Origin of the sequence: Kribbella sp. NPDC005582 (assembly GCF_040605415.1) — a bacterium.
Taxonomy (GTDB): domain Bacteria; phylum Actinomycetota; class Actinomycetes; order Propionibacteriales; family Kribbellaceae; genus Kribbella.
This window is the reverse complement of record NZ_JBEXCU010000001.1, coordinates 783,280-1,228,779: the sequence shown is the minus strand read 5'-3', so window position 1 is coordinate 1,228,779 and position 445,500 is coordinate 783,280. Positions and strand designations below refer to the sequence as shown.

Genomic DNA, 445,500 nt, shown 5'->3' with positions numbered 1-445,500 from the left:
CGTGGCCGTTGGTCGTCGTCGCCGTACTGTCCAGCCTGGTCGCTGCGTTCTTCTACGTCCGCGTCATCGTGCTGATGTTCTTCTCCGACCTGCCGGCCGACGCGCCCGACGTGGCGCTGCCGGGCTGGCAGACCACGACCGCGGTAGCCCTCGGTCTCGCCGCCACAGTGATTCTCGGCCTGGTCCCCGGACCGGTGCTGGAGCTGGCGGCCCGCGCGGGTGAGTTCATCCGTTGAGTCCGACCCCGCTGCCGGCCGAGAGCCTGGGCTTCGCGTTCGCCGACGAGGCGCTCGAAGCCCGGGTCCGGGCCGGCCTGGAATCGGTGGAGCAGGCGCTGCGTGACTCCACCGAGTCCGAGGCGCCGTTCGTCACCGCCGCCGCCCAGCACGTCATGGTTGCCGGGGGCAAGCGGTTCCGTCCGCTGCTGGTGCTGATCGGCGCCGAGTTCGGCCCGGCCGCTGTCGAGCAGCACCGCGACGAGGTCGTCAAGGCGGCCGTCGTGGTCGAGCTGACCCACGTCGCCACCCTGCACCACGACGACGTGATGGACGAGGCCGCGCTCCGCCGCGGCTCGGCCACCGCGAACGCCCGCTGGGACAACTCGGTCGCGATCCTGTCCGGTGACTGGCTGTTCGCCCGCGCCTCCGACCTGGTCGCCGATCTCGGTCCCGACGCCGTACGGATCCAGGCGCGCACCTTCGGCCGCCTGGTCGAGGGCCAGATCCGCGAGACCCTCGGCGTCGGCGAAGGCCAGGACCCGCTCAAGCACTACCTGTCCGTCGTCGCCGACAAGACCGGTTCCCTGATCGCCACCTCGGCCCTCTTCGGCGCCCGCTTCGCCGGCGCGTCCGAGGAGGTCCAGGAGTCGCTCCGCGCCTTCGGCGAGGAGATCGGCGTCGCCTTCCAGCTCGCCGACGACATCCTCGACATCGCCGGCGACTCCGGCCAGTCCGGCAAGACCCCTGGCACCGACCTCCGCGAAGGCGTCCCCACCCTCCCGGTCCTGATCTTCCGCGCCCAGGCCGACCCGTCGAACCCCGACGACGCCCGCCTGCTGGAGCTCCTGGACTCGGACCTGTCCGACGACGCCCGCCTCGCCGAGACCCTCGACCTGCTCCGCGCCCACCCCGCCTTCACCCAGGCCGAGGACGACGTCCGCCGCCGCGCCGCCGACGCCCGCCGGCTCCTCTCCGCCCTCCCCGAAGGCCCCGCCCGCCAAGCCCTCGACTCCCTCTGCGACCTGGTGGTCACCCGCTCCGTCTGAGCTCCCCGGGCCGCCCCGCCCGCCTCGCGCCATTTGAACGGATCTCCCCTCAAGGTGCTGGTTCTCCCCTCAAAATTTGACCGGAGAAGGGTGAAGTTCGACGGATATCCCCTCAAATTGCCTGGGCGTGGGGTAGGGGGTGCGGGTGGGCGCCTGGTTGGGGTGGGTGACTCTTTTGCGGCCTAGCCTGGGGGGATGGCGTTCGGGTTTCGGAAGAGTGAGCCGGAGTTCAGCAACGATCCGGCGGTGACGCTGCCGATCTATCTGAAGTTCGTGCACAAGCACCTCGCGCGGGGTGGGCAGGTCAACTACTCGGTCTCGAAGTTCGAGAGTGCGCAGCTGGAGTACCAGCGCGGTGGGACGATCCGGGTCGATGAGACTCGGCGTACCGTCCTGGCGGGGAAGGGCACCAAGATCGAGCAGCCCGACCTCGGGGACAGGTTCTACGACGACGAACCGATGCCGGTGCGGCCGAACACCACTGTGTACCAGCTGGACGGCTACAAGACCGTGGGCGGCGGGAGGCCGACCGTGTACGCCGATGTCGAGTTCGACGCGATCCTGGACGGGCAGCAGGAGCAGGAGCGTCGCGACGAGGCCTGGGAGTACGTCGCCCAGGGGTACAGCGATCTGGTCCCGTCCCGTCTGGGCGGGACCGCGCCGGACATCTATGCCTTGCCGCAGAACGCCCCCGAGGCGGGTCCCGGGGCGCCGCCGACCGCTGAGCAGTTGAAGCAGGACGAGATCGTGCTGGCAGCCCTGTCGGAGGCTGCGGAGATCAAGGGCCAAGTGACGTTGCCGTCCGGCCGGACGGTCGACCCGGACGCCATGCGCGCCTTCCAGACCGCCTTCGGCAACTCCGGTGCGCCCGTCTCGCCCACGGCCGGCACCGCCGACCGTACGGCGGCGGCTACCGCGGCGGCGGCCCAGCAGAAGACCACCGCCAAGCCAGACCGCGGCATCGAGCAGAGCTGAGTCAGCGGTTGGCCCAGGTGGGGCTCTCCGCGTAGTGGTTGTCGTAGAGGTCGCTGGTGGCGGCGACCTCGGCCCAGTCGGTGTCACCGCGGTAGGCCTGCTCGAGCAGGCGGTAGTACCCGAAGCGCGGTTTCGCGTGGGTGAGAACGAACAGCACCTCGGCGTCCGACGTACCGGCTGCTTCGAAGGCGTGCGTCGTGCTGGGCGGTACGACGAGGAAGTCGCCGCGGTCGAGCACCAGCAGCTCGTCGTCGAGCAGCACCCGCAGTTGCCCGCCGAGGACGAAAAACAGCTCGGACGCCTCGTGGTGCTGGTGCGGGGGAGCACCCTCCTTGCCGGGCTGGAAGACCGAGCGGTGGCTGGTCAGCTGCCCACCGGTCTCCGGTACGTCGGCCAGCAGCGTCACACCGCTCGCGGACAGCACCTCGCCGTCGGCCGCGCGGACGAGAACAGGCTTGGTGAACGTCATGGAAAACTCCTCAGATTGTAGACGTCAAATATCCAGAATTAAGACAAAACCTCAGACCTTGAGGTTGGCGAAGTGCGACCGGGTGTTGTCCGGAGCGTCGGGGTGCTCCGCCAGCACCCGGTCGGCGATGTCGGCGATCGTCTGGCCGGCCAGCTCGCGCCGGTAGGTGAGCTCGGCCGCACGCATCGCCCGCGAAATCTGGCAGGTCTTCACGTAGTCGGCCTTCGGGCTCGCGCCCGGCCCGGCCTTCAAGATCTCCGTGCACCGGAACGCGTCGTCGGCGCCGTCGATCGCCACGACGATGTCGAGCAGGGTGATCTTGCGTGGATCCCGAGCCAGCTGAAACCCGCCCTTGGGGCCGGAGATCGACGACACGATCCCGGCCCGCGCGAGCGCCTGCAACTGCTTGTTCAGGTACGCCGTGGGCAGGTCGTAGAAGGCGGCGAGTCGCTTGGCGGTGACCGCCTGGCCGGGCATCCAGCTGAGGTTCACGCAGCTGTGCATCGCCCACTCGACGCCCTCGTTCATCTTCATAACCTGGATACTAGATGTCCTGAATAGCTCCGGTCAAGCTAGACGGCGGAGGTGGCCAGGGCCGCGCGCTCGAGGGCGATGCTCCGGCGCCGCCGGTTGAGTCCGTCGAAGGTGAAGATCGCCAGCGCCAGCCAGACCAGGCCGAACCCGGCCCAGCGCATCCCTGACATGTGCTCGTGGAAGAGCAGGACGCCGCACAGGAACTGCAGGATCGGCGCGACGTAGTTCAGCAGGCCGAGTGTGGTCAGCGAGGTCCTGGTCGCGGCCGCGCCGAAGAACAGCAGTGGTACGGCGGTCAGCGGACCGGTCAGCAAGACCAGGACGAAGTACCCGGAGCCGTGATCCGTGACGGTGGAGTGGCCTTGCGCCCCCAGTACGGCGATCGCCGCGATCGCGAGCGGCACCACGGTCGCCGACTCGATCGCCATCCCCTCGATCGCGCCCGCGTCGGCCTTCTTCTTGATGAGTCCGTAGAAACCCCAGGAGAAGGTCAGCAGGATCGCGATCCACGGCGGCCGGCCGTTCTCGATCGCCAGGCCGACGACCGCGGCGAACGCGATCGCGAGCGCGACCCACTGCGCCGGCCGCAGCCGCTCCTTGAGCACGACCACACCGAGGAAGACCGCGAACAGCGGAGTGATGAAGTAGCCGAGCGAGGTCTCGACCACGTGCCCGTTGACCACGCCCCAGATGTACGTGCCCCAGTTCACCGAGATCAGCACCGCGGCCGCCATCAGCCCCCAGCGCTTGCGCGGCTGCCGCAGCAGCGCCTTCACCTGACCGGACTTGCGCAGTACGACGACCAGGGCCGCGATCGTGAGCAGCGACCAGACGATCCGGTGGGCGAGCAGCTCGATGGCGCCGGAGCGATCGAGAAGCCGCCAGTAGATCGGGAACAGGCCCCACATCAGATAGGCGGTGAACCCGTAGATGAACCCTTTTCGCTGATCTGGCACGTTTCACTCTAAGTCCGCCAGTCAGTTGCATCCAACTGCTTTGCTCATGACTTGAGACGATGAGGTTGGATAGAGGAGTGAACTGAGTGTCCTGCGTCGGACGTTCTTCGGCGCTTGCGGCGCCCAGGCACGCACCTCACGGCACCGGAGGACCAGCCACGATGGAAAAGCATCGAGGCCGCCCCTCCGGCACCGCGATGCACGCACCTGGACACCGCAATCACTCGAACAACGTCCGACGCAGGACACTAGGAGGCACGCGTGGGTGTGAGGACCGGACTGGTCTCGGTGACGTTCCGTCAGTTGCCGGCCGACGAGGTGGTGGAGGTCGCGGCACAGGCGGGCCTGAAGGCGATCGAATGGGGCGGCGACATCCACGTGCCCCTCGGCGATCTGGTCGCCGCCCGCCGGGTGAAGAACCTGACCGAGGTGCACGGCCTGCAGACTGTCGCCTACGGCTCTTACCTGCGGGCCGGCGCTGCCGACCGCGAGCAGATGCGCGCCACCGTCGCCACCGCCGAAGCCCTCGGCGCCTCCCGTATCCGCGTCTGGGCCGGCACCGTCGGTACGGCGGAAGCCGGCGTCGGCGACCGGATGGCCGTCACCCGCGGTCTCGCGGAGCTCGCCGAGGTCGCTGCCGGTTCCGGCATCGAGATCGCCCTCGAGTTCCACCGGAACACGCTCACCGACGAGGTCGACTCGACGATCACATTGCTAATGGATGTCGGCGCTCCGAACCTCACGACGTACTGGCAGCCGCCGGTGGGCATGCCCGACGACGAGTGCCTCCAGCAACTAGATGCCCTGCTGCCCTGGCTGACCACGGTCCACGTCTTCTCCTGGGACCCGGACGGCACCCGCCGTCCGTTGGCCACCCGCGAGTCGCTGTGGCGCAAGGTGCTGGCCAAGCTCGCCGCCGACCCGCGGGAGCTGAATGCATTGCTGGAGTTCGTGCCCGACAACGACCCCGAGCAGCTGATCAAGGACGCCGCCGACCTGCACGCCTGGCTGTAAGCAGGCGCGCAGGCCGCGCGCGTCAGACCGGCAGGTAGATCGCGATCACCAGCGTGCCGCCGGTCGGCTTGCCCTCGGTGAGCACCATCCCGGCTTTGGTGGCCGGTTGGGCGACCACGGTTTCGCTTGAGACTCCGAGGTCGCCATGACTCTCGGACTCGACCTGCATGCCGCCCGCGGTCGCGGTCCCGACCCGCGCTTCGGCGCGGAGCGTCCCGGCGGTGCCGAGCCCGGCGCCGCCGTACGCGAGGACGAAGTTCTGGTTGGCCGGGGTGTCGATCTCGACCTGCTTCGCGGTTCCCGGCGCGGACTTGACGGTGCTGAGGCGGTAGCTGACGCCGCCGGCCTCGATGCGTTCGTCGAGGCTGACGCCGCCGACGACCCGCTTCGGGCCTTGGGTGTAGACGCCGAGGGCGAGGTAGCCGTCGGTCGGCACCGGCGGGCTGTTCTTGTCCGTCGGGATCAGCCGCGCCGTCACCTCGACCTGACCAACTGGTGCGCGGTCGTTGCCGGCAGCCGTGTCAGAGTTCCCCGCATCGAGCGAAGTGCTCGTGCAGGTCATCTCCGTCGCGAGCTTGCCGTTGAACCTGATCTGGAGCATGTAGGGGCTGTTCCCGTTCACCGGGCCGTTGGTGGCGGTGCAGAACGGGCGGAGCTTCAGCAATGATCCGTCGGACGTGAACTTGAACCGCACCTCGGAGCTGCCCGGCCCAGCGACGCCGGCCCCGAGCAGAGTGTCGCCGCCGATCTTCTTCCGGTACGTGATGCCGTCCTGCTGGAAGTCGTCCGGACCGGGTGCCGGCGGCGCTGGGTTGCCGACCCGTGCTGCGTCGGTGGTGGAGTAGATGCCGAGCCGGATCGGCCGGCTTGAGGTCTGAGCCTTGCCGCTCTCGATGTCGACGACCTCGGCAGAGACTGTGGTCGCCTTGCCGACGGGCGCGGTCAGCCAGAGCGGGGAGTCGGCCAGGAACGTCCCGAGCGGGACGGTCTCCGAGTCGGTGGTTCCGTCGTGGCAGACCGATGAGCCGAGGTACCGGCCGCCGATCGTGACTCGGACCTCCGTGGGGAGTGCATAGCCGACGGAATCGCAGGCAGCGTAGATGGCGATCTTGTTCGTGGTGGGCGTCCAACTGAAGGAGAACTTGCTCTGTTTCGGGTCGCCGATCCATGCCTTGAGCAACTTGTCGCCGTTGATCATGCCGGGGACGGTCTGGCCGTTCCGCACGTAGTCCGGCGGAGTGGCGGGCTCCGGCGTGGAGGTGTTCAGGACGCCCGGCACCACCGCGACGGCCAGCACCGCGATGGCCGCGACCGAGGCGAGAGCGGTCGCCGTACGGCGTTGTTTCGTACGCCGGATCTTGGTGCGGACGCCGGGCAGCAGGTCGGGCTGCCGTTCGGCGGCCTCTTCGGCGCGGGCGGTCAGTTCCGTGCGGAGGTCTTGGAGGTTCATCGGGGAGTCTCCTGAGTGGCAGGGGAGCCGGAGAGGAGGGCAGGATCCAGGCGAAGTTTCGCCACGGCCTTGCTGGCTTGGCTTTTGACGGTGCCGATGGTGGTGCCGAGGATGCGGGCGGTCTCGGCCTCGGTCAGATCCTCGTAGTAGCGCAGGACGATGACGGCGCGCTGCCGGCGGGGGAGCCGTTGCAGCGCCAGCCAGAGGTCGCCCTCGTACTCGGGGCCGGCGGCGGGGTTGGTCTCGGGGAGTTCGTCGCTGGGAATCTCGTGGTGCCAGCGGCGTCGCCACCAGGAGGCGTACGTGTTCACCATGATCTTGCGGACGTACGGCTCGGGGTTGTCCCGCTCGATCCGGGACCACGCGAACCACGCCTTGGCGAGGGCGGTCTGGACCAGGTCCTCGGCCAACGCATGGTCATGGGTGAGCAGATACGCCGTCCGCAGCAGGCGGCCGGAGCGAGCGGCGACGAAGGCGTCGAATGCTTCACTCGATGTCACCTGGAGCCCCGTTTCTCCGGCACGCACAGTGAGCGCGCTGTCCTTGATGGTCACATCCTGCCTGACCAGGTGTCCCCGGGATTTGGTTGCCTGTTCGGCACAAAGTTTCTTCCGAGACCTGGTCAACCGGTGGATCTTGCCGCAATGCTGGCCTCAGACAAGTCCCTCACCGCCCCGGAGGTTGTCATGTCCCAGCTTCTGTCCCGCCTCACCGGCCGTCCGCTGCCGCGGATCGTCGCCATGCTGCTGCTCTTCGCGGCGATGCTGACCGCGACCGTCACCACCCAGTTCGTCACCGCCACCGAGGCCCGCGCCGACGGCTGCTACACGTGGGGTCGTTCGCTCAGTCAGGGCATGACCGGCGCCGATGTGAAGCAGCTCCAGATCCGCGTCGCCGGTTATCCCGGGTACGGCGCACACCTCGCCACCGACGGCGAATTCGGACCGGCCACGAAGGCCGCGGTCCAACGGTTCCAGTCGGCGTACGGGCTGACTGCGGACGGGATCGCCGGACCGGCGACGTTCACCAAGCTCTACGCGCTGCAGGACGACGACTGCACCCCGATCCACTTCACCTACGCCGAGCTCGACGACGGCTGCGGCGGCTCCGGGTACGACGGCGGTCCGCTCGGCGAGGCGGCCACCAAGGCGAACGCGCTGCAGACGATGTGGCAGCTCGAAGCCATGCGGCACGCCCTCGGCGACCAGCCGATGAATGTCACCAGCGGCTTCCGCAGTACGCCGTGCAACAACTCCGTCGGCGGTGCGAGCAACAGCCAGCACCTGTACGGCCGCGCGGCCGATCTGGTCGGGTCGCAGTCGCTGTGCACGCTGGCCAAGCAGGCTCGCAACCACGGCTTCGGCGGCATCTTCGGCCCGGGCTACCCCGGCCACAACGACCACACCCACGTCGACATCCGCAGCTCGAACGTCTGGGACGCACCGAACTGCGGTATCTGACCTACAGCAGCTGGGTGACCGTGTGAATCACCAGCCCGACAAGGGCGCCGACCACGGTGCCGTTGATCCGGATGAACTGCAGGTCGCGACCGACGTGCAGTTCGATCCGGGCCGACGCTTCGCGGCCGTCCCAGCGGGAGATCGTGTCCGAGATGACGGAGACGATCTCGGTGCCGTAGGTGCGGATGACGTAGCTGACGGCCTCGGCGGCCCGCGTGTCGACCTTCGCTCGCAGTACGTCGTCGTCCTGCAACCGCCCGCCCAGGTCCTGGATGACCTTCACACCGCGGACGCGGAGCGTGCTGGCCGGGTCCTGGATCGAGTCGATGAGGGCCGTACGCAACGAGTCCCAGACCGCGGTCAGGCTGGACCCCATGTCGGGGTGGGTGAGCATCCGCGCCTTGAAGGCCTCGAAGCGTGCCATCGTGTCGGGGTCGTTCTGCAGGTCGACCGCGAGCTTGCGCAGCAGCCGGTCGACGGCCTTCCGGGCCGCGTGATCCTGCGTGTCCCGTACGTCGGCCAGCCAGGCGAGCGCCTCGCGATGAATCCGGTCGACCACGAGCCGGTCGACCCACATCGGTGACCACCGCGGCGCCCGCGGCCCGACGACATCGGCCAGCAGTTCGCGGTTGTCACTCAGCCAGTCGTAGGCCTCGATCATCAGCAGATCGAAGAGGGCGTGATGCGCCCCGTCGTCGACGACCGACTCGAGGAAGTGGCCGGCGATCGGGCTCAGCGGCTCCTGGACGAACCGCGGCAGCAGCGAGCCCCGGACGAACGCGGTCACGTCCTCGTCGCCGAGCTTCGGTAGCGCCGCCCCGATCGTCCGCGCGCCCTCGGCGACGATCCGCTCGGCGTGGTTGCCGGCTGCCAGCCACTCACCGGCGCGGCGACTCACGTCGGCCGACTTCATCTTCTCCGTCACCACCTCCTCGGAGAGAAAGTTCTCGGTGACGAACTGTTCGAGGCTCTCCGCCAGCATGTCCTTGCGCGTCGGCACGATCGCGGTGTGCGGGATCGGCAACCCGAGCGGATGCCGGAACAACGCAGTCACCGCGAACCAGTCCGCGAGCGCACCGACCATCGCTGCCTCGGCCGCCGCGTTCACGTAGCCCCAGCCGCCGTCGCGATGCAGCGTGACCACGTAGATGACCGCGGCCAGCACGAGCAACGACACCGCGACGAGTCGCATCTGCCGCAGCCCACGTCGCCGTACCTGATCGGCGGCGCTCAACGTCATAGTCGCCATACACCGATCCAACCAGGTGATACCCAACGATCCGGTCAGGCGATGACCTGGTTCGCCCCTGATTTCACCGTACGGCGGTCCATCCGGCCCGAGATCACCGCGAACACCAGCCCGGCGACGGCCAGTGCCGCACCGACTCGGCTCGGCCATTCGTAGCCATAGCCGGCCGACAGAACGACGCTGCCGAGCCAGGCGCCGAGCGCGTTGGCGATGTTGAGCGTGGAGTGGTTGAGCGACGCGGCCAGCGACTGACCCTCGTGGGCGACGTCCATCAGCCGGGTCTGCAGCGCGGGGATCAGGATGCTCGCCGAGCACCCCATCGCGAACACCGCGATCAGCGCGGTTGGCTTCGTGTGCGCCATCCACCCGAACACGCCCAGCACCACGGTCACCGCGATCAGGCCGCCGTACAGGCTGGGCATCAGGGCGCGGTCGGCCAGCCGGCCGCCGATCAGCGTGCCGCAGGTCATCCCGACGCCGTACGTCGCCAGCACGATCGTGACCGCGGCCGCGGAGAAGCCGGCCAGTTCCGTCATCGTCGGGGTGATGTAGGAGTAGGTCGCGAACATGCCGCCGAACCCGACCATCCCGACCAGCAACGCCATCCACACCTGCGGCCGGGCCAGCGCGCTCAACTCGCTGTGCAGGTTGGTCTCGCTGCCCACCGGCTGCGGCGTCACCCAGAACCAGACCGCCACCAATGTGAGCAGCCCGAGTCCACCGACCGCCAGGAACGGCGCCTGCCAGCCGAGGCTCTGGCCCATCAACGTCGTCAGCGGTACGCCGATGATGTTCGCCACCGGCAGTCCGACCATGATCATCGAGACCGCCCAGGCCCGCCGGTTCACCGGCACCATCGCCGCGCCGACCACCGCGCTGATCCCGAAGAACGCGCCATGCGGCAATCCGGTCATGAATCGCGCCGCCATCAGCATCTCGTAGCTCGACGCCACCGCCGACAAGATGTTGCCCACGACAAACAAAGCCATCAGCCCGAGCAGCAGCCGCTTCCGGCCGGTCCGCGCTCCGAGCGCCGCGATCACCGGTGCGCCCACCACGACCCCGACCGCGTACGCCGAGATCACGTGACCGGCGGCCGGAATCGAGATCCCCACGCCGTCCGCGATCTGCGGCAGCAGCCCCATCGTCACGAACTCGGTGGTCCCGATCGCGAACCCACCCGTGGCCAAGGCGAACAGTGCGGGTCTAGTCACACCTGAGTGTCGCAAAACCCCGCCTTCAGCTCCCAGAAACTTGCCACTGGATTGTCAGGAGTCGGCTCGGCTTCGGTGAGCGGCGAAGACGAGGACGGCCACCGCCACCAGCCCGAACAGGATGTTGCCGATCAGGTCGGTCGTTGCGGATGCCGCGGACACCGGCGACTCGGGGAACGCGTGCCAGACGTAGGTCAGCAACGCCCCACCTGCCACGGCCAGGGAGTGGCGCTGGGTCCACGCCGTGCGCCGGGACCACGTGAGCAGCAACGCGGTCGCCAGTCCGTCGATCGCGAGCACGACCGCCGTCTTGAGCCAGGGCGCATTGATCAGGTCGTCGGACAGCATCCAGGCCGAGCTCAGGACGAGCCCGGTGATTCCGGCCATCCAGATCGGCGGGACTGCGCCGGCCAGCTCGAGGCGCGGGCGCTTACCGACCCGGATCGCCAGGGCGACGAGTACGACGATCGCCACGGCGACGCCCGCGAACTGGCCCGGTTCGGCGACGAAGGGGTCGTTGGCGATCGCGAAGGCGTTGTTGGCGACCACGCCGAGCACGAACAGGACGGCGTACAGGGAGAGGCCGAGTTTGCCGAGCCATGGTTCGCGGGGGCGGCGGGAGATCGACTCCATCACGACGATCGGGACGGTGATGCTCCAGACGGTGTGCAGGCCCAGGACGAACACGGTCCAGGGGCCGCCCATCCCGAGCGCGTCGAGGTGGCCGGGATCGAGCAGCCGGAGGCCGGCGTAGTTGGGGTTGAACAGCGACATCGTCGTGACGCCCTCCTCGAGGACGCCGTACGCGAGGGCGAGCAGCACCACGCTCGGATAGCCCCCGCCGCGTCGCCGGACGATTTCACGGATCAGTACGGCGCCGCCGCCGTACAAGGGGGCCAGGGCGACGAGTGCGAAGAGCGCGGTGATCGGGAGATTGCCGAGGACGAACTCGGCGACCAGGGGCGCGAGGAAGAAGAGTCCGAGGGCGGGAAGGGCTCGTTTCGTCATGCTTCCACGGTGACCGGCGGTGGTCGCGTCGCCGGATGCGATCCGTCCCGATGCCGCGCTGACAGGTGTCATGGGGGTCGGGTCAGGGGCATTCCCTATACGCCGTATAGGGAATGCGGTCTTTAATGATGCTCATGCGCGAAGTGACGACGAAGGACCGGATCACGGCCGCCGCGACGTACCTGCTTACCGAGCACGGCGCGGACGGCGTCTCGATGCGGAAGGTGGCGGCCGCGGTCGGCATCACGCCGATGGCGATCTACCAGTACTTCCCCGACCGCGAGACGTTGCTCAATGCGATCGCCGACGCGGCTTTCGCGGAGCTGGTACGGCGCTGGGAGTCGGCCGACAGGCCGGTCGCGGCCGACGAGCAGATGCGGGAGATGCTGGCCGACCACGTCGACTTCGCGCTCGCCCAGCCGCGGTTGTACGCCTACATGTTCGTGGAGCGGCGGGATCAGGCGCGCACCTTCCCGGACGACTTCGCGGCTCGTCGGTCGCCCACGCTGAACCTCGTCGCCGACGCGATCACGCTCGGGATCGAGCAGCGGCTGTTCCGCCCCGACCTCGACCTGTGGGAGACCGCGCTGCTGTTCGCCGCGCTCCTGCACGGTCTCCTGCAACTCCACCACGGTGCTCGCATCGGTATGCCCGACGCAGCGTTCCGCTCGCTGTGCCTGCGATTGGGCGAAAGGATCATCAATGAAATCCGTCTCTAGGTGGTACGGCGTCCTCGCGGCGCTGGCGACCGGTGCGTTGCTGTACTTCGGTTCCGGGCTCTCGACGCTGCCCGCGTTGATCTGGTGGGCGCCGCTGCCGGTGCTGCTCGTGGTGCCCCATCTGCGGGTTGGCGCGGCTGCGCTGACGGCCTTCGCCGGCTGGCTGCTGGGGTTGATGAATCTGACCCCCTACCTGCTCGACGATCTGGAGTTGCCGGTCGTCGCGCTGTCTTTCTTGTTGCTGATGGCCGGGCTGTTCACGGTCACCGCGTTGTTCTTCCGGGCGCTGGTGGTGTGTGGGCATCCGCTGATCGCCGCCATCGCCGTACCGGGTTTGTGGGCTGCGCTCGACTATGTGGTGTCTGTCGTCTCGCCGCATGGCGCGTTCACGAGCCTGGCGTACACCCAGGCTGATGTTCGGCCTGTGAATCAGATCGTGTCGCTGGCTGGCCCTTGGGGACTGAGCTTTCTGCTGCTGTTCGGTGCTGCGAGTCTCGCGGCTCGTCGGTTCCTGCTCCTCGCCGGCGTGGCTGCTGCGGTCTGCCTGTACGGCGTTGTGCAGCTGCATCAATCGCCTCCGCCTGCGACGGTACGCATCGCCGTACTGTCGGCCGAAGGCGCTGATGACGCGGGCTGGCCGGCGGCGGGTGGACCGGCGATCGTTGGGCGCTACGAGCCGCTGATCGCTGATGCTGCTCGGCGTGGTGCGCGGGTGGTGTTGCTGCCGGAGAAGATGGTCGATGTGCAGATCGCCGCGCTGCCTGGGTTTTCAGCCTTCTTCCAGAAGCTTGCCAGCAGCAACAAAGTGGAGCTGGTGGTCGGGGTGACGGTGCTCGGCGACGGGGATCGGAACCGGGCGTTGATCTTCCATCCGGACGGTGCTGCGCCGACGTCGTACGACAAGCACCACTTGATTCCTGGTCTGGAGCCGTATGAGTCGGGTGACCGGCTGGCGACGTACGAGGGGTGGGGGTTGATGATCTGCAAGGACCTCGACTTCCCGGCGCTCGCTCGCTCCTACGGGAAGCTGGATGTCGGCCTGCTGCTCGTACCGGCGCTGGACTTCGAGAACGACGGATGGCTGCACAGCCGGATGGCGTTGCTGCGAGGGATCGAGAACGGTCTGCCGATGGCTCGCGACGGGAGCAAAGGCCGGCTCACGCTGAGCGATGCGCACGGTCGGGTGGTCGGCGAGACGGAAGCTCCCGCCGATGCCTCGGCGGTTCTGGTCGGCGAGCTTCATCCGGGCCGCGTGCACACGCTGTACACCGCCTGGGATGACTGGTTCGCCTGGCTCTGCGGACTGCTCGCACTCGCTGGAGCGGTGTGGTTGAGGTCGGGTGGCCGGCGTGAAAGCATCCGGCATGGCCAACTTCGGTGATTTTCAGCTGCAGCTCTACCTGCAGGGAATGCTGCAAGGAACCAAGCCGGAGATCACGACCGACCTGGCCCGGCTGGAGTCCCAGGCCGCCGGCACGCTGACCGCCGAGGCGATGGGCTACATCGTGCCGAGCGCGGGCAACGGCGCGACGGCGCGGGCGAACCTGGCGGCCTTCGACCGCTGGCGGTTGGTACCGCGGATGCTGCGGGGGAGTGTCGAGCGCGACCTGAGCTGCACGATCCTCGGTACGGCGATGCCCGCGCCGGTGCTGATCGCACCGATCGGTGTCCAGACGCTCGCGCACCCCGACGGTGAGCTGGCGACGTCGCGCGCCGCCGACACACTCGGCCTCACCTACACCCATTCGACGCAGGCGAGCCACGCGATCGAGCAGATCGAGGCCAAGAGCAAGTGGTACCAGCTGTACTACCCGACCGATCGCGACGTCTGCCTCAGCCTGCTGCAGCGCGCCAAGGCCAGCGGGTACGGCGTACTGGTCGTCACGCTCGACACCGGCACGATCGGCTGGCGACCGGCCGACCTGGATCGTGGGTTCCTGCCGTTCCTGAAGGGTGAGGGGCTCGCGAACTACTTCAGCGACCCGGCCTTCCAGGCCAAACTCGCCAAGCCGATCTCCGAGGACCCGGGCGCGGCCGTGATGCAGTGGGCGCAGATGTTCCCGAACGTTGGCCTGAGCTGGGACGACCTCGGCTTCCTGCGCGACAACTGGGACGGCCCGATCGTCCTCAAGGGCATCACCGCCGTCGAGGACGCCAAACTCGCCGCCGAACACGGCTTCGAAGGCCTCGTCGTCTCCAACCACGGCGGCCGCCAGGTCGACGGCGCGATCGCCGCCCTGGACGCGCTCCCCGCGATCGCCGACGCGGTCGGCGAGCAGATGACGGTCCTGTTCGACTCCGGCGTACGCACGGGCGCGGACGCGGCCAAAGCACTCGCCCTGGGCGCCAAGGCAGTCCTCCTCGGCCGGCCTTTGTTGTACGGCCTCGCCCTGGCCGGCCAGGCCGGCGTCGAACACGTCCTCCGCTGCTTCCTCGCCGAACTGGATCTCACGCTGGCGTTGTCGGGCTACGCCAACCACCGCGAACTCAACCGCGACTCGGTGGTCCGCGCGTGAAAGCAGTCATCTTCGACCTCGACAACACCCTCTTCGACCACACCGGCTCCGCCGACGCCGCCGTACGAGTCTGGATCCCCGAGCTCGGCGGCACCCCGACGGACGAGCTGCTCGCCCAGTGGTTCGCCATCGAGGACCGCTGTTTCAACCGCTGGCTCACCGGCGAACTCACCCACCAAGGCCAACGCCGAGCCCGCCTCCACGAGTTCCTCCCGTTGCTGGGTCATCCCGTCCCCACCACCGAACCCGCCCAGGACGACCTCTTCGCCCGCTTCCTCGACCTCTACCGCACCAACTGGTCAGCGTTCCCCGATGCCCGCCCGGCCCTAGAAGTTGCCCACAGCAACGGTTGGCGCGTAGCCGTCCTCACCAACGGCAGCACCCCCCAACAAACCGCCAAACTGGAAGCCATCGGCTTGGCCGACCTAGTCCACGTCGTCTGTACCAGCGAGTCTCTGGGCGTCAGCAAACCCAACCCCCAGTCCTACCTACAAACCTGCGCAGCCCTGGGCGTCGACCCCGCCGAAACCCTCATGATCGGCGACAACCTAGACCTAGACGTCCTAGGCGCCCAAGCCGCAGGCCTGTCCGCCACCCACCTCAACCGCCCAGCAGGCGCCGTACTAACCGACCTCCTGCGCACCTGACCCCGACTAACCGCCAACGGCCGCGCACCCGGCGGACCGCCAACACTCACCAACCACGCCGCGCCTACCCCATCCACGCCTAACCGCCGCCCGCAACCGCCCTTTTCAACGCGTTACTGAGTGGGGCCGGTCCGGCGGACGTGCGCGCGGCCCCCGATTGTGATGGGCCGGCGGTCCGCCCCAAGCCGCGGCCGTCGTTCGGCGTTTGGTGGGCGGGCCCACCGGCTTGTGGGTGGGCCAACCGCATGCGGTGGGCTGTCCCACGACGCGGTGGGTCAGCCCACCAAATGGGGACTCCTAGTCGACGGTCCAGGTGTCGGCGCCGGTGATCAGGGACTGGAGGTCGCCGGGGCCTTGGGCTTCGGTGGCGGTGTGGATCTGCTGGCGGACGAGGTCGTCGTACGCCGGGCGGTCTACCTGGCGGAAGATGCCGATGGGAGCCTGGTGGAGGACGCCGGCGTCGGTGAGGCGGGAGAGGGCGAAGGCGTAGGCGGGGTCGGGGGTGTGGGCGTCGTGGATGACGAGGTCGGCTTCGCCGTTGGGGAGGTCGGCTACCTCGCGGACGGCGAGGGAGGCGAAGCCGTCGCGGACTACGCCCAGGTGGCCGTCGGTGCCGAAGCGGATGGGGGCGCCGTGGACGAGCGGGATGATCGCGTCGTCGCGGGTGTCGGGGTTCTTGAAGGCGTCGAAGGCGTTGTCGTTGAAGATCGGGCAGTTCTGGTAGATCTCGACGAACGACGTGCCGCGGTGTTCGGCGGCGGCGCGCAGGACCGACGTGAGGTGCTTGCGGTCGGAGTCGACGGTGCGGGCGACGAAGGTGGCTTCGGCGCCGAGGGCCAGCGAGACCGGGTTGAACGGCGTGTCCACCGAACCCATCGGGGTCGACTTGGTCACCTTGCCGGGCTCGGAGGTCGGTGAGTACTGACCCTTGGTCAATCCGTAGATCCGGTTGTTGAAGAGCAGGATCTTCAGATTCACGTTCCGCCGGAGCGTGTGGATCAAGTGGTTGCCACCGATCGACAGCGCGTCGCCGTCACCGGTCACCACCCACACGCTCAGATCCGGCCGAGCCGTCGCCAGCCCGGTCGCGATCGCCGGCGCCCGCCCGTGGATCGAGTGCATGCCGTACGTCGACAAGTAGTACGGGAACCGCGACGAGCAGCCGATCCCGGACACCATCGCGACGTTCTCGCGCTTGATCCCGAGCTCCGGCAGGAACCCCTGAAAAGCAGCCAGTACGGCGTAGTCGCCGCACCCCGGGCACCAGCGAACCTCCTGGTCCGACACGTACTCCTTGCGGTTCTGCGGTGCGTCCGCAACCGGCACTCCGCGCAGGCCGCCAGGCAGCCCCAGATCAACCGTGGTCATCGCGCCCCCTCCAGGTGGTCCCAATGCGTCAGGTTCGCCGCCGCCACGCCCAAGTGCCGCGCGTCGTCGTCGATCCCCTCGGTCTCCTCGACCAGGTTGCCGATCACCTCGGCCAGCTCGGCCGCGCCGAGCGGCATGCCGCGGACCTGTGCGTACGACACGACGTCGATCAGGTACTTCGCCCGCAGCAGCATCGCCAGCTGCCCCAGGTTCATCTCCGGGACCAGCACCTTGTCATAGCTCCGCAGCACGTCTCCGAGGTTCGACGGGAACGGGTTGAGGTGCCGCAGGTGCGCCTGCGCGATCTTCCCGCCGACCGCACGCACCCGGCGGACACCGGCCCCGATCGGCCCGTACGTCGATCCCCAGCCGAGCACCAGCACCTTCGCCGTACCGTCCGGGTCGTCGACCTGCAGCGGCTCGATCGTGCGAGCGATCCCGTCGACCTTGGCCTGCCGGGTCCGGATCATCAGGTCGTGGTTGGCCGGGTCGTAGGAGATGTTGCCGGTCTTGTCCTCCTTCTCCAGACCACCGATCCGGTGGTCCAGCCCCGTCGTACCGGGAATCGCCCAGGCTCGCGCCAGCGTCTCCGGATCGCGCAGATACGGCAGGTACGTCGCCGCGCCCTGAGCGTCGGTCGCGTTGGGAGCCGTCGTGAAGTTGGGATCGATCGTCGGCAGCGACTCGACCGACGGGATCTGCCACGGCTCGGAACCGTTGGCCAGGTACCCGTCGGAGAGCACCATCACCGGCGTCCGGTAGGTGACCGCGATCCGGATCGCCTCGACGGCGATCGCGAAGCAGTCCGCGGGGGACTGGGCGGCCAGCACCGGCAGCGGCGCTTCGCCGTTGCGGCCGAACATCACCTGCAGCAGATCGGCCTGCTCGGTCTTGGTCGGCATTCCCGTCGACGGCCCGGCGCGCTGGATGTCGCAGACGACCAGCGGCAGCTCGAGCATCACGCCGAGACCGATCGTCTCGGACTTCAGCGAGATGCCCGGCCCGGACGACGTGGTCACGCCGAGCGCGCCGCCGAACGACGCACCCAGAGCGGCGCCGACCCCGGCGATCTCGTCCTCGGCCTGGATCGTGGTCACGTTGAATCGCTTGAGCTTCGACAGCTCGTGCAGGACGTCGGAGGCCGGGGTGATCGGGTACGCGCCGAGCACCATCGGCAGCCCGGCCCGCTGCGCGCCCGCCACCAGGCCGTACGCCAGCGCGAGGTTGCCGGAGATGTTGCGGTACGTGCCGGTCGGCATCACGGCCGGCTTGATCTCGTAGCGGACCGAGAACTCCTCGGCCGTCTCGCCGAAGTTGTAGCCCGCCCGGAAGGCCGCGATGTTCGCGTCCCGGATGGCCGGCTTGCCGGCGAACTTGGTCTCCAGGAACGTGATCGTCGACTCGACCGGCCGCTGGAACAGCCACGAGACCAGACCGAGCGCGTACATGTTCTTGGCCCGGGACGCGTCCTTGCGGGTCAGCCCGAACTCCTTGACCGACTCCACCGTCATCCCGGTGAGGTTCAGCGCGACCACGTGGTACGCCTCGAGCTCGCCGGTCTCCAGCGGATTGGCGTCGTACCCGATCCGCTTCAGGTTCCGGGTGCTGAAGTCCGCGGTGTCGACGATCACCGTCGCGCCCCGCGGGACATCCTTGAGGTTCGCCTTGAGGGCGGCCGGATTCATCGCGATCAGTACGTCGGGGGCGTCGCCCGGCGTCAGGATGTCGTGATCGGCGAAGTGGAGCTGGAACGACGAGACCCCCGGCAGAGTCCCGGCTGGTGCCCGGATCTCCGCGGGGAAGTTGGGCAACGTCGACAGGTCGTTGCCGAACGATGCCGTTTCCGCTGTGAACCTGTCCCCCGTGAGCTGCATCCCGTCGCCGGAGTCGCCGGCGAAGCGGATCACCACGCGGTCGAGCTGCTTGACCTCGATGGTCACTGTTCTGTTCATCTCCAAGTCGGCGCTTGGGCCGGCGGCCCGCCTCGTGAGCGGTACCGGTCCCCCCAGGGCAGGGCGGTAACCCCAATATTAGTTCGCCCTTCGAACGGAACCACGGAGAAGGCGTGCCGGTCCACAGCCTGGGACAGGCTGTTAAAAGGCCGGTATCTGTGCAGCGGGAGTCACCCTGAGCAGCCGCTCGGTTGCGGAGGTGGAGCACCAGGGGGCAGGGTGTCTCCATGGTTCGTCGTCCCGTGGTCGCGCTCACCTGTCTGCTGTTCGCTCTGACCGCTTGCGCGGCACCGGCGGCACCCTCCAGTGGCGCTCTGAGCCTGTCCGGCGCCGACCACTCCGACGGTACGGCGACCGCCGTACTGCCGGCGGCTGCCGTGGCACCGGCCCGGCACGTGAAGCTCACCGGCATCAAGACCACCAACGCGACCACCGGGGTCATCACGGTGACCGGCACGGTCACGCCGGCCCCGGCGAAGGGCACGCGGATCCGCTTGCACCAATGGATCCCGACCACGAAGAAATGGCAGGAGATCGGCCACGGGTTCTCGGTCGGCACCGGGGTGACGATCAAGGTCACCCAGCCGGGCTCGGTCCGCGACTATCGCCTCAACATTTACGCGCAGGCGCCGTACGCGGCGTCGACCTCGAAGCCGATCACTTTCAAGCACTACGTCTGGCGCGGGCTGTTCAAGCGCGGCGTGCTTGCCTCGGGTGGGAAGGCGAACCCGCAGCTCACCGTCATCCCGCCGTCCGAAGGACCGCGGCGCTCGGAGGCGGATCTGCTCGCCGACAAGGGCGGCTACGTCTGGGGCGAGGTCGACTCGACCGATTGCCGGCACTTCAAGACCTGGCTCGGCAACCTGACCGACGGTACGGCGCGACTCTCGATCCACAACGGTCCGCGAGCGAAGGCGATCGCCTCGGTCCGGCAGAAGCAGGAGACCGAGGGCAACCTCGCGGCCGCGATCGACGGCGTCACCCGGCTCCGCCTGCAGGCCACCGACGTCCAGTCCGGCTACGGCCCCTACATCTCGGTCGACGCGTACCTGCTCTGCACGAACTAAGCTTCGACCTGTGTCGGAGAGCTATGGCGTCGTCGCCGCGGTGGTCGCGCTCGGCCTGGTCGGGTTGATCGGTGCGTTCGCGCTGAACAAGGCGCTGACCGTCACCTACCCGACCGAGGGCAAGCTGACGACGTACGAGTCGGGTGTGGACCCGGTCGGCGAGGGCTGGGCGCAGGTCCACATCAGGTACTACCTGTTCGCGTATCTCTACGTCATCTTCGCCGTCGACGCGGTCTATCTCTTCCCGTGGGCGACCGTCTTCGCGACGCTCGGCGTCGCCACGCTGATCGAGATGTTCGTCTTCCTCGCCTTCGTCGCGGTCGGGCTGCTCTACGCCTACCGCAAGGGAGTCATCCAGTGGACCTGATGAACGCTCTGCACCGCGAGGCGATCGTCGCCGATGCGCACAACGACCTGCTGATGCTGGTCGCGCGCCGGCCGAAGGCGGTCTGGTCGTCGTACTTCCGGGAGCGGTGGATCCCGCAGTTGCGTGCGGGCGGCATCGACGTACAGGTGCTGCCGGTCTTCATCGACGACGAGTTCCGGCCCGAGGGCGCGATGCGCGAGACGCTGCGGATGATCGAGGCCGCGCACCGGATCGCCGAAGGCAACGCGGACGAGGTCGTCCTCTGTACGGCGCCCGGCGACATCGCGGCCGCGAACTCCGCCGGGAAGATTGCGCTGGTGCTGGCTCTGGAAGGCTGCCCGCAGATCGACAACGACCTGGAGCTGTTCCAGACCTTGCAGCGGCTCGGGGTCCGGATGGTGTCGTTCACACACTTCGGCCGCAGTTCGCTCGCCGACGGTTCGGGCGAGGACGCGACGGGCGGTCGGCTGACCCACGCCGGGGTTGAGGCGGTCGGCTTGCTGGAGGAGCTCGGCGTACTGATCGATGTCTCGCACGTCGGCCGGACCAGCGTCGAGCACATCCTGGAGCTGGCCCGGAAACCGATCGTTGCCTCGCATTCGAGCGCCTTCGCGTTGCGCGACCACCACCGCAACCTCACCGACGAGCAGCTGCGCGCGATTGCCGCGACCGGCGGCGTGGTCTGCGTGAACTTCTTCGCCGGCTTCCTCACGACCGAGGAGAAGCCGGCCATCGACCACCTGGCCGAGCATCTCGAGTACGTCGTCGACGTGGCCGGCGCCGACCATGTCGGGTTCGGCAGTGACTTCGTCGCCGAGGTGTTCGACGAGAAGATCCCGGCCTGCGACCGGCCGGTGATCATCCAGGGTCTCGACGCCGGCGTCTACGTGCCGGGTCTGGAAGGACCGGCCGGAATGCCGCTGGTCACCGAGGCCCTGCAGCGGCGCGGGATGCCGGAAACGACCCTGCGCAACGTCATCGGCGGCAACCTGACCGCACTGCTCTCGACCGTCGCCTGAACCGATTTTCGTTGCCCTCCGTAGTGATGGCATGACGGATCTCGTCGCACTGAAGGTGACAGATCGTCACCTTCAGCCGGTGTCGAAATAGTTGCTTCGTCACCGCTTGTGATTGCGTGCAGCAACAACCGTGATGATGATCGCCGTGCTCATAACAGAATGCGTCCGCACTGTCGCCAACAGGTCGATTCGTGGTTATCGTGACTACGCGGGGGTACCACACACGTGGAGGGTGGTGACGAGATGAGCTGGCAACTCTGGGTGCTGATCAGCGTCGTCGCGGTCGCCCTGATCGTGTTCCTGGCCTCGCGGATGCGGCGCGCCCAGCACGTCTTCGACGACATCACCCAGGTCGAGCGTCCGGCGCCTGCCGCCCCCACCGATGAGCTTGCGCGTCGCCGTTCCCACCGCGTCGCGCATGACCCCGGCCGGCATCGAAGGCACGGGTAGGCGGCTCGGCCCGCCAGATCAACGGAGCGCCCGGTCCCCACACCGGGTTCCGCCCAGCACCGCTCATGATCGATGCCCCCCACAGCGCCGATCGTGAGCGGTGCACTCTGTGTGGTAGGTCAGTCGTTCGATGCAGCAACGATCCGTGCTGAGTCACCCGCTTGTTGTAGGCAACTGTTCGTGCTGGGTCATGCGCTTGCCTCAGTCCAGCAGCCCGTCTCGCCGCGCCACTGCGGCGGCTTCGGTGCGGGAGCGGACGCCGAGTTTGCCGAGGATGTTCGAGACGTGCACGCTGACCGTCTTCTCGCTGATGTAGAGCTCGCGCGCCAACTGCCGGTTGGTCCGGCCCTCGGCCAGCAGCTTCAGCACCTCGGTCTCGCGCGCGGTCAACGCACCGCCGCCCAAACCAGGCCCTTCGGTCCCGCCGAGCTCGGCCAGCAGCGGCTTGGCTCCCAGCGCCCTCGCGGTCTCGGCTGCCAGCAACGCTTGCTCGTTCGCCTCGGAGACCTTGCCGGCCGCACGGAGCGCATCGGACAGCCGGGCCCGTGACCACGCCTGCTCGTGCACGTTCCCGTACCCGAAGGCCTCCATGGTCCGCCGCCACACAGCCACGTGCTCCTCGGCGGCAGGCGGGTCGATCCCGGTCAGCCATCGCAGCCGCTCCCACTCGGCCTCCATCCGCGACAACCAGGCGAGTCCTTCAACACCCAGCAGTCGCCCGGGCGGCAGGCCCTTCTCGGCCGTCGTCTGCCCGGTCGCCACCAGCTCGGCACCGCGGGCGACCAGCTCCTTCGCCGCGGACGGCTCACCGACCGCGCGGTGACAAAGCACCTGCAGCCCGAGCGCCGAGAAGCGGACCTGGGCGGTGAACAACTCGGTCTGGAAGATGTCCTGGCACAAGCCCGTCACGTCCGCGAGCAGCTTCTCTGCGTCAGCCGGCCGATCCAGCCGCCGGTACGCGTCGACAGCCGGCTGCAGTCCGATGATCGGCGTCAGCACATCCAGCTGCCACCACTTCCGCAGCAGCTCGAGCTCCTCGGCCACCCCGTTGTCACCGCGCCCGCCCCGCACGTTGAACTCGACGCTCCGCAAGGCGGCCGCCGACGCGGCCGGCGTACTGGAATCCACCCGGGTGGTCATCGTCGACTCGTCCCACTCGCCGAGCGTGAACTGCGTCAGCGCCAGCATCCGCCGAGCATCGAACCCGTACGCCGCCCACTGCCGACCGAGCTCGGAGGCCCGCTGACAAGTCGCGATGAAGGTGTTCTTCGCCGACTGGAGGTCGCTCTCCTCGTACTGGATCGAGCCGAGCAGGAACCGGCTCCGAATCTCGGCAGCGGCGTCCCCGGCGAGCTGCGCCCGGACGGCCGCCTCCTCCATCTGCCGCGCCGCGGTCGCGGGATCGCCGGCCCGGCGGCGGAGCTGCGCGAGCGTGATCCCGGCATCCCCGGCGGCCGACTCCTCGCCGGCCTCACGGGCGATCTCGAGCGCCTTGTGCGCCCAGCGCTCGGCCTCCATCGAGCGGCCGAGCCCGGCCGAGACCCGTGCGTACAGCGCGGCGATCTGGGCCTTGAAGACCGTCGACGGTTCGTCGGCGACCAGCTTGAGCGCCTGCGTGGCTGCCTCGCTCGCCTCTTGGTCCTGGTCGATGACGAGGGCGATATCGGCCAGCGGCAGCAGCAGCTGGGCCCGCTGCACCTTGGGCGCGTCGGCCGGCAGATCGGCGAGCGCCTTACGGAGCAGCTTGAGCGCGCGCAGGTGCTGCGACGAGAGCGTGGCCGCCATCGCGGTCTCGGCGATCAGCCAGGTCTTGTCGATGGTGTTGTCTGTGCCCGCGTTCGGCAGCAGCTCCAGCGCCATCTCGTAGTGCTTCAGCGCCTCCTGCGGCGCGGCGACCGAGATCGCCTCCTCGCCGGCTCGCACTCTGGCCTCGAACGCGGTCGCCAGATCATGGGACCGCGTCGCATGGCCGGCCAGCTCAGCCGCCGTACCGGCGACGGTTTGGTCCTTCAGTGCCTGCACATAGGCCGCGTGCTGGCGCACTCGCTCGCCCGGCAGCAGATCGTCGTACACGGCCTCGGCGAGCAGGGCATGCCGGAAGTAGTAGCTGGCATTGCCCGGTACGTCGATGATGTGCGCGTCGATCAACTCGCGCAACGCCAGATCCAGCTCGTTGTCGGGCAGCCCGGCGACCGTGGTCAGCAACGTGTGTGGAACCCGTCGGCCGGCCACCGCGATCACCCGCGCGACCTGGCGCGCCTCGTCGGACAGCGGGTCGAGCCGAACCAGCAGCAGATCGGCCAGATCAGGCGGTACGGCGGCGCTGTCGCCCATCGACGAGGCCGCGACCAGCTCCTCCGTGAAGAACGCATTGCCGCCGGCCCGGTCGAGGATCCGCCGTACGTCGGACTCCGGCAGCGGCTCGGTGAGCAGCGAGTCGAGCAGTGACCGCGCCTCGGTCGCGTCCAGCGGCAACAGGTTGACCCGGCGGACGCGCGGGTTGCGCGACCACTCGGCGATCGGGCGGCGCAGCGGGTGCCGCCGGTGCAGGTCGTCGCTGCGGTACGAGACCACCAGCGTGAGACGTTGGGCGGTCAGCCGGGTGAGCAGGAAACCGATCAGGTCCCGGGTCGAGTCGTCGGCCCAGTGGGCGTCCTCGACGATCACCAGCAGGGGCTCGCTGGTCGACAGCGCGGTGAACGCGCCGAGGACCGCGTCGAAGAGCGCGGCGCGGTCCAGCGGGCCGTCCTGCGGCACCGGCTGGGCGCCGATCAGGCGGTGCGTGGGCAGCAGCCGGCCGATCGCCGGGAAGTTCGTCAGGACGCTCTCGACCAGATCCGGCCGCTCACCGGCCAGCCGGCCGAAGATCTCCGAGAACGGCAGGTACGGCAGACCGGCCTCGCCGAAGTCGGTGCAGTGCCCGACGAGGACGCCGAAGCCGCGCTCGTGGGCTCCGGTGGCGACTTCGTCGAGCAGGCGGGTCTTGCCGACGCCGGCGTCACCGGACAGGAGAACAGCACCGGCGCGACGCGTTTTGGCGTCGTCGACGGCACTGAGCAGGGCGGCCATCTCGGTCGAGCGGCCGACGAGAGGTGTCGAGGTCCAGGGCACGGAGTCCATCTTCGCCCCTGGAGCCGACACAAATCGACGGCATCCCGTCCGATCAGCGCCACCGGCAACAAAAACGCCGTCCCGGAGCGGAAGTATCCGCTCGGGGACGGCGCCGGTGATCGCGTCGGCGGCCTTGGCGGGCCCGGTCCGCGCGCTGGTCACGGCGGTCATGCGGCCGTGGTGAAGGATCGGCGGGCGTGCCGCGGAGCGGGCTTGGCGGCCTGCTCCGGGCGGGTCCGGCGGCTCAGCTTGCGGAACTCACGCTTGGTGCGCTCCTGGCGGTAGGCGGTCTCTGCCTTAATCGACTGTGCGGTGATGAACATGGTGTACCTCCCTTCAGGCTTTCCGGCCGAACAGGTGGTTCAGGGTCCGGCGGGCTCCGGTGGTCCGGTGCTGCCGGAAGTCACGGGCGAGGCGCTCGCGGCGGTAGTTGACCTCGGCCTTGACCGTTTCGTTCGTGTACATGGGGTTCTCCTTGGTTGTCGCCGGCTTCCTGCCGACATCAGTAACTCTGGTCTTCTGAGGTGGCTCCGCACATCGGAACTCCTCCCTATCCCGGCTCCCTAGGGGGTCCTAGGGAGCCCGGACCGGCACCTAGGAGGTGCCTGGGCAGGTGCTCACATCGCTGGGCGGGCGCGGAGTTCGGGGGCGCAGGGCTCAGGGCGCTGCGTCTTCGGCTTGCGCTGGAACCAGAGCGGACGCTGGTACGAGCGCCGGAGCTTCTCCTGGCGGTACCGGGTCTCGGCCTGGATCGATTCTGGTGTGAGGAAGGACATGACCAGAGAGTGCTCGTCTGAGGAGGAGGGCCGCATCGGCACAACTCCCTATGCCGGACTCAGGCCGTTCCGTAGTCCAGCGTCAGCTCGAAGTAGGAGGGGTCGAGCAAGCACTCTGCGTACTCGGCGAAGCGGTCGTCGGCAGTCCAGCTGGTCCGCTCGGTGCGCAGGAACCAGGCGCCGGTACGACGCTTGAGCAGCTTGGCCTCGTCGGCGTCGAGCGTGTGGCCGCGGAGCCGCTGCTGGCAGTGGTCGGGGTGGAGCCCGGCGCGGGTCAGCGTGAGCGCGATCGAGTCGCTCACCAGACCGCGCCTCGGCAGATCGCGCAGGGGCTCCAATACGGGGATCCAGCTGCGTTCCCAGGCGATCGGCTTGCTCTTGGTGAGCTGCAGCCGCTCGATAACGATCAGTTTCTCGGTCCGGTCGGAGCGGTGTGAGGTGTGCTCGTGGGCGATGCGGATGGTTCTCAGCTCGACCTCGAGGTCCGGGTCGGCGGGGGAGTGGGTCCAGCCGAGGCGGCCGTCGAGGGGGCGGCCGTCGAAGATGACGAACGAGCCTTTGCCGGTGCGGGTGCTGATCAGGCCGTCCTCGGTCAGCTGGGCCAGTGCCGTGCGGACCGTGTTCCGGCTGACGCCGAACCGGCGGGCCAGTTCGACCTCACCGGGTAGGCGGGCGCCACGCCGTACCAGCCCGGCGCGGATCTCCCGATCCAGGACGGCCGCGACGCGCTCGTGTTTGAGCCCCTCGGCTCGGGGCGGTGGGGTGCGGGAGGCCTCGGTCTGCATCTAGGCGACGGCCTCCTGGCGGCGGACGGCGCGGGTGCCGGCGAACAGTTGGACGACGAATCCGAGGGCCAGTGCGACGAGGACGCCGAGGTTCGCGTAAGCCCAGGCGCCGTCCTTGGCGCCGAGGCCGAACGGGTCCAGCAGGTAGCCCTGCCAGGTCAGCCAGGACGCGTACGTGTTGACGACCAGGCCCCAGCCGATGCCGGTGGCAACGATCATCGTGAGCACCGGCAGCCAGCGGACATCGCCGTACCGGCCGATCGGGTCGTAGAGGTCGCGCTCGGCGTAGTCGCGGCGGCGGACGGCGATATCGGCCAGCATGATCCCGCACCAGGCCGCGATCGGGACGCCGAGCGTGATCAGGAAGCCCTGGAACTGACCGAAGAACTCAGCTCCGAAGAACACCACGTAGATCGTCCCGGCGATCATCACCACGCCGTCGATCAGCGCGGCGACGTACCGGGGAGCCGGCAGGCCGATCGACAGCAGGGCCAGACCGGACGAGTAGATGTCGAGGACAGCGCCGCCGACCAGGCCGAGGACGGCGACGATCACGAACGGGACCAGGAACCAGGTCGGCAACGCGGCGGCCAGCGCACCGATCGGGTCGGCGCCGATCGCTTTGCTGAGGTCCTTGGAGGAACCGGCGAGCATGAGACCGACGAACAGCAGTACGACGGGCGCCACCGAACCGCCGAACGTTGTCCAGCCGACCACACCGCGGCTGGACGAGCGGCGCGGCAGGTAGCGCGAGTAGTCGGCGGCCGCGTTCACCCAGCCGAGGCCGAAGCCGCTCATCACGAAGACGAGCGCGCCGATCACCTGCTGGGTCGAACCGCTCGGGAGTGCGGAAACGGCGCTCCAGTGGATCTTGTCCGCGACCAGCGCGATGTAGACGACGGTCAGTACGCCGGTGACCACGGTGATGATCGTCTGCGCCCGCATGATCAGGTCGAAGCCGAGGACGCCGCAGACGACGATCAGCGCGCCGACGACGAGCAGCGCGATCACCTTCGTGACCGTGCCACCGCCCCAGCCGAGCCGCTCGAACACGGTCGCCGTGGCCAGCGTCGCGAGGATGGTCAGCACGGTCTCCCAGCCGACCGTCAGCAACCAGGAGACGAGCGACGGCAGCTTGTTGCCGCGAACACCGAAGGCCGCGCGGCTGAGCACCATCGTCGGCGCCGAACCGCGCTTGCCGGCGAGCGCGATCAGCCCGCAGAGCAGGAACGAGAACCCGATCCCGATGGCGCCGGCCACGACCGCCTGCCAGAACGAGATCCCGAACCCGAGTACAAACGCGCCATAGCTGAGCCCGAGCACCGACACGTTCGCCCCGAACCACGGCCAGAACAGCTGTCGCGGCCGGCCTTTCCGGTCCTCGTCGGCGATCACGTTCAGCCCGTTGGTCTCAACGCTGAACCCGCGGGTCTCCACCTGCTCGGACATACACGTCTCCTGGGGGAATGAACCTGTTCAGTCCTGTTCAATCACGGTAGTCGAGAATGCAAGGTATGCGAAGCGCGGCAGTGGACGGGTTCGAGCTCGAGTACGACCGTGCCGGAGAAGGTCCGGCGGTGGTGTTGCTGCACGGCTGGCCGGGGGACCGCACCGACTACCGCGTGTTGGCGCCGATCCTGGTCGAGCGTGGCTTCGAGGTCGTCGTACCGGACTTGCGTGGTTTCGGTGGTTCTTCGGGAAGCTCCGGTGATCCCGGCCAATACGGCGCACCAGGGCAGGCGCGCAGTGTCGTTGGATTGATCGACGAGCTGGGTCTCGACCGTCCGGTGCTCGCCGGGTACGACGTCGGGAGCCGGGTCGCGCAGGCGATCGCGCGAACGCGACCCGAGCTGATCGACGGACTCGTCGTCGCGCCGCCGCTTCCCGGGATCGGCAAGCGGGTCTTCTCCGAGCACGCACAGCGTGAGTTCTGGTACCAGTCGTTCCACCGGCTGCCGCTCATCGAGGAGCTGATCGACGGCAAGCCGGACGCCGTCCGCTCCTACCTGAACCACTTCTGGCAGCACTGGTCCGGCCCTGACTACGTGCCCGACATCGACCACCTCGTCGAGGTCTACTCGGTCCCAGGCGCCTTCACCGCATCCCTGAACTGGTATCGCGGCGGCGCCGGAGCAGTCGCCGTCTCCGCGGCCGAAACGGCGCCCGCGTCGTACGAGCGGATCAACGTGCCGACCGTCGTACTGTGGCCGGAGTTCGACCCGCTGTTCCCGCGGGCGTGGTCCGACCGGCTCGACGACTTCTTCAGCGACGTCCGCCTCCGCCTCGTCGACGGCGTCGGACACTACGCCCCCCTCGAGTACCCGGAAATCCTCGCCGAAGAGATCGCCGGACTAGGCTGACCCCATGTCCCAGACCGACCTGCCGCTGCCGGCCGTGCGCCCGGCCGTGGGCGCGCTCGCCAAGCTGGCGCCCACCCCGGTCCGGTACCTGCTGAACTGGGGCCGGAAGTACTCCCTGTGGGTGTTCAACTTCGGCCTGGCCTGCTGCGCGATCGAGTTCATCGCGGCGTCGATGGGACGGCACGACTTCATCCGGCTCGGCGTCATCCCGTTCGCGCCCGGTCCCCGGCAGGCCGACCTGATGGTCGTCTCCGGCACCGTCACCGACAAGATGGCGCCGGCCATCAAGCGGCTCTACGACCAGATGCCGGAGCCGAAGTACGTGATCTCGTTCGGCTCCTGCTCGAACTCCGGCGGCCCGTACTGGGACTCCTACTGCGTGACCAAGGGCGTCGACCAGATCATTCCCGTCGACGTCTACGTCCCCGGCTGTCCGCCGCGCCCGGAGGCTTTGCTCCAAGGCATCCTCAAGCTGCAGGAGAAGATCGCCGGCGAGCGCCTCGCCGACCGGTACGACGAACCGTCGGCCGCCGCCCTCACCCGCGACCTGGTGCTCCCCGAATGAGCGACGCTCTCGACGCGCTCACCACCGCCGGCATCGAAGCAGTTGCCGCGGCCAGCTTCGGTCCCACGGCGATCGACGTACCGGCTGCTGCCTGGGTCGCCGCCCACGAGGTCCTGCGCGACAGCGTCGGCTTCACCTTCTTCGACTTCCTCTCGGCCTCCGACGAACTCACCGACGGCTTCCGCGTCGTGACCCACCTCGCCGACTTCTGGGGCGGCGCCCACGTCGACCACGTCCTCGTCCGCACCCTGATCCCGCGCGACAACCCCCACCTCGCCACGCTCTCCGACCTGTACGCCGGCGCCAACTGGCACGAGCGCGAGACCTTCGAGATGTTCGGCATCACGTTCGACGATCACCCGAACCTCGTCCCGCTCCTGCTCCCCGACGGCTTCGAAGGCAACCCGCTGCGCAAGGAGTTCATCCTCGCCGCCCGCGTCGCCAAGCCCTGGCCCGGCGCCAAAGAACCCGGCGAATCCGACCACGCCACCCCCACCACCGGCGCCCCCAGCCGCCGCCGCACCCTCCCACCCGGCGTCCCCGACCCCGACTCCTGGGGCCCCCGCCCACCCGGTTCCCCAGCCCCCGACCCCTTGGCCCCCGCCCAAGCCGCCTCAGCCCCCGCCCGCCCCCGCCGAGCCGCCGGCGAACGCCGTACCCGCAAACAAGCCGCACCCACCCCGGATGGCGCTCCGCCTGAGCCGACTCCTCCTGCGGACGCCGCGCCTCCCGACACGACACCGACAGACTGACCCCGTGCGGGATGAGGATCGCCGATATGGCGATTAGTGCGGCTGAGTTGGCCGGGTCCACGCTCGAGCGGCAGCATCCGTTGACTCGTGGGTGGGTGGATGACGAGACGCGGCTGCGGTTGCTGACGGAGATGCACGAGGATCCGGACATCCTGCTCGCGAACTCGCTTGAGATCGCCGAGCTTCGGGCCGAGCGGTTCGCACCGGGGCAAACGCCGGAGTCGATGCTCAACTATTGGCATCCGGCCGGCGACCTGACGGCGATGTTCAGCATGCGGTTCAAGGGCGGCGATCGCACGAAGCCGTTCGTCGACGCCACCGCGATGACCCGTTCGCCGCAACCAGCTGATCTCCCGGCGCTCGCGGCGACCGCTCGTGAGCTGTACGGCGTGCACAACCCGCGCTACCTCCGGCTCTGGAGCGCCGACCCGAACTCCCCGGCACCGAGCCCGACCGCCGCTTCCTCGCCGCCCCCATCAGCGAGCTGCGGCCCACCGACGTACCGAGCGGCCTGCAACTCCAGCAGACCGCAACCGTCGACCACTACACCGAGGCCCAGCAGGCGTACGCCGATGTCGACGCCGAGCACCCGCATCACGTCGAAGAGGCAAGCATCCAGGACCTCGATGACCTGCAGGAAGCAGCCGACGAGGGCCTCCTCTTCGACGTCATCGTCCACGGCGAATGGGCCGGCTACGCCGCCGCCGTCATCAAACCCGAAGACTCCCTAGGCCTCCCCGCCTACGTCGTCCGAGAACTGATCCTCACCCGCAAGCATCGAGGCAACGCCTACGGCCCCCACCTCAGCCGCCTCCTCGCCGCCGCCCTCCCCGACCCGAACCACATCCTCATCGGCACCATCCACGCCGCCAACCAAGGCGCCCGCACGGCCGCCCTCCGAGCCGGCCGCCACGAAATCGGCGCCTGGTTCCAGCTCCCGCTCACCTGACCGCGTACCGACGGACTGTTACTACGTCACGCCTGCCGCCAGATTTGCCGCGGTTAAGCGCTTTCACGCACGGCCGGCCACGCGCATCACCAGTCCTTATGTACGCCACCGAAGTCGGCGGCGTGGTCTCGGGCCCAGCTGGCGAAGGTCAGGGCGGGGCGACCGGTGAGCTGGGCGACGGTGGCGGTGACGGGCTCGGGAGTGTGGACGAGCGTGGACCAGTAGGTGACCGCGCTGTCGGCGAGCAGCGGATCGGCGCCCTGGGCGAGCATCTCCTGACGGGCTTCGTCGTCGGTGAGGGGTTCGATGCGGATGGGGGTGCCGGTGAGTTCCGCGATGGTGGCGATCTGGTCTTCCTGGGTGATGGTCTCGGGGCCGGTGATCTCGTAAGCCTGGCCGACGTGGTGATCGTCGAGCAGCGCCAGTACGGCGACCGCCGCGATATCGCGCTCGTGGATCAGCGACCGGGCGGCCTTGGGGTAAGGCAGCCGTACGACGCCAGCGCGGATCTGCTCCGCCCACGCCAACGTATTGACGGCGAACCCACTCGGCCGCACGAACGTCGAGTCCCGCGACCGCAGCAGCTCCTCGATCTCACCCCAGAACCCACCCCCACCCAGCGTCGACAGGTACACGACCCGCCGAGGCAGCTCCGCCACCACAGCCGCAGCACCCTCTGCCGAGTACCACGGCCACAACAGGAACGCCGCGTCCGCGCCGACTGCAGCCCGTCGTACCGCGTCTGGATCGTGCAGGTCACCCGCCACCACCGAGACCGAGGCGGGCAGCCCCGCAGCCGACGGCGTACGGACCAACGCGCGGACACTGACCCCCGCGGCCAGCAGCCCGGCGACGACATGACGGCCCACTCGGCCGGTGGCTCCGATGACAAGAACTGTGCTCATGACGCCCACCCTCTGACCTCAACGGTGGTTCAGGTCAAGCAGGAGTCGATAGGGTGCGGTCATGCTGGAGTTCGTGGTGCGGGTGGTCGGCGTGATCGTCGCCTTCCTGGTGGCGCCGCTGGTGGTCGGTCAGGCCGAGCACAAGGTGATGGCGCACATGCAGTCACGGCTCGGCCCGATGTACGCCGGTGGCTTCCACGGCTGGGCGCAGTTGGTGGCCGACGGGGTGAAGTTCGTCCAGAAGGAGAGCGTCGTCCCGGCGGCGGCGGATCGCCGGGTGTTCGAGTGGGCGCCGTTCGTCGCGATCCTGCCGTACATGGCGGCGCTGGCCGCGATCCCGATCGCGCCCGGCATCGTCGGCGCCGATCTCGACTCGGGTCTGTTCTTCGTGCTCGCAGTGATGAGCGTCGGCGTCCTCGGTTCACTGATGGCGGGCTGGGCCAGCGGCAACAAGTACAGCCTGCTCGGCGGGCTGCGGGTCGCGGCGCAGCTGATGAGCTACGAGCTCCCGTTCGTCCTGTCCGCAGCGAGCGTCGCCGTCGCCGCCGGCTCCCTGAGCCTGACCGGCATCGCCGACGCCTGGAACCCGTGGTGGCTGCTCTGGCAGCTCCCCGGCCTGATCGTCTTCTTCATCGCCGGTCTCGCCGAGCTCCAACGCCCGCCCTTCGACATGCCAGTCGCCGACTCCGAGGTGATCTTCGGTCCCTACACCGAGTACACCGGCCTCCGCTTCGCGCTCTTCCTGCTCGCCGAGTACGCCGGCATCGTCATCCTCTCCGCCCTCACCGCCGTCCTCTTCCTCGGCGGCTGGTCGGGCCCCGGCCCCGACTCGATCGGCTGGATCTGGACCATCCTCAAGACCGCCGTCGTCGCCTTCGCCGTCATCTGGGTCCGCGTCTCCTTCCCCCGCATGCGCGCCGACCAGCTCCAGAAGCTCGCCTGGCAGGTCCTGGTCCCGGTCGCCCTCGCCCAGCTCGCGATCACCGGTATCGGCGTCGTCTTGACCTAGAGCGCGCTCCAGCAGGCAGAGTCGCTCAGCATGATCCAACGGACTCTCGCCGCTCGCAGGCCGGTCAGCGCTCTCTGCCTCGGCGCCATGAACTTCGGCACCACCACCGCCCCGGAGACGGCGTACGCGATCCTCGATCGGTTCGTCGAGGCCGGCGGCACCTTCATCGACACCTCGAACAACTACAACCAGTGGCACGGCGACGGCGGCGAGAGCGAGGAGCTCCTCGGCCGCTGGATGCGCGACCGAGGCAACCGCGACCAGCTCGTCATCGCGACCAAGGTCGGAGCACGCTCGACCGTTCCGGGCGACCCCGCCGACCAGCACTGGCAGGGTCTGAACGCGGACACGATCGCGAGCGCGGTCCAAGGCAGCCTGTCCAGGCTCGGCACCGATCGCATCGACCTGTACTACGCACACATCGACGCCCGTTCCATCCCGCTGGACGAAACCGTCGGCGCCTTCGGCCGGCTCGCCGCGAGTGGTGTGGTCGACCTGGTCGGCTGCAGCAACACGGCGGCTTGGCGGCTGGAACAGGCCCGCCGGTACGCCGCTGATCAAAACGTCGAGCCGTACTCCGTGATCCAGCAGCACTCGACGTACCTCTGGCCGAACCCCACCGTCCCCACCCAGCTCCGCCTCGGTTCGCCGTTCGTCACCATGGCGAACGTCGAGCACTTCGACTACCTCGCCGAGCATCCCGACCTGACGCTGGTCGCCTACGCCTCGCTCCTCGGCGGCGCGTACGCCGGTCGCCCGCTTCCCGCCGACCGCGGCTACGCCCATGCCTCGGCGTACGTGCGTTTCGAGGAACTCCGCCGCGTCGCCCACGAGGTCGGTGCCACACCCAGCCAAGTTGTCCTCGCCTGGACGCTGCACCGGCCACAGGTCGTCCCACTGTTCAGTGCTTCCAGCCTCGCCCAACTCGACGAGGCACTCGCAGCCGTGCAACTCCAGCTCTCCGACGAGCACCTGCACCGCCTCACCACCGCCTAAGGAGTGGCGAGGGCCTCCGTCGGGGAGAGCCGGGCGGCGCGGATGGCGGGGTAGAGGCCGGCCAGGCCGCCGATCACCAAAGTCGCTGCGATGCCGCCGGTCAGCGCCCAGAGCGGGATGACCGTCAGCCAGTTCTGGTACGACGCATAGGCCGTCGTGACCGCGGTCCCGAGAAAGGCCCCGCCGAGGCCGCCGAGCGCCGACAGCAGCAGCGACTCGGTGAGGAACTGGGTGCGGATCTGGCCGCGAGTCGCGCCGAGGGAGCGGCGCAGGCCGATCTCGGAGCGGCGTTCCAGGACGGAGATCACCATGATGTTCGCGACGCCGACCCCGCCGACGAGCAAGGCGACCGCGCCGAGCCCGAGCAGCAGTCCGGTGAACGCCTGACCGGCGGCCTGCTTCGCGGCGAGGGCGTCCGACGGCCGCGAGACCTCGACCTCGTTGGGTGCTTCCGGGTTGGCTGTTGCCCCGAGCACCGATCGCACGGCCTCGACCTGAGCGTCGTCGGAGCGGGTATAGATCGTGGTCGGGTGGCCGTCGAAGTCGAGCTTGCTGCCCGCGGCTTGCCAGCCCATCAGCGCGGCCGCGTCCAGCTCCGGTGCGAGCGCAGCAGGTTCGAGAATGCCGAGCACGGTGAACCAGACGTTGCCGATCAGCACCTGCGCGTCCGGACCCGCTCGCGTGACCCCGAGCCGCTCGGCCGCACTGGCGCCGAGAACGGTAGCCGGATAGCGCCCGGTCGCCGCGTCGAGCCACTTGCCGCTGCGGACGGTCGCGCCGACGGTGTCCAGCAGGTTCGGGCGGGCGGCGTACGCGATGATGCCGTTGGTCTCGACGACCGGGATCTTGTTGGTCCGATAGACCGAAGCGCCGTCCACCGTTCCGACGGCCGACTCGGCCTGCACAGGGGCGATCCGGCGCACCATGGCTTCCGCGGTGAGCGGCAACTGTGCCTGCTCGCCAGTCAGCCGAACGCCCGGTGCGACCGTGAGCAGATTGGTGCCCAGGGCATCGAGTTGACCGTCGAGCTCGGCCCGCGAGGACGACGAGATGCCGACCACCGCGATCATCGCGGCGATCCCGATCGCGATCCCCAGCGCGGACAGGAAGGCCCGCATCGGCCGGGTCCGCAGCCCGACCGCGCCGACCCGGACGACGTCGCGCAGGCCGAGTCGAGCCGGTCGCAACTCACTCATGTCTCCTCCAGGATCAGGCCGTCGCGCATCCGCACCTGACGCGGCAGCGCCGCGGCGATGTCGCGGTCATGCGTGATGACGACAACCGTCGTACCGCCGGCATGCAGGTCGCGCAGCAGCTCCATCACGCCGGCACCGGACACGGAGTCCAATGCGCCGGTCGGTTCATCAGCCAGCAGTACGGCGGGTTCCCCCGCGACCGCGCGTGCCACGGCGACCCGTTGTCGCTCGCCGCCGGACAGCTCATGTGGTTCGTGGTCCATGCGATGGCCGAGTCCGACTCGCTCCAACGCGGCCGCCGCCCGCTTCCGCCGTACCGACGAGCGGAGGCCGGAGTAGAGCAGTCCGTCGGCCACGTTGTCCAAGGCCCGAACGCCGGAGGCCAGATGGAACTGCTGGAACACGAACCCGATGCGCGTTGCCCGCAACGCCGACAGACCCGCGTCGGAGAGCCGCGCGACGTCGTACCGGTCGATGCGGACGGTGCCGGAGCTCGGGCGGTCGAGGGTGCCGAGGACGTTCAGCATCGTCGACTTGCCGGAGCCGGACGGGCCGACGATCGCGACCAGTTCGCCGCGGTCGATGCGCAGGCTGACGCCGCCGAGCGCGGTCACCCCGCCCGGATACACCTTCGTCACCTCGGTCAGTTCGATCATTTAGGAATCCCGACCACGGTGCCGGCCTTGATCCCGGCGCCGCTGACCTCGACCTGACCGCTCGCGAACAGCCCGGTCTTGACCGGCACGTACGACGACGCCGTGCCGTCGGTGACCTCGACGCCGAAGCCGCCCTCGCGCAGGGCGACCAGCGCTGCGACCGGGACCGTCAGCACGTTCTTGCGCTCGGAGGCGGTGAAGGTCGCGTCGACGGAGGCGAGCGCCCAGGACGCGACGGCCGTCTGGTTGTCGATGGCAACAATCACCTCGATCTTGGTCTCCGGGTCCTTGTCCGGGCTCTCGGCCGGGATGATCACGGTGGACACCTTCGCCACCCGGCCTTCGACGGTCTTGCCGTCCGGCAGTGTGATTCCGACCTTCGCCTTGAGCTGCGCGAGCCGCTGGTCGGCGGCATCCAGCTGCACGGTGACCGCCTTCGTCGTCCCGGTGTAGGTGAGGACCGGCTGGTTGGGACCGAGCGGCGAACCTTCCTGCGCCTGCACGCTGTGCACGCGGATCCGCGCCGGAGCGAAGAGGACGGCGCCGAGCTCGACCACGCCGGTCTCGTCAACGCCGAGGTCCTCCTGCCATTCCTCGACAGCCTCGGCGGTGAGCGACGTGTACTCGTCGTCGACGGTGAAACCCGTGTAGCCCATCGCCTGCAGGTTCTGCTCGAGCTGCCGGACGTCCGGCCCCTCGCTCCCGTCCGCAAGCCGCCGGTACGCCGGGAGAGCGCCGTACAGGAGGGTGGTGGGTTTGTTGTCGACGCTGTAGACGGTGCTGCCGCGGCGGAGTTCCTGACCGCTGTCCGGCAGGCTGGTGATCGTTCCGGCGGCCCGGTTGACCGCGGTGGCCGTCTCACCGAAGCCGAGTTCACCGTCTTCGGTCTCGGTGTCCTTGAGCGTCTGTTGGGTGACCTTGTCGGTGTTGACCGGCAGCAGTTGCGCGGTCTGGTTCGGCGCCTGGCCGGCGTCGCCCCGGTTCACCAGGAACGCGCTGAGCGCGCCCCCGGCGGCCAGGACGACCGTAGCCGTCAGTACTCGGCGCATCAGCGCGCCGCCAGGATGCTCTGGCACGCTTCCTGTGCCTTCGGGAAGTCGGGGTCCTCACCGACCTCCGGGCCGATCATGATGCCGCGCTGGCCCGGCTTGGGGTCCGGGAACTTCTCCACGCCGTTCTTGCGCATGCACTCGGCATGCTTGCGGCCGTTCTCCTCCTGCTGGGGATTCGCCTCGCCTTCGACCTGTGGGTTGTACTGCCGGCACGCCTCCATCGCCTTGTCGACCTGCTCCCGGGAGACGCCCGACTTCGAGTCGAACTTGAACATCGGCGGCTTGCCCGGCTCCGGATCCGGCACGTTCAGCCCGTTCTCGCGCAGGCACTGGGTGAACTTCACCGCGCGCTCGCCCGGGCTCAGGCTGGGCGAGGCGCTACTGGGCGCGGTCGGCTGTCCCTGGGACGCGCCGGAGCCCGACGCAACCTGGTTGTCCGGCTCGTTCGCGCCACAGCCGGTCAGTAGTACGACCGCCGCCAGTGCCGCGGCCGCCAGTGTCGTCTTGCGCATCACATCTCCTCTTGCTCGGGTTGTGACGTCAGCTTTCGCGGCAGGGCGTTTCCCCACTGTTTTCGCGAGCGATAACGCGGAGGAAACTTGCCCGTCGGGGATCATGGGGACGTGCGCCTACTGGTGGTCGAGGACGAGCCGCTGCTGGCGGCGGCGATCGCGGAGTGGCTGCGCGACGACTCACATGCCGTCGACGTAGCCGCAGACGGCGGTACGGCGCTGGAACGGCTGGCCACGAACGAGTACGACGTACTGGTGCTGGATCGCGACATCCCCGTCGTCCATGGCGACGAGGTGTGCCGGCAGGTGGTGGAGTCCGGGTCGACAACTCGGGTGCTGATGCTGACCGCGGCGGCGTCGGTCACCGACCGCGTGTTCGGGCTCGGTCTGGGCGCGGACGACTATCTGACCAAACCGTTCGCCTTCGCCGAGCTGGCTGCGCGCGTGCTCGCGCTGGGCAGGCGCAGCCGCCCGGCCGACCCGCCGGTACTGCGGCGGGCCGGTGTCACGTTGGATCCGGCCCGGCACGAGGTGTTCCGGGACGGTCGCTATGTACCGCTGTCGAAGAAGGAGTTCGCCGTACTCACCGAACTGCTCAGAGCCGATGGCGCGACGGTGTCGGCCGAACAACTGCTGGAGAAGGCATGGGACGAGCACGTGGATCCGTTCACCGGAGTGGTGCGGCTGACCATCCTGAAGCTGCGCCGGAAGTTGGGCGAGCCAGGTCTGGTGGAGACCGTCACCGGCGTTGGCTACCGCATCCCCTGACACTCCGGGGCCGACTGACTCTCCTGTACGGCGGTCTGTTCCTGGCAGCCGGCGCACTCCTGCTCGGACTGACCTACGTGCTGTTCGGCGCCAACTTCGGGCAGCAGTACCGAGTGATCGTGCAGGGCACGTATCTGAGCCCGCCGGCGGCAGGTGCGACCGCGAAGCCGCTCCAGCCGAACGAGGTGTTCGCCACCACCAAAGACGGCACTGTGATCACCGGTGCGGCCGCTGAGCAGGCGATGCGCCAGCAACGGGAGCAGGTGCGGCAGGCGGCCACCAAGTCGCTCCTGACCCAGGGCAGCATCGCCCTGGTCGCAGTCGGCGCACTGGCCGCCGGCTTCGGCTGGCTGGTCGCCGGACGTGTGCTGGCACCGCTGCACCGCGTCACGGACACTGCTCGCCGTATCGCAGCCTCACCGGCCGCACTGCACGAGCGGATCGCGCTGCGCGGGCCCGACGACGAGGTGAAGAACCTGGCGGACGCGTTCGACACCATGGTCGAGCGCCTCGACCATTCCTTCGACGGTCAGCGCCGCTTCGTCGCCAACGCCTCGCATGAGCTCCGGACGCCGCTCACCCTCGGCCGCGCCCTGGTCGAGGTGGCCATGCACCGCCGGACCGCGTCCGCCGACGTACGGGAACTGGGCGAGAGCCTGCTGACGATCAACGCTCGCCACGAGCAGCTCATCGATGGACTCCTGATCCTGGCGGACTCCGAGAAGCAGCTGACGACGGTCTACCCGGTCAACCTCGCCGACGTCGTCGACCACGTCGCCGGCCAACTCGGCGCGGAGGCTGCCGCGGCCGGGGTCGAGATCATCCGCGGCCCCGGCGACGCACCGGCCCGAGGCGACGCGCTGCTGCTGGAACGCCTCGTGCACAACTTGGTGGAGAACGGCATCCGCCACAACCTGACTGCGGGGGAGAGATGGGTCCGGGTGCTCTCGCGGACCACTGGTGACCACGTGCAGGTCGAGGTGACCAACACCGGCCCGGAGATCCCGCCGTACGAGGTCGAGGCGTTGTTCAAGCCGTTCTACCGGCTCGGCGCCGAACGCCTGGTGAGCGGGAAGGGCGCCGGACTGGGCTTGTCGATCGTGCGGTCCGTCGCCGAGGCCCACGGTGGAACCGTGACCGGCGTACCGCGGCCGGCCGGTGGTCTGGAGATCACCGTCTCCCTCCCGGCCGACCCGAGTTAGCGCGGCCGCATCAGGACCGGGCGAGGTACGGCGCCGGATCGCCGAACCCGAGATCGGTCATGCCGGCCTTGACGAAGGCGTCGACGACCAACGTTCGGCGGACGGCGGCGAAGGTGAGCACGTGGCCGATCATGCTGCCGTAGGTGGACACCCTGGGCGGTGAACAAAGGGAATCGACGAAGGTCTCGTCGTACGTTCCCTCGGCGCCGACCAGGCGGACCAGTTCGAGGAAGCGGGGACCCGCCGCCTCGTAGCGGTCCCGGAGCTGCCCCAGCGACACGGCCCGGCCGCTCTCGGGGAACTCGAACGGTTCGGCGGCCACGGCCGCGAGCCACATCTCGAGCTGCCAGACCATCCGGTCCAGCATCCGCCGCGGCGTGATCGGCGGTTCGTCGAGATCAGGGGCGGCGAGCTCCTCGTCGAGAACCTCGGGGGAGATGTCGCGGGCGCGATCGATCAGCTCGCCGAGCAGCTTCACGTGGTGCTCGGCGAGACCGGTGACGATGTCCATGCTGGTGACCTTTCGTCGGGCCGGCAGGCGGAGACCTGCCGGTGGATGGAAATGGACCCCGCTCGGCGCCTCGAGGAAGAACGGGTGCGTCGGCTGCCGGCGCCACTGTTTCGGCGTCGTCCCGTACGAGCGCGAGAACGCGCGCGTGAAAGCCTCGTGCGACCCGAACCCGGCATCGATCGCGATGTCGAGAATTCCCCGGCCGGTGCCGGCCAGTTGGTACGCCGCTCGCTCCAGCAGCAACCGCCGCCGCAGCGCGATCGGGGTCTCACCCGCCACCGCCGTCGCGATCCGGTCGCAGTGGAACCGCGACAGGTGCAACCGGCGCGCCAGTTCGGCCCCGGATGCGGACGGGTCGTCCAAACTCTCGCCGACCACGTCGACCAACGTCACGAACAGATCCATACCTAGATCCTGCCGATCCGCGGTCCCGTCATTCTTGACCGCTTTTGCTCACTGTCGGGTCACTCGTACTGCGTGTAGAGAGCCAGGAACAGTTCCCCGGACACGACCCGGAGGCCGACCTGGCGGATGAAGACCGGGCCGGCGGCCTGGGGGTGGACCGGGGCGAGGTAGAGGCCGGAGGCCGGGCCGTCGGCCGGGACGAATTCGTACGACTGGCCGCCCGGCGTGCCCGCAAGCTCCAGGGAGTGTGCTTTCGCGCTGCCGTGCACACCGCAGACCACGAGGTACGGCTCGAACGCCGGGCCTCGGAGTTCGACGATCGCGTCGAACCAGTCGGTGGAGGTCTGCTTGGCCAGGCCCTCGGCCAGGCGATAGGTGCGGCCGTGGAACTGTGCGAAGACCGGCAGCTCGATGTCGTTGAAGCGATGATCGACGGCTCGGGTTTCACCACGGGTGTAGACGGCGGCACCGAGGAGCAGCCCTGGTGGTGTCAGTTCCCGGCCGTTGCCATCGACAACTGTTGCGGCCAGCTGGACCGGTTCACCGACCCGCAAGCCCAGGTTCTCGTGGAGTACGGCGCCGAACCGCTCACCGGGCAGCGGATCGGACACGTTGTCGCAGCCTCGCGTGGTGATCGCCTTCTCGCGGAGCCGCAGTACGACGGCGCCCACGCCGCTCGCCCAGGCGTTGCCGGGGATCGTGCAGAAGACCCGGAAGTCGACCTTCGTGTCGGTCGGGGTCCAGGTGAACGACAACGGCCGATCATCGATCTTGGCGACCTGCAGTTCGGCGCCGGCCACCCGCGCCTGGTAGCGGATGCCGTTCAGCACGTAGTCGTTCGCGGACGGCTTGACCGGGGCGGTCGGCATGCCGTCGCTCGTGGGTGCCGTGACCAGCGCCGGGGGTGGAACCGGCGTTGGGGCCGGCTCGTGGCGATCCAGGACCGGCGTACCGGTGATGACGGCAATCCCCACGGCCAGGCAGGCCGCTGCGCCGGCCATCCCGATCGCGACGCGCAAGCGCCGATCCCGTCTCATTCCAACACCATGCCCGAGTATTAGGGTCGCGGGTATGCCGGGATTCGAGCTGATCTGTGAGGTGGAGCCGCCGACGCGGCCGGATCTGAAGCGGGTGCGGCACCAGATCGGGGTGATGAGTCCGATCGCGGACGCGTTCCTGATCCCGGACAACCACATCGGGCGGGCGACCGTGTCGAGCGTCGCGGTGGCGAACGAGGTGCAGGCGATGGGGTCGCGCGGGATCGCCTGCTTGAACTCACGGGACCGGAACCTGCTCGGTTTCCGACGGGACCTGCTGACGGCGGCGGCGTACGGCGTGGAGCAGTTCCTGTTCGTGCACGGGGACGACCCGGCCGAGGGCGCCCGGACCAGCCAGCTCACGGTGCGCGCGATGATCGAGCAGACCCGCGAGACGACGTACCCGGGCTGCAAGCCGTTCCAGGTGGGTGCGACTACGCGGCTGCGGCCGGTACCGCGGTGGAAAGCTGAGGCGGACTTCCTGTTCGTCCAGATCAGCTACGACGTCGACGAGCTGCTGCGGTGGCGTGAGTCCGTCGACCTGAGCATCCCGATTTACGCCGGGGTGATGGTGCTGGCCAGTCCGGCGATGGCCCGCAACCTGGCCGCGCTGCCGCAGCTCACCATCCCCGACAGCCTGGTCGCAGCCGTCGAGAAGGACCGGGACGCGGGGGTCGACCACGCTTGCGAGCAGATTCTCCGCATCCGTGACTCCGGCGCCTTCGACGGCGTTCACCTGATACCGGTGAGCCGCTACCGTCAGGTCGCAGCCCGCCTGGAAAGTGAGCTGGTCGCACCGGATCGGGGCGGAACCGACTAGTGTCCTGCTAGAACAGGAACTCGACGGGGAGGTGGAGCGTGGGCGTACCGGGCAAGGGTCTGATCGATGGGCTGAAGGTCACCGCGAAGACCTTGGGCCGTCGGTCCGTCACCGAGCAGTATCCAGACGTCCAGCCGGAGCTGCCGCCGCGGTCGCGCGGGGTGATCGCGCTGATGGAGGAGAACTGCACGTCGTGCATGCTCTGCGCGCGCGAGTGCCCCAGCTGGTGCATCTACATCGACTCGCACACCGAGACGGCGCCGTCGGTCGGGGAGCAGGCCCGCGAGCGTAGCCGGAACGTGCTGGACCGCTTCGCGATCGACTTCAGCCTCTGCATGTACTGCGGGATCTGCATCGAGGCCTGTCCGTTCGACGCGCTGTTCTGGTCACCCGAGTTCGAGTACGCCGAGACCGAGCTCCGCAACCTCACGCACGAGAAGGATCGCCTGCGCGAGTGGATGTGGACCGTCCCGGCGCCGCAACCGATCGATCCGGGGCCGGCCGTCACCGCCGCGGAGGGCGAGGCGTGACCACTGCGCTCTTCGCTGTCGCCGGTGCGGTGGCAGTGGCCACCGCCGTGATGGTCGTGACGTCGCGCCGGATCGTGCACGCGGCCTTGTGGCTGGTGGTAACGCTCGGCGCGGTCGCCGGCTGCTTCGGTGCTCTGCGGGCCGAGTTCGTGGCCCTCGTCCAGATCCTCGTGTACGTCGGCGCCATCGTCGTACTGGTCCTCTTCGCACTGATGCTCACCAAGGCCCCGACGAATCCACTGCCCAATCTGACCACCGCGCGCAGCCCGTTCGCGGCCGCCGTCGCGGTCGTCCTCGCGCTGCTGCTCGGCACCGGCGTGGTATTTGCCTTCGGCAACCAAAAGATCGAGCCTGTGCCGGCCGGCTCCGCCAACGCCGTCGGTACGTCGATCTTCAAGACCTGGGTGCTGCCGTTCGAGATCCTGTCGGTGCTGCTGCTGGCCGCGCTGATCGGAGCGATCGCGTTGTCGCAGCGGAAGAAGGAGGACTGAGATGCCGCTGGTCCTCCCGCTGCTGCTGGCGGTCGTCCTGTTCTGCCTCGGCGTGTACGGCGTCCTGTCCCGCCGCAACGCGGTCACCCTCCTGATGTCGCTCGAGCTGATGCTGAACGCGGTCACCCTGAACCTGGTCGCGTTCGACGCCTGGCACCTGGACGGCCTGGCCACCGGGCAGACGCTCGCGGTCTTCGTGATCACGCTGGCCGCGGCCGAGATCGGGCTGGGACTCGCGATCGTGCTGCTGTTGTTCCGCGGCCACGGTCACGTCGACGCGGACGCCGCCCGCGACCTGGTCGAGCACGAGGAGACCACGACGTGATCGCGACCGTCTGGCGGGTGGCCGGCGTCGGCTTCTCGCTGCTCCTGCTACTGATCGCCGCCCTCCTGTACGGCGCCGCTCCGGACCAGGCCTCGTTCCTGAACTCGCAGATCGGCGACCTGACCATCGGGTTCGCGGTCCGCACCGACGACCTGACCGTGCTGCTCCTCGCCGTAGTCGGAGTCGTGGCGACCTGCGTGCAGGTCTACTCGCTCAGCTACCTGCACGAGCGGGCAGCGTCGTACCACGCGCTCGTCACGCTCTTCACCGCCGCGATGGCGACCGTGGTCGTCTCGGACAGCCTGTTCCTGCTGCTGATCGGCTGGGAGGTGATGGGCGCCTGCTCGTATCTGCTGATCGGTCACTACTGGGAGCGTCGCGACGCCCGCTCCGGCGCGGTCAAGGCGTTCCTGATGACCCGCCTCGGCGATGTCGGCTTCCTCTTCGGCATCTTCGTGCTCGGGGTCGGCGCGGGGACCTTCCGGATCTCTGAGCTCGATCCGGCCCGGGTCTCGCCCGGCGCCCTGACGGCCGGCACGCTGCTGCTTCTGATCGGCGTCGTCGGCAAGTCGGCTCAGGTCCCCCTGCAGACGTGGCTTCCGGACGCGATGCCCGGTCCGAGCCCGGTCAGCGCGCTGATCCACGCCGCGACCATGGTGGCGGCCGGTGTCTTCCTGATCGCCCGCCTGTACGACGTCTTCTCCGCTTCGGCGACCACGATGACCGTGCTCGCGGTGATCGCCTGCGTGACGATGCTGTTCGCCGCACTCTGCGCGATGAACGCGGTCGAGGTGAAGCGGGTGCTGGCCTGGTCGACGGTCAGCCAGCTCGCGATCATGTTCTCCGCCCTGTCGCTCGGGACCCGCGAGGGGCGGCACGCCGCGCTGTTCCACCTGGTCACGCATGCCGCGTTCAAGGGTCTGCTGTTCCTTTGCGCCGGGGTGCTGCTGCATCAGGTCGGGAGCGCTGCGTTCGTGGTCCTCCGTCGGTACACGCGCCGTGGCAAGTTGCGGAAGACGCTGCCCGTGACCTTCGTGACGATGACGGTCGGCCTTGCGGCACTGGCCGGCGTACCGGGGTTTGCGGGGTTCTTCTCCAAGGACACCGTGCTCGAGGCCGCCTGGGACCATGCGCACGCGGACGGCTCGGCGATCGGCTGGGTCGTGTTGGCGTCGGTCTCGCTGACCGCGGCGTTCACGGCGTTCTACTGCGCTCGGCTCTGGCTGTGGGTGTTCTTCCGGACGCCCGCGCTGGCCGGCGCGATCGGTGCGTTCGAGCAGGACGACCCGATGGCGGATCTCGAGGACCCGGACACCTCGAAGCTCAAGGACGCGTCCTGGCTGATGCTCGGCCCGCTCGTCCTGCTGGCGGTCGCCGCGATCGCCCTCGGGTACGTCGACGGTCTGCACCTCAACTGGGTGATCGCGCTGGGTTCCACGGTTCTCGTGCTGTTCGGCGTACTTCCGGCGTACTCGCTGTGGTCGCGTGGCGCGGACCCGCGGCCGACCGTGCTGGAGCGTGAGTTCGGGATGGATCGGGCGTACCACGGGCTGTTCGTGGTGCCGGTGCGGTGGCTGTCCAAACTGAGTGTGCTGGGGGATCGCGACGTGATCGGCGCCTACGTGCGAGCCGCCGGCCGCACCGGAACCCTCGCCTCCCAAGGCCTCCGGCTCCTGCAGACCGGCAACGTCCAGACCTATTTGACCGGAGCCGTCGTCGGCGTCGTCGCCCTCGCCATCCTTGCCGGGGTGATCGCCCGATGATCACCGTGCACACCGCTCGGGACAGCTTCGAGGTCGGCGTCCTGCTCGCGATTCTGATCCTGCCGCTGCTGGCCGCGCTGGCGCTCTGGGCGCTGCCGATCCAGCTCGGCGACCGGTTGGCGGCGGCGTACGGCGCGGTCGTCTCCGGACTCGTGCTGGTCGGCTCGGTGCTGCTCTGGCCGCGCTCCGGCGGCTGGTTCGCCTACAGCAGCCAACTCGACGGCGACCCTCAGCTTGGGCCTGGCGACACCATCCACCCGGTCCGTGCCGTCACCGACGTTCCCTGGATCCCGCCGCTGAACGTGCGTTTCCACATCGGGATCGACACGATCTCCCTCCCGTTGATCGTGCTGACCGCGCTGCTGACCTTCCTCTGCTGCATCTACTCGCTGAAGGTCACCCCGCGGGCTGGGCGGCTGCGGTCGCTGATCGCGTTGCTGCTGGTGATCGAGGCCGGCGTCATCGGCGCATTCTCCGCGATGGACCTCGTCCTGTTCTTCGTCTGCTTCGAGATCGTGCTGATCCCGATGTGGCTGATCATCGACATCTGGGGCGACGACCACGACCGGGCCGGGCGTAAGCGGGCCGCGACCACCTTCGTGCTGATGACCGTGTTCGGCTCCGCGTTGATGCTGCTCGGCTTCCTGCTCGTCTATCGGCAGGCCGGCACGTTCGATCTCATGCAGCTCACCAACTCTCCGGTGCTCGGCGGGCACGGCGTACCGCTCGCTGCCGCGTTGCTGATCGCGGTCGGGCTCGCGGTGAAGGTGCCGTTGTGGCCGCTGCACATCTGGCTCCCCGATGCGCATGCGAAGGCGCCGACGGTCGGCTCGGTCATCCTGGCCGGCGTACTGCTGAAGCTCGGCACCTACGGCCTGATCCGCATCCTCGTCCCGGTCCTGCCCGACGCGACCGTGACGATCGCGCCGTACCTGGCCGGCTTCTCGACCGTCGCGATCATCGCAGGCTCGCTGGCCTGTCTCGGACAGACCGATGTGAAGCGCCTGATCGCGTACTCGAGCGTCGGTCACATGGGCTTCATCGGTCTCGGCATCGCCTCGCTCTCGGACGCCGGTATGAAGGGCGCCCTGTTCGCGAACATCGCCCACGGCATCATCACCGGCCTGTTGTTCTTCCTGGCCGGCGCGATCAAGGACCGCCACGACACCAGTGACCTGCGCACCATCGGTCGCGCCCTGTACGCACGGTTGCCGCGCATCGGAGCGTTGCTGACGTTCGCGTGTCTGGCCTCGCTCGGCCTGCCCGGGCTGGCCGGCTTCTGGGGCGAGATGCTGATCCTGCTCGGCGCCTACAATCCGGCGACCTCCTTGCCGCGGGCAACCTATCTCGTCTTCATGGCGGTGGCTGGGATCGGGACCGTGCTGACCGCGGCGTACTTCCTGCGGCTGGTCCGCAACCTCTGCCAGGGTGACCCGGCCGAGAATCCGGCGTCAGCTTTCGCCGTCGACCTGAGCCGGATCGAGCTGATCACTTGGTCGCCGCTGATCGTGCTGATCGTGCTGCTCGGTGTCTGGCCCGGCCTGCTTCTGCACCAGTGGGGGAGCCTGTGACGCTCACGTGGACCGACTGGCAGGCGATCGCCGTACCGCTGGTGCTGGCGCTCGGCGCGGTGGCCGTGCTGCTCATCGACGCGTTCTGGCGCAGTTCTCCGGCGCAGCTCCGGCATACCGTCATCACCTTGCTGACCGGCGCGGTGATCCTGTTCGGGCTGGTCTTCGTCTGGGCGCAACGTGACGACTTCAAACCGGCGTTCTGCCGTCCGGTGGTCGAAGGGCCGGCCGAATGCAGCCTGGTCTTCGAGCCGTTGACTGCGGGCTTGTGGGGCGTGCTTTTGCTCGGCGGGCTCGGGGTCGTCGGATTGTCGGCGTACCGGCTGTTGTCGGCCGACATCCCCGTCGGCGAGTACCACTTCCTGCTGCTCAGCGCGCTGGTCGGCGCGACCACGCTGGCCGGTGCGCGTGATCTGGCGACGGTCGTGATCGGACTCGAGGTGGTGTCGCTGCCGAGCTTCGCGCTGGTCGCGCTCCGCCGCGATCGCCGCGGGTCCGAAGCCGCGCTGAAGGCGTTCCTGGTGTCGGTGCTGTCCACCGCGGTGATGCTCTTCGGCATCTCCTACCTATATGGCGTGACCGGGTCGCTCTACCTGACCACGATCGCGAACCGGCTCAACGGTCTCGACGCGAACCTGAGCCGAGTCGCCTTCGCCGCCGGGCTGTTCGTGGTCGTCGGATTCGCGTTCAAGATCGCGGCCGTGCCGTTCCACGCCTGGCTTCCGGACACGTACGTCGGCGCTCCGGTCGAGGTGACCGCGTTCCTGGCCGTGGTGTCGAAGTCGGCCGGGGTCGCCGGACTGCTCGTGCTGGTGGTGACCGGGATCGCGCCGGACGGTTCGGATCTACGGCTGGTGATCGCGATCCTGGCCGCGGTGACGATGACGGTCGGCAATCTGGCCGCGCTGCGGCAGCGCGAAGCCGTGCGGCTGCTCGCCTGGTCGTCCATCGGTCAGGTCGGCTTCCTGCTCGCCCCGCTCGCGGTCGGCGACGCACAGGCGGTCGTCGGGTATCTCGCGGCGTACGTCGTGGTCACGCTTGGCGCCTTCGGTGCGGTGGCGGTGGTGCAGCGGCATCGGCCGAGCGGGCTGTTGTCGGACTATCGCGGGATGGTTCGGTCCGAGCCGGGGCTTGCGGTGGCGTTGATCTTCTTCCTGGTGGTGCTTGCTGGTTTGCCGCCGGGCCTCGCTGGTCTGTTCACCAAGTTCGCCGCGTTCCAGGCGGTGATCGACGGACACCTTGGCTGGCTGGCGATCGTGATGGCGATCAACGTGATGATCGGGCTCGCGGTGTACTTGCGCTGGGTGGCTGAGCTGTTCCTGCTGCCCGCTGACGATCCGTTCTCGGTGGATATCGAGACGCCGGCCGTTGTGATGGTTTCCCTGTTCGCCGCAGTTGCTGTCGTGGCGTCGGTGCTGCCGAGCACGCTGTTCGCGCTGGCCACCTGACACCTTCCGGCCAACGCCCGGTGGATGTCTGCCGCGATGGTTAGTGTCGGTCGGGTGATCAGACGTGGAGTTGTCGCGCTCATGCTGCCGGTAGCGCTGGCGGTGGTGACAGCATGCGGCGGCGCGGCGGAAAAGACACCCCCGCCGACGGCAAACAACCCACCATCAGCACTCACCACCCCACCTCCGTCCACCCTCACCACCCCACCGCCGTCCACCTCACCGCCCTCCGCCTTTCCCACGGCGAAGGACGGCCAGAACTACAAGGCCTGCAACGACGGCAACTGCGAGGTGCTGATCCGCAAGCACGCCGTCCTCACCCTCAGCGGCCAGAAGAACACCGCGACCGTGAAGGACGGCGGCGTCCGGCTCACCAGCGGCAGCGGTTACGTCAGCCTCAGCGGCCTGGGTGGTTACGTCAGTTGGAGCAACGGCAACGGCCCGACCCACAGCGCAACCCTCAAGGCAGCCGAAGGCGACACAGTCATCATGGTGATCTCCACCCGCCGCTAGGCTGAATCGGTGGACCCTGATGACCCGTCACGACTGGTCGGCGACGACGACCGCAACAGCGCCGTACAGCGCCTGCAGAACGCGTACACCGGAGGGTTCATCTCGCACGAGGAGCTGGACGAGCGCCTGCACCAGGTGCTGACCGCCAAGGCCCACAACGAACTCGAGGTCGCATTGACCGCGCTCCCGGCGGAGCGCCCCGCCACCACGGCGACGATCGGCGCCGCGGGCGGACGCATCCACCGCCGTGGGGTGTGGAAGGTGCCACGCAAGCTCAAGGTCGAATCCGCCTTCGGCCGAGTGCACCTGGATCTGTCCAAGGCGATCTTCGAGGAGTCCGTCGTCGACCTCGAGTTGCAGCTCGGCACCGGCAAGGGGCGGATCACGGTTCCGCGCAATGCGATCGTCGAGCTCGAGGGACTGCAGACCGGCTGGAAGGACGTCCGCTACAAGCCGCGGCAGCCCACCGGCCCCGGCGGACCGACGATCCGGATCACCGGGGCGATGGGGTTCGGCCGGCTGAAGATCCGGCACGCCCGGCGCTGACTGCTACGTGGTCCGGGCGAGGAAGTCCTCGTACTGCGTCCAGACGCGACGCCAGAGCTGGTCGCGTTGCGCGCCGTCGTACTGGGGGAGGGGCAGGAAGAACTCGTCGGCGAGCACCGCGAAGTAGTCGGCCTGGTTCTCGATGATGCTGTCGTCGACATGATCGCCGAACGTCTCCACGCGACTGACTGAGCGCAGTACGACGATCGAGTCGCGCTTGCGCCGGAAGGCCGAGGCCGTCCGGCGGAACGGCGACTGCGGGTCGCCGGACAGCTCGGCGTGCCGGCCGGCGAAGTCGGCGAGCGTGGCCGGTGCGTCCTCGAAGTCCATGCCGAACACACCGAAACGCGGATCGTGATCCATCCGCCAGCCGGCGGTCTTCTCCGACCGCCGCAGAGTCAGATCGAACGGGCTCTGATGAAAGGCACCCGCCTCGAGCGGCGTCGGATGGATCAGCCCGTTGCCGAGACCGGCATCGACCAGCCACACCCGCTCCGGATCCTCGGCCACTCCGCGCACGGTCAGCACAAGATGACCGCCGTCCACGTCACCCGGCAGATTCGGCGTCTGGACGCCTCCGCGGTGCATCGTCACCCGGTAGCCGAGCTCGGTGAGCAGCAGCCTGAGTACGCCGTTCAGCTGGAAGCAGTAGCCGCCGGTCTCGCGGGCGATGATCCGGCGAGCGGTCTCCTCGAGATCGAGCGGCGTACCGGGGGTGAGCTGGTACTGGATCGACTCGTAGGGGACCTGGTCGACGTACGCCTCGTGCAGGCGCGTCAACCCTTCCAGGCTGGGCTTTTCGTCGTGCTCGACGCCGATCCGGCGGAGAAGGGCTGCACTGTCCACGCGTTCGAGGTTATGTCAGCATCGAGGCCATGATCGCTGTTCTGGATCGAACTGCAGCTTTAGGCATCGCAGCAGAGCTGGGCGAAGTGTTCGCCGCAGCCTTCGCGGCCGAGGAACGCGCCGACGCGGTCCGGTTCGCGACCGAGCAGCTGCCGAAACACGCGGCGCGCGACGACTTCCGGCTGGTCGCGGCCCGTACGGACGGCAAGGTCGTGGGATTCGCCTACGGGTTCACCGGTTGGCCTGGGCAGTGGTGGTCGGATCGGATCATCGCGGCGGTTCCGGCCGAGCTGGCGGCCGAGTGGATCGGCGGGCACTTCGAGGTGGTCGAGTTGGCGGTGATCCCGGAGGCGCAAGGACAGGGGATCGGAGCGGCGCTGATGACCGAACTGATGGCCGGACTACCGCATCGCAAGGCTTTGCTGACGACGTACGCCGACGATCGGACCGCACCGCGGCTGTACCGGCGGCTGGGCTGGCAGGTGCTCGTACCGGACCTCGGTTGGGGATCGGCGCTCTACGGCATGGACACCGGCGTGCCCGACGCTGAGTGACCTGGCAGGGTAGGGGCTATGACCGCTGAGCAGATCTATGTCGGGAGCTACACCAGTCAGCCGGGAGGCGGCGAGGGGATCGGGTTCGGGACGCTGGACGGGATCACGGTGGCGGCGGCGACCGCCGATCCGTCGTTCCTGGTCCGGTCGGCCGACGGCCGGTTCCTGTACGCGACCAACGAGGAGGACTCCGGCCGCGTCAGCGCGTTCGCGATCCGGGCCGACGGCGGGCTGGAGTTCCTGAACGACCAGCCGACCGGCGGCATGCACCCGTGCCACCTCGGCATCGACCCGACGGGCAAGTACCTGCTCTCGGCCAACTACAGCTCCGGCTCGATCGCGATCCACCCGATCGGCGCCGATGGCTCCCTCGGTACGGCGACCCAGATCGTGCAGCGCGAGGGCACCGGCCCGAACGAGGAGCGCCAGGAAGGGCCGCACGCGCACCAGGTCGTCTTCTTCGGTGAGTACGTCTTCGACGTCGACCTCGGCTCGGACACCGTCTACACGTCCACGCTGACCGCGGCCGGCAATCTCGAAGCGGTCGACCTGCTGCACATCCACCCGGGCGCGGGGCCGCGGCACCTGGCGTTCCACCCGGGCGGCGGCGCGGCGTACGTGATCAATGAACTCGACTCGACCCTGAGCGTCTGCAGCTACGCCAAGGGCGCTCTGCAGGTCGTGCAGACGCTGTCCACCCGCCCGGCCGACTCGCCCGGCGAGAGCTACCCCGCCGAGCTGCTGATCTCCGCCGACGGCCGCTTCCTGTACGGCTCCAACCGTGGTGACGACACGATCGCGGTCTTCGCCGTCGCTTCGGACGGTCTCTCGGCCGAGCTCGTGCAGACCATCGACTCCGGCGGCAACTGGCCTCGCCACCTGGCCTTCAGCACCGACGGCTCGCTGCTGTACGCCGCGAACGAGCGCTCCGACACCATTGCCACCTTCACGATCACCGACGGGCTGCTGGAGCCGGCCGGTGACCCGACGAGCTGGCCGAAGCCGGTCTGCGTCCTGCCGGTCTAACCAGTGATGTCCGCGGCCAGTTGTTTGGCCTGCTTGGACGTGAAGTTGCCGGCGATCTGTACGCGCCCCTCCGTGATCGGCGCCGAAACCATCGGCGCCGACACCACGCGGTCCTTGACCACGATCGCCAGCTGATTGGTCGGCGGCTTGCTCTTCACCAGCTGACCGGTCAGCGTCGCGAACGCTTTGGTGCCTTCGGCATCGAGCTTCAGTGTCACCAGCCACCCGATGCCCTGCGGGTCCGCGGCCGCTTGCACGGCGGTGACATGCGTGCCGTCGAGCTCGGTCTTCCCCACGGTGTACCTGGTCCCGTCCGCATCGCACAGCACGTTCGCGACGACCGGTGCCTTGGCGCATCCGTTGGGCTGGACTTTCAGCACCCGCCGGAACTGCACCGTGCCGGCCGCGGCCGGCTTCGCCTCGGGTTCGTCGCTGCCGACGTTCTTCACCACGATCACGGCGATCCCCGCGAGCGCCGCGATCAGCACCACCACGAGCAGGACGAACAGCACGATGGGTCCCCGGCTGCGCTTGATCGGAGCACCGAGCTGCGGGGGCGGATACGACGAAGCCATGGCACCGGATGCTACCGATGCCATGGCTCCCGTGCGGTCAAACGGTGACGAGCTTCTCGAAGAAGAACTCGTGCTTGAGGAACGACACGTCGTACTCGTGTCCCGGCTGCGGCGGCAGCAGCTGCGCCGCCTGGAACAACCGCCAGCCGTCCTTCAACGCGTCCAGCCCGCTCGCGTACGGCGGTACGTCGCTGTCCCCTGTTGTCGGCGTCGTCACCCCCGTCCCGTCGTACGTCGACCAGCCGACGACGCGAGCGTCGAGAGCGGACGAGGCCAGGTACAGCACGAGCACCTGCTGCCGCACGGTCTGCTGGGCGGTCTCAGTTGCTGGGGCAGTCATGCGATCACCTTCTTGGCGTGGGGGTTGACGCTGCGCTGGGAGACCACGCGCTGCGGGCGGTTCGACACCCGGGTCACCCAGTAGTCCGGATCGAAGGTGTCGTCACCAGTGAGGGCCTGCCAGAGCTTCACGCGGTTGTAGATCTCCAGCCGTCCGGTTGCGCCCTCGTACCAGGGGAACGTCTGCGACAGCTCGCGCGCCACCTGCTCGTCGTACAGGTCCTCGAGGTTCCACAGCCGGACCTGACGCACGGTCGGGTTGAAGCGGATCTTGAACATGTACCGGTCGATCGCACTGTCGTTCTTGCGGCCGCCGTGCCAGATGCCGTGGTGCAGGAACTGGACGGTGCCGGCCGGGCAGACCAGGCGAGTCTGGCCGAGCAGGTTCTGGTAGCGGCCGGTGTCGGACTCGTTGGTCCGGCGCAGGTGGCTGCCGGGGACGCTGAGCGTGCCGCCCATCTCCAGCGTGACGTCCTGCGGGTAGTACATGAGCTGTACGTCGAACGCGTCCGGCCGGACGTCGATGATCGCGTCACCGTGCAGGTTCTGCGCTTCGCCCTCGTGCGCCTTGCGGATGTGCACGGCGTGGTGGTCGACCGTCGGCTCCGGACCGACCAGGCTGTGGATCGCCCCGGCCACCTCCGGCAGCTGCACCAGCCGCTGGACGAATTCGCTGTCCACGAACGCCTCCGACAGCGGGGTGCCGTAGGGGACGCCGGGAATGCCGTTGTCGAGGACCTCGATCGCCTGCCGGTTCATCTCGTCCGGTACGACGGCGTCCATCCGGAGCGACCCCGTCGCCACGAAATGCGCCATCTGAACCGAGCTGAGCAGGTTCTTCTGATGCGGATGGGGCATGGTTCTCCCTCTCGGGGGTGGTGGTTACTACTCCACAACGCTAAGTCGATTTATCGTTGCTTCGCGTGGGTTGTGATCACCACTGGTGGTAATTTTTCACCATGATCGCGTTGCCGCTAGCCGCGCCGCCGGAGGTTGTCAACGTCGGCTCCGGAATCCACGGCACCCGATCGCTGCGCGACGTCTTCCAGCTCCCCGACCTCTGGCAGCTGCACCTCTACTCGTACTCGGCCGATCTCACCGTCGCCGGTACGACGTACTCGGTGGCTCCGGGCTTCGTCTCACTCACGCCGGCCGGGGCGCTGGTGCAGTTCGACTACCGCGGACGCTCCGAACACTTGTATGCCCACTTCCGGCCGGCTGCCGTCGGCGAGCCGTCGTACCTGCCCGTCGTCCAGGATGCGGGGGACGCGGCGCCCTTGCTGACCGGTCTGCTGCGGTCGGCGATCGAAGCCTCGCCGTCGCGCTCGGCTCAGGTCACCGCCGAGATCTGGACGCTGCTCTGGCGGCTGGCCGACCTGGCCGCAGCGCCCTTGGGCGATCCGCGGCATCCCGCGGTCGCCACCGCCGTCGCTCACATCGAAGCGAACCTCGCGCATCCGCTCACCGTCCCCGCGCTGGCCCGCGCGGTCGGCGTCTCGCACAATCACCTGACCCGCCTCTTCCAGGCTGAGACTGGCTCGACGGTGATCGCCTACATCCGCCACCGCCGGATGACCAGGGCACGGCACCTGCTCACCGCCTCGACCCTGTCCATCCCGGCCGTCGCAGCCTCCGTCGGCATCCCCGACCTGCAAGCCTTCAACAAGGCCTGCCACCGCGAACTGGGCGCCTCCCCGCGCTCTATCCGGTTGAACGCCTAGCGGAGCAGAACGCGAACCTGGTCCTTGATCTCCTGCACCACGGCGTCCACCGACTTGGCGCGGTTGATCGTCGCGGCCATGCTGAGGAACATGATCGCGGAGACGATGTGCGCGAGCGTCGCGGCGTCCTGGGTGCTGATTCGTTCGTCCCGCCGCAGTACGTCGGCGATTGCCTCTTCGGTCTGCACGGTCAGCATCAGCGCATCGCGGTGATGCGGCTCCTCGGGATCGCCGAACACGATCTCGCGCAGATAGGTCCGGCCGTTGTCGACCTGTTTGCGGTTGCAGTTCACGACCGAGCCGACGATCGCCATCACCGCATCCAGTACGTCGGGGGTGCGCTCGGCTGCGGACCTGCCGTCCGCCAGCGCTTCGACGTACAGGGAGTTCTGCACGAGCAGCAGGAGCTCGCCCTTGGATTTGGCGTAGAGGAACAACGTGCCGGCGCCGATGTCGGCCTGGTCGGCGATCTCCTGGGTGGTTACCTCGTCGACGCCGCGCTCGGTGAAGAGCTCTCGGGCGGCGGCGGTGATGCGGTCCAGCTTCTCCTGCTTGTTCCGCTCGCGCCGTCCGACAGGTGGCATGGTTGCCGTCCTTCCGTGCTCACTGACCGAGGAACTCCACGGCGACCGGGGCGAACTTCTCGTGGAACTGGAAGACGCCGCCGTGCCCCGAGTCAGGGTAGATGATCAGCTCCGAGCCCTTGATCCGGTGGTGCAGGTCGGTCGACAGCTTCGACGGCACCATCCGGTCGTTGTCGCCGTTCGCGATCAGGGTCGGCTGGGTGATCGTCGAGAGGTCGGCCGGCGTCGAGCGTCCCCACCTCTTGATCGCCTTCAACTGCGTCTGGAGTCCGCGCAGCGCGAACGGCTTGTCGCGGTTCGCGCTGCGCTCCTGGAGGCGCTGTACGAACTCGCGGCCCGCGAGCTTGCCCGTCGCGTCGCGGTTGAAGAACAAGAACTCCTTCGGATCCGAGCGAGTGAGCGTCGCCCGCAGGATGTCGTAGTACGTCACCCCGGCGACCTTGTCCATGTCTTTCCCGCCGGCCGGCCCGGTGCCGGTGAGAACGAGCTTGCGGACGAGCTCCGGGTGTTTCGTCACCAGGGCCTGCGCGACCATGCCACCGAGCGAGAACGAGAAGACGTCGATCGTGTCGAATCCGAGCGCCGTGACGAACGTGTAGGCGTCGTCGGCCATCGCCTCGACCGTGTCCCGCACCGTGCCGGTCGACGCCCCGACGCCGCGCTGGTCGAAGGTGATCACGTGCCTTTGTTTCGCGATCGGATCGACGATGCGGGGGTCCCAGTTGTCCAGGTTCCCGGCGAGGTGAACGAAGAAGACGACCGGGACGCCGCCCTTCGGGCCCAGCTCGCGATAGGCGAACGTGACGCCGCCGGCGTCGACTGTCCGGGTGGGCGCGTCCTTGTAAGCCGTGATGACGTTCATGCTGATTCTCCTGTTTGTGTTGTTCTGCTGATGACGGTCTTGCCGCCCGTGGCCAGCGACTGCATCGCCGGCACGGTCTGGTCGAAGCCGAAGACGCGCCGGACAACCGGGCGCAGTGCGCCCTTGTCGACGAGTTCGGTGATTGAGCGGAGCTGGTTGCCGGTGGCGTGCATGAAGAGGAACTCGTAAGTCACGCCCAGCTGCCGTGCTTGTTTGCGAATCCGGCGGCTGAGGACGGCCATCACCAGCTGGAGCAGTTTGTTTGCGCCGACTTCTTTTGCGAAGGCTTGGTCGGGCGGGTCGGCGATACCGATCGCTTTGCCGCCGGGACGCAGTACCTTCAGCGACTTCGCGAGGTTGTCGCCGCCGAGGCTGTCCAGGACGACGTCGTACCCGGTGAGGAGCTGCTCGAAGTCCTGGGTGCGGTAGTCGATGATCTCGTCGGCACCGAGTTCGCGAACGAAGTCGGCGTCTTTTGCGCTGACCGTGGTGGCCACGGTGGCGCCGAGGTGCTTGGCGAGCTGGATCGCGATCGTGCCGACGCTGCCGGCTCCGGCGTGGATGAGCACGCGTTGGCCTTTTTGGAGATTGGCGCGCTCGACGAGTGCCTGCCAGGCGGTCAGCGCCACGAGGGGGAGCGACGCCGCTTCCTCGAAGGTGATGCCGGCCGGCTTTCGGGCGAGGTCCTCCTCGGCGACCGCAATCCGCTCCGCAAACGTCCCGATCCTGCTGGAACGCGCGTAGACCTCGTCGCCTGGCGTGAAGATCTTCGCCGCTTTGCCAGTGGCGATCACCGTCCCGGCGACGTCATGGCCGAGGATCAGCGGCAGCTCGTACCGAAGGACCTGCCGGAGCTCTCCTTGGCGGATCTTCTCGTCCAGCTGGTTGAGCCCGGCCGCGCGCACCTCGATCAGCACGTCGTGCTCGCCGACGACCGGCTCGGGGACCTCCGCTTCCCGGACCGGTCCCTTGTACTGCTCCACCATAAACGCTCGCATGACGCCTTCCTCTTGTCTGAGTAGCCTCAATAATGAGTCCACTCAGAATTAATGTCAAGCGTCGACCCTGACGCCGGTTAGCGTGCGAGGCGTGTTCACCTTGATTCCGGCGGCCGACGGCCCGCAGTACGACGACGAGGCCGCCGTACGGTTTGCCGAGGGCTGGCCCGAATTCATCTTTCACGACGCGGTCGCGAAGCAATGGAACGCGCGTCGGACCGAGTACTTCAGCGACTGGGAGTTCTACTTCCTGTCCGGCGACCGCCTGGCCGCCGGCTGCTGGGGCGTCACCATCGCCTGGGACGGCACGATCGCCGACCTTCCCGCCGGGTACACGGACACCCTTGGTCGCGCGGTCACGTCGTACGAGGAAGGCGTCGTACCGAACACCTTCGTGCTGATGGCCGCCGCCGTACTGCCTGAATTCCGCGGCGCCGCCGCCGCCATGATCACCGCAGTCCGCGACCGAGCCCTAGCCGCCGACCTGCCCCAAGTGATCGCGCCCCTCCGCCCCACCTGGAAACCCCGCTACCCCCTGACCCCCATCGACACCTACGCCACCTGGAGCCGCCCCGACGGCCTCCCCCTGGACCCCTGGCTCCGCACCCACACCCGCCTAGGCGCCACCGTCCTAACCCCCGCCCCCGCCTCCCAAACCATCACCGGCACCGTGGCCGACTGGGAGTCCTGGACCGACATGCCCTTCCCGACATCCGGCCCCTACGTCATCCCCGCCGGCCTCTCAGTCCTGCACATCGACCGCGAAGCCAACACCGGCACCTACGTAGAACCCAATATCTGGGTCCGCCACGCCTAACCGTCGCCAACGACACGTACTAGCGTGAGCTGACCGCCAAGGCGGCGAGGCCCTTGGTGAGGATGCCGCGGGTGATGGCGACGCACTCCTCCCGGTCCGGGCCGGTGAGTGCCTGGTGCGACCACAGCACCACGTCTTCGCGAGCCCGGATGTGCCGGTAGTACCGAACGGCGTCCTGATCGATCTCATGCGGTCCATAGCCACTCAGAAACGCCACAAGCTGCTCGCCTGACGTCGGCCCGACGTCGCCCATTCCGCCCAGCATGAACATCAGATCCTGCTCACGAGGTGCCAGGATCACGTCGTCCCAGTCGATCAGCTGTAGCCCGTCTTTCGCGACGAGCACGTTCCCCAGATGCGGATCCCCATGGCACACCACCCGCGGCCCAGTCGGCGCCGGGGGATCACCACCCAGCAGTACCTCGATCGTCTCCACATGCTCCGCCCACAGAGCACCGAGCTCCGCCTCAACCTCGTCCTCCGGCACCTGCGCCAGCCTGGCCCGCACTTCCGCCGCCACCTTCGGCACCCGAGCATCAATGTGGCTCCGCTTCGGCAACGCCTCCCGCAACCGCACTGGCGGCTCCGCGTCATGCACCCGCCGCAGCAGTACGCCGTACTCGGCCCACTGCTCGACCGTCAGGCCAACCTCAGCGGCCCGCGCCCCGTCGATCCACGGCGTCACCGTCAGCCGCTTCTTCTTCCCGTGAAAGGTCCACAACCCACCCTCCACCGTCCGCACGACCTCCGGCACCCCCGGCAGCCCGCAATCACCCAGGTACGCCGCCACCTGGTGCCCGGTGTTCGTCCCGGCTCCGCTCCACTTCACGGCGTACACGTTGGTCGCCGTACGGGCCCTCCACACCTGCGCCGCCAGGTCAGCCCCGTAGCCCACCGGTGAGAGATCCACCACATCCAGCCCGAAGTCGTCGTACAGCCAGCGCCGCAGCAAAGTGTCGCCCACACGCCCAGCATGCCCGCCCGAACGGGCCTTGGCCCCCGTCACCTGGCACGATCCCGCGGATGAACCACGAACACCACGAGTGGGAGCGCGTCGTCCAGCAGGCGACCACACAGGCCGCTGCCCGACAGGAGCAGCTGGTCGAGCAGCTCGGTGACGACGTTCAGTACAACTGGGACCTCGAGCAGGCCGCCATCAGCTGGTCCAGAGCGGGCAGCGTGTTCCACACCGCCCGCCTGACACTGATCGGCACCGTCAGCCTGACCGAGGCCAGCTGGCTGTGGTCCTGGGCGAACGACTCACTCCCGCCGGCCTCGGTCGGCGACATGCCGAAGGTCCGCGACTACGGCGACGCGCACGGCTACCCCGTGCTCTCCTGGCCGTCGTTCAACAGCCACCCGGATCTCGTGAAGGAGGCCCGGGTGGTGTCCGCCGCCGTGCTGGACGCGACAGCGCTGTGGACCGATCAGTCAGGCGACGTCGTCCTGCACTTCCTGCTGCACGACCTCACCGGTAGTTGACGAACTGCACCGCGAAGTCGAGGTCCTGGCCCTTGATCAGCGCCTGCACGGCCTGCAGATCGTCCCGGCTCTTGCTCGACACCCGCAGCTCTTCACCCTGGATCTGCGCCTTCACGCCCTTCGGCCCCTCGTCGCGGATCAGCTTCGACAGCTTCTTCGCGTTCTCCTGCGTGATCCCGGCCGCGATCGTCGCGGTGATCTTGTAGATCTTCCCCGACAACTTCGGCTCGTCCGCATCCAGCCCCTTGAGCGAGATCTGCCGCTTCACCAGCTTGTCCTTGAACACGTCCAGCACGGCGTTCACCCGCTCCTCGGTGCTCGCCTGCATCGCGATCGACTCACCGCTCCACTCGATCTGCGCATCCACGTTCTTGAAGTCGAACCGCTGGCTGATCTCCTTCGCCGCCTGGTTCACAGCGTTGTCCACCTCCTGCCGCTCAACCTTGTTCACGATGTCGAAGGAGGACTCCGAAGCCATGGGCACTTCCTTTCCGATTTGCCGTCAGGGGCACCTACTGTTGTATCGTCTCCCACGCCGGTTCACGAACCGGCAGCACCCTGGCGGGTTGCCCGAGTGGCCAAAGGGAGCAGACTGTAAATCTGTCGGCTTATGCCTACGCAGGTTCGAACCCTGCACCCGCCACAGGCTGCACGAGAGCCCCCGATCTGCGGAGACGCGGTCGGGGGCTCTTGCTTTGGGGACTATTCGCCGACTAGGCCGTCGATGGATTCGCGGAGGAGGTCGGCGTGGCCGTTGTGGCGGGCGTATTCCTCGATCATGTGGAGGAGGATCCAGCGAACCGAGGGGGTCTCGCCGTTGGGGAAGCTGCGGCGGGCGGGTTGGTCGAGGCCGCCGTTCGCCAGGGTCTCGGCTAGTTGGGTGCGGGACCGAGCAACGGCTGCCTCCCACAGAGCGTGGAGGGCGTCCGGGGTTTCGTGGACGGTCCAGACTTCTTCGGGGTTGACGCCGGTCCATTGGGGGTGGCGTTTGTTGCCTTGCATGCGGCGGGAGAACCAGTGGTCCTCGTAGTAGGCGAGGTGCTTGAGGAGGCCGCCTAGCGTCATGGAGGAGGCGCCTACGGTGGTGGCGAGGCCGGCGGCGTCCAGGTCGGCACACTTCCAGGCGAAGGTGGCTCGGTGGTACTCGAGGGAGCCGATGAGCGACTCGGTCTCGCCTGCTGCGAGTGGGGGCTCGGGGCGCTCGAAGGTGGTCATGGTCGGGAGTGTAGGAGGTCGCCGCAGAAGGAGTGGATGGCTCGGTTGACGTGCGTCGGGCGTTCCCAGGGGAGGAAGTGGCCGGCGCCTTTGAGCCAGAATGGGCCGACGGCGTGGGGGAAGGCCACGGCGCAGCGTTCCTCCACGTAGTTGCGCAGGGTGACCTGGTCAGTGCCGACGAGGATGAGGGTTTGGTGGTCGACCGGCTGGTCGGTGAGTTCGGGGGCTGATAGGGCGCGGGTGCCCATCACCACCTCGTAGTCGGCGAACGACGCGCGCAGGCGGGCAGCATCGGCGTACGGCGCGGTCAGGAACTCCAGGTCCTCGGGGGAGAAAGCGTCTGGCGGGCACCAGAGGCGGTGGCCGTAGAACTCGGCGATGTAGCGACGCCGCAGAGATGGCGTGGCCAGGTCGGCAACGAGAGCGTCCGCATGGAGGCCCTGATTGCGGACGTAGTCGTAGACCGCGGGCTTGGGGTCGATGGGCGGGAGATCGGGGAAGTCCAGTTGAGGCATGGAGTCGTCGAGGATCACGAGGCGGTCGACGCGGGTGGGGTGACGGGTTGCCAGGTCGATGGCGATCATCGCGCCGAGGTCGTGGCCGGCGACGACTGCGCGGGTCCAGCCGAGTTGATCGAGGAGACCGGTCAGGTCGGTGTTGAAGGCGTTGAAGTCGTAGAAACCGTCCGGCGCGAAGTCGGAGTCGCCGTACCCGCGGAGGTCGGGTACGACGACGTCGAAGCCGGCCTCGGCGAGTGGGATCAGGTTGTGTGACCAGATCAAGCTTGTGCACGGGAACCCATGCAGCAGCAGGAGCGGTACACCGCCCTCCCCACGACGCCGTACGGCGAGGTGATGCCCAGGCCGAACCTCGATCCGCACCGGCGTGACCACTTCAGCGGGAAGGACCATCCCTCTGGTCTACACCGCAATCCGGACGCTCTACCGCCGGAATCTGAAACTGTCGGTGGGTGGAGTTAGAACCAAGAGATGAAATACGGGTTCATCTTGCCGGGTGGGACTGCGGCTGAGCAGTTGGAGCAGGCTGTGCTGGCTGAGCAGGCTGGTTGGGACGGCGTCTTCGTCTGGGAGGCGGCGTACGGCGTGGATCCGTGGGGTCTGCTGTGCGCGGTGGCGGCGAAGACGGAGCGGATTCGGTTGGGGACGATGTTGACGCCGCTGCCGTGGCGACGCCCTTGGAAGGTGGCCAGTCAGGTGGCGACGCTCGACCAGTTGTCCGGCGGGCGGGCGACGTTGGCGGTGGGTGTGGGAGCGACGGAGACGGATCTGCCGCGGACGGGCGAGGAGTTGGAGCTGCGGGCTCGTGCGGCGATGCTCGATGAGGGGATCGATCTGATCCGGGAGTTGTGGGGTGGCGGCCTCAGCTACCACGGCCAGTACTACGAATACAGCTGCGAGCGTGATGATCTGGCCCGGGTGGGGCGGCCGGTGCAGGACCGGATTCCGATCTGGGTCGTCGGAGTGTGGCCGCGGCCGAAGTCAATGCGGCGCGTACTGAGGTGTGACGGTGTCCTGCCGCAGTTCGCGCCCGGGCAGGACACGCCGGCCGAGCTGGCGCGACTCAAGGCGTGGCTGAGTGAGCGGGGAGCTGAGGTCGACGTCATCGCCGAGGGCGAGTCGCAGGACGCCACGGCGGTTCAGCCCTGGGGCGAAGCAGGTGCGACCTGGTGGCTGGAGACGCGCTGGGAGATGCCGCACCACTCCGCCGAGCGGATGCAGCAGGTTCGCGAGCGCATCGCGGCCGGCCCGCCCCGCTAGGCCTTGCGGGTCATGAAGATGTCGACGTCGTCCTCGGAGTCGACGATGAAGCCGTGGCGTTCGTACAGGCGGCGAGCTGGGCTTCCCTGGAGCACATTGAGCCGCAGCGGACCGTCGTGCGAGTCCAGGACCTGCCGCAGTACGGCGCTTCCGAGGCCGCGGCCCTGGAACGAGGGCTCCAGGTAGAAGTGCTCCAGCCACGGACCGTCGCTGGCCGGCCGGAGGGCGATACAACCGGCCAACACTCCGTCGGCCGAGATGACCCAGGTGTGGGACGGGTCGAAGCCGTCGCGGAAGCGCTGGCGGACGCGGACGGCGTCGTACCGGCCGAGGCGCTCCAGGTCCGCACGCAGTACGACGGCGCGGAGCTCGGCGAGGGGTTCGACGTCGGCCGGGGTCGCGGGGCGCAGCCGCCAGGGGATCATGAGCAGGACTCTAGGGTTGGGAATACCGGCCGGGCGGGGCAGGGTTGGCGTTGGTGAGCACAAGTGTGAGAGGGATGGGATGAAGCCGACTGAGTTCGTGAAGGTGAACGCGCAGTTCTGGGGGGAGCACCTCCGGGAGATCAGCGGGCACCTGCCGGTGAGCCACCGGCGGGAGCTGGCCGGTCCGCTGCTGTATCCGCGGATGCTGGTCCTGACGGAGACGCCGGACTGGAACATCGTGGAGCTGGTCGGCATCAGCCGGGAGTACCGCAGTCTGGAGGTACGGCGGCAGAAGGTCGCGAGCGTCGAGGAGTACTTCGGCGTCGGTAGCGGGGACTCGGCCGTGGTGACGCTGCCGGGCGAGAACCTGTTCAAGGACGCGACCGTGGCGACCCACGACGGCCGTCGTGAGCTCGAGGCGCGGTTCCCGGGCGTGCGGGCGATGATCGGCCAGGAGTTCTCCGGGCCGGGTGACGACTTGCTGAAGTTCGCGCCGGGCAACTACTCGACCTTTGACCGGACGCTGCTGGTGCACTCGGCCGGCTCGGCGCTGCGGGCGCACTGGGTGTTCTTCGCGCTGGCGATCCACCGCTCGGAGCCCGCCGAGAAGTACCTCGATTTCCTGCGCAACTTCGCCGCGGCCGCGCCGCACACCGACCCGGTCGGGACGCTCAGCGTGCCGCGGGCCGACGACGGCGCCGACCTGCAGGGCGCGGTCTTCGCGAGTACCTACCTCGCGCACGAGGTGCCGAACTCGACGGTCGACCAGTTCCTGAGCGCCAACGAGGACTTCCTGCTGACGGCGTTCGACGCGACCAAGCTGATCCGCCAGCCGCACCTGGAGTGGCAGAGCGGCGACGAGGTCGCGCTGACTCCGGACTTCGTTCTGGAGCGGGCCGACGGTTCGCACGTGGTCGGTGACCTGCGGCTTCCGCTGGCCGACGGCGTCAAGGGCAAGAAGCACCGCCGTACGACGACGCTCGCGGACGGCGTGGCGCAGCTCGCGCGCGTCACGGAGTACTTCGACGACGCGGACAACCGCGCCTTCGCGAGCACGAAGTACGGCGTGGAGATCACCGCTCCGCGGAAGCTCGTGGTGATCGGCTCGGCGGACGTCGTCGACGCCGCGCAGCTGAAGGCGGCCGAGGGCGTCGAGGTGCTCGACTACGACACCATCCTGCGGCTGCACCTGGCCGCGACGACCTCTTAACCCGCTAAGGTCCGATCCCGTGCAGTACTTCGTGTACGGACGGGATCGGACCGGCGCCGGCGAGCTCAAAGGCCGCCTGACGCCGGAGCACTGGGCGTTCATGGACGGGTACGCCGCCGAGCTGATCGCCCGCGGCCCCACGCTCACGCCCGATGGCGAAGACACGACCGGCAGCCTGCACATCATCGACCTGCCGACGCTCGAAGCCGTCAAGACCTTCGCGTACGACGACCCCTACTACCGCGCCGGCGTCTTCGAATCCGTCCTGATCACCCGGTTCCGCAACCACACCGGCGCCACGATGTGGGACTTCGCGAACGCGGTCGACGGCTACCACCGCTACCTCGTCCACACCGACGACGCCCCGCGCCCGCTCACCTCGCCGCACCTCATCCTGTACGGCGACCTCCTGGCTCTCGACGCCGACGAGCACCTCGGCCGCGCCGTACTGCTCGAAGCGCCGGATGCCGTAGCAGCCGCAGCCCTAGCGGACGCCGATCTCGCGCAGGTTCACCCCTGGACCTTCGGCGGCCGCCGCTAACCCGGACCGCCAGGCCATCACAATCGCTCGATCCGCGGGATCTCCCGCCTGGCGCGCTGACGACCGGCCAATTGTGATGCTGTGGCGGTCCGCGCTCTGTCCGTTCCGAAGCTGACCCTCAGCCCTGCGCGAGCAGGGTCTGCAGCGTGGCGGTCAGGTTGGCTCGTGTGGTGGCGGGGAGGACGGTGGTCAGCTCGGTAATGCGCGCGGTGACGGCTTCGTGGGCTTGGTTGGCGAGGTCGCGGCCGGCGTCGGTGAGGTCGATCTGGCAGGCGCGGCGGTCGGTGGGGTGCGCGATGCGGGCGACGAGAGTACGGCGTTCCAGGCGGTCGACCATGTTGGTGAGGGTGGACCGCTCGATGCTCAGGATGCGGCTGAGATCGGTCATGCCCTGCGGGCCCATCAGCAGGACACAGACCAAGTGCGCCTGCTGCGGGGTGAGGCCGAGCGGGCGGCTGGTCTCGGCGTACAGGTCCTGGAGGAGGTGCATCAGCTGCACGAGAGCACCGGTCAGCTCGGTGTCGGAAGCCGTCTTCGTCGCCATGTGATCCAGTGTAGTCCGGACGCCTGATACTTCGTAGTGCTACTGTTTAGCTCTACGAACTACTTCAGGAGGATCACCATGCGGTTCGGATATGGCTCGCCGGCCGGAGTGCGCGACGTGGGTACGGTGCTGCGGCTGGCCGAGCAGGCGGATCGGGACGGCCTGGATCACGTCAGCGTCTCCGATCACCCGTACGTCGCGGATCTGCTCGACGGCTACGCGACGATCGGCGTACTGCTCGGCCGGACGACGCGGTTGTCGGCGTTCGTCAACGTCACCAATCTCCCGCTGCGCCCGGCGCCGGTGCTGGCCCGGACCGCAACCTCGCTCGCCGCGCTGTCGGAAGGCCGCTTCATCTTGGGTCTTGGCGCGGGTGGCGCGTGGGACAAGATCACCACCATGGCCGTCCCGGAGCTTCGGCCGGCGGCTGCGGTCGAGGCCTTCGAGGAAGCGATGCAGCTCGTCCGCGGGATGTCGGACGGCGGGCAGCCGCAGCCCACCAAGCACTACCCGATCGGCAAGCTTCGCCCAGCGGCCGTCGCGGCGCCGCTGATCTGGACCGGGTCGAACGGCCCGAAGTCGCTGGCCGCGACCGGACGTCAGGCCGACGGCTGGATCCCCGGCCACGCGGCGGACTGGCTGAGCGAGCGGTACCGCTGGTCCCGCCCGATCATCGACGAGGCCGCGCTCTCGGTCGGCCGCAAGCCGAGCGACGTCGCCACGATCTACAACTTCCCTGGCGAGATCACGAGCTCCCCAGTACGCCGTACGCGCGGTGACGACGGCCTGTGGATCGGCGGATCGAGCGAGCAGTGGGTCGACGAACTCACCAGCGGGATCCTCGAGTACGGCGCCGGTGGGTTCACCCTCTTCCCGCGCGGAGCCGAACCGTTCGACGTCCAGCTCGCGCGCTGGAGCAACGAGGTGGTCCCGGCCGTCCGTGCACGGATCTCAAGCCAAGGTAGCTAGCTCGGCCGGAGTCAGCTGGATGTCGGCGGCGGCGAGGTTCTGCTCGAGGTGAGGAATCTTGCCGGTGCCGGGGATGGCCAGGATGTTGGCCGAACGGTGCAAGGTCCAGGCGAGCCGAACCTGTTGCGGGCTGATGTCGTGGGCGTCGGCGATGGCTTGGATGGCTGGGGTCGGCGGACCGACCATCGAGGAGAACGGGACGTAGGCAATGCCGTTGGCCGCGCAGAGGTCGATCAGCGGGTCGTCGACGCGGAGCTCGACGGAGTAGTTGTTCTGAACGCAGACGACCGGAGCAATCGCCAACGCCTCGTGCAAGTGATCGACGCGAACGTTGGAGATGCCGAGGTGCTGAATCAGTCCCTCGTCCCGCAGCGCAGCCAGTACGGCGAACCGGTCGGCGAGCGAGCCGGAGTCGTCCGCGACACGGAGGTTGACCAGGCCGAGTGAGTCGACGCCGAGCGCGCGCAGATTGTCCTCGACCTGTGCGCGGAGCTCGGCCGCGGTGGTGGCCTGGTAGAAACCGCGCTCAGGATGGTTCCCCGGGCCGATCTTCGTCGCGATCAACAGCTCCGACGGGTACGGCGAGAGCGCCTCGCGGATCAACCCGTTCGCAGGCCCGTAGAAGGCCGCGGTGTCCAAGTGGTCTACTCCGAGCTCAACAGCACGACGCAGTACGGCGACGCCGGTGGCCGGATCGAGCCGCATCGCGCCGAACCCGATCCGGTGCGCCGTGTGGTCACCGAGCTTCCAGGTGGTCACTCTTCGATCGCCTCCTTGATCGTCAGGACAGAAAGTTGAGGATCTCGGCGAACGTTGGGTCGTAGTCCTCGATCGAGGTGTCAACGGTGAGGCTGGGAACCGGCAGATCCACGGCCTGGAAGGCGTTGTGGGTCCGGAGCCGTGCCTCGGCGGTGATCTGCGAATCCTCGTGTGCGGCTCGTCGCGGGTCGCTCGCGGTGCGTGCGGTGATGCGGTCGAGTGCGACCTCGGCGGGTACGACGCAGTGCAGGATGCGAAGGTTCGCACGACCGAGCAACGGGCTGAGTCCCGGTGTCCAGACCCGGTCCTGGAACGCGGCTTCGGCGACGATCGTCGTACCGCGGCCGACCAGCAGACCGATCACGTCGAAGAAGGTCGCCAGTGTCCGCATCGTGAGCGGATCGCCCGGGCCAGGGACGAAGCCGGGGGTGGCGTGGACCATCCCCTCCTTGATCTCGTCCCGGCAGATCGCCGGGCAGCCGATCGCGCTCGCCACCCTGTGCGCCAACGTCGTCTTGCCGGTCCCGGGTGGACCACTCACGACGATGACCATCGGCTTCGAATGCACCGCCGCACCTTAGCCATCCCAGCGCCGGGCCGCCAACGGAAATCCGCCGAAGGACAGGAGGTGTGCGCCGAATCGATACTTCGGTCGGTGGTGCTGAGCGTGGCCGCGGGTGATGGTGGGGACCTACGTCCTGTCGTTGTGGCGCTCGAAAAACTGTCGGTGGGCAGGATTAGCGTTGCGGTATGAGGGCTTGGGATTGGGGGTGACGGCGTGACCATGTATTCGGCGGTGCGGACGACGGGGATCTACTGCCGGCCGGGGTGCGGCGCGAAGCCGCTGGCGGAGAACGTGCGGACGTTCGAGCTGGCGGCCGCGGCGGAGGCGGCCGGGTTCCGGGCATGTTTACGGTGCCGGCCGTATCGGGTGGCGGGGACGGTGGCCGACGAGGCGCCGGAGCTGGTCTGCCGGGCGGTGCAGCTGATCATCGCGGGGGTGCTGGACGAGGCAGGGGAGGCGGCGCTGGCCGACCGGATCGGGGTGTCGGCGCGGCATCTGCGCAGGATGTTCCACGACCATCTGGGCGTGACGCCGGACCAGTTCGCGCGGTCGCGCCGGGCGCATTTCGCCCGGCGACTGCTGGACGACTCCGAGCTCGGGATCGCGGAGATCGCGTTCGCCTCCGGGTTCGGGAGTCTGCGGCAGTTCAACCGGGCCATGCAAGAGGTCTTCCGATCATCGCCGAAGGAGCTGCGCCAGCGTCGGCGTAAGACCGATCGGCTGACCGCAGACGGCGGTCTTGGCCTGCGCATGCCGTTCACACCGCCGTACGACTGGGAGGCGATGAGCGCCTTCCTCGAGGCGACCGCGATTCCAGGTGTCGAGTCGGTGGCGGGCGGCGTCTACCGACGCACGATCACTCTCGACGGCGAGCCGGGGTTGCTGGAGATCGGTCCGGGCGGTGCGGATCACCTGCTGTTGAAGGCACATCTGCCGTTCTGGGAAGGCGTCATTCACGTGGTTGACCGAGCCGCGTGCCTGGTTGGCCTCGAGACGGATCTGAGCGGAGCCCGGGAGTTCCTCGAGCAGGACGACGGGCTGAGACCGCTGATCGCGACCCGGCCCGGCGTCCGGGTGCCCGGGGCTTGGGGGCCGTTCGAGGTGGCGGTTCAGGCGGTGATCCGGGACCAACTGCCGGCGGCCGAGGCGGACGACGTACTGCGGAAGATCGTTGAAGTGCACGGGATTGCCGCACCGGGGCTGGGCTATGGGCTCACGCACCTGTTTCCAGCAGCGGAGGCGCTGACAGGCGTGGAGCCGATCGCGGCGCTCGCGCAGGAGGTTGCTGAGGGCAACATCATGCTCGACTGCGGGCAACCGGAGGAGCTGGCGCGACGACTGACTGAGATACCCGGCGTGAGCCGGAAGGCGGCGCAGTTGGTGGTGATGCGCCTCGGGGGCCGAGATGCCTGGCCGCTCGACGGCGACGCCGGACATCTCAGCCCCTGGAGGTCTCTGGCTGCGTTTCACCACCTGATAGGTAGCTACGCCAAGGCGTCGTAGGTGCCGGACTTCAGCAACTCGGTCGCCGCGGCGGTAGCCAGCGCGTAGGCGCGGGCCGTGATGGCTGGTCCGACGCTGATTCGAGTCACGCCCAACGTCACCAGCTCCGGCACCGACGGAGCGCCGGGGCCGACCATCACGTTGAGCGGCAGCGGAGAGTCGGCGGCCAGCATGCGGATGGTTGCCGCGTCGACCACGGCCGGGACGAACAGGACATCAGCCCCAGCGTCGGCGTACAGGTGGGCACGGACCATGGTGCCGGTGCCGTCACCGAACATGTAGGTGTCGGTCCGTGCGTTGATGACCAGGTCGATGCCATAGGCAACCGCAGCAGCGCGGGCTGCGCGGATGCGCTCGGCGTGAACGGTCGGTTCGTCGAGGACGCCGCCGGTGCTGTCCTCGAGATTGACGCCGACCGCGCCCGCCTCGAGGACGGCGGTCACTGCCGCCGACACATCGCCGTACCCGGCCTCGATGTCGACGGTGACCGGCACTGAGACCGCGGCGACGATCGCACGGATCGCACCGACAGCGGCCTCCAAGCTGAGTCCGCCGCCATCGGCCACGCCCAGCGACCAGGCGACCCCGGCGCTGGTGGTGGCGATCGCCGACGCCCCGGCCGCCTCGATGGCGCGCGCCGAACCGGCATCCCACGCGTTCGGCAGGACGAGCGGCGGCTGCGCGTGGAGCGTGCGCAGCCGCCGGGCCTGCTCGGCCTGAGTGCTCACAGGCTGACCAGCAGTTCGTGGTCGTGCTCGACGAACTCCACGATCAGGTCGGCGAACCGGCCGGCGATCAGTTCCTTGTACGCCGCCGAGCCGGTGTGCGCGTCGTACGCCGCCTGGTCCGCAAAGTGCTCGACGAACAGCAGGTAGTCCGGGTTCGCCGGGTGCCGGTAGACCCGGAACGACAGCGTGCCCTCTTCGGCACCCGGTCCGAGCGGCGCGAACTCGCGGACGATTTCCTCGGCGAGCGCCTGGTTACCGGGCTTGAGCTGGATGGGGAAGACCTTGGCCAACATCGCATTTCCTCCTGAAGGGTCGTTGGTAGCTCCTCAAGATTGACTCGCGGACCGCTCCTGGGTCTGGCCAGATCCGGACACGATAGTTATATCGCTATGTAAGACGATATGTCTCATAAAGCAAGACTCTGAGCTACGGTGAAGCGTCGGAGCGAAGGCAAAGGAGCCTGGGATGAACAACGTGTACACACACGGCCATCACGAGTCGGTACTGCGCTCGCACAGCTGGCGCACCGCGGAGAACTCGGCCGGCTACCTGCTCCCGCATCTGCGCCCCGGGATGTCGCTGCTCGACATCGGCGCCGGCCCGGGCACCATCACCGCCGATCTCGCTCGCCTGGTCGAACCGGGCCGAACGACGGCGCTGGAAGCCACCGAGAAGGCCATTGCGATCACCCGCGAGACCTTCGCCGAACTGGACCTCGAGATCGAGTTCGTCGTCGGCGACGTCCACTCGCTCGACATCCCCGACGACACGTACGACGTCGTCCACGCGCACCAGGTGCTGCAGCATGTCGCGGATCCGGTCCAGGCACTGCGCGAGATGCGCCGAGTCTGCAAACCCGGCGGAATCGTCGCCGCTCGCGACTCCGACTACCGCGCCTTCGCCTGGTATCCGACGCTCCCCGAGCTCGACGAGTGGATGGAGCTCTACCAGCAGCTGGCCCGCGCCAATGGCGGCGAGCCGGACGCTGGTCGGCGGCTGCTGTCGTGGGCGCTCGAGGCCGGGTTCGTGAAGGTCGAGTCGACGGCGAGCAACTGGACCTTCGCCGACCCCGAGGGCCGGGCGTTCTGGGGCGGCATGTGGGCCGACCGCATCCTGCAGTCGGCGATGGCCGATCAGGCGCGGGTGGCCGGCGTACCGGAGGCGACGCTGGAGGGGATCTCGGCGGCGTGGCGGGACTGGGCAACCCGGCCGGACGGCTGGATCTCGATCCTGCACGGCGAGATCCTTTGCACTGCTTGACCTACACCGACGCGAGGACGACGAGGTAGTCGTCCGGATCGCGCAACCACAGCTCGTCGTGGCCGGCGTTCGGATTGTGATGGACGTCGGTCTGCACCGAGGCGCCGAGCGCACGAGCCCGGTCAGCCGCCGCCCCGAGATCGTCGGTCTCGAACCACAGCGCGACGCCGTTCCCCAGCGGCTGCGTGGGATCACCGAAGGTGCCGTGATGATGCGAGACGTCCAGCCGATGCAACTGCAGCACCAGTACGTCGTCGACGAGGATCCGCTCGTACTCCGGTCCGCCGTGGCCACTCACGGCGCCCAGCACCGCGCAGTACCAGGAACTGCTCTTCTCGACATCGCGCACGGCGATCATGGGTTGTGGTCGCATGCCGACGACGTTAGAGCGCGGGCGGCACCGACGTCTTGAACGAATGGGAACGCTGCCGCGAGACCTCATACAGTACGGCGGTCGCCGCGTTGGCCGCGTTGAGCGAACTGGCGGCGCCGGTGATCGGGATCCGCACCAAGACGTCCGCGGCCTCCTTCCAGGCGGAGCTCAACCCGTTGGTCTCATTGCCGATCAGCACGAGCGCCGGCTGCGTGAAGTCGAAGTCGAAGACGTCGACCGTGCCCGACTCGTCCGTCCCCGCGACCACGATCGGCACGTCAGTACGGCGTACCCAGTCGATCACCTCGCGATGCGAAGGAACCCGCACCGCCGGTACGGCGAACAACGAGCCCGTGGTCGCGCGCACCGCCTTCGGGTCGTAGATGTCGGCGGCATGCCCGGTGACAACCACGCCGGAAGCACCGAACGCGTCGGCCGACCGAATGATCGAGCCGATGTTGCCGGGGCCGGTCGGGCGATCGAAGACGACACCGAGGAAGTCCGGACCGACCGGGATCCGGTCGAGGTCGTCGGCCGGCATCTCCACGACCGCGATCAGCTCCGGCTCGTCCTTCTCGCCAAGCTCCGCCAGCAGCGCAGGCTCCATGGCGATGCGCTCGACACCGGGCAACCGGGTCAGCAGCTCGCGAGCCCAGGTGGAGAGCGGGCGGGCGGCGTCGTGGATGACAGCGCGGATCGGCCAGCCGTGGTCGACCGCGAGCGAGATCGGCCGCACCCCGTGGACGAGGAACTCGCCGGCCCGCTGCCGCTTGTTCCGATTGCCCAAGTACGACTGCCACACCTGGAACCGGGCGTTCCGCGTCGAGATCCGCTGCATCCGCCCACCCTAGTAGCGAAGAGATGTTAGGGCTGGATGTAGCCCCTGGTGTGACCTTCGTGCAGCGTGGCGTGGGTTTCGGCCACCTGGTGGCAGAGGGCCAGGAGCTCCGGCTCGTTCTTGACCTGCTGGCGGGCTTTGGGGCCCAGGGCCACGATATGGTCGCGGGCGCGCAGCAGGCGAAGGAAGATCCGCTCGCGCTCACCCGGATCGTCGGTGTACTCCTCGTCCAGGTACGCCGTCGCGTCGCGGCGGATGTGGGCCATCGCGGTCTGGGTCCGCCCGCGGGTGCTGAACAGCGACGCGAGGATCGTCAGCACCAGCACGACCAGAATCACCACGAGCGACAGTCCGGTGCTGATCTCGCCGACCTCGATGTGCTCACCGCCGTTGATGAACGGCAAGTTGTTCTCGTGCAACGCGTGCAGGATCAGCTTGGCGCCGATGAAGGCGAGGATGACGGCCAGCCCGAAGGACAGGTAGATCAGCCGGTCCAGCAAGCCGTCCAGCAGGAAGTAGAGCTGCCGGAGGCCGAGCAGGCTGAACGCAGTCGCGGTGAAGACGACGAAGACGTTCTGAGTCAGGCCGAAGATCGCCGGGATCGAGTCCAGCGCGAACATCAGGTCGGTCCCGCCGATCGCGACCATCACCAGCAGCATCGGCGTCATCAGCCGCTTGCCGTCGATCGTCGTGAAGAGCTTGTCGCCATCGAAGTCGGGACTGGTCCGGAACATCCGGCGAGCCAGCCGGACGACGATGTTCTGCGCCGAGTGTGACTCCTCGGTCTCCGGTTTGAGCATGTTGCCCGCGGTCAGCAGCAGCGCGATCCCGAACAGGTAGAACACCCAGGAGAACGTGTTCAGCAGCGCCGAGCCGAGGAAGATGAAGCCGGCCCGCGCGATCAGCGAGACCACGATGCCGACCAGCAGCACCTTCTGCTGGTTCTCCCGAGGCACCCGGAAACTGGTCATGATGATCAGGAAGACGAACAGGTTGTCGACCGACAGCGCCTTCTCGGTGACGTAGCCGGCGAAGTACTCCGACCCCATCGCGGAGCCGCCGAAGATCAGTGTCCCGACCCCGAACAGCAGCGCGATCCCGACGTACAGGCTGGACCAGACCGCGGCCTCGCGGATGGTCGGCACGTGCGCGGACCGGACGTGGAAGAAGTAGTCGAACAGCAGCAGCCCGATGATCCCGAGCAGGGTCAGCACCCAGACCAGCGTCATGGGGCCAGCCAATCACGGCGGCACCGCCGCACAGGACAAGTCCAAGAAAGTTGCCGAAAAGGCATCTTTGCCTAAAAGGCAAAATTGTGTAGAGTCGAGGACATGACCGAAGGGCTGCGGGAGCGGAAGAAGCGGGAGACCCGGATCGCGCTGAGCTGGGCGGCGATCCGGCTGGTGGTCGAACGCGGCTACAGCAACGTCCGGATCGAGGAGATCGCGGCCGAGGCCGGGGTCTCGCTGCGTACCTTCCGCAACTACTTCGCCGGCAAGGCCGAGGCGATCGCCGCTCGGCAGGTCGATCGCGGGCTGGCGGTCAACGCCGCGCTCCGGGCGCGACCGGCCGACGAGCCGTTGTGGGACGCGATCCGGGTCGCGGTCAACGCCGGCTTCGAGCTCGGGGACAGCGAGAACTCCGGCCAGCTGTTGCCGGACGAGAACTGGCTGGCCGGCGTGCGGCTGATGGTCACCGAGCCCGCGCTGCAGGGTGCGCTCGCAGGGGCTCAGGCGGCCGTCATCGACGAGCTGACCGCCGTGGTGGCAGAGCGGACGGGCACCACCGGCGTGTATCCGCGCCTGGTCGCCGAGGTCGTCGGCGCTGCCCAGCTGGCCGCGACGCACGAGTGGCTGCGGGCCGATCCGCCGCGGCCGATGTTCGAGTTGTTCCACGAGGTCCTGGACCGGATTACCGCCGGTCTGCCCGAACCCTCCTAGATCTCACCTCTGAACCCCTGGCAAGCAGCCGGGGTGCTGAGTCCTGCCCTTGAAAGGGAGAACTGCCATGGATGCCGATGTCGTGATTGCCGGAGCCGGGCCGAACGGCCTGCTCCTCGCCGCCGAGCTCCGGCTCGCCGGAGTCCACCCGATCGTCCTCGAACGCCTCGCTGAACGCAGCAACGAGCAGCGGGCGAACGGCCTGGTCGGCCAGGTCGCCCGGGCCCTCGATCGCCGCGGTCTCGCCGAGCCGCTCGGCGGATCGCCCGGGGGACCGCAGCCGCGGCCGGAGTACATCTTCGCCGCGATGCGCCTGCCCCTGCGGCTGATCGATGACAACCCGATCTACATCCTGCCGTCACCGCAGCCGAAGATCGAAGCTGTCCTAGAGGAGCGTGCGGTCGAGCTCGGCGCCGAGCTCCGCCGCGGTCACGAGCTGGCCGGGTTCACCCAGGACGACACCGGCGTCACCGTCGAGGTCGCCGGTCCTGATGGTCACTACACACTGCGCGCTAAGTACCTGGTCGGCGCCGATGGAGGTCGCAGTCTCACCCGCAAACTCGCCGGCATCGACTTTGTCGGCGTCACGGACGACCAGACGGTTTCCCGCGCCGGCCACGCCACGGTCCCCGCCGAGTACCTCGACCCGAGGACCGGCGTACTGCGGATCCCCGGGTACGGCGACGTACCGCCGTACATGCATCACCGGTCGGACCGCGGCCTGTTCGTGTACGCGCCGTTCCCGGGGCGGCCGGCCCTGGTGAGCACGTCGGAGTGGGACGCGGCGCCCGAGGAGGAAATGACGTTCGACGAGCTCCAGGCGAGCGTCGACCGCGTGCTTGGCGTTCATCTCCCACTGACCCAGGAAACCCCGTTCGTACGGCGCAATGCCGGCGGCAACACGCGGATCGCCGACCGGTTCCGGGCGGGCCGGGTCCTGCTGGTCGGCGACGCGGCCCACGTGCACTCGGCGATGGGCGGTCCGGGACTGAACCTCGGCCTGCAGGATGTCCTCAACCTGGGCTGGAAGCTGGCCGCCGAAGTCCAGGGCCGAGCACCTGTTGGGCTGCTCGACACCTACGAGTCCGAGCGCCGCCCGGTCGGCGAACGGGTCGTTCTGCAGACCCAGGCCCAGTCCGCACTGGTTGCCCCAGGCCCCCAAATCACGGCGCTGCGCCAGGTCTTCGCCGAGCTGCTCGAGAAGCCGGCGGTCGTCCAGCACATCGCCGATCTGATCTCCGGCGCCGACATCCGGTACTTCGAGGGTCCGCATCCGCTGATCGGCCGCTCGGTTCCCGACCTGACCGTGGACGGTGTTCGCCTCGCCGAGATCCTCCGCTCCGGCCGGCCGGTCCTACTCGACCTGCTCGACGGGTCGCCGTACGCAGCCCATGCCGGTGGCGGCGTGGATCTGGTCACCGGCACCAGCGAGCAAAGCGTCGCGATGCTGATCAGGCCGGACGGGTACGTCGCCTGGGCCGCCGACGAGGCCGATGACGACGAAGGGCTGCGGGCCGCGCTGGCGAAGTGGTTTCAGGTGCGCGACTTGACCAGCGCAACGACGTAACGACAGGAGGTGTCGGTCGGATTGCGGAAGGTGGTGGGGGCCGGTGCGCCTAATTGCAGGCAATCACCGGCGTCCAGCTCATGCACCTCCTGTCCTTCGTGCAACTCCAACCGACCCTCGAGGATCCACAACTGCTGGGTCTTGAAGATGTAGGCGTCCGCCGGATACGAGACGGAGGCGCCCGGCGGGAGCTCGACCTCGACGAGTTCGAGCGGCCCGTCGGTCACGGGGGACAGCGCCCGGCGCTGATAGCCGGTGGCCGGGTCGGTCCAGACCGGCTGATCCGCTGCCCGGCGGAGGAGGTCGCCGGTGTGCTCGGCGCGAGCGACCAGCTCGGACAGCGTCATCCCGAGCGCCCCGGAGAGCCGGCCGAGCAGGACCGCGGTCGGCTGGGCCTCGCCGCGCTCGATCTTGGTGATCATCGCGCGGGAGACGCCCGAGCGCTCGGCGAGCGCGTTCACGGACAGGTCCTGGGCGATTCGGGCGGCGTGCACTGTCGCGGCGAGCGAGTCGGAGAGATCCACGCTTGCCACTATAGCGACAGTTATGGCTACTATCATTACATGATCAGAGATGCCGGCCCGGAGGATGCCGCAGCCTGTGCGGCGATCTACGCGCCCTATGTCACCGATACCGCCATCACGTTCGAGACCGAGCCGCCGACGCCGCAGGAGATGGGCGCGCGGATCAAGCAGGCGCTGGAGACGCACGCCTGGCTGGTGACCGAGGACGCCGGCCAGTTGACCGGTTACGCGTACGCCGGTCCGATGAAGCCACGAGCGGCGTACCGGTGGTCGTGCGAGGTCAGCGTGTATCTGGAGCTCGGCCGCCGTCGTACCGGAGCTGGGCGGGCGCTCTACGAGGCGCTGTTCGAGCGGCTGATCGCTCGCGGGTACCGGACCGCGGTCGCCGGGATGACCTTGCCGAACGACGCCAGCGTGGGGCTGCACAAGGCGCTGGGGTTCGAGCCGATCGGGACCTACCGCAAGATCGGCTGGAAGCTGGGCGGCTGGCACGACGTGGATTGGGTGCAACGGCCGCTCGCCGTACTGCCGGATCCGCCGGAAGAACCGCGTTAGCTCGGCGTGGTCATCGGCGGGCAGTCGCCGCCGGGCGTGGTCACCAGCTCGAAGTGCCAGATCTCGTTGGAGTAGGTCTGGCACAGGCCGAACTTGTTGCCCTTGCGAATCAGCCAGTCGTCGGCGTCGGTCGGGCCGATGTCGACGGCGTGCCCGGTGACGTGGTGCGACTCGTCCGGGTCCGCGACGTACTTGCGCGCCTTCTCGCGGCTGCCGTACTGCTTGATCGCCTTGTTCATCAGCTCGATCTGGTACTTCTTGCTCCGCCAGCCGGTGGTCACCTGCATCGGGATGCCGTCCGCCTTCATCTCGAGCTCCGCCTTCTGAATCGCGGTGCGCAGCTTCGGGTCGAGGTTGGCGACCCCCGGCAGATCGGTGTCGAAGGCGCTGGTTCCCGACGGCAGCTTGCCGTCCGCGGAACCGGGCAGGCTGCTGCCGCCACCGGACTTGCCGCGCGGCGTACCGGAGGGCGGCGGGGTGTCGAGCCCACCGGACGTGGAGACCGCGGAGCAGGCGAACAGACCAAAACTGGTGACCGCGGCAACGATCGCCAGCCCGATCAGGGCCCTGGAGCGACGAGGTGTGGTTTCGATCATGCCGAACAGTTCACTTGAGCCGATGTTGCCGGAGCGTCTACGTTTCGGCATACGTTTTCGATACGTCCGGCCTGCTTCAATGGTCGGTATGCGGGTGCTGGTCGTGGAGGACGAGGTCTATCTCGCCGAGGCGCTCCGGGCCGGGCTGCGGCTGGAGGCGATCGCGGCCGACCTGGCCTTCGACGGCGACGCGGCGCTGGAGGCCGTGACGGTGAACGACTACGACGTGGTCGTCCTGGACCGGGACATCCCCGGACCGAACGGCGACGAGGTCTGCCGGCAGATCGTTGCGCAGGGCATCGGGTGCCGGGTGCTGATGCTGACCGCGGCCGGTGACCTGGACGACAAGGTGGCCGGCTTCGAGCTCGGCGCCGACGACTACCTGACCAAACCGTTCGAGCTGCGCGAGCTGATCGTCCGGCTCCGAGCACTTGTCCGGCGCCCTTCCGCGGCAACGCCGACCGTCATCGAGTACGCCGGGGTCCGCCTCGACCCGTTCCGGCGCGAGGTGTACCGGGGCGACCGCTACGTGAAGCTGACCCGCAAACAGTTCGCCGTCCTGGAGGTCCTGATGACCGCACGCGGTGGCGTGATCAGCGCGGAAACGCTGCTGGAGAAGGCCTGGGACGAGAACGCTGACCCGTTCAGCAACGCGGTCCGGATCACGATCTCCGCCGTACGCAAGCGGCTCGGTGATCCTTGGGTGATCCACACCGTGCCCGGAGTCGGCTACCGGATGGGCTCGTGAGCGATCAGGGGCTGATCACCTGGCGCCCGCGGCTGACCGTTCGGCTGCGGCTGACCTTGAGCTACGCCGGGCTGCTGGTCGTCGCCGGTGCTGTGATGGCGTGCATCCTGTGGCTGGTCTTCCGGATCGTGCCGAACTATCCGTTCACCCCCGCCAATCCTCGGGACCAGGGGCCGGTCCCGACCAGGGGTGACATTCTCGATCTGACGGTGAAGTTGTCGGCATACGCGATCGGGCTGCTGGCGATCATCGGGCTGGTCGGCGGCTGGTTCCTGGCCGGGCGGATGCTGAAGCCGCTGCAGGAGATCACCGCCGCGGCGCAGCGGGCGGCGACCGGCGCGCTCGATCACCGGATCGGGCTGACCGGAATCCGCGACGAGTTCACCGATCTGTCGGACACGTTCGACGCGATGCTCGATCGGCTGCAGGCGTCGTTCGATCAGTACCGGCGGTTCGCCGCGAACGCTTCGCACGAGCTACGCACTCCCCATGCCGTGATGAAGACGATGCTCGATGTCGCCCAGGCCGATCCGGAGCACCAGGACGTACCGGAGCTGGTCAAACGGCTGGCAGAGACCAACCAACGCGGGATCGACATCGTCGAGGCGCTGCTCAGTCTGGCCGCGCTGAACAACCGCGAGGTCGAGCTCGACCCGGTCGACCTCTCCGCCGTCGTCCGTACGGCGCTCCCGGTACTGACGTCCGAGGCGCGCGCAGCCGGCATCACCGTGGAGACCGCCCTGGCCGAGGCGGTTGTCGAGGGCAACGAGATCCTGCTGCACCAACTGGTCACCAACCTGGTGCAGAACGCCATCCGGCACAACCTCGGCCCTGGTGGTTCGGTCACGCTGGCGCTGTCTCCCGGCCGGCTGATCGTGCGCAACACCGGCCCGGTCCTCGATCCGGCCCAGGTCCGCACCTTCGTCGAACCGTTCGCCAAGGACCGCTACGGCGCCGGCCACGGCCTCGGCCTGGCTCTCGTCGCCCGCATTGTCGAAACCCACCACGGCACTCTCGACCTCACCCCGAATCCCGACGGCGGCCTCACCGTCACCGTCACTCTCCCGCCGGCAGACCTCGCGGAGTAAGCGGGCGGGACCAGGCGACCTCGCGCTCGAGTTGGCCGGTCTTGGTGAAGAGGCGGACCTGGTGGGTGTCAGGCAGCACCGCGGCTAGTGCGTCGCGGTCGGCCCGCTCGAAGCCGAGCCGCTGCCAGAACGGGCCGGAGCGCCGGCTGAACAGCCACGCCGAGCCTGCGCCCTGGCGAGCTGCCTCGTCCAACGCGAACCGGGCCAGGACGGTTCCGTAGCCTCCGCCCCGCGCATCCGGATGTACGGCGACGCTCCGGATCAGAGCGTGGTCACGGTCGGCGCTGAGCTCGAAGCCGGTACTGCCGATGACCGCCCCGGAGTCGTCACGGTCGATCCAGACCAGCACCCCGGGATCGTCGAGCCCGCTCAGCGTCAGATCGGCGTCCTCCAAGAACTGCTTCAGTTCGGCCTGGTCTTCCGTCGTCACGACCTGGGTTCGCACGGCTCGCAGTCTTTCACCCGGATTCGGAATGACCTGCCTGGCGGGTGAGGATGGGGAGATGAGTGAGGTGAAGGTGCGCTGGGCGGCTCAGGCCGACGACCAGGCGTTGCTGGAGATCGAGCGGTCGGCCTGGGATGCCTCGTCGGGATTTCCGTCGTTCACCGACGGGCTGGGCGACACGTTCTTCGCGCGGAGCGGGCCGGAGGTCCACCTCGTCGCCGAGTACGGCGGGGCGGTCGTCGGATACCTGCGGTTGCAGGACAAGTACCCGTTCCCCGAGGGAACCGGCGTACTGGCGGTGAACGGCCTGGCTGTTGCGCACTCGGCGCGCGGCCGGGGTGTGGCGAGCACGCTGATCACGGCCGCGATCGACGAGTCGCGTCGCCGTGGAGCGCGCAAACTCTCGTTGAACGTGCATGCCGTCAACGCGGCCGCGCGGCGGCTCTACGAACGGCACGGCTTCGTCGTCGAGGGTCTTTACCATGACGAGTTCATGATCGAGGGCACTCTGATCGATGCCCTCGCCATGGCGAAGACCCTCTGACGTACTACGGGGTGACGCCGTGGGCGCGGAGCCACGGTTCGGGGTTGACCGGGTTCTGACCGTCGGGCAGCACCTCGAAGTGCACGTGCGGACCGGTCGTGTTGCCGGTCATGCCGATCGCGCCGACCGCCGTACCGGCGGAGACGCTGTCGCCGACGGAGACGTCGAACTCGGACATGTGGCTGTACGACGTCACGGTGCCGTCGGCGTGCCGGATCTTCACCTGGCGACCGTAGGCGCCTTCGAAGTCGGCCTGGATGACCTCGCCGGCCATCACCGCTCGCACCGGAGTTCCGAAGGCGGCGGCGAAGTCGAGGCCGGTGTGGTTGTGCGCCCAACGGCCGCCGGCCTGGTTGAAGCGAGCGGTCAGGTGGTAGCCGGTGGTCGGCAGGACGATCCGCGGAGCGGCGGCCCGCGCCTTGGCGGCTGCGGCGGCCTTCGCCAGCTCAGCCGCCTTCGCCTCGGCCTTCGCTTCGGCGAGCGCCTTGGCCTTGGCGGCGGCGATCCGGGCCGACTTCGCCTTCGCGGCGGAGAGCGCCAGCGCACGACGGGCCGTCAGGGTGCTGCGGGCGGCACGCTCCTGGTACGCCTTGGCCTCGGCCAGCGAGAGGTCGATCCGGGAGGTGTCGCGGGAACCGACGTCGCGACGGTCGACCCGGGCCGCGGTGAGAGCGTCGGCCTGTGAGGGGCTCAGTCCGGTGCTCGCCGTGGAGGTCCCGCCCATCGAGGCGGTGAATCCGATGGTGCCCGCGGTCGCGGCGAGGGCGGCGGTGAGACCGACCAGCTGCGTCCGGCGGGTGCTACTTCGTTGCTTGTTACGGGCCTTCGAACGGTGTTTGGCCACAGGTTGAGAGGACACGAGGGCCTTCCAAGTGGGGATAGCTGCCGAGCGGACTGCTCGGTAGCTCAACGACCATAACGAGCAGGTCACGGGACGCTCAAACGCGGATTGCAACCAGATCTCGGAATTCAGCCACGCTCAGTGACTGCCATCCTTCGCCTCGTACCTGCTCAGGCGTGCAAGCACCTGATTGAAACGGTGATTACCGCGTGACCGGGATCACCCGCGAAGTGGTCCGGAGGGACCCGCTGGAGCCGTTATAAGGCGTCCACATATTGAGAGGTTTGTCGACCAACTTACTGATCTTTCAAGTTCGTCCCATACTGAGTGAGTCCGCAGATTTCAGTGGCAAACGGAGGAGACGGGAATGACGCGCGCACTGCCGTACTACCGCCTCCACATCGACCTGCTGCGGGTCTCCAGCGCTCTCTGTCGGCGCTGACCGCACTTCCGCCTGCCCTTTTCCGCCCCTTCCGCACCGCCGAGGCGTCCCCGTCCGGACGTCCGCGCCGCCGTGCCCGCGTCAGCCTGCCCACCGCCAGGGAGAAGCCCGTGTCGACCACTTCGCTCACCTCCGTTCAGGACACCTCCGATCCGCCGGCCGCCGCCGTACTGGGTGATGCCGATCTGCCCGTCATCGGTCGCCGGCACCCCTGGCGCTGGGTGGGGGTCGCGGTCGTTCTGACCCTGCTGGCGATGTTCGTGCACGGGCTCGTCACCAACCCTGGCTGGGATTGGCCGACGTTCTTCCAGTTCTTCACCACCAAGACGATCTTCTCGGCGCTCTGGGTGACCATCCAGCTGACCGTCTACGGAACCGTGCTCGGCTTCGCGCTCGGTGCCGTCGTGGCGACGATGCGCCTGTCCAGCAGTCCGTTCCTGCAGGTCGTTGCCTGGGGCTACATCTGGGCGTTCCGGTCGATCCCGTTGATCGTGCAGCTGCTGTTCTGGTTCAACATCGCTTACCTGTATCAGGAACTGAGCCTCGGCATTCCGTTCGGACCCGAGTTCGTGCACTTCAGTACGAACAACCTGTTCGGTCCGCTCAGCGCCGCCGTACTGGGGTTGGCGTTGCATCAGGCGGCGTACGCGGCGGAGATCATTCGCGGCGGGATCATCTCGGTCGATGCTGGTCAGACCGAAGCCGCTGCCGCACTGGGGATCCCGAAGCTGCGGCAGTTCTTCCGGATCGTGCTGCCGCAGGCGATGCGGTCGATCCTGCCGAACGGCGCCAACGAGGTGATCAGTCTGTTCAAGGGAACCTCGATCGTCTCGGTGATGGCGATCCCCGAACTCTTCTACCAGGTGCAGGTGATCTACGGCCGCAACAGCCGCGTCGTACCGCTGCTGATGGTCGCGACCGTCTGGTACATCGTGCTGACCACTTTGCTGTCGATCGCCCAGTTCTACGTGGAGCGGCACTTCGCCCGCGGTACGGCGCGATCGTTGCCGCCGACACCTATCCAGCGAGTACGACGGGTGCTGGCGAGGGCCGAGCGATGAGCGCGATGGTCGATATCAAGGGCGTGCACAAGAGCTTCGGTGAGCTCGAGGTCCTCAAGGGAGTGGATCTCGAGGTCCGGGCCGGCACGGTGACGGTGATCCTGGGGCCGTCGGGTTCGGGGAAGTCGACGCTACTGCGGTCGATCAACCATCTGGAGAAGGTCGACCGCGGGCTGATCCGGATCGACGGCGAGTTGATGGGCTACAAGCGGCGCGGCGACAAGCTCTACGAGCTGCGTGAGCGGGAGATCCTGCACCAGCGGTCGCAGGTCGGCTTCGTGTTCCAGAACTTCAACTTGTTCGGTCACCTGACCGCGTTGCAGAACGTCGTCGAGGCGCCGGTCTCCGCGCAGCGGCGCAAGCGCAGCGAGGTCGAGCCGGTCGCCCGCGAACTGCTGGAGCGGGTCGGTGTCGGCGACAAGGCCGACGTGTATCCGCGGCAACTGTCCGGCGGCCAGCAGCAGCGGGTCGCGATCGCCCGTGCATTGGCGCTTCGGCCGAAGGTGTTGCTCTTCGACGAACCGACCAGCGCGTTGGACCCGGAGCTGGTCGGTGAAGTCCTCGATGTGATCAAGGAGCTCGCCCGCGACGGTTCCACGATGGTCGTCGTCACGCACGAGATCGGCTTCGCCCGGGAGATCGCCGACACGGTGGTCTTCATCGACGGCGGCGTGATCGTCGAGTCGGGCCCGCCGGAGCAGGTGCTCGACCACCCCGTCCACGAGCGCACGCGCGCCTTCATCTCCAAAGTCCTCTGAGGAAACTGACATGAGACGTCCCCTGATCCTGGCCATCGCTTTGTTGCTCACAGCAACTGCATGTGCCGGAGACCCGACGACCAACGTGGCCGCCGAGACCGGTGGTGTGAACACGTCGGCCGACCAGAAGCGGGTCGAGGTGAAGAAGAACGAGGCGGCGGCCGCGCTGCTGCCGGCGAAGATCCGCGAGCGCGGCACGCTGATCGTCGGGAGCGGGCAGGGCAGTGGCAGTGTGCCGCTCGGCTTCTACGCCGACGACAACAAGACGCCGATCGGGCTCGAGATCGACATCGCCTACCTGCTCGCCGGTGAGCTCGGCCTGACACCGCAGATCGAGGTGACGAGCTGGGAGAACCTGTTCGTCGGGCTCGACTCGGCCAAGTACGACGTCGGGCTGACCAACATCACCGTGACCGAGAAGCGCAAGCAGAAGTACGACTTCGCGACGTACCGCAAGGACGACATCGCGTTCGAGGCGAAGAAGGGCGGCACCTGGCGGGTCACCTCCGGCAAGGACATCGCCGGGAAGACGATCGCGGTCGGGTCCGGCACGAACCAGGAGAAGATCCTGGTCGACTGGAACGAGCAGAACATCAAGGCCGGGCTGCCGGCGGCGACGATCAAGTACTTCCAGAAGAACACCGACACGTATCTCGCGCTGAGCTCGGGCCGGATCGACGGGTACTTCGGACCGAACCCGTCGATCGCGTACCACATCAAGACCGGTGGCGAGACGGAGTCGATCGGCAAGTTCTCCGGCGCCGGGCCGACCCTGCAGGGGCTGATCGCGGCGACCACGAAGAAGGACAGCGGCCTCGTCAAGGCGTATCAGGCGGCGTTGAACGCGGCCATCGCCGACGGCAGCTACGCGAAGGTCCTAGATCGCTGGAACGTCGGCTCGGAAGCGGTGGAGAAGTCCGAGATCAACCCGCCCGGCCTGCCGATCACGGACTGAGGAACAACCATGCTGAAGAAGATTCTGGTCGGTATTGCGCTGTTGTCGCTGGCTGCCTGCGCCGATCCGGTGGCCGAGGCGCCGAAGACGGACGCGTCTGTGGTGTCGTTCGACACGTCCGGCAAGCAGGCGCACATCACGTCTTCCAAGGTGGACGCGATCGCGGCCGAGTTGCCGGAGGCGGTGAAGGCGAGCGGGAAGCTGGTCGTCGGCAACGGCTCGGCGGGTGGTGGCCAGCCGCCGCTCGGGTTCACGGCCGACGACAACAAGACACCGATCGGTGTCGAGATCGACATCGCCTATCTCGTGGCCAGCGTGCTCGGCGTACAGGCCGAGGTGCAGACGACCAGCTGGGAGAACCTGTTCCTGGGACTCGACTCCGGCAAGTACCAGGTCGGCATCTCCAACATCGGCGTCTCCGAGCTGCGCAAGGAGAAGTACGACTTCGCGACGTACCGGCTCGGGTTGCATGCCTTCGAGGCGAAGACGGGCTCCGGCCTGAAGATCGCCGGCCCAGCGGACATCTCCGGGAAGAAGGTCGCGGTCAGTTCGGGCACGCTGCAGGAGGCGATTCTCCTGGAGTGGAACAAGCAGAACGCGGCCGCCGGGCGTCCGCCCGCTGAGCTGAAGTACTACCAGCAGTCCGCCGACACCTTCCTCGCGCTGCAGTCCGGCCGGATCGATCTGTACCTCGGTCCGAACCCGAACGCGACGTACCACGTGGCGACGCAGCACAAGACCGAGATCGTCGGCACGGTCTCGTCCGGTTACCCGATCCAGGGCCTCGTCGGGGTGATGACCAAGAAGGACAACGGTCTGGCCAAGCCGCTGGCCGACGCGCTGAACGCGGCGATCGCTGACGGCAGCTACGCGAAGGTGCTGGCCAAGTGGGGCCTGCAGGGCGAAGCCGTCCCGAAGTCCCTGGTCAACCCACCCGGACTCCCGAAGAAGTAGGAGCGACATGGCGACCATCGCAACGATCTCCAGCAGCCCGTCGGTACCGTCCCGGACCGACGCCGTCCTCGAGTACGTCACCAAGCGTCTGATCAGTCACGGGCACGAGGTCACCCCCATCGTGCTCCGCGACCTCCCGGCCGCGCCGTTGCTGCACGGCGATGCGCACGACCCCGGTATCGCGGCGGCCGTCAAGACGCTGGAGGCTGCCGACGCCGTCGTCGTCACGACGCCGGTGTACAAGGCGGCGTACGCCGGTCTGCTCAAGGTGTTCCTGGACCTGCTGCCGCAGTACGCGCTGAAGGGTAAGACGGTGTTGCCGCTGGCAACGGGTGGGACACCCGCGCACGTGCTGGTGATCGACTACGCGTTGCGGCCGGTGCTGTCGAGTCTTGGTCCGAGCGCGATCACGCAGGGCTGGTTCGTGTTGTCGTCACACATCAACCTGTACGACGGTGGCGGCGTACTGCTGGATCAGGTCGCGTCGGTGCCGCTGTACCAGGTGACCGAGGCGTTCCTGACCACCGTTGAAGGCGGTGAGCCGGTCGAGAGTCCGCCAGTGCAGGCCGCGGCGATCGAGGTGCTGCGGGCTCGACCCGAGGACCCCGAGGCGGCGCCGCTGCTCGCGGATCTCGTCGTCGAATACAGCACCCGCTACGGACAGACGAACGACAACACCCAGCTCACCGAGGTCCCACCCACCGACTTCCACGCCGACAGCGGCGGCGCCTTCGTCCTCCTCCGGTACGGCGGCCAGACCGTGGCCGGCGGGGCGATTCGCCGGTACGACGACCAGACGGCCGAGGTGAAGCGGATGTGGACGTCGCATCTGCATCGGCGGCAAGGGCTCGGGCGTCGCGTGCTCGCGGAGTTGGAGCAGGCGGCTGTCGATCTCGGCTACCGGCAGCTTTATCTGACGACCGGACCACGCCAGCCGGAGGCTGCCGCGCTCTACCGAGCCGTCGGCTTCGAACCGCAGTTCGACGTCGACGCCGACCCGGAGTCGATCGGTCCGCTGCCGTTCACGAAAGACCTCACCCGCGCTCTGAAGGTGGCCTCATGAGTCGATTGATCACTTCCCTCGAGATCGACGGCGCCGGCGGGCATCTCGGCGCGTGGCGTGGGCCGGAGGTCGACCCGGGGGCGATCCTCACGGGTTCGCTGGCGTTGCGTGCTGTTCAACGTGCGGAGGCCGCCGGGATCGACATCGCCACCTTCGTGGACACGCTGGAAGCCCCCGCGGACGTCCCCGGCGCGGTGAGTGTCCGGCTGGATGCACTTGGCTTGGCGGCTCGGATCGCACCCGCGACGTCGCGCATCGGCCTGCTGCCGACCATCACGGTCACTCACACCGAGCCGTTCCACGTCCAAGCCTCGGTCGCCACCCTCGACTACGTCTCCGCAGGCCGCGGCGGCTGGGTCGCCGACGTCTCCACCTCCGCCGAAGCAGCAGCTGTCATAGGCCGCCGCGACCCCGCTCCCACCGCAGACCTCTGGCGCGAAGCCCGCTACGTGGTGGATGTCAGCCGCAACCTGTGGGATTCCTGGGACGACGACGCCATCATCCGCGACGCCCCCACCGGTCGCTTCATCGACCGCGACCGCCTCCACTACGTCAACTACGAGTCGCCCACCTTCAGCATCAAGGGTCCGTCGATCGTGCCCCGGCCCCCGCAAGGCCACCCGCTCACGGCAGTCCGGGTGAACACCCCGGAAGCTCTGGAAGCCGCAGCAGACGCGGAGTTGGTGCTGCTGCCAGGCATCGAGAACCTCGCGGACCGCGTGCAGGCGATCCGCGCGGGGGAGCCGGCGGCGGGGAGTGGGGGACCGCTGGTGCTGGTTTCGATCGGCGTACTGCTGGATGAGGATCCGGTGGCGGCAGAGCGTCGGGCGGATGGGCTGGCATTCGACTACGTCGGTGGGGTGGACGGGCTGGTTGAACTTATCCGCGAGTGGCAGGCATTGGGTGTTGACGGTGTGCACTTCCGGCCGGCCTCGTTGGAGCTCGACGTACCGGTGATCGCGGACCGGCTGCTGCCGTTGCTGCAGGCAAACAAGTCTGAGCGGGTGACCACGTTGCGGAGTCGGCTCGGACTGGCTCGGCCGGTGAACCGGTTTGCGGAGGGGGCGCGATGAGCAAGCAGATCCATCTGGCGGCGCACTTCCCGGGGGTGAACAACACCACGGTGTGGGCCGACCCCGAATCCGGTTCGCAGATCGACTTCGCGTCGTTCAGGCACCTCGCAGCAACGGCAGAGCGCGGTACGTTCGACTTCTTCTTCCTGGCCGAAGGATTGCGGCTGCGCGAAGTGAAAGGCCAGATCCACGACCTCGACGTCGTCGGCAGACCTGAATCGCTGACCGTGCTCAGCGCTCTCGCCGCGGTCACCACGCATCTCGGCCTCGCGGCGACCGTCAACTCGACGTTCAACGAGCCGTACGAACTCGCCAAACGACTCGCCACCCTCGACCACCTCTCCGGCGGACGCGCGGCCTGGAACGTCGTCACCTCGTGGGACGCGTTCACCGGCGAGAACTTCCGCCGTGGCGGCTACCTCGACAAGGCCGACCGCTACGTCCGGGCGCAGGAATCGCTCCGCATCGTCCGGAAGCTGTGGGACTCCTGGAGTGACGAGGACCTCGTCCTGGATCAGGAGGCGGGCATGTTCGCCCGTGAAGGCACTGGGGCCTTTGCGGACGACGGCGCGCACTTCGGGATCCGGGGCCGGTTCGGATTGCCACCGTCGCCGCAAGGGCGGCCGGTGGTGATCCAGGCCGGCGACAGCGATCAAGGCCGCGACTTCGCGGCCTCGGGCGCGGACGTGATCTTCAGCCGGCACGGCTCGTTCGCGGCCGGGCAGACCTTTTACAAAGACGTGAAGGACCGCCTCGCCAAACACGGCCGCACCGAAGAATCGCTGAAGATCATGCCCGCCGTGACAGTGGTCGTCGCCGACACCGACGCCGAGGCGGTCGAGAAGGCACGGCACATCCGCGAGCAGCAGGTCTCCGGTCCCACGGCGATCGTTCTCGCGGAACTCATCTGGGGCCGCGACCTGTCGGCGTACGACCCGGACGGACCGCTCCCCGAGGAGGACCCGGTCATCGGCTCGAACGTCACTCAAGGCCGCACCGGCTTCAACGACCCGGCCTCGATCGTCAAGGAGTGGCGCGAAGCGGCCGAGGCCAACAACTGGTCGCTGCGGCAGACGGTGATCAACCAGCAGAACCGGCAGACCTTCATCGGCTCCCCGGACACCGTCGCCACCGACATGAACCGCCACGTCCAGGAGAACGCGGCCGACGGCTTCGTCCTGGTCCCGCACCTGACGCCCGGCGGCCTCGACGACTTCGTCGACCGCGTCGTGCCACTGCTTCGCGAGCGCGGCGTCTTCCGCACCGAGTACACCGGTACGACGCTCCGCTCGCACCTAGGTCTTTCCCAATGAGTGTCAGCACGATCCACCGCCGGCCGACCGTGGTGTTCGTCGGCGGTGGCCCGCGCACGGTCGGCCTCCTCGAGCGGTTCGCGGCGAATGCCGGTGAGCTGCTCGGCGACGGTCCGGTCGAGATCCATGTCGTCGACCCGTTCCCTGCCGGTGGCGGGCGGATCTGGCGGCGGGAGCAGTCCCGACTGTTGTGGATGAACTCGATGACCTCGGACGTCACGATCTTCACCGACGAGTCCGTCGACTGCGAAGGCCCGATCACGCCGGGCCCGGACCTCGCGACCTGGGTGGCCGGCGCGGGCGCGACGATCCTCGAACGCGCCGGGATCGAGCAGCCGGGTCCGATGGATTTCCCGCCCCGGCTGGTCCAGGCGGAGTACCTGTCCTGGGTCTGGGAGCGGGTCGTCCGCGACCTGCCGGCCACGGTCACCACGCATCTCGAGCGAGCCGTCGAACTCACGCCCGATCAGCGGGTGATCCTCGCGTCGGGCCACGAGATTCAGGCGGACCTCGTCGTACTGGCTCTCGGGTATCTCGATCGATTGCCGACGGCATCGGAAGAAGCCTGGGCCGCCCGCGCCAGAGCGGCTGGTCTCACCTACATCCCACCCGGCTACACCGCCGACGTCGACCTCGGTGGACTGCAGCCCCGCGAGCGCGTGATCGTGCGCGGCTTCGGCCAGGCCTTCATCGACCTGATGGTCCTGCTCACCGAAGCGCGCGGCGGCTGGTACGACGACAACGAGGGCGCACTCACGTATCACCCGTCCGGCGCCGAACCGATCCTGTACGTCGGCTCGCGGCGCGGCGTGCCGTACCACGCCAAACTCGGCTACACAGTTGCCGGGAGCAAGCCGGTGCCGACTCGCTACCTGACCAAGGCCGCGCTTGATGCCCTCGGCAACGGAGTGCTCGACTTCGATACTCAGTTGCAGCCGCTGATCGACAAGGAACTGGCCTTCGCGCATTACCAGCAGTTGTTCACCGCGCACCCGGAACGGACTCGGTGGGAGTGGGCTGCGTTCGAGAAGGTACTCGACAGGTCGTTGCCCGATGCCCCGGAATTCGTGGCTGCGGTGGCGGACGCCGTACCGGATCCGTTGGATCGGTTCGTTCGGTCGGAGGTGGATCGGCCGTTGCGCGGGCGGTTCTTCGATGACTGGTTCTCCTTCGAGGAGTTCCTGACGGAGTTGATCGAGAACGACCTGCGCCGGCGTGCCAACCCCGAGTACTCGGCCGACCTGGCCGTCTTCAACGCACTGCTGAGCATCTACAGCGTGCTGTCGGTCGCGATCACCGAAGGACGGCTCTCGGACGAGGACCGCGTCCGGCGGGTCGAGACCGAGTGGCATGGGTTCTTCTCGTTCGTGGCGAGCGGTCCGCCGCCGCGCCGGCTCGAGGAGCTGCTCGCGTTGCACCGGGCCGGGATCGTCCGGTTCGCCGGCCCTGATCTCGAAGTTGCCATCGACAACGACCACTTCGTGGCGCGGTCGCCGGCAGTCCCTGGGACGATCCAGGCTCGCGCCTTCGTCGAGGCGCGGTTGCCGCGGCCCGACGTACTGGCTGCTACGGACCCGTTGCTGCGCGGGCTGCTCGCCGACGGGACGCTCGCGGCCGACGAACTGTTCGCCGCGGACGGGACGAGTCTCGGCGGCGGTCAACTCAAGGCGGACGCGCAGAGCCGCGCGATTCGCGCCGACGGCTCCGTGCATCCGCGGCTGTTCCTGCTCGGGCCGTCGGTCTCGGGTTCGGCCGGCTCCTCCGGTTTCTCTCGTCCGCACTTCAACGGTCCCGGCTTCCGGCAGAACGACGCCGTCGCCCGGAACCTGCTCACCTTGCTCGCACCCGCCGTACGGAAGGAAGAACGCCATGCCAGTTGAGTTCCTGGGCATCGCCGGGACCAACCCGGCCAGTGAGGTCGAGCCGCGGACCGGTGGCGCGCTCGACTTGGAGTACACCACCAAGCTGGCGCGCGCCCACGAGGACAACGGCTGGGACCGGATCCTGTTCGCGTACCACTCCGGCTCTCCCGATCCGGCGCAGGTCGCGGCGTACGTCGCAGGCCGGACCGAGCGAATCAACCTGGTGGTCGCGCACCGGCCGAACGTCGCCTACCCGACGCTGACCGCCAAGACCTTCGCGACGCTCGACCACATCAGTGGCGGGCGCTTCGAGGTCCACGTCATCACCGGCGGTTCGACCGCGGACCAGGCGGCCGAAGGCGACTTCCTGAGCAAGGACGACCGCTACGGGCGGACGCAGGAGTTCATCCAGATCCTCAAGCAGGCCTGGACTTCCGACGAACGGTTCGACTTCGCCGGCAAGCACTATCAGTTCGAGCAGTTCGTTGCGGACATCAAACCGGTCCAGCAGCCGCGGCCGCGGATCTCCTTCGGTGGCTCGTCGGCAGCTGCGTACGCCGTCGGTGCGGCCGAGGCGGACATCTTCGCGCTCTGGGGTGAGCCACTGGCTGGGACGCGCGAGCAGCTGGCCACCATCGATGCCGAAGCAGCGCGGGCCGGCCGTGCGGATCGGCCGACGATCCAGATCGCGTTCCGGCCGATCATCGGCGCGACCGAAGAGCTCGCGTGGGAGAAGGCCGAGCGCATCCTGGGCCGGATCAAGGACGTCCAAGCTGGTGGTCTGACCCGGCTGCGCTCCAAGACGCCGGAGAACGCCGGCTCCCAGCGACTGCTCAAGGCGGTCGCGGCGGGGGAGCGCCACGACCGCGCGCTGTGGACAGGCCCGACCGGTCTGACCGGCGGTGGCGGCAACTCGACCGCACTGGTCGGTACGCCGGACACCATCGCCGCGGCGCTGCTGGACTACTACGACCTGGGCATCCGGATCTTCTCGGCCCGTGGCTACGACATCTACGACGACGCGGTCGACTTCGGCCGCTATGTCATCCCCCTGGTCCGCTCCGAAGTAGCGCACCGTGAATCCCGGAAGGACCTGGCCTCATGACAGTTGTGTCGGATCTGGAGCAGGACTGGAGTACCTGGCACGCGGCGCGTGAGCAGGACCTCAACACGGACTATGGCTGGTTGTCGATCGTCGGGTTCGACTGGCTGAGTCCTGAGCCCACAGCGCTGTCCGGGCTGCCCGGAGAGTGGTGGGTGGCCGACGGTCGGGCGCATGTCACCGCTGACGGCTCCTTGACGCTGAACGGTGTGCCGGTAGCGGGGACTGTGTCCGCCACAGTTGCTGAGGCCGGTTCGCTCAGTTGGCTGTTCTTCGGTAACCGGTTGGTCGAGCTGGTGCTCCGAGGCGGCCGGTACGCCGTCCGCCAGCGCGACCCCGGTGCCGCGACACGACAGGGGTTCGCCGGCGTACCGACGTACCCGCTGGATCCGCAGTGGGTGGTGCGCGGCTGGTACACGCCGTACGGCGCTCCGGAGCGGGTCGAGGTGTCCACGGCACGCGACGACCTGCGTCAGCACGTCACTGCGGTGGGTACGGTCCACCTCGCGCTGGGCGACGCGGCGTACGAGCTGGTGGCGACGGCCGCCTCGGACGGTCGGCTCTCGCTGTCGTTCCATGACGGCACGAACGGCTCCGAGACCGCGCCCTGGCGCACTGTCACCACTGGAGTCGTGGAGGCCGACGGCTCGGTGCTGATCGACTTCAACCGTGCCATCAACCTGCCCTTTGCCTTCACAGCGTTCGGCACCTGCCCGGCGCCTGTGACCGGCAACCAGCTCGGTCTGCCGGTCACAGCCGGCGAGAAGAAGGTCCGGTGAAGTTCTGTACCTACACCCTGATCGACAACTCGCCGGACCCGATCAGTGGTGTGCAGCTGACGACGTACGAGCGTTTTCAGCACGTGGTCCGGCAGGCGCAGTGGGCCGAGGAGCTCGGCTTCGACGGGTACGGCGTGGGGGAGCGGCACGCGCAGCGGTTTATCTCCTCGTCGCCGCCCGTGGTGCTGTCCTACCTCGCCGCCTCGACCTCTCGGATCAGACTGCTCACCACAGTGACTGTGCTGTCGCTGCTGGATCCAGTGCGCGTCGCAGAGGACTACGCGACGCTGGACCAGCTGTCCGGTGGGCGGCTGGACATCATCATCGGTAAAGGGAACGACCCGGACCAGAACGCACTGTTCGGCTACGACCTGGACGGACAGTGGGATCGGAACCGGGAGAAGTACGAGCTGCTGCGGCGGTTGCTTCGAGAGACCGGAGTGAACTGGTCCGGTCAGTACCGCCCCGACCTGGTCGATGCCACCACCCAGCCTCGGCCCTTCCGTCGTGATGGCATCCCGCTGTGGCACGGCTCGGCCTCGTCGGAGGAGTCCACCGAGCTCGCGGCGCGCTTCGGTGACCCGCTGTTCTCCGCGAACGGGTTCCACCCACTGGCGAAGTACGCGGCGCTGATCCGGCACTACCGGGAGCGCTGGGAGGCGTACGGCCGCGATCCGGCCGATGCGGTAGTCGGTGCGGGCTTCAATGGGCTCTACGTTCGCAAGAGCTCGCAGGACGCGCTGGATGGCTACCGGCCGATCTTCGACGCGTTCATGGACTCACCTGGTGCTCGGCACAACCAGCTCCCGTTCACGACGCTGGAGGAGTTTCTCGAGCAGGGGTCCGTGCTGGTGGGGTCGCCGGAGCAGGTGATCGACAAGTTCGGCCGCTACCAGGAGGCGTTCAGGCATGAGCTGTCTGGCGTCTCGCTGGAGGTGCCGGGCCTCCCCGAGGCCGAGCACCGCGCCTCGGTGGAGACCTTCGTCACAGACGTCATGCCCGTACTGCGTTCGGCGTACCTGTCGCGGGTCTGGAACTAACCGTACGTCGGGTGCTGCGGCCAGCCGGCGGGGGAGTCCTCCCACTCCTCCTGCCGGCCGTACGGCGCCAGGTCGAGGATGTTGGGGACGAACATCAGCCGGTCGACGCCGCGCTGGCCGGTCGAGTAGGTGCGGTAGACCGTGTCGCCGTCGCGGAGGAACACGCTGAGCAGGAAGCCGCCGCCGGCTCCGCAGTCGGCAGAGAACGTCGTATCGGCTGAGGAGGCGAAGGGGACGGTCCACCCCTGCTTCTTCCAGTAGCCGCTCATCTGGTCGAGCGGCATGTCCGAGACGGTCGCCCAGGCCACGCCGTCACTCGCCAGCCCCTCGAGATATGTCACCTGATTGGTGAAATTCGTGCAGCCGGGGCAGAAGCGCTTCGGGCCGACGTTCATGAACTGGTAGAGCGCCAGCTGCTGCTGCTCGCCGAACAGCTCCAGCAGCGTCACCGGGCCGGTGGGCGACTGGAACGTGTACTCGCCGAACCGGACCATCGGCAGCCGGCGTCGCTGCGCCGCCAGCTGGTCCTGCACTCGGGTCGCTACCTTCTCGGCCGCGAGCAGTTCGGCCCGGGCCTGCTCCCACTCCTCGGCCGAAACCACTGCCGGTAGCGCGGTCATCTGATCGTCCTCTCGTCGCTGGATGCCTTCACCGCTACGTCGGAGCCGCCGGACCGATCTCGACATCGGGGGTTGGTCAAAAGCACTCCCTGGGACCCGGTATGATTTCCGAGTCGGACAGAGGGGGGCACACAGTGCGCCTGGCTCGATTTCACATCGAGGCGGCAGACCGTGTAATCTCTCTCCTCGGCCCGCCCCTTTAGCTCAGTCGGCAGAGCGTCTCCATGGTAAGGAGAAGGTCTACGGTTCGATTCCGTAAAGGGGCTCGAAGATCGACAACTCGTCCGGTGCGCCGGATGAGTTGACGAACTCACCCGGCGGGGTAGCTCAGGTGGTTAGAGCACACGGCTCATAATCGTGGTGTCGCGGGTTCGACTCCCGCCCCCGCTACCCACCAACGCAGTACCTGAGAGTGCGATCACCCAAGTTGCGCACTCCTGATCAGAAGAGGCAGCAGTGGCCAAGTCAACCGACATCCGCCCGAAGATCACACTGGCGTGCACGGTCTGCAAGGAGCGGAACTACATCACCAAGAAGAACCGGCGTAACGACCCGGACCGTCTGGAGATGAAGAAGTACTGCGCGCGTTGCAACGACCACACGGATCACCGCGAGACCCGCTGATCTCAGCAATCTTTCGCGAGGGCCGCTCCGGGTAACCGGGGCGGCCCTTTCGCTGTCCTCTAGACCGTCACGATCGGCCGGCCGGCCTCGTACGCCGCCAGCCGCTCGTCGCGCGGGGTGAGACAGCAGGAGCCGCAGAGCGCTCCGTCGCCGGACTCGCTCGTGTAGTAGAGACAGCAGGTCTTCCGCAGGTACACCAGCTTTCCGCCGGCCAGCTCCACGTCGCCGAGCTTGCCCAGCCCGCCTGGAGCCTTGGCCGCGAACGTCTGCCAGCGCTCCAGCAGGAAGTCCGGGCTGATCGTCTCTTCCTCCCGGGTCGCCGCGCAGAACGCCATGGCGCAGCCGGCCGCGACTCCACCGAGCACCTGCCGCAGACCAGCCCTGGTACGACGATGCAGCTCCTCCGACAGCGGGAGTAGGTGCTGGCGGAGCACAACGTCGTACAGGGTCTCGAGACCGCCCGGAAGGTAGTCGGCGGACCGGATGGCGACCGCGGCCAGGCCATGGCCGTCGTGTGGTCTTACCCACAGATTCTGCGGCCGGATGTCGAGTACATGGCCCTCGAGAGCCCACAGCAGCAGCGCGGCCGCCGGTGCGCGACCGGCGTAGAACGAGATCAGGCTGAGTGCGTTCGCATGGGCCGAGACATGGCCGCTCGCGTCATTGTCCCGCTTGAGCAGCTCGGTCAGCTCCGGAGAGTCCTGCTCCAGGAGGTGGTCCACCCGCAGCCACTCCGAGCCGCTCGGAGCACCGATCTCGAGCTTATACCGAGGCGCGTACCTGCCCAGCGCCGTTACTGCCGTCACGTTCGACCTTCCCCAGTCGGGTCTCGTAATCCCCGGGTGGCGGCGCCGGGCGTCCCAGTCTGCCAGTAGGCTCTCCCGATATGACGATCGACGCCACGATGGTCGGCCGGAGCTACGCGGCCGCCGAGTCCTACCAGGTCGGCCGGGAGAAGATCCGGGAGTTCGCCGCCGCGATCGGCGACGACAACCCGGCGTACACCGGTGACGACGCGGTGGCACCGCCGACGTTCGCGTTCATGCTCGGCAGCCGGGCTCTCGAGCAGCTGCTGAACGACAAGGAGCTCGGGCTGCGGCTCGACCGGATCGTGCACGGCGCGCAGAAGTTCAGCTACACCCGCCCGATCAAGGCCGGTGACGACATCGCCGCGACCGCGACCATCACCACCGTCCGCAAGGCCGGTGACGTCGAGGTGATCATGTACGAAACCGCGCTCACCACGGTCGACGGCGAGCCGATCGCCACCTCGACCTCCACGATCTCGCACAACCGGGCGGACTCATGAGCACCATCACCCCAGGCGACGTCCTCCCCGCGCTGACCGTGACGTTCCGCCGCGAGGACCTGGTCCGGTACGCCGGCGCCAGCGGCGACTTCAACCCGATCCACTGGAGCGACCAGATGGCGGCCGCCCTCGGCCTGCCCGGCGTGATCGCCCACGGCATGCTCACGATGGCCTCCGCGGTCCGCGTCGTCACCGACTGGCTCGACGACCCCGCCGACCTGGTCGAGTACGGCGTCCGGTTCACCAAGCCGGTCGTCGTACCGGACGACGAGGACGGCGTCCAGGTGACCTTCGAGGCGAAGGCGGACAAGGTCGCCGACGGCCTCGCCGAGTTCGACATCACCGCGCACTGCGGCGGCGAGAAGGTCCTCGGCCGGTCCCGGGCGGTCGTGCGCGTCTCGTGAGAACCCAGGTACCGCTGGCCGACCTGACCACGCTGCGCATCGGTGGCCCGGCCGACAAACTCGTCGAGGTGACCACCGAGGACGAGCTGATCACCGCCGTCCGCGACGCCGACGCGGCCCACGAGCCCGTCCTGCTGCTCTCCGGCGGCAGCAACGTCGTGATCGGCGACGACGGCTTCCGCGGCACCGTGATCCGGATCGCCACCAAGGGCATCAAGGTCGACGCCGACGCCTGCTCCGGCGCGATGATCCACATCCAGGCCGGCGAGGACTGGGACGCCGTCGTCCAGCGCGCGATCGCCGAGGAGTGGAGCGGTCTTGAGTCGATGTCCGGCATCCCCGGCCTGACCGGCTCCACCCCCGTCCAGAACGTCGGCGCCTACGGCCACGAGGTCGCCGAAACGATCGCCTCCGTCCGCGTCTGGGACCGCGTCGAGTCGAAGGTCCGCACGATCTTCGCCGCCGACTGCGGCTTCGAGTACCGCACCTCGATGTTCAAGACCGCCCCGGAGCGCTACGTCGTACTGGAGGTCGCCTTCCAGCTCAAGCTCGGCAACCTCTCCGCCCCCATCGGCTACGCCGAACTGGCCCGCGTCCTCGACGTCGACCCCGGCGCCCGCGCCCCCATGACCGACGTCCGCGAAGCCGTCCTCGCCCTCCGCCGCAGCAAAGGCATGGTCCTCGACGCCGCCGACCACGACACCTGGAGCGCCGGCTCCTTCTTCACCAACCCCCTCCTCGCCACCCCCGCCGAGGTCCCCGCCGGCGCCCCCCAATGGCCCCAGCCCGACGGCCGCACCAAAACCAGCGCCGCCTGGCTCATCGAGCACGCCGGCATCCCCAAAGGCTTCACCCTCGGCCCCGCCGCCGTCTCCTCCAAACACACCCTCGCCCTCACCAACCGAGGCACCGCCACCGCCAAAGACCTCCTCTCCCTGGCCACCCACGTCCAATCCCAAGTCCACCAAGCCTTCGCCATCACCCTCGTCAACGAACCAGTCCTGGTGAACTGCACCCTCTGAGGCGGTTGGACTCTGTCCACACGCCCTAGTAGGCTGATGAACAGCAAAGGCTTGGGCTCCTTCCCTCGGGCAGTGAGCCAGGTTGGCCCTCGGTGTAGCTACGGCAGCCGGGGGTTTGCTGTTTCTAGGCGAGCCGGACGACGTGCGCGAGGTCCTCGATCACCGCGAACAGATCGCCGCGGGCATGCACCTTCTGCTGCCGGTAGGCGCTGCAGACAAGATCGGGCAGCCACAGAAGGTGCTCCGACCCAGGCGACACCGACACCAGTGCCATCGTCTGAGGGATCGACCCCGATGAGATCAGCTTTGCTCGGACCGCGCGGTCGTAGTTGTTGATGCGGGCAACCCGGTGCTCTTCGATGACTGTCAGCCCGACCGGGGGATGATTCCCGTACTCCGCGGTGTGAAGAGCTGTCATGAGCCGGCCGAGGACTGCTCCACGAGCACGGGTTCCGTCCTTGTCGTCGGCTGCTTCGATCGAGACCTGGTCGACGATCACGCACGCTTCGTCCGGCTGCTGGAAGGTGCCCAGCAGCCTTCGGACGTAGGCCCGGCCGGCCTCGGACCGTAGTGCGTCGGTGGTGTGCCACCACCCTGAGGGAACGAGTTCGTCCAGTTCGTTGCGCAGGGGATCACGATCGGATTCGAGCACGACGACGGCCGCCATCACGTAGAAGCGCGGTCTACCGTCCCGCTCGACGTGGTAGGTCTCGTCCAGGTAAGCGACCGGGCCGGTGCCGATGCGCTCGTAGTGCGCCTTGAGCACGGTGCGCTGGCCGGGCCCGGCAGGCGGCGTCATCGTCTGATGCCGGTGGGGCAATCGGACGGTACGGCGAGCCGCGCAGATCGCCGTACCGGAGTTGAGGTCAGTAGCGCCATTCGAAGAGGTGGGTGTGCATCCAGAGGAACAGGGCGTCGGTGGTGGGGGTGGGGAGACCGTTGGTGGTGGTGAGGAGGTCGGCGAGGACTTGGGCGGGGGCGGCTAGGCGGAGGCCGGTGGGAGTGCTGCGGCGGCGGAGGTAGACGACGTCGGTGGGTGGTTCGGTGAGGAGGACTGTGCCGGTGGGGCTTAGGGTCAGGTCCCAGGCGGTGGCGGCGGTTTGGGCGTCGGGGGTGTAGATGACCACGTCGTCGGTGGTGGGGGTTGCGGTCCAGAAGGCGGCGGCGTGGGCGCCGGTGACGGCGTACTTGAGCGGGTTGGTGGCGAGGCGGTCGAAGAGGTCGTCGGGGGCGTGCCAGCGGGTGGTGCTGGTCGGCAGGGGGTTGGTGGTGGCCCAGCGGGTGAGCAGGGACGCCCAGTCCGGTACGCCGATGATGCCGCCGCGCCGGCGATCGACCAGCGACTGCGACTGCAGGTCGTCGACGATTCGACGTACCTCGGGGGCTGAGGCTTGGCTCAGCTCGACCAGGTCATGGGTGGTCCAGATGGAGCGGTAGTCGAGCAGGGCGCGGATCACGCGGGCTGTGCTGTCGTCGGTCATGCGGGCCGGCCCAGGCCGAGCGTGACGTACGGCGTCCATTGGTAGCAAAGCTGGTCGCGGTTCAAATCGATCAAGCTGACCTCGTTGAGGTAGAGCTGGGTGGACTGGTCCCCGAACTTGGCGACGCGGTCGCGCAGTGGCTCTGCTGGTACGGCGCGGTTCCAGTAGCCCAGGGAGATGTGTGGGTTGAGGTCGGGGAAGGCGGGGAGTGAGTCCTCGCCCCAGACGTCTTTGATGGCATCGCGGAGGACGATGCGGAGTCGACGAAGGTTGTCGGCCGGCCGGACCGGTAGCTGGAGGCTCTCGACGTCGACGATGGCCGGTCCGACGGTCACGCTGAATGGCTCGACTGCTTCGAGGCGGCGGCGGGTTGCGGTGACGATTGAGTCGAGGTCGGCTGGGCTGAGCTTGTCAGAGAAGCCGACGCCCTGGAGGGTGAGGTGCAGCCATTGGCGGGGGACCGGCGTGAGCTCGGGCAGTGAGGAGAGCAGGGGCTCGTAGCTGCTGCGTAGCGTTGCGAGCGCGGCGGCGTACCGGAAGGTGATGTGCCAGGTGTAGAACGACCGTCCCTCCCGCCAGCCGGGACGCCAGTACCAGTGATCGCGGACGTCGTCGAACATGAGCTAGGACTCCTTGGCGATCAGGGTTTGCGAGGCGGGCAGTCGCCGGCCGGGAAGATCGGGGCGATAGACGAACTCCCGGATCCGTTCGCGGAGCTGTCGTGCGCGCGCGACACCCGTGTACGGCGCGGTCATCACGGCGATCTCGCCCATCCGGTGAATCAGTGGGCGGACCCGGTACTCCAGGGCGGTGTCGAAGATGGGCTCGAGGGCAACGATGGCCGCGTCGAGCTCGCCGAGGGTCAGATAGGCCTGGACCTGCTGGAGTCTGACCATTCGCTCGGAGCCCGAGTTGCGCAGGGCATGCGGCCGGGCCTCGAAGCGGGCGACCGACCGGTCCGCGTGCACGAGCGTTTCGTGGGCGTCGCCCAAGGCCAGCTGGGCATTGGCCCACAAGCCCTCGGCGCGTTCCGGTGTGCAGAGCAACGGTCCGCCGAGCTCGGGGATCGACGGCATGCTTGGGATCTCTTGGGCGACGATCAGCGCCTTGCGTGCCTCGCTGAGGCGGCCCGAGCGGGCCAGGTCGACCGCCAGGGCGCTGGCCAGGAAGCGGCGCGACGTTCCCTTGGCGTACCGCAGGCCGTCCTCGGCGTGGTCGGCGGCGCGAACGAACTCGTCCTGCCAGAAGGCGGCGGTGTGCTGCGTCGCGCGGATCCAGCCGCGGAGCTCGTTGTGGTCCGCCGCCTCGGCACAGGCCCACGCTGTCCGGGCGTGACTCTCGGCCACTTCGGGACGGCCGAGATCGACAGACATCCAGGCCAGCAAGGTGATCGCCCAGCCGGCGGCGGCGTAGAGATCCCGGGACTGCTTCGGTGACTGACGTCCGGCGAGCAGGACGAAGGCCCGATCCCGGACCGCTCGGCTGCGTTCGAACAGCGGCTTGGTGGCGCTGCGCAGGTAGAGCTGGGAGATGCGTTCGATGTCCGCGTGCAGCTGCTCGACCGTGAGCTCGCCGACGTTCGACTCCTCCGCGAAGGTCAGCAGCGCGATCGACTCGTCGCCGGCGCTGCCGACCTCTTCGTCGAAGCCGAGCGTCGAGGGCGGGGTCAGCTCCAGTTCGCTGGCCGGTGTGCCGGGCGGTGGGAGGAAGCCGAGCTCCTGGTCGGAGGCGGCGTTGAGGACGTAGCGCAGGCCGGAGCGATAGGCGGCGCCGGGCCAGCGAACCGCGCCCCGTTCGAGCTTCGCGATGTAGTGGCCGTCGAGTTCGTAGCGAACCTCGGTGGTCTCCCAGAGCCACGCACAGACGGCCTCCGCGAGCTCGACGCGGGACATGTATTCGCCGGGTGCGCGCCGAGAGGGTGTGCGCTCTCTTGCGCTGCGCAACAGGTCATTGGCGGCTGGCATGGCGGCAACTGTAGGTCTGCGAACACTCTCTGCAACGAGGAAAACCGGGCCTGCGAACGATCTGCCCCGCGATGCCCTGGAATGCCCCAGGATGCCCCGATTTTCATCGATGGAGATGCGGCCCTGACCGAAAAAAGTGACGTTCTGCCCTGATCGCGGGGCAGATCGGGGCAGCCGGTACGACGGCTGAGCGTGAACGCCGGGGCATCCCGGGGCAGATGAGGGCTTCCCTCAGTGAAATAAGGTCGTGGGGTGGCCGAGGAAGCTGTGACGACGTTGCGTGCTGAGTTGGGACGGTTCGGGCGGGGCGAGGAGGGATTCGCGCTGCTGGAGGTCTTCCTGGAGGTCGGGCAACCCTGGCTCGAGTCGGCGGTGCTTGATCCGTTCGGCCTGCGGCTGCCGGACGAGATGACGGACGATCGGGCGCTCGTGCAGGGGCTGATCGAGGCGATCGAGGCGGAGCCGCCGGTGAAAGGGTTCTTCCGGTCGATCGAGCGCGAGTACGACCTGGCGGACCCGCAGGCACGGTGGGACTACGTGCGGCTGGCGCACTGCTCGAATCTGGCGACTGTGTGGGGCGAAGGGCGGCGTACGACGTATTTCGAGGTGGCGGATGCGGTCAGCGCCACCTACTGGTTGCCGGAGAGCCTGAAGGTGGCGTTCTTCGATGCGATCCAGGCCAAGGGCTGGGCCGTACCGGCCGACTGGCTGGCGGCGGTCGGCAAGCAGCCCAAGCCTTGGTGGAAGCGCGGCGGCTAGCTGATCGCCGGGAGACGGGTGAGCGCTTGCGCGACGGCGGACTGGAGGTCGGCGTCGTCCCAGTTGCGATCCGTCATGGTGCCGCTGAGATAGGCGTCGTACGCCGCGAGGTCGAGGTGGCCGTGCCCGCAGAGGGCGGTCAGGATGACCTTCTCCTCGCCGGATTCCTTGCAGCGCAAGGCTTCCTCGATGGCGGCCGCGAGAGCGTGGGTCGGTTCGGGCGCCGGGACGATGCCTTCGGTCCGGGCGAACTGCAGCCCGGCGGCGAAGCACTCCGACTGCGGTTTGGCGACGGCCTCGATCTCGCCGGTCTCGTAGAGATGACTGACCAGCGGGCTCATCCCGTGGTACCGCAGGCCGCCGGCGTGGATCGGGTCCGGGACGAAGTCGTGGCCGAGGGTGTGCATCTTCATCAGCGGGGTCAGCCCGGCGGTGTCGCCGAAGTCGTAGGCATACGTGCCCTGGGTGAGTGACGGACAGGCCGCCGGCTCGACCGCGCGGACCACAGGCGACATCCGGCCGGCCCACTTCTCCCGCAGGAAGGGAAAGGCGAGACCGCCGAAGTTCGAACCGCCGCCGGTGCAGCCGACCAGCAGGTCGGGCGTCTCGCCGACCATCGCGAGCTGGATCAGCGCCTCCTCGCCGATGATCGTCTGGTGCAGCAGCACATGGTTGAGCACCGAACCGAGCGCATAGTGGAGCTCCGGCGACTGCACCGCGGCCTCGACCGCCTCACTGATCGCGATCCCGAGTGAGCCGGTGGAGTTCGGATCCGCGGCCAGAATCTTCCGTCCGGCTTCGGTCAGATCGGACGGACTGGGATGCACGGTCGCCCCGAAGACCTGCATCATCGCCCGCCGGTACGGCTTCTGGTCGTATGACGCACGCACCTGCCAGACCTCACACTCGAGCCCGAACTGCGCACAGGCGAAGGCCAACGCCGTGCCCCACTGCCCCGCGCCGGTCTCGGTGGTGAGCTTCCGGACGCCCGCCTTGGCGTTGTAGTAGGCCTGTGGCACCGCCGTGTTCGGCTTGTGCGAACCGGCCGGCGAGACACCCTCGTACTTGTAGTAGATCCGGGCGGGCGTATCGAGCGCCTTCTCCAGCCGGTGTGCCCGGTACAGCGGACTCGGTCGCCACAACCGGTACACATCGAGCACTTCGCCGGGGATGTCGATGTACTGCTCCTGGGAGACCTCTTGCATGATCAGGTCCATCGGGAACAACGGCGCCAGGTCCTCCGGCCCCACCGGCTGTCCGGTCCCTGGATGGAGGACCGGGGGCGGTGGCGTCGGCAGGTCGTGCAGAACGTTGTACCACCGGGTCGGCAGCTCGTCCTCGGGTAACAAGATCTTGGTAGCCGTCATGCGGCAATCTTCGTCGCCGTCAGCACCCCTCACAATGCCCTGAAGCGGAACCCGCGAGGCATTTACCCGGCACTCTCCACGCATTCGATCCGGCCGTCCTCGAGCACCCGGAACACCACGTCCGACGGATGATCCCGGCGCATCGCCGCGTCCACGCCGAGCCCGGCCAACCGCCGTACCAGCAAGCGGCCGACCATCTCGTGCGACACGATCAGCGCACCACGCACCTCGATGTTCGCCAGCACCTTGGCGATCCGTGCGTCGGCGTCCGCGTAGCTCTCGCCACCGGGAAACCGGTAGGTGTACTTCGATCTCGCCCGCGCGGCTCGCTCATCCGGCCAGCGAGCGTCGATCTCTACCGAAGTCAGCCCCGACCAAGCACCGTGGTCGAGCTCCGCGAGGTCCGGCAGCACTTGGACGGCGAGTCCGAGGGCGTCGCCGATGATGCGCGCGGTTCGCTGAGCGCGACCGAGAGGGCTGCTGTAGATCGACTCGACGTGCTCGTGCCGAAGCGACTCGGCATTGCGCTGGGCTTGCTGGATCCCGAGCGCGGTCAGCGGTGAGTCCAGCCGTCCTTGGCGGCGGCCGGCGAGGTTCCACTCGGTCTGCCCGTGCCGAGCCAGATAGGTCGGCACTAGTACGACGAGGCGTCGGCGGGGGGCTTGAGCCAGTCGTCGATGTCGGTGAGGAGCGACTTCTGTACGTCGGGCGGTGCGGTCGCGGCCAGGATGGAGGAACGCGCCAGATCAGCCAGCTCCTCGTCCGTGAAGGCGTGCACGGTGCGAGCCGTCTCGTACTGCTCAGCCAGCCGGGAACCGAACAGGAGCGGGTCGTCAGCGCCCAGTGCGATCCGGGCACCAGCCTCGTACAGGCGGCGGAGCGGGACGTCCTCGGCGTGCCTGTAGACGCCCAGCGAGACGTTGGACGCCGGACAGACCTCCAGCGCCACCTGAGCGTCCACCACGCGCTTGAGCAGCTCCGGGTCCTCGACGGAGCGGACGCCGTGACCGATGCGGCCGGCGCCGAGCTCGTCGAGGCAGGTCCGCACAGTTCCCGCACCGCAGAGCTCACCTCCGTGCGGCGCTGCGAGCAGACCGGCGTTGCGGGCGATCCGGAAGGCCGGTGCGAACTCCGACGTCGTACCGCGGCGTTCGTCGTTGGACAGGCCGAAGCCGACCACACCACGGCCGACGTACTGCGCGGCGAGCCTGGCGAGGATGCGGGCATCCAGAGGATGCCGGGTGCGGTTGGCGGCGATGATCACCTGAACCGCGATACCGGTGGACTCCGCTGCGTCGCGAGCCGCGTCCAGTACCAGGTCGGTGAACTCGGTGATGCCGTGGAAGCGGTTCGCATACCCCGAAGGGTCGACCTGGATCTCCAGCCACCGGGAGCCGTCCGCGCGATCGTCCTCGGCCGCCTCCCGGACCAGACGCCGTACGTCGTCCTCCGTGCGCAGCACCGAGCGGGCGATGTCGTAGAGCCGCTGGAAGCGGAACCAGCCCCGCTCGTCGGCCGCGGACAGATCCGGCGGCCACTCGGTGCGCAGCGCGTCAGGCAGCCGGACCCCGTGTTTGTCCGCCAGCTCGACCAGCGTCAGATGCCGCATCGAGCCGGAGAAGTGAAGATGCAGATGCGCCTTCGGCAGCACCCGCAGGTCACGCTGCGTCATTACCGAAGGTTACAGAGTCCCTACCCGACCGGTGAAATCCAGGCGGGCAGGCACCCGGGCGAATCAGCTCAGCAGCTTGGTGATCCGGCCGATGCCCTCGGCCAGGTCCTCGTCGCTCAGCGCGTACGACAGCCGCAGATAGCCCGGCGCACCGAAAGCCTCACCCGGTACGACGGCCACCTCCGCCTCGTCCAGGATGATCTCGGCCAGCTCCGCGGACGTTGTCGGCGTACGGCCGTTGATGTCCTTGCCGAGCAGGCCCTTCACCGACGGGTACGCGTAGAACGCACCGGTCGGCGTCGGGCACTCGACACCGGGGATCTGGTTCAGCAGCTGCACCATGGTCCGGCGGCGCCGGTCGAAGGCGACCTTCATCTCCTCGACGGCGCTCAGATCGTTCGTCAGGGCGGCGATCGCGGCCCGCTGAGCGATGTTGCCGACGTTCGAGGTCTGGTGCGACTGGAGGTTGGTGGCGGCCTTGATGACGTCCTTCGGACCGATCATCCAGCCGACCCGCCAGCCGGTCATCGCGTAGGTCTTCGCCACACCGTTCAGTACGACGGTCCGGTCCGCCAGCTCTGGTACGACGACCGGGATCGACGTCGACTCGACGCCGTCGTACGTCAGGTGCTCGTAGATCTCGTCGGTGATCACCCAGATGTCGTGCTCGAGCGCCCAGCGGCCGATCGCCTCGATCGACTCGCGGCTGTCGACCGCACCGGTCGGGTTGGAGGGCGAGCAGAACAGCAGCGCCTTGGTCTTCTCGGTCCGAGCGGCCTCCAGCTGCTCGACGGTGACCAGGTAGTTCTGCGACTCGTCGGCGAGCACCTCGACCGGCACACCGCCGGCCAGCAGGATCGCCTCCGGGTACGTCGTCCAGTACGGCGCCGGCAGCAGCACCTCGTCACCGGGATCGAGCAGCGTCGCGAACGTGTTGTAGACCGCGTGCTTGCCGCCGTTGGTGACCAGGACCTGCGCGGCCTCGATCTCGTACCCCGAGTCGCGCTTGGTCTTCTCGACGATCGCCTGCTTCAGCTCCGGCAGCCCGCCGGCCGGACTGTAGCGGTGGTTCTTCGGATCCCGGGCGGCCTCGACCGCCGCCTCGACGATGTAGTCCGGCGTCGGGAAGTCCGGCTCACCGGCGCCGAAGCCGATCACCGGCCGGCCGGCCGCCTTGAGCGCCTTGGCCTTGCTGTCCACCGCCAGGGTTGCCGATTCACTGATGGCGCCGATCCGCGCCGAGATCCTGGAACTCATACCGCCATCCTGGCACTCGCCGCGGCGGGGCCCGGAAGAAATATCGCGACCCGGACCGGTGTGATCCGGGGAACACGCAGGGGGTGCGGTCCGTTGTGTCCCCGTGCAGGCTGTATGGTTCTGGTCGCGGTACGGCGCCCGGTTCGGGGGCTGTGCGGGTCAGGAGCAGGCAGGACGACGCCGACAGGCCGAGTTCGACCAGGTGGCTCCGAACCCGTACACTCTTCTAGTCCGGGCGTTGATGGCCCTGACTCGGCATGCCCGAGTTCAGGTCCTGTGCGGCGTCCGGATGGATTGCAGAGGGCACTAGCTCAACTGGCAGAGCATCGGTCTCCAAAACCGAAGGTTGGGGGTTCAAGTCCCTCGTGCCCTGCACATCCTGACCGGCGCAGGGCCGGTCAGGCCGCCGCTAGCGAAAGAGGTAGGTCGTGACGGAGACGCGCACCCCGGCACCGTCCGGCGCCGGTAAGCCTGCGGAAGGCAAGCAAGGCAGAGGCCTGCTGCGTTTCTACCGCCAGGTGGTCGCCGAGCTCCGCAAGGTCGTCTGGCCCACCCGCAAGCAGCTGTCCACCTACTTCGTGGTGGTGCTGACCTTCGTGGTGTTCGTCATCGCGATCGTCTCGGTCCTCGACCTCGCCTTCGGCTGGGCAGTACTCAAGATCTTCGGCTGAGGCCGACACCGCCCACGCAAGGCCGGGGCGCCGGGCCACCGCCCGTCCCCGACGCCAGATCCAGAACCGATCCACAGATGACGGAGTACGACGTGTCAGAGCGCGACGACGAGGTCCTTGAGCTCGAGGACGAGTTCGACGTATCCGACTCCGACGACGACCTCGATCTCGACTTCGACGAGACCACGACCGTCGAGGACGACGACGACCTGTTCGCCGACGATGACGACGACCCGTTCGCCGGTCTCGACGACGAGGACACCGACGACGAGACCGACGAGGCCGCCGTCGAGGTGCCGGAGTACTCCGCCGACGACGAGGCCGAGGACGGCCCCGCCGAGACCGACGACTCCGACGACGAGCCGGTCGTGGTGGTCCCCGCCGCGGACGAGGCCGAGCAGGCCGAGGTCGTGACCCAGGACGACGTCGATGACGCCGCCGAGGAGCTGGCCGGCGAGACCGCGGCCGACGACAGCACCGAGGCCGAGCCGACCGTCGACGCGGTGGTCTTCTCCAGCGCGGACGACGACGCCGACGAGGACGCCCTGGCGGTCGCCGCCGCGGCGGTCGACGAGGACGAGGAGCCCGCGGAGCCGGGCGACCCGCTCGAGGAGCTGCGCAGCCGGCTGCGGTCGCAGATCGGCGACTGGTACGTCGTGCACACGTATTCAGGGATGGAGAACCGGGTCAAGGGCAACCTCGAGAACCGGATCAACTCCCTGAACATGGAGGACTTCATCTTCGAGATCGTCGTGCCGACCGAAGAGGTCGCCGAGATCAAGAACGGTCAGCGCAAGATGGTCAAGCGCACCGTCCTCCCCGGTTATGTCCTGGTCCGGATGGATCTGACCGACGAGTCCTGGTCGACGGTGCGGCACACGCCCTCTGTCACCGGTTTCGTCGGCAACAGCCAGAAGCCGGTCCCGCTCAGCCTCGAAGAGGTCGAGAAAATGCTCGCTCCGGCCGTCGTCGCGGCGGCCGAAGCGGCGGCAGCCGAAGCCGGCTCCGCACCCGCCAAGACGGCGGCCAAGAAGAAGGTCGAGGTGGCCGACTTCGGGGTCGGCGACTCGGTCATGGTGGTGGACGGGCCGTTCGCGACCCTGCACGCCACGATCACGGAGATCAATGCCGACGCACAGCGGATCAAGGCGCTGGTGGAGATCTTCGGCCGGGAGACCCCGGTGGAACTCAGCTTCAACCAGATCCAGAAAGTCTAAGGACCCGACAGAATGCCTCCCAAGAAGAAGATCGCTGCCCTGGTCAAGGTGCAGCTCCAGGCCGGCGCAGCGACGCCCGCCCCGCCGGTCGGTACGGCGCTCGGCCCGCACGGTGTCAACATCATGGAGTTCTGCAAGGCGTACAACGCCCAGACGGAATCCATGCGTGGCAACGTGGTCCCGGTCGAGATCACCATCTACGAAGACCGTTCCTTCACCTTCGTCACGAAGACGCCGCCGGCGCCCGAGATGATCAAGAAGGCCGCCGGTCTGCAGAAGGGCTCGCCGGTCCCGCACAAGGACAAGGTCGGCAAGATCACCAAGGACCAGGTCCGCGAGATCGCCACCACCAAGATGCCGGACCTGAACGCCCGGGACATCGACGCCGCGATGAAGATCATCGAGGGCACCGCTCGTTCCATGGGTGTGACCGTCGAGGCCTGAACGCCCCGGCAGCACCCGTAGCACCAAGTAGTTGTGGCAGGGCGTAGCGCCGCCCGAAGACCACATCCCAGAGAGGAAACAAGCAATGGCACTGCGCAGCAAGGCTTACCGCGCAATCGCGGACAAGATCGACTTCGATCACCTGTACACCCCGCTCGAGGCGATCCGGCTGGCCAAGGAGGCCGCCGGCTCCAAGAAGTTCAACTCGACCGTGGATGTCGCGATGCGCCTCGGGGTCGACCCCCGCAAGGCCGACCAGATGGTGCGCGGCACCGTCAACCTCCCGCACGGTACCGGCAAGACGGCACGGGTCCTCGTCTTCGCCACCGGTGACAAGGCGGAGGCCGCGAAGGCCGCCGGCGCCGACTTCGTCGGCGACGACGACCTGATCAAGAAGGTGACCGAGGGCTGGCTCGACTTCGACGCCGTCGTCGCCACCCCGGACCTGATGGGCAAGGTCGGCCGCCTCGGCCGCGTCCTCGGCCCGCGTGGTCTGATGCCGAACCCGAAGACCGGCACGGTCACCCCGGACGTCACCAAGGCCGTCACGGACATCAAGGGCGGCAAGATCGAGTTCCGGGTCGACCGGCACGCGAACCTGCACTTCATCATCGGCAAGGCGTCGTTCGACGAGGCCCAGCTGGTGGAGAACTACAGCGCGGCGCTCGAGGAGATCCTGCGACTGAAGCCGGCCAGCTCCAAGGGCCGCTACATCCGCAAGGCGGTGTTCTCGACGACCATGGGCCCCGGTGTCCCGGTCGACCCGAGCGCCACCCGCAACCTCCTCGAGGAGAACGCGGACGCCTGATCCACAGGCAGCAAGAACACTCAAGGCCCCGGGTTCTCCCGGGGCCTTGCTGTTTCCCGGCTAGCGGGTGTGGGGGACGACCAGGTCGGGGGTCAGGGCGTCGGGGCGGGGGACGCCTACTAGTTGGAGGGTGTGCTCCAGCTCTTCGGCGAGTTCGGTGAGCAGACGGGTGACCCCGAGTTGACCCTCGACGGCCAGGGCCCAGAGGGCCGGGCGGCCGACGAAGACTGCTTTGGCGCCCAAGGCGAGGGCGGCGAGGATGTGTTCACCGCGGCGGATACCACCGTCGACGTACAGCTCGGTGGTGGTTCCGGCCAGCGCCTCGGCGACCTCGGGGAGGGCCTGGGCGGTGGAGATCGAACCGTCGAGCTGGCGACCACCGTGGTTGGAGACGATGATGCCGGCCGCACCCGCGTCGGAGATGCGCTTGGCGTCGTCGCCGCGCAGCACGCCCTTCACGACGACCGGGAGTCCGGTGCGCTCGGTGAGCCAGCCGATCACGTCAGGCGTGAGGTTGTCGGCCTTGTCGAGGTCCTCGTCGGTCCAGTCACCTTCGGGCACGTTGATCCGCAGCTGACCTGGCTGTACGTACGACCAGACCACCGGACCGTCGTCCTCCTTGCGACCGACCACTGGCGTGTCGACGGTGAGCACGATCGCCTTGGCGCCACCGGCGACGGCAGCGTCCAGCATCTGCTCGGTGATGCTGCGGTTCCGCACGATATAGATCTGCAGCCACCACGGCGCCCCGGTCGCACCGAGATCGGCGAACCGCGTCCCGGCGTTGCTGGAGACGCCGAGCAACGAACCAGCCTCCCGTACGCCGTTCGCCATCGCGAGCTCGCCGTCCGGATCAGCGAGGCGCTGCAGAGTCGATGGCGCGACGAGCACCGGCGATGCGACCGGCGTACCGAGCACCGTCGTACCGAGCTCGATCGTCGACACGTCCTGCAGCACCCGCGGCCGGAACCGGTACGACGACCAGGCGGCGACCGCCTCTCCGACGCTGATCCCCCCGGCCGAACCCTGCCGGTAGTAACGATGCACGGCCTCCGGCAACTTCTCGGCGGCCGCCCCCTCCAACGCATCAATCCATCGCATGCGGCCCATCGTCGCACCCGGCCTGCTGGAGCGACACCCGCATTTTGATCGCCGATCGAGGGGCGTACGACGAGTTCAGCCGTCGCGGCCCTGCCAGGTGGTCACACAGGCTTCGTTCCCTTCGAGGTCGGCGAGCACCCAGAACGCGGGGGCCCGAGTCGCGGAGACGAGCCGGCCGCCTGCCGCCAGGGCTGCCTCGACGCGTTGCGGTGCCTCGTCGTGCGGAACCGAGATGTCGAAGTGGATTCGATTGCGCTGCGGACGTGGTTCCTGCATCTGCTGGAACCAGATGGCCGGTCCCTGCCCGACCGGGTCGACGAGCGGGTCCTCTGATCCTTCGGAGCCAGCCTCGTCGGTATAACCCAGCACCGCCTTCCAGAACGGCCGAATCCCGGCGATGTCCATCGCATCGATCGCGATCTCCAGCATTTGGACGGAGCGCGGTGCTTCCGGTCCGATCTCGGGCTCCGTCACCAGCCCAGCTCTGTCCGCCGCGCCAGAGATCTGATGCGCGAGCTCGGCATCCCGAGTCGTCGTCGCTGCGTGCTGCACCGATTGCAGCGTGAAGACGACGCGATCAGGGCGGGCATCTATTCGAAGGTGCTGATCGGCGTCGTCGCCGCACGCCGCGACAGCGTCTGCTGCCAAGCCGATCGCCTGATCCAATGATCCGACCACGACCGACGTCCGGAACGTGCCCAGGATGTAGCGCCACCCAGATTCCTGGACTGCCGCGGAGGCTTCCGGTCGACCTAGTACCTGTTCCATGGCGGCATCCTTTCAGCGCCTACGGACAGTTCGGCTTGTTTAGCGCAGGCTGAGACGAATCAGCGCGGTGACGACGATGCCGCCGCCGACGGCCAGCAACATCGGCACCCTGGCCAGGCACAAGCCACCGGCGGTGCCGACACCGACCAGTTTCGTCCACTCGAGATCCTGCCAATGCTCACCGCCGAGCTCGGTGACGATCAGGCCCGCCAGCAGAACCGGGGCGGTGAGAGCTGTCAGCCTCAGCACCGGAGGTGGCAGCTTCCGGGCGCCGATGACCAGGGGAGCGCTCGCCTTCAGTAGCCAGTTGATGACGGTCACTACGGCTACGGACAACCAGAGCTTCATGCTTGTTCTCCTTCCTTCTCGGGGAGAAGGCCGAGCAGTGCCGCCGCGATCGCGCCCAGCAACGCGTAGCTCGGAGTGGTGACGAAGAGCAGCGCGGCAGCGACCGAGGCGCCGAGAAGTCCGGCTACCAGGGCGCGCCTCGATCGGCGCAGCTCGTCGAGCGCCAGGATCAGGAAGAAGGCCGGAAAGGCCACGTCGAGTCCCAGGCGCTGCATCAGGTCAGGGGACGGCGCCGTCAGTGCGCCGACCGCGGTGCCGGCGGCCCAGAGCACCCATTGCGGAACACTCGCGCCCACGAGCCGGACGATGTCGTAGCCACCTTTGGTGCTGTGGGCAACAACAAAGGACGCGTCGCAGAGGGCCTGCACCTGGAGTGCCCGGGAGAGCCTGCCGCCGCGCAGGCTGTCGTTGAGCGCCAAGCTCATCATCAGATAGCGAGCGTTGATCAGAACCGCCGACGTCACCGCGACGACCGCCGATCCGCCGGTCAGCGAGGTCAGCAACGCGAACTGCGCCGACCCCGACCAGGCGAACATCGAGAACAGCACGGGCAGCCCGAACCCCCAGTCGCGCGCGACCGCCTCGGCGCCGAAGCTCAACGCCAGCACGAACGCGGCAGCACCGGGGCCGAGGCCCAGCCGCATCCCGTCGAGGAACTCCTCCCGCCGATCCTGCAGCACGGTCAACGCTGCGCGGCCCTTCATACTTGCCGCCCGGCGCGAACCCGCTCGTAGTGCCGTTTGGCTCTGGCGCGATTCCCGCAGTCGCCCGAGCTGCACCACCGTCGGGATCCGTTCTTGCTGCGGTCGAGGAACAGCCATCCGCAGCCACCGTCCTGGCACTCCCGCAGCTTGCTCAAGTCCTCTCGCTCCAGCAGGCGACCGGCTACGAGCACGAGCTCGTCCACGAGGTCGGCCCCTGTCCAGTCCAGCGGCCGCGGACCCGCAGGTGTCGCTCGTCGGACGGCATCGGCCAGCAAGACCTGCAACTCCCGCAGATCGCCGGTGCCGTCCCCGCGAGCGATGGGTAGCACAACGTCGTAGACGGTCGTGCGCACAGCAGCTACTTGCTCGAGCTCGCTGTCTGCGCTGAGGCCTACTGCCGCACACCACGTCGCCAGCGCCTCGGGGGTAGCGATCCGGTCGACGGTACGAGACGGCTCCAGCCGCCAGGAGATCGTGTTCAGCAGGTCGAGAGCAACGTGACCGCCGATCAGTTCCGGTTGGTAGAGCATCGGTATCACCTCTCTCTAACAACCTAAAGCTGTTTGACCTGTTAGGCAAGTCGACGAGGAGGTAGACTGACGGCATGACGCAGTACGGGCGGCGATTTCTTCGCCCCGGCCGGCGCAACGGTGCCGACGGGGTGAGCTGCTGCTGCGCTCTCTCCTGAGGTGACCGTGGCCGACCGGGGTGTGAAGACCCCCGTCGAACCGTCACCTCCTGGAGATACTTATGTCCGTCCTCACTCGCGAGGAACTGCACTCTGCCCTGTCCCTGCGCGATCTCACTGATCCGGCTCAGGGCCCACATGCTGTCCAGCTGATCGTCGATTCGATCCGGACCGCACTGGCCGACGCGTGGCCCTATACGGAGATCTGGACCCGGCGCGACCATCCCGTGGTCAGCCTGGCCGACAACTATGACAACCTCGGGTACGCCGCCGGCGCGGTGACCCGCGAGGCCCGCTACACCCGCTATGCCTCGGAGACCGAGGTCCTGCGCAGTCACACCTCGGCGATGATCCCGCCCGCGCTGCGTGAACTGGCCGGCTCCGATGCGTCCGACGTCCTGATGATCTGTGCGGGCATCTGCTACCGCCGGGACTCTGTCGACTGGCAGCACACCGGAACACCACATCAGCTCGACCTGTGGCGGATCAGTCGCACCGTCACACTCGGCGAGCCCGAGTTGGAAGCCATGATCGCCAAGCTGGTTGAGACTGTGCTGCCGGGGCAGACCTATCGAACCGTGCCCGCCGTGCATCCCTACACGATCCATGGACGGCAGATCGACGTCCTGCTGGGCGACCAGTGGATCGAGATCGGTGAGTGCGGGGTGGCCGCGCCGGACGTCCTGCGCAAGGCCGGTCTGGACGGCAGCTGGACCGGTCTGGCGATGGGCCCCGGGCTGGACCGGCTCCTGATGCTGCGCAAGGGCATCCAGGACATCCGGCTGCTCAGATCCGCGGATCCGCGGGTCGCCGGTCAAATGCTCGACCTGTTGCCCTACCGGCCGGTCTCGACGATGCCTCCGGTCCGCCGGGACCTGTCGGTCGTGGTGAGTGCGGAGGCGGACGTGTCGCCGGAGGTTCTCGGCGACAAGGTGCGCGATGCGCTCGGCCCGAACGCGGATGCTGCGGAGTCGCTCGATGTCCTCGGAGAGACGACTTATGACGACCTGCCACCGGCGGCTCGCGCGCGGTTGCAGCTCACTCCCGGACAACGCAACCTCCTGGTCAGGCTGGTCCTTCGACCAGTCGACCGCACCCTCACTGACGCCGAAGCCAACGCCCTGCGCGACCAGGTCTACCGAGCTCTCCATGAAGGCCCCGTCCTCGAGTTGATCGGCCAGGGCGTCTAACGCCGCAGCTCGCGAGCAGCGACCACCCAGGCGCACACGGCCAACGGAATCTCCAGGAGGAGAGCCTCGGCCAGGGCGAGGGTGAGATCGAAGCCGGCTCCTGCTGTGCTGACGTCGAACCAGGCGTCGGTCAGCAGGAGGGTGCCGGCGGCCATCGCGGTCAGGACGGCGGACTTGTTGCGCGTGTGCAGCAGGTACGCCGTCAGGCCGGCGGCGATCGCGGTCAGCACGTCGAGGCCGATCCAGGTGAGCTTCCAGTGGTTGGCCTGATAGGTGCTCGGCAGCGTTGCCGCGAGGATCAGGCACCACGGCAACAACACGGCAGCGACGCCCGCGGCGACCAGGGCGGCCAGACCACCGGGGGAGCGGCGCGGGCGGATCCGGCCGTCCAGGCGGCCTTCGGCGATGTAGTCGTCGAGCGCCTCGGCGACCCGGTCGTCGATCGCGTCGCCGAGTTGCACGGTCAGCGGCCGGCCGACAGGCGGGGAGAGCGGAGGCTGCGGGAATGTCGTCGTCATGGCTTCGAGCATTCCGTCGCGGGCCCCTCCCGCACATTGAGGCAAACCCACGAACCGGAGGTGGGGTTAACCCGAACTCGGTTCGGGGGATGTCCTCATATCGGTGCCCTCGGCAGCCACGTAGGTTTGAGCCCGACCGAACGAACCAGCACAGCAGCACAGACACGGGAGGTGGTTCGGGTGACGACGATCGCGAGTCCGGTTCCCCGGCGCCCGTGGCAGCTGTGGCGCTCCGCGTACTTGTGGCTGGCAACGATTCATCTGCTCGGTGATTCAGTGGTCGTGCTGACCTCCGGGCTGCTGGCCCTGGCATCGATCTGTGTGGCGGTGCTCGCCTGGCCGCTGGCCTTCGTCGGGGTGCCGTTGACCACCGCCGCGACCCGGGCGGTCTACGCGTTGGCAGCATGGGAGCGGGCCCGGGCACGGCTCACCCGGGGTCAGGAGGTGCTGCCACTCCATCCGCCGGAGCCCTCCGGCAGCCGGAGCGTCGACGCCCGGCGGGCGATCACCGATCCGAACTTGTGGCGACAGTTTCTCTACTACGTCTTGTTGTTGCCGGCAGCAACCACCTGGCTGCTGCTGATCGTGATCGCCTGGTCGATCCCGCCGGTGCTGATCGGCCTGCCGTTCTACTTCGCGGACTTCGCCGCGGGACGCGCCCAGCTGGGACCGTTCGTGATCGACACCGGTAACAAGGCCATGGTGGCAGCGGTCCTCGGCGCGGTCTTCCTGGTCTTCCTCTCGCCGGTGCTGATGCGGACCGCGTCCGCGCTGGACGGGCATCTCGCCCGGATCTATCTCGGTGGAGACGAGACCGGGGCGCTGACCGAGCGGGTCAGTCGGCTGGTCACCAGCCGGCAGCAGGTGGTCGACTCGGCTGAGGCCGAGCGGCGGCGGATGGAGCGCGATCTGCACGACGGTGCGCAGCAGCGACTGGTCTCGCTGGCGATGACACTGGGCCGCGCGAAGAACCGGTTGGGCGACCGGGATCCGGCCGTGCGTTCGCTGATCGAGGAGGCGCACTCCGAGGCCCTGCAGGCGATCGCGGAGATCCGGGATCTCACTCGCGGCCTGCATCCACCGGTGCTGACCGACCGCGGGCTCGACGCCGCGATCTCCGCGGTCGCCGCGCGGTCTCCAGTTCCGGTCCGCGTGAGTGTCGACGTGGACCCGCGGCCGTCGCTGACCATCGAGTCCATCGCCTACTTCGTCGTCACCGAGGCCCTGACCAACATCGCCAAACACGCCGATGCGGCTCAGGCCGAGGTCCGGATCACCAGGACCGGCAACCTGCTGCGGGTCGAGGTGACCGACGACGGCCGGGGTGGCGCGCATCCCGACGGCGGCACCGGTTTGCAGGGGTTGTCCGACCGGGTGGCCGGGGTCGACGGCCGGCTCAGTCTCAGCAGTCCACCGGGCGGTCCGACCGTCCTCGTCGCGGAGGTGCCGTGCGAATGACCAGCCTGCGAGTCGTGATCGCGGAGGATTCCGTGCTGCTCCGCGAGGGCATCGTGCGGCTGCTGGAAGAGCAGGACTGCACGGTCGTCGCGGCGGTCGGCGACGGTGACGAGCTGCTCAAAGCAGTAGCTGAGCACCGGCCGGATGTCTGCGTGGTGGATGTGCGGATGCCGCCGACCTTCACCGACGAGGGACTGCGAGCCGCGCTCGTGCTCCGCGAGCAGTATCCGGAGACCGGCGTCCTCGTCCTCTCGCAGTACGTCGAGGAGCGGTATGCGAGCGAGCTGATCGGCAGCAACCCGGGCGGGGTCGGGTACCTGCTGAAGGATCGAGTGGCCGACGTGGACCAGTTCCTCGACGGACTGCGTCGCGTGGCCGACGGCGGTGCGGCGCTGGACCCGGAGGTGATCTCGCAGTTGCTGGTGCGGTCCGGCAAAGCCGATCCACTCGCCGCGCTGAGCCCACGTGAGCAGGAGGTCCTGCGGGCGATGGCAGAAGGCAAGTCGAACGGCGGCATCGCGCAGGCCCTCGTGGTCGGCGAAGGCGCCGTCGAGAAGCACATCAGCAGCATCTTCCAGAAGCTGCGGCTGTCGTCGACCGACGGGGAGCACCGGCGGGTGCTGGCCGTGCTGCGGTTTCTGGACAGCTGATGGCCCTCACTGGAGCGCAGCGGCGGATGCTGCTGATCGGCGTCGTGCCATTGGTGCTGCTGGTGGTCGCTGGTGCGGCGGTCACGGTGGCGACGATCCGTGGCAAGTTGCCCTTCAACTACTCGTCCACGTTCGCGGCCGGGCCGCAGGGGGTTCGGATCTTCTCGGACCTTCCGACCAGTGTGATCGGTGGGTCCGGCGATCGAGTGCGCGTCATGGTCGACGGCACGTATGCGGCGCAGCAACCGAAGGTCGAGGTCCAGACCGTCGATGGCGTGCTGGATGTCAGGACGACCTGCCCGGAAGCCCGGTGCGCGGTCGACCTCACCGTCGAGGTCCCAGCCAACGCCGTCGTGCAGGCCAAGGCCGAGGGAACCTCGCTCAGTCTCTCGGGACTCGCGGCGAACGTTCAGGTCGACGCGAGCCAGGGGTCGGTGTCGATGAACCGGATGCGCAGTCAGCAGGTGTCGGTCGATGCCCGCTCGGGCTCGCTGTCGATGCAGTTCGAAGATCCGCCGGCGCAGGTGACAGCCACCGCCAGCGATGGTTCGATCTCGGTGCGGGTGCCGGGGACGACGACGTACAGCATTGACGCGGTCGCGGCGCGAGGCTCCACGGAGATCCGTCCGATCAACGACCCGGACTCGACCCATCGCCTCTTCTTGCGGACCAGCTATGGCAGCATCGACGTCAGCTGATCGCGGCCACGAAGGTCTTGGCCTTCGCCGTGATCGCCTGCCAATCGGCCGCCGCTACGTCGGCGGGGGAGACCACGTCGGTGCCCGCGCTGACGGCCAGCGCTCCGGCGTCCAGGTAGTCCCGGGCGTTGCCCGCGTTGATGCCGCCCGACGGGATCAGTGCAACGCCGGGGAACGGGCCGTTGAGATCCTTGAAGTACTTCGGCCCGAGTTGGTGCGCGGGGAAGATCTTGACCGCAGCCGAGCCCAGCGCGAGCGCAGTCATCACCTCGGACGGTGTGAAGGCGCCGAGCACCACCGGTACGCCGGCCGCCCGCGCCGCCTCCGCGATCGCCGCGGCCTCCGGACCCTGGCCCGGCGTCACCAAGAACTGTGCGCCCGCATCGATCGCCTGCTGCGCCTGTGCGCCGGTTTGCACAGTTCCGGCACCGACCACCGCGCCGGTCTCACCGGCTGTCGAGGCTGCCCGCTCCAGGTGCCGGGGCAGGTCCGGCGTCGTGTAGGTCAGCTCCACGACATGGATGCCGCCGGACACCAAGGCAGCGCAGAGATCCCGGGCATCGGCGATCTCCGGTGCTCTCACGACAGTGAGCACGCGGTCGGCGCGCAGCAGATCCAGGGTGGTCATAGCGAGGTCCTCTCAGACATCAGTAGCCGATCCAGAGTCAGTACGGCGGATGGCCCGGCCGGGCAGCGCATCGGTTCGGTGGCCGTCGTCGATGACGGGAACACCGTTGACGAAGACATACGGGATGCCCTCGGCCTGCTGACGGGGGTTGTCGAAGGTGGCGGTGTCCCGGACGGCCTCGGGATCGAAAAGCACCAGGTCGGCGTGGTAGCCCTCGCGGACCAGTCCGCGGTCGGTGAGACGCAGACGGCGGGCCGGTCGGCCGGTGAGGTGATGGACGCAGTCGGCCAGCTCGAGGACCCCGAGCTCCCGGACGTAGCGGCCCAGGTAGCGGGGGAAGGTGCCCCACGAGCGCGGGTGCGGTTTGCCACCGACCAAGATCGCGTCGGAGCCGCCGGTGTGGCTGGAGTGCTGCATGATCGTGCGCACGTTCTCCTCGTGACCGACGTGCTGCAAGATCGAGGTGCCGAGGTCGTCCGCGAGCAGCAGGTCGAAGAAGACATCGGCGGCAGGCGTGCCGCGGGTGGCGGCCAGTTCGGCGACCGTCCGGCCGACGGCGTCAGCGAGGGCGGGGTTCCGGACGCCGCCGATCTCGATGGTGTTCCACTCGATCACGCACCCATGGCACCCATCGGAGCCGACCTGCTCCATCTCGTGCGCGATGCGGGATCGCGTGGTCGGGTCGCGCAGCCGGTCCAGCTGGGCATCCGCGCCGCCCTCCGCTGTCCAGCTCGGCAGGATCGCCGCCAGAGTTGTTGCCCCCGGCAAGTAGGGATAGGTGTCGGTGGTGACGTCGAGACCGTCGCCGAGTGCCTTGTCGATCATGGCGACCAGATCGGCGCCACGGCCCTGGTTCGGGCCGAAGTTCATCACCGCGTGCGTCAGGTGCAGTGCGCAGCCCGAGCGGTGGGCGACCTCCACCATCTCGCCGTAGGCGTCGAGGGCGCCCCGTCCGTAGGAGCGTTGGTGTGGCGAGTAGTAGCCGCCGTACTGGGCGACGACGCGGCACAGCTCGACGAGTTCGTCAGTCGTCGCGAACATGCCTGGGGTGTAGGTGAGGCCGCTGCTCATCCCGACCGCGCCGTCGCGCAGTGCGTGGGTGAGCAACTCGATCATCCGGGCCAGTTCGGCCGGGGTGGCCGGGCGGTTCTCGGTGCCGACCACCATCATCCGCAGCGTGCCTTGTGGGACCAGGTAGGCCGCGTTGCAGGCGATCCCCTGGTCGAGCCGGTCGAGATAGCCGGCAACCGTGGACCAGGAGAAGTCGAAGTCGTCGGGTTCACCGTTCCAGCCGGCGATCTGGCGACGGATCGCGGCCCTGGTCGGGTCGTCGATCGGCGCGAACGACAGACCGTCCTGACCGAGGACCTCCAGCGTGACGCCCTGACTGACCTTCGCGGTGTGGTCCGGCGTCGCCAGGATCTGCAGATCGGAGTGCGCGTGCATGTCGATGAAGCCGGGCGAGAGCACCAGTCCGGTGGCGTCGATCGTCCGCCGGGCGGCCGGCAGATCGTTGCTAACAGCCACGATCCGGCCGCCCTCGACGGCGACGTCGGCAGCGAATCCCGGGGCGCCGGTGCCGTCCAGGACAGTCGCCCCGGTGATCAGCAGCTCAGCCACGGTTCCGTCCGCTCTCGGTCGAACAACCCGGGATGTTGGGGAGGGCAGCCATCAGAAATAGGTCCGGATCAGGTCGACGACAACGGGGTCGGCGGCATTCGGGTCATCGATGACCGGAATCAGCCCCCACTTGTCGAAGGCCGTGCACGGGTGCGAGAGGCCGACCCGCAGTTCGTCGCCGATCACCACCGGTTCCTCGCCGAAGCGCAGGTAGCCGTGCTGGTCGTTCAGCTTGGTCACCGTCATCCCGGTCGCCGGAAGCACCGGTTCGCCGTCCGAGCGCGGCCGGATCAGCTGTGGCTCCGGCATGTCCTGGTCCACCGGGAAGTCCCGTCGGCCGGCGTCGAAGATCGCCAGCCCGGGCTCGGGTTGCGAGGTGATCCGCATCCATCCGTGCATCGCCGCGACCAGCTGCTCGCCGTCGGTGCGCGGCGACTGGCCCAGCGGGGACACCCGCCGGTACAAACCGTCGTCGTGCGACACATAGGCGCCGGAGCGCAGGACGACCCGTGCGTCGTCGAGCGGTCCCAGTACCTCGGCCACCAGCTCGAAGTACTCACTGCCACCGGCGGTGACGATCGGCGTGACATCCTCGTCGTACAGCTTGCCCAGTCGCGCGTGCAGCTCGGCCATGTCCCGCAAGAACGCTCGTACGGCGCTCAGTCCGGCCTCCTCGACGCCACTGCCGACGGCACCTTCGTAGCCCGCCACTCCGACCAGCCGCAACGTCGACGCTTCGGTCACGGCAGAGGCGACAGCCTCGGCGGTCTCCAGGTCCCGGGCGCCGGTCCGACCGCCGGGAGCACCGAGCTCAACCAGTACGTCGAGCGGTCGCGCATCCGGACCGACGTGCGCGGACCGCGCGGCCTCCATGATCTCGACCGTGCGGACGGAATCGGCCCACACCATCACCTCGAACTCCGGGTCGCGTGCCAGTTCGTCCGCGACCCAGCGCAGCTGCAGCGGAGAGACGACCGAGTTCGCGATCAGCACCCGGCGGATCCCGAACTGGCGGGCGATGGCGAGGTGGAAGACGTTCGCGAGCGTGATCGCCCAGGCACCCGCGTCCAGCTGCTGGGCCCACAGCGTGGGGGCCATCGTGGTCTTGCCGTGCGGCGCGAGCTCGACTCCGTGGTGCGCACACCAGCGGGCGAGCGTGTCGATGTTGTGCCGCACTCCCGGCGCGGACAGCGTCATCAACGGCGTCGGCAGCTGAGACAGGCGCGGGCGCTCGGCGACGACCTCGGCGATGGTTCGGCCCCAGAAGGCAGGCGGCAGCACGCGGTCGCGGCGGCTCACTCGCTCGTCGGCGAGCGCGGCGATGGCGGCAGCATCGTAAGCAGGCATCGAGGTCCTCTGGGTCTAGTTGCAGAATACGCAACGTTCATTGCACATTCTGACCTGACGGTTGTAGCATCGCGCTCGAAGTTGCGTCAACGACCGCTGTTTCACACCCATCCCATCACCCCGGACCCAGGAGCGCAGATGCCCGACTCGCGCACCGAGACGGAGCCGGCCGGCGACCAAGTCCCGCCCAGCGCGGTCGTATGCCTCGGCGAGGCGATGATCATGCTCGCGGGCGCCGCCGGACCGCTTGAGGATGTCGAGACGTTTCGCCGGTCGGTGGGTGGCGCGGAGTGCAATGTGGCGGGCGGTCTGGCTGGTCTGGGCGTGCCGACCAGTTGGATGTCGCGACTGGGGGACGACGGCTTCGGTCGGCAGGTGCTGCGCGACCTGCGCGGGCGTGGAGTCGAGGTCGGCGGCGTGGAGATCGACCCGACGCGGCCGACTGCGCTCTACGTCAAAGAGTCGATCGACGGTCGCTCACGCATGCACTACTACCGCACCGGTTCGGCAGCTTCGGCGATGAGCCCAGCCTTCCTGCAGCGGCGGGAGGTGTCCGACAGGCTCGCCAATGCCCGGATCGTGCACACGACCGGCATCACGGCGGCGCTGTCCGATGACACCGCGCGGATGCTCGACGAACTCCGCGGAGACTTCGTTCTCAGCGTCGACCTGAACTGGCGGCCGGTGTTGTGGCGCGACAAGGATCCGGAGCCACTCTGGCGGTTGCTGCGGGCAGCCGACATCGTGCTGATCGGCGCTGACGAGGCGCTGGTGTTTGCGGGCGCCAATGACCCCGCTGAGCTGCACAAACTGCTCGGCGGCGACTGCACGCTGGTCGTGAAGAACGATGCGCACACCGCGGTGGCGCTGGAGCCGGACGGTCGCCGTACCGAGGTTCCGGCGCTGACTGTCCAGGTGGTCGAGCCGGTGGGGGCAGGCGACGCGTTCGCGGCCGGCTTCCTGGCTGGGACGCTGCAGGAGCTGCCGATGAAGCAGCGACTGCGACTCGGTCATCTGAATGCCGCAGCCGTGCTCGCCGTACCGGAGGATCACGCGGCGCCGTTGGACAGTGCACTCAAGGAATTGCTCGAGGTTGCCGACGACGAGTGGGCGGCGGCGAAGCTATGAGCCAGAGCCTCGCAAGAGCGCTGCAGATCCTTGCCAGCCTGGGCGAGGGGGAGCGGTCGCTGGATCAGCTCGCTGCTGAGCTGGGCGTTCACAAGACCACGGTGCTTCGGCTGCTGCGAACCATGGAGGCGGACCGCTTCGTACGGCGGGATGAGGCGCACCGCTATCGGTTGGGATCCCGCCTGTTCGCGCTGGCGGATGCGGCTCGCGAGCAACACGTCGTACGGGAAGTGGCAGCGCCGCATCTGCGACAGCTGAACCAGAAGACCGGCCAGACCGTGCATCTCGCGGCATGGGAAAACGGCGAGGTCATCTACATCGACAAGCTCGACAGTGTGCGCACTGTCCGCATGTACTCGCAGGTCGGCGTACCGGCTGCGCTGCACTGCACAGCGGTCGGCAAGGTCCTGCTGGCGGCGCAGCCGAAGCGGCAGCGGGAGGCGGTGCTGGCGTCGCTGGACTACCACGTGTTCACGCCGCAGACGATCACCGAGCCGGATTCCTTGAGAGACGAGCTGGAACTCGTCCGGACCCGCGGCTGGGCGCAGGACAAGGCCGAACACGAGTCCTTCATCAACTGCATCGGTGCGCCGGTCAAGGACCAGGCGGGCCGCATCATCGGCGCCGTGTCGGTCTCCGTGCCGGATGTGCTGCTGAACTACGAGCAGGTGCTCGAGCTCCTGCCCGAGCTGCTCGCCACTACCCAGGCGATCAGCGCCGACTACAACTGAGAGGTGTCCGACCTGATGTCCGACAAGACCGCCGTCTCCACCACTGACGCACCCGCACCGATGCCGGTGTTCTCGCAGGGCGTCCGCAAGGGCAACATCCTGCAGGTCTCCGGGCAGGGCTCGGTCGATCCGGCGACCGGCGAGTTCGTGTTCGTCGGCGATGTGAAGGCCCAGACCACTCGGGTCCTGCAGAACATCGAGGCGATCCTCAAGGCCGGCGGCGGCAGCCTGGACGACGTCGTGATGCTGCGCGTCTACCTGACCACCCGCGACGACTTCGGCGCCATGAACGAGGCGTACGCCGAGTTCGTCTCCGCGCGGACACCGAGCGGGGTCCTGCCGTCGCGCACCACCGTCTTCACCGGCCTGCCGCTGCCGGACATGCTCGTCGAGATCGACGCGCTGGCCGTCCTGAGCTGAATCCCCGCAGGATCATATCCCGCAATGCGGGATATGATCCTGCAATGCAGGAAACGCAGCTCCGAGGTTCGGTGCAGTCGATCGATCGCGCGGTCGCGATCCTGCGCTGCTTCGACGGCCGGACGCCCGATCTCGGAATCAGCGACCTCTCCCGTGCGACCGGGCTGTCGACCAGCACAGTGCATCGGCTGCTCCTGGCGATGCTGGAGAATGGTCTGATTCGCCAGACCGCTCAGCGGCGCTACGCGATCGGTCCGCTGGTCGTACAGCTCGCCCACACCAGTGGGATCCCCGCGACTCTGCGCGATGCCGCCCAGCCCGTACTGCGGGAGCTCCGCGACAGCACCGGAGAGACCGCGGCGGTGCACGAGCTCCTGCCGAGCGGTCACCGGATGGTGCTCGACCAGGTGGAGAGCCGGCACCAACTGCGCCGCACGTACACGGAATTCGGCGTACCGCTGAAGCTGCCGCAGGGCGCCCCGGGCAAGGTCCTGCTCGCGTTCTCGCCGTGGCAGCGCCAGGTGGAGGTCCTCTCCGAGCCTCTCGAGCAGGTACTACCGGACACCATCACCGATCCGGAGATGCTGGCCGCACAGCTCGCGGAGATCCGTGAGCGCGGGTTCGCCACCTCCATGACCGAGCGGACGCCGGGCATCTGCTCAGTCGCTGCTCCCGTCTTCGATTACTCCGGCCAGGTCGTCGGATGTCTGTCCATCTCAGGCCCAGAGCTGCGGATGCCCGCAGAGGTCCTCCTCGAGTGCGGGGCCCTTCTGGTCCCGGCTGCTTGGAAGGTGTCGGAGTTGCTCGGGGCAACCACAGCGGGACGAGAGCGGGCCAGAGAACAAGCGAGTGCACGCTGATGGCTGGTCCCGCCGCACTGCTGAAGATCGCGCCCTCGGTCTACGTACCTGCTCTGCTCTACGGCATTGGCCAGGGTGCGATCGCCCCGGTGATCGCGGTCTCGGCGACGCACCTGGGCGCCACCCCGGCGGTTGCCGGAGTCGTGGTGGCCGCGGCCGGGCTGGGGCAGGTCATCGGCGACATCCCGGCCGGAGCGCTCACCAACAGAATTGGTGAGCGGCGCGCGATGCTCGGCGCGACAGTCCTGGTTTCGTTTGCACTGGTGGCCTGTCTACTTGCTCCGACCGTCTGGGGCCTGGCCATCGCGATCGGCATGACCGGGCTGGCCGGATCGGTCTGGGGGCTGGCTCGGCAGGCCTACCTCAGCGAAGCGGTACCGATCGAGCTGCGTGCCAGGGCGCTTTCCACGCTGGGTGGTGTGCAACGCATCGGTTCGTTCATCGGCCCGTTCCTTGGCGCACTGGTCATGCGCTTCCTGGGCACGGACGGTGCGTACTGGGTCCACCTGGCAGGCGCCGCCCTGGCGTGTGTGGTGCTGGTGAGCTTGCCGGACATCGAGCACGTCCGCGGTCGCCGGCCGGTCGCCGCGCAGTCCACCATCACCGTCATTCGCGAGCACCTGCCGGTACTGCGAACTCTCGGCACCGGTGCACTCCTGGTAGGCGCCGTACGGGCGTCGCGTCAGGTCGTCATACCGCTCTGGGCCCTGCACATCGGCCTGGACGCCCAAACCACCAGCATCATCTTCGGACTCTCCGGTGCGGTGGACATGCTGCTCTTCTATCCCGCCGGCTCGGTCATGGACCGCATGGGCCGCAAGTGGGTAGCAGTCCCGTCCATGCTCGTCCTGGGACTAGCGCACCTTCTTCTCCCGCTCACTCACACCGCTGCAACCCTGACAGCGGTCGCGCTGCTCATGGGCGTCGGCAACGGCCTCGGCGCCGGCGTGATCATGACGCTCGGCGCAGACGCGTCACCAGCAGTCGGCCGAGCCCAGTTCCTGGGGGCGTTCCGACTGTTCGCCGACACCGGCAACGGCTCCGGCCCACTACTGCTCGCCGGCGCAACCGCCGTACTGGGGCTGGGGCCGGCGGTCATGGTGATGGCCGGCACCGGGCTGGCCGCGGCGGCCGCGATGCACCGCTGGATACCGCCGATTTGGACACAGCGCAACGGTCAGGCACAATGAACCTTGCCGAAGACCGCTGGTTGTCGCTTTCGAGCGACTGAAGGTCCCACTCAGGTGGGCGGCCCGCGTAGGTGACGAGAAGTGTGAGTGTAGTTCGTATGTTCACGCCCTTGCGCCTGCGCAGGGGCGTTCTTCTTTTCTTGGGGTCTTCGGCGAGAAAGCCAAACGAAGGAGACCCCATGGCGAGGCCGGACAAGGCAGCCGCTGTCGCAGAGCTGACGGACGAGTTCCGTAGCTCGAACGGCGCCGTGCTGACCGAGTACCGCGGACTCACTGTGGCGCAGCTGCGGAATCTGCGCAGTGCGCTCGGTGACGACGTGAACTACGCCGTGGTGAAGAACACGCTGACCAAGATCGCGGCCAAGGACGCGGGTGTCGAGTCGTTCGACTCGTTGCTCGAGGGTCCGTCGGCCATCGCCTTCATCAAGGGCGATGCGGTGGTTGCGGCCAAGGGGCTGCGTGACTTCGCCAAGGCGAATCCCCTTCTCGTCATCAAGGGTGGAGTGCTCGACGGCAAGCCACTCAGCTCTGACGAGATCAGCAAGCTCGCTGACCTGGAGTCGCGTGAGGTTCTCCTCGCGAAGCTCGCAGGTGCGATGAAGGCGGCTCCGCAGCAAGCGGTGTCGCTGTTCGCTGCTCCGCTGTCGCAGGCCGCGCGCCTGTTCGCGGCGCTGCAGGACACGCTGCCGGCGGACGGGGCTTCGGCTCCCGAGGCCGCGGCCGAGGAGACCGTGCAGGACACGGTCGACGCACCTGCCGAGGCGAGCACCGAGGAGACCGCCGCAGCTGACAGCTGAGGCGTATCTCACTGCACCACCCCATTCAGTGATCGACAGTTACTAAGGAAGGACCGCCACCATGGCGAAGCTCAGCACCGAAGAGCTCCTCGGCCAGTTCAAGGAACTGACCCTGCTGGAGCTGTCGGAGTTCGTTAAGGCTTTCGAGGAGGAGTTCGGCGTCACCGCCGCCGCCCCGGTTGCCGTTGCCGCCGCTCCGGGCGCCCCGGGCGCCCCGGCCGAAGAGGCCGCGGAGCAGGACGAGTTCGACGTCGTTCTCGAGAGCGCCGGCGACAAGAAGATCCAGGTCATCAAGGAGGTGCGCGGTCTCACCAGCCTTGGTCTGAAGGAGGCCAAGGACCTGGTCGAGTCGGCCCCCAAGGCCATCCTGGAGAAGGTCGACAAGGCTGCCGCGGAGAAGGCCAAGGAGGCCCTCGAGGGCGCCGGGGCCACCGTCACGCTCAAGTGACCTCAGTTACGTTCCGCTAGTGAACGTAACGAATGCGTAGAGAAGGGCGGTCTCCCCAGGGAGGCCGCCCTTCTCGCATTTCGGTCTGGCTAGGATCGCAATCGCTTGACAGCTAGGGGTTACGCAAAACCGTACTCGTGCGTAACCTAGGCCACTGCCCCCTCGTTTGAACCTCAGTACTCGTCGGTTCGGGGCCAGCAGAATCATTCCCGTGAGGCAGAGCCGATAGGAGGGCCAGGTGGGCGTAGAAGTCCGCGTCGAAGGTCTCACCAAGTCCTTCGGCAGCCAGCTCATCTGGGGCGATGTGTCCCTGACGCTGCCGGCCGGTGAGATCTGCGTGATGCTGGGCCCGTCCGGAACGGGGAAGTCCGTTTTCCTGAAGACCCTGATCGGTCTGCTCAAGCCGGACCGCGGGCACGTCTTCATCGAGGGCACCGACATCGCCACCTGCAGCGAGCGGGAGCTCTACGAGATCCGCAAGCTGTTCGGCGTGCTGTTCCAGGACGGCGCGATGTTCGGCTCGATGAACCTGTACGACAACGTCGCCTTCCCGCTGCGTGAGCACACCAAGAAGTCCGAGTCCGAGGTCCGCTCCATCGTGATGGAGAAGATGGAGATGGTCGGCCTGGTCGGTGCCGAGCGCAAGCTTCCCGGCGAGATCTCGGGCGGTATGCGCAAGCGCGCCGGACTGGCCCGCGCGCTGGTGCTGGAGCCGGAGATCCTGCTGTTCGACGAGCCGGACTCCGGTCTGGACCCGGTCCGGACGGCGTTCCTGAACCAGCTGATCATCGACCTGAACGAGATGACCCAGGCCACCTGCCTGATCGTCACCCATGACATCAACACCGCGCGCACCGTTCCGGACAACATCGGGCTGCTGTACCACCGGCACCTGGCGATGTTCGGGCAGCGGGAGATGCTGCTGTCCAGCGAGGAGCCGGTTGTCCGGCAGTTCCTGAACGCGCAGCGCGTCGGCCCGATCGGCATGTCCGAGGAGAAGGACGCCGACGAGCTCGCCCGCGAGGCCGACCAGGAGCTGCCGCCGCTGCCGCCGATCCCGATCCAGCAGCTGCCGAGCAGCGGCCTGCTGCGTCCGACCCAGCGCCCGCCGGGCGATTGGTGCCGCGAGAACGGCGTCACCCCGCCGCCCGGTTCCTTCGCCACTTCTGTGGTGGGGGTTCCGTGACCCTGAGCGCCACCGCCCCGCTGAAGCACGCCGGCTCGCTGTTCTCGTTCGCCCTCGACACGATGCGGGCGTCGGTACGTCGTCCGTTCCAGCTGAAGGAGTTCCTGCAGCAGGCCTGGTTCGTGGCGAGCGTGACGATCATCCCGACCGCGCTGGTGGCGATCCCGTTCGGGGCCGTGATCGCGTTGCAGGTCGGCGGTCTGATCAAGCAGTTCGGCGCGCAAGCCTTCACCGGGTCGGCCGCCGTACTGGCTGTGGTGCGGGAGGCGTCGCCGATCGCGACCGCGCTGCTGATCGCGGGCGCCGGTGGCTCGGCGATCTGCGCGGACCTGGGTGCGCGGAAGATCCGCGAAGAGCTCGACGCGATGATGGTGCTCGGGATCGACCCGATCCAGCGTCTGGTGGTGCCGCGGGTGCTGGCGACGATGCTGGTCGCATTCTTCCTGAACGGTTTCGTCAGTGTGGTCGGCGTGATGGGCGGCTATGTCTTCAACGTCGTCCTGCAGGACGGGACTCCAGGCTCCTATATTGCAAGCTTCACCGCGCTCGCCCACCTGCCCGACCTGTGGCAGGGCCAGGCGAAGGCGCTGGTCTTCGGGTTCATCGCGGCGGTTGTCGCGTCGTACAAGGGTGTGAACGCGGGCGGCGGTCCGAAGGGTGTCGGCGACGCCGTGAACCAGTCGGTCGTGATCACGTTCATGCTGCTGTTCGTCGCGAACTTCTCGATGACCGCGATCTACTTCCAGCTCGTCCCGCCGAAGGGGGCCTGACATGTCGGCCCTGATGGACGTCCTGGTGAAGAAGCCGCTGAACTCGCTCGACCGGCTCGGTGAGCAGCTCGCCTTCTACATCAAGGCACTGGCCTGGTCGGGCAAGTCGATCACCCGGTACCGCAAGGAGATCCTGCGGTTGCTGGCCGAGGTCACGCTCGGCACCGGCGCGCTCGCGGTGATCGGCGGCACCGTCGGCGTGATCACGTTCCTGGCCTTCTTCACCGGGACCGAGGTCGGCCTGCAGGGCTACTCGGCGCTGAACCAGATCGGTACGTCGGCCTTCGCCGGCTTCGTCAGCGCCTACATCAACACGCGCGAGATCGGCCCGCTGATCGCCGGGATCGCGCTGGCCGCGACCGTCGGCTGCGGTTTCACCGCGCAGCTCGGCGCGATGCGGATCAGCGAGGAGATCGACGCCCTCGAGGTGATGGCGATCCCGTCGCTGCCGTTCCTGGTCACCACCCGGATCATCGCCGGCCTGATCGCGGTCGTCCCGCTGTACGTCGTCGGTCTGCTCTCGTCGTACTTCGCGACTCGGCTGACCGTGACCACGTTCTACGGGCAGAGCACCGGGACCTACGACCATTACTTCCATCTGTTCTTACCACCGGGCGACGTGCTGTGGTCGTTCGGCAAGGTGCTCGTCTTCTCGGTGCTGGTGATCCTGGTGCACTGCTACCACGGCTACCACGCGAGCGGCGGTCCCGCGGGTGTAGGCGTCGCGGTGGGCCGCGCGGTCCGTACGTCGATCGTCGTCATCAACGTGGTCGACCTGCTGCTCTCGATGGCCATCTGGGGTACGACGACCACGGTGAGGTTGGCCGGATGATCAACAAGATTCCGCACAAGGCGTACGGCGTCGTCTTCATCGGCGTGCTGTGTTTCCTGCTGTGGCTGACGTACGCGTTCTACGCGAAGGTGTTCACCGACACCGTCGACGTGGAGCTGAAGACCAGCCACATCGGTCTGCAGCTCAACGAGCATGCCGATGTGAAGCTGCGCGGCATCATCGTCGGCGAGGTGGTCGGGACGTCGACCGACGGCGACGAGGCGACCGTGAAACTCGCCTTGAAGCCGGATCAGGTGGACGAGATCTCCAGCGCGGTCAGCGCGCGGATCCTGCCCAAGACCCTGTTCGGCGAGAAGTACGTCGCGCTGGTGCCGCCGAGTGGTGCCGCGGGCCGGCACATCCGGGCCGGTGACGTGATCGCCCGCGACAAGACCGCGGTCGGCATCGAGATCGAGAAGGTGCTGAACGACGCCCTGCCGCTGCTGCAGGCGGTCGACCCCGCGGATCTGAACGCGACGCTGAACACGCTGGCCACCGCGCTCGAGGGCCGCGGTACCGAGATCGCCGGGACGCTGACCCAGCTCGACGCCTATCTGAAGAAGCTGAACCCGAACGTCCCCAAGCTGATGGCGGCGCTGACCAAGCTCACCCAGGTCTCGCAGATCTACGGCGACGCGACGCCGGATCTCGTCCGGGCGCTGCGCAACCTGACGATCACCGGAAACACGGTGGTCGAGAAGGAACAGCAGCTGCAGAAGTTCTTCGTCGACGTGCAGACACTCTCCTCGACGACGGACACGTTCCTGAAGCAGAACGAGGACCGCGTGATCCGCCTCGGCGAGGTGAGCCGGCCGGTGCTGGACCTGCTGGAGCGCTACTCGCCCGAGTTCCCGTGCTTCCTCAAGGTGATGACCGACACCACCCCGATCCTGAACGACACGTTCCGCGACGGGCGGCTGAACATCAACCTCGAGCTGATCACCAACCAGCCGACGCCGTACGAGCCGAACGAACTGCCGGCGTACAAGGACCACCGGGGTCCGACCTGTGTGGGTAAGAACTACAGCCACCCGGGCGCGAAGCCGGGGCCGTACAACCAGCAGAACCCGGCGCCGTACATCACCGGTGACGACGGCGTGATCGGCGATCACAACAAGCTGACCAGGTTCCCGCTGAACCTGACCCTGAACCGCGCGATGCCCGGGTTCGCGATGGACACCCAAGGCGTCGGTACGCCGGCCGAGCAGAAGGTCGTCGACGCGGTCGTCGCACCGGCGATGGGCGTCCCGGCGAGCGACGTACCCGATCTGACCACGCTCCTCGTGGGGCCACTGCTGCGTGGCGGGCAGGTGAATCTCAAGTGACCAAGCTCTTGGACAAGAAGACCTCGCTGGACATCGTCCGGCTGTCGATCTTCGTCGTGGTGACCACGATCGCGACCGCGTTGCTGGCGGTGACGATCGGCAACATCACCTTCAACGCGACGACGAAGTACCGGGCGGTCTTCACCGACGCGGTCGGGCTGAACAAGGGTGACGACATCCGGATCGCCGGGGTGAAGGTCGGGCAGGTCGACAAGATCGCGCTCTACCAGAACACCTTGGCGATGGTGACGTTCAGCGTCGACTCCGACCAGGTCGTCGACACCTCCACGAAGGCGACGCTGCGCTACCGCAACCTCGTCGGCAACCGGTACGTCGCTCTCACCGACGGCGTCGGCGGTGGCGAGCGGCTGAAGGCGAACGGGCTGATCCCGAAGGAGCGGACCGCGCCGGCGCTCGACCTGTCGGTACTGTTCAACGGCTTCAAGCCGCTGTTCACCGCGCTGACGCCGGCGGACGTGAACCAGTTCGCGTTCGAGGTGATCAAGGTGCTGCAGGGCGAGGGCGGCACGATCGAGTCACTGCTGGCCAAGACCGCCTCGCTGACCACGACGCTGGCCGACGCCGACGAGGTGATCGGCAGCCTGATCACGAACCTGACCTCGACCTTGCAGATCGTCTCGCAGCGGCAGCAGAACTTCTCCCAGCTGCTGGTCAACCTGCAGCAGTTCATCACCGGCCTGAGCCAGGACGTGAACCCGATCCTGAACTCGCTCGGCTCGATCAACTCCCTGAACACCAAGACGGCCGGCTTGCTGCAGCAGACCCGGGTGCCGATCAAGGCCGACCTGGCCCGCCTGCGCACGGTCGCGACCACGCTCGACGACACTCAGGGCATCTGGGTGAAGACGCTGAACTACATGCCGGAGAAGCTGAACACGATGACCCGCACCGCGTCGTACGGCTCGTGGTTCAACTTCTACCTGTGCAACTTCGACGGCAACGTCACGCTGCCGCTGGGCACCCGCATCCCGGTGTCGTACGACAACAACTCGGCGAGGTGCAAGAAGCCGTGAAGCCCTTCCGCGAACAGAACCAGGTGACGATCGGCGTCATCGGCCTGACGGTGATCGGGCTGATCATGCTGGCCGCGTTCAAGGCGCAGGATCTGCCGCTGATCGGCGGCGGGACGAAGTACTCGGCGCAGTTCTCCGAGGCTGGCGGGCTGAAGCCGAACGACGAGATCCGGGTCGCCGGGGTCCGGGTCGGGCAGGTCCGCAAGGTCGAGCTCGAGGGCACCCACGTCCGGGTCGACTTCGTCGTCGACAAGGGCGTGAAGCTGGGTGACCAGACCGGCGCCGAGATGAAGATCAAGACGCTGCTCGGGCAGAAGTACCTGAAGCTGAACCCGTCCGGCAACGGCGAGCTGAAGGCCGGTTCCGAGATTCCGCTGGACCGGACGGTTTCGGCGTACGACGTCGTCGACGCGTTCTCGGATCTCGCGAACACGACCGAGCGGATCGACACCGCGCAGCTGGCCAAGGCCCTGGACACGCTCTCGGCGACGTTCAAGAACACGCCGGAGGAGGTGCAGGCCTCGCTGACCGGCCTGTCCCGGCTGTCGCGGAACGTGGCCAAGCGCGACGAGCAGCTGAAGCTCCTGCTGCAGCACTCGAACACGGTCACCAAGGTGCTTGCCGACCGCAACCAGCAGCTGATCAAACTGATGAAGGACGGCAACACCGTCTTCCAGGCCGTGCAGGCCCGGCGGGCGCTGATCCACCAACTGCTGGTGTCGACGCAGAAGCTCTCCGCGCAGATCACCGCGCTGGTCCGGGAGAACCGCAAGGATCTCGGCCCGACGCTGCAGAAGGTGAACGCCGTACTGGCTGTGTTGCTGAAGAACCAGAAGGATCTGGACGCGAGTATCAAGGGACTCGCGCCGTTCGTCCGGGTCTTCACCAACACGCTCGGCACCGGGCCGTGGTTCGACGTCTACCTGCAGAACCTGGTGCCCGTGCCTGAGGTGCCGCTGCCGAAGGTCGATCTCGGCCTCCCGCCGATCCTGGGAGGCGGACGATGACCAAGGTCTCTTCGCTGTCCCGGCTGATCGCGATCGGGGTCGTCGTGGTGATCCTCGCGGTCAGCGTGATCTCGCTGTGGCCGAATCCCGAGCGGGTGTCGGCGACGGCGTACTTCCCGCGGGCGGTCTCGGTCTATCCGGGCTCGGATGTCCGGATCCTCGGCATCAAGGTCGGCCAGGTGGAGAGCGTGACGCCGGCCGGGCGGACGGTCCGGGTGAAGTTCTGGTGGGAGGCCAAGCACAAGGTGCCGGCCACGGCGAAGGCCGTGATCGCGGCGCCGTCGATCGTCGCCGACCGCTACCTGCAGCTGACCCCGGCGTACTCCAAGGGCGACGTGATGGCCGACGGGGCGCAGATCCCGCTGGAGCGCACTGCGGTCCCGCTGGAGCTCGACCAGATCTACCAGAGCCTGAACGACCTGTCCGTCGCGCTCGGCCCGAAGGGCGCCAACGACCAGGGTGCCCTGTCGCGGCTGCTCGACGTCTCGGCGAAGAACCTCAACGGTCAGGGCGCGAAGCTCAACCAGACCATCACCGACGTCTCCAAGCTGACCGGGACGCTCGCGGGCAACTCGCAGAGCCTGTTCTCGACGATTCGGCAGCTGCAGACATTCGTCTCCGCGCTCGCGGCCAACGACGCCTTGGTGAAGCAGTTCAACACCAACTTCGCCGCGACGTCGACCACGCTGGCCGGCGAGCGCAAGGACCTGACGTCCGCGTTGTCGCTGCTGGCGACCGCGCTCGGCGAGGTGGCGACGTTCGTGAAGGAGAATCGGGCCCTGGTGAAGAACACCGTCTCCGGCGCCACCGAGATCTCCCAGATCCTGGTCAATGAGAAGGCCGCGCTGGCCGAGATCCTCGACGCCGCTCCGCTCGGCCTGGGCAACCTGGCCCGGGTCTACAACCCGCAGTTCGGCACGCTGGACCAGCGGATCAATCTGGCCCAGCTCGACAACCCGTCGTCGTTCATCTGCTCGCTGCTGCTGCAGGTGAACCGGCCGCTCTCGACCTGCTCACTGCTCAAGCCGGTGCTCGACTCGCTGCCGAAGCTGCCGCTGCTCAGCCAGCTCACCGGTAGCGCTCCGGCGAGTGGCGGGCCCGCCGGTACGCCGTGGGCCGCGGCCGGCGGTACTGAGAAGCCCAAGCCGACCAGCCCCGACCCGGTCGACCCGACGCTCGGAGGACTGGTCCGATGAGACGCCGTACGGCGGTTGTGGCCGGAGCGCTCGCGATGGCGATGGCGCTGACCGGGTGTGACTTCAGCGTGTACTCGTTGCCGTTGCCCGGTGGCGCGAAGATCAAGGGGCCGTCGTACACGGTCACGGTCGAGTTCGCCGACGTCCTGGACCTGGTGCCGAAGTCGACGGTCAAGGTCGACGACGTCACGGTCGGTACGGTCGACAAGGTCTGGCTCGAGGGGTACGTCGCCAAAGTCCGGATCCGGCTGCCGAAGAGTCTCGAGCTGCCCGACAACGAGCGGGCGACGATCCGCCAGACCAGCCTGCTCGGCGAGAAGTTCGTGTCGCTGGCGCAGCCGACCGGGCAGGAAGCGCCCCGCGGCCGGCTCGACGACGGCGAGGTCATCCCGCTGTCCCGGACGACCAGCAACGTCGAGGTCGAAGAGGTCCTGGCCGCACTCTCGCTGCTGCTGAACGGCGGCGGTGTTGCCCAGCTCCAGATCATCACCCAGGAACTGAACAAGGCACTGACCGGCAACGAGCCGGCCATCAGGAGCGTGCTCACCCAGCTCGACACGTTCGTCGGCACCCTGGACCAGAACAAGCAGAAGATCGTCACCGCGATCACCGCGGTCGACGCGCTGGCCAAGAAGCTGAACGCCCAGAAGGAGACGCTGGCGACCGCGATCGACTCGCTGCCGAAGTCGATCGCGACCCTGGACAAGCAGCGGGCCGCACTGGTCAAGACGTTGCAGGCCCTGTCGACTCTGGGCAGCACGGCGACCCGGGTGATCACGTCCGCGCAGAAGGACCTGGTCGCGAACCTGCAGTCGCTGTACCCGATCCTGACCAAGCTGGCCGAGGCGGGGGAGAACCTGCCGAAGTCGCTCGAGCTGCTCTTCACCTATCCGTTCCCGGACGCCGCGGCGCGAGGTGTGCAGGGTGACTACACGAACCTCGGAATCACCTTGGACGTCAACACCCAGAAGCTGCTCAAGGGCCTGATCGGCCTCGATCTGCCGACGGTCGGCCCGACGGCGCTGCCGACGGGCAACATCAGCCTTCCGGTGCACCTGCCGACCAAGCCGGGTGCGAAGCCGACGGTGAAGCCGACCGGTATCGCCACGACCTGTGTGACCGTACTCCTGCTGCCGGTCTGCGGCCCGAAGCTCAACCGGGCCGGGTTCGATCCCGACCTGGCCCGTGCACTGATGCCGGGGGTGGTGAAGTGATCACCAGGGGAGTCCGGATCCAGCTGATGGTGTTCCTGCTGATCACCGTCGTCGGGATCGCGTTCGTCGGCGCGCGCTACGCGCAGATCGACAAGCTGCTGTTCGACCAGGACTACACGGTCAGCGCCAGCTTCGCCGAGTCCGGCGGCATCTTCGAAGGCGCCGAGGTGACGTACCGCGGCCAGCCGGTCGGCCGGGTCGGCAAGCTCGAGCTGCTGCCGGACGGCGTACTGGTCGACCTGGACATCGACAAGAAGACCAGCAAGATCCCGAACGACCTGCTCGCGGTCGTGGCGAACCGGTCCGCGATCGGCGAGCAGTACGTCGATCTGCAGCCGCGCCGCGACGAGGGTCCGTACCTGAAGGACCACTCGCGGATCGACCGGGAGAACACCGCGATCCCGATCGACACCACCGAGCTGCTGCTGAACCTCGACCAGCTGGTCAACTCCGTGAACCAGGACAGCCTGCGGACGACGGTCAAGGAGCTCGGGGCCGCGCTGAAGGGCCGGGGGACCGACCTGCAGAGGATCATCGACAGCTCCGGCAAGCTGATCGACGACGCCGACGCGAACATCCTGCAGACGATCAAGCTGATCAACGACGGCGACACCGTGCTGGCGACCCAGGTGGCCAGCGGCGACGCGATCAAGACCTGGGCGAAGAACCTCGCGCTGCTGTCCGACGCCCTGGTCGGCTCGGACGCGAACCTGCGCAAGGTGATCGACCAGGGCTCGGCCGCGTCGACCCAGCTCACCGGCCTGATCCAGGACAACCGCGCCGACATCGCGGTGCTGCTGGGTAACCTGCTGACGGTGAACCAGTTGACCGCGGTCCGGCTCGACGCCGTCGAACAGCTGCTCGTGGTGTACCCGGCGGTCTCCATGGGCGGGTACGTCGTACCCGCGAAGGACCCCGGGACCGGGCACTACGACGCGCACTTCGGGCTGGTGCTCGGGTTCACGCCGCCGGCCTGCCGGGCCGGCTACTCCAAGGACAACTGGCGGGTGCCGCAGGACACCACGGACATCAAGGCCAAGCAGGCAGCCTGTACGGCGTCGCCGGCGACCGGCACGAATGTCCGGGGTGCGCAGAACGCGCCGAGCCCGTCGTCGCGTCCGGACCGTAACCGGGTCGGGTACGGCATCGGCTACGACCCGGCGACCGGCGAGGCGGGCGGCTCCGGCGGGATGCCGGAGATGGTGCTCGGCTCGACCGGTGGACAGCAGGAGCTGCTCGGCAGCGACTCCTGGAAGGCTCTCATTCTCGGACCGGTGACCGGCAAGTGACTTCGGGCAACTCCCGGCGGGGCAGACTGATCGTGGCATGGGCGCTGAGCGTCCTGCTGGTGATCGCGCTCGCCGCGGCGACTCTCTCGGTGATCGCCCTGCAGAAGCAGAGCCAGGACAAGGCGCTGCGCGAGGGCGCGATGAAGGCGGCGCGGCAGCTCGCGCTGGACTTCACCACCTACGACTACCAGACCTGGGACGCGGACTCCCAGCGCGTGCTGGACAACTCGACCGGGCAGTTCAAGCAGGAGTTCGAGTCCGGCATCCAGGCGGTGAAGACCGACGTGGCGGCCAACAAGGCCACCTCGAAGGGCGACGTGAAGGAGGCCGGCGTGGTCTCCGGGGACAAGGACTCGGCCGAGGTGCTGGTGATCGTGAACGCTCTCGTCACCAACACCGCGTCGACCGACGGGGTCGAGCGCCGGTACCGGATCAAGCTGGACATGGTGCGCGAGAAGGACCGCTGGCTGACCGCTGACCTGCAGGTGGTGGGCTGATGCCGGACCGGCCGCGTAACCGCCCGCGGATCGCCGGACAGCGCCGTACGGGCGTGGTTCCGGAGACTCGCGAGGATGTGACTCAGGACACAGACGAGGCCGTAGAGGTCCCTGTTGCGGAGCCTGAGGAAAGCGAAGCGGTTACTGAAAGTAGCGAAAAGACCCCGATCGGAGGCGTTCTGTACGCCGTCCTCGGGGTGCTGATCGTGTTGGTGCTGACCGTGGCCGCGGTGCTCGGGGTCAAGGCGTGGCAGGGCAAGCAGGCCGAGGATGCCCGTGGCCAGGCGGCCGCCGCCGGACGGAAGGCGGCCGAGACCGCCCTGAGCTACGACTACCGGGATCTGAGCAAGAGCTTCGCTGCGGCGCGGGCCACGATGACTCCGGAGTTCGCCGGCAAGTTCGACGAGACCGCCAAGGTGGCCGGCGAGCTGGCGACCAAGTCCAAGGCGACGGTGAAGGCCGAGGTTCGCGAGGTCGGGGTCCGCGACGGCGACGCCGACCGGGTCACGCTGATCATCTTCGTCAATCAGACCACCACCAGCACGATCACGCAGGGTAAGCCCCGCGTCGACCTGAACCGGACCCGGTTCACGATGGTCCGAAAAGACGGCCGATGGCTGGTCCAGGAGATCGCCGGACTGTAGTCTCTTTGTGACTCCGCACCAGGAGGGCGCCGGCAGGCTCGTGGGTGATCTACCCACTGGAGACACCGGGTCGGTCCTTGACGGAGAGGGTGGTCCGAAGGCAAACTATCGGACCCCGTTGGACAGGCTTGCCTCTATCGGGTAGCCTATTGCTTTGCGCTGCCTTTCTCCCACCTCGGCTCGGGTCTCGACTTGACTGGGGTGGTTTGGCCTGCGCTCTACGAACCACAGCACCAGCACCGCAAGTGCCACACAGAAGTTACTTTGCGAGCCCGTGGAAGGACGCCCCTTGGTCGCCTCGCGCAACCCCCAGTCCGACAGCATTTCCGACGTTTCCGGCTCTCCCCGCCGTATCTCCTTCGCGAAGATCGCGCAGCCTCTCGAGGTTCCCGATCTGCTCGCGCTGCAGGTGGACAGTTTCGACTGGCTGGTCGGTAACGAAACCTGGCAGGCCCGCGTGGCCGCCGCCGAGGCCGAAGGACGGACCGAACTGTCCGGCCCCTCCGGCCTGGAAGAGATCTTCGAAGAGATCTCCCCGATCGAGGACTTCAGCGGCACCATGTCGCTGTCGTTCCGCGACCACCGTTTCGAGCCGCCGAAGAACACGGTCGACGAGTGCAAGGAGCGTGACGTCACCTACTCGGCGCCGCTCTTCGTCACCGCCGAGTTCATGAACAACGAGACCGGCGAGATCAAGAGCCAGACCGTCTTCATGGGCGACTTCCCGCTGATGACGCGCAAGGGCACCTTCGTGATCAACGGCACCGAGCGTGTCGTGGTCTCGCAGCTGGTCCGCTCGCCCGGTGTGTACTTCGAGCGCACACCGGACAAGACGTCCGACAAGGACATCTTCACGGCCAAGGTGATCCCGTCGCGCGGTGCGTGGCTGGAGTTCGAGGTCGACAAGCGCGACATGGTCGGGGTCCGGCTGGACCGCAAGCGCAAGCAGAACGTCACCGTCCTGCTGAAGGCCCTGGGCTGGACCGACGCGCAGATCCTCGAGGAGTTCGGCGAGTACGAGTCGATCCGCCTCACCCTGGAGAAGGACCACACCTCCGGGCAGGACGACGCGCTGCTGGACATCTACCGCAAGCTGCGTCCGGGCGAACCGCCGACGCGCGAGGCCGCACAGGCGCTGCTGGAGAACTACTACTTCAACGGCAAGCGCTACGACCTGGCCAAGGTCGGCCGCTACAAGATCAACAAGAAGCTGGGTCGCGACGAGACCCACGACACGGCCGTGCTGACGATCAACGACATCGTCGCCACGATCAAGTACCTGGTCGCCCTGCACGAGGGCAAGACCGAGCTGCCCGCGCCGACCGGTGAGATCGTCGTCGAGGAAGACGACATCGACCACTTCGGCAACCGGCGGCTGCGTACTGTCGGCGAGCTGATCCAGAACCAGCTGCGCACCGGCCTGGCCCGGATGGAGCGCGTGGTCCGGGAGCGGATGACGACCCAGGACGTCGAGGCGATCACGCCGCAGACCCTGATCAACATCCGTCCGGTGGTGGCGGCGCTGAAGGAGTTCTTCGGTACGTCGCAGCTGTCGCAGTTCATGGACCAGACGAACCCGGTCGCCGGTCTGACGCACAAGCGGCGTCTGAACGCGCTCGGCCCGGGTGGTCTGAGCCGTGAGCGGGCCGGCTTCGAGGTTCGTGACGTGCACCCGTCGCACTACGGCCGGATGTGCCCGATCGAGACCCCGGAAGGCCCGAACATCGGTCTGATCGGCTCGCTCGCGTCGTACGGCCGGGTGAACCCGTTCGGTTTCGTCGAGACGCCGTACCGCAAGGTCGTCGAGGGCCTCGTCACCGACCAGGTGGACTACCTGACCGCGGACGAGGAGGACCGGTTCGTCATCGCGCAGGCCAACGCCGCGCTGACCGACGACAGCCGGCTCGCCGAGGACCGCGTGCTGGTCCGTCGCCGGCACGGTGAGGTCGAGCTCGCGCTCGTCGCGGACGTGGACTACATGGACGTTTCCCCGCGCCAGATGGTGTCGGTCGCGACGGCCCTGATCCCGTTCCTCGAGCACGACGACGCCAACCGCGCCCTGATGGGGTCGAACATGCAGCGCCAGGCGGTGCCGCTGATCACCTCGGACGCGCCGCTGGTCGGTACCGGCATGGAGTACCGCGGTGCGGTCGACGCCGGTGACGTGGTCGTGTCGGAGAAGGCGGGTGTGGTCAAGGAGGTCTCGGCCGACCTGATCGAGATCGCCGCCGACGACGGCACCTACCAGACCTACCGGCTGGCGAAGTTCCGCCGCTCGAACCAGGGCACCTGCATCAACCAGCGTCCGCTGGTCGACGCCGGTCAGCGGGTCGAGATCGGTTCGCCGCTCGCCGACGGTCCGTGCACCGACGAGGGCGAGATGGCCCTCGGCCGGAACCTGCTCGTGGCGTTCATGCCGTGGGAGGGTCACAACTACGAAGACGCGATCATCCTGTCGCAGCGCGTCGTTCAGCAGGACCTGCTGACCTCGATCCACATCGAGGAGCACGAGGTCGACGCTCGCGACACGAAGCTGGGTCCGGAGGAGATCACCCGGGACATCCCGAACGTCTCCGACGAGATGCTGGCCGACCTGGACGAGCGCGGCATCATCCGGATCGGCGCCGAGGTCACCACCGGTGACATCCTGGTCGGCAAGGTCACGCCCAAGGGTGAGACCGAGCTGACCCCGGAGGAGCGGCTGCTGCGCGCGATCTTCGGTGAGAAGGCGCGCGAGGTCCGCGACACGTCGCTGAAGGTCCCGCACGGCGAGAACGGCACCGTCATCGGGGTCCGGGTCTTCGACCGGGACAACGGCGACGAGCTGCCGCCGGGTGTGAACCAGCTGGTCCGGGTGTACGTCGCCCAGAAGCGCAAGATCTCCGTCGGCGACAAGCTCGCCGGACGCCACGGCAACAAGGGCGTCATCTCGAAGATCCTGCCGGTCGAGGACATGCCGTTCATGGAGGACGGCACCCAGGTCGACATCATCCTGAACCCGCTGGGCGTGCCCGGCCGGATGAACGTCGGTCAGGTCCTCGAGACGCACCTCGGCTGGGTCGCCAGCCGCGGCTGGAAGGTCGACCCGGACAGCAAGGAGGAGTGGGCGCAGCGCCTGATCAAGATCGGCGCCGGCGAAGCTCCTCCGATGACCAACGTCGCCACCCCCGTCTTCGACGGTGCGCGCGAGGAAGAGGTCACCGGCCTGCTCGGCTCGACCCTGCCGAACCGCGACGGCGACCGGATGGTCAACAGCACCGGCAAGGCCCGGCTCTTCGACGGTCGCTCCGGCGAGCCGTTCCCGGAGCCGGTCGGCGTCGGCTACATGTACATGCTGAAGCTGCACCACCTGGTGGACGACAAGATCCACGCCCGCTCGACCGGTCCGTACTCGATGATCACGCAGCAGCCGCTGGGTGGTAAGGCGCAGTTCGGTGGTCAGCGGTTCGGCGAGATGGAGGTGTGGGCCCTCGAGGCCTACGGTGCCGCCTTCGCGCTGCAGGAGTTGCTGACGATCAAGTCGGACGATGTGGTCGGTCGCGTGAAGGTCTACGAAGCGATCGTCAAGGGCGAGAACATCCCGGAGCCGGGTATCCCGGAGTCCTTCAAGGTTCTGGTCAAGGAAATGCAGTCTCTGTGTCTGAATGTCGAGGTCCTCTCGTCCGACGGAAGCCGGGTCGAGATGCGCGACAGCGAAGAGGACGTCTTCCGTGCTGCGGAGGAACTGGGTATCGACCTGTCCCGGCGGGAGCCGAACAGCGTCGAGGAGGTCTGAGCGGGTTGCCGCTCTCGATCAACAGCCGACTTTTCTCAGACCAACTTTTTACGGGAGATAACACATCGTGCTCGACGTGAACTTCTTCGACGAGCTTCGGATCGGCCTGGCCACTGCGGATGAGATCCGCCAGTGGTCGCACGGCGAGGTCAAGAAGCCGGAGACGATCAACTACCGGACGCTCAAGCCTGAGCGTGACGGCCTGTTCTGCGAGAAGATCTTCGGTCCCACCCGGGACTGGGAGTGCTACTGCGGTAAGTACAAGCGCGTTCGCTTCAAGGGCATCATCTGCGAGCGGTGTGGCGTCGAGGTCACCCGCTCCAAGGTGCGCCGCGAGCGGATGGGCCACATCGAGCTGGCCGCGCCGGTCACCCACATCTGGTACTTCAAGGGTGTCCCGTCGCGACTCGGCTACCTGCTCGACCTCGCCCCGAAGGACCTTGAGAAGGTCATCTACTTCGCGGCGTACATGATCACCGACGTCGACGACGAGGCACGGCACCGTGACCTCGCGTCGTTGGAGGGCCGGACCGACGTCGAGCGCAAGCAGCTCGAGAACCGGCGCGACAACGACATCGAGACCCGGATGAAGAAGCTGGAGGAGGACCTCGCCCAGCTCGAGGCCGAGGGCGCGAAGGCCGACGTTCGCCGCAAGGTGAAGGAAGGCGCCGAGCGTGAGGTCAAGCAGCTGCGCGACCGTGCGCAGCGCGAGATCGACCGCCTCGACGAGGTCTGGACCCGGTTCAAGAACCTGAAGGTCCAGGACCTCGAGGGTGACGAGATCCTCTACCGCGCCATGAAGGAGCGCTTCGGCAAGTACTTCGCCGGGGCGATGGGCGCGGCCGCGATCCAGCGCCGGCTCGAGACCTTCGACCTGAAGGCCGAGGCGGACAACCTGCGCGAGACGATCAAGACCGGTAAGGGCCAGCGCAAGACGCGTGCCCTGAAGCGGCTCAAGGTCGTCACCGCGTTCCTGGCCACCAACAACAGCCCGATGGGTATGGTCCTGGACTGCGTCCCGGTCATCCCGCCGGACCTGCGGCCGATGGTCCAGCTCGACGGTGGCCGGTTCGCCACCTCCGACCTGAACGACCTGTACCGCCGGGTGATCAACCGGAACAACCGCCTCAAGCGGCTGCTCGACCTCGGCGCGCCCGAGATCATCGTCAACAACGAGAAGCGGATGCTGCAGGAGGCCGTCGACGCACTGTTCGACAACGGCCGCCGTGGCCGTCCGGTCACCGGCCCGGGCAACCGGCCGCTGAAGTCGCTGTCCGACATGCTCAAGGGCAAGCAGGGCCGGTTCCGTCAGAACCTGCTCGGCAAGCGCGTCGACTACTCCGGCCGCTCCGTCATCGTGGTCGGCCCGCAGCTGAAGCTGCACCAGTGCGGTCTGCCGAAGGCGATGGCGCTGGAGCTGTTCAAGCCGTTCGTGATGAAGCGGCTGGTCGACCTCAACCACGCGCAGAACATCAAGTCCGCCAAGCGGATGGTCGAGCGTCAGCGCGCCCAGGTCTGGGACGTGCTGGAAGAGGTCATCACCGAGCACCCCGTGCTGCTGAACCGCGCGCCTACGCTGCACCGACTGGGCATCCAGGCGTTCGAGCCCCAGCTCATCGAGGGCAAGGCGATCCAGATCCACCCGCTCGTCTGTTCGGCGTTCAACGCCGACTTCGACGGTGACCAGATGGCGGTGCACCTGCCGCTGTCGGCCGAGGCCCAGGCCGAGGCGCGGATCCTGATGCTCTCGACGAACAACATCCTGAAGCCGGCCGACGGCCGTCCGGTCACGATGCCGACGCAGGACATGATCATCGGCATCTACTTCCTGACGATGCTCAAGGACGGCGCGCTGGGCGAGGGCCGGGCGTTCGGCTCCGTGGCCGAGGCCATCATGGCCTTCGACCGCGGTGAGCTGTCGCTGCAGGCCAAGATCACCCTGCGGCTCACCGGCGCGGGTGCGCCGGAGGGCTCCGAGGTGCTCTCCAACGGCGGGTTCTCCTTGGAGACCACGCTGGGCCGGGCGCTGTTCAACGAGACGCTGCCGGCGGACTACACGTTCGTCAACCTCGAGGTCGGCAAGAAGCAGCTCGGCGGGATCGTCAACGACCTGGCCGAGCGGTACACGAAGGTCGAGGTCGCGCACGCCCTCGACGCGTTGAAGGACCTCGGTTTCCGCTGGGCCACCCGGTCCGGTGTCACCGTGTCCATCGACGACTTCAGCACGCCGCCGTCCAAGCCGGAGATCATGGCGCGGTACGAGGCGCAGGCCGAGAAGGTCCAGAAGCAGTTCGAGCGGGGTCTGATCACCTCGTCCGAGCGGCGTCAGGAGCTGATCGAGATCTGGACCGGAGCCAACGCCGAGGTCGGCAAGGCGATGGAAGAGAACTTCGAGAAGCACAACCCGATCTGGATGATGGTCCACTCGGGCGCCCGAGGAAACATGATGCAGATCCGGCAGATCGCCGGTATGCGTGGTCTGGTGGCGAACCCGAAGGGCGAGATCATCGCCCGTCCGATCAAGGCCAACTTCCGCGAGGGCCTGTCGGTGGTCGAGTACTTCATCGCCACCCACGGTGCTCGTAAGGGTCTGGCCGACACCGCGCTGCGGACCGCCGACTCGGGGTACCTGACCCGTCGTCTGGTGGACGTCTCGCAGGACGTCATCATCCGCGAGGAGGACTGCGGCACCGAGCGCGGTCTGCCGAAGCAGATCGGTGAGGACGGCCCGAACGGCGTCGTCGTGCACGCGGAGAACGTCGAGACCAGCGCGTACGCACGCACCCTGGCCACCGACGTCGCGGGTGCGGACGGCTCGATCGTCCTGACCGCGGGCAGCGACCTGGGCGACGTCTCGATCGCGAAGCTGATCGAGGCCGGGGTCAAGGAGGTCAAGGTCCGCTCCGTGCTGACCTGCGACGCCAAGACCGGTACCTGCGCCAAGTGCTACGGGCGTTCGCTGGCGACCGGCAAGCCGGTCGACATCGGTGAGGCCGTCGGTATCATCGCGGCCCAGTCCATCGGTGAGCCGGGGACGCAGCTGACGATGCGTACCTTCCACACCGGTGGCGTCGCGGGTGATGACATCACCCACGGTCTGCCGCGTGTCGTCGAGCTGTTCGAGGCGCGTCAGCCGAAGGGCAAGGCGCCGATCTCGGAGGCGGCCGGCCGGATCTCGATCGAGGACACCGACAAGACCCGGAAGCTGGTGCTCACCCCGGACGACGGTTCCGAGGAGGTCGCCTACCCGGTCTCGAAGCGTGGCCGCCTGCTGATCGAAGAGGGTCAGCACGTCGAGGTCGGTCAGCAGCTCATGCAGGGCACGCCGGACCCGCAGGAAGTGCTGCGGATCCTGGGTGTTCGCAAGGCGCAGGAGCACCTGGTGGACGAGGTCCAGGCCGTGTACCGGTCGCAGGGTGTGGCCATCCACGACAAGCACATCGAGATCATCGTCCGGCAGATGCTGCGCCGGGTCACGGTGATCGAGTCGGGTGACGCCAACCTGCTGCCGGGTGAGCTCGCGGACCGCATCCTCTTCGAGGGTGAGAACCGCCGCGTGGTCGCCGAGGGCGGTACGCCGGCCTCCGGTCGCCCGGTGCTGATGGGTATCACCAAGGCCTCGCTGGCCACCGAGTCGTGGCTGTCGGCCGCCTCCTTCCAGGAGACGACCCGCGTCCTGACCGAGGCCGCGATCCACGGCAAGTCCGACTCCCTGGTCGGTCTGAAGGAGAACGTCATCATCGGAAAGCTGATCCCGGCGGGTACCGGCATGGACCGTTACCGCAACATCCGGGTGGAGCCCACCGAGGAGGCGAAGGCCGCGATGTACTCGATGGTCGGCTACGAGTCGTACGACTACGACTTCGGCCCGTCCGCCGGGCAGTCGGTCCCGCTCGACGACTTCGACCTCGGTTCGTACCAGAACTGATTCGAGTCACTCCGCCGAGGGCGGCACTCCCCACCGGGGGGTGCCGCCCTCGCGCCATTCCCGCCCCCCGTACGCCCCACCCCCAGAGGTGGGTCTCCTTCTCTTTGTGCACGACATCCGACTTTGGGCACCCACCAGTCAATTTCGCGGGCTCGGAGTGGTCGGTGGGGTCTCAAAGATGAGCTGGGTGCACAAAGAGCGGCGGGCTTGCCGGGGGATGGTGGGCTGCTCTTTGGGGTGGTTCGAACGGCTTTGCAGGTAAGGGAAATCGGTCGTTTCGGATCGTGATCGCGGAGACACTCGGGGTGGCGGCTGAAAGTGTCCGGGGCATAGTCCAAGATTGGTGCATGACGGATCTTCCGGCCTACCTGCGGCCCTTCGTCCTGAGCGTTGCGGACGGGCCTGATGTCGGGGTCGACAGGCTTGGGGAGCTCGATCTCTACCGCCCGGCCGGCAGCGCCCGGACCGGCGCGATTCTCTTTGTGCACGGTGGTCCCGCGCCGCCCGATCTCGAGGTGACCCCTCGCGACTGGCCGGTCTACCAGGGATATGCGACCGCCGCCGCTCGCCGTGGAGCGGTGGCCGCGGTCGTCGATCACAGCCTGATCCGTGGCCTGGACCAGTTGTCCACCGCCGCCGATGAGGTGGAGGCAGCGATCGGCGTACTGCGTTCTGATCCGCGCGTCGACCCGGACCGGGTCGTGCTGTGGTTCTTCTCCGGCGCCGGGCTGCTGGCGGGGGAGTGGCTGGACAGCCGCCCCGACTGGCTGCGCGGCGTCGCCCTCACCTATCCGCTGCTCGCCACCCCGCCCGGTGTCGACGATCTGGTCAACGCTGCCGAAGTTGTCGGCAAACACGACCGGGGCGGTGGGGTGGGAAATGTTTTGGGCAAAGTCTTGCCGGTGCTGCTCACCAGGGTCGGGCTCGAGCGGGATGAGCTCGCCGGCCCCGTGGCGGAGTTCGTCTCCGCGGGTGGCGCCGCGCTCGACATCATCGACGTACCGAAAGGGCACCACGGGTTCGACATGCTCGACCACACCGAAGAATCACGCGCCGCCGTCACCAAGGCTCTGGACTGGGCGATCGCCCATCTGGGCGAAGAGCCGGGACCCCAGGGCGACCTCCTCGTCCCGCCACCGAAGGCCAGGACCGCCACGACGACCACTACCGCGCGGCGTACGCCGGCGAAGCCGAAACCCGAGCCGGTGAAGGAAAAGCCGGCCGCCGAAGCCCTCCCGGTCGAGGTCGCTCGCGCGGAGACTGTTGCCGTCAAGGCCGCGCCGGCCGAGGCCGCTCGTGCGGAAGCCGCCACCACCAAGGCCGCAGCTGCCTCGCCGGAAGTTGCCGCACCCGCCAGGGCGCAACTGCCGGAGACTGAGGACGTCCTGAGCTCGATCTCCGGCACTTTCGGCGCGGCTGACACTCCCGCCGCCCGCGTGGTCGGGCGCGAGCACTCGGCGTACGCTGCGCACGATCTGGAGGCGTTCCTGGCGATGTACTCGCCGACCGCCCGGATCTCGTTTGCCGACGGCACCGATCTCAAGGGCCGGCGGTTCCTCCGCGAGCTCTACCGGCCGATGTTCGACGCCGGCCGGTGCAAGACCGAAGTGGTGCAGAAGCTGATGGTCGGCGAGTGGGTGGTCGAGCACCAGGTGGCCCACGACACCGGCGAGCCGGTGGCCAGGATCGCGTTGTACCGGGTCTCCGAAGGACTCATCACCGACGTCGAGTTCCGCTCCTGAGAAGGCGTTCCTGAGACGGTCATCCGGCTGGTGGACGGTCGGCGGCGCCGCGGAAGCGGCGCCGATCCAGGTCTCGACTGGTCTGGCGGTGATACCTGCTGCCGGGGCGGTGAGAGGTACTCCGCGGAGCCTGTAGACTGGAACAGCGGTTCAGCCTCACCACAGTGCAGTCAGTCATTTTGACCGTGCTGGAGGCAGCCGCTAGTCTTAACGATCGTGCCCGGGTCATCCTGGGCCGTCATGCGTGCCCCTCGCACCATTTGGGTCTGCGCGCGTGGCATGGGACTCCTGCCGACAGTCTGAAAGATTACGGCTCCGGTACGCCCGTGTGCACGCGACACACCCGACCGCGGGGGTCAGGCACAACAGCATGAGCAGAAAGCCGGACGACAGAAAGAGACCTACGCGGTGCCCACCATTCAGCAGCTGGTCCGCAAGGGCCGCCAGGACAAGGTGTCCAAGAACAAGACGCCCGCCCTGAAGGGTTCCCCTCAGCGTCGCGGTGTGTGCACGCGCGTCTACACCACCACGCCGAAGAAGCCGAACTCGGCCCTTCGCAAGGTCGCGCGTGTCCGCCTGACCAGCGGCATCGAGGTCACCGCGTACATCCCCGGCGTCGGCCACAACCTGCAGGAGCACTCGATCGTGCTCGTGCGTGGCGGTCGTGTGAAGGACCTGCCCGGTGTCCGGTACAAGATCATCCGCGGTTCGCTCGACACCCAGGGTGTGAAGAACCGGAAGCAGGCTCGTAGCCGTTACGGCGCGAAGAAGGAGAAGAGCTAATGCCGCGCAAGGGTCCCGCCCCGAAGCGGCCGGTCATCATCGACCCGGTCTACAGTTCGCCGCTCGTCACCCAGTTGATCTCGAAGATCCTGGTGGACGGCAAGAAGCAGATCGCGCAGAGCATCGTCTACACGGCCCTCGAGGGCACGAAGACGAAGACGGGCACCGACCCGGTCATCACGCTCAAGCGCGCGCTCGACAACGTGAAGCCCAGCATCGAGGTGAAGAGCCGCCGCGTCGGTGGCGCGACCTACCAGGTGCCGGTCGAGGTCAAGCCGGGCCGGTCGAACACCCTGGCCCTGCGGTGGCTGACGTCGTACTCCCGCGCCCGTCGCGAGAAGACGATGGCCGAGCGCCTGATGAACGAGATCCTGGACGCCTCCAACGGTCTGGGTGCCTCGGTCAAGCGTCGCGAGGACACGCACAAGATGGCCGAAGCCAACAAGGCCTTCGCCCACTACCGCTGGTGATCCGGGGTCCGCTCCGGACCTCCGCACTCACACTTTTTACGCAAGACAGAATCGAGAGGTAGACCACCGAGGTGGCCGTACAAATCACCACCGACCTGGCCAAGGTCCGCAACATCGGGATCATGGCGCACATCGACGCCGGCAAGACGACGACGACCGAGCGGATCCTCTTCTACACCGGTATCACGTACAAGATCGGTGAGGTCCACGACGGCGCTGCCACGATGGACTGGATGGAGCAGGAGCAGGAGCGCGGCATCACGATCACGTCCGCCGCGACGACCTGCACCTGGAAAGACCACACCATCAACATCATCGACACCCCCGGACACGTGGACTTCACGGTCGAGGTCGAGCGCTCGCTGCGCGTCCTCGACGGCGCGGTCGCGGTCTTCGACGGTGTCGCCGGTGTGGAGCCCCAGTCCGAGACCGTGTGGCGCCAGGCGGACCGGTACGGCGTACCGCGGATCTGCTTCGTCAACAAGCTGGACCGCACCGGTGCGGAGTTCATGCGCTGCGTCGACATGATCGTCGACCGGCTGGCGGCGACCCCGCTGGTGCTGCAGCTGCCGATCGGCGCCGAGTCCGACTTCATCGGCGTCGTCGACCTGATCGGGATGCGCGCGCTGACCTGGCGCGGCGAGACCACGATGGGTGAGGACTACACCGTCGAGGAGATCCCGGCCAGCCACACCGAGATCGCGGCCGAGTGGCGCGACAAGCTGATCGAGACGCTGGCCGAGGCCGACGACGAGATCATGGAGCTGTACCTGGAGGGCACCGAGCCCACCCAGGAGCAGGTCATGGCCGGCATCCGCCGCGCCACGATCGCCTCCAAGCTGACCCCGGTCCTGACCGGCACCGCGTTCAAGAACAAGGGCGTCCAGCCCCTGCTCGACGCGATCAACGCGTTCCTGCCCAGCCCGCTCGACGTTCCGGCCATCGAGGGCCACGACGTCAAGGACAGCGAGCAGGTCGTGCTGCGCAAGCCGGACGACAGCGAGCCGTTCTCGGCGCTGGCGTTCAAGATCGCCGCCGACCCGCACCTGGGCAAGCTCACCTTCATCCGGGTGTACTCCGGCAAGCTCGAGACCGGTACGCAGGTCCTGAACCCCACCAAGGGGCGCAAGGAGCGGATCGGCAAGATCTACCGGATGCACGCGAACAAGCGTGAAGAGATCGCCTCGATCGGCGCCGGCCACATCGTCGCCGTGATGGGTCTCAAGGACACCACCACCGGTGAGACGCTGGCCGACCCGGCCAAGCCGGTCGTGCTGGAGTCGATGCAGTTCCCGGCTCCGGTCATCTCGGTCGCCATCGAGCCCAAGTCGAAGGGCGACCAGGAGAAGCTGGGCGTCGCGATTCAGCGGCTCGCCGAGGAGGACCCGACCTTCCAGGTCCGGACCGACGAGGACACAGGCCAGACGATCATCGCCGGTATGGGTGAGCTGCACCTCGAGGTGCTGGTCGACCGGATGAAGCGCGAGTTCCGCGTCGAGGCCAACGTCGGCAAGCCGCAGGTGGCCTACCGCGAGACCATCAAGAAGAAGGTCGAGAAGGTCGACTACACGCACAAGAAGCAGACCGGTGGTTCGGGTCAGTTCGCGCGTGTGATCATCAACATCGAGCCGACGTCGGCCGAGGCGGGTGGCGAGGGCGGTTACGAGTTCGTCAACGCCGTCACCGGTGGCCGCATCCCCCGGGAGTACATCCCGTCGGTGGACGAGGGCGCGCAGGAAGCCATGGAGTTCGGCGTCCTGGCCGGGTACCCGATGGTGGACGTCAAGGTCACGCTGACCGACGGCGCCTACCACGACGTGGACTCCTCGGAGCTCGCGTTCAAGATCGCCGGTTCGATGGCCTTCAAGGATGCCGCCCGTCGGGCGAATCCGGTCATCCTGGAGCCGATGTTCGCGGTCGAGGTGATCACCCCCGAGGACTACATGGGTGAAGTGATCGGTGACCTCAACTCGCGGCGTGGCCAGATCCAGTCGATGAACGAGGGACCTGGTGGCAGCCGGGCTATCAAAGCCACGGTGCCGCTGTCCGAGATGTTCGGGTATGTGGGTGACCTGCGGTCGAAGACCCAGGGTCGGGCCTCTTACTCGATGCAGTTCGATTCCTACGCCGAGGTTCCGAAGAACGTGGCGGAAGAGATCATCAAGAAGGCCCGCGGCGAGTAATCTCGCTCCGGTCCAACCAACCCACAGCGCGTCGGCGTACGGCGTAAGTCAACACTTTTCAGGAGGGCCCCAGTGGCTAAGGCGAAGTTCGAGCGGACTAAGCCGCACGTCAACATCGGCACCATCGGTCACATCGACCACGGTAAGACCACTCTTACCGCGGCGATCACCAAGGTGCTGCACGACAAGTACCCGACCCTGAACGAGGCGTCGGCCTTCGATCAGATCGACAAGGCGCCGGAAGAGCGTCAGCGCGGTATCACCATCTCCATCGCGCACGTCGAGTACCAGACCGAGGCGCGGCACTACGCCCACGTCGACTGCCCGGGTCACGCGGACTACATCAAGAACATGATCACCGGTGCGGCCCAGATGGACGGTGCGATCCTGGTCGTCGCCGCCACCGACGGCCCGATGCCGCAGACGCGTGAGCACGTGCTGCTCGCCCGTCAGGTCGGCGTGCCGGCGATGGTCGTCGCGCTGAACAAGTGCGACATGGTCGACGACGAGGAGATCCTGGAGCTCGTCGAGCTCGAGGTTCGCGAGCTGCTCTCGGAGCAGGAGTTCGACGGCGACAACGCGCCGATCGTCCGCGTCGCCGCTCACCCGGCGCTGCAGGGCGACGCCAAGTGGGGCGAGTCGATCATCGAGCTGATGGACGCCGTCGACTCCTACATCCCGCAGCCGGAGCGCGAGGTCGACAAGCCGTTCCTGATGCCGGTCGAGGACGTCTTCACGATCACCGGTCGTGGCACCGTCATCACCGGCCGGATCGAGCGCGGCATCGTCAAGGTCAACGAGACCGTCGACATCGTCGGCATCCGTGAGACCAAGCAGACGACCACGGTCACCGGTATCGAGATGTTCCGCAAGCTGCTCGACGAGGGCCAGGCTGGTGAGAACGTCGGTCTGCTGCTTCGTGGCACCAAGCGCGAGGACGTCGAGCGCGGCATGGTTGTCATCAAGCCGGGCACCACGACCCCGCACACCGCCTTCGAGGCTTCGGTCTACATCCTCTCGAAGGAGGAGGGCGGCCGGCACACGCCGTTCTTCCAGAACTACCGCCCGCAGTTCTACTTCCGCACCACGGACGTGACCGGCGTCGTCACCCTCCCCGAGGGCACCGAGATGGTCATGCCGGGCGACAACACCGACATGAACGTCGAGCTGATCCAGCCGATCGCCATGGAAGAGAACCTGAAGTTCGCGATCCGTGAAGGTGGCCGCACCGTCGGCGCCGGCCGGGTCACCAAGATCATCAAGTGATCTCACGAGGTCCGCGAGGGCTCGCAGTCTGAGCCTCGCGGACCTCTGCTTTGCGCCCGATCCCCGCTCAGGTGGGCTGGGGATCGGGTTCAGAGCCACCCGATTGGCGTTTCGGCGCTGATCTCTGGCACAATATTCAGGTTGCTCAGGCGAGGTTGCCGGGGCGCGCCCCAGATCGCAGATCTGGCTGGTGCGCCGGACCGGAGACCATGCCGAGGCCCGGTCCGAGACCGAGCCCCGATCCCCAAGCCCTGGTCGAAGAAGCGGTGAGTCACGCGCGTTCCGCGCACGCGACACACCCGACCGCGGGGGTCGGAGCAACGTAGACGTTGACGATAGAGAAGGACGAAGCGAAGCGATGGCGGGACAAAAGATCCGCATCCGGCTGAAGGCCTACGACCACGAGGTCATCGACAGCTCGGCACGCAAGATTGTCGACACGGTGACGCGTACTGGTGCGAAGGTTGCTGGCCCGGTGCCGTTGCCGACGGAAAAGAACGTGTTCTGCGTCATCCGCTCGCCGCACAAGTACAAGGACAGCCGCGAGCACTTCGAGATGCGCACCCACAAGCGGCTCATCGACATCATCGACCCCACGCCGAAGACCGTCGACTCGCTGATGCGGCTCGACCTGCCGGCGGGCGTCGACATCGAGATCAAGCTCTGAGGGACGCGAACAGCTGATGAGCACTTCCACTAAGAACACGCGAGGGCTGCTGGGCACCAAGCTCGGCATGACCCAGACCTGGGACGAGAACAACCGAGTCGTCCCCGTCACCGTGATCCAGGCCGGCCCGTGTGTCGTCACCGGGGTCCGGACCGCGGCCGACGCCGGCTACGACGGCGTCCAGATCGCCTTCGGCGACATCGACCCGCGCAAGGTGACCAAGCCCATGCGCGGTCACTTCGACAAGGCCGGCGTGACGCCGCGGCGGCACCTGCTCGAGCTGCGGACCGCCGACGCCAGCGAGTACACGCTGGGCCAGGAGATCAAGGCCGAGGCCTTCGAGGCCGGCGAGCTGGTCGACGTCTCCGCCACCAGCAAGGGCAAGGGTTTCGCCGGTGTGATGAAGCGGCACGGCTTCCACGGTCTGCGCGCCACCCACGGTGTCCACAAGAAGCACCGCTCGCCGGGTTCCATCGGCGGCTGCGCCACCCCGGGCCGGGTTTTCAAGGGTCTGAAGATGGCGGGCCGGATGGGCCACGAGCAGGTCACCACGCAGAACATCACCGTGCACGCCATCGACGCGGACCGCGGTCTGATCCTGCTCAAGGGCGCCGTTCCCGGCCCCAAGGGCGGCCTCGTGCTGATCCGCAACGCCGCGAAGGGGGCTGCCAAGTGAGCACCGTCGACGTTCTCGCCGTCAAGGGCGACAAGGTCACCAAGAAGGGCACCGCCGAGCTTCCGGCCGAGCTCTTCGACGTCCAGGTCAACATCCCGCTGATCCACCAGGTCGTGGTGGCGCAGCTGGCCGCGGCCCGTCAGGGCACGCACAAGGTCAAGCGCCGTGGCGAGGTGTCCGGTGGTGGCGCCAAGCCGTACCGCCAGAAGGGCACCGGTCGCGCCCGTCAGGGTTCGACCCGCGCGCCGCAGTTCACCGGTGGTGGCGTCGTCCACGGCCCCACGCCGCGTGACTACAGCCAGCGGACCCCGAAGAAGATGATCGCCGCCGCGCTCCGCGGTTCGCTGTCGGACCGGGCCCGTGACGGCCGGATCTTCGTGGTCGAGAGCTTCCTCGACGGCGAGACCCCGTCCACCAAGGGCGCACTCAACGTGCTGGCCCAGGTGACCGACCCGGGCAAGGCCCTGGTCGTCGTGGACCGCGCCGATGACAGCACCTGGCTGAGCCTGCGCAACGTGCAGCACGTGCACCTGATCGCGGCCGACCAGCTGAACGCGTACGACGTGCTGTGCAGCGACTCGGTGGTTTTCACCCTGGCCGCTCTGGACAGCTTCGTCGCCGGCGCACCCAAAGGTAAGTCCGTGAAGGCCGTCGCAACGTCGACCGAGGCCGAGCAGGAGGTTGAAGCATGAGCCACGGAGTGAACAAGGACCCGCGGGACGTGCTGCTGCGGCCGGTCGTGAGCGAGAAGAGCTACGGCCTGCTGGACGAGCAGAAGTACACGTTCGAGGTCGCTCCCGACGCCAACAAGACCGAGATCAAGCTCGCGGTCGAGAAGGTGTTCAAGGTCAAGGTGAACGACGTCAACACGCTGAACCGCAAGGGCAAGCGCCGCCGCACGCGTGCGGGCTGGGGCAAGCGCCCGGACACCAAGCGGGCGATCGTGACCCTCAAGGGTGACGACCGCATCGATATCTTCGGAGGCCAGTCGTAATGGGTATCCGCAAATACAAGCCGACAACGCCGGGCCGTCGTGGCTCGAGCGTGGCCGACTTCGTCGAGCTCACCCGTTCGACCCCTGAGAAGTCGCTGCTGCGCCCGCTGCCGAAGAAGGGTGGCCGCAACAACAGCGGCAAGATCACCACTCGGCACCAGGGTGGCGGCCACAAGCGTGCGTACCGCCTGATCGACTTCAAGCGCTACGACAAGGACGGCGTGCCGGCGAAGGTCGCGCACATCGAGTACGACCCGAACCGCACCGCGCGGATCGCACTGCTGCACTACGTCGACGGCGAGAAGCGCTACATCCTCGCCCCGACCAACCTGAAGCAGGGCACCGTCGTCGAGAACGGCCCGGCCGCCGACATCAAGATCGGCAACAACCTGCCGCTGCGCAACATCCCGGTCGGCTCCACGATCCACGCTGTCGAGCTGCGTCCGGGCGGTGGCGCCAAGATGGGCCGCTCCGCCGGTACCAGCATTCAGCTGGTCGCCAAGGAGGGCCGGATGGCAACCCTGCGGATGCCGTCCGGCGAGGTCCGGATGGTCGACGTTCGCTGCCGCGCCACCCTCGGTGAGGTCGGCAACGGCGAGCAGTCGAACATCAACTGGGGCAAGGCCGGCCGGATGCGCTGGAAGGGCAAGCGCCCGACCGTCCGTGGTGTCGCGATGAACCCGGTCGACCACCCGCACGGTGGTGGTGAGGGTAAGACCTCGGGTGGACGTCACCCGGTGTCCCCGTGGGGCAAGCCCGAGGGCCGTACCCGTACCCGCAAGGAAAGCGACCGCATGATCGTCCGGCGCCGCAAGGCCGGCAAGAAGCGCTGATAGGAGCCGGCCAGAATGCCACGCAGCTTGAAGAAGGGCCCGTTCGTCGACCACCACCTGGCCAAGAAGGTGGAGGTGCAGAACGAAAAGGGCACCAAGAATGTCATCAAGACCTGGTCCCGCCGATCGATGATCGTGCCGGACATGATCGGCCACACGATTGCGGTGCACGACGGCCGCAAGCACGTGCCGGTGTTCGTGACGGACGCGATGGTCGGGCACAAGCTCGGCGAGTTCGCCCCGACCCGGACGTTCAAGGGTCACGAGAAGGACGACCGGAAGTCACGGCGTCGCTGACCGCTGGTCAGTTGACGACGCGAAAGCAACCTACGGAGAGATTCGAACATCATGAGCGTTCAAGAGCGTAGGGCCGTCAGTGCCCGTCGCGAGAGCCTGCTGGGCGAGCAGCCCGGGGCCTTCGCGGTCGCGCGCTTCGTCCGCGTGACGCCGATGAAGGCGCGTCGCGTGGCCGATCTGGTGCGCGGTGTGGGCGTCGACGACGCACTCGCCACTCTGAAGTTCGCCCCGCAGGCCGCTGCCGCGACCGTGTACAAGGTCGTCGACAGCGCCGCGGCGAACGCCGAGGGCACCGAGCACCTGAGCCGGGACGAGCTGATCGTCTCGAAGATCTTGGTCGACGAGGGACCGACGCTGAAGCGTCACCGCCCCCGCGCCCAGGGTCGGGCCACCCGGATCGACAAGCGGACCAGCCACATCACCGTTGTGGTGCAGCCGCGCGTCATCGAGGAGCCCGTCGCGAAGGCGCCGGCCAAGAAGACCGCCAAGAAGGCGGACGAGGCCTCGGCAGCGACTGCCAAGAAGGCCCCGGCCAAGAAGACGGCGAAGAAGGCTGCCGAGAAGTCGGACGCAGCCGACAAGCCGGCCAAGAAGGCCACCGCCAAGAAGGCGGCAGCCAAGAAGGCCACCGCTGAGAAGAAGGAGTCCTGACGTGGGACAGAAGGTTAACCCGCACGGGTTCCGTCTCGGCATCAGCACCGATCACAAGAGCCGTTGGTACGCCGACAAGCTGTACAAGGACTACGTCGGCGAGGACGTCAAGATCCGCAAGCTGCTGAGCAAGGGCATGGAGCGCGCCGGCATCTCCCGTGTGGAGATCGAGCGCACCCGTGACCGGGTTCGGGTCGACATCCACACTGCCCGTCCGGGCATCGTCATCGGTCGCCGCGGCGCCGAGGCGGACCGGATCCGGGGCAGCCTGGAGGAGCTCACCGGCAAGCAGGTGCAGCTGAACATCCTCGAGGTGAAGAACGCCGAGGTCGACGCGCAGCTGGTCGCACAGGGTGTGGCCGAGCAGCTGTCCGGCCGCGTGGCGTTCCGCCGCGCGATGCGCAAGGCGATGCAGACCACCATGCGTGGCGGCGCCCTGGGCATCCGGATCCAGTGCTCCGGCCGGCTCGGTGGCGCGGAGATGTCGCGCTCGGAGTTCTACCGCGAGGGTCGGGTGCCGCTGCACACGCTGCGCGCCGACATCGACTACGGCTTCTACGAGGCCCGCACGACCTTCGGCCGGATCGGCGTGAAGGTCTGGATCTACAAGGGTGACGTGGCCGGCTCCCGGGCCGAGCGCGAAGCGCAGGCCGCGGCCCGCGCCGCCACCCAGCAGCGTCGGCCCGCCCGTCGCGACGACCGCGGTGGCCGTGGTGGCGACCGTGACCGTGGCGGCGACCGTGGTGGCCGTAACAACAGCGGCGGTGGCCGGGACAACGCGCGGAACGCGGCTCCGGTCGCCGAGGCGACTGCTCCCGCGGCCGACAAGCCCGCCGAGACGACCGGAACGGAGAGCTGAACCGTGCTCATCCCCCGCAAGGTCAAGCACCGCAAGCAGCACCACCCGAAGCGCTCCGGCGCTGCCAAGGGCGGTACGACGCTGGCGTTCGGTGAGTTCGGCATCCAGGCGCTGGAAAGCCACTACGTCACCAACCGGCAGATCGAGTCCGCGCGTATCGCGATGACCCGGCACATCAAGCGTGGCGGAAAGGTCTGGATCAACATCTACCCGGACCGCCCGCTGACCAAGAAGCCGGCCGAGACCCGGATGGGTTCCGGTAAGGGTTCGCCGGAGTGGTGGATCGCGAACGTGAAGTCCGGTCGCGTGATGTTCGAGCTCTCCGGTGTGCCGGAGGACGTCGCCCGCGAGGCCATGCGCCGCGCGATTCACAAGTTGCCGATGAAGTGCCGCTTCATCACCCGAGAGGCAGGTGAGAACTGATGGCTATCCTGACCGCCGCCGAGCTGCGGAACCTGGGCCGGGACGAGCTGCTGAGCAAGCTCGCCGAAGCCAAGGAGGAGCTGTTCAACCTCCGGTTCCAGGCTGCCACCGGACAGCTGGAGTCGCACGGCCGGCTGCGCGCCGTCCGTAAGGACATCGCCCGCATCTACACGGTGCTGACCGAGCGTGCGCTCGGCATCACCGAAGAGGTCGACGCTCCGGTTGCCGCAGCTGAGGTCGAAGAGACCGACGCTGCGGACGACACCGAGAAGGCCGAGGCCAAGGCATGACCGAGAACGTGAAGGACGAGACCGTGAGCACGACCCCCGAGCGCGCCAGCCGCAAGACCCGTGAGGGTCTGGTGCTGAGCGACAAGATGGACAAGACCGTCACCGTCGAGGTCGAGGACCGGGTCAAGCACAAGCTCTACGGCAAGGTCATCCGCCGCACGAGCAAGCTCAAGGCACACGACGAGCAGAACGCCGCCGGTATCGGCGACCGGGTCCTCCTGATGGAGACCCGGCCGCTGTCGGCGACCAAGCGCTGGCGCGTCGTCGAGATCCTCGAGAAGGCCAAGTAAGCGTTCCGGCCTGCGTTTCGGGTCCGGCAACCAATCGAAATTATTCGTTCCGCAAGGCTCATGTGAATGAGAACCAGCGAGACAACCAGGAGATCAACAGATGATCCAGCAGGAGTCGCGACTGAAGGTCGCCGACAACACGGGCGCAAAGGAAATTCTTTGCATCCGCGTTCTCGGTGGCTCCGGTCGGCGCTACGCCGGTGTCGGTGACACGATCGTCGCCACCGTCAAGGACGCGATCCCGGGTGGCGGCGTCAAGAAGGGCGACGTCGTCAAGGCCGTCATCGTTCGCACCGTGAAGGAGCGCCGGCGTCCGGACGGCTCCTACATCCGGTTCGACGAGAACGCCGCGGTGATCCTCAAGGCCGATGGCGAGCCGCGCGGCACCCGTATCTTCGGGCCGGTCGGCCGGGAGCTGCGCGAGAAGCGCTTCATGAAGATCATCTCGCTCGCACCGGAGGTGCTCTGAGATGGCTGCACAGCGCAAGTTGCACGTGAAGAAGGGCGATCAGGTCCGCGTGATCGCCGGTAAGTCCAAGGGTCTCGAAGGCAAGATCATTCAGGTCCTGCCGGATGCCGAGAAGGTCATCGTCGAGGGCGTGAACCGGGTCAAGAAGCACACCAAGGTGCAGCAGGCCCAGCGCGGCGGCACCACGGGTGGCATCGTCACCCAGGAAGCCCCGATCCACGTCTCCAACGTGATGCTTCTGGTCGAGGTCGAGAAGGACGGCAAGAAGCAGAAGGTGACCACCCGCGTCGGTTACAACCGCGTCGAGGTGCAGAAGCGGCGCCCCGACGGTTCGACGTACTCCGGTTTCCGGAGCGTCCGGATCGCGCGGCGTACCGGCGAGGAGATCTGATGACCGAGACAGCGACCGAGCGGGTTCTGCCCCGGCTGAAGACGAAGTACCGCGAGGAGATCGTCGGCAAGCTGAACGAGGAGTTCAGCTACGCCAACGTGATGCAGGTCCCCGGCCTGACCAAGATCGTGGTGAACATGGGCGTCGGCGAGGCGGCCCGTGACTCCAAGCTGATCGACGGCGCCGTCAAGGACCTGGCCGCGATCACCGGCCAGAAGCCGCAGGTGACGAAGGCCCGCAAGTCCATCGCCCAGTTCAAGCTGCGCGAAGGCATGCCGATCGGTGCGCACGTCACGCTGCGCGGCGACCGGATGTGGGAGTTCCTCGACCGGCTGCTGTCGCTCGCGCTGCCCCGGATCCGCGACTTCCGCGGTCTGTCCCCGAAGCAGTTCGACGGCACCGGGAACTACACCTTCGGTCTGACCGAGCAGGTGATGTTCCACGAGATCAACCAGGACCGCATCGACCGGGTCCGCGGCATGGACATCACCGTGGTGACCACCGCCAAGAACGACGACGAGGGCCGGGCCCTGCTGCGGGCACTCGGCTTCCCGTTCAAGGAGAACTGACGTGGCGAAGACAGCACTGAAGGTCAAGCAGGCCCGGACGCCGAAGTTCGCGGTGCGCGGTTACACCCGTTGCCAGCGCTGCGGCCGGCCGAAGGCGGTCTTCCGCAAGTTCGGCCTCTGCCGGATCTGCCTGCGGGAGATGGCGCACCGGGGCGAGCTGCCCGGCGTGACCAAGTCCAGCTGGTGACCGTCTCCACCCCAGATCTTTTCTCCCTTCACCATCTAGTCACCGTAGGTCGCCGGACGGCGAAACCACGGCGGGAAAGAGGCCCCAGGCCATGACAATGACCGACCCGATCGCAGACATGCTGACGCGTCTGCGCAACGCCAACCAGGCGTACCACGAGTCGACCTCGATGCCGTACAGCAAGATCAAGCAGGGCATCGCCGACATCCTCCAGCAGGAGGGTTACATCTCCTCCTACAAGGTCGAGGAGCCCAAAGAGGGCGCCGTCGGCAAGACCCTGATCGTCGACCTGAAGTTCGGCCCGACCCGGGAGCGGTCCATCGCGGGCGTTCGCCGGATCTCGAAGCCGGGCCTGCGGGTCTACGCGAAGTCGACCAACCTGCCGAAGGTCCTCGGTGGCCTGGGTGTCGCGATCATCTCGACCTCCCAGGGACTGCTGACCGACCGTCAGGCCAAGCACAAGGGCGTTGGCGGGGAAGTCCTCGCCTACGTCTGGTGACGAAGAACCGGAAGGAGGACCACTCTCATGTCTCGCATCGGTAAGCTCCCGATCACGGTCCCGTCCGGCGTCGACGTCACGATCGACGGCCAGACGGTCACCGTGAAGGGTCCCAAGGGTCAGCTCTCGCACGTTGTTGCGGAGCCCATCGCGGTCGCCCGCGACGAGGACGGCACCATCGCCGTCTCGCGTCCGGACGAGCAGCGCAAGAGCAAGGAACTGCACGGCCTCTCCCGCACCCTGATCGCCAACCTGGTGACCGGCGTGACGGACGGCTACGAGAAGAAGCTCGAGATCGTCGGCGTCGGGTACCGCGTCCTGGCCAAGGGACCGACCCAGCTGGAGTTCTCGCTCGGGTACAGCCACACGATCACCGTGGACGCACCCGAGGGCATCACGTTCAACGTCGAGGCCCCGACCCGTTTCTCGGTGATCGGGATCGACAAGCAGTCGGTCGGCGAGGTCGCTGCCAACATCCGCAAGCTGCGCAAGCCCGAGCCCTACAAGGGCAAGGGTGTGCGGTACGCCGGCGAGCAGGTCCGCCGCAAGGTCGGAAAGGCTGGTAAGTAACCCATGGCGATCGGACTGCGTCACAACAAGCACTCCGCCAAGAAGACGGCGTCGCGACTGCGTCGCCAGATCCGGGTCCGGAAGAAGATCAACGGAACCCCGGACCGCCCGCGCCTGGTGGTCACCAAGTCGTCGAAGCACCTGTTCGTTCAGGTCATCGACGACGTGGCCGGCAAGACGCTGGTCTCCGCCTCCACCATGGAGGCCGACCTGCGCGGCGCGACGGACAACAAGACGGACAAGGCCAAGACCGTCGGCGGCCTCATCGCCGACCGGGCCAAGGCCGCGGGCATCGACTCGGTCGTCTTCGACCGGGCCGGCAACAAGTACCACGGCCGGATCGCGGCACTGGCCGACGCCGCCCGTGAGAACGGGCTCGGCTTCTGATGGCGACACACAAGGAAGAAGGTAGTTCGAAATGAGCGGAGGCCAGCAGCGTCGCGGAGGCGGCGCCGGTGGTGAGCGCCGTGGCCGCGACGGTGGTCGTGGTGCGGCAGCTGACAAGACCGCCTACATCGAGCGCGTGGTTGCCATCAACCGTGTTGCCAAGGTCGTGAAGGGTGGTCGTCGCTTCAGCTTCACCGCCCTCGTGGTCGTCGGCGACGGCGAAGGCACCGTCGGTGTGGGTTACGGCAAGGCCAAGGAGGTGCCCGCGGCGATCGCCAAGGGCGTCGAGGAGGCCAAGAAGGCATTCTTCAAGGTGCCGCGTATTCAGGGCACCATCCCGCACCCGGTCCAGGGCGAGAAGGCCGCAGGCGTTGTCATGCTGCGTCCGGCCGCTCCCGGTACCGGTGTGATCGCGGGTGGCTCGGCACGCGCCGTACTGGAGTGCGCCGGCATTCACGACATCCTCAGCAAGTCGCTGGGTTCCTCCAACGCGATCAACGTGGTGCACGCCACGGTGGCCGCGCTGCAGGCCCTGGAGACCCCGGAGGCCGTGGCCGCGCGCCGTGGCCTGCCGGTCGAGCACGTCGCTCCGGCAGCGCTGCTGAAGGCGCGGGCGGAGGTGGCTTCCTGATGGCACGCTTGAAGGTCACGCAGATCCGTTCGGGCATCGGTGGCAAGCAGAACCAGCGCGACACGCTGCGGACCCTGGGCGTCAAGCGGATCGGCGACAGCGCCGTCCACGAGGACCGTCCCGAGGTGCGTGGCATGGTCCGCACGGTTCGCCACCTCATCACCGTCGAGGAGGTCGACTGACATGGCGCTGAAGGTTCATCACCTGCGCCCGGCGCCCGGTGCCAAGACCGCCAAGACCCGCGTGGGTCGCGGTGAGGGCAGCAAGGGCAAGACCGCCGGTCGCGGTACCAAGGGCAGCAAGGCCCGTAACAACATCCCCGAGTACTTCGAGGGTGGCCAGATGCCGCAGCACATGCGGCTCCCGAAGCTGAAGGGCTTCAAGAGCAGGAACCGAGTGGAGTTCCAGGTCGTTAACCTGGACAAGCTCGGACAACTGTTCCCCGAAGGTGGCGAGGTCGGCGTAGCCGAACTGGTCGCCAAGGGCGCGGTCCGTCGTGGTCAGCCGGTGAAGGTGCTGGGTGACGGCGAACTGACCGTCGCTCTGCAGGTCTCGGCGCACAAGTTCTCGAAGTCGGCTCTGGAGAAGATCCAGGCCGCCGGGGGGACCACCACCGAGGTGTGACATGCGGTCCAGGGCTCGTAACGCCCGGTGCTTGATACTCTGCACCGGTCGGACGGGCCCTGGTTCGTCTCTTGCCCGGCTGCTATGCCAGACCCTTGCCCTGCCCGGGGCAGAGGAAACATGTGGGAGGACAGGGTGTTAGGCGCCTTTGCCAACGCGTTCAAGACTCCGGACCTGCGCCGGAAGATCTTGTTCGTGCTCTTCATCGTCGTGATCTTCCGGATCGGCTCCGTCGTGCCGGCCCCCGGCGTGAACGTCCAGTCGCTGCACACGTGTATCAAGGGAACCCAGACTGGCGCGAACGCCAATCTGTACAACTTGATCAACCTGTTCTCCGGCGGCGCACTGCTCCAGCTCGCGATCTTCGCGCTGGGCATCATGCCGTACATCACCGCCAGCATCATCCTGCAGCTGCTCACCGTGGTGATCCCGCGGCTGGAGTCGCTGAAGAAGGAGGGCCAGGCGGGTCAGGCGAAGATCACCCAGTACACCCGGTTCCTGACCGTCGGTCTGGCGATCCTGCAGTCGACCGCGTTCGTGGCGCTCGCCCGGACCCCGGGGCGGCTGTTCCAGGGCTGCACCGAGCCGCTGCTGTACAAGGACGACTGGTTCCACGTCACCGTCATGGTGCTGACCATGACCGCCGGTACCGGCGTGATCATGTGGCTCGGCGAGCTGATCACCGACCGTGGTGTCGGTAACGGTATGTCGATCCTGATCTTCACCCAGATCGTGGCGACCTTCCCGACCAACCTGTGGAGCATCCGCAAGCAGAAGGGCTTCGCGACCTTCTTCATCGTGCTCGCGGTCGGTCTGGTGATCATGGCCGCGGTCATCTTCATCGAACAGGCGCAGCGCCGGATCCCGGTGCAGTACGCCAAGCGGATGGTCGGCCGGAAGATGTTCGGCGGGACCTCCACCTACATTCCGCTGAAGGTGAACCAGGCCGGTGTCATCCCGGTCATCTTCGCCTCCAGTCTGCTGTACCTCCCAGTTCTCGTCAGTCAGTTCCAGGCGGACAAGAAATGGGCGATCTGGATCCAAGGAAACCTGGTCAAGGGCGACCACCCGATCTACATGGCTACGTACGTCGCCCTGATCCTGTTCTTCACCTACTTCTACGTCTCGATCACCTTCAACCCGAAGGAAGTCGCGGACAACATGAAGAAGTACGGCGGCTTCATCCCGGGTATCCGGGCCGGCCGGCCGACCGAGGAATACCTGGGCTACGTGCTGAACCGCATCACTCTGCCGGGTGCCATCTACCTGGCCGTGCTGTCGCTGATTCCGCTGATCGCCCTGGTCCTGGCCGGTGCGAACCAGAACTTCCCGTTCGGTGGTACGTCGATCCTGATCATGGTCGGCGTGGGCCTGGACACGGTGAAGCAGATCGAGTCTCAGCTGCAGCAACGCAACTACGAAGGGTTCTTGCGCTGATGAGACTGTTGCTGATGGGTCCGCCCGGGGCGGGCAAGGGCACGCAGGCAAAGGTGCTTGCGGAACGCCTGAATATCCCGGCCGTGTCCACCGGCGACATCTTCCGAGCGAACGTGAAGGACGAGACGCCGCTCGGGCTCGAGGCCAAGCGCTTCATGGACGCCGGGGACTACGTTCCCGACGAGGTCACCAACGCGATGGTGCGCGACCGGCTGTCGGAGGCCGACGCCGGGGACGGGTTCCTGCTCGACGGGTACCCGCGCACGCTCGCCCAGGTGGGCACGCTGGACGGCATCCTGGCCGAGCACGGCCACAAGCTGGACGCGGTGGTGGCGCTGGTCGCCGACATCGACGTCCTGGTGGACCGGATGACCAAGCGCGCCCACACCGACGGCCGCTCGGACGACTCCGAAGAGGTCATCCGGCACCGTCAGGACGTGTACACCGCCGAGACCAAGCCGCTGCTGGCCGTTTACGGTCAGCGCGGGCTGCTGGTCGAGGTGGACGGCGTCGGCGAGATCGACGAGGTCAGCGAGCGCGTGATCGCGGCCCTCAAGTCGCTGACCGACTAGCAGAGAAGAACGCTGTGATCTTCAAGGACCGCGGGATCGAGATCAAGACCCGCGAACAGATCCTCGCCATGCGAGCGGCCGGCCTGGTGGTCGGCCGCACGCTGGAGCTGCTCCGGGACGCGGTCAAGCCCGGGATCAGCACCGGTGAGCTCGACGCGATCGCCGAGGACAACATCCGGTCCTCCGGCGCGACGCCGTCGTTCAAGGGCTACCACGGCTTCACCGGCTCGATCTGCGCCTCGGTGAACGACGAGATCGTGCACGGCATCCCCGGTGAGCGGGTGCTGGCCGAGGGCGACCTGATCTCGATCGACTGCGGTGCGATCGTCAACGGGTGGCACGGCGACGCCGCGATCACGGTGCCGGTCGGCACGGTCGGCGACGACCTGCTCGAGCTGGCCCGGATCTGCGAGGAGTCGATGTGGCGCGGCTTCGCGGCCGCGAAGCTCGGTGGCCGGCTGACCGACATCTCCGCGGCGGTCGAGGCGCATGTGCGCGCCAACTCGTCGTACGGGATCGTCGAGGACTTCGTCGGGCACGGGATCGGTTCGGCGATGCACCAGCCGCCGAACGTGCCGAACTTCGGCAAGCCGGGCCGCGGCCCGAAGCTGGTCGAGGGCCTCGCCCTGGCGGTCGAGCCGATGCTGACGCTGGGCAAGCAGGACAACCACACGCTCGACGACGACTGGACCGTGGTGACCGACGACGGTCGCGCGGCCGCTCACACCGAGCACACGTTCACTCTCACTCCGCAGGGTCCGTGGGTGCTGACCGCTCTCGACGGTGGCGCGGCCAAGCTGGCCGAGCTCGGCGTCACCTGCGGCGCTTTGGCCGACTGACCCGTCAGCCGGTACGACGACCTGCGGCGTCCGTCCATCGGGGGACGCGCGCGGTCCCGTGCTGAGGCACACTTGAGACATGCCTCAGTACCAGCCGCATCAGCGATTCACCGAAGCCGACCGGGAAAAGATCGCCGGCCGGTTGCGGGACGCGTTCGCCGACGGCCGGCTGGATCAGCCCGAGTTCTCGTCGCGTCTCGATCAGTTGTACGAGGTTCAGACGTACGGCGAGCTCGAGCCGCTGGTGCGCGACCTGCCGCCGACGAAGACGTACCAGACTCCTGCCGTCGTTCAGGACCAGAAGCCCGCGCCGGCACCGGGTGAGTTCCCGACCAAGGAAGTGCAGCCGCGGCGCAACAACGGGCTGCTGGCGCTCGGCGGCGGCTTCACCGGCATCGTCGCGATCAATGTGGTGATCTGGTTCGTGATCGGGGTTTCGAGCGGGCACTGGCCGCACTTCTGGCCGGTGTGGCTGATGATTCCGTGGGCCTTCATCGCCCTGGGCAATCTCGGAAAGCGCCGTTGAGCCGGCAGCTCCGGCCCGCGCTCACCTGGCAACTACGGCAGGGATCCGCGCTCGTCTACGTGATCTGGTTCGCGGTCGCCGTACCGCTGGTGATCGTCGGGCTGCTGGTGGAACCACGGTGGGTGGGCTGGTTCATGCTCGGCTGGTTCGCGGTGCTGGTGGTGTTCACGCTGGCGATGCGGGCGGCCGACGTACGGCTGCAGAAAGCGTGGGCGCGAGCAGCGCGCGAGCTCGGCTGGCGGATGTCGGCCGCCGGGCCGGAGGTGCTCGAGCGCTGGCCGTTCCCGCCGTTCGATCTGGATCCACGGGCCTCGGTCGCCGAGGTGACGACCGGGCGGCACCGCGGCCGGGAGTTCGTTGCCGGTGAGTTCCGGCACCGCGTCCGGCGCCGCAATCTCGGTTTCGACTTTCTTGATCTGCAGGTCGACCGTCCGTTGCCGCCACTTCAGGTGCTGCCGGCCGGGCTGGGGGCGGTGGCGGCTGCAGGCCTGCTTCCGCTGCGTCTGGACATCGAGGGTCTCCCAACCCGCTACGACCTCTTCAACGGCCGCGAGGACCACGCTCAGGCGCTGCTGCATCCCCGTGCGGTCGAGGTGCTGGCCGGCGTCGCCCCGTTCGGCTTCAGCTGCGAGGGACGCCGGTTCGTCGCGATCCTCCCGGCGTACCGGGACACCACTACGGCGTTGGCCCAGCTCGATGCGGCCTGCGATCTGCTGGACCTGATGCCTGAGCAGTTGTGGCGTGAGGGCGAGCAGTGGGCGGCTACGCGATCAACCTGATCAGGGCAGCCAGGTCCTCGTCGCCGTGACCGGAGGCGACGGCCTTCTGGAGCAGCTCGCCCATCGGTCTCAGCAGCATCGGGTCGACGCCTTGGGCTTCTGCTGTGTCGATCAGGTTGTGGTACGCCGCTGCCTGCATGGCCAGGTTGGATCCGGCCGAACCGGTCTCCGGCGGGTTCTCGAGGTCGGCCGCCATCCGCGGTACCGATCCCAGCATGGCGGTCAGCCAGGGGAGCAGCAGCTGTTCGGTGAATTCGGCGGCGGGGACCTGCGCGCTGCCCATCAGGGCCAGCGCATGCTGGGCGCCGCCGAACATTCCGTACATGGCACTGAGCAGCGCGATGTCGTACAAAGCGGCCAGGCCGGCGTCGGCGCCGACGTACACGGGACGAGCCAGTACGGCGAGTGCGGGCTGATGCTGCTCGAAGGCTTGGGCGTCGCCGCTGTAGAGGATGAAGGCGTGCGGGCCCCCGATCATCGCGGGGACGGCCATGATCCCGCCGTCCAGGTAGGCGGCGCCCGCCGTGGTGGCCTCCAGGCCGCGGGCCTGGTCGGGCGTGGTGTTGGTGAGGTTGACGACCACCTTGCCCGTGAGGTCGAGGCCGTCGAGGGTGTCGCGGACAGTGGTGTCCACGAGCAGGCAGACGACCACGAGCGGGCTGGCGGCGACCGCCTCGGCCGCAGTGACCGCGCGGACGGCACCCAGTACGTCGAGTTCGGGGGAGCGGCCGGGAGTGCGGTTCCAGACGGTGGTCGGATGGCCGGCGCTCAGGAAGGCCCGGGCGAGGGCGGTTCCCATCGTGCCGAGGCCGAGAACGGTGACTGGTGTCTTCATGTCAGCCACCCTGCGGGCGGCCCTTCGGATCGGGCAAGTACCCACTATAATGTGGGGTACTAACCTTTCGGTAAGTATGGCTACTGGGGGCCGATTGGGTTTCGGGTGTGCTACTGACGTACACTCGGTTGTTGGCTCTTTTCGAGCCATAGTCAGTCACGTCTACAGAAGTGCGAGGACATGCCCAAAAAAGAGGGAGTTATCGAACTCGAGGGCACCATCGTCGAGGCCCTGCCGAACGCGATGTTCCGTGTTGAGCTGTCCAATGGGCACAAAGTGCTCGCGCACATCAGCGGCAAGATGAGGCAGCACTACATCCGGATTCTCCCCGAGGACCGGGTCGTCGTGGAGCTGTCGCCGTACGACCTCACCCGGGGTCGCATCGTCTATCGGTACAAGTAACACGACCACCAACACCTGTCGAAGAAAGAAGCTCGATGAAGGTCAATCCGAGCGTCAAGAAGATCTGCGACAAGTGCAAGGTGATCCGCCGTCACGGCCGGGTCATGGTGATCTGCGAGAACCCGCGGCACAAGCAGCGGCAGGGCTGACCAGCTCTTCTCAGCAGGACACGGCACTTTTCGCACCACAGCGCGCACGCTCGTCCAGCATCAGAACGTCGCTGGACGCTGCCCCCGGAACAGAGGCCGGGGCCTTGCCGGTGAGCACGACCGTCACCGAGGCGGGCAAGGACGCGGCGCGCCACCACACCTCTGCCGACGAAAGGAACACCGCCACATGGCACGCCTCGTAGGAGTCGACCTGCCGCGCGACAAGCGCATCGAGGTCGCACTCACCTACATCTTCGGAGTAGGCCGCACCCGCGCCCTCAAGACGCTCGAAGCCACCGGGATCTCCGGTGACAAGCGCGTCCACGAGCTGGGCGACGAGGAGCTGGTCAAGCTTCGCGACTGGATCGAAGGCAACTACCAGATCGAAGGTGACCTCCGCCGTGAGGTGACCGCGGACATCCGCCGCAAGATCGAGATCGGGTCGTACCAGGGCCGCCGGCACCGTAGTGGTCTGCCGGTTCGCGGTCAGCGCACCAAGACGAACGCCCGCACCCGCAAGGGTCGCAAGAAGGCGATCGCCGGCAAGAAGAAGAAGTGACCCGGATGACCCTCGATCTTTCCAGGAGCAACTGACTTATGCCTCCCAAGAGCCGCACCGCGGCCGGCGCGAAGAAGGTGCGCCGCAAGGAGAAGAAGAACGTGGCCGCCGGCCACGCGCACATCAAGAGCACGTTCAACAACACGATCGTGACGATCACCGACCCGACCGGCGCGGTCATCTCGTGGGCTTCCGCGGGCACCGTCGGCTTCAAGGGTTCGCGCAAGTCCACCCCGTTCGCCGCGCAGATGGCCGCCGAGGCCGCTGGGCGCCGCGCGATGGAGCACGGCATGCGCAAGATCGACGTGTTCGTGAAGGGTCCCGGCTCCGGCCGTGAGACCGCGATCCGTTCGCTGGGTGCCGTCGGCCTCGAGGTCGGCACCATCCAGGACGTCACCCCGACCGCACACAACGGCTGCCGCCCTCCCAAGCGGCGCCGGGTCTGATCCAGAGAGAGGCAGGTAACTAACCATGGCCCGTTACACCGGACCCATGACCAAGAAGTCGCGCCGTCTCGGGGTCGACCTCGTCGGTGGCGACAAGGCGTTCGAGCGTCGTCCGTACCCCCCGGGTATGCACGGCCGCGGCCGTCCGAAGGAGAGCGAGTACCTGCTCCAGCTCCGTGAGAAGCAGAAGGCCCGCTTCTCGTACGGCGTTCTGGAGAAGCAGTTCCGCCGGTACTACGAGGAGGCCTCGCGGCGCTCCGGCAAGACCGGTGACAACCTGCTGATCATCCTGGAGTCCCGTCTCGACAACGTGGTCTACCGCTCGGGCCTGGCCCGGACGCGTCGGCAGGCCCGTCAGCTCGTGACGCACGGTCACTTCACGGTGAACGGCATCAAGGTGAACATCCCGTCGTACCGGGTGGCGGCCCACGACATCATCGATGTCAAGGCCAAGTCCGCCGAGACGACGCCGTTCATCATCGCCCGGGAGACGCACGCCGAGCGTGTGGTTCCGGCCTGGCTCGAGGTGATGCCGGAGCGTCTGCGGATCCTCGTGCACCAGCTGCCGACCCGGCAGCAGATCGACACCCAGGTCTCCGAGCACCTGATCGTCGAGCTCTACTCGAAGAACTGATCCGGTTCCGGCCGGTGGCTCAGGCCGCCGGCCGGATTCGGTGTTCTTCACCCTCTCGCGGCCTCAAATAGTGGTCGTCGCGAACAGCGAAGGAACACGAAGTTGCTTATTGCACAGCGCCCCACCCTGACCGAAGAGGTCGTCGACGAGCACCGTTCCCGGTTCGTCATCGAGCCGTTGGAGCCGGGTTTCGGCTACACCCTCGGTAACTCGATCCGCCGGACCCTGCTGTCGTCCATTCCCGGTGCCGCCGTCACCAGCATCAAGGTCGACGGGGTCCTCCACGAGTTCTCCACCGTGGCCGGGGTCAAGGAAGACGCCACCCAGATGATCCTGAACCTCAAGGACCTGGTCGTCTCCTCCGAGCACGACGAGCCCGTCACCATGTACCTGCGCAAGCAGGGCCCCGGTGACGTCACCGCCGCCGACATCGCGCCGCCGGCCGGTGTCGAGGTGCACAACCCGGACCTGAAGCTCGCGACGCTGAACGAGAAGGGCCGGCTCGAGATGGAGCTGGTCGTCGAGCGTGGCCGCGGTTACGTGTCCGCGATCCAGAACAAGTCCGCGGACGCCGAGATCGGCCGGATGCCGGTCGACTCGATCTACTCCCCGGTCCTCAAGGTCACCTACAAGGTCGAGGCGACCCGTGTCGAGCAGCGCACCGACTTCGACCGCCTCGTGGTCGACGTCGAGACCAAGCCGTCGATGCTGCCCCGCGACGCCGTCGCGTCGGCCGGTAAGACGCTGGTCGAGCTGTTCGGTCTGGCCCGCGAGCTGAACGTCGAGGCCGAGGGCATCGACATCGGCCCGTCCCCGGTGGACGAGCAGATGGCCGCCGACCTGGCGCTGCCGGTCGAGGACCTGCAGCTGACCGTCCGGTCGTACAACTGCCTCAAGCGTGAGGGCATCCACACCGTGGGTGAGCTGATCTCGCGCAGCGAGCAGGACCTGCTGGACATCCGGAACTTCGGCTCCAAGTCGATCGACGAGGTCAAGCTGAAGCTGGCCGAGATGGGCCTGTCGCTGAAGGACTCGCCTCCCGGCTTCGACCTGCGTGCGGCCGCCGAGGCCTACGGCACGGAGTCCGAGGACGACGACGAGAGCTTCGCCGAGACCGAGCAGTACTGACACCCACCCCGGGCCTGCTTTCGGGCCTGAATCCCTCTGGAGTAAGAGATGCCTACCCCCACCAAGGGTGCCCGGCTGGGCGGCAGCCCGGCGCACGAGAAGCTGATCCTCAGCAACCTCGCGACGTCGCTGTTCGAGCACGGCGCCATCACCACCACCGCGGCCAAGGCCAAGCGCCTGCAGCCGCTGGCCGAGTCGATGATCACCAAGGCGAAGCGTGGTGACCTGAACTCCCGCCGCCAGGTGATGAAGCGGATCCGGGACAAGAGCGTCGTGCACGTGCTCTTCACCGAGATCGGCGAGCGGTACGCCGACCGTCCGGGTGGCTACACCCGCATCATCAAGCTCGGCCCGCGCAAGGGTGACAACGCGCCGATGGTGAAGATCGAGCTCGTCGAGGCGCTGTCGGAGTCCTCGAAGGCCAAGAAGACCGCGAAGAAGGCCCCGGCCAAGAAGGCGGAGCCGAAGGTCGAGGACAAGGTCGTCGAGACCGAGGTCCAGGACGTCGAGGCCGGCAAGTTCGAGAACTCGGCCGCTCCGCTGGCCGACGGCTCGGCGCCGGAGGGCTTCACCATCAAGGGCAACGAGAACTCGATGAAGTACCACACCACCGAGTCGCCCTGGTACGACCAGACGGTCGCCGAGGTCTGGTTCAAGACCGAGGACGACGCCGTCGCCGCGGGCTTCGCCAAGGCCGGCGAGACCGAGGACGACAAGTAAGTCTCAGCACCACGGCAGCGCCCCTCACTTCACGGTGAGGGGCGCTGTCTGCGTTAGATTGCCGTGTGCGTTGGCGGATAGACCTCAGGTACGACGGGACGGCTTTTCACGGCTGGGCCCGTCAGGATGGTCTCCGGACCGTGCAGGGCGCGCTGGAAGACGCATTGCAGACCGTACTGCGGTTGCCCGAGCGCGTGGCGGTGACGTGCGCCGGTCGTACGGACACCGGCGTCCACGCCCGTGGTCAGGTGACGCACTTCGACTCGGAAGCCGCTGTGGAGCCGCACAGGCTCTTGAGAGCGCTGAACGGCGTGCTACCTGCGGATGTGGTGGTTACGTCCGTGACGGCGGCTCCAGAGGGCTTTGACGCGAGGTTTTCCGCGGTGGCACGGCGGTACGTCTACCGGCTCTGTGATGACGCTGCTGCTTGGGACCCGCTGACGCGCGGGCACGTACTCCGGGTGCCCCGGCCGCTGGATGTGGAGCGGATGAATGCGGCGGCGGCGCAGTTGCTGGGCGAGCACGACTTCGCGGCGTTCTGCAAGAAGCGGGAGGGCGCGAGCACCGTACGGGCGCTGCTGGAGTACTCGTGGCGGCGCACGGCGCCTGGGCTGTTGGAGGGGACAGTGATCGCGGATGCGTTCTGTCACTCGATGGTGCGGGCGCTGGTGGGTTCGATGATTCCGGTCGGAGACGGGCGTCGAGAGATCGATTGGCCCGGGGCGGTGCTCAAAACCCGCACTAGGGACTCGGCAGTGGCGGTGGTGCCCGCTCATGGGCTCACCTTGGAAGAAGTGCGGTATCCGGCGGACAACGAGCTGGCCGCGCGGGCCCGGCAGGCCCGACAGGTCAGGGGAGAGGTACACCAGCGTGGCTGACCACTACTTCTCGGCGGAGCCTGGTTCGGCGGACATCCGCCGTACTGTGGAAGGCCGGATCTGGGGACGCGACTACACGTTCACCACGGCGACCGGAGTCTTCTCCAGAGACCGTCTGGACATCGGTACGGCGGTGCTGTTGCGCGAGGTGCCCGCACCGACGGGCACGGGGACGTTCCTCGACCTGGGAACCGGCTACGGGCCGATCGCCTGCGCACTGGCCGTGGAGTCGAGTGCCGAGGTGTGGGCGGTCGACGTGAACACCCGGGCGCTGGAGCTGACCGCCGAGAACGCCAAGGCGGCCGGTGTTGCGGACCGCGTCCACACCGCGCTGCCGGACGACGTACCGGGAGACCTGCTGTTCGACCAGATCTGGTCGAACCCGGCGATCCATATCGGCAAGCCAGAGCTGCACAAGATGTTGTTGCGTTGGCTTGCTCGCCTTGCGCCCGGCGGCGTGGCATGGTTCGTGGTCGGCAAGAACCTCGGCGGCGACTCGCTGCAGCGCTGGATGACCGAGCAGGGCTATCCCTGCGAGCGGATCGGCAGTGCCAAGGGGTTCCGGGTACTGCGTGCAACGAACGCGGGTCCGACGCCGTCCTGAGGGTTATGGAGGCAGCCTTGGCGGCAGCGGAGGCGCGATCGGAGTCGATCGAGTTCGAGCAGTGGGTCGGTCAGAAGGCCGACGCACTGATGCGGTTCGCCTATGTGCTCACCGGCGACAAGGCGCTGGCCGAGGATGCCGTCCAGGACGCGCTGACGACGGCCTGTGCCCGCTGGGCACGGGTCAGTCGCGCCGACGACCCGGAGGCCTACGTGAAGCGGATGGTGGTGAACGCGCACATCTCCTGGTGGCGACGTTTCCGCCGTCGCGAGGCACCTGTCGAGGACCCCGTCCGCAGTGCGCCCGCCGCACCGGACGGTGCGACGGCCAGAGCCGAGTCCGAGGCAGTCTGGGCGCTGTGCGCGACGCTGCCGGACAAGCAGCGCGCAGCCGTCGTACTGCGCTTCTACGAAGAACTCTCGTACGCCGAGATCGGCGTACTGCTGCACTGCGCGGAGGCGACCGCCAGGTCACATGTGCACCGCGCGCTCGCCGCACTGAAGACCACACTGAGCAAGGAAGGAGCCGAGGATGCCTGAGCACGACCCTGAGCAGGAGCTCGGCCCCAAGTTCAGTTCGGCCTTCCGGAGCCAGGCGGACGGTACAGAGCTGCCGAGCAGCGGGCTGGCGTCGGTCGCCCGGCGACGCGTACGGCGGCGCCGGCAGGCAGTGATGTCGACGGCTGCTGCTGTGCTCGCCGTGGTTGCTGTTGGCGGCGTCTGGAACGGGTTGCTCGGTTCGCCCAGCTCGAGCTCCGACTCGGCGGGCGGTGCGGCGGAGGACAAGAGCGGTGTCGCGGTCAGCCAGCCAGAGCGCACCGCGGAGGCCGTTCCTACGCAGCCGCTTGCGCCAACCGGGTGTCCGGCCGCGCATCCGATCCTCAAGGCGCCGGCGACGAACGCCGTACCGGCTGGGACAGGACTCGACGTCAGTACGCCGGTGTCCGGGCTGCTGGCGTGCCGCTACAACCTCAAGGCCGGCGGACTGCTCGGGCAGCAGACCTACAGCCCGCAAGTCGCACAGCAGGTGGTCGATGCGATCAAGGTGCTGCCCGAGATGAACTCTCAGCTGCCCGTCTTCAAGTGCGCACCGCAGACCGCTCAGCCGAGTGAGGCGATCGTGCTGCGCTTCACCACGGCCGACGGCATCCGGGAGATCTGGGTGGAGTACACCGGCTGCAACACCCCGGGCTTCTTCACCGGCACCCACACCTACGGCCTCTTCGCGGCGCCGCTGAAGTTGTTCATGACCGGCTCGGTGCGGCCGGCCGGCAGCACGTACCTGGATGCGCTGAAGGACTGGTGACGGGATATCCGTTCGCCTGCTGACGGGTCGGCCGGTCAGACTGGGGGAATGGGTCACGTAGAAGTCGCCGGCATCGGGTTCGAGCTGCCGGACGGGCGGGTGCTGCTGGACGACGTCACGTTCCGGGTGGCGGACGGTGCGAAGGTCGCACTGGTCGGGGCGAACGGCTCCGGCAAGACCACGTTGACCAAGATCATCGCGGGCGACCTGAAGCCGCACAGCGGCAGTGTCGCGCGCTCCGGCGGCCTCGGCGTGATGCGGCAGTTCGTCGGCTCGGTGCGGGACTCGTCGACCGTGCGGGACCTGCTGCTCAGTGTGGCGCCGGAGGCGATCCAGCACGCGGCGGCGACGCTGGAGAAGGCCGAGCTGGTGATGATGGAGGACGAGAGCGAGAAGAGCCAGCTCAAGTACGCGCAGGCGATCTCCGACTGGGGTGAGGTCGGCGGGTACGACGCAGAGGTGCTGTGGGACGTCTGCACGATGTCTGCGCTCGGAGCCCCGTTCGACCGCTGTCAGTGGCGTGAGGTGAAGACGCTGTCCGGTGGTGAGCAGAAACGCCTGGTTCTGGAGGCCCTACTGCGCGGACCGGACGAAGTACTGATGCTGGACGAGCCGGACAACTACCTCGACGTACCGGGGAAGCGGTGGCTCGAGGAGCAGCTGCGGACCACCGACAAGACGGTGCTCTACATCAGCCACGACCGTGAGCTGCTGGCCAACACAGCAACCCGCATCATCACTGTGGAGCTCGGTGCGGCCGGCAACACCGCCTGGACGCACGGTGGCGGATTTCGCACGTACCACGACGCCCGGCGGGACCGCTTCGAGCGGTTCGAGGAGTTGCGCCGGCGCTGGGACGAGGAGCACGCGAAGCTCAAGGCACTGGTGCAGATGTACAAGGTCAAAGCGGCGTACAACGACGGCCTCGCCTCGCGCTACAAGGCCGCACAGACCCGGCTCCGCAAGTTCGAGGAGATCGGCCCGCCGCAGGAGCTGCCGCGCGAGCAGAAGGTCAGCATGCGCTTGACCGGCGGCCGCACCGGCAAGCGGGCAGTGGTCGCCACCGGACTCGAGCTGACCGGTCTGATGAAGCCCTTCGACCTAGAGGTCTGGTACGGCGAACGCGTCGCCGTACTGGGGTCCAACGGGTCCGGCAAGTCGCACTTCCTTCGCCTGCTCGCCAACGGCGGTACCGACCCGGACATCGAGCACCAGCCGATCGGCGAGGTACCGATCGCGCCGGTCGCGCACACCGGCGTTGTGAAGCTCGGTGCGCGCGTGCGGCCCGGCTGGTTCGCCCAGACCCACGAGCACCCGGAGCTGGTCGGCAAGACACTGCTGGAGATCCTGCATCGCGGCGACGACCATCGCGACGGCATGGGCCGCGAACTGGCTTCCCGGAAGCTCGACCGCTACGAGTTGGCCCACGCCGCCGAGCAGACCTTCGACAGCCTCTCCGGCGGCCAGCAGGCGCGCTTCCAGATCCTGCTGCTCGAGCTGTCCGGCGCCACCCTGCTCCTGCTCGACGAGCCCACCGACAACCTGGACGTGGAGTCCGCCGAGGCGCTGGAGGAGGGCCTGGACTCCTTCGACGGCACGGTTCTCGCTGTCACCCACGACCGCTGGTTCGCACGGGGCTTCGATCGCCACCTCGTCTTCGGTGCCGACGGCACCGTCTACGAATCCGACGAGCCGGTCTGGGACGAAGGTCGGGTCCAGCGGGCGCGCTGAGCCGTACAGTCGTGCAATGACTCGCGAGATCGCGGCCCGATGGCTTCGGGCCGTCGTGCCGAGCTGGCTCTACCGCTGGCTGCTGCCGGCGGGCTGGCTCGCAGCCGTCGTTGCATCGGCAATCGCTGAACCCGCCTGCTCGCTCGAGCATCCGTGCGGTCCGGATCGGGTGTTCTCGCTGGTCATGATCGTCTGCTTCGCCTCCCTGGTGCTGTGGTGGTGGCAGCCAATCCTGGCCGCCAGTGCCGGGGTCTTGTTCCTGGCCTTCGACCTCCAGTACGACGACGGCGAGGCCGCCCGGACCGCCTGGACCCTGTACGGCGCTGTCTGCGCCGCGATGCTCGTGTGGCTGCTCGCCAGCCGCAGAAGGCAGCGCAGGCTGGTCGGCGGCGTAGCGCGGCGGCCGGTGAGCATCCCGGCGGCTGAGCGCGTCGGGGTGACGGCTCGGATTCTGGTGGCCGGTGCACTTGTGGTGGTCGGTGTCGCGGCGCTGTTCGTGATGCGCTGGCAGGACCAGCGTGAGGACGCGCATCTACGGCGAGCCGTCGAGCAGACGGCCGTGGTCGACCGAGTGACGGATGACGGAGACGCCGTACTCAAGCTGCCTAACGGCTGGACGCACACCACCACCATGACCGACCCGCCCGATGTCGGCGCGAGCGTTCCGGTGCTGGTCGACCCTGCGGATCCAGACTGGCTGCGGCCGCGTGCTGAGCTCGCCGACAACACCTGGTGGTACACGGTGGGGGGTGGTGCGTGGGTGCTGGCACTGCTGTTTGTGGTGCGCGACCTGCAGCTGCGTCGGGCTCGGCCGCGTCGGTCGTGGACCGGGCAGGGGCTACCGGTTCAGCTCGAGCCGGACGCGTCGATGGCGTTCGCGGTGCGGTCGGCCGATGGCGCCGTACTGCTGGGGTTCGTGGACCTCGAGCTCGACGATGACGAGCGCGATGCGGAGCTGGCCGCAGCGTTCGACGTACTGGACGAGGAAGAGGAAGAGGCGCCGGCTCGGCTGCGGCGGGAGTGGGAAGGCACGCTGCGCCAGTACCGCGGTGAGGCGCTGCTGGTTGGTGAGCTGGCCGAGGGCAGCTGGCCGACGTTCGTGCTCGGAGAGCAGGTATTGCGGTCTACCGGTCCGCTGCGGGCGCCCCGTAACGCGCTCTGGCGCACGGAGTCCGTGGAAGGTCTCCCGGACCAGCCGACGGTGCATGCCGAGCGTGCTGAGCCTGAGATCGAGGCTGCGCAGGAGCTTCCGGACCTGCCGTGGGAGGTGCCGCTGCAGCCTGGCGAGTGGTGGGAACGGCCTGCCTGGGTTGCGGCGCTGGTGCTGACACCGGTTGCTGCGTGGGTGTTGCCGATCTGGCTGGACGACAAGTTCGCCGGCATCGCGGCAGCCGTGCTGGGCGTCAATCTCGTCCACTTCGCAGGCAGCCAGGTGTTCTACCGAGTCATCGCCACGACGTCCGAGGTGTGGATCCGCAGCGGCTGGTTCGAGCGCAGCGTGCCGTGGCGGTCGGTTCGGGCGGTCGACGTGACGGAGGACCGCCTGGATCTCGAGACCGGCGAGGACTGGTCTGTTGTCGGCGGCATTGCTGCTGACGAGATCCAGGGCGCAGCTCGCGTGTTCGAGGCGCTCCGACTGCGCTCACACGACGGACTGGCGGCTGCGACGGCCAGCCGGCGCGTTGCGCCGATTCTGCTGATCGATGGCGTGCTGGCGGCCGTCTGCGCGGCCGTGCTGCTACTGACCTAGCCAGCCGTCGCGGTACGCCGTCCAGTTGTCCTCTGTGGCGGTGAAGTCCACATAAATCGCCAGGCCGAAGTTCTGGCGCGGTGAATCACCTAAACCGAGGCTGGCGCCGCGGACTGCGGCAGCGACCGTTTCGGCGTGGCCCCAGTGGGAGGGGTTGCTTTCCCAGTACGCCGGCAGACCCATGAGCAGGTCTGTGCCGGGTGGTGTGACCTCTAGCGCCAGCTTGGTCTGCTTGGCGACATAGCCGCCGTAGAGGGACTGCAAGGGCATGGCTGTGTCGTAGGACATCACTGCGATCTGGTTGACGCGTTCGGCGACCTGACGGAAGTAGTCCTGCGACCACCACTTGTCGATCGGGATGCGGTGCAGCTGCCAGAGCGGGTCGATCTGGTGCGCCGCCACGGACAGCGGTGCGCCCAAAGCGCGCGTCTCGTCGAGTACGGCGAGGTAGCCGCGCGAGCCGGACCGCACCGGCTCGAAGTCGTAGTGGATGCCCTGAAACCCTTGTGCCAGCACGCTTTTCGCCGAGGCGACCACCTGCGTCCGCACAGCTGCGTCATCGAGATCCATGCCCGGATTCTTGCCCGGCTGTACGACGTCGCCGAGCCAAGCCTGCACCCGTACGTCGGGCGCTGCCGCGCGCATCGCGGTCGTGAACCAGCGCGCCTGTGGCGACACGCGAGCCAGGTCCAGCGTGCCGTCGTGCTCAAGCGGACCGGTGTGCACGTACAGGTCGCGGATACCTGTGTCCTGCAGTCGTTTGGCCAACGCGGTGACGTCGGCTGCGGTCTTGCGGCCATCGACCCAGGCATGGCCGAGCCAGAGCGCGTCATGGTTCCGAGTGCGGGCCGACGGCTCACCGGCGTACTGCAGGCGGAGCGAGAGCGCGTAGGTGCCGGGAATCAGCAGTGCGAAGACCAGTAGGCCCAGCAGGACGAGCTTGCGTCGGCGTCTCACGCAGCAGCAGGGCGCAGACCGGCGTACACGAGGCCGAGCATGCGGTTCCGGACCTCCGGGTCCACGTTGCGAGTCGTAGCGCCTCGGGAGGCGCCGATCAGCAGCGCGTAGACCTCCGGCAGGCCGGCGTCGCGCCGCACCGCGCCAGTGCGCTGCGCCTCGGACAGCAGCGAACCGAAGGCTTCCCGCAGCCCGGCTGCCGCCTTCCGGGCATCCTCACCGGCCGCGACACCCGCAGCGGTCAGCGCCTCACCGACCGCCAGCTTGGCGGACGACTCCATCACCACCTGGCTGAAGAACGCGTAGAACGCGCGTCCGGCGTTCTCCCCGGCCGCCAGCGTCAGCGCCTGCTGCCGCAACCGCTCCAAGCGCTGGGTCAGGACCGCCTCCAGCAGATCCGTCTTCGTCGGAAAATGCCGGAAGACAGTCGCGATACCCACCCCCGCCAACTTGGCCACCGCGTCGGTCGACGCGTGCGGCGACTGGCCGAACACCTCGTCCGCCGCCATCAGAATTCGCGCCCGATTGTCCCGCGCATCAGCTCGCACCCCAGACCCCTCTCCTTCGTGGCAACCCCCGTGCCTCGTAGGAAGAGACGCTCTGAAACACCCATTTGGTTGTAAACGAAGCCAACTCTTCGGAACCCCACTCCGTTCTAGGCTCCGTCCATGACTCCCGAAGAGGTCTTCCGCACCCTGGTCCACGGCGTCGCCGCCGGCCGGTACGCCGGTCTCCCCGAGCTGTACGCCGAACAGACCGACGTACGGCATCCGATGCATCCGGACCGCCCGGAGCCCCTGCGCTCCCGCACCGAGCTCCGCGCCCACTTCGGTGGTGGCGAGGACTCCCCGGAGGACCCCCTCGTGCGTTTCGAGGCGGTGGACATCGTGGTGCACCGGACCGAGGACCCCGAGGTGATCGTGGGGGAGTTCGCCTACCTCGGCACGGTCAAAGGCTCCGACGAGTCGTTCCACGTGCCCTGTGTCTTCGTCCTGCGGGTGCGCGACGGCGAGATCGTGGAGTCGCGGGACTACGTCGACCACGCGGCGATGGCGAGAGCCCGCGAGCGGATCGCCGAAATCACGACGGAACCGGCGGCGGCCGGCGGCGCGTCGTAGCTCCAGAAGCGCAGCAACGGCCCCGGTCCCTGGCGATACGCCGGACCGGGGCCGTTCCCAATGAGCTACTAGCGGTCGCCCATCGGGACGTACTGGACGCCGCGGGCGCCGGTGTAGATCTGCTTCGGGCGCGCGATCTTCTGGTCGGTGTCGCCGAGCGACTCCAGCCACTGCGCCAGCCAGCCCGAGGTGCGCGGGATGGCGAACAGCACCGTGAACATCTCCGGCGGGAACTGCAGGGCCTCGTAGATCAGGCCGGAGTAGAAGTCCACGTTCGGGTAGAGCTTGCGGGAGACGAAGTACTCGTCCTCGAGCGCGATCTTCTCCAGCTCGACGGCGATCTTCAGCAGCGGGTTGATGCCCGTCACCTCGAAGACGTCGTCGGCGGCCTTCTTGATGATCTTGGCGCGCGGGTCGTAGTTCTTGTAGACCCGGTGGCCGAAGCCCATCAGCCGCTCTTCGCCGTTCTTGACGCCCTCGATGAACGACGGCACGTTGTCGACCGAGCCGATCCGGCGCAGCATCTTCAGCACCGCCTCGTTGGCGCCGCCGTGCAGCGGGCCGTAGAGGGCGGCGATGCCACCGGTCACCGCGGAGTACGGGTCGACCTGGGTGGAGCCGATCGCGCGGACCGCGTTGGTGGACGCGTTCTGCTCGTGGTCGGCGTGCAGGATGAACAGGATCTCCAGTGCGCGCACCAGCCGGTCGTCGGCGGCGTACTTGGGCTCGCTCATCTTGAACAGCATCGACAAGAAGTTGGCCGCGTAGCTGAGCTCGTTGTCCGGGTAGACGTACGGCTTGCCCTGCGCGTGCCGGAACGAGAAGGCGCCCAGCGTCGGCATCTTCGCGATCAGCCGGCGGATCTGCAGGGCCCGGGACTCCTCGTCGAAGATCTCCCGCGACTCCGGGTAGAACGTCGAGAGCGCGCCGACCGAGGCCAGCAGCATTCCCATCGGGTGCGCGTCGTACCGGAAGCCCTGCATGAAGGTCTTCAGGTTCTCGTGCACGAAGGTGTGATATGTCACGTCGTGCACCCAGGCTTCGTACTCCGCCTTGTTCGGCAGCGCGCCGTTCACCAGCAGGTACGCCACCTCGAGGTAGTTCGACTGCTCGGCGAGCTGCTCGATCGGGTAGCCGCGGTACTCCAGGATGCCCTTGTCACCGTCGATGAAGGTGACCGAGGACCGGGTCGAGGCGGTGTTGACGAAGCCGGGGTCGTAGGTGGCGAGGCCACCGTCTCCGTCGGTTGCGCTGATCTGCTTGAGATCTGCGGCACGGATAGTGCCATCGGTGATGGCAAGGTCGTAGTCCTTGCCGGTCCGGTTGTCCCGGACGGTGAGCGACTGTTCGGTCACGATGCCCTCTTCGGAAGCTGGCGTCATCGCCTGGGTGAGTGAGGGTGTATATCAGCCGGCGGGACGCGATTCGGACTGCAATCTTCACCGCTAAACTAGTGCGGTCCTCTGCTGCTTCCAAGCCGGGGTCCCGATCGGACCTGGGCTCACTTTGACCCCAGGTGGCGTACGCCGGTATTCTGGGCTGCTGTTGTGCGTTTCAGGTCCCGAAGAGGTTCAATCCTGTCCGGCGGACCGCTCGCCGACGTACTTGTTTTGTCAACCTCTGAGAAACGAAGGTCAACGACCGTGCGCACGTACAGCCCGAAGCCTGCGGACGTCACTCGCGAGTGGCACGTGATCGACGCTACCGATGTGACGCTCGGTCGGCTCGCCGTTCAGATCGCCACTCTGCTCCGCGGCAAGCACAAGCCGACGTTCGCTCCGCACGTCGACGGCGGCGACTTCGTCGTCGTCATCAACGCCTCCAAGGTCAGCCTGTCCGGCAACAAGCGCACGGACAAGCTCGCCTACCGCCACTCGGGTCACCCGGGTGGTCTGACGGCCACGCCGATCGGCGAGATCCTCGAGAAGGACCCTCGCAAGGCCGTCGAGAAGGCTGTCTGGGGCATGCTCCCGAAGAACCGTCTGAGCCGGAAGCTGCTCACCAAGCTGAAGGTCTACGCCGGTCCGGAGCACCCGCACACGGCCCAGCAGCCCAAGACGTTCGAGATCACCCAGATCGCCCAGTAAGCGATCGACGAGCCAGGTAAACGAGGATTTTCAGCGTGAGCGACATCACCACCGAGACTGCAGAGTTCGACCCCGAGGTCCCGATCGACAGCGAGGGCCCGGTCGCCTACACCTCCGAGACGAACCCGTCGCCGGAGCAGCGCGCCGAGACGGGGCGTGTCGCGGTGATCAACCCGGCCGGCGCCACCGGCCGCCGCAAGGAGGCCGTCGCGCGCGTCCGCCTGGTGCCCGGCACGGGTCAGTGGACCGTCAACGGCAAGCCGCTGGACGTCTACTTCCCGAACAAGGTCCACCAGCAGCACGTGAACGAGCCGTTCGTCGTCGCGGGCCTCGAGGGCTCGTACGACGTGATCGCCCGGATCAACGGCGGCGGCATCACCGGCCAGGCCGGTGCGCTGCAGCTGGGTGTGGCCCGGTGCCTGAACGCCGCCGACGAGGAGGCGAACCGGCCCGGTCTGAAGAAGGCCGGTCTGCTCACCCGCGACGCGCGGATCAAGGAGCGCAAGAAGGCCGGTCTCAAGAAGGCCCGCAAGGCTCCTCAGTACAGCAAGCGCTGATCACCTGATGGGGCGTTTGTTCGGTACGGACGGAGTCCGTGGCCTGGCAAACGTGGACCTGACCGCGGAGCTGGCGCTCGACCTCTCGGTCGCGGCAGCTCATGTACTCGGCGAGGCCGGTGCCTTCGAAGGGCACCGGCCACGCGCCGTTGTGGGGCGGGATCCACGCGCCAGTGGAGAGTTCCTGGAAGCCGCTGTGGTGGCCGGACTGGCCAGCGCCGGCGTGGACGTGTTCAAGCTCGGCGTACTGCCGACCCCGGCCGTCGCCTATCTGACCGGTTCGACCGGTGCCGACCTCGGCGTCATGCTGTCGGCCAGCCACAACGCGATGCCGGACAACGGCATCAAGTTCCTGGCCCGCGGCGGGATCAAACTCGACGACAAGATCGAGGACGCGATCGAGGTCCGGGTCGGCGAGGAGTGGCAGCGCCCGACCGGCGGAGCAGTCGGCCGTGTGCTCGACGACGGGCAGGGCTTCGAGACGTATGTCTCGCACCTGGTCCGCTCGGCGCCCAACCGGTTCGACGGGGTCAAGGTCGTCATCGACTGCGCCAACGGCGCCGCCTCGCTGACGGCTCCGGAGACGCTGCGCCGGCTCGGTGCCGAGGTGATCACGTACGCTGCCGCGCCGGACGGCCTGAACATCAACCTGAACTGCGGATCCACCCACCTGGAGGGTCTGCAGCGTGAGGTGATCGGCCACCGCGCCGACCTGGGCATCGCCCTGGACGGCGACGCCGACCGCTGCCTGGCGGTCGACGCCAACGGTGAACTGGTGGACGGTGACCAGATCCTCGCGATCCTGGCCCTGGCGATGCGCGACAGCGGCCGGTTGTCCAACGACACCGTCGTCGCGACCGTGATGAGCAACCTGGGGTTCGTCCAGGCGATGGTCCGGGAGCGGATCGCGGTCGAGCAGACCAAGGTCGGCGACCGGTACGTACTGGAGGCGATGAAGGCCGGCGGTCACAAGCTCGGCGGTGAGCAGTCCGGGCACGTGATCCTGTCCGACCACGCCACCACCGGCGACGGCACGCTGACCGCGGTCATGCTGCTGGCCCGGATCGCCCAGACCGGGAAGTCACTGGCCGACCTGGCCGGCGTGATGACCCGGCTCCCGCAGGTCCTGGTCAACGTGAAGAACGTCGACAAGGCCCGCGCCGGGAGCGACGCGACCGTCCAGGCCGCCGTCGCCGAAGCCACCAAGCGCCTCGGTGACACCGGCCGCGTCCTGCTGCGCCCCTCGGGCACAGAGCCGCTGGTCCGCGTCATGGTCGAGGCCGAGTCCTCCGACTTGGCCGACGAGATCGCCCACTCGCTCGCCGACGTGGTCGAATCCTCGCTGAAGCTCTGAACCACCGCCGACGGCCCCGGACCTCACTGGTTCCGGGGCCGCCGCATTTCCCCTCCCCACCGCCGCATTTGGCTGCCTAGCCACGGAGATCGGGGGTTCTGCACTCTGAATGCGGGTGCCGAACCCATCATTTGGGTGCCTGGCCAGTCACATCAGGACACGGAGATGTCGACTGACGGGCGGAGCTGGGCGGCGACGGCGAGGGCCTCGTGGACGGGGTTGGTGAGGAAGGCGTCGATGGCCTTCGGATCGGCCGGGGCGTCGAGGGCCGGCAGTGCGAGCTGCTCGTACGCCGCCTGGAACCGCGGACCCCAGCGCCGGGTGCCGAGCCGGGCCGTCCGCGAACAGTTGTCGACCATGTAGGCGACGTCGCGAGCATGCATGTACGGCAGCAGCGAATCGACCGCCTCGATGATCGACTCGTTCACGATCTCCGACCACACATGCCCGCGGTCCGCGAACTCGTCCACCTGAGCCGTCATCGTGGCCACGAACAACCCCGCGGTGACGGGATCGATGGCGGTTGCCGCTCCGCGTCGGGCGTGCACCTCCGCGCTGTGCGACCACATCTCGCTCCCCGCGATCGCGGTCATCGGCCGCGTGGCGAGGCGGCTCTCCGCGAGGATGACGCTCCGAATTTCGGTGCCCTCGGCAACTTCATCGTAGATCTCGGCGACCAGGTCACGAGCCGGCTGATAACCCGCGCTGTAGGCGCGATCGAACAGTTCCTGATCCTTGCCCGACAACGCAGCCCGTACGGCGGGCAGCCCGGCGGCCGAGATCGTCCGTGCGATCGGCCCGGTCACCGCCTCCGTCGACCGCTCGTACGCCGTCACCGGGTCGGCCCCCTCAAGCCGGAAATACCGGTAGAGCGCCTCGACCAGCCCATGCACCGCACCGAGCAGAATCGCCCGCTCCCCAACGATGTCCGAGCGGTACTCAGCCGACAGCGTGGTGGCGAACGTGTATGGCGACCCAAGGGCGACCGACCACGCCAGCGCCCGATCGGTCGCATGGCCGTCCGGGTCCGCGTGGACGGCGATGCTCGCGTTGATCCCGGCGCCGTTGACGGTCGCGCCTTGCTGGTAGAGGCGCCGTACGGAATCGCCCATGCCCTTCGGGCACACCGCGATCACCGGGTGACCGGTGGGGAAGTCGCGACCGCTCGCCTGCAGATGGCCGAGCAGGAAGCCGTGCGACAGGCCGATCGTGGCGCCGGGCTTCAACGCTTGGAAGATCGTCTCGTGCTGAGCGGCCAGCGCCGCGTCGGCGATCAGCAGGATCACCAGGTCGGCCTCGGCCGCGACGGTCAGCAGTTCGCCGAGGGTGCCGTTCTCCTCGGTGAACCCGTTGGCGCGAGCGTCGTCTGCGGACGTCGAGCCCGGCCGGAGGCCGACCGACACGGTGATGCCGGTCCCGGCCAGCGAGTCGCGCAGGTTGAGCGCCTGCGCCCGCCCCTGCGGTCCCCAGCCGAGTACGCCGATCCTGCTGATGCCGTGGAAGGCCCGGGGGAGCAGCGGGAACAGGTCACGGCCGCCGCGGAGGATGGTCTCGGTACCGCCGGGCACCGTCATGGTCTCGGTCGTGAAGACCGTCGAGTCGATGGTGGTCATGTCTTTCAGTGAAGACCGGACCTACTCTTGCAGCAAGCGCAAGATTCGCATCGCAGCGTTGCGGGAGGTGAAACATGGATCACCGCGAGCTCGAACTGTTCCTGCATCTCGCCCGCACGCTCAATTACGGCCGCACCAGCCTCGAGTCCCACGTCAGCGCCGCAACCCTGACTCGAACCATCCAGCGCCTCGAAGCCCGCACCGGCAGCCGCCTGTTCGATCGCGGCCCGCGCGGCGTCGTCCTCACCGCCGACGGCCGCCGCTTCACGGCGTACGCGGAACAAGTCCTGAGCCTGTGGAACGACTACCGCGCCGGTACCGAAGTACCGCAAGACCTCACCGGCGAGCTACGCATCTTCGCCACCGTCACCGCCTGCGAAGCCCTCCTCCCTGATCTGCTGGCTCCACTCCGCTCCGCGCACCCGCAGATTCGCCTCGACATCCGCACCGGCGACGCTGCGATGGCGCTGGCCCGGCTGGACGAGGGCGAGGTCGACGCCGCGGTCGCCGGCATCCCCCAACGACTCCCCGGCACCCTGGTCAGCCGCACCATCGCCACGACCGACCTCATCCTGGTCAGCGCTCCAGGCGTGCCGTCAGACAGCCCGTACGTCGTTCCTGCGCGCGGACTGGTCCGCGAGGCCGCGTTCCGCTGGTTCCGCCGACAGGGTTTGCGACCCTCGATCGCAGCAGAGCCCGACGGCCACGAAGCCCTGCTGGCGCTGGTCGACCTCGGACTCGGGATCGGCATCGTCCCCCGGCTCGTGCTCGACACCTCCACCTTCTCCGGCCGCCTAGTCGAACGCCGAACCGAACTCCCTCTCGAGCAACTCCGAATCGGCCTGTGCGTCCGCCGATCGGACCTGCACCGGCCGATGGTCGCCGCGCTCTGGGATGGAACCGACGTCGGCAACGACACGTAGTAGGTCGCGCGCGGGGTGGGCTGCACGCTCAGCGGGTTGCTGGTGGAGGTGGTTGGAGCGACTACTACGTGTCCTTGGCGACGCCCCGCGAGCACGCTCAGCGCGCTGCCGATCAGCCCCACCAGCCAACCACCACCTGTCCTTCCCGACGCTCAACCCCGCCCGAGTCCACGCCCGTGCCACCCCGCCCGGGTCCACGCCCGTGCCACCCCGCCCGGGTCCACGCCCTGCCACCCCGGCCGAGTCGCCAAGCCATTTGGTGGGTAAGCCCACGCGGTGGTGGGTGGGCCAACCGCCTGCAGCTAGCCCACCCACACTCCCGTGGGTCAGCCCACCAAATGGGGGTGTGCCGGCGAGCGCTGCGAGGGCTAGGTGGGTGGGGGGCCGACGGTGTTGCCGGGGTGGAGGGTGGCGGGGACTAGCTGGGGTGGGAGGGGGGCGGCGCCTTCGAGTTGGCGGATGAGGGCTTCGATGCCGAGTTGGCCGAGCTCGGAGCCGGGGGTCCGGAGGTAGGTGAGCTCGGGGTCGCTGAGGGCGGCGACTTCGGGGACCATCAACAGCGACAGCACCGAGAGATCGCCAGGCACATCACGCCCCTGGCGCCTCAACGCGGAGACGACGCCCAGCGTCGCGTACTCGTTCGCGACCAGGATCGCGGTCGTCTCGGGGTGCTGATCCAGCAGGCGTTCAGCGGTTTCGCGGCCGCCGCGCGGCGTATCCGACGACGGCTCGACCACGATCCGCAGCCCGTATTCGCCCGCCACCCGCCGGTACGCCGCCTCTGTCCGAACCCACGGCCCGTAGTCGTGGAACCGGGGATCCGCCAGGTCGCCCGAGATCAACGCCAGCGAGCGATGCCCAAGCCCGTACAAATACTCGACCGCGGCCTCGACCGTCGCGTCGAAGTCGATGTCCACGTGGGCCAGCCCATCGAGCTCAGTCGTCCGGCCGATCAACGCGAACGGCATCGCAGTCTCCCGGAGCACCGCGACCCGCGGGTCAGCCAGCTGGACCTCCATCAGTACTACGCCGTCGACCAAGCCCTGACCCAGCAACTCTCGCAGCTCAACGCCGTCGTTGCCCACCGGCCACAGCACCAGGTGGTACTCCTTCGCGCGAGCCCGCTCAGCCGCAGCGGTGAAGAACTCCGCCGTCGACATCCCGAAGCGGTGCTCAAGCGCGGGATAGGCCATCGCGATGATCCGCGTCCGCCGGCTGGCCAGCGCACGAGCAACCACGTTCCGCCGATAGCCGAGCTCGGCCATCGCAGCCTCGATCCGCGCCCGGGTCGCCGGCGTGACCGGCTTGGTGTCGTTGAGCAGGAACGACACCGTCGCGATCGACACGCCCGCGCGTTCCGCGACGTCGCGCATGGTGACCATCGAAGTCGCCCCCTTGTGAACTCTTGACACCACTGTGACCCAAGGAACATAGTCCTTTCACCTCGGAGTTAAGCGCTTTACCGGCAACTGTGCAAGGAGTCCGATGTGATGAGCAGCAAGCGGCCGACCGCCGTACTGGCGGGTGCGATCGCCCTGGCACTCGCCCTGGCGGCGTGTGGCGGGAGCGGCGACGGAAACGGCGGCGGTACGTCGTCCGGCAGTACGGTCACCAGCCTGACCGTCCTCGACTACTACAACAACGACCCCGACAAGGCGCTGGTCCAGAAGGGCCTCGATGCCTGTGGCACCAAGCTCGGGGTCACCATCCAGCGGGAGACGGTGCCTGGTGACACCTTGATCCAGAAGGTGCTGCAGCAGGCGTCCTCGAAGACACTGCCCGACGTCCTGATGCTCGACAACCCCGACGTCCAGCAGATCGCGGCCACCGGCGCCCTGGCGCCCCTGAACGACCTCGGGCTGAACGCGGACGGCGTCATTCAGGGCATGGTCGACGCGACGTCGTACGACGGCAAGCTCTACGGACTGGCGCCGGTGACGAACACGCTCGCGCTGTTCTACAACAAGGACATGCTGGCGGAGGCCGGCGTACAGCCGCCGAAGACCTGGGACGAGCTGAAGGCCGCCGCCAAGAAGCTGACCAAGCCCGGCCGCTACGGCATCGCGTTCAACGCCAACGCGACGTACGAAGGGTCGTGGCAGTTCCTGCCGGCGATGTGGACCAACGGCGGCGACGAGACCGACCTGAAGAGCCCGCAGGTGGCCGAAGCCCTGCAACTGTGGGTCGATCTCGTCCAGTCCGGCTCGGCGTCGAAGAGCGTGATCAACTGGACCCAGGGCGACGCCAAGGACCAGTTCGTGGCCGGCAAGGCCGCGATGATGGTGAACGGCCCGTGGCAGATCCCGGCGCTGCAGGAGAGCCCGAAGATCAAGTGGGACACCGTCACCTTCCCGCTGAACAAGCCGGATCAGACCCCGGTCGCGCCGCTCGGCGGTGAAGCCTGGACGGTCCCGCTGAACAAGGACCAGGCCAAGCAGCAGAAGGCCGCCGATTTCGTGAAGTGCCTGAACTCCGACGAGAACGAGCTGGCCTGGGCGAAGGCCCGCTTCACCCTTCCGACCAGGACCGCGCTGCTCGACCAGTACGCCAAGGAGGTGCCGTCGATGAAGGCGTTCGCCGAGCAGGTCAAGACGGCCCGCGCCCGGACCGGCAAGCTCGGCGACAAGTGGCCGGATGCCGCCAAGGTGATCTACCAGGCGATCCAGTTGGCCTTGACCGGCAAGGCCTCGGCACAGGATGCCTTCAAGCAGGCCTCGGGCGGCTGACATGGCGCAGGCGACACTGACGCGGACGGTCGCCGTACGACGACAGCGGGGCCGGCGGGGCGAGAACCTGACCAAGGTCTTGTTCGTGCTGCCGGCCGCGCTCGCGATGGCCGCGCTGTTCGGGTACCCGGTCGTGAAGAACCTGGTGATGAGCCTGCAGGACTACGGTCTGCGCACGTTCTTCACCGGGCAGGCGCCGTTCGTCGGGCTGAAGAACTACTCGGCGATGGTGAGCGATCAGCTGTTCTCGCAGGCGATGGTGAACACCGCGTTGTTCACCATCGGCTCGATCGCCTTCCAGTTCGCCATCGGCCTGGCGCTCGCGCTGTTCTTCCGGCGGAAGTTCCCCCTCGGCGGTCTGCTGCGGTCGCTGCTGTTGCTGCCCTGGCTGCTGCCGCTGATCGTGTCGAGCGCCACCTGGCGCTCGATTCTCGAGCAGGACAGCGGCATCCTCAACCGCACCCTCACCGGCCTGCACCTGATCGACCAGCCGGTCCCGTGGCTGAACTCGCCGTCGGTGGCGCTGATCGCGGTGATCGGCGTGAACATCTGGATCGGGATCCCGTTCAACGTCACCCTGCTCTACTCGGGGCTGGCGGAGATCCCCGACGAGCTGTACGAGGCCGGCCAGCTGGACGGGGCGACCGGGTGGCGCGCGTTCACGCACATCACCTGGCCGAACCTGCGCTCGGTGGCCAGCGTCGTGCTGATGCTCGGCGTCGTTTACACGATCAAGGTGCTGGACATCATCCTCGGTCTGACCGGCGGCGGCCCGGCCAACGCGACCCAGACGCTGGCGACGCAGTCGTACGAGCGGTCCTTCGTGGACTTCAAGTTCGGCGAGGGCGCGGCCCTGAGCAACCTGCTGATCGCGCTGTCGTTCCTGTTCGCGATCTTCTACCTGCGCGGCACCCGCCGTGCCGTCGACGAGTAAGGAGGCCTGGAGATGACAGATTCGGCCACCCGGCGCGCGGCGTACACGGTGATCGGCGTCGTGATCCTGGGCGTGATGCTCTTCCCGGTCTACTGGATGCTGAACGCGTCCTTGCAACCGTCCGGCAACACCTTGACGGCCGGTTTTCTGCCGCTCGATCCGAGCTTCGCCGGCTACCGGCGGGCGCTCAGCGAGCAGGGCGGCAACCTCGTCACCAGCTTGCTCATCGCGACCGGGACGGTCGTGCTGAGTCTGGCGATCGCGGCGCCTTGTGCCTATGCGCTGTCGCAGTTCCGTTCCCGCTGGGTGTCGATCGGGCTGCTGGCGATCCTGATCTCGCAGATGATTCCGGGCATCGTGATCGCCAACGCGCTCTACACGGCGTACGAACGGATCGGCCTGCTGAACTCGATTCCCGGGCTGATCGTCGCGAACCTCAGCAGCACGCTGCCGTTCGCGATCCTGATCCTGCGGTCGTTCATGCAATCGCTGCCGCCGTCGCTGGTGGAGGCCGCGCGGGTCGACGGCGCCGGACTGCTCCGGGCCTTCGTCGCGATCGTGCTGCCGATCAGCCGGAACTCCCTGATCACCGCGGGACTGTTCAGTTTCCTGTTCTCGTGGAGCGACTTCCTGTTCGCGCTGACGCTGACCACCAAGGGCGGCGTCCGCCCGGTCACGCTCGGCATCTACCAGTACCTGGGGACTCAGGTGCAGAACTGGAACGCGGTGATGGCCACCGCGGTCCTGTCGGCGATCCCGGCCGTCGTGCTGCTGATCGCCGCCCAGAAGTACATCGCCGCCGGCGCCGTCGGCGGAGCGGTCAAGTAACCCCCTCGAAAAGGACATCGACAGATGACGATTCGCGTACTCGTCTGGGGCGAGAACCGGCACGAGCAGACCGAGCCGCATGTCGCGAAGATCTATCCCGACGGCATGCACAGCACCATCGCCGCCGGCATCCGCGAAAACCTCGACGCCGACGTTTCCACCACGACTCTGGACGAACCCGAGCACGGCCTGACCGAGGAGGTGCTGGAGAACACCGACGTCCTGGTCTGGTGGGGGCACGCGGCGCACGGCGAGGTCGAGGACAAGGTGGTCGAGCGCGTGTACCAGCACGTGCTCGCCGGCATGGGACTGGTCGTCCTGCACTCCGGCCACTGGTCGAAGATCTTCGGCAAGCTGATGGGTACGTCGTGCACGCTGCGCTGGCGCAGTGAGCAGGACCGCGAGCTGATCTGGACGGTGAACCCGACGCACCCGATCGCCCAAGGCGTGCCGCATCCGATCGAGATCGAGCAGCAGGAGATGTACGGCGAGTTCTTCGACATCCCGGTCCCGGACGAGCTGATCTTCATCTCGACGTTCAGTGGCGGCGAGGCGTTCCGGTCCGGCTGCACGTTCCGCCGGGGACACGGGAAGATCTTCTACTTCTCGCCCGGTGACCAGGACTTCCCGGTCTACCACCACAAGGACATCCGCCGGGTGATCGCGAACGGCGTCGCCTGGGCGAAGTCGGATCGGCCGGAGCGCGCCGTACCGACGTTGCTGCGGTACGAGACGGGCGACTTCTTCAACGGGCACGGCTACGGCGGCCCGATCGAGGAGGCGGTCGATGCCTGAGCCGCTACGGCTGCTGCAGGTCGGCGCAGGCGGCATGGGGCGCGCCTGGCTCGGCAACATCGCCAAGAACCCGGACGTCGTGCTGGTGGGGCTTGTTGATCTGGACGTAGCGCTGGCCCGCCAGGCCGCCGACGAGCACGGGTACGGCGACGTGCCCGTGGCGGCGTCGATCGACGAGCTGGCGGCCGGTGCCGATGCGGTCGTGGATGTGACGGTTCCGGCCGCGCACCCTGTCGTGAGTGCTACTGCATTGGGCCTCGGGTTGCCGGTGCTGTCGGAGAAGCCGCTGGCCGAGAGTGTGCGGCAGTGCCTGCAGATGGTGGCCGCCTCGGAGATCAGCGGCAAGCTGTTGATGGTCTCGCAGTCCCGGCGGTACTTCCGGGCCGGCAACGCGTTCGCCCGCCAGATCGCTGAGCTGGGAGCGGTCGGGTCGCTGTCGTGCGAGTTCTTCAAGGCGCCGCACTTCGGTGGCTTCCGGGAACGGATGGCCGAGCCGCTGCTGATCGACATGGCGATCCACCAGTTCGACCTGGCTCGCAAACTGATCGGTTCTGCGCCGGTGTCGGTGTACTGCGAGTCCTACAACCCGGAGTGGAGCTGGTTCGAGGGCAATGCGGCTGCCAATGCAGTGTTTGCCTTCGCCAACGGCACCCGGTTCGCTTTCAACGGCAGTTGGTGCGCACCGGGTCTCGAGACATCGTGGAACGGTCACTGGCGAGCCAGTACGGCGGGCGGTACGGCGTACTGGGACGGTGACAACGCACCGACCGTGGAACTGGCGTCGGGCGAGGCAGTGGTGGCGGAGCTGACGGATGAGCCGGAGGAGATCGCCGGTTCGCTGGCCGAGTTCGTTGCTGCGGTTCGCTCGGGCACTGTGCCGCAGTCGGAGGCGCACTCCAACGTGATCAGCGTGGCTATGGTCGAGGCCGCCGTACAGTCTGCGGCTACGGGTGCGCCGGTGCGGATTGCCGACGTACTGACTGCTGCGCATGCCGAGGCGATCGCTACTGCGACAGACAGTGCTGTGCGAGCCTGCTTGGAGTCTTGGCCGGACGTACTGAAGACTCTGGAGGCATGACGACGAGCAGCACTCCACGCTTGCGGTTGACGCCGATGCGCCCGCGGGACCCGCACGAGCCGGGGCGCGTCGCGTCAACGCTGGAGCTGTTCTTCGACCTGGTCTTCGTGGTCGCGGTGAGTATCGCGGCCGCCCAGCTGCACCACGCCCTCACCGAGAACCACATCGCGCACGGGCTGCTGGCCTACGTGATGGTGTTCTTCGCGATCTGGTGGGCGTGGATGAACTTCACCTGGTTCGCCACCTCGTTCGCGACCGACGACTGGCTCTACCGGGTGCTGACAATCGTCCAGATGAGCGGTGTGCTCGTGCTGGCGGCCGGCATCGAGCGAGTCTTCGCCGACAACGACTTCAGAGTGGTTGTGGTCGGGTACGTCGTGATGCGGGTGGCCATGATCGCGCAGTGGCTGCGTGCCTCCCAGGCCTCCGCGGAGACCCGGCGGGTGACGCAGTACTACGCGGGTGGGATCGCCGTGGTCCAGGTGCTCTGGGTCATCCTGCTGTTCCTGCCGCACGAGGTCACCACGCTCGGTTGGGTGCTGTTCGTCATCGCAGAGCTCGCGGTGCCGGTGCTGGCGGAGCGCCGAGGCAAGCCGACGCCATGGCACCCGCACCACATCACCGAGCGGTACGGCCTGTTCACCTTGATCTTGCTCGGTGAGAGCCTGCTGGCCTCGGCCAACGCGATCATCGACGCGGTCCACGAGCACGACCGGCTCGCACCGCTCATTGCGGTCTCAGTGCTCACTCTGGTCGTGACCGCGGCGCTGTGGTGGATCTACTTCTGGCCGCCGCACCACCGCGCGATCACGTCGTTCACCAACTCGTTGCGCTACGGCTATGTGCACTACTTCGTGTTCGCCGCGGCCGGCGCGTTCTCGGCGGGTGTCGAGGTGCAGATCGATGTCATCACGCATCACAGCAAGCTCAGTGAGTTCGTCGCGTCGTTCACGGTGACCGTGCCGATCGCCGTTTTTGTGCTCGGAATCTGGTGGATCGCTTTGCGCCAGAACGCCGATCGGGTGGTGAACATCGTCGTACCGGTGGGGGCTTTGCTGGTGCTTCTCGACCCGATCATTCCGGTGCCGTTCCTGATCACGGCGGTGCTGATGGCGGCGATCGTCGTGGTGCTCGTGGTGCGTCCGCCAATTACTGTCGGTGGCGAGCAGTAGTTTCCCCTTGACCCACTGTGGCGGGGTTGTGGTTAACTTTCGCCATTGGGGGATGCGTCTGTAATTCACTTACTGTTGGGGGTCCGCCATGCCCGCCCTTCCCATCCTTCGCCGCCTCAGCCTGGCCGGGCTCGCCCTGGCCACGACCGTGGCAGGAGTGTCGATGACGGCCGCTGCCGAACCGCCTCAATCGCCCGGTCTCGCGCAGGCCGTCGCGACCATCCAGCACATGTCGCTGGAGGAGAAGGTCGGACAGCTCTTCGTGCTGTTCGCCTACGGACCCGACGCGAACCAGCCCGACGCCCGCAACACCACCCTGTACGGCGTCGCCACGCCGGCCGAGGTGGTCGCGAAGTACAAGCCGGGCGGCTGGATCTACTTCGACGGCCGCGGCAACGTGCAGAACCCGACCCAGGTCGCGACGTTCTCCAATCAGCTCCAGCAGGCCGCGATCGGGACCGGGCTGCATGTGCCGCTCCTGATCGCCACCGACCAGGAGCAAGGGGTCGTGACCCGGATCGGGCCACCGGCCACGCAGTTCGGCGGCAACATGGCGCTCGGCGCGGCCCGCAGTACGACGGACGCCCGGACGGCGGCCGCGATCACCGGCCGCGAGCTCAAGGCGATCGGGATCCGGCAGGACTACGCGCCGGACGCCGATGTGAACGTCAACGCGCTCAACCCGGTGATCGGCACCCGCTCGTTCTCCAGCGATCCGAAGCTGGTCGCCGAGCTGACCGCCGCGCAGGTCCAGGGTTTCCAGCGCGACGCCGGAATCACCGCGACCGCGAAGCACTTCCCCGGCCACGGGGACACGGTCGACGACAGCCACACCGCGCTGCCGACGATCAACCACACGCTCGAGCAGTGGAACACCATCGACGCGCCACCGTTCAAGGCGGCGATCAAGGCCGGGATCGACTCGATCATGACCGCGCACATCGTCGTACCGGCACTGGATCCGTCCGGTGATCCGGCGACGTTGAGCAAACCGATCCTGACCGGCGTGCTGCGCAAACAGCTCGGGTTCCGGGGTGTGATCGTGACCGACGGCCTGGAGATGGCCGCCGTCCGCAAGCAGTACGGCGATGCCGAGGCCGCGGTCCGCGCGATCGAGGCCGGGGTCGACCAGTTGCTGCTGCCGCCGGCGCCGGAGGTGCAGTTCAACGCGGTGCTGGATGCGGTCCGGTCCGGGCGGATCAGCGAGCGGCGGATCGACGAGAGCCTGCTGCGGATCCTGCTGCTCAAGCTGAAGAACGGCGTTCTGTTCCAGCCGTACGTCGATGTCGCCAAGGTGCCCGCGGCGATGGGACCGGCGGCCAGCCTGGCCACGGCACAGCAGATCGTCGACAAGAGCATCACGCTGGTCAAGGACGACACGAAGACACTTCCGCTGAGCAACACCCCGCGGAAGATCCTGGTCACCGGTTGGGGTGTCTCGACCACGCAGAACCTCGCGAACAGCTTGAGCAAACGGGGCGCGGTGACCACCGTCGCCCAGACCGGCGCGGCACCGAGCGACACCGCCATCGCCGGCTCGGTGGCGAAGGCGGCCGAGAACGACGTGACCGTCGTCCTGACGCGGAAGGCCTGGGACTCGAAGGTCACCGACAAGCTCGGCAAGCAACGCAAGCTGGTCAACGACCTGCTGGCCACCGGCAAACCCGTGATCGTCGTCGCGGTCCAGGACCCGTACGACATCGCGTACTTCGACGCCGCGCCGACGTTCCTGGCCACCTACGGCTACGCGGCGGTCTCGATGGAATCGCTGGCCAAGGCCCTGTACGGCGAGATCCGGCCGACCGGCAAGCTGCCCGTCGACATCCCGGTCGCCGGTCAGCCGCAGACACCCCTGTATCCCTTCGGCCACGGAATGAGCTGGTGACGATGAAACGACGCACTCTGTTTGCCGGCGCCGGTGTGATCGCCGCGGCGCCGCTGCTCGACGCGCCCACCGCGCTAGCGCACGGCGGCGGAGGAGGTGGCCGGAAGGTGATGACCGGGGCCGAGGTGCTGGCCAAGGACGACTGGAAGGCGCTGGCCGGGCAGAAGGTCGGCGTGATCAGCAACCCGACCGGCATCCTGCCCGACCTCAATCACGTCGTCGACGTCATGCATGCCTCCGGGAAGGTGAACGTGGTCGCGGTCTTCGGGCCCGAGCACGGCTTCCGCGGCTCGGCGCAGGCCGGCGGTTCCGAGGGCGACCACGTCGATCCGCGGACCGGGATCATGGTCTACGACGCCTACGGCGCGAACGCGGACAAGCTGGTCAACCTCTACACGAAGTCCGGCGTCGAGACGGTCGTCTTCGACATCCAGGACGTCGGCGCGCGGTTCTACACCTACATCTGGACCATGTACGAGGCGATGCTGGCCGCCGTCCGCACCGGCGCGCGCTTCGTCGTACTGGATCGGCCGAATCCGACCGGTGGATCGGCGCGCGGCCCGATGCTGAAGCCCGGCTACACCTCGGGTGTCGGCAAGCGGGAGATCATCCAGCAGCACGGCATGACGGTGGGGGAGCTGGCCCGGATCTTCAACGCTGAATACCTGCCGATCGACACCAATGGCGCCCGGTTGAAGGAGCTCCAGGTGATCCAGGCGCGCGGCTGGACGCGCGATCAGCTGTACGCCGACACCGGGCTCACCTGGGTGATGCCGAGCCCGAACATGCCGACGCCGGACACCGCGCTGCTCTACCCGGGCATGTGCCTGTTCGAGGCGACCAACATGTCCGAGGGCCGCGGGACGACCCGGCCGTTCGAGCTGATCGGCGCGCCGTACGTGGACTACCGCTGGGCGCAGGCACTGCAGGCGAAGAACATTCCGGGCGTCGCGTTCCGGGAGGCCTACTTCACACCGACGATCAGCAAGAACGCCAACGTGCTCTGCGGCGGCGTCCAGGTGCAGATCACCGACCCCTCGAAGGTCGAGGCGATCACGGCCGCGACGCACATGATCGTGGAGGCGCGGAAGCTGTACCCGGGCTTCGCGTGGCGCGCCGAGACCCCGCCCGGCCGCTGGATCGACCTGCTCACCGGATCCGACCGGTTCCGGACCATGCTTTTGGCGGATGCTACCGCCGAGGAGATCGTGGCAGCCTGGAAGTCCGAGACCGACGCGTGGACCGCGCGACGGGCAAAGTACCTGCTCTACAAGGGACCGCGCCGGTGAAGCGCGGCCTTGCCCTCACGATAGCCTCTGCGGTGATGCTGACGATGACTTCCCCTGCTGTTGCTCACGGCAACAAATCCGGCCGGTTCGACCAGCCTTATGACGGCTACGCGCCGAAGACCACGCTGCTGCGTGACGCGACGCCGGAGCGCGCCGGGCTGGATCCGGCCCCGATCGACGCCGCGCTGGCCCAGGTCGAGGCCTGGACCAAACCCGCCGGTACGGCGAAACCTCTGTACGCCGGCGCGGTGACGCTGCTCGGGCACGACGGCCGGATCGTGACGCGGCAGGCGACCGGACTCGCGCTGAAGTATGCCGACGGGAGCGGGACGGAGCTGCCGGCCGACCAGCAGATCCCGATGCGCCCGGACACCATCTTCGACATGGCCTCGGTCTCGAAGCTGTTCACCTCGATCGTGGTGCTGCAGCAGATCGAGAAGGGCAAGGTCGGGCTCGACGAGCCGATCGCGAAGTACGTGCCGGAGTTCGCGGAGAACGGCAAGGGCGCGATCACCGTGCGGCAGGCGCTCACGCACACCACCGGTCTGCCGTCGTGGCTGCCGTTGTGGAGTTCGCGGCCCGACGCGGCATCGCGACTCCAGATGGCGCTGACCGCCAAGCCGACCAGCCCGGCGGGCACGACGTACCTGTACAGCGACCTGAACCTGATCTCGCTCGGCGAGGTCGCGCACCGGGTGAGCGGCAAGACGCTCGACAAACTGGTTGCCGACGGCATCACCAAACCGCTGCAGATGCGCGACACCGGCTACAACCCGGATCCTCGCAAGAAGCCCCGGATCGCAGCGACGGAGTACCAGACGGCACCCGCCCGCGGGATGGTCTGGGGCTCGGTGCACGACGAGAACGCCTGGTCGCTGGACGGGGTCGCCGGGCATGCGGGCGTCTTCAGTACCGCCGACGACATGGCGGTGCTGGCTCAGGCCTTCCTGAACGGCGGCAGTTACCGCGGGGCCCGGATCCTCAAGGAATCCTCGGTGACCGCGATGATCACCAACTTCAACCAGGCCTACCCGGGCAACGACCACGGTCTGGGCTTCGAGCTGAACCAGCGGTGGTACATGGCCGGCCTGTCCGGGCCGCGCACCGCCGGGCACACCGGCTACACCGGGACGTCGCTGGTCATCGACTTCGACTCGCGATCGTTCGCGATCCTGCTCACCAACCGGGTGCACCCGAGCCGCAACTGGGGCTCGAACAACCCGGCCCGGCGGGCGGTCGCGCAGGGACTCGCGCTGGCGCTGGGCGTCGGGCCGCGGCATGGCAAGGACGCCTGGTTCTCCGGTACGACGGATGCCGCGACGACGACGCTCGCCACGAAGGTCGCCGTACCGGCTGGTGGGGCGAAGCTGGCGTTCGACTTGTTCGTGGACACCGAGGACTCGGATCTGCTGTATCTGGAGACGTCGGTGGACGGCGCGACCTGGACGAAGGTGCCGTTCACAGTGCGGGACCGTGGTTCGGTGATCGATACCGACGGGACGATCAGCGGGTCCGGCGACCGGCATTGGCATCAAGTGACGGCTGAACTGGCCGCTGGAGAGCGTTCGCTGCGCTGGCGGTACACGACCGATCCGCTGTACCAAGGCCGCGGTGTCTACGTCGATGGTGTGAAGATCACGAGCGGTCGTGATGTTCTTCTCGACGGAGAACGGTCGCCGGAGTCATTTACGGCAACAGGTTGGAGACTTTCGCGTCGCTGATCCCCTTTGGTGCATAGTCGCCGTACCGTGGCTGTCATGAGTTCAACAACCTCTCCAGAACCCACGGGGCCGCTGCTGGTCCGAGTCCGCGCGGTGATGCCCGCGCTGGCGCCGGCCGAGCAGCGGGTGGCGAACGCGGTCCTCGCGGACCCGGGCGGAGTGGCTGCGATGACGATCTCCGAACTGGCCGAGGTGGCGTCCACCTCGGAGACCACGGTCATCCGGTTCTGCAAGCAGATCGGCGTCCCCGGCTATCCGCAGCTCCGCCTGCAGCTGGCGGCCCAGTCGGCCACGGAGAACATCCGGCCCGAGGTCGGTGGCGACATCGAGCCGGGTGACTCGCTCGACGACGTGGTCCGCAAGGTCGCGTTCGCCGACGAGCGCGCCGTCCGCGAGACCGCGCAGCAGGTCGACGTCGACGCGCTGGCCAAGGTGGTGACCGCGGTCGTGAACGCGCCGCGCGTCGACATCTACGGCTTCGGCGCCAGCGCCTTCGTGGCGCTCGACCTGCAGCAGAAGCTGCACCGGATCCGCCGGGTCGCCTTCGCCTGGTCCGATGTCCACATGGCGCTGCCGTCGGCCGCGCTGCTCGGCGAGAACGATGTCGCGATCGGGATCTCGCACACCGGTGTGACGGTCGAGGTCGTCGAGGCGCTCGAGGAGGCCGCCAAGCACGGCGCCACCACGGTCGCGGTGACCAACTTCCCGCGCTCCCCGCTGGCCCGGACCGCCGATCTGATGCTCACCACGGCCGCGCGGGAGACGACGTACCGGTCGGGGGCGATGTCGTCCCGGATCGCGCAGCTGACGGTGATCGACTGCCTGTTCATCGGGGTCGCGCAGCAGGTGCTGCCGGACGCCCGGAAGGCGCTGGAGGAGACCGCGACGTCGGTCCGTGGGCACCGGCTCAAGGGCTCGGACTGAGACCGGTCAGACACAGACCGTGACGTCAACCATTTCTGTCAACGATGAACAGAATTGAAAATCCTTCAGTAGAAAACTAACATCGACACTGTGACCACACCGACGGAGCAGCGCAATCCCCGCACGCTCGCTATCGACGCGGTGGGTACGACCGAGATCCTGCGCATGGTGAACGCCGAGGACGCCTCGGTCGCGGGTGCTGTCGCGGCCGTCCTCCCGCAGTTGGCCGAGGCCGTCGACTGCGCCGTCGAGGCGGTCCGCCGCGGTGGCCGCGTGCACTACTTCGGCGCCGGTACGTCGGGCCGGCTGGCCGTCCTCGACGCTGCCGAACTGCTTCCGACCTTCCACGTGCCGGATGGTCTGGTGGTCGCTCATCACGCCGGCGGCATGGAAGCGCTCCTGCGCGCCGTCGAGAACGTCGAAGACTCCGAACAAGGCGGCGCCGACGACGCTGCTCCGGTGAGCGCCCGCGACATCGCGATCGGCCTCGCCGCGTCCGGCAGCACGCCGTACGTTGCCGGTGCGCTCAAAGCCGCCCGCGCCGCCGGTGCCGCGACCGTCCTGGTCACTTCGAACCCCGACGCGCCGCTCGCGCCGCTGGCTGACATCGTCATCGCGGCGGACACCGGCCCCGAGGTGATCGCCGGCTCCACCCGCCTCAAAGCGGGCACGGCTCAGAAGATGATCCTCAACGCCTTCTCCACCACGCTGATGATCAAGCTCGGCCGCACCTGGTCCAACCTGATGGTCGACCTCGTCGCCACCAACGCCAAACTCCGCCAGCGCATGCTCCGCATCCTCGCCGAAGCCACCGGCGCCGACCGCCAAGCCTGCGAATCAGCCCTCGCTGCCGCCGACGGCGAACTGAAACCAGCCCTGGTCCACCTCCTCACCGGCGCCCCCATCCCCACCGCCCGAGACGCCCTCAACTCCGCCCAAGGCCGAGTAGCCACCGCCCTAACCACCCTCAACGCCCACGCCTAGCCCCGCCTCCGGCGGACAGTCCTTCTGACGCCTCCGCGCAGCACGCAAGGCGTGACCGTGGAGCGGTAGTGAGCGCGAGAGCCCTGCGGTGAGCCGGGCAGCTGCTCGGGAATGGATGTGGGCAGCAGGTACTCCCGCCGGCTCCCGCGCTCGCCGTCCCCGGCACCGGACCGGTGGCCAACAGCCGTACCGACGAACTGTTAATAGTGGCTCGGTTGGCGGTCCTGCCGTTGGCGATACGCCTGCCGACCGGCCGCGGACGCGACTACTAACAGTCCGTCCGTACGCACGAAGTTGCCCCTTCTCCCCTCTGTCTCAGGCCGGAGAACCGGCACTACGAGGGGATATCCGTTCCTATTGCCGTACGGAAGGACTGGTGATGGGTGGCTGGCTAGGGGGCCGCTGCCGGCGGTTTACGCCTGGCGACCTGCCGGGCATGTGACCCATCACCAGTCGGTCGGTACGCACTACCTCGGGGCGTGGTTGGGTTTGGGGGTGGATGAGGAACTGGGTGGTGGGCGGTTTTCGAAGCCGGTACGGCGGGGGGAGACCGTGGTGCGGCGGAGGGGGACTGCCAACTCGTTGGCGTTGTTGCGGCATTTGGAGCGGGTGGGGTTCGAGTTGGCGCCTCGGGTGGTGGGGGTGGAAGGCGAGACCGAGACGCTGACCTACTTGCCCGGGGTGGCTGGGTATCCGCCGTTGTCGGCGGAGATCAGGTCTGATGCGGCGTTGGTGAGTGTGGCGCGGGCGGTTCGGCGGTTGCATGATGCGACGGCAGGGTTTGTGGCGGTGGACGGGGAGTGGCGGGATCTGGAGGTGGCGGCGCCGGTGCGGGTGGACTGCATCGGGCACCATGACCTGGCGCCGTGGAATCTGGTGTTCGAGGGGACCGAGGTGGTCGGGATCATCGACTGGGACACGGTGCGGCCGTCGAACCGGCGGTGGGATCTCGCGTACGCCGCGCATCAGTTCGTGCCGTTTCATCCGCCGGCGTGGTTGGAGCCGTTCGGGTGGGACGAGGAGCCGGATCGGGCTCGGCGGTTGCGGTTGTTCTGTGCGGCGTACGGGCTGGGGGTCGAGCCGGCCGAGTTGGTGGATCTGGCCGGGCTGCGGTTGCTGGGGCATGCGGCGAACATCGAGCAGCAGGTGAAGGCCGGGAATCCGGCGTTCGACGTGCATCGGGACGAGGATCATGCCGGCGGATATCGCGCGGCGGTCGCCTACATCGTGGCGAACCGAGCGGCGCTGCTCGCCGAGTGACGAGAGTCGGCAACTCCTGATTGGTCCACGGCATCAAAGCAGAGCCGGATGATCCGGCGCCGGAGATGTTTCCGGCGAAAAAAGTTTCGGTGTCCATTGGATGCCGTCCCCGGACACCTGCGGGGAACCCTTCGACGCCGCTTGAGGGTAGTCCATTTCTAACCTCCAGGATAAACCCCACCGGTTTGTTTTTGGCGGGGTGGAGCGTTTGTTTTGAGGGGTTGCTTCGCGTGATGGGACCACTACTTCTGGTCCATAGCGCGGCTGTGTGATCGTGTCGTATCGTCCAGTCATCGCCAGGCCTTGGTGGGGGTGCTGGCCTTCGAATCCTTTGTGTACAACGGCTTTGGAGCTCGGATGGCCATGGACGAGTCTGTCGTCGCGCCCGGAACCGCGCTGGGTGCGGAGTGGGTCGACGATGTACTGCTGGCGGGACCGGTAACAGACGTTTGTTTTCGGTTGCCGGAAGCCATTGAACGCGGGAAACTGCGCGCGCTGATTCAGCTGCGGCAAAAAGAACTGGCCCAGTCCGGTTTTAGGCCGGGTGGTGCGGTGGCTTTACGTTTACCGCCCTCGATGGCTTTTGTGACCTATTTACTGGCGGTGTGGCGCAGTGGTGGGCAGGCGATCCTGCTGGACCACCGCCTGACCGACTACGAGGTACGGCGGGCTATCGAGCGCCTCGTGCCGCAGGTCGTGGTGTCGGCGGACCGGCCGGTGGCCGCCGGCTTGCGCACGTTCCATGACGTCGGTGCGGATCTGGCCAGCTACTCCGGCCACCCAGCCAGTACGACGCACGCCGTCGTACAGCTGAGTTCCGGATCGACCGGCCCGTCCAAGGTGATCGGCCGAACCGCCGAGGACCTGGTCGAGGAGGTCCACCGGTACACCCAAATCGACGGAGTTCCCACCAAGAACGAGCGACTGATTCTGCTGCCGTCGATGGTGCATGTGCTCGGTCTGGTCGGCGGTCTGCTCTACGGGCTGCATGCCGGTGTCGAGCTCGTCCCGCCGGCGCGGCTCACCGGTGACGCCATCGTGCATGCGATCGCGGCCGAGACCACACCGGCCACTGTCCTCGGCGTACCGTTCCACATCGGCTTGCTGGCCTCGGTTCAGGAGCCGGGATGGCTGCCGCAGTTCAAGCGCATGACTACTGGCGGCGAGCTCGTGCCGCAGTCGGTATCGGACGCGTTCGAGCAGAAGTACGGCGTTCCGCTCGGGAACATGTACGGGATGACCGAGGTCGGTGTCATCGGCACCGACCTGTTCGGGCGGCACCGCCCCGCGATCCGCCCGGCGCCCGGGATCGACGTCCGGGTGGTCGACGGTGAACTGCAGATCGCCCGAAAGGAATCGCCGTACCTGGGGTTGTCGGATCCGGCCCGCTGGTCCGACGGCTGGTTGCGGACCCGCGACGCCGGCGTCATCGACCCGGACACGGGGCTGGTCAGCATCAAGGGCCGGCTGGATTCGCAGGTGTCGGTCGGTGGGCTGAAGGTCGACCTGACCGAAGTCGAGTACACGCTCGGCACGCTGCCCGGGGTCGAGGCCGCGGTCGTCGTGTTCGACGGCTCGATCACCGCCTATCTGCAGCTGCGCGAACGCCGGGAAACCGCCCGGCTGGAGGCTGAGCTGTCCCAGCGGCTGGCGTCGTACAAGCGGCCGCGGACCCTGCACGTGCTCGATCAGTTGCCGCGGACAACGACCGGGAAGCTGGTCCGGGACCTCACCGTGCTGCGCAAGGCGGTGCCGTGATGCTCGGTCAGCACAATCTCACAAGGATCATCAAGAGCCACCGCCAGTACGGCGTCCTCCAGCGGCAGGCGAACGACGTACAGACCGGGGACCGACTCGACCGGCCCGTCGTCGAACGGAACGCGCCGACGCAGCCCAGAGTCCCGCAACCCGACACCGAGCGCTTTGCCGACAGCCTCCTTCGCGGTCCACAACCGCAAGAAGGCGAGCAGGTCGCCGGCCGTCCACTCCAGCTCGTCGGCATCGAACCAACGACGCGCCAGGTCGCTCACCGACCGCGGATACACGTCCTCGAGGTCGATCCCGACCGTGCCGGTACGACGTGCGGCCACCGCGACCTGCGAGCGGCTGTGGCTCAGGCTCACCGCCAGCCCGTCGATCTCCGGCCGGCCGTTCGCGGTGTGCCGCAGTACCGGATCGGCGACGAGGGTTCCGGCCAGCGACAGCAGCAGAGCGTGGGCGGTGGCGCGCGAGTCGTCACCGGCCGGCGCCGTCCAGATCTCGACACAACCAGCAGCAGCCACAGAAGGAAGGTAACCCGATGAAGGACGAGGTTCGCGCATTCGTCATCGCGCAACTGGAAGACATGAACTACGACGTCGAGGGGATCGACGACGAGACCACGCTCGGCCCGGCCGGAGTCGACCTCGAGTCGCTCGCGCTGGCCGACCTGTCGGTCCGGGTCGAGGACAAGTACGGCGTCCGGTTCTCCGACGACGAGTCCGAGCAGTTGGCGTTGATGACGGTCGGCGAGTTCACCACCGAGGTGGCCGGCCGGGTCGCACAGCAGGTCTGATGACCACCCAGCCCCCGCCCGGGCGGGTAGAGATCATCGACTGGCTGGCCGGCCTCGGTCAGCGTCCGCCGGGTACCGAGCGAATCGACTCGATGGAACTGGCCTGGCTGGTCCATCAGGTCGAGCAGCGGTACGGCGTCGAGCTGCCGGACGAGCAGCTCGAGCGGATGACCACGATCGACGCGGCTGTCGCCGTACTGGCTGAGGTGCTGCCCAGCCATGTCTAACCCCAGACCGGTCGCCGTGACCGGCCTCTCCGTGCTGACTGCCCTCGGACGTGGTCCCGAGGCGCAGCTGTCCGGTGTGCCCGCGTTCGCCGAGGTACGGCGCTTCGACACCGGCGCACTGCGGGTCCGGTACGCCGCACTGGCTGCCGAGGCTGGGACGCTGGAAGAGGAGCTGGACCTCGCGATCGCCACGGCGTGCTCGCAGGCCGGTGTGGATCGCAGTACGACGCCGCTGCTGCTGGCGATGCATGCGCCGCCGAAGTGTGAGTTCGGTGCGGCCCGGATCTACACGAGTGCCTGTGTGTCCGGCAGTACGGCGTTGGCCGACGCGGCGGCGTTGATCAGCAGTGGACGGGCGGAGCGGGTTGTCGTCGCCGGTGCTTATCTGGTGGAGCCGTACCAGTTCGCACTTTTCGACGCTGGTCGCGCACTGGCCTCGGACAACGTCGTACGACCGTTCAGCGCGGAGCGTCGCGGCACCCTCCTGGGTGACGGTGTTGCGGCCGTAGTACTTGAGGCGGGCAGCGGTGTGGCCCGGCTGGCCGGCTGGGGGCGTGCAGGTGACGCTCACCATCCCTGCCAGCCCGCACCGGATGGACGCGGGCTCGCAGCGGCGCTCGGGCGAGCACTCCAGCGTGCCGGGGTGTCCGCGGACCAGGTGGGCTATGTGAACGCGAATGCGACCGGCACGGTCTTCAGCGACCAGGCCGAGGCGGCGGCGATCAAGCAGGTGTTCCGGAAGAGCCCGCCGGTGAGCTCCACCAAAGGGCTGCACGGGCACGCGTTGGAGGCGTCCGGAGTCGTCGAGTTCGTGGTGACAGTGCAGGCGTTGCTGGAAGGGAAGCTGCCGGTCAACGCCGGGTTCCTCGGGAGCGACCCGGAGTGCGCGGTCGACCTGATCCTCGATGCACCGCGGAGTGTGCAGACCCAGATCGCAGTCTCGGTGAACTCGGCGTTCGGAGGCGCCAACACGGCTTTGGTGGTGACGGTGTGATCGAGGTTCACGACTTGGTGGTGCTGGCCGAGGCGCAGTGGCCCGAGCCAGGTGACGACCTGCCGCCGGGAGTGCCGGGGTTCGTCGAGTCGGCGTTCAACCCGTTGGCGGCCGCCGCGGCCGAGCGCTGCCTTGAGCGCGCCGGCGCACTGGGCGGGACGACTGGTGTGGTGATTGTGACGACCGGGGATCGCGTGAGTACGGACGCGGTCGAGCGGTTGGTTGCGCTGGGCAAACGAGTGGGGCCGTTGTTCTTCTTCCAGTCGGTGCCGAACAGCATCGCGGGCTGGATCGCGGCGAAGTGGGACCTGCGCGGGCCGGTGGTGTGTGTGACCGACGGCGGGTTCGACGAGGCCGCGTTGCTGATCGGGGACGGCGACGCGGATCAGGTGCTGATCGTGCAGGTGACAGCGGATGAGGCGTCCGCGCGAATCGTGAGTGGGGGAGCGGAATGAAGGCAGGATGGCGGGCGCGACTGGCGGCGGATCCGGCGATCGGCACGGGCAACGTGCTGGCGACGGTGATTGCCCAGGGCGCCGATCTGAACGGTCCGGGACTGACCTTCGACACGGCCGTCGACAACTTCGCGGCTGAGCATCCGCTGACGCTCGGCGAGCTCGACGAGCGGGTTCAAGCCCGTACGGCGTGGCTGCACGAGCACGGGATCGGGCGGCGGGACGTGGTCGCGATCTGGGCGACCGAGGCGCAGGACATCGTGCTGAGCTTCCTGGCGCTGACCCGGATCGGCGCGATTCCGGCCTTGCTCAACGGGAAGATGGCGCCGGCGATCGCGGACGAATACATCCGGCGGCTGCGGGTGACCGCCGTACTGGCTGACGCGAACCACAAGGAGTTGCTGGAGACCGACGTACTGGCGGAGCCGCGGGAGCTGGGTGCGGGTGATCCGGCGAAGGCGCCGGATCACTACCGGCACCACCGCGACGACCCGGTGGTGATCACGCACACGAGCGGCACGACCGGCGTACCGAAGGCGGTTCTGCACACGCACACGACTCTGTACGCCGCTCTGAAGCACCTGCTCACGATGCCGCAGGCGCAGGGCACCGACCGGATTCTGAACGCGCTGCCGATCCCGCACACGGCGACGATCCTGATGGTCAACCAGGTGCTGGGCAATCGCGCGGAGATGCTGCTGCTGTCGAGCCAGGATGCGGATGTCGTGTTGCGGCAGATCGAGCGGTGGAAGCCGCATGCGGTCTACGGGTTCGCGGTGACGTGGGCCGGGCTGGCTCGTTCCGATCTCTCGAAGCACGAGCTGGACTCGGTGCGGATGTGGTTCAACACCGGCGACTGTGCGCATGAGCCGCATATCCGGAAGCTGGTCGCGGTCGGCAGCCGGGAGACGGTGACGCGGGACGGTCGGGTGACGGTTCCGGGGTCGCACTTCATCGATGGGCTGGGCTCCAGCGAGATGGGCCACAACGGGTTCCACATCACGCACACGATCGAGTCCGAGCACTACGGGCGGTGCATCGGGAAGCCGTACGAGTTCGCCGAGGCGACGGTGCTGAGCTCGACCGGCGAGGAGCTGCCTGCGGGGAAAGCGGGGATTCTCGGCTTCCGCTCGCCGACGGTGTCACCGGGGTACTGGAACGACTCGGTCAACACGTACCGCTTCCGACTAAACGGTTGGTTCGTTACCGGTGACCTCGTCTATCGGGACGAGACCGGTCACTACTTCCATCTCGATCGGATTCCGGACGCGGTGGCCGGGTTCGACGGTCCGCAGCTCTACACGTCGTTCTCCGAGGAGCGCATCCTCGCGGCGATGCCGGACGTCGCCGACTGCACGGTCGTGATCGTCGCCGAAGGCGGTCAGTACGCCGCCGACGTACTGCTCGAGCTCACCCCGGATGCCCCCGAGGTGGATCGGACCGAAGCCGTGAAGGCAGCGGTCGGTGCGGAGGTCGCGGCCATCCTTCGTCGCGTGACGGTGGTCGGCGCGGACGACGTGCCGGTCACTGTGACCGGCAAGGTCCGCAAGGTCGCGCTACGAGAGGCCCGCTCATGACCGGGGTGACGATTACCGGGATGGGGATGCTCACCCCTGTCGGGCGCGGCGCTCGAGATGTGTACGACGCCTTGCTGCACGGACGATCCGGGATCAGCCGGCCGCCGGAAGGACATCCGGTGGCGGAGTCGGTCGAGCTCGGTGGGTTCTTGCCGGAGTTCGATGCGGGGAAGATCGCGTCTGGGCCGGACGGCAAGGTGATGGACCGGACCGTCATCCTCGCGCAGCTGGTCGCCGAGGAAGCGCTGGCCGACGCCGGATTGACCATGGGGGAGAACGTCGATCCCGAGCGGATCGGCGTGATCATCGGCGGCGTCGGCGGCATGGCGACGCTCGAACGCCAGGTGCTGGCCCGCGCCGAGCGGGGGAAGGTTGCCGTCAGCCCCTACCTGCTGACCGGCATCCTGCCGAACATGCCGGCCGCGCGGGTCGCCATCCGCTTCGGGACGCGCGGCTACACGTCGGCGGTCGGGACGGCTTGTGCGTCCGGAGCGCAGGCGATCGCGGACGCGGTGCGCATCATCCGCGCCGGCGAGGCGGACGTCGTACTGTGCGGGGCGAGTGAGGCGCCGCTGTTCCCGACCTTCGCGGAGACGTTCGCCAACGCGCGAGCCCTGACGCGCGGTTGGGACGATCCGACCGAGGCCAGCCGACCGTTCGACCTGCGGCGCAACGGCTTCGTCCTGAGTGAAGGCGCAGGACTGCTGGTCCTCGAGAGTACGGCGCACGCCGCCGCCCGAGGTGCGAGCGGGTACGCCGACGTCGCCGGGTACGGCGTCAACTCGGACGCGCATCACCCGACCGCACCACGACCGGACGGCACGGGCGCAGCCGCCTGCATGCGAATGGCGCTCAAGGGCGTCCGGCCGGAGCAGGTCGGCTACGTCAACGCACACGGCACCAGCACGAAGCTCGGCGATGTCGCCGAGTCCGTCGCGATCGGTCTTGCCTTCGGCAACCACATGCCGGCGGTCAGCTCCACGAAGGCGTTGACCGGACACATGCTCGGCACGTCCGGGGTCGTCGAGGCAGCGGCGGCCGCACTGGCGATCAACACCGGCCTGACGCCGCCGACGTACCACCTGGACGACCCCGATCCGGCCTGCCCGCTGGATCACGTCCGCAAGGAACCACGGGCGATCCCGCTCGAGTACGCCGTCTCGAACTCGTTCGGGTTCGGCGGCCAGAACGTCAGCCTGCTCCTCGGCACCGCCAGTACGCCGAAGCAGCGACAGCTATCAAGTGAGGAGAAGGCGTAGATGGAGATTTACGGGATCGACCACGTGGAGATGTACGTGGGCGACGCTCGGCAGGCGGCGTTCTATCTGGGGCATGCGTTCGGGCTGCAGATCCACGGTCAGGGCGGGCCCGAGACGGGGCTGCCGGACCAGCGGTCGTTGCTGTTGCGGGAGGACGCCGTACAGATCGTGCTGACGTCGGGGCTCGCTGCGGACCACCCGGCCGCCGAGTACGTGCAGCGGCACGGGGACGGCGTCGCGATCGTCGCGATGGAGGTTGACGACGCCACGGCGGCGTACGGCGAGTTGACCGCCCGCGGCGCAACCGGGCTGCGAGCGCCGGAGCGGTTCGAGGCCGGGGATGCGGTCGTGGTGGTCGCGGAGGTGGCCGGGTTCGGTGACGTGATCCACCGGCTGGTGGAGCGGCACGGGCCGCGGCGCGAGTTCCTGCCCGGCCGGATCCAGTTGACCGGGCCGACCGGCGTACCGGACGAGAAGCTGTTCAGCGAGATCGACCACCTGGCGATCTGCGTGCCGTCCGGCGAGCTCGAGCCGACTGCCAAGTTCTACGAGGACGTGTTCGGGTTCCCGCGGATCTTCGAGGAGTACATCGAGGTCGCCGGGCAAGGCATGGATTCGAAGGTGGTGCAGAGTCCGTCGAAGCACGTCACGTTCACGCTGATCGAGCCGGACCTGAGTCGCCGGCCCGGTCAGATCAACGACTTCCTCACCTGGCACGCGGGAGCCGGCGTCCAGCACATCGCCTTGCGGACCAGCAACATCGTCGAGGCGGTCAGCACGCTCTCCGACCGTGGCGTGAACTTCCTCGGTACGCCGTCGACGTACTACGACGCGCTGGCCGAGCGCGTCGGTGAGGTGGAGACGCCGATCGAGGAACTGAAGCAGCGCGGCATTCTCGTCGACCGCGACCACTGGGGTCAGCTGCTGCAGATCTTCACCGAGTCGATGCACGTCCGGCGGACGCTCTTCCTGGAGATCATCGAGCGCCGCGGGGCGATGACGTTCGGCAGCGGAAACATCAAAGCCCTGTACGAAGCCAAGGAGCGGGAGCTGGCACATGACGCTTGAGTTCAAACTGTCGGAGGAGGAGATCGAACTCCTTCCGTCCGACGAAGACGTTGCCTTCTACAACGAGCATGGCTGGTACCTGTCCAAGAAGCTGCTCACCGACGACGAGACCGACGAGCTCGTCAACGCGAGCGAGCGGTACTACGCCGGTGAGCGGGACCGGACCCTCCCGACGGCCCCGCCCAAGCTCGCCTACTGGACGCCGGAGAAGGGCGATGTCCAGCGGCACAACGACTACGTGCACTACGAGCACGACGGCCTGGCGAAGATCCTCCGCAAGCCGCTGATCGGCGCGGTCGCGGCCCGGCTCGCGCAGACGCACGAGATCCGGATCTTCCAGTCCACGCTGATCTACAAGCCGCCGATCGAGGGCGAACCGTCGAACATCGTGCCCTGGCACTTCGACAAGCACTACTGGTCGTCCTCGTCCTCGGACCGGATGCTGACCGCGTTCATCCCGTTCCACGACTGCCCGCCGGAGATGGGCACGATCACGATGGTCGACGGCAGTCACCGGTGGAAGGAGATCGGCTCCGACGACACCGTCGTCCGGCACTTCGCCGAGCGGGACCGCTCGCAACTCGACCAGATGCTGGCCGAGAACGCGGCGTACAACGGGGCCGAGGTGGTCAAGCTGCCGATCACCATCCCGCGCGGGCACATGAACTTCCACCACTGCCGCACGTACCACGGCAGCGGCGCGAACGTCAGCGACCGCCCGCGCCGGGCGATCTCGCTGCACCTGCAGGACGGGGACAACCGCTACCGCGAGTTCCCGCTCTCCGACGGCACCACGGCGGCGTACAACCACGACGTCCTGGTCCGGCGAACCTCCGACGGGCGGCCGGACTACGCCGACCCCGAGTACTGCCCAACGCTCTGGGCCGACCGCTAGAAGGAGCACTGCCATGTCACGTTACGACTGGGGTCAGACGCACCCCGGGATCGAGCAGCTGGAGAAGGCCGTCTCGGAGGCTCGCGACAAGGTCGTCCAGCACCCGCTGTACGCCGTCCTCGACACCCACGAGGCGCTGGTCACCTTCATGGAGCACCACGTGTTCGCGGTCTGGGACTTCATGTCCCTGCTGAAATCGCTGCAGCGCGAACTCACCTGTGTGACGGTGCCGTGGATCCCGACCGAGCACCGCAGCAGCCGGCGGCTGATCAACGACATCGTGATGGTCGAGGAGAGCGACGAGCTGGGCGGCGACGACGGCAAGCCCGCGTTCATCAGCCACTTCGAGCTGTACGTCAACGGCATGCACGAGGCCGGCGCGGACACCAGCGCGATCGACAAGCTGATCGAGCTGCTCCGCGGTGGCGCTCCGGTGGTCGAGTCGCTGGCCGCGGCCGGCGTACCGCAGGCTTCGATCGACTTCGCCGGCACCACGTGGGGAATCATCGAGAACGCGCCGGTGCACTGCCAGGCGGCGGCGTTCGCCTTTGGCCGGGAGGACTTGATCCCGGACATGTTCACCCAGGTCGTCGCAGTCAACGAGCGCTCCAACAAGCTCAACACCTTCGTCGATTACCTGGAGCGGCACATCGAGGTGGACGGGGAGTTCCACACCCCGATGGCCATGCAAATGGTCGCCGACCTGTGCGGTGACGACCAGGCCAAGTGGGACGCCTGCGCGGAGACCATCAACACCGCCCTCGCGGCCCGCGCCCGGCTCTGGGACGCGATCACCGCCGCCGTCGTCACGACCGCCCCGGCGACGGTCTGACTCTCATGAGCAGAGATCTCTACCGGACCGTCCGGCTGATCCGCAGATTCGAGGAACGGGCGATCGAGTTCGTGCGGTCCGGAGAGATCGTCGGCGGTATCCACCCGTACATCGGCCAGGAGGGTATCGCGGCCGGAGTCTGTGCCGCGCTCGGCCCGGACGACGTGATGACCAGTACGCATCGTGGTCACGGGCACGTGCTCGCGCGCGGTGCGGATCCGGCCGGGCTGCTGGCCGAGCTGATGGGTCGTGAAACCGGGCTGAACAAGGGCCGGGGTGGTTCGATGCATGCCGCCGATTTCAGCCTTGGCATCCTCGGTGCGAACGCGATCGTCGGCGCAGCCGGTTCGATCGCGACCGGTGCGGCCTGGGCTTTACGCCAGCAGGGCAAGGACTCGGTCGCCGCGACGTTCTTCGGGGACGGCGCGATGAACGAGGGCATGCTGCTGGAGGCGTTCAATCTGGCCGCGCTCTGGCAGGTGCCGGTGGTCTTCGTCTGTGAGAACAACGGCTACGCGACCACGATGCCGGTCGCGTCCGCGGTCGCGGGCAGCATCACCGCCCGGGCGCGCGCGTTCGGCATGCCGGCGTTCACCGTCGACGGGCAGGATCCCGAGAAGGTGCTGGAGGCAACCAGTACGGCGGTCGCCCGGGCCCGGGCCGGGAAGGGGCCGACGTTCCTGGAGTGCGTCACCTACCGGTTCGACGCGCACCACACGTTCGAGCACCGGTCCCGGCTCACCTATCGCTCGGCCGAAGAGATCACGACTGGGCGTTCGCGGTGTCCAGTGGAGATCCAGGGCGCACGGCTGACGGCCGCGGATCGGGCGGCCGTCGACGCCGAGGTCGAGTCTCTCCTGGAGGCGGCGGCGGGGGTCGCCTTGGGTAGCGCCCACCCAGACCCCGCCGCCGCACTCTCGTACCTGTACGCCGGGGAGGTCTGAATGCCCAAGCTGTCGTACTTGAAGGCGTTGAACCGGGCTCTCGGTGACGAACTGGAGCGGGACCCGGCGGTGTTCGTGCTCGGCGAGGACATTCGTGCTGCCGCGTCTCACCTGACGGCGGGGTTGTTCGATCGGTTCGGCGGTGATCGCGTGCTGGACACGCCCTTGTCCGAGCAGGCGTTCACGAACTTTGCCACCGGTGCGGCGCTGGTGGGGATGCGGCCGGTGATCGAGTTCCAGATTCCGTCGTTGCTGTTCCTGGTGTTCGAGCAGATCGCCAATCAGGCGCACAAGTTCTCGCTGATGACCGGTGGGCAGTGCAAAGTGCCGGTCACGTACGTCGTACCGGGGTCGGGGTCGCGGACCGGGTGGGCCGGTCAGCATTCGGATCATCCGTACTCGCTGTTCGCTCATGTTGGGGTGAAGACGGTCGTCCCGGCGACGCCGGCTGATGCTTATGGGTTGTTGGTGACGGCGATCCGTGATGACGATCCGGTCGTGGTGTTCGCTCCTTCTGCGGCGCTGGGTGTTCGGGATGACGTGGATTTTGGGGCGTTGGCCCCGGTTCCGCTAGGTGTCGGGCGGATTGCTCGGGCTGGGGACGACGTGACGGTTGTTGCCCTCGGCCACTTGGTGCACGACGCTTTGGCGGTTGCTGATGAGTTGGCTGGTCAGGGGATCTCTGTCGAGGTCTTCGATCCGCGCACGGTCTATCCGCTCGATGTGGCCGGTCTGGTTGCGTCCGTGCAGAAGACCAGACGGTTGGTCGTCATCGACGACTCGAACCGGACGAGCGGCTTCGCGGCCGACGTACTGGCTGTTGTTGCAGAGAACTGCACCTTGACCGCGCCGCCGCGCCGGGTGACCCGTCCGGACGGCGCTGTCCTTCCCTTCGCCCTTGCTCTCGATCGTGCGGTTCAACCCGGCCGGGAGCAGCTACTCAAGACCCTCCTGGAGATGTCGTGACCGATCTGTGGAACCAGTTGCCTGAGGCAACGCGTACGGCGCTGATCGCCCGGGGGACCGAAGCGTGGCGGACGGTGTACGACGGCGTCGCGACGCACAACAAGCAGTGGCGGCCGCTGCGGCCGCCGATCATGGCTGCCTCGGTGTACGACGAGTTCACGGCGATCTCGGCGACTGTCTCCCGATTGATCCTCGCCGCGTGCCGGCAGCGGGCGACGACGGCCGGCGAGCTCCGGGAGGCGCTCGAAATGCCGGTCGGGGCGATCGACCTGCTCGACGAGGATCTTCCGCTGACCGAGGACCTGCTCGGCGGTGTCCGCGCAGACATCCTGCTTGCGGACGGAACGCCGTACATGGTTGAGGCAAACATCGACAGCGCCCTCGGCGGTGCGCATGACTCCGACGGCATCGCGGCCCGCTTCCTTGCGGCGTACGCGGGTGATCCGGTGCTGGAGGCGGTCGGGCTCACGGCGCCGCCGTCGGCGGTCGACGCGCGGTACGAGGCGGTGCGGTCGTCACTGTCGCTGTCGGGGCAGGATCGGTTGGCGATGGTGTTCACGACGGCCGGTAGTTATCCGGGCTCGCAGGACGGGCTGGCGATGATCAAGCTGCTCGAAGGATTCACGGAGCGCGGTCGGCAGCTGCGTCTCGACATGCGGGTGTATCCGGTCGAGTGGCTGACCCTTGACGACGCCGGCCGGCTCTGTGTCGACGACGGGCCGATCGACGCCGTACTGCGGATGTTCGTGCCCCAAGGCACGAAGCCGAGCGCCGGCCTGGATGCGTTGGGCACGGCCGTGCAGACGGGCGCGGTCCGGATCTTCACTCCGACAGCCAGTTGGTTGCTTGCCAGCAAGGCGATCTTCGCGTGGCTTTGGGATGACCTCGACACTCTCGACCCGGCCGACGCCGAGGTGGTGCGCCGTCATGTGCCGCGAACGCAGGTGCTGGCCGCCGCGCTGCGCTCTCAGGCCGTCGCGGACCAGCACGACCTCGTGTTGAAGCCGTCGGGCTCCTACGGCGGTGTCGGCGTGGTCGTCGGTCCCGAGGTGACCGCAGCCGAATGGCAGCACGCTCTAGACGAGGCGCTGGCCGAAGGCGGCTACATCCTGCAGAAGTACGTCCCCGTCGACCGCCTCACCATGCAGTTCGTCGACATGACAACCGGCGCGGTGAAAGAAGACGACGTCCCCTTCTGTCTGGCCCCCTACCTCTTCGGCGGCACCCCCGCCGGCGCCTATCTCCGCTTTGCCGTCCCCGGCGCCGGCCCGGTAGTCAACGTAGCCCAAGGCGCCCTGACCAGCGGCCTCCTCCTACACCCCTAAGCCGTACCGACGAACTGTTAATAGTGGTCGGTTCGGCCGATCGGCCGTCGGTGCCAAGCGTGCCGAGCGGCCCGATCCGCGACTACTACCAGTCCTTCCGTACGCACAGCCTCGGCCGGCGACCTCCGCTGTGGCTGATCGCCCGCCGCGGCGTGCCGGTTGCCTGTGGCTGACGGGCTGTGCGGGGTTCCTACTGGGTGTTCTTGGCTACGACGGTGGGGATGATGGCGACGGCTACTACGGCGGCGGTTAGGGCGAAGGCGACCGGGTAGGTCGTGCCGGCTAGCACGGCGCCGAAGGCTAGGGCGCCTAGGGCCCAGCCGCCGTCGTAGGCGAGGTTCCAGAGGGCGCTGACCTGGTTGTAGCGGGAGGTGGGGGCTCGGTTGTACATGAGGGTGAGGGTGAGGTTTTGGGCGGCGCCGAAGCCGAGGCCGAAGAGGGTGGCGCCGGTGAGGATGGCCAGGGGGTGGCTGATGAGGATGAAGCCGGCGGCGCCTAGGGCGGACAGGGTGAGGGCCACAGGGAGCAGGCGGGCGGGGCCGAGGCGGTCGCTGTAGCGGCCGGCTAGCCAGCGGGCACCGGGAGCGGTGACGGCTTGGAGGAGCAGGGCAGTGGCGGCTAGAGAGTGGTTGCCTACGGCAAGGGGGAGGAAGGTGATGCTGACACCGGCGGCCAGGGTGACGGCGGCGAAGACGAGAGCGGGCATCAGGAGGCCGCTGCCACGGAGGCCGCCGAGGACCTTGATGTGGGTCTCCTCGGTGCTGGTATGGCTGGGGATGCCGGTCGTGAGGGTGAGGCTGGCCAGCGCAACGACGGCGGCGATCGCGAAGAGCGCGTTGAAGCCGATCACGTTGGTCAGGTAGACGCCGAGCGGCAGACCGACCACCGCCGGTACGCCGACCACCACGCCGTACACACCGAGCGCCTCACCACGTCGGTGAGCTGGCGCAAGCTCGGCGATCAGCGCGACGGCGGCGACCACGTTGATGGCCAGGCCAGCGCCGCGAACCACGCAGACCAGTACGACGACCGGCAGCGACGACGTCGTGAGCAGGACCAACGCGGGCGCGCCCATCAGGACCAACCCAAGCGCCAGTACGACGCGATACCCCCAGTGAGCGAGCATCCGCGGAACCAGCAGCTCGACGGCGACCGCGGACAGCATCATCGCGCCGGTCGCGAGCCCAGGACCGATGCCGCCGGAGCCGTGCGCCGCCAGGTAGAGCGGGACCACCGAGGTCAGCAGGTACATGCTGAGTCCGGACCCGAGAACCATCACCAGCAACCGGGTGAACTGTCCACCGATCAAGGGGGCGGCTCGCTCGATCGGTACGTCGCACGTCGTCATACCGCCAACGCTAGGACCGGACCGGTCTTAGCTACAGGTCCAGTTCTGACCGCCCGGAGAGGACCAGTTGGTCGGCGATGAACGCGGTCAGACGGTCGAGAGCCAACCGCAACTGAGCAGGCGTCACCGCGCTGCACGACAGCCGAAGGGCGTTGACCGGTGCATCCGTGTCGTAGAAGTGGCTCATCGGAGTCCACAGCACGCCGTAGTCCTGAGCGGATCGAGTGAGCAATGCATCGTCAACCGTGAAGGGCACGGACACGACGACGAAGAAGCCGCCCGACGGAACAGTCCAACTGATCTCGCCGTTCGGGAAGCGTTCGGCGAGACCGTCGGTCAGCGCACGCAGGTTGTCGGCGTAGATCTCGCGCTCGCGCTGGTTGGCGGTGTTGAGGCTGAAGTCGCAGTCGAGGAGCTTGCCGCCGATGACAGCCTGCGCGATCGGCGAGGTATTGACGGTCACCATGCTCTTCAGCTTCGAGAGCTGGTCGGCGAGCAGACCTCCATCGCCGACGGTCTGATCGGCGACGACGTAGCCGACCCGAGCTCCAGGCAAACCGGTCTTGGCGAAAGATCCGAGGTAGACGACGCGACGCGAGGTGTCGAGCGCCTTCAACGTCGGCAGCCGATCGATGCCGGCAGCGGGGAACAGGCCGTAGGGGTTGTCCTCGAGCAGCAGCAAATCCTCAGCGGCGGCAAGCGACAGCAAGCGATGCCGTGTGGCCAGATCCATGCTCAGACCGGAAGGATTCGCGAAATCAGGCATGACGTAGAACCCACGCGGACGCAGGCCGTCGGCCCGGGCAGCCTTCACCACGGCCGGCAGATCGTCGAGGTCAGGCACCGGCAGCACCGGCAGGTCGACCACGCGAGCAGCGCCCGTGATCCCGACGTACGCCGGGGAGATCGCCAGCAGCACGTCCGACGCATCGGCCCGGAGCGCGCGCAGCGTGAGCAGCATCGCCTCCTGGCAGCCGGCCGTGACGACGATCGCCTCGGGATCGACCTGGATGTCCTCGTCGACCGCGAGGTTGCGCGCGACCAGCTCGTGCACGATGCCCTTGGTCCGCCCGTACTGCAGGATCGTTCGCCGCACCGCTGCCTCGTCGAGACCTTCCGAGCGCAGATGCGCGGCGAACAGTCCCAAATACCGCGGTACGTCGTCGAGGTCGAAGAACTCCTCGGTCGGCCGGCCCGCGGCCAGCGAGATCGCGTCCGGGTAGTGATGCGAGATCTCGTTGAGGAAGTTCATCGAGTTCAGCGCGCGATCGGTCAGCGATCCGTGCAGTGCGGACAGGTCGAGGTCGGCCATCAGTTCCTTCCCGTCACCAGTTCGGCGACCGCGGCGAGGTCCGCGCATCCCGCCAGCAGCATCGCGTCGCGCAGTTCGCGGCCGAGCAGCGTGAGCGCCTCGTCCGGCGTACCGGCGGCGAGTGCCCACAGCAACGGACGCCCGACCAGTACGGCGGCCGCCCCGACCGCGAGCGCCTTCAGTACGTCGGTGCCGCCGCGAATCCCGCTGTCGAGCAGCACCGGGAAGTCCTTGCCGACCGCATCGATGACGGAGCCGAGGGCATCGATCGAGGCCGGTGCACCATCGAACTGACGGCCGCCGTGATTCGACACCACCACGCTGTCGGCGCCGGCGTCGACCGCGGCCAGCGCATCTCGGGGATCCAGAATGCCCTTCACCAGCAGGGGAATCTCGGTTACGGATCGCACCCACTCGAGGTCACGCCAGGAGAACGTGGGATCGAACGCGGTCGCCGTGTGCGCGGCCACCGCGGAGACGCCACCCTGCGCCATATGTGCCTCTGTGTATTTGTCGACAAGATTGGCCGCACTGACCTCCGCAGGCAGAGCGAAGGCGTTCCGTACGTCGCGCAACCGGCGTCCCATCACCGGAACATCGACCGTCACCATCAACGCCTCGCACCCCGCCGAGCTCGCCCGATCGATCAACCTCCGGACGGCGTCTCGGTCGCGCAACCAATACAGCTGGAACCACGACGGCGCGACCGCAGCGATCTTCTCCAACGGCACACTGCTCAACGTGCTGATGACGTAGGGAATCCCAGCGTTGGCAGCAGCGGCAGCCAGCAGGAGCTCACCCGACGGATGGAACAACCGCTGATACGCCATCGGCGCGACCGCGACCGGCAGCGCGGCCGGCGTACCGAGAATCGTGGTCGTCGTGTCAGGACACTCGACACCACCAAGCACCCGCGGGGTCACGGTGATCGCGTCCAGCGCGGACCGGTTGCGGCGCAGCGTGAGCTCCGCACCGCTGCCTCCGGCAACGAAGTCGTGGACGGCGGCAGGCAATCCGGCGAGCTGTTCGTAATCGGCCAACGCCTCAGCCATGGGCGAAGATTCGGCTCAGCCAGGCGGCGGCTTCGGCGGTGGCTCGCCGCCCGCCGTCGAGGATGCCCGCCATCGCGAAGAACCCGTGCACCATCCCGTCGTACCGGCTGAGCGTGGTCGGCACCCCTGCGGCATGCAGCTTCTCCGCGTAGAACTCACCTTCGTCCCGCAACGGGTCGTACTCCGCCGTGATCACCAGGGCCGGCGGAAGATCTTCGTGGGACGAGGCGAGCAAGGGCGAGGCGAGCGGATCGAGGCCGTCGGCAGGGTCGGTCAGATAGTGATCCCAGTACCAGCCGACCGACGTCTTGTTGAACAGGTACGGGTCGTTGCCGGTGACCATCGACGGCGTGTTCGCGCCGTACCGGGTGTTCGGGTAGACGAGCAGTTGCCCGGCCAGCACCGGACCCTTGTCCCGGGCAAGCAATGTCGTTGCCGCTGCCAAATTTCCGCCGGCGCTGTCGCCACCGACGACCAGCCTGGCCGGATCCACTTGAAGCTTCTCGGCATGAGCGGCGATCCACTGGGTGGCGTCATGACAGTCGTGCACGGCAGTCGGGAACGGATGCTCGGGCGCGAGCCGGTACCCGACAGTGATGACCTGACACGGTACGGCGTTCGCCAGCCGCCGCGTAATGCCGTCAGCCGTGTCGATGCTGCCGAGCGTCCAGCCACCGCCGAAGAAGTAGATCAGCGTCGGCAACTGCCCGGCCAGGTCCGGCCGATACAACCGGAGCGGCAGACCAGCATCCGTACAGAGGTCTTCGACGTAGTGGACCGGCTCGGCCTGACCGCCGGCGGCCTGGATCGACGCCAGGTCGGCGGCACGGGCCTCGGTCAGCGTTTGGGTGTAGAGCTGCGGTACGGCGCGGGCCTGGCGCTCGGCGCGCATCGCCTCCACCTGCGGGTCCAGCGGCATGAGCTCACCCCAATCGGATCGGCATGGATCGATGTCCACGCAACAGCAGGCTAGGACTGCGTTCGGGTTCCCCGGCGAGGCGCAGCGAGGGGAAGTGGCGGAACAGCTGCCCGAAGGCCGCGCGGCCTTCCATCCGGGCCAGCGCGGCTCCGACGCAGAAGAACGGACCGGCGCCGAAGGACAGATGCTGCAGATCGTCCCGGCCGGGATCGAAAACATCAGCGTCTGGATGCTTGGCCGGATCGCGGTTCGCGGCGCCCGGCAGGATCAGGACCAAGCTGCCCTCGGAGATCACCTGACCAGCCAACTCGATGTCGGTCGACGCCTTGCGGCTGATCAGCTGCACGGAGCTCTGATGCCGCAGGATCTCCTCGACGTAGCTCGCCGCGAGTTCGGGATCTTCGCGCAGGGCGTCAATCAGCGGAGGTTCCGCGAGCAGCAGCTCGAGGCCGTTGGTGAGCAGGTTCATCGTGGTGACGAAGCTGGCGTTCACCAGCACCAGCAGGTTGTCGATCAATTCCTGCTCGTCGATCCCCGACGTACCGGAGTCCAGCGCGTGCACGAGCGAGCCGACGAGATCGTCGCGCGGTCGTAGCCGGCGCTCGGAGATCATCCGGGCGTAGTAGTCGTTGAGTTCCTCGGCGGCCTGGTTCGCGGCCGCCAGCTTCTCCGGTTCCTTGCCGCCGAGATCGAGGTACTCGTCGATCCGCTGCGTGCGGTCCTTGAACCAGCCGAGATCCGAGCGCGGGATCCCGAGGAACGTACCGATCACCGTGATCGGCAGCCGGTAGGCGAAGTCGGTGAAGTCCACGACCTGCTGCTTGGCGCCGAGGCCGGCCAGCAGTTCGGCGACGATCGCGTCGACCACCGGCTCGAAACCGACCAGTCGACGCGGTGTCAGCACCGCCTGGAAGACCTTGCGCATCCGCAGGTGATCCGGCTCGTTGCGGAACATCATCGAGCCGCCGAGATGGCGCAGTACGGGGTCTTGCGGATCCGGATCCGCCGTCAGCAACCGGTGGAACCGGGTGTCCTTCAGCGCGTCCTGGGCAGCGTCGTACCCGTTGATGACAAAGGCGTACGGCGAGGTGCCGGGGCTGAGCCGGCAGACCGGGCCGATCCGATGCAGCTCCGCGAAGAGCGGCATCGGATCACGGCGGCCTTGTTCGGAGCCGAGGGCGGCGACGACATCAGCGGCGGACCGAGAGTCGTTTCTGCTCCGAGAAGGCATGGCTTACCGCACCAGCTTCAAAGGCACGGACGCGGCCATGGCCTGGTAGCCGGCGTCGTTCGGGTGGATGTGGTCACCGGAGTCGTAGAGCGCGTTCAGCTTGCTCGGCGCGGCCGGGTCGCGCAGCACCTTGTCGAAGTCGAGGACACCGTCGAACTCGCGGCTCGACCGCAGGTAGCTGTTCACCGCTTGCCGGGTCGACTCCTTGGCCGGCGTCCAGCTGTCGGTCCCGCCGATGCCTTCGAACGGCGTGATCGTGCTGACCAGGCTGCGCAGTCCACGTTCCTTGGCCTGCGCGTTGACCTGCCGCAGCGCGCCGATGATCTCGGCCGCGGAGTCGTCGGACATCCAGATGTCGTTGACGCCGAGCTCGGTGATGACAGTGCGTACGCCGGTCTGCGCGAACACGTCCTCGTTCAGCCGCGCCAGCGAGTTCACGCCGACCTCGTTGAAACCGGGAAACGCGCCGTTGTCGGACGGCTCGGTGCCGTCGTGGTTGAGCCGGCTGCCGGCGAGTCCGGCGTTCAGCACGCCGGGGAACGGGTCGCCGGTCGCGGCCAGCCGCTCGGCGAGCTGGTCCGGCCAGCGGTTGTTCGCGTTGAACGTGCTGGCGGTGCCGTCGGTGATCGAGTCGCCGAGCACGACGATCGAGCCCTTGGACTTCTCGGGCTGGACGTCGACACCGGACAGGAAGAAGAAGCAGCACCGCCGGGTCAGCGTGTACGCCGCTCCGCCGGACTGCGTGACCAGGTTCGACGGGCCGACGAAGTTCTCCTGCAGCGACGAGCCGTGGAAGGTCGTCGGGCCGGTGTTCTCCGGGAAGTAGAGGCTGACGACGAGGTCGTCCAGGTTGCCCAGCGGGAAGTTCAGCGGGTCGCTGAGCAGCTCGCTGCCCTTCACCATCGACGCTGTACCGGAGCCGTTGAAGGTCACCGTGCGCAGGGTGGCCGGGTCGATATCGGACTGCTCCGGCGTTGCCTTGTTGGGCTTGGCAACGGTCGCCGCACCGACGGTGACGGTCTTCTCGCCGTAGATGTTCGACAGCCGGATCCGGATCTTGTCACCGCCGACGCTCGGACGGACGACGAGCCGAACGCTCTGGTCGGTCAGGCCCAGATTCGTCGAACCGGTCGCGTTGCCGTGCGTGACGGCGGTGGCCCAGGTGCCGACCCAGGCATTGGCGTGGTGACCGCCACCGCCGTAACTCGCGCCGGCCAGGGTGGACCCGGCCAGAGTCAGTGCGGCAGTCAGTGCGACCGCGCGCCATTGCTTCGGAACATGCATGGACGGACCTCCCGGCGGAATGGAATCGCCTCGGAACGTATTACGCATTCTTCGAGTCGGTCAATGCATCGGCAAATGCTTGTTTCGATTGCTCCGGGTGGCGGTTAGCGGAGGTTTCGTACCCCCGGTTCGCAGGGGTATACCTTCGCCCGGAAGCTGTCGTGATCGGGTGGCTCCGGAGAGCGACGAAACCCTGTGTGTCACGGGGTTTTCGGCTCTGGTCAGGCGCTGGGGTGTCCAGTAGAGTCGCGGCCACGGCCGGGGGTGGCCGTTCGTGGCGAGGGGAAACTATTTAAATGCCGCCTGAATTCGTGCTGCCCGAAAGATCCGGTAATTACGTGCACCGGGTCCTGCAGTTGTTCGCGCAATTCGCCGACCGGCCGGCGCTGGTCCGCGGCACCCGGCAGGCGACGTACGGCGAGCTGAGCGCGGACGTGCTGCGGATCGCCGCGGCAGTGCGTGATGCCGGGATCGCCCCGGGCGGAAAGGTGCTGGTGATGGCGGCGAACTGCTTCGACGCCCCGGCGCTGCAACTCGCGCTGCACCTCCACGGCTGCCGCGTGTTGTGGTGCGCGCCGATCACGTCGCGTCGGGAGATCGACCGGTTCGCGGTGCTCGCGGACGCGGATGCCCTCGTGTACGACGAGGCCGCGGAGCTCGGGAGTGAACTCGCGACCGCGCTCGCGCCGATGCCGGCGTACGGGCTGAACGAGCTGGTCGGTCGTGTGCCGTCAACACCGTATGTCGTTGGAGAGGTTCCGGCCCCGGACTCGGTGCTGCAGACGAGCGGTACGACGGGGGATCCGAAGCTCGTCCATCACACGCAAACGTTCTACGAGCAGATCCTCGAGTTGGCGGCAGCCTTTGTGGCCAACGGGTTTCCGCTGCTGCGGCACTACTCGGGATCGCCGTTGTGGCTGGCGAGTGGCCAGATCACCAGCTTCTTCAACCTGTTCACCGGCGGGGTGTTGTTCCTGACCGACACCTGGTCGCCGGACGAGTTCTATCGGACCGTGTCGGCCGAGCGGATCACGTCGACGTACGTGACGCCGCCGATGCTGTACGAACTCCTCGATCATCCGGGTGGCGAGGACTTCGACTGCAGCAGTTTGTTCATGCTCAATATCGGTGCCGGTCCGGCGACTCCGGCGCGGTTGCGGCAGGGGATCGCGCGGTTCGGGCCGGTACTGCGGATCGTCTACGGGCTCAGTGAGGCCGTCGTGGTCACCGCGCAACCCGGGTTGACCGAGGACCCTGCGCATCCGGAGCGGCTCGCCTCCGCGGGGACGGCGTACGGCGATGTCGAGCTCGAGATCCGCGACGACGACGGGAACGTGCTGGGGCCGGGGCAGGACGGTGAGGTGTGGGTGCGGAGCCGGCTCACGTTCGCCGGGTACCTCGGCAAGCCGGAACTGACCGCGGAGACGCTGGTCGACGGCTGGCTGCGAACTCGCGACCTCGGTCACCTGGACGCGGACGGCAATCTGTTCCTGGTCGACCGGGTGCACGACATGATCGTCACCACCCGCCGCAACTGGGCGATCTTCTGCCGACCGATCGAGGACGTCCTCGGTAGTCATCCAGCTGTCCGTACGGCGGCGGTGATCGGCGTGCCGGATCCCGTGGTGGGGGAGGCCGTGCATGCCTTTGTGGTCACGCGATCAGCGGTCTCGGCTGACGAGCTGCAAGCTTGGGTCGCTCAGGAATTGAACGAGATGTGGGCTCCGGCCGCTGTCGACTTCGTGGCCGAGCTGCCGCTGACGAAGATCGCCAAGGTCGACAAGGTTGCCCTGCGCAAGCTCTACGCCGAACTGCATCCCTCATGACAGCCCGTCGTGGACTCGTGATCCTGTTCGTCGCGGACGTGTTGTCCGCGGTGGGCAGCCGCATCACGATGGTGGCGATTCCGTGGTTGGTGCTGGTGACCACCGGTAGTGCCGCGCGGATGGGGCTGGTGGCGGCGGTCGAGCTGGTGCCGTACATCGTGGTGAGCATCATGGCCGGACCGGTGATCGACCGGCTCGGCCCCCGTCGTACGGCGGTATTGGCGAACCTGACGAGTGCTCTCGCGGTGGCCGCCATCGCGGGCCTGGCGACGATCGGATTCGCCGTACTGCTGGTGCTGGTTGCGGTCGCGGGTGGTCTGCGGGGTGCTGCTGATCGGTCGAAGGATCTGCTGGTTCGGCCGATGGCCGAGGCGGCGAACGTGCAGCTGATCCGGATCACCTCGCTGCACGAAGCGTTCGCGCGTGGCGCGACTTTGCTGGGCGCACCGCTGGGTGGGCTGTTGATCTACTGGACGGACGCGGTGTCGGTGTTGTGGATCGACGCCGTCACGTTTCTCGTGTGTGGCTTGCTGATCGGCGGGTTCGTCCGGCCGCCGGAGGTGGTGTCGGCATCCCGCCCGGACAAGTACTTCCGCTCGTTGGCTGTCGGCTTCTCGTACGTCCGGCGTGATGCCTTGCTGGCGACGATGTTGATCACCACCTTCACCATGAACATCTTCGCCAGTGCGAGTACGGCGGTCTTCATCCCGGTCTGGGTCGCCGACGAACTCGGTTCCCCGGCCGGCCTCGGCCTGACGCTGGGCGCCTTCGCGGCCGGAGCGCTGCTCGGCAGCATCGGCTTCGCCGTCTGGGCAACGAAATTGCCGCGCTATCTGACCTTCGCGCTCGGTGCGTTCATCGGCGGTAGTCCGCGGCTTCTCGTGCTCGGGCTCAGTGACAGTCTGGAGTTGGTGGCGGCAGTGACGTTCTTGTCCGGCATCGGGATCGCCGCGATCAACCCGGTCTTCGGCGCGGTCCTCTACGAGCATGTCCCGAAGGATCTGCAGGCGCGGGTGATCGGGCTGGTCGCGGCCACGTCGTTCGCCGGGCTGCCGCTCGGCGCGCTGATCGCGGGGGAGCTGGTGAGCGGCTTCGGGCTGTTCCCGGCCTTGATCGGCTCCGGAATCGTCTGTCTGATCGTCAGCGTCTATCCCCTGGTACGGCGTGGGCCGGGCCGGATCCTCGACGCGCCGGCGCCCGTGGAGGCGGTATGAACGAGGTGACCGATCCGTACTGTCTTCAACCGGGTGAGAGCGAGGAACTGCTCGCCGGTCACCCTTGGCGGCGCTTCGTCGTACTGGGGGACAGCGTGGCCGAAGGGCTGTGCGAGCCGGTCGAGGGCTACAGCGATCTGCAGTGGGCGGACCGAATCGCGCACGAACTCGGCCCGATCGCCTATCTGAACCTGGGCGTGAGTGGGTTGCGGACCCGGGAGATTCTCGCGACCCAGCTGGTACCGGCGGTTGCCTTCGGCCCCGATCTGGCGCTGGTGGTTGGCGGCGGCAACGATGCGTTCCCGGCGACGTACGATCCGGATCGAGTGGATCGCGAACTGACCGAGATGATCACCACGCTGCAGGACGCCGGCGCAGTGGTCATGACGCTGGGGATGTTCGACGTTTCGTACAGCCCGGCGGTCGCGGAGTGGTTGCGTCCAGGGCTTCGGCAGCGGATGCGGATGCTGTCCGACCGGACCGCCGCCCTCGCGGAGAAGCTCGGCACCATCCACATCAATCTCACCGATCACCCGCTGTCGACCGATCCCGGGCTCTACAGCTCCGACGGCCGGCACGGCAATGCGCGCAGTGACGCTGTGGCTACCGCGGAAACTTTGCGGACGATGCATGGATACCTGAAGCGCCGGGTACCAGGCGCCTCATAACCGAGCGTTCGTTCGAAGCGGAGGAATCATGACTGTGCATCCGGTACCGGACAAGGACCCCGAGGAGTGGACCACCGGTGACGAGCCGATGACCGGTCCGCAGGCGTCGTACCTGTCGACACTCGCGCAGGAGGCGGGTGTCGACGTACCTGACGAGCTGACCAAGGCGGATGCGTCGCGGCTGATCGACGAGTTGCAGGAGCAGACCGGCCGGCAGCCCGGCAACCAGAGCTAGAGCTTGCGGAGGCGGACCCAGCGGACCGCGTGATCCTGACCCTTGCGCAGCACCAGGGTGGCGCGGGAGCGGGTCGGAAGGATGTTCTCGCGCAGGTTCGGGCCGTTGATGCCGTCCCAGAGGGATTCGGCCTTCTTCACGGCCTCCTCGCGGCTGAGCTCGCCGTACCGGACGAAGTAGGACTCCGGGTTGCGGAAGGCCGTCTCCCACAGCTTGAGGAAGCGGTGCACGTACCAGGAGCGGATGTCGGCGGCGGCAGCATCGACGTACACGGAGAAGTCGAAGAAGTCGCTGACCGCGAGGCCGCTCTTGCCATCGGCGTGCCGGGGCGCGGGCTGCAGCACGTTGAGGCCCTCGAGCAGCAGGATGTCGGGCTGCTCGACAGTGGTCCGTACGCCGGTCATCCGGTCGTAGTGCAGGTGTGAGTAGACCGGCGCCTCGACCGCGTCCATGCCCGACTTCACCTCGACCACGAAGCGCAGCAGCGACTTGCGGTCGTAGGACTCCGGGAATCCCTTGCGCAGCATCAGGCCGCGCTTCTCCAGCTCGGCGTTCGGCCAGAGGAAGCCGTCGGTCGTGACGAGCGCGACCCGCGGGTGCTCGGGCCAGCGCGCCAGCAGCTCGCGCAGCAACCGGGCTGTCGTGGACTTGCCGACGGCAACCGATCCGCCGATCCCGATCACGAACGGCGTCCGGGTCGCGGCCGGCTTGCCGAGGAAACTCTCGGTGTCCTCGTGCAGCGCCCGCGCGTGCCGGACGTAGAGCGACAGGATCCGGGACAGCGGCAGGTAGACCTCGCGGACCTCGTCGAGGTCGATCTCGTCGCCGAGGCCGCGCAGCCGCTCGATCTCTTCGGCCGTCAGCGGCGAGGTGGTGGTGTCCGCCAGTTCCGCCCAGGCGGCCCGATCCAGCTCGGTGTAGGGAGTCACCTCCCGCGACGGCTGCAGCATGGCCCCCATTCTTCCTATCCGCGGGGAGTGCACCACACCACACCGGCGTGGGCTTCGTCTCAACCCGGCATCGTTGGGTCCGAAAGTTTCGGGTCCGGGAGCGATAGGCTAAGCCCGTGACGGCGGACCGGGTGACGATCGCGGAGATCGCAGGCATGGCCGGAGTGTCGGTGCCGACGGTCTCGAAGGTGCTGAACGGGCGCTCCGACGTGGCCGAGGAGACCCGCGCCCGGGTGGAGCGGCTGATCCAGCAGCACGGCTACCGACGCCGCTCGGCCGGTCCGACGACCAGCCCGATGATCGACCTGGTGTTCAGCCAGTTCGGCGGCGAGTGGGCGATCGAGCTGATCGGTGGCGTCAAAGAGGTCTGTCGGGCCGAAGGCGTCGAACTGGTGCTGTCCGAGTGTGGCGGTGGCTGGCGACCGCGGCAGGAGTGGATCGAGTCGGTGCTCAACCGGCGGCCGCTCGGGGCCATCCTGGTGTTCTCGGACCTGGATGCGGATCAACGGGCGCAGTTGGAGGCGCGGCGGATTCCGTTTGTGGTCGTCGACCCGGTGGGCGACGTTGCGGCCGACGTACCGGCTATTGGTTCGGCGAACTGGAACGGCGGCCGGATGGCGACCCAGCACCTGACCGGCCTCGGCCACCGCCGGATCGCCGTGATCGGCGGACCGGTCGACGTCCTGTGCTCCCGGCAACGAGTCGACGGCTACACCGACGCCCTGCGATCGGCCGGGCTCACGGTCGATCCGGAGCTGATCCGAGTCGGCGACTTCGGAGTGGCCGGTGGTTATCGCGAAGCGCTCGCGCTGCTGCAGCTACCCGACCGACCCACCGCAATCTTCGCCGGCAGCGACATGGGTGCCCTGGGCGTCTACCAAGCGGCGCGCGAACTCGGCCTGGAAATCCCCCGCGACCTGTCCGTCGTCGGCTACGACGACCTCCCCGTCGCCCAATGGGTCGGCCCCACCCTCACCACCGTCCACCAACCCTTGCGCCGCATGGCCGAGCTAGCCACCCGACTCGTCCTCGACCTGGCCCGAGGCATCACCCCCGCTGCCCTCCGCCTAGACCTCGCCGTAGACATGCGAGTCCGCGCTTCCACCGCGCCGCCCCCGCTCACCAGCTAGGTCCTGGGGCGTTAGTGTGGCGGCATGATCGTCGGCGTGGGTATCGATGTGGTCGACGTGGAGCGGTTCATGAAGACGCTGGAGCGGACGCCGGGGTTGCGGGATCGGGTGTTCACGCCGTTGGAGGCGGTGAAGCCGCCGGCTTCGTTGGCGGCTCGGTTCGCGGCCAAGGAGGCGTTGGCGAAGGCGTTGGGGGCGCCGGCGGGGATGCATTGGCATGATGCCGAGGTGCAGACGGACGAGACCGGGCGGCCGTGGCTGGAGATCACTGGGACGGTGGCTGCGCAGGCGGGGCGGCTCGGGGTGCAGAGCATGCATCTGTCGCTGAGTCATGATGCCGGAATCGCGTCTGCCGTGGTTGTTCTGGAGGGCTGAGCATGCGTCGCGCGCACACTGTCGAACAGGTTCGGGCCGCTGAGGCCGAGCTGATGGCGAGACTGCCCGAGGGCACGTTGATGCAGCGCGCGGCCGGTGGGCTCGCTGTTGCCATCAGCAACTTCCTCGGTCGCACGTACGGCGCTCGGGTCGTGCTGCTGATCGGGTCCGGCGACAACGGCGGTGACGCCCTGTACGCCGGTGCCCGCCTCGCCCGGCGCGGTGCGCAGGTGATCGCGGTGCTGCTCTCCGATCACGCGCACGCCGAGGGGCTCGCAACGCTGAAGGCAGCCGGTGGCCGAATTGGCGGGGCCGAGGACATCCCGGCCGCCGATGTGGTTGTCGACGGCATCGTCGGAATCGGCGGCCGCCCGGGCCTGCGCCCGGACGCGCTGGACGCCGTTACGCTCGCCGCCGACCACGGCGTACCGATCGTCGCCGTCGACATCCCCTCCGGCGTCGACGTGGACACCGGTGAGACCCCCGAACCACATGTCCACGCCGCACTCACAGTCACCTTCGGCACCCACAAGATCTGCCACCTCGTCGACCCCGCCGCGTCCGCTTGCGGACCGGTCCACCTGATCGACATCGGCCTTGAAGACCTGCCGGAAGCGCCGGTCCAGTCGCTGCAGCCGCACGACGTCCGCGCGCTCTACCCGATCCCCGACACTCACTCCGACAAGTACTCACGCGGCGTGCTCGGACTGATCGCCGGCTCCACGCAGTACCCCGGTGCCGCGGTCATCGCCACCACCGGAGCACTGGCCGGCCCGCTCGGCATGCTGCGCTACGTAGGCCCGGACGCGGTCGCGCACGCAGTGCTGGCAGTACACCCAGAGGTAGTGGTCGGCGAAGGCCGCGTACAGGCGTGGGCGGTTGGCTCCGGCCTGAGTGACGAGACCCTGGACCGCGAACTGTTCGACCGAGTGACCCAGCAGCAAGACCTCCCGGTAGTCGTCGACGCAGGCGGCATCGGAGCGCTCGACACCGACCGCGCGGGCTACGTCGTGATCACACCGCACGCTGGTGAGCTCAGCCAGCTCATCGACGTACCCCGCGAGGAGATCGAGGCGCGACGCCTGCACTACGCGCGCCAGGTCGCCGAGGACCGCCAGATCGTCGTACTGCTGAAGGGAGCGACCACCGTCGTCGCCGCCCCGGACGGTACGGCGTTCGTGAACCCGATCGCGACACCATGGCTCGCGACGGCCGGCTCCGGTGATGTGCTCGCCGGACTACTCGGTTCGCTGCTCGCAGGCGGCGTACCGGAGTTCGAAGCGGCCGCCGTGGCGGCGTACTTGCACGCCGCGGCCGGTCAGCTTGCTGCTGCCGACGGCCCGATCACGGCGATGAAGGTTGCGGCCGCACTGCCTGAGGTGACTCGACAGATTCTGCTTTGAGCCGCAGGGTTGTGGGTAGGAATGCACCCACCGCCCGGAGGTGCTCGAATGAAACGTTTCGCCCTGGTTCTAGCCGCACTATTGATCGCCGGCCCGCTACCGGCCTCGGCGACGACCAAGTCCTACGTGGCCGATCCGCAGACCAAGATCCACGTCATGGGCGAGTGGGCCCACCCGGACGACGACACCAGCATCATCGGCCCGTGCGGCGTCTGGCACGAGCGGTACGGCGTCAAGTGCGGCGTGATCATGGTGACCCGTGGCGAGGGCGGTGGTAACGCGGTCGGCACCGAGCTGGGCCCGGATCTCGGACTGCGCCGCGAAAACGAGGACCGTGTCGCGCACTACCGCTCCGGGACGGTCGACATCTTCAACCTGGACCGGATCGACTTCTTCTACAACCAGAGTGCGCCGCTGACGCAGTACTTCTGGGACGAAGAGGAGACGCTGCGCCGGGTGACCCGTGTGATCCGGCAGACGCAGCCGGAGATCTACATCGGCTTCACTCCGACGCTGGCCGCGGGCCATGGCAACCACCAGCAGGCCGGACGTCTGATCTGGGAAGGCGTGCTGGCAGCAGCCGACCCGACGCGCTTCCCGGAGCAGCTGCGTGGACCACATGCGCTCAGCACGTGGCAGGTGAAGAAGGTGTTCTCCGGTGGCAGCACAGCAGGCACCGGCGGTACGACGTCCGCCGCGAACTGCACCACCGGCTTCACCCCGAGCGGACTCGACACAGTCGCCGGTGTGTGGACCGGCTACCCGTCGCCGTACAAGTGGCCCGCCGGGAACCTCCAAGGACAACCACCCGGTACGGCGAAGATCTGGCAGCAGGTAGCCGACGAAGGACGAGCGGCGTACCCGACCCAGAGCCGCGTGATGTTCAAGGGGACGTCGGCACCGGCGTGCCCGCGGTTCGCGATGACGCAGTCGTTCGTGCCGTTCCAGCCGAACAGCAGTCCGGCGGCGGGACTGGACGACGCCATCCTGTTCGGGGCGACGAAACCGGACCCGGGCGGGCTACCGCTCGGAACCCTGCAGTACTTGACGTTCTCGCGGTTCTACAACGTAGCCGGAGAGCCGTTCCAGGCGACTGTGCACCTGCGCGGAAAGCTGACAAAGGGCACGGTGGAGCTCACCGTGCCGACCGGGTGGACGACCGACGGGCCGCAGCACGTGCAGTCTGGCTCAAAAGCCAATGTGACCTTCACAGTCACGCCGTCCACCACTGCGACGGTCGACCAGAACGCACGAATCGCAGCGCGCTACACAACGGCGAAGGCGTCCGGCTACACGGACAACGTCGTACGGATCGTCGCTGCGGCGGAGGGGCGCTTCCAGCGCTGGGGCAACTGGAAGGAGTACGACGAGTGGCTGGAAACCGTTGCACCGCAGGCGAATCGGCTCGGCCGCTCCCAGGCCATCCAGTCGATGGGCATCGGCCAGAGCATCGACGTACCGGTCGTGGTGCACAACTGGTCGGCTCAGCCGCAGAGTGGTGCAGTGACGTTGGACGTGCCGTCGAACTTCACACTCGACGCCACCTCCAAGCCGTACACGCTCCAGCCCGGTACGGACGCCACAGTGACCTTCAGACTGACCAACACCGACACTGAGCTCCCAGCACAGCAGAACGTGTCGATACCGATCAGAACGGCGACCGGCAGCGAGACACTGACGCTAAGCCTCGTCCCCACCACAGTGATCCCGCAGGCAGCAATTACCGTCGACGGAAAGGCCGCACCGGGTGAGTACCCCGGACCGACGCTCGATGTGAACCGCATCTGGCAAGGCGCCTCCGGTTGCACCGGTCCGGCTGACTGCGGCAGCACAGCGAAGGTCAGTTGGTCGGACGATGCGTTGTACTTCTTCATCCACGTCAACGACGACTACCAGTCGTACGCCGTCACACCGGCGGAGTGCGTCGGCCACTGGCAGGCGGATTCGGTCGAGATCCTGCTAGACCCGCGCGGCACTGCGTCGCAATCGCTGATGGACACCGCCAACACGTTCAAGCTCGGCATCTTCCCGTTCAGCCAGACCGGCAAGCCCTGCTGGTCCCGTGATGCCGACAACAAGCAGGGTCCCGCACCAGGCGTCGAGGTGGCGTCGACAGCGCAGTGGGTCGGCAGTAACGAGACCACCGTGCCGCATGCGTACGCCGGTGGCGGCTATGACCTCGAGGTGAAGATCCCGCTCGCGCTGCTGCCGGCTGCGGTCGACCCGGCCCGCCTCGGGCTCAACATCACGCCGTACGACAACGACGACACCTCAGCAGCCGGTACGACGACGCTGCGGCACATCGACCAGAGCACTCGGCTCGGATGGTCGGCGCTCGGTTCAGTGCAGTCGGACCCGTACCGCTGGGGCCTGGCCACGCTCCCCGGCTACACACCGCCCGCAGACCGCCCGACGGTCCCCGGTCCGCCGGATGTCTCCAGTCCGAACCTCAATGGCGCCCTGTCTCCGCAGACCATCGCCCAGTCCGCACGGAACGGCGTACCGATCTCAGGGCGCGTCCCCAGCACCGACCTCCACATCCGGTACGCCGGCCTGCGGGCGAAGGCCGTGGACATCGTCACCACGTCCCGGGGCAAGGGGACTGCCCGCGCCTTCCTCACCACCGGTGAGCTCGGGGCCATCCCGGTCTGGACTTCGAGCTGTGCCGCCCCGGACGGCTTCACACCGTGCGCTGTGACCGACGGCGGAATCCCGCCGTGGGCGCCGGACATGAGCGGGCACCTGGTCGCGCAGGCCACGAAACAGATCGGTCGCGGGCTGCAGGTGTGGTCGATCCCGCTCACGCCGCAGCAGCACCAGAAGCTGGCGAAGGACGGCCGCCTGCTCATCTCTTACGAGACCGCGGCCGACCAGGTTCAAGCGTTCGACATCAGGCTCAGCGGGCGGCGATGAAGGTCAGGCCGGCGTTGGCTGTGGAGAGGGTGAGATTGCCGGCATCGATCTTGTAGGTCATCTGCCCCTTGAGGCCGTTGACCAGCGCCTTCTCCATCGCACCTTCGGCTTCGGCGCACGCCCGCCGAGTGGTGGCCAGCTCGCCGAAGGTGATGTTGTTGCCGGACCGCGCGACCTTGCCGTTCAGCTCGTTGCAACCCGTGAAGCCGGTGACGCGGTCACCGTTGAAGGTGATCCACGCCTTCTCCGCGCCTTGCTGGTGGCCGACTGTGTCGTAGTCGATCACGCCGCTGAGCGTCCACTTGGTGCCGTCGATGGCAGCGTCCGGTTCGACGATCTTGCGGTCGGTCAGGGCGATCGTCGTACCGGCGGCGGCGACGGTGAGCGTGTTGCCGTCCAGCTTCCAGGTCGGCTTGCTCTGCAGCAGATTGCTCAGCCAACTGTCCAGCGCATCGCCGCCGCCCGGACAGCCCATGGCGGTCATCGACGGCGGGTCCTTCAGCGTGAGCTTGCCGTCGGAGGTCGAGACCGGCGCCTGCAGGGTGTTGCAGCCGGCGTCCGCGATCAACCGGCCGTCCTCGGTGAACTGCAGCCGCACCCGAGTGTCCGCGGCAGGCGGTGTGCCGTCGCCCTCCTGGGTGATCGAGGTGGACAGGTAGGTCTTGCCTTTCAGCGTGCCACCCGCTGTCGACTCGCTCCCGCAGGCGGCGAGTCCGAGCAGCAGGAGGCCGGCTCCGGCGAGGGCAGTCATCCGCATCGTCACACTGTAGGGACGCGGAAGGTGACGGCCGCGTTGCAGGCTGTCGAATCCTCAAGGGTGCGTAAAGTCGGGGGAACCCCGCTGTTGGGGGTAGCGCAACAGATCACGGTTGGATAACGTCGGCGCGCTGACAGTCCACGGCCGGCCCCGCCGGTCCCACTGGGGATCCAACCGAACAAGTGTGGGCCGACGCTGTAGCGCTGGGGCAACACGGCGACGGCCCGTCGAACAGACGAAGGATCGTTACGCATGCCCCCCATCCGAACTGCCCGACGCCGCGTGGTTGTCCCGGCGGTCCTCCTCGCACTGGGTGCACTGATCGCAGTCCCGATCGTGGTCCACGCCGCCAAGGAGAACCCCGTCTCCGCGAGTACGGTGAGCGCCGCGGACAGCACGGTCACCACCCTCCCGAGCGTCGGCCGCGTCGAGAGCTGTGTCCTCGACAAGAGCTCCGGCTGCACCGTCCTGCACGGCTTCGGCAAGAAGCCGGTCGCGATCACCGCGACCGCCGCCGGACCCGCGCAACTGTCGATCGATGCGGCCCTGACCACCGACAAGAGCTACCGGCTGCGCGCCCTGCGCCAGAACGGCCACAAGTTCCGCGAAGGCACCCGCCTGCGCTACACCGCGCACTACGACTTCGTCGCCGGGCCCGCGCAGCCGCCCACCCCGACGCCCAAGCCGACGGTGACCCCGAAGCCGACCGTGACTCCCAAGCCGACGGTGACGCCCAAGCCCACGGTCACTCCCAAGCCCACGGTCACGCCGAAGCCGACCGTCACCCCAACCAGTACGCCGCCGCCGACCAGCAGCCCGGGCCAGACGTGCACCAAGCCGAACTGGACCACCACGGCGACCGGCAACCAGGGGGAGGGCCGCACCTACGGCCAGTACTACGTCCACAACAACATGTGGAACAACCACAACGGCACCTACACGATGGCCGTCTGCAACTACAACAGCTGGTACGAGGACGTCACCCAGTCCAGGCCGGGCGACAACGGCGTACAGGCCTATCCGAACGTGCACAAGGACTACAACGACTTCCCGCTGGCCAAGATCCAGTCCGCCAAGTTCGCCGCGACCGCGCCGAGCTGCAGCGGCTGCATCTACAACGTCGCCTTCGACATCTGGATCAACGAGGGCTTCGAGAACGAGCTGATGATCTGGACCCAGAACTCGGCCCAGACCCCGGCCGGCGACAAGCTCGGCACGACGACGATCGGCGGCCACTCCTACGAGGTCTGGAAGACCGACGGTGCGAACAAGCCCGGCGGCATCTTCACCTACAAGTCGGTCACGACGCAGACCTCCGGCACGATGCCGCTGCAGGACTTCTTCAAGGACCTGGTGGCGCGCAAGTGGATCCCGGCGAACTCCACCACGTGGCAGGTGGACTACGGCGTCGAGGTCGTCTCGACCAACAACACCAAGCAGCGCTTCAGCTTCAACGACTTCTCAATAGCTGAGAGCTGACCAGTTGGACGACCGGACCGGTTGCGTAGGGTTCCTGCGTGACCGGTCTGGTGATTTTCGACAACGACGGCGTACTGGTGGACTCGGAGCGGCTGGCCAACACCATCCTGGCCGAACTGCTGACCGAGGCCGGACTGCCGTACACGTTCGACGAAGCGGTGCGGGACTTCATGGGCGGCAGCATGAAGTCGATGCGGGAGAAGACCGAGGCCCAGCTCGGGCGGCCGTTGCCGGCCGATCTCGAGGACCGGTACCACCAGCGGCTGTTCGACGGCTTCGCCGACCTGCAGGCGATCGAGGGCGTCGAGGACGTGCTCGACTGGCTCGACGCGGCCGGTACGCCGTACTGCCTCGCCTCGTCGGGGACCCACCGAAGGATCCGTACGGCGCTCACCGCGGTCGGGTTCTGGGACCGGTTCGAGGGGCGGATCTTCAGCGCGGAGGACGTCGCGCACGGGAAGCCGGCGCCGGATCTGTTCCTGCACGCGGCCGCCACGATGGGCGTCGTACCGGGCAATTGTGTGGTCGTCGAGGACAGTCCGCTGGGGGTCGCGGCGGCGAACGCGGCCGGCATGACGGTCTTCGGGTACGCCGCGATGACGGACCCGGCGAAGCTGGCCGGCGCGGATCAAGTTTTCTCCAAGATGGCGACCCTGACGGAATTGATCGCGAACGCCTGAGACACTGGAAGAGCTATGGCTACTCTCCAGTCACCCAGTGGGGACCCGTCTCGCGAGCGTCCGGCGCGCGCGGAGGCGATCGTCGACCTGGCTGCGATCCGGCACAACGTGGCCACGTTGCGTGACCGTGCCGTGGATTCACAGCTGATGACCGTGGTGAAGGCCGACGGCTACGGGCACGGCATCGTGCCGGTGGCCCGGGCGGCCCGCCAAGCCGGTGCGGACTGGATCGGCGCCGCTGTGCTGGAGGAGGCGCTCGCTCTGCGCGACGCCGGTGACACCGGGCCGATCTTCTGCTGGCTGACCACTCCCGGTGAGCCGCTCGCCGACGCGGTCGCGGCCGGAATCGACCTGTCCGCGGGAGCTCTGTGGGAGATCGACGAGCTGGCCGCCGCGGCCGATGACCGCCCGGCCCGGGTGCACCTCAAGATCGATACCGGCATGAGCCGGGGAGGCGCCGTACCGGAGGAGTGGCCGGCGTTGATCCGCGCCGCGCTGCGTGCGCAGGCCGCCGGGCAGATCGAGATCAAGGGCATTTGGTCCCACCTGGCGCAGTCTGACGAGCCGAAGAGTGCGATCAACGACGCGCAGTTGGCGACCTTCCTCGAGGCGATCGACGTGGCGGAGTCGTTCGGCGTCGAGGCAGAGTTCAAGCACCTGGCCAACTCGGGTGCCACGTTGGCGCTGCCTGAGACCCATTTCAACCTGGTTCGGCCGGGCGTCGCGACGTACGGGCTCTCGCCGTTCGGGCACGCGCTGACGGCCGACGAGCTGGGCCTGCGGCCCGCCATGACGTTGAAGGCCCGGCTCGCGATGGTGAAGCGAGTGCCGGCCGGGGTCGGCGTTTCGTACGGCCTGACCTGGACGGCGCCGCGGCCATCGACGCTGGGCCTGATCCCACTCGGGTACGGCGACGGTCTGCCGAGGCATGCCTCGAACGGCGCACCGGTGCAGTCGGCCGGTCAGCGCCGCAGCGTGGTCGGCCGGATCTGCATGGACCAGTGCGTGGTGAACCTCGAGGACGACGATGTCGCCGCGGGGGACGAGGTCGTGCTGTTCGGCCCGGGGACGGACGGCGAGCCGACCGTCGACGACTGGGCCGACGCCGCCCGGACGATCAACTACGAGATCGTCACCCGGCTCGGGCCGCGGATCCCGCGCCGGTACGTCGACAGTTCGCCGGTCGAGGAGTAGGCGATGCCGAAGGTAGGACGGACCGCAGGCCTGATCGGAGCCGCGGTCGGGGTGCTGGCCGCCGGTGCGGCCGCCGGGGTAGCGGTCGAGCGCACGGTGATCGGACGCCGGTCCGGGCAGCGCGCGCAGCTGGAGGCGGAGCCGTTCGGCTCCCTGCGGGGCACCCCGCACATCTTCACCGCCGACGACGGCGTCGAGCTGTACGTCGAGGTCGACGAGCTGAAGCGGTCCCGGCGACCGGCGCCGCCTCCGAAGAAGCGTTTTGGGCGCAAGTTGCCGCTGCCGCCCGAGGACCTGACAGTGGTCTTCGCGCACGGCTACGGGCTGAACATGGACGCGTGGCACTTCGAGCGCCGCGACCTGGCCGGGATCGGCACGATGGTCTTCTACGACCAGCGCTCACACGGGCGCTCCGGCCGGTCGCCCAAGGAGAACATCAGCATCGACCAGCTCGGTCGCGACCTGCACGGGATCATCTCGGAGTACGCACCGACCGGTCCGCTGATCCTGATCGGGCACTCGATGGGCGGCATGTCGATCATGGCGCTCGCCGACCAGCACCCGGAGCTCTTCGGCGATCGGATCATCGGGGTCGGGCTGTGCTCCACCAGCGCGGGTCGGCTGGACGAAGTACCGATCATCCTGCCCGGGCTGCCTGGTCGGTGGTTGCGGCAGCTGGCCACGCCGACGGTCTCGGCGCTGGCTCGGGTTCCGGACGCGGTCGAGCGCGGTCGAAAGGCGGGGACGGACATCAGCTACCTGCTGACCCGGAAGTATTCGTTCGGGTCCGAGGTGCCGCCGGCGTTCACCGAGTTCGTCAACGAGATGATCGCGGCGACGCCGATCTCGGTGATCGCGGACTTCTATCCGATCTTCGCGCTGCACGACAAGTACGAGTCGCTCGAGCCACTGCAGAAGGTCGAGTGCGTGGTGATCGGCGGCGACAAGGACGCGCTGACGCCGTTCGCGCACGCCGAGGAGATCGTCCGCCGGGTGCCCGGGGCGGAGCTGGTCGAGGTTGCCAACTGCGGTCATCTCGGCCTGATCGAGCACCACCGTGAGTTCACCGCCGCCCTTCTTGGGATGATCGAGCGAGCCGAACTCTCTTTGGAATGATGAGCACATGACCGACCTGCATGTCGTCGACGCGACGTCCGAGCACGTGGACGAGATCGTCAACGTGATCCACCACGCCTTCTCCGCGCGCCGGGTGCTCGATCCGCCGTCGACGGCGTTGAGCGAGAACGCGACCACGGTGGGGGAGGCGATCGCCCAGTACGGCGGCCTGCTGGTCCGCGTGGACGGCAAGCCCGCGGGCGCGGTGCTGTTCGAGGTGGCCGGCGATGTGCTCGTGCTGCGCCGGGTCTCGGTGGACCCGCGGCACCAGGGGCACGGGGTCGCGTCCGCGATGGTCGGCTGCGCCGAGGCGGTCGCCGTACGGCGTGGGCTCACGCGGGTGCGGTTGGTCGCGCGGGTGGAGTTGCCGGACACCGTGGAGTTCTGGCGGCGTCGTGGGTACTCGGTGGTCGAGCAGCAGGACCACAACCTGATCTATGCCAAGGCGATGCCGATCGAGCGGACCGTGCCGACGGCTGAGGAGATGCGGGCGATCGGTGCGGAGCTGGCCGGGCAGTTGCAGGCGGGCGACGTACTGGTGCTGTCGGGTGATCTCGGGGCCGGGAAGACGACGTTCACGCAGGGACTGGGGTCGGGGCTGAAGGTGCGTGGTGACATCACGTCGCCGACGTTCGTGATCTCGCGGGTGCATCCGTCGTTGAGTGGTGGGCCTGCGCTGGTGCACGTGGACGCGTATCGGCTCGGTGGGTTCGCAGAACTGGACGACCTCGATCTGGACGCGAGTCTCGACGAGGCGGTCACCGTGGTCGAATGGGGCCACGGCCTGGCCGAGGCGCTCGCGCCCGACCGGCTCGACATCGTGGTGACCCGCGGCGACGACGACACCGACGAGACGCGTGAACTGCGCATCACCCCCGTGGGTCCGCGCTGGGCCGCGTCCGGCGTCCGGGTGTCCGTACTGGAGAAGAACTGACATGCTGCTTGCCTTCGACACCTCGAGTGCCGCCGTTACCGTCGCGATCGCCGACCCGGTCAGCGGGGCAATCGCCGCGTCCTCGACCACCGTCGACGCTCTCCGCCATGGCGAGCTGTTGGCGCCCGCGATCGCCGCTGCGCTACTGGAAGCCGGTTGCACGGCTCGCGACCTGACCCGCATCGCCGTCGGCGTCGGGCCTGGCCCGTTCACCGGCCTGCGCGTCGGGCTCGTCACGGCGCGCGTCATGGCCGACGTACTGGGCATCGAGGTTGCCGGCGTCTGCAGCCTCGACATCCTCGCCCACCAGTCGACGTTGTCGCTCCCCGTCGCCGTCGCCACCGACGCCCGCCGCAAAGAGATCTACTGGGCCCTGTACGACGGCCCTGCTCCGGACGGCAGCCGCCGTCGCCTCGAAGGCCCCGCCGTCGACAAACCAGCCGACGTAGCCCACGTGCTCGCGGGCCTGCCTGTCATAGGCCGAGGCGCAGTGCTGTACGCCGACGCATTGAGTGCTCCTGCTGATGAAGTGGTGGAGTACCCGTCGGCCGAGGTACTTGCTCGTGGTGTGGCACTGGGGACGCTGGAAGTCGTCGCGCCGGACCCGCTGTACCTGCGGCGGCCGGATGTGACGATGTCGGGTGGGCCCAAGAGCGTGTTGACCAAGTGAGACCGGCTATCCGGCCGGCAGTCATCGAAGACCTTCCGGCGATCGTGGAGCTGGATGAAGTGTGCTTCGGGGCCGAGGCCTGGAGTGCGACCGCCTGGCAGGGTGAATTCGATCGGCTGGCTGAGGATCGAGTGATCCTCGTGGCCGACGAAGGGACAGTCGCCGGGTACGTCGTGCTGCTGGTACCGCCGGTCGAGGTGGACGTGGTGGAGTTGTTGCGGATCGCGGTGGCGCCGGCGGAACGGCGTACCGGGATCGGCGGGCAGTTGATGAAGGCCGCGCTCGCGCGGTGCGCCGGACGGACGGTGCTGCTGGAGGTTGCCGCGAGCAACGATTCGGCGATCGGCCTGTACGGCGGGTTCGGGTTCGACGAGATCAGCCGGCGGCGCGGGTACTACGCCGGTGGCGAAGATGCAGTGATCATGCGGTGGCGGGAGACAGCGTGAGTAAAGAAGAGCCTCTGATCCTCGGGATCGAGACGTCGTGCGACGAGACCGGAGTCGGGATCGTGCGCGGGCAGACGCTGCTCGCCGACGCGATCGCCTCCAGTGTCGAGGAGCATGCGCGGTTCGGCGGCGTCGTACCGGAGGTGGCCAGCCGGGCGCACCTCGAGGCGATGGTACCGACCATCCGGCGCGCGTGCGAGACCGCCGGGATCAAGCCGACCGACGTGGACGCGGTCGCCGTCACCAGCGGACCCGGTCTCGCCGGCGCGCTCCTGGTCGGCGTCGCGGCAGCGAAGGGTCTCGCGCTGTCGCTCGACAAACCCTTGTACGGCGTCAACCACCTGGCCGCGCACGTCGCCGTCGACACACTTGAGCACGGAGACCTGCCGAAGGGTGCCATCGCGATGCTCGTCTCCGGCGGGCACTCGTCGCTGCTCGCTGTCGAGGACATCACCGAGGGCGTGCAGCCGATGGGCAGCACGATCGACGACGCTGCCGGCGAGGCGTTCGACAAGGTGGCGCGTGTGCTGGGACTGCCATTCCCCGGCGGTCCGTACATCGACAAGGCAGCCCGTGACGGCGGCGACCGACTGTACATCCGGTTCCCGCGCGGACTGACGTCGCAGCGCGATCTCGAGCAGCACCGCTTCGACTTCTCCTTCTCCGGCTTGAAGACCGCGGTCGCCCGCTGGGTCGAGTCACGGCGCCGCGACGGCGAGGACGTACCGGTGAACCACGTCGCCGCGGCCTTCCAGGAGGCGGTCTGCGATGTGCTGACCCGCAAGGCGATCGACGCCTGCAAGGATCGCGGTTTCGAGCACCTACTGATCGGTGGCGGTGTCGCGGCGAACTCCCGGCTCCGCCAGATGGCCGAAGAGCGGTGCGCCGCGGCAGGCATCGCCGTACGGGTTCCGCGGCCTGGGCTGTGTACCGACAACGGTGCGATGGTCGCGGCGCTCGGCTCCGAGCTCGTGCGCGCCGGCAAGTCGCCGTCGCCGCTGGGGCTGCCCGCGGACTCGTCGATGCCGATCACGGAGGTGCTGAACAAGTGAAGTGGTCACACCCGGAGGGCTTCGAGGCCGACGACGATGTGAACCGCATCGATGTCGACGCCGTGCACGGCTTCCTCAGTACGGCGTACTGGTCGCCCGGCGTACCGCGGGACGTGGTGGCGCGCTCGATCGAGGGCTCGCTGAATGTCGGTGTTTATGCGGCAACCGGGGAGCTGGTTGCGTTTGCGCGGGCTGTGACCGATCGCGCGACCTTTGCGTGGATCGCGGATGTGTTCGTGCTGCCGGAATACCGCGGGCACGGACTCGGGAAGTTCGTGGTGGAGGCGCTGCTCGACCACCCCGATCTGAAGGGCCTCCGCCGGCTGATGCTGGCGACGCTGGACGCGCATGAGCTCTACCGCCGGCACGGCTTCGAGGAACTGGCCGACCCGAAGCGCATGATGGTCATCCGCCACGACCCTGCTGAGCTGTACGGCGCTCAGTGAGCCAGCCCGGCGTCGACCTGCTGTTCAGTCCGCCCGGCGCAACTGACCTTGTGCTGCTCGCGCACGGCGGCTACGAGCACTCGCACAAGAACCCGGGCTCGTGGCGCGCCCCCATTCTGCGCATGTGGCCGCTCGCGGCGGCCGCGCGCGCTGCAGTGCCGACGGCCGCTGTCGGGCTGATGCGCTACCGCTACCGCGGCTGGAACGACGTGGGCGATCCCGCGACTGACCTCCGCTCGGTTCTCGACGCGCTGCCGTTCGAGCGAGTGGTGCTCATCGGTCATTCGATGGGCGGGCGTGCGGTCGTCGCGGCCGGCGATCACCCGCGGGTGGCCGGCGTACTCGGGCTCGCGCCCTGGCTACCGTCTAGTGAGCCGCTCATCGCGCTGCGACCGCCGGTGATGTTTGCCCACGGCAACGATGACACGGTCACCTCGCCGGGTGACACCCGTGCCTACGCCAATCGCCTCCGCGCCGCCGGTACTCCGGTCTCGCTGGTCTGCCTCGCCGGCGAGACCCACGCCATGCTCCACCGCACCCACGACTGGAACGCCCTGGTCGCCACCTTCACCGAGTACGCGCTCACCGGCTCCGGCGAGTTCGTGCCCGAAGACCTTCAGTGGCCCACCGCCGAGTCGCCGACCTCCACCGCCACCGCCGTACTCAACGTCGCCTGGACCCGCCTCCGCCTACCAGTCCGAGAGCGCATCCGCGTCACCAACCCGAAGTAGCCGCTTTCCCCACCCACGCGATGCTCGAGGTGAGGTCGTTGGCGTCACTCGCCGAATGCACCTTGAGCACGCACCAGCCATCTCCCCGCCGTACAAGTGACTGAGGGGTGCTCAAGGTGAGCACGGTGATGACTTTGAGCACCGGTCGACCAAGTCTCGTGGCTGCGGTTGGTCGAGGGGTGCTCAAGGTGACTGGTCGGTCGGGGCAACCACAGCCCGGAACCTCAGGCAACGGATAGGTGGTCGCAGCCTCGCCAGCACCTCAGCCACCGCGTCGCTCAACCCACACGCTGTACGTCGGCCGGAGCCGGCATCAGCCACCGCGGACGTCCTCGGCCGAGCTTCGTCCTCGGCTGCGCTCGAACCCGGAGCAGCCGGCGACGCCTTCGGGGCGCCGACCGCGGCTGAGGTGTCGCAAGGTCAGCGACCAGACGTTCCCATCGCCGGGGCCGGGGAACATTTCAGCCCTGAGCGGCCCAACATGCACCCCACATCCCCCGCTACATGGAGGCGGAACAGGCGACGCTCCGCTTCACGGAGTGCCACTGCCACTGGGTGACAGTACGCATCCGTGAACCACAACCGCGGGCATGCACACGACTACGACAGCTTCGTCGCCTGGAACCAGTACGTCGTGGGCGAGAACAAGGTATTACCTGTCCACACCCCCGGCCATGGGGTTCGCCCCCAACTCCGGCCCTCGCCTCGCGGCCCCAAACCGGTTTGGGGCGGATCCAGGACTGGATCGGGGGTGCATGCTCCCCGAACCGGTTTGGGGCGGCAGGTTGGGCACCCGAGACGGGCGCGACATGGGTGGTGCCGGGAGACCGGTGCATGGAGGGGCGCGCGATGAGCGGTGCGTGGAGGGGGGCGGCGCTTGGTGTGCCGGGGGAGCCGGCTGGGATGCGCGATACGTGGCGGACGCTCGGCTGTGCGGTGCTGGCGCGCATAGAGCACCGCGATACGTGGCGGGGTGCGTACGGCGGCGCTGTGCGTGCGCGCGCAGCAGCACGACGGCAGGTGGAGGGTGCGTACGGCGGCGCTGCGCGTGCGCGCGGCAGCGGCACGACGGCACGTGGAGGGTGTGTACCGCGCTGCGTGCGCGCGGCAGCTGCACGGCGGTGCGTGGAGGGGGCGCGGTGCGCGGTGGGCCGAGGGAGCGCGCGGTGCGCGGCGAATGCTCGGCGGCGCTGCGCGTCTGCGCGGCAGCGGCACGGCGGCACGTGGAGGGTGTGTACGGCGGTGCGTGCGCGCGGCAGCGGCACGGCGGTGCGTGGAGGGGGCGCGTCTGCCCGGCAGCGGCACGGCGGCACGTGGAGGGGACGTGCGGCGGCGCGGCGCATGGGCGCGGCAGCAGCGCGGCGGCGTGGAGAGGGCGCGCGGTGCCCGGTGCGCCGAGGGGGCGCGCGGGACGCTCGGCGGTGCGGAACGTGCAGGCGGTAGCAGCGTGGAGGGGACCGCGCTGTGGTGCAAGTTCGTGGAAGGCGATGCGGTGGTAGCGGTGCGGCGGTGCGCTGCTTGCTAGGTGAAGGCCGGTGCGCTGGCGTGCGGGGGGAGTCCGCCGGGCGGGGAAGGGCTCGGCGGGAGAGAAGCCTGGGGTGGGGGATTGCCGCTTGCCCCAGGTGAGCGGTCAGCGGCCGACCGGTTCTGGTCAGCGTGCCGGGGGTGGGTGAACGAGGGGTGACGGCTTAGTGGCGGGCCCCCGGGGAGTGCATCAACTGGACGCAGCACCTCGTCCGCCGGCTAACCGCCCGGGGGCCCGCTCTTCGGTCGATCATATGTTCGAATACAGATCGAATGCAAGTCGGGTCTCAGATGCGGCGGCAGGAGTAGGCGACGGCGTCGCGGCCGATGCGGGTGATGACGAGGGTGGCGGAGGTGGTGCCTTTGGGGGCGAGCTTTTTGCGGAGTACGGCGGGGTCCAGGTCGATGCCGCGTTTCTTGATCTCGAGGGTGCCGATGTCAGCGCTGCGTACCCAGGCGCGCAGGGCTTTCTCCTTGTAGGGCAGTTCCTCGACGATCTCGTACGCCGATGCGAGCGGCGTAGGCACGAGCTTGTCCGCGGTCACGTACGCGATCCGCGGGTCGAGCAGCCAGCCGTCGACCGCGGCGGCGACGGCCGTGACCAGGCCGGCTCGTACGACGGCTCCGTCCGGTTCGTAGAGGTAGTTGCCGACCGGACCGCTGTCGGTCTCCGGTGCGTCGGTCACGGTCGCCCCGCCGGGCAGCAGTGTCGCTCGTCGCGCAGTGCCGGAGTACAGCGCGCCTGACCACAGTGCGGCCTCTTTCACCTCACCGGCATCGCTGATCCACTCCGCCTCGACCCCATCGGGCACGGCGTCGTGCGGAATCCCCGGTGCGACCTTCACGCAGGCAGTCCGCTCCAGCAGTCCAGTGATGAAGCTCCACGGCGGCGAGTAGGCGTTGTGGTCGAACACTCGGCGTCCGTCCGCTCTCCGCGCCGGGTCGGCGAACACCACGTCGTACGGCGTGAGGTCGGCGGACTCGGCGTCGCCGACCAGCACCTCGCCTGGCAGGTCAAGCGCAGCGAGGTTCGCGCGCGCGGCTGCAGCGGTTTCGGGGTCGCGTTCGACGCCGGTGACTCGCAGGCCGGCGCGGGCGGCGCTGATCAGGTCGCCACCGATTCCGCAGCCCAGATCGATCACACTGCTGCCGGGCAACGCCGCAGCGATCCGTGCGGCCCGGTGTGTGCCGACCACGGTGCGAGTGGCCTGTTCATAGCCATCAGGCGTGAAGTACATCAGCGCAGCATCCGCACCGAACTTCGCGGCCGCCCGGTGGCGCAGTGCGGCCTGGGTGACGGCGGCACTGACCAGAGCGCCGTCGTACCGGCGACGGAGCTTCTCGACGAGCTGTAGCTCTCTACCTGCCTGGTACTCCGCACATGCGGCCGCCAGGACCTCGGGCGCGTCCAGTAGGGCGGTGAGAGTCACCCGCGCAGTTTAGAGCGGGCTCGAGCAGGTCTTGCTCCAAGTGCGGGTGGAGGTGGAGTAGAGGCGCCAGTTCATCGCTGAGCGAGTCTTGGGGCCGTAGATGCCGTCCGCGATGATCTTGTGCTTGCGCTGGACCATGGTGACCACGGCGCGGGTGTTCTTGCCGTAGATGCCGTCGACGGTGAGCTTGCTGCCGTAGCAGGAGTTCAGGTTCCGCTGCAGTACCTGGATGGCGGTCTGCGGGTCACCGGTCCGGTCCGAACCGCGGTGCGGCGTATCGCCGTACTTGAGGTTGCAGTTGGTGCTGGAGCTGCCGTTGACCGACGGCATCGGGATGCCCCAGGTCTTGTTGACCGGGATGAGCCGGGCCGAGCGGCACTGGACCAGCTTGGCCTCGGCTGCGGCCGCAGCCTCCAGGGCGGTCTGGTCGCCGGCCTTGGTCGCTGCGAGCGGTGCCGCCTGGTCGCTCGCAGGCTTCGGAGCGGCCGCCTGTTGCTGCTTGGAGGCGTTCGCCGCGACCGCACCGACCGCCAACGCACCTACGGCGGCGAGCACCACGAGGGTGCGGCCGGAGAGTTTCGGCAGTTTGGGCAGCGTGAAAGCCATGAGAAGACGGTCCCACGCCGGCCTGCGTTAGGCCAGCGCATGACCACTATCCGCACACGCCTGACTGCTCAGAGCTTGTCGTAGCAGCCCTTGCTCCACACCTTCGTGGTCGGGTTGTACATCCGCCACTTCATCGCCGACCGAGTCTGCGGCCCGTAGACGCCGTCGGCCGGCAGCCGGAGCTTCTTCTGCACCGCCTTCACGGCGTCGCGAGTCTTGGCGCCGTACCGGCCGTCCTTGGACAGCTTGGAGCCGTAGCAGTAGTTCAGGTTGCTCTGCAGGGACTGAATCGCCCGGGCCGGGTCGCCGAATGGGTTCTTCGGGTCGCGGTGCGGGTTGTCGCCGTACTCGAGGTTGCAGGTGATGCTGGTGCTCTCCCACTCGCTCGGGACGTAGACGGTCCAGCCGCCGCCGACGTTCCGGTACGTCGTGGAGTCGCACTGGCTGAGTGGTGCCGCGGACGCGGCGGTCACCGCGAGCGGGCTGATGACAAGGGCGGCCCCGGCGAGGGCCGCGATCGGCAGGCGACGAAACATCTTGTTCTCCCCTGAGACGGGATCCGCGAGTCGGGATCCGGTAGCGAGTTGGACACCGGTACCGGGTTGTTGGTTGCCCGGAGTGTCCGCTCGGGGAGATTTGTTTGGCACTCGAGTTGACCGAGTGCTAATCGCGGCCTAGATTCGGTGTTGGCACTCTCGGTATGAGTGTGCCAACGGTCCGGCCTCCTGAGCCCCGCGACGGCAGGGGAGCGCGACCGCGCAGTACCACAGACAAAAGTGCGAATTTCGACCGTGGAGGTCAGCAAGTGTCGGTCACGATCAAGCCGCTCGAGGACCGCGTCCTCGTCGCGCCGCTCGAAGCCGAGCAGACCACGAAGTCCGGTCTGGTGATCCCGGACACCGCCAAGGAGAAGCCCCAGGAGGGCGAGATCCTGGCCGTCGGTCCGGGCCGGATCGACGACAACGGCAACCGCGTCCCGCTGGACGTCGCCGTCGGCGACAAGGTCATCTACTCCAAGTACGGCGGCACCGAGGTCAAGTACGACGGCCAGGACTACCTGATCCTGGGCGCCCGCGACATCCTCGCAGTCGTCAGCAAGTGACGACCGCCCACTGTTCCTGACTGACACCGCCCCGGTCGCCCCAGGGCGTGTCTCCCAATCCCACGCCTACTGCGCTGCACTCGGCACGGCACCTCGCCGCACTGGTGCAAAGGCCACGATGGAACAGCATCGAGGCCTCCGCCCCAGCGCACCGAGCCACCGCACCGAGCACATGCTCGCTACGGCGCGGAATTGGAAGACACGCCCTAGGCACCGGGGCGGAGTGGGTCAGGACAGTGGGACTGCGTTCGAAGCTTGCAACGAGACATTCAGAAAAGGACTGGTTTTCTTCATGCCGAAGATCCTCGAGTTCGACGAGAACGCCCGGCGCGCGCTGGAGCGTGGCGTCGACAAGCTCGCGAACACGGTGAAGGTGACGCTGGGCCCGAAGGGCCGCTACGTCGTCCTGGACAAGAAGTGGGGCGCGCCGACCATCACCAACGACGGTGTCACCGTCGCCCGTGAGGTCGAGCTGGACGACCCGTTCGAGAACCTTGGTGCGCAGCTGACCAAGGAGGTCGCGACCAAGACCAACGATGTCGCCGGTGACGGCACCACCACCGCGACGGTGCTGGCGCAGGCGCTGGTGCACGAGGGCCTGCGGGCCGTCGCCGCCGGGGTCAACCCGATGGGCCTCAAGCGCGGGATCGAGGCGGCTGTCGAGGCCGTCTCCGCGCGGCTCGTCGAGACCGCCCGGCCGGTGGACGACAAGGGCGACATGGCCCACGTCGCCACCATCTCCGCCCGGGACGCCGAGATCGGCGCCCTGATCGCGGACGCGTTCGACAAGGTCGGCAAGGACGGTGTGATCACCGTCGAGGAGTCGAACACCTTCGGGACCGAGCTCGAGTTCACCGAGGGTATGCAGTTCGACAAGGGCTACATCTCGCCGTACTTCATCACCGACGCCGAGGCCGGCGAAGCGGTGCTGGAGGACCCGTACATCCTGATCCACCAGGGCAAGATCTCCGCGATCGCGGACCTGCTGCCGCTGCTGGAGAAGGTCGTGCAGTCCGGCAAGACGCTGCTGATCATCGCCGAGGACGTCGAGGCCGAGGCCCTGTCCACCCTCGTGGTGAACAAGATCCGCGGCAACTTCACCTCCGTCGCCGTCAAGGCGCCGGGCTTCGGTGACCGCCGCAAGGCGATGCTCGAGGACCTGGCCGCCCTCACCGGCGCCCAGGTGATCGCGCCCGAGGTCGGGCTGAAGCTCGACCAGGTCGGCCTCGAGGTGCTCGGTACGTCGCGCCGGATCGTCGTCACCAAGGACAACACCACCGTTGTCGAGGGTGCCGGCAAGGCCGACGAGATCGAGGCCCGGGTCAACCAGATCAAGGCCGAGATCGAGCGCACCGACTCCGACTGGGACCGCGAGAAGCTGCAGGAGCGGCTGGCGAAGCTCGCCGGCGGCGTCTGCGTGATCAAGGTCGGCGCGGCCACCGAGGTCGAGCTCAAGGAGAAGAAGCACCGGATCGAGGACGCCGTCTCCGCGACGCGCGCCGCGATCGAAGAGGGCATCGTCGCCGGTGGCGGCTCTGCTCTGGTGCACGCTGCCACGGTGCTCGACGACGGCCTGGGCCTGGCGGGCGACGAGCTCGCCGGTGTCCGGATCGTCCGCAAGTCGGTCGTCGAGCCGCTGCGCTGGATCGCCGAGAACGGCGGCTACGAGGGCTACGTCGTGACCTCGAAGGTCGCGGAGCTCGAGATCGGCAGCGGTTTCAACGCCGCCACCGGTGAGTACGGCGACCTGCTCGCGCAGGGTGTCCTGGACCCGGTCAAGGTGACGCGGTCCGCGCTCGCCAACGCCGGCTCCATCGCCGCGCTGCTGCTGACGACCGAGACCCTGGTCGTCGACAAGCCCGAGGACGAAGAGCCCGCCGCAGCCGGTCACGGCCACGGCCACGGTCACTGACCTCAGGCACCAAGCTCCACCCGCACCGCCCCGGCACCTCGTGTGCCGGGGCGGTGTTCTTTATGTGCTTGGGTGGTCTCGTGATTCGTGAGCGCTCCGACGCGGACCTCGACACCTGCGTTGCGCTGCTCCGCGACGTACACGAGCTCGCCGGCTATCCGGTGAACTGGCCCGCGGATCCGCACGCCTGGCTGACCCCGGTCAACCGGCTCGGCTGCTGGGTGGCCGTCGTCGACGACCGGGTGGCCGGCCACGTCGTACTCACGGAAGACAAGCAAGGCGGCGCGGCGGTCGAGCGACTGTTCGTGGACCCGCAGGCAACGCGTGCGGGCGTCGGGCGGCGCCTGCTCGAGCACTGTGTCAGCACGGCTGCCGAGTGGGGGCGGAGACTCACCCTCGAGGTGGTCGACAAGCCGGACTCCCCGGCGATCGCCCTCTACCGCCGTGCAGGCTGGCAAGAGACCGCCCGTACCCCCATCGACTGGGCAGGCCCCCAAGCCACTCACCTCCTGCACTTCCAACCCCCCACGTGATCCCACCCCGCTGCCCGCGGACGGATATCCGTCCCCGTTGACACTTCTCCGCTCGTATACGGGGGTGAGAACGGTTCACACGATGGGTTATCCGTTGGTGTGTTCGGCGGCGGTTTTGAGGTCGGTGAGCCAGGCCTCGAGGCCTTGGCCGAGGAACTGGCGGGAGAGCTCGGGCATGGCTTCGACCTGAGCGCCGGTCCAGGTCTCTTCGGTACGGACGATCGTGCCGCCGCGGACCGCTTCGAAGTTCCAGACGTGGACGCCGCGGTCGATGCGCAGGCCCTCGCCGATCGCGGGGCCGGTCCAGCGCAGGCACTGGTTGTGCTTGAGCTGGTGAATCGTGGAGGTGATCACGAGGGTGGTCGCCGGGGCCGCCGGCGTTGCCGGCACCGGCGTGGTCCAGCGGAACGCCGAGCCTGGGCGCAGCCGGCCGTGGTCGAGGCGCTCGATGGTGGCGACGGGCTTCTGCCAGCGCGGCCAGTTCTTCAGGTCGGTCTGCAGCTTCCAGACCTTGCTCACCGGGGCTTTGACGAAAATCTCGCTCCGGTAGCTGATCTTCGCGCTCTGGTCCACGGTCTGCCCCTGGCAGCTCAGTGGTTCCGGAGCGGTGGCGGGTGCAGGGCCGGCGAGCAGTGCGGTGGCGGCGATCAGGGCGGTGATGCTCATCAGGTTCTCCTTAGTGGTTATCGCGTTAGTTAGAAGGTATAACGAGGAGAAGTTGAGAGTCAATAAGAAAAGTGAGAACTTCTAACCATGGGTCCGAGAGAGCGGTACCGCGAGCAGGTCCGGGACGAGGTCAAGCAGCACGCCTGGGAGCAGATCGCCACGGCCGGAGTCGCCGCACTCTCGCTGAACGCGATCGCCAAGCAGATGGGTGTCAGCGGCCCGGCCCTCTACCGGTACTTCGCCAATCGCGACGAGCTGATCACCGCGCTGATCCGCGATGCTTATCGCAGCTTGGCCGACGCCGTACGGGCGGCGTACGACGGTGGTGCGGATCTGGTCGGCCTGGCCGGAGCGATCCGGGAGTGGGCGCTCGTGGATCCGCACCGGTACCTGTTGATCTACGGGACGCCCGTGCCCGGGTATCACGCGCCCGCGGACACGACCGCGATCTCGGACGAGGTGATGACCGTGATCGTCGAAGCCGCCGGGCCGCCGGCGACCGCCGTACGGCGTGGATTGCTGTTCTGGACCCGCGTGCACGGGGTGCTGTCGCTCGAGCTGGCCGGGCATTTCCAGGGGATGGACGTCGATCCGGCGGCCCTGGTGACGGCGGAGGTCGAGGCGTTGGCGAATCGTACGCGCCAGTAGTTACAGATTGTGAGGAAATGGCTGGAAGTGGCCACCCACTGCCACTAGGCAAGCAAGAGGTGAGAGCCGTACCATCTTTCACGCTGACCGGTCCGACACGAGGGGGCGAGGGGTGACTGAGGTCCGAGTACCGCACACCCACGACCGGGTCGAGCTCAGGGATCTAGCGGCGCTTGCCGCCAACGGGGACCACACAGCTCTCAACGACCTGCTCACCAGGGTGCGCGCAGTCGCGCACCGTTATGTACGGTCCCGTTTGTGGACCTACCCCGGCGGCGCCGACATGGTCGACGACGTCGCACAAGAGGTTTGTGTCGCGGTGTTCGGCGCTCTGGGCCGGTACCGTGACGAGGGAAGGCCTTTCGAGGCCTTTATCTACGGCATCGCGGCCCGCAAGGTCGCCGATGCCCAGCGCGCGTTCGCGGTCGCCGACGTCACGACGCCGGACCTGCCGGACGGAGCGGACGAGTCGCCGACGCCTGAGGAGCATGCGGTTCGGCACTCGGAGGTCCAGCGCATCACGGACCTGATGGAGAAGCTGCCGGAGAAGCTGCGGGAGATCCTGCGGCTCCGGGTAGTGGCGGGAATGTCAGCCGAGGAGACCGGCCGGGCACTGGGGATGACACCGGGGGCGGTGAGGGTCGCACAGCATCGGGCGTTGAACACGCTCAGGGGGTATGTGGGGCATGAGGGACGAGGAGCAGGGGAGGGGCATCATGGCTGACCGTTTCGATTTGGACGCGATCGACGCCGATGACGCACTGCTCGATCTGTTGGCTGCTGGAGGAGAGTCCGCACGGTTCGCGGGCGAGCACGACCCGGCCGTCGCACTGCTGGCCGAGCTGCGGCTGGCCGTGGAGGTCGAGGACGAACTTCCGGTGGAGACCATCGACGACGCCGACAGTTTCCTGGCGCGTTGTGCGGCGCTGAACCCGGTGACGGACCCGTTCGCCCGGAAGATGGCGGCCCGTGGTTTCGCGCTGGGTGTCGCCGCGGTGGCCGCGCTGTCGGTGTCCGGGGTGGCCGCGGCGGTCAACGGCAACCCGCTGTCGCCGTACGAGAAGGTGATCGAGAAGATCACCGAGGCGGTCACGCCATCGACGGACTTCCCGAAGGAACAGCTCGACGGGTTCCCGGTCCTCGACAAGGCCAAGATCGTCAAGGTCCAGAAGAACTTCCAGAAGAAGCAGGAAGAGAAGGCCGCCGACGCCGAGCAGGACCGGACGCTGGCCAACGGCGAGCCGCCGCAGGCGAACGTCGACCCGGAGCCGCCGCTCGCGCGTCCGGCCGTGGAGACGAAGCCGTCGGTGATCGAGCAGCCGGTCGTGGTGCCGGAGCCGACGCAGCCCACCCAGCCGCCGGTCGACCCGAAGCCGGGCGACCCGACGACGCAGCCGTCCGACCCGCCGCCGACCGGCGAGCCGACGACCGAGCCGAGCAACCCGCCCGAGACGACTCCGCCGCCGACCACGGAGCCGACGGATCCGCCGTCCACGCCGCCGTCGACGGAGCCGACCAACCAGCCCACCACGCCGACCAACAACGGCGAGACCGGCAACCCGGGCAATCCGGCCAGCTCGGACCCGACCACGGTGCCGACGAGTGACACCGGCAACCCGGCCACGAACCCGGGTGACACCGGTTCGCAGCCGGGCCAGGACACGAACGCGCCGGGTGAGACCGGTGACGGCAAGCCGACCGAGGACGTCGAGCCCAGTACGCCGCCGCTCGGTGACCAGCCGGCCGACGACACCAAGCCGGCCGACGACACCAAGCCGGTCGACGAGAGCAAGCCGGTCGACGAGAGCAAGCCGGTCGACGAGGTCGCGGAGCTCGTCACCAAGGTGGTCGCGCCGGTACTGCCGGCGCCGGCCGAGCAGTCGAGCGGAGCGCAGTTCTTCGGTAACGGGCTGAAGCTGACCGGCAAGCACTCCAGCGGCAAGGTGACGACGGGCTCGCTCCGCGACCAGTACGCGAAGGGCAAGCACTCCACCGGGGTCTACCCGGAGGGGCGGCACGCGGCGATCGAGCGCACGCACGGCTCGATCGACGACAAGACCGTTCTGCGGATCCTCGGGGTGCTGAACCGCCGCTCGAAGTGAACTGAGCACCGATTCAGGGCCCGGGCTACTGCCCGGGCCTTTGGTCGTTGGGGAGACCGATTCTGACTCCGGGTGACAGCGGCATACGATGGTGGTCCGTTCTCACCGGACAAAGGTGCTCGTTTTTCCCATGGACATCACACCCGCTGGAGTTCCCGACAAGTTTGCCGCGCTCGGCCTGACCTTCGACGACGTGCTGCTGCAGCCCAACGAGTCGGACGTCATCCCCTCCGAGGCTGTCACCCGGTCCCGGGTGAGCCGCAACATCGAGGTCAACATCCCGCTGCTGTCCAGTGCGATGGACACCGTCACCGAGGCGCGGATGGCGATCGCCATGGCCCGCCAGGGCGGGCTCGGCGTGCTGCACCGCAACCTGTCGATCGAGGACCAGGCCCAGCAGGTCGACCTGGTCAAGCGCTCCGAGTCCGGAATGATCGCGCAGCCGATCACCATCGGCCCGGAGGCCTCCATCGGCGAGGCCGACGCGCTCTGCGCGCAGTACCGGATCTCCGGGGTGCCGGTCGTCGACGACGCCGGTGTCCTGGTCGGCATCGTGACGAACCGTGACATGCGGTTCGAGAGCGACATGAACCGGCCGGTCCGCGAGGTGATGACCAAGCAGCCGCTGATCACCGGCCGGCAGGGCATCTCGGCCGACGAGGCCATGGGTCTGCTCAGCAAGCACAAGGTGGAGAAGCTGCCGCTGGTCGACGCGGACGGCAAGCTCACCGGCCTGATCACGCTGAAGGACTTCGTGAAGCGGGACAAGTTCCCGCTCTCCACCAAGGACGAGACCGGCCGGCTGCGGGTCGCCGGTGCGATCGGCTTCTTCGGTGAGGCCTACAAGCGCGCGATGACGCTGGTCGAGGCCGGCGTGGACCTGCTCGTGGTGGACACCGCGCACGGTCACTCGCAGGCGCAGCTGGAGATCATCCGCAAGCTCAAGGCCGACCCGGCCACCCGCGGCGTCGACGTGGTCGGCGGCAACGTCGGTACCCGCGGCGGCGCCCAGGCGCTGGTCGACGCGGGCGCGGACGGCGTGAAGGTCGGCGTCGGCCCCGGCTCGATCTGTACGACGCGGGTCGTGTCCGGCGTCGGTGTCCCGCAGGTCACCGCCATCTACGAGGCCTCGCTGGCCTGCAAGCCGGCCGGCGTCCCGGTGATCGGCGACGGCGGCCTGCAGTACTCCGGTGACATCGCGAAGGCGCTCGTCGCCGGTGCGGACACCGTCATGCTCGGCTCGCTGCTGGCCGGCTGCGAGGAGTCGCCCGGTGACCTGGTCTTCATCAACGGCAAGCAGTTCAAGGCCTACCGCGGGATGGGTTCGCTCGGCGCGATGCAGTCCGGCGGGCTGCGCAAGTCGTACTCGAAGGACCGCTACTTCCAGAGCGATGTCGGCAGCGACGAGAAGCTGATCGCCGAGGGCGTCGAGGGTCAGGTGCCGTACCGCGGCCCGCTGTCGGCTGTCGCGCACCAGCTGATCGGCGGCCTGCGCCAGTCGATGTGGTACACCGGCGCCCGCACGGTGCCCGAGCTGCAGGAGAAGGGCCGGTTCGTCCGGATCACCTCGGCCGGCCTGCAAGAATCGCACCCGCACGACATCCAGATGACGGTCGAAGCGCCGAACTACTCCGGCCGCTGACCCGCCCGCAAGCGAAGGACACCAGATGACCGAGATCGAGATCGGCCGGGCCAAGCGCGGGCGGCAGGCGTACGCGTTCGACGACATCGCGATCGTGCCGTCGCGCCGGACCCGGGATCCCGAGGAGGTCTCGGTCGCCTGGCAGATCGACGCGTACCGGTTCGAGCTGCCGATCCTGGCCGCGCCGATGGACTCGGTGATGTCGCCGGCGACGGCGATCGCGATCGGCAAGGCCGGCGGCCTCGGGGTGCTGAACCTCGAAGGTCTCTGGACCCGGTACGAGGACCCGGCCAAGCTGCTCGAGGAGATCACCTCCCTCGATCGTGAGCTGGCCACGCACCGGCTGCAGGAGATCTACTCGGCGCCGATCAAGCCCGAGCTGATCTCCCAGCGGCTGCAGGAGATCCGCGACTCCGGTGTCACGGTGGCCGGCGCGCTGTCGCCGCAGCGGACCAAGCAGTTCGCGAAGCACGTCGTCGACGCGGGCGTCGACCTGTTCGTCATCCGCGGTACGACGGTCTCCGCCGAGCACGTCTCCGGTCAGGCCGAGCCGCTGAACCTCAAGCAGTTCATCTACGACCTCGACGTACCGGTCATTGTCGGTGGGTGCGCCACGCATCAGGCCGCTCTGCACCTGATGCGGACCGGCGCGGCCGGCGTACTGGTCGGCTTCGGTGGCGGTGCTGCGCACACGACTCGCAAGGTGCTCGGAGTCGCAGTGCCGATGGCGTCCGCGGTGGCCGATGTGGCCGCGGCGCGGCGTGACTACATGGACGAGTCCGGTGGTCGCTACGTGCACGTGATCGCTGACGGTTCGGTCGGTCGCTCCGGCGATGTCGCCAAGGCGATCGCCTGCGGCGCCGACGCGGTCATGGTCGGTTCCCCGCTGGCTCGGGCCAGCGACGCTCCCGGCGGTGGCTTCCACTGGGGCGCCGAGGCCTGGCACGCAGATCTGCCCCGCGGCGAGCGCGTCGAGGTCGGCGTCACCGGCACCATGGAGCAGATCCTCTTCGGGCCTTCCTGGGTCCCGGACGGCACCATGAACCTGGTCGGCGCTCTCAAGCGCGCCATGGCCACCACCGGCTACACGGAGCTCAAGGAGTTCCAGCGGGTCGAGGTCGTCGTCGGTTGAGCACCGGGCTCCTGATCCTGCACGGCTCCAGCGGTACGCCGGACCTGGATCGAGCCCGGATCCTGCGCGACGCGGGGTACGACGTACTGGCGCCGGCATGGACCGTGAGGCCTGAGGTGCCGTTGGAGTCGTTCCCGCTCGACGAGCTCGCGGAGCGGAACGACCGGCTTGTGGTGATGGGCAACTCGTGGGGTGCCGAGGCGGCGTTGCTGCTCGGCGCCCTCGATGCCCGGGTGGACGCGGTGGTCGCCTTCGCTCCGAGTGCCTATGTGTGGGGTCGCGTCGACGAGGACGGCAGCCAGCGATCGGCGTGGACCTGGCGCGGTGCGCCGCTGCCGTTCGTCCGGTACGCCGCGGACTGGCAGCCGGACGAGGATCCGCCGAGCTACACATCGTTGTACCGCGAGAGTCTGCGGACGGCCGAGGACGTTGAAACAGCTCGGATTCCGGTCGAGCGGATTCGTGAAGTGCTACTGATCGCCGGTGGTGACGACAAGGTCTGGCCTGCGGTGGAGTTCGCGGAGGAGATCGTCCGGCGGCGCGGTTCGTTGCCGACCCGGCTGGTGATCGGTGCTGAAGCCGGCCATCGGACGGTGCTGCCGGGCGAAAGGCCGAAGGATGCGGGACAGCGGATGGCCCGTGGCGGTACCGAGGCGGCCGATCGCGAGCTCGGCGAGCGCGCGTTGCCGGAGATCCTGACCCTCCTGGCGGGGTGAGCGACGTGCGGCGCGGACGCGGGGCTTGGTGAACTCTGGAAGGATTGCCGCCATGGGACTGTTCAGCCGCCGCAACCGCGACCAGGACGCCGACAATGCCGCCCTCTCGGCCGCGCGCGCGATGCTGACGTCGGAGGACGTCCATCAGGTGCGGTTCCTGATCACCTCGAAGCGGATGGTGAACGCCGTGAAGGTGGTGCGGGACCGGACCGATCTCGATCTGAAGAAGTCCAAGCAGATCGTCGACGAGATCCGGTACGGGACGTACGTGCCGCCGATCAAGAAGACTCCGCTGATGCGGACGCCCGGGACGAACCTGGCCGAGCGGACCCGCGCCTTGAAGGCGGCCGGTGAGTTGCATCAGGCAACGGCCCTGGTGGTCTCCGAGACCGGGATGACCGAGGTCGAGGCCGGTCTGTTCGTCGGAGCACTCAAGCCCCAGCAGGACTGATCAGCCGATCCGCCGCTCCGGCCCGGTCAGCAGTTGCTGAGCGGCTTCGTGGGCGTGCTGGGAGGCCGTGAGGTCGCCGGTCGCGGCCAGCAGATCGCCGTGGTGGCGGTAGCAGTCGGCGGCCAGATCCTTCATCTCGGGATCGTCGTCGGTGAACGGGATCAGCGCGGTCGCCACCTCGGCGCACCAGACGGCGAGGTCGAGAGCGAGCTCGAGCCGGCCCGACTGGTAGTAGGCGCCGGAGATGTCGCGGAGCAGCTTCGCCCAGATCGGGGCGTAGGTGCTGGTCTCGTACCGCATCCGGTGTGACTCGCGCTCCGAGGAGATCGCGAACAGGTAGTGCGCTTCCACGCCGAGCGTCAGTGCGGTGTCCACGTCCTGCACCAGCAGTTGCGGGACGAGCTCGGCCAGCTCGGCGGCGCGCACCGCGGCCGACTCAGGATCGGTACGGCCGGAGACGGTCGCGAGCGTCATCCCCGGTGCCGGCTCGGCCAAGGCGAGCAGGCGGAAGTACTGCTCGAACGGACCGAGCTTGATCTCGGCGTTCTCCAATGCGGTGACCAGAGTCAGCGGCAGACCGCGCTCCAGCTCCTCGGTGACGCGAGCAGCCGTCTCGGCATCGGTGTCGAACGCAGTGCGGAGGCAGGTCTCGCCCTCCATCAGTCGCCCGACGATGCCGAGGTGCTTGCCCTTGCGGGTGAGCGCGGCGACCAGTGTGCGCATGTCGGACGCGGAGTCCGAGTCGGCCAGGGTGTCGGCCGTGGTCAGGCCGATCTCATCTGCTTCCAGCGCCAGGTCCAGTCGCCCTTCGGCCGCGTGGACGTCGGCGGATACGGCGGTCGCCGTACAGAGGTAGCGGGCGTAGGACAGGGACTGCGGGCTCTCGTTGATCTGGTCGGCGAGCTGCAGGAACAGCTGGGTGGCCGCGTCCGCGGAGGCGACGGCCAGCGCGGGATCGCCGTACCGGCGCAGGATCAGGGCGTTCATCGCGAGCACGCGGGCGAAGTCCGGCTGGTGCCGCAGGCCGTCCTCGCCGCTGACGAGCTGGCCGTACGAGATCACCGCGCCGTCCATCTCCAGTACGGCGGTGGCCCCGCGACCGCGGTGCGCCTGCGTCATCGCTCGCCGTGCCCGGATATCGGCCAGGAAGGATGTGGCGTCGAGCACACCGGCGTCGCTCAGCTCGGTGTAGCCCAGCTGCGCCTCGTGGAGCGCGGCCAACGCCTCCTCGTGCCGTCCCGACGCGTTCAGCGAGCCGGCCAGCTCGTACTGCGTCGCGGCCATCAGGTGCTTGGCCTCGTAGTGGTTCGGGCTGCTCTCGGCCCGCTCCCGGGCCAGCTCGATCACGCGCTGCTGATAGGGCCCGGCCTCGTCGGCCCGGCCTTCCTCGATCAGTACCTGGGCGGTCTGCAGCGCCTCACCGAGCTCGTCCTCAGGAGGCGTGAAGAGCCCCCCGCTGTCCACCATCTCGACCTTCCACCCCTCCACGACGTTCAGCCGTCCAGCCTAGGGCAATGCATCTGCACGTGCAGGGGGACACGAACACGACTTCCGCTACTGACACTTTCTATTACCGGCAGGTAGCCTGGGCAGATGAGTGAGCAGACGTCGATTCCTGCCGACCCGGAGCTCGACCCGACCGCGTCGTACGCGACCGATCAGTCGGTGATCCGCCGGTTGTCGGGGCTGCTGCGGGCCTCGGCCGGCACGCGGACGTCGTACGCGCCGGCGACCGGGCAGCCGATCGCGGACCTGCCCGTCTCCAGCCCGGACGACGTGCTCGGTGCGGTGCGCTCGGCGCGGAAGACCCAGCTGAGCTGGCGGCGGGTGCCGCTGGACGAGCGGGCCGCGATCCTGCTGCGCTATCACGACCTGGTGCTGGACCACCGGCACGAGCTGGTCGACCTGGTGATCCGGGAGTCCGGCAAGGCGCGCAAGCAGGCCTTCGAGGAGGTCGCGCACGTCGCGCTCACCGCCCGGTACTACGGCCGCAAGGCGCACGAACTGCTCGATCCGCAGCGCAAGCTCGGCATGTTTCCGGTGCTGACCCGCGCGGAGCAGCGGTTCGTCCCGAAGGGCGTTGTCGGCATCATCTCGCCGTGGAACTACCCGCTCAGCATGGCGATGGCCGACGGCCTGCCCGCCGTACTGGCTGGGAACGCGGTCGTGCACAAGCCCGACAGCCAGACCCCGCTGACCGCGCTCCGGGCGATCGAGCTCCTGTACGACGCGGGTCTGCCGCGCGAGGCGTGGATCCCGGTGAACGGCGACGGCCCGACGGTCGGCGGCGCGATCATCCAGAACTCCGACTACATCTGCTTCACCGGTTCCACGAAGACCGGGCGGCTGGTCGCGAAGCAGGCGGCCGAGCGACTGATCGGTTTCAGCCTGGAGCTCGGTGGCAAGAACCCGATGCTCGTGCTGCGTGATGCCGATGTGCAGCGTGCGGCGGAGGGCGCCGTACGGGCTTGTTTCTCGAGTGCCGGTCAGCTGTGCGTCTCGATGGAGCGCCTGTACGTCGCCGATCAGGTGTACGACGCGTTCGTGACCGCGTTCGTCGCGCGGGTGAACAAGCTGAAGCTGTCGGCCGGGACCGGCTGGGACGTCGACATGGGCTCGCTGATCTCGAAGGCGCAGCTGGAGACGGTGACCCGGCACGTCGAGGACGCCAAGGCCAAGGGTGCTGTCGTGCTGGCCGGCGGGAAGCCGCGGCCGGAGATCGGCCCGCTGTTCTACGAACCGACCGTGCTGTCCGGGGTGACCCCCGCGATGGAGTGCTTCGACAACGAGACCTTCGGGCCGGTCGTGTCGATCTACCGGTTCTCGGACGAGTCCGAGGCGATCCAGCGTGCCAACGAAGGCGAGTACGGGCTGAACGCCAGCGTCTACACGCGGGACACCCGCCGTGGTCGCGCGGTCGCGGCCCAGCTGGTCGCCGGCACGGTCAACGTGAACGAGGGCTACGCGGCGACGTTCGGCTCGATCGACACCCCGATGGGTGGCATGCGCTCCTCCGGAGTCGGCCGCCGGCAGGGCGTCGAAGGCCTCCGCCGGTACGTCGATCCGCAGGCGATCGCGACTCAGCGGCTGCTGCCGATCGCGGCCTCGCACGGCCTGTCGGACAAGACCTACGCCGAGGTCATGACCGGCGCCCTCCGCGTCCTCAAGAAGCTGGGCCGCGCCTGATCTTCTAGCTGGGAGTGCACATGTCCTTCGACTATGACGTGCTTGTCATCGGGTCCGGGTTCGGCGGGTCCGTCAGTGCGCTCCGGCTGACGGAGAAGGGCTACAAGGTCGGCGTGCTCGAGGCCGGGGCCCGGTTCGAGGATGCAGGGTTCGCGAAGAATTCCTGGGACAAGAAGCGGTTCCTGTTCGCGCCGCGGCTCGGTTGCTACGGCATCCAGCGGATCTCCGCGCTCAAGGACGTGATCATCCTGTCCGGCGCCGGAGTCGGCGGCGGCAGCCTCGTCTACGCGAACACGCTCTACGAGCCGCTCGACGCGTTCTACTCCGACCGCCAGTGGGCACACATCACCGACTGGAAGTCCGAGCTCGCGCCGTACTACGACCAGGCGAAGCGGATGCTCGGCGTCGCGACCTATCCCGGTTTCACTCCGGCCGACGAGGTGATGAAGCAGGTTGCCGACGACATGGGGGTCGGCGACACCTTCCACCCGACCCCGGTCGGGGTCTTCTTCGGCTCACCCGGTGTCGAGGTCGACGACCCGTACTTCGGCGGCGCGGGCCCTCGCCGTACGGGGTGTATCGACTGTGGCGAGTGCATGACCGGCTGCCGGCACAACGCGAAGAACACCCTGACCAAGAACTACCTCTACCTGGCTGAGAAGGCCGGGGCGCAGGTCTATCCGCTGACCACGGTGACGTCGGTCGAGCCGTTGGCCGACGGCGGGTACGCCGTGGACACCCGTGGGACCGCGGACCGGAAGAGCGTCCGGCGGTTCACCGCGCAGCAGGTGATCTTCGCGGCCTCAGCCCTCGGTACGGCGAAGCTCCTGCACCGACTGCGGGACGAGAACAAGCTGCCGCGACTGTCGACCCGGCTCGGCGTGCTGACCCGGACCAACTCCGAGTCGTTGCTGGGTGCGATCTCTTCCGATCGCAGTGTCGACTACAGCCGCGGGGTGGCGATCACCTCCTCGTTCCACCCCGACGAGATCACCCACATCGAGCCGGTCCGCTACGGCCGCGGCAGCAACGCGATGTCGCTGCTGCAGACCGTCCTCACCGACGGCGACGGCGACCGGCCGCGCTGGCGGACCTGGCTGCGCGAGATACGGGTGGAGTGGCGGAACCTGCACCGCCTGTACGACCTGCGGCACTGGTCGGAGCGGGTCGTGATCGCGCTGGTGATGCAAACCGCGGACAACTCGATCTCCACGTTCGGCAAGCGGGACCGGTTCGGTCGCTGGCGGCTCTCCTCGCGCCAGGGCCACGGCGCTCCGAACCCGACCTGGATCCCGGTCGCCAACGAGGTGATCCGCCGGATGGCTCGGATCATGAAGGGGACGCCGGGTGGAACCATCGGCGAGCCGTTCAACGTGCCGATGACCGCGCACTTCATCGGCGGCTGCGCGATCGGCGACTCCGCGGCCACCGGCGTGGTCGACCCGTACCACCGCGTCTACGGGTACGACGGGCTGCACATCATGGACGGATCGGCGATCTCGGCGAATCTCGGGGTGAACCCGTCGCTGACGATCACCGCGCAGGCCGAGCGGGCGCTGTCGTTCTGGCCGAACAAGGGGACGGCGGACCCGCGGCCGGCCGTCGGCAAGCCCTACGAGCGGCTGCAGCCGGTCGCGCCGGAGGCTCCGGTCGTGCCCGCGGAAGCGCCCGGCGCACTCCGGTTGCCGATCGTGCAGATCACGACAAAGCAGCCTGTGACGAAGCCGTAACGCATTCCTGATCTTGCATCGGCGTAATTCACGGCACCGCGGAGAACCCCGAGGAAATGAAAGAACCTCAGCCCTGAGAAGGGATGAGGTTCTGCACCAGAAAGGTGGCGGAAAAGGGAGCGAGCCCCTCGGGAACGTTTCCGCCCAAATCGTTTCCCGAGGGGCTCACTCAAGCCGGGGTGAGGCGCCCGGCGCTTGGGATCGGGTCACCAACCATGGCTGGCGACCCGAGCTCTTGGTAACTACCTTACATCCGATTCCAGGAGTTTCGAGCCTTGCGGAGTGGTTGTTATCACTCTGCGTGCCGTCTGTAATGATCGGCCACTCGTTGCTCTTTGTTACCGGGTGGCGGTCTTCCTTGCGGTAACCGCCTCTGTTCACATCAACGAGCCCCTCTACAGGGGGTTACGAGGTTCCGAAGAAAAACCCAAAAACTTTCTGCGGCCCCTTGCGAAGGTCGCTCAGAGTTGCTGCGCCCTCAACCGCTTGACGTGACGCGGACCGCAGCCCCGCCGTACCGGCCTGCCCTAGGGTGTGGCCGGTGCTCCCGCGCCTACTGCGCAGCACTCGGCACGGCACCTCGCCGCACTGGTGCAAAGGCCACGATGGAAAAGCATCGAGGCCTCCGCCCCAGCACGCCGAGCTACCGCACCGAGCACTTGCTCGCTACGGCGCGGAAGCACCGGCCACACCCTTGTGAGCCGACCCCCGGTCCGGATCAGGCAGGAGAACCATGGGCGACATCGTGGACGTGGCGCGTGAGCAGGTGCTGGAGCAGGGCATCGGCCTGCGCCAGGAGCAGCTCGTCGAGGTGCTCCAGACGCCGGACGACCGGTTGCCGGAGCTGCTGGCGCTCGCGCACGAGGTCCGGGTGAAGTGGTGCGGCGAGGAGATCGAGGTCGAGGGGATCATCTCGCTGAAGACCGGCGGGTGTCCGGAGGACTGTCACTTCTGCTCGCAGTCCGGTCAGTTCACGTCACCGGTGCGCGCGGTCTGGCTGAACATCCCGGAGCTGGTCAAGGCGGCGCAGGAGACAGCGGCGACCGGTGCGACCGAGTTCTGCATCGTCGCGGCCGTCCGTGGCCCGGATGCTCGGCTGATGTCGCAGGTGAAGGCCGGTATCGAGGCGATCAACGCTGCGGTCGACATCAACATCGCCTGCTCGCTCGGCATGCTGACCCAGGAGCAGGTCGACGAGCTGAAGGCGATGGGGGTGCACCGCTACAACCACAACCTGGAGTCGGCGCGCTCCTACTTCCCGGACGTCGTCACCACGCACTCCTTCGAGGAGCGCTGGGAGACCTGCGTGATGGTGCGCGAGTCCGGCATGGAGCTGTGCTGCGGCGGGCTGGTCGGCATGGGGGAGTCCCTGGAGCAGCGCGCCGAGCTGGCCGCGCAGCTGGCCGAGCTGGAGCCGCACGAGGTCCCGCTGAACTTCCTGAACCCCCGGCCGGGCACACCGTTCGGTGACATGGAGGTGATGGACGGCAAGGACGCACTGCGCACCATTGCCGCGTTCCGGCTCGCCATGCCGCGCACAGTGCTCCGGTACGCCGGTGGCCGCGAGCTGACCCTTGGTGACCTCGGAACCCGCGACGGACTGCTCGGCGGAATCAACGCCGTGATCGTCGGCAACTACCTGACCACTCTGGGCCGTCCGGCGACCGCCGACCTCGATCTGCTGGCCGAGCTCAAGATGCCGGTCAAGGAGCTGCAGAAGACGCTATGAGGTTCTGCAGCCACTGTGGACGCTCTGAGACCGACGGCAGTCATGAGGACTGCCGCCGGTCGTTGCTGATGGAGCCGCCGCGGTACTGCGCCGATTGCCGCCGGCGGATGGTCGTACAGGTGCACCCGATGGGCTGGAGCGCCCGCTGCTCCGTTCACGGGACGATCGGGAGTTAGCGTGGGGCACGTGGACCTCTGGCAGAAGCAGGACGCGCGGCTTCTCTGGCATCCATACTCGTCACTGAGCGCACCGGCGCCGGTACGGCTGGTCCGCGGTGCGTCCGGTGTGCGGCTGACACTGGACGACGGCAGCGGTCAGACAGTTGAGGCGATCGACGCCATGGCGTCGTGGTGGTGCATGATCCACGGCTACCGGCACCCGGTGCTGGACGCCGCTGTGAAGGATCAGGTCGACGACTTCAGCCACGTCATGTTCGGTGGGCTGACCCATGAGCCGGCGATCCGGTTGGCCGAGCGGCTGGTGGAGATCACTCCGGCGCCGCTCGAGCACGTCTTCTTCTGCGACTCCGGGTCGGTGTCGATCGAGGTCGCCATCAAGCTCGCGCTGCAGTACCAGGTCGCGCGGGGGTACGCCGGGCGGACGCGGATGCTGACCGTGCGCGGCGGGTACCACGGCGACACCTTCGCGCCGATGAGTGTCTGCGACCCGGTTAACGGGATGCACTCGCTGTTCACGGGCGCACTGCAGGAGCAGGTGTTCGGACGGCAGCCACCGGCCGGTTTCGACCGCCCTGCTGACGATCCGGAGCTTCAAGCGTGGGCTGCTGCCATGGCTGCAGTGGCTGAGCAGCACGCTTCTGAGATTGCAGCTGTGGTTGTCGAGCCGATCCTGCAAGGTGCCGGCGGCATGTATCCGTACAGTCCGGCCTGTCTGCGCGTCCTGCGCTCGCTGGCCGATCAGTACGGGTTCCTGCTGATTCTCGACGAGATCGCCACCGGCTTCGGCCGCACCGGAACGCTCTGGGCTTCTGAGCACGCCGGTATCGAGCCGGACATCCTGTGTACCGGCAAGGCGCTGACCGGTGGCTACCTTTCGCTGGCAGCGATGCTCTGCACGGCGGAGGTCGCGCAGACCGTCTCCACCGGGCCCGGTGGTGCACTGATGCATGGGCCGACGTTCATGGCCAATCCGCTCGCCTGCTCGGTCGCCCTCGCCTCGATCGACCTGCTGCTGACTCAGGACTGGGCTGCGCGGATAGCTGCGATATCTGCCGGGTTGACGGCCGGACTGGCTCCAGCTGTGGACTTGCCTGGCGTGAAGGACGTTCGGGTGCTTGGTGCGGTCGGCGTGGTCCAGTTGGCCGGTCCGGTCGACATGGTGCGGATGACAGACGCCGTACTGCGTCGTGGGGTGTGGGTGCGTCCGTTCCGCGACCTCGTCTACACGATGCCGCCGTACGTGTGCACGGACGAGGAGATCGCCACTATCGCCTCCGCCATCACCGATGCGGTGCGAGAGGTCGGCTGATGCTGGCGGAGTGGCTGGCCCCGAAGGCTGCGGCGTTGGAGTCTCGTGGGTTGACCCGGCGGCTCCGTCCCCGAGCTGCGGGTGACGACCTGATCGATCTTGCAGGCAACGACTATCTGGGCCTGGCCCGGGATTCTCGCGTGATCGAAGCCGCCGCTGACGCGGTGTGCCGCTGGGGGACCGGCGCGACCGCCTCCCGCCTCGTCACCGGTACGACGACTCTGCACGAGGAACTGGAGTCAGCACTGGCCTCGTACGCCGGTCAGGCCGCCGGACTGGTGTTCTCGTCGGGCTATCTGGCGAATCTGGGCGTCGTGACCGCACTGGGTGGTCCGGGCACGCTGTTGGTCTCTGACGAACACGTCCATGCGTCGCTGATCGATGCGAGCCGGCTGGCTCGTTCGCGGGTGGAAGTCGTTCCGCACAACGACGTTGACGCCGTCACCAAGGTGCTTGCTGAGCGCAACGAACCGCACGCGTTGGTGATGACCGAGTCCGTCTTCAGCGTGCTGAGCGACGAGGCGCCACTCGTGTCGCTGGCCGAGGTCGCGGCGGAGCACAACGCCGTACTGCTGGTGGATGAGGCGCATGGCCTTGGTGTGACCGGTGGCGGCCGTGGGTCGGTGCATGCGGCCGGGCTGGCCGGTTTGGATCACGTGATCGTCACCATGACGCTGTCCAAGGCGCTCGCGTCGCAGGGAGGCGTCGTACTGGGGCCTGAGGTGCTGCGTGCGCATCTGATCAACCGGTCTCGACCGTTCATCTACGACACGGCTCTTACGCCGGCTGCGTGTGCCGCTGCGCTGGCAGCACTGCAGGTGCTCGAAGCCGAGCCGGAGCGCGCGGCGGCGATTCACTCCGCCGCTGCCCAGTTGGCTGCGGCCTGCGGTGTCCCAGCGGCCGCGGGGGCGGTCGTTTCGGTGCAGATGCCCGGTCCGCGAGAGACTGTCCGGGCAGCGGAGCTGTGCCGGGACAATGGCGTACTGGTTGGCAGTTTCCGGCCGCCGTCGGTTCCGGACGGCATCAGCCGGCTGCGGCTGACCGCCCACGCCGGTCTGTCCGACGACGAGCTGGCCAGGGCCTGCGCCGTTATCAGTCAAGCCATCAGCGAGGTTTCATGATCACCATCGTCACCGGTACCGACACCGGCGTCGGCAAGACCGTCGCCACCGCTGCCCTCGCCGTCCGGGCTGCCGTTCACGGCAAGGTCGCCGTGGTGAAGCCGGCCCAGACCGGCGTCGGCCCCGACGACCCCGCCGACCTCGACGACGTCAACCGCCTGACCGGGATCACCACCCTCTACGAGGGTGTCCGCCTCCGCGACCCGCTCGCCCCGACCACCGCCGCCCGCCGGCAGGGCGTACCGCTGCCGACGGCCGAGATCCACGCCAAGTCGGTCGACGGCCTCGCCGCCACCCACGAGAACGTCGTGATCGAGGGCGCCGGGGGACTGCTCGTCGGCCTCGACGCCGACGGCGGCACGCTGATCGACCTGGCGAAGGCACTCACCAAGCCGTACACCTTCGTCGTCGTGACGCGGGCCGGCCTCGGCACCCTCAACCACACCGGCCTCACCGTCGAAGCGCTCCGCGCCCGCGGTCTGCCGGTCGAAGGCCTGATCATCGGTTCCTGGCCGGAAGAGCCCGGTCTGGCCGAGCAGTGCAACCTCGAAGACCTCCCGGCCACCACCGGCCTCAAGGTGCTCGCCCGCATCCCGGCCGGCGCCGGTGACTACGACCAGGACACGTTCACGAAGGCTGTGCCCGGCTGGTTCGCGTGACCGGCTGCCCAGCCCGGTACGACGCTGAGCTCGGGTACTGGGTGGTCGACGATCCGGCGCAGGTTCGCGCCGTGCTGCTGGACCCGGCCACGTTTCGGCCGGACAACGCCGTACTGGCTCACACGCCGTTGTCGGTGAAGGCGTTGCGAGTGCTGTCGGCTGTGGGGTTCGCCCTGCCGCCTACGCTGGCGAACAACGCTGGTGAGTCGCACCGCGGGATCCGGGCCGCGGTGGCGCGTTTCTTCAGCCCAGCGCGGGTCGCTGCGGTCGAACCATTGACTCGCTCGCTGCTGACTGAGCGGGTCGCAGCTGTCACTGCACAACTCGCGGCGGGAGAGACGGTCGATCTGGTTCAGGCTGTTGCCGCCGAGCCACCCGCACTGGTGCTGCTGCATCTGCTGGGCCTGCGCGACGTGCCGGTAGCTGAGCTCAAAGCCTGGAGCCTGGATTCACTGGAACTGTTCTGGGGTTGGCCGGACACTGACCGGCAACTGGAGCTGTCGCACAGCGCAGCGGAGTTCTACAGCTGGCTACGAGCACGGACTGTCGAGGCTCGGGAGACCGGTGGCAACGACCTCTTCGGCGTCCTGGTGGAGCTAGGGCTCTCCGACGAAGAGGCGTGCGCGGTTGGCTACTTCCTGCTGATCGCAGGGCAGGAGACGACCACCCAGCTGATCTCAGCAGCCTTCCATCGGGTGCTGACGGGTACGCCTGCGTCGGTGGAGGAGGTGCTGGCTGAGGCGTCGTCGGTGCCGACCTGGCGCCGGGTGACTTCGTCGGCCGTGGCTGTTGGTGACGTGAAGTTGCCAGCCGGTGCGGAGGTACTGCTCGGGCTCAGCGGACATGGCGGTCCGGCGGATCTGGCCTTCGGGGTGGGGATCCACCGGTGCCTGGGCGCCGGTCTGGCCCGCCTGGAGACTCGAGTGGCGCTGGAGACTGCGGGGGAGCTGCTGTCCGGCGCACAGCTCGTCGAGGAGCCGCCGATGATCGATCTGCTCTCGTTCCGGGCCCCGAAGCGGCTGCGGATTACAGCCTCGCTGACCTGCACCGATACGCTTTGACGGTGGCGGAGCATGAGTTGGTCCTGGTTGTCGACTTCGGAGCGCAGTACGCGCAGCTGATCGCGCGGCGGGTGCGCGAGGCGAAGGTGTACTCCGAGATCGTGCCGCACTCGATGCCGGTCGAGGAGATGCTGGCACGGCAGCCTAAGGCGATCATCCTGTCCGGCGGTCCGCAGTCGGTGTACGCCGAGGGCGCGCCGCGGGTGGACTCCGCGCTGTTCGACTCCGGTGTCGCGGCGTTCGGGATCTGCTACGGGTTCCAGGCGATGGCGCAGACGCTCGGCGGCGAGGTTCGCCGTACCGGGTTGCGTGAGTTCGGGCGGACGCCGGTGACGGTGAGCTCGTCCGGCACTCTGCTGGCCGGCATTCCGGAAGACCTGAACGTGTGGATGTCCCATGGTGACGCGGTGCACGCGCCGCCGGCCGGGTTCGCCGTACTGGCTGCGTCCGAGGGTGCGCCGGTGGCAGCGTTCGAGGACGTGGACCGGCAGCTGGCCGGTGTGCAGTGGCACCCGGAGGTGCTGCACTCGCAGGCCGGACAGGCCGTGCTGGAGCACTTCCTCTACGACATCGCCGGTTGTGTCGGCGACTGGACCACCACCAACGTCGTTGACGAGCAGGTGGAGCTCATCCGCCAGCAGGTCGGTGACAAGCAGGTGCTGTGCGCGCTGTCCGGCGGTGTGGACTCCGCAGTGGCTGCCGCACTGGTCAGCAAGGCCATCGGCGACCAGCTCACCTGTGTGTACGTCGACCATGGTCTGCAGCGTGCCGGTGAGTCCGACCAGATCGAGAAGGACTTCGTCGCAGCCACCGGGACGCGGCTCGAGGTCGTGGACGCGGAGGACCAGTTCCTCGGCGCCCTGGCCGGGGTGACGGACCCGGAGCAGAAGCGGAAGATCGTGGGTCGCGAGTTCATCCGCACCTTCGAGGCGACCGCTCGCAAGCTCGACGCGGACCGGCACATCGAGTTCCTGGTGCAGGGCACGCTCTACCCGGACGTCGTCGAGTCCGGTGGCGGTGCCGGGACGTCGAACATCAAGTCGCACCACAACGTCGGCGGATTGCCCGACGACCTGCAGTTCAGCCTGATCGAGCCGCTGCGCACGCTGTTCAAGGACGAGGTCCGTGAGCTCGGTATCGCGCTCGGCCTGCCCGAGACGCTGGTCTACCGGCACCCGTTCCCGGGCCCGGGCCTGAGCATCCGGATCATCGGTGAGGTCACCCGCGAGCGCCTGGACATCCTCCGCGCCGCCGACCTGATCGCCCGGACCGAGCTGACCGCGGCCGGCCTCGACCGCGACATCTGGCAGTTCCCGGTCGTGCTGCTCGCCGACGTGCGTTCGGTCGGCGTCCAGGGCGACGGCCGCACCTACGGCCACCCCGTCGTACTGCGTCCCGTCACCAGCGAGGACGCCATGACCGCCGACTGGGCGCGGCTGCCGTACGAGGTGCTCGAGCGGATCTCCACCCGGATCACCAACGAGGTCGACGAGATCAACCGCGTCACCGTCGACATCACCAGCAAGCCGCCGGGCACCATCGAGTGGGAGTGACCCCCGGCTCGCCATACTGACCGGGTGAACGATGGGGTGGGAGATCCGCGGCTGACCGCGGAAGGTGAAGTCAGCCTGGCCAGGCTGGCACTGGACGACAACGAGCTGAACCACGCGGCCGACCACGTCGCGAGCGCACTGGGTGCGTTCCCGACGTTGCCGGAGGCCCATGAGGTGCTGGGCGCGCTGGTGAGCCGGCCGGACGGCGGCCCGGAGCTGTGGCCGCTCGACGGCGAGCTCTACATCGGTACGGCGGTCGCCCGGGCGCATGCGCTGGCCTACCAGGGTCAGTACGCCGCTGCGCTGGAGCTGCTCGTGTCGGCGCAGGGCCATGAGCCCGCGATGCCGTGGGCGGACGCACCGTGGGTGCTGGACCCGGCCACACCGGCGAAGATTGAGCCGGACGACCTGGTCAGCGTGTTCGCGCGTTTGTTCCGCGCGATGCCCGAGCTGCGGCAGGACGACGTACGGGCTGCTTTTGCGCCGTACCTGGCGCTGGCGCGGAACATGACGGCTGCGCATCCGGAGTCTTCGTGGCTCTGGTGGGCAGCCTCGGTCTACCTGCGGCGCAGTGGCGAGTTCGGCGAGGCAGCGGCGGCAGCGGAGCGTTCTGCGCAGCTAGAACCCAGTGACCGGGCCGACATCGCATTGGGCTACGCCCTGCGTGAGCAGGGCCGCACAGACGAGGCCCTGGCTGCGCTGCAGCACGGACTGACCTTCGACCCGAAGAACGTCTCCCTGTACGCCGATATCGCCGGTCTGCTCGGTTCGGCGGGCCGACTGGACGAGGCGATCGACTGGGCCGAACGGGCGCTCGCCATCGACCCCGGCCACGACTGCTCGCTGGTCGAGCGGCACGGACTGCGCTACCGCCGCGACGGCAACGTCGACGAGCTGGTGGCGATCGCGGACCTGCGTCGATCGGCGGAGCCGGACAGCCACGAGGCGCAGCACGCGGACGGTGAGCTGATCGACCGCTCCCGGCAGCTCTGGCTCGGTGGGATCCCGCAGCCGACCGAGGCGGTGATCAACGTGCTCGCGCAGTTCCTCGACAACCATCAGCCGGGGGACGCGCGGCCGCAGCTCTCGCTAGCGGTCTCTTCGATCGAACCGCCGAGTGCACTGCTCTCCGTCGAGTGCATCGCTCCGGGATCCGACGTGACCTTCAACGAGGTCCTGACGCCCGACCCACGGCAGCCGGCATCGCTCAGCGGCAAAACCGTGCGCCACCCCGAAGTGTCGGTCTGGACGTACGACGGGACCACCGCGCGCCCCGCAGTCGGAGCACCGTCGGAGGCGGGTGCGCAGGCCGTGGCCCGGTTGGCCGACTGGGAATGGCTGCACCTGCCTGCGGCGTACGACCGAGCTGTGCTGCTGGCCGACACGTCGCTCGACGACCTGCTCGGCGTACTGGTGCATCCGGTGCAGCCGCCGACGGACGACCTCGCCAGCTGGCCGATGTGGATCCGGCAGTTGCAGACCTGGGCCTGCCTGGGCATCGCGCATCACCGGACCGATGAGTCCTGGCCGGACTCCACCCGCCGCAAGGTGCTTGCCGATCTGGCCTACGGTCCGGAGGACTGGGTCACCGAATCGGCGATGCTGGCTCTGATCGCCACTGCCTGGGCGGAACCCGCCGTACGGGAGGACGTGGCTGAGCTGGTGGGCTGGCGCTTCATGGCGCTGTTCGAGGCGGCACAGCAGCGGCCGGTGACGATCCTCGATTCCGTTGCCCGGTTGGTTCTTGCGACACCTGCCGTCAACCCGGATGTGGCCGGCCTCGCTCAGGATGTCCTGAACCCGGCCGAGGAAGACGACGCGGCTCCGGAACCGGCCCCGGAGCCGAAGAAGCGGCGGGGCTGGTTCCGGCGCGGGTGATCAGGACTCGCTGTTGAGGCGGGTCTCCAGTGCGGCAGCGGCGTCCGGCTGGCCAACGCTGCGGAGGCGGTCGACCAGGAGGTAGCCGGTGCGGTACCAGAGGTCGGTGTTGGCGGGCAGTTCGTTGAAGAGCTCGGTCAGGGCCTTCTCGTCCTGGGTGCCGTGTTCGGCCAGTAGGAGCTGGGCGTTCAGGTACTGGTCCTCGTAGCCGCCGCGCTCGTACAGGTCGGCGGCCTCGTCGGCGTGAGCGACAGCGTTGGTCTGGTCGCCCTGCTGGAGGTGGATGAGCGCCAGGTCCCAATGCACACCGGCGGACTGGAAAATGACCTCCTGGTCGGCAGACGGCAGCGCATCGATAATCGGTTGCGCTGAGGTCACCAACTCGAGTGCTCGGGCGTGGTCGCCGGTGTAGCGAGCCGACTGCGCGGCCAGCCGGATCGCCTGTGCCTGCTGGAGCGGTGACTCGGCAGTACCGAAGTGCTGAGCCGCGTCGAGGAAAACGTCGACCGCCTCGTCGTCGCGGTCGAGCTGTTCGAGCAGGATGCCCTCGTCCTGGCGCAGCGTCGCCAGCCAGGCCGGGTGCGCGTCCGGGGAAACGTCGGCGAGCAGCTCACGGACCTTGGCCAGCGCGGCCTCGTTCTCGCCGAGCATCCGGTAGGCGTCGATCAGTACGCCGCGGGCGTCGGCCAGCGCGTCATCGGTAAGCACCGACAGGGACTCTTCGGCCGACTCCGCGGCCTCCAGTGGCCGGCCGGACAGCAGGTAAGCACGGGCCAGCATCAGCCGCGTGTAGGCCAGATGCGGCTCCAGACCCGGTACGCCGGTGGCCAGGGCGACCGCCTCGATCAGGTCCTCGGCCGCTTCCGCCGGGCGCTCCAGCTCCAGCCGGACCCGTCCGCGCAGGTGATGGGCGAACGAGCGCTGGGCATCGTGCGGCGAGTCGAAGGCGACAGCGATCGCCGCTTCGGCCTCGTCCAAACGACCCTCCTGCAGGAGCAGGTTGGCCAGCAGGATGGCCGTACTTCCCTTGTGCTCGGGCCGCTGGTGGCCGGGCCCGGGCTCGGTCAGCACCTGGATGGCTTCGGCGAACCGGCCGACCTGGGCATACATGATCGCCAGCGAGTCCCGCTGGGCCGGGCGACGCTCGGGCTCGTCGTTCGCGATCAACCAGCGCATCGGCTCCTCGCCGGTAGCCAGGCCCTCCTCGACCTGCCCCTGCTCGCACAGCAGTCTGCCGATGCGGCCGCGGGTCCGGAGCACCCGGACCTCCTCACCGAGCTGGTCATACAGCTCCAGCGCTTCGCTCCACGCGGTCAGGGCGACCTGTGGGTCGTCGCTGCCGGCCAGGCCTCGGCCGTCGAGCACCCGGGCGCGGTCGAGCACCGTCCATTCGCTCTCCGGCACCTCACGCTCGAACGCCTGCCAGGCTGCGACCGCGTCCTCGCTGGCGAAGTCGCGCCAGTCCTCTTCGGCCCGGTCGAGCCAGCCGCGGCCGGAGACCGCTGGACGCTCGGTCGGCTGCTCGGCGGTTTGTTCGGCCTTCTCGGTCTGGGCCTGCTTGCGCAGCTGGGCGCGCCGGGCGGTCTCCGACAGCGGCAGGTACTCCACCCACGGCTCCGCCGTCAGCACTCGCTGGATGTGCTCGCTGCGGTGCTTGGTGCCGTTCCGCTCGTCGAACTGTGCGGCCAGCTCCAGCGCACGCGCCGCATAGCGCTCGGCCAGAGCACCGGCCGGCACTGCGTCAGTCTGCGGCTGCCGGATCGGCAGGTCTTGGTCCACTCGGCTCAGCGCGAGCGACGCCGCTGCCGAGAACACCATCTCTGCGTACGGCGAGGGCGGGTCGGCCAGCTCGGCGGCGTGCCGCTCGATCAGCTCGACAGCCTTGAGCTCGTTACCGGTCCGGGCCAGGAACTCGACGTGGTCGGCGTGCTCGCTCAGCTCACCGACACGGTTCCGCAGTAGCCGGTAGGCCTTGCGGTGTGCGTCGACAGCCTCGTCGTACATGCCTTCGGCAACATAAGCCGGCAGCAGCGCGGTGAGCATCTGCTGCGGCTGCTCGGCACAGGTCAGCTGGCCGTCCAGCACGTTCACGGCCAGCGCGACGGCGTCCGCCGTACGGCCGACCGAGGTCAGGTGGTGCACCTTCGAGGTCGGGTCGCAGCCGACGCAGTCGGACAGGTCGTCGCGAGGCGCGGTGGACCAGAGGCGGAACTGCTCAGCCGCGGCGGCCTCGTCACCGATGTGGTGCGCGACCAGCCAGCGGTGCTGGTGCACGGCGTGCATGCTGTGGCCGCTGAGCCGCCACCGTTGCTCCATGTCGTTCAGTACGGCGTACGCGCGGTCCAGCGGAACCTCGGGGAACTTGGTGAGCGTGCTGGGTGCGTACTTGTAGCACCAGTGGAACAGGTGCGAGTACTCGCGATACTTGTCGGGCTCCGCGTCCCAGTCGGCCACGCACCGGGCGAACGGCACCAGCGACTTCCGCGGCTCACCACCCATCACGTATGCCGTGACGAGCTGGAGCCGGCTGTAGAACGCCAGGTCCGCCTCACTGGCCGCATCTGCCCGCCGTACGACGTCTTCGAGCAGGGCGGACCGAACCTTCCCGTACGGCGCACTCTCGGCGCGCTGGAGCAGGTCGATGAGTTCCGGGTTCATGGCGTCGGGTCCTCCGGCGTGGGAACGGCCTGGTCGAGCAGGCCGAGGAAAGAGCGGTTCACAAGAGCAGAGTCGGCCGGCGTGATCGGGTGGTAGCCGAGCATCAATGCGTGCCCGTACAACCCTTCCACCGCCAGCTGTGTCAGCTCACCTTCGTTGAGCGACGCCATCCGCCGTACGAGCGGGCTGCGGTAGTTCAGGACGAGCTGGGGCCGGCTGTCGTCCTGAGTGTCGAGTGCACCGAGCACCTGCGACCACAGTGCGTCGGCACGGTCCTTGGTGGCGCGCAGCTCGCTGGCGAACTGGGCGGACCGGTCGACCAGGTAGAGCGCAGGGAGTCCGGCCGGTTCGAACGCCCGGACCACGACCTCACAGCCGACTGGGTCCAGTGCGTCCTGCGCCAGCTGGACGAACGGCCGCAGCCGCAGCTCGGTGTCGGGATCGAGACTGTCGAAGCTGGTGCTCAGTTCTGTCGGGTCGAACCGGCTGGTGCTCAGCTCGGGCACCACCTCCGGCAGCCGGGCCAGCAGCTCGCTGTCGTAGGTGTAGCCGCCGTTCACCACCGTGATCTGCTGCGCAGCCGCGACCGCTGCGAGCTGGCGGAACTCCTCGACCGTTGTGACGTAGCGGATCTGGTTGGTGCGCTGCTGCAGCTCCGCAGTGGTCATCCGGCCGTGGTTGGTCTCGAAGCGCAGCCAGCGATGGACCAGCTGCAGCATCTCGTCGTCGTGCAGCGCCAGCGCCTTCACGCCGAGCTGGTGGATGCTGAGGAACCGGTCCAGCTTCGCGGGGTCGGTGTTGCCGAGGCGGACCAGCCAGCCGCGCAGCTGGTCTCCCAGCGCGTCCCGAGTGGCTTCCAGGGTGCCGTCGTCGAACAGCGCCTCTCGGCTGGCGGTCGGCCGCAGCTCGGAGGTGTCGATGACTGCGCGGACGAAGAAGGCCCAGTCCGGCAGTAGACCCTCGACGTTCTCCGCGAGCAGCATGCGCTTCAGGTACACGCGATGCGTCGCGCGCTCGGCCGGGTTGGCGGCGAACGGCAGCACAAAGGCCACGCCGGTGAGTCCGGCACCCGGATTGTTCAGATGGATCACGTCGAACGGCGTGAACCCGAGCTTGTCCTGCGCATAGCCGACCAGCTCGGCCCGCTGCATCGCCCCGGTGTTCTCCCACGGCGCCTTGCCGTCGGTCACCTGCTCGCCGTTGACGCGGATCTCGATCGGCAGCAGTGCACCGAACAGCCGGATCAGCTCGACGACAGTCGCGTGCTTGTACCACTGCTCCGCACCACGCCGGGCCTTCAGCGTCACCGTCGTACCGGTCTCGGCGCGGTCGGCTGTGGCGGAGAGGGCGTAGCGGCCGTCCGCCGTACCGACCCAGTGCGTGGCCGGGCCACCGGCGGGCTGGGTGACGACCTCGATCTCGTCGGCGACCATGAACGCCGACAGCAGGCCGATGCCGAACTGGCCGAGGAACTCCGACCGGGCGAACCCGATCTCGTCCCGCTTGGAGCTGCGGCCGATGGTGGCCAGCAGCTCACGCACCTGGTCCGGCAGCAGGCCGATCCCGGTGTCCGCGATGCTCAGCACTCCGTCCGCCGTCTGTACGTCGATCCGCCGCGGCGCGTCCGGTTCGACGCTCTGGCGCGCGGTGATCGCGTCCACGGCGTTCTGCAGCAGCTCGCGCAGGTACACCCGCGGACTGCTGTACAGATGGTTGCTCAGCAGGTCGACGATGCCCTGGAGGTCGACCTGGAAGTTCTCGCTCACCCCACACCCCCTTGTTCGCCGCCAACCTACCCAATGGGCAGTTCTCGCCGTACTTTGAGAGACAGTCTTGGGGAGGACGCGATGGCGCTGACGGTGGGGACCTTCAATCTCAACAACCTGTTCGACCGCTGGAACTTCACCGGCGCGCTGGACGTGCTGGCACAGGGCACCAGCACGGTGCCGGCCACCTACACGTTCGACGACGAGCATCGCCGGCGGCTGCAGCTGGACGGTCACGGGAAGCTGCTGGTGAGCAAGAAGCCGGAGGACACCGACCGGGTCGCCGAACGGCTGCTGGGCGCCGATGTGGACGTCTGGGTGGTGCAGGAGGTCGAGAACGTCGACGTGCTGCGGGAGTTCAACCGCGAGCACCTGAACGGCGCGTACCAGCACGTGATGGTGATCGACGGCAACGACGCCACCCGGTTCATCGACATCGGGATCCTGTCCCGGCGGCCGATCGGCGGTGTGACGAGCTTCCAGCGCGTGTTCCACCCGGACGTGCCGAACCGGCCGATCTTCTCGCGTGACCTGGTCGAGGTGGAGATCTTGGACTCCCGTGGACGCAAGGTGCTGACCGTGTTCGGCACGCACCTGAAGTCCAAGTTCGTCGACTTCACAGTTGCCAATCCGGTGGAGGCGGCTGCGGAGGCCGAGCTGCTGCGCACCCGGCAGGCGGACACCATCGTGCGGATCATTGCCGCGCGGATGGGCAGTCGGCAGCGGTACCTGCTCTGCGGCGACATGAACGACACTCCGGACTCACCTGCGCTGGCGGCGTACGCGCAGTCCGGCTTGGTGAACGCGCTGACCGCTCCGACCGAGATCGGTACCGTGAAGACCACGGTGGAGCTCCCGGCGAGTCCGGCGTGGACCTCTACGTTCAAGGGCGCGCGGCAGCCGCGGTCGTTCGACCTGATCGATCAGATCTGGTTGTCGCCCGCGCTGGCGCCACGGCTGAAGGGCGCCTTCATCGGCCGCCGGAAGAAGCTGGCACGGGACGGTACCGACCATGACCCGGCCTGGATCTCACTGGACCTTTAGCTCGATGCCGTCGAGGAGGCGGTTGAGGCCGTAGCTGTACGACTCGGCTGCGACCTCGTTGGGTCCCGCGGTGAAGCCGCCGGCGTTCCAGATCGCTGTCATCGCCGGGTGCCGCTCGACGTCGAAGTACGTCTCCCACAGGTCGGAGCGGTCCATCCACCACGCGTCATGGCTCTGACCACTCGTCCGCTCGATCAGCTGGCTCTCCGCCGCCAGGCTCGCCGCAGAGTCGACGTACGTCGAGATGGCGAGCGCTGCGGTGTTCGTGTCGTGCGGTGTGAGGTTCAGAGTGCTCACGACGGAGAGCAGGTACTCGCGGCCTGCCAGCAACCCCGGTCCGGCCGGTGGGCGGATCGGGGAGACCTGCGAGAGCCACGGGTGCCGGCTGAACATCAGCTGGGTCTGAACGGAGTAGAGCTCGATCTGTGCCCGCCAGTCGCCGGTACGAGGTTCGCCGGGGCCGGGTAGCTCACGCTCACCGAGCACCTGGTCGACCATGAGCTCCAGCAACTCGTCCTTCGACGGGACGTAGGTGTAGAGCGTCATGGTGCCGACGCCGAGCTCTTTGGCGACCCGGCCCATGGATGCGGCTGCCAGACCGTCGCTGTCGGCCAGCCGGATCCCGGTGGCGACCACCTCGTTCACATCCAGCGACGGACGCCGCCCGGCGCCCTTGGCGGCCGGGGCGAGCGGACGGTGGTTGCGCCACAGCAGCGCGAGCGTGCGATCGACCGTCACAGAGGTAACCATAGGCGCTGATTCAAATTCTCGTATACCCTACGAGAATTGATCCGGCGTGAGGAGATGGGCATGACGATTTTGGTGACCGGTGCGACCGCGAGTGTCGGGCGGCTCCTGGTGGACGAGCTGGTGGCGGCCGGTGCGCCCGTGCGGGCGCTGACGAACAAACCGGAGCGAGCTGCGCTGCCTGAGGGTGTGGAGGTCGCTCACGGGTATCTCGGGCGGCCGGAGTCGCTGCCTGCGGCACTCAGTGGGATCGACACGGTCTATCTGGCGCCACTGCCGGCGTACATCGACGAATTCGTGCGGTGTGCTCGTGAGGCCGGCGTACGGCGGGTTGTCGCGCTCTCGGGAGAGCCTGCGGACTATGAGGCGCAGGGGGACCCGTCGGGCTGGCACTACTACCGGCTGGAGCAGGCGATCGAGAAGTCGGGGTTCGAGTGGACCTTCCTGCGGCCGGGGCAGTTCATGAACAACACGCTCGACTGGGCGCCGATGATCAAGGCCGAGGGAGTGGTGCGAGCGCCGTACGCCGGTGCTGTGCAGACGCCGATCGATCTCGGCGACATTGCCGCGGTGGCTCGGGTGGTGTTGCTGGATGAGTCGTTCGCCGGGCGGAAGCTGGTGATGAGTGGGCCGGACGCGATCACGCAGCCTGAGGAGGTCGAGTGCATCGGTGCGGCGCTGGGGCGGGAGTTGAAGTTCGAGGAGCTCACTCCGCAGCAGTACTTGGACCAGCTGATGCCGGTGGTTGGGCTCGAGACTGCGCAGTGGCTGCTGGACGGGTTCCGGATGATGGTGGAGCATCCGATGACGCCGGAGCCGACGGTGGCCGAGCTCACCGGGCGGCCGGCGACGACGTACCGGGAGTGGGCGGAGCGGAACGTGGCCGCATTTGCTTCTGACTAGAACATGTGTTCGACTGTGCTCTATGAGGTGGGCCGGTCAGCAACTCGACGCGGAGGTTCCCGGTGCGTTGCCGGGGCTGGGGTCGATCGCGGGCCTGGTCCGGTCGGTGACGACACCGGAGTTTCGCGGGGTCACGTTCCATGAGGTGGTCGCGAAGTCGGCGCTGAACTCGGTGCCTGGTGGGGGAATGCCGTTCAACTGGACGATCAATCCCTATCGCGGCTGTACGCATGCGTGCCGGTACTGCTTCGCCCGGCCGACGCACAAGTACCTCGAGCTCGACCAGGGACAGGACTTCGACCGGCAGATCGTCGTGAAGACGAACGTGGCCGAGGTGCTGCGCCGAGAGCTCGCCCGGCCGTCCTGGGGCCGGGAACAGGTTGCCTTGGGCACCAATACGGATCCGTATCAGCGGGCCGAGGGGCGGTACCGGCTGATGCCGGGGATCATCGACGCACTCGCCTCCTCCGGGACGCCGCTGTCGGTGCTCACCAAGGGGACGCTGCTTCGCCGTGACCTCGACCTGCTCGCGGCCGCGGCCGCCGACGTACCGGTCGGGATCGGTATCTCGCTGGCGCTCGGCGACGAGGAGCTGCGGCGCCGCCTGGAGCCCGGCGTACCGTCTGTGCGTGGTCGGCTCGACCTGATCCGAGCGGTGCGTGAAGCGGGTCTGCCGTGCGGGGTGATGGTCGCCCCGGTTTTGCCTTGGCTCACCGACTCGGCTGACCAGTTGGACGCCCTCTTCGGCGAGCTCGCCGAAGCCGGCGCGACCGGCGTCACCACGCTGGTGCTGCACCTCCGGCCCGGCGTGAAGGACTGGTTCATGGGCTGGCTGGCCCACGACCACCCGGACCTCGTCGGTCGCTACGAATCGCTCTACGCCCGCGGTTCGAACGCAGCCCCCAGCTACCGCACGGCTTTCGAGCAGAAGGTCCGTCCCCTCCTCGACAAACACGGCTTCGGCAGACATTCCCGCCACCGCTCCAGCGCCAACACCTTCGGCGTGGTCAACGCCGCCGGCCCCACTTCCGACTCCGGCTGGGGCGAACCAGCCACCACCCACCCCCGCTTCCGCGGCCCCCGCAAGCAGCACCACCCACCAACTCCCCAACCCCAAGACACCCTCTTCTAAGGAGCTAGGGGAGGGTGAGGATTTCTGGGCCGGTGGGGGTGATGGCAATGGTGTGTTCGGCGTGGACGCCTCGGGTGCCGTCGGCGGAGCGGAGGGTCCAGCCGTCGGGGTCGATGACGTAGGTGCTGCCGGGGCCGGACCAGAACCAGGGTTCGATGGCGAAGGTGTGGCCGACCTGGAGTTTGAAGCCGCGGCCGGGGCGGCCGCCGTTGGGGACGTGGGGTTCTTCGTGCATGCGGCGGCCGATGCCGTGGCCGCCGAAGTCGAGGTTGGTGCCGACGCCGGCTTCCTTGCCGATCCGGCCGATCGCGGCGCCGACGTCGCCGAGGCGGCTGCCGGGCAGGGCGGCGGCGATGCCGGCGGCCAGGGCTCGCTCGGTGATCTCGATGAGTGCCACGTCCTCGGGGCGCGGCGTACCGACGCAGAAACTGGTTGCCGCGTCACCGCACCAGCCGTCGACCGAGGCGCCGCAGTCGACGTTCAGCAGGTCGCCGTCGGCGAGCTTGAGGTCGGACGGGAGACCGTGCAGGACCGCGTCGTTGACCGACGTACAGATGACGCCGGAGAACGGGCTGGTCGCGAACCCCGGCTGGTAGCCCTCGAACAACGAGACGGCACCGGCCGCGCGGAGCACCTCGCGCGCCACCTCGTCGAGCTCGCGCAGTGACACTCCGACCGCGGCGTGTTTCTTCACGGCGGCCAGGGCGTTGCCGACGACCCGTCCGGCCGCGCGCATCGCCTCGATCTCTGCCGGTGTTTTCAGCTCAACCATCGTCACGCCCTCGCTCTGTCATCACTTGGCTCCACACGGTACCCGCAAGGACACGATCGGGTTACCGGTCGAACTCGGACGCGCGCCAGGCCGTCCCATGGGCGATGAACACCGAATCTTGGGGGCTGTGATGACGGTACGACGGCGCGCGGTACTGGGCGCGCTGCTGGCTGGGGCGGGGGCAACCGTCGTCGGTGGTTGTGCGGATGTCGGCGTGAGCTCACCCGGTACGCCGTCGGACGGCGGATCGGCCGGACCGCCTGCCAAGACGGGCGGTTCGACCGCCGGCCCGGACCGGATCTCGATTGTTGCCACCGGCGACGTTCTGCTGCACGAACGCTTGTGGACCACCGCACGCCGAGACGGTCACGGCGGTGCATGGAACTTCGCGCCGCTGCTGGCCGGCGTCAAACCCCACGTGCAGCAGGCCGACCTGGCGATCGCGCACCTCGAGACACCGCTCGCTCCGATGGGCGGGCCCTACAAGGGCTATCCGATGTTCCAAGGTCCGCCGCAGATCGCGACCGCGCTCAAGCAGACCGGCTACGACCTCTGCACGACGGCGAGCAACCACAGCTTCGACGGCGGTGCGGCCGGAGTCGACAGAACCCTGAACACGTTGGAGAAAGCCGGTCTTCGAACCGCAGGCACCGCGCGCAACCGCAAGGAAGCCGAGACGCCGACGATCATCGATGTCCAGGGCGTGAAGATCGCCTCGCTCTCGTACACCTTCGGCTTCAACGGACTGCCGTACCCGAATGGCCAGACCTGGCGCGCCGGCAAGCTCGACGCCGCCGCGATCACCCGGATGGCCAAGGAAGCGCGGGATCGCGGCGCCGAGATCGTCGTGGTCAGCTGCCACTGGGGCACCGAGTACTCGGCGAAGATCAACGACCAGCAGCGCGAGCTCGCTCCGCAACTACTTGCCGATAGCAACATCGATCTCATCATCGGCCATCACGCGCACGTCGTGCAGCCGATGGAGCAGCACAACGGCAAGTGGGTCGCCTATGGGCTCGGAAACTTGGTCGCCGCCCACCGGCAGCCGAACAGCACTCGTGCCGAAGGACTGCTCGCGAGATTCAGTTTCAAGCGCGACGGCGCCAAGTGGATCACCGAAGATGCCGGCTACGCGCCGCTCCTGATGACCGACACGCTGCCCGTCCGAGTTCTCGACGTACGGCGGGAGCTCGCGAAGCCCGGCGTGGTCGCAGCGAAGCGAGCGCGGCTCGAGCTCGCGCAACGGCGTACCGACGAGACCGTGCTGTCGCTGGGAGCAAGCCCGAAAAAGCTTTGAGCACCAACGGTCGAGCGGTCTAAGGTCGACACCATGAATATGTACTTCGTGATGGTGCGTCGTGCCCGGCTCCGGGCAGGCGCGGGGTGCCTGGGGATGGCATCCGCTCGCTAGCCGGTGGGCTCAACGAGTAGTGGACGCTGCCGGGGTCAAGCCCGGCGAGCTGATTCTCGACGTCGGTGCCGGCCTGGGCGCGTTGACTGCGCCACTGGTTCAGGCTGGTGCGCAGGTAATCGCGGTCGAGCTGCATCCGGTGCGTGCCGATCAGTTGCGTCGGCGGTTCGCGGACGCACCCGTCACGGTGGTCCGTGCCGATGCCGCTGATCTGCGGTTGCCATCGCGGCCGTTCCGTGTGGTGTCGAGTCCGCCGTACACGGTGTCGACCGCGTTGCTGAAGCGTCTGCTGGCACCGGGGTCTCGGCTGGTGTCGGCGGATCTGGTGCTGCAGCGGCAGGTGGTCAACCGCTACCTCCGCGGCGCTGCACCGGGTGCACAGCGCTGGCTCCGCCACTACGAGCCGTCTCTCGGGCTACGCCTTCCCCGCAAGGCTTTCACCCCACCCCCACATGTCGACTCCGCAGTCCTGGTGCTGCGCAAACGCTGAAAGGGCAAGGCCCTCGCCAGTCAGAGGTGACAGGCGAGGGTCTTCGCATGTTTAGCCGTGCCAGGAGTTCCAGAGCTTGGCGTACGACCCTTGGCGCGCCACGAGCTCGTCATGACTGCCGAGCTCGCTGATCCGGCCGTCCTCCACGACAGCGACCCGATCGGCGTCGTGCGCGGTGTAGAGACGGTGGGCGATCGCGATCACGGTGCGGCCCTCGAGAACCGCAGCAAGCGAGCGCTCCATGTGCCGAGCCGCATGCGGGTCGATCAGTGAGGTCGCCTCATCCAGCACCAGCGTGTGCGGATCGGCCAGCACCAGCCGAGCCAGCGCGAGCTGCTGAGCCTGTGCTGGCGTCAGTGCGAGCTGTCCAGACCCGACACGAGTGTCGAGACCGTCAGGCAACGCCTTTGCCCATTCACGCGCGTCGACCGCTGCAAGTGCGTCGTACAGCTCGTCGTCGGTCGCTTCGGGGCGTGCCATCGACAGGTTGTCGCGCAACGTGCCCACGAAGACGTGGTGCTCTTGGGTCACCAGTGCGACCTGTTTGCGCAGTTCGTCCAGCGGGAGCTCGGTCATGCCGACACCGCCGACCGTGACGGAGCCCGTCCGCGGCGGGTGGATTCCAGCGACCAAACGGCCCAGCGTCGACTTCCCCGCGCCGGACGGACCCACCATGGCGATTCGCTCACCAGGCTGGACTGTCAGCTCCACGCCGTGCAGCACGTCGCGGCCATCGACGTACGAGAATCGCACGTCCTTCGCCTCGACCAGCTCACCATCCGGAGTGCGGCCAGACGCCGTCCGATCGTCCGGTACGTCGCTGATGCCGAGCAGGCGCGCGAATGCGGCGCCGCCGGACTGCAGCTCGTCCACCCACTGAAGCAAGCGGTCTACGGGGTCGATCAACTGGTTCACGTACAGCACGCCGGCCGTTACCGCGCCGAGCGTGACGTGGCCGTTGATGTGCAGCCAGCCGCCGAACAGCAGGGTGCCGACGATCGGAACCAGATACCCGACCTCGACCGCCGGGAACCAGATCGTGCGCAGCCTCAGCGTGTAGCGCTCAGCCATGTACGAGCCGCGCGCGTCCTCGTCACCGCGGCGGACACGGTCGTCGTACCGCTGCAGTGCCTCGATGGTGCGCGCACCCTCGACCGTCTCGGCCAGCGAGTTGGTCATCTGCGCGTACGCCGCGTTCTCGCGGAGGTAGCCGTCCTTTGCACGCTTCAGGTACCAGCGAGTGCTCAGCCAGAGCACCGGCACCATGGCGAGCAACGGGACCAGGATCCAGACGCCGACGAGCACCGTTGCCGTCAGCGAGAACAGCACGGTGACGATCGCGATGATCGTCTCCGGTACGGCGAAGCGCACGGTCCGCGACAACGTGTCGACGTCACGCGAGGTGCGCGACAGCAGGTCGCCGGTGCCGGCGCGCTCGACCGTGCCGATCGGCAGCGCCAGCGCGTTGTCGACGAAGTCCTCACGGAGCTCGGCCAGCACCTCCTCACCGAGCGCGAACGACCGGTACCGGGCCCAGCGCGTGAGCAGCGACTGCAGCACGACGAACGCCGCGATCGCCCCGATCACCAGGTTGACCTTGGCCGCCGTCGTACCGTCCTGGACGCCCTGCACCAGGTCACCGATCAGGCGCGGTGCGGCCAGCCCGGAGACCGCGGCGACGGCGTGCAGGCCGAGCGCGATCAGCAACGGCCGCGGATGCTGCAGCGCCAGCCGGCGGGCATGCCGGCGGATCTCGGCGCTGTCCGCCACTGGCAGGATCTGCCTCATCGGTGCGCCCCTTCGGTGAGCTCTTCGGGTTCGGTCTCGCGGGTGACTGTGCGCCGGTACCGCGGCTCGCGGTCGAGCAGCTCGCGGTGCTTGCCAGTGGCAATCACTCGGCCGGCGGCGACGAAGATGACCTCGTCGACCCGGTCCAGCAGCAGCGGGCTCGCAGTCAGTACGACGGTGCTGCGGCCGGCCCGGTAGTCGCGCAACCGGTCGGCGATGCGCGCCTCGGTGTGGGCGTCGACGGCCGAGGTCGGCTCGACCAGCACCAGCGCCGAGGGATCGGCCAGCAAAGCGCGAACCAGCACCAGGCGCTGCCGCTGACCGCCGGAGAACGACCGTCCCTTCTCCTCGACCTCGGAGTCCAGTCCGTCCGCCAGTGCGACCAGAACGTCCTCCGCGGAGGCGGTCCGGATCGCGGCGAGCACCTCCTCCTCGCTCCGCTGACCAGTCGGATCCAGCTCGGTGCGCAGGATGCCGGTGAACAGTTGCGAGCCGGGATCGCTGACCAGGATCCGCCGCCGGATATCCGCCCGGGTCGCGCTGGCCAGGGTCACTCCGCCGAAACGGACCTCGCTGGCGTCGTCGTACCGCCCCAGCCGGTCCGCGAGCACGCCGTACACATCTGGCTCGGCGGCGACGATCGCCGTCAGCAGACCGTCCCGGGCGCGGACACCGGAGACCGGGTCGACGAGGTCACCGCGCTCGGGCAGCCGCACCGCTTCGACCGGATCGATGATCTCGGTGCGCAGCGACACGACGCGGACCACTCGGGCGCCCGCGACCAGGCCTCGCATCAGCTGGTTGATGAAGTCGGTGACGGTACGCAGCGGCAGCACCAGGAACGTCGCATAGCCGTAGAAGGCCACCAGCGAACCGGCGCTGAGGTCACCGCGCAGCGCGAAGTGGGCGCCGATGCCGACCACGAGCACCACAAAGGTCCCAGGCAGCAGCACCTGCGTCGCGTCCAGCACCGACTGGAGCCGGGCGACCCGCACCCCGGCGTGGCGGACCTGCTGCGACTCGCGCCGGTACCGCCGGGAGAAGGACTCCTCGCCGCCGATCCCGCGCAGCACCCGCAGCCCGGCCACGATGTCCGAGCCCAGCGAGTTCAGCTCGCCGACCGCCTCGCGCTGAGCCGACTGCCGCTGGTGCAACGGCCGCAGCATCGGACCGAGGCAGAACAACATCACCGGTACGCCGATCAGCACGACCAGGCCGAGCGTGGTCGAGGTCGACAGCAGGATCGTCGCGACCACGGCGAACGCCACGATCGAACCGGCGAATCGCGCCAACACCTCCATCACGTTCCCGATCGAGGCCAGGTCGCTCGCCCCGACGCTGACCACCTCACCGGTCGCCAAGTTCTTCGGCAGCGTCGCGCCCAGGTCGGCGGACTTCCGCGTGATCACCTGGACCGTCCGGTACGCCGCCATCAGCCAGTTCGTCACCGCGAACCGGTGCCGCATGATGCCGGCCAGCGCCTGCAGCACGCCGATCGCGCCCAGCAGCGCGGTCCACTGCAACAGCTTGTCCCAGTCCTTGGCCGCGACGCCCTCGTCGATCGCCTTCCCGAGGACCGCCGGGATGAACGCCTGGGAGGCCATCCACAGGATCCCGAACGTCATTCCGCCCGCCAGCGTGCGGGCCTGCCCGCGGGCGACCCACAACAGATAGCGGGCCGGCGAGCGGTCATCGGGAATGCCGGGATCGGCAAGAGGGAGGTTTCGCATGATGCCTTCAGGCTAGGCGCGCCCACCGACAACCCGCATGCGAATTAATCGCGGATAGCCAGGCACCATCTAGGGCATGAAGCGAGGTTCCGGTCTGCTCGGCGCGTACGCCGTGATCGCGGCGGCACACCTGGTCACGATCGCGCTGGACGAGCCCTGGCCGGAGGCGATCACCAAGGTGCTGCTGATGCCGGTCCTGGCCGTGTGGGTGCGTCTGCGTGGCGGTCCGGTCACGCTGCTGATCGGACTGGCCGCTTCCCTCGTCGGCGACTTCCTGCTGCAGATTGATCACCTGGTGCCGGGGATGGCGGCATTCGGCGTCGCACATGTCTGTTACGTGCTGCTGTTCAGTCGCCGGACGACGCGGCGGTCGCTCGTGGTGGTCGCGGCGTACGGGGTGCTGTGGATCGGCGTACTGGCTCTGCTGTGGCCTGATCTGGGTGAGGTGCGCGTCCCGGTGGCGCTGTACTCGTTGTTGCTGACGTCTACCGCGGTGACGAGCGCTTGGAACGGCTGGCGGTCCGGAGTGGGCGGTGCGGTCTTCCTGCTCTCCGATGCGCTCATCGGGGTGGACCTTGCCGGATACGAGGTGGCTGCGCAGCCGTATCTCGTGATGGCCACCTATTGCGCCGCGCAGTACCTACTGGCGAGCAGTCTGGTTCCGATAGGTCAGTCGGCGGAGCAGGACCTCGAACGGGCCGCGTAGACCGCGTCGGCGCATCAGGTCGGCCAGGACAACTGTGAAGGCCCAGGTGGCGAGGGCCAGGATGACGGACTGCCACAGCTTCAGTGAATCGCCGAGGTCGAGCAGGAACGGCGCGAACACGACAGTCCAGACGACCGACTGGGTGAGATAGCTCGTCAGCGAACGCTGGCCGGTCGCCTGGATCGCGGTCACCAGGGGAGTACGGCGTACCCGGATCGACCAGAGCGCGATCAGAGCCGCGTACGCCGGTCCGCCGGCGAAGCCGGTCAGCGCGTGCAGCCCGGCCACCGGGATGATGTTGGCGTCGGTGGCCGGCAACAGACCCGATGTGTAGATGGCGAGCGGAACACCGCCGAGGAACGACACCGGTACGCCGATCGCCACCATCCGCCGCAGCGTCCGCTGATGCTGCTCCGGGTGCTCGTACAGACCGCGGCGGGCGGCCCAGATGCCGAAGAGGAACGCACCGGCCACTGTGACCGCCAGCACCGGCGCACTGATCGAGATGGCGTAGGCCCGGCCGGCCATGCCTAGCAGCGGGTTGTGCTCCAGCGACCAGGGATACGTCTCCGCGGCGGCGTCCGGCGGGTTCGGAGTGGACAGGAAGGCGAAGGCCCAGGACCCGAACAGCGCCATGACCGCTGCGGAGACGAGTAGCCGCTGATCACTCCACTGAATCGCCGAGACCAGCAGGAGCGCGATCAGGCCGTATGCGGAGAGGATGTCGCCGTAGTAGAGCAGCACGGCGTGCAGCAGGCCGAGCAGCAGCATCCACCACGCCCGGCGGCGGAGCAGTCGCCGCGTGCTCGTCCAGTCGCCCTGCTGGCGCCGGGCGATCTGCACCACGCCGTACCCGAAGAGTGCGGCGAACATCGTGTACGAGCGTCCGTCGACCAGAGTGGTCTCCAGGAACGCGACGATCCGGTCCGGCAGCGCACTGGGAGTCGGCATCGCGCGGATGTCCCCGACGCCGGGCGGATGCAGGAAGCCGTGCGTGTTGGCCAGCGCGATGAACAGCAGCATCAGTCCGCGGGCCAGGTCGGGCCCGAGGGCGCGGTCCTCGAGTGCTGTCGGGCCGGTCATGACTGAGAGCGTAGGCCGTAGTTCGGTCCGGTGACCTTCACCTTGCGTTGGGCAACGAGTTCCCGGTGCGCCATCTGAGCCGCCTGTCCTGGAACCATGCTGGTGATCGCACATCGGGGAGCGAGCGGATACCGTCCGGAACACACGCCGGCGGCGTACCGCCTGGCCGCGGCCCAGGGGGCCGACTACCTGGAACCCGACCTGGTCGCCACTCTCGACGGCGTCCTGGTCTGCCGGCACGAGAACGAGATCTCCGGTACGACGGACGTCGCGGAGCACCCGGTCTTCGCGGACCGGCGGATCACCAAGATCGTCGACGGTGCGGCCGTGACCGGCTGGTTCGTCGAGGACTTCACGTACGCCGAACTGCGGCAGCTGCGCGCCCGTGAGCGGATGCCCGCGCTCCGGTCCGCGAACACGGCGTACGACCGCATCGAGGCGGTGCCCACGTTCGACGACGTGGTCGCACTGGCCCGGCAGGAGTCACTGCGGCTCGGGCGCACCATCGGCGTGATTCCCGAGATCAAGCACCCCACCTACTTCCGTCGGCTCGGACTGCCGCTGGAGGAGCTGCTCACCGAGCGCATCCTCGCGCTGGGCCTGCGCGACGACGAGATCATGATTCAGTCGTTCGAGCCGACCAGTCTGCGCCGGCTGGCCGTCATGACCCGAGTACCGCTCGTCCAGCTCGTCGACTCCGAGAGCTCGCCGTACGACTGCCTCCGGGTGGGCGACGGCCGCACCTTCACCGACCTGCTCACTCCGGCCGGTCTGCGCGAGATCTCGACGTACGCCCAGGTGCTGGCTCCACACAAGGACCTCGTCATCCCACGCACCACCTCCGGTGCACTCGGCGAGCCCACCCACCTTGTGGACCAGGCACACCGCGCCGGCCTCGGCGTCCAGGCCTGGACCTTCCGCGCCGAACGCCGCTTCCTCCCCACCAACACCGACTTCCGCACCGAACTGTCCCGCTTCGCCGCACTAGGCCTGCAGGGCATCTTCGCCGACCACCCCGACATCGCAGCAGCCACTCTGAAAGCTGCCACGCTGTCTGGTTAGGGCGGGGGAGCCGGGCGGCTCACCCGCCCTGCGGTGGATGGTCCGGCGCGGGGTCACGCGGCCGGGGGCTTGGGGGCGTCGTCGTAGATGCGGGAGGCGATGTCGGCCTCGGGCGTCTGGGTGTGGTGGTTGGTGGAGTGCTGGACGCTCTGCCAGACGGCCTTGCCGTCGGACTCGGGCATCACGATCCAGGCGATGGCGTAGCCGAGGATGGCGGTACCGCCGGTGATGATGGTGAGGCCGACGATGCCGAGGCGGACCAGGGTCACGTCGATGTTCAGGTACTCGGCGAGACCGCCGGAGACACCCGACAGCATCCGCTGGGAGCTGGAGCGACGCAGGACCTTGCCGGACAGGTTCGAGAACGGTGCGTTGGAGTTCGTCATGGCTCTACTCTCCCGTTTCCGCGGGCGCCGCAACATCGGGATCGGTACCGAGTGGCCCCTGACCCGACCCCTGGGACCCTGGGCCTACACCCTGACTACTTTCGTGGAACCTCAGCGGTGGGCCAGGCTGTCTTTACGGTGAAGGAGGGTGCCGAATGGATGACTTCACCGAATACGTGGCGGCGCGCTGGCAGGTGCTGGTGCGGTCCGCGGTACTGCTCGGGTGCTCGCATCCGGAAGCAGAGGACCTGGTCCAGACGGTTCTGGAGCGGTGCCTGGTGAAGTGGAAGCGGGTCCGCGCCGTGGACGACCGGGACGCCTACGTGCACCGGATGCTGGTCAACAGCTTCCTGTCGGCGCGGAAACGCCGCTGGACCGGTGAGAAGCCGTCGGCCGCTCTGCCCGAGCAGGCCGACTCCGACCGGACCGACGGTGTCGACGACGCCGACCTGATCACCCGTGCCCTCGACCGGCTGCCGACTGATCAACGGACAGCCGTCGTACTGCGCTACTACGCACACCTGACCGAACAACAGATGGCCTCCGTGCTCGGCGTCGCCGCCGGCACCGTGAAGAGCCGCCTGTCCCGGGCCATGAAGGCACTGGCCCAGGATCCGCATCTGGCAGAACTGCGAGAGATCCTATGAACGAAGCGAAACTGACCGAACTCCTCGAACACGCCGGTGAGCGCACCGCCGTCAGCCCGCCCCCGATCGACGCCATGCGGTCCGGTGCGACCCGCCGCAGGCGCCGTCGTACCGCAGTCTGGTCCGCAGCCGGTACGGCGCTCGCCGTGGCCGCCGTGATCGGTGCATCCACCGTCCTGACGAACAACGACGCCATCCCGCTCCCACAACCGCCCGTGGCGGCCAACCCGGTGCCAGAGGGCATGCGGTTGGTCGGACTGGGGCATGCAGCGATCGCTGTGCCCAAGGAATGGCCCACGAACAAGCTGAAGTGCGGTACGCCGACGGCTGCCACTGTCATCGTGGATCCAGGACCTCAAGGCTACTGCTACCTGAAGCGGGGCAGTGTGGACAGTGTCGAGATCGCGCCGATGCCGATGAACCCCGAGAAGCCGGGCAGCACGATCGAGGTGAAGCCCAACGGCACGGTCGACGGGGTGCCGGCCTATCGGGAAGCAGTGTCGTTCACCAACACCACGCTCTGCGGGGAATCCGTGCAGATTCCGTCGTTGAAGGTCTGGATGACTGTCTATGCGTCGAAGGAGTGCCCGCCGGGGAACCAGATCCGGATTCTGCCGGACCTGACCGGAGTCCCCGGGTTCCGCTCACTGGACCTGGAGACGTCGCAGGCGAAGTACGTGGCCGCCTTGAAGGGCTACGGGCTGGTGGCGACGGTTGTCAGCAAGCCGGCATCCGGGGTGCCCAAGGGATCGGTGACCGCGGTGTCACCGGCGCCGGGAACGATGGTGCCCAACGGGTCGACCGTGACCGTGACGGTCGCCGGCTGAGAACTGTCGGTGGCGGCGCCTAGCGTTCAGGTATGGACGCGCAGGTGGTGCTGAAGCTGGTGCGGGGGTTGCCCGGGGCCGAGGAGCACGTGGGGTGGGCCGGGCAGCCTGCGTTCAAGGTGCGCAAGAAGGGGTTCGCGTATCTGTCGGAGGACGAGACGCGGCTGATCGTGAAGGCCTACCGCGAGGAGCAGGAGGCGCTCGTCGCGGAGAGCCCCGAGGTCTACGCGCCGTCCTGGGAGAGCGGGCGGTTCGCGTGGGTGGACGTGACGCTGGCTGCCGCCGACGCGGACGAGGTCGGGGAGCTGCTGACCGAGGCCTGGCGGCTGACGGCTCCGAAATACCTGATCGCCCAGCTCGACAACTGAATAAGCTGTGCGAATGGCTACTGGGGAGCACCTGACCGAGGCGTTGACGGGCCGGCGGATCGGATCGGTGTCGCACGACGAGCGGCACGAGGTGGAGCGGGTGAAGGGCTACCTGCAGTCGCTGGGGTCGTGCTACCGCGAGCTGAGTGAGCGGGAGACCGACGTACGGCGTCAGGCCGAGTTGCGCGCGGAGGCGCGGCGGTGTGACGACGCTGTGCAGCGGCTGGCCGTGATGACGCCGGCTGAGCGGCAGGACATTCTCACTGCGGTGCCGGGGCGGCTGCAGGCGCTGCGGGCGGAGCTCGACGCATGAGCGTGAGCGCAGACCTGACTGTCGCCGAGCGCGAGCGGGCGTTTGCCGACCGGCTCGCGCAGCTCACTCCACGCAACCCTCCGAATCGCGCACCCGGTGTGCAGCCGCGGGCGATGCTGCTCGGCGGGCAGCCGGCCGCAGGCAAGACGACCACCCAGCGACTCGTGCACGCAGCGCTCGGCCCTGACCACGTCGCGTCGTACGACGGTGACGACAACGCCGCCGTCCACCCGCGGTACGACGCGCTCCGCCGGGAGTACGGCATCGAGGGCCACGACATGGCGCGCAAGGCCCTCGACAACGGCGACAACTCCGAGCTGCACTGGGCGAGCATGAAGCACCTGCGCGAGGGTGAGCCGCAGTACGACGTACTGGCGAGCCATCCGCTGGCCCGGGAGGAATGGGCCAAGCAGTGGGTGAACGGGTTCAAGGAGCAGGGCTACCGCGTGAGCGTCGCGTACGTCGCGACGAACCACGCCAACAGCACCATCGGACTCGCTGAGCGCTATCAGAACGGCGTCGACAACGAGGGTGGCGGGCGCTGGCTCGATCCCGACCTGCACGACAAGTTCTACGAAGAGCTGCCCGACACCGCACAGGCGCTGGAGTCGGAGGGACTGGTCGACGACATCTACGTCGTGGACCGCGACGGCAACGTCCTCTACGAGAACCACCGCGACGCCGACGGCAACTGGGAGCAGGAGCCGGGCGTCAAGCAGGCCATTCTCGACGAGCGCGACCGGCCGCCCACGCCGGAAGCCCACGAGTATCTGACCCAGACCGCCGACAGGCTGCTCGACAACCGGGATCCGTCGCTGCCGCCGCTGGAGCCAAAGGTCCGCGAGGCCGTCGAGCGCGCAGTACGCCGCGAAGGTGAGCGACCGGCGCCCGAGCCGAACAACCGCGGCCAGGACACGGCGCAGCGGATCGACGCTCGGCTGGCCGCCAACCTGGCAGCGCCCGCTCGCCCCGCCGGGATCGACGAGGCCACCTGGAGGGCGCAGCAGGCGGCCACCTCCGGTCTTGCACCCGCGGGAGCGGGATCGGGCCCATCGGCAGCCGCGCCGAGTCGCCCGGCCGTCGGCGGTCAGAGTCAGCAGCGCGAGACCCTGGATCGCTAGGGGCTGGCTTGCACTCGCTTGGGTCGAGTGCTAATACTTGGTTAGCACTCAATGGGCGAGAGTGATAAGACTCGCGCCCGCGGGGTGAGAACTGAGACGGCCCGATGAGGTGCCGGGAGCGGGGCGGGACATGAGCGCCACGACTCCGGCGCCGTCCGTCGCGGGCATCTGGCCGGCTGAACCACCAAAGTCTCGACGCGGGAGGACTCGCGGAGAATGCCCAAGCTTATTGCTTTCAACGAAGAGGCGCGCCGCGGCCTCGAGCGGGGTATGAACACCCTCGCCGATGCCGTGAAGGTGACGCTCGGCCCGAAGGGCCGCAACGTCGTCCTGGAAAAGAAGTGGGGCGCCCCCACGATCACCAACGACGGTGTCTCGATCGCCAAGGAGATCGAGCTCGAGGACCCGTACGAGAAGATCGGGGCCGAGCTCGTCAAGGAGGTCGCGAAGAAGACCGACGACGTCGCGGGTGACGGCACCACGACCGCCACCGTGCTGGCCCAGGCGCTGGTGCGCGAGGGTCTGCGCAACGTCGCCGCCGGCGCCAACCCGATGGGCCTGAAGAAGGGCATCGAGAAGGCGGTCGACGCCATCAGCGAGCAGCTGCTGGCGCTGGCCAAGCCGGTCGAGACCCGCGAGCAGATCGCGGCGACGGCCTCCATCTCGGCCGCCGACACCCAGGTCGGCTCGATCATCGCCGAGGCGATGGACAAGGTCGGCAAGGAAGGCGTCATCACCGTCGAGGAGAGCAACACCTTCGGCCTCGAGCTCGAGCTCACCGAGGGTATGCGCTTCGACAAGGGCTACATCTCGCCCTACTTCGTGACCGACACCGAGCGGATGGAAGCGGTCCTCGACGACCCGTACATCCTGATCGTGAACAGCAAGATCTCGAGCATCAAGGACCTGGTCCCGGTGCTGGAGAAGGTCATGCAGACCGGCAAGCCGCTGGCCATCATCGCCGAGGACATCGAGGGCGAGGCGCTGGCGACCCTGGTCGTCAACAAGATCAAGGGCACCTTCAAGGCCGTCGCCGTCAAGGCGCCGGGCTTCGGTGACCGCCGCAAGGCCATGCTGGTCGACATCGCGGTGCTGACCGGCGGTGAGGTCATCTCCGAGGAGGTCGGCCTCAAGCTCGACACCGTCGACCTGGAGCTGCTCGGCCAGGCCCGCAAGATCGTCGTCACCAAGGACGAGACGACCATCGTCGAGGGCGAGGGCGACGCGGACCAGATCGGTGGCCGGGTCAACCAGATCCGCGCCGAGATCGAGAAGTCGGACTCCGACTACGACCGCGAGAAGCTGCAGGAGCGTCTGGCCAAGCTGGCCGGCGGTGTTGCGGTGATCAAGGTCGGCGCGGCCACCGAGGTCGAGCTGAAGGAGCGCAAGCACCGCATCGAGGACGCCGTTCGCAACGCGAAGGCGGCCGTCGAGGAGGGCATCGTCGCGGGTGGTGGCGTCGCGCTGCTGCAGGCGTCGGTGATCGCGTTCGAGAAGCTGGAGCTCGAGGGTGACGAGTCGACCGGTGCGGCGATCGTTCGGCAGGCCGTCGAGGCCCCGCTGAAGCAGATCTCCGTGAACGCCGGCCTCGAGGGCGGCGTCGTGGTGGAGAAGGTTCGCAACCTCGAGCCGGGTCACGGCCTGAACGCCGCGACCGGTGAGTACGTCGACCTGATCGCCACCGGCATCATCGACCCGGCCAAGGTGACGCGCTCGGCGCTGCAGAACGCAGCCTCGATCGCGGCCCTGTTCCTCACCACCGAGGCCGTCATCGCCGACAAGCCGGAGAAGGCCGCGGCCGCTCCGGGTGGCGCGCCCGACATGGGCGGCATGGACTTCTGATCTCCTGAAGTTCAGCAGTACCCAGCACGACAAGGCGGTCCCGGGCTTCGGCCCGGGGCCGCCTTGCTGCGTCGTCGGCCGAATAACAGGTGGACGATGACCCCGGCCGGCCTCTAGAGTCTGCGACGGCGAGAAGATGCCCCGAAGGGAAGGAGCGACCGATGACTACCTTGTTCGACATGCCGGCGCGACCCTTCCGCGATCACAGCTCGCACTGAGCGGAGCGGCGCGCCTCCTGCTGGAGGAACCGTGAGTATTCGCACCACCGTCGAGTCCGATCTCGACACCATCCGCACTCTGATCGAGCAGCAGCCGACGGTGAACACCGTCACGCTCGAGCGCTACAACGAGTACATCGTTTCGGGCTATTACCGGCACGACTGGTCCTGGGTTCTCGAGGAGAACGGCGTCATCCAGGCCCTTGTGATCTGGTGGGGTCCGCAGGACGGCGACCAGCCGTTCAGCATCGACGGCGTGTACTTCGCCGGCGACGGCGACCCGGTCCCGGCCTGGACCGCGCTGATCAAGCATGCGTTGGAGATCAGGCCGGCCGAAGCCGAGCAGCCGGAGTACCACCTCTTCCTGTCCGGTGACTGGGAGTCCGACCCCGCTGTGGTCGCGGCAGTCGAGCCGCGCGTGCAGGCGGCTGCGGCGGCCGGACTGACCGAGGTCACCGACCGGCTGCGCTACGAGTGGCTGGCGGAGTACGGTCTGCCGCCGCGGTCGACCCGGCTGCGCTTCGAGCCGGCCGACGACGAAGCCTTCGTCAGCGTGTTCCAGCGGGTCAGCGAAGGCACTCTGGACGCGGCGACCGCACGGGACATCGCGCGGCTCGGCGCCGAGGAGGCAGCCCGTGAAGAGGTCGAGTTGTACCAGACCATGCTGGTCGGCGACCGCGGCTGGTGGCGGCTCGCGTACGACGCCGAGGGCAAGCTGATCGGGTTCGAGATCCCGTCGGCGAACAATGGCGGACCGGTCGTCGGCTACCTCGGCGTACTGCCCGAGCATCGCGGGCACGGCTACATCAACGACCTGCTGGCCGAGCTCACCCACCAGTTGGCCGAGACCGGCGCCGTCCAGATCCGGGCCGACACCGATTTCGGCAATGTGCCGATGGCGAAGGCCTTCGAACGCGGCGGGTACCGAAACTTCGCCGTACGGCGGGTTCTGTCCTTCCCGGAGGCGTGAGCCAGCCCTATGCTCCCTGACATGTCAGGGAGTTCCAGTGCGTGATCTCGCACTGATCGTGCACGTGGCGGCCGGGGCCCTGGCAGTTCTGCTCGGGGTCCCGGCCATCGTGGTGACGCTGCGCCGCCGCCGGCTGAACTGGGTCGGCGAGATCTACCACTGGGTGATCGCAGTGCTCTGCCTCAGCGCCCTGGTGATGGTCCCGTACGACTGGAAGCGGCTGTGGTTCTTCTGGCCGGTCGCCGTCGCCACCTACCTGTTCGTCTACCTCGGCCAGCGAGCCGCCGAGGCACCAGGCGGTCTCTGGTACCGCGGAGTGCTCCGCGGGTACGGCGGCGCCTGGGTCGCCGTCTGGACCGCCATCGTGATCACCAGCGTGCCGAGTCATCCGTGGAGCTGGCTCATCCCGGTGGTGCTGGGCTCAGCGCTGATCGAGTGGCTCTGCCTGCGTCCGGCCGCCGCGTGGGCCGGCAACTGACCGACAATGGGTCAGTGAGCGAATTCGAGCGGTTCCTGGCCCAGCTCCCCGCGCCCGATGCGGCGCGTGGCCGCGAGCTGTTCCGCCCGGCCAAGCTCGAGCGCGGTGAGCTGATGGTCCGGGCCGGTGACAAGCCGGACCGGGTCGGCTTCATCGAGCGCGGTCTCTTCCGGGTGTACCAAGCCGATGCCTCGGGCACCGATCGCACGCTCGCGTTCCGCGCGGAGGGTGAGCTGGTCTGCGCCTACAGCGCCGCACTGCGTCGGGAGACTTCGCACGTGACGATCGAGGCGCTCGAGCCGGCGGAGCTGATGGTCGCCCCGCGCTCGGCGTACGACGCTATGGTCGCGGCCAGCGCCGGTTGGCAGCGACTGATCGCCAAGCTGACCGAGGCGCTCTACCTGCGCGTCGAACAGCGGCAGACCGAGTTGCTGCTCGCCGACGCGGCAGAGCGGTACCAGCGGTTCCTGGTCGGCCACGGTGACCTCGCGAGCCGGCTCACGCAGCGCCAGATCGCGTCGTACGTCGGTGTCACGCCGGAGGCGCTCAGCCGGATCCGACGCCGATTGATCTCGATCAACGACGAGCCCGCCGCCACTGCCTAGCGTCGTACTCATGACGACGATGCGCACGATGGCGACCGATCGAGTCGGCCCCGAAGCAGAGCTACGGCCGCACGACCTGCCGGTGAAGGAGCCGGCCGACGGCGAGGTCCTGATCAAGGTCATGGCCGCCGCGGTCAACCCCGCCGACCTCGGCATGCTCGCCGGCAACTACCGCTGGTACGACGACCTCCGGCTACCGCTCGTGCCCGGGTACGACGTCGCCGGCGTGGTCGAGGGCGGTGCCTGGGAAACCGGCGCAGCCGTCATCGCCAGCACCGGCCACTCACACACCCAGGTCGGTGGCTACGCCGAATACGTGACGCTCCCCGCCACCCAGGTCGCCACGGCACCCACCAACCTCGACTGGGCCGAAGCCGCGACCCTGCCGCTCGCCGGACTCACGGCGTACCAGGCCTTGGACGTGCTCGATCTCGCCCCCGGCAGCAGTCTGGTCATCAACGGCGCCCGGGGCGCAGTCGGACGCTTCGCCGCCGAACTCGCAGCCAGCCGCGGCCTCACCGTGCGCACGTTGAGCCGCGGCGAGACCTCACCCGCAGCCTCCGCCGACGCAGCCCTCGACGTAGTCGGAGGCCCAGCCGCTCGCGCAGCCTTCGCCGCCGTCCGCGACGGCGGCAGCTACGTCACCACCGTCCCCGAATTCTGGGTCCCCGGCGGCCAGTTCACCCCAGCCCGAGGCATCGAGCCCCGTCTCTTCCGCGCCGAACCCGACGGCCGCATCCTCGACCACCTGGCCCGCGACGCCGAAGCCGGCCACCTCACCGCCACCGTCGCCAAAACCTTCCCCCTGACGGAAGCCCCAACCGCCCTCGACCTCCTCACCAAAGGAGGCCTCAACGGCAAACTCGTGCTGATCCCCTAAGCCTGGCCGGCTTGTTCTTCCGGGGTGGCTTTGCGGAGGACTAGGCGGGTCCAGGCGCCGACGTAGACGCGGTCGTCGGCGTCTAGTTCCTGGCGTTGGCCGGGTGGGATGGGGGTTTCGGGGAGGGGGCCGGCGGCGGGGGCTACGTAGGTGCCGTTGGAGGACTGGAGGTCTTCTACCCACCAGCGCTGGCCGTCGGTGGTGAGCTGGGCCTGGCGGCGGCTCACACCGGTGTCGTCGCCGCAGTCGACCTCGGGGGCGATGCCGCGGCTGCGGGACGGGCGTCCGACCAGGACGCTCTTCTCGGTCACCGGGATCACCACGGGGAGGCCGGGAGAGGGACAGGGGTCGTCGCTCTGCTGTACGGCGTACCAGTCGGGGTCTACCCAGCGTTCGACGACCCACTCGGCCACTGCGGGGGCCGGGGCGGGCGGTGCGGCCGGGGGAGTGGCTGAGAGGTCGAGGGACGAGGCTGCGCGCGGCATGGTGCCGGTGGTGAAGTCATAGCCGCAGCTCTCGCAGAACAGTGCGTCTGCGGCGGCTGACTCGGAGCAGTTGGGGCAGACCTGCGTGGCGATCGCGGGAGCGGGCGCAGTGACGGCCGGTGCCGGTGGGGCGACCGGAGTGGCCGCTGCGCCGATGGGGAGGCCGCAGACGTCGCAGTAGTCGGTCGAGACCGACGGATGTCCGCTCGGACAGTTGACTGTGCTCATTTCTTCACCCGGGTGGTCTTGGTGGAGGCCGTGTCGAGCGCCATCTCGTCGGCCTTCTCGACGGTCCGCTTCAGCCGGACGGTACCCGTGTCCTGGTCGTCGATGTCGACCACCTTGCGCAGGCGCGTGGTGGCTTCCTCGTTACCGGTCTGGGCGGCCAGCTGCACCGCACGGCCGAGTTTGGTGGTCGCCGTGACCGTGTCGCCGGCGGCCTTGGCGGCCAGGCCGTCCTGGATCGCCTCGGCCAGCTCGGTCTGTCCGGTGTAGTGCGCGACCTCAGGGCTGATCCGGGTGGTCAGGGCCTCGTCGTTCGACCAGAGCGCCTTGACCAGGCCCTGCGCGACCACGTCGTCGCCGATGGTCAGCTGGACACGCGCGGCCAGCTGCTCCTGGCCGATGCCCTTCGCGGCCAGCCGGATCGCCACGTGGTAGTCGCGGGACTCGTCGCCCCACGAGCCGGTCGGGTACGCGCCGGTCAGCGGGTTGATCGACGTACGGCGGCTGGTCAGGTCCTCGACCGTGGGGGCAACCTGGCGGACGAACAGCACCTCGGCGCCCTGCGGTGCCCAGACCCGCAGATCGGCCTGGGCGACGCCGCGGCCCATCGCGTTCTGGATCAGCTTGGAGAACTCCTCCGCGAGCTGGTGCGGCGCGGGGATGATGTCGACGGTGCCGAGCAGGGCCTGCGCGATCCGGCGGACCTCGTCGACCTGCCAGGCCACACCAACACCGCGGGTGTCGCATTGGAACTGGCCGGTGACGGCCTGGATCGCCTGCGTCAGCGCGGCCGGCGTCTCGTGCTGGTTCTCGCCGTCGGTGAGCAGGATGGCGTGCTTCTGCGTCAGCGTCGGGACCGTGGCGAAGACGCGCCCGGCCAGCCGCAGCCAGGTGCCCATCGCGGTCCCGCCGTCGGCGTAGAACCGGGCCACCGCGTCCTTGGCCGCCTGCCGGGTGTACGGGTCCATCTTGACCATCACCGGCTCCGCGGACGGCGGGAAGGCCAGCTGGGCGCGGTCGTTGCCGGAGATGACCGCGAACCAGACGCCGTCGAGGATCTGGTCGAGGGCGGTCTGCGCGGCGAACGCGGCCGCCTGGACGCCTTCGCGGCCCATCGAGCCGGAGGTGTCGACGATGATGATCTCGCCCGCGTCACCGCTGCCGGACTGGCCGGCCGCACCGGCGCCGGTGCAGTTCACGGTGACGATCGCGTGCACGTCGGTGCCGCCGTCGGGAAGGAACTCGTTCTGGTACACAGCGGCGGTGAACTCTGCCATCTCGGGTCTCCCTTAAATCCGCGCGAGCGCGACGGTGATGTTGTCCTGGCCGCCCTGGGCATTGGCCCAGTCGACCAGTGCGGATGCCGTGGCGAGCGGTTCGCCACCGTTGGCCGCAGCGGTCTGACGGACGAGGTCGGCCAACGGTGCCGCCTCGGAGCAGTAGTTCCACAGTCCGTCCGAACAGACCACGAGCCAGCCCGGCTCGGTCACCCGGACGGTCGTCGTACGAGGGGTGTGGTCCGGGGCGTCTTTGCCCAGCCAGCGGGTGATCGCGTGCGCGTGCGGACCGGACTCGGCCTCCTCGCGTGAGATCCCGGTGGCGATCAGCTCTGCGGCCCACGAGTCGTCCACTGTCAGTGCGACGGCCTCGGACGCGTCCGGGAACCAGTACGCGCGGCTGTCACCCACATTGCCGGCGACAAGTAGCCCGTCCTCCAGTACGGCGGCCACGAACGTGCACGACGCCGGGTTCGGACTGTCCGGGCTGGTGTTCTCCAACACAGCCTCACTCGCGGCATCGGCGGCTGCGTTCAGCCGAGCCACGATCGCACCGCTGCGCGAAGACTCGGTGCCGATGCCTTGAGCATGCCCAGCAGTCAGTACGTCGCGTGCGGCGCGCGCCGCGGCCAGTGAGGCCACGTCGGAGTCGAGGGACGAGCTGACGCCGTCACACACCACCAGCAGCGCCCGGCTGCCCGGCTCCGCCTCTGCGGCGATCGCCATCGCGTCCTCGTTGCGGCTGTGCCGGATACCGCGGTCGCAGACCCCGGCCACCCAGGGCGCCGGCTGCTCGTGGAAGTGGTCACGCGGCTTGGCCGCCTTGGTACCGCAGGTCTCGCAGTACCCGTCCGCGCCGACGGTGCCGCCGCACGACGTACAGGGCCCGGCCGGTGGCAGGGCGTTGATCTCGACGGTCGGCTCGGTGTCCGTGTCCAGCGCGGGCGACGTGGCCGCCTCGGCCACGGCTGGCTCGCCGGGCTTCAGCTCGGTACCGCAGGCCTCGCAGAAGCGATCGGCCTCGGACACCGGGCCGCCACAGCTGGGGCAGACCGTCTCGGTCGTACTCGTCATCGCAACGTCCATCCTCGAACTTCGTTGGCCAGGTCGACCAGGGCGATCCGTTCCGGCCGGCTCTCGGCCTGGTCGGCCAGTTGCCGGTAGGTGGCTTCGAGCCCGTCCCGCAGGGCCGGCTCGGTCGCCTCCCGGCCGTCGATCCGCAGACCTTCCTGCGGGCCGGACTGCCGTACCTCGTCCAGTGCGGTCCGGAACACGTTCGCCGCCAGGTTGGCCCGGTCGACCGGGTCGATGGTCAGCGCGTTGATGCTGTCCATCGCCTGAGCGAGCGCATCCAGGCCACGCCCCGATCCTGCCAGGAGACCGGCTCGCTGACGACGAGCCCGCACGTACGCGCCGCTGGTTCGCGGTACCAGGTCCAGTGCGGCCAGCGCGCCGTCCAGGTCGCCGCGGTTGGTCCGGATCGTCGCCAGCCCGAAGGCCGACGGTGCGATGTAGTTGGCGTCCGTGCTTGCACAGGTCTGATAGAGGCCCTCGGCAACATCGAACTCACCACTGAGCTCACAGGAGATCGCCAGCGCCAGCTTGGGCGCCAGCTCACCCGGCACCTGACCGTAGACAGCGTTGAAGGCGGACTGCGCCGCAGCCGCGTCGCCACGAGCCAGCGCGACCAGACCCGCCATCCAGACCGCCCGCCACTCCCAGGGGTCCGCTGCGAGCAGGTCGGCCACCGCAGTGTCGACCATGTCGTAGCGCTCCGGGCCAACCTCCAGGGAGGTCTCGGCGATCTCCAGCAGGATCTGCGGCGACGGCTCGGGCGCGTCGACCAGCAGCTCGAGCCGCTTGGCCGGATCCGGCACGCTGACCGTCTTCAGCCAGCCGGCCATCTTGTCGCTGTCGTCCGTGATCAGTGAGGGGAGCCGCTGCCACGGTGCGGCAGCGTCGCCCAGGCCGACCGACTTGTCGCCCGGCGTACCGAACAGCAGTGACGAGGCGGAGTGCTGGGCAGCCTTGACGCCCTGCTTGTCCGCCACCACCTCACGCAGTACGCCGAGCAGCTGCACACGGAACTCGTCAGCCGTCTGGAAGCGGTCCGCCGGGTCCTTCGCGCATGCCTTGAGCAACAGCCGGTAGACCGAGTCGTACTTCTGGAAGAGCGGTACTTCGCCCACCGGCGGCAGCGACGTGACATAGCGCGACTGGTAGCCGCGGAACTCCATCGCCAGCACGCACAGCGTCCGGCCGAGCGTGTAGATGTCCGAGGCGATCGACGGGCCGACCTCGGCCACCTCCGGCGCCTGGAAACCGACCGTTCCGTAGATGGCCGAGTCCATGTCGTCGATCCGCCGGACGCCGCCGAGGTCGATCAGCTTGACCGCGTCACCGACCTGGATGATGTTGTCCGGCTTGAAGTCGCAGTAGACCAGGCCGAGGTCGTGCAGATACGAGAACGCGGGCAGGATCTCCAGCATGTACGCGATCGCCTGGTCGATCGGCAGGGCGTCGTACTGGTTGTTGTTGGCTGCCATCCGCTGCTTGAGCAGCGTCTTCAGCGACGTACCGCCGACGTACTCCATCACGATGTAGCCGGCGCCGTCGTGGGTGACGAAGTTGTAGATCTCGACGATCAGCGGGTGCTCGACCCGGGCCAGGAACTGCTGCTCCGCGATCGCGGCCGCGACGGCGTCCGGGTCCTCGGAGTTCAGCAGACCCTTCAGGACGACCCAGCGGTTGGAGACGTTCTGGTCCTGGGCCATGTAGATCCAGCCGAAGCCACCGTGCGCCAGACAGCCGCGGACCAGGTACTGGCCTCCGACCAGGTCGCCGTCCTTCAGCTTCGGCGCGAACGAGAACGGGCTGCGGCACTTGGGGCAGAAGCCTTCGGTGCGCCCCGGCTGCCCGTCCCTCGACCGGCCGACCGGGTTACCACAGTTGGGGCAGTTACGGCGGTCCTCCGGCACCATCGGGTTCGCCAGGATCGCCTTGCTCGCGTCGATCGGCGGAATCGTCGGTACGTGGGTCAGACCGGCACCTAGCCGCGCCCCACGCAGACGGGTGGACGACGTACCGAGTCTGCGGGTCAGCTTGGAGCCTGCGGCCTGGGCGCGCGCAGAACCGAGCGGTGTGGACGCCAAGCGGTTCGAGGCGCGGGATACCGTCGACGGCGTGCTGATCGGGTCCGGCTCGTCCGGTGCGACCACAGCGGGGGCTCCGGCGACCGCCGACGGGCTGACTGCCCCGGCGGGCGCGGGCGAGCCGCACACGTCGCAGTACCCGTCCATGATGGTGCCCGTGCAGCCAGGCTGCGTGCAGGCGATGTTGGTCGTCATCTGGTCCCTCCTGTGCTCTCCAGGTAGGCCTGGTACGCCGTGACGAGCGCAGCGAGCCGGACAAGGTCCACCGGCTCCGACTCCATCACCGCACGGCCACGCCGGTACAACTCCGCAAGGTCTTCGTTGTTCGGGGCCACCCGGCCCGACTTCACCTGATAGGCATCCAGGAGCGCCGCCAGCTCGTCTCGCCGCGCCACCGCTGCGCCGTACGCCGCCTGGGCCTGTCCGAGCGCCCGCCGTACGGCGTCCAGCCGGGTCAGGTACTTCTCCAGCTCAGCCGGGGTGTTCGGCACCGGTCCGAGCGCAGTGACATCCGGTACGGCGAGCCGCGGAGCCGGTGTGACAGCGGCGACCGCCTTGTCGGCCAGCGCGCGCACCGCGGTGCCCTGCGCTTCCAGGTCACCGCGCAGCGTCCGGGCGCGAGCCACATCGGCGGCACGCTCCTTGCGGGTGGCCGCACCGACGATCAGATCACGCTCGGCCCGCGCGGCGTCGATCTCCAACGGACCGATCAGACCGCCGATGTCCGCACCGCGCTTGTTGCGCTCGGCAAGATCCGTCAGCCGGCGATCGAGGTCGTGGTGCTCGGCGAGCGCGGCGTTCCGGACACTCGCCGGCTCCTGCTTGACCAGGTCGGCGATCCGCTCGACCTGCGCCCGCAGCTGCCGCAACTTGGCCGCCCGGTCGGCATCACCCGGCTCGAGCGCCAGCTTGGCGCGCAGACTCGACGCCAGCGCATCCGACAATTTGCATGCCTCAGGCAATGAAACGGCCAGTGATCCGCCGGCGCTCCCGGTGTCCAGCCCGCCCCAGATCAGCGTCGAGATCCGCTCGGTCTCGGTCTGGCCCACGCGACCCGAATCCCAGGTCACCAGGATCAGCTCGTACCGGTCCGAAACCGCCTTCCACACCGCCATGCTGAGCACGACATCAGCGCTGAGCGCGTCGGCGTCGGGCGCGTGCAAGGCCGCCTGGTCCAGCTCCTCCAGCTCGGCCTTGCGTCGATCCCGCCAGATCCCCAGGTCGTTGAGGAACGTCAGCAGCTCGGATGCCGGAACGCTGCTCCCCATCCGCCCCGGCGGCGCCGGCGCCGCCGCAGTGGGCGTCCGAACCGTCATTGGCGTCCGTACACGGGGGCCGGCGGAGCCTTCAACGGACCGAGGTCAGGGGCGAGCCACTTGTTGTAGGACGCCATCCAGCGGCCGTCGGCCTTCATCTGCTCGAGCACCTGGTTCACGAACCGCACGAATTCCGGATGTCCCTTCGCCATGGCCAGTCCGTAGGGCTCGGCGCTGAACGCCTTCTCCGGCAAGACCTTCGCGTACGGGTCCTGGGCTGCGTCACCGGCAAGGACGGTGTCGTCACCACTGATGCCGTACGCCTTGCCCGACTGGAAGAGCACGAGGCAGCCGGTGTCGGTGTCGGCGGTGATCGGGACGATGTCCGGGTTCTCGTCCTTGAGGTTGTCCAAGCTGGTCGACCCGGCGGGCGCGCAGATCGTCTTGCCCTTCAGCAGCGGGTCCCGGGTGGTCTTCGCGGTGGAGTCGCGTGGAACCAGCGTCCGCTGGCCGGACCGGTAGTACTCGGCCGAGAAGTCGATCTGCTCCCAGCGTGCGCAGTTGATCGTCATGTTGCGCGCGACGATGTCCACCTGGTTCTTCTGCAGCACCGGGATGCGTTGCGGGCTGGAGATCACCCGGAGCTCGACCTTGTTCTCGTCGCCGAAGATCGCCTTCGCCACCGCCTTGATCATGTCGATGTCGAACCCCTCGATCTGACCAGTGATCGGGTTCCGCGCACCGAGGTGCAGGCTGTCCGCCGACACCCCCGCGATCAGGCGCTTGTTGGACTGGATCTTCCTCATGTAGGAGCCGAGGGGCATCGCGCCCGGCTCCGGCATCGGGCCTTCGGGCGCATACGACCGCAACGGATTCTCCGTGTCGGCGCACTTCGGGGGTGCGGCCGCAGCAGCCGTGGCCTTGGGCTGGGGCTTCGGAGGGATCTCGGTCGCGTCGTACGCGCTCGAGCCGCAGGCGGTCACTGTCATCAGCACCGCGACCGAGGCAGCGATCAGCTTCTTCATCGGTACTCCTCCAGCCGCTGCGACATTCCCCATGCGACGAGCAGCGCCACCACGATGCCGATCGGCAAGCCCAGCCACCCGATCGGCGGCAGCGCATCGCGAGCGGCTTTGAGTTGGGTGCTGGACGCTGAGCTGGTGGTCTTCAGGTCCTCGGCCGAGGCTTGGTCGAAGGCGCTGAAGGTGCCGACCGCGTTGTTGTCGGGGAAGGCGTAGGGGTGTTTGCCGGTGGCGATCTTGACCGCATCGTCCCAGTTGCCGTCGGTGTCGCTCATGCGCACCTTTGTGTGGATGTCCTTGTACTCCGACCACAACCCGGCGAGCGAAGTCGGGCCCGAGATCTTGCGGAGTTGCTCGTCGACGATCTTGGACGACTCCTTGTACGCCGTGTCGTAGGCGTCGCCGGAGCCGCGGGCGATCAGCGTGAGGCTCTCGTTGGAGCGCGCGTCGTACGCCGCGATCCGGGCCCTGGACAGTGCGAGCGTGGAGGCGTAGTCGCCGTCCCGGGTGTCCTTGGCGTGGCCGGAGGCGGCGAACAGAGCGAACCCACCGATCAGTGTCGTGAGCAAAACGACCACTGCGCCGATGGCGATCGGGACGTTCACATAGCGGTGCGTACGGCGGGCCAGCCAGCGCAGCGTGATGAGCAGGACGAACAGCGCGACCACTCCGCCGCCGAACACCCAGCCGACACCGTCATTGACGCCACCGAACTCAGTGTCGACGCGCTTCTCGTTGGCGGCGACCAGGGCCTTCACCAGTGGGAGGGAGTCGTTCTGCAGGGTCGCGTTGGCGTCGCGGAGGTACTGCGAACCGATGGGGAGTCCCTGGCGGTTGTTGGCACGCGCCTGCTCGACCAGGCCCTGGTAGGTCACCAGGGTGGTGTTGAGCTGGCCCAGTGCGTCCCGGTCGGCTGGTTGCGCGCTGGCGGCCTCGGCCACTAGCCGGGCGGCCGCGGCCATCGAGTCCACGAAGTGCTGACGCTGCTCGGCCGGCTCCAGGCCACCGACCAGGAAGGCGTTGGTCGCGTCCGCGTTGGCGCTGACCAGGTTGGTGTGGATCGCCTGGATGCGCACCAGCTGAGCGGCGTTGGCCTCCGCGCGCTTCAGAGCACCATCGGATTGGTTGAAGCCTTGGGCGGCGCACAGGCCGAAGACGACGCTGATCGCGGCGGCGAGCATCAGAAAGGCGCGCATCCGCCCCGGAGTGCCGTCGAACCACTGAGCGACGGCACCGCGGCCGACCGGCGTACCGGGGCGTTGCAGTGCCGCGGTCTGCGCGGGCGTCGGCGGCGTCCAGGTCGCGGGCGGCGCACTCTGGGTCTGGGTCACGCCTCATCTCCTTGCTCGATGGCGTCCGGGGACGCGTCGTCGCCGGTTTCCGGCTGTTCGGACGGCACCGGGTCGTCGCTGAGGTCCTCGGCGAGGATCTGACGCAGCTGGTCGGTCGTGGGTGCCGTCACGTCGCGAAGTCGCCACGCGTGCCGGCCGATCGCGGCTTCGAGGGTGTTGCGGGCGAACCGGCCGTTACCGAAGGACTGGCCGCGCGGAGTCTCCGTGAGGATCTCCCGGAACTGCTCCAGCGCCTCCGGCACCAGCTTGTAGTCGGCGCTCTCGGACAGGCCGGTGAGGATGTCGGTGAGCTCTTCGTCGCTGTAGTCGTCGAAGGCGATCGTGGTCCGGAACCGGCTGGCCAGTCCGGGGTTGGCGGCGATGAACGTCGCCATCGGCTCCGGATACCCGGCCACGATGACGACCAGGTCGTCGCGCCGGTCCTCCATCTCCTTGACCAGCGTATCGACGGCCTCCCGCCCGTACTGGTCGGCGCCGAGGTCACCGGCGGTCAGGCTGTAGGCCTCGTCGATGAACAGCACGCCACCAGCCGCTGAGGCGACCACCTCAGCGGTCTTGGTCGCAGTCTGGCCCAGGTACCCGGCGACGAGCTCGGAGCGGTCCACCTCGACCAGCTGTCCCTTGGAGAGCAGTCCGAGTGCTTTGTAGATCCCGCTGACCAGCCGCGCCACTGTGGTCTTGCCGGTCCCCGGATTGCCCACGAAGACCAGGTGCCGCGTGATGGTCGGACTCTTCAGCCCTGCCTCGGTCCGCAGCTTCTCCACCCGCAGTACGGCGACCTGTCGGTGCACCTCACGCTTGACCCGCTCCAAGCCGGTCAACGCGTCCAGCTCGGCCAGTAGCTCGTCGACTGTCTTGGCGGGCTCTTCTTCTACTGCTTTCTCAACCGCAGGAGCCACCGGCGCAGCAGTCGGAGTGGAGGCAACCTGGAGCGGCCGCGCACCAGCTGCCTGCAGCTGAGCAGCCGCAGCGACAGAGGCGTTGCCGACAACGCGCATGGTCGGCTCACCCAACGTGCAAGCGGCCGAAGCGAGCTCAGCAAGCGCCTCGGCGTACGCGACCTTCTCAGCGGAGCCAGTGGTCACCAACTCAGTCAGTACGCCGGTCGGTGCGCCCCGCCAGCGTCGTCCGCGCACAGCGGCGTCGAAGAAGTCCTGCGTGGTCGCACCGGGGAAGGCCTGAGACCAGTCCGCCGGTGCACCGGGAGCCGACTCGGCCAGAGCGGCGACGAGCGCCAGCGCCTCGGAGCGGGCGCGGTCCTCGGCGACACCGGCACGTACGGCGACCTTCAGCAGTTCAGTGAGTGCCTGCTGCAGTGACAGTCCCCCCTCGCCGCTCATGCGCCTCCCCGTCCTGGTGGTGGTTGTAGTGGCCCGGTGTCCGGCGGCGGCGTCGAGGTGGTCGGGCCGAGCGCCAATCCTCCACCGGTGGAGCCAGTGCCGAACTTCTCCTGCAGGAACCGGCCATGAGCGATCAGTGCCGCCGCATCAGCCCGGTTCACCGCGTCGAAGACCTTGTCCATCGTCGCGCCGAGCAGGTCCAACTGGTCGATCAGGATCATCAGCGACGTCTTGCCGCGGTCGACCGGCCGGGTGTCGGCCCACTGCCGTGGCAACCGCAGGTACCCGCCGATGGCCTCGGGGAGGTAGTCGGTCGCCGTCGCCATCACGGAGTACGCCTGTGCACTGCCGGCCAGGTTCCCGAGCCGCGGGATGGTGTCCCGCACAATCCGGACTACTCGGTTCACCCGGGACGCGACCACAGCCGGTACGGCGCCCTGCGCGATCAGCTCCTCGACCCGGACCAGCGCCGCGAGCAGATCGTCGTTCGTCGGTGCACGCGGACCCGGGGCAGGCTCGGGTTCTTGCTGGCGACCAGTGAGTCGCGCAAAGAAGTCCCCCAGAGCCATGCCCGTCCCCTGCTAGTGGATTGGTGTGTCAGCGACCGATGTTGATGTCGAGGCTGCCCTGCACGACCTGCTGGTTCTGGCCGGCGACCCGGTCCAGGTAGCTGCGGGACTTGCTCACCTCGGACTCCAGCGTGCCGATCGTGGCCGCCATGTTGTCGAGGGCCTCGGACTTGAACGTGTCGATCGCGTCCATGGTCGCGTAGATGTTCGCGAACGCGGCCTGCAGCTGTGGCAGCCCGATCGTCGCCGACGCGGCCTGCTGCTGGATCGCCACCGAGTTGTCCCGCAGCATCTGCGAGGTGCGCTCGATCATCCCGCTGGTGGTCGTGTTCAGCGCGGTGATCTGGTCCAGCACGAGCTTCTGGTTGCCCAGCGCCTGCGCCACGATGACCGCCGTACGGAGTGCGGAGACGGTGGTCGTCGAGGCGCGGTCGACGCCCTTGATCAGCTCGATGTTGTTCTTGATCACGATGTCGATGGCCAGGTAGTTCTGGATCGACACCGCGAGCTGGGTGAGCAGGTCCTGGTGCTTCTGCCGGACGTAGAACAGCACGTCCTCGCGGAGCGCCTTCGCCTTCTCCGGGTTGGTCGCGTCCAGCTCGGCGATCGCCGCGGACAACCGCGCGTCGAGCCGCTCGGCGACGTACACGTACTGGTTCAGCCGGGTCATGGCGTCCCAGAGGTTCTGCTTCTCCAGGTTCAGCGCGGCGTTGTCCTTGCCGAGCTCGTCCTGGCCGTTCCGCAGCGAGTGCAGGATGCCTTCGAGGTGCGTCTGCGCGCTCTGGTACTTGCGGAAGTAGTCCTCGATCTTGTCGCCGAACGGGATCATCCCGAGCAGCTTGCGGGTCCCGGTGGCGCCCTTCGGGTCCAGGTCCTCGACCGTACGACGCAGGTCGAGCAGCGTCTTGCCGACCGTCGACCCCTCCGCCAGACCGCCGCTCTGCAGCGCCTTGACCGGCTGCTGCAGCAACCGGTTCGAGCTCTCGGCCGCGTTGCGGATGTCGGCGTCACCCATGCTGCGCACGTCACTGGCCTTGGCGGCGAACTCAGGCGAGCGCGGCTCGGCCACCATCAGCGCACTGAGGAAGGTGTCGACCTTCGCGTCCAGCCCAGGCAGTGCGGCCGCGTCGACCGCCGGCGCCAGGCTCGGCGCGGCCGTGGCGGCTACTGGCTGTGATGGCGCTGGCGCAGTAAGTATCAGCCCTGGTGCGGTCGCCGTCGGCGGCTGCAGCGGCGACACCGCCGGCTGCGCGGCGGCCGCGGCCTGCCCACTTCCCGCTGGTACGGCGGTGTTATCGGCTTCGGTCATCGTCGTTCCCCTCCGGTGGCCTGCGCGAGTAACCCCGTCCCTCGCGTGCTGTCACCTCCGTGACGCGCACACAATCTACGCGGTTCCCGGTCGACATGGTGGTGTCGTTGCGTAGTCGTTGCCCGGTCAGCGACGTGTGTAGCTGACGAAGGTGAAACCGTCGCCGGGGTCGCGGGCGGTCTCGGTCCAGTCCGAGCGGTCGAAGGCCGGGAAGGTGACGTCGCCCGCGGGGGACTGGTCGACCTCGGTCAGCTCGAGGCGGTCGGCGTACGGGAGGGCCTGGCGATAGATCTCGCCACCGCCGGCCACGTAGAGGTCACCGTCGTCCTTGAGCGCCTCTTCGAGGGTGTGTACGACGTCGACGCCGTCGGCGGACCAGTCCGGCTGCCGGGTGACCACGACGGTACGGCGGCCCGGGAGTGGGCGGCCGATCGAGTCGTAGGTCTTGCGACCCATCACCAGCGTGTGGCCGAGCGTCAGCTGCTTGAAGTGCTGCAGGTCCTCGCGGATCCGCCACGGCAGGTCGTTGTCCCGCCCGATGACACCGTTGGCTCCGACCGCGGCGATGAGGATGATGCTCATACCGCGATGGGCGCCTTGATACCCGGGTGCGGGTCGTAGCCGACCAGCTCGACGTCGGCGATCTCGTAGGAGTCGATCGAGTCGCGCTGTGCGAGCTTGAGCGTCGGGAGCGGGCGTGGCTCGCGGGTGAGCTGCAGGCGGGCCTGGTCGAGGTGGTTCAGGTACAGGTGCGCGTCGCCGAGGGTGTGGACGAAGTCTCCGACTTCCAGTCCGGTCTGCTGCGCGACCATGTGCGTCAGCAGTGCGTACGACGCGATGTTGAAGGGGACTCCGAGGAAGATGTCCGCCGACCGCTGGTACAGCTGGCAGGAGAGCCGGCCGTCGGCGACGTAGAACTGGAACATCGTGTGACACGGCGGTAGCGCCATGTTGTCGACATCCGCGACGTTCCACGCGCTGACTATGTGCCGGCGGGAGTCGGGGTTCTTCTTGATGCCCTCGATCAGTCCGGCGATCTGGTCGACCTGCCGGCCGTCCGGAGTCGGCCAGGAGCGCCACTGGTAGCCGTAGACCGGCCCCAGCTCACCGTCCGCGTCGGCCCACTCGTCCCAGATCGAGATGTTGTTCTCGTGCAGCCACTTGATGTTCGTCGAGCCGCTGAGGAACCAGATCAGCTCGCCGATCACCGACCGCAGATGCAGCTTCTTGGTAGTGACGGCCGGGAAGCCTTGCCGCAGGTCGTAGCGCGACTGGTAGCCGAAGACACTCAGCGTGCCTGTCCCGGTACGGTCCCCTTTCTCCGCCCCGTGGTCCAGCACATGCTTCAGGAGATCCAGGTACTGCTGCATGCGGCCAAACCTACTCCCTGACAGACTCCCGTCCGTGGAGCACGTACTGACTCTGGTCATTCCTGTCGAGAAGAACGCTCGTCCCGAGCAGATCGACGCCCTGGAGGCCGCGGCGCGCGCCGTACTGGCGATCCTCGCCGACGACCGCTCCACCGGCGAGGGCGAGTGGGCGGCCGCGATGACCGCGTGGCAGGACCACCGCATCCGCAAGGTGGTACGCCGGGCACGGGGCGCCGAGTGGCGCCGTACCGAAGCCCTCCCGGGCCTCACCGTCACCCACGGCACCGCCGAGGTCCGCGTCTTCCCGCCGGTCCCGCTGGACGCCGTACCGAAGGACCTCGCCAAACTCCAGGTCACTGGTACCGACTTCGACCAGCCTGAGCCCCCCGCCGTACCGCATCCCAACACTCCGGTCATCTGGATCAACCCGGCGCTCCAGATGTCCAGCGGCAAAACCATGGCGCAAGTAGGCCATGGTGCGCACCTGGCCTGGCTGGCCCTCGCACCCGTCCACCGCAAGGAATGGGCCGCCGCCAACTTCCCCCTGGCCGTTCGCACCGCCAACCCGGCCCACTGGACCCAACTGCTCCACACTCGCTTCCCGGTAGTCCAGGACGCCGGCTTCACCGAGATAGAACCCGGCTCCCGCACAGTCATCGCCGAACACCCGCACCTGCGCTAGCTGTCGCGTTCTTACAAGCGGTGGGGGTGGGCTCGGGCTAGGGTCCGGGCCATGGCTGATCTACGCGAGACCAAAGGTGCGTTCACGATTGAGCTGCAGCCCGGCGAGGCATTGCTGGAGTCGACTGGGCGGTTCGACTTCAGCAAGGTGTGGACCGGTGGGATGGCCGGGACGAGCACTGGGTTCATGCTGTCGGCGGGGGACCCGTCGGTCGGTCAGGCGGGCTATGTCGCGTTGGAGCTTTTTCGAGGGAGTGTCGATGGGCTGGAGGGCACTGTCGTGCTGCAGCAGTTCGGCACGATGGGTGACGAGAGTGTTCTGTACTACGAGTTCGCACCGGGCTCCGGAACGGGTGAGCTGGCCGGACTGACTGGGACGATCGCGATCGACACATCTGGTGGCGGGCATGACGTGCTGGTGCGTTACCGGCTCACTCTGTAGTGCAGGTGGGTGACGCGGTCGCCTTGAACGACGGTGGGGTTGTCCAGGAGGACCTGCGGGCCGACGTAGTCGCCGAAGAAGCGCTTGCCGCTGCCGAAGACGACGGGTACGAGACTGTAGGCGATCTCGTCGACCAGTCCGGCGGCCAGGGCCGCGCCGGCGATGTTGCTGCCTTGGATGACGACGTCCTGGTCGCCGGCGTGCGCCTTGGCCTGCGCGATGGCGTCCTCGATGCCGTTCACGAAAGTGAAGGGAGCATCGGGGAAGGGCCAGTCGGTCGGGGGCTGGTGGGTGACGACGAAGACGTAATCGCCGACGGCGGGTACGCCGTTCCAGCCGTTGGTGATGTCGAAGAGGTGGCGTCCGATCACGCAGGAGCGGAGGTTGGGCCAGCTGCTGTTCAGATAGTCGGCGCTGGCCTGCGTGACGTGGAAGGGCCGGCCGCGGTCGGTGCCGTACAGCTCGATCGGTCCGTTGTTGTACCAGTCGAACAGCGGTCCGACCGCATCCTCGGTATCAGCGACGAAGCCGTCCAGTGACACAGCGGCGGCTGCGATGACGTTGCTCACGGCTACTATCCCTTCCCGACCGCATAGGTGAGGTGCTGAGCGGACGGCGTCGAGACGGACTCGGTCAGCTCGAGCGTGAACCCAGGCCCCGCCTCAACGGGGAAGAGCCGCGTCCCCGCTCCCAGTACGACGGGCGCCACGTGCAGCCGCAGTACGTCGGCCAGTCCGGCCGCGAGCACCTCGTGACAGATCTGCCCACCGCCCATCACGACGACATCCTTGCCCTCAGCAACATCTCGGGCCCGCGCGACCGCCGCCTCCGGACTGTCGACGAACCGGAATCGCTCGCCCAGCCGCGGGTTCTCCGGCGCCGCGTGCGTGACCACGAACACCGGCGGGTTCACCTCGCCGGTCGGCTTGGCGCCGTACCCCATTTCGTCGCTCCAGCCCTGCGGGCCGTCGATGATGTCGAAGAGGTTCCGGCCCTGGATCACCGCGCCGGTGTTCTCGAACGAAGCATCCAGTACGGCGCTGTCCTCGGGACCGCCCTGGAAAACCCAGTAGTGCAAGGCCTCGCCGCCGTCGCCGAGCCCGTTGTCCAGGCCGACGTTGGGCCCGGTGACGTAACCGTCCACTGACACCGAGATGTCGATCACGACCTGCGTCATCTCGTCAGCCCTCCTTCGCGACGAGCTCGGCCAGGCGGTCCATGGAGTCGTTGATGCCATCCGCCATGCCGTACTCGATGGACTGGTCGCGGGCTTCGATCGACGGGAAGACGGACTGCTGGTGCAGCCGGACGCCGGTCTCGGTCGGCTCCAGCGTCAGCTTCTCGATGCAGACCTGGCCCGGCGCGCCTTCCCACTCGAAGGTCTGGATGACCATCGCGTCCTGCTCGACGGTGTGGAAGACACCGCGGAACGCGTACTCGCCGTTCGCGTCGCGGTGGATGTAGCGGTACTTCCCGCCCGGGCGGACGTCGTACTCCTCGATGATCGCCTCGAGGTCGCGCGGGCCGAGCCACTCGCCCAGCAGCTCCTTGCTGGTCATCACCTTGAACAGCTGAGCGGGGGTGGCCTCGAACTCCCGGGTGACCTCGGCGAACGGCGTACCGGCGGGGGTGTTGATGGTGGTGGCGTTCATTGCTCCTGCTCCTTGACGGTTTTGAGGACCGCGTCCATCCGGCGGAAGCGGCGTTCGGTCTCCAGCCGGTACTCGTCGATCCAGCTGGTCAGCGCTTCGAGCGCGGCCGGCACCAGGTGGCAGGGGCGGCGCTGGCCGTCCCTGGTCCGGGTGATCAGCCCGGCGGCCTCGAGCACCTGGATGTGCCGCGAGATCGCCTGCGTGGTGATCGGGAACGGTTCGGCCAGCTCGTTGACGGTCGCCGGACCGCGCGACAACCGCGCGATCATCGCCCGCCGGACCGGATCGCCGAGCGCGGCGAAGGCCCGGTCGAGCTGTTCATCGTCAACCGACATCTTTATCAACCATTCCCTTGATCAACCGATGTGTTGAATATAGGGAACCGCGTCGCCAGACGTCAAGAGGGCGGGTTCAGGTCGTTTCGAAGGCGGCCATCATCGCCATGTCCTCGTGCTCGAGGTTGTGGCAGTGGATCAGGTACTTGCCCCTGTGCTCCGTGAATCTGACCAGCACCTCGACCACCTCGGCCGGCTTCACGTCGACGGTGTCCTTCCAGCCCGCGTCGTACGGGCCGGGTTTGCGGCCGCGGCGGCTGAGCACCTGGAAGGGCGCGAGGTGGACGTGCACCGGGTGGTGCACGTCGGTGACGAACGACCAGATCTCGTACTGACCCAGTGGCACCTGGGCCTGCATGTTCACAGGGTCGAAGGCCTTGCCGTTGATCGTCCAGCCCTGGTGGTTGCCGGTGTTGCCGCGACGGAAGCGCCACTGGCGTTTGACGATGCCGGTCGGCGCTTCGATGGCGGCGTACGACGAGAGCTTGGCGGGGATGCTGCTGTCGTCACTGGCTCGGCGGGCGACTGTGAAGCGCAGGACGGGTGCGTTGTTGTCGAGTCGGTTGACCACAGTGACTTCGTCACCCGGCTGGTACGCCGAGAAGTCGACGATCACGTCGAATCGCTCGGCCGGTGCGATCACCAGCGTCTCGTGTTCGACCGGGGCGTCCAGTAGACCGCCGTCACTGCCGATCTGCACGAACTTCGCGGGACCGCGGTCGAAGGCCAGCTCGTACCGGCGCGCATTGGCTGCGTTGAGGATGCGCAGCCGGTAGCGCGCCGCGTCCACCTCGTGCACCGGCCACGGTGCGCCGTTCACCAGCGTCACATCGGCCACAACGCCTTCCATGTAAGCCGATTCGACACCAGGTCCGTCCTTGCGTGCTGGGTAAAGGAACGAGCCGTCTTCGGCGAAGGCGCGGTCCGCAATCACCAGTGGGATCTCACGGTCGCCGTGTGGCAGTGGGAGGCGGTCCTCTTCCTCGTCGCGGATCAGATGCAGCCCGAAGAGTCCGCGGTAGACCTGCGGCGCGGTGTAGTCCATCCGGTGGTCGTGATACCAGAGCGTGGCTGCGCGCTGCGTGTTCGGGAAGGTGTATGTGCGGCTTCCGGTCTTCACATCACCGCCCTGCATGGTGTGGTGACCGGAGTGGTCGTGGTGTTCACCTGCCGGCATCAGCAGGTCCAGCGGCCAGCCGTCGCTCGCAGCGGGTGTGTGACCACCATGCAGGTGCACAGCCGTCGGTACGTCGAGCTCGTTCACCTGCTCGACCACAGTGGTCTGGCCGCTGCGTACGTCGAACGTCGGGCCGGGGAACAGGCCGTCGTACCCGAGTACTTCGGTCTTGAGGCCAGGGAGGATCTCCAGACTCGCCTTGCGCTGTACGACGCGGTGGCGGCCGGGGCTGGTCGGCTTCTTGGTCGGTGGAATCGGCAGGGGGATGGTGAAGGGCTGGGGAAGTTTCGCCTTGCTGCGCAGGAGTTCACCGGACTGTGCGGGAGACGCGTCCAGTCCGCAGCCGGCCAGAGTGGCGGCAGCTCCGGTAGCGGCGAGCAGGGTGCGCCGGGACAGCTTCACGGTGTGACCTCCTGGCGGAATGACCAGACGGTCATCCAGATGACGGTGCCGACGATCGCCGTACCGAGTGGGACGTGGACGGCGAAGTTCTGCAGATAGCCGAAGATGAGCTGGATGAACTCCGCCGCGACGAGTGCCATCGACCACAGCACTGGCTGAACGCGACTACCGCCGCGGAGCCAGTAGATGGCGGCAATGAGCACCTGGAGGAATCCGACCATCCAGATGCTGCCGCCGATCGGCCCATGGATGTTCATCGCATCGACCTCACCGGCCAGGAAATAGCCGGCCAGGATCGGTTGGGCGCAGATCAGGATGCAGTGCAGCAGTAGGACGATCCGCAGTGCCCACAGGGTTCTCATGCCGACGCCGTTCGGCGGCAGATCCAGGCGGCGAAACCGACCGCGCTGCCGATCAGTGCGACCCCGAGTGGGACGTGAACCGCCAGTTGCTTGGTGTAGCCCATGACGATCTGAGCGACCTCCAGGGACATGATCAGCAGCGCGATCCCCGGTGCGAGCAGGCGGCCGCCGCGGCGCCAGTAGACGATCGCGACGATCAGTTGGCCGAGGGCAACGAACGCGAGCCCGGTGCCGACCGGCTCATGGATCTTCAGTCCCGTGGTGGACCCGTTGAGGTAGATCCCGATCGCGATCGGCTGGACGCAGACCGCCACCGCATGCACGACGGCAACCACTCGGAGAACACGCAACCAGCTCATGTAGCCAGACAATAGTAGTCTGGCTACATGTAGGGCAATCAGGTATTACCCGGACAGAGCTCTCCTGGGAATCGGGGTCGGTGCGGTTTACGTGAGGTGGCCGAGCGGCGCGACGGTGATCCCCGCGCGCTCGCAGACCCAGTGCGGGTCCGGACCGAGCTCCGGCTCGATCCGGAGCTCGTGATCGTTCAGGTCGTCGCAGGCGGTGCAGCGCGGCCAGCGGATCCGGGAGTCGACCAGCCGGTCCTGCACGTCCTGGGCGACCAGGCCGGCGATGTGCTCGGCGCCGTCCGGCCATTGGTCGAGCCACCACTGCCGCTCGGCGACCGCGTCCTCGACCACGGTCACCATGACGGCGTCGTTGAAGCCCCGCGCCGCCAGGTCGTGCAAGACCATGGCTCGCGCAGTCAGTAGTACTCCTGGCTCACTCATCGCCCTTCAGAGTGCCAGACGCCACCGACAATCCCCAGTCAGTGGCTGCACGAGGGGCTGGGATCGAGGCGCTCCGCCAGCCGCAACTCGTGAGCTGCCGCGGACCGCAGCGCTGCGCTGATCCGAGCGCGCAGTACGGCGGCGCGGCGCGACGGCTCGTCGTACGGCTGCTGCGGAGCGTTCGGAAGTGCGGACTGGGACAGTGCGCGTGCATTCTCGACGGCGGTGTTGCCGGCAATGAAGTAGGTCATGACTGCTCCCTCCTGAGAGCGTGATCAGTTCTTGGGTGCGGGTCCGCTGCTTGCGCGGACTACCAGCTCGGTCGGTAGCAGGATCTGGCGCTCGGTGACCTCTGGGTCGAGCAACAGTCGCCCGAGGAGCCGGCCTTTGTCCTTGATGGGTTGGTGAATGGTCGTCAGGCCGGCCTGCTCAGCAGCAGGGATGTCGTCGAAGCCGGTCACGGTGATGTCGCGCCCGGGGACCAGTCCGCGCACCCGCAGTGCCTCCATCGCGCCGAGCGCCTGTACGTCGCTCAGTCCGACGATCGCGGTCGGTCGGTCCTGGGAGTCGAGCACCCAGCCGGTGCCGGCCACTCCGGAGTCGAAGGCGTTGTAGCCACCGGACACCAGCCGGATGCGAGCTTCCGGCATCGCCTTGCGCAGTCCCTCGAGTCGCAGTGTCGGGTTGCCGCTCGCGACCTGGTCCGGTTCCAGCTCCCCGGTACTGCCCGGCGTCCGTGCGTTGTCGAGCAGTACGACGACGTCGCGGTGACCGAGGCGGGTCAGGTGCTCACCCAGGGAGGCGGCCGCGGCCACCTCGTCGATCGCGACCCAGCTCTCGGTGAAGTCGCCAGGGTCGGTGGATGCGGCCGGCAGGCCGCGAGCGGTCAGGATTTCGAGCGCCGGATGACCGTGTGGCACGCAGAAGATCGCTGCGGCGTCGATGGCGGCCTGCTTGACTGCCGTGCTGTTGTCGGCGGTGTCCTCGCCGCCCAGTGGCATCAGCAGCAGGCTGGTGCGGAACTGCTCAGCGACCTCGGCCAGGCCGGCCAGGAAGCCGACGGCGAACGGATCCGAGAACGCGTACGACAGCTTGTCGGTGAACAGCACTCCGATCGACCCGGCCTTGCCGCTGCGCAGGGCCCGCGCCGACGCGTCCGGCCCGGCGTAGCCGAGCTCGTGCGCGGTAGCGAGGATCCGGTCGCGCAGTGCGGCGGAGAGCTGGTCCGGCTTGTTGTAGGCGTTGGACACCGTCGACGGTGAGACGCCCACGGCCTTCGCCACGGTCTTCAACGTCACCCCGGCCATCGCTGCCACCGCCTTCTGAATCGTTCTTCTAAATCGATCTAGAAAAACGATACAGAAGGTTCTGCGAGAGCGCAACGGTCGGCTCCACAGATACCGCCTGGGATGATGGGGCGCATGGCGTCGTTGCTGGAGGTGATCGCCCTGCATCCGGCGGATGCGGAGGCGGCGCAAGAGGGTGGTGCGGACCGGCTCGAGCTGTGCGCGTCGATGGAGGCCGACGGGCTGTCGCCGTCGGTCTCGACGGTCAGTGCGGTCCGCCGCGCGACCGATCTGCCGCTGCGGGTGATGCTGCGGCTGTCCGACTCGTTCACCACCAACGGCGCCGAGCTGAACCGGATGACCGCGCAGGCGCAGTCCTACCTCGCCGCCGGTGCGGACGGGTTCGTGCTGGGCTTCCTGACCCCGGACAACGTGATCGACGTCGAATCGGTCGCCGCACTCGCCAGCACGTTCGCCGGTACGCCGTGGACGTTCCATCGCGCGATCGACGCCGTACTGGATCAGCCGGCTGCCTGGCGGGCACTGCGATCGCTGTCCGGCCTGGACTGCGTTCTGACCGCAGGGTCGTCGCTGGGCGTCGAACACGGGCTGGACGACCTCCTCAAGCTGGCCAAGGCTGATCCGGCCGTGGCCGGCGTCATGATGGCCGGTGGCGCGCTCAAGCCCGAGCACGTGCCCTGGCTGTACCAAGCCGGCGTCCGCCGCTTCCACGTCGGCTCGTCGGTCCGCCAGGACGGCTCCTGGACCAAGGCCTACGTGAACTCGCGCTTCGTCCGCTCCTGGCGCAACCTGCTCGACGCACAGGACTCCCGCGGATGATCCTGATCGATCCGCCCGCCTGGTCCGCCTGGAACCGCCTCTGGTCCCACCTCGTCAGCGACGAGTCGCACGAAGAACTGCACGCCTTCGCCAAAGCCGCCGGCATCCCGGCCCGCGGTTTCGACCGCGACCACTACGACGTCCCCAGTGACCGCTACGACGACCTGATCGCTGCGGGCGCCGTACCGGTCTCCAGTCGTGAGCTGGTCCGCCGCATCACCGCCGCCGGCTTGAGACACCGGAAAAGGCAACAGCCCCCAACCGGTTGAGGTTGGGGGCTGTCGGTCAGTCGAGTAGCTCGGTGACTGTGCCTGCCGCGACGGTGTGGCCGCCTTCGCGGACTGCGAAGCCGAGGCCGACGTTCATGGCGATCGGCTTCACCAGCTCCACGGCCAGGTCGACCGTGTCGCCCGGCATGACCTGGGTGGTCGTGCCGAGGTCGATACCGCCGGACACGTCCGTGGTCCGGAAGTAGAACTGCGGGCGGTAGTCCGCGGCGAACGGCGTGTGCCGGCCGCCTTCAGCGGTGGACAGTGCGTGCAGGGTGGCCCGGAAGGCGCGGTGCGGGCGCACCGTGCCGGGGACTGCGACCACCATGCCGCGACGGACCTCGTCCCGCTTCACACCACGAAGCAGGATCGCCGCGTTGTCACCGGCCTGTACGGCGTCCAGCGTCTTGCCGAACGTCTCCAGGCCGATCGCCGTGCTGCTGACGGTCTCACCGAGACCGACCACGTCCACGGCCGCACCGACCTGCAGCGTGCCGCGCTCGACCGCACCGGTGACGACCGTGCCCCGGCCGCTGATCGTGAGCACGCCCTCGATCGGCATCAGGAACGGCTCGGTCAGCTCGCGCTCCGGTGTCGGCACGTAGCTGTCGACCGCATCCAGCAGTTCGCCGATCGCGGCGGTCCACTGCGGGTCGCCCTCCAGCGCCTTCAGGCCGGAGACGCGAACCACCGGTACGTCGTCGCCCGGGAAGCCGTACTCCGACAGGAGCTCACGGACCTCCAGCTCGACCAGGTCGAGCAGCTCGGGGTCGTCGACGGTGTCCGCCTTGTTCAGCGCGACCACCAGGTACGGCACGCCGACGCGCTGCGCGAGCAACACGTGCTCCCGCGTCTGCGGCATCGCACCGTCCTGCGCGGAGACGACCAGGATCGCGGCGTCCACCTGCGCGGCACCGGTGATCATGTTCTTCACGTAGTCGGCGTGCCCGGGCATGTCGACGTGTGCGTAGTGACGGGACGCGGTCTCGTACTCGACGTGGCTGATGTTGATCGTGATGCCCCGCGCGACCTCCTCCGGCGCCCGGTCGATCCCGTCGAACGCGACGAACCGGTTGGCGGCCGGGTCGCGCTCGGCGAGCACCTTGGTGATGGCGGCGGTCAGCGTGGTCTTGCCGTGGTCGACGTGACCCATCGTCCCGATGTTGAGGTGCGGCTTGGACCGCACGAACTGGCTCTTGGCCATGAGTTTTCCCTTGCTGGTCAGAAGATTCCGAGAGTTCAGAACCCTCCGGCTGGCCTTCCGGCGCTGTCACCGCAGCGGAAGGGGGCCGGTGGTTGGCCACCCTCTTCCGCGGGTTCTGGGATCAGCAGGAAGAGGGTCGGCTATCGACTGACGCGGCAGCCCACGTGGGAGCGCCCGTCAGGCCGGTGCCTGACAGGAACAGCTCGAAAACCACGCGGTACATGCGGATCACGTTAGGAAGTAACAGCGCCTAGGGCAACGTAATTCCCGGCAGGTCAGTTCAGAGCGAACAGCCGGGTGCCGTCGGAGAAGACGGGCCGGGCGCCGGCCACTGTGGCGATCGGCTTGTTGCAGGTGACCTCTTCGGAGCGAGCAACCGATGCGGCCGTCGGACCGGGCAGGATCGGCCGGGGCTGGATACCGGCGGTGCCGATCATCACCGGCGAGCAACTGCCGTTCGGCTGCGGCATCAGCGTGATCACGCGGCCGTCCGGGAGCAGCGCGAAGCCGTCCCGCGGGTACTCGGGCTGCTGCAGCTGCGGCGGCACCTGAAGCAGATGGTGCCACTGCGGAGTGCCGTCGGCCGGGCTGGCCGCAGAGACGTCGTACGTCTGCGGCTGCGTCGGGTCGGTCGCGTTGCGGCAGGTGATCAGGACGAGTGATGCGTGGGTGGCAGCGAGCTGCGCGTCGCACGACGCCGCACCGAGCCGGGGCCGCGGCGTACCGGGTACCGGAGTGGTCCAGCTGATCCGGCCCTCGCCGACGTCGATCGACCACTGGTAGAGCGTTCCGCCCGCAGCAGCCGTCCACACCAGGCCGGAGACCTCACGCGTGTCCGGTACGGCGACCAGGTCGCCGACCCAGGTGTCCGGGTCCAGTTCGGCGCTCAGGTCGAACCGCTGACCCAGGTCGACCTCCCAGCGCTGGTCGCCGGTCTTCAGGTCCAGACCGCGGACCACTGCGCCACTACCGGCGCACGCGTCGACCACGATGGCCTGGTCGCTCATGAGCTCGCCCTGCGTCACGTTGCAGCGCAGCCGCGTCCGCCAATGCGTCGGGTTGCTCACGCCGTGCGCGGCGACGTAGTTGCCTTCGGCGATCAACAACTGGTCCTGGTTGACGGCCAGTGCACGACCATCGGTGTGAACCTCGGTCAGCACCTGCCCGCTCACTGCATTCAGTACGGCGTACGTCGGCAGGTCGATGCCGGTCGGGGCGCGGCTCCCGGCGTACGGGAGGTTGGCGGCGACGGTGCGGCCGTCACCCGAGACCAGGAGGCCCTTCGAACCGCTGGAGGCGGCGTCATTGACGTCTGCCCGGGCATAGCGCCAGCGGATCTGACCGGAGTTCGCGTCGGACATGACCACGCCGTCCGGACGCAGCTCGGCCACCCCGCCCGCCGTACCGGCGATGGCACCGGCAGCCGGTACTTCGCGCGACCAGGCGAGCGTGCCGTCGAACTGGACCGGCTGCTGGGTCGGCTCGGCGGTGGTCGTCGTACTGACCGTGTTGGCCGTCTCCAGCCGGGCCTGCACGAACGGCTCACCGGCGGACACCACGATCCAGGCCAGCAACGCACCACAGACCGCTGTCGCGGCGACGCCGAGCCACTGCGGCGGCGCCTGCGAGTACGGCGGTGCGCGGCGGAGCCGACGTGCCAGCGCCAGCAGTCCGCCGGAGAGGATGAGTGTGATCGACGCGAGCATCAGGTACGGCCAGCGCTCGGACATCGCGGCACCGGGCTGAGCCGCCGGCCAGCGCCACCAGCAGATACCCACCGCGATCGCACCGGCAACTGCGAACAGTGCAGCCGGGATGGCCAGCATCCGCTGCCGCGCACGCCGGAACCACGCGCAGCCGAGTGCTCCGGCCACGACGGTTCCCGCGATCGGCGTCCACACCGGGAAGCCAGTGATGTCAGCTGGGTCAGCCGGCCACTTCGACGCGGCGCCGAGGCCGCGGCCGAGCAGGACCGACGCGGCCACGACCGCACCGAGCGCAGCACCGAAGTACACGATCGGGATCAGTCCGCCGATCGGCCGTGCGGCCTTGGGGCCCCAGGAGTCGAGCTCCCGGTCGATGTTGGCGCGGGCCGCCCGTTCCCAGGAGTCGTGGGCGGCGGGAGTCGTGTACAGATCGGTCTCGGCCAGCCCCTGCAGGAACGACATCCGGCCGCGGGCGAAATTCCGGTCGTCGATGTGCGCGTACTCCTGCCGGATGCCGGCGGCGTACTCGTCGTACCGGTCGGCGGGCAGGCTCAGGATGCGCAGGTCGGCGTCGCACAGCACCGCGCCGTTCGCGTCGTCCGGGGCGCAGTCGTGCTTGGCGGTCAGCCGGACCAGGCGGCCGACCTCCGCGACCTTCTCGGCCTCGACGCCGTACGTGGCGAGCTCGAGCTCGGCCAGCTGGGCGGAGACCTCTTCGTTCTCACCGGGCTCGGCCTGCGGGTCGTAGATCGCGTCGTGGAACCAGGCGGCCAGCCGGACGGTGTCCGCGTCGTCGGCGGCGTCGGCCAGCTCGTTCACCGTGCGCAGAACCTCGGTCAGATGACGCTGGTCGTGATAGTGCCGATGTTGCTCTGCGTAACGAGCCAGCAGATCATCGCCCAATGGCTGCGCGTGCGGCAGCAGGCGATTCCACTGGTCGCGCAGGTCCATGCCAGCGAGTCTCGCACCCCCGAGGAGCCTGTCACGACCGATCTCGGGGTCCCGGAGACTGTCGTGGCCAAAGCGATACCGGCTCGTCACCTGACCGCTTCGAAGGGTCCGCACAGCGCTGGTTACGTGCTGAGTCTTGCGCTCTGGATCACACTGAGTTAGCGCAAGGCGATGACAGCGTTGTCCCCGCTCACCAGCACCTGATTACCGACCGCATGGGCGTCGCGACTACAGGTGATTCCGAGTGGCAGCCGGACCTGCCGGAAGCCGGCCTGCTCGATGATGTTGGCCCAGCATGCTTCGGTGTCCCGGCTGAGCGAGATCACCCGCCCGTCCGGGGTGACCGTGACCTTGGCCCGCGGGTCGACGCGGGCGGTGGTCTGCCAAGCGGTCCGGCCGGTGGCGGTGTCGATCGCCGTGACGACCGTGTGCCGGTTCTGGATCGAGCTCGGTCCCGGACAGTCGACGACGATGAGGTAGCGGCCGGCCGGGTTCAGCAGTGTGCGACAGGCCCAGGTTTGCGGCACCGGCCACCGCCACTTGACCGCACCGGTCCGCGGCTCGATCGCCGTCAGCGCCTGCGGTACGTCGGAGTCGCCGCCCGGCTCGGCCACGACGACCAGTCCGCCGGCGACGACCGGACGGCGGTACGTGTCGGTCGCGGTCCTTGACCACAGCTTCTTGCCCGTCTTCAGGTCCAGCCCGGTCACCGCGTCGGCCTCGTCGCCGCAGTTGCCAAGGAATGCGACCACAGCGTCCGTTGTGGCGACCGCGCTCAGATCGGAGCAGTCGCCCGGCTCGAAGGTCCACCGCTCGTGACCGTCCGGGTCGAGCCCGTGCAGCTTGTCGGAGCCGTGCAGGGCGTGCTCGCCGGTCAGCAGGGGCTGTGCCTGCTGGATGAGGTGGTTGCGCGTCCGGCTGGGCCAGGCAGCCTTGCGCTGACCGGTGTTGGCGTCGAGCAACAGGTAGCCGACATCGGCGAACTCTGCGAGCACGTAGGCGCCGTCGCCGGTCGCCAGGATGGTCGGCCGCTCATCGGAGTCGGACCGGCTGTAGCGCCAGCGCAGATCACCGGTCGCGGCGTCGAGCATGTCGACGACACCGTTCGGGCGGGGGATCGCGATGCCGTACTGAGTGCTGATCGCTTCTTCCGCACCGGCGCCGAGAGTCGCTTTGCTCACCCAGGCGACCGTCCCGTTCAGAGACGACGGGATGGCCGTGCCGGCTGGCCGGGGTGATCGTTCGATCCGCTCGTTCGTGCTCAAGACGTAGTTGCGCGCCAGCGGCTGCACCACCAGCAGCAGCGTGAGCGCAACGACTCCCGGTACGGCGAGCCACGCCAACTGCTGTCCGAGGTTCCGGCTCGGAAGGAAGCGCGCGGTTCTCGTGCGCAGTAAGGAGCCAGCGAGCGCTGAGCCACCGGAGAGCAGCAGAAGCAGCAGTGCGGCGATCAGCAACGGCACTCGCAGACCCACGCCGACAGCTGGATTGGTGCGCGGCGCCTGGGCCCAAGCAATCAGCAGTCCGGTAACAGCAATCGCCAGTACGACGCCTGCGACCAAACAAGCTCGTTGACTCGAACTCCGCGCGCAGCGGAACAGCACCGGCGCGCTGATGAACGCCACCGCCGCCAAAGCGACCGGCGGCCAGCCGACTTCGCTCGGTGCGGTTGGGATCTGCCAGGAGGCACCGGCAGCTGCGATGGCGACCACAGTGGAGCCAATGGCGCAGAACATTGCCGTTGCGGTCAACGCGGCCTGCTGCCAGCCGCGCCAAGGTGCGGGGAGTTCGCTGTCGAGATTGGCCAGCTCTGTCTCAAGATTGACCCGGGCGACCGGACCGAGGCGTTGCCTGGCCAGCTGGGTCCGGTAGAGGTGGCCGTCGAGCAGTTGGCGCACATCGTTGTACCGCTGCTCCAGTGCGCTCCGGCGGTCGCCTGCATCCCGGCGTACCTCCGCTGCATGCACGGCGTACCGGACCGGGTCGGCGGAGAGGATGGCGTTGACCGCATCAAGCAGTACGTCGCCGTTCGCGTCTCGCCGAGGCGGTGCGTACGAGTCGGCCGGGGGTGCGGTCAGGTCGCCGGTCAGTCGAACCAGCCGGGCGACTTCGGCGACTCGGATCGCGGCGACGCCGTACTGGGGGAGGAGGCGTTCGGCCAGTCGGGCGGAGGCTTCGGCGTCCTCGGTGGGTGTCCCGCCGGGTTCGTGCACTGCGCGGTGGAACCAGGCCGCGAGCCGGACCGAGGCCGGGTCGGTCGACAGCTGGATCAGCGACTCCAGTGCGGTCAGCACGACCTCGAGGTAGTGGTCGCGATACGCGCGGCGGTTGCGCCCGACGTACTGAGTGATCAGCTCGTCGGCGAGTTCACCGGGACCGGGCACCAGGCCGTCCCAACGCGCGCGTAGCTCGACCACCGGGCCAGTCTGCCAGTCGCCGTCACTGCTCGGCCGACAGCACTCCGCTCAACAGTCCTGGGTACAACGCGTCGAGGTCCTCGCGGCGCAGACTGCTGATCCGCCGAGTGCCCTCAGTGTGAGTAGTCAGTACGCCGGCCTCGCGCAGCGTGCGCAGGTGGTGCGCCCGCGTCGACGGCGTGACCGGCAGCTCGATCTCACCACAGGCGATGCCTTCCGGAGTGTCCGCCAGCGCACGGACGATCTGCAGCCGGACCGGCTCGCCGAGCGCCTGCAGCACCGCCTCGACGCGGATCTCACCCCGGTCCGGCTGGGGGAGCTGTTTCCTGGTCATGTGTCCATAGTACGACGCTTATCGAAGTTCGATGACTTTCGTAGTACGATCTTCATCGAACTACTCGAATCGTCCCGGGAAGGACCTCATGTCCGCACGGATCTACCTGCTCGGTGCTGGTGCGTTCGCGGTCGGCACCAGCGCGTATGTCGTGTCCGGCGTGCTGCCCGATGTCACCGCCGAGCTCCACGTCTCGCTGACCGCCGCCGGTCAGCTCGCTACCGCGTTCTCTCTCGCGTACGCCGTCGGTGCGCCGATCCTGGCCACGCTGACCGGCCGGTGGGAGCGCCGTACGCTGCTGATCGCCGCACTCGTGCTGGCAGCGCTGGGCAACCTGATTGCCGCCGTGGCGACCAACTATCCGGTGCTGATGGCCGGGCGGGTGGTGGCTGCGTTCGGCGCTGCCGCTTACACACCTGCGGCCACGCTGTTCGCCACTGGCTTGCTGCCACCTGAGGAGCGCGGCCGGGCTGTCGCTGTCGTCTTCGGCGGTCTGACGTTCGCTCTGGTGCTCGGTGTGCCGGCCGGCAGCCTGCTGGGCCCGACCCTTGGCTACAAGGGCGTATTCGCACTCATTGCAGTTGTTGCGGTGCTGGTGGCTCTCGTCGAGCGGACTGCGCTGCCGAAGGTGCCTGCGCCACCTGTGGTCAGTTTGCGTGAGCGTTTCGCCGGACTGACCGATCGGCGTGTGCAGATCGTGCTGGCGATGTCGGTGCTCGGCGTACTCGGTGCGTTCAGCGTCTACATCTACATCGTGCCGCTGCTCAAGGAGACCGCCGGTCTGACCGGCAACGTCACCGGCGTACTGCTGCTGGTGTACGGCGTCGGCGCCGTGGTCGGCAACCTGATCGGCGGCCGCGCCACGGATCGCTTCGGCAGCATCCGCACGCTCATCGTGCTGCTGATCGGCATCATCCTCGCCGTCAGCACTCTGGACATCACGGCCCGCACCACGGTGGGCGCAGGCATCGCACTGTTCGTCTGGGGCATGTTCACCTGGGCCTTCAACCCGCCCATCCAGAACCTGCTGCTGGAGCTGGGCGGTGGTCTCCTGATCGCGCTCAACGCCTCGGCCATCTACCTCGGTGCCGGCCTGTCCGCGGTGGTCGGCGGGCTGGTGATCCAGGTGGCCGGACTGCAGTACCTGCCGCCGCTGGCCGCCGTACTGTCGCTGATCGTTCTGGGCCTGACACTGACCCTTCGGCGCGACCCTGCCCTCGAGGACATCGAGGACCTGGAGCACGTAGAAGCGGAGCCCATGGTGGTGTCGCCCTCCAGCTAGTGCAGGCTATCGGCCATGCGATTGCTGGCCGCCCTGATGCTGCTGACCACCTCGTTGACCGGAGCTGCTGACCCCACTCCGGTCATCGACGGGTGGAAGAGCTCCCCTGTGTACGTCGATCCGACGCAGCGCGCGCTGGTCCCGGACCGCGACGCGGAGGAGCTCAAGTCACGGGTCGCCGGGCAGACGCCGGCCATCCGGATCGCCGTGGTGCCGGCGGCTCTGCTCAACACCGGCGGTGGCGACAACGGCGCCGCGGCCAGGGCGTATGTGGATGCTCTGGTGGACAAGCAGGCCGCGGACGGCATCTACCTGGTGGTCTTCGGCGGTGCGCTGATCTGGGGGAGTGCGGTCGGTGTCGACGCCCCGATCGCGAGCATCCTCACCGAAGAGCTGGCCAGGCACAGCCGATCCGACCCGGTGGGCACGCTCAACGGCGTACTCGACCAGCTCGACGTACCGAAGGCTTCCAGTGGCCCGCCGGGATGGATCTGGCTGGCCGGGCTGGTCCTGGTGCTGCTCGCGGGTCTCGGCCTGCTCCGGCGCTGGTGGAAGAACCGGCCGGACAGCAATGACGGTCCGGCGCTGTACCGCCCGTCGTACGACGTCCTGCCGGACGAGGCCGACACACTCGCGGAGCGGCAGGCGCTGGCGCGTGAGGACGTCACGCGGTTCGGTGAGGAACTGGATGCCGCGGACGTGCGTCTGGAAGGCGTGGACAACGCGGCGGACGTGCAAGCAGCACTGGATGCGTACGCCGATGCCGGGCGAGTGGTCAACGGCGACCTGGACGACGACGAGCTGATCGACGTCCGTGCCCGCGTCGAGTACGGGCGCTGGCGGCTCGCTTGTGCGCAAGCAAAGGTCGCGGGCACACCCGCACCGCCGCGTCGCGCACTGTGCTTCTTCGACCCGGGACATGGTGTCTCGGTGACCGACTGGATGTTCACCCCCGGTGGCGGCCGGCCCCGGGAGATACCGGTCTGCAAGGCCTGTGAGAACCGACTCGCAAGGAGTGGACGATGAAGCGCCTTCTTGCCGTACTCGCCCTGGTGGCGATCCCGGTACTGCCCGCCCAGGCAGCAACAACCACGCCGAGCGACTACCTGAACGACGTCGCCCGAAACCTCGGTGACACTGGGGTCTGGGTCGACCCCGAGGTGAGCCAACTGAGCTCCAGCGAAGTCGCGGAGCTGGATGCGGCGGCCAAGAGGTCAGTAGCTCCGATGCGGATCGCGGTTGTTCCCGCGGCCAAGCTGAAGAACAGCAAGTACTCGTCTTCACTCGCCTGGGAGGGCGAAGAGATCGCCGACCAGTTGTACGACCGCGTCGGCGTCGAAGGCGTGTACGCCGTACTGGTCGACGCAAGATCGCAGAGCCAGGGCCGCGGCTTCCATGCTGTCCAGCGAGCCGACAAGGGACCGACGTACGACGTGGGCGGCGCGGTGGACGAGGCTGTCGACTGCTGCGCGCCGAACTACGAGAGCATGCTGGTGCGATTCATCCAGCGTGCTCAGGTGATCAACAAGCCCTGGTACGTCGATGTGGCGCCCTGGGCCGGCGGTGTGGTCGGACTGTGGGGACTGTGGTGGGGTGCAGTCACCTTCGGAGCGCACCGAGCGCGGCGGCGGGACGAGAAGGCGCACCTGGAAGTCACTCGGCCGATCCTCAACGAAGAGATCATCCAGCTCTCGCAGCAGATCGCTGCCCTGCCCGCGACGAACGACCCGCAGCAGGCGAAGCTCTCCAAGGATGTGCTCGACGCAGTGGAGAAGGCACGGCACCGGTTGGATGCGGCCAAGACCGACCCCGATGTCGAGGCAGTGACGACCCTGCTGGGCTCGGCCCGCTACGGGCTCGTCTGCATCGACGCAGTGCGCGCCGGCAAGCCGATCCCCGAGCCGACACCGCCGTGCTTCTTCGACCCGCGGCACGGACCCAGTGTGGCCGAGGTGGAGTGGCAGCCGGAAGGCGGCACGAAGCGCGCGGTGGACGTGTGCGCGGACTGCAAGCGGCGCGACGAAGCCGGTGAGAGCCCGCAGATCCGGATGCTCACCCTGCGGCGATCGCCCATGCCGTACTGGTCGTTCGGCGAGGAGATGGCCGCCTACATCGACGGCTACTGGTCGCAGGGCGCCGGACCGCGCTGGTGGTTCCCCGACCAGGAGGCTCGCCGGGCCGGTCAGGAGATGCGGTCGCGGTGGGGCTCCCGTCGCGCCGGGGCGCGGTTCGGGCGCCTCACCTCGAGTATCGGCTCGTCGGCCGACAGTTGGTCGTCGTCGTCCTCCGGGTCCTCCTGGGACAACGACAACGACAACGACAGCAGCGGTGGTGGCTGGTCGAGCGGGTCGAGCAGGCGGCGGCGCTCCTACTCGTCCCGGACGCGGTCCAGCGGTGGCGGCTCGTCACGACGTTCGTCACGTCGCTCAGGTGGGTCCCGCGGCTTCTGAGCTCTTCGGCACGGACAAGGCGACGGTCAGGTCCAGGACGGTCTGCGGGTCGTCCAGCCGGGTTCCATAGAGCTCACGGAGCTGCGTCATGCGGTAGCGGACCGTCTGCGGGTGGATGTGCAGAGCGGCGGCGACGTCGTCCCGACGGCCCAGGTGCAGCAGCCACTCGCGGAGCGTCTCGGCGAGACGGTCCGCGGTGGCCGGGCGCAGATCCTTGAGCGGTGCCAGCACCTGGCGCCGGAGGTCCTCAAGAGCCGTCGGATCGGCCGTCGCGACCAGCGTGGCGAGATGGCTCTCGGTGTCGACGGCTGCGTCGCCTTCGGCAGTGAGCTGGAGCCGACGCGCCTGCAGCGCGCGCAGGTACGACGTACGCACAGTCATCCACGGTTGAGCCGGACCGACGGTGGCCTGGCGGCCGCGGAGGTTACGCAGCAGCGCGGTCCGAGCCGAGCCGTCGGCATCGGGAAGTAGCAGCACACCGAGCTCGGCCGGGTCCTCCGCACCCAGGGGGGCAGCCAAGTCGCTCAGTTCGGCCAAGTCGTCGTCCGGATGCAGGGTTCGTGGATCCAGCGCACCGAGGAGGTCTCGCAGATGAGCGCTCGGCAGGATCACGGCGGTCAGCGTCCGCGGCGGCTCCCAGTCGGCCTGCTGGGCTCTGCCGACCAGCTGGTCGGGCGCGTCGCCGAGCAGGAGGCTGCGGCTCAGCGCCTGCAGATAGCGTTGCCGGACGCGGCCGGTGGTAGCCAGCTCGTCGGTGTGACCGGAGACGCTCGCCGCGGAGAGCTCGTCGATGTAGGCGAAAACCAGTTCGGCGAACCTGGCGATGGTGTCAGCAGGGAGTTCGGCCTCCACCGCGGTGCGGGACAGCTCGCGCCAGGACACTCGCGCGCCGACGCGATAGGCGGCGAGTAGAGCGTCCATGCTCCGGCCGCTACGGGCCTCGCCACGACCCAGAACGTACGCACCTTCCAGCGTGGGTGTGTGCGGCGTACCGGGCTCTCCGCTGCTGGCCAGCCGCAGGAAGCCGCCGAGGGCGAGCTGAACGGCGCCTTCGATCTTGGGTCCCATCGGTCCGGCCAGGGCGTTGGTATAGCCCGGAACCTCGGCGATGATCGCCGTCACCGTCCGGCCGGCGATCTCGGGCAGTCTGGTGCGGAGGAGATCGATTGCCGACTCGCCGAGCTCGAGTTCCGCGGCGCCGCGAGCTGTGCGGCTGGCGTGCGGCGCAGGGTCGGTTTCGGGCAAAACTGTTCCCTCCGAACAATTGCGACTTTCAGATTCACCGTCCTTGGTCATGAAACTACACCGCAGGTCGAGGATCCTGGAAGGCATGACCACCTTTGCCTCGGACCCCCGCGCGCGGCAGTCGCTCCGCGACCGGCTGCGTGACCGGGTCTGGCAGGTTGCGGCGGCGGCCACCCACCCGCGTGACCCCGCCGACTACCTGGACATGTTCCGACCGCTCCGGGCCGGTGCCGACCTGCGCGCCCGCGTGGTCGAGGTCCGCGCCGAGACCGGCAACGCGGTGACCGTCGTGCTGCGGCCCGGCGCCGCCTGGCGCGGCCACCGACCGGGTCAGTACGTCCGGATCGGCCTCGAGGTCGACGGCGTCCGGCTGTGGCGTTCGTACTCGCTGACCTCCGCGCCGGGCGAGGGGCTGATCGAGATCACTGCGAAGGCCGTGCCGGACGGCGTGGTCAGCGCGCACCTCGCGCAGGACCTGCGGCCGGGCCAGCTCGTGCACCTTGACCAGGCGGTCGGGGACTTCGTGCTGCCGGACCCGGCACCGGCCAAGATCCTGTTCGTCACCGGCGGCAGCGGCATCACCCCGGTGATGGGGATGCTGCGGGCCGGTATCGGCCGGCTCGAGGACGCGGTCCTCGTCCACTCCGAGGCCAACGCCGACGCGGTGATCTTCGGCGACGAACTGCGTGAATACGCCGCAGCCGGGCACCTGCGGTTGGTGGAGCAGCACACCGACACCCAGGGGAGACTCGACGTCGCCGCGCTGGCGGACGTCGTACCGGACCTTGCGGAGCGCGAGACCTGGGCCTGTGGACCGGCGGGTCTGCTCGATGCACTGGAAGAGCAGTGGTCGGGCGTGCTGCACACCGAGCGGTTCCGGACCGCACTGGCCGAACCCGGCGAGGGCGGCAGCGTCACCTTCTCGGCGACCGGTACGACGGTCGAGCTCGACGGTACGACGCCGATCCTCGACGCCGGCGAGCAGAACGGCGTACTGATGCCGTCCGGCTGCCGGATGGGCATCTGCTTCTCCTGCGTGCTGCCGCTGCGCTCCGGCTCGGTGCGCGACCTCCGGACCGGAGAGGTCACCACCGCCGCACCCGGTGACGGCGTACTCGTTCAGACCTGCATCTCGGCCGCGGCCGGCACCTGCGACATCGACTGTTGAGGAAGAGACCCATATGACTGTTCTGCAGAAGAAGGCCGGCAACCAGGTCGACCACCTGACTCCCGAGGACATCGAGGAGATCGGCCGCCGTCTGGACGAGATCCGGGCCGAGGTGATCGCCACCCGTGGCGCCCGCGACGCGGCGTACATCCGCAAGGTGATCAGCGTGCAGCGCAAGCTGGAGCTGGGCAGCCGCGCGGTGCTGTTGCTCTCGATCTTCCCGCCGGCCTGGCTGATCGGTACGGCGGGCCTGTCGGTGGCCAAGATCCTGGACAACATGGAGATCGGCCACAACATCCTGCACGGCCAGTGGGACTGGATGCGCGACCCGAAGATCCACTCGACCACCTACGAGTGGGACCACGCGTCGCCGGCCGAGCAGTGGAAGCACGCGCACAACGACCTGCACCACACGTTCACCAACGTGGTCGGCAAGGACAACGACCTCGGCTACGGCATCATGCGCGTCGACGAGGACCAGCGCTGGTACCCGCTCTACCTGGCGCAGCCGTTCTGGAACTTGGTCAACGCCCTGTTCTTCGAGTACGGCATCGCGGCCTACGACCTCGAGCTCGGGAAGAACCTGGCCACCAAGAAGCGCCGCCAGGACCCGGACTTCAAGGCGCGTGCCAAGCAGGTGCTGAAGAAGATCCGCGGCCAGATGACCAAGGACTACGTCGTGCACCCGCTGCTGTCCGGACCGTCGGTCCTGCACACGCTGGCGGCGAACGCGGTCGCCAACCTGGTCCGCAACGTCTGGTCCCACTCCGTCATCATGTGCGGGCACTTCCCCGAGGGCGTCGAGACCTTCGAGAAGAAGTCGATCGACGGTGAGACCCGCGGCGAGTGGTACCTGCGCCAGATGCTCGGCTCGGCCAACATCAGCGGCAACCGCGCGATGCACATCATGACCGGCAACCTGTCGTACCAGATCGAGCACCACCTGTTCCCGGACCTGCCGAGCAACCGGTACCAGGAGATCGCGCCGAAGGTGCGGGCGATCTTCGACGAGTACAACCTGCGCTACACCACCGGACCGCTGCCGAAGCAGGTCGCGTCGGCGTGGGCGAAGGTGTTCCGGCTGTCGCTGCCGAACGACTTCGCGGCTAAGTTGCGGCTAGGACGTCCGGTAGTTCCTGCTCGTGGAGAACTGCCAGCGACGTGACGGCACGGGTGAGGCAGACGTAGAGCCGGCGGAGGCCGGTGCGCTCGTCGGCCTCACCCGCCACGATGCCGGCCGGCTCCACCAGCACCACGTGGTCGAACTCGAGACCCTTGGCCAGTGACGCCGGTACGACGTCCAGGTGCGACTCGACGTCGTCCTCGTCACCGAGTACGGCGAACGTGAGCCCCTGCTCCTGCAGTGCCTTCCGCGTGGCCGGTACGAGCGCGTCGGGGACGATCATGCCGATCGAGCCGAGTCGGGCGGACACGTCACTGACTGTCTTCACTGCGGCTGCGAGGCTGTCGCTGACCCGGCTGATCGTGAGCTCACCGCGCGCACGCCGTACGGCGGTCGGAGGCGTGAGGTGGGGCGCGATGATCGGCAGCAGGCGAGCGGCGTACTCGATCACTTGACCGGGGACTCGGAAGCCTGCGGTCAGCTCCTCGGTGTGGGCACCGGACTTGCCCAGGTGCTTCAGGGCCTCGTCCCACGACGGTGTGGCCCACGGGGTGGTGCCCTGCGCGATGTCGCCGAGCACTGTCATCGATCCGGTCGAGCACCTGCGGCCCACCGCGCGCAGCTGCATGGCAGACAGGTCCTGCGCCTCGTCCAGCACCACGTGGCCGAGTGACGGCGTGCGGTCGACCAGGTCGGCGATCTCGTCGATCAGAGTGGCATCGGCAACCGACCACTTGGCCGCACCAGCAGAACGCGGTGCCTTCGCCCAGATCAGCATCGCCTGCTCTTCGTCGGTCAGGATGCCGTCGGCGTGCCGGGCGAGCAGTTCCGGCTCGGTGTAGAGGCGGAACAGCAGCTTGGCCGGGTCCACGGCCGGCCACAGCGCTTCGGCGTACTGCTTGACCGGACGGCTGCGAGCCACAGCGTCTTGAACGCGGTCGTCCGGTGAGTCACCGGCCGCCTCCATCCGCAGCAGTACGGCGTGCGCCAGCCGCTGCGGCAGCATCGCTCGACCGGCGCCGTACCGGATGCCGCGGGTGCGCAGCTCGGTCACCAGCTCCTCGGCCTGGTACGCCGCCACGCGCCAGCGGTGCGAGCCGCGCGGTACGACCAGCGCCTCCTCGGGCGTCCGCACCTGCGACCAGACAGCCCGGTGCAGCACCTCCGCCATCCGGGCATCACCCTTCAGTACGTCGAGCGCCGCCGGACCCGGCCCGGTCACCTTCACATGGGCGACCAGCTCCTCGACGGTGGTCTGCTTGGCTTCGATCTCGCCCAGCGCGGGGAGTACGTCGCCGATGTAGCGCAGGAAGCTCGCGTTCGGGCCGACCACCAGGACTCCGGCCCGGCTGAGCTGGTCCCGATAGGCATAGAGCAGGTACGCCGCCCTGTGCAGGCCGACTGCGGTCTTCCCGGTCCCCGGCGCGCCCTGAACGCAGATCGTCTCCTCGACGCCGGCGCGGACGATGACGTCCTGCTCGGGCTGGATGGTCGCCACGATGTCGCGCATCGGGCCCGAGCGTGGTCGCTCGATCTCAGCGTCGAGGATGTCGCTGTGCTCCTCGACGGGCGCGGCGGAGGTCAGGTCCTCGTCCTCGAAGGCGGTCAGCTCGCCGTGGGTGAAGCCGAACCGTCGCCGCGCGCCGACCCCCATCGGCTCGGTCCGGCTGGCCCGGTAGAACGGCACCGAGATGTCCGCCCGCCAGTCGATCACCATCGGCTCGCCCTGGTCGTCGTTCACGTGCCGGCGACCGATGTGGAACGTCTCCGGAGCGGGGTCGACGTAGTCCAGCCGACCGAAGAACAGCGGGACCTCCGGGTCGTCCTCGAGCTCCTTCATCCGCCGCCAGATCGCAGCCTTCAGAAACTCTTCGCTGACCGGGTCCGCGCTGTGGATCTCCAGGGCGCCGGTCTTCTCCCGCATCTTCGCCAGTGCGGCCCGGGAGTCCTTCAGATAGTTCTTCTCGGCCTGGAGGGTGTCGGACGTGTCTGCGGGCATGAGTGACCTCCAGCAGGGGGTGGGGGGCTCGGCTACGTTACTTGAGCACCTGCCGGAGCGGTACCGAATTACGAGTCCGCGGCAGGTCGTCGTGCAGACCCCGGCGGAGCAATAGCGGCAGGCAGGCGGCCAGCAGCACCAGAGCCACCAGTCCGTCCAGCCAGTAGTGGTTGGCGGTCATCACGACCACCGCGAAGGTGATGATCGGGTGGGCGAGCCACAGCCACCGCCAGCGGGACCGGGTGATCAGAATCATCGACAAGGCGATCAGTGCCGCCCAGCCGACATGCAGGCTCGGCATGGCGGCGAACTGGTTCACCACGCTGCTGGACCGGTCCGCGCCGTACACGGATTGGCCGAAGGCCAGCCCGGTGTCGACGAAGCCGGGCATCATCCGCGGCGGTGCGAGCGGGAACGCGATGTGACCGATCAGGGCGAGTCCGGTCAGCGCTGCGATCGTCCACCGCACGTTCGAGTACGCCTTCGGGCGCCAGATGCTCAGCCAGAGCAGTACGGCGCCGGTGAGCGGCGCATGCACGGAGGCGTAGTACAGGTTCGCCGACTGGACGAGATGCGGGACGCTGAGCGCGGCCTGCTGGATGCTGACCTCGTTGGGCAGATGCAGCCAGCTCTGAAACGACAGCACCTCGCGGGCATGGTCGAAGGCCGAGCCGGTGTGTTTCGCGGCGATCTGCCGCCCGGCGCTGTAGACGCCGAACAGCGTCGCCAGCAGCACCGCCTCCCGAATCACTCGCCACACTGTCGTCCGGCGGTGTTCCGCGCCGACCCCCGTCAGCCCCTCCAGCGCTTGCGTCCCCATACCTCTCGACGGTACCTGCCGTTCCCTCAGGTTTTGCCCAGGCGCAACCCTGACGTTGCCCGGGGCAACCCCCGAGGAACCGTCCGTGACGGGACCGTCATGGCGCCGAGATCAACCCTTCACGGCGCCGGTCAGCACGCCCTTGGCGAAGTGCCGCTGCAGGAACGGGTAGACCAGCAGGATCGGGACGATCGACACCACCAGGATGGCCATCTGGATCGAGGCCTGCGGCGGCAGCAGTTCGGTCCCCAGCTCGGCGCTGCCCAGCTGAGTGTCGTTGATCACGTACGTCCGGAGCACCAGTTGCAGCGGCCAGAGCTTGCTGTCGTTCAGATAGAGCAGTGCGGAGAAGAACGCGTTCCAGTACGACACCGCGTAGAACAGCCCGATCACCGACAGCACCGCCTTGGACAGCGGCAGGACGACGTACCCGAAGGTCTTGAGCTCGCCGGCGCCGTCCATCCGGGCGCTCTCGATCAGTTCACCCGGCAGGTTCATGAAGAACGCGCGCAGGACGACCACGTTGAACGCACTGACCATGGTCGGCACGATCAGCGCCCAGATGCTGTCCAGCAGGCCGGCGCCCTTCACCACCAGGTACGTCGGGATGATGCCCGGCGAGAACAGCATGCTGAACAGGACCACCAGCAGGATCGGCCGACCGGCCACGAACGACGGTCTGGAGAGTGCGTAGGCCAGCAGACACGAGACGGTCAGACTGAGCAGCGTTCCGACCACGGTCACGAAGACACTGATCAGCAGCGCCTGAGTCACCACGCCACCGGCGAACAGCGACCGGTACGCCGCGAAGTCGATCGACTCGGGCAGCAGAACCAGTCCGCCGGACTCGTTGATCTGCTTGTTCGGTGCGACGCTCGTGGAGATCACTCCGACGAACGGAATGATCACCACCGCGCAGAACACCAGCAGCACAACGCCTTTGAAGGCACGCATCGGCCAGGACGGCGCCGGCACACCTTGGACGATCCTGCGCGTCATCTGCTGTAGACCCCTTGCTCACCGAAGATGTGGGCGACCTTGTTCGCTGCCAGCACCAGAGCGACTCCGACGAGGCCCTTCACCAGGCCGACCGCGGCTGCCACTCCCCAGGCGCCACCCAGTACGCCGTTGTTGTAGACGTAGGTGTCCAGGACCTCACTGACGTCACGGCCGACCGCTTGCTGCTGCAGGATGATCTGCTCGAAGCCGACGGTCAGTGAGTCACCGAGCCGCAGGATGAACAGCAGAATGATGATTCCGCGCAGTCCGGGCAGAGTGATGTGCCAGAGCTGCCGCATCCGGCTCGCACCGTCCACACTGGCCGCTTCGTACAGCTGCGAGTCGATCTGGGACAGTGCGGCCAGGAACAGGATGGTGGCCCAGCCGGTGTCCTTCCAGATGATCTGCGACGTGAGCAACACATGGAACAGCTCTGAGTTGCCGATGATGTTCAGCGTGCCCAGGTCGTGCGACCGCAGGTAGTTGTTCAGCAGTCCGCTGCCACCGAGCATCTGCTGGAACAGCGCGACCACGATCACCCAGGACATGAAGTGCGGCAGGTAGAGGATGCTCTGGGCGATCCGCTTGATCCGCTCGGAGAACAGCGAGTTCAGCAGCAGGGCCAGCAGAATCGGTGCCGGGAAGACGAAGACCGACTGCAGGCTGGTCAGGATCAGCGTGTTCTTCAGCGCCCGCAGAAACGCCGGATCACCGGTGAAGATCACCGAGAAGTTGCTCCAGCCGGACCAGTCGCTGCCGCCGATCCCGAGGAACGGCTGGTAGTCCTTGAAGGCGATCACGTTGCCCAGCAACGGGACGTAGTGGAACGCCACGATCAGTGCGGCACCGGGCAGTGCGAACAGCAGCAGCACCCGGTCCCGGCCGAGCCGATGCCAGAGACTCATCTACTTCCCTGCCGCGTCGGCCAGTGCCTGCTCGAGCTCGGAGCGGATCTTGTCGCCCCCGGCCGACTTCCAGTCCGCCACGCCACGCGCCCAGTCCGAGACCGGCTTCTTGCCCTGGACGATCTGCGTCTCCAGGTCGGTCATCGTCTTGCCGAGCTGTGCCTGCTTCTTCGACTGAGTGTCGGAGTACAGCCCGTACGACGCGTCGCGCACCAGCCGCTTGGCGAGCTTCTGCTGGATGGCGTGCTGCTTGCGCGGCACATCCGGCTTGCCGGCCCAGTAGAGCGCCAGAGGTGAGTCGCTGATGTACTGCAGGCCGATACCGGTTTCCACGACACCTGCCTTGGTCGGCACCGGATCCGTTCCCTGCAAGGCATAGTGGCGGCCGGCGACGCCGTACTTGCGGAACAAGTACTCCTCGGTGCCGAACGGTGCAGCCATCCAGTTGGCGATCTTGAGGAGTGTCTCCGGGGTGTGCTTGCTGTCCTTGCTGAACGCGGTGACGTTGTTCAGCGCCCCGCCCATCCACGGGGTGCCGCTGGGCACGTCGAGCATGTTCACCGCGAAGGAATCACCTGCTGTGTTGTCGGCGTAGTACTGGTTCCAGGCGACGAAGCTGTCGTAGTCGAAGACCGCAGTACCGGCGTTGAACCACTGCTTGCGCGCACTGGCCTTGTCGTTGAACGCATCCGGGTTGATCACTCCGGCGGCGACCATCTTGCGCGCCGACTCGAGCGCTTCGGTGTTTGCCGGGTGCTCGTAGCTGGAGCTGAACTTGCCGCCCTCCTCGGACCAGACGTTCGGTACGCCGAGCATTTGGCGGACGGTGGACAGTGGCACACGTGTCCAGGCCCACTTGTTCTGCCTGGCGGCAGTCAGTTCCTTGGCCAGGCTGAAGAACTCCTCGAAGTTCTTCGGTGCGGGATCCTTGATGCCCTTGGCGGTCAGCAGGTCCTCGCGATAGAGCACCCCTGACGTCCGGGACATGCCGCGCGGCACGGGGACGCCGTAGATGGCGCCGTTGAAGACGCAGCCCTTCCAGTAGTCCGCCGGGATGTTGGCCAGGAACGGGTACTTCTTGATCGCGTCACCGGACAGGTGCTCGGTGAGATCGAGGCACTTCGCCTTCACCAGCCCCGGAATCTGTGCGGTGTCCACCGGGATGTTGAGGATGTCCGGCAGATCACCACCGGCGATCCGGGTGGCGAACTTGTCCTTGTACTCGTCGTTGGACGCCATGCTGATCTGCAGCTCGGAACCGAGCCGGTCGTTCAGCGCCTGCCAGAACTGGTTGCGGTCCGCGGTCGGCGGGATGGCGCCCGGGATGTTCGTCAGGAACGTGATCGGCCGCCCGTCGCCCGGCGCCTCGGTGATCGCGCGGACCGGGTTCGCGGGGTACTTGAGGAAGGCGTCCAGCACCACGCCGTCACCGGGCAGGTCGGGCGTGACGCCGGCGTACTTCGTGTACGTCGGCAACGCCACGGCGCGGTTGGCGGCCGCGGTGTTCTTCGGGCCGGACGAACACCCGGTGACCGCGACAGCGGCGGCGGCCAGTCCGCCGCCGAGGAACGTGCGTCTGCTGACGGACATCTTCGAGCCTCACCTTCCATCGGAAGGCCACACGATGACATAGTACGTCCTATGTCTTCAAGACTCGGGGTCGTCTTCGACCCGGCCGGCAGCGGCTATCACACGTTCCGCATCCCGGCCGTGGTGGCGCGAGGTGAGCTGGTGCTCGCTTTCTGCGAGGGGCGACGCCATGGCTCCGGGGATTCGGGCGAGATCGAGCTGGTACTGCGGCGGTCGCTGGACGGCGGTCGGACGTGGCTACCGCTGCAGGTGGTGCTCGCGGTGCCCGGGAAGACCTGTGGCAACCCGGCGCCCGTGTTCGACCCGGCCAGTGGCGACGTCGTACTGGTGTCGGTGCAGAACGACGCCGAGGCCGTGGAGTCGGCGCTGTCCCGGGAGAGCGATGGTCGATGTGTCTTCGTGCAGCGCTCCGCCGACGCCGGTACGACGTGGAGCGCGCCGGTGGAGATCACCGAGCAGGTCAAACCGGCGGACTGGGGTTGGTACGCGACTGGTCCCTGTCACGCGATCGCCTTGCGCAGCGGACGTCTGGTGGTCCCGGCGAACCACTCCGCGCTGCCGGACGGAGTGAACGGCGGCCACTGCATCGTGAGCGACGACGGTGGCCACACGTGGTCGGTGGGGTTCGTCGATCGCAACGACGGACCGGAGATCAACGCCAACGAGACTGCGGTCGCGGAACTGCCTGATGGCCGCTTGTACTTCAACGCGCGCAACCACCTCGGGACCGGGCCGGCCCGGGTCCACGCGTGGTCGTCGGACGGTGGTGCGACGCTCGAGGCGCCGTACGGGGGGATTCCGGAGGTCACCGCACCGGGGATCCAGGGGAGTGTGCTCGCACTGCCCGACGGACGATTGTTGCTCTCGACACCGACCGATCCGGCGGTGCGGCGGAAGCTGACCGTCTTTGTGAGCTCCGACGCCGGTGCGTCGTGGGAGCCCTTGCTGGTCGTGCATCCCGGGATGGCCGGGTACTCCGACCTGGTACTGCTCGCCGACGGCTCGGTGGGGATTTTCTACGAGGCCGGTGAGACCTCGTCCTTCGCTGCTCTGCGCTTTGCCACATTCGCCCTTTGACCGTTGGGAGCTCGTCTTGCTGTCTGGTGTCGTACCTCCGCTCGTCACACCGCTCACTCCGTCGTACGACGTCGACACGGGATCGCTGGCGCGGTTGATCCAGTACCAGCTGGCCGGGGGAGTGAACGGCGTGTTCGTCCTCGGCACCTCTGGTGAGGGGACGTTTCTAACCGACGAACAACGGCAGGTCGTGCTGGAAACCGTTGTGGGTGAGGTGAGTGGGCAGGTGCCCGTGCTGGCTGGTGTGATCGACACTTCGACCGCCCGGGTCAGTGCACACGTTTCCGCGGCTTTGAAGGCCGGTGTGGACGGGCTGGTCGCCACAGCGCCGTTCTATGCCGCAACACATCCGGCAGAGATCGAGCGTCACTTCACTCGGTTGGCTGCGCTGGCTGGCGAGAAACCCTTGTATGCCTATGACATCCCGGTGCGCGTCGGAACGAAGCTGCCGACCGCACTGGTCGTTTCACTCGCTCAAGCCGGAGTGATCGCTGGTGTGAAGGACTCCAGCGGTCAGGAGCCCAGTCTGCGGCGGCTGGTGATGGAACGGCGTGACGCCGGGCTGAAGGAGTTCGCCATCATGACCGGCTCCGAGGTGGCGGTCGACTCCGCACTCGCCTTCGGGGTGGACGGCGTCGTACCGGGGTTGGGCAACGTGGACCCGGCCGGCTACGTGCGGCTGTTCGCTGCCTCCAGTGCCGAGGCGTGGGCCGAGCAGGAGCGGCTGATCCGCCTGTTCGACATCGTCGACGTGGCGGACCGCTCTCGGATGGGCGCCAGTTCGGCCGCACTGGGCGCCTTCAAGGCCGCGCTCTACCTGCTCGGCGTCATCGACTGCCCGATCACGGCGTACCCGTGCATCCCCCTCGACGAGCACGAGATCAACGCGCTACGTCCCCTGCTGGAGCAGGCCGGATTACACTGACCGTCGTGACAAGGCCACGCGGTGCGGCGGGGAACCAGAGCTTCATCCGCGACCAGATGAAGTCGTTCATCCTGGAGCGCGGTCTGAAGGCCGGTGACCCGCTGCCCAACGAGCAGGACCTGATGGCCCAGCTCGGCGTCGGCCGGCACCCGCTCCGGGAGGCGATGAAGGCCCTGCAGGCGGTCGGCATCATCGAGATCCGCCACGGCTACGGCACCTACGTCGGCGAGGTGTCGCTGCAGTCCCTCGAGGACGGCCTCGCCTTCCGCATGTCCCAGTCGATGGCCGGCGACCTCCGCGACGTCCAGAACGTCCTGGAGGTCCGCCAGGCCCTCGAAGTCGGCCTCGCCGAGGACGTCGTCGCCCACTTCAGCACCCACGGCGCCGGCACCCTCGAAGAGCTCGTCGAGAGCATGGAAGCCAAAGCCGCCTCCGGCAGCTACTTCCCCGACGAGGACTGGGCCTTCCACCAGGCCCTCTACGAGCCGCTCGGCAACGCCCTCGTCATCGACCTGCTCTCAGTCTTCTGGCGCACCTTCGCCGACGTCGACGCCCGCCTCCCCGGCGCCCGCTACACCCCCACCGACGCCGCCGCCTGGCACCGAGACCTCCTCGACAAACTCAAGTCCGGCGACCCCGACGCCTTCGCCCGCTCCATGAAGTCCCACTTCAACGGCATCCACACCAGGCTGTCGTAGCGCTCTACGCGAACAGGTTCTCGGCGTCGACGATGGTGTAGGCGTAGCCCTGTTCGGCGAGGAAGCGCTGGCGGTGGGCGGCGAACTCGGCGTCGATGGTGTCGCGGGCGACGATCGAGTAGAAGCGGGCGGTGCGGCCGTCGCCCTTGGGGCGGAGGACGCGGCCGAGGCGCTGGGCCTCTTCCTGGCGGGAGCCGAAGGTGCCGGAGACCTGGATGGCGACCGAGGCCTCGGGGAGGTCGATCGAGAAGTTGGCGACCTTGCTGACGACCAGGCGGTTGATCTCGCCGGTGCGGAAGGCGTTGAAGAGGCGCTGGCGCTCCTTGACCGTGGTCTCGCCCTTGATGACCGGGCAGTCCAGGCGCTCGCCGAGCTCGTCCAGCTGGTCGATGTACTGGCCGATCACCAGTAGCGGCTCGCCGTCGTGGTGTTCGGCAATGCGCTTGACCAGGCGGGACTTGGCCGGTGTGGAGGCGGCCAGGCGGTAGCGGTCCTCGGGCTCGGCGGTGGCGTAGACGAACCGCTCGGTCTGCTCCAGGTCGACGCGCACCTCGATGCAGTCCGCCGGGGCGATCCAGCCCTGCGCCTCGATGTCCTTCCAGGGCGCGTCGTACCGCTTCGGGCCGATCAGTGAGAACACGTCGCCTTCGCGACCGTCCTCACGGACCAGAGTGGCGGTCAGACCGATCCGGCGCCGGGTCTGCAGGTCGGCGGTCATCCGGAAGATCGGCGCCGGCAGCAGGTGGACCTCGTCGTACACGATCAGGCCCCAGTCGCGGGCGTCGAACACCTCCAGGTGCGTGTAGACGCCCTTTCGGCGCGTCGTCATCACCTGGTACGTCGCGATCGTCACCGGCCGGATCTCCTTGCGGGCACCGGAGTACTCGCCGATCTCGTCCTCGGTGAGGCTGGTGCGCTTGAGCAGCTCGTCCTTCCATTGCCGCGCCGACACCGTGTTGGTGACCAGGATCAGCGTGGTCGCGGAGGCCTGTGCCATCGCGGCAGCGCCGACGATCGTCTTGCCGGCCCCACAGGGCAGTACGACGACGCCCGAGCCACCGTGCCAGAACGACTCGACCGCCTGCTCCTGGTACGGCCGCAGCTCCCAGCCGTCCTTCACCAGGTCGATCTGGTGCGCCTCGCCGTCGACGTACCCGGCGAGGTCCTCGGCCGGCCAGCCGAGCTTCAGCAGCGTCTGCTTGAGGTGACCGCGCTCCGAGGGGTGCACCAGCACGGTGTCGTCGTCGACGCGCGCGCCCAGCATGGGCTTCACCTTCGCGGAGCGCAGCACCTCCTCCAGCACCGGACGGTCGGTCGTCACCAGCACCAGTCCGTGCTGCGGGTGCTTCTCCAGCCGCAGCCGCCCGTAGCGATCCAGCGTCTCGGCGATGTCGACCAGCAGCGAGTGCGGCACCGGGTAGCGGCTGTAGCGCAGCAGTACGTCGATGACCTGCTCAGCGTCGTGCCCGGCGGCCCGTGCGTTCCACAGGCCGAGCGGAGTCAGCCGGTAGGTGTGCACGTGCTCGGGAGCCCGCTCCAACTCGGAGAACGGGGCGATGGCCTTGCGGCACTCCCCGGACTCCGGATGTGCAGTCTCCAGCAGCAGAGTTTTGTCCGACTGCACGATCAACGGCCCGTCCGTCACCCGTTACTCCCCATCCTCGATGCCCGACCCTCCATTGTGCCCCCACCCGCCAAACGGGGGTCAGCCCTCGATAGCGCGGGCGCTGGAGATGCGGTGCAGGGCGTAGGTGTGCGGCTGGTTCGTGCTCGGGTCGTACGCCGTGAGCCAGCCGTCGGCCACCCGGGTCGGCTCGACGATCCGCTCCGAGGCGGTGCCGTTGTGGTCGACGTACGAGATCCAGGTGCGGCTGTGCGCCTCGGCGGCATTGGTCAGTACGGCGATCGTCTCGGCCGGAGCCGTCGGTTCGGAGGCGAGGTCGTCGGCCGGGCGGTCCGCGGCCAGCCGGTCACCGGCGCGCACCTTCTCGATGACCGCCTTCACCTGGTCCTCGGTCAGGTCGACCGCGCTGTCGGCGAAGTCCCGGCTGGTACGGCGACGCGGCGGGTCCCCACGCCGAGTGGCAGCCGTGCTCACATGCACCACGCCGTCGAAGGTCTCGGCCAGCGGCGCCAGCCCGGCCTCGCGAAGCCGGCTGAGCACCATGTCCGGCGGCGACGGCGACACGACCACAGTCGGCGCCAGTCTCCGGAACCGCACGCCGGGAAGGTTCGAACTCACCAGCTGCGTGAGCACGTCCTCGTCATCACACCGCAGGTACGTCGACGCCGTCCCCAACCGCAGTACGCCGTGCCGCCTGGCCACGTCGTCGACCAGGTACGTCAGCGGCTGCGGCACCGGCGTACGGGAGTGTTCGGCCAGCCACTTGTGCAGTTGGTCCGCGGTCCGGCCCAGGTCGAACGCACGCCGTACCGAGCTTTCGCTGAAGCGGTAGACCGCAGCACCGCCCTGCGACTCGACATCGGCCATGGCGGAGAGGTCGTCCTGCACCGAGCGAACCAGCGGTCCGGGTGCCACTGCGGTCAGGTCGGCCTGCAGCAAGATCTCTGACACCGGCTCTGGCACGAGGGGACCGATGGCCTTGGCCAGTGCATCGACTGTCGGCTCCTGCTCGAGGAGTGGTCGCCCGTGGCTCGCCAACGCGCCAAGCCCGGTCAAGCCGAGCAGGGCGGCTTCGGTGAGCGTCCACTCGACCAGCTCGTCCCGGAACTGTCCGCCGCGCCGCGGCCGATGCCAAGCGACCCACGTCACCACCGCATGCGTGTTTGGTGCGATGCCGGTCGGAGTCTCGCCCAGAGCGTTCAGCGTAAGCACTCGAACCTCAGGAGCGAGCAGACGCTCCAAGTCGGGTGCGAGGGCGTTGATCAGCCGCTCGCGCGCAGCTGCTGTCGACCCGCCGGAGTCGCGGCGACCGATCAGCCCGATCGCGCGCATCCCGCCGAACCACGCTGTCACGAGCTGGGCCCAGCGATGGGCGACATCGAGATCGAGCCAGTCGTCGTACGCGTTCGTCGGCAGCCACAGCTCATTGGTGCCGACCTCGACTGCAGCGACCAGTCCGGCCGCGTACGCGATCTCCAGCACCGCTGCGGTCGTTGACTCTTCCGCACCGATCTTTCCGGCCAGGCTGCGCAGCTCCCGGACGCCGATTCCACCAGTGCGCAGCACCGGCGGCGGTTCGAGCCCGAACTGCTCCAGTGCCCGGTCGACAAGACGCACCAGATCCAGCGCTGCTCCGGCGGCTGCTCGGTCGACGATCGAGGCCATCACTGTCTTGCCGTCCAGCGGCGGCGGTGTGGGACGCGTTGACGCAAGCACGCGTCCGCCACGCAGGTGCAGTCCGATCTGCCGCGGCAGGATCACTGTGTTCGGATCACGCGGTACGACGAGACCGCGGGCGAGCAAGCGCTCGACCGGGGTCCGTGCGGACGCGATCGTCACCGGGCGTTCGGCCTTCTCGACCGTTCCGGTCGGGGGACCCCAGGTGAGCTTGTCGAGCACCTCACGCGCTTCCGGACCGGCCTCCTCGATCAGCTTGTCCAGATCGCCGAAGTGCCGGGTGGTGATCGGGCCGAGGCCGGCCGGTGTCGGCCCAAGGAGCTCGTGCACGGCCCGGATCGGTCGCAGGTCGTCCTCGGTACCCCAGACCAGGGCGAGGTTCAGCAGCTCCGTCACCCGGGGCTGCACGACCTCGACCGGCTGGTCGACCCCGGCGGCCAGATCGGCCAGTGTCACCGGCTCGGGCAGCGCGGACAGCGCCTCCAGCAGGTCCACACCGAACTCGTCGAGCCGGTTGATCGCCCGCGCCGCCGAGGCGTTCGTGGTGGCGCGGGCAGCCAGCTGACTGGTGTCGGCCGGGATCGGCATCGCCAGGTCAGGCCGGTGCTGGAGCAACGTCCCCAGGGCAGCGTCGTCCCAGCCGCGCAGCGCCTCGGCCAGCGTGCGTGGGCGGTACCGCTCGGACGTGGTCATCCCTCCAACGGTACGGCGCATCCCAGCCGATCACTAACCGCTGGTCCGTCCGCTGGCCTATTCCGCAGCTCCCGCGTGGCCGATGCGGCGGAAGCCGACGCGCTCGTAAACCGCTGCGACGGCATCACTCTCCGCCGAGAGCAGCAGCAGCTCGACGCCGTTGTCGAAGGCGTGCTCGGCCAGTGCCGACGTGACGGCGGCGGCCAGGCCCCGGCGGCGCATCGAGGGCAGTGTGGCGACCCCGACGATCTCCGAGGCCGGTCCGACTGGCTGGTGCTGCCCGGTGGCGACCATGCCGTCGTCGGTGAACGCTCCGGCCGACACCGTCACGCCGCGCGCGATGCGGTCCGTCACACCCGCGATCAGCTCGTCGGTCAGCTCAGCCGCGGCCGCATCCCGCTCAACAGGTCCGCCGGCGCCAACCGCCGTACCGGGGTCGCCGAAGGCCAGGTGCTGCACAGCTCGTCCTTCTCGGACCAGGGCGGGGTCGGCGGGCAGGATCTCGACCCGTGCGTCCACGGCCACCGGCTTGAGGTCAGCACGCTCCATCACCAGCAGCGGGTGCTCGATCACCGTCAGCCCGGCTGCGGCCGCCGCCGGTCCCAGTGACGGACACGCCTCGACGACCCACTCGAAGTTCAGCGGCAGGTTCAGTTCCGCGCACCGGGCGCGCACCGCCTCCACATCCTCCGGTGCGACGGTCACACCGGCCCGGGGACGCGCGTAGTACGGCCAGATCGTCGTACTCCGGAACAGCGTGAACGGACCGACCTCCTCCGGCTCGGAGCCGGACAGGGGAACGGTGTGGAGGTACTCGTCGACTGTGGTGATCATGGCCACGCAGTGAACCACCAGTCGGGGGGCAGCGCCACGAATTAACTTCCCGCCGCGACACATGTCGATTTCTGCCGGACAGCTCCGACGTAGGGGCAGAGACAACGAGCAGGAGGACTTCGATGGAGCATGTGACGTCGGCGGACGGTACGGCGATCGCCTACGAGCGACTGGGCAGCGGAGAGCCGGTGATTCTCGTGCCGGGCGCACTGTGCGACCGCAACGCGCTCAAGCCGCTGGCGGTCGCGCTGGCCAGTGAGTTCGACGTGATCACGTACGACCGCCGCGGCCGCGGTGACTCCGGCGACGGTACGCCGTACGCGGTGGAGCGTGAGGTGGAGGACATCGCGGCGCTACTCGCGGCGATGGGTGGTCGAGCAGCGGTCTACGGACACTCGTCCGGTGCCGGACTGACTGCGATCGCTGCGAGCAGTGGGTTGCCGTTCAGCAAGGTGGTGCTGCACGAGCCGCCGTACGGACCGGACGACGTCGACTCGAGTGCGGACGGTGCAGAGGTCATCGAGCTGCTGCAGGAGGGACGCAATCAGGAGGCGGTCGAGCGATTCCTGCTGATGACGGGCCTGCCGATGCCAGAAGCCGTCGAGGTCGCCGCCGCGCCCGGTGTGGCCGAGCTGGCGCCGACGCTCGCGTACGACTTCGCCGTGATGGACCATGGCTCGCCTGGTGGGCGGATGCCGGTCGAGCTGCTGGCCGCCATCGACCAGCCGACACTGGTGCTCGCCGGCACCGCGTCACCGCCGTTCATGGTCGACGCCGGCTATCGCGTCGTGAAGCAACTCCGGGCGGCCGCGCTGATCGAGCTCGCCGACCAGAACCACGTCGTACCGCCGGAGTTCCTCGCGCCGGTGCTGCGCGCCTTCCTGCAGGGGAAGGCGGTCAGTCCGCGATGATCTCGATCGACACCTTGTCCGCGTAGAACGCCACGTGGTCGCGGATGTCGGCGACCGCGTCGTACGGCTGCTCGTAGGTCCAGACCGCGTTCACACCGGCGGCGCCGGCCGGCCGGATGCTGTAGTACGACGCGTCGCCCTTGTACGGGCAGTACGTCGTGTGCTCGGTGCGCTCGAGCAGTGCGAAGTCGACGTCGTCCCGGGGGATGTACTGCACCGCCGGGTACGTCGACTCCTGCAGCGACAGCGCGTCACGGGTGTCCGCGAGCACCTGGTCGCCGAGCTTCACCACCACGCGGTCCGGGTTCTTCGCGATGGTGATCGGGTGGTCCGGGCCTGGGATCTTGCGCGTCATCTCCGCCATAACCCGTGCCAACCACCGCGCGACCACGCGCATTCCCTACGGCTCTTCGAGCTCTACGACCAGGCAGGGCCCGCCGTCGAACGCTCCGCCGTCGATGCCGAGCACCAGGCCGTCGGCGTACAGGTGCGGGCCGGTGAGGAACTCCGGCGAGATGTGCAGCATGTCGGCGACGATGCTGTGGCCGTGCACGATCCGCCGGCCGCCGAGGGCCTGCAGCATGATCCGCGCCACCTCCGGGCCACTCTCGCCGCGGAAGGCGTAGCGCGACGTCATCCGGCGCCAGATCTCCCACCAGACCACGATGTCGTCGCTGTGCAGGTCGGTGCGGGCGCGGTTGTTGATCTGCTCGAGGGTGTCGCCCCACTCGACGTACTCCGCGGTGTCGGAGTGCATCAGCAGGTGGTCGGCGTCCAGCCCGAGCAGCGGCTGCTCGAGCAGCCAGTCGGCGTCGTCGTCGGTGAACAGCTCCTGGTCGCGGTCCTGGCCGCCGTTCAGCGCCCAGGAGCGCTCGAAGCTGCGGCTGGTGATGCCCTCGTGCGGGACGAACGTGTCGCCGAACTTGCGCATCCCCAGCGCGAGGATCTCGTGGTTTCCGAGCAGCACGTTGACCGCGCCGTCGGGTGCCTGGTCGACCAGACCGCGCACATAGCGCAGGGCGCCGATGCCGTCCGGGCCACGGTCGAAGAAGTCGCCGAGCACCCACAGCCGCGCGTCCGTGCCGGACCAGTTGCCCTCGGCATCGGTCAGCCCGGCCGCCAGCAGCGAGGCCTGCAGCTTCTCGGGGTGCCCGTGGATGTCGCTGACCGCGAAAACCCGCGTCATCTCAGCCCCGAACGGTCAGAACGATCAGTACGACGTTCAGCGCGGTGACGGCGGTGGCTACCAGGCATGCCGCGAGAGTAGTCGCTTTGCGGTTAACCAGGTGGCCCATGACGCGCCGGGACGCGGTCAACCGCACCAGGGGCCACAGTGCGCACGGGATGCCGAAGCTCAGCACGACCTGGGACACCACCAGCGCCCGGCTGGGGTCGATGCCGATTGCGAGGATCAGCAGTGCCGGAACCAAGGTGACGAGCCGCCGGGCCCAGAGCGGCACCTTGCGCTGCCAGAACCCGTCCAGGATCACAGAACCGGCGTACGTGCCGACGGATGACGAGGCGAAGCCGCTGGCCAGCAGAGCGAGCGCGAACAGCAGTGCCGAGAAGTGACCGAGCCGGTCGCCGATCGCTGCGTGCGCGGCATCCAGTGAGTCAGCCCCACTCCCGCTGAGCGCAGCGGCTGCCAGGACGACCATGGCCAGGTTGACTGCGCCGGCCAGTGCCATGGCGACAGCCACGTCGGTCCGGGTCGCCTTCAGCACGCGGTTCTTGCCTGCGGTGGAGCGAATCGACTTCCCGTGCCGGTCCGTGACCAGTGCGCCGTGCAGCCAGATCGCATGCGGCATCACTGTCGCTCCCAGCATGCCGGCCGCCAGCACCAGCGACTGCACGCCGTCCAGCCGCGGTACCAGCCCACCGATCACACCGGACGCGGACGGCTGCGACTGGATCGTAGAGACCACGAAACCGACCAGAACGACGGCCAGCAGCCCGATGATCGCAGTCTCGAACGGCCGCTGCCCGCGCTTGGACTGGTAGATCAGCAGGCCGAACGAGACCGCACCGGTGATCACACCGCCCAGCAGCAACGGAATCCCGAACAACAGGTTCAGCGCGATCGCGCCACCCACCACCTCGGCCAGGTCGGTGGCGACAGCAACCAGCTCAGCCTGCGCCCACAACCCCGTCGACGTGGACCGCCGGAAGTGGTCGCGGCACAACTGCGGCAGCGTCCGCCCGGTCGCGATCGACGCCTTCGCCGCCAGATACTGCACCAGCACGGCCATCAGGTTCGCCCCGACAACCACCCAGCACAGCAAATATCCGTACGTCGCCCCGGCCGCGATGTTGGTCGCGAAGTTGCCCGGATCGACGTAGGCGACAGCCGCCACAAAGGCCGGTCCGAGCAATAAAAGCCCGGACCGGTTCAACTGCCGCTTCAGTGGCGCTGGTGCATACATGAGAGAAGTCTGTCAGGCCCAGGAGAAGTGGACTTCGAGGGAGACCTCGACGGAGTGGTCGCCGGGGCTGATGTTGATGGAGGCGGCGTCGAAGGCCTTGGCGGCGCCGGCCAGGGCGACCTCGCGGATCGGGGCGTGGCTGTAGGTCTCGCTGATGGAGGAGACCGAGCCGAGGGAGTAGCCGGCCAGGGCGGCCAGCTCGGTGCCCTTCTCCTGCGCCTGCCGGAACGCCAGCTCCCGTGCACGGGTCAGCAGTCCAGACTTGTCCAGTACGTCGAACTGCAGGGACTGCAGCCCCAGACTGTTGCCGGCTGCCTCGACGGCTGCGTTGAGCAGCGTGCCGAAGCCGGTGAGGTCCCGGGTGGTCACGGTGAGCTGGTGCGCGCCCCGGAACGCCGCAGCGGTCCCTGGCTCGCGGTACTCCTGGTAGACGTTCACCGTCGTCGTACTGATGTCGGCCGCTTCAAGGCCCTGCCCGCGCAGCGCCGCGATCACAGCGTCGGTGCGCTCCGCCACCTGTGCGACCGCTGCCGCCACGTCCGGCGCGACGTGCTCCACGCTCAACGACACCCGCAAAACATCAGGTGCCGCACTGACCTGTCCTGACCCGACAACTGTTACCCCAGTCTCCATGGCGGTCAGTCTGGCACTCTTGCAGGCACATCTGAACCGGGTCACGATGACTGGCATGAGCCTGCCTTCGTATGCCTCGGGGACCTCAGACGTACCGCTGCTCGGAGAGACGATCGGCGCGAACCTGCGCCGCACCGTCGAGCAGTACGGCGACCGTGACGCGCTCGTGGAGGTGCAGAGCGGCAGACGCTGGACGTACGCCGAGTTCGGGGCTGAAGTGGACCTGGTGGCGAAGGGCTTGCTGGCGCGGGGGATCGCCAAGGGCGACCGGGTCGGCATCTGGGCGCCGAACTGCGCCGAGTGGACGATCACGCAGTACGCGACCGCGACGGTCGGCGCCATCCTGGTGAACATCAACCCGGCGTACCGGACGCACGAGCTGGCCTACGCGCTGAACCAGTCCGGCGTGCGGCTGCTGATCTCGGCCACCGAGTTCAAGACCAGCGACTACCGCGCCATGGTCGACGAGGTGCGTCCGGACTGCGCAGCGCTCGAGGAGACCGTCTACATCGGCACAGGTGACTGGGACAGCCTGCGGGACGCGGCGGCGCGGGTGAGCGACGACGAGCTGGAGCAGCGGACCCGAGAGCTGTCGTTCGACGACCCGATCAACATCCAGTACACGAGCGGCACCACGGGCTTCCCGAAGGGTGCAACGCTCAGCCACCACAACATCCTCAACAACGGCTTCTTCGTCACCGAGACGATCGCTTTCACCGCCGACGACCGCCTGTGCATCCCCGTGCCCTTCTACCACTGCTTCGGCATGGTGATGGCCAACCTGGGCTGTACGACGCACGGTGCGTGCATGGTGATCCCCGGTCCGGCGTTCGACCCCGCTGCGACACTGCAGGCTGTGCAGGACGAGCGCTGCACCGCGCTGTACGGCGTACCGACGATGTTCATCGCGGAGCTCGGTCTACCGAACTTCGAGGAGTACGACCTCTCCACATTGCGCACCGGCGTGATGGCTGGGTCGCCCTGCCCGGTCGAGGTGATGAAACGGTGCGTGGCCGACATGCACATGGCTGAGGTGGCCATCTGCTACGGCATGACCGAGACCTCGCCGGTGTCCACGCAGACCCGCCGTGACGACGACCTGGACCGCCGTACGTCGACAGTCGGGCGCGTGATGCCGCATGTCGAGGTGAAGCTCGTGGACCCGGCCACCGGCCTGGTGGTCGAGCGCGGTGAGCCGGGCGAGCTGTGCACTCGCGGGTACTCCGTCATGCTCGGCTACTGGGACGAACCGGAGAAGACCGCCGAGGCGATCGACCAAGCCCGCTGGATGCACACCGGCGACCTGGCGGTGATGCGCGAGGACGGGTACGTGAACATTGTCGGCCGGATCAAGGACATGGTGATCCGCGGTGGCGAGAACGTGTACCCGCGGGAGATCGAGGAGTTCCTCTACACGCACCCCTCGATCGCCGACGTCCAGGTGATCGGCGTACCGGACGACAAGTACGGCGAGGAGCTCTGTGCCTGGATCAAGCTCAAGCCGGGCGCCGACCCGCTCGACGCCGACGCCGTTCGCGAGTTCGCCACCGGCAAGCTGGCCCGCTTCAAGATCCCCAAGTACGTGCTGCTCGTCGACGACTTCCCGATGACGGTCACCGGGAAGATCCGCAAGGTCGAGATGCGCGAGAAGTCGGTCGGCCTGCTCGGGCTCTAGCGCACCGCGGCGAGCGCGGCGGAGTCCTCGTCGCCGAAGACGTCCTCGAGGCGTTCCGGCGAGTAGTCGAGGTCGATACCTGCCACGTCGGCACCGACCGCGGACTCGATCGCGCCGAGGCGCCGGGTGGCGCGGTCGCCGGCGTACGTCATCAGAGCGGTCGGATTGATCTCAGGCGGGAGTGCGGGGGAGTTGTCGAGGGCCCACTGGATCTGGACGAGCGCGTGGGGCAGCAGCTCCTCCATGGTGTCGGTGACGACCTTCCAGTTCGACTCGTCGGCAGCCACGTGCCGGCGGCATGTGAACGTGCCCCAGGCCATGTGGCGGCGTTCGTCGTCACCGATCCGGCGGATCAGCTCCTGCATGCCCGGCAGTACACCGCGCGACGTACAGAGCAGGTTCCAGGCGTGGTAGCCGGTCAGGGCGAGCGTGCCTTCGACCACGTGGTTGTAGGTGACTGATGCGCGCACCTGGTTGGCCGGGGACGGGTCTTCGGCCAGTGACTTGAGTGCGACCGGCAGAGCCTCGTAGAAGATCGCCCGGTAGCCCGGATTGGTCTCGACGTACCGGTGCAGGTCCTCGGTGACGCCGATGGCGTCCAGCCACAGCCGGAAGACCGCAGTGTGCTTGGCCTCCTCGAAACAGAACTGCGTCAGGTACATCTCGTCGCCGAACCGGCCCTCCGCCGCCATCGCTTGCAGGAACGGCTGCAGGTCCTCGGTGACGGCCTCCTCGCCCGCGATGAACTGTGAGCAGAGCATGAGCGCGTTGTCCTTGTCGTTGTCGCTCATCTCCTGCCAGTCGGCAGCGTCCTGGGTGAAGTCGATGTCACGTGGGTTCCAGAACTTGCGGTTGCCCTTGTCGAACAGCCGCAGCGGCAGCGCGTCCCAGTTGAGGCCACCTGACTTCAGAGAGCTGAAACCCTGTCTGTGCAACGGATTCGTCATCACTGCCTCCTGGTTGCCGACTGTAGGAAGGGAGTCAGGACGCGAGCCAGCTGCGCCGCCACTGCCGCGGGTGGGGGCCCCGGCGTCACGATGTGGCTGAGGACAACGCGTAGTGCGATGTCGACGCAGCTGGTCGCGTCCTGCGGTGGCACCTCGGGCCAGTGCTCACGAACGTGGGCGCCCAGCGCTTGGTGACTCACCTCCAGCAGCTGCTGCCCCCGTGTCGTCAGCAGCTGGCTGGCCTGGTCCGATCCCGGCTGTCCCAGCATCGCTTTCACCAGCGGGTTCTCCCCGGCCAGTGCGAGCGCCCGCTCGACCGCGGCCTGCAAACCGGCGATCGGGTCGGGCGCTGCGGCGAGTGCCGCGTTCACGTCCAGCAGGAACCGTTCCGTCTCACGGTTGGTGACCGCCTGCAGCAGTCCCCACTTATCGCTGAACTCGTTGTAGACCGTCTGCCGGGAGACTCCGGTACGCCGAGCCACCTCGGCCATCCGGAGCCCGTCGTACCCGCCCGACACGATCGCGTCGTACGCGGCATCCAGCAGCTCGTCGCGCAGCCGCCGCTTGGTTCGGTCCGCGAACGAGTCCATGCCGACGATGGTTTACAGAATCGTCCAAAGTGTCAAGTGCTCGGACAGTGCGTTGTTAGTTGTCAAGTGAGGAGTAGTGCGTCGCGTCGCCGGTCCTGGGTGTACTGCGGACTCCGTCGACACTCACCGGTACGTCGCCCGCCAGCGTGATGCGGTGCAGCCGGCGCGGCTGGTCGTCGTAGTCGGCGACGCCGTAGTGCTGGGTCGCGCGGTTGTCCCAGATCGCGAGGTCGCCCGGCTGCCACTGCCAGCGGACGGTGTTGTCGAGGTTGGTGATCCTGTTCTGCAGCAGCTGGAACAGTGCGGTCGTTTCGGCCGAGGTGAAACCGACGAAACGCCGTACGAAGTGGCCGAGCACCAGCGAACGCTCACCGGTCTCCGGGTGGATGCGCACCACCGGGTGCTCGGTCTCGAACAGCTGCGACACGAACTGCTTGCGGTGCGTCTCGACCTTGACGTCGACTCCGCCGATCCGGACCTCGTCGGCCGCGCCGGCGTAGTCGTAGACGTTGCTGTGTACTGCCCAGAGCCGGTCAACCAGTGCTTGCAGTGCAGCGGGCAGTTTCGCGTACGCCGTAACGGTGTTGGCCCACGTGGTCGCGCCACCGTACGGCGGGAGCGTGACCGCGCGCAGCAGACTGATCGCGGGGATTCGGTCGACGAACGTGACGTCGGTGTGCCAGCTGTTCGCCTTGCCGTAGTCGGAGTCGATGGGCAGGACGTTCGCCGCGCCGTCCAGGCTTTTCGAGGTCGGGTGCGCGAGTGTCGGCGTACCGAGGAGTTGTGCGAAGGCGAGCTGGCCGGCGTCGTCGAGGTGGTGCTGGTCGCGGAAGAAGATCACCTTGTGGTCGAGCAGCGCCTGCCGGATCGCGGCCACGGTCTCCGGTGCCAGGTCGCCGCCGAGCTGCACGTTGCCGACGACGGCGCCGATCGCGCCTCCGGCCTTGGTCACGGTGACGGTAGGGGCTTCGAGCTGAGCGGTCATGAGTTCCTCCAGGGGGTTAATCTCTATAATCCAACTGATTTACTGCACTTAACGGCCGTTTCGGGATGCGAGACCGGGCTGTCGGCGGCAGGACGTAGGGTTGGGGACGTGTCAACCGCCGAGATCAAACCCGCCGCCGCGACCTTCGACGTACCGGAGCTTGTCGTCGGGTTCGACCTGGACATGACGCTGATCGACTCGCGCCCGGGGATCCAGGCCGTCTGGGACCTGCTGGCCGCGGAGACCGGCGTCGCGATCGACTCCGAGCTCGTGGTGAGCCGGCTCGGGCCGCCGCTGACCTGGGAGATGGCCAACTGGTTCCCGGCCGACCAGGTCGACGCGATGGTCTCGCGGTACCGCGAGCACTACCCGTCGCACGCGATCACGGGCAGCCTGCCGCTGCCGGGGGTTGCCGAGTCGCTGGCCGCGGTCCGGGCCTTGCGCGGGCGCACGATGGTGGTGTCGGCCAAGTACACGCCGTCCGTGCGGCTGCACCTCGAGCACCTCGGACTGGATGTCGACGAGCCGGTTGGCGACCTGCACGGAGCCGAGAAGGGCACGGCGCTGCGCGAGCACCACGCGACGATTTTCGTCGGGGACCACACGGCCGACATCGACGGCGCGCAGGCGGCCGGAGCGGTGGCGGTGGCGGTGGCGACCGGCCCGTTCACGGCGGACGAGCTACGCGCGTACGGCGCGGACGTCGTACTGAACGATCTGACCGAGTTCCCGGCCTGGCTCGACGCGTATGTGCTCGAGCGGCGGCTGGAAGCGCTGATGAAGCGGCTGTCGGGCTACGACAAGCTGGTGGTCGCGTTCAGCGGCGGCGCCGACTCGGCGTTCCTGCTGGCCGCCGCGGCCCGCGCGATCGGCCCGGCGAACGTGGTCGCCGCGACGGCGATCTCGCCCAGCCTCCCGGACGCGGAGCTGGAGCCGGCCGCCCGGTTCGCCGACAGTCTCGGCGTCCGCCACGTCACGCCGCACACGCACGAGATGGAGCGCGAGGGCTACCAGGCCAACGCGGGGGACCGCTGCTACTTCTGCAAGGCCGAGCTGGTCGAGACCCTGCAGCCGATCGCCGACGAGTTCGGGATCACCGCGATCGCGACCGGGACGAACGCCGACGACGCGATCGCCGGGTTCCGGCCGGGGATCCGGGCCGCGCACGAGCGGGGCGCGATCACGCCGCTGAAGGACGCGCGGCTGACCAAGGGGCAGATCCGTGAGGCGTCCCGCAGCTGGGGGCTCGCGACCTCGGACAAGCCGGCCGCGGCCTGCCTGTCCAGCCGGATCGCGTACGGGATCCGGATCACGCCGAACCTGCTGGCCCGGGTCGACCGGGCCGAGGCCGCGATCCGGTCCCGGCTCTCGTCGTACGGCGTGCAGAACGTGCGCGTCCGCGACCTGGGCGAGGCCGCGAGTATCGAGATCGACCACGACCTGGTCGCCCGCGTGGATCACCAGGAGCTGGTCAATGCGGTCATGGCCGAAGGCTTCACCGCCGCCCGGGTCGACCCGCGGGGGTTCCGGTCCGGTTCGATGAACGAGCGACTGAAGGATCCGGACAAGTACCGGTAATTTCCCAGGGGCGCTCCGCGGCCCGTTCACGTACCCTGGGTAACCGGTCGGGCCGCCCGCCCGATCCGTTCTTCCCACGATTCACTCTGAAGAGGTTCCCGTGCCCGTTGGCAAGGTCAAGTGGTATGACTCCGAGAAGGGGTTCGGCTTCCTCAGCAAGGAAGAGGGCGGTGACGTCTACGTCCGCGCCGAGGCGCTGCCGGCCGGCGTGACCAACCTCAAGCCCGGCCAGAAGGTCGAGTTCGGTGTTGTCGAGGGCCGCAAGGGCGAGCAGGCCCTGCAGGTCCGGCTGATCGACCCGCCGCCGTCGGTGGCCAAGGCGATGCGGCCCAAGCCGGAGGAGATGCAGCTCGTCATCGAGGACCTGATCAAGCTCCTCGACAACCTCGGGGAGAACTACCGCCGCGGCCGGCAGCCGGACGGCAAGGCCGCCCGCCAGGTCGCGACCGTACTGCGCGGCGTCGCCGACAAACTCGACGTCTGACCTACCGCTGCTTCTTGTCGATCCGCGCCTGGATACCGTCGAGCACGGTCTCCAGGCCGTCGGCGAATCCGTCGGCGTCGAAGTCGACATCGAAGTCCTCCGGCTGCCGCAGGCCGCCGGCGATCGCCGGGAACCGGTCCTCGGTCGCCAGCAGCCGGAGCCGGTCGGTGTAGCGCTGGGTGGCGGCCGCGGACTCCTCGGGAGTCTCGGTGAACTGGTGAACGGTCATCTGGAAGACGCCGCGGACGTAGACGTTCAAGAGCAACATCGCCGACAACTTCTCGGTGGCCCCCAGCGGCGTGTCGTGGAACGCCAGTAACCCTGCCTCCAGCCAGCTCAGCTGCCGGGGTGAGAGCGGCGGGTCGGTGATCGGTACCTGCAGGATCCACGGATGCGCCCGGAGCGCGTCCCGGAAGGCCTCCGACCACGCCACGATCCGCTCGCGCCAGGTGTCGCCGGGCAGGGCCGGGGCGTCGCCGAACGCGTACTCGAGCATGACCGTGTAGAGGTCGTCCTTGGAGTCGACGTACCGGTAGAGCGACATCGTGGTGAAGCCGAGCGCGGCCGCCACCTTGCTCATCGAGACCGCCGCCAGTCCGCCCGCGTCGGCCAGCTCCACCGCGGCCGCGCCGATATCGCTCAGCTGAAACGTGGGCTTCGGCCCCGGCCGGGCCGGTCCCTCGATGCCCCACAGCTGTTCCAGCACCCGCGGTAGCTCCATGCCCAGACCCCTCTCGACGGCTGACTGTTTACATCATAGACAGATCTCGCTATGGTCTGCGTATGGCGCACACAGTGTGCGTCGTACACAGATAAGTTTCGGAGGGGTGTCATGGGGTCGACGACGGAACGGGCCGGGCGCAAGGAATGGATCGCGCTCGGTGTGCTCGCACTGCCGCTGCTGCTGGTGTCGATGGACGTGTCGGTGCTGTACTTCGCCGTTCCGTACATCTCGGGTGATCTCGGGGTGACCGCGACCGAGCAGCTGTGGATCTTCGACATCTACGGGTTCGTGCTGGCCGGGCTGCTGATCACGATGGGCTCGCTCGGCGATCGGATCGGCCGGCGCCGGTTGCTGATCTTCGGCGCGATCGCGTTCGGCCTCGCCTCGGTGGCGGCGGCGTACGCGCAGAACCCGGAACAGCTGATCGCCGCCCGGGCGGTGCTCGGGATCGGCGGTGCGACGCTGATGCCTTCGACCCTGGCGCTGATCCGCAACATGTTCCACGACGCCGGTCAACGGCAGAAGGCGATCGCGTTCTGGAGCGCGGTGATGATGGGCGGGATCTCGCTCGGCCCGGTCTTCGGCGGCTTCCTGCTCGAGCACTTCTGGTGGGGCTCGGTCTTCCTCGCCAACATCCCGGCGATGCTTCTGCTGCTGGTCCTCGCGCCGGTACTGCTGCCCGAGTTCAAGGCGCCGGCCGGCGGCCGGTTCGACCTGATCGGCTCGGTGTTGTCGCTGGCCGCCGTACTGCCGATCATCTGGGGGATCAAGGAACTGGCCGCACACGGTACGGCGTTCCTGCCGGTGCTGGCGATCGTCGCCGGACTGGTGTTCGGCGTGCTGTTCGTGCAGCGGCAGCGGACGGCGGCGTACCCGATGATCGAGCTGGGGATGTTCCGCAACCGCGCGTTCAGCGGATCACTGGCCGCCAACACGATCGGCACGCTGGCGCTGGTCGGCAACGCGATCTTCATGACCCAGTACCTGCAGCTGGTGCAGGGTTTGTCGCCCCTGAAAGCCGCGCTCTGGTCGCTCGCTCCGTCAGTGGTGGTCGGCGGTGCAGCGCCACTCGCGGCCGCACTCGCCAAGCGCATCAACCGCGCCTACGTGACCGGCGGCGCCTTCGTCCTCGCCGCCGGCGGCTTCGTCGTACTGACTCAGGTGCGCGTCGAGTCTTCGCTCGCAGTCATCCTCAGCGGCGCGGGCCTGCTCGCCGCCGGTCTCGTCATGGTGATGTCCCTGGTCACCGAAACCATCGTCGGCTCGGTCTCGCCGGAACGCGCCGGCTCCGCCTCCGCCGTCATGGAAACCTGCAGCGAGTTCGGCGGCGCCCTGGGCATCGCCGTACTGGGCTCGATCGGCACCGCCGCCTACCGAGCCGACCTCCCCGCCGATGCCACCGCCGCCCTCCGCGAAGGCCTCCCCGCCGCCGCAGCCGCCGCGCCCCACCTCCCCGCCGCCGCAGCCGAAGCCCTCCTGTTGACCGCCCGCCAGGCGTTCACCCACTCCCTCAACACCATCTCGGTAGTAGGAGCCGTCCTTCTGCTGGCGACGGCCGTTCTCACCACCCTCGCCCTCCGCAGGACTGGCTCAGGTGCCACCGCCGCCCCCGAGCGCCAGACCTCCAGCCCGGCCGACCCCACGGCGCCGTCCGCCCAACTCGCCGCCGCCGACCACTAACAGCAGAAGGACTACCGGCCGTCGGGGCGGCGGGGGTTCTCCACAGTGGGGTCCTTGGACCACGGGGCCTGATCTTCGAGCGTGTCATCGTCCGGCTGACCGCTCCACCACCGCCCGGCCGGCTTCTCATCGTCGAGCTGTACCTCAATAGTCGGCTCCGGCTCGTCAGGACGTTCGGTCCGGTGGGCGCGTTGCTCGGCGATGCTCGTGGTGACAACCGTCCGCGACGTACCGGCTTCCGAGGAGGGCTTCGGGGGCCGCGGACCGGGCGAGCCAGGCTTGCGCGGCCGACCGCCGACCCCGGGGATCCCGGACGGCTTCATCCGCAGCACCAAGAACACAGCGACCAGCAGCACAGCCGTCAGGAACCCGAAGCCCAGCCGGGGGATGAGCGGCAGCACGATCCCGCAGCCGCCACCGATCACCCACGACAGCTGCAGCACGGTCTCCGAGCGCGCGAAGACCGACGTACGCACAGTCTCCGGTACGTCGCGCTGGATCATCGCGTCCAGCGACAACTTGCCCAGCGAACTGCACGAACCCGCGACCAGACCAAGCGCGATCAAGATCGGGAACCCGTAGAACACCGCCACCAGAACCGCGATCGTGGCGTCCGCGAGCAGCACAACCAGTACGACGGTCTCCGGTTTTCGGGCCTTGAGCAACGAACCGGCCAGCGTGCCGAGGCTGTTGCCGATACCGGCCGCCGCGACCACCGCACCGGCCGCGACCGTGCCGTTGATCCCGGCGATCGGCTGGTCCCGCAGCAGGAACGCCAGATACATAGTCAAAAAGCCAGAGACGAACCGCAGCCCCAGGTTGCAGCGGATTCCACGCGCCACGGCCGCGGTGATCGCCTTCCGCCGCATCTCGCGCCCCGCCGTACCGGTGACTTCTTCGCCGGCCGGTGAGTCGACCGCGGCCGGCAGCCGGATCGCCAGAATCAGCCCGACCAGATAGACCAGCGCGGCCCAGCGCAGCGACCACTGCGGCCCGATCGCCGCAAAGGCACCCGCGATCCCGGCACCAACCGTCGCGCCGGCGACACCGGCCAGCGAGATCCGCGAGTTGGCCGTGACGAGCGTGATCTCCTTCGGCAGCAACCGCGGTACGGCGGAGGCCCGCGTCACGCCGTACGCCTTCGAGGCGACCAAACAACCCAGCGCCGCCGGATACAACCAGACCGAACTGCTGTCCGTGATCGACGAAGCCAGCCCCCACACCAAGAACGCGCGTGCGCCCAGCGTCGCGCCGATCGCCCACCGCCGACCGTGCCGGAAGCGGTCCAGGATCGGCCCGATCAGCGGAGCCATCAACGCGAACGGCGCCATCGTCAGCAGCAAGAACAGCGCGACCCGGTCCCGCGCCTGATCACTCGGCACAGTGAAGAACACAGTCCCCGCGAGCGACACCGCGAACGCTGTGTCACCGGCCGCGTTCACCGCGGCCAACTCGATCAGCCGCTGCAACCCCGACTCGCGCGCACCCTGCGCCCCGGTCAGCCCGCTGATCCGTCGCCCGGTCCAGCGCCCGACGGTCCCGCCGACACTCGCGGTCTTCTTCGAAGCCGCCGCGACTCCGGTCGCGCCGACCTTCGAGGCCCGGCTGAACTTCCGCCCCGCCGTGCCCAGTCGCTCGCGCGCAGCGCCGATCCGTTCGCCGGCCGACTTCTTCCCGTCCGTACGGCGTTCGCCCGCGCCAGGTCCCGCCGTACCGCCTGCCTTGCCGCGACCGTCTCGGGCGGCACCGGACGGAGGTGTCGGCCGGGGGTCGGCGGGGTCTGGCGTCTGCATGCCTCCATCCTGCCTCCTGTGGGGGACAGACCGCAGTCACGGCGCGTTCGTGCGAGCGGTCCGAGCATGCAAGAATTGGCGACCGTGACTGCCCTCAGAACTCCGGAACCTGTGCGCGCCAAGGCCGACGCGGTCTGTGTCGCAGCAGTCGAACCTGCCCGTGCGGCCGCGATCGACGAGGCCGGAGCCGCGCAGATCGGCGAGCACCTCGGTCATCTGGTCGAGGGTGAGCGCCTGGTCACGCACTACTTCGCCTCGGCGCACCCCGGCTACCGCGGCTGGCGCTGGGCGGTCACCGTCACCCGCGCCTCCCGCGCGAAGACGGTCACGATCAACGAGGTCGTCATGCTGCCGGGCGACGAGGCGATCGTCGCGCCCGAGTGGGTGCCGTGGTCCGAGCGCGTCCAGCCGGGTGACCTGCGCCCCGGCGACCTGTTCCCGACGCCGGCCGACGACCCCCGCCTGGAGCCGGGCTTCACCGACACCGGCGCCCCGGACGACGTACTGCAGGTCGTCGAGGAGCTCGGTCTCGGCCGCGAGCGCGTCCTGTCGGTCTTCGGTCGCGACGAGGCCGCCGAGCGCTGGACCGCCGGCGACTTCGGTCCGGCCTCCCCGATCGCGCAGGCCGTGCCCTACAAGTGCAACGGCTGCGGCTACTGGATCCGCCTCGGCGACAGCCTCGGCCGCTCCTTCGGCGTCTGCGCCAACGAGATGGCCCCCGGCGAAGGTCGCGTCGTCGCCTTCGACTACGGCTGCGGCGCCCACTCCGACGCCGTCATCGACCTCGCCGAGCCCCCGATCGCCGACCACGCCTTCGACACCACCGGCTACGACGCCATGGAGCTCGCCCCCAACGACGAGGCCGTCGAGGTCGCTACCGACGACGAGGCCGTCGAGGCCGACGCCGTCCACACCGAGGTCGAAGCCGCCGCCGAGCCGACGTCGGACGACGAGGTCGAGGCCGATGCCGTCGAGCCCACCTCTGACGACGAGGTCCGCACCCAAGCCTGACCCCGGTCCGCCCACCCGGCGTACCGATTCGAGCACTACGCCCGGCCCCATCGGCCGGGCGTTCTGCTGCGCCCGAAGAAGATCGGTCGCCAACGACACGTAGTAGTTGCCTGCTGGGCTCCCGGTCCAGCGTGGATCGGGAGTGTGGGGGCGGCGCGAAGCGACCACTACGTGTCCTTGCCGACATGGTCGATAGGGTGCGGACATGGGTGAGTCGGGGACGCGGGAGGCGGGGGATTTCCCGTACCGGTCGGAGTTGCTGGCCAGTCTTAGAGCGCTGATCCTGTTGTGGGAGTCGCCGGGGCTGCAGCGCGAGATCCTGACGTCGAGCGGGGAACCGATCGACCAGCCGGCGCGTCAGGCGCTGCGGCATCTGCTGGCGGCGCAGCCGATGCGGGCGGGCGAGTTGGCGCAGGCGATGGGAACCGGGGCGTCGAACGTCAGCAAGATCGTCAAGCGGCTCGAGTCCGGCGGGCTGGTGGCGCGCGAGACGGATCCGGACGACACCAGGTCGACCCGGATCAAGTTGACCGAAGCCGGTACGGCGGCCGCGCGGCACATCTACGACCTCGGCGACGACATGATCGCGCAGGTGCTGTCCCGCTGGTCCTCCCGCGACATCGCCCGGTACACCGAGCTCACGAAGCGGTTCACCGCGGACGCGATCGAGGCCGCCGAGGAGATGCGCCGCAACGGCCTCACCCGCCGTACGGATTAGAAGTCGGCGCTGCGCTCATCGGCGAACCCCGCATAGCCGCGGGTCCGGAACGCGCCCGGCTCGCGACTGCCGCAGATCCACGTTTTAGTGTCCATTAGGACACCATAAACGGTCCGCATCGACAGTATCTGGACGGAAATGTCAGTCGCGGACCGGCTGGCCGGCCTTGATCTTGTTCCAGCGGCGGGTGCAGTACCAGAGGCCGATCCAGCCGAGGCCGAAGCCGGCGGCGGCGACCCAGAGCCACCACTCGAGGCCGTCGCGCTCGAGGGTGGAGCGGAAGAAGAGCAGCGCGACGAAGGTGAGCGCCCACAAGACGATGCCGACGATGACGGTCGGGATCCCGGACAGGTCGAGGGGTTTGACCTCGGCGTGCACCAGCTCGCCACGAGCGAGCTGGCTGGTGGGGTCGGTGCGCTTCTTGGGCGCTGGCTGCTCCTGCGTCACGGGACCACCATAGACGGCCTGCCAGTTAGTGCTCGCTACCGACGGGTCCGACCTGGCACGATGCCGTCATGAGCTCGTCCCAGGCCACGACGGCCCGCTCCGGATCCAATCCCTTCGACTCCTTCTTCAAGATCACCCAACGGGGGTCGACGCTGGGCCGTGAGCTGCGCGGCGGCCTGGTCACGTTCTTCACGATGGCCTACATCGTGGTGCTGAACCCCCTGATCATCGGCACGGCCAAGGACGGCAACGGTCAGCTCATCGGTGGTGGGCTGGACCCGGGCGCCTCGATCGCGAAGGTGGCGGTCACGACCGCGCTGGTCGCGGGCGTCGTGACGATCCTGATGGGGCTGGTCGCGAACTTCCCGCTCGCGCTGGCCACCGGCCTCGGCCTGAACGCGTTCATCGCGTTCAGCGTGGCCAGCAAGATGACCTGGGCCGACGCGATGGGCCTGGTGGTGCTGGAGGGCCTGATCATCCTGGTCCTGGTGCTCACCGGCTTCCGCAGAGCGGTCTTCGAGGCCGTGCCGGTGCAGCTGAAGGTCGCGATCAGTGTCGGCATCGGCCTGTTCATCGCGTTCATCGGCGTCGTCGACGCAGGCTTCGTACGGCGTCCGAGCGCGGCCGGCGGCCCGCCGGTCGAACTCGGTGTCGGCGGCAACCTCCGCGGCTGGCCGGTCGTGGTCTTCGTCTTCGGCCTGATCCTGATCATCACTCTCTACGCCCGCAAGGTGAAGGGCGCGATCCTGATCGGGATCATCGCCGCGACCGTGCTGGCGATCGTCGTCGAGGCGATCGGCAAGATCGGCGGCCGGACGGCCGACAACCCCGGCGGCTGGGGCCTGAGCGTTCCGGCGCTCCCGGACAAGGTGTTCACGAAACCCAACTTCGACCTGGTCGGTGAGTTCAGTCTGTTCGGCTCGTTCGAGCGGGTCGGCCTGATCTCCGCGCTGCTGCTGATCTTCACGCTGATGCTCGCCGACTTCTTCGACACGATGGGGACGATGACCGCGATCGGCGCCGAAGCCGGGCTGCTCGACCGCGACGGCAACCCGCCGAACGCGCAGCGCATCCTGATCGTCGACAGCGTCGCGGCGGCGGCCGGTGGCGCGGCCTCGGTGTCCAGCAACACGTCGTACATCGAGTCGGCCTCAGGTGTCGGTGAAGGCGCCCGGACCGGGCTGGCGAGCGTGGTGACCGGGATCTGCTTCCTGATCTCGATGGTGGTCGCGCCGCTGGTCACGCTGGTGCCCTACGAGGCGGCCACGCCGGCGCTGATCCTGGTCGGGTTCCTGATGATGACCCAGGTGAAGGGGATCGACTTCGACGACATCGAGGTCGCGTTCCCGGCGTTCCTGACCATCATCCTGATGCCGTTCACGTACTCGATCTCGGCCGGTATCGGCGCCGGGTTCGTCTCGTTCGTGATCCTCAAGGCGGTCCGCGGCAAGGCCCGCCAGGTACACCCGCTGATGTGGGTGGTCAGCGCGCTGTTCGTCGTCTACTTCGCGATCGGCCCGCTGACGGACTGGCTGACCTGAGCCCGCAGCGCCAAATAGTCGGCCCGGGCTGTGAAGAGATCCCGCAGCTCGGTGCTGACGTTGTCCAGGAACTCCTCCCGGTACGACGAATCGGTCAGCAACGCGATCGAGTAGTAGAGCCCGGTGAAGTTGGCGATGCCGACGGCAACCTTCACCAGGCTCGCGGTGAGCAGCATCTGGTGCCCCATCAGTCCGACGGTGAGCGACCACGAACCGGTCTGCACACCCCACTTGGCGTAGATGTCGGCGTTGATCGAAAGCATGCCGAAGGCAATGAAGAACAGTCCGACCCCGGTGCTCACCACCAGCGCCTGCACCCACTGCCGGATCACCAGGTTGACGCTCAGGTTCAGCCGCTGCACGCGGCGTAGCGGCGGGTCCGACTTCACGTCGTCCTCGATCGCGTCCAGCTCCTTCGGCAGCCGCACCATCAGGAACAGCGTGCTCAGCAGCGTGAACGCGATCACCGACAAGACGATGAACCCCACCGGCATCCCGGCGAACACCTGCCACATCTCGGTGTTGATGAACAGCACCAGCGAGAACACCAGCAGCAGCGGCAGTGCCCGGACCAGGCTGGCCAGTGAGTTCGCCAGCTCGCCGACGATCCGCCGCAGACTCCAGTACGTCGTCGCGATCAGGCCGTAGCCGACCACGACGTACACGGCGCCGACGAGCACCAGGTTGCCGACGGCGATCCCGAAGAACTGGTGCCACTGCCACTCGGGAACCAGCGGCAGGAGCGCCGGCAGCAGCACGAAGACCCCGAGCTCGGGGAGGCCGAACCGGGTCGGTAACGACCAGAACGGCCGGCCGCGATACACGTTCAGCAGCGCGAAGGCCCCGACCAGGACGAGCAGTCCCACGGCCGCACCGAGGACGTTCTCCCACCAATGCCACTTGAGCGACGTGGCGCCGAGCATCTCGGCCAGGAACACCAGCGTCAGCAGCGGCGCGGCCCGGTTGAAGATGTCGTGCGTCGGCGAGAAGTCCTCGATGAACAGCGGCAGCCCCGCCCGCCGGAACCGCTGCTCGTACCGCACCAACTCACGTGGCGTCCCCATGGAGCCGAACTCTAGACCACCGGGAATACCACCCTGCGGAACATCGTTATCCTTAGCAAAGGTAATGAGTTAAGGTAAAGGTATGCCGGAAGTCGTAGCGCAGCAGGTGAAGAGCGACGTGGGGCTGGTGAGCGCCCTGCGGTCGTCGACGTTGCGGTTGTCACGCCAGATCCGGCGGCAGCGGGAGCCCGGTCACGACCTGACCGCGAACCAGCTCGGCGTGCTCGGCGCGCTGGCGAAACACGAGCTGATGACGATCGGTGAGCTGGCCGCCCACGAGCAGGTGAAGCCGCCGTCGATGACGCGGATCGTGTCGAACATGGAGGAGGCCGGCCTCGTGGTCCGGCGCCCGCACCCGACCGACAAGCGGCAGGTGACCGTCGAGCTGACCGCCCAGGCCGACGAGCTGATCCTGGCCAACCGCAAGCGCCGCGACGAGTGGCTGCACGCCAAGCTCAAACAACTGACCCCTGAGGAGCGCGACATCCTGCGTAAGGCAGCACCTGTTCTCGAGCGGCTGGCGGCCAAGTGAGTCCGACCTTCCGCGCCTTCCACGTTCGTAACTTCCGGTTGTACGCGACCGGCGCGATCGTCTCCAACGTCGGCACCTGGATGCAGCGGGTGGCCCAGGACTGGCTGGTCCTCGAGCTCACCCACTCCGGTACGGCGCTCGGCATCGTGACCGGTCTGCAGTTCGCCCCGGCCCTCCTGATCGGCCCGTACGCCGGTCTGGTCGCCGACCGCTTCCCCAAGCGCAAGCTGCTCCAGATCACCCAGGTCTGGATGGCGGTGGCCGCGCTGACGCTGGGCGTCCTGACCGTCACCGGTCTCGTCCAGCCTTGGCACGTCTTCGTGATCGCCTTCCTGTTCGGCATCGGTACGGCGTTCGACGCCCCGGCGCGGCAGGCGTTCGTGGTCGAGATGGTCGGCCGCGACGACCTGTCCAACGCGGTCGGGCTCAACTCGGCGTCGTTCAACGCCGCCCGCCTGATCGGCCCCGGCCTGGCCGGCCTGCTGATCCACTGGATCGGAACCGGCCCGGTCATCATCGTCAACGGACTGAGCTATGCCGCGGTGATCCTGTCGCTGCGCCTGATGCGCACCTCCGAGCTGCACACGCCGAAGGTCGCGGCCCGCGACAAGGGCATGATCCGCGACGGTATGCGCTACCTGTGGCGCCGGCCGGACCTGATGATGGTCCTGGTGACCGTCGCCTTCGCCGGCATGTTCGGGCTGAACTTCCAGCTCACGTCGGCCCTGATGGCGACCGAGGCCTTCCACAAGGGCGCGGGGGAGTACGGCATTCTCGGCTCGATCCTCGCGATCGGCTCGCTCTCCGGTGCACTGCTGGCCGCCCGCCGGGTGCGGATCCGCGCCCGCCTGGTGATCGGCGCCGCGATCGCGTTCGGGCTGCTCGAGGTCGTGAGCGCGGTGATGCCGACGTACCTGACCTTCGCGCTCGTGCTCCCGTTCGTCGGCCTGGCCTCACTGACCATGCTGACCACCGCGAACGCGACCATGCAGCTCAGCATCGAGCCGACCATGCGCGGCCGCGTGATGGCGCTCTACATGACGGTCCTGATGGGCGGTACGACGATCGGCTCGCCGCTGATCGGGTTTGTCGGCCAGGAGCTCGGTGCTCGCGCGTCGTTGATCGTCGGCGGCGGTCTGACCGTGCTCGGCGCGGTCGGTTCGGTGCTGTACTTCTCGCGCCGCCGCGGTCTCTCGATCCGCCCGCGGCTGCTGCCCCGCCCGCGCCTGGAGATCCTCCCGCAGACGCAACTGCTCGGCGACAAGACTGTGGTGGACGTCCCGCAGGAGTCGACCTCCGGCCCGCGGGTCGCCTAGGGCTGGATGCGGGTCAGCAACCGCGCCGCGAAGAACAACGCGTCAAGCTCGTTCTCCGGCGTGATGCGCACCGCCGCCGGGTCGTGTTTCGGCTTCGGCCGGTCGGCCGGCGTCCGCGCCGTACTGACTCGGACGACCGCGGGCTGCCGCCCGGCGCGAGCCGTCCACTCGACCTCGACGATGTCGGTCAGCGGTATCGACCGCGGACTACCCTCGGCCTTCTTCCGCCGCGTCGCCGAGCGCGGGTAGGCGAACATCAGCAGCCCGTTGGCCACCGCGACCGTCGCGTCCTTGCCCTCCAGCGCATCGGCGGCAGGCGGGGTCGCGACCAGCCAACGGGTAGCAGCCGTCTCCGGTACGGCGCGCCGCGCGCGAGCGATCCGGACCTGCGACGCGAACTCGTCGGCGGCCGCGGAGTCGGCGACCTGGAAGCGGTAGATCGAGGCAAACGACCCGGCGGAGACGCTCAGCAGCGGGTCCGCGTGCTCCCGCAGCTCGAGCTCGAGACCGTCGGACACAGTCACCCCGCGCAACGCCTCGACCGGGATCATCCGCTCGCCCAGCGGACCGTCGTACTGGATCCGGATGGTGCCGGTGCCGTCCCACTCGAGCGTGCCGAGGTCGGTCCGCACGAGGATGCTCACCGGTCGATCATCGACAGCAACATGGCCCCGAAGAACAGGGCGTCGGTCTCACCATCGCCGGACTTGGTCACGACCGTCTCCGGATCCTTCCGTTCCACCGGCCGCTCGGCCGGAGTCCGGCTGCTGGTGAAGCGCAGATAGCCCTGGAGCTCCCGCAGGCCGTAGGTGCCCTTCCACTCGACCGATCGGAGGTCGCTGAGCGGCAGCCGGTACGCCGCCAGCAGCCACTGGTCCGCCTCGAAGTCCAGCCGGTAGGGATCGAACTGCTCGTTGAGCTGACCGCCGGCGACCGCCGGCACCGGATCGGCGTGCTCACGCAGCATCAGCCGGATCGTCGGCTGCTCCCGGCCGCCCGGCATCACCACCTCGACACCGGCCAGCGCCTCGACCGGGATCGTGCGCCGGCCGAATCGTCGCAGGACCTGGCGGGTCAGCGAGCTCGTCTGCTTGATCCAGGAGCCGTCGTACGTCAGCTGAATCGTGCCCAGCCCGTCCCAGACCATCGTCGCGTTCCGCCCACGCAGTTCATCGCCACTCAGCCGCTCCACGAGCCACCATCCTGGCCTTGCTCGGGGTCAGGTTGAAAGTCAGACACATAATGGGGTGTGACTCATTACGATCTCGTCGTCATCGGCACCGGCTCCGGCAACACGATCGTGAACCACCGGTTCGCGGACTGGAAGGTGGCGATCGTCGAGCGCGGCGTCTTCGGCGGCACTTGCCTGAACAAGGGCTGCATCCCGACCAAGATGTTCGTGCACACCGCGGACGTCGCCGCCACCCCGGCCGGCAGCGCCCGGTTCGGCGTCGACGAGGAACTGCTCGGCGTCCGCTGGCCCGAGGTGCGGGACCGGATCTTCGGCCGGATCGACCCCATCTCCGGCGCGGGTTCGGAGTACCGGCACCACAACCCCGAGAACGCCAACGTCACCATGTACGACGGCACCGGGCGCTTCACGGGTGTGAAAGAGCTGACCGTCGACGGCAACGACGGGTCGACCAGCGTGCTGACCGCCGACCGGTTTGTCCTGGCCGCCGGCAGCCGCCCGGTCGTTCCGCCGATTCCGGGCCTGGAGGAGACCGGCTTCCACACCTCGGACTCGATCATGCGGCTCGACGAACTCCCGCGCCGGCTGGCGATCCTCGGCGGCGGTTTCGTCGCGGCCGAGTTCGCGCACGTCTTCGCGTCGTTCGGCGTCGAGGTCACGCTGATCGCCCGCTCCGAGAAGCTCCTGCGCCAGGAAGACGACGAGATCGCCGAGCACTTCACCGAGATCGCGCGCGGCAAGTACGACGTACGGCTGAATCACGAGACGGTGCGCGTCGCCCGGCGTCCCGACGGCTCGATCCTTCTCAGCATGCTCTGCCCCGACGGCTCCGACGAGGTCGTCGTCGACGAACTGCTGGTCGCCACCGGCCGCACCCCCAACGCCGACCTGCTCGATTTGGACGCCACCGGCGTCGAGGTCGATCACGAAGGCCGAGTCGTCGTCGACGCCTACATGCAGACCAGCGTCGACGGCATCTACGCCCTCGGCGACATCACCTCCCCGCACCAGCTCAAACACGTCGCCAACCACGAAGCCCGCGTCGTCAAACACAACCTCCTCGACCCGGACAACCGGATCAAGGCCGACCACCGCTTCATCCCGCACGCCGTCTTCAGCTCACCCCAGATCGCCTCCGTAGGCCTCACCGAGGCACAAGCCCAAGCCCAGGGCGTCACCTACGTAGTCAGCCGCCAGAAATACGCCGACATCGCCTACGGCTGGGCCATGGAGGACACCACCGGCTTCGCCAAACTCCTCGCCGACCCCACCACCGGCCAACTCCTCGGAGCCCACATCATGGGCCCGCAAGCCCCCACCGTCATCCAGCCACTGATCCAGGCGATGACCTTCGGCCTCAGCGCCTACGAGATGGCGCGGAACCAGTACTGGATCCACCCCGCCATGCCCGAACTCATCGAAAACGCCCTCCTCAAGCTCCCGCTGAACGAGAAGTAGCCCGCTACTCCCGGAAGGCCGCGATCACTCGACCTACGTCATCCAACGTGTCGAAGTCAGGGACCGCGATCATCACTTCGCCAACCCCGGCGTCGGCAAGCTCCCGAAACCTTCCGATCTGATCATCAACAGTCCCCGCGTTGACGGCCGCCGCGTACCGCGCGGGGTTCTGGTTCCGCGGCCGTAGCCGCTCCACCAACCCATCCACATCCGAACCCACCAACGTCGTCGACAGATGCGTGATCTCCACAGGCCGATCCGTCAGCGACCGCACATACTCCACCCGCTCACGCACCGCCGCCACGTCGCCGAACACGTTGACCGCGTCCGCATATTTAGATGCCAACCGCAACGTTCGCCGACCGCTCCCGCCGACCAGCAACGGCAGCCGCTCCTGCAACGGCCGCGGATAGCAGGTCGTATCCGGCACCGACAGCACCCGCCCGTGGAACGGTTTGTTGCCCGGTCCCCACAAAACCGGCAGCAACTGCAGCGCATCCTCCAACAGCGCATACCGCGAATCCACAGCGGGAAACGGCCACCCATACGCCTTGTGCTCGGCCTCGAACCACGCCAGCCCAACCCCGCACATCGCACGCCCACCACTCAGCACATCAAGAGTGGCGGCAATCTTTCCCAGATGCGCCACGTTGCGATAAGTGATCCCCGAGACCAACGTCCCGAGCCGCACCCGCGTCGTACAGGCGGCCAAGTATCCAAGCGTCGTCCAGCTCTCCAGGAAGTCGTCCCACGCCCGCCCCACCTGCGGTATCTGCCGGAAATGGTCCATCACGTAAATCGCATCGAACCCAACCGACTCGGCCTTCGCAGCCACCTCCCGAACGAAGCCTGACAACCCAGCCCGCCCACCCGGATAACTGCTCAACTGCAACCCGAACCGCAACCGCGTCGGCTCCGACGATTGCCGCGCGACCGCCTCGTCCGCCGCCACAAACGCCTCCGGTACGACGCGCACGGCGGTCGGCTGCAGCACGTCGTCGTACCCCTCATCGGGCAGCTCCCCCCGAGCAACAGCCCAAGCGCGAAGCTGCGACGTGAGCACATCAGCCGGAATCCGCTTCACCCGCGAGCGATTCCGCCGGCGGCACTCCTCAGCCGGCGTATCGAAACCAACAGCCACACAAGCCATCCCGGCCGCACGAGCCAATCCCAACCACCGCAGCCGACGTTCCCGATCCATCCCCAGCGTGTCGATCACCGTCGTCAGCCGCCGCGCGATCCGCTGCGAGACCACCGTCTCCAGCAGCGCAAAAGCATCCGCGCTAGCCCCGAGATCGTCCTCCCCGGCGCCCACCAACGCCCGCAGCCGATCACTCGACACCACCAGATCAGCCGCGAACCGCTCCGCCGCCCACGTCGACTTCCCGGCCGCCCCCGCGCCCACCAAAATCACCACACAAGGCGACGGCAACCTGCGCTCATCCATAGGCCCATGATGTACGGAAGAACTGTTACTACGTCATCCCGAACACCCCGAAACCGCCTCCTCCCCGCTTGGCGCAGGCCTTCGACGGTGCCTATTAACAGTTCGTCCGTACGCCGACCGCACCCCTAAGCTGAGCGGATGCGATTGTTCGTGGCCGTCGTGCCACCCATCGAAATAGTGGAGGATCTGAGCGAGTTCGTCGCACCGCGGCGGGAACATCCGGATGACGACATCCGGTGGTCCGCGGACGAACACTGGCACATCACGCTGGCCTTCTTGGGCGAGGTGCCGGACTGGAAGACCGATGAGTTGGGGGAGCGGCTGGAGGCGGTCGCGAAGCGGCAGACACCGTTCCCGTTGAGTCTGCGCGGGGCCGGAGCGTTTCCCGGCGTACCGGATGCCCGGGTGCTGTACACCGGCGTCCGCGACGACACCGACTCGCTGAAGCAGTTGTCGAAGACGACCCGGGCGGCGGCAAATCATTCCGGGGTCACCGTGGACGGGCGGAAGTTCGTACCGCATCTGACGTTGGCCCGGTTGCGGCGGCCGATGGACGTGACACGCTGGGTGCGCGTCCTCGATACGTACAGTGGCGCCGAGTGGACGGCGGGAAGTCTGCAGCTGATCGAGTCGCGGCTGGGCGAGGGTGCGGGCCGGAGTGCGGCGTACGACACAGTGGGCGAATGGGACTTCTTAGGTTAACCTCAGGAAGGTTAGCCAGTCCTAAGGTAAGGAAAGACGCCCGCCATGCTCGCGAACTACCTGATCGGCCTGCGCGAAGGCCTCGAGGCGTCGCTGGTGGTCAGCATTCTCGCCACCTTCCTGGTCCGGTCAGGGCGTCGTGACCGGCTGAAACTGGTCTGGATCGGAGTCGGCGCGGCGCTGGCCGTGGCAGCCGCCGCGTGGGGGTTGCTGCAGTTCGTGACCGCGCTGACCGCCAGGTCGTTCACCACCCAGGAGACCGTCGGCGGGGTGATGTCGATCCTCGCGGTCGGCTTCGTGACCTGGATGATCTTCTGGATGCGCAAGGCCGCGCGCAGCATCGCCAAGGAGCTGCGCGAGCGGATGGATCAGGCGCTCGCGATCGGCTCCCGAGCCGTTGTGATCCTGGCCTTCCTCGCGGTGTTCCGGGAGAGCATCGAGACCGCCTTCATCGTGTACGCGTCGGCCGCCACCGCGACCACCGCCGGACCGTTCGCCGGCGTACTGCTCGGCCTCGCGACCGCCGTCGTCCTCGGCGTCCTGATCTACCGCGGCGCGGTGAAGATCAACCTGGCCGTCTTCTTCAAGTGGACGGGCGCGGTCCTGGTCCTGGTCGCGGCCGGCATCTTCGCCTACGGCTTCCACGATCTGCAGGAGGCCGGCATCCTGCCCGGCCTGCCGAACCTGGCGTTCGACATCTCGCACGTCATCCCGCCGGACAGCTGGTACGGCGTACTCCTCAAGGGCATCTTCAACTTCAACCCGGCGCCGACCGTGCTCGAGTCGCTCGCCTGGCTGGTCTACCTGGTGCCCGTGCTGGTGCTCTACTTCCGTCCGGTTTCCACGTCATCACCTGTTCAGGAGAAGCATGTTCCCGTCCAAGACTCGTAGGGTCGCTGCCGTCGGCGTAGTACTGGGGCTCGCCGCTCTGACCGCCTGCGCCGAGGAGAAGCCCGCCGCGTCCGACGACGGCACCGGCCCGGTCACGGTCAAGGCGACCGACAACGGCTGCGACCTGAGCCGCCGCGACGTGAAGTCCGGGACCAGCACCTTCTCCGTCTCCAACGGCGGCAGCAAGGTCACCGAGTTCTACGTGTACGCCGATGGCGACCGCGTGATGGGTGAGGTCGAGAACATCGGTCCCGGCCTGAAGCGCGACCTGATCGTGGAGCTGCCGACCGGCAAGTACCAGGCGGTCTGCAAGCCGGGCATGGTCGGCGACGGAATCCGCGGCGACCTGACCGTGGCCGGTGACGCGCCCGCGCAGGTCGACGAGGACACGCTGCTGAAGCAGGCCACCGAGAGCTACCAGCGGTACATCAACTCGCAGGCGATCGCGCTCGAGCAGAAGACGACGGAGTTCGTCGGCGCGGTGAAGGCGGGCGACGTCGCCAAGGCGAAGGCGCTGTTCCCGGTCTCCCGTACCTACTGGGAGCGGATCGAGCCGGTCGCGGAGTCGTTCGGCGACCTGGACCCGAAGATCGATGCCCGGGTCAACGATGTCGAGCCGGGTACCGAGTGGACCGGGTACCACCGGATCGAGCAGGCGCTGTGGGAGAAGAACACCACGGCCGGGATGGCGAAATACGCCGACCAGCTGCTGACCGACGTGAAGACGGTCGTCGCCAAGGCCAAGACGGTGAAGCTCAACCCGCTGCAGCTCGCGAACGGCGCCAAGGAGCTGCTCGACGAAGTTGCCACCGGCAAGATCACCGGTGAGGAGGACCGCTACTCGCACACCGACCTGTACGACTTCCAGGCCAACGTCGAGGGATCGCAGGCCGCGATCCAGGCCCTCCGCCCAGCCCTGCAGGCCCGCGACGCGGCGCTCGTGACCTCGCTGGACAGCAACTTCAAGGCCGTCTTCGCGGCGGTCGACAAGTACCGCGAGGGCGACGGTTTCAAGCCCTACAACGTTTCCGAGGCGGAGAAGAAGGAGCTGGGCCGGGTCGTCGACGGTCTGGCCGAGCCGGTCTCCAAGGTCGCCGGAGTGATCGCGAAGAAATGACGACTGAAGACGCTCCCCGTAAGGGCATCTCCCGCCGCGGCCTGTTCGGCGCGGCCGGAGCCGCGGTCGCGACCGGAGTCGCCGGGTACGCCGCTCACTCCGTGCTGGCCGGCGAGGAATCGCAGGCAGCCGACACCAATGGCCCGGTCGACTTCCACGGACCGCACCAGGCAGGGATCGTCACCGCGGCGCAGGATCGCTTGCACTTCGCCGCATTCGACGTGACCACGACCAAGCGCGACGAGCTGATCTCGCTCCTCAAGGAGTGGACCGCCGCGGCTGCGCTGCTCACGGCCGGCCGCGACATCGGTCAGTACGGCGCCGTGAACGGGCCCGGCGAGGCTCCGCCGGAGGACACGGGCGAGGCTGTCGGCCTGCCCCCGGCCCGGCTCACGCTGACGATCGGCTTCGGGCCGTCGCTGTTCGACAAGCGGTTCGGCCTGGCGGACAAGCGACCGGCGGCGCTGGTCGACCTGCCGCACTTCATCGGCGACGACATCGAGCCCGGACGATCGGGCGGCGACATCGCCGTACAGGCTTGTTCGGACGATCCGCAGGTGGCGGTGCACGCGATCCGCAACCTCGCTCGGATCGGCTTCGGCCGGGTCGCGATCCGCTATTCGCAGCTGGGCTTCGGCCGGACGTCGTCGACCTCGCGGGCGCAGACCACGCCACGCAACCTGTTCGGCTTCAAGGACGGCACGAACAACCTGAAGCTGGAGGACGCCGCCAAGCTCGAGCAGCACGTCTGGGTCCAGCCCGAGGACGGCGCCGAGTGGATGGCCGGCGGCTCCTACCTGGTGGCACGCCGGATCCGGATGAACATCGAGATCTGGGACCGGACCTCGCTCGGTGAGCAGGAGACGATCATCGGTCGCGGCAAGGGCACCGGCGCGCCGCTCGGCAAGGCCGAGGAATTCGACGCGATCGACTTCACCGCCAAGGGATCCGACGGTACGCCGAAGGTTCCGGTCGACTCGCACGTCCGGCTCGCGCACCCGCAGTTCAACAACGGCGCCGAGCTGCTGCGCCGCGGCTACAACTTCGTCGACGGCTCGGACGGTCTCGGGCGGCTGGACGCGGGCCTGTTCTTCCTTGCCTACCAACGCGATCCGCGCAAGCAGTTCATCCCGATCCAGAAGCAGCTGGCCCGCTCGGACACCCTGAACGAGTACATCCACCACGTCGGGTCCGGCATCTTCGCATGTCCCGGTGGTGTCACACCTGGCTCGTACTGGGGTGAGAAACTCTTCGCCTGAACCACCGGTTCACTACATTGTGGCGGTGAGCAACCAGCAGCCTCCCTACGGCCAGCCCCAGCAGCCGTACGGCCAGCCTCAGGGTCAACCGCAGTACGGGCAGCCGCAGTACGGCGGCTACCCGCCGCCCCCGCCGCCGCCACCCGGGAGCAACAAGACGGTTCTGATCGTGTTCACGGTCGTCGTGGCGATGGTTGTGCTGGGCGCCGGCATCTTCGTCGTCAGCCGCTTCGCCGGCGGCTCGGACGACACCGCGGGCGGCACGACCACCGTGCCGGCGAGCCCCCAGCCGACCAACGCTGACCCGAGCCAGCCGGCCGACAGCCCGACGGAACCAGCCGACAGCCCCACCGAACAGGCGAGCAAGCCGGTGGGGCCGTGCAAGGGAGACTGCTTCCCGGGACTGACCGTCAACGGTCTGCTGAAAGCCGTCAAGGCGCAGGGATACGTCTGTAAGAGTGACAGGATTCTCGGCATCGACTGTGTGAAGGGCAATCTCGAGTTCGGCATCGATCCCGACCGCACGGAGAAGGAGTACATCGAGAGCATCTCCATCGGCGGCCGCGGTAGTGCGAACGTCGACAACTGCCCGCAGTGCATCACTGCTGCCGTCAAGGCACTGAAGCAAGGCCTCCCGGGCGCGCTGGCGCTGTTCGTCAAGGACGCGTCGGTGCGGCAGCAGATCATCACCTTCACCGTGAAGGGCGCTGGTGTGCCGGCCTCGGGCCCGAGCTCGTCCCAGAGCGGGAAGGCGGGTGCCTACAGGCTGAGCACCCTGGGGTACAGCGGCGCGACGGTCGGCAAGAACGGCCGGTACTCGTCGACCTACTCAACAGCGGTCGACATCTACCCGCTGACCGAGTACTAAGGCTTCGATCGGGCGCCGATCAGGTTGAGGACGATGCAGGAGAACACCAGCGTGTTGTCCTGGTTGTAGAGCTCGGTACGGGTCCGGACCAGGCCGCGATCAGGCTTGGACCGGGACCGGGTGGCTTCGAGCACCTCGGTCGTCAGGCGCAGCGTGTCGCCCGGGCGGACCGGCAGGTGCCAGCGCAGTTCGTCGACACCCGGTCCGCCGAGGCTCGCGACCTTCGTCAGGTACTGGTCGGCGTACAGGCGCATCATCAGGCCCGCGGTGTGCCAGCCGCTGGCGATCAGGCCGTGGTACGGCCCGTCCGCCGCGGCATCGGGGTCGAGGTGGAAGTACTGCGGGTCGAACTTCTGGGCGAACTCGACGATCTCGCCCTGCCCGACGAGAACCCGGCCCGGATGCTCGGTCCGGGTCCCCGCTACGTAGTCCTCGAGGTACATATCCCCAAGATACTGATCGAACAACTATTTGACGGCTCCTGCGGTCACACCCGCCACAAAGTGGCGCTGGGCAAGCAAAAAGCCGATCACGACCGGGATGCTCACCACGAGCGCGGCCGCCATGATCTGGTTCCAGTAGATGTTGGTCTGCGTCGAGTACTGGCGCAGGCCCACCGAGAGCGTCCGGTTCGCTTCCGTCGTCATCACCGAGGCGAACAGAACCTCACCCCACGCGGTCATGAACGAGTAGATCGCGACCGCGATCACCCCCGGCCGCGCGGCCGGCAGGACGACCCGCCACAGCGCGCCCATCGGGCCGCACCCGTCCACGAGTGCCGCCTCGTCGAGCTCGCGCGGGATGCTGTCGAAGTACCCGGCCAGCATCCAGATCGAGAACGGCAGGCTGAAGGTCAGGTACGTGATGATGAGGCCGAGCCGCGTCCCGACCAGCTGCAGCCCGAACTGGTTGTTGATGTTCACGAAGATCAGGAACAACGGCAGCAGGAACAGCACCCCCGGGAACATCTGGGTCGACAGCACCGTGGTGGTGAAGACCGTCCGCCCGCGGAACTTGAACCGCGACACCGCGAACGCCGCCAGGATCGCCAGCGCCACCGAGAGCACCGTCGCGACCACGGAGACGATCGTCGAGTTCACGAAGTACCTTGCCAGCGGCACCGTTTTCCACATGTCGATGAACGGCGCGATGGTGAGGTTGGACGGCCACCAGGTGAAGGCGCCCTGGACGTCCTTGAGTGGTTTCAGCGACGACGTGACCATCACGTACAGCGGGACGGTCACGAACAGGCCGAGCACCACCAGTACGACGGCCCGGTACGCCTTGAAGCCTTTGGTCTCAAGCACGGCGCGTCTTCCTTCCCGTGACGAGGAGATAGATGCCGGTGACAATCATCAGGAAGATCAGCAGCAGAACGGACATCGCGGCGCCGGAGCCGAAGTTCCAGGTCAGGAACGACGCGTTGTAGATGTGGAAGGTGATCAGGTCACCGGCGGGCGGCTGCGCCGTACCGAACAGCACGTACGGCGTGTTGAAGTCGCTGAACGTCCACAGGAACAGCACGAGCACGAGGACCAGGTTGACCGGACGCAGCGCCGGCAGCGTGATGTTGCGCCACTGCCGCAGGTTGCCGGCGCCGTCGACCGCGGCGGCCTCGTACTGATCGCGCGGAATGCTCTGCAGACCGGCCATCAGGGTGAGGAACGCGAACGTCCACAGCTTCCAGGTGGCCACCGTGATCAGCGAGAACAGCGCGTTGCCGCCGATCAGCCAGAACGGCTTGCCGTCGGTCAGGTGGAGCTGGGTGAGCACGTGGTTCACCGCGCCGGTGTCTCGTTGCAGCATGAAGTTCCAGGTCAGGATCCCCGCGTACGCCGGAAGCGCGTACGGGACCAGGAACAGCGTGCGGATCAGGCTCCGGCCACGGAACGTGGGCTGCAGCGCGACCGCCGCCGCCATCCCGAGAACCCAGGACAGCGTGACCGTGACGAGCGAGAAGATCAGCGTGACGCCGAAGGACTTCAGCAGCCCTTCGCCGACCGCGTTGTCGAAGTCGAGCGCGACCTTGTAGTTGTTGAGCCCGGCACTCGGGGCGGCCGACCAGTTCGCGATGAAGAACTTGGTCAGCTTGACGAAGCTCATCCAGATCCCGACGAGCATCGGGACGATGTGGATCACGAGCTCCATCAGCACCGCCGGCGCCACCAGCGCGTAGGGCAACCAGCGGCTCAGCCCTGGGCGGTGTTCCGGGGTGGACTTGCGAGCCGGCGGCTTGGTGACCGCCGGCGTCGCGTCGTGGGTGGCGACCGACATCAGTTGCCTGCGGCCACTTGATCCTCGGCCGTCTTCAGTGCGGCCTTCACTTCGTCGGCGGTGACTGTGCCACCGGTGGCGATCTTGGCGAACATGCCGTTCATCGCCTTACCGACGGTGCTCTCGAACTGGTCCTCGGCCGGCACCAGCGGCAGCGGCTTGGACTTGGTGTTGTAGACATCCTGGAACGTCGCGGCCTCGGCGGCGTCGGTCGTGAAGACCGGCTTGGCGTCCTTGAGCACCGGCAGCGAGGAGAACGGCTTGCCCAGCGTCGTCTGGGTCTGCGGGTCCGTCATGTACTTGACGAACTTCAGCGCCGCGTCCTTGTGCTTGGTGTTCTTGAAGACCGACAGGTTGATGCCCGCCACATGGCTGGCCACCTGCTCGCCGCCGGCCGGCGCCGGGAACGGTACGACGCCGTACTCGCCGGCCTTCATGCCGTTGGCAACGATCGAGGAGTCGGCGTTGTTCTGGTTGATCACCATCGCGACCTTCTTGGTCGCGAAGTCGTTGACCGACTTGGTGCCGTTGTCGTACTGCGCGTTGGACGGGTTCGCGACCTTGTCCTTCTGCATCAGGTCGAGGTACCGCAGCACGCCCTGGACGTTGCCGTCACCGGTGAAGGTCGGCTTGCCGTCGGCGCCGAACCAGTCGGCCTTGTTCTGCGCGGCGTTGATGAACGCGAAGTGCACGTTCTCGGTGTAGCTGCCGGCCGCGAGCGCCATCCCCCACTGGTTCTTCGCGGGGTTGGTCAGCTTCTGCGCCGCGGTGACCATCTCTTCCCAGGTCTTCGGCGGCTGCAGGCCGGCCGCGGCGAACATCGCCTTGTTGTAGTACAGGCCGTACGCCAGGCCGTAGAGCGGGACCGAGGTCGGGTCCTCGCCTTCCTTGCCGCCGGTCGCCAGAGCCGTCGGCACGAACTTGTCCTTGCCCCCGATCGCGGTCATCGCGTCACCGTCGAACGGCAGGAACGCCCCGGTCGCCTGCAGCGAGGCGGCCCAGGTATTGCCGATGTTGACGACGTCCGGCGCCTGGCCGGAGGTGATCGCGGTCTGGATCCGGGTCTGCAGGTCGTTCCAGCCGATCACCTCGAGGTTGACCTTGATCCCGGTGTCCTTGGTGAACTGCTCGAGCACCGGGGTCAGAACCTGCTTGTCGTTGTCCAGGCTGGTGCCCTGGTTGCTGGCCCAGTAGGTCAGCGTCTGGTCTCCGCCGGAACCCCCGTCGGAGCCGGAATCGCCGCCTCCACAGGCGGCCAGGCTGACTCCCAGGGCGGTCACCGCTACCGCGGCTACAAGCGAACGCAGTCTCACGTCGGACTCCTCGTCCTCGTGCGGTCATGATGTGGGGCCCACTATGTCCCTAACCGGTTAAGTTCCGGAACCCTAACCGGTTCAGTTGCGTGCCGGTTGTTACACCCTCGTGACGTGCTCGCCACTCGGTGTCATCGCACACGTGCCCAGCGTAGTCAGATCGCGGCAGGACCTGAAGAAGTACGCACCCGCAGCAGGCCGGGCGGGGCCTCGAGGTGAAGCTCGGTCTCGCCGGCGGCCAGCCGCAGGAGCAGGTCGGCGGCGGCGCGCCCGCGCTCCATCGTCTGCTGGTCGACCGCCGTAATGCCCGGGGCGGCCAGCTCGCACAGCGGCGAGTCGTCCCAGGCGAGGATCGAGACCGCACCCGGTACGTCGATTCCGAGCTCCGTGGCCACGCGGAGAGCCGCCACCGCCATCAGGTCATTGCCCAGAACGATCGCGGTCGGGCGGTTCGCCCCGGTGAGCAGTCGCCGGGTGTGTTCGGCGCCGTCCTCGTAGCGGTAGTTCCCCTCCACATGCCGTACGGCGATGCCGCGGCGCTCGCCGTACTCGCGCAGGAGCTGGACGCGGAGCTGCTCGTGGATGAACGTGAACGGGCCGCTGATGTGCGCGATCTCGCGGTGGCCGAGCTCCGCGAGGTGGTCGAGTATCAGTGTCACCGTCTCGTCCGGACGGCTGATCAGCCGCCCGACGCCGTCGTCGGGAGCGTTGGAGCTGACCACGACGCATGGCACGTTGAGCTCCCGCAGCAGCGTCACGCGTGGATCGTTCTGGTGCTCGTCGAACAGCACGAAGCCGTCGACCCGGCCCTGGCGTGACCAGCGCCGCAGTACGTCGAGGTCTTCGCCGTTCTCGCCGGTGAGGCGCAGCAGGAGCGACGAGTCGACCTCGTTCAGGTACTGCTCGATGCCGACCAGCGTGCGCATGTAGAACGCCTCGGTCGAGATCAGCGTCGGGTCCCGGGCGATCACGATGCCGATCGTCCGCGTGCGGCTCGCCGACAGCGCGACGGCGGCCGAGTTCGCGTGGAAGCCGAGCTTGTCGGCCAGGTCGAGCACCCGCTGCCGGGTCTCCTCGCTGACGCCGGCGCGACCGTTCAGGGCGTACGAGACCGAGGCCTTGGAGATCTGCAGCTGGCGGGCCAGATCGCTGATCGTGACCCGGTGACCGCGCCGCCCAGCCTCGGCCGGACCGTCGGCGTCGCCGTCAGTCAAGGACTCGGATGTCGTCATGCACTCCCACCCCGCATGGACGGGAGAGTAGCAGCGTGAGATTCACCCAAGCAGGAATCCTGAGTGTTGGATAGCGTTATCCCATGACCTCATCGGAGCCGTTGCGACTGGATTTCCTGCCGTGGGAGTACGCCCGGACCGCGTCGCCGGCCGAGCGCTCCCGCCAGACCGAGCGCCAGGCCCGCTTGTCCGGCGAGGTCGCGCTGGCCGACGACGTGTACGTCGCCGAGTCGGCTGCCGTGTACTGCGACGAGCTGCGGATGGGGGAGCGGTCGTACATCGCGGCGCACGCCTACGTGACCGGCCGGATCACCCTCGGGTCCGACAGCACCATCAACCCGTTCGCCGCCGTCCGCGGTCACGTCACCATCGGCGACGGCGTACGGATCGGCGCGCACACCTCGATCCTCGCGTTCAACCATGGCATGGCGCCCGGCGAGCCGATCTTCCGGCAGCCGCACAGCAGCCGCGGCATCACCATCGCGGACGACGTCTGGATCGGTTCCGGCGTCACCATTCTGGATGGCGTCACGGTCGGTCCGCACAGCATCATCGGCGCCGGCGCGATCGTCACCAAGGACGTCCCGGCGAACAGCATCTCCGCCGGGAACCCCGCCCGCGTCCTCCGCTCCCGGGATGCCTCCCCTCCCGCCCCCGCCCTCGCCCCGGCCGCCGCTCCCGGCCTCGCCCCGGCGCCCGCTCCCGCCCTTTCCCCTCCCGCGCTCATCACTTCCGGAGGCGACCTGCCGTCGCGGCTCTCCGCCTTCGCGGCTCGCGCTCGCGACCAGGTGGACGACGTACTGGCTCGGTCGTGGGACGGCGAGCGGTTCGTCGACCGCCCCGGCCTCGACCACGCACCAGCGGTCCGCCCCTGGTGCGATGCCATCGAGATCGCCGACCTCCTGGTACGCCGCACTCCGGCCGGCCACGCCCGCGACGACCTCGTACGCCGTCTCCGCGCGCGCCAGGACCCCAAGTCCGGACTGGTTGCGCCAGGCGACCTCTCCGATGCCGGACTAGACACCCCGTCCGACGCCAAACTCGCTCTGCTGCAAGGCGAAGCGCCGTACCACGTGCTGTGCGTCGGCTACGCGCTCCAGGTCCTCGGCAGCAGCTTCGAGCACCCCATCGACACCACCTTCAGCACCCACGAGCTCGACCAATTGCCGTGGGCAAGGAACGCCTGGTCGGCCGGTGCCGCGATCGATGCTCTGGGCACCGCGATCGCGCGAAACCTCCATGATCACAACGAATCCGGCCCTCTCGACACACTGATCGGCTGGCTCACAATCAACGCCGATCGCACGAGTGGCGCATGGGGTAGCCCGCACCCCGACGACGGCTGGCTGCAGGTGGTGAACGGTTTCTACCGCCTGACCCGCGGCACGTATGCACAGTTCGGTTTGCCATTGCCGTACCCCGAGCAGGCGGTCGCCACAGTGCTTGCTCACAGCAACGATCGCCGGATGTTCACCGGCGACAACGACAACGCCTGCAATGTACTCGACGTGATCCACCCACTCTGGCTGGCCCGGAAGCAGACGCCGTACGGGGAGGAAGAGGGGCGGCGCTGGGCCGAGGAGCAGCTGAACCGCATCCTCGGCCGCTGGGTGGACGGCGCCGGTTTCGCCTTCGCGCCGAACGGCACGGACGACCGCGCGATCCCCGGACTCCAGGGGACCGAGATGTGGCTGTCGGTCGTCTGGCTGCTCGCGGACTACCTCGGGCATTCCGACGCGCTCGGCTACCGGCCTCGCGGCGTGCACCGCCCGGAGCCCCTCATCGCCCCGCGGACCACCCCGTGGCAGTAGTGCGGATCGGGGGTCCACTAGCCTGAACCAGTGGATCCCCGCACACGCCGCTTGGTGACGACGCTCGTTCTGGTAGCGCTGGTCGCCATGGTGGTCGTGGCGGCCCTGGTGAAGTGAACTAACCTTCCCTCGCATGACCCCCACCACCACGCGGTCGTCGTACCTGATGCGCGCGGGCCTGGTCCGCAACGTCCGTTCTGGTGAGCACCTGACCACCTTCGTGGTCTCCGGGGTGGCGACGGTCCTCATCACCCGGCTGATCCTCAGTCTGAGCGGCTACCCGCAGATCGGTGGCAAGGGGCTGCACATCGCGCACGTCCTGCCCGGCGGCGTACTGATGCTGTTCGCGATCTCCCTCCTGCTCGGGTACGTCGGTCCGGTCGTCCGGCCGGCCGCGGCACTCGTCGGCGGGGTCGGGTTCGGGCTGTTCATCGACGAGGTCGGCAAGTTCGTCACCTCGGACAACAACTACTTCTACAAGCCGACCGCCGCCATCGTGTACGTCGTCTTCGTGCTGATCGTGCTGGGCAGCCGCTTTCTCTCCACCCGGCGGCCGATCGACCCGCGCGAGGAACTGGCCAATGTGATCGACCACACGGTCGAAGGGGTCGCGGGCGGGCTGTCTCGGCAGCGGCGGGCGCAGGCGTTGGAATTGCTGAGTCTGGTCGGGCCGCACGTGCGCGGCCGCCGGCAGACCGCGGCGCTGCTCGAGGCGTGTCCGCCGGACGAGGTCGAGCTGGCAGCGCCGGTGGATGCCGCCTGGCGCTGGTTGCAGCGGACGTTCGAGCGGCTCGCGACCCATCCGAAGGCTCCCACGGTCGCGGTCGTGGTGCTCGCGATTCAGGCAGTCGCTGCGCCGGTCATCGCCATTGCGGTCGGGACGGGGCTGGCGCAGCTCTCGGTCTCCGGGGTGATCGTCGGCAGCTTGTTGTCAGCGACCTTCACTTTCCGTGGCGGACGGCAGTTGCGCAGGCAGAGCCGGCTGCGTGCAGTTCGGCTGTTCGAGCTCGCCGTACTGGTGTCGCTGCTGATGACGCAGGTCTTCCAGTTCGCCGGGACGCAGTTCGCGGCCGCGGGCGGGATGCTGCTGGATCTCGTGCTGCTGGGCCTGCTGCGGGCCGAGCGGGACCGCCTGCAGCGCGAGGAGGAGCTGTCGAATCAGGCAGCGTCCGGTGCGGCGCCTGCTGCCACTACGCCACTGGGACTGCCGCCCGATCCGGCGGCACCACGGTTTCCTGAGGACCCGTCCGATCCGGTGTGACCTTCCACTGCTCGTTGCGAGCGAACAGCACCGGTGACATGGTCGCCGCGAAGTACACAGCACCGGCGACCAGCAGTGCGGGCGCCATACCGGCGACGGCGATCGCGGCTCCGGCAGCCAGACCGCCCAGCGGTACTCCGGCCCAGGCGACCGCGGAGGACAGCGACTGGACGCGGCCGAACAGGTGCGGCGGGACTCGCTCGACGTACAGCCCGCCCAGCACTGGGTTGATGAAGCCGGCCCCGATACCGCCGAGCGCGGAGACAGCTACCAGGGTCCAGAGTGGGGCGTCGGCCGCCATCACGATGTAGCGCGGTGGGCCGGCGATCAGGAACGCCACGATGAAGACGGTCTTGCGCGGGATGCGGTGCCCGATCGCCGAGGCGAGCAACGCGAACAGCGTGGCGGTCACGCCGAAGGCGGTGAGGACCAGACTGGTGTGACCGGGGCCGAGACCGTGGTCCTTGATCCAGACCGGTAGGAAGACCGCGCCGACAGCCGCGTCCAGCAGGTTGGTCACGCCGACCATCATCACCAGCGGCATGATCAGCTTGTCGCGGCGGAGGCACCGCCAGCCGTCCGCGAGCCGCTGCCCGTAGCTGCCCTCGGCCACGATCGGCTCGTTGGCCGACCGCTGCGGGCGGGGGAGCCATCGGGCGACCAGCGCGGCGCAGATGCCGAACGACGCGGCATCGACCCAGAGCGCGTTCACCTCGCCGACCAGCGTGATCAGTCCGCCCGCGATGGCGTAGGCGATGAAGCCGGCCAGCCGTTCCGTCGTGCTGGCCAGGCCGGTCACCCGCTCCGTCGGCACCTTCGCGGCGATGGCGATCTGCGGAATCATGGTCCCCTTCGCCGCGTCGCCCGGCCCGCGTAGCGCGCCGGCTACCGCGACGAGCGCGAGCAGGACCGGGAACGACAGCAGGTGCAGGACGTGCAAGAGCGGGATCAGGGCAACCACGCCGGTACTCGCGGTGTCCGCCAGCACGCTGACCCGGCGGGCGCCGACCCTGTCGATCCACGGGCCGCCGATGACCTTGGCGATCACCAGCGGCGCCATCTCGGCAAGGGCGACCAGACCGGTCTTCACTGGCGAGCCGGTGCTGATCAGCACGAACCACGGGATCGCGATCGCGCTCACCCGGGTTCCGCAGATCGACACCACGTTGGCGATCAGGTAGGCGATCAACGGCGCCCGGTACGGCGCTGTCGCCGTACTCATCGGGTCTCCCGCGGGAAGGCCTGGATCTGGATGGTGACCTGCTCCTCGCCGTCGGTCAGGGGTGCGGTGAGATCAGGAGTCGCGTACTTCGCCAGCACCGCGGTGAGCTCCTGCCGCAGGGCCGCGAGCTGGTCGGCGCGCAGGTGGAAGTGGTAGTCGGACAGCAGGCTGGCCTCTTTCCACTCTGGATCGAGCGTCTGCATCGAGTCGATGAACGCGAACATGTTCTCCGCGTAGGCCTGGCCGACTCCGTGCAGGAAGCCCAGCGTGAGCTCGGGCTCCTGGTCCAGCAGCTCGGGCAGGTCGAACGACGTCGTCTGGTGGGCCGCCTTCCACCAGCGGTCCCGGGCGTTGCCGCGGGAGTCGTCCTCGACGACCAGGCCGGCCTCGGCCAGCTGCCGCAAGTGGTAGCTGGTGGCGCCGGTGTTCACCCCGAGCCGGGTGGCCAGGGTGGTCGCCGTCTGCGGTCCGTAGACCCGTAGGAGCCCGAGGGCCCGGTTCCGCATCGGGTGCGCCAGGGCGCGCACCAGGCTCCGGTCCAGCCGGACGCTTCGCTCGTCGTTCTCGCTCATGGGATCAGCGTAGAACTACACAATCGCTTTGCAAAGAGATTTTGCAAACTGATTCTGCGATGAGTTGTCCACAGCTTCGGAATCGCCGGTCAGATCGGGGCAGGATCGCTGCATCTTCTCTGGTGACACAGCCAACGGCGGCGGACCGCCGCCTACGACACGGAGAAGACCACCATGCTGCGAGTGATGCTCGAGGACGCCGACTACTGCGACGTCCCGGCCGATCTGATGACGTTCGACGACGGAGCCGTCGTGTTCTGGCGGGAGGGCGACGAGGTCGGCCGGCACCGTCAGGCGCGGATCCGGTCCCTGGAGCTGCTGGACAGCCGCTCGATGACCCGCAAGATCAAGGCGGCCCGGCGCAACCACCCGAAGGCGTTCCGGCCCTGGACTCCGGAGGACGAGCAGCTACTGATGGAGATGTTCCGCAACGGCGCGGGCAAGGAGGAGCTGGTCGAGGCGCTGGGTCGTCAGGAGGGCGGAATCGCGACCCGGTTGCGCGGTCTCGGGCTGCTTCTCGACGACCAGAAGTTGCTCTGAGTCCGCCGACCGCCACCGCCCGCCGACGAGACCCTTTTGTGATCAGCTGGAGGCGTCGGACACAATGGCGCGATGCAGGCAGAGGTGGATCCCGCCGGACACCAGGGCACGCCGACCGCGGACGCGGTGGGTGAGGTGGGCGCGTGGGACGCGATCCACGCCGCCCTACTGGACCGGTCCGGTCTGGTGCGGGCGGTCGCGTCCGGCCGGCGTCGCGGCCTCGACCAGCCGCCGTACCAGCGGATCGAGCTGCGGTACGTCGACCTCAAGGGGCAGCGGCACCTCCAGCTCACCGAGTTCGACGAGCGCCAGGCCCACACCCGGAACTTCGTCGGGACCGAGATCGTGGAGGCCGTCGACAAGCTGCTCGCCCTGCCGTACGGGTCGTGGCACGTCGAGACGACCACCGAGACGATGCGCCTGCGGTACACGAAGAAGGGCAAGGAGCTGCTGCACCGGCAGGCGGACAGCCGGGAGCAGACCACCGAGCACGACCGGGTGAAGCAGCGGGTGCTGGATCCGGCGGCGCCGTTCCTGATCGAGCTCGGAATCAGCGACCACCAGGGCCGGGTGAAGCCGTCGCGGCAGGCGAAGTACAAGCAGATCGAAGAGTTCTGCAAGCTGCTCGCGCCCGCGTTGGAAGAGGCCATCTCGGCCGGCCGGATCGCGACCGGCCGGCCGCTGCAGGTGGTCGACCTGGGCTGCGGCAACGCCTACCTCACGCTCGCGGCGCATCACCTGCTCACCGCGGCCGGGCACGACGTTCGCACGACCGGTGTGGACCACAACCCGACCGCCCGGAAGCGGAACACCCGCGTCGTGACGGCGCTGGGCTGGCAGGACCAGTTGCGGTTCGTCGACGCCACGATCCAGGCGGCGGAGCTCGACGTACGGCCGGATGTGGTGCTTGCCCTGCACGCCTGTGACACGGCCACCGACGACGCGCTCGCGCGGGCGGTCCAGTGGGAGGCGCCGCTGGTCCTTGCGGCTCCATGTTGCCATCACGACATCCAGAAGCAGCTCAAAAGCGTCACACCACCGGCACCATATTCTCTGATGACGAGATATGGGATCGTTCGTGAGCGGTTCGCCGACGTCCTGACGGATTCTCTCCGGGCGGCGGTCCTCAGACAGGTCGGATACCGGGTGGAGGTCGTGCAGTTCGTGGACAGCCAGCACACGCCCCGCAATCTGCTGCTCCGCGCCGCCCGCACCAACGCCGCGGTGACACCCGAGCTCGAGTCCGACTACGCCACGCTGATCGCCGAGTGGCAGGTGCGGCCGCGCCTCGCCGAGCTGCTCCTCCCGGAGGTGAGTGCGTGAAGCGGCTGCGGTCGGCCTTCGCCCTGGTGGCTGCGACCTGCATCACACTGGCGGCCGCAGCGCTGCCGGCGGTGGCGGCGGATCCGCCTCCGGCGCCGAAGAAGATGTTCACGATCGACGACCCGCGGATCAAGGAGTCGTCCGGGCTGGCCAAGAGCCAGAAGTTCGAGGACCTGTACTGGACGGTGAACGACTCCAGCGACTCCGCGCGCGTCTTCGGGATCGACACCGACGGTGACGTGAAGGCCGTGCTGAAGTTCAAGGCCGAGGTCCGCGACGTCGAGGCGATCGCCGTCGACCGCGAGGGCACGATCTACGTCGCCGACATCGGCGACAACACCAAGTCCCGGGACATGGTCGAGATCTACACGATCCCCGAGCCGGACAGCCTCGAGAGCGCGGAGAACGTCCGCTACCACCGCTACGACTTCAAGTACCCCGACGGCGCCCACGACGCCGAGACCCTGCTGGTCCAGCCCGAGACCAACCAACTCTTCATCGTCACCAAGTCGACCAAGGGCGGCGCGATCTACTCCGCCCCCGGCACCCCGTCCCGCGAAGGCACCAACCGCCTCACCAAGCTCGCCGCTGCCCCCGCCGGCGTCTTCACCGACGGCACCTTCCTCCCCGACGGCCAGCGCGCGGTCCTGCGCACGTACGTCGACGTAGCCACCGTCGCCTGGGGCGACGACAAACCCACCCTGGTAGCCCGCGGCCCGGCACCCCTCACCCAAGGCGAGTCCATCGCCGTCGGCACCGCCGACGACACCGTCCTGGTAGGCAGCGAAGGCGCCAACTCGGCCGTCTACCAGGTCAAGGTCCCCGCCAAAAAGGCCGCCGCCTCCCCAACCGCCGCCGCCCCACCCAAAAAGTCCTCCGGCGACGCAGCAGACTCCGCCCCCGCCAGTAAGAACCACAACCTCCGCTGGATCATCATCGGCGCCGCCCTCTTCGCCCTCGTCATCACCGTCCTCACCTTCCCCCCAGGCCGCCGCGAACGCCTCGACCGCATGGCCGAAAACGCCCGCCTCACCGGCCAGTCCCCCACTCCCACCCGCCGCCGCCACAGCGCCTGACCCGCCCCCCTGCGGCGACGCCCCGCGATCGGACACCGCTTCGCGGCGACAGCCTTTTGGCGCCCCCAGCGCGTGCGCAAGGCGATGCCGCCTACCGCGGTTGCCGCGCCAGCACGCGGTGAGCAGGCGCGACCTGCGCGAGGGTGTGGAGCCGCCGACTGCGGTCGCGGCGCCGGCCGGCGGTGAGTGGCCCGGCGTACAACGGAATGCGGTGCGTCTGGGCGTACCCACTCCGACAACGCGACCGGATATCCCCCGGCGTTGCCCCCTTCTCCCTGTCGTATACGACCCGATAAGGGGCAACACGAACGGATATCCGGTGTTGTTCGTGCTCTGAGGGTGGACAGCGGACAACCGCCGACACACGGTGCCGGCGGTTGTTCGGGGGAGATCAGCGCAGTTTGTCGACGATGTAGTCGATGGACTGGGTGAGCTTCTCGACGTCGTCCGGGTCGACCGCGGGGAACATGGCGACGCGGAGCTGGTTGCGGCCGAGTTTGCGGTAGGGCTCGGTGTCGACGATGCCGTTGGCGCGCAGGGTCTTGGCGACGGCTGCGGCGTCGATGGAGTCGTCGAGGTCGATGGTGCCGATGACGAGCGAGCGGGCGTCGGGGTCGGTGACGTACGGCGTGGCGTAGTCGGACTTCTCGGCCCAGGTGTAGAGGCGGTTGCTGGAGTCGGTGGTGCGGGCGACGCTCCACTCGAGGCCGCCCTGGCTGTTGATCCAGTCGGTCTGCTCGGCCATCAGGAACAGGGTGGCCAGCGACGGCGTGTTGTAGGTCTGGTTCTTGCTGGAGTTGTCGACCGCGGTGGCCAGGTCCAGGAACGCCGGGATCCAGCGGCCGGAGGCGGTGATCTCCTCGACCCGGGCGAGCGCGGCGGGGGAGAGGATGGCGATCCACAGGCCGCCGTCGGAGGCGAAGCACTTCTGCGGGGCGAAGTAGTAGGCGTCGGTCTCGGCGATGTCGACCGGCAGGCCGCCGGCGCCCGAGGTGGCGTCGATCGCGACCAGCGCGTCCGCGTCGGCTCCGGCGACCCGCTTGATCGGAGCCATCACGCCGGTGGAGGTTTCGTTGTGCGGCCACGCGTACAGGTCGATGCCGGCCTCGGCCACGGCGACCGGGCGGCTGCCCGGGTCGGCCTTGACCACGGTCGGGTCGCCCAGGTGCGGGGCGAGCTGCGCGGCCTTGGCGAACTTCGAGGAGAACTCACCGAAGCTCAGGTGCTGGCTGCGCTCGCGGATCAGGCCGAACGTCGCGATGTCCCAGAACGCGGTCGAGCCGCCGTTGCCGAGCACCACCTGGTAGCCGTCGGGCAGCTGGAACAGGTCGGAGACGCCCTGCTGCACCCGGGCCACCAGGTTCTTCACCGGCGCCTGCCGGTGCGAGGTGCCGAGCAGCTTGGCGCCCTCGGTCGCGAGCGCGGCGACAGCCTCCGGGCGGACCTTGGACGGTCCGGCGCCGAAGCGGCCGTCGGCGGGCTTGAGCTCTGCAGGAAGAACGATGTCGCTGGTCACCAGCGGTTCCCTTCGTCGTCTGGCAGTACCTAGGCCGACGACGCTGTCAGCACTTCACATCATTCCACATGCCCGGGACCGGCCCGCCGCGGGTCTCACTCGTGTTTGCGGTCGATCACCTGGGTGCCGGTCAGGACGGCCACCGGCCCCTCCGGGGTGTCGGTCCACTCACCGCAGGCGCCGCCGCCCTCGGCGACGTCCAGCGTCAGCGGCGTGCCGTCCATCCGCAGGGCCGGGTGGTAGTACGACGCGACCTTCTCGGCCTCGCCCTGGATGTAGTGACCGATCAGCGCGCGCCGGAACCGGTCCTCGGTCACGTTCGGCGCGCTTCCGTGCACCAGCGCGCCATGGAAGAACAGCACGTCACCGGGCTCCATCACCACCGGTACGGCGGCATCTGGCGCCGGCAGCGGCACGGTCACATCGGTGAAGCTGACCGTGGTGTCCGCCTTCTCCGTGCACAGGATCGGCCACCGGTGACTGCCCGGCACCACCTGCAGACAGCCGTTCGCCTCATCCACGCGGTCGAGCGCCATCCACGCCGCCACGCACGTACCCGGCTCGGCCTTCAGGTAGAAGTTGTCCTGGTGCAGCGCCTGCCCGCGGGAGCCCGGCGGCTTGAAGTAGATCATCGTCTGCACCGCGTACGGCGACTTGTCCAGCAGCCCGGTCATCACCTCGTCGATGCGCGCGTCGATCAGCCACTGCAACGACATGTCGTCCCAGCGGTGCATCTGCGCCATCCGGGGATATCGGCGCAGCGGGTCGCGACTACCCGAATTCACACCGGCCTCGTCGTTGTCGTACGACCCGCGCTTCCGCAGCGTCATGTAGTGCTCGCGCAGCCGCTCGGCCTCGTCAGCGTCGAACAGCCCGCGCACCAGCGTGTAGCCGTCCCGCTCGAACTCCTGCTTGTACGAATCACTCACCATGAATCCATTCTGCGGTCCACAATGGAGCTCAGCCACGGAAGATTCATGCAAGGAGTTGGACTTTTGTTGCAACCGCTCACGCTGACTCGGCTTTCCGAGCCGACGTTCTGGCGCTGCGAGCCCAACTGGTCCTGGGAATCGCCGCACTTGTCAGACCATCTGCTGTGGTGCGTGCTGGACGGCCGCGGCCACCTGGAGCTCGACGGTGCGCACCAAGAGCTCAGCCCCGGCGTCTGCGCGGTCTTCCAGCCCGGCGACGCGCCCCGCGCAACCCACGACCCACGCCGGCGGCTCCTCGTGTTCGGCATGCACTTCGAGACCACCCAGTACGGCGTAGTCCCGCAACCGCGCTGGGGCGAAGTCATGGACCGCGAGCTGCTCAATGCGCTCGCACGCACGAGCGATTCGGCGTACCGGCGGGGTGACGCGCTCGGACGGCGACAGGCCGAGCTGTGCCTGGAGCAACTGATCGGCCTGATCTGGGATGCCGTGCACAACCCCACCCGCCCAAACACCGACACCGCGGTCGACGAGGTGGCCCGCCAGCTCCGCCAGGACCCGGGCCGCGACTGGACAGTCGGAGAGATGGCTCACAAGGCCGCGCTGTCTCGGGCACAGTTCACGAGACGGTTCGTCAAACAGTTCGGCATGTCACCGGCGCAGTACCTGATCCAGGCCCGCGTCGATCGGGCACACCAGCTGCTGACCGAGAGCGGGATGACGGTCACGCAGACCGCCACCGCTCTCGGCTACACAGACGTTCCCTACTTCAGCCGCCAGTACAAACAACGCACCGGCCGCACGCCCAGCCAGGAGCACTAGGCCCAGCCAGAGTCCCAGCCCTCGATGGAGTCCGCGGAGCGCGTGCCCGGCCCGGAGTAGATCGCCGACGGGCGGATCAGCCGTCCGGTGCGCTTCTGCTCCAGCACGTGCGCACTCCAGCCGGCGGTCCGCGCACAGGTGAACATCGAGGTGAACATCGGCGGCGGGACCTCGGCGAAGTCCAGCACGATGGCCGCCCAGAACTCGACGTTGGTCTCCAGCACGCGGTCCGGCCGCCGCTCGCGCAGCTCGGCCAGGGCGGCCTTCTCCAGCGCCTCGGCCACCTCGTACCGCGGTGCGTCCAGCTCACGCGCCGTACGGCGGAGCACGCGGGCACGCGGGTCCTCGGCGCGGTACACGCGGTGACCGAAGCCCATCAGCCGCTCACCGGCGTCCAGCAGACCCTTCACATACGAGCGTGCGTCCCCCGACCGCTCGACGCCCTCGATCATCGTCAGCACCCGGGCCGGTGCGCCACCATGGAGGGGTCCGGACATGGCACCCACAGCACCGGACAGGGCGGCCGCGACATCGGCGCCGGTCGAAGCGATCACCCGGGCGGTGAACGTGGAGGCGTTCATGCCGTGCTCGGCCGCGGACGTCCAGTAGGCGTCCACTGCCTTCACGTGCTTGGGATCGGGCTCACCACGCCAGCGGATCATGAACCGCTCGGTGATGGTCTTCGCCTTGTCCACCTCACGCTGCGGCACCATCGGCTGCCCGATGCCGCGCGCAGCCTGCGCCACGTACGACAGTGCCATCACCGCGGCGCGGGACAGGTCCTCACGAGCCTGTACGTCGTCGATGTCGTACAGCGGGCGCAGACCCCAGGCGGGGGAGAGCATGGCGAGCGCGGACTGGACGTCGACCCGGATGTCACCGGTGTGCACCGGCAGCGGGAACGGCTCCGCGGGCGGCAGCCCCGGGGTGAACGCTCCGTCGACCAGCAGGCCCCAGACGTTCTCGAACGGCACCCGGCCGACCAGGTCCTCGATGTCCACGCCGCGATAGCGCAGCGCCGACCCTTCCTTGTCCGGCTCGGCGATCTGCGTGTCGAACGCGATCACGCCTTCCAGCCCGTGCTGGACCTCGGTCTTCGGATCTGACATACCACTCCCTCGTCCTCATATTGGCGCCCAGGCAGCATAGTTCTCCGAAGACACGTGCGGATAACTTTCGTGGCCGGAATCGCATCGTGGAAAACGTGGAAATACTCGTCGGCTACGCGTTTCACCGGCCTGACTCCGCGGCCCGTGCCGCCGAGGGAGCCGCCCGGGTCGCGGCCTATTACGCGGATATCCCCAAGCGTGGCGGCCACGACGGCAGCACGCACGGCCTGCACGTGTGGGGAAGTGACGACACGCCGTGGCCGGCCTGGCAGGAGACGGGCAGCGTCCGCGTCGCCAGCCTGCACACACCGGTCGGCTATGAGCGCGTGGTCGGCGACATCGCACCGACCGACGCACCTGGCCCGCTGGCCGAGGCAGTACGTCGTACGCCGGAAGCCTTTGTCGACTTGGTCCCGCCGTTCACCATGGCAGTGCTCGACAACGACAGGCTGGAGCTCTTCACCGACTCCGCCGGTCTGGGCCGGCTTTTCCAGGTCCGTCTGCCAGATGGCTGGGTGTGGAGCAACCGCCCGGTCGCCGCACTCCTCTTCGCCGGTACGCCGGCCGCCGCCTCGCCGCGGGGCTGGGCCTTCGCGGCGGCGTGCGGCTGGTTCATGGCCGACAGTACGCCGTACGAAGGGGTGCTGGCGGTCCCCGGAGCGACGCACATCGTGGCCGACGGCAAGCTCTGTCGCCAGACCACCAGCCGAATCGAACCGAGCACGCTCTGGCTGACCGACACCCTCGACGAGCCTTTGCCGGACCTGACCGAGTCGACCCGTCGACTCTGCCCCGACGGACCGCGGCCTCCGCTGCCGCTCGTTGCACCACAACCGAACCTGATCGACCACGCGCTCGCCTGGCACCGGTACGCAGAAGGCCAGACCCCCGACCTGTACGCGCCGATCCCGACCGAGAGCGCCGAAATAACGGTTGCCTACGGCCACTACTACCCAGCCGATCTCCAGACCGTCGATGCCCTGCCCTTGCACGCGAAACTGCAGGTCTTCGGCCGACACCTGGAGACAGCACTCGTCCCGGCCACCGGCCCGTCGGAGGCGGCCCGGTCCGCCGTGGCCATTCAGATCGAGCACGTACTGCGCGAAGCGGTCCGCGGGGGGATCGAAGACGCGAAGATGCTCGACTACTTCTACCTGGTCGAACGAATCCGCCGCGCCAGTCCGGCGGGCGCCGCGTCACCGCAGCTGCTTCCGGCGTTCGTCCGGACCGCCTTCGCGCACGCCGTACCGGTTGAACAGACGACTCGTCCGCTGAGGCGCTTGCCGCGGCCGCGCCGGGTGGCCGATGCACCCGACCGGGACCAGATCGAGTCGATGCTGCTCGCCGTCGAGGGCTTCGACGAGCGAGCCCTGAGCACGCTATGGGCCGCGTCGGTCGCCGGAGCAAGCTCGGCTGCGGCCGAGGCCACGCTGAGGCAAGCGCTGTGGCGGGCAACCTTCGACCTGCACCTGACCGAGGTCAACGACCACCTGCCCGAGGTGATCCGTCCCCTGGCCCCCGCACCGCGCCCCGCCAGCCGCCCGGAGCCAACCACTCGTCCCCGCAACCGCCTGGCCCGAGCCTTCGCCCGCCGCCACGCGCAGTAACCTCGAACTCGTGGATCTTGCGGAGATGCGGAAGACGTACGGGCTGGGCGAGTTGCTCGAGGAGCAGATGGCGGCCGATCCGATCACCCAGTTCGGCGTCTGGCTCGCTCAGGCGACCGAGGCGGGGATCACCGAGCCGAATGCCATGGTGCTGGCGACCGCCGACGCCGACGGCCGCCCGTCGGCGCGAACCGTGCTGCTGAAGGGCCTGGACGAGCGCGGACTGGTCTTCTACACCAACCAGCAGTCCCGCAAGGCCGAGGATCTCGCGGCGAACCCGCACTGTGCGCTCGTCTTCCCGTGGCACGCGATGGAGCGTCAGGTCCGGATCGAGGGCACGGTCAGCAAGCTGCCCAGCGACGAGGTCGACGCCTACTTCGCCTCCCGGCCCCGCGAGTCTCAGCTCGGCGCCTGGGCCTCACAGCAGAGCCAACCGGTCGAGTCTCGCGCCGAGCTCGACCTGCAGTACGCGTCGTACGAGCGGCAGTGGCCGGAGGGCACCGAGATCGCGACGCCGTACTTCTGGGGCGGGTACCGCATCGAGCCGCAGGCGTTCGAGTTCTGGCAGGGCCGGGTCGGTCGCCTGCACGACCGCCTGGCCTACCGGCGTACCAACTCGGAGTCCTGGGAGCTGGTGCGACTCCAGCCCTGAGGCGGCTCGGCGGATTCCCGGATGCCGTGCTTGCCCCACCACCGGACCATGGCAGCCGGCGCCCACCAGTTCGCCCGGCCGAGCAACCGCATCGTGGCCGGGACCAGCAGCGCTCGCACGATCGTCGCGTCCAAAGCGATCGCGATCACCAGCCCGACCCCGATCATCTTCACGAACACGATGCCGGAGGTCGAGAACGCCGCGACCACGATCACCAGCAGTAGTGCCGCGCTGGTGATGATCCCGCCGGTGCGCTGCAGCCCGAGCGCGACAGCCTGGGTGTTGTCGCCGGTCCGGTCGTACTCCTCGCGGATCCGGCTGAGCAGGAACACCTCGTAGTCCATCGACAACCCGAACAGCACTGCGAACAACAGCACCGGGTTGGTCGCGTCCAGGAACCCGGCCGGCGTGAAGTCGAGCAGCCCGGACAGATGACCGTCCTGGAAGATCCACACCATCGCCCCGAACGCCGCCGACAGCGACAGCACGTTCATCAGCAGCGCCTTGAGCGGCAGCACGAAGGAGCCGAAGGCAAGGAACAGCAGCAGGAACGTGATCAGCACCACGAATCCACCCATGTACGGCGCTCTCTCCGCCAGCACGTCGAGCAGATCGATCAGCCCAGCCGTCTCGCCGCCGACCTGAGTCACAGTGCCGGAAGGCGGCGCCACCGCACGCACCGCGTGGACGACATCACGGGCAGGCAGCTCCTGAGCCGTGTAGTGCGTGTGCACAACCACCTCGGCGACGCCGTCCTTGAAGCCACCGATCCGAACGTCGTCGACCTCGGCCACTTGCTTGAGCTGCGCGAGATAAGGCTGCAGTGCCACAGCCGGATCGGTCGGCGTCTGATCGAAGCGGACCGCGACGAAGACGTCCGATCCGCCCGCCCCGGCGAAGTCCCGCTGCAGGGTCTCGGTCACCACCCGCGAGGTGGCGCCGGACGGAAGCGCCCGGTGGTCAACCCCGCCCAATTGCGCTTGCAGGAAAGGGATTCCGAGCACGAGTAACAGCGGAACCAGCACCAACACGTACCGCACCGGCCGCCGCATCACGCTGTGCGCGAGCCGGTACCACGCGCCGTGGTGATCGGCCGCGGTGGAGCGTCGCCGCAGGAACGGCACCTGCAGGTTGTTCACCCGATGCCCGAGAACGGCGAGCAGCGCAGGCAACGCGGTCAACGCCGCAACCATCGCGACCACGACCGCCGCCACACCGCCGTACGCCATCGAGCGCAGGAACATCACCGGGAACAGCGCCAGGCTGCTGATCGCCACTCCGACGGTGATACCGGAGAAGGCGACCGTCCGCCCGGCCGTTGCCATCGTCGTGGTCAGCGCGGTCTCGACATCATTGCCCTTGGCAAGCTCTTCGCGGAACCGGGTGACGATGAACAGTGCGTAGTCGATCGCGAGACCGAGGCCGATCATCGTGACCAGGTTGACCGAGAAGATCGAGACATCCGTGACCGTGGACAGGACACGCAGCAGCAGGAACGCGCCGAGAATCGCCAGCGCTCCGACGAACAGCGGCAGCGAGGCGGCGACCAGGCCGCCGAACACCACGACCAGCAGCACCAGCACGATCGGCGTCGAGATCGTCTCGGCCTTCACGATGTCGTGCTCGGTCTGCGTGTTCACCTCGTCGAAGACCGCGACCTCGCCGCCGACCTTCGTCTCCAGGCCGGCCGGTCCGCTCCGCACTTCGCCGGCGATCCGGTGGAAGGTCTCCAGCCGCTCCTCCGGAGTCGCGCCGGCCAGCGTCAGGACGGCGTACGTGCTGTGCTGGTCCTTCGACACGCTCTGTTGTTTCATTTCGGCCGGCAGCTTGCTGCTCCAGTACGTCGTCGCCCGCAGTACGTCGCTCGTCGGCAACCCGGCCAGGTCCTGCTCGACCGCCGTCCGGAAGGCGGGATCGGCGACCGTCTGGTCCGGGCTGCGGTAGAGCACGATCACGTCGGTCCCGGTGCGGCCGACGTTCTGCTCGATGGTCGCGACGGCCCGGGCCGCCTCGGTGTCCGGGGCGTCGAAGCCGCCGTTCGCCAGCGACCCGAACACACCGGTGCCCCAGACCACCCCGAAGGCGATGAAGGCGGCGGTCAGGACGAGCACCAGGCGGCGGCGCCGATAGCTGAAGTGGCCGAGCGTCTTGAACACAGAGCTCTCCCGAGAGGCGTAAAGTCAGGCGGAAAACCAATTGAGTGAACAGCGTTCACTGTTAACAGTGTTCACTCAAGGCTCGAGCCGTGTCAAGGAGTGTGTGGATGAACCGGCGTGACGAGGCGCGAGCGGCGACCTTGGCCGAGATCAAGCGCGCCGCCCGCCGCCTGCTCGTCCAGGGCGGCGTCGGCGCGATCGGCCTGCGCGCGGTCGCTCGCGAGGTGAACCTGACCGCGCCCGCGCTCTACCGCTACTTCCCCAGTCACGAGGCGCTCGTCACCGAACTGATCGCCGACCTGTACGACGAACTCACGACCGCGCTGATGGAGCTCCGCTGTGCGGGCGAAGGTGATCTCAGTGCCCAGCTCTACCTGCTGGCCAACGGGTTACGGGACTGGGGTCTGGCGCAGCCGGCCGAGTTCGCCCTGCTGTTCGGGACGACCATCCCGGATCCCGATGCCGTCGGCCACGACGACACTCCCGGACACCAGGCTGCGATGCGGTTCGGGGGGCTCTTCAAGGATCTGGTGGCGCAGATCTGGCACGAGAAGCCGTTCCCGTACCCGCCGGACGAGGTCCTCGGCAGCAAGCTGGTGGCCCAGCTGAGCGACGAGTCCGCGCACTTCCACGGCATGCCGCCGGGCGCGATCTATCTGAGCCTGACCTACTGGACCCGGCTCTACGGCCTGATCTGCATGGAGGTCTTCGGTCAGCTGCACTGGGTGCTGCCGGATGCGGCCGCCTACTTCGAGGCGCAGCTCTACGAGATCGGCCTGGCGATGGGGCTCGACTGCCCGGCCCCCGAATGAAGACATAAGAAACCCGCGGGCGCTTCCAGGCCACTGCCGGATGGCAGTGGTCCAGGGTCAGGCGGACTACCTGACTGCCCGCGGGTCCGGTGGCGGCGTCGGATTGGCCGACCACTTGCCCAAAAGCTAGTGGTTGGCGGTCAGCCCGCCGCCACCTCACGAGTCCGATAAGAATTCATTCTTAGGACCACCTCCCTTCGCGTGTACCGAAAACCTACGTCGCGATCCCAGGTCGTTCAACTGTTTTTCGCTGACGGATGAACGAGAATCTGGGCATGGTCCTCAGACTCGGTCTGCCCGTCATCCTGCTGCTGGTCGGAACCGCCTGGGTTGCCTGGGCGTCGTACCGCCGAGCCGCCCAGGCCGAGCAGGCCCTGGCCGAGGTGAACGCCGAGCATCGGGCGTTGCTGCACGAGGTCAGGTCGCTCGAGCGGGCGGTTGCGGCTGCGGAGCAGGGCTTGCGTACGCTCAGCTCCCATCCGTCGGTACCGCGCGATGTCGCGGTCACCGCCGACCTGACCCTCGCCGACGTCCGGCGACTGGTGGAACGCAACAAGGAGCTCGACAACTAATGGCAAAACTGGGGACCACCGCGGTGCAGTCGTCGGCTAGGAAGGCCGGGGGCGGCGTGAAGGGCAAGTTGATCGGCGGCGGCATCGTCGTGGTCCTGCTGCTGATCGTGCTGTTCAACATCTTCAACTTCGCGAGCACCGACGCGAACCGGATCGGGCTGCACTACGGCGGTGGCGTGATCGAGGACAAGAAGTTCAAGTCGATCATCCCGCCGGGCTCGACGAACAAGCTGATCGGCCCCGGGGACACGATCTACGACTACCCGATCGACCAGCGGTCGTACATCATCGGCGGGGCCGGTGCGGACACCGACAGCGCGGACGAGGTCACCGTCGTCAGCAAGGACAACGTCCGGCTCGGTGTCCGGGTCCAGGTGTACTTCACGCTGAACCGCACCCAGGACGTGATCAAGTCCTTCCACGAGCGGATCGGCCTGAAGACCGACGCCTACACCGAGCGCGGCTGGAACGACATGCTCCAGTCCTACTTCCGGCCGCAGATCGACCGCGCGCTGTCGGCGGTCGCCACCAACTACGTCTGGGCCGAGCTGTACAACAACGAGGCGAAGAAGTCCGAGTTCCAGACCGCCGCGTCGAAGGAGTTCACCCGGCTGCTGCCGGCCGCCGTCGGCGGTGACTACTTCTGCGGCCCGGCGTACAACGGCTCGAACGCCTGCGGCGAGCTGTCCTTCACGGTGCAGAAGCCGACCCCGCTGGACAAGGGCATCATCGACGGCCTCGAGGCCAAGCAGCGCGCCGAGCTGGCCAAGGCCACCCAGGAGCAGACCAACCAGCGCGTCAACGTCGAGCTGCAGTCGGTCAAGCAGCAGGTCGCGATGCTGGGTGCCCAGGGCTACCTGCTGAAGACCGCGATCGAATCGGGCAAGATCCAGTTCATGGTCATCCCGCAGGGCACCAACGTCAGCATCCCGCCCAATACGGCCACCCTGCCGCCGAACCGCTGATCACATGAACGCGCTGCCGTCGCATCTCGAGCTCGTGCAGGGCGTCGTCCTGCCCAAGCCGGTCGGCGCGCATCCGGTGCTCGACTTCGTCAACACCCGGTCCGAGTGGATCACCCGTGGTCCGGCCCGGACCGAGTGGCTGACGTCGTACGAGGCCTTCCTGATCTGGAACTCCGCCGTCGGCCTGCTGTCGCCGGCGGCGGTCTTCCGGCTGATCGAACAGGCCGGCGGCCGCCCGACCGAGGCGGCCCGCCGGCTGACCGCGACGCTGGACTTCCGCATCGACCTGTACGACGTCCTGACCGCGCGAGCGGATGAGACCGACGGACCGTTCGAGGCGGTCGCCCGGGTGATCGAGCGGGCGTCCGGTCGCCGGCAGTTCGTCCGGAGCGAGACTGACGGCGCGGCCTGGGAGCTACCGGAGGACCTTGCCCGGCCGCTCGACCAGCTGGCGCTCCTCGCGGCCGATCTGCTCACCGGCCCGGAGTGGGCTCATGTGCGGACGTGTCCGGGCTGCGGCTGGCTGTTCCTCGATGCGCGTGGCCGCCGCCGCTGGTGCTCGATGGCGACCTGCGGCAACCGCGCCAAGGTCCGGGCCCACGCGGCCCGCACTCGCTAGTTGAACAAAGCTGGGTCGACCTGGATCCAAGTGGCCCGGGCGCGAGCCAGCACTCGACCGTCGGAGTCGTAGAGCGTGCTGGCGGTCAGGGTCTTGCGACCGTCCGTCCCGAGCAGCTGTCCGAGGATGACGCACTCCTCACCGGCCTGCGGCTGCGCATCCGTACAGGCGGTGAGCTGCCCCAAGACCGACGGGCGCCCCTCCAGATCGGTCGCCCAACCGCTCGGGCAGTCCAGCGCCGCCCAGAGGAACACGGGGTCCACCAGATCGGCGGCAGGCGTCCACGTGCACGCCGTCCGGCCGTCGCCCAGCGGGCCCGGCTTGAGCTGAAGGCCGGTCGCATTCTCCGGTCCGCACACGAAGCAGCTCGGGAACGGATGCTTGGCGAGTCCGCGGTACCCCGCCTCAGCCTTCCGAGCCTCCTCGAACGAGACCGGCTCGACCGTCGCATCGGTCAGGAAGCCCGCCGACACCGGTACGCCGCCGGCCACCAGCTGCTCGCCGTACCGGAGCTGTGCGCCCTCGGGGCTCACCTCGAGCTCGAGGTCGACCTCCATCGGCGGCGGCACCCGCAACGTCACCTGCGGCACCTGGTCCTCGGCGAGCACCCCGGCGAGCGCCGTACCGACCAAGCCTGCGACGTACCCGCCGTTCCCGGACCGGGCCGGCCCTTGGAACCGCCGTTCAACCCGCACCAAAGTCATGGCCACCGACCCTAACCCGCCCCCTCCTGCCCAAAGACACGCCCGCCCACCCTTGTGCACGAACGCCAACCTTGAGCACCCACCAACCATCCCGAGCCCGAAAAAGTGGTTGGTGGGCGCACAAAGTGCCGCCGGATGACTGCTGGGTGCCCAAAGACACGTCGACCCACCTTTGGGCGCGTACGGCGTCTTTGAGTAGCCACCGATCATTTGGCGGACCGAAGAGTGGTTGGTGGGTGGACAAAGTGAAGGGTCGCGAGGGGTCGCTGAGAGGTGGGGGATGGCTACGGAGGGTGGTGGGGGATGAAGGGGAGGGAATTGGGGGAGGCCAACGGGTATTTCAAGCGGACTTCGGAGACTCCTTAGTCCGATGGATGTGGCAGGTGTGAGGTGGGGGAGTGGTGGGAAGAAACCGGATTTCAGGGAAATCTGAGGATTTCTCGGAGATTGATGAGCTGAGGCCTCTGATTCAAACGACCGTTTGAACTATGCTGAGCGCAGGCTACGGCCCGTGAGCAGGTGGGGTGCCTGCGCGAGTAGTGGCTGGGGGGAAGGAGAACTCTGTGGAGACACCGGTCGAATCGACCAGAGAACGATTGCTCAACGTCGCCGAGCAGCGTTTCGGCGAGGGGGGATACGAAGGGACGTCGCTGCGCGCGATCACTGTCGCGGCGGCCGCGAACATCGCGGCGGTCAACTACCACTTCGGCTCGAAGGAAGCGTTGTTGCGCGCGGCGGTGGCCCGGGCGATGGCGCCGGTCAACACCGAACGCCGGCGTCGGCTGGACCAACTGGAGGCCGCCGGACCACCGTCGGCCGAGCAACTGATCCGCGCGTTCGTCGAGCCCGGTCTGGACCTGGTTCTGCGCCGCGGTGAGCGGGGTGCGGTGGCGGCGCGGTTCATCGGCCGGATCGCGTTCGATCCGAGCCAGCGGATTCGCGAGCTGTACGTCGCCGAGTCGGATCCGATCGAAGCGCGCTACCTGGCGGCACTGCAGGCGGCACTGCCGCATGCGGCGCCGGAGGCAGTCGCCTTCGGGTATGTGAACATGCTCGGACTGCTGGCGCTGCACCAGTCGCAGGCGCTCACGCCGGTGCCTGGAGGGGGCGAGTTGGAGGACCCGGGCAAGCTCGCGGAGAACCTGATCGCGTTCCTGGTCGCGGCCTTCGACCGGGGGTTGCGTGCCTGAGTCGGCCGACCACAGCGCGTGATCTTTTGTCCGGAGAATGTTCATGGATGTTCGGACCACCGGGTAACGCTGCATAATGGCGCTCCGTGGACCCCAGTGAAGTCGTGGTTGCCGTCGATCTCGGTGGAACCCGGATGAAGTGCGGCCTGGTCGCCGCCGACGGTGCCGTGCTGCACCGGGAGACCAGGCCGACTCCCCGGGCCGCCGGGGGCCGCGCCGTGCTCGACGCACTGCTGGAGACCGTCGTCGAACTGAGCCAGAAGGCCACCGCCGACGGTCACCGGGTGCGTGCCATCGGTGTGGTGGTGCCCGGCATCATCGACGCCGAGACCGGCACCGTCGTGGCGGAGAACCTCGCCTGGGCCGGTACGCCGGTCCGCGCCGGGCTGATCGCCGCCGTCGGCGACGACGTACCGATCGTGCTCGCGCACGACGTCCGGGCCGGCGGGTACGCCGAGCTCCGCCAAGGCGCCCTGACCGGAACCACGAACTCGCTCTTCCTGCCGCTCGGGACCGGTATCGCCGCCGCGATGGTGATCGACGGCCGCCTGGTCAGTGGCGACGGGTACGCCGGTGAGCTCGGCCACACCCGCTTCATCCACGGCGACGCGGCCGAGCTGTGCGCCTGCGGTCAGTGGGGCTGCCTCGAGACGGTCGCCTCCGCCGCCGCGCTGGCCCGCCGGTACGCCGCTCGCGCCGGCCGCGTCGTGGACGGCTCCCGTGAAGTGCTGGAGCTGCTCGCGGCCGGTGACGAGATCGCCGCGCAGGTCTGGCACGACGCGCTGACCGTCCTCGTCGACGCCCTCGTCCTCTACATCACGCTGGTCGCGCCGACCCGGATCGCGATCGGCGGCGGGCTGGTCGGCGCCGGCGAGACGCTGCTGCAGCCGCTGCGCGCCGGGGTGCACGAACGCCTGACGTTCCAGCGCGAGCCCGAGATCGTGGCCGCCGTGCTGGGGGAGGAAGCCGGCTGCCTCGGCGCCGCGCTGTACGCCTGGGATCGAGTTGAGGAGCAGTCATGACGACCTATCGGGTGGGACGTCTCATCACGCCGGACGACGTGCTGGAGAGCGCCTGGATCCAGGTCGTCGACTCCGACATCCTGGCCTACGGCCGCCGCTCCGAGGGCATGCCGGCCGACGGCAAGCGGCCCGAGGACCTCGGTGACGTGACGGTCGTCCCGGGCTTCGTCGACATCCACACCCATGGCGGCGGCGGATCGTCGTACTCGACGACCGACCCGGAGGAGGCGCGGAAGGTCGCGGCCTTCCACGCCAAGCACGGTACGACGACCACCATGGCCAGCCTGGTCACCGGACCGCTGGACCTGCTCGCTTCGCAGACCGCCTGCCTGGCCGACCTGGTCACCGACGGCATCATCAACGGCGTCCACCTCGAAGGCCCGTTCCTGTCCGAGGCGCGCTGCGGTGCGCACGAGCCGACGCTGCTCCGCGATCCGGTCGCCGACGACGTGGCCAAGGTGCTGAGTGAAGCCGTGCGGATGGTGACGATCGCGCCGGAGCTCGAACACGGTCTGGACGCGATCCGCCAGGTGGTCGACGCCGGCGCGGTGGCCGCGCTCGGGCACACGGATGCGACGTACGAGCAGATGATCGCCGGTGCCGACGCGGGTGCCACGGTCGCCACGCACCTGTTCAACGGGATGCGGCCGTTCCATCACCGCGACCCGGGCCCGGTGGGCGCCGCGATCAACGACGAGCGGCTGCTGCTCGAGGTGATCAACGACGGCATGCACCTGGATCCGCAGGTCGTGCGGGTCGCGCTGGCCGCGGCTGGCGTCCACCGGATCGCGTTGATCACCGACGCGATGGAGGCGACCGGGATGGGCGACGGCCGCTACAAGATCGGCGACCTCGAAGTGGACGTCAAGGACGGTCTGGCAACGCTTGCCCACGGCTCCAAGTCGATTGCCGGCAGCACCTTGACCATGGATGTTGCCTTCCGCAACGCCGTCAAGGCCGGCACTTCGCTGGTCGACGCGTCCCGGATGGCCTCGACCACACCCGCCCAGGCCTTCGGTTGGTACGACGTCGGTGCGATCGAGACCGGCCGTCGCGCCGACCTGGTGCTGCTGGACGATGACTACACCGTCCAGAAGGTGATGCGGGCCGGCGCATGGCTGGACTAGTCGGCACGGTCACGCTCAACCTGGCGCTGGATGTCACGTACGACGTTCCTGAGTTGAGAATCGGCGGTAGTCACCGCGTCAGCGCGGTTCGTTCCCGTGCTGGCGGCAAGGGCGTGAATGTCGCCCGGGTTGCGGCCACGCTCGGGCATCAGGTGCTCGTGCTGGGCTTCGTCGGTGGAGTGACCGGCGAAGCGGTCGCCGCGGAGCTGTTCGACGCCGGGTTGACCGCGTTGCTGACGCCGATCGCGGGGGAGACCCGCCGAACCGTTGCCGTCGTCAACGGTGTTGACGGCGACGCGACGATCTTCAACGAGGCGGGCCCGTCGGTCTCGGCCGACGAGTGGCGCGCATTCGCCGATCGGATGCCGTGGGGACGCCTTGGTGTGCTGGCATGTTCGGGCAGCATCCCGCCCGGCATCCCCGCCGACGCGTACGCTGAGATCGCGGTCCGCGCGCGACAGCACGACGTACTGACCGTGATCGATGCGGGTGGTCCGGCGTTGACCGAGGCGGCCAAGGTGGGCGCGGTTGTTCGGGCCAACGCCGCCGAACTGCGCGAGGCCATTGGTAACGTGGAGGTCGAGGACGGTGCGCGGCAGCTGGTGGCGCTCGGCGCGACCGCCGCGGTCATCACCGACGGCGCCCGCGGAATGGTTGCTGCGAGCAACAAGGGTGTCTGGCGTGCGCTACCGGTCGAGCGAGTCAGCGGTAACCCGACCGGCGCCGGCGATGCCTGTACGGCGGTCGTCGCGGCCGCCGTCGCGGAATCGCCCGAGCCGGACTGGTCCGTCGTACTGAAGTCTGCTGTTGCCGCTTCCGCCGCCGCCGTGCTGACACCGGTTGCCGGGGACATCGACCTTGCCGCCTACCGCCGGTGGCTGCCGCAAGTTTCTGTGGGATAGGAGAAATCATGCCGTTGGTTTCCGGAGCCGAGGTCGTGCTGGCTGCCGCCAAGGCCGGCCGTGGCGTTGGCGCGTTCAACGTCATCCAGCTGGAGCACGCGACCGCGCTGATCGCGGGCGCCGAGCAGGCCGGTACGCCGGTCGTACTGCAGATCAGCGAGAACGCGGTCAAGTACCACGGTGCACTCAAGCCGATCGGCGTTGCCACGCTGGCGGCCGCGGCCGCCGCGTCGGTTCCGGTGGTCGTCCACCTCGACCACGCGATGGATCGCGACCTGGTCACCGAGGCGGTCCAGCTCGGCTTCACGTCGGTGATGTACGACGCCTCGAAGCTCGACTACGCCGACAACGTCTCCTCGACCACCGAGGTGACGAAGTTCTGCCACGACCACGGGGTTTTCGTCGAGGCGGAGATCGGTGAGGTCGGCGGCAAGGACGGCGTCCACGCGCCGGGAGCCCGAACTCGTCCCGACGAGGCGGTCGCCTTCGCCGAAGCGACTGGCGTTGACGCGCTGGCCGTTGCCGTCGGCTCCTCGCACGCGATGACCGAGCGCACCGCCTCGCTCGACTTCGCGCTGATCGCCGAACTGCACGCGGCGGTCGCCGTACCGCTGGTCCTGCACGGTTCTTCCGGTGTCGCCGACCCTGATCTGACCCGCGCTGTCGAGGCGGGTATGACCAAGGTCAACATCGCCACCCACCTCAACAACGTCTTCACTGCCTCGGTCCGGCAGACGCTCAGCGACAACCCGGCCCTCGTGGACACCCGTAAGTACCTGGGGCCCGCGCGGGACGCGGTCGCCGCTGAGGTCGCGCGCCTGCTCGGTCTGTTGAAGGCCTAGGTCAGGTCCTTCCGGATCCGCCAGAAGCTGAAGCCGGTGAGGCCGAGCGCCAGCAGCAGGAACAACCCGAACTCACGCCACTGCAGCGCCCAGAATTTGTCGGCGGTGAAGTACCGGACGTGCTGCTTGTAGCCTTCGTCGGCCAAGCGCTGGAAGCACGCCTCGGCTTTGGGTGAGACCTCGCGCTGGTTCGGCCCGCCCGGCTCACACCCGATCAGCCACGGGGGCAGAGTGCTGACGGCCTTGCCGGACTTGTCGACGGTCTCGTCGGTCAGCTTCCAGCCGCCGACGGCGTTGGTGGCGACCTCGATGCCTTTGACCTCGGCATTCGCCCCGGGGCCGCTGATCATGAAACCACGCAGGTTCGCCGGCGTCGCCACGATGTACTGGTCCGTCGGCGCCATCAGGTGCGGCCGGATCAGCGTCGGGGTGAGCACCTGGACCAGGATCACAGCGGCCAGCGTGACCGCGAGAGCGACGAGAGTACGCCGTACCGCGAGGCCGACCGCGACTCCGAGCGCGAACGCGAAGACGGCGTACCCGACCGGGACCAGGCCGCGGCCGGAGAACGTGACCGGGAACATCCGCGGCAGGTAGTAGTTCGACTCCTGACCGGCGTTGATGGCCTTGTCGATCGGCGCGGACCACCACGTCACGGCCAGGCTGAGTGCGCCGGTGAGCGCCATCGTGGCCAGGCCGCCGATCCCGACCTTGACGGCCAGCCAGCGCCACCGCGTGATGCTTTGGCCCCAGACGAGCCGGTGCGTCCCCGCCTCCAGTTCGCGGGCGATCAGCGGTGCGCCCCAGAAGGCTCCGATCACCGGCGGTACGGCGTACAGCGTGGCCAGGCCGACCTGGTAGAGCACTGGGTTGAGGCGGGCGAAGTCGAGGCTCTTGATGAAGCCGTCCGCGAGCCGCTGGTAGTCGTCGGCCAGGCCGGGCCCGGTCGCCGCCAGCACGACACCGGCCGCGAGCACCACCGCGGCGATCACGAGGAACTGGACGCGGAACTGCCGCCAGGTCAGCCAGATCATCGCTGCACCTCCAGAACGGGACGCTCGGGCTGGGCCTCGCGGCCCATGTAGGCGAGCACGAGATCCTCCAAGCTGAGCTGCGTGACGGCCCATGACGGGTCGAGGATCGGCCGCTCCGTGCGGACCAGGAACGTCGACTGCCGGTCGGTGTGGCTCTCGGTCACGACGGACTGGTCGCTCGGCAGCTCCTTCGCCGTACGGCGGGGTCCGGTGAGCCGGTAGTGGGTCGCGAGCAACGTGTCGATCTCGCCGTTGACCTGCACCCGGGAACCAACCAGAACGACGAGGTAGTCGCACGACCGCTCCACATCGGAGACGAGGTGCGAGGACAGCACGACACTGAGCTCCTGCTCGGCGACCGCCTCCATCAGATCCTGCAGGAACTCCCGCCGGGCCAACGGATCGAGCGCGGCCACCGGCTCGTCGAGGATCAGCAGTTCCGGTCGCTTGGCCAGACCGAGTGTCAACGCGAGCTGGGCCCGCTGGCCACCGGACAACCGTCCGGCCCGCTGCTTCGGATCCAGCCTGAGCCGCTGGATCCGTTGCTGGGCAAGGGAATCGTCCCACTCGGGGTTGAGGTGCGCGCCGAGCCGCAGGTGGTCGGCAACGCTCAAGCGGCTGTACGTCGGGGTGTCCTGCGCGACGTACCCGACCTTTGCCTGCTGGGTTCCGGCCGGCCGTCCGAGCACCTCGACCGATCCGGTCGTCGGCGTGAGCATCCCGACGGCCATGTTGAGCAACGTGCTCTTGCCGGCGCCGTTCGGCCCGACGAGTCCGACGACATGCCCGGCCGGGACCTCGAGGTCGCAGTCAGTCAGCGCCCAGCGGCGGCCGTACTTCTTTCCCAGTCCGTGGGCTTGCAGCGCGGCGTTCACGCGACCCCCTCCTGGGAGGCGGACCGAAAGGTGGTGAGGAACAACGCCTCGATGCTCTCGTCGTCCAGGCCGGCCTTGCGGGCTTTCGTCAGCCAGCGCCGCAGGTCCTGGCGGAGCGGGCCGTGCGCGGCGAGCGTGTTGTCGACCAGGGTGCGCGTCACGAAGGTGCCGCGGCCCGGTTTGGCCTGCACGAGCCCTTCGTGCTCCAGTTCGCGGTAGGCCTTGAGCACCGTGTTCGGGTTGATCGCCAGCGCTGCGACCACGTCCTTCACGGTCGGGAGCTGGTCACCCTCCCGCAGCAGGTCGAGCCGGAGCGCATTGCGCACCTGCTGGACGATCTGCTGGTACGGCGACACCCCCGACCGGCCGTCCAGATGGAACTCGATCATCTCCAACCCCATTCATCTAGTTACCTAGCACTATAGGGGTATGGCGATCGGACCGGTCAAGCTTTGATCGCGTCGTACCTCCGAAGGGCTTCGCGCCGCGCCTCGGCGTGGTCGACGATCGGCTCCGGATAACCGTCGGCGCCGCCGTGCTTCCACGGCTCGTGCGCGGCCTTGCCCGGCAGGTCGCGCAGCTCGGGGATCCAGCGCCGGACGTAGTCGCCGGCCGGGTCGAACTTCAGCCCCTGGCCGATCGGATTGAAGATCCGGAAGTACGGCGACGCGTCCGCGCCGCAGCCGGCCACCCACTGCCAGTTGAGCGAGTTCGACGCGAGATCGCCGTCCCGCAAGGACTGCATGAACCAGCGCGCGCCGTACTTCCAGTGCACATGAAGGTCCTTGACCAGGAACGACGCCACCACCATCCGGACCCGGTTGTGCATGAACCCTTCCGCCGCGAGTTGCCGCATTCCGGCGTCCACGAGCGGGAAGCCGGTCCGGCCCTGCTGCCAGGCCACGAACTGGTCGCCGGGTTCGTCGTACGCCATTCGCTCGAACTCGCTGCGCAACGGCTTCCAGGCCGCCTCCGGATTGCGGGCGAGCAGATCGGCGCAGAACTCGCGCCACGCCAGCTCCCGCCGGTACGACTCGGCGCCGCCGCTGCGTTGACGGGCGAGGTCCGCCAGCATCGTCCGCGGGTGGATCTCACCCCACTTCAACGGGACGGACATCCGCGAGGTGCGGTCGAGATCCGGCCGGTCGCGGACGTCGTCGTACTCGCCGACGTCCTCGAGATAGGTCTGCCAATGCTTCCGCGCTGCCTCTTCACCGGCGCCTTCGGCCTCGCCCTTCGGCAGGTCCTCGCTGTCCGCCTTGACCCACTGCACGTTCTGCGGAGCGTCGACGGGTTGCCGCCAGCCGTGCTCGAGCCAGGCGCGAAAGTACGGCGTGAACACCTGATAGGGCCGGTCCTGCTGGTTGAAGATGCGGCCCGGAGCGATCGCGTACGGCGAGCCCGTGGCGACCAGCGGACAGTTCAATGAGGCTTCAACTTCTTGATCGCGACCCTGCCCGTACGGCGCGTAGTCGGCGCTGATGTGGACGCTCACCGCGCCGATCTCCTCGGCCAGCTGCGGGATCACGGTCACCGGATCACCGCTGCGGACAACGAGTCGGCCGCCCATTGCTTTGGACAACGCGCGGAGCGAGGTGGCCAGGTGTTCACGGCGGGGATCGCCGGATCGCTTCCACAGCAAGGGATCCACCACGAAGACGCCCAGCACGCGCCCGTCGCCCGCCTGAACGGCGTCCAGCAGCGCCGGGTTGTCGCTCAGTCTGAGGTCTCGGCGGAACCACATCAACGCTGTCACATCCGGCATCTTCGGTCAGTACCCATAACGATTCGGGAAGACTTGCCCTGATAAGCGAGAATGGTTGTCGTGAGCGAGCTGATCGATACCACGGAGATGTACCTGCGGACCGTCTACGAACTCGAAGAAGAAGGCATCCTGCCGCTGCGGGCGCGGATCGCCGAGCGGTTGCACCAGTCCGGCCCGACGGTCAGTCAGACGGTCGCGCGGATGGAGCGTGACGGCCTCGTCACGGTCGAGGGCGACCGCCATCTCGAGCTCACCACCGTCGGCCGCAAGCAGGCGGTCCGGGTGATGCGCAAGCACCGGCTGGCCGAGCGGCTGCTGGTCGACGTGATCGGGCTCGAGTGGGAGGACGTGCACGCCGAGGCCTGCCGCTGGGAGCACGTGATGAGCGACGCGGTCGAGCTGCGGCTGCTCAAGATCCTCGACAACCCGACCGAATCGCCGTACGGGAACCCGATCCCGGGCCTGGAGGAGCTGCTCACCGACGGCCAGGCCAGCGGCATCGAGGACTTCCGGATCGGCGTCGAGCCGCTGGACAAGGTGCTCGACCAGGCCACCGGCCAGAGCGTTCGCGTGCTGGTTCGGCGGATCGCCGAGCCGGTGCAGACCGACGACGGCGCGATGGCCGTGCTGCGCAAGGCCGGCGCCCTGCCGGGCCGCGAGGTCGACTCGGCGCTCGACGCCGAGGGCGTCCTGGTCGGCAGCCGGGAGGCGGGCGGCGTGATCAGCGACGAGACCGCCGGTCACATCTTCGTCAGCGTGGTCTGAGGGTCAGAGGAACGTTAACGCTGAGCACTCGATGCGGTACGACGAGTGCTCAGCGGGTACCGTCTCGCTGAAATGTCCGAAAACGTCATCGACTGGCCGGAGTACCTGCGGGAGTTCCACACCGCGGCCCCGGGCAGCACCGAAGCCCTCCTGTCCCGCGCCACCGCCGGCGATCACACGCCGTACCGATGGCTGGTCCGCGCTGTCTCCGGCGAAGCCCGGCGCGTCCTCGACCTCGCCTGCGGCAACGGTCCGGTCGCCCGCGAGCTGTACGGACGCTGGGTGGTGGGAGTCGACAACAACGCCGCGCAGCTGACCGGCGCCCCCGGCCCGAAGGTCCAGGCCGACGCTCTGCACTTGCCGTTCGCGAACGAGGTCTTCGACGTCGTCACGTGTTCGATGGGGCTGATGGTGCTGCAGCCGCTGCCCGACGTACTGGCTGAGGCCGCGCGCGTGCTGCGCCGCGGGGGAGTGCTGGCCGCGATCGTCCCGGCTGTGCGCCCGCTGCGGCGGGGTGACATCCGGACGCTGAGCGGGCTGACGACGCGACTGCGGTCGACGCCGCAGTTCCCGGCCGGTGGCGAGATCACCGAGCTGAAGGACAAGCTCCGGCACGCCGGGTTCGACGTGATGGAGAGCCAGCGCGAGCGGTACGTGTACACGGTCCGCAGCGCGGACGACGCACGCCGGCTGGTGAACGCGCTCTACCTCCCCGGTACGCCGGATGCCCGCCGGGAGACCGCGAGTGAGTGGCTCGCGGACCGCGCCGAGTCGAAGGACGGGCTAGAGGTCGCAATCCCGATCCGCCGAATCACCGCCATGCGCGGCAAGGTCGCGCTCACTGGTTGATCTGACCGGCGGTATCGCCCGGCGGGGAAGTAGCGTGTGCCTGTGGGTGCTGCGCTGAGCTGGTCCGTGCGGACCGTGGACCGGGCGCTCGACGGTGAGACGGTCTACCGCGAGCTGCTGGCCGCCGAACCGGTCGCGTTCTGGCTCGACGGCAGCCTGACCGATCGCGTCGCCCGGCGGGTCTCGGTGCTCGGGACGGGCTCGGACGTGCTCGTGCGGGATGCTGTGGATGGCGACGTCTTCGCCGAACTGCAGGCGCTCCTTGCCTCGCGTGCTGCGCAGCCGCCTCCCGTGCTCGACGGCTACTTCTCTGGCGGGTATGTCGGTTACTTCGGCTACGAACTGAAGTCGCTCACCGGCGGCGCCGCGACTCATCAGGCGTCGACTCCGGACGCGTTGTGGATCTGGGCCGACCGGTTCGTGGTGATCGACCACGATCGCGATCTGACGCTGCTCGTCACGGTGGGTCTTGGGGATGAGTGGTTGGACCGCGCTGTCCGTGCTGCCGCCGACTGGTCGATGACGGGTGTGGTCCGGCCGGCGATCGCCGAACTGGACGTCGAAGCACATCTGGAGCTCGACCGGCCGGCGTACCTGGCGGCGATCGCGCGATGCATGACCGCGCTCGAGGCCGGCGAGACGTACGAGGTGTGTCTGACCAACCGGGTGCGGCTGCCCGCCGTACCGGATCCGTTCGGTTTCTTCTGCTGGCAGCGCGCCACGAATCCGGCGCCGTACGCCGCCTTTCTCCGGTACGGCGACCTGGCCGTCGCGAGCTCGTCGCCGGAGCGCTTCCTGACCGTGGACGCGGACGGGTGGGCCGAGTGCCGGCCGATCAAGGGGACCGCGCCGCGCGACCTGGATCCGTTCCAGGACCAGTTGGCGGCGAAGGCGCTGGCCGAGGACGAGAAGACGCGCGCCGAGAACCTGATGATCGTCGACCTGATCCGCAACGACCTCGGGCGGGTCAGCGTGCCTGGATCCGTCCAGGTGCCGCAGTTGATGCAGGTCGAGAGCTATCGGACCGTGCATCAGCTGGTGACCACAGTCCGCGGTCGGTTGCGGCCGGAGGTGAGCGCGGTTGACGCCGTACGGGCTTGTTTTCCGCCGGGTTCGATGACCGGGGCGCCGAAGATCCGCACGATGGAGCTGCTCGACGAGCTCGAGCCGAGCGCCCGCGGCGTCTACTCCGGAGCGTTGGGGTACCTCACCGTGGACGGCCGTGCGGACCTCAGCGTGGTGATCCGGACCGCGGTGCTGACTCCGGACGAGACAGTGATCGGCGCCGGGGGAGCGATCGTGCTCGACTCCGAGGCGGTCGCCGAATACGACGAAATGGTGCTCAAGGCAACAGCTGCTTTGGGCCTTGGGAAGGTGGGGGCATGACCGGTCTGCAGGTCGCGGATTCGTTCCTGGTCGTCGACGGCGCGGTCCGAGGTCTCGACCTCCATCGCGACCGCTTCCTCGGCTCCTGTGCCGCGGCCGGCGTCGACGCCGCCGCCTTCTGGGACCAGCAGATCCGCCGCCTCCCCGGCTTCGGTCGTTGGTTCCCCCGCTTCGAACTCCACGACACCGGCCAACTCGCCGTCCAGCGCCGCCCCGCCCCCACCACCGGCGGCCGCGTCCGCGTCGCCGTCCACGAAGGTCCCGACCCGCGCACGGCCCCCCGCACCAAAGGCCCCGACCTCGACCTCCTCGGCGAACTCAAAGCCGCCGCCCCCCACCGAGCCGACGAGATCCTCTTGGTCGACACCGACGGCACCGCCCTCGAAGCGGCGTACTCCGCCATCGCCTGGTGGGAAGACGAAACCCTCTGCTTCCCACCCCCCGACCGCCCTCTCCTCCCCTCCGTCACCGCCACCCTCCTCCGCCAACTCGCCACAGCCCAAGGCGTCCCGGTAGCCGAACACCCCCGAACCTCCCCCGACCTCCAGTCCCGCGAGGTCTGGCTCCTCAACGCCCTCCACGGCATCCGCCCCGTCCAAGCCTGGAACGACTCCCCGATAGACCCCCTCCCCAACTCCACCGCCGAAACCTGGCAGTCCCACCTGACCGCCCTCGCCCGCCCCCTCTAACCACCCCGCAGCCCGTCGTACTGGGCACCGTCGCACCACCCACCCGCCGCCCCGCGACCGAAGCCGTCGTGCCCCGCGACCGAAGCCAGCGTGCGAATGTGGGGAGTTGCACCGCGAGTGCGAGGACCGGGGTGCGGGTAAGGGCTTTCCGGCGACACGGTTGTCACACTCGAGGTGATCCCGGTGCGGCGGCGAGTGGCGCCGGCGTGCGCGCACGGTGGGGCCGGTCGCGGGGCACGGTGGCTTCGGTCGCGGGGGCGGGGGTGGGGCGGACCGCCACCACTCACTAACTCTCGGCGGAGCCCGCGGTTCACGCTCAGCAGCGCCTCGCCGACCGGCCGGCGAGGACGTTGGTGAGTGGCGCAGGTCCGCTCCGAAGACGCAGCTTGCTAAAAGTGATATCACTTTGCTACCTTCGAGATAGACGAGAGGAGCGGGTGATGGTTGAGGTTGTGGAGATGCCGAAGCCGAAGGTGGCCGAGCGGGGTGCTGCTGAGGTGAACGGGTGGCCGATGGCGGGGCTGGCGTTCGTGCTGGTGGTCGGCGGTGGAGTGGTGCTCTCCGTGGGGGCGGCCAACGGGGCCGGGGTGGTTGTCGCGCTCGGCGCGGTCGCGTTCGTGGTCGGGGCGATTCTGGCGGCGGGGTTGACGCCGGTGCAGCCGGGGCGGGCGCGGGTGCTGCAGATCCTCGGCCGGTACGCCGGGACGCTCCGCACCGACGGACTGCGGTGGGTGAACCCGATCGCCACCCGGCGCGAGGTCTCCACCCGGATCCGCAATCACGAGACGGCTGTTGCCAAGGTCAACGATGCCGACGGCAACCCGATCGAGATCGCGGCGGTGGTGGTCTGGCAGGTGCAGGACACGGCACAGGCGATGTTCGAGGTGGACGACTTCGTCGAGTTCGTGGCGATCCAGACCGAGACCGCCGTGCGGCACATCGCCAACAGCTACCCGTACGACGTACACACCGACGAAGGTGGCATGTCGTTGCGGGACAGCACGGACGAGATCACCGAGACGCTGTCGACCGAGATCGCGGCGCGGGTGCAGGCGGCCGGGGTTCACGTCATCGAGTCGCGGATCACGCACCTCGCGTACGCCCCGGAGATCGCGCAGGCGATGTTGCGGCGGCAGCAGGCCGGTGCGGTGGTCGCGGCGCGGCAGCGGATCGTGGAGGGTGCGGTCGGCATGGTCGAGCTGGCGCTGGACCGGCTGTCGGAGCACAACGTGGTCGAGCTCGACGAGGAGCGCAAGGCGACCATGGTCAGCAACCTGCTCGTGGTGCTGTGTGGTGACCGCGACGCCCAGCCCGTGGTCAACACCGGTTCGCTCTACCAGTGAGCCGCCGTCATGGCTGCCGAACGTAAGAAGATCCTGCTCCGGCTGGATCCCGCGGTGCACGACGCGCTGGCCCGGTGGGCGGCCGACGACCTGCGCAGCACCAATGCCCAGATCGAGTTCCTGCTCCGGCGGGCGCTGGCCGAGGCCGGCCGGCTCCCGTCGGGCGTCGGCAAGATCCGGCGGCCCGGCCGCCCGGCCAAGGAGGCTGAAGATGATGAGTAGGGCACTACCGAAGCGGCCGGCGCGAGTCGGTCCGGTCACACTGCCGGAGACACTGCCGGCCCGAATCTTCTTACTGGCTTACGATCCCGCGAAGGGCCGGCTGGCCGGCCGGTCGAAACTCGGCAAGGTCCTCACAGCGGCTGCCTTGATCGACCTCCAGCTCCACGGAAACCTTGCCGACGACAACGGCCGCGCCCAGCCCACCAAAGCTGCGCCACCCGAAGACGAGCTCCTCGCCAAGATCCTCACTGAGATCCGTACGACGAACCCGCGCAAATGGCGGACCTGGATCGACCGACGGCAGCGCGCGATCGTCCGGGACGTCCGCGACGAGCTCGCCCGCGCCCAGCTGATCAAGGTCGAGCCGCGCCGCATCTTCCCCGACCGCATCACCCTCCGCCAGCCGCTGGTACGGCGCCAGCTGCTCCAGCGCACGATCGACGTACTGCGGCCGTCACGCCTCGTCAGCCGGGTCGACCTCCACGACGCGTCCCTCGCCGTACTGGCGGCGACCGCCGACCTACGCCCGGTGATCTCCAAGGAGCTGAGCCGTCGGCACAAGGACCGTCTGGCTCAGCTTGCGATCCGGATCGGCCCGGTCCCGCCCGCACTGAAGAAGTCGATCCAGGCCGGCAACAGCAGCGCCGGCGGCTGACTTATGCACAGGGCATGTGCATAAGTCGGGTGCGTTCTGTGGATGGTCGCCTGCTCGCTGTGGACGACACGCGGGCAGTGGCGAGATCACCGGAACTGTTGTCTGGAAAGGGTTGTGCGACGCGGGCAGTGGCGGGTAGAAATGTCGACACGCTGTTCCTCTAGGAACGGCGGGTCGAGCGGAAACCGAGGACCCAAGCGGTGGGGATCCCCACCGAGGTAGACCGGTGACGGGGTCTGCCGGTCCCACGGATCCGGTTCGGGAGGCTGGAGACGTCACTTTCCTTCAGCTGTTGGGCCCCTCCGACTCATACTCGGAGGGGCCCCACTTCTTTGTGGGACCCCTCCGTCTCGATAAGTCAGGCCAGCGTGATCCGCGCGACCGCCGAACCACGAGCTGTCACGCGCACCTCGGTGCCCCGTGCCGTCGAGACCAGCCGGTACGGCGTCGCCCGGCCGTCGAGCGTGACCCGATCAACCTTCGCACCGGCCGGAAGAACCGCGCCGACGGTGAAGGCCGCCTTGACGTGCTGGACGGTCAGATCGGTCCGCAATTCCTTGCCTGTAAGGCGTGCGGCGACATCGATCGATCCGCGGCCGAGCCGGATGTTGCTCCCGGCCACCTTCGACTGCCCGGCCGGAAGCTGCGGTACGACGGCGACCCGGCCGTGACCGAGGTCCGGATCGACTCCCAGCTGCTGGTGGACGACCGGCCACAGCACGCCGTACGTGCCCCAGGCCTGCAGAGTCATCGAGCGGTCGTAGAACGGACGTCCGATGTTGGCCGGGGAGTCCGGCGACGGTGCGATCTCCGGCATCGCGCCAGGCGTCTCCCAGACCTTCGGGTCGAGCTGGATCCGCGCGTTGCCGGTCGTGTACACCTGCTGCTGGTTCTTGCCGAGCCGACCGTAGTTGCCTTCCGCAACCGCCATGATAGAGGTGTTGAGCGAGAAGATGCTGCGCTCGCTCTTCACCTGGGACACGACCGGATCGCAGGACGGGCCGGAGTTGCCGGCCGGGTCGGACGTCGGCCCAGTGCCGGTGTGGAACAGCCCGAATTCACCTGTGTAGCAGGGCTTCTCGCGTTGATCGAGTGCCGTCGCAGCGTGCTCGCGGGAGGCCAGCGGTGAGGTCGGCCGGCCTGGGCGAACCAGCTCCGCCTCCATCGGAGTCACCCCGGTCCAGTGCCGCTGGAAGATCGGCGTGTTGTCGTTGGCGGGAGTAGTCGGATCGTCGATGGAGTCGGCGTACCCGAGGGCCTGCGGGACCCACCACTGCGCCTCGAAGCGAGCCTCGAGATCGGTCGCCCGAGCCGTTGCCCACTGCTGGACGTTGCGGTCGTGCCGGGACGCGGCCAGGTCGGCCAGATCACGCAGACCTCGCGCGAGGTACACCGTGCTGTCGAGCTTCTCCGCGCCCATGCCGGAGCGCTCGACGTTCGCCAGACCTTCCGGCCAGCCGTCGCCGTCTTTGTCCAGCTCGCGATAGACGTACTGGAGGTTGCGGACGCTGAAGTCGTACATGTCGTCGCGGAACCGATCATCGCCGGTCCAGCGCCAGAGCAGCGCCACGATGCTCGGGAACTTCACCGTCTCGTCGGTGTTGCCGGCGCTCTGGTTCGAGCCGAAGTACACATCGCCGGTCGGGACGATCTCGTGCGCGACCTTGCCGCTGCGGGCGTTGAGGAGGTCGCTGATGTCGCGCAGTGCCTTGAGATGGGCCTTCACCGTGTCGAACTGGCCTGCCGCAACGGCGGCGTACGACGTGTACTCGCCGTCGGTCGCGAAGAGCCACGGATAGTCCGGGAAGCCGGCGCCGAACCAGCGCGCGGTGTCGACCGTGCCGACCGGTGCCGGATAGTCCTTGCCTTCGTTGACGTCACGGATCCGCAGGTTGCGGGCCTCTTGGACCGAGTCGGCCAGATTCTGCTTGCTCCACTCGACACTCTGCTGCAGCAGCCGGTCACCAGGCAGGTCCACTGCGGACATCTGATCGATCTGCCGGCGTACGGCGGCCTTCGCCTGCAGTAGTTTGCCGGGGTTCTTGAGAGCGCGGTCGTACTCGCGTCGAGCAGCGGCCGGTCCGGCGTCAGATCCCGCCACCGCGAACCAGATCGTCTGCTCACGACCGGGCTCCAGGGCGACGTCGTACGAGAGTCGTCCGCCGGTGCCCTTGCCGACCAGCGAGTCGTCGCACCGAGCCGGCGTCGTACCGTCGGCCGGGCAGATGACTGCCGGGTCCTGCGGGCCGCGGTGGTTCGGGCCGAGCGCGTGGTTCGCCGGACGCAGGGACGATCCGACGTACGCCGCGTAGTCGCGATCCCGGAACTGGAGCGAGCCGTTGCCGTAGGCCCCCGTATCGGGCAGGTTCGCGTCGGCCGCACTCGGCGTCGTCCAGCCCCACGGGTACGACGACATCAGCTCGGAGTGCGCATCGACATCGAGGGTGACGGTCTTCTTCGACGGCGAACTGAAGGTCAGCCCGACCAGCGTTGCCCGCACCCCGTCCGGGACGAAGTCGGTACGCCGTACCTGAACCGAACCCGGATAGTCGATGCGGCTGTAGCCGTGGCCGCTGGTGTACTTCGCGGCGGCGACGTCCTTGCCCAGCCACTGACCGTCCAGGCCGAACCAGAGTCCGTCGAGGAGTTTGATCGGTTGCGTCCAGAAGCCGCCCATCTCACCGCGGATGTGCCAGCCGGTGGCGGGATAGAGACCGGACTCGTCGCCCATCGCGTACGCGCGATCGCCGACCACCAGGGAGCGTCGATCGGCCAGTCGGGACGACTCGGAGAGTTCGTGGGACGAGGGTTGTGGGGGTGGTGAACCTGCAGTGGCGGTGGCTGTCCCTGCCAGCAGTGCCGTGGTGACCAGCACTATCAGGCCAGGTAGTCGTGGAGTCATGGCGGTTCCTCCTTCTCCGGCGCTGCGGGCACCGGGTCAGCCAGGGGCTGAGCTGCCTCTGACGACGAGTTCGGGAAGCAGCAGGCGCTCGGTCGGGCCTGCGGGGGGATCGGTGAGGATCGTGATCAGCTCGGCGGCGATGTCGTCCATCGGCTGGCGCAGGCTGGTGAGGCCGGGAGAGACCACGTCGGCCAAGGGGGAGTCGTCGAAGCCGGTGACTCCGACGTCGACACCGGGAACCAGGCCACGGCGGGTGATCTCACGCAGCGCGCCCAGTGCGAGAACGTCGCTCAGGGCAACGATTCCGTCGGGCGGCTGCGGACCGTCGAGTAATTCGGCGGCGGCCTGCGCGCCCGCGTCGAGGGTGTCCTCTGCGCAGTGCACGGTCAGCCCGGTCGTCGGCAGATCCAGCGCCGTACAGGCGTTGCGCCAGCCGGCCCGGCGGTCCTCGGCCAGGCCGGAGGTCTTCGGCCAGCCGATGAAGGCGATCCGGCGCCGCCCCGCTCCATGCAGATGCCGTACGGCGAGCGCCGTACCGGCCGCGCCGTCGACGTCGACCCACGGCCCGGGCTGGGTCGATTCCTTCCAGACCCGTCCGAACGAGACGAACGGGATCTGCTTCTCCTTCAGCCAGCCGTGCCGTGGATCGCGGGTCTCGGTCTGCGACAGCACGAACCCGTCCACGAGCCGGCGCGCGTGCAGGTCGTCGTACACGGGCATGCCGTCGACGCCGGGCGGCGCGGTGAACAGCAGGATGTGGCGCCCGGTGCTCTCCGCCGCCGCGCAGAGCGCGTGCAGGAACTGGTCCATCACCAGGTGCGTCCGGTTCGGCCAGCTCGGAACGCAATAGCCGATCAGCTCGACCGCGCTCGTCCGGAGACTCCGCGCGTTACGATTGGGCCGGTAGTTCAGCAGTTCGATCGACCGGTTGACCCGCGCCAGCGTGTCCGGCCGCAGCCGATGCGGAGCGTTCAACGCGTTCGACACCGTCTGCACGGAAACCTCCGCGTGGGCAGCGACCTGCTTGAGCGTGGCCACAGCAACCTCCCACGGGCGTTTGAACGTTAAAACACCCGCAGTCTCTCTCCGCTCGGAGCCGCTGTCAACGTCTTGCCGTCAGGCAGCCGGCTTACTCGCGGGCAGCGTGCGGAACGACACGCCTTCCATCAGCCGGTGATGCTTGGTGTTCTGGAAGGCGGCCACCCGCCACGCGCCGTCATCCGCCAGTGTCATCGTGAATGTCTGCACCTTGGTGAGGCGTTTCGGCTGCTTCTTCGCGACGTCACCGCGGGTCACGACGATCGCCGTCTGTTCGCCGTACCGCTGGATCTCCAGGATCTCGGTGAACATCCGGGTGTCCTTCAGGTACTTCCCGAACAGGGCGTCGTGTCCGGTGGCGATGTCGTCGCGGCCGCGATACACGGTCCCGACCCACGTCACGTACGTCGCGTCCTCGGTGAACTCCTGCGCGTACGCCGCGCCGTCGCCGCGCGCCCAGGCGGTCGCCAGCCGGTCGAGAACGGCCTCGATGGCAGTCGTCATGATAGCTTCTCCCTTGCAGTATCTGTTCTGAGTCATTATCTGCACTGATGCAGATATCTTGCAGGGGAGGGTGCGGCGGTGTCAACCGATCAGAGTGCGGTGTTCCGGCGGTTCATGAGTGCGATGGTGTTGCACAGCCTGGCCAGCGCCGAGGCGGCCGGGCTGAACGCGACCGACTACTTCGCGCTCAACCTGCTCGATCTGTCCGGTCCGCAGACCTCCGGCGAGCTGGCCCGGTGGACCGGGCTCAGCACCGGGGCGACGACGCGGATGATCGACCGGCTCGAGGAGCGTGGTCACGTCCGGCGCAGCTACGACCCGTCCGATCGCCGCAAGGTCGTCGTCGAGATGGCGAAGCCGCCGAAGAGCGTCGACCAGTCGGTGGCCGGTGCCCGTCGGCGGCTCGGTGCGGTGATTCGGTCGTACTCCGAAGCCGACCAGAAGGTCCTCTTCGACTACTTCGCCCAGGCCACTGTCGCCTACCAGGAATCGACCCAGGAGCTCATCGACCGTCGTTAGGCCGCGTGGCCGCCGTCGATGGTGAGTTCGGTGCCGGTGATGTAGGCGGCGTTCGGACCGGCCAGGTAGGTAATGGCGGCGGCGACTTCGGCGGGGGAGCCGAAGCGGTCGAGTGCCAGGTGGGCGAGTTGAGGCTCGGCGAAGGGGCCGTCGGCCGGGTTCATGTCGGTGTCGATCGGGCCGGGCTGGACGACGTTCGACGTGATCCGGCGAGCGCCGAGCTCGCGGGCCAGTGCTTTGCTCAGTCCGAGCAGGGCGGCCTTGGTCATGGCGTACAACGTCATGCCGGGACCGGTGACCCGCGCGGCGGCGCAGCTGCCGAGGTGGATCAGGCGGCCTCCGTCGGCCAGCAGGGGAGCAGCGGCCTGGCAGGCGGCGTACACGGCGCGGACGTTGACCGCGAGGGCGCGGTCGATGTCGGCGTCGCTGAAGCCGTCGATCGCGCCGATTGCGCCCACCCCGGCGTTGTTGACCAGGATGTCGAGTCCGCCGAGCGATGCGTGCGCCTCCCGTACGGCGTTCGCCACGACCGCGGCGTCGGCCGCATCGGCGTGGATGGCGAAGCCGCGACGGCCGAGCCGCTCGATCTCCTTCACGATCGTTGCGGCCGCGTCCGCGGAGCTGTTGTAGGTGAAGGCGACGTCGGCACCGGCCTCGGCGAGGGCGAGGACCGTGGCGGCGCCGATGCCGCGGGTGCCGCCGGTGACCAGTGCGTTCTTGGTGATCAGTTCGTTCATGGCTCCAGTTCAGTGGTTCGGCGGCCGGCGTTCCGGCGAAAAAACGACACCAGGAACTCGCGTCGTTTTCCCGCTATACCTTGATGTCGTAAAACCGCTAGCGACTGTCGGTGGGGCCAGGGATGCTGGTCTTGTGTATGAGTGCAGGGAGCGGTGTGTGCGAGCGGTGCAGTCCAAGGACGCGCGGTTCGACGGGTGGTTCTTCACCGCGGTTCTGACCACGCGGATCTACTGCCGGCCGAGTTGTCCGGTGGTGCCACCGAAGGTCAAGAACATGGAGTTCTACCCGAGTGCGGCCGCCGCGCAGCAGGCCGGCTTCCGGGCTTGTAAGCGCTGCCGTCCGGACGCGAGCCCGGGCTCCCCGGAGTGGAACGACCGAGCCGACCTGGTCGCCCGGGCGATGCGGTTGATCGCCGACGGCGTCGTCGACCGCGACGGCGTACCGGGGCTGGCGGCGCAGCTCGGCTACAGCGTGCGGCAGGTGCAACGGCAACTGCTGGCCGAGCTCGGTGCCGGGCCGCTCGCGTTGGCCCGCGCGCAACGAGCGCAGACCGCACGGCTGTTGATCGAGACCAGCGATCTGCAGATGGCCGACGTCGCCTTCGCGGCAGGATTCTCCAGCGTCCGGACCTTCAACGAGACCGTGCAAGAGGTCTTCGCGTTGTCCCCGACCGAGCTTCGCGGACGACGCGGTACGACGGCGGTCGCGCCCGGCACGATCTCGCTGCGACTGCCGTTCCGCGCGCCGCTGACTCCGGACAACCTGTTCGGGCATCTGATCGCGACCGGCGTACCGGGGGCGGAGGAGTGGCGCGGCGGTTACTACCGGCGCACCCTGCGCCTCCCACACGGCCATGGTGTCGTCGCGCTGAAGCCGATGCCCGATCACATCGCGTGCCAGTTGTCGCTCACCGACCAGCGGGATCTCGCGATCGCGATCAGCCGGTGTCGCCGCATGCTCGACCTTGATGCCGATCCGATCGCCGTCGACGAGTTGCTGGCCACTGACCCGGTCCTCGCTCCGCTGATCGCGAAGGCGCCGGGCCGACGGGTTCCGCACACGGTCGATGGCGAGGAGTTCGCCGTACGGGCGGTGCTTGGGCAGCAGGTGTCGACCGCGGCCGCGCGGACGCATGCGCATCGGCTGGTGCTGCAGCACGGCGAGCCGATCGAGGATCCCGGCGGCGGGCTCACCCACCTGTTCCCGACCATGCAGGCGTTGGCTGGTCTGGATCCGGAGACGCTGGCCTTCCCGAAGACCCGCCGTACGACGCTCACCACGCTGATCGCGACGCTCGCGGCCGGCGAGATCGACCTCGGCGCCGGCGCGGACTGGGACCGCGCCCGTGAGCAGTTGGCCGCGCTGCCAGGGATCGGACCGTGGACGGTCGAGTCGATCGCGATGCGTGCGCTCGGTGATCCGGACGCGTTCGTCGCCAGCGACCTCGGCATCCGGTACGCCGCCCGCGCGCTGGGGTTGCCGGAGGCCCCTAAACCGCTGACCGAGCATGCGCGCGCCTGGCGGCCCTGGCGTGCGTACGCCGTGCAATACCTGTGGGCGACCGGCGACCACGCCATCAACACGATTCCCGACGGACTGGAGTAGGCATGACCGACCTGACCACCGATCGCCTCTTGCTGCGGCAGTGGCGCGACTCCGACCGGGAGCCGTTCGCCGCGCTGAACGCGGATCCGGCGGTGATGGAGCACTTCCCGCGGCTGGTGACGCGGGAGGAGAGCGACGCGCTGATCGACCGGGCCGCTGCGTCGATCGCCGATCACGGCTGGGGTCTGTGGGCGGTGGAGGTGCGGGAGACCGGCGAGTTCATCGGCTTCACCGGGTTGTCCGTCCCGACCTTCGAGGCGCCGTTCCTGCCGGGGGTGGAGATCGGCTGGCGCCTGGCGAAGGGTGCCTGGGGCAACGGTTATGCGACCGAGGCGGCGCGGGCCGCCCTCGACTTCGGGTTCGGTCCGGCCGGGCTGCGCGAGATCCTCTCGTTCACCGCGACCACCAACCTCCCGTCGCAACGCGTCATGCAGAAGATCGGCATGATCCACGACGAGGCCAATGACTTCGACCATCCGCGCCTGCCGGCCGGCCACCGGCTGCAGCGCCACGTCCTCTACCGGATCAGTCGATGACGTACGCCGTCATGGACAGCCCCGTCGGCCCGCTCACCCTGGTCGCGACCGACACGGGCGAGCTGGCCGGTGTCTACATGGAGCAGCACCGCCACCAACCGCCGCTCGAGACCTTCGGTCCCCGCGACGACACCGTGCTGCCCGCGGTCGCCGAACAACTGACCGAGTACTTCGAGCACGGCCGCACGACCTTCGACGTACCGCTCCGGCTGGCCGGAACGCCTTTCCAGCAACGCGTCTGGGCCGCCCTCCAGCACATCCCGTACGGCGAGCTCACGACGTACGGCGAGCTCGCCCGCGAACTCGGGCTGGTCCCGGGCGCCTCCCGTGCCGTGGGTCTGGCGAACGGGAAGAACCCGGTCAGCATCATCGTCCCCTGTCACCGCGTCGTCGGGTCCACCGGCAACCTCACCGGCTACGGCGGCGGCCTGCACCGCAAACAAGCCCTCCTCGACCACGAACGCGGTGACGTCCTGTTCTAAGTGGGGCTGTTGGCGGTGTCGTCGAGACGTTCGATGGCCGGGGCCTCGACCGGAGCCGGCTTGGTCTTGGTGAAGCGGCTGACCAGGGGCTCGGTGTAGCGGGCGGCCAGCGGTCCGAGGATGACCAGGATCAGCACGTACGCCGTTGCGAGCGGGCCGAGGCGCGGTTCGACGCCGACAGCGAGACCGGCGATGACGATCGAGAACTCGCCTCGGGCGACGAGCGTTCCACCGGCCCGCCAGCGGCCGCGGGTGCCGATACCCGCTCGGCGAGCGGCGTACCAGCCGGTGGCGATCTTGGTGAGCGCGGTCAGGACCGCGAGGCCGAGAGCGATCGCGAAGACCGGCGGGATCGCTCTCGGGTCGGTGCTGAGTCCGAAGAAGACGAAGAAGACTGCGGCGAACAGATCTCGTAGCGGGCTGAGCAGGTTCCGTGCGCCGTGTGCGACCTCGCCTGACAGCGCGATGCCGACCAGGAACGCGCCAACCGCTGCGGACACCTGCAGTTGCTGTGCAATACCGGCGACGAGCAGCGTCAGACCCAGTACGACGAGCAGCAGCATCTCGGGGTTGTCCGACGACACGGCCCGGCTGATCACGCGCCCGTACCGCAGCGCGATGAACAGGACGATGCTGACCGTGCCCAGCGAGATGAGCAGCGTGATGCTGCCACCGGCCAGGCCGACACCGGCCAGAAGCGCGGTCAGGATCGGCAGGTAGACCGCCATCGACAGGTCTTCGAGGACCAGAATTCCCAGCACCACAGGCGTTTCGCGGTTACCCAGGCGGCCGAGGTCGCCGACCACCTTCGCGATCACACCGGACGACGAGATCCAGGTGACACCGGCCAGCGCGACCGCGGCGACCGGACCCCAGCCGAGCAGCAGTGCAACGGCGGCGCCAGGTAAGGCGTTGAGCAAGAAGTCGACGATGCCGGACAGGTACTGCGTCTTGAGCGTGCCGACGAGGTCCGAGGCGGTGTACTCCAGACCGAGCAGCAGCAGAAGCAGGATGACGCCGATCTCGGCGCCGGTGGCAACGAACTCCTCGCTGGCGGCGAGCGGAAGCAGCCCGCCGTGCCCGAAGGCGAGGCCTGCCAGCAGGTACAGCGGAATCGGTGAGAACCCGAACCGGCTCGCGATCCGCCCGAGAATTCCCAGCGCCAGGATCACTGCGCCGAGCTCGATCAGGAGCATGGTGATGTCTTCATGCATCCGCCGGTCACCCGCCCGCGATCAAGTCGGCCACGGCGTCCACACCTTCGCGCGTCCCGACGACGACCAGCGTGTCGCCGGTCGCGAACCGGAAGTCCGGCGTCGGCGACGGCGTCGCGCCGATCCGGCGCAGGACCGCGACGATCGACGCCCCGGTCCGGCTGCGGGCCTGGGTGTCGCCGAGCGTGCGGCCGGAGTACGGCGACTTGGCGGTGATCAGGATGTGCTCGGTGACCAGGTCGATCTCGATCTCGTTCCGGACCGGGTCGAGCTGATCGGGGATCAGCAGGGTCGCCAGGGCGGCGGCTTCACCGGGTTCGAGCGGGACCGAGTTCGTACAGGTGTCGTCGTCCTTGGGATCGTGGAAACCCAGGTGCCGCTTGCCGTCGTTGCCGACCACCACCGAGACGTGTTTCCCGCCGGTGGTGATCAGATCGTGCCGGGTACCGATCCCGGGCAACGTCGTCTTGGTCGGGTGGGCCTGCTGGTCCATGGGTCATCCCAATCAAATAGATGGCGTCTGCAACCATTCTCTCAAGTCCTGACAAGTCTGTCCGGTACCCAGCTGTGATCTGCGTTGCAACGAGGTGCACTGCACCGAGTTGCATAGGTACGCTCACCGGATGGCCCTGGACCACGCGATCCTCGTGTCGCTGACCGAGCGGACCGGCTCCGGATACGAGCTGGCCCGGCGCTTCGACCGGTCGATCGGCTACTTCTGGCCGGCCACCCACCAGCAGATCTATCGGGTGCTGCGCCGGATGGACGAGGCCGGCTGGGTGACCCACACCGAGGTCGCGCAGGAGGGTCGCCCGGACAAAAAGGTCTACCGGATCTCGGCCGGCGGCCGCGCCGAGCTCGCCCGCTGGATCGCCGAACCCGGCGAGGTCGCGATCCTCCGCGACGCCCTCGGCGTGAAGCTGCGCGCCGCCTCGATCGGCGGCGTGGACGCCGTACTGGGTGAGGTTGCGCGGCACCGCGCCGAGCACGCCACCCGGCTCGAGGTCTACCGCGGGATCCAGGCCAAGGACTTCCCCAAACCGGCCACACTGAACGGCCGCGAACTCCACCAGTACCTCGTGCTCCGTGGCGGCATCCGCGCCGAGGAGTCGTTCGTCGCCTGGTGCGACGAAGTCACCGAAGCCCTCCAGGAGGACCGCTCATGACCGCCTACCCGCACCTGCTGGAGCCGCTCGATCTCGGGCATGTGGTGCTGCCGAACCGGGTCATCATGGGGTCGATGCACACCGGGCTCGAGGACCGGTTGAGCGATCTGCCGAAGCTGGCGGCGTACTTCGCGGAGCGGGCCCGCGGTGGTGTCGGGCTGATGGTGACCGGCGGTTACGCGCCGAATCGGACCGGCTGGTTGACGCCGTTCGGCTCCACGCTCAGCACTCGCCGGCAGGCGCGCAAGCATCGGGTGCTGACCGACGCCGTCCATGCCGAGGGTGGCAAGATCGCGCTGCAGATCCTGCACGCCGGCCGCTATTCGTACCACCCGTTCAGCGTCTCCGCGTCCGCGCTCAAGGCGCCGATCAACCCGTTCAAGCCTCGTGCGCTCTCCGACCGCGGGGTCCGCAAGCAGATCACGGCGTACGTCGACTGTGCCGCGCTGGCACAGGAGGCCGGGTACGACGGAGTCGAGGTCATGGGCTCGGAGGGATACTTCATCAACCAGTTCCTCGCCGAGCGCACCAACAAGCGCACCGACCGGTGGGGCGGCAGCCCGGAGAACCGGCGCCGGCTCGCGGTCGAGATCGTCCGCCGGACCCGTGAACGGGTCGGACCGAACTTCCTGATCATCTACCGGCTCTCGATGGCCGACCTGGTCGAGGACGGTCAGACCTGGGAAGAGGTCGTTGCGCTAGGCAAGGAGATCGAGGCGGCCGGCGCGTCGATCATCAACACCGGGATCGGCTGGCACGAGGCCCGGGTGCCGACCATCGTCACCTCCGTTCCGCGCGCCGCCTTCACCAGCGTGACCGCTTCCTTCAAGCCGCACGTGAACATCCCGGTGGTCACCTCGAACCGGATCAACCTGCCCCAGGTCGCCGAGGAGGTACTGGCCCGCGGCGACGCCGACCTGATCAGCATGGCCCGCCCGTTCCTGGCCGATCCGGATTGGGTGCGCAAGGCAACGGCCGACCGCGCGGACGAGATCAACGTCTGTATCGCCTGCAACCAAGCCTGCCTCGATCACGTGTTCGCCAAGAAGAAGGCGAGCTGCATGGTCAACCCGCGCGCGGCCCGTGAGACCGAGCTGCAGCTGTTGCCGACCCGCAAGGCGAAGCACATCGCGGTCGTCGGCGCCGGACCGGCCGGACTCGCCGCTGCCGTCACCGCGGCCGAGCGCGGTCACCGCGTCGAGCTGTTCGAGGCAGACCAGGAGATCGGCGGCCAGTTCGGGATCGCGCGCCGGATCCCGGGCAAGGAGGAGTTCGCCGAGACGATCCGGTACTACCGCCGCCGGCTCGAGCTGACCGGCGTCAAACTGCACCTCGGCCGTCGCGCGAGTGCCGAGGACCTGGCCGGGTTCGACGAGATTGTGCTCGCGACGGGCGTCGTACCGCGGGTGCCGTCCATCCCTGGTATCGACCACCCCAAGGTGCTCTCGTACGCCGAGGTCGTGCGTGACGGGAAGCCGGTCGGGGAGTCGGTCGCGGTGATCGGCGCCGGTGGTATCGGCGTCGATGTGAGCGAGTTCCTCACCACCGTCGAGTCGCCGACCCTCGATCTCGAAGCCTGGAAGGCCGAGTGGGGCGTCGCTGATCCCACGGTCGCGCGCGGCGCCCTCGCCGTACCGCGTCCTGAGGCGTCGCCGCGCCACGTCTACCTGCTCCAGCGCAAGCCCGGCCGGATCGGGGCCGGCCTCGGCAAGACCACCGGCTGGGTGCACCGCGCCGCCCTGAAGAACAAGCAGGTCGAGCAACTCCGCGGCGTCAACTACGAACGCATCGACGACGAAGGCCTGCACCTCACCTTCGGCCCGAAGCGCGAGAACCCGCGCGTCCTCGCCGTCGACACCATCGTCGTCTGCGCCGGCCAGGAATCCGTCCGCGATCTCGCCGACCTGCACACCGGCTCCGGCCGTCCCGTCCACGTCATCGGCGGCGCCGACGTCGCCGCCGAACTCGACGCCAAACGAGCCATCGACCAAGCCACCCGCCTGGCCCTCACCCTCTGACCCTCCCGCCCGCCGTAGTGCACCTAGTGCGGTGCGGCGAGGTGTCCTAGTGCGCAGTGGCTGCCCAGCGCTGAACTAGTGCAATGTACAGCGTACGCGCACTAGTCGATGAGGGGTGTTGGGATGAGCAAGACGGTATTGATCAGCGGTGGCGGGATCGCGGGGCCGGCGTTGGCGTTCTGGTTGCGGCGGGCCGGGTTCGAGCCGACCGTGGTGGAGGTGGCGGCGGGGCCGCGGCCAGGTGGGCAGACGGTCGACCTGCGCGGGATCTCGCGCACGGTGGCCGAGCGGATGGGGTTGCTGCCGACGATCAAGCAGCGGCAGCTGCACGAGAAAGGGTTCGAGTACGTGCGGGCCGACGGGCAGCGGGTCGTGGCGATGCCGACCGACATGTTCGACGGAGCCGGACCGGTGGCCGAGATCGAGATCCTGCGGGGCGACCTCGCCGAGGTGCTGGCCGATGCGACGCAAGACGTCGAGTACCTGTACGGCGATTCCGTCACCGCGCTCGACCAGGACGCGAACGGGGTCGACGTGACGTTCGGGAGTGGGGTGCGGCGGCGGTTCGATCTGGTGATCGGGGCGGACGGCGTGCACTCGCGGGTTCGCCGGCTGGCGTTCGGTCCGCACGAGCGGTTCGTCCACCACCTCGGTGGCTACTCGTCGTACTTCACGGTCGAAACGCCGGAAGACCTGAACCACTGGATGAAGGTCTACACCGCACCGGGTGGGTTCTGGGTCGCGCTGCGGCCCGATCACGATCCGCGGTTCGCCAAGGCGCTGCTGAGCTTCCGGTCGCCGGTCATCGACTACAACTACCGCGACGTCGCCACGCAGAAGGCTTTGCTGCTGGAGCGGTTCAAGGGGCTCGGCTGGCACACCGAGAACCTCCTGGCCCAGCTGCCCGCTGCGGAGGACTTCTACTTCGACAGCACCAGCCGCGTCGTCGTACCGGAGTGGTCGCAGGGGCGCGTCGCGCTGGTCGGCGACGCCGGGTACTGCGGCTCGCCGCTGGCCGGCCACGGTACGGCGCTCGCCCTGGTCGGCGCCTACGTCCTGGCCGGCGAGTTGGCGGCCGACGGTGACCACGCGCAGGCGTTCGCGGCGTACCAGCGCCGGATGCAGGCGTACGTCGACCAGCGGATGGAACTGCCGCCGGGCGGGATCAAGATGGCGATGCCGATGACCGCGGCCGGCATCCGCTATCGGGACACGATGACCCGGCTGATGACGTCGAAGCTGCTCGTGGGCACGATGGGCAAGCTGATGGTCGGCAAGCCGGATGCGATCGAGCTGCCGGACTACTCAGCTCTTCCACTCCGGGTCGCGACCGAGGAGACCGAGTAGCTGGTCGAACGGCGACGCCGTACCGGAGACCTTGACGCTGCGCTCGAAGGCGGCGCCGGGGCCACGGGCCGAGTCGGTGTCGGGGATCCGGCGGGCGAGGTCGAGTGCGGCCTCGACCAGATCGGACGGCGGGCTGTACGGAAGGTCGAGCGCGCGAGCCAGGTCCCAGGCGTGGACGACGCAGTCCAGGTGGTGGAAGGTGAGCGCGATCCGGCGCGGGAACGAGCCGTACTCGCGCACCTCCATCAGCCGGTCGAGCGCGCCACCGTCGGCGAACGCGTCGGCCACGGCGACGTTGGACCGCCGGTACGCACCGGCCGGGTTGTCGCCGAGCCGGCCGCCGGTCCAGGTCTGAACAGGTGCGGAGCCGTTGATCGCCGCGGCGGCGAAGCCCTCGTTCTCGCTGACGATGTGCCGGAGCAGTCCGCGCACGGTCCAGTCGGGGCACGGCGTCGGCAGGCTGAGGTGCTCAGGCCGCACCTGCATGACGACCTCGCCCAGTACTGCGCCGGCGCGCCGATCGAGATCCCGGACGTCCATCCGCGTTCCTCCCATCCCCTGAGCGAGCATAGGCCGCAGTACCGGGTTTGGGCAGGCACTCGCCCCGACCACAAGGGACAACCCGCAACCACTAGCTTGTCGGGCACACTGGTGACCCCGACCCGAGTCCGCGGAGGATGATGGACGAGCCGCCGTACCTGGTGATCGCCGCCGAGCTGCGCCGCCGAATCGAGTCCGGCGAACTCCGCGCCGGTGAGCGCGTGCCGTCCACCCGCTCCCTGGTCCGCGACTTCGGCGTAGCCATGGCCACCGCCACCAAGGCCCTGAGAGCCCTCCAGGACGAGCGCCTCGTCCACCCCAGCCCCGGCGTCGGCACCATCGTCGGCCCCCCACCCCGCACCACCCGCGCGCGTCCAGCGCGCCAGGTCGCACCACGGAGCGAGCCCGACTCCACACTTGCTTTGGAGCGGGGACAGGTCGTCCGGATGGGCATCGCGATCGCGGACGCGGAGGGGCTGCCGGCCGTCTCGATGCGTCGGATCGCGGCTGAGCTCGGCGTCTCCACGATGGCTCTCTACCGCCACGTCGGCGGCAAGGAAACGCTCGTCCTGCAGATGGTCGACGCAGCCTTCGGTGAGTTCCCGCTCCCCGCCCTGACCGGCGACTGGCGCGAACGAGTGACCGCGATCGCGCAGACCCAATGGGCGGCGTACCGGGCGCACTTGTGGCTCGCGGGAGCGGTCAGTGTCGGCCGACCGCAGGTGCTGCCACACCTGCTGCCCCACACCGACGCCCTGCTGACCGTCTTCAAAACCCTCGACAAGACAACCGCGATGTACGCCGTGATCAGCCTCTTCGGCTACGTCCGCGGCCTCGCCCAGGCAATGGAGAGCGAGGCGATGGCCGAGCAGGACACTGGCATGAGCGCCGACGACTGGGCCGAGCGTCAGTCCGAACAGCTGGCCGCCGCCATCGCCGCCGGAAACCTGACCGCGTTCCGCGAGCTCATGTCAGACGACTGGGAGTTCGACTTCGACCTGGATCAGCTGTTCGCGTTCGGACTCGACCTGATGCTGGACGGCCTCGCGGTCAGGCTGTAGCAGCCTTCGCGGCAGCCTTCGCTTCCTTCTTGAAGGCACGCACCTCGCCGAGCGACTTGGCGTCGACCACATCCGCGATCGAACGACGCGAACCGCGGTCGCCGTACGAGCCGGCCGCCTCACGCCAGCCCTTCGGCTCGACGCCGCGCTGCTTGCCGAGCATCGCCAGGAAGATCTTCGCCTTCTGCTCACCGAACCCGGGCAGCGCCTTCAACCGCTTCAGCACCTCGGCGCCGTTCGGCTTCGGCCGGCCCGCGGTCCACAGGTTCTCGGTCTTGCCGTCGTAGTTCTCGATGATGTGCTGCGCCAGCGCGTGCACCCGCCGGCCCATCGACCCGCCATACCGGTGGATCGCCGGCGGTGTCACGCACAGCTCGACGAACTCCTCGACATCGGTGCTCGCGATCTTGTGCAGATCGAACCCGTCCATCCGGTCCGCGATCTTCCGCGGCCCCGCGAACGCGTGCTCCATCGGGTACTGCTGGTCCAGCAGCATCCCGACCAGCAGGGCGAACGGGTCGTCGTTGAGCAACTTGTCCGCGGCCGGATCCCCGGTCAGGTGCAGTTCGCGCAGCATGGAGTCATCCTGACACGCGCGTGAACTTGGCGGCATAGACGGCCGCCTGCTTCGGGGTCAGCTCGCCGGTCACCCGGAGCAGCGCGCCGCCGGACAGCGTGTGGTACTCCGTTCCGAGCGCTCCACCACCCTCGAGAATGCCCTGGATGTAGGCCGACCGCTTCTTCGCCTGCGCCGCCGTACCGAACACCTCGATCCGCGCTCCGCAGACCGTGGCAGGCTCCTTCGGGTCGTCGCAGCTCGCGCGTGGGTCGATCACGGTGGCCGCGGAGGTGTAACTGCCAGGCCGCCCGAGCAGCTTGTTCGGGTCGGTCTCCTCGGTCCAGACGTGGACCTTGCCCAGGCCCAACGCCTTCGCGATGGTGGCCGCGTCCTTGGGCTTGGGGGACGGTGTGCTCGGCTGCACGGGCGTAGCGGTCGCGACCGACTCGGTGGCGGTGACGCCCGTAGTCGGCGGCGCAGCCGTAGTCCCGCCGGTGGTCGGCGTACTGCCGGCGCCGTCCGACCCGCTCCCGCAAGAAGCCACGACCATTCCGGCGACCACGATCGCGGTGACGGCCCATCCGGCCTTGATCCGAGACATCGATTCCCCCTCGACAAGAGTGCTGGCTCCGCAAGGTACCGCGATAGGGGTCTAGTCCGGAGTTGTCGTGACACGACGTCCTGCGATACTCACCGCGCGCCCAACAATTGGAGGCTGGAGTGCGTCGCTCAATGGTCCGTTCTTTCGCGCTGGTGCTCGCCACCGTCGTCACCTCCGCGGGCCTCGCGGCCCTCCCGGCGCAGGCAAGCACTCAGGAGCACTGCGACTCCGCCAACCGGCGGGAGAAGCTCAACCGGATCATCAGGCTGATCCGGTGCACGGACATGCCCGGGTCGTACGGGCGGGTCAAGTGGTACGCCGAACTCATCAACGGGTCCGAGGACGAGACGGTGCTGATCCGCTATCGCGGCCAGGACGGCTACATCGACTGGGATGCCACGGACCTCGACGGCTACGCGCACACTCAGCTCTACTGGGGGAACGAGAACGAGCTGCAGGCCTGCGCCTACCTGTACAACGGCGGCTTCTACTGTGCGTGGACGGCGAACGACGTCGGCTGAGGCATCGGGCCGCTACGCTGAGTGGTGACGAGCTCAGCGGAGGTGGCGATGGAGCCGGTGTTCGCACCTGGTGTGCCGGAAGCGGTACGGCGGTTGTACGGGCATCGGCCGGAGTTGTTCGTGGCGGCGGATGCGCCGCGGCCGAAGCGGCAGACGTGGTGGTCGGTGGCCCCGGCGAACACGTTGGGGCAGTTGCTGGTGTGGCTGACGGTCTGTGTGGGCGGGTGGATCCTGGCGCTCATCATCATGGCGGCGACGCTGCCGGCCGATGTTGCGGCGTGGGCGTCGCTGGTGCTTGCGGGGATTGCTGTGCTCGCTACCGGTGGCGTGGTGGTGAAGTCGATGGTCGAGGATCGTGGGCACAAGGCCGTGCGGGTGCAGCATGGGTCGTACCTGTTGCCGACCGACTTCGACGACTCGGCGGCCCGGCTGTTGGGTAGAGCCCAGCGGGCGGTGAAAACGGTGCTAGAGGCAACAGTTACGCGTCAGGGCATGCTCGACGACGTACAGAACGAATTGGTTCTGCCTGAACAGTTGTGGGACATCGCGCAAGTGCTCCGCGAGCAGACGGTGCTCCGGGCGCGGCAGCGCGACATCGCCCGCGGGATGGCCACCGAGGAGCTCGACACCGTCCTCGGTCCGCAGCGTCGGGCGCTCGCGCTGTCGGTCAAAGCCATCGAACGCAAGGTCGACCTGCTCGAGCAGTACGCCCACCGGGTTCGATCGGCCGACGCGGCGCTGCGCGCTGAGGCGGCCTTGGCCGACGGCGACCGCTACATCGAGCTGCTGGCTCGCACCGAGCCTGTCGGCGACACCTCCGTTGTCCAAGGCTTCGCCGACGAAGCCAGCGCGCTGCGGGACACCTTCACTCGCTCCATCAACGCGGCCCGAGACGCAGGTCGCACCCTTGCCCTGCCAGAGTCCTAACCGCGGTCCCAAGCCAGCAGGTCGGCGACGGTCTTCCGCAGTGGCGTTACCGGCATGCCGGCCGCTCGAGCCTTCGACTGGTCGCGCCGCCGCGACGGCCACTCGGCCTCCGGCTCGTACAGCGGGAAGTGCTCCGGTACGACGTCCGCCGGCACCAGCTCGACCGTCGTACCAGCGACGTCGGCTGCGGTCTCGATCAGCTCGCCGATCGTGCTGTCGGGGCCGATCGCGTTGAACGCACCAGGCCGGTTGTCGAAGAGCAGGTTCGTGGTCAGTCGCGCTAGGTCGCGCACATCGGTCAGCTGCAGCGGCTGCTCCGGCCGGGTCGGCAGCTCAACCCGACCGCCCTGCGCACCCCGCCGTACCCAGTGCAGGACGGTGGTCGACGAGTCGCCCGGACCGGTCACCTTGCCCGGACGCACGATCGTCGCGCGGTCGCCGTACCGGGCCAGTACGTCGTCCTCGCACGCCACCTTGCATGGTCCGTAGGTGTCGTTGGTCAGCTCGTCGGCTGCCCGTAGGGGAGCGCGCCGCGGTGCGTCCTCGGTGCTTCCGGCAGGCAGGTCCCGCGCGTAGACCGCGTGGCTCGACACGAACACATACCGTCCGACCCGATCACCCAGGACATCCATCGCCTCATCGACCTGCCGACTCTGGTACCCGCTCAGATCGACGACCGCATCCCACTCGCCGGTTGCCAGCGCGGCGTAGTCACCAGCCTCGCGATCCCCAACCAGCTGGGTCACCTCATCAGGGAGCCCGGTCCCACTGACCCCTCGACTGAACGAGGTCACCTCAGCGCCACGATCGAGCGCATCCACGACAACAGCTCGACCGATGAACCCGTTTCCACCCAGCATCAGAATTCGCACCCCGCGACGCTAGCCCCGCGCCGCGCGCTCAGCCAGCCAATTTGGGGGTGGGGCGGTTTAGGGTCGCAGGATGATGGAGCGCACGGTGGTTGTGGCTGGCGGCACGGGCGGGTTGGGGCGCGCGGTGGTGGCCGGGTTCCTGGGATCCGGCTGGCGGGTTGTCGCGCCGGGGCGGACCGAGGAGTCGGTCGGCCGGCTCGGGACCGATCGGTGGTTGGCGCCGATCGTCGCTGATCCCTTCGACCCGGCGGGAGTCGCGGACGTGGTCGCGTTGGCGACCTCCGAAGTGAGCGCTCCGCTGGTGGCACTCGTCAACCTGGTCGGCGGCTTCGCGTCCGGGCCGCGGGTGCACGAAACACCGATCGAGCAGTTCGAGGACCAGTTCCGGGTCAACCTGCGACCGACGTACCTGATGACGCAGGCTGTGCTGCCGCACTTGCTGGCGGCCGGCCGCGGCGCAATCGTCTGTACGTCGAGCCGCGCAGCGGTGCGGCCGTTCTCCGGAGCAGCGGGCTACATCGCGGCCAAGGCGGGCGTGCTGGCGTTCGCCGATGCGCTGCACGCGGAGTACGCCAAGGACGGTATCCGGGTGAACACGGTGCTGCCCGGGACCATCGACACCGCCGCCAATCGCGACGCGATGCCGACCGCGGACACCAGCGCCTGGAGCTCGCCGGAGCAGATCGCCGGCGTCATCCGCGCCCTGGTCGAAACCGACGGGTTTGCGGGCGGTCACTACCCCGTATGACAACCGAATGACCCTGTAACGCGTCTGAAGCTGTAGAGGTGTGGTCCAACGATGCACACTTGATGGGGGACGGCGACAGGGGAGTCGATGGGGAGACACTCGCAGGCGGCGGTCGGACGGGCACGCTCGGTACCCCAGGTGCTGGGCCTGACCCTGCTGGGTGCACTTGTGCCCGGAATCGGACTGATCGTCGGCGGGCGCCGGAAGATCGGCGCTTTCGTCCTCACCATCACCCTCGGTCTGGTCGCTCTCGGCGCGTACGTCGGTCTGACCCGGCGCGAGGAAGTCCTGACCGCGGCCGTGGATCCGAGCCGGCTGCTGATCACGTCGTTCTCGATCGCGGTGATCGCGCTGCTCTGGATCGTGGTGATCGTCGCCTCGCACCGTTCGTTGCGTCCGGCAACTGGTCGGGCCGGCGGCCGGGCGATCGGCGCGACCTTCGTCGGGGTGCTCTGCTTCGCGATCGCGGCGCCGACCGCGTTCGCCGTACAGACCGTGCTCGCGCAGCGGACGCTGGTGCAGGACGTGTTCGTCGCGCAGGGCGACAGCAAGAGCGCGACCCGGCCGAAGACGGTCAACGTCAAGGACCCGTGGGAGGACAAACCGCGGCTCAACCTGCTGCTGCTCGGCGGCGACGACGCCCCGAGCCGGGAGGGTGTCCGCACCGACACCGTGATCGTCGCGAGTATCGACACCCGCACCGGCAACACCGCGCTGATCTCGATGCCGCGGCAGCTCACGTTCATGCCGTTCCCGAAGGATTCGCCGCTGTACAAGAAGTATCCGAACGGCTTCGGCAAGGAAGGGCTCAGCCTGGAAGGCCGGCTGGAGTGGATGCTGACCGCGATGTACCAGAACATCCCGGACGCGCATCCCGGCATCCTCGGTCCCTCGGACAACGAGGGCGCTGACGTCCTGAAGCAGTCCGTCGGTGAAGCGACCGGCCTGAAGATCGACTACTACCTGCAGGTGAACCTGACCGGTTTCCCGGAGTTGGTGAACGCGCTCGGCGGGATCACCGTCAACGTCAACGAGCGGGTGGCGATGGGTGGGATCAGCAGTGCGCACATCCCGCCGAAGGAGTGGATCGAGCCCGGCCCGAAGCAGCACCTGGACGGGCGGCACGCGCTCTGGTTCGCCCGCGGCCGGTACAACGCCGACGACGACCAGCGGCAGATCCGGCAGCGCTGCACGATCAAGGCGATGGTCGATGCGGCCGACCCGGCCACCCTGGTCACGAAGTACAAGGCGATCGCGAAGGCCGGTCAGCACCTGCTCCGGACCGACATCCCGCAGGAGCTTCTGCCGGCGCTCGTCCAGCTCGCGCTCAAGGTCAAGTCGGGCACGGTCGCGAACGTCAACCTCGACGTCTCGAAGCTGAAGATGAAGTACCTGCACCCCGACTACGAGGGCATGCGCGAGGCGATCGCGAAGGCCCTCGAGGAGCCGGCCCCGCCCGCGACCCCGCCGAGCAAGACCCCGCCGAAGAAGACCCCGTCGACCACCAAGACCCCGCCGCCCCCGACCCAGAACCTGGTCGACGCCTGCGCCTACCAGCCCGACGGGGACCAGCCGAGCTGAATTCGTTCCCGCCCGCGTGTCGATCCGGGCTCCCGCCGTACGACGTGAGAGCAAGAGACCGACACCGAAGGGGATTCCTCATGCGCTACATGATCATCAACAAGGCCGACGCGGACAGCGAAGCCGGCAAGTTCCCGTCGCCGGCCGTGGTCGACGGCGTCGGCAAGGTCGTCGAGGACCTCTCGAAGGCCGGCGTGCTGCTCTTCGCCGAAGGCGTCCACCGCAGCGCCCTCGGTGCCCGCGTCGCCGTCGCCGGCGGCCGCCGTACGGTCACCGACGGACCGTTCGCCGAAACCAAGGAACTCGTCGGCGGCGTGATGGTCGTCGACGTCCGCTCCCGCGACGAAGCCGTCGAGTGGGCCGCCCGCCTCGCCGAAGCCCTCGGCAACGAGGTCGAGATTCGCCAGGTAGTCGAAGCAGCCGACTTCGCCCCCGACGCCAACGTCTTCACCCCCTGACCGCCGGCCCCCGGAGGGGGCCGGCGGTTGCTGTTTGTGGGTGGGGTGGGGTTGTATCGCGGGGTGACGGATGTGCACGGGGCGATTGATGCGGTGTGGCGGATCGAGTCGGCGCGGATTGTCGCGGGCGTGGCTCGGATCGTGCGGGACGTGGGGCTGGCTGAGGAGCTGGCCGGGGACGCGTTGGTGGCTGCGCTGGAGCAGTGGCCGGAGTCCGGCGTACCGAACAATCCGGGCGCCTGGCTGATGGCGATCGCCAAGCGGCGGGCGATCGACCTGATCAGGCGCAAGGAGACGTACCAGCGCAAGCTCGCGGAGATGGGGCACGAGCTCGAGATTGGGAGCAACGGAGTCGAGGCCAGCACAGAAATCCAAGTGGAGGCGATTCTCGAGGATCACATCGAGGACGACCTGTTGCGGCTGGTCTTCACCGCGTGCCACCCGGTGCTGACGATGGATGCGCGGGTGACGTTGACGCTGAAGCTGCTCGGCGGGTTGAAGACCGACGAGATCGCGCGGGCGTTCCTGGCGCCGGAGACGACGATCGCGCAGCGGATCGTGCGGGCGAAGCGCAACCTGGCGAAGGCCGGGGTGGAGTTCGAGGTGCCGGCCGGGCCGGAGTTGCTGGACCGGCTGGGCAGTGTGCTCGAGGTCGTCTACCTGATCTACAACGAGGGGTACTCCGCGACGGCCGGCGACGACTGGATGCGGCCGGCGCTGTGCAACGAGGCGATGCGACTCGGCCGGTTGCTGGTCGAGTTGATGCCGGACGAGCCTGAGGTCCTCGGACTCCTTGCCCTGATGGAGTTGCAGTCGTCGCGTGCCAACGCGCGCGTCGGTCCCGACGGTGAGCCGGTGCTGCTGCTCGAGCAGGACCGCCGGCGCTGGGACCGCTTGCTCATCAATCGCGGCCTGGCCGCGCTCGACCGCGCCTGGGCGCTCGAGAAACCACCGGGCCCGTACCTCCTGCAGGCTGCGATCGCCGCCTGCCACGCCCGCGCCCTCGACCCCGACGACACGGACTGGGCTCGCATCGCCGGCCTGTACGCCGTACTGGCGCAGCTCGTGCCGTCACCGGTCGTCGAGCTCAACCGCGCGGTCGCGATCTCGATGGCCTTCGGACCTGAGCAGGGCCTGGCGGCAGTCGACACCCTCACCGACGAGCCGTCCTTGAAGGACTACCACCTGCTGCCCAGCGTCCGTGGCGACCTGCTGTTCAAGCTCGGCCGCCTCGACGAGGCCCGCATGGAGTTCGAGAAGGCCGCCAACCTCACTCGCAACGAACGCGAACGTACCCTCCTGCTCGAACGCGCCGCCGCCTGCTGAGCAAAAGAACAGCCCGGGAGCCCCTTGCAGCGGAGGCTCCCGGGCTGGGAGGGGTCTAGCGGTGCATCACCAGAGCTGGTTGACGCGGCTGCGCTCGGCGCTGTTCGGGTACGGGTTGGTGCAGGACGGGCCGGGCCCGCCACCGGACATCAGCTCCGAGCACGGGCCAGAGTAGTGGTCCGGGAGGCCAAGGACGTGGCCGGTCTCGTGGGCGGTGATCCGGGTCGGGTCGTACTGCTGGGCCTGGCGGTAGTCCAGGAAGATGTACCCCCGGCCGTGGCCGTTGGTGGAGGCGTACGACCCGCGGGAGTCGTTGCCCTCGGTGTAGTAGAAGTCGTACGCCGACGTGCTGCTGACCTGGACCAGCTGGACGTCGGTCACCGAAGAGTTCCAGATCTGAGTGCTGCGGCTGATCTGGGTCTGGAAGCTTGGCGCGTTGTTCGAGCGGTACCGGACGGTCACCGCGGCCAGCTTCTGACCGGACTTCGCGGCCTGGGCGCGCTTGGCGAGCGCGGACTTCATGACCGCGTCGAAGAACGCCTTGTTGGCTGCGGCTTCCTGCGGCGATCCGGTGTACCACGACACCGTGGTCGCCGGGGCTGCCGGAGCCGGCGCGGCGTGGGCGGTCGTGGCCGGTACGGCGATCGCGGTGGCCAGGACGGCGAGCGTTGTCAGGGCGTGACGGTATGACATGGAAGGGCCTCACTCCGATGGGCGGCGGATACTGATAGCGATGGGGGGACTACTTGTCGCTACCACTCCGGAGAATGCCAAACCTGCCAGCGGTCTGCATCCCCTCGTCACCAACGCAGGGGATAACCCTCACAAATCCTTGTCTTCCCGCCGAAAACCCTAACTACTTATGGCGACTGACCAGCCAGGCAGCAGCAGTGGCACCGAGCAGTACGGCGCCGCCGACGGCAGCCGTGGTCCGCGGGTGCTGCTTGGTCAGCGCCGGGACCTGGCTCGCCGTGTCCTTCACCCGCAGACCGGCGTACTCGGCATTGGCTTTCACACGCTCACCGGCCAGGCCGGCGTTGAGCTTCATCCGCTCACCGGCCACTCCGGCGTTGGCCTTCAGGCGCTGGCCGGTCTCGGCGGCGCCTTCCTTGAGCCGACGCGGGACGTTGAGCTGGCGGGTGAGTTCCTGGACTGTGTCGGCCAGGTGCTGGCGGGTCTGTTCGAGCTCGAGCCGCAGTGCCTCGGTCTCGGAGATGTCGTCGCGGTGCTTCATGAAGTGAGAGTCCCTTCCGGGTGATGGCCGCGGAGGGCTTCGATGTCCTCGTGGACTCCCTCGACGGCACGTTGCGGAATGGGCGGAGTTGCTTGACTGACATGACGCTTGCCGAGCAGTGCGGCGACAGCGGCGATCGCGAACAGCACGAACGCGACGATCAGCGCGGACAACCAGGCGGGCAGTACGACGGCGAGTCCGCAGATCGCGGCCGCGATCAATGCACCGAGCCCGTAGAGCGCGACCGTTCCGGCGCCACCGAACAAGCCGATACCGACGCCGGCCTCCTTGCCCTTGTCCTTCAGTTCGGACTTGGCCAGCTGCAGTTCGTCGCGTACCAGTCGGCTGATGTCGCTGGTCAGGTCGCTCACCAGCGCGCCGACAGGCTCGTCCCGTCCGACACTCGAACGCGTAGTCATCCTCGGCCTCCCGTGATCGGCTCTCACGCCCAGTACCCACCCGGTTAGGTTGTGAACATGGACCAGACCGCCTTGAACGACGTCGTCCGCCGGTTCTTCGACGCCTTTGTCTCCGGCCCGGACTGCGAGGAGCGGCTGGATGCGTTGCCCGAGCTGTTCATCCCGCAGGCCGTCATCGTTCGCACCTGCGGCAGCGAGCCGCTGGCCTACACCGTCGACGAGTTCATCGCGCCCCGCCGCGCACTCCTCACGTCAGGCACGCTGAGCGACTTCCGCGAGTGGCCGCTGGACGGTCGGGTCGACGTCTTCGGCGACATCGCGCACTGGTACGGCGCCTATGCCAAGGAAGGCAGGCAGGACGGCGTCGCCTTCACCGGCCGCGGGATGAAGACGATCCAGTTCGTCCGGACCGCGGCCGGTTGGCGGATCAGCGCCGCCGCCTGGGACGACGAACGTCCGGACGTTCCTATGCCGTAAGTGTGATGGTGAGTTCCCCGGTGACGACGGTGGCCGAAGCGAGGGTGACGACGGCTCGGTTGCCGCTCACCGCCAGCGTGGCGGGGACCGCCGTACCGGCTTGGGTCACGGTGGCTGCGGTGGCCGGCCGGGCGGTTTCGAAAGCGAGGGTCTCCAGGCGGACGCGGCCGTGCCGGACTTCGACGGTCGCCACCTGGGAGGTCGCCGTACGGGTTTGGTGGTAGCGGCCCCAGCCCTCGGCGGCCGTGAACGCGCAGGCGAACTCCTCGGGCGTCAGCCGCGGTGCGAAGCCCAGATGCCCGCGCGGTCCGTGGTACTCGTAGCCGCAGGCGGCCAGGTATGTCCCGAAGCTCATCATGGCTCGCGCGTAGTGGTCACTGGCCTCGATCTCGTTGTAGGGATTGCGTTTCTCGCCCCGATGCCGGTCATAGATCGCGCGTGACACGGCGAGCCCTTCAGCCGCCATCCCCTCCGCGAACAGGTGCGCCGCGAACTGCCACTCCTGCCCGGTCCAGACCTCGGCGAAGTACCGCTCTCCTCCCGCCTCGTCCGAACCGCCGTTCGGCCAGGCGGCCATGATCGTGCCCGGCTCGTTGGGCATCGCGTAGATGCGGCCCGACGGGATGCCGGGAACCCGGTACTCCGCCGGGTTCGGCTGGAAGTTGTGCCGGTACAGGCTCGTCAAGGCAGTCCGCGCCTTGTCCGCCGCGAACACCCGTGGCAGGCCGAGCTGAGCGGCGTACGTCTGCCCGTACATCTGATCGATGAACACGCCGCGGTTCGAATTCGCTGTCCGCGGATGCGCCGGGTCGACCTTCTGTACGTAGTAGCCGTAGGTCCCGTTCCACAAGGACCCGTTCAGGTACGCCGATCCGCGGTCCGCGATCGTGGTGTACCGGGTGGCCGTCGAGGTGTCGCCCCTCTCGGTCGCCATCGCGGACGCGGCCCGCAGCGCGGCGACGTACAGGCCGCTCAGCCACGGGATCTCGCCGAACCATTCGGTGTCCAAGGTGTTCCACTGACCGCTGCGGAAGATGCCGTCCTCGTCGGCCCCGTCCCGCGTCGAGATCACGTAGTCGACCGAGGTCTTCACCTTCGGCCAGACCCGGGTCAGGAAGGCGGCGTCCGGCGCCATCTGGTGTTCGCGATAGATCCGCAGGATCGTGCCGCAGTGCCCGTCCGCGAACGAGGACGCCGCGTCACCCGACTCACCGCGGTTCGCGAGCTCGCCGCTGGATCGGTAGCCGATGCCGAGGTCGACGCGCTCGCGGGTGTCGCGCTCGAGGTCGGGGAACAGCCGCCCGATCGCCTGGGCGTAACTCCAGACGTGCTGGCAGGTGCCGTGACAGCAGTAGACGCCTTCCCAGGCGTAGAAGCGGCCGTCGCTCCAGCGGTGACAGGTACCGGTCGCGAAGGTCGAGACATTGGCGAAGGTCCGCTCGAGAAACCAGTGGGGCAAGGTGGAATCGTCGTACCAGGTCCGCACCCATTCCCGCGTGCCCGACTCCAGCCGCTCGAGATTCGCGTGGACGTGCTCAGCCACCTGGCGGGCGGAGTTGAAACGTGTGGCGTAATGCCGAAGGAACGTCGAGCCGTTGGTGAGATGCCCGAAGAGCCGCCGCTCGGGTGTCGGGTAGAACCAGCTCTGGACGAAGCGCAGCGTCCGCGACTCACCAGGCGCCAGCCGGACGCTGACCGCGACCGTGCCGACCTGAGTCTCCGAACCGTCCACATCGGCCGGTCCGTCCGCCGCATCGAACAGCTCGCTCGGCGTCGACCAGGACGCGACCGATCGTCGTACGACGGCGCTCGGTTCGACTGTGGACAACGCGAAACTGCCCGCATCGGTGCGGTCGGCAACAGGTTGCTGCCGGATCGGCCGATCGCTGAAGATGATCCGGTCGACGTTGATGTGTCCCCAGCCGCCGGTGGATTTGTCGACGATCTGGATCTGCGCCGACTTCCCGGCCCAACGGCCGACCGACCAGCAGATCGCGTCCAGGGGCTCGATGTCGGCTCCCGTGGCGGTCGCGACTACCGCGCCGTCGACCAGCAGGTTGACCGCGGTCGTCGCCGGGTTGCTGCCGCCGCCCGCCCAGACGGTGATGTAGCGGCGGTCGATGGTGAACACCCGACTGGTCAGCGTGCCTTGTGAGCTGTCGAGCGATCCGTCGCGGAAGTTGTACGACGTGACGAACCGGGTGCCCGAGACGTTCAGCTCGGTGCGGTTGCCGAATGCTCGCCGGAAATCCACCGGCGTCTCGGCGACCGTGACCGGTCCTGCGCCGAACGCCGTACCGGTGACTGTCCAGCCGGAGTAGTTGGCGCGCTCCCAGTCCTCGAAGAGGATGTCGGCGCGGTCGGTGAAGGTGATGCTGCCGCAGTTGATGTGCGCCCAGCCGCCGGTCGCGTTGTCGACCACCTGGATCTTCGCGGTCCGGCCTTCGTAGTTGCCGACATCAAGCAGTTGGCCGACCAGAGGCTCGCTGTTGCTGCCGGTTGTGGTCGCCACGATGTTGCCGTCGACAAGTACATTGACGCTGCCGCGGTTGCCGCCACCGACCGCGATGGCGACGTACCGGCGGGTGATCTCGAACGGCGGGCTGGTCAGGGTGCCGGTCCGGTTGTCCGGGTCGCCGCTCAGCCGGAAGTTGTACGACGTGACGAAGCGCGTGCCTTGGACGTTCAGGTCGCCGTACCGCTGCATCAGGGTGGGCGTCTGCTCCGGCTTCACGGGGCCGGCGCCGAAGGCGTCGCCGGTCGTCGTCCAGTTGCCGTACGTGTCGCTGCCCCAGGTCTCGAAAATGATGTCGGCGCGGTCGCTGAAGACGATGCGGTCCACGTTGAGATGAGCCCAGGCGCCCGACGCGTTGTCGATCAGGCGGAGCTGTGCGGTCCGCCCCTGGTACGCCGAGACATCGAGCACTCTCGTGGTCATCGGCTCGGTGTCCGCGCCACTCGCGGTGGCCACGACGTTGCCGTCGACAACGACTTGCAGAGCTGTGCCGGGGTCGGCGCCGCCACCGATCGAAGCGGTCACGTAGCGACGGCCGATCACGAACGGTGCGCTGGTCAACGTCCCCAGGTGTGCGTCCGCGCCGCCGATGTCGTTCGGGTTGGCGCGGTAGTTGTGCGAGGTGACGAATCGCGTCCCGTGCACGTTGAGCTCGCCGAAACGCTTCATGTACTCCGGTACGGCGGTCGCCGCGACAGGGCCGGAGCCGAAGGCCGTGCCGGTCACGGTCCAACCGTCGTACGTGTCGCGCTCCCAGTCCTCGAAGACGATGTCGGCTCGTGACGCGGTCGTCGGATCAGCCGCGGACCACTCGATGCCCGAGGCGAACGCGGTCGCCTGCTGCGTCGTCGGCTGGCTGCGTCGGCTGTCGAGACAGACCGGGTTCTCGGAGTAGCCGAGCAGTGTCGCATCGACGGGTTCGGCCGACGTGTTGCGGAGCGTGAACGCGAAGACCGTGGCCGGCAGTGTCGAATCGAGCGTCTCCAGCGGCGTGAACGGCGAGAACGCGTCGAGCGTGACCGCGACCGGGCTCGCGATGCTCCGGTAGGAGACCCGGCCGATCGGATACTGCCCGGTGAACCGCACATCGCTGAAGCCGCGATCATCGACGTACCGGGCGACGGTGCCGGTGCGCAACGCGAAGCCCTGCCGGAACCGGGTCGCACCGGGCGCGTCAGCCGACAGCGGCGCCGCATAGTGCGTGCCGAGGAAGTCGGCGCCGCCGAGCGGATAGGTCAAGGCGTTGGCCACATCCCAACCCCACATCCGGCCGTCGCCGGACAGGTACACCTGGCCCGCGCAGCCGCCTCCGACCGGCATCCCGATCTTGGCGAGCGCCGTACCGGAGTAGACGGTCGGTTCGCCGCGGTCCGCGAGCGCGGCAGCCTCGGCGGGCGTCAGTGGCTTGCGTGGTGTGGCCGCCGCGCGGAGGGCGTCAGGCGCGGCGAGCACTCCCAGGCCGGCCGCGCTGATCGCGAGGAAGGTCCGCCGCCCGACACCCGCCCGCGGGCAGGAACCCCCGCAGGCCGGGTTGTCGCAGGCGGACAGCTCAGAGCTGGACTGGTCGTTCATGACGTCTCCCGGGGCGGTGGGAACTCCTGTCCAGCACCGTAGCCCCGGGAGTACGCCTGAGGAATCGATTTCCTCGTAGTGGAAAGGTGTTACTTCGAGCAGGTGTAGATGCTCGCGTTGTCCAGCCACCAGTTGGCCGGGATCAGGTCGGCGAAGTCCTTGCCGTGTTCGGTCCAGCGGAACTTGAGTTGCTGGCCCTGGAAATCGGTCAGGTCCAGCCGGCTGGTCTCCCAGCCGCCCGAGTTGCCGTGCCAGGCGGCCGGTTCGTCGTCGAAGTTCGGGTCGACGGTCGGGCCGTTGGTCCAGCCGGTCAGCGCGGAGCTGTCCTTCCAGGTCGCACCGCCGTTGTCCGAGTACTCCAGGGTGGCAGTACCGGTGCGGACGCCGAAGATGATGAAGACGTTGTAGAAGTTGTACGCGTGCTGGAAGCGCAGGTACGTCTTCTGGTTCTTGATCTTGGTGCCGTTGGCGGTCTGGATGCCGATCACCTGGTCGGGGGCGGTCACCATGCCGAACATGGAGTCGTCACCGTCCTTGCTGTACGACGTGTCGACCAGCGAACCGTCGACGCCCTCCGCCTTGCCGAGCACCCAGCCCTGGTCGCGGACGACCTTGCCGTCGGGGTACTCGGAGAAGCTGGTCTTGAGCAGGTTCTTGACCTTCGCGCCGGCGGTGTCGCAGACCGGGGCCTGCGCCGGGAGGCCGACCGCGGGCTCCTGGTCCAGCTCGGTGGCCTTGATCGCCAGCTCGACCTGGGCGCAGTCCTTCTTGGTCATGCCCGACTTCTTCTTCTTGGCCAGCTTGGCGCAGGTCG

The 445,500-nt window shown here is 68.2% G+C and carries 459 protein-coding genes, 4 tRNA genes and 2 pseudogenes (2 of these 465 cut by a window edge); 290 read left to right on the top strand and 175 right to left on the bottom strand.

Going from position 1 to position 445,500, the window contains the following annotated elements; genetic code table 11:
* The 3 genes from nuoN to ABZS29_RS06205 form a co-directional block, all read left to right on the top strand.
* On the top strand, window positions 1-236 hold the end of the coding sequence (nuoN, locus tag ABZS29_RS06215) for an NADH-quinone oxidoreductase subunit NuoN (protein WP_355460833.1). It extends 1,291 nt beyond the left edge of the window; 236 of the gene's 1,527 nt are visible here — the last part of the coding sequence; the start codon falls outside the window, past its left edge; it ends in the stop codon at window positions 234-236.
* Complete coding sequence (locus ABZS29_RS06210) at window positions 233-1,264, top strand: polyprenyl synthetase family protein (RefSeq protein WP_355459039.1); 1,032 nt, start codon at window positions 233-235, stop codon at window positions 1,262-1,264. The genes nuoN and ABZS29_RS06210 overlap by 4 nt, the downstream gene beginning before the upstream one ends.
* A 195-nt stretch (window positions 1,265-1,459) precedes the next feature.
* Window positions 1,460-2,239: a hypothetical protein gene (locus ABZS29_RS06205; RefSeq protein ID WP_355459037.1), complete on the top strand. Its 780-nt coding sequence runs from the start codon at window positions 1,460-1,462 to the stop codon at window positions 2,237-2,239.
* 1 nt (window position 2,240) lies between these two features.
* On the opposite strand, the gene ABZS29_RS06200 is transcribed toward ABZS29_RS06205, so the two are convergent.
* Genes ABZS29_RS06200 through rarD form a run of 3 tightly spaced genes read right to left on the bottom strand, consistent with a single transcriptional unit; the run spans window position 2,241 to window position 4,198 of the window.
* Complete coding sequence (locus ABZS29_RS06200; protein WP_355459035.1) at window positions 2,241-2,708, bottom strand: cupin domain-containing protein; 468 nt, start codon at window positions 2,706-2,708, stop codon at window positions 2,241-2,243.
* Between the two features lie 51 nt (window positions 2,709-2,759).
* Window positions 2,760-3,242 carry an Rrf2 family transcriptional regulator gene (locus ABZS29_RS06195; RefSeq protein WP_355459033.1) on the bottom strand — a complete coding sequence of 161 codons (483 nt, stop codon included), beginning with the start codon at window positions 3,240-3,242 and terminating at the stop codon, window positions 2,760-2,762.
* 38 nt (window positions 3,243-3,280) lie between these two features.
* Window positions 3,281-4,198, bottom strand: coding sequence for an EamA family transporter RarD (rarD, locus tag ABZS29_RS06190; RefSeq protein ID WP_355459031.1), 918 nt, complete (start codon window positions 4,196-4,198; stop codon window positions 3,281-3,283).
* Between the two features lie 261 nt (window positions 4,199-4,459).
* Between rarD and ABZS29_RS06185 the strand changes: the two genes are divergently transcribed.
* Window positions 4,460-5,212: a sugar phosphate isomerase/epimerase gene (locus tag ABZS29_RS06185; protein ID WP_355459030.1), complete on the top strand. Its 753-nt coding sequence runs from the start codon at window positions 4,460-4,462 to the stop codon at window positions 5,210-5,212.
* Window positions 5,213-5,234: 22 nt separating this feature from the next.
* Here the strand turns inward: ABZS29_RS06185 and ABZS29_RS06180 are convergent, their stop codons facing one another.
* Both ABZS29_RS06180 and ABZS29_RS06175 read right to left on the bottom strand, forming a co-directional pair.
* Complete coding sequence (locus ABZS29_RS06180; RefSeq protein ID WP_355459029.1) at window positions 5,235-6,662, bottom strand: hypothetical protein; 1,428 nt, start codon at window positions 6,660-6,662, stop codon at window positions 5,235-5,237.
* Entirely contained in the window at window positions 6,659-7,162 is a 504-nt protein-coding gene (locus ABZS29_RS06175; RefSeq protein ID WP_355459027.1) for a SigE family RNA polymerase sigma factor, read from the bottom strand. The genes ABZS29_RS06180 and ABZS29_RS06175 overlap by 4 nt, the downstream gene beginning before the upstream one ends.
* A 186-nt stretch (window positions 7,163-7,348) precedes the next feature.
* On the opposite strand from ABZS29_RS06175, the gene ABZS29_RS06170 reads away from it, so the two are divergent.
* On the top strand, window positions 7,349-8,122 hold the full coding sequence (locus tag ABZS29_RS06170; protein WP_355459026.1) for a D-Ala-D-Ala carboxypeptidase family metallohydrolase: 774 nt from the start codon (window positions 7,349-7,351) through the stop codon (window positions 8,120-8,122).
* A 1-nt stretch (window position 8,123) separates the two neighbouring features.
* Here the strand turns inward: ABZS29_RS06170 and ABZS29_RS06165 are convergent, their stop codons facing one another.
* From ABZS29_RS06165 to ABZS29_RS06155, 3 genes are read right to left on the bottom strand one after another with little or no spacing between them, the layout of a single operon-like run.
* Complete coding sequence (locus tag ABZS29_RS06165; protein ID WP_355459025.1) at window positions 8,124-9,371, bottom strand: DUF445 domain-containing protein; 1,248 nt, start codon at window positions 9,369-9,371, stop codon at window positions 8,124-8,126.
* 35 nt (window positions 9,372-9,406) lie between these two features.
* Window positions 9,407-10,585 (bottom strand): MFS transporter, encoded by a 1,179-nt coding sequence (locus ABZS29_RS06160; protein WP_355459024.1) that lies wholly within the window; start codon window positions 10,583-10,585, stop codon window positions 9,407-9,409.
* Between the two features lie 54 nt (window positions 10,586-10,639).
* Window positions 10,640-11,593 (bottom strand): hypothetical protein, encoded by a 954-nt coding sequence (locus tag ABZS29_RS06155; RefSeq protein ID WP_355459023.1) that lies wholly within the window; start codon window positions 11,591-11,593, stop codon window positions 10,640-10,642.
* A 134-nt stretch (window positions 11,594-11,727) separates the two neighbouring features.
* Between ABZS29_RS06155 and ABZS29_RS06150 the strand changes: the two genes are divergently transcribed.
* Genes ABZS29_RS06150 through ABZS29_RS06135 form a run of 4 tightly spaced genes read left to right on the top strand, consistent with a single transcriptional unit; the run spans window position 11,728 to window position 15,475 of the window.
* Complete coding sequence (locus ABZS29_RS06150) at window positions 11,728-12,312, top strand: TetR/AcrR family transcriptional regulator (RefSeq protein WP_355459021.1); 585 nt, start codon at window positions 11,728-11,730, stop codon at window positions 12,310-12,312.
* On the top strand, window positions 12,296-13,693 hold the full coding sequence (locus tag ABZS29_RS06145) for a nitrilase-related carbon-nitrogen hydrolase (RefSeq protein WP_355459019.1): 1,398 nt from the start codon (window positions 12,296-12,298) through the stop codon (window positions 13,691-13,693). The genes ABZS29_RS06150 and ABZS29_RS06145 overlap by 17 nt, the downstream gene beginning before the upstream one ends.
* Window positions 13,677-14,828, top strand: a complete 1,152-nt coding sequence (locus ABZS29_RS06140; protein ID WP_355459018.1) for an alpha-hydroxy-acid oxidizing protein — start codon at window positions 13,677-13,679, stop codon at window positions 14,826-14,828. Before ABZS29_RS06145 ends, ABZS29_RS06140 begins: the two co-directional genes overlap by 17 nt.
* Complete coding sequence (locus ABZS29_RS06135; protein ID WP_355459016.1) at window positions 14,825-15,475, top strand: HAD family hydrolase; 651 nt, start codon at window positions 14,825-14,827, stop codon at window positions 15,473-15,475. Before ABZS29_RS06140 ends, ABZS29_RS06135 begins: the two co-directional genes overlap by 4 nt.
* 297 nt (window positions 15,476-15,772) lie before the next feature.
* Here the strand turns inward: ABZS29_RS06135 and ABZS29_RS06130 are convergent, their stop codons facing one another.
* Entirely contained in the window at window positions 15,773-16,843 is a 1,071-nt protein-coding gene (locus tag ABZS29_RS06130; RefSeq protein WP_355459014.1) for a 2-oxoacid:ferredoxin oxidoreductase subunit beta, read from the bottom strand.
* A complete protein-coding gene (locus tag ABZS29_RS06125) occupies window positions 16,840-18,795 on the bottom strand; it encodes a 2-oxoacid:acceptor oxidoreductase subunit alpha (RefSeq protein WP_355459012.1) in 1,956 nt (651 codons plus the stop codon). The genes ABZS29_RS06130 and ABZS29_RS06125 overlap by 4 nt, the downstream gene beginning before the upstream one ends.
* Window positions 18,796-19,022: 227 nt before the next feature.
* Between ABZS29_RS06125 and ABZS29_RS06120 the strand changes: the two genes are divergently transcribed.
* The 4 genes from ABZS29_RS06120 (at window position 19,023) to ABZS29_RS06105 (ending at window position 21,698) form a co-directional block, all read left to right on the top strand.
* A complete protein-coding gene (locus ABZS29_RS06120; protein ID WP_355459010.1) occupies window positions 19,023-19,862 on the top strand; it encodes a hypothetical protein in 840 nt (279 codons plus the stop codon).
* A 10-nt stretch (window positions 19,863-19,872) separates the two neighbouring features.
* On the top strand, window positions 19,873-20,229 hold the full coding sequence (ndhC, locus tag ABZS29_RS06115) for an NADH-quinone oxidoreductase subunit A (protein WP_355459009.1): 357 nt from the start codon (window positions 19,873-19,875) through the stop codon (window positions 20,227-20,229).
* Window positions 20,229-21,248, top strand: a complete 1,020-nt coding sequence (locus tag ABZS29_RS06110; protein WP_355459007.1) for a dipeptidase — start codon at window positions 20,229-20,231, stop codon at window positions 21,246-21,248. The genes ndhC and ABZS29_RS06110 overlap by 1 nt, the downstream gene beginning before the upstream one ends.
* A gap of 243 nt (window positions 21,249-21,491) precedes the next feature.
* The gene (locus ABZS29_RS06105; protein ID WP_355459005.1) at window positions 21,492-21,698 is read left to right on the top strand and encodes a hypothetical protein; all 207 of its coding nucleotides are present in this window, start codon (window positions 21,492-21,494) and stop codon (window positions 21,696-21,698) included.
* Between the two features lie 201 nt (window positions 21,699-21,899).
* On the opposite strand, the gene ABZS29_RS06100 is transcribed toward ABZS29_RS06105, so the two are convergent.
* The 6 genes from ABZS29_RS06100 to ABZS29_RS06075 all read right to left on the bottom strand — a co-directional run bounded on the left by ABZS29_RS06100 (window position 21,900) and on the right by ABZS29_RS06075 (window position 27,819).
* Window positions 21,900-24,980: an AAA family ATPase gene (locus ABZS29_RS06100; RefSeq protein ID WP_355459003.1), complete on the bottom strand. Its 3,081-nt coding sequence runs from the start codon at window positions 24,978-24,980 to the stop codon at window positions 21,900-21,902.
* Window positions 24,977-25,132, bottom strand: coding sequence for a hypothetical protein (locus tag ABZS29_RS06095; protein ID WP_355459002.1), 156 nt, complete (start codon window positions 25,130-25,132; stop codon window positions 24,977-24,979). The genes ABZS29_RS06100 and ABZS29_RS06095 overlap by 4 nt, the downstream gene beginning before the upstream one ends.
* A 13-nt stretch (window positions 25,133-25,145) precedes the next feature.
* Window positions 25,146-25,274: a hypothetical protein gene (locus ABZS29_RS06090; RefSeq protein ID WP_355459000.1), complete on the bottom strand. Its 129-nt coding sequence runs from the start codon at window positions 25,272-25,274 to the stop codon at window positions 25,146-25,148.
* 152 nt (window positions 25,275-25,426) lie between these two features.
* Window positions 25,427-25,585: a hypothetical protein gene (locus ABZS29_RS06085; protein WP_355458999.1), complete on the bottom strand. Its 159-nt coding sequence runs from the start codon at window positions 25,583-25,585 to the stop codon at window positions 25,427-25,429.
* Window positions 25,586-25,644: 59 nt separating this feature from the next.
* Window positions 25,645-26,370: a GntR family transcriptional regulator gene (locus ABZS29_RS06080; protein ID WP_355458998.1), complete on the bottom strand. Its 726-nt coding sequence runs from the start codon at window positions 26,368-26,370 to the stop codon at window positions 25,645-25,647.
* Window positions 26,371-27,819: a cytosine permease gene (locus tag ABZS29_RS06075; RefSeq protein ID WP_355458996.1), complete on the bottom strand. Its 1,449-nt coding sequence runs from the start codon at window positions 27,817-27,819 to the stop codon at window positions 26,371-26,373.
* A 65-nt stretch (window positions 27,820-27,884) separates the two neighbouring features.
* Between ABZS29_RS06075 and ABZS29_RS06070 the strand changes: the two genes are divergently transcribed.
* The 3 genes from ABZS29_RS06070 to ABZS29_RS06060 are packed head-to-tail and all read left to right on the top strand — an operon-like array spanning window position 27,885 to window position 30,047.
* Window positions 27,885-28,730, top strand: a complete 846-nt coding sequence (locus ABZS29_RS06070; protein WP_355458995.1) for an alpha/beta hydrolase — start codon at window positions 27,885-27,887, stop codon at window positions 28,728-28,730.
* A 4-nt stretch (window positions 28,731-28,734) separates the two neighbouring features.
* Window positions 28,735-29,295, top strand: a complete 561-nt coding sequence (locus ABZS29_RS06065) for an NADH-quinone oxidoreductase subunit B family protein (protein ID WP_355458993.1) — start codon at window positions 28,735-28,737, stop codon at window positions 29,293-29,295.
* Entirely contained in the window at window positions 29,292-30,047 is a 756-nt protein-coding gene (locus ABZS29_RS06060) for an NADH-quinone oxidoreductase subunit C (protein ID WP_355458992.1), read from the top strand. The genes ABZS29_RS06065 and ABZS29_RS06060 overlap by 4 nt, the downstream gene beginning before the upstream one ends.
* A gap of 403 nt (window positions 30,048-30,450) precedes the next feature.
* Here ABZS29_RS06060 and ABZS29_RS06055 read toward each other — a convergent pair whose 3' ends face one another.
* Together ABZS29_RS06055 and ABZS29_RS06050 are read right to left on the bottom strand one after the other, a co-directional pair.
* Entirely contained in the window at window positions 30,451-30,726 is a 276-nt protein-coding gene (locus ABZS29_RS06055) for a hypothetical protein (protein WP_355458990.1), read from the bottom strand.
* Between the two features lie 356 nt (window positions 30,727-31,082).
* A complete protein-coding gene (locus ABZS29_RS06050; RefSeq protein ID WP_355458988.1) occupies window positions 31,083-31,901 on the bottom strand; it encodes an NmrA family NAD(P)-binding protein in 819 nt (272 codons plus the stop codon).
* A gap of 61 nt (window positions 31,902-31,962) precedes the next feature.
* Between ABZS29_RS06050 and ABZS29_RS06045 the strand changes: the two genes are divergently transcribed.
* A complete protein-coding gene (locus ABZS29_RS06045) occupies window positions 31,963-32,910 on the top strand; it encodes a complex I subunit 1 family protein (protein ID WP_355458987.1) in 948 nt (315 codons plus the stop codon).
* Between the two features lie 30 nt (window positions 32,911-32,940).
* Window positions 32,941-33,906, top strand: a complete 966-nt coding sequence (locus ABZS29_RS06040) for an aldo/keto reductase (RefSeq protein ID WP_355458985.1) — start codon at window positions 32,941-32,943, stop codon at window positions 33,904-33,906.
* Here the strand turns inward: ABZS29_RS06040 and ABZS29_RS06035 are convergent.
* Genes ABZS29_RS06035 through ABZS29_RS06020 form a run of 4 tightly spaced genes read right to left on the bottom strand, consistent with a single transcriptional unit; the run spans window position 33,903 to window position 37,322 of the window.
* Window positions 33,903-35,102 carry an ABC transporter permease gene (locus ABZS29_RS06035; RefSeq protein WP_355458984.1) on the bottom strand — a complete coding sequence of 400 codons (1,200 nt, stop codon included), beginning with the start codon at window positions 35,100-35,102 and terminating at the stop codon, window positions 33,903-33,905. The two genes, ABZS29_RS06040 and ABZS29_RS06035, sit on opposite strands and share 4 nt — an antisense overlap.
* Complete coding sequence (locus ABZS29_RS06030) at window positions 35,099-35,758, bottom strand: ABC transporter ATP-binding protein (RefSeq protein ID WP_355458982.1); 660 nt, start codon at window positions 35,756-35,758, stop codon at window positions 35,099-35,101. Before ABZS29_RS06030 ends, ABZS29_RS06035 begins: the two co-directional genes overlap by 4 nt.
* A complete protein-coding gene (locus ABZS29_RS06025; RefSeq protein ID WP_355458981.1) occupies window positions 35,755-36,834 on the bottom strand; it encodes a peptidoglycan-binding protein in 1,080 nt (359 codons plus the stop codon). The genes ABZS29_RS06030 and ABZS29_RS06025 overlap by 4 nt, the downstream gene beginning before the upstream one ends.
* Window positions 36,807-37,322 carry a hypothetical protein gene (locus tag ABZS29_RS06020; RefSeq protein WP_355458979.1) on the bottom strand — a complete coding sequence of 172 codons (516 nt, stop codon included), beginning with the start codon at window positions 37,320-37,322 and terminating at the stop codon, window positions 36,807-36,809. The genes ABZS29_RS06025 and ABZS29_RS06020 overlap by 28 nt, the downstream gene beginning before the upstream one ends.
* Window positions 37,323-37,433: 111 nt before the next feature.
* On the opposite strand from ABZS29_RS06020, the gene ABZS29_RS06015 reads away from it, so the two are divergent.
* Window positions 37,434-38,090: a response regulator transcription factor gene (locus ABZS29_RS06015; RefSeq protein ID WP_355458977.1), complete on the top strand. Its 657-nt coding sequence runs from the start codon at window positions 37,434-37,436 to the stop codon at window positions 38,088-38,090.
* Between the two features lie 77 nt (window positions 38,091-38,167).
* Window positions 38,168-39,292 (top strand): HAMP domain-containing sensor histidine kinase, encoded by a 1,125-nt coding sequence (locus ABZS29_RS06010; RefSeq protein WP_355458976.1) that lies wholly within the window; start codon window positions 38,168-38,170, stop codon window positions 39,290-39,292.
* 10 nt (window positions 39,293-39,302) lie between these two features.
* Here ABZS29_RS06010 and ABZS29_RS06005 read toward each other — a convergent pair whose 3' ends face one another.
* Together ABZS29_RS06005 and ABZS29_RS06000 are read right to left on the bottom strand one after the other, a co-directional pair.
* Window positions 39,303-40,208, bottom strand: a complete 906-nt coding sequence (locus ABZS29_RS06005; RefSeq protein WP_355458974.1) for an AraC family transcriptional regulator — start codon at window positions 40,206-40,208, stop codon at window positions 39,303-39,305.
* 59 nt (window positions 40,209-40,267) lie between these two features.
* On the bottom strand, window positions 40,268-41,245 hold the full coding sequence (locus tag ABZS29_RS06000) for a hypothetical protein (RefSeq protein WP_355458973.1): 978 nt from the start codon (window positions 41,243-41,245) through the stop codon (window positions 40,268-40,270).
* 34 nt (window positions 41,246-41,279) lie between these two features.
* Here ABZS29_RS06000 and ABZS29_RS05995 point away from each other — a divergent pair, with 34 nt between their 5' ends.
* The 9 genes and pseudogenes from ABZS29_RS05995 (at window position 41,280) to ABZS29_RS05955 (ending at window position 49,252) form a co-directional block, all read left to right on the top strand.
* On the top strand, window positions 41,280-42,065 hold the full coding sequence (locus tag ABZS29_RS05995) for a methylenetetrahydrofolate reductase (protein WP_355458971.1): 786 nt from the start codon (window positions 41,280-41,282) through the stop codon (window positions 42,063-42,065).
* Window positions 42,066-42,238: 173 nt separating this feature from the next.
* Window positions 42,239-42,460, top strand: a pseudogene (locus ABZS29_RS05990) (4Fe-4S binding protein); the annotation flags it as partial.
* Between the two features lie 131 nt (window positions 42,461-42,591).
* The gene (locus ABZS29_RS05985) at window positions 42,592-43,086 is read left to right on the top strand and encodes an NADH-quinone oxidoreductase subunit J (RefSeq protein ID WP_355458969.1); all 495 of its coding nucleotides are present in this window, start codon (window positions 42,592-42,594) and stop codon (window positions 43,084-43,086) included.
* 1 nt (window position 43,087) lies between these two features.
* Window positions 43,088-43,411 carry an NADH-quinone oxidoreductase subunit NuoK gene (gene nuoK, locus ABZS29_RS05980; RefSeq protein ID WP_355458967.1) on the top strand — a complete coding sequence of 108 codons (324 nt, stop codon included), beginning with the start codon at window positions 43,088-43,090 and terminating at the stop codon, window positions 43,409-43,411.
* A complete protein-coding gene (locus ABZS29_RS05975; protein WP_355458965.1) occupies window positions 43,408-45,174 on the top strand; it encodes an NADH-quinone oxidoreductase subunit L in 1,767 nt (588 codons plus the stop codon). Before nuoK ends, ABZS29_RS05975 begins: the two co-directional genes overlap by 4 nt.
* Window positions 45,171-46,745 carry an NADH-quinone oxidoreductase subunit M gene (locus ABZS29_RS05970; RefSeq protein WP_355458964.1) on the top strand — a complete coding sequence of 525 codons (1,575 nt, stop codon included), beginning with the start codon at window positions 45,171-45,173 and terminating at the stop codon, window positions 46,743-46,745. Before ABZS29_RS05975 ends, ABZS29_RS05970 begins: the two co-directional genes overlap by 4 nt.
* On the top strand, window positions 46,742-48,193 hold the full coding sequence (locus tag ABZS29_RS05965; RefSeq protein ID WP_355458962.1) for an NADH-quinone oxidoreductase subunit N: 1,452 nt from the start codon (window positions 46,742-46,744) through the stop codon (window positions 48,191-48,193). Before ABZS29_RS05970 ends, ABZS29_RS05965 begins: the two co-directional genes overlap by 4 nt.
* Window positions 48,194-48,247: 54 nt before the next feature.
* A complete protein-coding gene (locus ABZS29_RS05960; protein WP_355458960.1) occupies window positions 48,248-48,706 on the top strand; it encodes a hypothetical protein in 459 nt (152 codons plus the stop codon).
* A 9-nt stretch (window positions 48,707-48,715) separates the two neighbouring features.
* Complete coding sequence (locus ABZS29_RS05955) at window positions 48,716-49,252, top strand: DUF1707 domain-containing protein (RefSeq protein ID WP_355458959.1); 537 nt, start codon at window positions 48,716-48,718, stop codon at window positions 49,250-49,252.
* Window positions 49,253-49,255: 3 nt separating this feature from the next.
* On the opposite strand, the gene ABZS29_RS05950 is transcribed toward ABZS29_RS05955, so the two are convergent.
* Complete coding sequence (locus ABZS29_RS05950) at window positions 49,256-50,098, bottom strand: arylamine N-acetyltransferase (protein WP_355458957.1); 843 nt, start codon at window positions 50,096-50,098, stop codon at window positions 49,256-49,258.
* Window positions 50,099-50,127: 29 nt separating this feature from the next.
* Here ABZS29_RS05950 and ABZS29_RS05945 point away from each other — a divergent pair, with 29 nt between their 5' ends.
* The gene (locus tag ABZS29_RS05945) at window positions 50,128-50,652 is read left to right on the top strand and encodes a GNAT family N-acetyltransferase (RefSeq protein ID WP_355458955.1); all 525 of its coding nucleotides are present in this window, start codon (window positions 50,128-50,130) and stop codon (window positions 50,650-50,652) included.
* An 18-nt stretch (window positions 50,653-50,670) separates the two neighbouring features.
* Window positions 50,671-51,678 carry a lactonase family protein gene (locus ABZS29_RS05940; RefSeq protein WP_355458954.1) on the top strand — a complete coding sequence of 336 codons (1,008 nt, stop codon included), beginning with the start codon at window positions 50,671-50,673 and terminating at the stop codon, window positions 51,676-51,678.
* Here the strand turns inward: ABZS29_RS05940 and ABZS29_RS05935 are convergent.
* The 3 genes from ABZS29_RS05935 to ABZS29_RS05925 are packed head-to-tail and all read right to left on the bottom strand — an operon-like array spanning window position 51,675 to window position 53,450.
* Window positions 51,675-52,253, bottom strand: coding sequence for a hypothetical protein (locus ABZS29_RS05935; RefSeq protein WP_355458952.1), 579 nt, complete (start codon window positions 52,251-52,253; stop codon window positions 51,675-51,677). The two genes, ABZS29_RS05940 and ABZS29_RS05935, sit on opposite strands and share 4 nt — an antisense overlap.
* Window positions 52,254-52,290: 37 nt before the next feature.
* Window positions 52,291-52,593 (bottom strand): hypothetical protein, encoded by a 303-nt coding sequence (locus ABZS29_RS05930; protein WP_355458950.1) that lies wholly within the window; start codon window positions 52,591-52,593, stop codon window positions 52,291-52,293.
* A complete protein-coding gene (locus ABZS29_RS05925; RefSeq protein WP_355458948.1) occupies window positions 52,590-53,450 on the bottom strand; it encodes a phytanoyl-CoA dioxygenase family protein in 861 nt (286 codons plus the stop codon). Before ABZS29_RS05925 ends, ABZS29_RS05930 begins: the two co-directional genes overlap by 4 nt.
* 101 nt (window positions 53,451-53,551) lie before the next feature.
* Here ABZS29_RS05925 and ABZS29_RS05920 point away from each other — a divergent pair, with 101 nt between their 5' ends.
* Window positions 53,552-54,313: an AraC family transcriptional regulator gene (locus ABZS29_RS05920; protein ID WP_355458946.1), complete on the top strand. Its 762-nt coding sequence runs from the start codon at window positions 53,552-53,554 to the stop codon at window positions 54,311-54,313.
* Here the strand turns inward: ABZS29_RS05920 and ABZS29_RS05915 are convergent.
* The 3 genes from ABZS29_RS05915 to ABZS29_RS05905 are packed head-to-tail and all read right to left on the bottom strand — an operon-like array spanning window position 54,310 to window position 56,757.
* Window positions 54,310-54,897, bottom strand: coding sequence for a helix-turn-helix domain-containing protein (locus ABZS29_RS05915; RefSeq protein WP_355458945.1), 588 nt, complete (start codon window positions 54,895-54,897; stop codon window positions 54,310-54,312). The genes ABZS29_RS05920 and ABZS29_RS05915 overlap by 4 nt on opposite strands.
* Before the next feature lie 19 nt (window positions 54,898-54,916).
* Entirely contained in the window at window positions 54,917-55,759 is an 843-nt protein-coding gene (locus ABZS29_RS05910) for an alpha/beta hydrolase (RefSeq protein ID WP_355458943.1), read from the bottom strand.
* Window positions 55,756-56,757: an NADP-dependent oxidoreductase gene (locus tag ABZS29_RS05905; protein ID WP_355458941.1), complete on the bottom strand. Its 1,002-nt coding sequence runs from the start codon at window positions 56,755-56,757 to the stop codon at window positions 55,756-55,758. Before ABZS29_RS05905 ends, ABZS29_RS05910 begins: the two co-directional genes overlap by 4 nt.
* 91 nt (window positions 56,758-56,848) lie before the next feature.
* On the opposite strand from ABZS29_RS05905, the gene ABZS29_RS05900 reads away from it, so the two are divergent.
* Window positions 56,849-57,574, top strand: a complete 726-nt coding sequence (locus ABZS29_RS05900; protein WP_355458940.1) for a hypothetical protein — start codon at window positions 56,849-56,851, stop codon at window positions 57,572-57,574.
* A 19-nt stretch (window positions 57,575-57,593) separates the two neighbouring features.
* On the opposite strand, the gene ABZS29_RS05895 is transcribed toward ABZS29_RS05900, so the two are convergent.
* Window positions 57,594-58,538, bottom strand: coding sequence for an aminoglycoside phosphotransferase family protein (locus ABZS29_RS05895; RefSeq protein ID WP_355458938.1), 945 nt, complete (start codon window positions 58,536-58,538; stop codon window positions 57,594-57,596).
* Between the two features lie 59 nt (window positions 58,539-58,597).
* Between ABZS29_RS05895 and ABZS29_RS05890 the strand changes: the two genes are divergently transcribed.
* Complete coding sequence (locus ABZS29_RS05890) at window positions 58,598-59,056, top strand: DUF6882 domain-containing protein (RefSeq protein ID WP_355458936.1); 459 nt, start codon at window positions 58,598-58,600, stop codon at window positions 59,054-59,056.
* Here ABZS29_RS05890 and ABZS29_RS05885 read toward each other — a convergent pair.
* The gene (locus tag ABZS29_RS05885) at window positions 59,043-59,534 is read right to left on the bottom strand and encodes a YajQ family cyclic di-GMP-binding protein (protein ID WP_355458934.1); all 492 of its coding nucleotides are present in this window, start codon (window positions 59,532-59,534) and stop codon (window positions 59,043-59,045) included. The two genes, ABZS29_RS05890 and ABZS29_RS05885, sit on opposite strands and share 14 nt — an antisense overlap.
* An 82-nt stretch (window positions 59,535-59,616) precedes the next feature.
* Here ABZS29_RS05885 and ABZS29_RS05880 point away from each other — a divergent pair.
* Window positions 59,617-59,699 (top strand) — tRNA-Tyr (locus ABZS29_RS05880).
* A 59-nt stretch (window positions 59,700-59,758) separates the two neighbouring features.
* Here the strand turns inward: ABZS29_RS05880 and ABZS29_RS05875 are convergent.
* Both ABZS29_RS05875 and ABZS29_RS05870 read right to left on the bottom strand, forming a co-directional pair.
* On the bottom strand, window positions 59,759-60,271 hold the full coding sequence (locus ABZS29_RS05875) for a DinB family protein (protein WP_355458933.1): 513 nt from the start codon (window positions 60,269-60,271) through the stop codon (window positions 59,759-59,761).
* A complete protein-coding gene (locus ABZS29_RS05870) occupies window positions 60,268-61,182 on the bottom strand; it encodes an alpha/beta hydrolase (RefSeq protein ID WP_355458931.1) in 915 nt (304 codons plus the stop codon). Before ABZS29_RS05870 ends, ABZS29_RS05875 begins: the two co-directional genes overlap by 4 nt.
* 78 nt (window positions 61,183-61,260) lie before the next feature.
* Between ABZS29_RS05870 and ABZS29_RS05865 the strand changes: the two genes are divergently transcribed.
* Window positions 61,261-62,049: an LLM class flavin-dependent oxidoreductase gene (locus ABZS29_RS05865; protein ID WP_355458930.1), complete on the top strand. Its 789-nt coding sequence runs from the start codon at window positions 61,261-61,263 to the stop codon at window positions 62,047-62,049.
* Here ABZS29_RS05865 and ABZS29_RS05860 read toward each other — a convergent pair.
* Window positions 62,046-62,474, bottom strand: coding sequence for a GNAT family N-acetyltransferase (locus ABZS29_RS05860; protein WP_355458928.1), 429 nt, complete (start codon window positions 62,472-62,474; stop codon window positions 62,046-62,048). The two genes, ABZS29_RS05865 and ABZS29_RS05860, sit on opposite strands and share 4 nt — an antisense overlap.
* A gap of 79 nt (window positions 62,475-62,553) precedes the next feature.
* On the opposite strand from ABZS29_RS05860, the gene ABZS29_RS05855 reads away from it, so the two are divergent.
* Complete coding sequence (locus tag ABZS29_RS05855) at window positions 62,554-63,684, top strand: hypothetical protein (protein WP_355458927.1); 1,131 nt, start codon at window positions 62,554-62,556, stop codon at window positions 63,682-63,684.
* A gap of 19 nt (window positions 63,685-63,703) precedes the next feature.
* Complete coding sequence (locus ABZS29_RS05850; protein WP_355458925.1) at window positions 63,704-64,225, top strand: YciI family protein; 522 nt, start codon at window positions 63,704-63,706, stop codon at window positions 64,223-64,225.
* 118 nt (window positions 64,226-64,343) lie between these two features.
* On the opposite strand, the gene ABZS29_RS05845 is transcribed toward ABZS29_RS05850, so the two are convergent.
* Window positions 64,344-64,769, bottom strand: coding sequence for a MarR family transcriptional regulator (locus tag ABZS29_RS05845; protein ID WP_355458924.1), 426 nt, complete (start codon window positions 64,767-64,769; stop codon window positions 64,344-64,346).
* 78 nt (window positions 64,770-64,847) lie between these two features.
* Here ABZS29_RS05845 and ABZS29_RS05840 point away from each other — a divergent pair, with 78 nt between their 5' ends.
* Window positions 64,848-65,738 (top strand): LLM class flavin-dependent oxidoreductase, encoded by an 891-nt coding sequence (locus ABZS29_RS05840; RefSeq protein WP_355458922.1) that lies wholly within the window; start codon window positions 64,848-64,850, stop codon window positions 65,736-65,738.
* Here the strand turns inward: ABZS29_RS05840 and ABZS29_RS05835 are convergent.
* Window positions 65,721-66,497 carry an aldo/keto reductase gene (locus ABZS29_RS05835; protein WP_355458921.1) on the bottom strand — a complete coding sequence of 259 codons (777 nt, stop codon included), beginning with the start codon at window positions 66,495-66,497 and terminating at the stop codon, window positions 65,721-65,723. The genes ABZS29_RS05840 and ABZS29_RS05835 overlap by 18 nt on opposite strands.
* A 22-nt stretch (window positions 66,498-66,519) precedes the next feature.
* On the bottom strand, window positions 66,520-67,065 hold the full coding sequence (locus tag ABZS29_RS05830; RefSeq protein ID WP_355458919.1) for an AAA family ATPase: 546 nt from the start codon (window positions 67,063-67,065) through the stop codon (window positions 66,520-66,522).
* Window positions 67,066-67,281: 216 nt separating this feature from the next.
* Between ABZS29_RS05830 and ABZS29_RS05825 the strand changes: the two genes are divergently transcribed.
* Complete coding sequence (locus ABZS29_RS05825) at window positions 67,282-68,565, top strand: AlkA N-terminal domain-containing protein (protein ID WP_355460832.1); 1,284 nt, start codon at window positions 67,282-67,284, stop codon at window positions 68,563-68,565.
* Here ABZS29_RS05825 and ABZS29_RS05820 read toward each other — a convergent pair.
* Both ABZS29_RS05820 and ABZS29_RS05815 read right to left on the bottom strand, forming a co-directional pair.
* Entirely contained in the window at window positions 68,547-69,293 is a 747-nt protein-coding gene (locus tag ABZS29_RS05820; RefSeq protein WP_355458917.1) for an isocitrate lyase/phosphoenolpyruvate mutase family protein, read from the bottom strand. The two genes, ABZS29_RS05825 and ABZS29_RS05820, sit on opposite strands and share 19 nt — an antisense overlap.
* The gene (locus ABZS29_RS05815; protein ID WP_355458915.1) at window positions 69,290-69,586 is read right to left on the bottom strand and encodes an antibiotic biosynthesis monooxygenase; all 297 of its coding nucleotides are present in this window, start codon (window positions 69,584-69,586) and stop codon (window positions 69,290-69,292) included. Before ABZS29_RS05815 ends, ABZS29_RS05820 begins: the two co-directional genes overlap by 4 nt.
* Window positions 69,587-69,758: 172 nt before the next feature.
* Between ABZS29_RS05815 and ABZS29_RS05810 the strand changes: the two genes are divergently transcribed.
* Complete coding sequence (locus tag ABZS29_RS05810; RefSeq protein WP_355458914.1) at window positions 69,759-70,553, top strand: methyltransferase domain-containing protein; 795 nt, start codon at window positions 69,759-69,761, stop codon at window positions 70,551-70,553.
* A 1-nt stretch (window position 70,554) separates the two neighbouring features.
* Here ABZS29_RS05810 and ABZS29_RS05805 read toward each other — a convergent pair whose 3' ends face one another.
* From ABZS29_RS05805 to ABZS29_RS05795, 3 genes are read right to left on the bottom strand one after another with little or no spacing between them, the layout of a single operon-like run.
* Window positions 70,555-70,926, bottom strand: coding sequence for a VOC family protein (locus ABZS29_RS05805; protein ID WP_355458912.1), 372 nt, complete (start codon window positions 70,924-70,926; stop codon window positions 70,555-70,557).
* Between the two features lie 10 nt (window positions 70,927-70,936).
* Window positions 70,937-71,764 carry a TrmH family RNA methyltransferase gene (locus tag ABZS29_RS05800; protein WP_355458911.1) on the bottom strand — a complete coding sequence of 276 codons (828 nt, stop codon included), beginning with the start codon at window positions 71,762-71,764 and terminating at the stop codon, window positions 70,937-70,939.
* A 26-nt stretch (window positions 71,765-71,790) separates the two neighbouring features.
* Complete coding sequence (locus ABZS29_RS05795) at window positions 71,791-72,993, bottom strand: TerC family protein (protein ID WP_355458910.1); 1,203 nt, start codon at window positions 72,991-72,993, stop codon at window positions 71,791-71,793.
* A gap of 102 nt (window positions 72,994-73,095) precedes the next feature.
* On the opposite strand from ABZS29_RS05795, the gene ABZS29_RS05790 reads away from it, so the two are divergent.
* Together ABZS29_RS05790 and ABZS29_RS05785 are read left to right on the top strand one after the other, a co-directional pair.
* Window positions 73,096-73,704, top strand: coding sequence for a TetR family transcriptional regulator (locus tag ABZS29_RS05790; protein ID WP_355458908.1), 609 nt, complete (start codon window positions 73,096-73,098; stop codon window positions 73,702-73,704).
* A 67-nt stretch (window positions 73,705-73,771) separates the two neighbouring features.
* A complete protein-coding gene (locus tag ABZS29_RS05785) occupies window positions 73,772-75,271 on the top strand; it encodes an FAD-dependent monooxygenase (RefSeq protein ID WP_355458906.1) in 1,500 nt (499 codons plus the stop codon).
* On the opposite strand, the gene ABZS29_RS05780 is transcribed toward ABZS29_RS05785, so the two are convergent.
* Window positions 75,238-75,795, bottom strand: a complete 558-nt coding sequence (locus ABZS29_RS05780) for a helix-turn-helix domain-containing protein (protein WP_355458904.1) — start codon at window positions 75,793-75,795, stop codon at window positions 75,238-75,240. The genes ABZS29_RS05785 and ABZS29_RS05780 overlap by 34 nt on opposite strands.
* Window positions 75,796-75,834: 39 nt before the next feature.
* Between ABZS29_RS05780 and ABZS29_RS05775 the strand changes: the two genes are divergently transcribed.
* Window positions 75,835-76,350: an N-acetyltransferase family protein gene (locus ABZS29_RS05775; RefSeq protein ID WP_355458902.1), complete on the top strand. Its 516-nt coding sequence runs from the start codon at window positions 75,835-75,837 to the stop codon at window positions 76,348-76,350.
* On the opposite strand, the gene ABZS29_RS05770 is transcribed toward ABZS29_RS05775, so the two are convergent.
* Window positions 76,347-76,997, bottom strand: coding sequence for a M15 family metallopeptidase (locus ABZS29_RS05770; RefSeq protein WP_355458900.1), 651 nt, complete (start codon window positions 76,995-76,997; stop codon window positions 76,347-76,349). The two genes, ABZS29_RS05775 and ABZS29_RS05770, sit on opposite strands and share 4 nt — an antisense overlap.
* Before the next feature lie 37 nt (window positions 76,998-77,034).
* Between ABZS29_RS05770 and ABZS29_RS05765 the strand changes: the two genes are divergently transcribed.
* Window positions 77,035-77,694 carry a response regulator transcription factor gene (locus ABZS29_RS05765; protein WP_355458899.1) on the top strand — a complete coding sequence of 220 codons (660 nt, stop codon included), beginning with the start codon at window positions 77,035-77,037 and terminating at the stop codon, window positions 77,692-77,694.
* A complete protein-coding gene (locus tag ABZS29_RS05760) occupies window positions 77,691-78,782 on the top strand; it encodes a HAMP domain-containing sensor histidine kinase (RefSeq protein ID WP_355458898.1) in 1,092 nt (363 codons plus the stop codon). Before ABZS29_RS05765 ends, ABZS29_RS05760 begins: the two co-directional genes overlap by 4 nt.
* Here ABZS29_RS05760 and ABZS29_RS05755 read toward each other — a convergent pair.
* A complete protein-coding gene (locus ABZS29_RS05755) occupies window positions 78,751-79,227 on the bottom strand; it encodes a GNAT family N-acetyltransferase (protein ID WP_355458896.1) in 477 nt (158 codons plus the stop codon). The two genes, ABZS29_RS05760 and ABZS29_RS05755, sit on opposite strands and share 32 nt — an antisense overlap.
* 58 nt (window positions 79,228-79,285) lie before the next feature.
* On the opposite strand from ABZS29_RS05755, the gene ABZS29_RS05750 reads away from it, so the two are divergent.
* Complete coding sequence (locus tag ABZS29_RS05750) at window positions 79,286-79,771, top strand: GNAT family N-acetyltransferase (protein WP_355458895.1); 486 nt, start codon at window positions 79,286-79,288, stop codon at window positions 79,769-79,771.
* A gap of 4 nt (window positions 79,772-79,775) precedes the next feature.
* Here ABZS29_RS05750 and ABZS29_RS05745 read toward each other — a convergent pair whose 3' ends face one another.
* Window positions 79,776-80,615, bottom strand: coding sequence for a M23 family metallopeptidase (locus tag ABZS29_RS05745; protein WP_355458893.1), 840 nt, complete (start codon window positions 80,613-80,615; stop codon window positions 79,776-79,778).
* Window positions 80,616-80,979: 364 nt separating this feature from the next.
* Here ABZS29_RS05745 and ABZS29_RS05740 point away from each other — a divergent pair, with 364 nt between their 5' ends.
* The 12 genes from ABZS29_RS05740 (at window position 80,980) to ABZS29_RS05685 (ending at window position 93,014) form a co-directional block, all read left to right on the top strand.
* Window positions 80,980-81,054, top strand: coding sequence for a putative leader peptide (locus ABZS29_RS05740; RefSeq protein ID WP_355460830.1), 75 nt, complete (start codon window positions 80,980-80,982; stop codon window positions 81,052-81,054).
* A 110-nt stretch (window positions 81,055-81,164) separates the two neighbouring features.
* The gene (locus ABZS29_RS05735) at window positions 81,165-82,115 is read left to right on the top strand and encodes an amino acid ABC transporter permease (RefSeq protein WP_355458891.1); all 951 of its coding nucleotides are present in this window, start codon (window positions 81,165-81,167) and stop codon (window positions 82,113-82,115) included.
* Window positions 82,112-82,873, top strand: a complete 762-nt coding sequence (locus ABZS29_RS05730; RefSeq protein ID WP_355458889.1) for an amino acid ABC transporter ATP-binding protein — start codon at window positions 82,112-82,114, stop codon at window positions 82,871-82,873. The genes ABZS29_RS05735 and ABZS29_RS05730 overlap by 4 nt, the downstream gene beginning before the upstream one ends.
* A gap of 10 nt (window positions 82,874-82,883) precedes the next feature.
* Complete coding sequence (locus tag ABZS29_RS05725) at window positions 82,884-83,828, top strand: ABC transporter substrate-binding protein (protein ID WP_355458887.1); 945 nt, start codon at window positions 82,884-82,886, stop codon at window positions 83,826-83,828.
* Window positions 83,829-83,837: 9 nt separating this feature from the next.
* Entirely contained in the window at window positions 83,838-84,782 is a 945-nt protein-coding gene (locus ABZS29_RS05720) for an ABC transporter substrate-binding protein (RefSeq protein ID WP_355458886.1), read from the top strand.
* Between the two features lie 7 nt (window positions 84,783-84,789).
* Window positions 84,790-85,845, top strand: coding sequence for an NADPH-dependent FMN reductase (gene ssuE, locus ABZS29_RS05715; protein ID WP_355458884.1), 1,056 nt, complete (start codon window positions 84,790-84,792; stop codon window positions 85,843-85,845).
* Entirely contained in the window at window positions 85,842-86,918 is a 1,077-nt protein-coding gene (locus tag ABZS29_RS05710; RefSeq protein ID WP_355458882.1) for an LLM class flavin-dependent oxidoreductase, read from the top strand. The genes ssuE and ABZS29_RS05710 overlap by 4 nt, the downstream gene beginning before the upstream one ends.
* Entirely contained in the window at window positions 86,915-88,231 is a 1,317-nt protein-coding gene (locus ABZS29_RS05705; protein ID WP_355458880.1) for an NtaA/DmoA family FMN-dependent monooxygenase, read from the top strand. The genes ABZS29_RS05710 and ABZS29_RS05705 overlap by 4 nt, the downstream gene beginning before the upstream one ends.
* On the top strand, window positions 88,228-90,111 hold the full coding sequence (locus tag ABZS29_RS05700) for an FAD/NAD(P)-binding protein (protein ID WP_355458879.1): 1,884 nt from the start codon (window positions 88,228-88,230) through the stop codon (window positions 90,109-90,111). Before ABZS29_RS05705 ends, ABZS29_RS05700 begins: the two co-directional genes overlap by 4 nt.
* Entirely contained in the window at window positions 90,101-91,198 is a 1,098-nt protein-coding gene (locus ABZS29_RS05695) for an LLM class flavin-dependent oxidoreductase (RefSeq protein ID WP_355458877.1), read from the top strand. Before ABZS29_RS05700 ends, ABZS29_RS05695 begins: the two co-directional genes overlap by 11 nt.
* Window positions 91,195-91,974 carry a DUF1684 domain-containing protein gene (locus ABZS29_RS05690; protein ID WP_355458875.1) on the top strand — a complete coding sequence of 260 codons (780 nt, stop codon included), beginning with the start codon at window positions 91,195-91,197 and terminating at the stop codon, window positions 91,972-91,974. Before ABZS29_RS05695 ends, ABZS29_RS05690 begins: the two co-directional genes overlap by 4 nt.
* Window positions 91,971-93,014: an LLM class flavin-dependent oxidoreductase gene (locus ABZS29_RS05685; RefSeq protein WP_355458873.1), complete on the top strand. Its 1,044-nt coding sequence runs from the start codon at window positions 91,971-91,973 to the stop codon at window positions 93,012-93,014. The genes ABZS29_RS05690 and ABZS29_RS05685 overlap by 4 nt, the downstream gene beginning before the upstream one ends.
* Here the strand turns inward: ABZS29_RS05685 and ABZS29_RS05680 are convergent.
* Window positions 93,011-93,634 (bottom strand): DUF899 family protein, encoded by a 624-nt coding sequence (locus ABZS29_RS05680; protein WP_355458871.1) that lies wholly within the window; start codon window positions 93,632-93,634, stop codon window positions 93,011-93,013. The two genes, ABZS29_RS05685 and ABZS29_RS05680, sit on opposite strands and share 4 nt — an antisense overlap.
* A gap of 193 nt (window positions 93,635-93,827) precedes the next feature.
* Between ABZS29_RS05680 and ABZS29_RS05675 the strand changes: the two genes are divergently transcribed.
* From ABZS29_RS05675 to rpmG, 3 genes are all read left to right on the top strand, one after another.
* A tRNA-Thr gene (locus ABZS29_RS05675) sits at window positions 93,828-93,900 on the top strand.
* 50 nt (window positions 93,901-93,950) lie between these two features.
* A tRNA-Met gene (locus ABZS29_RS05670) sits at window positions 93,951-94,024 on the top strand.
* A 66-nt stretch (window positions 94,025-94,090) separates the two neighbouring features.
* Window positions 94,091-94,258, top strand: coding sequence for a 50S ribosomal protein L33 (rpmG, locus tag ABZS29_RS05665; RefSeq protein WP_012923742.1), 168 nt, complete (start codon window positions 94,091-94,093; stop codon window positions 94,256-94,258).
* A 59-nt stretch (window positions 94,259-94,317) separates the two neighbouring features.
* Here rpmG and ABZS29_RS05660 read toward each other — a convergent pair whose 3' ends face one another.
* The gene (locus tag ABZS29_RS05660; RefSeq protein WP_355458869.1) at window positions 94,318-94,980 is read right to left on the bottom strand and encodes a (2Fe-2S)-binding protein; all 663 of its coding nucleotides are present in this window, start codon (window positions 94,978-94,980) and stop codon (window positions 94,318-94,320) included.
* A gap of 164 nt (window positions 94,981-95,144) precedes the next feature.
* Between ABZS29_RS05660 and ABZS29_RS05655 the strand changes: the two genes are divergently transcribed.
* From ABZS29_RS05655 to ABZS29_RS05645, 3 genes are read left to right on the top strand one after another with little or no spacing between them, the layout of a single operon-like run.
* Window positions 95,145-95,567, top strand: a complete 423-nt coding sequence (locus tag ABZS29_RS05655; protein WP_355458867.1) for a MaoC family dehydratase N-terminal domain-containing protein — start codon at window positions 95,145-95,147, stop codon at window positions 95,565-95,567.
* Entirely contained in the window at window positions 95,564-95,971 is a 408-nt protein-coding gene (locus ABZS29_RS05650) for a MaoC/PaaZ C-terminal domain-containing protein (protein ID WP_355458866.1), read from the top strand. Before ABZS29_RS05655 ends, ABZS29_RS05650 begins: the two co-directional genes overlap by 4 nt.
* Window positions 95,968-96,993 carry a UDP-N-acetylmuramate dehydrogenase gene (locus ABZS29_RS05645; RefSeq protein ID WP_355458864.1) on the top strand — a complete coding sequence of 342 codons (1,026 nt, stop codon included), beginning with the start codon at window positions 95,968-95,970 and terminating at the stop codon, window positions 96,991-96,993. Before ABZS29_RS05650 ends, ABZS29_RS05645 begins: the two co-directional genes overlap by 4 nt.
* A 124-nt stretch (window positions 96,994-97,117) precedes the next feature.
* On the opposite strand, the gene ABZS29_RS05640 is transcribed toward ABZS29_RS05645, so the two are convergent.
* The 4 genes from ABZS29_RS05640 to ABZS29_RS05625 all read right to left on the bottom strand — a co-directional run bounded on the left by ABZS29_RS05640 (window position 97,118) and on the right by ABZS29_RS05625 (window position 100,438).
* Window positions 97,118-97,792 (bottom strand): hypothetical protein, encoded by a 675-nt coding sequence (locus ABZS29_RS05640; protein ID WP_355458863.1) that lies wholly within the window; start codon window positions 97,790-97,792, stop codon window positions 97,118-97,120.
* A gap of 67 nt (window positions 97,793-97,859) precedes the next feature.
* Window positions 97,860-98,474, bottom strand: coding sequence for a hypothetical protein (locus ABZS29_RS05635; protein WP_355458861.1), 615 nt, complete (start codon window positions 98,472-98,474; stop codon window positions 97,860-97,862).
* The gene (locus ABZS29_RS05630) at window positions 98,471-99,094 is read right to left on the bottom strand and encodes a 2'-5' RNA ligase family protein (protein ID WP_355458860.1); all 624 of its coding nucleotides are present in this window, start codon (window positions 99,092-99,094) and stop codon (window positions 98,471-98,473) included. The genes ABZS29_RS05635 and ABZS29_RS05630 overlap by 4 nt, the downstream gene beginning before the upstream one ends.
* 3 nt (window positions 99,095-99,097) lie before the next feature.
* Complete coding sequence (locus tag ABZS29_RS05625) at window positions 99,098-100,438, bottom strand: hypothetical protein (protein ID WP_355458859.1); 1,341 nt, start codon at window positions 100,436-100,438, stop codon at window positions 99,098-99,100.
* A 252-nt stretch (window positions 100,439-100,690) separates the two neighbouring features.
* Here ABZS29_RS05625 and ABZS29_RS05620 point away from each other — a divergent pair, with 252 nt between their 5' ends.
* Window positions 100,691-101,197 (top strand): hypothetical protein, encoded by a 507-nt coding sequence (locus tag ABZS29_RS05620; protein WP_355458858.1) that lies wholly within the window; start codon window positions 100,691-100,693, stop codon window positions 101,195-101,197.
* Here ABZS29_RS05620 and ABZS29_RS05615 read toward each other — a convergent pair.
* The 4 genes from ABZS29_RS05615 to ABZS29_RS05600 all read right to left on the bottom strand — a co-directional run bounded on the left by ABZS29_RS05615 (window position 101,194) and on the right by ABZS29_RS05600 (window position 105,493).
* Window positions 101,194-102,564: a TrpB-like pyridoxal phosphate-dependent enzyme gene (locus tag ABZS29_RS05615; RefSeq protein ID WP_355458856.1), complete on the bottom strand. Its 1,371-nt coding sequence runs from the start codon at window positions 102,562-102,564 to the stop codon at window positions 101,194-101,196. The two genes, ABZS29_RS05620 and ABZS29_RS05615, sit on opposite strands and share 4 nt — an antisense overlap.
* Window positions 102,565-102,626: 62 nt before the next feature.
* Window positions 102,627-103,199, bottom strand: coding sequence for a histidine phosphatase family protein (locus ABZS29_RS05610; protein ID WP_355458855.1), 573 nt, complete (start codon window positions 103,197-103,199; stop codon window positions 102,627-102,629).
* A complete protein-coding gene (locus ABZS29_RS05605) occupies window positions 103,199-104,236 on the bottom strand; it encodes an adenosine deaminase (RefSeq protein ID WP_355458854.1) in 1,038 nt (345 codons plus the stop codon). The genes ABZS29_RS05610 and ABZS29_RS05605 overlap by 1 nt, the downstream gene beginning before the upstream one ends.
* A 63-nt stretch (window positions 104,237-104,299) precedes the next feature.
* Entirely contained in the window at window positions 104,300-105,493 is a 1,194-nt protein-coding gene (locus tag ABZS29_RS05600) for a pyridoxal phosphate-dependent aminotransferase (RefSeq protein ID WP_355458853.1), read from the bottom strand.
* A 300-nt stretch (window positions 105,494-105,793) separates the two neighbouring features.
* Here ABZS29_RS05600 and ABZS29_RS05595 point away from each other — a divergent pair.
* From ABZS29_RS05595 to rplA, 5 genes are all read left to right on the top strand, one after another.
* Window positions 105,794-105,866 (top strand) — tRNA-Trp (locus ABZS29_RS05595).
* Between the two features lie 55 nt (window positions 105,867-105,921).
* A complete protein-coding gene (gene secE, locus ABZS29_RS05590) occupies window positions 105,922-106,164 on the top strand; it encodes a preprotein translocase subunit SecE (protein ID WP_132175403.1) in 243 nt (80 codons plus the stop codon).
* Between the two features lie 503 nt (window positions 106,165-106,667).
* Window positions 106,668-107,381 (top strand): transcription termination/antitermination protein NusG, encoded by a 714-nt coding sequence (gene nusG / locus ABZS29_RS05585; protein WP_355460829.1) that lies wholly within the window; start codon window positions 106,668-106,670, stop codon window positions 107,379-107,381.
* A 12-nt stretch (window positions 107,382-107,393) separates the two neighbouring features.
* Window positions 107,394-107,825: a 50S ribosomal protein L11 gene (gene rplK, locus ABZS29_RS05580; RefSeq protein WP_355458851.1), complete on the top strand. Its 432-nt coding sequence runs from the start codon at window positions 107,394-107,396 to the stop codon at window positions 107,823-107,825.
* A gap of 85 nt (window positions 107,826-107,910) precedes the next feature.
* A complete protein-coding gene (gene rplA, locus ABZS29_RS05575; protein ID WP_355458850.1) occupies window positions 107,911-108,633 on the top strand; it encodes a 50S ribosomal protein L1 in 723 nt (240 codons plus the stop codon).
* Window positions 108,634-108,693: 60 nt separating this feature from the next.
* On the opposite strand, the gene ABZS29_RS05570 is transcribed toward rplA, so the two are convergent.
* From ABZS29_RS05570 to ABZS29_RS05550, 5 genes are all read right to left on the bottom strand, one after another.
* Entirely contained in the window at window positions 108,694-109,734 is a 1,041-nt protein-coding gene (locus tag ABZS29_RS05570) for an alpha-hydroxy acid oxidase (protein WP_355458848.1), read from the bottom strand.
* Window positions 109,735-109,809: 75 nt separating this feature from the next.
* On the bottom strand, window positions 109,810-110,502 hold the full coding sequence (locus ABZS29_RS05565) for a VOC family protein (protein WP_355458846.1): 693 nt from the start codon (window positions 110,500-110,502) through the stop codon (window positions 109,810-109,812).
* Window positions 110,503-110,541: 39 nt separating this feature from the next.
* A complete protein-coding gene (locus tag ABZS29_RS05560) occupies window positions 110,542-110,850 on the bottom strand; it encodes an AzlD domain-containing protein (RefSeq protein ID WP_355458845.1) in 309 nt (102 codons plus the stop codon).
* Window positions 110,847-111,554: an AzlC family ABC transporter permease gene (locus ABZS29_RS05555; protein ID WP_355458843.1), complete on the bottom strand. Its 708-nt coding sequence runs from the start codon at window positions 111,552-111,554 to the stop codon at window positions 110,847-110,849. Before ABZS29_RS05555 ends, ABZS29_RS05560 begins: the two co-directional genes overlap by 4 nt.
* Entirely contained in the window at window positions 111,551-112,084 is a 534-nt protein-coding gene (locus ABZS29_RS05550; protein WP_355458842.1) for a CGNR zinc finger domain-containing protein, read from the bottom strand. Before ABZS29_RS05550 ends, ABZS29_RS05555 begins: the two co-directional genes overlap by 4 nt.
* A 220-nt stretch (window positions 112,085-112,304) precedes the next feature.
* Between ABZS29_RS05550 and ABZS29_RS05545 the strand changes: the two genes are divergently transcribed.
* Window positions 112,305-113,432: a hypothetical protein gene (locus ABZS29_RS05545; protein WP_355458840.1), complete on the top strand. Its 1,128-nt coding sequence runs from the start codon at window positions 112,305-112,307 to the stop codon at window positions 113,430-113,432.
* Here the strand turns inward: ABZS29_RS05545 and ABZS29_RS05540 are convergent.
* Window positions 113,429-113,950: a hypothetical protein gene (locus ABZS29_RS05540; RefSeq protein ID WP_355458838.1), complete on the bottom strand. Its 522-nt coding sequence runs from the start codon at window positions 113,948-113,950 to the stop codon at window positions 113,429-113,431. The two genes, ABZS29_RS05545 and ABZS29_RS05540, sit on opposite strands and share 4 nt — an antisense overlap.
* 180 nt (window positions 113,951-114,130) lie before the next feature.
* Between ABZS29_RS05540 and ABZS29_RS05535 the strand changes: the two genes are divergently transcribed.
* The 3 genes from ABZS29_RS05535 to ABZS29_RS05525 are packed head-to-tail and all read left to right on the top strand — an operon-like array spanning window position 114,131 to window position 116,756.
* A complete protein-coding gene (locus ABZS29_RS05535) occupies window positions 114,131-115,408 on the top strand; it encodes a sensor histidine kinase (protein ID WP_355458836.1) in 1,278 nt (425 codons plus the stop codon).
* A 5-nt stretch (window positions 115,409-115,413) separates the two neighbouring features.
* Window positions 115,414-116,058 carry a response regulator transcription factor gene (locus ABZS29_RS05530; protein WP_355460827.1) on the top strand — a complete coding sequence of 215 codons (645 nt, stop codon included), beginning with the start codon at window positions 115,414-115,416 and terminating at the stop codon, window positions 116,056-116,058.
* A complete protein-coding gene (locus ABZS29_RS05525) occupies window positions 116,058-116,756 on the top strand; it encodes a DUF4097 family beta strand repeat-containing protein (protein ID WP_355458834.1) in 699 nt (232 codons plus the stop codon). The genes ABZS29_RS05530 and ABZS29_RS05525 overlap by 1 nt, the downstream gene beginning before the upstream one ends.
* Here the strand turns inward: ABZS29_RS05525 and ABZS29_RS05520 are convergent.
* The 3 genes from ABZS29_RS05520 to ABZS29_RS05510 are packed head-to-tail and all read right to left on the bottom strand — an operon-like array spanning window position 116,749 to window position 120,351.
* Complete coding sequence (locus ABZS29_RS05520; protein ID WP_355458832.1) at window positions 116,749-117,384, bottom strand: bifunctional 4-hydroxy-2-oxoglutarate aldolase/2-dehydro-3-deoxy-phosphogluconate aldolase; 636 nt, start codon at window positions 117,382-117,384, stop codon at window positions 116,749-116,751. The genes ABZS29_RS05525 and ABZS29_RS05520 overlap by 8 nt on opposite strands.
* Before the next feature lie 12 nt (window positions 117,385-117,396).
* On the bottom strand, window positions 117,397-119,004 hold the full coding sequence (locus ABZS29_RS05515) for a D-aminoacylase (protein WP_355458830.1): 1,608 nt from the start codon (window positions 119,002-119,004) through the stop codon (window positions 117,397-117,399).
* A 51-nt stretch (window positions 119,005-119,055) separates the two neighbouring features.
* Window positions 119,056-120,351, bottom strand: coding sequence for an amino acid deaminase (locus ABZS29_RS05510; protein ID WP_355458829.1), 1,296 nt, complete (start codon window positions 120,349-120,351; stop codon window positions 119,056-119,058).
* Window positions 120,352-120,489: 138 nt separating this feature from the next.
* On the opposite strand from ABZS29_RS05510, the gene ABZS29_RS05505 reads away from it, so the two are divergent.
* From ABZS29_RS05505 to ABZS29_RS05255, 51 genes and pseudogenes are all read left to right on the top strand, one after another.
* Entirely contained in the window at window positions 120,490-121,479 is a 990-nt protein-coding gene (locus ABZS29_RS05505) for a sugar kinase (RefSeq protein ID WP_355458827.1), read from the top strand.
* A complete protein-coding gene (locus ABZS29_RS05500; RefSeq protein WP_355458825.1) occupies window positions 121,476-122,210 on the top strand; it encodes an IclR family transcriptional regulator in 735 nt (244 codons plus the stop codon). Before ABZS29_RS05505 ends, ABZS29_RS05500 begins: the two co-directional genes overlap by 4 nt.
* Window positions 122,211-122,213: 3 nt before the next feature.
* Complete coding sequence (locus tag ABZS29_RS05495) at window positions 122,214-122,630, top strand: RidA family protein (protein ID WP_355458823.1); 417 nt, start codon at window positions 122,214-122,216, stop codon at window positions 122,628-122,630.
* Between the two features lie 44 nt (window positions 122,631-122,674).
* Window positions 122,675-123,490 carry an IclR family transcriptional regulator gene (locus ABZS29_RS05490; RefSeq protein WP_355458821.1) on the top strand — a complete coding sequence of 272 codons (816 nt, stop codon included), beginning with the start codon at window positions 122,675-122,677 and terminating at the stop codon, window positions 123,488-123,490.
* Window positions 123,490-124,680 carry an MFS transporter gene (locus ABZS29_RS05485; protein ID WP_355458819.1) on the top strand — a complete coding sequence of 397 codons (1,191 nt, stop codon included), beginning with the start codon at window positions 123,490-123,492 and terminating at the stop codon, window positions 124,678-124,680. The genes ABZS29_RS05490 and ABZS29_RS05485 overlap by 1 nt, the downstream gene beginning before the upstream one ends.
* Window positions 124,681-124,859: 179 nt before the next feature.
* On the top strand, window positions 124,860-125,477 hold the full coding sequence (gene rplJ, locus ABZS29_RS05480) for a 50S ribosomal protein L10 (protein WP_355458818.1): 618 nt from the start codon (window positions 124,860-124,862) through the stop codon (window positions 125,475-125,477).
* A 61-nt stretch (window positions 125,478-125,538) separates the two neighbouring features.
* On the top strand, window positions 125,539-125,925 hold the full coding sequence (gene rplL, locus ABZS29_RS05475) for a 50S ribosomal protein L7/L12 (RefSeq protein WP_355458816.1): 387 nt from the start codon (window positions 125,539-125,541) through the stop codon (window positions 125,923-125,925).
* A gap of 238 nt (window positions 125,926-126,163) precedes the next feature.
* Complete coding sequence (locus ABZS29_RS05470) at window positions 126,164-127,111, top strand: ABC transporter ATP-binding protein (protein WP_355458815.1); 948 nt, start codon at window positions 126,164-126,166, stop codon at window positions 127,109-127,111.
* A gap of 62 nt (window positions 127,112-127,173) precedes the next feature.
* A complete protein-coding gene (locus ABZS29_RS05465) occupies window positions 127,174-127,881 on the top strand; it encodes an ABC transporter permease (protein ID WP_355460825.1) in 708 nt (235 codons plus the stop codon).
* 1 nt (window position 127,882) lies between these two features.
* Entirely contained in the window at window positions 127,883-128,713 is an 831-nt protein-coding gene (locus ABZS29_RS05460; RefSeq protein WP_355458813.1) for an ABC transporter permease, read from the top strand.
* Window positions 128,710-130,038 (top strand): MCE family protein, encoded by a 1,329-nt coding sequence (locus tag ABZS29_RS05455; RefSeq protein ID WP_355458811.1) that lies wholly within the window; start codon window positions 128,710-128,712, stop codon window positions 130,036-130,038. Before ABZS29_RS05460 ends, ABZS29_RS05455 begins: the two co-directional genes overlap by 4 nt.
* Entirely contained in the window at window positions 130,035-131,072 is a 1,038-nt protein-coding gene (locus tag ABZS29_RS05450) for an MCE family protein (RefSeq protein ID WP_355458809.1), read from the top strand. The genes ABZS29_RS05455 and ABZS29_RS05450 overlap by 4 nt, the downstream gene beginning before the upstream one ends.
* Window positions 131,069-132,079, top strand: coding sequence for an MCE family protein (locus tag ABZS29_RS05445; protein ID WP_355458807.1), 1,011 nt, complete (start codon window positions 131,069-131,071; stop codon window positions 132,077-132,079). The genes ABZS29_RS05450 and ABZS29_RS05445 overlap by 4 nt, the downstream gene beginning before the upstream one ends.
* Window positions 132,076-133,275 carry an MCE family protein gene (locus tag ABZS29_RS05440; RefSeq protein ID WP_355458805.1) on the top strand — a complete coding sequence of 400 codons (1,200 nt, stop codon included), beginning with the start codon at window positions 132,076-132,078 and terminating at the stop codon, window positions 133,273-133,275. Before ABZS29_RS05445 ends, ABZS29_RS05440 begins: the two co-directional genes overlap by 4 nt.
* The gene (locus ABZS29_RS05435) at window positions 133,272-134,489 is read left to right on the top strand and encodes an MCE family protein (RefSeq protein ID WP_355458804.1); all 1,218 of its coding nucleotides are present in this window, start codon (window positions 133,272-133,274) and stop codon (window positions 134,487-134,489) included. Before ABZS29_RS05440 ends, ABZS29_RS05435 begins: the two co-directional genes overlap by 4 nt.
* Window positions 134,486-135,778: an MlaD family protein gene (locus tag ABZS29_RS05430; RefSeq protein WP_355458802.1), complete on the top strand. Its 1,293-nt coding sequence runs from the start codon at window positions 134,486-134,488 to the stop codon at window positions 135,776-135,778. The genes ABZS29_RS05435 and ABZS29_RS05430 overlap by 4 nt, the downstream gene beginning before the upstream one ends.
* A 32-nt stretch (window positions 135,779-135,810) precedes the next feature.
* Entirely contained in the window at window positions 135,811-136,275 is a 465-nt protein-coding gene (locus tag ABZS29_RS05425; protein WP_355458800.1) for a hypothetical protein, read from the top strand.
* 197 nt (window positions 136,276-136,472) lie between these two features.
* Window positions 136,473-136,919 (top strand): hypothetical protein, encoded by a 447-nt coding sequence (locus ABZS29_RS05420; protein ID WP_355458799.1) that lies wholly within the window; start codon window positions 136,473-136,475, stop codon window positions 136,917-136,919.
* A gap of 289 nt (window positions 136,920-137,208) precedes the next feature.
* The gene (gene rpoB / locus ABZS29_RS05415) at window positions 137,209-140,694 is read left to right on the top strand and encodes a DNA-directed RNA polymerase subunit beta (protein ID WP_355460823.1); all 3,486 of its coding nucleotides are present in this window, start codon (window positions 137,209-137,211) and stop codon (window positions 140,692-140,694) included.
* Window positions 140,695-140,761: 67 nt separating this feature from the next.
* Complete coding sequence (locus ABZS29_RS05410) at window positions 140,762-144,622, top strand: DNA-directed RNA polymerase subunit beta' (RefSeq protein WP_355458797.1); 3,861 nt, start codon at window positions 140,762-140,764, stop codon at window positions 144,620-144,622.
* Window positions 144,623-144,969: 347 nt separating this feature from the next.
* Window positions 144,970-146,364 carry a nuclear transport factor 2 family protein gene (locus ABZS29_RS05405; RefSeq protein ID WP_355458795.1) on the top strand — a complete coding sequence of 465 codons (1,395 nt, stop codon included), beginning with the start codon at window positions 144,970-144,972 and terminating at the stop codon, window positions 146,362-146,364.
* Between the two features lie 408 nt (window positions 146,365-146,772).
* The gene (rpsL, locus tag ABZS29_RS05400; RefSeq protein WP_012923692.1) at window positions 146,773-147,147 is read left to right on the top strand and encodes a 30S ribosomal protein S12; all 375 of its coding nucleotides are present in this window, start codon (window positions 146,773-146,775) and stop codon (window positions 147,145-147,147) included.
* A complete protein-coding gene (rpsG, locus tag ABZS29_RS05395) occupies window positions 147,147-147,617 on the top strand; it encodes a 30S ribosomal protein S7 (protein WP_355458793.1) in 471 nt (156 codons plus the stop codon). The genes rpsL and rpsG overlap by 1 nt, the downstream gene beginning before the upstream one ends.
* Window positions 147,618-147,688: 71 nt before the next feature.
* Window positions 147,689-149,800 (top strand): elongation factor G, encoded by a 2,112-nt coding sequence (fusA, locus tag ABZS29_RS05390; protein ID WP_355458791.1) that lies wholly within the window; start codon window positions 147,689-147,691, stop codon window positions 149,798-149,800.
* 72 nt (window positions 149,801-149,872) lie between these two features.
* Complete coding sequence (gene tuf, locus ABZS29_RS05385; RefSeq protein ID WP_355458790.1) at window positions 149,873-151,066, top strand: elongation factor Tu; 1,194 nt, start codon at window positions 149,873-149,875, stop codon at window positions 151,064-151,066.
* A gap of 358 nt (window positions 151,067-151,424) precedes the next feature.
* On the top strand, window positions 151,425-151,733 hold the full coding sequence (gene rpsJ / locus ABZS29_RS05380; RefSeq protein WP_012923688.1) for a 30S ribosomal protein S10: 309 nt from the start codon (window positions 151,425-151,427) through the stop codon (window positions 151,731-151,733).
* A 16-nt stretch (window positions 151,734-151,749) separates the two neighbouring features.
* Window positions 151,750-152,409, top strand: a complete 660-nt coding sequence (rplC, locus tag ABZS29_RS05375; RefSeq protein ID WP_355458787.1) for a 50S ribosomal protein L3 — start codon at window positions 151,750-151,752, stop codon at window positions 152,407-152,409.
* A complete protein-coding gene (gene rplD, locus ABZS29_RS05370; RefSeq protein WP_355458785.1) occupies window positions 152,406-153,101 on the top strand; it encodes a 50S ribosomal protein L4 in 696 nt (231 codons plus the stop codon). Before rplC ends, rplD begins: the two co-directional genes overlap by 4 nt.
* Window positions 153,098-153,403: a 50S ribosomal protein L23 gene (rplW, locus tag ABZS29_RS05365; protein ID WP_329003464.1), complete on the top strand. Its 306-nt coding sequence runs from the start codon at window positions 153,098-153,100 to the stop codon at window positions 153,401-153,403. Before rplD ends, rplW begins: the two co-directional genes overlap by 4 nt.
* Complete coding sequence (rplB, locus tag ABZS29_RS05360) at window positions 153,403-154,236, top strand: 50S ribosomal protein L2 (protein WP_355458784.1); 834 nt, start codon at window positions 153,403-153,405, stop codon at window positions 154,234-154,236. The genes rplW and rplB overlap by 1 nt, the downstream gene beginning before the upstream one ends.
* Before the next feature lie 15 nt (window positions 154,237-154,251).
* Window positions 154,252-154,533 carry a 30S ribosomal protein S19 gene (rpsS, locus tag ABZS29_RS05355; RefSeq protein WP_130441496.1) on the top strand — a complete coding sequence of 94 codons (282 nt, stop codon included), beginning with the start codon at window positions 154,252-154,254 and terminating at the stop codon, window positions 154,531-154,533.
* A 51-nt stretch (window positions 154,534-154,584) separates the two neighbouring features.
* Window positions 154,585-154,971, top strand: a pseudogene (rplV, locus tag ABZS29_RS05350) (50S ribosomal protein L22); the annotation flags it as partial.
* 214 nt (window positions 154,972-155,185) lie between these two features.
* Complete coding sequence (rpsC, locus tag ABZS29_RS05345) at window positions 155,186-156,043, top strand: 30S ribosomal protein S3 (RefSeq protein ID WP_355458782.1); 858 nt, start codon at window positions 155,186-155,188, stop codon at window positions 156,041-156,043.
* A gap of 3 nt (window positions 156,044-156,046) precedes the next feature.
* The gene (gene rplP / locus ABZS29_RS05340) at window positions 156,047-156,466 is read left to right on the top strand and encodes a 50S ribosomal protein L16 (RefSeq protein ID WP_355458781.1); all 420 of its coding nucleotides are present in this window, start codon (window positions 156,047-156,049) and stop codon (window positions 156,464-156,466) included.
* Window positions 156,466-156,756: a 50S ribosomal protein L29 gene (gene rpmC, locus ABZS29_RS05335; RefSeq protein WP_355458779.1), complete on the top strand. Its 291-nt coding sequence runs from the start codon at window positions 156,466-156,468 to the stop codon at window positions 156,754-156,756. Before rplP ends, rpmC begins: the two co-directional genes overlap by 1 nt.
* Window positions 156,753-157,046, top strand: a complete 294-nt coding sequence (rpsQ, locus tag ABZS29_RS05330; RefSeq protein WP_171674850.1) for a 30S ribosomal protein S17 — start codon at window positions 156,753-156,755, stop codon at window positions 157,044-157,046. The genes rpmC and rpsQ overlap by 4 nt, the downstream gene beginning before the upstream one ends.
* A 100-nt stretch (window positions 157,047-157,146) precedes the next feature.
* A complete protein-coding gene (rplN, locus tag ABZS29_RS05325; RefSeq protein ID WP_077019238.1) occupies window positions 157,147-157,515 on the top strand; it encodes a 50S ribosomal protein L14 in 369 nt (122 codons plus the stop codon).
* Between the two features lies 1 nt (window position 157,516).
* Window positions 157,517-157,906: a 50S ribosomal protein L24 gene (gene rplX, locus ABZS29_RS05320; protein ID WP_355458776.1), complete on the top strand. Its 390-nt coding sequence runs from the start codon at window positions 157,517-157,519 to the stop codon at window positions 157,904-157,906.
* Window positions 157,906-158,475, top strand: coding sequence for a 50S ribosomal protein L5 (gene rplE / locus ABZS29_RS05315; protein WP_355458774.1), 570 nt, complete (start codon window positions 157,906-157,908; stop codon window positions 158,473-158,475). The genes rplX and rplE overlap by 1 nt, the downstream gene beginning before the upstream one ends.
* A gap of 1 nt (window position 158,476) precedes the next feature.
* A complete protein-coding gene (locus ABZS29_RS05310; protein WP_132167346.1) occupies window positions 158,477-158,662 on the top strand; it encodes a type Z 30S ribosomal protein S14 in 186 nt (61 codons plus the stop codon).
* A gap of 91 nt (window positions 158,663-158,753) precedes the next feature.
* Complete coding sequence (gene rpsH / locus ABZS29_RS05305) at window positions 158,754-159,161, top strand: 30S ribosomal protein S8 (RefSeq protein ID WP_132402631.1); 408 nt, start codon at window positions 158,754-158,756, stop codon at window positions 159,159-159,161.
* Between the two features lie 27 nt (window positions 159,162-159,188).
* Window positions 159,189-159,731 carry a 50S ribosomal protein L6 gene (gene rplF / locus ABZS29_RS05300; protein ID WP_355458772.1) on the top strand — a complete coding sequence of 181 codons (543 nt, stop codon included), beginning with the start codon at window positions 159,189-159,191 and terminating at the stop codon, window positions 159,729-159,731.
* A 3-nt stretch (window positions 159,732-159,734) separates the two neighbouring features.
* Window positions 159,735-160,118 carry a 50S ribosomal protein L18 gene (gene rplR / locus ABZS29_RS05295; RefSeq protein WP_355458770.1) on the top strand — a complete coding sequence of 128 codons (384 nt, stop codon included), beginning with the start codon at window positions 159,735-159,737 and terminating at the stop codon, window positions 160,116-160,118.
* 31 nt (window positions 160,119-160,149) lie between these two features.
* On the top strand, window positions 160,150-160,749 hold the full coding sequence (rpsE, locus tag ABZS29_RS05290; RefSeq protein WP_344144617.1) for a 30S ribosomal protein S5: 600 nt from the start codon (window positions 160,150-160,152) through the stop codon (window positions 160,747-160,749).
* Window positions 160,749-160,931, top strand: a complete 183-nt coding sequence (rpmD, locus tag ABZS29_RS05285) for a 50S ribosomal protein L30 (RefSeq protein ID WP_355458768.1) — start codon at window positions 160,749-160,751, stop codon at window positions 160,929-160,931. The genes rpsE and rpmD overlap by 1 nt, the downstream gene beginning before the upstream one ends.
* 1 nt (window position 160,932) lies before the next feature.
* Window positions 160,933-161,373, top strand: coding sequence for a 50S ribosomal protein L15 (rplO, locus tag ABZS29_RS05280; RefSeq protein ID WP_355458767.1), 441 nt, complete (start codon window positions 160,933-160,935; stop codon window positions 161,371-161,373).
* A gap of 135 nt (window positions 161,374-161,508) precedes the next feature.
* A complete protein-coding gene (gene secY, locus ABZS29_RS05275; protein WP_355458765.1) occupies window positions 161,509-162,810 on the top strand; it encodes a preprotein translocase subunit SecY in 1,302 nt (433 codons plus the stop codon).
* Window positions 162,810-163,382 carry an adenylate kinase gene (locus ABZS29_RS05270; protein WP_355458763.1) on the top strand — a complete coding sequence of 191 codons (573 nt, stop codon included), beginning with the start codon at window positions 162,810-162,812 and terminating at the stop codon, window positions 163,380-163,382. The genes secY and ABZS29_RS05270 overlap by 1 nt, the downstream gene beginning before the upstream one ends.
* 14 nt (window positions 163,383-163,396) lie before the next feature.
* Window positions 163,397-164,221: a type I methionyl aminopeptidase gene (gene map / locus ABZS29_RS05265; RefSeq protein WP_355458761.1), complete on the top strand. Its 825-nt coding sequence runs from the start codon at window positions 163,397-163,399 to the stop codon at window positions 164,219-164,221.
* A 79-nt stretch (window positions 164,222-164,300) separates the two neighbouring features.
* Window positions 164,301-164,747: a DUF1707 domain-containing protein gene (locus ABZS29_RS05260; protein WP_355458759.1), complete on the top strand. Its 447-nt coding sequence runs from the start codon at window positions 164,301-164,303 to the stop codon at window positions 164,745-164,747.
* Window positions 164,744-165,526, top strand: coding sequence for a hypothetical protein (locus ABZS29_RS05255; protein ID WP_355458757.1), 783 nt, complete (start codon window positions 164,744-164,746; stop codon window positions 165,524-165,526). Before ABZS29_RS05260 ends, ABZS29_RS05255 begins: the two co-directional genes overlap by 4 nt.
* Here ABZS29_RS05255 and ABZS29_RS05250 read toward each other — a convergent pair.
* Complete coding sequence (locus ABZS29_RS05250; RefSeq protein ID WP_355458755.1) at window positions 165,510-166,361, bottom strand: NAD(P)-binding domain-containing protein; 852 nt, start codon at window positions 166,359-166,361, stop codon at window positions 165,510-165,512. The two genes, ABZS29_RS05255 and ABZS29_RS05250, sit on opposite strands and share 17 nt — an antisense overlap.
* Window positions 166,362-166,541: 180 nt before the next feature.
* Here ABZS29_RS05250 and infA point away from each other — a divergent pair, with 180 nt between their 5' ends.
* The 13 genes from infA (at window position 166,542) to ABZS29_RS05185 (ending at window position 176,667) form a co-directional block, all read left to right on the top strand.
* Window positions 166,542-166,763, top strand: coding sequence for a translation initiation factor IF-1 (gene infA / locus ABZS29_RS05245; RefSeq protein WP_012923661.1), 222 nt, complete (start codon window positions 166,542-166,544; stop codon window positions 166,761-166,763).
* A 35-nt stretch (window positions 166,764-166,798) separates the two neighbouring features.
* The gene (gene rpmJ / locus ABZS29_RS05240; RefSeq protein ID WP_008361054.1) at window positions 166,799-166,912 is read left to right on the top strand and encodes a 50S ribosomal protein L36; all 114 of its coding nucleotides are present in this window, start codon (window positions 166,799-166,801) and stop codon (window positions 166,910-166,912) included.
* Between the two features lie 187 nt (window positions 166,913-167,099).
* Entirely contained in the window at window positions 167,100-167,471 is a 372-nt protein-coding gene (rpsM, locus tag ABZS29_RS05235) for a 30S ribosomal protein S13 (RefSeq protein WP_132402604.1), read from the top strand.
* A 38-nt stretch (window positions 167,472-167,509) separates the two neighbouring features.
* Window positions 167,510-167,917, top strand: coding sequence for a 30S ribosomal protein S11 (gene rpsK / locus ABZS29_RS05230; protein WP_012923659.1), 408 nt, complete (start codon window positions 167,510-167,512; stop codon window positions 167,915-167,917).
* A 25-nt stretch (window positions 167,918-167,942) separates the two neighbouring features.
* A complete protein-coding gene (rpsD, locus tag ABZS29_RS05225) occupies window positions 167,943-168,551 on the top strand; it encodes a 30S ribosomal protein S4 (protein ID WP_355458752.1) in 609 nt (202 codons plus the stop codon).
* A 102-nt stretch (window positions 168,552-168,653) separates the two neighbouring features.
* Complete coding sequence (locus ABZS29_RS05220) at window positions 168,654-169,679, top strand: DNA-directed RNA polymerase subunit alpha (protein ID WP_355458750.1); 1,026 nt, start codon at window positions 168,654-168,656, stop codon at window positions 169,677-169,679.
* Window positions 169,680-169,727: 48 nt separating this feature from the next.
* The gene (gene rplQ, locus ABZS29_RS05215; RefSeq protein ID WP_355458748.1) at window positions 169,728-170,399 is read left to right on the top strand and encodes a 50S ribosomal protein L17; all 672 of its coding nucleotides are present in this window, start codon (window positions 169,728-169,730) and stop codon (window positions 170,397-170,399) included.
* Window positions 170,400-170,464: 65 nt separating this feature from the next.
* Entirely contained in the window at window positions 170,465-171,277 is an 813-nt protein-coding gene (gene truA / locus ABZS29_RS05210; protein ID WP_355458746.1) for a tRNA pseudouridine(38-40) synthase TruA, read from the top strand.
* Window positions 171,270-171,881: a methyltransferase gene (locus ABZS29_RS05205; RefSeq protein WP_355458745.1), complete on the top strand. Its 612-nt coding sequence runs from the start codon at window positions 171,270-171,272 to the stop codon at window positions 171,879-171,881. Before truA ends, ABZS29_RS05205 begins: the two co-directional genes overlap by 8 nt.
* Before the next feature lie 5 nt (window positions 171,882-171,886).
* On the top strand, window positions 171,887-172,420 hold the full coding sequence (locus ABZS29_RS05200; RefSeq protein WP_355458743.1) for a SigE family RNA polymerase sigma factor: 534 nt from the start codon (window positions 171,887-171,889) through the stop codon (window positions 172,418-172,420).
* A complete protein-coding gene (locus ABZS29_RS05195; RefSeq protein ID WP_355458741.1) occupies window positions 172,413-173,186 on the top strand; it encodes a hypothetical protein in 774 nt (257 codons plus the stop codon). Before ABZS29_RS05200 ends, ABZS29_RS05195 begins: the two co-directional genes overlap by 8 nt.
* A gap of 48 nt (window positions 173,187-173,234) precedes the next feature.
* The gene (locus tag ABZS29_RS05190) at window positions 173,235-174,917 is read left to right on the top strand and encodes an ATP-binding cassette domain-containing protein (protein WP_355458740.1); all 1,683 of its coding nucleotides are present in this window, start codon (window positions 173,235-173,237) and stop codon (window positions 174,915-174,917) included.
* A gap of 16 nt (window positions 174,918-174,933) precedes the next feature.
* The gene (locus ABZS29_RS05185) at window positions 174,934-176,667 is read left to right on the top strand and encodes a hypothetical protein (RefSeq protein ID WP_355458738.1); all 1,734 of its coding nucleotides are present in this window, start codon (window positions 174,934-174,936) and stop codon (window positions 176,665-176,667) included.
* Here ABZS29_RS05185 and ABZS29_RS05180 read toward each other — a convergent pair.
* Together ABZS29_RS05180 and ABZS29_RS05175 are read right to left on the bottom strand one after the other, a co-directional pair.
* Window positions 176,656-177,624 (bottom strand): hypothetical protein, encoded by a 969-nt coding sequence (locus tag ABZS29_RS05180; protein ID WP_355458737.1) that lies wholly within the window; start codon window positions 177,622-177,624, stop codon window positions 176,656-176,658. The two genes, ABZS29_RS05185 and ABZS29_RS05180, sit on opposite strands and share 12 nt — an antisense overlap.
* Window positions 177,621-178,172, bottom strand: coding sequence for a helix-turn-helix domain-containing protein (locus ABZS29_RS05175; RefSeq protein ID WP_355458736.1), 552 nt, complete (start codon window positions 178,170-178,172; stop codon window positions 177,621-177,623). The genes ABZS29_RS05180 and ABZS29_RS05175 overlap by 4 nt, the downstream gene beginning before the upstream one ends.
* Window positions 178,173-178,292: 120 nt before the next feature.
* Here ABZS29_RS05175 and ABZS29_RS05170 point away from each other — a divergent pair, with 120 nt between their 5' ends.
* On the top strand, window positions 178,293-178,742 hold the full coding sequence (locus ABZS29_RS05170; protein ID WP_355458734.1) for a nuclear transport factor 2 family protein: 450 nt from the start codon (window positions 178,293-178,295) through the stop codon (window positions 178,740-178,742).
* A gap of 68 nt (window positions 178,743-178,810) precedes the next feature.
* Here the strand turns inward: ABZS29_RS05170 and ABZS29_RS05165 are convergent, their stop codons facing one another.
* Window positions 178,811-180,097, bottom strand: coding sequence for a citrate synthase (locus tag ABZS29_RS05165; RefSeq protein WP_344144653.1), 1,287 nt, complete (start codon window positions 180,095-180,097; stop codon window positions 178,811-178,813).
* 288 nt (window positions 180,098-180,385) lie between these two features.
* Here ABZS29_RS05165 and rplM point away from each other — a divergent pair, with 288 nt between their 5' ends.
* Genes rplM through glmM form a run of 3 tightly spaced genes read left to right on the top strand, consistent with a single transcriptional unit; the run spans window position 180,386 to window position 182,740 of the window.
* Window positions 180,386-180,829 carry a 50S ribosomal protein L13 gene (rplM, locus tag ABZS29_RS05160; RefSeq protein WP_355458733.1) on the top strand — a complete coding sequence of 148 codons (444 nt, stop codon included), beginning with the start codon at window positions 180,386-180,388 and terminating at the stop codon, window positions 180,827-180,829.
* 44 nt (window positions 180,830-180,873) lie between these two features.
* Entirely contained in the window at window positions 180,874-181,386 is a 513-nt protein-coding gene (rpsI, locus tag ABZS29_RS05155; RefSeq protein WP_355460821.1) for a 30S ribosomal protein S9, read from the top strand.
* Window positions 181,387-181,393: 7 nt separating this feature from the next.
* Window positions 181,394-182,740 (top strand): phosphoglucosamine mutase, encoded by a 1,347-nt coding sequence (glmM, locus tag ABZS29_RS05150; RefSeq protein WP_355458731.1) that lies wholly within the window; start codon window positions 181,394-181,396, stop codon window positions 182,738-182,740.
* Window positions 182,741-182,892: 152 nt separating this feature from the next.
* Here the strand turns inward: glmM and ABZS29_RS05145 are convergent, their stop codons facing one another.
* Window positions 182,893-184,353, bottom strand: a complete 1,461-nt coding sequence (locus tag ABZS29_RS05145) for a ketol-acid reductoisomerase (protein ID WP_355458729.1) — start codon at window positions 184,351-184,353, stop codon at window positions 182,893-182,895.
* 74 nt (window positions 184,354-184,427) lie between these two features.
* Between ABZS29_RS05145 and ilvY the strand changes: the two genes are divergently transcribed.
* Window positions 184,428-185,276, top strand: a complete 849-nt coding sequence (gene ilvY / locus ABZS29_RS05140; RefSeq protein WP_355458727.1) for an HTH-type transcriptional activator IlvY — start codon at window positions 184,428-184,430, stop codon at window positions 185,274-185,276.
* A gap of 368 nt (window positions 185,277-185,644) precedes the next feature.
* On the opposite strand, the gene ABZS29_RS05135 is transcribed toward ilvY, so the two are convergent.
* Window positions 185,645-186,649, bottom strand: a complete 1,005-nt coding sequence (locus ABZS29_RS05135; RefSeq protein ID WP_355458726.1) for a LacI family DNA-binding transcriptional regulator — start codon at window positions 186,647-186,649, stop codon at window positions 185,645-185,647.
* Window positions 186,650-186,766: 117 nt separating this feature from the next.
* Between ABZS29_RS05135 and ABZS29_RS05130 the strand changes: the two genes are divergently transcribed.
* The 13 genes from ABZS29_RS05130 (at window position 186,767) to ABZS29_RS05070 (ending at window position 202,630) form a co-directional block, all read left to right on the top strand.
* A complete protein-coding gene (locus ABZS29_RS05130; RefSeq protein WP_355458724.1) occupies window positions 186,767-188,002 on the top strand; it encodes an ABC transporter substrate-binding protein in 1,236 nt (411 codons plus the stop codon).
* A gap of 1 nt (window position 188,003) precedes the next feature.
* Window positions 188,004-188,936, top strand: a complete 933-nt coding sequence (locus ABZS29_RS05125; RefSeq protein WP_355458722.1) for a sugar ABC transporter permease — start codon at window positions 188,004-188,006, stop codon at window positions 188,934-188,936.
* A 12-nt stretch (window positions 188,937-188,948) separates the two neighbouring features.
* The gene (locus ABZS29_RS05120) at window positions 188,949-189,764 is read left to right on the top strand and encodes a carbohydrate ABC transporter permease (RefSeq protein ID WP_355458720.1); all 816 of its coding nucleotides are present in this window, start codon (window positions 188,949-188,951) and stop codon (window positions 189,762-189,764) included.
* Window positions 189,765-189,788: 24 nt separating this feature from the next.
* A complete protein-coding gene (locus tag ABZS29_RS05115) occupies window positions 189,789-190,559 on the top strand; it encodes a ThuA domain-containing protein (RefSeq protein ID WP_355458718.1) in 771 nt (256 codons plus the stop codon).
* Window positions 190,552-191,637 (top strand): Gfo/Idh/MocA family oxidoreductase, encoded by a 1,086-nt coding sequence (locus ABZS29_RS05110; RefSeq protein ID WP_355458716.1) that lies wholly within the window; start codon window positions 190,552-190,554, stop codon window positions 191,635-191,637. Before ABZS29_RS05115 ends, ABZS29_RS05110 begins: the two co-directional genes overlap by 8 nt.
* Window positions 191,634-192,809 (top strand): low temperature requirement protein A, encoded by a 1,176-nt coding sequence (locus ABZS29_RS05105; RefSeq protein WP_355458714.1) that lies wholly within the window; start codon window positions 191,634-191,636, stop codon window positions 192,807-192,809. Before ABZS29_RS05110 ends, ABZS29_RS05105 begins: the two co-directional genes overlap by 4 nt.
* 88 nt (window positions 192,810-192,897) lie before the next feature.
* Entirely contained in the window at window positions 192,898-194,694 is a 1,797-nt protein-coding gene (locus tag ABZS29_RS05100) for a glycoside hydrolase family 3 protein (RefSeq protein WP_355458712.1), read from the top strand.
* A gap of 2 nt (window positions 194,695-194,696) precedes the next feature.
* The gene (locus tag ABZS29_RS05095; protein WP_355458711.1) at window positions 194,697-195,983 is read left to right on the top strand and encodes a DUF1343 domain-containing protein; all 1,287 of its coding nucleotides are present in this window, start codon (window positions 194,697-194,699) and stop codon (window positions 195,981-195,983) included.
* A gap of 35 nt (window positions 195,984-196,018) precedes the next feature.
* Window positions 196,019-197,704 carry a serine hydrolase gene (locus ABZS29_RS05090; RefSeq protein WP_355458709.1) on the top strand — a complete coding sequence of 562 codons (1,686 nt, stop codon included), beginning with the start codon at window positions 196,019-196,021 and terminating at the stop codon, window positions 197,702-197,704.
* A gap of 36 nt (window positions 197,705-197,740) precedes the next feature.
* Window positions 197,741-198,628, top strand: a complete 888-nt coding sequence (locus ABZS29_RS05085) for a MurR/RpiR family transcriptional regulator (RefSeq protein ID WP_355458707.1) — start codon at window positions 197,741-197,743, stop codon at window positions 198,626-198,628.
* 90 nt (window positions 198,629-198,718) lie between these two features.
* The gene (gene murQ / locus ABZS29_RS05080) at window positions 198,719-199,612 is read left to right on the top strand and encodes an N-acetylmuramic acid 6-phosphate etherase (RefSeq protein WP_355458705.1); all 894 of its coding nucleotides are present in this window, start codon (window positions 198,719-198,721) and stop codon (window positions 199,610-199,612) included.
* A gap of 495 nt (window positions 199,613-200,107) precedes the next feature.
* Window positions 200,108-200,872, top strand: coding sequence for an aminoglycoside phosphotransferase family protein (locus ABZS29_RS05075; protein ID WP_355458703.1), 765 nt, complete (start codon window positions 200,108-200,110; stop codon window positions 200,870-200,872).
* Window positions 200,873-201,229: 357 nt separating this feature from the next.
* Complete coding sequence (locus tag ABZS29_RS05070; RefSeq protein WP_355458702.1) at window positions 201,230-202,630, top strand: fatty acid--CoA ligase family protein; 1,401 nt, start codon at window positions 201,230-201,232, stop codon at window positions 202,628-202,630.
* Here the strand turns inward: ABZS29_RS05070 and ABZS29_RS05065 are convergent.
* Window positions 202,561-203,154, bottom strand: coding sequence for a 4'-phosphopantetheinyl transferase superfamily protein (locus ABZS29_RS05065; RefSeq protein ID WP_355458700.1), 594 nt, complete (start codon window positions 203,152-203,154; stop codon window positions 202,561-202,563). The genes ABZS29_RS05070 and ABZS29_RS05065 overlap by 70 nt on opposite strands.
* Before the next feature lie 17 nt (window positions 203,155-203,171).
* Here ABZS29_RS05065 and ABZS29_RS05060 point away from each other — a divergent pair, with 17 nt between their 5' ends.
* From ABZS29_RS05060 to ABZS29_RS05005, 12 genes are read left to right on the top strand one after another with little or no spacing between them, the layout of a single operon-like run.
* Window positions 203,172-203,426, top strand: a complete 255-nt coding sequence (locus ABZS29_RS05060; protein ID WP_355458698.1) for an acyl carrier protein — start codon at window positions 203,172-203,174, stop codon at window positions 203,424-203,426.
* The gene (locus ABZS29_RS05055) at window positions 203,426-203,653 is read left to right on the top strand and encodes an acyl carrier protein (protein ID WP_355458696.1); all 228 of its coding nucleotides are present in this window, start codon (window positions 203,426-203,428) and stop codon (window positions 203,651-203,653) included. Before ABZS29_RS05060 ends, ABZS29_RS05055 begins: the two co-directional genes overlap by 1 nt.
* Window positions 203,646-204,647: a beta-ketoacyl synthase N-terminal-like domain-containing protein gene (locus ABZS29_RS05050; RefSeq protein WP_355458694.1), complete on the top strand. Its 1,002-nt coding sequence runs from the start codon at window positions 203,646-203,648 to the stop codon at window positions 204,645-204,647. The genes ABZS29_RS05055 and ABZS29_RS05050 overlap by 8 nt, the downstream gene beginning before the upstream one ends.
* Window positions 204,644-205,102, top strand: coding sequence for a hypothetical protein (locus ABZS29_RS05045; protein ID WP_355458692.1), 459 nt, complete (start codon window positions 204,644-204,646; stop codon window positions 205,100-205,102). Before ABZS29_RS05050 ends, ABZS29_RS05045 begins: the two co-directional genes overlap by 4 nt.
* Window positions 205,099-206,679, top strand: a complete 1,581-nt coding sequence (locus ABZS29_RS05040) for a class I adenylate-forming enzyme family protein (RefSeq protein ID WP_355458690.1) — start codon at window positions 205,099-205,101, stop codon at window positions 206,677-206,679. The genes ABZS29_RS05045 and ABZS29_RS05040 overlap by 4 nt, the downstream gene beginning before the upstream one ends.
* Window positions 206,676-207,938, top strand: a complete 1,263-nt coding sequence (locus ABZS29_RS05035) for a beta-ketoacyl-[acyl-carrier-protein] synthase family protein (RefSeq protein WP_355458688.1) — start codon at window positions 206,676-206,678, stop codon at window positions 207,936-207,938. Before ABZS29_RS05040 ends, ABZS29_RS05035 begins: the two co-directional genes overlap by 4 nt.
* The gene (gene hppD / locus ABZS29_RS05030; protein ID WP_355458687.1) at window positions 207,939-209,006 is read left to right on the top strand and encodes a 4-hydroxyphenylpyruvate dioxygenase; all 1,068 of its coding nucleotides are present in this window, start codon (window positions 207,939-207,941) and stop codon (window positions 209,004-209,006) included.
* Entirely contained in the window at window positions 208,996-209,901 is a 906-nt protein-coding gene (locus ABZS29_RS05025) for a phytanoyl-CoA dioxygenase family protein (protein ID WP_355458685.1), read from the top strand. Before hppD ends, ABZS29_RS05025 begins: the two co-directional genes overlap by 11 nt.
* Before the next feature lie 13 nt (window positions 209,902-209,914).
* Window positions 209,915-210,733 (top strand): DUF3050 domain-containing protein, encoded by an 819-nt coding sequence (locus ABZS29_RS05020; RefSeq protein WP_355458683.1) that lies wholly within the window; start codon window positions 209,915-209,917, stop codon window positions 210,731-210,733.
* 5 nt (window positions 210,734-210,738) lie between these two features.
* Complete coding sequence (locus ABZS29_RS05015) at window positions 210,739-211,677, top strand: thiamine pyrophosphate-dependent dehydrogenase E1 component subunit alpha (protein WP_355458682.1); 939 nt, start codon at window positions 210,739-210,741, stop codon at window positions 211,675-211,677.
* Complete coding sequence (locus ABZS29_RS05010) at window positions 211,678-212,643, top strand: transketolase C-terminal domain-containing protein (RefSeq protein WP_355458680.1); 966 nt, start codon at window positions 211,678-211,680, stop codon at window positions 212,641-212,643.
* A complete protein-coding gene (locus tag ABZS29_RS05005; RefSeq protein WP_355458678.1) occupies window positions 212,640-213,968 on the top strand; it encodes a hypothetical protein in 1,329 nt (442 codons plus the stop codon). Before ABZS29_RS05010 ends, ABZS29_RS05005 begins: the two co-directional genes overlap by 4 nt.
* 190 nt (window positions 213,969-214,158) lie before the next feature.
* On the opposite strand, the gene ABZS29_RS05000 is transcribed toward ABZS29_RS05005, so the two are convergent.
* The 6 genes from ABZS29_RS05000 to ABZS29_RS04975 all read right to left on the bottom strand — a co-directional run bounded on the left by ABZS29_RS05000 (window position 214,159) and on the right by ABZS29_RS04975 (window position 221,114).
* The gene (locus ABZS29_RS05000) at window positions 214,159-215,316 is read right to left on the bottom strand and encodes an MFS transporter (RefSeq protein ID WP_355458676.1); all 1,158 of its coding nucleotides are present in this window, start codon (window positions 215,314-215,316) and stop codon (window positions 214,159-214,161) included.
* 31 nt (window positions 215,317-215,347) lie between these two features.
* A complete protein-coding gene (locus ABZS29_RS04995) occupies window positions 215,348-216,628 on the bottom strand; it encodes a PLP-dependent aminotransferase family protein (protein WP_355458674.1) in 1,281 nt (426 codons plus the stop codon).
* Entirely contained in the window at window positions 216,628-217,680 is a 1,053-nt protein-coding gene (locus ABZS29_RS04990; protein WP_355458673.1) for an alpha-hydroxy acid oxidase, read from the bottom strand. Before ABZS29_RS04990 ends, ABZS29_RS04995 begins: the two co-directional genes overlap by 1 nt.
* Window positions 217,673-218,599: an alpha/beta hydrolase gene (locus ABZS29_RS04985; RefSeq protein WP_355458671.1), complete on the bottom strand. Its 927-nt coding sequence runs from the start codon at window positions 218,597-218,599 to the stop codon at window positions 217,673-217,675. Before ABZS29_RS04985 ends, ABZS29_RS04990 begins: the two co-directional genes overlap by 8 nt.
* Window positions 218,600-218,603: 4 nt before the next feature.
* Window positions 218,604-219,746, bottom strand: a complete 1,143-nt coding sequence (locus ABZS29_RS04980; RefSeq protein ID WP_355458669.1) for a cytochrome P450 — start codon at window positions 219,744-219,746, stop codon at window positions 218,604-218,606.
* Window positions 219,747-219,833: 87 nt separating this feature from the next.
* On the bottom strand, window positions 219,834-221,114 hold the full coding sequence (locus tag ABZS29_RS04975) for an SGNH/GDSL hydrolase family protein (protein WP_355458667.1): 1,281 nt from the start codon (window positions 221,112-221,114) through the stop codon (window positions 219,834-219,836).
* Window positions 221,115-221,410: 296 nt separating this feature from the next.
* On the opposite strand from ABZS29_RS04975, the gene ABZS29_RS04970 reads away from it, so the two are divergent.
* The 4 genes from ABZS29_RS04970 to ABZS29_RS04955 are packed head-to-tail and all read left to right on the top strand — an operon-like array spanning window position 221,411 to window position 225,057.
* Window positions 221,411-222,940 carry an AMP-binding protein gene (locus ABZS29_RS04970; RefSeq protein WP_355458666.1) on the top strand — a complete coding sequence of 510 codons (1,530 nt, stop codon included), beginning with the start codon at window positions 221,411-221,413 and terminating at the stop codon, window positions 222,938-222,940.
* The gene (locus ABZS29_RS04965; protein WP_355458664.1) at window positions 222,937-224,154 is read left to right on the top strand and encodes an MFS transporter; all 1,218 of its coding nucleotides are present in this window, start codon (window positions 222,937-222,939) and stop codon (window positions 224,152-224,154) included. The genes ABZS29_RS04970 and ABZS29_RS04965 overlap by 4 nt, the downstream gene beginning before the upstream one ends.
* Complete coding sequence (locus tag ABZS29_RS04960) at window positions 224,151-224,822, top strand: SGNH/GDSL hydrolase family protein (RefSeq protein ID WP_355458662.1); 672 nt, start codon at window positions 224,151-224,153, stop codon at window positions 224,820-224,822. The genes ABZS29_RS04965 and ABZS29_RS04960 overlap by 4 nt, the downstream gene beginning before the upstream one ends.
* 28 nt (window positions 224,823-224,850) lie before the next feature.
* Window positions 224,851-225,057: a DUF3072 domain-containing protein gene (locus tag ABZS29_RS04955; RefSeq protein WP_355458661.1), complete on the top strand. Its 207-nt coding sequence runs from the start codon at window positions 224,851-224,853 to the stop codon at window positions 225,055-225,057.
* On the opposite strand, the gene coaA is transcribed toward ABZS29_RS04955, so the two are convergent.
* Window positions 225,054-226,007, bottom strand: a complete 954-nt coding sequence (gene coaA, locus ABZS29_RS04950; RefSeq protein WP_355458659.1) for a type I pantothenate kinase — start codon at window positions 226,005-226,007, stop codon at window positions 225,054-225,056. The two genes, ABZS29_RS04955 and coaA, sit on opposite strands and share 4 nt — an antisense overlap.
* Before the next feature lie 116 nt (window positions 226,008-226,123).
* Here coaA and ABZS29_RS04945 point away from each other — a divergent pair, with 116 nt between their 5' ends.
* From ABZS29_RS04945 to ABZS29_RS04930, 4 genes are read left to right on the top strand one after another with little or no spacing between them, the layout of a single operon-like run.
* The gene (locus ABZS29_RS04945; protein ID WP_355458657.1) at window positions 226,124-227,137 is read left to right on the top strand and encodes a LacI family DNA-binding transcriptional regulator; all 1,014 of its coding nucleotides are present in this window, start codon (window positions 226,124-226,126) and stop codon (window positions 227,135-227,137) included.
* Window positions 227,138-227,161: 24 nt separating this feature from the next.
* Window positions 227,162-227,512: a holo-ACP synthase gene (locus tag ABZS29_RS04940; RefSeq protein ID WP_355458655.1), complete on the top strand. Its 351-nt coding sequence runs from the start codon at window positions 227,162-227,164 to the stop codon at window positions 227,510-227,512.
* Window positions 227,513-227,514: 2 nt separating this feature from the next.
* Complete coding sequence (locus ABZS29_RS04935) at window positions 227,515-228,915, top strand: NAD(P)H-hydrate dehydratase (RefSeq protein WP_355458653.1); 1,401 nt, start codon at window positions 227,515-227,517, stop codon at window positions 228,913-228,915.
* A gap of 48 nt (window positions 228,916-228,963) precedes the next feature.
* Window positions 228,964-231,828, top strand: coding sequence for a sugar-binding protein (locus ABZS29_RS04930; RefSeq protein ID WP_355458651.1), 2,865 nt, complete (start codon window positions 228,964-228,966; stop codon window positions 231,826-231,828).
* Here the strand turns inward: ABZS29_RS04930 and ABZS29_RS04925 are convergent.
* A complete protein-coding gene (locus tag ABZS29_RS04925; protein WP_355458649.1) occupies window positions 231,812-232,585 on the bottom strand; it encodes an META domain-containing protein in 774 nt (257 codons plus the stop codon). The two genes, ABZS29_RS04930 and ABZS29_RS04925, sit on opposite strands and share 17 nt — an antisense overlap.
* A gap of 252 nt (window positions 232,586-232,837) precedes the next feature.
* Here ABZS29_RS04925 and ABZS29_RS04920 point away from each other — a divergent pair, with 252 nt between their 5' ends.
* From ABZS29_RS04920 to ABZS29_RS04875, 10 genes are read left to right on the top strand one after another with little or no spacing between them, the layout of a single operon-like run.
* Window positions 232,838-234,064, top strand: coding sequence for a hypothetical protein (locus ABZS29_RS04920; RefSeq protein ID WP_355458647.1), 1,227 nt, complete (start codon window positions 232,838-232,840; stop codon window positions 234,062-234,064).
* Between the two features lie 38 nt (window positions 234,065-234,102).
* Entirely contained in the window at window positions 234,103-234,744 is a 642-nt protein-coding gene (locus ABZS29_RS04915; RefSeq protein WP_355458645.1) for an HAD family phosphatase, read from the top strand.
* A gap of 15 nt (window positions 234,745-234,759) precedes the next feature.
* A complete protein-coding gene (gene alr / locus ABZS29_RS04910) occupies window positions 234,760-235,938 on the top strand; it encodes an alanine racemase (protein WP_355458643.1) in 1,179 nt (392 codons plus the stop codon).
* Window positions 235,939-235,941: 3 nt separating this feature from the next.
* On the top strand, window positions 235,942-237,054 hold the full coding sequence (locus tag ABZS29_RS04905; protein WP_355458641.1) for an alpha/beta hydrolase: 1,113 nt from the start codon (window positions 235,942-235,944) through the stop codon (window positions 237,052-237,054).
* A gap of 7 nt (window positions 237,055-237,061) precedes the next feature.
* Window positions 237,062-237,988: a tRNA (adenosine(37)-N6)-threonylcarbamoyltransferase complex ATPase subunit type 1 TsaE gene (gene tsaE, locus ABZS29_RS04900; protein WP_355458639.1), complete on the top strand. Its 927-nt coding sequence runs from the start codon at window positions 237,062-237,064 to the stop codon at window positions 237,986-237,988.
* A gap of 1 nt (window position 237,989) precedes the next feature.
* Window positions 237,990-238,658 carry a tRNA (adenosine(37)-N6)-threonylcarbamoyltransferase complex dimerization subunit type 1 TsaB gene (tsaB, locus tag ABZS29_RS04895; RefSeq protein ID WP_355458637.1) on the top strand — a complete coding sequence of 223 codons (669 nt, stop codon included), beginning with the start codon at window positions 237,990-237,992 and terminating at the stop codon, window positions 238,656-238,658.
* Window positions 238,655-239,104, top strand: coding sequence for a GNAT family N-acetyltransferase (locus ABZS29_RS04890; RefSeq protein ID WP_355458635.1), 450 nt, complete (start codon window positions 238,655-238,657; stop codon window positions 239,102-239,104). Before tsaB ends, ABZS29_RS04890 begins: the two co-directional genes overlap by 4 nt.
* The gene (tsaD, locus tag ABZS29_RS04885; RefSeq protein ID WP_355458633.1) at window positions 239,101-240,156 is read left to right on the top strand and encodes a tRNA (adenosine(37)-N6)-threonylcarbamoyltransferase complex transferase subunit TsaD; all 1,056 of its coding nucleotides are present in this window, start codon (window positions 239,101-239,103) and stop codon (window positions 240,154-240,156) included. The genes ABZS29_RS04890 and tsaD overlap by 4 nt, the downstream gene beginning before the upstream one ends.
* Complete coding sequence (locus ABZS29_RS04880; RefSeq protein WP_355458631.1) at window positions 240,153-240,602, top strand: GNAT family N-acetyltransferase; 450 nt, start codon at window positions 240,153-240,155, stop codon at window positions 240,600-240,602. The genes tsaD and ABZS29_RS04880 overlap by 4 nt, the downstream gene beginning before the upstream one ends.
* Complete coding sequence (locus ABZS29_RS04875; RefSeq protein WP_355458630.1) at window positions 240,599-241,333, top strand: alpha/beta fold hydrolase; 735 nt, start codon at window positions 240,599-240,601, stop codon at window positions 241,331-241,333. The genes ABZS29_RS04880 and ABZS29_RS04875 overlap by 4 nt, the downstream gene beginning before the upstream one ends.
* A 1,811-nt stretch (window positions 241,334-243,144) precedes the next feature.
* On the opposite strand, the gene ABZS29_RS04870 is transcribed toward ABZS29_RS04875, so the two are convergent.
* From ABZS29_RS04870 to ABZS29_RS04860, 3 genes are all read right to left on the bottom strand, one after another.
* On the bottom strand, window positions 243,145-244,287 hold the full coding sequence (locus ABZS29_RS04870) for a class I SAM-dependent methyltransferase (RefSeq protein ID WP_355458628.1): 1,143 nt from the start codon (window positions 244,285-244,287) through the stop codon (window positions 243,145-243,147).
* Window positions 244,288-244,296: 9 nt separating this feature from the next.
* Window positions 244,297-244,893, bottom strand: coding sequence for a peptidoglycan-binding domain-containing protein (locus tag ABZS29_RS04865; RefSeq protein ID WP_355458626.1), 597 nt, complete (start codon window positions 244,891-244,893; stop codon window positions 244,297-244,299).
* Between the two features lie 68 nt (window positions 244,894-244,961).
* Entirely contained in the window at window positions 244,962-245,429 is a 468-nt protein-coding gene (locus tag ABZS29_RS04860) for a peptidoglycan-binding domain-containing protein (RefSeq protein ID WP_355458624.1), read from the bottom strand.
* A gap of 269 nt (window positions 245,430-245,698) precedes the next feature.
* Between ABZS29_RS04860 and groES the strand changes: the two genes are divergently transcribed.
* The 3 genes from groES (at window position 245,699) to ABZS29_RS04845 (ending at window position 248,440) form a co-directional block, all read left to right on the top strand.
* Window positions 245,699-245,995, top strand: coding sequence for a co-chaperone GroES (gene groES / locus ABZS29_RS04855; RefSeq protein WP_130384566.1), 297 nt, complete (start codon window positions 245,699-245,701; stop codon window positions 245,993-245,995).
* Between the two features lie 292 nt (window positions 245,996-246,287).
* On the top strand, window positions 246,288-247,907 hold the full coding sequence (groL, locus tag ABZS29_RS04850) for a chaperonin GroEL (RefSeq protein WP_355458622.1): 1,620 nt from the start codon (window positions 246,288-246,290) through the stop codon (window positions 247,905-247,907).
* Between the two features lie 80 nt (window positions 247,908-247,987).
* Window positions 247,988-248,440, top strand: coding sequence for a GNAT family N-acetyltransferase (locus ABZS29_RS04845; RefSeq protein ID WP_355458620.1), 453 nt, complete (start codon window positions 247,988-247,990; stop codon window positions 248,438-248,440).
* A gap of 87 nt (window positions 248,441-248,527) precedes the next feature.
* Here the strand turns inward: ABZS29_RS04845 and ABZS29_RS04840 are convergent, their stop codons facing one another.
* The gene (locus ABZS29_RS04840) at window positions 248,528-249,106 is read right to left on the bottom strand and encodes an SRPBCC family protein (RefSeq protein WP_355458618.1); all 579 of its coding nucleotides are present in this window, start codon (window positions 249,104-249,106) and stop codon (window positions 248,528-248,530) included.
* A gap of 87 nt (window positions 249,107-249,193) precedes the next feature.
* Between ABZS29_RS04840 and ABZS29_RS04835 the strand changes: the two genes are divergently transcribed.
* The 7 genes from ABZS29_RS04835 (at window position 249,194) to ABZS29_RS04805 (ending at window position 255,797) form a co-directional block, all read left to right on the top strand.
* Entirely contained in the window at window positions 249,194-249,754 is a 561-nt protein-coding gene (locus ABZS29_RS04835) for a TetR/AcrR family transcriptional regulator (protein WP_355458616.1), read from the top strand.
* Window positions 249,755-249,866: 112 nt separating this feature from the next.
* The gene (gene shbA, locus ABZS29_RS04830) at window positions 249,867-250,478 is read left to right on the top strand and encodes an RNA polymerase sigma factor ShbA (protein ID WP_355458615.1); all 612 of its coding nucleotides are present in this window, start codon (window positions 249,867-249,869) and stop codon (window positions 250,476-250,478) included.
* Window positions 250,471-251,856, top strand: coding sequence for a hypothetical protein (locus ABZS29_RS04825; RefSeq protein ID WP_355458613.1), 1,386 nt, complete (start codon window positions 250,471-250,473; stop codon window positions 251,854-251,856). Before shbA ends, ABZS29_RS04825 begins: the two co-directional genes overlap by 8 nt.
* Before the next feature lie 130 nt (window positions 251,857-251,986).
* Entirely contained in the window at window positions 251,987-253,498 is a 1,512-nt protein-coding gene (guaB, locus tag ABZS29_RS04820) for an IMP dehydrogenase (RefSeq protein WP_355458612.1), read from the top strand.
* Window positions 253,499-253,523: 25 nt separating this feature from the next.
* The gene (locus ABZS29_RS04815; protein ID WP_355458611.1) at window positions 253,524-254,630 is read left to right on the top strand and encodes a GuaB3 family IMP dehydrogenase-related protein; all 1,107 of its coding nucleotides are present in this window, start codon (window positions 253,524-253,526) and stop codon (window positions 254,628-254,630) included.
* Window positions 254,627-255,346 (top strand): alpha/beta fold hydrolase, encoded by a 720-nt coding sequence (locus ABZS29_RS04810; RefSeq protein WP_355458609.1) that lies wholly within the window; start codon window positions 254,627-254,629, stop codon window positions 255,344-255,346. Before ABZS29_RS04815 ends, ABZS29_RS04810 begins: the two co-directional genes overlap by 4 nt.
* Window positions 255,347-255,398: 52 nt before the next feature.
* A complete protein-coding gene (locus tag ABZS29_RS04805; RefSeq protein ID WP_355458607.1) occupies window positions 255,399-255,797 on the top strand; it encodes a hypothetical protein in 399 nt (132 codons plus the stop codon).
* Here the strand turns inward: ABZS29_RS04805 and ABZS29_RS04800 are convergent, their stop codons facing one another.
* Complete coding sequence (locus ABZS29_RS04800) at window positions 255,798-257,264, bottom strand: hypothetical protein (RefSeq protein ID WP_355458605.1); 1,467 nt, start codon at window positions 257,262-257,264, stop codon at window positions 255,798-255,800.
* Window positions 257,265-257,390: 126 nt separating this feature from the next.
* Between ABZS29_RS04800 and ABZS29_RS04795 the strand changes: the two genes are divergently transcribed.
* The 9 genes from ABZS29_RS04795 (at window position 257,391) to ABZS29_RS04755 (ending at window position 270,202) form a co-directional block, all read left to right on the top strand.
* The gene (locus tag ABZS29_RS04795; protein WP_355458604.1) at window positions 257,391-258,983 is read left to right on the top strand and encodes a succinic semialdehyde dehydrogenase; all 1,593 of its coding nucleotides are present in this window, start codon (window positions 257,391-257,393) and stop codon (window positions 258,981-258,983) included.
* 20 nt (window positions 258,984-259,003) lie between these two features.
* The gene (locus ABZS29_RS04790; RefSeq protein ID WP_355458602.1) at window positions 259,004-260,713 is read left to right on the top strand and encodes a GMC family oxidoreductase; all 1,710 of its coding nucleotides are present in this window, start codon (window positions 259,004-259,006) and stop codon (window positions 260,711-260,713) included.
* A gap of 733 nt (window positions 260,714-261,446) precedes the next feature.
* Complete coding sequence (gene bioB, locus ABZS29_RS04785; RefSeq protein WP_355458600.1) at window positions 261,447-262,442, top strand: biotin synthase BioB; 996 nt, start codon at window positions 261,447-261,449, stop codon at window positions 262,440-262,442.
* Window positions 262,443-262,628: 186 nt separating this feature from the next.
* Window positions 262,629-263,930, top strand: coding sequence for an adenosylmethionine--8-amino-7-oxononanoate transaminase (locus ABZS29_RS04780; protein ID WP_355458599.1), 1,302 nt, complete (start codon window positions 262,629-262,631; stop codon window positions 263,928-263,930).
* Entirely contained in the window at window positions 263,930-265,051 is a 1,122-nt protein-coding gene (locus tag ABZS29_RS04775; RefSeq protein WP_355458597.1) for an 8-amino-7-oxononanoate synthase, read from the top strand. Before ABZS29_RS04780 ends, ABZS29_RS04775 begins: the two co-directional genes overlap by 1 nt.
* Window positions 265,048-265,710 (top strand): dethiobiotin synthase, encoded by a 663-nt coding sequence (gene bioD / locus ABZS29_RS04770; protein ID WP_355458595.1) that lies wholly within the window; start codon window positions 265,048-265,050, stop codon window positions 265,708-265,710. The genes ABZS29_RS04775 and bioD overlap by 4 nt, the downstream gene beginning before the upstream one ends.
* The gene (locus tag ABZS29_RS04765; RefSeq protein WP_355458593.1) at window positions 265,707-266,771 is read left to right on the top strand and encodes a hypothetical protein; all 1,065 of its coding nucleotides are present in this window, start codon (window positions 265,707-265,709) and stop codon (window positions 266,769-266,771) included. The genes bioD and ABZS29_RS04765 overlap by 4 nt, the downstream gene beginning before the upstream one ends.
* A 2-nt stretch (window positions 266,772-266,773) precedes the next feature.
* Entirely contained in the window at window positions 266,774-268,324 is a 1,551-nt protein-coding gene (gene guaA, locus ABZS29_RS04760) for a glutamine-hydrolyzing GMP synthase (RefSeq protein WP_355458591.1), read from the top strand.
* A 24-nt stretch (window positions 268,325-268,348) separates the two neighbouring features.
* The gene (locus ABZS29_RS04755) at window positions 268,349-270,202 is read left to right on the top strand and encodes a tetratricopeptide repeat protein (protein ID WP_355458589.1); all 1,854 of its coding nucleotides are present in this window, start codon (window positions 268,349-268,351) and stop codon (window positions 270,200-270,202) included.
* Here the strand turns inward: ABZS29_RS04755 and ABZS29_RS04750 are convergent, their stop codons facing one another.
* Together ABZS29_RS04750 and ABZS29_RS04745 are read right to left on the bottom strand one after the other, a co-directional pair.
* A complete protein-coding gene (locus tag ABZS29_RS04750; RefSeq protein WP_355458587.1) occupies window positions 270,203-272,860 on the bottom strand; it encodes a tetratricopeptide repeat protein in 2,658 nt (885 codons plus the stop codon).
* On the bottom strand, window positions 272,857-274,626 hold the full coding sequence (locus tag ABZS29_RS04745) for an HSP90 family protein (RefSeq protein WP_355458586.1): 1,770 nt from the start codon (window positions 274,624-274,626) through the stop codon (window positions 272,857-272,859). The genes ABZS29_RS04750 and ABZS29_RS04745 overlap by 4 nt, the downstream gene beginning before the upstream one ends.
* A gap of 81 nt (window positions 274,627-274,707) precedes the next feature.
* On the opposite strand from ABZS29_RS04745, the gene ABZS29_RS04740 reads away from it, so the two are divergent.
* Complete coding sequence (locus ABZS29_RS04740; protein ID WP_355458584.1) at window positions 274,708-275,670, top strand: endonuclease/exonuclease/phosphatase family protein; 963 nt, start codon at window positions 274,708-274,710, stop codon at window positions 275,668-275,670.
* On the opposite strand, the gene ABZS29_RS04735 is transcribed toward ABZS29_RS04740, so the two are convergent.
* Window positions 275,656-276,408, bottom strand: coding sequence for a TetR/AcrR family transcriptional regulator (locus ABZS29_RS04735; RefSeq protein ID WP_355458583.1), 753 nt, complete (start codon window positions 276,406-276,408; stop codon window positions 275,656-275,658). The two genes, ABZS29_RS04740 and ABZS29_RS04735, sit on opposite strands and share 15 nt — an antisense overlap.
* A 72-nt stretch (window positions 276,409-276,480) precedes the next feature.
* On the opposite strand from ABZS29_RS04735, the gene ABZS29_RS04730 reads away from it, so the two are divergent.
* Entirely contained in the window at window positions 276,481-277,320 is an 840-nt protein-coding gene (locus tag ABZS29_RS04730) for an NAD(P)H-binding protein (protein ID WP_355458582.1), read from the top strand.
* A 22-nt stretch (window positions 277,321-277,342) separates the two neighbouring features.
* Window positions 277,343-278,452, top strand: coding sequence for an Rv2578c family radical SAM protein (locus ABZS29_RS04725; RefSeq protein WP_355458580.1), 1,110 nt, complete (start codon window positions 277,343-277,345; stop codon window positions 278,450-278,452).
* A 4-nt stretch (window positions 278,453-278,456) separates the two neighbouring features.
* Here the strand turns inward: ABZS29_RS04725 and map (ABZS29_RS04720) are convergent, their stop codons facing one another.
* Entirely contained in the window at window positions 278,457-279,224 is a 768-nt protein-coding gene (map, locus tag ABZS29_RS04720; protein ID WP_355458578.1) for a type I methionyl aminopeptidase, read from the bottom strand.
* Window positions 279,225-279,354: 130 nt separating this feature from the next.
* On the opposite strand from map (ABZS29_RS04720), the gene ABZS29_RS04715 reads away from it, so the two are divergent.
* Both ABZS29_RS04715 and ABZS29_RS04710 read left to right on the top strand, forming a co-directional pair.
* Complete coding sequence (locus ABZS29_RS04715) at window positions 279,355-280,521, top strand: CapA family protein (protein ID WP_355458577.1); 1,167 nt, start codon at window positions 279,355-279,357, stop codon at window positions 280,519-280,521.
* Window positions 280,522-280,654: 133 nt separating this feature from the next.
* On the top strand, window positions 280,655-281,125 hold the full coding sequence (locus tag ABZS29_RS04710) for an rRNA adenine N(6)-methyltransferase family protein (protein WP_355458575.1): 471 nt from the start codon (window positions 280,655-280,657) through the stop codon (window positions 281,123-281,125).
* A 51-nt stretch (window positions 281,126-281,176) separates the two neighbouring features.
* Here ABZS29_RS04710 and ABZS29_RS04705 read toward each other — a convergent pair whose 3' ends face one another.
* A complete protein-coding gene (locus ABZS29_RS04705) occupies window positions 281,177-282,913 on the bottom strand; it encodes an ABC transporter ATP-binding protein (protein WP_355458573.1) in 1,737 nt (578 codons plus the stop codon).
* Complete coding sequence (locus ABZS29_RS04700) at window positions 282,910-284,643, bottom strand: ABC transporter ATP-binding protein (protein ID WP_355458571.1); 1,734 nt, start codon at window positions 284,641-284,643, stop codon at window positions 282,910-282,912. Before ABZS29_RS04700 ends, ABZS29_RS04705 begins: the two co-directional genes overlap by 4 nt.
* 76 nt (window positions 284,644-284,719) lie before the next feature.
* On the opposite strand from ABZS29_RS04700, the gene ABZS29_RS04695 reads away from it, so the two are divergent.
* Window positions 284,720-285,349: a lysoplasmalogenase gene (locus tag ABZS29_RS04695; protein ID WP_355458570.1), complete on the top strand. Its 630-nt coding sequence runs from the start codon at window positions 284,720-284,722 to the stop codon at window positions 285,347-285,349.
* Here the strand turns inward: ABZS29_RS04695 and ABZS29_RS04690 are convergent.
* Entirely contained in the window at window positions 285,284-286,432 is a 1,149-nt protein-coding gene (locus ABZS29_RS04690; RefSeq protein WP_355458568.1) for a DUF418 domain-containing protein, read from the bottom strand. The two genes, ABZS29_RS04695 and ABZS29_RS04690, sit on opposite strands and share 66 nt — an antisense overlap.
* A gap of 96 nt (window positions 286,433-286,528) precedes the next feature.
* Between ABZS29_RS04690 and ABZS29_RS04685 the strand changes: the two genes are divergently transcribed.
* On the top strand, window positions 286,529-287,494 hold the full coding sequence (locus tag ABZS29_RS04685; RefSeq protein ID WP_355458567.1) for a glycerophosphodiester phosphodiesterase family protein: 966 nt from the start codon (window positions 286,529-286,531) through the stop codon (window positions 287,492-287,494).
* A 53-nt stretch (window positions 287,495-287,547) separates the two neighbouring features.
* Here the strand turns inward: ABZS29_RS04685 and ABZS29_RS04680 are convergent, their stop codons facing one another.
* Window positions 287,548-287,880 carry a PspC domain-containing protein gene (locus tag ABZS29_RS04680; protein ID WP_355458566.1) on the bottom strand — a complete coding sequence of 111 codons (333 nt, stop codon included), beginning with the start codon at window positions 287,878-287,880 and terminating at the stop codon, window positions 287,548-287,550.
* Between the two features lie 155 nt (window positions 287,881-288,035).
* On the opposite strand from ABZS29_RS04680, the gene ABZS29_RS04675 reads away from it, so the two are divergent.
* The 10 genes from ABZS29_RS04675 (at window position 288,036) to ABZS29_RS04630 (ending at window position 296,149) form a co-directional block, all read left to right on the top strand.
* Window positions 288,036-288,527: a SigE family RNA polymerase sigma factor gene (locus tag ABZS29_RS04675; protein WP_355458564.1), complete on the top strand. Its 492-nt coding sequence runs from the start codon at window positions 288,036-288,038 to the stop codon at window positions 288,525-288,527.
* The gene (locus tag ABZS29_RS04670) at window positions 288,524-289,354 is read left to right on the top strand and encodes a PASTA domain-containing protein (RefSeq protein WP_355458562.1); all 831 of its coding nucleotides are present in this window, start codon (window positions 288,524-288,526) and stop codon (window positions 289,352-289,354) included. The genes ABZS29_RS04675 and ABZS29_RS04670 overlap by 4 nt, the downstream gene beginning before the upstream one ends.
* A 32-nt stretch (window positions 289,355-289,386) precedes the next feature.
* Window positions 289,387-289,722, top strand: coding sequence for an MmcQ/YjbR family DNA-binding protein (locus ABZS29_RS04665; RefSeq protein WP_355458561.1), 336 nt, complete (start codon window positions 289,387-289,389; stop codon window positions 289,720-289,722).
* A 13-nt stretch (window positions 289,723-289,735) separates the two neighbouring features.
* The gene (locus ABZS29_RS04660) at window positions 289,736-290,035 is read left to right on the top strand and encodes a hypothetical protein (RefSeq protein WP_355458560.1); all 300 of its coding nucleotides are present in this window, start codon (window positions 289,736-289,738) and stop codon (window positions 290,033-290,035) included.
* Entirely contained in the window at window positions 290,032-291,156 is a 1,125-nt protein-coding gene (locus ABZS29_RS04655) for a zeta toxin family protein (protein ID WP_355458558.1), read from the top strand. Before ABZS29_RS04660 ends, ABZS29_RS04655 begins: the two co-directional genes overlap by 4 nt.
* Window positions 291,157-291,372: 216 nt before the next feature.
* Window positions 291,373-292,998: a chaperonin GroEL gene (groL, locus tag ABZS29_RS04650; protein WP_355458556.1), complete on the top strand. Its 1,626-nt coding sequence runs from the start codon at window positions 291,373-291,375 to the stop codon at window positions 292,996-292,998.
* Between the two features lie 249 nt (window positions 292,999-293,247).
* Complete coding sequence (locus ABZS29_RS04645) at window positions 293,248-294,186, top strand: GNAT family N-acetyltransferase (protein WP_355458554.1); 939 nt, start codon at window positions 293,248-293,250, stop codon at window positions 294,184-294,186.
* A 37-nt stretch (window positions 294,187-294,223) separates the two neighbouring features.
* A complete protein-coding gene (locus ABZS29_RS04640; RefSeq protein ID WP_355458553.1) occupies window positions 294,224-294,664 on the top strand; it encodes a hypothetical protein in 441 nt (146 codons plus the stop codon).
* Window positions 294,665-294,678: 14 nt separating this feature from the next.
* On the top strand, window positions 294,679-295,269 hold the full coding sequence (locus ABZS29_RS04635; protein WP_355458551.1) for a Crp/Fnr family transcriptional regulator: 591 nt from the start codon (window positions 294,679-294,681) through the stop codon (window positions 295,267-295,269).
* 10 nt (window positions 295,270-295,279) lie between these two features.
* Window positions 295,280-296,149, top strand: coding sequence for an NADP-dependent oxidoreductase (locus ABZS29_RS04630; RefSeq protein ID WP_355458549.1), 870 nt, complete (start codon window positions 295,280-295,282; stop codon window positions 296,147-296,149).
* Here ABZS29_RS04630 and ABZS29_RS04625 read toward each other — a convergent pair.
* The 12 genes from ABZS29_RS04625 to ABZS29_RS04570 all read right to left on the bottom strand — a co-directional run bounded on the left by ABZS29_RS04625 (window position 296,146) and on the right by ABZS29_RS04570 (window position 309,506).
* Window positions 296,146-296,862 (bottom strand): FHA domain-containing protein, encoded by a 717-nt coding sequence (locus ABZS29_RS04625; protein ID WP_355458547.1) that lies wholly within the window; start codon window positions 296,860-296,862, stop codon window positions 296,146-296,148. The two genes, ABZS29_RS04630 and ABZS29_RS04625, sit on opposite strands and share 4 nt — an antisense overlap.
* Entirely contained in the window at window positions 296,859-298,136 is a 1,278-nt protein-coding gene (locus ABZS29_RS04620; RefSeq protein WP_355458545.1) for a VWA domain-containing protein, read from the bottom strand. Before ABZS29_RS04620 ends, ABZS29_RS04625 begins: the two co-directional genes overlap by 4 nt.
* A gap of 12 nt (window positions 298,137-298,148) precedes the next feature.
* Window positions 298,149-299,210 (bottom strand): PP2C family serine/threonine-protein phosphatase, encoded by a 1,062-nt coding sequence (locus ABZS29_RS04615; protein ID WP_355458543.1) that lies wholly within the window; start codon window positions 299,208-299,210, stop codon window positions 298,149-298,151.
* Window positions 299,207-301,483 (bottom strand): tetratricopeptide repeat protein, encoded by a 2,277-nt coding sequence (locus ABZS29_RS04610; protein ID WP_355458541.1) that lies wholly within the window; start codon window positions 301,481-301,483, stop codon window positions 299,207-299,209. The genes ABZS29_RS04615 and ABZS29_RS04610 overlap by 4 nt, the downstream gene beginning before the upstream one ends.
* Window positions 301,480-302,604, bottom strand: a complete 1,125-nt coding sequence (locus ABZS29_RS04605) for a hypothetical protein (protein ID WP_355458539.1) — start codon at window positions 302,602-302,604, stop codon at window positions 301,480-301,482. Before ABZS29_RS04605 ends, ABZS29_RS04610 begins: the two co-directional genes overlap by 4 nt.
* Complete coding sequence (locus ABZS29_RS04600) at window positions 302,601-303,569, bottom strand: glutamate ABC transporter substrate-binding protein (protein ID WP_355458538.1); 969 nt, start codon at window positions 303,567-303,569, stop codon at window positions 302,601-302,603. Before ABZS29_RS04600 ends, ABZS29_RS04605 begins: the two co-directional genes overlap by 4 nt.
* Window positions 303,566-304,897: a hypothetical protein gene (locus tag ABZS29_RS04595; protein WP_355458536.1), complete on the bottom strand. Its 1,332-nt coding sequence runs from the start codon at window positions 304,895-304,897 to the stop codon at window positions 303,566-303,568. The genes ABZS29_RS04600 and ABZS29_RS04595 overlap by 4 nt, the downstream gene beginning before the upstream one ends.
* Window positions 304,894-306,258, bottom strand: a complete 1,365-nt coding sequence (locus ABZS29_RS04590) for an AAA family ATPase (RefSeq protein ID WP_355458534.1) — start codon at window positions 306,256-306,258, stop codon at window positions 304,894-304,896. The genes ABZS29_RS04595 and ABZS29_RS04590 overlap by 4 nt, the downstream gene beginning before the upstream one ends.
* On the bottom strand, window positions 306,255-306,827 hold the full coding sequence (locus tag ABZS29_RS04585; RefSeq protein ID WP_355458532.1) for a hypothetical protein: 573 nt from the start codon (window positions 306,825-306,827) through the stop codon (window positions 306,255-306,257). Before ABZS29_RS04585 ends, ABZS29_RS04590 begins: the two co-directional genes overlap by 4 nt.
* Window positions 306,828-306,855: 28 nt before the next feature.
* On the bottom strand, window positions 306,856-308,136 hold the full coding sequence (locus tag ABZS29_RS04580) for a toxic anion resistance protein (protein ID WP_355458531.1): 1,281 nt from the start codon (window positions 308,134-308,136) through the stop codon (window positions 306,856-306,858).
* Between the two features lie 126 nt (window positions 308,137-308,262).
* Window positions 308,263-308,718 carry a dihydrofolate reductase gene (locus ABZS29_RS04575; RefSeq protein ID WP_355458529.1) on the bottom strand — a complete coding sequence of 152 codons (456 nt, stop codon included), beginning with the start codon at window positions 308,716-308,718 and terminating at the stop codon, window positions 308,263-308,265.
* Window positions 308,715-309,506, bottom strand: coding sequence for a thymidylate synthase (locus ABZS29_RS04570; protein ID WP_355458527.1), 792 nt, complete (start codon window positions 309,504-309,506; stop codon window positions 308,715-308,717). The genes ABZS29_RS04575 and ABZS29_RS04570 overlap by 4 nt, the downstream gene beginning before the upstream one ends.
* A gap of 34 nt (window positions 309,507-309,540) precedes the next feature.
* Between ABZS29_RS04570 and ABZS29_RS04565 the strand changes: the two genes are divergently transcribed.
* Together ABZS29_RS04565 and ABZS29_RS04560 are read left to right on the top strand one after the other, a co-directional pair.
* Entirely contained in the window at window positions 309,541-310,188 is a 648-nt protein-coding gene (locus ABZS29_RS04565; RefSeq protein WP_355458525.1) for a peptidyl-tRNA hydrolase, read from the top strand.
* 51 nt (window positions 310,189-310,239) lie between these two features.
* Window positions 310,240-310,629 carry a DUF3224 domain-containing protein gene (locus ABZS29_RS04560; protein WP_355458523.1) on the top strand — a complete coding sequence of 130 codons (390 nt, stop codon included), beginning with the start codon at window positions 310,240-310,242 and terminating at the stop codon, window positions 310,627-310,629.
* Here the strand turns inward: ABZS29_RS04560 and ABZS29_RS04555 are convergent.
* From ABZS29_RS04555 to ABZS29_RS04510, 10 genes are all read right to left on the bottom strand, one after another.
* Window positions 310,611-311,198, bottom strand: coding sequence for a dihydrofolate reductase family protein (locus ABZS29_RS04555; RefSeq protein ID WP_355458522.1), 588 nt, complete (start codon window positions 311,196-311,198; stop codon window positions 310,611-310,613). The genes ABZS29_RS04560 and ABZS29_RS04555 overlap by 19 nt on opposite strands.
* 5 nt (window positions 311,199-311,203) lie before the next feature.
* On the bottom strand, window positions 311,204-311,806 hold the full coding sequence (locus ABZS29_RS04550) for a dihydrofolate reductase family protein (RefSeq protein WP_355458520.1): 603 nt from the start codon (window positions 311,804-311,806) through the stop codon (window positions 311,204-311,206).
* A gap of 4 nt (window positions 311,807-311,810) precedes the next feature.
* The gene (locus tag ABZS29_RS04545) at window positions 311,811-312,281 is read right to left on the bottom strand and encodes an SRPBCC domain-containing protein (RefSeq protein ID WP_355458518.1); all 471 of its coding nucleotides are present in this window, start codon (window positions 312,279-312,281) and stop codon (window positions 311,811-311,813) included.
* On the bottom strand, window positions 312,278-312,616 hold the full coding sequence (locus ABZS29_RS04540) for a metalloregulator ArsR/SmtB family transcription factor (protein WP_355458517.1): 339 nt from the start codon (window positions 312,614-312,616) through the stop codon (window positions 312,278-312,280). Before ABZS29_RS04540 ends, ABZS29_RS04545 begins: the two co-directional genes overlap by 4 nt.
* Before the next feature lie 76 nt (window positions 312,617-312,692).
* Entirely contained in the window at window positions 312,693-314,195 is a 1,503-nt protein-coding gene (locus ABZS29_RS04535) for a multicopper oxidase domain-containing protein (RefSeq protein WP_355458515.1), read from the bottom strand.
* Window positions 314,192-314,557 carry a hypothetical protein gene (locus ABZS29_RS04530; protein WP_355458513.1) on the bottom strand — a complete coding sequence of 122 codons (366 nt, stop codon included), beginning with the start codon at window positions 314,555-314,557 and terminating at the stop codon, window positions 314,192-314,194. Before ABZS29_RS04530 ends, ABZS29_RS04535 begins: the two co-directional genes overlap by 4 nt.
* Window positions 314,554-314,916, bottom strand: coding sequence for a hypothetical protein (locus ABZS29_RS04525; protein ID WP_355458511.1), 363 nt, complete (start codon window positions 314,914-314,916; stop codon window positions 314,554-314,556). Before ABZS29_RS04525 ends, ABZS29_RS04530 begins: the two co-directional genes overlap by 4 nt.
* A gap of 87 nt (window positions 314,917-315,003) precedes the next feature.
* On the bottom strand, window positions 315,004-315,348 hold the full coding sequence (locus tag ABZS29_RS04520; RefSeq protein ID WP_132404359.1) for a hypothetical protein: 345 nt from the start codon (window positions 315,346-315,348) through the stop codon (window positions 315,004-315,006).
* A 38-nt stretch (window positions 315,349-315,386) separates the two neighbouring features.
* A complete protein-coding gene (locus tag ABZS29_RS04515; protein WP_355458509.1) occupies window positions 315,387-315,599 on the bottom strand; it encodes a hypothetical protein in 213 nt (70 codons plus the stop codon).
* Window positions 315,600-315,623: 24 nt separating this feature from the next.
* A complete protein-coding gene (locus ABZS29_RS04510; RefSeq protein WP_355458507.1) occupies window positions 315,624-316,655 on the bottom strand; it encodes a LacI family DNA-binding transcriptional regulator in 1,032 nt (343 codons plus the stop codon).
* 114 nt (window positions 316,656-316,769) lie between these two features.
* On the opposite strand from ABZS29_RS04510, the gene ABZS29_RS04505 reads away from it, so the two are divergent.
* Together ABZS29_RS04505 and ABZS29_RS04500 are read left to right on the top strand one after the other, a co-directional pair.
* On the top strand, window positions 316,770-317,474 hold the full coding sequence (locus ABZS29_RS04505) for a copper homeostasis protein CutC (protein WP_355458505.1): 705 nt from the start codon (window positions 316,770-316,772) through the stop codon (window positions 317,472-317,474).
* A complete protein-coding gene (locus ABZS29_RS04500) occupies window positions 317,471-317,743 on the top strand; it encodes a DUF4031 domain-containing protein (protein WP_355458503.1) in 273 nt (90 codons plus the stop codon). Before ABZS29_RS04505 ends, ABZS29_RS04500 begins: the two co-directional genes overlap by 4 nt.
* 16 nt (window positions 317,744-317,759) lie before the next feature.
* Here ABZS29_RS04500 and tuf (ABZS29_RS04495) read toward each other — a convergent pair whose 3' ends face one another.
* The 4 genes from tuf (ABZS29_RS04495) to ABZS29_RS04480 all read right to left on the bottom strand — a co-directional run bounded on the left by tuf (ABZS29_RS04495) (window position 317,760) and on the right by ABZS29_RS04480 (window position 324,355).
* Window positions 317,760-318,947 carry an elongation factor Tu gene (gene tuf / locus ABZS29_RS04495; RefSeq protein WP_355458501.1) on the bottom strand — a complete coding sequence of 396 codons (1,188 nt, stop codon included), beginning with the start codon at window positions 318,945-318,947 and terminating at the stop codon, window positions 317,760-317,762.
* A gap of 275 nt (window positions 318,948-319,222) precedes the next feature.
* Window positions 319,223-321,604 carry a hypothetical protein gene (locus ABZS29_RS04490; protein WP_355458500.1) on the bottom strand — a complete coding sequence of 794 codons (2,382 nt, stop codon included), beginning with the start codon at window positions 321,602-321,604 and terminating at the stop codon, window positions 319,223-319,225.
* Between the two features lie 158 nt (window positions 321,605-321,762).
* Entirely contained in the window at window positions 321,763-324,021 is a 2,259-nt protein-coding gene (locus ABZS29_RS04485; RefSeq protein ID WP_355458498.1) for a PQQ-binding-like beta-propeller repeat protein, read from the bottom strand.
* Window positions 324,022-324,043: 22 nt separating this feature from the next.
* Entirely contained in the window at window positions 324,044-324,355 is a 312-nt protein-coding gene (locus tag ABZS29_RS04480; RefSeq protein WP_355458496.1) for a metalloregulator ArsR/SmtB family transcription factor, read from the bottom strand.
* 88 nt (window positions 324,356-324,443) lie between these two features.
* On the opposite strand from ABZS29_RS04480, the gene ABZS29_RS04475 reads away from it, so the two are divergent.
* The 3 genes from ABZS29_RS04475 to ABZS29_RS04465 are packed head-to-tail and all read left to right on the top strand — an operon-like array spanning window position 324,444 to window position 328,087.
* Complete coding sequence (locus ABZS29_RS04475) at window positions 324,444-325,637, top strand: MFS transporter (protein WP_355458495.1); 1,194 nt, start codon at window positions 324,444-324,446, stop codon at window positions 325,635-325,637.
* Between the two features lie 15 nt (window positions 325,638-325,652).
* Window positions 325,653-326,663, top strand: a complete 1,011-nt coding sequence (locus ABZS29_RS04470; protein WP_355458493.1) for a hypothetical protein — start codon at window positions 325,653-325,655, stop codon at window positions 326,661-326,663.
* Window positions 326,660-328,087: a hypothetical protein gene (locus ABZS29_RS04465; protein WP_355458491.1), complete on the top strand. Its 1,428-nt coding sequence runs from the start codon at window positions 326,660-326,662 to the stop codon at window positions 328,085-328,087. The genes ABZS29_RS04470 and ABZS29_RS04465 overlap by 4 nt, the downstream gene beginning before the upstream one ends.
* Here the strand turns inward: ABZS29_RS04465 and ABZS29_RS04460 are convergent.
* Entirely contained in the window at window positions 328,064-329,332 is a 1,269-nt protein-coding gene (locus tag ABZS29_RS04460) for a helix-turn-helix domain-containing protein (protein ID WP_355458490.1), read from the bottom strand. The genes ABZS29_RS04465 and ABZS29_RS04460 overlap by 24 nt on opposite strands.
* Window positions 329,333-329,417: 85 nt before the next feature.
* Here ABZS29_RS04460 and ABZS29_RS04455 point away from each other — a divergent pair, with 85 nt between their 5' ends.
* Complete coding sequence (locus ABZS29_RS04455; RefSeq protein ID WP_355458488.1) at window positions 329,418-330,500, top strand: ferredoxin reductase; 1,083 nt, start codon at window positions 329,418-329,420, stop codon at window positions 330,498-330,500.
* Window positions 330,501-330,513: 13 nt separating this feature from the next.
* Window positions 330,514-331,665, top strand: a complete 1,152-nt coding sequence (locus ABZS29_RS04450; protein ID WP_355458486.1) for an acyl-CoA desaturase — start codon at window positions 330,514-330,516, stop codon at window positions 331,663-331,665.
* Here the strand turns inward: ABZS29_RS04450 and ABZS29_RS04445 are convergent.
* The 5 genes from ABZS29_RS04445 to ABZS29_RS04425 all read right to left on the bottom strand — a co-directional run bounded on the left by ABZS29_RS04445 (window position 331,607) and on the right by ABZS29_RS04425 (window position 337,936).
* A complete protein-coding gene (locus tag ABZS29_RS04445) occupies window positions 331,607-333,622 on the bottom strand; it encodes an AAA family ATPase (protein WP_355458484.1) in 2,016 nt (671 codons plus the stop codon). The genes ABZS29_RS04450 and ABZS29_RS04445 overlap by 59 nt on opposite strands.
* 37 nt (window positions 333,623-333,659) lie before the next feature.
* Complete coding sequence (locus ABZS29_RS04440; protein WP_355458482.1) at window positions 333,660-334,442, bottom strand: phosphatase PAP2 family protein; 783 nt, start codon at window positions 334,440-334,442, stop codon at window positions 333,660-333,662.
* A 111-nt stretch (window positions 334,443-334,553) separates the two neighbouring features.
* Complete coding sequence (locus tag ABZS29_RS04435; RefSeq protein ID WP_355458481.1) at window positions 334,554-335,441, bottom strand: carbohydrate ABC transporter permease; 888 nt, start codon at window positions 335,439-335,441, stop codon at window positions 334,554-334,556.
* Window positions 335,438-336,346 carry an ABC transporter permease subunit gene (locus ABZS29_RS04430; protein WP_355458480.1) on the bottom strand — a complete coding sequence of 303 codons (909 nt, stop codon included), beginning with the start codon at window positions 336,344-336,346 and terminating at the stop codon, window positions 335,438-335,440. The genes ABZS29_RS04435 and ABZS29_RS04430 overlap by 4 nt, the downstream gene beginning before the upstream one ends.
* Entirely contained in the window at window positions 336,347-337,936 is a 1,590-nt protein-coding gene (locus tag ABZS29_RS04425) for an extracellular solute-binding protein (RefSeq protein WP_355458478.1), read from the bottom strand.
* Window positions 337,937-337,987: 51 nt separating this feature from the next.
* Here ABZS29_RS04425 and ABZS29_RS04420 point away from each other — a divergent pair, with 51 nt between their 5' ends.
* The 3 genes from ABZS29_RS04420 to ABZS29_RS04410 are packed head-to-tail and all read left to right on the top strand — an operon-like array spanning window position 337,988 to window position 340,636.
* On the top strand, window positions 337,988-339,013 hold the full coding sequence (locus ABZS29_RS04420) for a sialidase family protein (RefSeq protein WP_355458476.1): 1,026 nt from the start codon (window positions 337,988-337,990) through the stop codon (window positions 339,011-339,013).
* 16 nt (window positions 339,014-339,029) lie between these two features.
* Window positions 339,030-339,938, top strand: a complete 909-nt coding sequence (locus ABZS29_RS04415) for a dihydrodipicolinate synthase family protein (protein ID WP_355458475.1) — start codon at window positions 339,030-339,032, stop codon at window positions 339,936-339,938.
* Between the two features lie 5 nt (window positions 339,939-339,943).
* A complete protein-coding gene (locus tag ABZS29_RS04410; RefSeq protein WP_355458473.1) occupies window positions 339,944-340,636 on the top strand; it encodes an FCD domain-containing protein in 693 nt (230 codons plus the stop codon).
* A 4-nt stretch (window positions 340,637-340,640) separates the two neighbouring features.
* On the opposite strand, the gene ABZS29_RS04405 is transcribed toward ABZS29_RS04410, so the two are convergent.
* From ABZS29_RS04405 to ABZS29_RS04395, 3 genes are read right to left on the bottom strand one after another with little or no spacing between them, the layout of a single operon-like run.
* Window positions 340,641-342,281: a DNA repair helicase XPB gene (locus ABZS29_RS04405; protein ID WP_355458471.1), complete on the bottom strand. Its 1,641-nt coding sequence runs from the start codon at window positions 342,279-342,281 to the stop codon at window positions 340,641-340,643.
* A 60-nt stretch (window positions 342,282-342,341) separates the two neighbouring features.
* Window positions 342,342-344,630 carry a helicase-associated domain-containing protein gene (locus ABZS29_RS04400; protein WP_355458469.1) on the bottom strand — a complete coding sequence of 763 codons (2,289 nt, stop codon included), beginning with the start codon at window positions 344,628-344,630 and terminating at the stop codon, window positions 342,342-342,344.
* A 57-nt stretch (window positions 344,631-344,687) separates the two neighbouring features.
* Entirely contained in the window at window positions 344,688-345,464 is a 777-nt protein-coding gene (locus tag ABZS29_RS04395; protein WP_355458468.1) for a GNAT family N-acetyltransferase, read from the bottom strand.
* 122 nt (window positions 345,465-345,586) lie between these two features.
* Here ABZS29_RS04395 and ABZS29_RS04390 point away from each other — a divergent pair, with 122 nt between their 5' ends.
* Entirely contained in the window at window positions 345,587-346,375 is a 789-nt protein-coding gene (locus tag ABZS29_RS04390; RefSeq protein WP_355458466.1) for an alpha/beta hydrolase, read from the top strand.
* Here ABZS29_RS04390 and ABZS29_RS04385 read toward each other — a convergent pair.
* Genes ABZS29_RS04385 through ABZS29_RS04370 form a run of 4 tightly spaced genes read right to left on the bottom strand, consistent with a single transcriptional unit; the run spans window position 346,362 to window position 349,431 of the window.
* Entirely contained in the window at window positions 346,362-346,739 is a 378-nt protein-coding gene (locus ABZS29_RS04385; RefSeq protein WP_355458465.1) for a DUF427 domain-containing protein, read from the bottom strand. The two genes, ABZS29_RS04390 and ABZS29_RS04385, sit on opposite strands and share 14 nt — an antisense overlap.
* A gap of 36 nt (window positions 346,740-346,775) precedes the next feature.
* A complete protein-coding gene (locus ABZS29_RS04380) occupies window positions 346,776-347,561 on the bottom strand; it encodes a metallophosphoesterase (protein WP_355458463.1) in 786 nt (261 codons plus the stop codon).
* A gap of 1 nt (window position 347,562) precedes the next feature.
* On the bottom strand, window positions 347,563-348,798 hold the full coding sequence (locus ABZS29_RS04375) for an Nramp family divalent metal transporter (protein ID WP_355458461.1): 1,236 nt from the start codon (window positions 348,796-348,798) through the stop codon (window positions 347,563-347,565).
* 12 nt (window positions 348,799-348,810) lie between these two features.
* On the bottom strand, window positions 348,811-349,431 hold the full coding sequence (locus ABZS29_RS04370) for an SIMPL domain-containing protein (RefSeq protein ID WP_355458459.1): 621 nt from the start codon (window positions 349,429-349,431) through the stop codon (window positions 348,811-348,813).
* A gap of 46 nt (window positions 349,432-349,477) precedes the next feature.
* Between ABZS29_RS04370 and ABZS29_RS04365 the strand changes: the two genes are divergently transcribed.
* Window positions 349,478-351,106: an AMP-binding protein gene (locus tag ABZS29_RS04365; protein ID WP_355460820.1), complete on the top strand. Its 1,629-nt coding sequence runs from the start codon at window positions 349,478-349,480 to the stop codon at window positions 351,104-351,106.
* On the opposite strand, the gene ABZS29_RS04360 is transcribed toward ABZS29_RS04365, so the two are convergent.
* Genes ABZS29_RS04360 through ABZS29_RS04350 form a run of 3 tightly spaced genes read right to left on the bottom strand, consistent with a single transcriptional unit; the run spans window position 351,103 to window position 353,628 of the window.
* Window positions 351,103-352,053, bottom strand: a complete 951-nt coding sequence (locus ABZS29_RS04360; RefSeq protein WP_355458457.1) for a R2-like ligand-binding oxidase — start codon at window positions 352,051-352,053, stop codon at window positions 351,103-351,105. The two genes, ABZS29_RS04365 and ABZS29_RS04360, sit on opposite strands and share 4 nt — an antisense overlap.
* Entirely contained in the window at window positions 352,053-352,643 is a 591-nt protein-coding gene (locus tag ABZS29_RS04355; protein ID WP_355458456.1) for a TetR family transcriptional regulator, read from the bottom strand. Before ABZS29_RS04355 ends, ABZS29_RS04360 begins: the two co-directional genes overlap by 1 nt.
* Window positions 352,644-352,698: 55 nt before the next feature.
* The gene (locus ABZS29_RS04350; protein ID WP_355458455.1) at window positions 352,699-353,628 is read right to left on the bottom strand and encodes a TauD/TfdA family dioxygenase; all 930 of its coding nucleotides are present in this window, start codon (window positions 353,626-353,628) and stop codon (window positions 352,699-352,701) included.
* Between the two features lie 108 nt (window positions 353,629-353,736).
* On the opposite strand from ABZS29_RS04350, the gene larE reads away from it, so the two are divergent.
* The gene (gene larE / locus ABZS29_RS04345) at window positions 353,737-355,206 is read left to right on the top strand and encodes an ATP-dependent sacrificial sulfur transferase LarE (protein WP_355458453.1); all 1,470 of its coding nucleotides are present in this window, start codon (window positions 353,737-353,739) and stop codon (window positions 355,204-355,206) included.
* A gap of 100 nt (window positions 355,207-355,306) precedes the next feature.
* Entirely contained in the window at window positions 355,307-355,690 is a 384-nt protein-coding gene (locus ABZS29_RS04340) for a cold-shock protein (protein ID WP_344144973.1), read from the top strand.
* Window position 355,691: 1 nt separating this feature from the next.
* Here the strand turns inward: ABZS29_RS04340 and ABZS29_RS04335 are convergent, their stop codons facing one another.
* Window positions 355,692-356,411, bottom strand: coding sequence for a TetR/AcrR family transcriptional regulator (locus ABZS29_RS04335; RefSeq protein ID WP_355458451.1), 720 nt, complete (start codon window positions 356,409-356,411; stop codon window positions 355,692-355,694).
* Window positions 356,412-356,522: 111 nt separating this feature from the next.
* Here ABZS29_RS04335 and ABZS29_RS04330 point away from each other — a divergent pair, with 111 nt between their 5' ends.
* Window positions 356,523-358,094 (top strand): MFS transporter, encoded by a 1,572-nt coding sequence (locus ABZS29_RS04330; RefSeq protein WP_355458449.1) that lies wholly within the window; start codon window positions 356,523-356,525, stop codon window positions 358,092-358,094.
* Window positions 358,095-358,105: 11 nt separating this feature from the next.
* Here ABZS29_RS04330 and ABZS29_RS04325 read toward each other — a convergent pair whose 3' ends face one another.
* Window positions 358,106-359,887: an MFS transporter gene (locus ABZS29_RS04325; RefSeq protein WP_355458448.1), complete on the bottom strand. Its 1,782-nt coding sequence runs from the start codon at window positions 359,885-359,887 to the stop codon at window positions 358,106-358,108.
* Between the two features lie 84 nt (window positions 359,888-359,971).
* Between ABZS29_RS04325 and ABZS29_RS04320 the strand changes: the two genes are divergently transcribed.
* Window positions 359,972-360,898 carry a DUF3027 domain-containing protein gene (locus ABZS29_RS04320; RefSeq protein ID WP_355458446.1) on the top strand — a complete coding sequence of 309 codons (927 nt, stop codon included), beginning with the start codon at window positions 359,972-359,974 and terminating at the stop codon, window positions 360,896-360,898.
* A 205-nt stretch (window positions 360,899-361,103) separates the two neighbouring features.
* Entirely contained in the window at window positions 361,104-361,616 is a 513-nt protein-coding gene (locus ABZS29_RS04315; protein WP_355458444.1) for a MarR family transcriptional regulator, read from the top strand.
* Window positions 361,617-361,757: 141 nt separating this feature from the next.
* Here the strand turns inward: ABZS29_RS04315 and ABZS29_RS04310 are convergent, their stop codons facing one another.
* Window positions 361,758-362,063: a DUF2530 domain-containing protein gene (locus ABZS29_RS04310; protein ID WP_355458442.1), complete on the bottom strand. Its 306-nt coding sequence runs from the start codon at window positions 362,061-362,063 to the stop codon at window positions 361,758-361,760.
* 68 nt (window positions 362,064-362,131) lie between these two features.
* Here ABZS29_RS04310 and ABZS29_RS04305 point away from each other — a divergent pair, with 68 nt between their 5' ends.
* Complete coding sequence (locus tag ABZS29_RS04305) at window positions 362,132-363,604, top strand: NCS2 family permease (protein WP_355458440.1); 1,473 nt, start codon at window positions 362,132-362,134, stop codon at window positions 363,602-363,604.
* Here the strand turns inward: ABZS29_RS04305 and ABZS29_RS04300 are convergent.
* Window positions 363,565-364,668: a hypothetical protein gene (locus tag ABZS29_RS04300; RefSeq protein ID WP_355458438.1), complete on the bottom strand. Its 1,104-nt coding sequence runs from the start codon at window positions 364,666-364,668 to the stop codon at window positions 363,565-363,567. The genes ABZS29_RS04305 and ABZS29_RS04300 overlap by 40 nt on opposite strands.
* Window positions 364,669-364,750: 82 nt before the next feature.
* Between ABZS29_RS04300 and ABZS29_RS04295 the strand changes: the two genes are divergently transcribed.
* Both ABZS29_RS04295 and ABZS29_RS04290 read left to right on the top strand, forming a co-directional pair.
* Window positions 364,751-365,200 (top strand): MarR family transcriptional regulator, encoded by a 450-nt coding sequence (locus ABZS29_RS04295; RefSeq protein ID WP_355458436.1) that lies wholly within the window; start codon window positions 364,751-364,753, stop codon window positions 365,198-365,200.
* Window positions 365,197-366,516, top strand: a complete 1,320-nt coding sequence (locus ABZS29_RS04290) for an MFS transporter (protein ID WP_355458434.1) — start codon at window positions 365,197-365,199, stop codon at window positions 366,514-366,516. Before ABZS29_RS04295 ends, ABZS29_RS04290 begins: the two co-directional genes overlap by 4 nt.
* On the opposite strand, the gene ABZS29_RS04285 is transcribed toward ABZS29_RS04290, so the two are convergent.
* Window positions 366,513-367,160 carry a DUF4429 domain-containing protein gene (locus ABZS29_RS04285; RefSeq protein ID WP_355458433.1) on the bottom strand — a complete coding sequence of 216 codons (648 nt, stop codon included), beginning with the start codon at window positions 367,158-367,160 and terminating at the stop codon, window positions 366,513-366,515. The genes ABZS29_RS04290 and ABZS29_RS04285 overlap by 4 nt on opposite strands.
* Entirely contained in the window at window positions 367,157-367,708 is a 552-nt protein-coding gene (locus tag ABZS29_RS04280; protein WP_355458431.1) for a DUF4429 domain-containing protein, read from the bottom strand. Before ABZS29_RS04280 ends, ABZS29_RS04285 begins: the two co-directional genes overlap by 4 nt.
* 57 nt (window positions 367,709-367,765) lie before the next feature.
* Between ABZS29_RS04280 and ABZS29_RS04275 the strand changes: the two genes are divergently transcribed.
* Window positions 367,766-369,166, top strand: a complete 1,401-nt coding sequence (locus ABZS29_RS04275; protein WP_355458429.1) for a mycothione reductase — start codon at window positions 367,766-367,768, stop codon at window positions 369,164-369,166.
* Between the two features lie 4 nt (window positions 369,167-369,170).
* Here the strand turns inward: ABZS29_RS04275 and ABZS29_RS04270 are convergent, their stop codons facing one another.
* Entirely contained in the window at window positions 369,171-370,613 is a 1,443-nt protein-coding gene (locus tag ABZS29_RS04270) for an LLM class flavin-dependent oxidoreductase (RefSeq protein WP_355458427.1), read from the bottom strand.
* 138 nt (window positions 370,614-370,751) lie between these two features.
* On the opposite strand from ABZS29_RS04270, the gene thpR reads away from it, so the two are divergent.
* Genes thpR through ABZS29_RS04245 form a run of 5 tightly spaced genes read left to right on the top strand, consistent with a single transcriptional unit; the run spans window position 370,752 to window position 375,450 of the window.
* A complete protein-coding gene (thpR, locus tag ABZS29_RS04265) occupies window positions 370,752-371,315 on the top strand; it encodes an RNA 2',3'-cyclic phosphodiesterase (protein ID WP_355458425.1) in 564 nt (187 codons plus the stop codon).
* Between the two features lie 45 nt (window positions 371,316-371,360).
* Window positions 371,361-372,206 carry an iron uptake transporter permease EfeU gene (efeU, locus tag ABZS29_RS04260; RefSeq protein WP_355458424.1) on the top strand — a complete coding sequence of 282 codons (846 nt, stop codon included), beginning with the start codon at window positions 371,361-371,363 and terminating at the stop codon, window positions 372,204-372,206.
* Window positions 372,184-373,323 carry an iron uptake system protein EfeO gene (efeO, locus tag ABZS29_RS04255; protein WP_355458422.1) on the top strand — a complete coding sequence of 380 codons (1,140 nt, stop codon included), beginning with the start codon at window positions 372,184-372,186 and terminating at the stop codon, window positions 373,321-373,323. Before efeU ends, efeO begins: the two co-directional genes overlap by 23 nt.
* Entirely contained in the window at window positions 373,320-374,582 is a 1,263-nt protein-coding gene (efeB, locus tag ABZS29_RS04250; RefSeq protein ID WP_355458420.1) for an iron uptake transporter deferrochelatase/peroxidase subunit, read from the top strand. The genes efeO and efeB overlap by 4 nt, the downstream gene beginning before the upstream one ends.
* Before the next feature lie 25 nt (window positions 374,583-374,607).
* Complete coding sequence (locus ABZS29_RS04245) at window positions 374,608-375,450, top strand: hypothetical protein (protein WP_355458418.1); 843 nt, start codon at window positions 374,608-374,610, stop codon at window positions 375,448-375,450.
* On the opposite strand, the gene ABZS29_RS04240 is transcribed toward ABZS29_RS04245, so the two are convergent.
* From ABZS29_RS04240 to ABZS29_RS04220, 5 genes are all read right to left on the bottom strand, one after another.
* A complete protein-coding gene (locus ABZS29_RS04240) occupies window positions 375,447-375,893 on the bottom strand; it encodes a MaoC family dehydratase (RefSeq protein WP_355458416.1) in 447 nt (148 codons plus the stop codon). The genes ABZS29_RS04245 and ABZS29_RS04240 overlap by 4 nt on opposite strands.
* 24 nt (window positions 375,894-375,917) lie before the next feature.
* Window positions 375,918-376,757 (bottom strand): carbohydrate ABC transporter permease, encoded by an 840-nt coding sequence (locus tag ABZS29_RS04235; protein ID WP_355458414.1) that lies wholly within the window; start codon window positions 376,755-376,757, stop codon window positions 375,918-375,920.
* Complete coding sequence (locus tag ABZS29_RS04230; RefSeq protein WP_355458413.1) at window positions 376,750-377,724, bottom strand: sugar ABC transporter permease; 975 nt, start codon at window positions 377,722-377,724, stop codon at window positions 376,750-376,752. Before ABZS29_RS04230 ends, ABZS29_RS04235 begins: the two co-directional genes overlap by 8 nt.
* On the bottom strand, window positions 377,724-379,037 hold the full coding sequence (locus ABZS29_RS04225; protein WP_355458411.1) for a sugar ABC transporter substrate-binding protein: 1,314 nt from the start codon (window positions 379,035-379,037) through the stop codon (window positions 377,724-377,726). Before ABZS29_RS04225 ends, ABZS29_RS04230 begins: the two co-directional genes overlap by 1 nt.
* A gap of 155 nt (window positions 379,038-379,192) precedes the next feature.
* Entirely contained in the window at window positions 379,193-380,269 is a 1,077-nt protein-coding gene (locus ABZS29_RS04220; RefSeq protein ID WP_355458409.1) for a LacI family DNA-binding transcriptional regulator, read from the bottom strand.
* Window positions 380,270-380,352: 83 nt separating this feature from the next.
* Here ABZS29_RS04220 and ABZS29_RS04215 point away from each other — a divergent pair, with 83 nt between their 5' ends.
* Both ABZS29_RS04215 and ABZS29_RS04210 read left to right on the top strand, forming a co-directional pair.
* A complete protein-coding gene (locus ABZS29_RS04215; protein WP_355458407.1) occupies window positions 380,353-382,080 on the top strand; it encodes an acyltransferase in 1,728 nt (575 codons plus the stop codon).
* 133 nt (window positions 382,081-382,213) lie between these two features.
* Window positions 382,214-383,341 (top strand): hypothetical protein, encoded by a 1,128-nt coding sequence (locus tag ABZS29_RS04210; RefSeq protein WP_355458405.1) that lies wholly within the window; start codon window positions 382,214-382,216, stop codon window positions 383,339-383,341.
* Here the strand turns inward: ABZS29_RS04210 and ABZS29_RS04205 are convergent.
* Both ABZS29_RS04205 and ABZS29_RS04200 read right to left on the bottom strand, forming a co-directional pair.
* A complete protein-coding gene (locus ABZS29_RS04205; RefSeq protein ID WP_355458403.1) occupies window positions 383,271-384,563 on the bottom strand; it encodes an MFS transporter in 1,293 nt (430 codons plus the stop codon). The genes ABZS29_RS04210 and ABZS29_RS04205 overlap by 71 nt on opposite strands.
* Entirely contained in the window at window positions 384,560-385,135 is a 576-nt protein-coding gene (locus ABZS29_RS04200) for a helix-turn-helix domain-containing protein (protein WP_355458401.1), read from the bottom strand. The genes ABZS29_RS04205 and ABZS29_RS04200 overlap by 4 nt, the downstream gene beginning before the upstream one ends.
* 174 nt (window positions 385,136-385,309) lie before the next feature.
* On the opposite strand from ABZS29_RS04200, the gene ABZS29_RS04195 reads away from it, so the two are divergent.
* From ABZS29_RS04195 to ABZS29_RS04185, 3 genes are all read left to right on the top strand, one after another.
* Window positions 385,310-385,675: a hypothetical protein gene (locus tag ABZS29_RS04195; protein WP_355458400.1), complete on the top strand. Its 366-nt coding sequence runs from the start codon at window positions 385,310-385,312 to the stop codon at window positions 385,673-385,675.
* Window positions 385,676-385,747: 72 nt separating this feature from the next.
* Window positions 385,748-386,998 carry an SAM-dependent methyltransferase gene (locus ABZS29_RS04190; RefSeq protein ID WP_355458399.1) on the top strand — a complete coding sequence of 417 codons (1,251 nt, stop codon included), beginning with the start codon at window positions 385,748-385,750 and terminating at the stop codon, window positions 386,996-386,998.
* Window positions 386,995-388,074 (top strand): hypothetical protein, encoded by a 1,080-nt coding sequence (locus ABZS29_RS04185; RefSeq protein ID WP_355458398.1) that lies wholly within the window; start codon window positions 386,995-386,997, stop codon window positions 388,072-388,074. Before ABZS29_RS04190 ends, ABZS29_RS04185 begins: the two co-directional genes overlap by 4 nt.
* A 391-nt stretch (window positions 388,075-388,465) precedes the next feature.
* Here ABZS29_RS04185 and serC read toward each other — a convergent pair whose 3' ends face one another.
* A complete protein-coding gene (gene serC, locus ABZS29_RS04180) occupies window positions 388,466-389,593 on the bottom strand; it encodes a phosphoserine transaminase (protein ID WP_355460818.1) in 1,128 nt (375 codons plus the stop codon).
* Between the two features lie 92 nt (window positions 389,594-389,685).
* The gene (locus ABZS29_RS04175; RefSeq protein WP_355458396.1) at window positions 389,686-390,522 is read right to left on the bottom strand and encodes a phytanoyl-CoA dioxygenase family protein; all 837 of its coding nucleotides are present in this window, start codon (window positions 390,520-390,522) and stop codon (window positions 389,686-389,688) included.
* 63 nt (window positions 390,523-390,585) lie between these two features.
* On the opposite strand from ABZS29_RS04175, the gene ABZS29_RS04170 reads away from it, so the two are divergent.
* A complete protein-coding gene (locus ABZS29_RS04170) occupies window positions 390,586-391,344 on the top strand; it encodes an AraC family transcriptional regulator (protein ID WP_355458394.1) in 759 nt (252 codons plus the stop codon).
* Here ABZS29_RS04170 and ABZS29_RS04165 read toward each other — a convergent pair.
* Window positions 391,341-392,453, bottom strand: a complete 1,113-nt coding sequence (locus tag ABZS29_RS04165; RefSeq protein WP_355458392.1) for a citrate synthase 2 — start codon at window positions 392,451-392,453, stop codon at window positions 391,341-391,343. The genes ABZS29_RS04170 and ABZS29_RS04165 overlap by 4 nt on opposite strands.
* 95 nt (window positions 392,454-392,548) lie before the next feature.
* Here ABZS29_RS04165 and ABZS29_RS04160 point away from each other — a divergent pair, with 95 nt between their 5' ends.
* Window positions 392,549-394,060 (top strand): hypothetical protein, encoded by a 1,512-nt coding sequence (locus ABZS29_RS04160; protein ID WP_355458390.1) that lies wholly within the window; start codon window positions 392,549-392,551, stop codon window positions 394,058-394,060.
* Between the two features lie 10 nt (window positions 394,061-394,070).
* A complete protein-coding gene (pdxH, locus tag ABZS29_RS04155) occupies window positions 394,071-394,712 on the top strand; it encodes a pyridoxamine 5'-phosphate oxidase (protein ID WP_355458388.1) in 642 nt (213 codons plus the stop codon).
* On the opposite strand, the gene ABZS29_RS04150 is transcribed toward pdxH, so the two are convergent.
* Window positions 394,661-396,868, bottom strand: a complete 2,208-nt coding sequence (locus ABZS29_RS04150) for an MMPL family transporter (RefSeq protein WP_355458386.1) — start codon at window positions 396,866-396,868, stop codon at window positions 394,661-394,663. The two genes, pdxH and ABZS29_RS04150, sit on opposite strands and share 52 nt — an antisense overlap.
* A gap of 107 nt (window positions 396,869-396,975) precedes the next feature.
* On the opposite strand from ABZS29_RS04150, the gene ABZS29_RS04145 reads away from it, so the two are divergent.
* The 4 genes from ABZS29_RS04145 to ABZS29_RS04130 all read left to right on the top strand — a co-directional run bounded on the left by ABZS29_RS04145 (window position 396,976) and on the right by ABZS29_RS04130 (window position 399,836).
* Window positions 396,976-397,680: a TetR/AcrR family transcriptional regulator gene (locus ABZS29_RS04145; protein WP_355458384.1), complete on the top strand. Its 705-nt coding sequence runs from the start codon at window positions 396,976-396,978 to the stop codon at window positions 397,678-397,680.
* Between the two features lie 275 nt (window positions 397,681-397,955).
* Window positions 397,956-398,252, top strand: a complete 297-nt coding sequence (locus tag ABZS29_RS04140; RefSeq protein WP_355458382.1) for a hypothetical protein — start codon at window positions 397,956-397,958, stop codon at window positions 398,250-398,252.
* On the top strand, window positions 398,252-399,217 hold the full coding sequence (locus tag ABZS29_RS04135; RefSeq protein ID WP_355458381.1) for an SPFH domain-containing protein: 966 nt from the start codon (window positions 398,252-398,254) through the stop codon (window positions 399,215-399,217). Before ABZS29_RS04140 ends, ABZS29_RS04135 begins: the two co-directional genes overlap by 1 nt.
* Before the next feature lie 4 nt (window positions 399,218-399,221).
* On the top strand, window positions 399,222-399,836 hold the full coding sequence (locus ABZS29_RS04130) for a CGNR zinc finger domain-containing protein (RefSeq protein WP_355458380.1): 615 nt from the start codon (window positions 399,222-399,224) through the stop codon (window positions 399,834-399,836).
* Here the strand turns inward: ABZS29_RS04130 and ABZS29_RS04125 are convergent.
* Window positions 399,833-400,540, bottom strand: coding sequence for a hypothetical protein (locus ABZS29_RS04125; protein ID WP_355458378.1), 708 nt, complete (start codon window positions 400,538-400,540; stop codon window positions 399,833-399,835). The two genes, ABZS29_RS04130 and ABZS29_RS04125, sit on opposite strands and share 4 nt — an antisense overlap.
* 563 nt (window positions 400,541-401,103) lie before the next feature.
* Between ABZS29_RS04125 and ABZS29_RS04120 the strand changes: the two genes are divergently transcribed.
* The 5 genes from ABZS29_RS04120 (at window position 401,104) to ABZS29_RS04100 (ending at window position 405,623) form a co-directional block, all read left to right on the top strand.
* Window positions 401,104-401,730, top strand: coding sequence for a TetR family transcriptional regulator (locus ABZS29_RS04120; RefSeq protein WP_355458376.1), 627 nt, complete (start codon window positions 401,104-401,106; stop codon window positions 401,728-401,730).
* An 86-nt stretch (window positions 401,731-401,816) separates the two neighbouring features.
* Window positions 401,817-402,752, top strand: a complete 936-nt coding sequence (locus tag ABZS29_RS04115) for an ROK family protein (protein WP_355458374.1) — start codon at window positions 401,817-401,819, stop codon at window positions 402,750-402,752.
* Window positions 402,749-403,879 (top strand): N-acetylglucosamine-6-phosphate deacetylase, encoded by a 1,131-nt coding sequence (nagA, locus tag ABZS29_RS04110; protein ID WP_355458372.1) that lies wholly within the window; start codon window positions 402,749-402,751, stop codon window positions 403,877-403,879. Before ABZS29_RS04115 ends, nagA begins: the two co-directional genes overlap by 4 nt.
* Window positions 403,867-404,781, top strand: a complete 915-nt coding sequence (locus tag ABZS29_RS04105; protein WP_355458371.1) for a hexose kinase — start codon at window positions 403,867-403,869, stop codon at window positions 404,779-404,781. Before nagA ends, ABZS29_RS04105 begins: the two co-directional genes overlap by 13 nt.
* 8 nt (window positions 404,782-404,789) lie before the next feature.
* A complete protein-coding gene (locus ABZS29_RS04100) occupies window positions 404,790-405,623 on the top strand; it encodes a class II fructose-bisphosphate aldolase (RefSeq protein ID WP_355458369.1) in 834 nt (277 codons plus the stop codon).
* On the opposite strand, the gene ABZS29_RS04095 is transcribed toward ABZS29_RS04100, so the two are convergent.
* The 4 genes from ABZS29_RS04095 to ABZS29_RS04080 are packed head-to-tail and all read right to left on the bottom strand — an operon-like array spanning window position 405,620 to window position 409,297.
* Entirely contained in the window at window positions 405,620-406,657 is a 1,038-nt protein-coding gene (locus ABZS29_RS04095; protein ID WP_355458367.1) for an ABC transporter permease, read from the bottom strand. The genes ABZS29_RS04100 and ABZS29_RS04095 overlap by 4 nt on opposite strands.
* Window positions 406,654-407,532 carry an ABC transporter ATP-binding protein gene (locus ABZS29_RS04090; protein ID WP_355458365.1) on the bottom strand — a complete coding sequence of 293 codons (879 nt, stop codon included), beginning with the start codon at window positions 407,530-407,532 and terminating at the stop codon, window positions 406,654-406,656. Before ABZS29_RS04090 ends, ABZS29_RS04095 begins: the two co-directional genes overlap by 4 nt.
* The gene (locus ABZS29_RS04085; RefSeq protein ID WP_355458363.1) at window positions 407,529-407,921 is read right to left on the bottom strand and encodes a GntR family transcriptional regulator; all 393 of its coding nucleotides are present in this window, start codon (window positions 407,919-407,921) and stop codon (window positions 407,529-407,531) included. Before ABZS29_RS04085 ends, ABZS29_RS04090 begins: the two co-directional genes overlap by 4 nt.
* A gap of 56 nt (window positions 407,922-407,977) precedes the next feature.
* Window positions 407,978-409,297: a deoxyribodipyrimidine photo-lyase gene (locus tag ABZS29_RS04080; protein ID WP_355458361.1), complete on the bottom strand. Its 1,320-nt coding sequence runs from the start codon at window positions 409,295-409,297 to the stop codon at window positions 407,978-407,980.
* A gap of 60 nt (window positions 409,298-409,357) precedes the next feature.
* Here ABZS29_RS04080 and ABZS29_RS04075 point away from each other — a divergent pair, with 60 nt between their 5' ends.
* The 7 genes from ABZS29_RS04075 (at window position 409,358) to ABZS29_RS04045 (ending at window position 415,206) form a co-directional block, all read left to right on the top strand.
* The gene (locus tag ABZS29_RS04075; protein ID WP_355458359.1) at window positions 409,358-410,062 is read left to right on the top strand and encodes a metal-dependent transcriptional regulator; all 705 of its coding nucleotides are present in this window, start codon (window positions 409,358-409,360) and stop codon (window positions 410,060-410,062) included.
* 72 nt (window positions 410,063-410,134) lie between these two features.
* Window positions 410,135-410,911, top strand: coding sequence for a class I SAM-dependent methyltransferase (locus ABZS29_RS04070; protein WP_355458357.1), 777 nt, complete (start codon window positions 410,135-410,137; stop codon window positions 410,909-410,911).
* A gap of 42 nt (window positions 410,912-410,953) precedes the next feature.
* Window positions 410,954-412,297 carry an aminodeoxychorismate synthase component I gene (pabB, locus tag ABZS29_RS04065; RefSeq protein ID WP_355458355.1) on the top strand — a complete coding sequence of 448 codons (1,344 nt, stop codon included), beginning with the start codon at window positions 410,954-410,956 and terminating at the stop codon, window positions 412,295-412,297.
* Window positions 412,294-412,986 carry an aminotransferase class IV gene (locus tag ABZS29_RS04060; RefSeq protein WP_355458353.1) on the top strand — a complete coding sequence of 231 codons (693 nt, stop codon included), beginning with the start codon at window positions 412,294-412,296 and terminating at the stop codon, window positions 412,984-412,986. Before pabB ends, ABZS29_RS04060 begins: the two co-directional genes overlap by 4 nt.
* 440 nt (window positions 412,987-413,426) lie before the next feature.
* Window positions 413,427-414,329, top strand: coding sequence for an SPFH domain-containing protein (locus ABZS29_RS04055; protein WP_355458352.1), 903 nt, complete (start codon window positions 413,427-413,429; stop codon window positions 414,327-414,329).
* Window positions 414,330-414,338: 9 nt separating this feature from the next.
* The gene (locus ABZS29_RS04050; protein WP_355458351.1) at window positions 414,339-414,551 is read left to right on the top strand and encodes a hypothetical protein; all 213 of its coding nucleotides are present in this window, start codon (window positions 414,339-414,341) and stop codon (window positions 414,549-414,551) included.
* Entirely contained in the window at window positions 414,544-415,206 is a 663-nt protein-coding gene (locus tag ABZS29_RS04045) for a GPP34 family phosphoprotein (protein ID WP_355458349.1), read from the top strand. The genes ABZS29_RS04050 and ABZS29_RS04045 overlap by 8 nt, the downstream gene beginning before the upstream one ends.
* A gap of 358 nt (window positions 415,207-415,564) precedes the next feature.
* Here ABZS29_RS04045 and ABZS29_RS04040 read toward each other — a convergent pair whose 3' ends face one another.
* The 3 genes from ABZS29_RS04040 to ABZS29_RS04030 form a co-directional block, all read right to left on the bottom strand.
* The gene (locus tag ABZS29_RS04040; RefSeq protein ID WP_355458347.1) at window positions 415,565-418,108 is read right to left on the bottom strand and encodes a glycogen debranching protein; all 2,544 of its coding nucleotides are present in this window, start codon (window positions 418,106-418,108) and stop codon (window positions 415,565-415,567) included.
* A 36-nt stretch (window positions 418,109-418,144) separates the two neighbouring features.
* A complete protein-coding gene (locus ABZS29_RS04035) occupies window positions 418,145-419,146 on the bottom strand; it encodes a LacI family DNA-binding transcriptional regulator (protein WP_355458345.1) in 1,002 nt (333 codons plus the stop codon).
* A gap of 78 nt (window positions 419,147-419,224) precedes the next feature.
* The gene (locus ABZS29_RS04030; protein ID WP_355458344.1) at window positions 419,225-419,650 is read right to left on the bottom strand and encodes an SgcJ/EcaC family oxidoreductase; all 426 of its coding nucleotides are present in this window, start codon (window positions 419,648-419,650) and stop codon (window positions 419,225-419,227) included.
* A 78-nt stretch (window positions 419,651-419,728) separates the two neighbouring features.
* Here ABZS29_RS04030 and ABZS29_RS04025 point away from each other — a divergent pair, with 78 nt between their 5' ends.
* Entirely contained in the window at window positions 419,729-420,169 is a 441-nt protein-coding gene (locus ABZS29_RS04025; RefSeq protein ID WP_355458342.1) for a MarR family transcriptional regulator, read from the top strand.
* On the opposite strand, the gene ABZS29_RS04020 is transcribed toward ABZS29_RS04025, so the two are convergent.
* On the bottom strand, window positions 420,166-420,906 hold the full coding sequence (locus tag ABZS29_RS04020) for an SDR family oxidoreductase (RefSeq protein ID WP_355458340.1): 741 nt from the start codon (window positions 420,904-420,906) through the stop codon (window positions 420,166-420,168). The genes ABZS29_RS04025 and ABZS29_RS04020 overlap by 4 nt on opposite strands.
* 157 nt (window positions 420,907-421,063) lie before the next feature.
* Here ABZS29_RS04020 and ABZS29_RS04015 point away from each other — a divergent pair, with 157 nt between their 5' ends.
* The 3 genes from ABZS29_RS04015 to ABZS29_RS04005 are packed head-to-tail and all read left to right on the top strand — an operon-like array spanning window position 421,064 to window position 423,530.
* Window positions 421,064-422,512, top strand: coding sequence for an AlkA N-terminal domain-containing protein (locus tag ABZS29_RS04015; protein WP_355458338.1), 1,449 nt, complete (start codon window positions 421,064-421,066; stop codon window positions 422,510-422,512).
* A 2-nt stretch (window positions 422,513-422,514) separates the two neighbouring features.
* Entirely contained in the window at window positions 422,515-423,048 is a 534-nt protein-coding gene (locus tag ABZS29_RS04010; protein ID WP_355458336.1) for a GNAT family N-acetyltransferase, read from the top strand.
* Window positions 423,045-423,530, top strand: coding sequence for a methylated-DNA--[protein]-cysteine S-methyltransferase (locus ABZS29_RS04005; protein WP_355458334.1), 486 nt, complete (start codon window positions 423,045-423,047; stop codon window positions 423,528-423,530). Before ABZS29_RS04010 ends, ABZS29_RS04005 begins: the two co-directional genes overlap by 4 nt.
* Here the strand turns inward: ABZS29_RS04005 and ABZS29_RS04000 are convergent.
* Window positions 423,527-424,744, bottom strand: a complete 1,218-nt coding sequence (locus ABZS29_RS04000; protein ID WP_355458332.1) for a cation:proton antiporter — start codon at window positions 424,742-424,744, stop codon at window positions 423,527-423,529. The genes ABZS29_RS04005 and ABZS29_RS04000 overlap by 4 nt on opposite strands.
* 7 nt (window positions 424,745-424,751) lie before the next feature.
* A complete protein-coding gene (locus ABZS29_RS03995) occupies window positions 424,752-425,237 on the bottom strand; it encodes a TrkA C-terminal domain-containing protein (protein WP_355458330.1) in 486 nt (161 codons plus the stop codon).
* Between the two features lie 130 nt (window positions 425,238-425,367).
* Here ABZS29_RS03995 and ABZS29_RS03990 point away from each other — a divergent pair, with 130 nt between their 5' ends.
* From ABZS29_RS03990 to ABZS29_RS03980, 3 genes are all read left to right on the top strand, one after another.
* Window positions 425,368-425,910 carry a PadR family transcriptional regulator gene (locus ABZS29_RS03990; protein WP_355458328.1) on the top strand — a complete coding sequence of 181 codons (543 nt, stop codon included), beginning with the start codon at window positions 425,368-425,370 and terminating at the stop codon, window positions 425,908-425,910.
* Window positions 425,907-427,928 carry an NADPH-dependent 2,4-dienoyl-CoA reductase gene (locus tag ABZS29_RS03985; protein WP_355458327.1) on the top strand — a complete coding sequence of 674 codons (2,022 nt, stop codon included), beginning with the start codon at window positions 425,907-425,909 and terminating at the stop codon, window positions 427,926-427,928. Before ABZS29_RS03990 ends, ABZS29_RS03985 begins: the two co-directional genes overlap by 4 nt.
* A 123-nt stretch (window positions 427,929-428,051) precedes the next feature.
* A complete protein-coding gene (locus ABZS29_RS03980) occupies window positions 428,052-429,275 on the top strand; it encodes an FAD-dependent monooxygenase (protein ID WP_355458325.1) in 1,224 nt (407 codons plus the stop codon).
* On the opposite strand, the gene ABZS29_RS03975 is transcribed toward ABZS29_RS03980, so the two are convergent.
* Complete coding sequence (locus tag ABZS29_RS03975; RefSeq protein WP_355458323.1) at window positions 429,234-429,815, bottom strand: TIGR03086 family metal-binding protein; 582 nt, start codon at window positions 429,813-429,815, stop codon at window positions 429,234-429,236. The two genes, ABZS29_RS03980 and ABZS29_RS03975, sit on opposite strands and share 42 nt — an antisense overlap.
* 140 nt (window positions 429,816-429,955) lie before the next feature.
* On the opposite strand from ABZS29_RS03975, the gene ABZS29_RS03970 reads away from it, so the two are divergent.
* Complete coding sequence (locus ABZS29_RS03970; RefSeq protein ID WP_355458321.1) at window positions 429,956-430,876, top strand: GntR family transcriptional regulator; 921 nt, start codon at window positions 429,956-429,958, stop codon at window positions 430,874-430,876.
* Here the strand turns inward: ABZS29_RS03970 and ABZS29_RS03965 are convergent.
* The gene (locus ABZS29_RS03965; RefSeq protein WP_355458319.1) at window positions 430,866-431,453 is read right to left on the bottom strand and encodes an HhH-GPD-type base excision DNA repair protein; all 588 of its coding nucleotides are present in this window, start codon (window positions 431,451-431,453) and stop codon (window positions 430,866-430,868) included. The genes ABZS29_RS03970 and ABZS29_RS03965 overlap by 11 nt on opposite strands.
* A 4-nt stretch (window positions 431,454-431,457) precedes the next feature.
* Window positions 431,458-432,036 (bottom strand): hypothetical protein, encoded by a 579-nt coding sequence (locus ABZS29_RS03960; RefSeq protein ID WP_355458317.1) that lies wholly within the window; start codon window positions 432,034-432,036, stop codon window positions 431,458-431,460.
* A 131-nt stretch (window positions 432,037-432,167) separates the two neighbouring features.
* On the opposite strand from ABZS29_RS03960, the gene ABZS29_RS03955 reads away from it, so the two are divergent.
* Together ABZS29_RS03955 and ABZS29_RS03950 are read left to right on the top strand one after the other, a co-directional pair.
* Window positions 432,168-432,557 carry a hypothetical protein gene (locus tag ABZS29_RS03955; protein ID WP_355458316.1) on the top strand — a complete coding sequence of 130 codons (390 nt, stop codon included), beginning with the start codon at window positions 432,168-432,170 and terminating at the stop codon, window positions 432,555-432,557.
* 24 nt (window positions 432,558-432,581) lie between these two features.
* Window positions 432,582-433,484 (top strand): hypothetical protein, encoded by a 903-nt coding sequence (locus ABZS29_RS03950; protein WP_355458314.1) that lies wholly within the window; start codon window positions 432,582-432,584, stop codon window positions 433,482-433,484.
* On the opposite strand, the gene ABZS29_RS03945 is transcribed toward ABZS29_RS03950, so the two are convergent.
* Window positions 433,481-434,356: an NAD-dependent epimerase/dehydratase family protein gene (locus ABZS29_RS03945; RefSeq protein WP_355458313.1), complete on the bottom strand. Its 876-nt coding sequence runs from the start codon at window positions 434,354-434,356 to the stop codon at window positions 433,481-433,483. The genes ABZS29_RS03950 and ABZS29_RS03945 overlap by 4 nt on opposite strands.
* 70 nt (window positions 434,357-434,426) lie before the next feature.
* Here ABZS29_RS03945 and ABZS29_RS03940 point away from each other — a divergent pair, with 70 nt between their 5' ends.
* From ABZS29_RS03940 to ABZS29_RS03925, 4 genes are all read left to right on the top strand, one after another.
* On the top strand, window positions 434,427-435,104 hold the full coding sequence (locus ABZS29_RS03940; protein WP_355458311.1) for an SDR family NAD(P)-dependent oxidoreductase: 678 nt from the start codon (window positions 434,427-434,429) through the stop codon (window positions 435,102-435,104).
* A gap of 168 nt (window positions 435,105-435,272) precedes the next feature.
* Window positions 435,273-436,685 carry an LCP family protein gene (locus ABZS29_RS03935; protein ID WP_355458310.1) on the top strand — a complete coding sequence of 471 codons (1,413 nt, stop codon included), beginning with the start codon at window positions 435,273-435,275 and terminating at the stop codon, window positions 436,683-436,685.
* Window positions 436,686-436,765: 80 nt separating this feature from the next.
* Window positions 436,766-437,143: a YciI family protein gene (locus ABZS29_RS03930; RefSeq protein ID WP_355458308.1), complete on the top strand. Its 378-nt coding sequence runs from the start codon at window positions 436,766-436,768 to the stop codon at window positions 437,141-437,143.
* Between the two features lie 63 nt (window positions 437,144-437,206).
* Entirely contained in the window at window positions 437,207-438,469 is a 1,263-nt protein-coding gene (locus ABZS29_RS03925; RefSeq protein ID WP_355458306.1) for an RNA polymerase sigma factor, read from the top strand.
* Window positions 438,470-438,535: 66 nt separating this feature from the next.
* Here the strand turns inward: ABZS29_RS03925 and snpA are convergent, their stop codons facing one another.
* From snpA to ABZS29_RS03910, 3 genes are all read right to left on the bottom strand, one after another.
* Window positions 438,536-439,162 (bottom strand): snapalysin, encoded by a 627-nt coding sequence (gene snpA, locus ABZS29_RS03920; protein WP_355458304.1) that lies wholly within the window; start codon window positions 439,160-439,162, stop codon window positions 438,536-438,538.
* Window positions 439,163-439,325: 163 nt separating this feature from the next.
* Window positions 439,326-439,703, bottom strand: a complete 378-nt coding sequence (locus ABZS29_RS03915; protein ID WP_355458302.1) for a DUF3618 domain-containing protein — start codon at window positions 439,701-439,703, stop codon at window positions 439,326-439,328.
* Window positions 439,700-440,122 carry a phage holin family protein gene (locus ABZS29_RS03910; protein WP_355458300.1) on the bottom strand — a complete coding sequence of 141 codons (423 nt, stop codon included), beginning with the start codon at window positions 440,120-440,122 and terminating at the stop codon, window positions 439,700-439,702. Before ABZS29_RS03910 ends, ABZS29_RS03915 begins: the two co-directional genes overlap by 4 nt.
* A 57-nt stretch (window positions 440,123-440,179) precedes the next feature.
* Between ABZS29_RS03910 and ABZS29_RS03905 the strand changes: the two genes are divergently transcribed.
* Window positions 440,180-440,599 (top strand): DUF4440 domain-containing protein, encoded by a 420-nt coding sequence (locus ABZS29_RS03905; protein WP_355458298.1) that lies wholly within the window; start codon window positions 440,180-440,182, stop codon window positions 440,597-440,599.
* Here the strand turns inward: ABZS29_RS03905 and ABZS29_RS03900 are convergent.
* Entirely contained in the window at window positions 440,589-444,686 is a 4,098-nt protein-coding gene (locus tag ABZS29_RS03900; protein ID WP_355458296.1) for a GH116 family glycosyl hydrolase, read from the bottom strand. The two genes, ABZS29_RS03905 and ABZS29_RS03900, sit on opposite strands and share 11 nt — an antisense overlap.
* An 89-nt stretch (window positions 444,687-444,775) precedes the next feature.
* On the bottom strand, window positions 444,776-445,500 hold the end of the coding sequence (locus ABZS29_RS03895; RefSeq protein ID WP_355458294.1) for a M4 family metallopeptidase. 1,576 nt of this gene lie beyond the right edge of the window; only the last 725 of its 2,301 coding nucleotides appear in the window; its start codon lies beyond the right edge, outside the window; its stop codon occupies window positions 444,776-444,778.

Coding starts and splice junctions, on each gene's coding strand:
- ABZS29_RS06205 (WP_355459037.1), top strand. CDS start 1,460: ATGGCGTTCGGGTTTCGGAAGAGTGAGCCGGAGTTCAGCAACGATCCG.
- ABZS29_RS06200 (WP_355459035.1), bottom strand. CDS start 2,708: ATGACGTTCACCAAGCCTGTTCTCGTCCGCGCGGCCGACGGCGAGGTG.
- ABZS29_RS06195 (WP_355459033.1), bottom strand. CDS start 3,242: ATGAAGATGAACGAGGGCGTCGAGTGGGCGATGCACAGCTGCGTGAAC.
- ABZS29_RS06180 (WP_355459029.1), bottom strand. CDS start 6,662: ATGAACCTCCAAGACCTCCGCACGGAACTGACCGCCCGCGCCGAAGAG.
- ABZS29_RS06170 (WP_355459026.1), top strand. CDS start 7,349: ATGTCCCAGCTTCTGTCCCGCCTCACCGGCCGTCCGCTGCCGCGGATC.
- ABZS29_RS06165 (WP_355459025.1), bottom strand. CDS start 9,371: ATGGCGACTATGACGTTGAGCGCCGCCGATCAGGTACGGCGACGTGGG.
- ABZS29_RS06155 (WP_355459023.1), bottom strand. CDS start 11,593: ATGACGAAACGAGCCCTTCCCGCCCTCGGACTCTTCTTCCTCGCGCCC.
- ABZS29_RS06150 (WP_355459021.1), top strand. CDS start 11,728: ATGCGCGAAGTGACGACGAAGGACCGGATCACGGCCGCCGCGACGTAC.
- ABZS29_RS06145 (WP_355459019.1), top strand. CDS start 12,296: ATGAAATCCGTCTCTAGGTGGTACGGCGTCCTCGCGGCGCTGGCGACC.
- ABZS29_RS06140 (WP_355459018.1), top strand. CDS start 13,677: ATGGCCAACTTCGGTGATTTTCAGCTGCAGCTCTACCTGCAGGGAATG.
- ABZS29_RS06130 (WP_355459014.1), bottom strand. CDS start 16,843: ATGACCACGGTTGATCTGGGGCTGCCTGGCGGCCTGCGCGGAGTGCCG.
- ABZS29_RS06125 (WP_355459012.1), bottom strand. CDS start 18,795: ATGAACAGAACAGTGACCATCGAGGTCAAGCAGCTCGACCGCGTGGTG.
- ABZS29_RS06120 (WP_355459010.1), top strand. CDS start 19,023: ATGGTTCGTCGTCCCGTGGTCGCGCTCACCTGTCTGCTGTTCGCTCTG.
- ABZS29_RS06110 (WP_355459007.1), top strand. CDS start 20,229: ATGAACGCTCTGCACCGCGAGGCGATCGTCGCCGATGCGCACAACGAC.
- ABZS29_RS06105 (WP_355459005.1), top strand. CDS start 21,492: ATGAGCTGGCAACTCTGGGTGCTGATCAGCGTCGTCGCGGTCGCCCTG.
- ABZS29_RS06100 (WP_355459003.1), bottom strand. CDS start 24,980: ATGACCGCCGTGACCAGCGCGCGGACCGGGCCCGCCAAGGCCGCCGAC.
- ABZS29_RS06095 (WP_355459002.1), bottom strand. CDS start 25,132: ATGTTCATCACCGCACAGTCGATTAAGGCAGAGACCGCCTACCGCCAG.
- ABZS29_RS06090 (WP_355459000.1), bottom strand. CDS start 25,274: ATGTACACGAACGAAACGGTCAAGGCCGAGGTCAACTACCGCCGCGAG.
- ABZS29_RS06085 (WP_355458999.1), bottom strand. CDS start 25,585: ATGTCCTTCCTCACACCAGAATCGATCCAGGCCGAGACCCGGTACCGC.
- ABZS29_RS06080 (WP_355458998.1), bottom strand. CDS start 26,370: ATGCAGACCGAGGCCTCCCGCACCCCACCGCCCCGAGCCGAGGGGCTC.
- ABZS29_RS06075 (WP_355458996.1), bottom strand. CDS start 27,819: ATGTCCGAGCAGGTGGAGACCCGCGGGTTCAGCGTTGAGACCAACGGG.
- ABZS29_RS06070 (WP_355458995.1), top strand. CDS start 27,885: ATGCGAAGCGCGGCAGTGGACGGGTTCGAGCTCGAGTACGACCGTGCC.
- ABZS29_RS06065 (WP_355458993.1), top strand. CDS start 28,735: ATGTCCCAGACCGACCTGCCGCTGCCGGCCGTGCGCCCGGCCGTGGGC.
- ABZS29_RS06060 (WP_355458992.1), top strand. CDS start 29,292: ATGAGCGACGCTCTCGACGCGCTCACCACCGCCGGCATCGAAGCAGTT.
- ABZS29_RS06050 (WP_355458988.1), bottom strand. CDS start 31,901: ATGAGCACAGTTCTTGTCATCGGAGCCACCGGCCGAGTGGGCCGTCAT.
- ABZS29_RS06045 (WP_355458987.1), top strand. CDS start 31,963: ATGCTGGAGTTCGTGGTGCGGGTGGTCGGCGTGATCGTCGCCTTCCTG.
- ABZS29_RS06040 (WP_355458985.1), top strand. CDS start 32,941: ATGATCCAACGGACTCTCGCCGCTCGCAGGCCGGTCAGCGCTCTCTGC.
- ABZS29_RS06035 (WP_355458984.1), bottom strand. CDS start 35,102: ATGAGTGAGTTGCGACCGGCTCGACTCGGCCTGCGCGACGTCGTCCGG.
- ABZS29_RS06030 (WP_355458982.1), bottom strand. CDS start 35,758: ATGATCGAACTGACCGAGGTGACGAAGGTGTATCCGGGCGGGGTGACC.
- ABZS29_RS06020 (WP_355458979.1), bottom strand. CDS start 37,322: ATGCGCAAGACGACACTGGCGGCCGCGGCACTGGCGGCGGTCGTACTA.
- ABZS29_RS06005 (WP_355458974.1), bottom strand. CDS start 40,208: ATGGATCTGTTCGTGACGTTGGTCGACGTGGTCGGCGAGAGTTTGGAC.
- ABZS29_RS06000 (WP_355458973.1), bottom strand. CDS start 41,245: ATGAGACGGGATCGGCGCTTGCGCGTCGCGATCGGGATGGCCGGCGCA.
- ABZS29_RS05995 (WP_355458971.1), top strand. CDS start 41,280: ATGCCGGGATTCGAGCTGATCTGTGAGGTGGAGCCGCCGACGCGGCCG.
- nuoK (WP_355458967.1), top strand. CDS start 43,088: ATGCCGCTGGTCCTCCCGCTGCTGCTGGCGGTCGTCCTGTTCTGCCTC.
- ABZS29_RS05970 (WP_355458964.1), top strand. CDS start 45,171: ATGATCACCGTGCACACCGCTCGGGACAGCTTCGAGGTCGGCGTCCTG.
- ABZS29_RS05945 (WP_355458955.1), top strand. CDS start 50,128: ATGATCGCTGTTCTGGATCGAACTGCAGCTTTAGGCATCGCAGCAGAG.
- ABZS29_RS05940 (WP_355458954.1), top strand. CDS start 50,671: ATGACCGCTGAGCAGATCTATGTCGGGAGCTACACCAGTCAGCCGGGA.
- ABZS29_RS05935 (WP_355458952.1), bottom strand. CDS start 52,253: ATGGCTTCGTCGTATCCGCCCCCGCAGCTCGGTGCTCCGATCAAGCGC.
- ABZS29_RS05930 (WP_355458950.1), bottom strand. CDS start 52,593: ATGACTGCCCCAGCAACTGAGACCGCCCAGCAGACCGTGCGGCAGCAG.
- ABZS29_RS05925 (WP_355458948.1), bottom strand. CDS start 53,450: ATGCCCCATCCGCATCAGAAGAACCTGCTCAGCTCGGTTCAGATGGCG.
- ABZS29_RS05920 (WP_355458946.1), top strand. CDS start 53,552: ATGATCGCGTTGCCGCTAGCCGCGCCGCCGGAGGTTGTCAACGTCGGC.
- ABZS29_RS05915 (WP_355458945.1), bottom strand. CDS start 54,897: ATGCCACCTGTCGGACGGCGCGAGCGGAACAAGCAGGAGAAGCTGGAC.
- ABZS29_RS05910 (WP_355458943.1), bottom strand. CDS start 55,759: ATGAACGTCATCACGGCTTACAAGGACGCGCCCACCCGGACAGTCGAC.
- ABZS29_RS05905 (WP_355458941.1), bottom strand. CDS start 56,757: ATGCGAGCGTTTATGGTGGAGCAGTACAAGGGACCGGTCCGGGAAGCG.
- ABZS29_RS05890 (WP_355458936.1), top strand. CDS start 58,598: ATGAACCACGAACACCACGAGTGGGAGCGCGTCGTCCAGCAGGCGACC.
- ABZS29_RS05885 (WP_355458934.1), bottom strand. CDS start 59,534: ATGGCTTCGGAGTCCTCCTTCGACATCGTGAACAAGGTTGAGCGGCAG.
- ABZS29_RS05875 (WP_355458933.1), bottom strand. CDS start 60,271: ATGACCACCTTCGAGCGCCCCGAGCCCCCACTCGCAGCAGGCGAGACC.
- ABZS29_RS05870 (WP_355458931.1), bottom strand. CDS start 61,182: ATGGTCCTTCCCGCTGAAGTGGTCACGCCGGTGCGGATCGAGGTTCGG.
- ABZS29_RS05865 (WP_355458930.1), top strand. CDS start 61,261: ATGAAATACGGGTTCATCTTGCCGGGTGGGACTGCGGCTGAGCAGTTG.
- ABZS29_RS05860 (WP_355458928.1), bottom strand. CDS start 62,474: ATGATCCCCTGGCGGCTGCGCCCCGCGACCCCGGCCGACGTCGAACCC.
- ABZS29_RS05855 (WP_355458927.1), top strand. CDS start 62,554: ATGAAGCCGACTGAGTTCGTGAAGGTGAACGCGCAGTTCTGGGGGGAG.
- ABZS29_RS05845 (WP_355458924.1), bottom strand. CDS start 64,769: ATGGCGACGAAGACGGCTTCCGACACCGAGCTGACCGGTGCTCTCGTG.
- ABZS29_RS05840 (WP_355458922.1), top strand. CDS start 64,848: ATGCGGTTCGGATATGGCTCGCCGGCCGGAGTGCGCGACGTGGGTACG.
- ABZS29_RS05825 (WP_355460832.1), top strand. CDS start 67,282: ATGTATTCGGCGGTGCGGACGACGGGGATCTACTGCCGGCCGGGGTGC.
- ABZS29_RS05815 (WP_355458915.1), bottom strand. CDS start 69,586: ATGTTGGCCAAGGTCTTCCCCATCCAGCTCAAGCCCGGTAACCAGGCG.
- ABZS29_RS05810 (WP_355458914.1), top strand. CDS start 69,759: ATGAACAACGTGTACACACACGGCCATCACGAGTCGGTACTGCGCTCG.
- ABZS29_RS05805 (WP_355458912.1), bottom strand. CDS start 70,926: ATGCGACCACAACCCATGATCGCCGTGCGCGATGTCGAGAAGAGCAGT.
- ABZS29_RS05800 (WP_355458911.1), bottom strand. CDS start 71,764: ATGCAGCGGATCTCGACGCGGAACGCCCGGTTCCAGGTGTGGCAGTCG.
- ABZS29_RS05795 (WP_355458910.1), bottom strand. CDS start 72,993: ATGACGCTGGTCTGGGTGCTGACCCTGCTCGGGATCATCGGGCTGCTG.
- ABZS29_RS05790 (WP_355458908.1), top strand. CDS start 73,096: ATGACCGAAGGGCTGCGGGAGCGGAAGAAGCGGGAGACCCGGATCGCG.
- ABZS29_RS05785 (WP_355458906.1), top strand. CDS start 73,772: ATGGATGCCGATGTCGTGATTGCCGGAGCCGGGCCGAACGGCCTGCTC.
- ABZS29_RS05775 (WP_355458902.1), top strand. CDS start 75,835: ATGATCAGAGATGCCGGCCCGGAGGATGCCGCAGCCTGTGCGGCGATC.
- ABZS29_RS05770 (WP_355458900.1), bottom strand. CDS start 76,997: ATGCCGAAACGTAGACGCTCCGGCAACATCGGCTCAAGTGAACTGTTC.
- ABZS29_RS05765 (WP_355458899.1), top strand. CDS start 77,035: ATGCGGGTGCTGGTCGTGGAGGACGAGGTCTATCTCGCCGAGGCGCTC.
- ABZS29_RS05750 (WP_355458895.1), top strand. CDS start 79,286: ATGAGTGAGGTGAAGGTGCGCTGGGCGGCTCAGGCCGACGACCAGGCG.
- ABZS29_RS05730 (WP_355458889.1), top strand. CDS start 82,112: ATGAGCGCGATGGTCGATATCAAGGGCGTGCACAAGAGCTTCGGTGAG.
- ABZS29_RS05725 (WP_355458887.1), top strand. CDS start 82,884: ATGAGACGTCCCCTGATCCTGGCCATCGCTTTGTTGCTCACAGCAACT.
- ABZS29_RS05720 (WP_355458886.1), top strand. CDS start 83,838: ATGCTGAAGAAGATTCTGGTCGGTATTGCGCTGTTGTCGCTGGCTGCC.
- ssuE (WP_355458884.1), top strand. CDS start 84,790: ATGGCGACCATCGCAACGATCTCCAGCAGCCCGTCGGTACCGTCCCGG.
- ABZS29_RS05710 (WP_355458882.1), top strand. CDS start 85,842: ATGAGTCGATTGATCACTTCCCTCGAGATCGACGGCGCCGGCGGGCAT.
- ABZS29_RS05705 (WP_355458880.1), top strand. CDS start 86,915: ATGAGCAAGCAGATCCATCTGGCGGCGCACTTCCCGGGGGTGAACAAC.
- ABZS29_RS05700 (WP_355458879.1), top strand. CDS start 88,228: ATGAGTGTCAGCACGATCCACCGCCGGCCGACCGTGGTGTTCGTCGGC.
- ABZS29_RS05695 (WP_355458877.1), top strand. CDS start 90,101: ATGCCAGTTGAGTTCCTGGGCATCGCCGGGACCAACCCGGCCAGTGAG.
- ABZS29_RS05690 (WP_355458875.1), top strand. CDS start 91,195: ATGACAGTTGTGTCGGATCTGGAGCAGGACTGGAGTACCTGGCACGCG.
- ABZS29_RS05680 (WP_355458871.1), bottom strand. CDS start 93,634: ATGACCGCGCTACCGGCAGTGGTTTCGGCCGAGGAGTGGGAGCAGGCC.
- ABZS29_RS05655 (WP_355458867.1), top strand. CDS start 95,145: ATGACGATCGACGCCACGATGGTCGGCCGGAGCTACGCGGCCGCCGAG.
- ABZS29_RS05650 (WP_355458866.1), top strand. CDS start 95,564: ATGAGCACCATCACCCCAGGCGACGTCCTCCCCGCGCTGACCGTGACG.
- ABZS29_RS05640 (WP_355458863.1), bottom strand. CDS start 97,792: ATGACGCCGCCTGCCGGGCCCGGCCAGCGCACCGTGCTCAAGGCGCAC.
- ABZS29_RS05635 (WP_355458861.1), bottom strand. CDS start 98,474: ATGACCGACGACAGCACAGCCCGCGTGATCCGCGCCCTGCTCGACTAC.
- ABZS29_RS05630 (WP_355458860.1), bottom strand. CDS start 99,094: ATGTTCGACGACGTCCGCGATCACTGGTACTGGCGTCCCGGCTGGCGG.
- ABZS29_RS05625 (WP_355458859.1), bottom strand. CDS start 100,438: ATGCCAGCCGCCAATGACCTGTTGCGCAGCGCAAGAGAGCGCACACCC.
- ABZS29_RS05615 (WP_355458856.1), bottom strand. CDS start 102,564: ATGACGGCTACCAAGATCTTGTTACCCGAGGACGAGCTGCCGACCCGG.
- ABZS29_RS05605 (WP_355458854.1), bottom strand. CDS start 104,236: ATGACGCAGCGTGACCTGCGGGTGCTGCCGAAGGCGCATCTGCATCTT.
- ABZS29_RS05600 (WP_355458853.1), bottom strand. CDS start 105,493: ATGAGTTCCAGGATCTCGGCGCGGATCGGCGCCATCAGTGAATCGGCA.
- rplK (WP_355458851.1), top strand. CDS start 107,394: ATGCCTCCCAAGAAGAAGATCGCTGCCCTGGTCAAGGTGCAGCTCCAG.
- rplA (WP_355458850.1), top strand. CDS start 107,911: ATGGCACTGCGCAGCAAGGCTTACCGCGCAATCGCGGACAAGATCGAC.
- ABZS29_RS05570 (WP_355458848.1), bottom strand. CDS start 109,734: ATGCGATGGATTGATGCGTTGGAGGGGGCGGCCGCCGAGAAGTTGCCG.
- ABZS29_RS05565 (WP_355458846.1), bottom strand. CDS start 110,502: ATGGAACAGGTACTAGGTCGACCGGAAGCCTCCGCGGCAGTCCAGGAA.
- ABZS29_RS05560 (WP_355458845.1), bottom strand. CDS start 110,850: ATGAAGCTCTGGTTGTCCGTAGCCGTAGTGACCGTCATCAACTGGCTA.
- ABZS29_RS05555 (WP_355458843.1), bottom strand. CDS start 111,554: ATGAAGGGCCGCGCAGCGTTGACCGTGCTGCAGGATCGGCGGGAGGAG.
- ABZS29_RS05550 (WP_355458842.1), bottom strand. CDS start 112,084: ATGCTCTACCAACCGGAACTGATCGGCGGTCACGTTGCTCTCGACCTG.
- ABZS29_RS05545 (WP_355458840.1), top strand. CDS start 112,305: ATGTCCGTCCTCACTCGCGAGGAACTGCACTCTGCCCTGTCCCTGCGC.
- ABZS29_RS05540 (WP_355458838.1), bottom strand. CDS start 113,950: ATGACGACGACATTCCCGCAGCCTCCGCTCTCCCCGCCTGTCGGCCGG.
- ABZS29_RS05525 (WP_355458834.1), top strand. CDS start 116,058: ATGGCCCTCACTGGAGCGCAGCGGCGGATGCTGCTGATCGGCGTCGTG.
- ABZS29_RS05520 (WP_355458832.1), bottom strand. CDS start 117,384: ATGACCACCCTGGATCTGCTGCGCGCCGACCGCGTGCTCACTGTCGTG.
- ABZS29_RS05510 (WP_355458829.1), bottom strand. CDS start 120,351: ATGCCTGCTTACGATGCTGCCGCCATCGCCGCGCTCGCCGACGAGCGA.
- ABZS29_RS05505 (WP_355458827.1), top strand. CDS start 120,490: ATGCCCGACTCGCGCACCGAGACGGAGCCGGCCGGCGACCAAGTCCCG.
- ABZS29_RS05500 (WP_355458825.1), top strand. CDS start 121,476: ATGAGCCAGAGCCTCGCAAGAGCGCTGCAGATCCTTGCCAGCCTGGGC.
- ABZS29_RS05490 (WP_355458821.1), top strand. CDS start 122,675: ATGCAGGAAACGCAGCTCCGAGGTTCGGTGCAGTCGATCGATCGCGCG.
- ABZS29_RS05485 (WP_355458819.1), top strand. CDS start 123,490: ATGGCTGGTCCCGCCGCACTGCTGAAGATCGCGCCCTCGGTCTACGTA.
- rplJ (WP_355458818.1), top strand. CDS start 124,860: ATGGCGAGGCCGGACAAGGCAGCCGCTGTCGCAGAGCTGACGGACGAG.
- rplL (WP_355458816.1), top strand. CDS start 125,539: ATGGCGAAGCTCAGCACCGAAGAGCTCCTCGGCCAGTTCAAGGAACTG.
- ABZS29_RS05465 (WP_355460825.1), top strand. CDS start 127,174: ATGCGGGCGTCGGTACGTCGTCCGTTCCAGCTGAAGGAGTTCCTGCAG.
- ABZS29_RS05460 (WP_355458813.1), top strand. CDS start 127,883: ATGTCGGCCCTGATGGACGTCCTGGTGAAGAAGCCGCTGAACTCGCTC.
- ABZS29_RS05455 (WP_355458811.1), top strand. CDS start 128,710: ATGATCAACAAGATTCCGCACAAGGCGTACGGCGTCGTCTTCATCGGC.
- ABZS29_RS05440 (WP_355458805.1), top strand. CDS start 132,076: ATGACCAAGGTCTCTTCGCTGTCCCGGCTGATCGCGATCGGGGTCGTC.
- ABZS29_RS05435 (WP_355458804.1), top strand. CDS start 133,272: ATGAGACGCCGTACGGCGGTTGTGGCCGGAGCGCTCGCGATGGCGATG.
- ABZS29_RS05405 (WP_355458795.1), top strand. CDS start 144,970: ATGACGGATCTTCCGGCCTACCTGCGGCCCTTCGTCCTGAGCGTTGCG.
- rpsG (WP_355458793.1), top strand. CDS start 147,147: ATGCCGCGCAAGGGTCCCGCCCCGAAGCGGCCGGTCATCATCGACCCG.
- rpsJ (WP_012923688.1), top strand. CDS start 151,425: ATGGCGGGACAAAAGATCCGCATCCGGCTGAAGGCCTACGACCACGAG.
- rplC (WP_355458787.1), top strand. CDS start 151,750: ATGAGCACTTCCACTAAGAACACGCGAGGGCTGCTGGGCACCAAGCTC.
- rplW (WP_329003464.1), top strand. CDS start 153,098: ATGAGCCACGGAGTGAACAAGGACCCGCGGGACGTGCTGCTGCGGCCG.
- rplB (WP_355458784.1), top strand. CDS start 153,403: ATGGGTATCCGCAAATACAAGCCGACAACGCCGGGCCGTCGTGGCTCG.
- rpsS (WP_130441496.1), top strand. CDS start 154,252: ATGCCACGCAGCTTGAAGAAGGGCCCGTTCGTCGACCACCACCTGGCC.
- rpmC (WP_355458779.1), top strand. CDS start 156,466: ATGGCTATCCTGACCGCCGCCGAGCTGCGGAACCTGGGCCGGGACGAG.
- rpsQ (WP_171674850.1), top strand. CDS start 156,753: ATGACCGAGAACGTGAAGGACGAGACCGTGAGCACGACCCCCGAGCGC.
- rplN (WP_077019238.1), top strand. CDS start 157,147: ATGATCCAGCAGGAGTCGCGACTGAAGGTCGCCGACAACACGGGCGCA.
- rplX (WP_355458776.1), top strand. CDS start 157,517: ATGGCTGCACAGCGCAAGTTGCACGTGAAGAAGGGCGATCAGGTCCGC.
- rplE (WP_355458774.1), top strand. CDS start 157,906: ATGACCGAGACAGCGACCGAGCGGGTTCTGCCCCGGCTGAAGACGAAG.
- rpsH (WP_132402631.1), top strand. CDS start 158,754: ATGACAATGACCGACCCGATCGCAGACATGCTGACGCGTCTGCGCAAC.
- rplF (WP_355458772.1), top strand. CDS start 159,189: ATGTCTCGCATCGGTAAGCTCCCGATCACGGTCCCGTCCGGCGTCGAC.
- rplR (WP_355458770.1), top strand. CDS start 159,735: ATGGCGATCGGACTGCGTCACAACAAGCACTCCGCCAAGAAGACGGCG.
- rpsE (WP_344144617.1), top strand. CDS start 160,150: ATGAGCGGAGGCCAGCAGCGTCGCGGAGGCGGCGCCGGTGGTGAGCGC.
- rpmD (WP_355458768.1), top strand. CDS start 160,749: ATGGCACGCTTGAAGGTCACGCAGATCCGTTCGGGCATCGGTGGCAAG.
- rplO (WP_355458767.1), top strand. CDS start 160,933: ATGGCGCTGAAGGTTCATCACCTGCGCCCGGCGCCCGGTGCCAAGACC.
- ABZS29_RS05270 (WP_355458763.1), top strand. CDS start 162,810: ATGAGACTGTTGCTGATGGGTCCGCCCGGGGCGGGCAAGGGCACGCAG.
- ABZS29_RS05260 (WP_355458759.1), top strand. CDS start 164,301: ATGCCTCAGTACCAGCCGCATCAGCGATTCACCGAAGCCGACCGGGAA.
- ABZS29_RS05250 (WP_355458755.1), bottom strand. CDS start 166,361: ATGAAGACACCAGTCACCGTTCTCGGCCTCGGCACGATGGGAACCGCC.
- infA (WP_012923661.1), top strand. CDS start 166,542: ATGCCCAAAAAAGAGGGAGTTATCGAACTCGAGGGCACCATCGTCGAG.
- rpmJ (WP_008361054.1), top strand. CDS start 166,799: ATGAAGGTCAATCCGAGCGTCAAGAAGATCTGCGACAAGTGCAAGGTG.
- rpsM (WP_132402604.1), top strand. CDS start 167,100: ATGGCACGCCTCGTAGGAGTCGACCTGCCGCGCGACAAGCGCATCGAG.
- rpsK (WP_012923659.1), top strand. CDS start 167,510: ATGCCTCCCAAGAGCCGCACCGCGGCCGGCGCGAAGAAGGTGCGCCGC.
- rpsD (WP_355458752.1), top strand. CDS start 167,943: ATGGCCCGTTACACCGGACCCATGACCAAGAAGTCGCGCCGTCTCGGG.
- rplQ (WP_355458748.1), top strand. CDS start 169,728: ATGCCTACCCCCACCAAGGGTGCCCGGCTGGGCGGCAGCCCGGCGCAC.
- ABZS29_RS05200 (WP_355458743.1), top strand. CDS start 171,887: ATGGAGGCAGCCTTGGCGGCAGCGGAGGCGCGATCGGAGTCGATCGAG.
- ABZS29_RS05195 (WP_355458741.1), top strand. CDS start 172,413: ATGCCTGAGCACGACCCTGAGCAGGAGCTCGGCCCCAAGTTCAGTTCG.
- ABZS29_RS05190 (WP_355458740.1), top strand. CDS start 173,235: ATGGGTCACGTAGAAGTCGCCGGCATCGGGTTCGAGCTGCCGGACGGG.
- ABZS29_RS05185 (WP_355458738.1), top strand. CDS start 174,934: ATGACTCGCGAGATCGCGGCCCGATGGCTTCGGGCCGTCGTGCCGAGC.
- ABZS29_RS05170 (WP_355458734.1), top strand. CDS start 178,293: ATGACTCCCGAAGAGGTCTTCCGCACCCTGGTCCACGGCGTCGCCGCC.
- glmM (WP_355458731.1), top strand. CDS start 181,394: ATGGGGCGTTTGTTCGGTACGGACGGAGTCCGTGGCCTGGCAAACGTG.
- ABZS29_RS05145 (WP_355458729.1), bottom strand. CDS start 184,353: ATGACCACCATCGACTCGACGGTCTTCACGACCGAGACCATGACGGTG.
- ilvY (WP_355458727.1), top strand. CDS start 184,428: ATGGATCACCGCGAGCTCGAACTGTTCCTGCATCTCGCCCGCACGCTC.
- ABZS29_RS05135 (WP_355458726.1), bottom strand. CDS start 186,649: ATGCGCGACGTCGCGGAACGCGCGGGCGTGTCGATCGCGACGGTGTCG.
- ABZS29_RS05130 (WP_355458724.1), top strand. CDS start 186,767: ATGAGCAGCAAGCGGCCGACCGCCGTACTGGCGGGTGCGATCGCCCTG.
- ABZS29_RS05125 (WP_355458722.1), top strand. CDS start 188,004: ATGGCGCAGGCGACACTGACGCGGACGGTCGCCGTACGACGACAGCGG.
- ABZS29_RS05120 (WP_355458720.1), top strand. CDS start 188,949: ATGACAGATTCGGCCACCCGGCGCGCGGCGTACACGGTGATCGGCGTC.
- ABZS29_RS05115 (WP_355458718.1), top strand. CDS start 189,789: ATGACGATTCGCGTACTCGTCTGGGGCGAGAACCGGCACGAGCAGACC.
- ABZS29_RS05110 (WP_355458716.1), top strand. CDS start 190,552: ATGCCTGAGCCGCTACGGCTGCTGCAGGTCGGCGCAGGCGGCATGGGG.
- ABZS29_RS05105 (WP_355458714.1), top strand. CDS start 191,634: ATGACGACGAGCAGCACTCCACGCTTGCGGTTGACGCCGATGCGCCCG.
- ABZS29_RS05100 (WP_355458712.1), top strand. CDS start 192,898: ATGCCCGCCCTTCCCATCCTTCGCCGCCTCAGCCTGGCCGGGCTCGCC.
- ABZS29_RS05095 (WP_355458711.1), top strand. CDS start 194,697: ATGAAACGACGCACTCTGTTTGCCGGCGCCGGTGTGATCGCCGCGGCG.
- ABZS29_RS05090 (WP_355458709.1), top strand. CDS start 196,019: ATGCTGACGATGACTTCCCCTGCTGTTGCTCACGGCAACAAATCCGGC.
- ABZS29_RS05085 (WP_355458707.1), top strand. CDS start 197,741: ATGAGTTCAACAACCTCTCCAGAACCCACGGGGCCGCTGCTGGTCCGA.
- ABZS29_RS05070 (WP_355458702.1), top strand. CDS start 201,230: ATGGCCATGGACGAGTCTGTCGTCGCGCCCGGAACCGCGCTGGGTGCG.
- ABZS29_RS05060 (WP_355458698.1), top strand. CDS start 203,172: ATGAAGGACGAGGTTCGCGCATTCGTCATCGCGCAACTGGAAGACATG.
- ABZS29_RS05055 (WP_355458696.1), top strand. CDS start 203,426: ATGACCACCCAGCCCCCGCCCGGGCGGGTAGAGATCATCGACTGGCTG.
- ABZS29_RS05050 (WP_355458694.1), top strand. CDS start 203,646: ATGTCTAACCCCAGACCGGTCGCCGTGACCGGCCTCTCCGTGCTGACT.
- ABZS29_RS05040 (WP_355458690.1), top strand. CDS start 205,099: ATGAAGGCAGGATGGCGGGCGCGACTGGCGGCGGATCCGGCGATCGGC.
- ABZS29_RS05035 (WP_355458688.1), top strand. CDS start 206,676: ATGACCGGGGTGACGATTACCGGGATGGGGATGCTCACCCCTGTCGGG.
- hppD (WP_355458687.1), top strand. CDS start 207,939: ATGGAGATTTACGGGATCGACCACGTGGAGATGTACGTGGGCGACGCT.
- ABZS29_RS05025 (WP_355458685.1), top strand. CDS start 208,996: ATGACGCTTGAGTTCAAACTGTCGGAGGAGGAGATCGAACTCCTTCCG.
- ABZS29_RS05020 (WP_355458683.1), top strand. CDS start 209,915: ATGTCACGTTACGACTGGGGTCAGACGCACCCCGGGATCGAGCAGCTG.
- ABZS29_RS05015 (WP_355458682.1), top strand. CDS start 210,739: ATGAGCAGAGATCTCTACCGGACCGTCCGGCTGATCCGCAGATTCGAG.
- ABZS29_RS05010 (WP_355458680.1), top strand. CDS start 211,678: ATGCCCAAGCTGTCGTACTTGAAGGCGTTGAACCGGGCTCTCGGTGAC.
- ABZS29_RS05000 (WP_355458676.1), bottom strand. CDS start 215,316: ATGACGACGTGCGACGTACCGATCGAGCGAGCCGCCCCCTTGATCGGT.
- ABZS29_RS04995 (WP_355458674.1), bottom strand. CDS start 216,628: ATGGCCGACCTCGACCTGTCCGCACTGCACGGATCGCTGACCGATCGC.
- ABZS29_RS04990 (WP_355458673.1), bottom strand. CDS start 217,680: ATGGCTGAGGCGTTGGCCGATTACGAACAGCTCGCCGGATTGCCTGCC.
- ABZS29_RS04985 (WP_355458671.1), bottom strand. CDS start 218,599: ATGCCGCTGGACCCGCAGGTGGAGGCGATGCGCGCCGAGCGCCAGGCC.
- ABZS29_RS04980 (WP_355458669.1), bottom strand. CDS start 219,746: ATGCCGCTCTTCGCGGAGCTGCATCGGATCGGCCCGGTCTGCCGGCTC.
- ABZS29_RS04975 (WP_355458667.1), bottom strand. CDS start 221,114: ATGCATGTTCCGAAGCAATGGCGCGCGGTCGCACTGACTGCCGCACTG.
- ABZS29_RS04970 (WP_355458666.1), top strand. CDS start 221,411: ATGCCGCCTGAATTCGTGCTGCCCGAAAGATCCGGTAATTACGTGCAC.
- ABZS29_RS04965 (WP_355458664.1), top strand. CDS start 222,937: ATGACAGCCCGTCGTGGACTCGTGATCCTGTTCGTCGCGGACGTGTTG.
- ABZS29_RS04960 (WP_355458662.1), top strand. CDS start 224,151: ATGAACGAGGTGACCGATCCGTACTGTCTTCAACCGGGTGAGAGCGAG.
- ABZS29_RS04955 (WP_355458661.1), top strand. CDS start 224,851: ATGACTGTGCATCCGGTACCGGACAAGGACCCCGAGGAGTGGACCACC.
- coaA (WP_355458659.1), bottom strand. CDS start 226,007: ATGCTGCAGCCGTCGCGGGAGGTGACTCCCTACACCGAGCTGGATCGG.
- ABZS29_RS04940 (WP_355458655.1), top strand. CDS start 227,162: ATGATCGTCGGCGTGGGTATCGATGTGGTCGACGTGGAGCGGTTCATG.
- ABZS29_RS04935 (WP_355458653.1), top strand. CDS start 227,515: ATGCGTCGCGCGCACACTGTCGAACAGGTTCGGGCCGCTGAGGCCGAG.
- ABZS29_RS04930 (WP_355458651.1), top strand. CDS start 228,964: ATGAAACGTTTCGCCCTGGTTCTAGCCGCACTATTGATCGCCGGCCCG.
- ABZS29_RS04925 (WP_355458649.1), bottom strand. CDS start 232,585: ATGCGGATGACTGCCCTCGCCGGAGCCGGCCTCCTGCTGCTCGGACTC.
- ABZS29_RS04920 (WP_355458647.1), top strand. CDS start 232,838: ATGCCCCCCATCCGAACTGCCCGACGCCGCGTGGTTGTCCCGGCGGTC.
- alr (WP_355458643.1), top strand. CDS start 234,760: ATGGCTACTCTCCAGTCACCCAGTGGGGACCCGTCTCGCGAGCGTCCG.
- ABZS29_RS04905 (WP_355458641.1), top strand. CDS start 235,942: ATGCCGAAGGTAGGACGGACCGCAGGCCTGATCGGAGCCGCGGTCGGG.
- tsaE (WP_355458639.1), top strand. CDS start 237,062: ATGACCGACCTGCATGTCGTCGACGCGACGTCCGAGCACGTGGACGAG.
- tsaB (WP_355458637.1), top strand. CDS start 237,990: ATGCTGCTTGCCTTCGACACCTCGAGTGCCGCCGTTACCGTCGCGATC.
- ABZS29_RS04865 (WP_355458626.1), bottom strand. CDS start 244,893: ATGGCTTTCACGCTGCCCAAACTGCCGAAACTCTCCGGCCGCACCCTC.
- ABZS29_RS04860 (WP_355458624.1), bottom strand. CDS start 245,429: ATGTTTCGTCGCCTGCCGATCGCGGCCCTCGCCGGGGCCGCCCTTGTC.
- groL (WP_355458622.1), top strand. CDS start 246,288: ATGCCGAAGATCCTCGAGTTCGACGAGAACGCCCGGCGCGCGCTGGAG.
- ABZS29_RS04840 (WP_355458618.1), bottom strand. CDS start 249,106: ATGAGCATCACCGCCCTGATCGCCGCCACCGCACTGCTCGCCGGCCCT.
- ABZS29_RS04835 (WP_355458616.1), top strand. CDS start 249,194: ATGGGTCCGAGAGAGCGGTACCGCGAGCAGGTCCGGGACGAGGTCAAG.
- ABZS29_RS04825 (WP_355458613.1), top strand. CDS start 250,471: ATGGCTGACCGTTTCGATTTGGACGCGATCGACGCCGATGACGCACTG.
- guaB (WP_355458612.1), top strand. CDS start 251,987: ATGGACATCACACCCGCTGGAGTTCCCGACAAGTTTGCCGCGCTCGGC.
- ABZS29_RS04815 (WP_355458611.1), top strand. CDS start 253,524: ATGACCGAGATCGAGATCGGCCGGGCCAAGCGCGGGCGGCAGGCGTAC.
- ABZS29_RS04805 (WP_355458607.1), top strand. CDS start 255,399: ATGGGACTGTTCAGCCGCCGCAACCGCGACCAGGACGCCGACAATGCC.
- ABZS29_RS04800 (WP_355458605.1), bottom strand. CDS start 257,264: ATGGTGGACAGCGGGGGGCTCTTCACGCCTCCTGAGGACGAGCTCGGT.
- ABZS29_RS04795 (WP_355458604.1), top strand. CDS start 257,391: ATGAGTGAGCAGACGTCGATTCCTGCCGACCCGGAGCTCGACCCGACC.
- ABZS29_RS04790 (WP_355458602.1), top strand. CDS start 259,004: ATGTCCTTCGACTATGACGTGCTTGTCATCGGGTCCGGGTTCGGCGGG.
- bioB (WP_355458600.1), top strand. CDS start 261,447: ATGGGCGACATCGTGGACGTGGCGCGTGAGCAGGTGCTGGAGCAGGGC.
- ABZS29_RS04775 (WP_355458597.1), top strand. CDS start 263,930: ATGCTGGCGGAGTGGCTGGCCCCGAAGGCTGCGGCGTTGGAGTCTCGT.
- bioD (WP_355458595.1), top strand. CDS start 265,048: ATGATCACCATCGTCACCGGTACCGACACCGGCGTCGGCAAGACCGTC.
- ABZS29_RS04750 (WP_355458587.1), bottom strand. CDS start 272,860: ATGAACCCGGAACTCATCGACCTGCTCCAGCGCGCCGAGAGTGCGCCG.
- ABZS29_RS04740 (WP_355458584.1), top strand. CDS start 274,708: ATGGCGCTGACGGTGGGGACCTTCAATCTCAACAACCTGTTCGACCGC.
- ABZS29_RS04730 (WP_355458582.1), top strand. CDS start 276,481: ATGACGATTTTGGTGACCGGTGCGACCGCGAGTGTCGGGCGGCTCCTG.
- ABZS29_RS04725 (WP_355458580.1), top strand. CDS start 277,343: ATGAGGTGGGCCGGTCAGCAACTCGACGCGGAGGTTCCCGGTGCGTTG.
- map (WP_355458578.1), bottom strand. CDS start 279,224: ATGGTTGAGCTGAAAACACCGGCAGAGATCGAGGCGATGCGCGCGGCC.
- ABZS29_RS04715 (WP_355458577.1), top strand. CDS start 279,355: ATGACGGTACGACGGCGCGCGGTACTGGGCGCGCTGCTGGCTGGGGCG.
- ABZS29_RS04705 (WP_355458573.1), bottom strand. CDS start 282,913: ATGAGGCAGATCCTGCCAGTGGCGGACAGCGCCGAGATCCGCCGGCAT.
- ABZS29_RS04700 (WP_355458571.1), bottom strand. CDS start 284,643: ATGCGAAACCTCCCTCTTGCCGATCCCGGCATTCCCGATGACCGCTCG.
- ABZS29_RS04695 (WP_355458570.1), top strand. CDS start 284,720: ATGAAGCGAGGTTCCGGTCTGCTCGGCGCGTACGCCGTGATCGCGGCG.
- ABZS29_RS04690 (WP_355458568.1), bottom strand. CDS start 286,432: ATGACCGGCCCGACAGCACTCGAGGACCGCGCCCTCGGGCCCGACCTG.
- ABZS29_RS04685 (WP_355458567.1), top strand. CDS start 286,529: ATGCTGGTGATCGCACATCGGGGAGCGAGCGGATACCGTCCGGAACAC.
- ABZS29_RS04680 (WP_355458566.1), bottom strand. CDS start 287,880: ATGACGAACTCCAACGCACCGTTCTCGAACCTGTCCGGCAAGGTCCTG.
- ABZS29_RS04675 (WP_355458564.1), top strand. CDS start 288,036: ATGGATGACTTCACCGAATACGTGGCGGCGCGCTGGCAGGTGCTGGTG.
- ABZS29_RS04670 (WP_355458562.1), top strand. CDS start 288,524: ATGAACGAAGCGAAACTGACCGAACTCCTCGAACACGCCGGTGAGCGC.
- ABZS29_RS04665 (WP_355458561.1), top strand. CDS start 289,387: ATGGACGCGCAGGTGGTGCTGAAGCTGGTGCGGGGGTTGCCCGGGGCC.
- ABZS29_RS04660 (WP_355458560.1), top strand. CDS start 289,736: ATGGCTACTGGGGAGCACCTGACCGAGGCGTTGACGGGCCGGCGGATC.
- ABZS29_RS04655 (WP_355458558.1), top strand. CDS start 290,032: ATGAGCGTGAGCGCAGACCTGACTGTCGCCGAGCGCGAGCGGGCGTTT.
- groL (WP_355458556.1), top strand. CDS start 291,373: ATGCCCAAGCTTATTGCTTTCAACGAAGAGGCGCGCCGCGGCCTCGAG.
- ABZS29_RS04630 (WP_355458549.1), top strand. CDS start 295,280: ATGACGACGATGCGCACGATGGCGACCGATCGAGTCGGCCCCGAAGCA.
- ABZS29_RS04625 (WP_355458547.1), bottom strand. CDS start 296,862: ATGAGCACAGTCAACTGTCCGAGCGGACATCCGTCGGTCTCGACCGAC.
- ABZS29_RS04620 (WP_355458545.1), bottom strand. CDS start 298,136: ATGGCAGAGTTCACCGCCGCTGTGTACCAGAACGAGTTCCTTCCCGAC.
- ABZS29_RS04615 (WP_355458543.1), bottom strand. CDS start 299,210: ATGACGAGTACGACCGAGACGGTCTGCCCCAGCTGTGGCGGCCCGGTG.
- ABZS29_RS04610 (WP_355458541.1), bottom strand. CDS start 301,483: ATGACGACCAACATCGCCTGCACGCAGCCTGGCTGCACGGGCACCATC.
- ABZS29_RS04605 (WP_355458539.1), bottom strand. CDS start 302,604: ATGACGGTTCGGACGCCCACTGCGGCGGCGCCGGCGCCGCCGGGGCGG.
- ABZS29_RS04600 (WP_355458538.1), bottom strand. CDS start 303,569: ATGAAGAAGCTGATCGCTGCCTCGGTCGCGGTGCTGATGACAGTGACC.
- ABZS29_RS04590 (WP_355458534.1), bottom strand. CDS start 306,258: ATGAGCGGCGAGGGGGGACTGTCACTGCAGCAGGCACTCACTGAACTG.
- ABZS29_RS04585 (WP_355458532.1), bottom strand. CDS start 306,827: ATGGCTCTGGGGGACTTCTTTGCGCGACTCACTGGTCGCCAGCAAGAA.
- ABZS29_RS04580 (WP_355458531.1), bottom strand. CDS start 308,136: ATGACCGAAGCCGATAACACCGCCGTACCAGCGGGAAGTGGGCAGGCC.
- ABZS29_RS04575 (WP_355458529.1), bottom strand. CDS start 308,718: ATGAGCATCATCCTCATCGCCGCGGTCGGAGCCAACGGTGTCATCGGG.
- ABZS29_RS04570 (WP_355458527.1), bottom strand. CDS start 309,506: ATGCAGCAGTACCTGGATCTCCTGAAGCATGTGCTGGACCACGGGGCG.
- ABZS29_RS04560 (WP_355458523.1), top strand. CDS start 310,240: ATGGCTGATCTACGCGAGACCAAAGGTGCGTTCACGATTGAGCTGCAG.
- ABZS29_RS04550 (WP_355458520.1), bottom strand. CDS start 311,806: ATGACGCAGGTCGTGATCGACATCTCGGTGTCAGTGGACGGTTACGTC.
- ABZS29_RS04545 (WP_355458518.1), bottom strand. CDS start 312,281: ATGAACGCCACCACCATCAACACCCCCGCCGGTACGCCGTTCGCCGAG.
- ABZS29_RS04540 (WP_355458517.1), bottom strand. CDS start 312,616: ATGTCGGTTGACGATGAACAGCTCGACCGGGCCTTCGCCGCGCTCGGC.
- ABZS29_RS04530 (WP_355458513.1), bottom strand. CDS start 314,557: ATGAGAACCCTGTGGGCACTGCGGATCGTCCTACTGCTGCACTGCATC.
- ABZS29_RS04525 (WP_355458511.1), bottom strand. CDS start 314,916: ATGAGCTGGTTGCGTGTTCTCCGAGTGGTTGCCGTCGTGCATGCGGTG.
- ABZS29_RS04520 (WP_132404359.1), bottom strand. CDS start 315,348: ATGAGTGAGCCAGGAGTACTACTGACTGCGCGAGCCATGGTCTTGCAC.
- ABZS29_RS04515 (WP_355458509.1), bottom strand. CDS start 315,599: ATGACCTACTTCATTGCCGGCAACACCGCCGTCGAGAATGCACGCGCA.
- ABZS29_RS04510 (WP_355458507.1), bottom strand. CDS start 316,655: ATGGCCGGGGTGACGTTGAAGACCGTGGCGAAGGCCGTGGGCGTCTCA.
- ABZS29_RS04505 (WP_355458505.1), top strand. CDS start 316,770: ATGGCGTCGTTGCTGGAGGTGATCGCCCTGCATCCGGCGGATGCGGAG.
- ABZS29_RS04500 (WP_355458503.1), top strand. CDS start 317,471: ATGATCCTGATCGATCCGCCCGCCTGGTCCGCCTGGAACCGCCTCTGG.
- tuf (WP_355458501.1), bottom strand. CDS start 318,947: ATGGCCAAGAGCCAGTTCGTGCGGTCCAAGCCGCACCTCAACATCGGG.
- ABZS29_RS04490 (WP_355458500.1), bottom strand. CDS start 321,604: ATGGACCTGCGCGACCAGTGGAATCGCCTGCTGCCGCACGCGCAGCCA.
- ABZS29_RS04480 (WP_355458496.1), bottom strand. CDS start 324,355: ATGACCAGGAAACAGCTCCCCCAGCCGGACCGGGGTGAGATCCGCGTC.
- ABZS29_RS04475 (WP_355458495.1), top strand. CDS start 324,444: ATGTCCGCACGGATCTACCTGCTCGGTGCTGGTGCGTTCGCGGTCGGC.
- ABZS29_RS04470 (WP_355458493.1), top strand. CDS start 325,653: ATGCGATTGCTGGCCGCCCTGATGCTGCTGACCACCTCGTTGACCGGA.
- ABZS29_RS04465 (WP_355458491.1), top strand. CDS start 326,660: ATGAAGCGCCTTCTTGCCGTACTCGCCCTGGTGGCGATCCCGGTACTG.
- ABZS29_RS04455 (WP_355458488.1), top strand. CDS start 329,418: ATGACCACCTTTGCCTCGGACCCCCGCGCGCGGCAGTCGCTCCGCGAC.
- ABZS29_RS04450 (WP_355458486.1), top strand. CDS start 330,514: ATGACTGTTCTGCAGAAGAAGGCCGGCAACCAGGTCGACCACCTGACT.
- ABZS29_RS04445 (WP_355458484.1), bottom strand. CDS start 333,622: ATGCCCGCAGACACGTCCGACACCCTCCAGGCCGAGAAGAACTATCTG.
- ABZS29_RS04440 (WP_355458482.1), bottom strand. CDS start 334,442: ATGGGGACGCAAGCGCTGGAGGGGCTGACGGGGGTCGGCGCGGAACAC.
- ABZS29_RS04435 (WP_355458481.1), bottom strand. CDS start 335,441: ATGACGCGCAGGATCGTCCAAGGTGTGCCGGCGCCGTCCTGGCCGATG.
- ABZS29_RS04430 (WP_355458480.1), bottom strand. CDS start 336,346: ATGAGTCTCTGGCATCGGCTCGGCCGGGACCGGGTGCTGCTGCTGTTC.
- ABZS29_RS04425 (WP_355458478.1), bottom strand. CDS start 337,936: ATGTCCGTCAGCAGACGCACGTTCCTCGGCGGCGGACTGGCCGCCGCC.
- ABZS29_RS04420 (WP_355458476.1), top strand. CDS start 337,988: ATGTCTTCAAGACTCGGGGTCGTCTTCGACCCGGCCGGCAGCGGCTAT.
- ABZS29_RS04400 (WP_355458469.1), bottom strand. CDS start 344,630: ATGACCACGTCCGAGCGGTACCGCCCACGCACGCTGGCCGAGGCGCTG.
- ABZS29_RS04395 (WP_355458468.1), bottom strand. CDS start 345,464: ATGATCACCACAGTCGACGAGTACCTCCACACCGTTCCCCTGTCCGGC.
- ABZS29_RS04390 (WP_355458466.1), top strand. CDS start 345,587: ATGGAGCATGTGACGTCGGCGGACGGTACGGCGATCGCCTACGAGCGA.
- ABZS29_RS04385 (WP_355458465.1), bottom strand. CDS start 346,739: ATGGCGGAGATGACGCGCAAGATCCCAGGCCCGGACCACCCGATCACC.
- ABZS29_RS04380 (WP_355458463.1), bottom strand. CDS start 347,561: ATGACGCGGGTTTTCGCGGTCAGCGACATCCACGGGCACCCCGAGAAG.
- ABZS29_RS04375 (WP_355458461.1), bottom strand. CDS start 348,798: ATGTATGCACCAGCGCCACTGAAGCGGCAGTTGAACCGGTCCGGGCTT.
- ABZS29_RS04370 (WP_355458459.1), bottom strand. CDS start 349,431: ATGGAGACTGGGGTAACAGTTGTCGGGTCAGGACAGGTCAGTGCGGCA.
- ABZS29_RS04365 (WP_355460820.1), top strand. CDS start 349,478: ATGACTGGCATGAGCCTGCCTTCGTATGCCTCGGGGACCTCAGACGTA.
- ABZS29_RS04360 (WP_355458457.1), bottom strand. CDS start 352,053: ATGACGAATCCGTTGCACAGACAGGGTTTCAGCTCTCTGAAGTCAGGT.
- ABZS29_RS04355 (WP_355458456.1), bottom strand. CDS start 352,643: ATGGACTCGTTCGCGGACCGAACCAAGCGGCGGCTGCGCGACGAGCTG.
- ABZS29_RS04350 (WP_355458455.1), bottom strand. CDS start 353,628: ATGACCGCTCAGCTCGAAGCCCCTACCGTCACCGTGACCAAGGCCGGA.
- ABZS29_RS04335 (WP_355458451.1), bottom strand. CDS start 356,411: ATGGAGCTACCGCGGGTGCTGGAACAGCTGTGGGGCATCGAGGGACCG.
- ABZS29_RS04330 (WP_355458449.1), top strand. CDS start 356,523: ATGGGGTCGACGACGGAACGGGCCGGGCGCAAGGAATGGATCGCGCTC.
- ABZS29_RS04325 (WP_355458448.1), bottom strand. CDS start 359,887: ATGCAGACGCCAGACCCCGCCGACCCCCGGCCGACACCTCCGTCCGGT.
- ABZS29_RS04315 (WP_355458444.1), top strand. CDS start 361,104: ATGGGTGAGTCGGGGACGCGGGAGGCGGGGGATTTCCCGTACCGGTCG.
- ABZS29_RS04305 (WP_355458440.1), top strand. CDS start 362,132: ATGAGCTCGTCCCAGGCCACGACGGCCCGCTCCGGATCCAATCCCTTC.
- ABZS29_RS04300 (WP_355458438.1), bottom strand. CDS start 364,668: ATGGGGACGCCACGTGAGTTGGTGCGGTACGAGCAGCGGTTCCGGCGG.
- ABZS29_RS04295 (WP_355458436.1), top strand. CDS start 364,751: ATGCCGGAAGTCGTAGCGCAGCAGGTGAAGAGCGACGTGGGGCTGGTG.
- ABZS29_RS04270 (WP_355458427.1), bottom strand. CDS start 370,613: ATGGATGAGCGCAGGTTGCCGTCGCCTTGTGTGGTGATTTTGGTGGGC.
- thpR (WP_355458425.1), top strand. CDS start 370,752: ATGCGATTGTTCGTGGCCGTCGTGCCACCCATCGAAATAGTGGAGGAT.
- efeU (WP_355458424.1), top strand. CDS start 371,361: ATGCTCGCGAACTACCTGATCGGCCTGCGCGAAGGCCTCGAGGCGTCG.
- efeO (WP_355458422.1), top strand. CDS start 372,184: ATGTTCCCGTCCAAGACTCGTAGGGTCGCTGCCGTCGGCGTAGTACTG.
- efeB (WP_355458420.1), top strand. CDS start 373,320: ATGACGACTGAAGACGCTCCCCGTAAGGGCATCTCCCGCCGCGGCCTG.
- ABZS29_RS04240 (WP_355458416.1), bottom strand. CDS start 375,893: ATGTACCTCGAGGACTACGTAGCGGGGACCCGGACCGAGCATCCGGGC.
- ABZS29_RS04230 (WP_355458413.1), bottom strand. CDS start 377,724: ATGTCGGTCGCCACCCACGACGCGACGCCGGCGGTCACCAAGCCGCCG.
- ABZS29_RS04220 (WP_355458409.1), bottom strand. CDS start 380,269: ATGACGACATCCGAGTCCTTGACTGACGGCGACGCCGACGGTCCGGCC.
- ABZS29_RS04215 (WP_355458407.1), top strand. CDS start 380,353: ATGACCTCATCGGAGCCGTTGCGACTGGATTTCCTGCCGTGGGAGTAC.
- ABZS29_RS04210 (WP_355458405.1), top strand. CDS start 382,214: ATGACCCCCACCACCACGCGGTCGTCGTACCTGATGCGCGCGGGCCTG.
- ABZS29_RS04205 (WP_355458403.1), bottom strand. CDS start 384,563: ATGAGTACGGCGACAGCGCCGTACCGGGCGCCGTTGATCGCCTACCTG.
- ABZS29_RS04200 (WP_355458401.1), bottom strand. CDS start 385,135: ATGAGCGAGAACGACGAGCGAAGCGTCCGGCTGGACCGGAGCCTGGTG.
- ABZS29_RS04195 (WP_355458400.1), top strand. CDS start 385,310: ATGCTGCGAGTGATGCTCGAGGACGCCGACTACTGCGACGTCCCGGCC.
- ABZS29_RS04190 (WP_355458399.1), top strand. CDS start 385,748: ATGCAGGCAGAGGTGGATCCCGCCGGACACCAGGGCACGCCGACCGCG.
- ABZS29_RS04175 (WP_355458396.1), bottom strand. CDS start 390,522: ATGGTGAGTGATTCGTACAAGCAGGAGTTCGAGCGGGACGGCTACACG.
- ABZS29_RS04165 (WP_355458392.1), bottom strand. CDS start 392,453: ATGTCAGATCCGAAGACCGAGGTCCAGCACGGGCTGGAAGGCGTGATC.
- ABZS29_RS04145 (WP_355458384.1), top strand. CDS start 396,976: ATGAACCGGCGTGACGAGGCGCGAGCGGCGACCTTGGCCGAGATCAAG.
- ABZS29_RS04140 (WP_355458382.1), top strand. CDS start 397,956: ATGGTCCTCAGACTCGGTCTGCCCGTCATCCTGCTGCTGGTCGGAACC.
- ABZS29_RS04135 (WP_355458381.1), top strand. CDS start 398,252: ATGGCAAAACTGGGGACCACCGCGGTGCAGTCGTCGGCTAGGAAGGCC.
- ABZS29_RS04130 (WP_355458380.1), top strand. CDS start 399,222: ATGAACGCGCTGCCGTCGCATCTCGAGCTCGTGCAGGGCGTCGTCCTG.
- ABZS29_RS04125 (WP_355458378.1), bottom strand. CDS start 400,540: ATGACTTTGGTGCGGGTTGAACGGCGGTTCCAAGGGCCGGCCCGGTCC.
- nagA (WP_355458372.1), top strand. CDS start 402,749: ATGACGACCTATCGGGTGGGACGTCTCATCACGCCGGACGACGTGCTG.
- ABZS29_RS04105 (WP_355458371.1), top strand. CDS start 403,867: ATGGCTGGACTAGTCGGCACGGTCACGCTCAACCTGGCGCTGGATGTC.
- ABZS29_RS04100 (WP_355458369.1), top strand. CDS start 404,790: ATGCCGTTGGTTTCCGGAGCCGAGGTCGTGCTGGCTGCCGCCAAGGCC.
- ABZS29_RS04095 (WP_355458367.1), bottom strand. CDS start 406,657: ATGATCTGGCTGACCTGGCGGCAGTTCCGCGTCCAGTTCCTCGTGATC.
- ABZS29_RS04085 (WP_355458363.1), bottom strand. CDS start 407,921: ATGATCGAGTTCCATCTGGACGGCCGGTCGGGGGTGTCGCCGTACCAG.
- ABZS29_RS04080 (WP_355458361.1), bottom strand. CDS start 409,297: ATGCCGGATGTGACAGCGTTGATGTGGTTCCGCCGAGACCTCAGACTG.
- ABZS29_RS04070 (WP_355458357.1), top strand. CDS start 410,135: ATGTCCGAAAACGTCATCGACTGGCCGGAGTACCTGCGGGAGTTCCAC.
- ABZS29_RS04060 (WP_355458353.1), top strand. CDS start 412,294: ATGACCGGTCTGCAGGTCGCGGATTCGTTCCTGGTCGTCGACGGCGCG.
- ABZS29_RS04055 (WP_355458352.1), top strand. CDS start 413,427: ATGGTTGAGGTTGTGGAGATGCCGAAGCCGAAGGTGGCCGAGCGGGGT.
- ABZS29_RS04050 (WP_355458351.1), top strand. CDS start 414,339: ATGGCTGCCGAACGTAAGAAGATCCTGCTCCGGCTGGATCCCGCGGTG.
- ABZS29_RS04045 (WP_355458349.1), top strand. CDS start 414,544: ATGAGTAGGGCACTACCGAAGCGGCCGGCGCGAGTCGGTCCGGTCACA.
- ABZS29_RS04040 (WP_355458347.1), bottom strand. CDS start 418,108: ATGACTCCACGACTACCTGGCCTGATAGTGCTGGTCACCACGGCACTG.
- ABZS29_RS04030 (WP_355458344.1), bottom strand. CDS start 419,650: ATGACGACTGCCATCGAGGCCGTTCTCGACCGGCTGGCGACCGCCTGG.
- ABZS29_RS04020 (WP_355458340.1), bottom strand. CDS start 420,906: ATGAACGAACTGATCACCAAGAACGCACTGGTCACCGGCGGCACCCGC.
- ABZS29_RS04010 (WP_355458336.1), top strand. CDS start 422,515: ATGACCGACCTGACCACCGATCGCCTCTTGCTGCGGCAGTGGCGCGAC.
- ABZS29_RS04005 (WP_355458334.1), top strand. CDS start 423,045: ATGACGTACGCCGTCATGGACAGCCCCGTCGGCCCGCTCACCCTGGTC.
- ABZS29_RS04000 (WP_355458332.1), bottom strand. CDS start 424,744: ATGCATGAAGACATCACCATGCTCCTGATCGAGCTCGGCGCAGTGATC.
- ABZS29_RS03995 (WP_355458330.1), bottom strand. CDS start 425,237: ATGGACCAGCAGGCCCACCCGACCAAGACGACGTTGCCCGGGATCGGT.
- ABZS29_RS03990 (WP_355458328.1), top strand. CDS start 425,368: ATGGCCCTGGACCACGCGATCCTCGTGTCGCTGACCGAGCGGACCGGC.
- ABZS29_RS03985 (WP_355458327.1), top strand. CDS start 425,907: ATGACCGCCTACCCGCACCTGCTGGAGCCGCTCGATCTCGGGCATGTG.
- ABZS29_RS03980 (WP_355458325.1), top strand. CDS start 428,052: ATGAGCAAGACGGTATTGATCAGCGGTGGCGGGATCGCGGGGCCGGCG.
- ABZS29_RS03975 (WP_355458323.1), bottom strand. CDS start 429,815: ATGGACGTCCGGGATCTCGATCGGCGCGCCGGCGCAGTACTGGGCGAG.
- ABZS29_RS03970 (WP_355458321.1), top strand. CDS start 429,956: ATGGACGAGCCGCCGTACCTGGTGATCGCCGCCGAGCTGCGCCGCCGA.
- ABZS29_RS03965 (WP_355458319.1), bottom strand. CDS start 431,453: ATGCTGCGCGAACTGCACCTGACCGGGGATCCGGCCGCGGACAAGTTG.
- ABZS29_RS03960 (WP_355458317.1), bottom strand. CDS start 432,036: ATGTCTCGGATCAAGGCCGGATGGGCCGTCACCGCGATCGTGGTCGCC.
- ABZS29_RS03955 (WP_355458316.1), top strand. CDS start 432,168: ATGGTCCGTTCTTTCGCGCTGGTGCTCGCCACCGTCGTCACCTCCGCG.
- ABZS29_RS03940 (WP_355458311.1), top strand. CDS start 434,427: ATGATGGAGCGCACGGTGGTTGTGGCTGGCGGCACGGGCGGGTTGGGG.
- ABZS29_RS03930 (WP_355458308.1), top strand. CDS start 436,766: ATGCGCTACATGATCATCAACAAGGCCGACGCGGACAGCGAAGCCGGC.
- snpA (WP_355458304.1), bottom strand. CDS start 439,162: ATGTCATACCGTCACGCCCTGACAACGCTCGCCGTCCTGGCCACCGCG.
- ABZS29_RS03915 (WP_355458302.1), bottom strand. CDS start 439,703: ATGAAGCACCGCGACGACATCTCCGAGACCGAGGCACTGCGGCTCGAG.
- ABZS29_RS03910 (WP_355458300.1), bottom strand. CDS start 440,122: ATGACTACGCGTTCGAGTGTCGGACGGGACGAGCCTGTCGGCGCGCTG.
- ABZS29_RS03905 (WP_355458298.1), top strand. CDS start 440,180: ATGGACCAGACCGCCTTGAACGACGTCGTCCGCCGGTTCTTCGACGCC.
- ABZS29_RS03900 (WP_355458296.1), bottom strand. CDS start 444,686: ATGAACGACCAGTCCAGCTCTGAGCTGTCCGCCTGCGACAACCCGGCC.